The following is a 461373-nucleotide window of genomic DNA, read 5'->3' on the forward strand; positions in this document are numbered from 1 at the left end:
GAGGAAGCCAGGCCCGACCCCATCGCCACGTCACTGGTGATCGACATCGCGCCGCCCGGCACCGGGTGGCCAGCCTGGCGCAGCGCCCACATCACCCCGGCCACGTAGCCGGCCCAGCCGGTCACGTCGCCGGGAGCCGTGTGCAGCGGAATGCGCACCGAGCCGTCCGCGCGGTCGCTGCCCACGGTGATCGCGTCGCCGTCGTCGGGGGTGAACGCCACCACGGTGCGCTGCGGTAGCGCGATCGGCAGCGTGAACCCCAGGTTGTAGTCGGTGTGCTCGCCGATCAGGTTGATCCGCCCGGGGGCCGCATAGCGGATCGTCATCCCAGATCCCTGAGCCGCCGGGCCACGCTCTCGGGTGTGACGTCGCTGATGAACGCGTCCATCGCCGACTCGGAGGCCGCCAGGTACTTGAGCTTGGTGGCGCTGCGCCGGATCGACATCAACTCGACGTGGAAGTAGCCATCGGCCTGCGTCTCGGTGGCAGCGAACTGGTGCAGCGCCGAAATGTACGGCAACGGAGCCGAATACATGCGATCGAACCGGCCCAGCACGTCGAGGTACACCCGCGCGAACCCGTCGAGCTCGTCCTCGTCGAGCTCAAGGAGGTTGTGCACGAACCTGTTTGGGTAGATGTGCACCTCGACCGGCCAGCGCGCCGCGAACGGCACGAACGCCGTGAACAGCTCGGTGCGCGCGACGACGCGACCGCCGTCGGCGACCTCGCACGCCAACAAGTCGGCAAAGAGGTTGCGGCCATACAGCATTCGATGTTCGCGCGCCCGCCCCAGCATGGCCGCGGTTCGCGGCGTCAGATAGGGGTAGCCGTAGATCTGACCGTGCGGGTGGGTCAGCGTGACCCCGATTTCCTCGCCACGGTTTTCGAAACAGAACACCTGCTCGATGCCCGGTGTGGCCATCAGGTCGGCGGTGCGGTGCCGCCACGCCTCGACGACCAGCCGGGCGTGCGTGGGTTCCAGGTCCGCGAACGACCCGGTGTGGTCGCTGGAAAAACAGATCACCTCGCTGCGGCCATACCCAGGAGCGGACACAAAGCCGTCATCCGCGGACGTCAGCACACCGGCGCCGGCCAGACTCGGGAACCGGTTCTCGAAGACGACGACGTCGTAGTCGGGGGCGGGCACCTCGCTGGTCAGCCCGGTTGGGCCCGGACACAGCGGGCACTGCTCGGCGGGCGGCTTGTAGGTGCGGTCCTGGCGCAGCGCCGCGATGATCACCCACTGCCCCGTCGACCGGTCGAACCGCAACTGCGACTGGCCGGGTTCTCGCTCCGGCAGCGGCCTGCGATCGGCGACCGGCGCCGGACGGTGGCCGGGCAGCGCGAAGAACAGCAGGTCACGGCCGTCGGCCAGCTTCGCCCGCGTCGGCGCTGTCACGATGTCGAAGACTAGCTTGGAGATGTGCTGTCCGCCCGCGAGGAGACACAGAATCGCACGCGCGGTGGCCGGACAGTGCGACTCTGCGACTGCTCGCGGATAGGAGAGGGGTCACCCGATAACCGTTTTCTATGAACGAGCCCGCAACTGGTGGATCGGCTCGGATCCCGGATGGCTGCGGCTGCGGATAGCGACCCGGACGACGGCCGCGCTCGGCTGTTCCCTGCTGATCCTCGATGTCCTGACCAGGGCCACGGGACGGCCCTTGGGCGTCACTTTCCTCGGGGTCGTCATCTCGATGATCGCGGCACGATCCGTCCGCGAGCCGGACCCACATCAGCAGCGGATCACGATGGCGTTGCTGCCGCTGCCGGCTGCGCTTGCCATCGCCGCCGCCGCACTGCTCGCCCCACACAAGGTGCCCGCCGACGTCGTCTTCGTCATGATCGTGTTCGCCGCGGTCTATATCCGCCGCTTCGGGGCGCGCGGACAGGCGCTGGGGATGGTCGCGTTCATGGCCTACTTCTTCACGCTGTATCTCCAGGCCCGCGTTTCGGAGTTGCCCTGGCTGATCGGGTCCGTCGTGGTGGGAACGGCGTGCACGTTTGTGGTAACCACCTACGTTCTTCCCGATCGGCCAGAACGCGTGCTGCGCGCCACCATTCGTTCGCTGCGAGCGCGGATGGCCATCGTGGTCGACACCACCGCCGACGCACTGCGCACCGGCCGCCTCGACGACCGGCGGCGTCGCCGCATGCGTACACGGGTCGCCCGACTCAACGAAACCGCGTTGATGATGCAGAGCCAAATCGAAGACCAAGCCAACCCGGCCACTCCCTGGCCCGGGATCAGTGCCGAACAACTGGCGCCGTGGTTGTTCGACGCGGAACTGGCCGTCGAATGGGTCGCGATCGCCGGTCAACGCGCCGCCGCCGTCGAACCGGCGATACCCGCACCCACCCGAGCCGAACTGGCCGCGGCGCTGACCGAGCTCGCATGGGCCATCCGGACCCCGGAACCCGACGGGCTGCGCAGGGCCGCGGACCGCGCCCAACAGGTTCTCGACAAGCAGCCAAGCCCCACCGCAACCGACAACCCCGCCCAGGCCGCGGCGCGCCGTGCTGCCCTGGCGATTATCGCCGCGGCGGAAGCGACCACCGAAATCCGAGCGCTCGTGGAGCGCGCGGCCGCCACGCACGAAGGCACGGGCGCACCACCGCGCGCATCCGACGACAGCGGCCCGGACGCCGACGCCGCTCGCGGGCAACCGCGCGATGGTCTGCTGCCGACGACGCGGCAAGCCATCCAGGTTTCCGTCGCCGCGTCGCTGGCCATCGTCACCGGCGAGGTCGTGTCGCAGTCTCACTGGTACTGGGCGTTGATCGCGGCGTTTGTGATCTTCGCCGGCACCAACTCGTGGGGCGAAACCCTGACCAAGGGCTGGCAGCGGCTGGCCGGCACCATCCTCGGCGTCCCCTGCGGCGTGCTGGTTGCCACGCTGCTTTCCGGGCATACCGTCGCGTCGCTGGTGACGATCTTCGCGTGCCTGTTCTGCGCCTTCTATTTCATGCAGGTGACCTACAGCCTGATGGCCTTCTGGATCACCACGATGCTGGCGCTAATGTACGGGCTGCTGGGCGAATTCACTTTCGACGTCCTGCTCCTGCGCATCGAAGAGACCGCGATCGGCGCCGTCATCGGTGTCACCGTCGCGATGCTGGTGCTGCCCACCAACATCAGACCGACAATCGTCAGCGATGCCCGCGCCTTTTTGGCGACGCTGTCTGCCCTGGTCGAGACGTCCGTGGCCACCATGTTCGATGGCGACGACACCGCCAGCCCGATCGAGCGGGCGCGTCAACTCGACCGGGACCTGCAGCAGTTCCGTGTCACCGCCAAGCCGCTGTTGGCGGGGGTCGCCGGGCTCGCCAACCGGCGAAGCATTCAACTTGGCCTGCAGCTGTTCATCGCCTGCGACCACTACGCGCGAAACCTGGCTCTCAGCGCCGAGCGGTACCAGGATCCCGCCGGCACGCGAGAACTCGCCGACGCGTTTATGTCGGCGGCGGCACAGACCCGACGCAACATCGACGCGCTGGCCGCCGCTCTCGACGGCGAGCACGAGCCGACCATCGGCTCCGTGACCGACGACCTCGATACCGCCGAGGCCCTGGCCCGGGAGCAGGACGACGAACCGCGGCCCGGCACGCGGCGATTCCTCACCGCGGTGCACGCGCTTCGCCAGATCGACCGGGCGGTCGTGACCGCGGCGACCGACCTTGACCTTGGTGCGCGAGCCGGCCCGAAGGCGCTCAGCGTGAGCCCGACCGTGAAACCTTCGCAGGCCGACGCCTGACGGATCCGCCGGCGTGCCGGGGGCGACTGGCCCCGAGGCAGAATTGCCGTATGCGGGTTGCGATCAGCGGTGCAGGCGTGGCGGGCGCGGCGCTGGCCCACTGGTTGCATCGGACCGGCCACGTCCCGACGCTGATCGAGCAGGCGCCGAAATTCCGCACCGGCGGCTACATGATCGACTTCTGGGGCGTCGGTTACCAAGTGGCCAAACGCATGGGCATCGAAGACCCGATCCGCGCCGCGGGATACCGGATCGAATGGCTCCGCTCCGTCGGCTCCGGCGGCAAGGTGAAAGCGGACGTGGACGTCGACGTCTTTCGTCGCATGATCGGTGACGACTTCACCAGCCTGCCCCGCGGCGACCTGGCCGCCGCGATCTACGCCACGATCGACGACAAGGTCGAGGCGATCTTCGGCGACAGCATCGCCACCGTCGACGAGCACGATGACGGTGTTCGGCTCACCTTCGACCGGGGCGCGCCGCGCGATTTCGACTTGGTCATCGGCGCCGACGGATTGCACTCCAACGTGCGCCGTCTCGTCTTCGGACCCGACGAGGATTTCGAGCACTACTTGGGCTGCAAGGTCGCGGCATGCGTGGTCGACGGCTACCGGCCCCGCGACGAGCTGGTCTACGTCACCTACGGCGCTCCCGGCCGGCAGCTGGCGCGTTTCGCGCTGCGCGGCGATGCCACCATGTTCTTATTCATCTTTCGCGCCCACCGCGACAGCACCGGACTGGCGCCAAAAGACCAGTTGCGCAATCAGTTTGGCGACGTCGGCTGGGAATGCCGGGATATGCTGGCGGCGCTCGACGACGGCCCGTCCGGTGTCGAAGACCTGTACTTCGACGTCGTCAGCCAGGTCCGGATGGACCGCTGGTCGCGCGGCCGGGTGCTGTTGATCGGCGATGCGGCGGGGTGCATTTCGCTGCTGGGCGGCGAGGGCACCGGCCTGGCGATGACCGAGGCGTACGTGCTGGCCGGCGAGCTGGCGCGGGCCGGCGGCGACCACCGCCCCGCTTTCGCTGCCTACGAGGCGCGCCTGCGTCCCTTCATCAAGAGCAAGCAAGCCGGTGCGGCAAGTTACATCGGCTTCTTCGCGACGCGGACCCGACTCGGACTGTGGTTGCGCAACGTGGCGATGCGCGCGGCGAACTTCGCGCCGCTGGCAACGCTTTTCACGGGCAGCATGCGCGACGACTTCGAGCTGCCGGACTACGGCATATAGCCCTGCCCTGCCAGTGCCGGCGCTGGGACCTCCCTGATCGCGTTGACGCGGATCCGCGCGCCGTGGTGCGGCGCCAGGATGACGTGCTTGAGCCTCTGGCGTTCGCCGGCCGCCGTGCTGGCGCTCAACTCGACCCGGCGCAGAATCTCGCGCAACACCACACGCATCTCGACCATGGCCAAGCCGGCGCCGAGGCAGCGACGGTTGCCGCCGCCGAACGGGAACCACGTCGTCGGGCTCAGGGTGGCACCCAGCATCCGATCGGGGTCGAATCGGTCCGGATCCGGATACACCGCGGCGCTCGCGTGCACCAGCCCCATCCCGGGGGCCACCAAGACCCCGGCCGGCAGTCGATAGCCGGCCAGCTCGACCGGCTCGGTGAGCACCCGGCCCACGTCGAACACGGGCGGACGGACCCGCAGCGTCTCCTTCGCCACCGCGTCGAGATACTCGTCGCCGGCCGCGTCGCCCGCCGCACCGGTTTGGGCCGCCCGCGTCGCCCTGGCCAACACGGCCGGATGGCGGGTCAGGCGTTCCAGCGCCCAGGCCAGCCCCGTCGCGGTGGTGTCGTGCCCGGCCACCAGCAGCGTCATGAGCTGGTCTCGCAGCTCGCGGTCGGTCATGGTGCGTCCGTCTTCGCCGGCGCGCACGAGCATGGAAAGCACGTCAGCCCGCGCGGCCAGGTAGGGGTCGGCACGGCGGTCGGCGATCTCCGCGTAGAGCAGGCCGTCCGCCGCCGCGATTCGACGGCGCAGCCCTCGCCACGGGCGGCGGTCCAGCAGCTTCGGGTTGACCAGCGCCAGCGTCGCCCACGGGCCCACGTTGAGCAGCCGCGGCATGATTTTGCGCAGCGCGACGAGCCGGGCCGGATCGGTGGCGCCGATGACCGTCTGCAGGATCACCTCGAGCGTGATTTCCGACATCTTCGGCGCCGCTGGGAAGCCTTTGCCCACCGGCCACCCGGCGATGTTCGCCGCGGCGATCTCGGCCATCAGGCCGGCCTGGCGCGCGACGGCGTCGCGGTGGAATGGCGCCAGCATCAGACGACGCCGCTCCCGATGCGCGTCTTCGTCGATCACCAAAATCGAGCTGTCCCCGAGCAATCCGCCCAATATCGAATTCGCCTCGCCGGCATGGAAGACGCGCGGGTCGCCGGCAAACACCGCCTTGATGTCGGCGGGATCGGCCAGATACACCAGCGTGCCGACCGACGCGATCCGCAGCGTGAAAACGCTGCCATACCGTCGCGCGCAGGCGGCGACGAAGCGGGGTCCGTGACGCACCGACAACACCGCCTGGACCGACCGGGGAAGCCGGGGTCCGGGCGGCAGCGCGGCACGCGTGGCTATGGCGTTCCAATGTTTAATGTCACAAGTCTACGACCGACATCGCAAATTCGTCGTCGCGAAGCTCGGCGTTCAACGCCGCCGCTGGCCGAGTCCCGTTCGGGCCTAGCCGATTTGGTCGTATGCGTATTCCCGCCATCGCGGCGACGGTCACCGGCTCACCGATGCCCACGAGCGATCCGAGCGTCCCCCTGGTGGCTATACACTTTTGACTTTATGTATGGCGATTGAGAACCCGCCGTTGCACCTGGACGATCGCGCACCCATCCCGGAAAGCACCAGGCGGCGGCGCTCAACCGGGTAACCCGAATGTTCGCGTCGAGCAATAGAAATCGTTGACAGCCACCTACCCTGGCCATACATTGTGTGAAAGTCGTCGCGAGCTAAAACGTTCGCGCAACGTACCGCATCAGGCGGGCAGGTGAGGAAATTGGGTCTGAACCCGGCGAGCGGATTCATGACCGTCGGTGCCGTTCCGGCAAGCGTTTTCGACGCCGACCTACCGACGCTCGCGTACGGCCTCGAGGAAACTCCGGCCGAGGTCTATCCCCGCCTCCAGGCGGCGCAACGGCAGGCCCCGGTCGCGCTGGGGCCGCACGGGCCCGAGGTGCTCTCCTACCACCTGGTCCGTTCCGTTCTCCGGGATCCCCGATTCCAGATCCCGCCCGGCCTGAATCTGCTCGTCCAGGGCATCACGTCGGGTCCGTTGTGGGACAAGGTGGTCAACAGCCTGCTGTGCCTGGAAGGCGAGGCACACCATCGGCTGCGCAGCCTGACGTCCAAGGCATTCACGCCCCGAGCGATCCTGCGCCTGCACGACGCCATGGTCGACGTGATGAACGAGATCGTCGATCGGGTCGCCGCCGCGGGCCGCTGCGACGTCGTCACCGACATCGCGCGTCCCTACCCCGTTCCGATCATCTGCGCGTTGCTCGGCGCGCCCCGCGAGGATTGGCAACGGTTTTCGTTGTGGGCGGACGACGTCTTCAAAGCCTTCAGCTTCACCGTCGACCTCCGCGAGGTCGAGCCCGTCGTCATGCGCGCGTGGGGGCAGCTCGACGACTATGTCGACGACATGGTCGCCCGGCGCCGGCACAGCCTGACCGACGACCTGCTGTCCGATCTGATTCGCGCCGAGGACGACGGCGATCGGCTCAACACGGCCGAGCTGCGCATGCTCGCGGGCGGCCTCCTGCTGGCGGGCACGGACACCACCCGCAACCAGGTGGCCGCCTCGGTGCACGTCCTGTGCGAACACCCGGAGCAATGGGAGCTGCTCAAGGAGCATCCCGAACTGGCGATGCGCGCGGTCGAGGAGACCATGCGCCACTCCCCGATCGCGTGCGGAACGCTTCGCCTGGTGGTCGAGGACGCCGAGCTCGGCGGTTACCTGTTCCCCGCCGGCACGATGGTCCTGGTGAATACCGCTGCGGCCAACCGTGATCCGGCCGTTTACCACGATCCGGACCGTGTCGACATCACCCGCGAGGGGGCGCCGCCCATACTCACCTTCGGCGGCGGCGTCCACTATTGCCTGGGAGCCAACCTGGCCAGGCGCGAGATCGCCGAGGCGCTCAACGTCCTCGCCCAACGGTTGCCGAACCCGCGCACCGCCGGACGGGTGCCGTGGAAGCCGATGGTGAGCCTGAGCGGGCCCATGAGTCTGCCCATCGAGTTCGACCGATAGGCTCCCACGCTTGCGGGTTTCCCGGACTCAACCCGTTCTGGTTAAGGGCTTGACGACGGAACTCGTGGATATTCCGAACGTGCAGGTCACATCGCCGATGAATGCATGGCGAACGTCGGGCCACGGTGCACGGGTCGCGGTGGTGCCCGGCCGGCTTTACGCTCGTTGGTTGCACGAACTTAACGGGGGTTTTGTTGATGAATGGGGTTAAGGGGCGGACTGTGCCCAAACACAGGCTTGCCCCGGTCGCGTTTTCCGTCTCCCTCGTCCTCGCGTCCTGTTCGGAAACCGCTTCCCCACCCGCGGCCACACCCACCACCTCGACTTCCACTTCGGCAACCACTACCGGCACGGCTCCCGCGCCGCCTTCGGTAACCGGTCCTTTGGAGAAAGACTGGAAGAGCTACGGCGGAACGGCCTATTTCGGATGTCCCGACAAATTCTCCCTCAGCAAATCAGCGCTCGAGGACATCCGCCCCAAGGTATTCGACACCAAGACGGGGCAATACGTCGCGCCGGCCATTCCCACGGTTCCAGCCGGAGAAAACCTGACCGGTGGCATGTGCGCGCTGACCGGCACGACCGACGACATGAAGGCGGTCTACGTGGTGACGACCCTCAAGCCGGCGCAAACGTCGGAACCCGAAGCCACCAAGGCGACCGCATACGCGTTCGACCTCAAGACGAGCCAGCCACTGGTAACGAAAGAACTGCAGCCCCCGACCCCCGATCTGAAACTGACCGCCGCGAACGGATGGGGGCTCGCCGCAACCGCGTCCGGCGTGGCGTGGGAAAACGCCTTCACCGACGGGCATAGCGCCGCGTCGCCGCCTCGAACGGTAATCCTTTCCGGTACCGACCTGTCGACGGTGTGGAGCGACCCGCAACCGGGCCGCGCGTGGCAGGACGTTCTGTCATTTCAACGAAACACCGACGTTGGCAAGACGTCGGGCGCGGAGCTGCGCCGGCCGAACGGGGAAGCGATTTACCAGGACAACGATATCTGGACCGTCGATGCCGAATTATCCGACGGCCCGGACAAATTGGTGAAAATCACGCGCCGGGATTCCTACAACCCTCCGGTCGTGTCGACCATGTTTTATGACCTGAACGCAAAGGCCGTCATCAAGGTCGGCGATTCGGACCGGATTTCCGGCGGCGGATTGACCGCGACGTTGTCGGACGGCAAATTATTCGTCGACGGTCGCGATTCGGATAGTTCACAGTTCGGCTTCGGGGTGTGGAACCTGCGAGCCCAACAATGGGCCTTGCTGAAGAATCGAGACGACGCCAAGAAGCTGTCGATTTCCAAATTGGCGTTCTTCGAAGACCACCTCTACGTCACGAACGCCGACAGCACGTTCTCGGTAATCGCCTTGCCCGCAACCGATCCGGTCGCGTCAAACTGGTCGGTCCGGCCTTTTAAGCGGATATCCGGCTGGACGCTGGTATGCCGCGGTGAAACGGCTCCGGTCTCGAACGGGGAGTGCAGGGAAATCGTCATGGTACAAGACCAGGACGGCCACTACCCCGGTCCGTGGTTCTGAAGGCTGTCTTTCACCGAGCCAGCGGCTTGTAGAAGACCAGGCCGTTGCCTTTGTTGTCGTAGACCACGGCCCGGCGTTCGTGCGCGTCGTCGTACGGGCCTTTCACGATGCCGCCGCCGCTGGCCTCGACAGCCTTGGCCGCGGCATCGACATCGGCGGTCTTGATACCGACGACAACCTGCCCGGGTATGGGATGGTCCACCGCGGTCGCCAGCGCCAGGGTGACCGGCCCACCATCAAGGGCGGCGAAGTGCGCCCCGTCGCGGAACTTCAGCGGCATCCCCAGGGTCTCGCTGTAAAACCGGATCGATTCGTCCAGATCGTCGGTCGACAAGACGATCATCTTCACTTCTTGCTCGCTCAACTGATTCCTCCTGTGGCTAAATCGCTTCCAGACTAGGCCGAGACTGCACTCGCAAAGTGTTGCCCTTAACACACCAAACCTCAACGGCAAGGGCGCGCCACGATCGGCACGGCCGCGGTCTATATCCGAAAGGGCCTGGGAATCGGCTTCCTGAGCTGGTCCATCTTTGACGACATCGACGATTCGGGCCTGGCGACGGTCCGCATCGCCGACCACGACCTCCAACGGCGGTGGTACGTCGCGACCTGTGCGACCCGCCCGCCCAGCGCCCTGCTTTCGCTGATCGAGGAAGTCATCTCACGCCGGTGAGTGACCCCGCCACAGGGCGGGTCTGAACGCCGAGCCTGTAAATCTGCAGGCACCCACTCGCACTTTGTCTGCAGATTTACAGGCTCGCGAGACCCGGCGACGATGCAGACAGCGGGACGTGGCCGGGTGAATCGGCACCGGCATCGTCCTCAAGTTGCTGCTGAACCTGTTCCACGTGATCAGGGAGCTGGGGCAGCTTCCGCGCGGCATCAAGGCGGTGTATCTGCACCTACGCTCGCGGGTGCCGCTCGTCGACCACACGACAGGCGAGGTCCCCAGTCATTTCCTGGAGGAGTTCAGCGACCAAGACCAGAGTCCGAAGCTGGTGATCGAGGGATGGACCACATGCGGCCCCCGTCCAAGCACGAGACAAGGGGCGCTCAACCAACGGATTGATGGCCGCCCTCACGGGTCGCTTTGCCTTAGGACGTCGCGTTTGACGCCAAGCCGCCGCCCACCACATCGGCCTTGAGCTTGGCAACGTCGTTCTGCAGCGTGATCACGGCGGATTCCAGCGCCGCGATGGCGTCAACGATGGCGGAAACATCGGTCGGTGTCGGCGTGGGTCCGAACCACTCGATCGCCGTGCGGGAACTGTTCCACGTCGAGCACAGCTCCTGCGTGATCGGCGGCAAGCTGCCCCCGGCCAGGTAGAGACTGAAAGCGCTACTCATCATTCGGCCGCCTCCCGTTCTTTGATGGTGATGTTCGGCGCGATCCGAGGGCGGTAGTCGGCGCGCGGATACGGCAGATGGCCGCGACGGGCCTCAGTGAGGATCGGCGAGTAATGGGGATGCCCGACACCATGCGGTAATACCCGGCCGCGGCAGGTCAACGACGCCAGGAAACTCCCCGCCCGACCGCTTGGGCCAACGCATGAGTCCACCCTTTTTCAATGTTCTCATGGTTTTCGTACAACAACACCTAGCATCGCCGCATGGTGCACCCCTGATCTAGGGCCACAAGTCCCTAGACGGGCGGATCCTGGGCTTGCCCTTGGTCCCAGGCCGCGTTGACGTCAACTCGCCGGCGTTTCTGCCGAAGAAGCCGGCTGCCGGTGCCGGCCAAATGCCAACGGATGCACATCAACCCGAGTCAAACGCGCTGACATCCCCGGTCGGGTTACGCTCGACACACATGCGGCACCTCACACACCTTGAGCGCGTGCCGACGTCGCGGGAGGGGGTTGGCCCAAAACCCCCGAGAAGTGGTGGCAGGTACAGGATTCGAACCTGTGTAGGCGTAAGCCGACGGATTTACAGTCCGCTCCCATTGGCCGCTCGGGCAACCTGCCGCATAGCAGGGTACAACGAGCGGGTAGACAAGGCACAAACGGCTACCACCGGATGAAGGGACGGATCGAATGGCTGACTCATCGTTCGACATCGTCAGCAAGGTCGACCGGCAGGAGGTCGACAACGCGCTCAACCAGGCCGCCAAGGAGCTGGCCACCCGCTTCGACTTCCGCGGCACCGACACCAAGATCGCCTGGAAGGGCGATGAGGCCGTCGAGCTGACGTCGTCCACCGAGGAGCGCGTGAAGGCCGCCGTCGACGTCTTCAAGGAAAAGCTGATCCGCCGCGACATCTCGATGAAGGCCTTCGACGCCGGCGAGCCGCAAGCCTCGGGCAAAACCTACAAGGTCACCGGCACCATCAAGCAGGGCATCAGCAGCGAGAACGCCAAGAAGATCACCAAGCTCATCCGCGACGAGGGGCCCAAGAACGTCAAGACCCAGATCCAGGGCGACGAGGTCCGTGTGAGCAGCAAGAAGCGCGACGACCTGCAGGCCGTCCAAGCGCTGCTGAGGAACGCCGACTTGGACGTCGCGCTGCAGTTCGTCAACTACCGGTAGCCAGCGCGCGATCCGGATGCGCGCCGAGCGTAACGCCACTGCGAAAACGCGGCCGGCATTTCGCAGTGGCGTTACGGTCGGCGACCGCTCGACATCCCCACGCGCATCTTCGCCAGCCCGAGTCGCATGACGGACCCCTGGCCCGACCAACCGGTGGGTGCCTAATGTGGTGACCGTGACCCCCTCCGAAGCCGACTGCGTCGACGTCGTCATCGTCGGCGCCGGTATCTCCGGCATTGACGCGGCCTACCGGATCAGCGAGCGCAACCCGGACCTGACCTACACCATCCTGGAGCGGCGCGCGCGGATCGGCGGCACGTGGGATTTGTTCCGCTACCCGGGCGTGCGCTCCGACAGCAGCATCTTCACGCTGTCCTTTCCCTTCGAGCCGTGGACCCGGAGAGAAGGAGTCGCCGACGGCGTCCACATCCGCGAGTACCTGAGTGCCACCGCGCACAAGTACGGCATCGACCGTCACATCCGGTTCAACAGCCATGTCCGCTCGGCGGATTGGGATTCGTCCACCGACACCTGGACGCTCACCCTGGAAGACGGGGCACAAGGCGGCGCCCGAAAGCAGATCCGCGGCCGGTTCGTGTTCTTCGCCACCGGCTACTACAACTACGACGAGGGCTACACCCCCGACTTCCCCGGGATCGAAAAGTTCGGCGGCACCGTCGTGCATCCCCAGCACTGGCCGGAAGGCCTGGACTACACCGGCAAGAGGGTCGTGGTGATCGGCAGCGGGGCGACCGCGGTCACGCTGATCCCGTCGCTGGCGCGCCGCGCCGCAAAAGTGACCATGCTGCAGCGCTCGCCGACCTATCTCGTCTCGGCGTCCAAATACGGCACGTTCGCCGCCGTCGTCCGTAAGGTGTTGCCGCGCAGGGCTTCCCACGTGGTCGTCCGAATGTACTGCGCATTGACCGAGGCGATCTTCTGGTTCTTGTCCCGCAAGCTGCCGGGGCTCGTGAAGTGGCTGCTACGGCGCAAGGCGATCAACAGCCTGCCCGACGGCTATGACGTCGACACCCATTTCAATCCGCGGTACAACCCGTGGGACCAGCGGATGTGCCTGATCCCCGACGCCGACCTGTACAACGCCGTCAGCGACGGCCGCGCCGAGGTGGTCACCGACCACATCGACCATTTCGACGCCACCGGCATCGCGCTCGCATCCGGCGGGCACCTCGACGCCGACATCGTCGTCACCGCCACCGGCCTGCAGCTGCAGGCGCTGGGCGGGGCGGCGATCGGCATGGACGGCGTCGGGATCGACCCCCGTGACCGCTTCGTCTACAAGGCGCACATGCTCGAAGACGTGCCCAACCTGTTCTGGTGTGTGGGCTACACGAACGCGTCCTGGACGTTGCGCGCCGACATCACGGCCCGGGCGACGGCAAAGCTGCTGGCGCACATGGCCTCTCACGGTTACACCCACGCGTACCCGCACCGCGGCAACGAGCCGATGCCCGAAAAGCCGTCCTGGGACATTCAGGCCGGCTACGTGCTGCGGTCGCTGCATGCGCTGCCCAAATCCGGCACCAAGCGACCGTGGAACGTGCGGCAGAACTATCTCGCCGACGCCATCGACTACCGCTTCGACCGCATCGGGGAGGCGATGGTCTTCGGCCGGGTCGCCGACCGGGCGCCGGTGGCGGGGTGAAGCCTCAACGAATTCGATCGGCTTCCCACGCCGATTCCCCAACGGGGACTTGCTTCCCGCAATTCGGGCAGAACTTTTCGGCGGGATGGTGTTGCGCCCCGCAGCTCGAACAGAAGTGGGGTTCGGTGGCCGTCGGCCGTTGCGTGGCGCCCGTGTCTGCCGACGGACCGGCCGCTTCGGTGGTGGCCGCCGGCCGGCGCGGAAACGGTTGGAAACGAGAAACTTCGGCCGGGGACAGCAGCGGCCAGCGGCTCCTCACCACCATGAAGGTCAGAGCCGCGCCGGCGGCAAGCACCAGCACGACACCGCCCACGGTGTACCACACCAGGTTTGCGCCACTGAACACCGAGACGTCACCGTATTGCTGCCGCAGGTTGACCGCGTTGGTTCTGAGGTCCACCAGCCCGGGATAGTCGGGCGACATCAACAAGGTCTGGTCGAAATCATCGATCGCTTCGGTGTAGTGGCCGGAGTAGTAATGGTCGAGCCCCTTGCGGTAGGAGACGTCGGCGGGTCCGAGCCTCGCCTTGACGCCCTTGCTCGCCAATATCGCGGCCAGGCCGTCGGCGGGTGAAATGAAGTTGAACGGCTGCGGTTCGCCGAGGGGCGACGAGCTGTTCACGCCGATCACCTTGCCGTTGAGTTCGATGGTCGGACCGCCGCTCATGCCTTCCGAGATCGCGGCATCGATTTCGTATTCCGGAACGCCGCCCATGGTCGACTTTTTGCTGACCGTGCCGCCCTTGTTCGTCGGATCCAACGACGGATCGGTGACTCGTCCGGTGCTCTGCGAGAAACCTACCGCGAGAACCGGTGTGCCGATGTTGACTTCGGCGTCGGTGGCCAGCTCGGACGACGGCAGGTTGCGCTTGTCCACCTTGAGCAGAGCGACGTCGCCCTTGCCGAGAGGCCGGAAATCCACGACATTGGCGGGCATCTTGCCGGCGACCTTTGTCCCGGCGCCGTACAACACCGTGAGGCTGGTCTCGGGACCGCGGTCGGCGGTGTCGCCTTCCACTCTCGCGTTCTTGCGAAGCCACTCCAATGTCGTGGCCGGATCCCGCGCTTCGGGCGCACCCGGGAATTGATTGACGTATTCGTTGGCGGCCCGCTTGAGTATCAGGTCCTTGGCGCTCTGCGGATCGACGCAGTGACCCGCGGTCCCCACCCAGCCGTCGGGATTGACGACGAAACCGGTGCAGCTCCAGGTCGCGATGAAGGGCATGTTCGAACCCGCGCCGAATTGAGACAGGATCTGGCCGTCGGGCAGCCGGACCTGGCCGTAGCTTTGGGCGGCGAGGTATACCACCGCCGGCCGTATCATGGCCGCCGCCCTTTCCTCCGGATTTGCCTGCGGATGACCGTCATCGGCGGCCGCGATGCCGGGTGAGCCAACCAACACCGCGAGCGCAGCCGCCGACAGCAGCGCGGTCGCCCGGCGACGCGCGGCGCCGCCCCCCGGCCGGCCCGCGCGTCTGGGCATGCTTCCTCCTTGTATCAAACCTGGCTTCGACGATCCGCCAGCGCGCGTGATGAGGGTAGGGACCGAAGTCCCATGCCCAGGGGGTCATTGGTTTCGATTTCGCCGGCCGCGCGGTTGGTGAACCGCTTCTAAATCCCGGGTGTCGGCAATACGCTGGTCGCCATGGCAGCCCAGATGCGCGAACCCAACGTCGTTGTGCTCGGTGGCGGTTCCTGGGGAACCACCGTGGCGTCGATCGGGGCGCGCCGCGGGCCGACGCTGCAGTGGGTGCGCTCCGAGGCGACGGCTAAAGACATCAACGAAAACCACCGCAATTCCCGGTACCTGGGCCCGGATGTCGTGCTCAGCGACACGCTGCGCGCCACCACCGACTTCGCCGAGGCCGCCAACTGCGCCGACATCGTCGTCATGGCCGTTCCCTCGCATGGCTTCCGGGGTGTGCTCACCGAGCTGGCCAAGGAACTGCGGCCGTGGGTGCCGGTGGTGTCGCTGGTCAAGGGGCTCGAGCAGGGCACCAACGCGCGGATGTCGCAGATCGTGGAGGAGGTGCTGCCCGGTCATCCGGCGGGCATCCTGGCCGGCCCGAACATCGCGCGCGAGGTGGGCGAGGGATACGCCGCCGCGGCGGTGCTGGCCATGCCCGACCAGCACCTGGCGACCCGGCTGTCGGCATTGTTCCGCACCCGGCGCTTCCGGGTGTACACCACCGACGACGTCGTCGGTGTCGAGATGGCCGGGGCGCTGAAGAACGTCTATGCCATCGCGGTCGGGATGGGCTATTCGCTGGGCATTGGCGAGAACACCCGTGCGCTGGTGATCGCCCGCGCGCTGCGCGAGATGACCAAGCTCGGCGTGGCCTTGGGCGGGAATCCGGAAACGTTTCCCGGGCTGGCCGGCCTGGGCGATCTGATCGTGACCTGTACCAGCCAGCGCAGCCGCAACCGTCACGTGGGCGAACAACTCGGCGCGGGCAAGCCGATCGACGAGATCATCGCGTCGATGAACCAGGTCGCCGAGGGCGTCAAGGCCGCCAGCGTGATCATGGAGTTCGCCAGCGAGTTCGGGCTGAACATGCCGATCGCCCGCGAGGTCGACGGGGTGATCAACCACGGCTCGACGGTCGAGCAAGCCTATCGCGGCCTGATCGCCGAGGTGCCGGGACACGAGGTCCACGGCTCCGGGTTCTGACTTGGCCGGTTGGCCCGGCGGCGACGAAAAGATTTGCATTCGATATGCGCCCGGCCCGTCAGCTTGACCCGCGCCTGACCGGCAAAATACCGTCGAACGAGGCGGCCAGGCTTTGACCCGCGCGCTGGGCGCAGCTGTAATCGTCTGTGCACCAAGGTGTTACGCAGGCGTAACCAGGTGCGATACGGGGCGGATATCGCGACATCCCCCGCTAGGACCTAACGAGGGAAGCGACGGATGCACAACATCGACCAGCTCAGCGAGCACGGTCTTGACCAGGGCCGCACGGGATCACGAGGCGGCCGGATGCGCTCGGTCATCCGGCACGACTTACCTTCGTCGCTCGTGGTTTTCCTGGTCGCGCTCCCGTTGTCGCTCGGGATCGCGATCGCTTCGAACGCCCCGGTGCTCGCCGGCCTGATCGCCGCGATCGTCGGCGGAATCATCGCCGGGGCCATCGGCGGATCGCCGCTGCAGGTCAGCGGTCCCGCGGCCGGCCTGACCGTCATCGTTGCCGATCTCATCTCCGACTTCGGTTGGGGCGTCACGTGTTTGATCACCGTCGCCGCGGGCGTGCTCCAGGTCCTGATGGGGCTCAGCCGCGTTGCGCGGGCCGCGCTGGCGATATCACCCGTCGTGGTGCACGCCATGCTGGCCGGCATCGGAATCACCATCGCGTTGCAACAAGCGCACGTGCTGCTGGGCGGAAAGTCCAAAAGCACGGCCTGGCACAACCTGATTGACCTGCCGGGTCAAATCGTCGGCGCGCATCGGCCCGGGGTCATCCTGGGGACACTCGTGATCGTCATCCTGGTCGCGTGGCGCTGGGTCCCGGCCCGACTGCGCCGCATTCCGGGCCCGCTGGTCGCCATCGTGGCGGTGACGGTGATCTCGGTGGTCTTCCCGTTCCACGTGCGGCGGATCGACCTCGACGGGTCGCCGCTGGATGCGCTGCGGCTGCCGGACATTCCGGACGGTAACTGGGGCGCGATCGCCGTCGGCGTGATCACGGTCGCGCTCATCGCCAGCGTCGAGAGCCTGCTGTCCGCGGTTTCGGCAGACAGGATGCACACCGGCCCACGCACCGACTTCAACCGCGAGTTGATCGGGCAGGGCGCCGCAAACATCGTTTCGGGGACCGTCGGCGGGCTGCCGGTCACCGGGGTCATCGTGCGCAGCTCAACCAATATCAACGCCGGCGCGAGATCCCGCGCCTCGGCGATACTGCACGGCGTCTGGATCCTGCTCTTCACGGTTCCGTTCGCGGAGTTGGTCGAAGAGATCCCGACCGCCGCGCTCGCGGGCCTGCTCATCGTCGTCGGGGTTCAGCTGCTCAAGCCGGCGCACATCGAAACCGCAATGAAGCACGGGGATCTCGCGGTCTATGTGGTAACGGCGGTCAGCGTCGTCTTCCTCAACCTGCTGCACGGCGTGATGATCGGGCTCGCGCTGGCCATCGCGTTGACCGGATGGCGGGTGATCCGGCCCCGGGTCGACGCCCAGCCCGCCGGCGAGGAATGGCGCGTGGCCGTCGAGGGGGCCGCGTGCACCTTTCTCGCCCTGCCCCGGCTGACGCGCGTGCTGGCGTCCGTCCCGGCCGGAAGGGTTGCTACGGTGGACGTTTCGGTCAACTACCTCGATCACGCCGCGCACCAGGCGATCACCGACTGGCGGCGCCAATATGAGGCCACGGGTGGCACGGTCCGGATCCTTGGGACGGTCGAGACGGGCCACCTCGCACGAGCCGCCTAATCGAACCCGGAAAAGCTATCAATTTCGTGAGTCGCTCGTCCCCAAGGAGAGCCCGGCTTTCCAGGGCATGCGGCTTACACCGGATTTGATAGCGCATGCGCTATCAAGAGGCTGCGCAGGGCCCGTTAACCCCGCGCCATCTGCTCCAGCCGGCGGATGCGGTCCTCGATCGGCGGGTGCGTCGAGAACAGCGACCCAATGCGCTCACCCGCGCGGAACGGGTTGGCGATCATCAGGTGCGCCTGGCTGGCCAGCTGCGGCTCCGGCGGCAGCGGGGCCGCCTGCACACCTCCGGAGATCTTGCGCAGGGCCGACGCCAAGGCCAGCGGGTCACCGGTCAGCACGGCACCCGACTCGTCCGCCTGGTACTCGCGCGACCGCGACACCGCCAGCCGCACCACCGTCGCGGCGACCGGCCCCAGCAACGAAACCAGCAGCAGCGCAAAAGGATTCTCGCCATCTCGGTTGCCGCCGAACATGCCGGCAAACATGGCCATGTTGGCCAGCGCGGTGATCACCGATGCCAAAGCCCCGGCGATACAGGAGATCAGGATGTCGCGGTTGTAGACATGCGACAGCTCGTGCCCCAACACGGCGCGCAGCTCACGCTCGCTGAGGATGTCCAGGATGCCGGTGGTGCAGCACACGGCGGCGTTGCGCGGGTTGCGGCCGGTGGCGAACGCGTTGGGCGCGTTGGTGTCGCTGATGTAGAGCCTCGGCATCGGCTGGTGCGCCGCGGTGGCCAGCTCGCGCACGATCCGATACATCGCCGGCGCCTGCACCTCGGAAACCGGCTGGGCGTGCATCGCCCGCAGCGCCAACTTGTCGCTGTTGAAGTAGACGTAGACATTCATGCCGACGGCGAACAGCATCGCGAAGATCAGCGCCGTCCTGCCGAACAGCGAGCCCACAAAAACGATCAACGCGGACATACCGACCAACAGGGCGAAGGTCTTCAGCCTGTTGGCATGCGGATGCCAGGTCATCAGTGTCCTCCTTGGAACACTCGTGTGTTGCTGACTACAGCTCATTGAACGCCCGGGATGGCCTTCTGGGTTCCGCGGGGTTCTTGAGGCTGGCTAGCCGTGCCGGCTGACGGTGTAGTCGACCAGCGCCTGCAGCGCGTACCGGCCCGGGACGTCGGGCAAAACGGCCAGCTCCTGGCGTGCCTGGGCCGCATATTGGCCCAGGAACTCCTTGGCCTTGGCCATGCCGGGCGACGCCCGCAACAGCGTCAGGGCCTCGGCCACCGCCTCGTCGTCGTCGACGGGACCGGACAGCAGCTCGCGCAGCCGCGCCGCCTCGGGCCCGGGTTCTCGTAGCGCGTAGACCATCGGCAGGGTGTGCACCCCCTCGCGCACATCGGTACCGGGCAGCTTGCCGGACTCCTGCGAGTCGCTGTCGATGTCGATGATGTCGTCGGAGATCTGAAAGGCGGTGCCCACAATGCCGCCGAGGCGGCTCAGCCGCTCGACCTGTTCGCCGTCGGCCCCCGAAAACATTCCGCCGAATCGGCCCGCCGCGGAGATCAGGCACGCGGTCTTCTCGTACACCACCTTCAGGTAGTGCTCGACCGGATCCGCCCCGTCGGTGACACCGCGGGTCTCGCGCATCTGCCCGGTCACCAGCTGGGCGAACGTCTCGGCGATGAGCCGCACCGCCTCCGGCCCCAGCCGCGACACCAGCCGCGACGCCGTCGCGAACAGGTAGTCGCCGGCCAGGATCGCGACGTTGTTGCCCCAGCGCACATTGGCGGTGGGCGTGCCGCGGCGGACCTCCGCCTCGTCCATCACGTCGTCGTGGTAGAGCGTGGCCAGATGCACCAGCTCGATGACCGCGCCGGCGATCGTCACCTCCCCGGCGTCCGGGTTCGGTCCGATCTGCGCGGACAACACGGTGAACAGCGGCCGGAACCGCTTGCCGCCGGCCTTGAACAGGTGCGTCAGCGAGTCGGTCATCACCTGGTCGGCGCTGCGCAGCTCGGTGTCCATGAGCTGCTCGATCCGCCCGACACCGTCGCGCACGGATGCGGCGAACGCGGGGTCACCGAAATCGAAGCCCGCCACCACCGTCGCCGGAGTCCTCACCCGACCAAACATACTGGTGTACATGGAGACGAGAGCGACCAGAGCCGACCTGGTGGTCGTGGGCGCCGGACCCGCCGGTTCGGCGGCGGCCGCCTGGGCCGCCCGCGCGGGCCACGACGTCCTCGTCGTCGACTCCGCCAGTTTCCCCCGCGACAAGCCCTGCGGCGACGGGCTGACCCCCCGCGCGGTCGCCGAGCTGGAACGGCTCGGGCTGGGCGACTGGCTCGACACCCGCATCCGGCACCGGGGCTTAAGGATGAGCGGGTTCGGCGGCGAGGTGGAAGTCGACTGGCCCGGCCCGTCGTTCCCGTCGACCGGCAGCGCGGTGGCCCGCCTCGAGTTGGACGACCGGATCCGCAAATGCGCCGAGAATTCCGGGGCGCGGATGCTGCTTGGTGTCAAAGCCGTTGCGGTGCACCATGACTCGGCGAGACGGGTGGTGTCGCTGACGCTCGCCGACGGCACCGAGGTGGGCTGTCGCCGGTTGATCGTGGCCGACGGGGCGCGGTCCTCGCTGGGCCGCAAGCTGGGCCGGCGCTGGCACCAGGAGACCGTGTACGGCGTCGCCGCCCGCGGCTATCTGGCCACCGAGCGCAGCGACGACCCCTGGCTGACGTCACACCTGGAACTGCGCTCCCCCGACGGCGCCGTGCTGCCCGGCTACGGCTGGATCTTCCCGCTCGGCAACGGCGAGGTGAACATCGGCGTCGGGGCGTTGTCGACGTCGAGGCGGCCAGCGGACCTGGCGCTGCGCCCGCTGATGTCCTACTACGCCGACCTGCGCCGCGACGAGTGGGGGTTTACCGGCCAGCCGCGTGCGGTGTCGTCGGCGCTGCTTCCCATGGGCGGCGCGGTGTCCGGGGTGGCCGGGCCGAACTGGATGCTGATCGGCGACGCCGCGGCGTGCGTCAACCCGCTCAACGGGGAGGGCATCGACTATGGCCTGGAGACGGGGCGGCTGGCCGCCGAACTGCTGGACTCACGCGACCTGTCGCGGGTGTGGCCGTCGGTGCTGCAGCATCACTACGCCCGCGGATTTTCGGTCGCGCGCCGGCTGGCGCTGTTGCTGACGTTCCAGCGGTTCCTGCCCACGACCGGGCCGATCGCGATGCGCTCGACGGGGCTGATGACGATCGCCGTGCGGGTGATGGCCAACCTGGTCACCGACGACGATGTCGACTGGGTGGCGCGTGCGTGGCGCGGCGGCGGCCGATTGTCGCGGCTGCTCGATCGCCGACCGCCGTTCGGCTGAACCGGTTTTCATATCAACACCCTTGGCATATATCAATATGGTTGATATATGCTTGAGGGCATGACTCAACCAACGGATTTCGCGTTCGAATCGGCCTACCGCGGGCGATCCACGCAATTCGGCGACGGCGTGCGGCCGCCCTGGAGCATCGGCGCCCCGCAACCCGAGCTGGCGGCCCTGATCGAGCGGGGCAAGTTCCACGGCGACGTCCTCGACGTGGGCTGTGGCGAGGCGGCGATCTCGCTGGCGCTGGCCGGGCGCGGCTACACCGTCGTCGGACTGGACCTCTCACCCACCGCCATCGACCTGGCCCGCCGCGAGGCCGGGAAACGGGGCCTGACCAACGTCACGTTCGAGGTGGCCGACATCACCGATTTCAGCGGCTACCCGCCGGGATCGGCCGGCCGGTTCGGCACGATCGTCGACAGCACCTTGTTCCACTCCATCCCGGCGGAGGCGCGCGAGGGCTACCAGCGGTCGATCAGGCGGGCCGCCGCGCCCGGCGCGTCCTACTTCGCCCTGGTTTTCGACAAGGCCGCGGTGCCCGAGGGCCCGATCAACGCGGTCACCGACGACGAGCTGCGCGACGCGGTGTCCAAGTATTGGGTCGTCGACGAGATCAGGCCGGCCCGCCTCCACGCCAACCTGCCCGAGGGTTCTTTCGAACTGCCGTTCCTCGACGTCCGCGACGAGCCCAACGGCCTCAAGTCGGTCGGCGGGTGGCTGCTGTCGGCGCACCTGGGGTCCTGACCGAACGGGTGTATAGTCTGGCTAATGAAGCGCACGAAGCTGGCTACTAGCGTCGCGGTGGCGGCGGCAGCAATCGCGCTGGCGGCGCCGGCGCAGGCCGATGACTACGACTACCCGTTCAAACAGACCGTCAACGGCTTCGGCGTTTACGGTCCGCAGGACCAGCTCGCGTGGCTGGGCAAGATCAGCTGTGAACGGATCGGCCGGGGCGTGGACGGCGACGCGTACAAGTCGGCCAATTTCGTCCAGCGCAACCTGCCCTTGGGCACCACCCAGGGCCAGGCGTTCCAGTTCCTGGGCGCCGCGATCGATCACTACTGCCCCGACCACGTCGGCTTCCTGCAACAGGCCGGCCGCTAGATCTACTTGTGGCCCGCGTGCAGGGCCACAATGCCGCCGGTCAGGTTGCGCCAGCGCACCGCCGACCACCCGGCCGCCGAAATCCGCTGCGCCAGCGTGGCCTGGTCGGGCCAGGCCCTGATCGACTCGGCGAGATACACGTAGGCCTCGGGGTTGCTGGACACCGCGCGTGCCACCCGCGGCAGCGCCCGCATCAGGTACTCCTTGTAGACGGTGGCGAACAGCGCGTTGGTGGGCGTGGAGAATTCGCACACCACCAGCCGGCCGCCGGGCCGGGTGACGCGGAACATCTCACGCAGCGCCGCCCGCTGGTCGGCCACGTTGCGCAGCCCGAAGCTGATGGTGACCGCGTCGAACACGTCGTCGCCGAACGGCAGCCGGGTGGCGTCGCCGGCGACCTTCGGCACCCTGCGCCCGGCGCCCGCCGCCAGCATCCCGACCGAAAAATCGGCCGCCACACACCATGCCCCGGATTTTTGCAGCTCCACGGTGGATATTGCGGTGCCCGCGGCCAGGTCGAGCACCTTCTGGCCCGGCCCGATCCCCAGCGCCGACCGGGTGGCCCGCCGCCAGAGCCGGTCCCGGCCCAGCGACAGCACGGTGTTGGTCACGTCGTACCGGCGGGCGACGCCGTCGAACATCGACGCGACGTCCCGAGGGTCCTTGTCCAAGGCCGCGCGGCTCACGACGTCGACGCTACTGCAGCCGGCCCGGGAATTAGGCGACGAGTTCGGCGTTGTAGGGCTGCGTGACTGAAAAAGTTTGGTTTATCACCGGTACATCGCGAGGCTTCGGACGAGCGTGGGCGACCGCCGCGCTGGAGCGGGGCGACAAGGTGGCCGCCACGGCCCGCAACACCGCATCACTGGACGATCTGGTCGAGAAATACGGCGACGCGCTGCTGCCGATCCGGCTGGACGTCACCGATCGCGAGCAGGACTTCGCCGCGGTCAGGCGGGCGCACGACCATTTCGGGCGCCTCGATATCGTGGTGAACAACGCCGGCTACGGACAGTTCGGGTTCGTCGAGGAACTCTCCGAGCGAGAGGCGCGCGATCAAATCGAGACCAATGTGTTTGGCGCGCTGTGGATCACCCAGGCCGCATTGCCGTACCTGCGCGAGCAGCGCGGCGGTCACATCATCCAGGTGTCCTCGATCGGCGGCATCACGGCGTTTCCCAACGTCGGCATCTACCACGCCTCGAAGTGGGCGCTGGAGGGCTTCTCCCAGTCGCTGGCCCAGGAGGTCGCCCCGTTCGGTGTGCACGTGACGTTGATCGAACCCGGCGGCTTCGACACCGACTGGGCCGGCTCGTCGGCAAAACACGCCACACGCCTGCCCGACTATGACGAGGTGCATGCCGCGACCGACGCGGAGCGCAGCCGGCGGTGGGCCAGCCCGGGTGATCCGTCGGCGTCGGCGGCCGCGCTGCTGAAGGTGGTCGACGCCCAGGAGCCGCCGCTGCGGGTGTTCTTCGGCGCTTCCCCGCTACAGACGGCCAAGGCCGACTACGAAAGCCGGTTACGCACCTGGGAGCAGTGGCAGCCGGTCTCGGAGCTGGCCCAGGGGTAACCGCGCGCCGTCACTCCCCCTGCGCGTAGCGCCGCAGCGACATGCGCGCTGCGGTTCTCGCGTAGGGGGATTGCACGGCGAGATAGTGGCCGAGCAGCTCGTCACAGATGACCGGCCAGCTGCGGCCGAGGACGCTGCGCCGGGCGGCCGGCGCGTAGCGAGGCCGTTCCTGGATCAGGTGCGCAACGGCGGCGGGCAGCCGCGCCTGGAACTCCTTGACGGGCAACAGGAGTCCGGTGCGGCACGGCGCGACCAGGTCACGTGGGCCGCCGGCGTCGGGGGCGATCACCGGCAGCCCCGACGCCAGCGCTTCCTGCACGACTTGGCAGAACGTCTCGTGCTCGCCGGGATGCACGAAGACGTCCATGCTGGCGTACGCCGCGGCGAGCTCGTCGCCGTACAGCGCGCCGGTGAAAACCGCTGTGGGCATTGATGATCGAAGCTTGTTTCGGTCGACACCGTCGCCGACGATGACGAGCTGCACGGAGTCGTCGGAGGCCAGCGTGGTCAGCCGCTCGACGTGTTTTTCCGGCGCCAGCCGGCCCACGAATCCGACGATCGGCTTGCCGTCCGGTGACCACCGCCGCCTGAGGGCTTCGTCGCGCAACGACGGCGCGAACCGCAGCACGTCGACCCCCCGTGCCCACCGGTGCACCCGCGGAAATCCATGGGCGACAAGCGACTCCATCGTCACACTGGACGGGGCCAGGGTGCGGTCGGCCAGGCTGTGCAGGTGGCGGAACCACGCCCACGCCGCCCGTGACGTCATCGGGATGCCGTAGCTCGCCGCAAATCCGGGAACGTCGGTCTGATACACCGCGACCGTCGGCGCCCCCAGCCAGCGAGCCGCTTTGAGCCCGCCGTAGCCGAGCAGCGCCGGCGACGCCAGATGCACAACGTGCGGATCGAATCCGCGCAGCACGCTTACCATTCGGGGCATGGGCAAGCCGAGCGGCAGCGTGGTCACCTTCGGGAACATCCGCGACGGCACCCGATGCACCCGGATGCCGTCGTGGATGCGATCCGCGCGGGGTTCGCCCGGCGGGTTGTCGGGGGCGATGACGAGGGCTTCGTGACCGGTTCGGCGCAGGTGCTCGAGGACCCGCAGCACCGAGTTGCTGACACCGTTGACATTGGGGAGGAAAGACTCGGCGACGATCGCAACGCGCACGCCTCCACCATGTCAGCGCCGGCTGTCGATAAGGTTGCCTACGGGCATACGTCGTGCGAAATCTGCTGGTCGGCGCGGCGGCCCAGCCACTTGTCCAGCAGCGCCAGACCGATCAGGGCGGCCGCCGCAATCAGCCAGCCCATCACCGCGATGGACCCCGCCGGGATGATCGCCAGCGCGGCGTTGCGGTGCTGCACCCGAACCAGGTTGGGATCGTTTTTGTTGTATTCGACGTATATCCGCATGCCCGTCGACAATTGGGACGGATACAGCACGCCGAGCTCGGGGCGGTAGGTGACGCGCTCGGGTGTGACGAATTCGATGGTCGAGCGCCGCGGCCCGGCGCTGAGCACCTCCGCCTGCGCCACCCCCATATGGTGTTGAATCGCAAGGTCGTCGCGCCAGGCGCCGGCCACCAGCAGCACCGACTGCAGTGTGACCAAACCGGTGACGATCAACACCGCGATCCGGGCCCACCGCAACACAATCCCGGTCCGGGTCTTCGACGGTTGATCACTGTGGCCATGAATCAGGATGTGCAGCAACGCCTTTGGTGATATCACAGCGCTGCCTTGATGGCGGCGTGCAGCTGACGCAGCGAGGACCGGTCCGCCTTGACCTCCAGCACCCGCATGCCCGGTCCCGGTTCGTCGAGCGCCGCGTCCAGCTCGTCGACCTCGATCTGCCGGCTCTCGACGTGGTAGGCGCGGCACAGCGCGCCTACGTCGACGTCGTGCGGGGTCCCGAAGATCCTCGACGACACGTCGGAGAATCGCGGGTCGCCCTGCTCGAGCAGTTCGAAGATGCCGCCGCCGTTGTCGTTGGACACCACGATGGTCAGCCGGCGCGGTGTGGGTTCGGTGGGGCCGATCAGCATCCCGGAGCTGTCGTGGACGAACGTCAGGTCGCCGATCAGCGCGACGGTTCGGGCGGGACTGTCGGGGCTGCCGGTGCGTTCGTGGGCCCCCTCATATGCCAAAGCGGCGCCGATCGCGGTGGACACGGTGCCGTCGATGCCGGCGACGCCGCGATTGGACCGGACCTTGATGCTCTCGGTCTTCAGTCCGACCAGCGCCGCGTCGCGGACCGGGTTGGACGCCCCGAGCACCAGCTGGTCTCCCGGCCGCAGCGCGTCGGCCACTGCCGCGGCGACGTGCAGACCCGTGGTGAGCGGGTGCGCCTTCAGTTGACCGCGCACCGCCTCGTCGGCGTGCCGGTTCATCTCCGCGCAGCGTCGCAGCCACGCCGGGTGCGGCGCCCCGGTGGTGACCGCGCGGGTGCCGGTGGCCTGTGAGTTGCCCGAGACGTCGGGCCAGCGCGGCCCGGTGGTCAGCGCGTACACCGGCACCTGCGGGTCGGCCAGCAACGCCGACACCGGCCGGTGCAGGGTCGGGCGGCCGAGCATGATCACCTGTTTCGGGCGCAGCAGCAGCAGCGCCAGCGGGTGCAGCGGGTTGGCCGCCGGGGGCGCGGTGGGCTCGGCGACGGTGGGCACGTGCGCCAGGTTGGGGTGCACACCCGCGCCGTGCCCGGCGATGACGACCGTGTCGGGCGACAGGTCGATGTCCAGCGGTTGGTCGAAGGTGACCGGCGGCGTGTAGGTCCACGGCCTTCCGTCGGGCCGGCCCGGCGGGATCACGGCACCGTGGGGTTCGGGATCGGGCACCAGGGGTTCGCGCAGCGGGATGTCGAAGTGCACAGGGCCAGCGTTGGCGGTGCGAGATCCCGTGGCGGCCACCAAGACCCGGCAGGTGGCCGATCGCCAGGTGGCGTTGAGCGAATCCAGCCGCTCGGGCGCGTCCTCGGCCAGGCCCAGGCTGATGGTGGCGCGGACCTGGGTGCCGAAGTAGCCCAGCTGCTCCATGGTCTGGTTGGCGCCGGTGCCCAGCAGTTCGTAGGGCCGGTTGGCCGACAGCACGATCAGCGGCACCCGCGCGTAGTTGGCCTCCACCACCGCCGGGCCGAGGTTGGCCACGGCGGTGCCGGACGTCATCGCGACACACACCGGCGCGCCGGCGGCGATCGCCAACCCGATGGCCAGGTAGCCGGCGGTGCGCTCGTCGATGCGGACGTGCAACCGGATCCGGCCGGACCGGTCGGCGTTTTGCAGGGCGAACGCCAGCGGGGCGTTCCGCGACCCGGGGCACAGCACCACGTCGCGGACGCCGCCGCGGATCAGCTCGTCAACGACGACGCGGGCCTGTGTCGTCGAGGGATTCACTCCTACAGGGTGTCATAACCGGAGATCGCGGCCGGGCGGTCAGGCCCGAACGCCGGCGAAGAACTGCAGCGCCGCGGCGTTGACGGCCTGCGGGCGCTCGAAGAACCCGAGATGACCGGCATCGGGTATCTGCAGGTAACGGCCGTTGGGCAGGGCGTCGGCGACCTCCCGCCCCAGGTGGGGCGGCGTGACGATGTCGTCGCCGAAACCGATCACCAGCACCGGCGCGGCGATGCTGCGGTAGGCCGGTAACCGGTTGGTCTGCGGCGACACATCCAGTTGGCAGCGCAGCCCCGGGGTCTGCTTGATCGGCCAGGTGGAAAACATCGCGATCCAGTCGCCGACGGCCGCGTCATCGTTGATGGTTTTTCGCGAAAAGCTTTCCAGCAAGCGAGATCTCGCGTCGTAGGAGGGAGGCAGCCGGACCCCGGAGTCGTAGAGCTCGGCCTCGGCATCGTGAAAGAACTGGCGGGCGCGGTCCAGGCGGCCGCGGGTGGCCATCAGCACCGCCGCGGTGACCAGCTCCGGGCGCGACACCATGAGTTCCTGCGCGATGAACGAGCCCATGGATACCCCGACGATCCGCGCGGGGGCGGCGCCCAGCGACTCGATCAGCGCGGCGGTGTCGGCGACCATGGTTTGCGTCGTGAACCCTTCGGCGTTTTCGGTCGCGGCGATGCCGCGGTTGTCGAAGGTGATGACCCGATATCCGGCCGCCAGGAACGCCGGAACCTGGTGCGGATGCCAGGTGCGGCCCGCGCCGCCGCGGCCGGCGATGAAAACGACGGGCTCGCCGGACCCGCGATCGTCGTAAGCCAGGTTGATCACCCGGACGACGGTACAAGCAGCGGATGGCAGGCCTTGACCCGGTCGATCCACCACTGCCGCCGCTCCGGGGGCGCGGCCAGCGCCTGCAGCCGCTCCGGGTCGGGCGTCACCGGCCCGACCGCCAGGCTGCCGTCGACGGGCGCGGCAACGTCGGCGACGTCCTCTAGGAACAGCCCGCCGGTGCCCAGCCCGCAGGCGTGACGAAGCTGCGGCAGGGCCGCGGCGGCGGTCAGCCCGGCGGCGATCCCCACGGCCGAGTCGAGGGCGCTGGAGACGACTATCGGGATGTCGATTTGGGCGGCGATGTCGAGCAGGGCCGAAATACCGCCCAGCGGAGCCACTTTCAGCACCGCGATGTCCGCGGCGTGGGCGCGGACCACGGCGAGCGGGTCGTCGGCCTTGCGGATGCTTTCGTCGGCCGCGATGGGCACGTCGACCCGGCGGCGCAGCTCGGCGAGTTCGGCTATGGCCGCGCAGGGTTGTTCGAGGTATTCCAGCGGGCCGTCGGCGGTCAACGCGGCCGCGGCCCGCGCCGCCTCCTCGACGCTCCAGCCGCCGTTGGCGTCCACCCGCACGGTCGGGACGAGTTCGCGCACGGCGTTGACCCGATCCACGTCGTCGGCCAGCGTCTGCCCGGGTTCGGCGACCTTCACCTTGGCCGTGCGGGCCCCGGGGAACCGGGCCAAAATTTCGGGGACCCGGGCGGCCGGTGTGGCGGGCACGGTGGCGTTGATCGGGACGCGGTCGCGCAGCGTCGGCGGCGGCTCGCGGTAGGCGGACTCGATGCCCGAGGCGAGCCAGTGCGCGGCCTCCCGCGGGCCGTATTCGACGAACGCCCCGAACTCGCCCCAGCCCACGGGGCCCTCGATGAGCGCGACCTCGCGGGTGGTGATGCCGCGGAACCGCACCCGCATCGGCAGGGCCACCACATGCAGGCGGTCGAGCAGGTCCTCGAGCGTCGGGGTCACGCGCGGTAGACCTGGCGGCCCGCCAGATACGTCGCGCGCACCTCGAGGTCGGCGATTTGCTCCGGCGGCACCGTGCGGGGATCGGCCGACAGCACCACCAGGTCGGCGTACTTGCCGACCTCCAGCGACCCGATCACGTCGTCGGCGAACAGCTGCCAGGCGGCGTCGATGGTCTGCGCGCGGATCGCCTGTTCGACCGTCAACCGCTCCTCGGGCGCCAGCACCCGCCCGCTGGGCGCGGTGCGGGTCGCGGCCACGCTGATGTTGCGCAGCGGCTCCTCGGGCGTGACGGGCGGATCGTTGTGCAGCGAGATCCGCATTCCGGTGGCCACCGCGGAACCCGCTGGCATCCAACGGGATCCGCGCTCCGGGCCGAACAGGCCGTCGACGAGGACATCGCCCCAGTAGTGGATCTGGTCGACGAAGATGCTGCACGTGACGCCGAGGTCGGCGGCCCGTTGGAGTTGGTCGGGGCGGATGGCGCCGACGTGTTCGAGCCGCAGCCGATGGTCGTCGCGCGGATTGCGTTGCAGCGCTTGTTCGTAGACGTCAAGGATGGTGTCGACGCCGGCGTCGCCGTGCACGTGGCAAGCCATCGGCCAGCCCAGCGGAAAGTAGGCGCCGACGATTTCGCTCAGCTGCTCGCGGGTGTAGTTGGCGTGCCCGCAGGAACCGGGCGGCACCCCGATGGTGCGGGTGGCGGCGGTGTCCAGGTACGGGAAGGACAGGTCGATGTTGCCCACCCAGGGTGAGCCGTCCACCCAGATCTTGATGCCGACCTGGCGCAGCATGTCGTCGCCCTCGCCGGGGGTGGCGTCGGTGTGCATCCGCGGGTTGGAGATCTCGTAGGTGCGCAGCCGGACCGTCAGCTCGCCCCGCAGCCGCTCGACCAAAGGCCGAAACCCGGGGTCGAAGGCCATCTCCGAGCAGGTGGTCAGGCCCGCACGGTTGAGCCGGGCGCACTCGGCGCGCAGCATCGCCGGGTAATCTCCGGGTGCGATGGCGCCGCCCAGCAGCGGGAAGACCGCGCCGGTTTCCACGGCGGTGCCGTCGAGTTCGCCGTGTGCGTCGCGGCCGTACTTGGCGCCCTTGGGATCTGGAGTGTCGCGGGTCAGGCCATTGAACCGGGCGGCGTGGGAGTTGAAGTAGGCCTTGTGCCCGGAGTTGTGGATGATCACCAGCGGCCCGTCGGGCGCGATCTCGTCGAGCCAGGCCAGCGTCGGTTCCGGAAGCCCGTTCTGCAGCAACGGATCCCAGCCGTTCAGGTAGGCCCCGGCGGCTCCCCGGGTTTTGGCCTCGCGGGCGACGGCCTCGACCACGCGATCCGCGTCGCTTATGGTCACCGGCCGGATGTCGACGATCCGGTCCGACAGCGCGATGGCCTCCATCAACGGATGCCCATGCGCCTCAACGAAACCCGGCATGACGCAGCCGTCGGCGACGTCGATGGTCTCGGTGTTCGGGCCGATGTGGCCGGCGACGTCCGAACGGGCGCCGACGGCGACGATCCGGCCGTCGGCCACGGCGAGCGCCTCGGCCGTGGGTCGCGCGTCGTCGACGGTCAGGATGGTTCCGGTGATGACGGCATCTGCCTGCGCCATGGGTAGGGATCCTAGTGACCCGGCAAGCTCGCGGGTGGGTTTGGCGTCCCGGGTTCGCGACGTGACGGGATTCTCCGGCCAACGCGGGGGGCCGCCGAATTCGGTGGATCATAAGTGGCCGAGGTTGCGAGCGGTCTGGTCGGTACGTTCGTCGGGGGGTTGTGACCAGACGCCGCTGGCGCCGAGCCTGCGCTGGTGGCATCGAGTCTGCGTCCACGGCTGGCTTTTCGCCTCGGGCGCCGCAACCACCGCAGTCTCGGCGCCCCAGCGAACAGCGCTCCCGCACTCCGAACCCCTAGAAACGAGACTTGGGGGTTTGGGCCAGAGCAAAATATGGTCCCGGCGATCTGGGGGTGGCCGAGGGCGCGGCCGACGTGAATTGCAACACGTTCTAGTCTTGGCGTCATGAGTGACGAGCTGCTGCGCAACCCGACCCATAACGGCCACATGTTGGTGGGCGCGCTCAAACGCCACAAGAACAAGCCGGTGCTCTTCCTCGGCGACACCACCCTGACCGGCGGCCAGATGGCCGACCGGATCAGCCAGTACATTCAGGCGTTCGAGGCGCTGGGTGCGGGCACCGGGGCCGCGGTCGGCCTGCTGTCGCTGAACCGTCCCGAGGTGCTGATGATCATCGGCGCCGGCCAGACCCAGGGCTATCGGCGCACCGCTTTGCACCCGCTCGGTTCGCTGGACGATCACGCCTACGTGCTCAACGACGCCGGCATCAGCTCGCTGATCATCGACCCCAATCCGATGTTCGTCGAGCGTGCGCTGGGCCTGCTGGAAAAGGTGCCGTCGCTCAAGCAGATCCTGACCATCGGTCCGGTGCCCCAGGCGCTCAACGGTGTTGCCGTCGACCTGTCGGCCGAGGCCGACAACTACGAGCCGCGGCCGCTAGCGGCTGCCGACCTGCCGCCGGACCAGGTCATCGGGTTGACCTACACCGGCGGCACCACCGGCAAGCCCAAGGGCGTGATGGGAACCGCGCAGTCGATCTCCACCATGACGATGATCCAACTCGCGGAATGGGAATGGCCCGACGAACCGCGGTTCTTGATGATCACGCCGCTGTCCCATGCCGGGGCCGCCTATTTCCTGCCGACGTTGGTCAAGGGCGGCGAAATGTATGTGCTGCCCAAGTTCGACCCCGCCGAAGTCCTGAAAACCATTGAAGAGAAACGGATTACGGCCACGTTCGTGGTGCCGTCGATGCTGTACGCGCTGCTGGACCACCCGGATTCGCACACCCGCGACCTGTCGTCGCTAGAGACGGTCTATTACGGCGCCTCGGCGATCAACCCGGTGCGGCTGGCCGAGGCGATCCGCCGGTTCGGCAAGATCTTCGCCCAGAACTACGGTCAGTCCGAGGCCCCGATGGCCATCACCTACCTGGCCAAGGGCGACCACGACGACACGCGGCTCACGTCGTGCGGGCGCCCGACGCTGTTCGCGCGGGTGGCGCTGCTCGGCGAGGACGGCAAGCCGGTGCCGCAGGGCGAGCCGGGCGAAATCTGCGTCAGCGGGCCGCTGTTGGCCGGCGGCTATTGGAACCTGCCGGAGGAGACCGCCAAGACCTTTAAAGACGGCTGGCTGCACACCGGCGACATGGCCCGCGAGGACTCCGACGGCTTCTACTACATCGTCGACCGGGTCAAGGACATGATCGTCACCGGCGGCTTCAACGTGTTCCCGCGGGAGGTCGAGGACGTGGTCGCCGAGCACGCGGCCGTCGCGCAGGTGTGCGTGGTGGGGGCGCCGGACGAGAAGTGGGGCGAGGCCGTCACCGCGGTGGTCGTGCTGCGCGCCGACGCGGCCAGCGACGACTCCGCGATCGAGGCCATGACCGCCGAGATCCAGGCCGCGGTCAAGGAACGCAAGGGCTCGGTGCAGTCGCCCAAGCGGGTGGTGGTCGTCGACTCGCTGCCGTTGACCGGGCTGGGCAAGCCCGACAAGAAGGCCGTGCGGGCGCGGTTCTGGGAGGGCGCCGGCCGCGCGGTCGGCTAGGTCCGGCCGCCGAACGTCACGCTGGCGTGGCGCCCGACGCTCACGGTCACTCTGGCGTGACGCTCGGCAGGGGCGACAAGTTTAGCGAGCCACGCCGGCCACCAGCAGGTCGAGCATGCGACCCGTCTGCTCCGGCGAACCGCTGGCCAAAAAGATGCCGATCAGGCTGGACACCACGTCGTCGGCTTGCACGTCGGGGCGCAGGCCGCCGTCGTCGGCGCCGGCCCGCAACAGCATGTCAACGGCACCGACGATGCTGTCGCGGGTCTGGCTGGGCTCCATGGCGCCGGAGTCGAAGATCGCGTGCAACGACTCGGCCATCCCGCGCTTGGCGGCCACGAAGCTGGCGTAGCGGTCCATCCAGCGTCGCAGCGCCGCTTTGGGCGGGTGCCGCTTGAGCAGCTGTTCGGCCGCCGCGGCCACCTCGGCGAGCTCGGCCCGGTAGATCGCCTCGACGAGGGCCTCCCGGCTCGGGAAGTGGCGGTAGAGCGTGCCGATCCCGACGCCGGCGTCGCGCGCGATCGACTCCAGCGACACCGGCCGCCCCTCGGCGGTGGCGAACGCCGCGGTTGCCACCTGAAGTAGCTTGTCGCGGTTCCGGCGCGCGTCGGACCGGATTGGCTCGGCCAAAGCGGAGGATCCTCCGTTTCTGCTAGGGTGGACCAAGCGGAGGATCCTCCGCATTTCTCTAGTGTGTCACGAGTCCTACCGAGGGAGCACCATGACGGACCAACCACAGCCCGGCGGCGTCGGCGGCATCGGCACTACGAGGGTTGCCCGCGTCGGCTACGGCGCGATGCAACTGTTCGAGGCGATATCACCCGAGGACGCCGTCGCACTGCTGCGTCGCGCGGTCGAACTCGGCGTCAACCACATCGACACCGCGTCGTTTTACGGCCCCGGCGAGGTGAATCGCCGGATCCGCGAGGCGCTGGCCCCCCACGGCTCGCCCTACCCTGAAGACCTCGTCATCGTCAGCAAGGTCGGTGCGCGATACACCGGCGAACAACCGATACCCCTGGCCGCGGCGCAAAGGCCCGCCGAGCTGCGCGGCGCCGTCGAAGACGACCTGCGCCAGCTCGGCCTCGACTGCGTTCCGGTGGTCAATTTGCGGCGCCTCGACCTCGGGCCCGGATTGCAAGCCGAGGGCGACCAGATCGTGGACCTTGACGACCAGCTGGCCGAGATGATCGCCCTGCGCGACGAGGGCAAGATCGGCGCCATCGGCATCAGCAGTGTGCCGCTCGACGTGCTGCGGCGGGCGCTGTCCGCGGGAATCGTCTGCGTGCAGAACGCCTACAGCCTGCTCGACCGCTCGCAGGAAGAGATGCTCGACGTTTGCACCAACGAGGGCATCGCCTGGGTACCGTTCTTCCCGCTGGGATCGTCGTTCCCCGGTTTCCCCAAGGTCGCCGACAACGCGGTGGTGGCCCAGATCGCCGGGGAGCTGGGCGTGACGGGCGCCCAAGTCGGCTTGGCGTGGCTGTTGGCCCATGCGCCCAACATGTTGCTGATTCCGGGCACGCGGTCGATCGACCACCTCGAGGAGAACGTCGGCGCGGCGAACCTTTCGTTGGATGCCGACGCGCTCGCGCGGCTGGACGCCGTCACCGCGCCGGGGGGCGGCCCACAGCTCCATGGCACCGAACCCTTTCTGGAGGCGCCGACCGCCTGACTACTGTGGCAGGCATGGCAAACGCTGACGGTCTCAAGCCGCCCTGGTGGCTGAAACCGGCGAACAAGCTCTTCATCCAGCTGTCCCGGCTCGGCCTGAGCTTCGGCGGCGAAAGCCCGGTGGTGTTGACCGTGGCGGGCCGCAAGTCCGGGACTCCCCGGTCGACGCCGGTGACCCCGATGACGGTCGACGGCAAACGGTACGTCGTCGGCGGTTTCCCGGGGGCGGATTGGATCCGAAACGTCCGCGCCGCAGGCGAAGTCACGCTCAGGCGCGGCCGCACACAAGAGCGGGTGCGCATGGTGGAGTTGTCCGCCGACGACGCGCGGCCGTTCCTGCGGGCCTTCCCGACCGAGGTACCCACCGGCGTCGGTTTCATGAAGCGGTCCGGGTTGGTCGAGGAGGGACGCCCCGACGAATTCGAGGCGTTGGCCGGCGTCTGCCCGGTCTTCCGCGTGGATCCGCTGTGAGCGACAACCCCTTTGATGCGCGGGCCTGGCGGCCCGTCGACGGGTTCGGCGACCTGACCGACATCACCTACCACCGCCACGTCGACGACGCCACGGTGCGGGTGGCGTTCGACCGGCCCGAGGTGCGCAACGCGTTCCGTCCGCACACCGTCGACGAGCTGTACCGCGCTTTGGACCACGCCCGGATGTCCCCCGACGTGGGCGTGGTGCTGCTGACCGGCAACGGCCCGTCGCCGAAGGACGGCGGCTGGGCGTTCTGCTCGGGCGGCGACCAACGCATTCGCGGCCGGTCCGGCTATCAGTACGCGAGCGGGGACACCGCGGACACCGTTGACGCGGCCCGCGCCGGCCGGCTGCACATCCTCGAGGTGCAGCGGCTGATCCGGTTCATGCCCAAGGTGGTCATCTGCCTGGTCAACGGGTGGGCCGCCGGCGGCGGGCACAGCCTGCACGTGGTCTGCGACCTCACCCTGGCCAGCCGCGAGCACGCCCGCTTCAAGCAGACCGACGCCGACGTCGGCAGCTTCGACGGCGGCTACGGCAGCGCCTATCTGGCCCGCCAGGTGGGCCAGAAGTTCGCCCGCGAGGTCTTCTTCCTGGGCCGCCCGTATACCGCCGAGCAGATGCACCACATGGGCGCGGTCAACGAGGTCGTCGAGCACGCCGAGCTGGAAAGGGTTGGCATCGAGTGGGCGGCGGCGATCAACGCCAAATCGCCTCAGGCGCAACGGATGCTGAAGTACGCGTTCAACCTGCTCGACGACGGGCTGGTGGGCCAGCAGCTGTTCGCCGGCGAGGCCACCCGGCTGGCGTACATGACCGACGAGGCCGTCGAGGGCCGCGACGCCTTCCTGGAGAAGCGGGCCCCGGACTGGAGCCGTTTCCCCCGGTATTTCTGAGGTCGACTCGCCGAGCGTCACGCTGGCGTGGCTCCCGCGCGCGAGAGCCACGCTGGCGTGACGCTCGGGGCCGGCGGTGGCGGGCGCCGCCTACACTCGCCACCTGTGAGCAAAAGCCCGCTTCGCCGGTTGACCGACCAGATCGTGCTGGCCACCATGCGGCCGCCCATTTCGCCGCAAGTGCTGGTCAACCGGCCCGCGATCAAACCCGTCGACCTCGACGGCAAGCGGATTCTGCTCACCGGCGCGTCGTCGGGCATCGGCGAGGCCGCGGCCGAGCAGCTGGCCCGCCGCGGCGCCACGGTGGTCGTCGTCGCCCGCCGCGGCGACCTGCTCGACGCCCTGGCGGACCGGATCACCAAGGCGGGCGGCACCGCGATAGCGATTCCCTGCGACGTCTCGGACATGGACGCCGTCGACGGGCTGGTCGCCGACGTCGAGAAGCGCATCGGCGGCGTCGACATCCTGATCAACAACGCCGGCCGGTCCATCCGCCGGCCGCTGGCCGAGTCGCTGGAACGCTGGCACGACGTCGAGCGGACCATGGTGCTCAACTACTACGCGCCGCTGCGGCTGATCCGCGGGTTCGCGCCCGCGATGCTCGAGCGCGGCGACGGTCACATCATCAACGTCTCGACGTGGGGCGTGCTGTCGGAGGCATCGCCGCTGTTCGCGGTGTACAACGCGTCGAAGGCGGCGCTGTCGACGGTGAGCCGGGTCGTCGAAACCGAGTGGGGCCGAAAGGGTGTGCATTCGACGACGCTGTACTACCCGCTGGTGGCCACGCCGATGATCGCACCGACCAAGGCCTACGAGGGCATGCCCGCGCTGACGTCGGAAGAGGCCGCCGAGTGGATGGTGACCGCGGCGCGCACCCGGCCGGTGCGGATCGCACCTCGGATGGCGATCGCGGCCAAGGCGCTGGACACCTTCGGGCCCCGCTGGGTCAACGCGCTCATGCAGCGGCAGAACCTCCAGCCCAACCGCGAGGCGGGGTAGCCGCAACCCGGCGCCAACGCTCCGCGGCGGATGCGCGGCGACGCGCCGGGGACGTGATAGACACGACGCTATGGAGATCCTGGCCAGCCGGATGCTTCTCCGGCCGGCTGACTATCAGCGGTCGTTGGGCTTCTACCGCGACCAGCTCGGCATGGCGATAGCCCGCGAATATGGCGCGGGCACAGTATTTTTCGCGGGCCAGTCTTTGCTGGAGTTAGCCGGTTACGGCTCACCGGACCATACCCGTGGACCCTTTCCCGGTGCGCTGTGGCTCCAAGTCCGTGACATCGCGGCCACCCAGGCCGAGCTGGAAGGCCGGGGGGTGCCGATCGCCCGCGAGGCGCGTCGCGAACCATGGGGCCTGCGCGAGATGCACGTGACCGACCCCGATGGAATCACGTTGATTTTCGTCGAGGTGCCGGGGGATCACCCGTTGCGCCGCGACACCCGGGGTGAACGGGGAGGAACGTCCGGTTAACTGAGAGGTAACATCTGGCGACGAGTCAAGGTACACCCGCGTTTCGGCGATGTCTGCGTTCGACAATTTAATCCCACTACCACCAGAATCAGGCGCTGTGAACATCGATTTGTTCCTCTTGATCATTGTCGTAATCACGGCACTCGCTTTCGATTTCACCAATGGCTTCCACGACACGGGGAATGCCATGGCGACCTCGATCGCCAGCGGCGCGCTCAAGCCGAGGACAGCGGTCATCCTGTCGGCGGTGCTGAACCTCGTGGGTGCCTTCCTGTCCACCGCCGTCGCGGCCACCATCGCCAGGGGCCTGATCGACTCGAACCTGGTGACGCTGGAGCTGGTCTTTGCCGGGTTGGTCGGCGGCATCGTGTGGAACCTGATGACCTGGCTCCTCGGCATCCCCTCGAGTTCCTCGCACGCCCTGATCGGGGGCATCGTCGGGGCCACGATCGCTGCGGTCGGCGGGCACGGGGTGATCTGGAAGGGCGTGGTGTCCAAGGTGATCATCCCGGCCATCGTGGCCGCGTTGCTGGCCATCGTCGTCGGCGCGGTGGCCACCTGGCTGGTCTACCGGATCACCCGCGGCGTCCCGGAGAAGCGCACCGAAGGCGGCTTCCGGCGCGGCCAGATCGGCTCGGCGTCGCTGGTCTCGCTGGCGCACGGCACCAACGACGCGCAGAAGACGATGGGCGTGATCTTCCTGGCACTGATGTCCTACGGGTCGGTCAGCAAGACGGCCGCCCTGCCGCCACTATGGGTGATCATGAGTTGCGCGTTGGCGATGGCGTTGGGTACCTACCTCGGCGGTTGGCGAGTCATCCGGACCCTGGGCAAGGGCCTGGTGGAGATCAAGTCGCCGCAAGGCATGGCGGCCGAAACGTCGTCGGCTGCCGTCATCTTGTTGTCCGCCCACTTCGGGTACGCGTTGTCCACGACACAGGTCGCGACCGGGTCTGTGCTGGGCAGCGGCGTGGGTAAGCCCGGGGCCGAGGTGCGCTGGGGCGTGGCGGGCCGGATGGCGACCGCATGGCTGGTCACCCTTCCATTGGCCGGGCTCGTCGGGGCGATCACCTACTGGATCGTTCACCTGATCGGCGGGTACCCCGGTGCGATCGTCGGCTTCTCGCTGTTGGTCGCGGTCTCCGCCGTCATCTACATGCGGTCACGCCGGGCGCCCATCGACCACACCAACGTCAACGCGGAATGGGAAGGCAGCCTGACGGCCGGGCTCGAGGCTTCGGGAGACCATAAAAAGCCACCCTCCGATACCGGCCCTGAGATGGCCACCGCTGCCCCATCGGACCTCGGTGGTTCCGACGACGACACCGTCAGCGCGCGGAACGCCTCATGAACGCCTGGTTCAACTACGAGGCCAGCCTGAAGATCCTGGTCTTCAGCCTGTTGGCAGGGGCGGCGCTCCCGGCTCTGTTCGCACTCGGGGTTCGCCTGCAGGCGGCCGGCGCCGGAGACATCAGCACCGACCACGCCGCACCACATCGCAACCCGGTGCTGCTGGCGATCGCCTGGGCGATCTACGCGCTGGTTCTGGCGGTAGTCATCGTCGGGGTGCTGTATATCGCCCGGGACTTCATCGCACATCACACGGGGTATCCGTTCATGGGCGCTAAACCCAAGTAGCATCGAATCGTCGTCCACCCATGCCGAGCCCCCGCACGGGAGTGATAGCAAGTGAACCGATTCCTGAGTTCGGTCGTCTCGTGGTTGCGCGCGGGGTATCCGGAAGGCGTTCCGCCGACCGACACCTTCGCGGTGCTCGCTCTGCTGACCCGCCGATTGACCAATGACGAAATCAAAGCCGTGGCCAACGAACTGATGCAGCGCGGCGAATTCGACAACATCGACATCGGGGTGGCGATCACCCAGATCACCGACGAGTTGCCGTCACAGGAGGACGTCGAGCGGGTGCGGGCGCGATTGGCCGCCAAGGGCTGGCCGTTCGACGAGCCCCGCGACGCCGAGGATCACGCATAGCCGTCCTGCGCGCGCTCGGCGTCGTATCGGGCTCCGCCGTCCCGTGGCTGATGCCCGCGCTGGAACGGGTGCTGGAGGGCCGTGATCCCGCGCTGGTCGCGGTGCCGGCCGGCGACGACCGCGTGCTGGGCGCGTTGCGCGTGGGTTCCGAAATCGACGACGACGTGGCCCTGGTGGCCGTAACGTCGGGAACCACCGCTGCGCCCAAGGGTGCCCTGCTGACCGCCGCCGCCCTGACCGCCAGCGCGTCGGCCACCCACGACCGTCTCGGCGGGCCGGGCAGCTGGCTGCTGGCCCTGCCGCCGTATCACATCGCCGGCCTGCAGGTGCTGGTCCGCAGCGTGCTCGCCGGCTCGGCGCCCGTCGAGCTGGACGTCAGTGCGGGCTTCGACGTCGCCGAATTGCCCGGCGCGGTACGGCGATTGGGCTCGGGTCGGCGATACACGTCGCTGGTCGCCGCCCAGCTGGCCAAGGCGCTCGCCGACCCGGCGGCCGCGGGCGCGCTCGCCGAACTGGACGCGGTGCTCCTCGGCGGGGGACCGGCTCCGCGGCCCGTCGTCGACGCCGCCGCGGCGGCGGGCATCGCGGTGGTCCGCACCTACGGGATGAGCGAGACCGCCGGGGGCTGCGTTTACGACGGCCTCCCGCTGGACGGGGTGCGACTGCGGGTGTCCGACGACGGGCGCGTCGTCATCGGCGGCGCGACGCTGGCCAAGGGCTACCGCAACCCGGTCGATCCCGACCCGTTCGCCGAACCGGGGTGGTTTCGCACCGACGACCTGGGCGCCCTCGACGCCGCGGGGGTGCTGAGGGTACTGGGCCGCGCCGACGACGCGATCAGCACCGGCGGGTTGACGGTGCTGCCGCAGCCGGTCGAGGCCGCGCTGCGCGGCCACCCCGCCGTCGCCGACTGTGCGGTTTTCGGTGTTGTCGACGACCGGCTGGGGCAGCGGGTGGTCGCGGCGGTCGTGGTGGCCGACGGTTGGCGGGCGCCGACGCTGGAGGCGCTGCGGGCCCACGTCGCGCGCACCTTGGACGCCACCGACGCGCCGCGCGAGCTGCACGTCGTCGACGAGCTGCCGCGCCGCGGCATCGGCAAGGTCGACCGGAGGGCGTTGGTGCGCCAGTTCGGCGGCGGTCAATAGGCTGACCGACCGTGAGGATTGCGCGACGGGAGGCGCTGGCCGTCGCCGGCGCCGTTGCCCTGGTGGCAGCGGCGTTCGTGCTGCCGCGGTTGCACTGGGGCGTCCGGCCGCGGCTCGACGTCGGCCCGGAGCGGTTCGCCACGCACGCCGGGGCCGCACCGATCTTCGGTGTGTGGGAGATTCACGCCGGCTGGGGAACCGGGCCGGCGATTCTCGTCGCCGTGGCCGCTGTGGTGTGGGGACCGGCCGTCGCACAACGTCTTTCGTGGCGGGCGCTGACGCTGGGCACCTGGGCCACCGCCTGTGGTTGGGCGTTTGCGCTGGCGATGATCGACGGCTGGCAGCGTGGCTTCGCCGGACGATTGACCACCAGGGACGAGTATTTGTCGCAGGTGCCGACCATCACCGACATTCCGGCCGCGGTGCGGACGTTCTCCAGCCGGATTGTCGACTACCAGCCGAACTCCTGGGTCACCCACGTCTCCGGGCACCCGCCGGGTGCGCTGCTGACGTTCGTCTGGCTGGACCGGGTCGGCCTGCACGGCGGCGCCTGGGCCGGGCTGCTGTGCCTGCTGGCCGGTTCCAGCGCGGCGGCGGCCGCGGTGATCGCCGTGCGTGCGCTGGCCGACGAGCGGACCGCGCGCCGGGCCGCGCCGTTCGTCGCCGTAGCGCCGACGGCGATCTGGGTCGCCGTTTCGGCCGACGGGTACTTCGCCGGGGTGGCGGCGTGGGGCCTCGCGCTGTTGGCCGTGGCGGTGCGCCGCGGCGTTCGGTTCCCGGCCCTGGTGGCGGCCGGCGCCGGCCTGCTGCTGGGCTGGAGCGTCTTTCTCAACTACGGCCTGATCCTGCTCGGGTTGCCGGCATTGGCGGTGCTGGTGTCCGCCTCCGATTGGCGAGCGGTGCTGCGGGCACTCGGCCCGGCGGCGCTGGCCGCGGTGGCGGTGGCGGTAACCTTCGCCGTCGCGGGGTTTTACTGGTTCGACGGCTATACCCTTGTGCAGCAACGCTATTGGCAGGGGATCGCCAAGGACCGGCCATTTGCGTATTGGGGCTGGGCCAACCTGGCGTGCGTGGTGTGCGCGATCGGATTGGGCAGCGTGGCCGGAATCGGCCGGGTTTTCGGGCTGGCCGCGATCCGTCGCCGCTCCGGCTTCCACCTGCTGCTGTTGGCGATGCTGGCGGCCATCGCCTGCGCGGACTTGAGCATGCTGAGCAAGGCCGAGGTGGAGCGGATCTGGCTGCCGTTCACCGTCTGGCTTACCGCGGCGCCGGCGCTGTTGCCGGCGCGCTCACACCGCGTGTGGTTGGCGCTCAACGCCGCCGGGGCGCTGCTGGTGAACAGCGTCATCGTCACGAACTGGTGAGCGAGCCTGCGCGCTCGTCTCGTCTCGTCGAGACTGTAATTCTGCAGGCCCGCACTCGCACTTTGTCTGCTGATTTACAGGCTCGGCGATGACTCAGAGCCCGGCCGCGCGCGTGACCCGCGCGAAGCGGCTGGCGGGCCGGCACGCGTCGCGCACCGTCGCGACGTCGTCGACGACGTCGACGTCGGCCAGCCGTTGCACCGATCTCACGCCAATACCATTGCCGCGCAAGGCCTTCAACGTGAGTTCCCCGGTATCGGGTTGGGACATCGGAATGGCGCGCAGGCATTCGGCCATCGTCGGCGTCTCCACCCCCAGCGCCCACCAACCGCCGTCGTAGGCCAGGCCGAGCACGGCCGGCGCGTCGAGCAGCTGGCGCGCGCAATCCGTCAGCAGTTCGGCGGTTACCTGCGGGGTGTCCATCCCGATTTGCAGCACCGGATACGTGTCGGCCGAGTCGGCGTGGGCGTTGGCGAGCCGGTCGGCGAGGCCGTCACCGCGCTGCGGAATCACGGTGAAGGACTCCAGCCGGTGCCGGATCTCGGCGGCACCCGCGGCCGCGTCCAGATCGCCGGCGAGGGCCACCATCCGCGCCGCCACCGGCGCGGCGGCGACCGCGTCCAGCGTGTCCAGCAGCGCCGCGGCGGCGATGTCGGCGGCGACCCGGTCACCGACCGTCACCGCCAGCCGCGTCTTGGCCCGGCCCGGTTCCGGCGCCTTGGCGACGACCAGCAGGGTCACCGGCAGGACGCTCACGACATCGCCTTCCAGAAGTCGACGATCGCGGTGATGCTGCCGCGCAGCGAACCGCTGACCTTCGATTTGCCGCCCGTGCGCGGACCGTAGCTGACGTCGAGCTCGACTACGCGCCAGCCCGCGGCCGCGGCCCGGACAAGCAGTTCCAGCGGGTAGCCCGACCGTCGGTCGACGATGCCCAGGTTCAGCAGCGCCTCCCGCCGGGCAACGCGCATCGGGGCGATGTCGTGCACCGGCAGGCCGTGCCGGGTGCGCAGCCGCCGGCTCATCGCCACGGTGCCGAGCCGGGCGACCCAGGGCCAATGCAGCCCGGGCACCGGCCGGCGCCGCCCGATCACGAGGTCGGCGCCCCGGTTGAGCGCGGCGACCAGCCGGGGCAAGTCACCGGGGTCCAGCGAGCCGTCGGCGTCGATGACCGCCACGATCGGGGTGGTCGCGGCGACCACGCCCGTGTGCACCGCCGATCCGTACCCAGGCCGCGGTTCGGCGACCACCCGGGCGCCGTGACGGGATGCGACGCCCGCGGTGTCGTCGGTGCTGTTGTTGTCGACCACCAGCGCCCGGTAGCCGGCGGGGACGGCCGCAAGCACCGCCGGCAGCGCCTCCTCCTCGTTGAGGCAGGGCAGTATCACCGTGACCGGGACGTTGCGCTCAGAACCCGTGATGACCCCCGCCACCGTGTGGTTGCTGCGGGATCATCGGCTGCTCTGAATGCGTCGGGGGCGCGGTCTGCTGAGTTTGTGTGTGCGTCGGTGGCGCCTGGGTCGTGGGAGGCGCGTATGTCGTCGTCGGAGGCACATATGTCGTGGTGGGCGGCGCATGCGTGGTCGTGGGAGGCGAGTAGGTGGTCGTCGGGGGCGAATACGTGGTGGTCGGAGGCGAATACGTCGTCGTCGGGGGCGAATACGTCGTGGTCGGAGGCGAATACGTCGTCGTCGGGGGCGAATACGTCGTGGTGGGAGGCGTGTACGGGGTCGTCGGCGCCGTCGGGGGTGGGTACGGGTTTGGGTAGGGGTTGGGATACGGGTTGGGCGGGTGCCAGCCGGGGAACGGAACGATGATCGGAACCGGGATGGGCACATTCGGGTTCGGGTTGGGCACGAAACCGGGTGTGCCCGGCGTTTCCGGCCCGACCGGGGCCGGCGGCGTCCCACCCACGGCGGGCGGCGGTGCCTGTTGCGGGACCGAGCCCCCGCTCGCTGGAGCCGGAACGGTGCCGCCCTGGAATCCGGCATTGGGCGCATCGGGCGGGGGCGGGGGCACCGGTGCCTGCTGCTGCGTCGGCAACAGCGGCATGAACTTGCCCGGGGCGGCGTTCTGGTGTCCCACCACCGGCTGTTGACTCGTGGTCGGCCGGATGGCGATGGCCACCGCGGCGGCCAGCGACGCAAAGCCGATGACCGCGAACGCGATAACGGCATTGCCCAGCACCAATGACCGTCTGCTGAGCGGCACTCGGCTTGTCGCGGCCTCGTCGTACCCATCGGATTCGGGGCCGAACTCGTCCGCCCCGAGCGGCTCGCCCTCGCCGGCCATCGAGTAGGCCAGCTGCGGTTCCTCGGCGGCCGGCTCGGCCGCCGGCGCGAACGCGGTCTCGTCCCCGGTGGGCCCAGCCGCCGGCGCCATCGCCGTCGCATCGCCGGCCGCGGACGCCGCCAGCGGCGCGGCCGCCATCGCGGCGCCGCGGGCCAGCGCAAAGGTGGGGTCATCGGCAATCTGCACCCGCATGGTGGACGCGTCGCGAAGCTGGTCGGCGACCCCGGTGAGGTCCGAAGACGCGCCCACCAGGTAGACATCCGTCGGGGCGCCGGGCTGTTCACCGAGCCTAGCCAGCATCGTGTCCAACGCGGCGGTGGCGTCGGCGCCCGAGCCGCCCACGAGGGACCCCCTGGCCAGCATGGTCGGCGCCGCGTCCGGGTCCCCGGCCGAACCCACCACCGACAGGGTCGCCGTCTCGTCGTCAACCACCAGCACGCCGCCGACCCGCCCCGCCGCACGCATCAGCGCCGTCACCGCCTGCGACTCCGACAGCACCGCGACGTCGCGGACGCCGGAATCCTCCAGCGCCCGGCGGAGCTGATCGGCCTTCGGATGGTCGGACCAGCACAGCCGGGTGGCGACCAGCTGGTGGTTCTCGCCGGCCAAGAGCCGACTCGTCCCGGCCACGGTCTCGGTCAGTTTGTCGATCGGGTCGTCAGCGACGTCGACGACGGATTGGTCGATCACGTCGGCACCCCGTGCGCCCGGCCCGACGAGCGCCAAGCGGGCGACGGGCCCCGTGACCGCAACCCCCAAAACGACGTCCATCCCGGCTCTCCTTCGGCTGGCTACCCCACGACCAGCATGTCCCGGCATCATTACACTGCGACACCGTCACTCGTTCGGGCGTTCCCCGGCCACTGCCGCGCCGCCCGAACGGAGATTATGTTTCCAAGTAAGCACAGCGGTCGGCCCGGCAGGGGGTTGCCCCGGCCCGGAACCGGCGCTGCGCCACCAATGACCGTCCTCGATACCTGGGGGGAACCGTGAGCCAGAGCAGCGACGACGCGCCCACCGGCCCCATCCGCGGGCACACGCGGCAGGCGCCCCCCGGCCCACGGACCGCGGCCCGGGTGCCCACGCGGCGGTGGAACATCGCCGGCGACCTGATCGCGGCGGCCCTGCTCGTCATCGCGCTGGCGTTGCCCTGGAACCTGTATTTCGGTGTCGGAATCCCGGGCAGCGACGAGACCCTGTGGGCGGTGCTGTTCGCGGTGACACTGCTGTCGCTCGTTTCGATCGCTGTGGCCGGCTCGTGGAGGTCGTCGAGCGCGCGGTTCAACCCCAGGCTGGCCGGCCTGCTTCGGCTGGGACTCAACGTCCCCTATGTGCTGCTGGTGCTCGCCTTCGTGGGGTTCGACGCGGTCGAAACGGTCCGATTCGGCGGCACCGTGAACGTGCCGGGTGGTGTCGGGCCGGGGGCCTGGCTGGGGATCGCCGGCTGCCTATTGGGCGCGCAGGCGCCGATCACCGGTCCGGCGGCAGCGGACGACACGCGCGGGTCCGCCCGGGTCATCGGCTACGCCTCGATGTTGGGTGCCGCGCTGAGCTTCGGTTTCAACCTGTACTGGCGGGTGAGGTACGCGCTGCACGGCGCCGGCGGTTCGGCCGACTTCGGCAAGCAGAACGTCGCGGTCATCGCGACCGCGGTGGTGTACGGCGTGGTGGCGCTGGTCACCGTTTTCGTTGGGTCGAGGTGGCTCCTGCGCGGCGCCAGGGCGACGCGGCTGGCGACCGTGGCGCTCGGCGCGTCGACGCTGGTCGCCGGGATCCTCGTGTGGAGCCTTCCCGTCGGCCGTGACATCGACGCATTCCACGGCATCGCGCAGAACACGTCGACGGCCGGGATCGGGTTCGAGGGTTACCTGGCGTGGGCTGCGGCCGCGGCGGTGTTCGCGCCACGAACCCTGTGGGCCCGGCGGGACCCGTCGGCCACCGAGAAGAACGCGTGGCGCGCGGCGGCCCGAAATGGCTTGCTGCTCATCATCGTATGGTGCCTGGGGTCGGCGATCATGCGGATCACCGACTTGGCCGTCGCCGTCAGCCTGGACTACCCGTTCTCGCGATACGACAGCCTGGTGCTGGCGGCGTTCGATCTGGCCACCGCGGTCCTTGCGATCTGGCTGCGCATCAACCTGGGCGACGACTCGGTCTCCGCGAGGCTGATCTCGTCGCTGTGCGGACTGGTTGCCACGCTGAGCATCTCGCGCGTCGTGGTGGGCGTCGCGCTGGCGCCGCGGTTCGCGGAATCGCCGAATTCCCCGGCGCAGAACCCGGTCTACGGAAACGACCTCGCCCAGCAGATCACCAGCACCTTCGACGTCGCGCTGTGCGGGCTGGCGCTGTGCATTCTCGCGGCGGCGGTCGTCACCGGTCACCTCAGCGGTCGGCGCCCGCAAAAGCGCCGTGCCGTTCCGGCGACCGCCCGCCCGCGCCCCGCCGCGCCGAAGACCCGTGTCCGGGTGGGTGGCACTGCCCCGCCGTCGGCGGCGGCGACGACGCGCATCCCGACCGGCGAGCCACCCACCGGCGTGCTGCCCCGGCCGGCCGGTTCGCCGCGGATCTTCCGCGGCCCGGAAGATGGGGACTCCGCCACGCGGCGGATCCCGGTCCACAAGCCCAGGATCTTCCGCCCCCCGCACGACCCGGCGTAGAACGAGTTAACGCAAAGGGGAGAAAGCGAATTCGCGCAAGCCCTCGCGCGGGTCGACGGCCGCGCGGAAGCCCAACGCCTCGGCGGCCCGGGTGGGATCGGCGACGATATGGCGCACGTCACCGCCGCGGTACTGGCCGGTGATCACCGGGGCGGCCGAACCGTCACGCGCGTCGCACAGCGCGGTGGCCACCTCCAGGATCGAGATGGGCCGCCCGGAACAGACATTGAACGCCGAGAAGCCCACACGCTCGGCCGCTGACGAGACAGCCGACACGGCGGCGAGGTTGGCCGCGGCCACGTCGTCGACGTGGACGAAGTCACGCATCTGACCACCGTCCTCGAAAACCCTTGGCGGCTCGCCCTTTTCCAGTGCCGAGCGGAAGATCGCCGCCACCCCGGAGTACGGGGTGTCGCGCGGCATCCCGGGACCGTAGACGTTGTGGTAGCGCAGCGCCACCACCGAGCCGCCGGTCGCCTCCGACCACGCCAGCGCGTAATGCTCCTGCGCGGTCTTGCTGGCGGCATACAGGCTGCGCGGCCGCAGGGCGGCGTCTTCGCCGACCGGCAGCCACGTCACGTCGAGCCCGCAGAAGGGGCAGCGGTGCTCGAAGGCACCGGCGTCCAGGTCGGCGCGCCGCCGCGGCCTCGGGTCGACCGGCCCGTGGTCGGGGCAGGCGTAGCGGCCCTGCCCGTACACCACCATCGACGACGCCAGCACCAACCGGCGCACCCCGGCGGCGAACATCCGGGCCAGCAACACCGCGGTGCCGAAATCGTTGTGGCCGCCGTAGGCCGGCGCGTCGGCGGCGTCCACGCCGGCACCCACCATCGCCGCCTGGTGACACACCACGTCCACACCGTCCAACAGCGGGTCCAGCGCGTCGCCGTCGCGGACGTCGACCTTCCGGCATCCCTTGGGTAACAACGGGTTTGGGCCGTGCGCGGCGGGCAGCAAGGCGTCGACGGCGACCACGTCGTGACCGCCCGCCCGCAGCGCCGCGTGCACCCGCGACCCGATGAAGCCGGCCGCGCCCGTCAACAACACCCTCATGGCAGCTCCACCGGCAACGTGACACCGGTGTGCGGCTGGCAGTGTGTGCAGGCGCGCTCGACGGCGACCCGGCCGATCGCCGCGCGCACCAGCCTTTTGAACGGCTCGATGTTCTTCTCGAATTGGGCGAACACCTCGGCGGCCTTCACCCCCTCGCCGGCCCCGACACCGGCGTCCAGATCGGTCACCAAAGCGATTGCCGCATAGCATATTTCGAGTTCCCGAGCCAGCACCGCCTCGGGATAGCCGGTCATGTTGACCAGGCCGAACCCGGCGGAGGCGAACCAGCGGCTTTCGGCCCGGGTGGAAAAGCGCGGCCCCTGGATCACCACCATGGTGCCGCCGTCGACCACGTCGGGCAGACCGGTGACGGCGGCCCGCAAGGTCGGGCAGTACGGGTCGGCGAAGTCGACGTGGATGGCGCCGGAGTCAAAGTAGGTGTCGGGACGGCCGTTGGTGCGGTCGACCAGCTGGTCGGGCACGACGACGGCGCCCGGACCGTTGTCCGGGTTCAGGCTGCCGACGGCGCACGGGCCGAAAACCCGCCGGACGCCGAGCTTGCGCAATGCCCACATGTTGGCCCGATAGGGCACGGTGTGCGCCGAGAATTCGTGCCTGGCGCCGTGACGGGGCAGGAACGCCACTTCGTGCTGGCCGACGGTGCCCACCGTGACCGCGGCGCTGGGCCGGCCGTACGGGGTGTCCACGTCGACGTCGCGGGCTTTGCTTCCAAAAGGCGGCTCGAAGAACGTGTAGAAGCCGCTGCCGCCGATGACTCCGAGCATCCGCCCATTGTTGTGCATAGCTTTCGGGTGATCGGTTGGGTGGGCCTTGGCTGCGTCCTGGCAGGATGCATGCGTGGCCAGTTTTGCGCAGTGGGTCTCGGGTGCGCGGCCGCGGACGCTGCCCAACGCGGTGGCGCCGGTCGTCGCAGGCACCGGCGCCGCGGCGTGGCTGCACTCCGCGGTGTGGTGGAAGGCGCTGCTGGCGCTGGCCGTGGCGGTCGCGCTGATCATCGGCGTCAACTACGCCAACGACTACTCCGACGGCATCCGCGGCACCGACGACGACCGGGCCGGCCCGGTGCGGCTGGTGGGCTCGCGGCTGGCGACCCCGCGCTCGGTGCTGACGGCGGCGGTGACCAGCCTGTCGGTCGGCGCGGCGGCCGGGCTGGCGCTGGCGCTGCTTAGCGCGCCGTGGCTGATCGCGGTCGGCGCCGCCTGCATCGCCGGGGCCTGGCTGTACACCGGCGGGTCAAAGCCCTACGGCTACGCGGGTTTTGGCGAGGTCGCGGTGTTCGTGTTCTTCGGCCTGGTCGCCGTGCTCGGCACCGAGTACACCCAGGCGCTGCGGGTGGACTGGGTGGGGCTGGCGCTGGCGGTGTCGGTCGGGGCGCTCTCGTCGTCGGTGCTGGTGGCCAACAACCTGCGGGACATCCCGACCGACGCGCGGTCGCGCAAGATCACGCTGGCGGTGCGGCTGGGTGACGCCCGCACCCGGACCCTGTACCAGGCGCTGCTGGCGACCGCCGGAGTCCTGACCCTGGTGCTCATGGCGGCGACGCCGTGGTGCGCCGCGGGGTTGGTGGCCACCCCGCTGGCCCTGCGCGCCGCGGGTCCGGTGCGATCCGGCCGCGGCGGGCCCGAGCTGATCCCGGTGCTGCGCGACACCGGGCTAGCGATGGCGGTGTGGGCGACCGCGGTGGCGGCCGCGTTGGCGCTGGCCCGCTGACCGCGCGCCTCAGGCGGCCCTGTCCAGCAGCGCGAGGATCGCGGGCCGCAACTGCGCGGTGTCGACGTGTTCGGCGATCAGGTCGTTGGCCTCCTTGTCGCCGCCGCGCATAATGCCCAGCATCAGGTGCTCGCAGCCGATCTCGTTGTCCTTGTGGGCCAACGCTTCTCGCACCGCCAGCTCGAGGGACTTCTTCGCGGCACGGGTGAAGGGGACATGCCCGCGCCTGCGGCGACGGCGGCCGGACCGAGGTAATGCGTTGTCGAACACGTCGGCGCCGAAGGTGCGTGCCACGCTGTCGCGGACCGCCCGCAGGTCGATGCCGATGGCCCGCAGCGCCTCGGCGTCCTCGTCGAACGACTCGTCGGGCGCCTGAGAAGCGGCCCCGGCGGCCTCGATCAGGCGGGCCCGCACCGCGTCGGCGGTCAGCCCGTAGCCACCCAGCGCGGCGGACAAGTCGTTTCCGGCCGCCTGCAGAACCCCGAGCAGCATGTGCTGCGCACCGATTTCGCGGGTCCCCAGCTCGCGCGCCTCCTCCTGGGCAAGCACGATGGCCACTCGGGCGTGACGGGTGAAACGCTCGAACATGCGTCATCTCCTCCGGTTGTACTTCTGGTGCACGGCCTGCCGGCTCACCCCAAGCGCTTCGGCGATGGCCTGCCAACTCCAGCCCTGCTCGCGGGCGTTGGCGACGTGGACGGCCTCCAAACGCTCCTGCAATCGCTGCAGCGCACGCACCGCGCGCAACCCAACCGCCGGGTCGGCGTTGGCCGCCGCGTGCGCGGCCGATACCCCCGACAGGTCGGTCAGCTCATCCATGAGTGTCAACATAGCTTGACACCCGGGCGCGCGTCAAGAAACGTTGACACACATTCTGTGCGCTCGCGAGCGTGACGTGGCTGCGAAAAATCGCGCCGGATTTCGCAGTGGCGTCACGCTCGCGGCGCGGGGCGAGCTCAGTCCCGGTCCTCGCCGCGCAGCCGGGCTTGCAGCGCTTCGCGTTCCCGGCGCCGACGCGCGCCGGCCATCGCAAGCGAGGCGGTCGCGCGCCGGCGCAGCGGGCCGAACAGCCAGATGCCCAAAGGCATCGCGATGATCAGAGCGAACAACACGGCCACCACGATGGGGAACTGGGCGACCCCCAGCAATCGCGCGATCCCGTAGATCACGCCGCTGAGCACCACCGCCAGCAGCAGCCGGGCCGCCGCGTAAAGCAAAACGTCGACGGCTGCGTGATTTCCCGCGCGCTCCCCGGTGCTGTTGTCGCTAGGTCCTTCTGACACAGCTCGAGCCTACGGCGCGGGTATATTCGCCCAAAGGAGGTGTTGAGTGCTCTACCTGCTGATCGTCCTGATCCTGGGGACGCTGATCTACGTCGGCTGGCGTGCGGCACGGTCGCAGACCAACCGGCCGAAGACGCGCGTTATCGGACCCGACGACGATCCAGAGTTCCTGCGGCGGTTAGGCCACGACGACAACAACCCTCGCTGAACTCAGACCAGGCCCGGGTTGCGCTGATCTCCGGGGAACCCGTCGGCGACAACGGCCGCCAGCTCGACGAGCGCTTCGCGGGTGGGCCGCTTCAACCGGTCAAGATCGATTTCGGCGCCCTCCTCGAGATGAGGATCGAACGGCACCAGCCGCACCGCCCGGCAACGGCGCGAGAAGTGGTCGATCACCTTGTTCATGTCGACCTTGCCGGTCCGTGACCGCACCGCGTTGATGACGGCGACCGAATTGCGGACCTTCTCTTCGTGGCCGTGCGCGTCCAGCCAGTCCAGCGTCGCCGAGGCGCTGCGGGCTCCGTCGATGGAGGCCGAGCTGACCACGACCAGGACATCGGCCCTGTCCAGCACCGACGACATCACCGAATGCAACAGCCCGGGACCGCAGTCGCTGAGCACCAGCCCGTAGAACCGCTCCAGGATTTCCAGCGTGCGGGCGTAGTCGTCGGCGCTGAACGCGTCCGAGACGGCCGGATCGCTTTCCGACGCCAGCACTTCCAGCCCGCTCGGGCCCTTCGAGGTGTACCGGCGGACGTCGCTGTAGCGCTCGACGGCTCCGGCGTCATGCAGCAGCTGACGCACCGTCGCCGCCGTCTCCAGCGGGATCTTTTGGCTCAGGGTGCCGCGGTCGGGGTTGGCGTCGACGGCCACCACGCGATCGCCGCGGATGGCGGCGAAGGTGGACCCCAGCGTCGCGGCGATCGTGGTTTTGCCGACACCACCCTTCAACGACAGCAACGCGATCCGATAGGAACCCCGCAGGGGCCGGTTGACCTGAGCCACCAGGTTGTTGTGGCGGGCGGCCCGGGGGCTTTCGCCCAAGTTGATCAGGTGACCGGACAGCTCGTAGAGCAACCGGCGCCAGCCCTCCGACGGCGGCGGTTTGACCGGTCGCAACAGCATGCCGGTGGACAGCTCCGGATAGGGCGTGTGCGGCAGGGGCTCGGGGCGGTACGGGGCTGCCGGTGCCCCAGTGGGGGGCGCGTCGGCCGGGCCGCTGTAGTAGGCGCCGAATGCGGTCGGGTCGACGCGCGGGATGCCCGTGACCGGTGTCGAATCCCAGGGCGGCATCCCGCCGGGCGCGGTGGGCGGTGCCGTCTGCCGCCGCTCGGGCCCGGGGACCCGCCGCTCGGTGCGGAATCCCGCGAAGGCGCGGGTCGGCGCTTCGCCCCCCGATTCGGCGGGGTGCTGTTGAGGCGGCGCCTGGATGGTCTGCGGATCGGGCGCCCCCACGCCCGTCGTCGGATGGTCGGACACGTGCACTCCCCCTTGTTGCGTTACTTCGGTTGCTGGCTGTCAGCCCACGCCCGCATAGGAATGCAGGCCCACGGTGACCAGGTTAACGAAGAACAGGTTGAAGACCATGGCCACGAATCCCGCGACGTTGATCCACGCCGCCTTCCTGTCCCGCCATCCCGCGGTCGACCTGGCATGCAGGTAGGCGGCATAGATCACCCACGCGACGAAGGACACCGTCTCCTTGGGGTCCCAGCCCCAATACCTGCCCCAGGCTTCCTCGGCCCAGATGGCGCCGAAGATCACCCCGAAGCCGAATACCGGGAACGCGAAGATGGTGGTGCGGTAGGCGATGCGGTCCAGGGTCTGCGCGTCGGGCAACCGCTGCACCACGCGGGCCAGCGCTCCGCGGGCGTCGGGGTCGCCGAGCCGCGACGTGCGCGCCAGGAACAGGATGCTGGCAATGCCGGCCACCAGAAACACCCCCGAGCCCAGGCTGACCACCGACACGTGAATCGGCAGCCAGTAGGACTGCAGCGCGGGCATCACCGGCGCGGCGTTGGCGTAGAGCCAGCGTCCGGACACCGTGAGCAGGATCAGCACCGGCACCAGCAGGAATACCCACAGCGGACGGTATTGCGGGCGGCGCAACACGATCGCGCCGGCGAGCAGCCCGCACAGGCAGGTCAGGTTGATGAACTCGTACATGTTGCCCCACGGCACCCGCAGGGTGGCCAGCCCGCGCAGCACGATGCTCGTCAGCAGCAGCCCGATGCCCAGGTAGGCCACGGCGAGCCCGCCCCGCCCGACGCGTTCGTCGAAGGGCCGTCCGGCAGCGTCCTCCACGACGCCGGGGGTGGTGCTGTCGGCGGCGACCGAACCGGCCAACACCCGCTCGCGCCGGTCGGCGCGGCGGCCGCCCACGTAGGCCAGCTCGAAGGCCAGCAGCAGCAGGGCTACCACGAGGACCACCACGGCCGAGGTGAACGCCCAGTCGGAATAGCGCGCCAGGCCGAGGTTGACGTGCAGGGTGTTCATGTGACGTCCACCTGAGAACTCCTTCTGGACGCTGGGGGCGTTTGCGCGAGGTCCGCGGTGCCGAGCCCGGCCAGCAGCCGCTCCGTCAACCGCCCGAACTCGTCACCCCAACCGGCGTTGTCGGTGCGCGCCAGGCCGCCCAATTCGACGTTCACCGTACCGGCCGCCTTGCCACTAGCCGGGGTGAGCCTTACCCACACCCGGCGGCGGCGCACCAGCAGCGACACCAGCAGCCCGGCCATCATCGTGATGGCGAAGACCAGCACCCAGGTCTGGCCCGGGTCATGGGAGACCTGCAGGTTGACGAACGGCACGGCCCCGTCGAAGCGGATAGCGGTGCCGTCCCCGGCTAGCCGCACCTGTTGGCCGGCGCGCAGGTTGACCCGCTTCTCCTTGGTCAGCCGGCCCTGTTCGATCAGCCGGGGATCCAGCGTGAACAACGACTGCGGCCGGCCGGTGTCCAGGCCGGTGTCGCCGCGGTAGACGTCGATGGCCACCGCGGGGGCGTTCAGCGCCGGAAAGCGCGACGACAACAGGGTGCCGTCGAGCTGCTCGGTCGGAGCCAGCAGGCCCTGGATCGCGATCTCGTGGTTGCGGCGCTCGGCGGGGCTGGGATAGCTGCCGGCGGGCGGGTCGATGCGCACCACGCCCGACGAGAGCAGGGTCTGCGGGTTGTCGGGTCGCCACTGCACGGTCGACGTGCGGGTCTGCCCGTCCGGGAACGTCACTGTGAAAGTGGGGGCGTAGCCGTGGCCCTGCAGGTACACCCGGTCGCCGCCGACCCGCAGCGGGTGGTTGACCTCCAGCAGGTAGTGCCGCCAGGTGTTGGCGCTCAGGTCGCGGCCGGCTTGATAGTCGATGTCCGCGGCGAACGAGGTGGCCTGGCCCGACGGCAGGTAGTGCGCCTGAAAGTCGTTGACCCGGACGCAGATTGGGTGCAGCGAGGTGCCGTCGACGGTGTTGCCGGCGCGGAACGAGTCGAACGCGGCCGGCGATGCCGAGCAGAAGCCGGGGCTGCCGTCGGCGATGACGATGACGTTGCCCTCGTAGCCGAACAGCTTGCCGACGGCCACCGCGACCAGCAGGCCCAGCAGCGAGAAGTGGAAGACGATGTTGCCGAATTCGCGCAGGTAGCCCTTCTCGGCGGACACCTCGACCGTTTCGCCGTTGCGGCGAATGGCCGTGCGCCAGCCACGCAGCCTTCCGACGATGGTCGTGGCCAGGGTTTCGGGGTCGCCGGCGTGTTCGGCGGTGGCGTGCTTGGGCAGCCGGGCCAGGTTTCGCGGGGCGGCCACCGGGGCGGCGCGCAGGCTGCGGGCGTGCTCGATCATCCGCGGGGTCAGGCAGCCGACCAGGGACACGAACAGCAGCACGTAGATGGCGGTGAACCAGAAGCTGGAGAACACGTCGAAGGCCTGCAGCCGATTCAGCCAGGGCCCGATCACGGGGTGGGCCTTCAGGTAGTCGTCGACCTTGCCGGCGTTGAGGCTGCGCTGCGGCAGCAGCGCGCCGGGGATCGCGCCCAGCGCGAGCAAGAACAGCAGCACCAGCGCGGTGCCCATGGAGGTCAGCGCGCGCCAGGTGTTGCGCGCCCGGCCGCCAAGCGCCGCGAGCAGACGCAGAATCGCACCAAAACGCGCCGTTTTGTGCGATTCTGCGTCTGCTCGCGCGCTCAAATCGGCAACCTCACGTCGGACACGAACGCGTCGCGCAGCCAGGAGACGAAGTCGTTCCACACCCCGGTGACCAGCAGGGCACCGACCGCGATCAGCAGCGCGCCGCCGAAAATTTGGATGGCCCTGGTGTGCCGGCGCAGCCATCCCAGGCCCGCCACCGCCCCCGCCGAGCCGAACGCCAGCAGGACGAACGGGATCCCCAGCCCCAGGCAGTAGGCGATCACCAGCACGACCCCGCGCGCGACGTTGGCGCCGTCGGTGGCCGAGGCGACGGCGATCACCCCGGTCAGCGTCGGCCCCAGGCACGGCGTCCATCCGAGCGCGAACACAGCGCCGAGCAGCGGGGCCCCCGCGACCGTCGTCAACTGCCGCGGACCGAAACGGGCCTCGCGCTGCAGCGCCGGGATCAGGCCCACGAACACCAGCCCCATCACGACGGTCAGCACGCCCCCGATCCGCTGCAGCGCCAGCTGGTTGGTGATCAGCGTGGTGGTCATGCCGAGGACGGCGACGGTGCCGAAGACAAACACCGCGGTAAACCCCGCGACGAACAACGCCGCGGATCCCGCGACCCGCCACCGGGCGGCCGGCGGGGCTTTGAGCGCGCCGGGCTCGGGCCGCTCGTCGACACCCACGACCGCGGCCAGGTACGACAGATAGCCAGGCACCAGCGGCACCACGCATGGTGAGGCGAACGACACCAGCCCGGCCAGCAGGCACACGCCCAGCGCCACCAGCAGCGGTCCGGCGGCGGCGATCTCGGTGAAGCCGCTCACTGAAGTTCGGCCCGTCCGGGCGCGGCCTGACCCGCAGGGGATTCCCGAGCCACCCGCTGCACCACCGGCTGCAGGTCCCCGGCCAGCAACTCGCGCAGAAACACCGCCGCGACCCGGTGCTGGCGGTCCAGCACCAGGGTGGACGGGATAACGGTGGTCGGGTACTTGCCGCCGAACGCGATCAGGGTGCGCATCGCCGGATCGTAAATGGAGGGGTAGCTCACGTGGCGGTCGTCGACGAAGTCCAGGGCGGCCTGGCGGTTGTTGTCGCGGACGTCGATGCCTAGAAAAGACACCGAGGACACCTCCCGGGTGGCCTCATACACCCGCTGCAGTTGGCTGATCTCGGCCCGGCACGGCCCGCACCACTGCCCCCACACGTTGACGACGACGACCTGGCCAGCGAAATCGTCCAGCGAGCGCGTGCGCGCCGGGTCCGCCAAGTCGGGCCCCGACAGCGGGCCCGGGCGGCTACGACTCGCGGGCGGGTCGTAGTAGATGTCGGTTTTGCCGCCGGGCGAGACGAATTCGAAGGTGCCGCCCTGGGCGACGGCATCGCGACCCGAGCAGCCGGCGAGCAGGGTCGCCAGCACCGCCCCGGCCATCGCCAGCCGCCAGATGGTCACGGCGCCGCTTCTCCGCATCGCTTCACTTTGCATCGTCGTCGGCGCGGTCAGGCGCCCGCCGGTTGGCAATACTCGACGTCGACCAGGCGGTCGCCGTCGTAGACCAGGGTGGTGACCGAGCACAGCCCGCATTCGCGTCGCCGCGGGTCGTGCCAGAGCCGCTTGCCGGTCAGGTGCAGCCGCAGCGTCCAGACCGGGAGTTGGTGGCTGACGCAGACCACCTCGTGGCCGGTGCCGCGGGCGCGCGCCTTGTCCACCGCGGTCGCCATCCGGGCGGCGATCTCGGTGTAGGGCTCGCCCCACGACGGGGTGAACGGGTTGCGCAGCTGCCACCAGAACCGCGGGTCTCGCCACGCGCCGTCGCCGGGGCCGACGCGGCGGCCCTCGAAGAAGTTGGCCGACTCGATCAGGTCGGGGTCGGTGTCGACGGGCAGGTCGTGCTTTGCGGCGATGGGCCCGGCGGTCTCCTGCGCCCGCTGCAGCGGGGAGGCGATCACCGCGACGACGTCACGGTGAGCCAGCGCGTCGGCGACCGCATCCGCCTGCGCCCTGCCCTTGTCGGAGAGGTGGAATCCGGGCAGCCGCCCGTAGAGGACCCCGCTGGGGTTGTGCACCTCGCCGTGGCGCACCACGTGGACGCGGGTTTGCTCGGCCATCAGGATCCCCCCTGCCGGGCGGCCTCGGCGGCCCGACGGGCCGCAAGGGGTAACGCCTCGGCGATCCGGTCGAACGCGGTGTCGTCCAGGGCCGTCGAGACGAACCACGCCTCGAAGGCGCTGCACGGCGGGTAGACGCCGGCGTCCAGCAGAGCATGGAAGAACGGCGGATAGCGCCACGTCTGGCTCGCCCGCGCGGCGGCGAAGTCGGTGACCGGCGTGTCGGAGAAGAACACGCCGAGCATGTTGCCGGCCCGCGGAACCTGGTGCGGCACACCGGCTTTCGTCAGCGCCTCGGAGAGCAGCGTGGCCAGGCGGTCGGCGTTGGCGTTCAGTGTGGCGTAGACCGCGTCGTCGGCGGCGCGCAGCGTGGCCAGCCCGGCGGCCACGGCCACCGGATTGCCCGACAAGGTGCCGGCCTGGTACACCGGCCCCAGCGGCGCCAGCCGCTCCATCACCTCGGCCCGCCCGCCGAACGCGGCGGCCGGCAGCCCGCCGCTCATCACCTTGCCGAAGGTGAACAGGTCGGCGTCGACGGGATCGATTCCGTACCAACCACTCCGGCTGACCCGAAAACCCGTCATCACCTCGTCGACGATCAGCAGCCCGCCGTGCCCGGCGGTGATCGCGCGCAGCGCCGCGTTGTATCCGGGCCCGGGCGGGACGACGCCCATGTTGCCGGGACTGGCTTCGGTGATCACCGCGGCGATCTGGTCGCCGAACCGGGCGAACGCCTGCTCCACCGCGTCGATGTCGTTGTAGGGCAACACGATTGTGTCGGCCGCGGCCGCGCCGGTCACCCCGGGCGAGGACGGCAGGCCCCGTGACGATCGCAAGCGCGGCGAAGCCGGGCGCGGCGGGTCGTCACATAAGCCCTGTGACGATCGCGAGCGCGGCGAAGCCGGGCGCGGCGGGTCGTCACATAGGCCCAGCGTCGCCACCCCGGAACCCGCGTCGGCGAGCAACGCGTCCACGTGGCCGTGGTAGCAGCCGGAGAACTTGACGATCTTGGCCCGGCCGGTAAAGCCGCGGGCCAGCCGGACCGCGCTCATGGTCGCCTCGGTGCCGGAGTTGACCAGCCGGATCCGCTCGACCGGCGCCACCCGCCCGATGATCTCGGCGGCCAGCTGGCTCTCGGTGGGCGTCGGCGCCCCGAACGACAGGCCGGAGGCGGCGGCCCTGGTCACGGCGTCGACGACGGCCGGGTGCGCGTGGCCCAGGATCATCGGACCCCACGAGCACACCAGGTCGACGTAGCGGTTGCCGTCGGCGTCGGTGAGCCAGCAGCCGCGGGCCTCGGTGATGAAGCGCGGGGTGCCGCCCACCGCCGTGAAGGCGCGTACCGGGGAGTTCACGCCGCCGGGGATGACCGCGCAGGCGTCCTCGAACAGCCGGGCCGAGGCGCGCACGGCCGTGCCGATCTGGTCGGTGCTACCCATGACGACCAGTGTCCCAGCCTCCGCGGCGCGTTCAACTACAGGGTGTAAGAGTTGGTACGTCTTGAAGTGCGCCGGGGCCGACGAGTTGGATGGCGGTATGCAACTTCCCCAAGGACTCGCCCGGTTCAACCGGCACGTCACCAACCCGATTCAGCGCCTGTGGGCCGGTTGGGCCCCGTCGTTTGCCATCATCGAGCACGTCGGACGGCGCTCGGGAAAGCCCTACCGCACACCGGTGAATGCGTTCAGCGCCACCGTCGACGGCAAGCCCGGCGTCGCGGTCCTGCTGAGCTACGGCCCGGACCGCGACTGGCTGAAGAACCTCACCGTGGCCGGAGGCGGGCGGATGCGCCGCAACGGCAAGACGTTCGGCATCGCCGACCCGCAGGTCGTCAGCAAGGCCGAGGCGGCGTCGCATGTCGTCCGCGGCCGGCGGGTCTTCGCACGTCTGCCGTTCGAACAGGCGGTGCTGTTCACCAAGACGGGGTGATGCGGCGGAGTCGTCCGCGCCGCCTCCTGGCGACGACGTACAGCCCAACCACCGCGGCCCAGGACAGCAGGCTCAGCCAGAGCTGACTGCGCGCCGACCGGTCGAAGGCCATCTGCACCAGCACGGCGGTGATTCCGGCGAGGGTGAAAATCGACAGCACTGGAAAGAACCACATCTTGACCCGCAGCTTCTCTGGAGGCGTCCGGCGGCGCAGGATGATCTGCGAGAGCGCGATCAGCCAATAGACGAACAAGATGACGGCGCCCGACGAGTTGAGCAGGAAGAGAAACACCGTGCCGGGCGCGACCCACGCCATGACGACGCAGCCGAAGCCGATCGCCGACGAGCACACGATGGCGACATACGGGACGCCACGCGGACTGAGCTTGATCAGCTGAACCGGCGCCGCGCGCCGGTCGGCGAGCACGAACAGCATGCGCGACGCCGTGTACAGGCCCGAGTTCAGGCAGGACAGCACCGCGGTGAGCACCACCGCGTTCATCACCTGGTCCGCGCCGGGTAGACCCATGTGCTTGAGCGCGGCGACGTACGGCGAGGCGCCCAGCTCCACCGAGTTCCACGGCAGGATCACGACGAGCAGGAAGACCGATCCGACGAAGAAGATTCCGATCCGCGCGACCACCGACCTCGTCGCTTTTTGGACCGCCAGCTGCGGGTTGCGACTTTCCGCGGCGGCGACGGTGACGATTTCGGCGCCCACCATGGAGAAGATCACCACCACGATGGCGGCGAAGACCGCGCCGACGCCTTTGGGGAAGAACCCGCCGTGGGACGTGAGGTTGGAAAAATCCGTGTCACGGCCCGGAAAGAACCCGAGGACGAAAGCCGCGCCGACGACGAGAAAGACCACGATCGTCGCGACTTTGATTCCGGCGAACCAGAATTCGAATTCGCCGAAGGATCTCACCGAGAACAGGTTCGTCGCGGTCATCAGCACCATCAGGCACAGCGAGAGCAGCCACAGCGGCGCGTGAAACCAGTAGTCGAGGACCTTCCCGCCGGCGACCGCCTCGAACCCGACCACGATCACCCAGAAGTACCAGTACAGCCAGGCAACCGAAAACCCCGCCCAGTCACCCAGCGCGTTGGCCGCGTACTCGGCGAACGACCCGGTCGACGGGTTGGCGGCCGCCATCTCGCCCAGCATCCGCATCACCAGGACGATGAGCAGCCCGCAGAGTGCGTAGGTCAGGAACGCGGCGGGCCCGGTGTCTTTGATCACCACACCAGACCCGATGAACAGGCCGGCGCCGATCACGCCGCCGAGGGCGATCATGCTGAGCTGCCGCTGCGAAAGCCCTTGGCGCAGATGCGAAGTGGTGTTCGTTACGGGTTCCGCCGGCGCACTGTGGCCATCCGCCTCGGGCCGGGAATTCACCCGGCGTTGCGTGCGCCGCATGAGCGGACGCTAGCAGCCGGGTCGCCCCCTCGCCCGGGTCAGTCGCCCAGTCCTGGTGGCGGCTAGTGCGCCGAGGCGACGGCGAACGGCGTCGCCGGTGCCGGGTGCGACCGACGGTTGGGATGTCTCCACAACCCCATCCGCTCCAGCAGCGGCAGGACGCCCTCGCCGAACCAGTAGGCCTCTTCCAGGTGCGGATATCCCGACAGGATGAAGTGGGTGATGCCCAGTTGGGCGTACTCGGCCAGCCGTTCGGCGACCTCGGCGTGCGACCCCACCAGGGCGGTGCCCGCTCCCCCACGGACCAGGCCGACCCCGGCCCACAGGTTAGGCGCGACGAGCAGCCGGCCGCTACTGCCACCATGCAGCTCCAGCATGCGGCGCTGGCCGTCGGATTCGCTGCGTGCGAGGCTGGCCTGCACCCGCTCGATATCCGCCGGGTCGACGGCCGCGAGCAGCCGGTCGGCCTCGGCCCATGCCTCGGCGGCGGTGTCGCGGCTGATCACGTGAATCCGCAAGCCGTATTGCAGAATTCGGCCGGCATCGGTGGCCAGCCCGCGGATCCAGTCCAGCTTCTGCCCGACCGCCTTCAGGGGCTCACCCCAGGTGAGGTAGACGTCGGAGTGCCTGGCCGCGACCGGGCCCGCGGATGCCGACGATCCGCCGAAGAACACCGCGGGTATCGGCTCCGGCGGATTGTTCAGCTGGGCGTCGTCGACGCGAATGTGGTCCCCGGCGAAGGTGACCGGCTCCCGCGAGGTCCACAGCTGCCGCACCACATGCAGAAACTCGGCGGTGCGGGCGTACCGCGACTCCTTGTCCAGGAAATCCCCGTAGGCCCGCTGCTCATGCGGTTCACCGCCGGTGACGACGTTGAGCAGCAGCCGTCCACCCGAGTGCCGCTGGAAGGTCCCGGCCATCTGCGCGGCCAGGGTCGGGCTGAGCAGACCGGGCCGGAACGCGACCAGGAATTTCAGTGTCTCGGTGCCCTCGATCAGCATCGCCGTCGTCAACCAGGCGTCCTCACACCACAATCCGGTCGGCGTGAGCACCGCCTCGAAGCCGTTGTCTTCGGCCGCCGCGCAAATCTGGTGCAGATACCGCAGAGTCGCGGGCCGGTCGCCGTGCATCGCCGTGCCGTGCCCACCCGAGATCAGGTTTCGCGAATCCCCATAGGTCGGCAAAAACCAATGAAACGCCAGGCTCATCCACGCTCCCTTTCGAGTCTCCTTGCATCGTGCAGCAGATCGGCCCGGCGTGCGAGGGTTGAAACCTCCGAGATCGGATCGGGCGCCTTGAGGGCTGGCGCGGGCCGCGTCGAGTTTGAACCCGCGTTATCGGGGCCTGAGCGTGAGCCTGGGAACGGTTGGCTCCCGGCATGAATTCGGTTGCCACTCCGCGGGTTTGGCGTGCTCGACGAACCGGTTCATCGCGGCGCGGTCGAAGGACGGGTGTTCGGCGTCCCGCGGGCCGAATGTCAACTCTTCGTCAACGCTAAATCACAATGCTTGCGATACGGCGTGGCTGGGCCGATAAAAGCCGGCCGGCGCGGCATTATGTCGCTCGTGCCTGACCTGAACCGTCGTGCGGTACTGCGTATGGGCGCCGGTGCCAGCGCTGCAGCCGCTGGCGTGTGGGCGCTGAGCGCGCTACTGGATCCGCTGGAGCCGTGGGCGGCGCCGCCGCAAGCTCCCGCGCCGTTCGAGCCGAAGGCGGGCAGCAGCCTGCCGACCAAGCTCACCGGCTCGTTCGTGTCCGCGGCCCGCGGTGGCGTCAAGACCAATTGGGTGATCGCGCTGCCGCCGGGATACACCCCCGAGAGCGGGCTGCTGCGCCCGGTGATCGCGCTGCACGGCAAGGACGGCAACGCGAACATGATGCTCGACTGCGGTGTCGAGGACGGGCTCGCCCGGCTGGTCAAAGAGGGCAAGCCGCCGTTCGCGGTGGTGGGCGTCGACGGCGGCAACACCTCCTACTGGCACCGGCGGGCGTCCGGCGCGGACTCCGGCGCGATGGTGCTCGAAGAGCTGCTGCCTATGCTGTCGTCAATGGGTATGGACACCTCGCGGGTGGGCCTTATGGGGTGGTCGATGGGCGGCTACGGGGCACTGCATTTGGGTGCCAAGCTGGGCCCGTCACGCACCGCGGGGATCTGCGCGATCAGCCCGGCGCTGTTCACCTCGTTCACCGGCAGCGCCCCCGGCGCGTTCGACAGCTATGACGACTGGGTGCAAAACAGCGTGCTGGGCGTCCCCGCGCTGTCACAGATTCCGTTGCGGGTGGACTGCGGCACCGGCGACCGCTTCTATTTCGCCACACGTCAATTCGTCAACCAGCTGAAAAAGCCACCGGCGGGCAGCTTCTCCGCGGGCGGGCACGACATGGACTATTGGCGGGCGCAGCTGCCCGGCGAGCTCGCCTGGATGGCGTCCTAGCCGGGGCAGATGAAGGTCCGGCGGCCCGACAACGACAGCCTCCCCCGCAAGCGGGTGGTGCCCCCGCCGCGACAAGCGGGTTTTCGCCCGGACATCGAGGGCTTGCGCGCCGTCGCCGTGATCGCCGTCGTGCTCTACCACGCGCGCATACCGGGCGTCACCGGCGGCTACATCGGCGTCGACGTCTTCTTCGTCATCTCCGGCTTCCTCATCACCGGGCTGCTCTGGCGCGAGGTCACGACGACCGATGCCGTTCGGCTCGGCCGCTTCTACGGCGCCCGCGCCCGCCGCCTGCTGCCGGCCGCGGCCGCCGTCGGCGTCGCCACCGCGATCGGGGCGGCCGTGGTGCTGCCGCCGTTGCAGGCGCGAAGCGTCTTCACGGACGGCATCGCCAGTGCGGCGTATGTCGGCAACTACCGGTTCGCCATGCAGGGCACCGACTACCTGGCCTCCGACCTCCCGCCGTCGCCGTTCGAGCACTACTGGTCGCTGGGTGTCGAGGAGCAGTTCTATCTGATGTGGCCGGCGCTGATCATCGGTACCGCGTGGTTGGCGCGCCGCGTGCGCGGCGGCACCGCATCGCGGGCGACGCCGTATGCCGTCGTCCTCGGGTGCGTGGCGGCGGCGTCGCTGGCGGCGGCCGTGGTGTGGACCCGCACGTCGCCGCCCTGGGCGTTCTTCTCGCTGCCCACCCGCGCCTGGGAGCTGGCCGCGGGCGGTCTGGTGGCCCTGTCGATTCGCCAATGGCGCAGGCTGCCCCTGCTAGCCGCGGCGATCGCCGGATGGGGTGGTCTGGGCCTGATCGTGCTGACCTGCACCCAGCTGGGACCCGGCACCCCGTACCCCGGCACGGCGGCCCTGCTGCCCGTGCTGGGCACCGCCCTGATCATCGGCGCCGGGCGCGTCACCGGCGGCCTGGGGGCCGGTCGCGTGCTGTGCCGGCCCGCGGTGCGGGCGATCGGCCGGGTGTCGTACTCGTGGTACCTGTGGCACTGGCCGGTGCTGCTGCTGATGCCACCGCTGCTGGGCCTGCCCGCGGGCCTGCCGGGCCGGCTCGCCGCGGTCGTCGTCTCGGCCGGACTCGCGGTGCTCACGCTGCATCTGGTCGAAAATCCCGGCCGATTCGCGGCCGCCCTGCGCCGGTCGGCGAAGGCCAGCCTGGCCGTGGCCGGGGCCGCCAGCGCGGCCACCGCGTGCGCGTGCGTGCTGCTGCTGAACGTGGTACCGGCGCCGGCGGGGCACGGAACGGCCGCGCCCAAGGCCAACATCGTCGCGCTGCCCCCGGCGAACGCCCCCGCCGTCGGCCCGCAAGACGCGACGGTCCAGCAGGCGCGCGACGCGGTCGCGGGGTCCGCGGGCCTGCGTGCCGTGCCGTCCAACCTGGACCCGCCGCTTGCCGCGGCGCCCGCCGACAAGGCGGCGGTCTTCGTCAACGGCTGCGTGCGGTCGTGGCGCGATGTCGGCCAACCCGAGTGCGCGACGGGCGACACCGCCTCGCCGACGACGGTGGCCCTGGTCGGCGACTCGCACGCCGCGATGTGGCAGCCCGCGTTCCAGCAGCTCGCCGAGCAGCGGCATTGGCGGCTGGAGACGCTGGCCAAGGTGACCTGCCCGCTGCAGGAGCTGCGCATCACCAGCCCGTACCTGGGCCGGGAATACACCGAGTGCGAACAGTGGCGCGGCCAGATCATGGCCCGGTTGACGGCCGAACACCCGCGGCTGGTCGTGCTGGACATGAGCCGGCGCTACGGCGGGGATTTCGGCTTTGTGTCCTACGACCCGGCGTGGATCGGCACCCTGGCCGACACCGTGAAACGGTTGCGCGGCAACGGCGCGACCGTTCTGGTCCTCGGGCCGGCCCCGGATCCACACGGCTCCGTGCCCGCGTGCCTGTCGGCACACCTGGACGACGCCACCGCCTGCGCGCCTGCGCGCCCGGTCGCGGTCGACGACGGCGGCGTCGTCGCCGAGCGGGCGGCGACCACCGGCGGCGGCGGGCACTACGCCGACCTGACGGAGCTGTTCTGCACCCCGGACCGCTGCCCGGTGATCGTCGGCAACACCCTGGTGTTCCGCGACGACAACCACGTGACGACCGAATACGCGCGACTGCTGGCACCCGTGATCGGCGCGCTGGCGGACCGCGCCGTCGCGGGCGGGTGAAACCGTAATGAACTTCTGGTCGCGGACGATCGTCCTATCAGGGAAAGGTTTTTGGAGGTTGTGAGATGACTTCGCTGCTGCTGGTCTGCATCGCGGCGGCCGCGCCACTCGTCGGCGTCGGCCTGATGCACTTGCAAGCGCGCCTGGAGCGATGGGACTACGAGCGGCACGCGGAAGACTGAAGCGTCTGGCTCGAAAAACGTTCTGCGACTGAAACTTTGGCCTACTGGTGGTCTGCCTGACAGCTGGATGAGCGGCACACTCTCGCCCACCAAAGATCGCCGCACCGAAGGGTAAACACGATACGGGTCGGATCGTGGTGCGCCACGGCTGCGAGAACGTCGATCCGGCTCGGATTCCGCAACGCCAAACATCTTGTGCCGCAGAACCGGATATGAGCTATCGACGGCGGTTCGACCGCATGCTATCTTTGGCATTAGGCGATGAAGCACCGCCTTGAAAGGCCATCCCGGCTAATGGCTTCTACTCATACGCAGTAGAAAGTGGGTGGATGGTGATGCTCAGCATTGTGCTCTTGCTTCTCTTTTCCCGGTTTTATGCATGCTGGCCGCATTCGGGATGCCGTCGACGTCAGGTTGCTTGACCATGGCGATGACTCGCTCCAGCAATCGGGCTGACGATCAGATCGTAGATAATCCGCCCGCGCCCGGGAATCGCCGAAAATAACCGTCGCGATAGCCGATAGCCCAGCGCGCGGGTATCAGGCCACGCATTATCTCACGGGCCAATCACGGTCTTTATCGAAAGTGCTTACGCGACAGTACCTTTGACGAACTTCGATTTGGTAAAGGTGTCCGACCGAAATTCGGGTCGTTTGGCCAGCGTCAGCCACAGTTTTCGATCTGCCTTAAAGCGAAAGGGGAGGATCCATGTCTTTTGTGACCGCACAACCGGAAATGTTGTCAGCGGCGGCGTTCGACTTGCAGGCGATTGGGTCTGCGATGGCTGCTCAGAATGCGGCGATTGCGGCCCCGACCACGGGCGTGGTGCCCGCTGCCGCCGACGAGGTTTCAGCGCTTACCGCGCTGCAATTTGCCACTCACGGCGCGATGTATCAGGCGGTCGCTGCCGAGGCGGCGGTGCTGCACCAACTGTTGGTCACCACCTTGGCTACCAGTGCTGGATCGTATGCGGCCACCGAGGCCGCCAATGCCGTCACATTGAACTGACGTCCTCGGAGGGGATAGCGAGATGGACTTCGCGGTGTTACCGCCGGAAATCAATTCCGGCAGGATGTATGCAGGGCCCGGTTCGGGCCCGATGCTGGCCGCCGCGGCGGCTTGGGACGAGTTGGCCGCCGACTTGTATTCCAAGGCGGCATCTTGCGGATCGGTGATCTCGGGGCTGACCGGTGGGCCGTGGCTGGGGCCGGCGTCGGTGTCGATGACGGCGGCCGTTGGGCCTTATCTGGCGTGGATGATCACGGCGGCCGCGCAGGCCGAGCAGGCCGCCACCCAGGCCAAGACGGCGGCGGTGGCTTACGAGACCGCCTTCGCTGTGACGGTGCCTGTGCCGCTGATCGCGGCCAACCGCAGCCTGTTGATGGCGCTGGTTGCGACCAATTTCTTGGGGCAAAACATCCCGGCGATCATGGCGACCGAGGCGCACTACATGGAGATGTGGGCTCAAGACGTCGCCGCGATGATCGGTTATGCCGCCCACTCGGCGACCGCCGCGGCCTTGACGCCGTTTTCGGCGCCGACGTCAACGACCAATCCGGCGGGGTTGGCCGGTCAGGCGGCCGCGGTGGCCCACGCCGCCGCAGCCGGGGCGGGATCGGGCGTATCCCACGTCATGTCGGTGGGCCCACACCTGATGTCCGCGGTGCCACAAGCGCTGCAGGGTCTTGCCTCGTCGACGTCGTCGGCGTCGCCCTTGTCGGGGCTGTTGGGCCTGGCGAGTGGATCGGGCTCCTCGGCGTCGTCGTTGCCCTCGCTGACCTCGATTCCGTCGTACTTTGGCCCGCTCGCCTCGTTGGGGGGTATGAGCACGTCGACAACGAGCGCGACGATGTCGGCGAACTCGGTCAGCACCAACCTGAGGAACGCGGCAGCCAACCAGGAACGGCTCGTGCGTGAGGAGGCCCAGGGACTCATCCGCGGGGGCGCACCCGGAGATCTTGGCGGACTGCGCTCCGTGGGCCTCGGCGGTGCGATCGCCAATGCAAGCCTGGGCCAGTCGTCGTCGATTGGGGCGCTGTCGGTGCCCCAGCGCTGGGCCGCCGTCGCTCCAACGGCGATCCGCCCGCTCGCCGCGGCATTGCCGATAAGCAGTGTTAGCGCCGCCCCGCAGGCGTTGACGGGGTCCGCCGGTAACACGTTCAGCGACATGGCCCTTGCCGGCATGGCCGGCCGCGCCCTCGGCGGCGCGGCCGGTCTGGGCCACCGTGAAGGCGTCGGGGCCAGCACAGGCAAACCGCTCGAACCAGCGCAGACCTCACCGGGGGGCGCCGGAACGGGAATCGCCGCCGAGCTGCGCGAGCTCGCCGAACTCCGCGACCGGGGAATCCTGACCGACGAAGAGTTCGTCGAGCAAAAACAACGCGTCCTGGGTCGCTAATCACCGCTTCACACCATCAGGAGTGCCACAAGATGGCCATCAACTACCCGTTCGCCGACGGTGACGCCCACGGCGCCACCATCCGCGCAAGCCATAACCCACCGTCGCGAGGGGTGGGAATGTTGAGAACGCTAACGCTCGCCACGGCGCTCGCCGCAGCCGTTGCCCTGGCCGCACCCGCCCGCGCCGACGACCCTGAATTCCTGACGCGTCTGGAAAGAAGCCACGTCAGCTACGTCTCGCCATCCGACGCGCTCGCGTGGGGACGCTCCGTATGCGACCAATTACGCGACGGCCAACCACTTCCATCGGTGTTCTCCGCGCTTCAAAACGGTGGTGGCTTCACCAACCGCGATGCCGGGGCGATCATCGGGGCCGCGACCAGCGAGCTGTGCACCGACCAATATCAGACGGCGATGGATTGGGCCCGCGGCCAGCTGGGCTGAGCATGCGCGGCAAATGTCTTATCCGTGAAGGATTCTCGGGAGTTTACAGATAATCCACCGCTGCTGGCGTGCCTCGCAGTGGCCGCGTCAGTCGCTGGAGTTGGTTTGCCGAACCCGCGAGAGATCTGGAGCGATGGGATCATGAACGGAATGCAGACGACTGAAACGTCAGCACAGCCGGCCGCCCTACTCACCTAGACAACTGCGCGCGGATGAGCGGCGCGATCCGGTCCGCCAGATACTCGTGGCCCGCGTCGGTCGGGTGCACGCCATCCACCCCGATCAGGTCGGGCCTGCCGACGAACCATCCTTCGGCGATCGGGTCGACGAACGCCGCTCCCGCACCCCCGGCCGCGGCGTGCAGCACGTCGCGAATCTGCAGCATCGACTCGGGAACGGCGGCGGTTGGCCACGGCGGCCCGATCACCAAGAATTTCGCCGCCGGCGCCAGGCGGCGCGCCAAATCGAAGGCGCCGCGGGCCCTTTCGGCCACCAGCTCGGGATCGACGCCGTCGTCGTTGCGGGAGCCGAAGAACACCACCAGTGCGTCGTCGCGCTTGGCCGCCCTGGCGGTCAGATCCTCGAACACGCTGCCGTGGTCACCGCGCACGAAATAACCGGCCCTGCCCTCGGCCGCCACGTCGGCGGCGATCCGCACGCCTCGCGCGGCGAGGCTGTGCCAGGCAAGCGCGGTCCATGCCCTGGGGCCCAGGCCGCCCTCATCGGTGCCGGTGGTATAGGAGTCGCCGATCACCGCGACGTGGTTCAGCCGGGAATCCAGGGTCAGTGTGTCATAGGCCCGCACCCGGGCCGGGCATGGCGAATATTCACAGACGACGCCGGCCAGAAAAGTCAGGCTGATGACTAACGTGGCCAGCCGACTCACCGCTACCTCCCCTGGGAACCGCCGCATCCGAATCAACGGAATCGTACGGGGAAACGACGGGAACCGGCTGGCAACCCGCTGAATCGGCGCTGGGCACAAAACGATTCGCGTACCCACGCGGGTGTCAGACCGCGCGGGCCGAAACCGCTTCCAGCCCACCGTCGATCGGATGCAGCTTGGTGCTTGCCGGTTCGCCGTGCTCGGTTCTCGCGTCCGCGGCCCGGACGTCGACCATCCTGCGCATCCACCGGCGGGCAGGCTCTTCGACGAAGTGGTACAGCAGGATTGAACCCCCCACGGCGATCGCGAGCAGGCCGACGACGTTCCATTTCCACGGATTGTCCTGCGGCGTCAACTCGAATTGCTCGACGGCCCATCCCCAGGCGGTATGCACCAGCTCGTGCACCATGTACAGGCAAAACGAGATCTGCCCGCCGTAAACCATGAGCCGCGTCGACAGCAGCCTCGGCAGGCCGCCCGCGCCGACCGCCAGCGTGATCACCAGCGGAACGAACAGCACGTCGACCACGCCGCCGCTGTCGTTCTCCACGACGCCGGTTATCGGGTGCGCGTCAAACCAGTAGAGAACGGCCCCCATGGCCACCAGGAGAAGCAGGGCGACGTACCCCGCGACGAGGCGGGAGCGATCGGTCGGCCGCAACCTGCGCACGGCGGCGCAGGCCAGGGCGCCGGCGGTGAACTGCGTCACGATCCGCGGCAGCCAGCTCCACGGGGTGTAAAAGTGGCCGCTGGCCAGCAACATCACCACCGGCGGCAACGACGCCGCGAAGGCCAGCAACATCAGGCTTCGCGCCCTCGTGGCCTGCTTCATCCGCAAGATCACCAGAACGAGCAGGCCGAAGAGCAGGTAGGCCAGCCATTCCGCGCTGATCGACCAGGCCGGCCCGTCCCAACTGGAGTCATCGAAGAACGGCTGGAACCACAGCTGCACCAGTAGGACCTGGCGTACGTAGCTGACCGCGGTGAGCTGGCCCGCGTCGGGCGACGGCACGTGGCCGACGTGCAGGGTGAAGATCACCCACAGGACTGCCAGGTGCAACGTGACCAGGTACACCGGCCACACCCTGGCCAGCCGCAGCCACAGGAAGTGCAGGGTGGCGCGCGTCGACCATGCCCGGCCCATGCGGTCGAGGTAGTTCCACGTCAGCACGAACCCGCTGAGGATGAAGAAGAGGTCGACGCCCTGCGCGCCGCAGTTGAGTACCGGCGCCAGCGCGTCGCGGAAATCGGGCGACGCATCGCCCAACATCGGCCGGAAGTGAAACAGCACCACCCACAGCGCGGCGACGATGCGGAGTCCCGTCAGGGCCTTGATCTCTCCCCTGGTCTCTGCGCCGCGCACGATGCTCTTTCCGTCCGGAACCCTGCCGTTTCGTTCGCATGCAGTCCGGCTGACCGGGCGGCTGATCCATGCCACAGGCCATTTCACCAGCCCCCGACTGCGCAACCGGCAGCTTTCGCAGCCTAACAGCGTGACTGCCGCGATGGCGTGACGGGCCCTGGTGTGGCTTGGTGTGGCACCCGAAACATCGTCGATGTCGCTTGGAGTCGCCGAAAACGTTCCGAAAGTCGCTTCTTAGCAAAGAGTTAGAGCCGGCTGGAAGTCTCCTTACTTTTAACGGGCACCGTTAAAGACATTGGTCCGCGCCGAGTCGGTCCTACACGGCCACAACGAACGCCACGGGGAATGGGGCTGCTCATGACTATCGCAATCGCTACGTCGGTGTCGAAGCCGGGCCCGAACGCCCGGCGGGGGAACGGCACCCTTGAGTGCGGTGGCGCTCAGATTCGGGCGCACTGCCGTCACCTGGCGACGGTGGTGACCGTCCGGGGCGAGATCGACGGCGTCAACGCCGGCCGGGTCGGCGAGTACATCCGGCGTTTCGTCCTCGGGACCGAGCCGGTGGTGCTCGACCTGAGTGACGTGAGTCTGTTTGCGGCGGCCGGTATCTCGCTTCTGTACGAGTTCGATGAGGAGTGCCAGGCCGCCGGCGCGGAGTGGACATTGGTCGCGAGCCCGGCGGTGATCGAGCTGTTGAACGACGCCGGCGACGGGGCCATGTTTCCGATGGCGCGCTCGGTGCAGGAGGCGCTTCGCAACCTGGCCGAAGCCATCGTGCGCCGCCGCCAGTTCGTGCTGCCGCTCATCAAGAAGACGGCCTAAGCCCTAGAGCGCCGGAGCCTGGCGATCCCCGCCACCAGCAGCAGCCCGGCGGTCGTCACCAGCACCAGGGTCAGCAACAGCAGCTGCGGGTCATACACCAACGACGTGGTGGTCGGCTGCCCGTCCGCGATGGGTGCGACACCGACGATGTGGCGGGCGTGCGTCCAGCTGACGCCCGCGCCCACCAGCGCGGCACAGGCCAGGCCGAGTTCGACCAGGGCCCGGTATCGGGCGATCACCGCACCGACCCGTCGTCGTCGGTGACATCGGATCCGGCGGGCTCGACCCGCTCCTGGACCAGCGGGGTCAGCGCCGCGCGAAGGTGACGATGCCGACGCGCCCAGGCCTGGGCGGTGCGCCCCTCGGTGAGCCTGAGGCCGATGCCTATCCGGCCGCGGGGCACGCCGACCAATTCGCCAAGCGCCCGCGCCGACTGCCACCTCGCCAGCTCCTTCCCGGAAGCCTCGTGATTCTCGGCTTCCGGATACACCTTGACGATTTCGCGCACCAGGATGGTTTCGGTGCCCTCGCGCAGGGCGTCCTCGGTGAGCTCGACCGAGACGTGGATCCGCGCCGCCTTCACTTGCAACGCCACGAACGCCGACACCAGGACCAAAAAGACGAGCGGGACCAAGAGTGACACCGGGGCGCCGCTCCAGATTTCGATCAGGATCATGGCCGCCGCCGACGCCGGGCCCAGCAGCACCCACCACCAGCTGGCGCCGGGCTCGTAGAACAACGGCTTCACCCTGGTGTCCCTCGCTGTAGTCATGGAAGCCTCACCTCACGCAAGCCAACCCGCCGCCTCGGCGGCCCAGTAGCTGAGCACGATATCGGCTCCGGCGCGCCGGATGCTGGTCAACGATTCCAGCGCGGCGGCGCGGCCGTCGATCCAATCGTTCGCCGCCGCAGCGCAAATCATCGCGTACTCCCCCGACACCTGATAGGCGGCCACCGGCACCGGCGAAATCGAGGCCGCAGCCGCGACCACGTCAAGATAACCCATCGCGGGCTTGACCATCACGATGTCCGCGCCCTCGTCGAGATCGAGTCGGATCTCGCGCAGCGCCTCCCGGAAGTTGCCCGGCTCCTGCTGGTAGGTGCGCCGGTCTCCGGACAGGCTCGAGCTCACCGCTTCGCGGAAGGGGCCGTAGAACGCCGAGGCGAACTTCGCGGCGTAGGCCAGGATCACCACGTCGGTGTGGCCCGCGGCGTCCAGGCCGTCGCGGATCGCGGCCACCTGACCGTCCATCATCCCGCTCGGCCCCACCACGTGGGCGCCCGATTCCGCTTGCGCCACAGCGAGTTCCACGTAACGGGCCACGGTGGCGTCGTTATCGACGCGTCGCCGGTCGTCGAGAACCCCGCAGTGCCCGTGATCGGTGAACTCGTCCAGGCAGGTGTCGGCCATCAACACCGTGGCGTCACCGAGATCCTTGGCCAGGTCGCGCAGCGCGGCGTTGAGGATGCCGTCGGGGTCGGTGCCGGCCGAGCCGGTCGAATCCTTGTCCTCATCGCGGGGCACGCCGAACAGCATCAGCCCGCCCACCCCGGCGGCGACGGCGGCGGCGGCGGCGGCGCGCAGCGAGTCCCGGGTGTGCTGAACCACGTTCGGCATGGACGGAATCGGCCGCGGTTCGTCGATGCCGTCGGCGACGAACATCGGCAACACCAAATGCCGTGGTTCCAAGGACGTTTGCGCCACCAAGCGACGCAGAGCGGGGGTTGAGCGGAGCCGGCGCGGGCGCTGCCGGGGATAGCCCATGCTCATCGGCCGCGAGCGTGCGCAGAATGCCAGCCCCGGCGGCGTGTCGCTGTGCAGACACGCACGCTCGCCTGTCCGGCCGCCACTAGCGCCTGCGGCTCTTCTTGCGCGGCGGCGGCAGCGCGCCCTCGGCGCGCAGCCGCGCGGCGTGTTCGGCCAGGGCGTCGACCAGCGGGCCGACGGCGGCGGTGTCGGGCTGCACGTCCACCCGCAGGCCGAACTCGGCGGCGGTCTCGGCGGTCTTGGGGCCGATGCAGGCGATGATCGTCCGCGCGTGCGGCTTGCCCGCGATGCCGACCAGGTTGCGCACGGTGGAGCTGGAGGTGAAGCACACCGCGTCGAAGCCGCCCGTCTTGATCATCTCGCGGGTGGCCGCCGGCGGGGGCGCGGCGCGCACGGTCCGGTAGGCGGTGACGTCCTCGATCTCCCAGCCACGCTCGCGCAACCCCTCGGCCAGCGTCTCGGTGGCGATGTCGGCGCGCGGCAGCAGGACCCGGTTCACCGGGTCGAAAACGCTGTCGTAGGGCGGGAAGTCGTCCAGCAGGCCCAGCGAGGACTGCTCACCGGCCGGCACCAGCTCGGGGCTGATCCCGAACGCGCGGACCCGGTCGGCCGTCGACTCGCCGACGCAGGCGATCTTCACCCCGGAGAACGCGCGGGCGTCCAGGCCGAACTCGCCGAACTTCTCCCAGACCGCGCGCACCGCGTTGGTGGAGGTGAACACCACCCACTGGAAGCGGCCGTCGACCAGGCCCTTGACGGCCCGCTCCATCTGGGCGGGGCTGCGCGGCGGCTCGACGGCGATGGTCGGCACCTCGATCGGCAGCGCGCCGTAGGAGGTCAGCCGCTCGCTCATCTCGCCGGCCTGGTCCTTGGTGCGGGGCACCAACACGGTCCAGCCGTAGAGCGCGCGGCTTTCCCACCAGTTCAGCTTCGCCCGGCTGGCCACCGTCTTGCCGATGGTCACCACCAGCGGCGCCATCCGGCCGTTTGCCGGGGGCGGACCCGCGGGGTCGGTGCCGTTCAGCACGGCCGGGTCGGTCAGTCCCGCCAGCGTGGTTTCGACCGAACGCTGCTGACAGGTGGTGCCCTGTGCGGTCACCACGCACGGGGTGGCCTCGGCCAGCTCGTGGTCGATCAGGGCGCGGGCCGCATCGGCGAGATGCGACCCGGTGGCCTGCAGGATCAGCGGACCAGGAGCCGCGGCCAGCGCCTCCCAGTCGATGTCGTCGGGGTCGGCGCGGACGTCGGCGACGGTGTGCGACGAGCCCAGCGGCAGCCCCGCATAAGTGGGGACGGCGCTGGTGGTGGCCAGGCCGGGGATGATCTCGATGGGCAGGTGGCTCCGCGCGACGGCGTTCGCCTCGGCGATCACCGCGTCGAGCGTCAGCGGGTCACCGGCCACCAGCCGCACCACGTCGGCGCCGGACCGGGCCTCGGTGGTGAGCGTCTTGGCGACTTCGGCGGGCTCGCCCAGCGCCGGGCGGATGTCGGGGCCGCCCGGTAGCGCCGGGGGCTGATCTCCGTCGCCGCCGGCCGCGTCGCCCTTGCGGGCAGCGGGACCGGCCGGCGCCGGGCCGGAGATCGGCGGCAGGTCCCTGCCGATCAGCGCCAGCACGGGCTCGGGCACGTCGGGGTCGGTGAACACCAGGGCGGCGTTGGCCAGCACCGTGGCCGCCCGTGCGGTCAACAATCCCGGGTCGCCCGGGCCAGAGCCCACGAAAGTGATGCGGCCCGGTCTCGGCTTACGCCCTCGTGTCATTGTCGCTCCCACGTCTCTCGCTCAACTCCCTCGCGCGGACCCTGCCGCGCCGCCGACATCAGCTCCCGCGCGCCCAGTTCGAACAGCTCGGCGGCGACCGAGAGCCCCAGCTCCCGTGCCCGACCGGGACTGCCGATGCCGGACGCGCGGATCACGTCGGACCCGTCCAGCGCCGCCACGCAGCCACGCAGCGACAGCTCTTCGAAGACGCGGCCTTCCTCATCGATGGACTCGACCACCTCGGCGATCGCGCCCACCGGTGCGGAACAACCGGCCTCCAGTTCGGCCAGCAGGGCTCGCTCCGCGGTGACCGCCACGCGCGTGTCGGCGTCGTCCAACTCCGCCAGCACCGCCGCCAACCGGCTGTCACCGGCGCGGCATTCGACGGCCAGCGCGCCCTGAGCCGGTGCTGGCAACATCTGCACCGGCTCTAGCGTCTCGGTGACATCGCCGAGGCGGCCCAGCCGGGCCAGGCCGGCCCGGGCAACCACGATCGCGTCAAGATCACCACTGCTTACCCTGTTCAACCTGGTATCTAGGTTGCCTCGTAGGGGGCGGATTTCCAAACCGAGACCCAATGCTCTAAGCTGTGCGGCCCGCCGCGGAGACGACGTGCCCACCAGCGAACCGGCTGGCAACTCCGCGAGCACCAGCCCATCGCGGGCCACCACCGCGTCGCGGGGGTCATTCCGTGGCGGTATCGCCGCGATCGTGAACCTCGGGTCATCGGCGGTTGGCAAATCCTTGTGCGAGTGCACCGCGGCATCGACGCGGCCGTCCTGGATCGCCTCGCGCAGCGCCGTGGTGAAGACGCCCACGCCCAGGCTTTCGATGGGCGCCGATGATCGGTCGCCCGCGGTGGCAATGGTCACCAATTCCGCGGGATGGCCGTTGGCGATCAGGGCGTCCCTGACGACGCCGGCCTGGGTGGTGGCCAACAGACTGCCCCGGGTGCCTATGCGGATCACGGGCGCCAATCAGCTACTCACCGGGCTGGTTTGGGCTACCCGCACCGTGCGCGCGGGGGCCAGGGTCGAATCCGCTTGGCACCACTGGCAATTCGCCCGCGACGACGGCGGCTACGGAGTCTATGGCGGTCTGGTCCAATTCGAACAGTTCGCGCAGCGCCTCGGCGTAGCTGTCACCCCCTGGGGCACTGGCGAGCTGTTTGATCCGTACGGTGGGCGCGTGCAGCAGCTTGTCCACCACCCGCCGCACGGTGCGGGCCACCTCCTCGCGCTCGGCGCTGGCGAGCCCGGGTAGCCGGTTGTCCAGGCGCAGCAGCTCCGCCTCGACTACATCGGCGGCGCGCTGGCGCAAGGCGGTCACCGTGGGGGTGACCTCGGCCATCCGCTGTCCCGCGAGATAGCTGGCAACTTCGGCCGCCACGATGTGGCGCGCGGCCTCGACATCGGCGGCCGCGGCATGGGCCGACGGTTCGTGTTGCACACGCTCCACGTCGACGACCCAGACGCCGGGCAGCCCGGCCACCGCCGGGTCGACGTCGCGCGGCATGCCCAGGTCGCAGATCACCAAGGGATGGGTGGTCTCATCAACACTCGAGCGGCGGGCGGCGGCCAGCGCGTGGTGCACGTCGGCCAGCGAAACCACGGGGCTGACCGCCCCCGTGCAGCTGACCACGGCGTCGGCATCCGCCAGCGCGTCGGCCAGCCGGTCGAGGGTCAGCGCCTCGGCCCGCACGCCCGACTCCCGGATCCGGCGGGCCAGGCGCTGGGCCCGCGACGCCGACCGGTTGACCACGCGGATGCGCTCGATGCCGGCCCGGGTCAGGTGCGCCGACGACAGCGCGCCCATCGCCCCTGCGCCGACGACCACGGCGGTCTTGCCCGCCAGCCCGCCCAGCCGGCGTTCGGCCATGCCCAGGGCGACCGACACCACCGAGGCGCCGGCGGCGTCGATAGCGGTTTCGGAATGCACCCGCTTGCCCACCGACAGCGCCCGCTGCGCCAGCTCGTGCAGCACCCGGCCGACGGTGCGGTTGGCCTCGGCCGCGGCGTATGCGCGGCGCACCTGACCGAGCACCTGCTGCTCGCCGATCACCGCCGAATCCAGGCCGCTGGCGACCGCGAATAGGTGTTCGACGGCGGCCTCGCTGTAGCGGACGTAGGCGTATTGGGTCAGGTCGGCCATCGACATTCCGGAGTGTTCCGACAGCACCTGCCCGACCACCGCCAACCCGCCGTGGAACGCGTCGACGACGGCGTAGACCTCGACCCGGTTGCAAGTCGACAGCACCATCGCCTCGGTCACCAGCGGTGACTGCAACACCCGATCGACGATCTTGACCTGATCGGACTCGTCGGTGCTGAGCTGTTCCAGCACGGAGACCGGCGCACTGCGGTGCGAAACCCCGAAGAGCAGGATGCTCACGGCAGCATCACCTGGCCAGCTCCCTTGCTTCCTCCAGTAACTGAACTGGTGTCCACGGTAAACGTTTATCAGGTGGGCTACCAAATATCGGTGCGGGCCAGATCGGCGCGCAGCCGAGCCTCATCGATCTCCCAGTAACTGTGCTCGCGACCGTCCAGCAAAATCACCGGCAGCCGATCACCGAACTCGGCCCGCAATCGCGGGTTGCCCGTCGACGCGGCGGCGTCGACATCGGTCGTGGACAGCTCGAAGCCCAGCTCGGCGGCCAGTTCGGCCAGCCGCGCGTGTACCCGCGCGCAGACGGTGCAGCCGTCGCGGGTCAGCAGCTCCACCCGTGCCCGGCTCGTGGGTTGAGGCATGGCCCCAGTGTGGCATTTGCCCCAGACCGCCGGGCCTTTCGGCGGCGTCTGGGGTGAATTGTGGGGCCGGGCGGTGACGGTTAGGTTGCCGCTGTGGCCGCTGACGACACGTTGCGCGTCGACCCGCCCGCGATGCGGGGGTTCGCCGACACATTGTGCGGTGCCGCCGAGGATCTGCGGCACCGGCTGGCCGCCCTCGACGGCCAGGTCGGCGGGATGCTGGGCGGCTGGCGCGGCGCATCCGGGAGCGCCTACGCCTCCGCGTGGGAGCTGTGGCATCGCGGCGCCGGCGAGGTGGAGGTGGGCTTGTCGATGCTGGCGCGGTTGGTGGCCCAGGCCGGTGGGATGTATCAGGCGAACGAGGCGGTATCCGCGCGGGCGCTGGGCGGGGTGGACCGTGGCTGAGGCGTTTCGGGTCGATCCGCAAGCGCTGGCCGACGCGGCGCAACGAATGACGGAGTTTCAGCGCTACGCCGACAACACGCTCACCGAAATCGATTCTCTCGTAAGCAATCTGCACGCGACGTGGACGGGGCGAGGCGCGGCGGCCCACGCCGAGGCGCACCGGCACTGGGCTCGCGGCGAGGCGATGATGCGCGAGGCATTGGCTCAACTGCGGACCGCGGGCGAGACCGCCCACCGCAACTACACCGGCGCAATGTCGGCGAATCTGGCCATGTGGTCCTGAACCCGATGACGCCGCCCGCCGAAGGGCCGGCATCGCGAAACCCGCTCTAGACGTCCGCCGGATAGGGTTGATACCGGCCACCCGCTGGTTACCGGGCGGCACGGCGATCTAGGAGATGCGGCGATGACTTCCTCTGAGTCGGGCGGCGCCGGTCGCATTGACTTGGAGTCGTTGGCCGACAACGCAAGCGCCAAACGCGCGCTGGAAGACCTGCAGGCCGAGGGCGCCCCCGAGGAGGGTCGCCCGCAGCCACCGATCGACCTGACCGCGGCCGCATTCTTCGACGTGGACAACACCCTGGTGCAGGGTTCCTCGGCGGTGCATTTTGGCCGCGGGCTGGCGGCCCGCAACTACTTCACCTATCGCGATGTGCTCGGATTCGTCTACGCCCAGGCCAAGTTCCAGTTGCTCGGCAAGGAGAACAGCGACGACGTCGCCGCCGGCCGGCGCAAGGCGCTCGCCTTCATCGAGGGCCGCTCCGTCGAGCAGCTGGTCGCTCTGGGCGAGGAGGTCTACGACGAGATCATCGCCGACAAGATCTGGCCCGGCACCCGCGAGCTCACCCAGATGCACCTCGACGCCGGCCAGCAGGTGTGGCTGATCACCGCCACCCCATACGAACTCGCGGCGACCATCGCGCGCCGGCTCGGCCTGACGGGCGCGCTGGGGACCGTCGCCGAGTCGGTCGACGGAATCTTCACCGGCAGGCTGGTCGGCGAAATCCTGCACGGCACCGGGAAGGCTCACGCGGTGCGCTCGCTGGCGATCCGCGAGGGCCTCAACCTCAAACGCTGCACCGCCTATTCGGACAGCTACAACGACGTGCCGATGCTGTCGCTGGTGGGCACGGCGGTCGCCATCAATCCCGACGCCCGCCTGCGGGCCCTGGCCCGCGAACGCGGGTGGGAGATCCGCGACTTCCGGACCGCGCGCAAGGCCGCGCGGATCGGGGTGCCCTCGGCGCTGGCCCTGGGCGCGGCGGGCGGTGCGCTGGCAGCATTGGCATCGCGGCGCCAATCGCGCTGATAGGCTGCGCCGCTGACACGTATTCGAGCGGAGAGCAAAGCGGCATGACAGTCCCAATAGAGACCGAAGGAATCCTCGGCAGCCATTACCGGGCACCGGACTATTTCGAGGTCGGACGCGAGAAGATCCGGGAATTCGCGACCGCGGTGAAGGACGACCATCCGACGCACTTCAGCGAGAATGATGCCGCCGCCGCTGGGTATCCCACAGTGGTGGCTCCCCTAACGTTCCTCGCGGTTGCCGGCCGTCGCGTGCAGCTGGAGATCTTCACCAAATTCAAGATCCCCATCAACATCGCCCGGGTCTTCCACCGTGACCAGAAGTTCCGGTTCCACCGGCCAATCCTGGCCCACGACAAGCTGTATTTCGACACGTACCTAGACTCGGTGCTCGAGTCCCACGGCACCGTGATCGCCGAAATCCGCAGCGAAGTCACGGATGCCGAAGGGAAACCGGTGGTCACCAGCACCGTCACGATGCTGGGGGAAGCCGCACATCAAGATGCCGGCGCTGAAGAAACCATCGCCGCAATTGCGTCCATATCAGCCGGAAAGTAGGGTCAAGCCATATGACGTCCCAGGGTGACACCGGTGGCACGCAGCTAAAGCCGCCAGTCGACGCAGTCCGATCCCATTACGACCGATCCAACGAGTTCTTCAAGCTGTGGCTCGACCCGTCGATGACCTACAGCTGCGCCTACTTTGAAGAGCGTCCGAACATGACGCTGGAAGAAGCGCAGTACGCCAAACGCAAACTCGCGCTGGACAAGCTGCACCTCGAGCCCGGCATGACACTGCTCGACATCGGCTGCGGCTGGGGCTCGACCATGCGGCACGCCGTGGCGGAGTACGACGTCAACGTGATCGGCCTGACGCTGAGCGAGAATCAGTACGCCCACGACAAGGCCAAGTTCGACGAGATGGATAGCCCCCGCCACAAAGAGGTGCGGATCCAAGGCTGGGAGGAATTCGACGAGCCGATCGACCGCATCGTGTCACTCGGCGCGTTCGAGCACTTCGCCGACGGCGCCGGGGACGCCGGGTTCGAGCGTTACGACACCTTCTTCAAGAAGTTTTACAGCCTGATGCCCGACGACGGCAGGATGCTGCTGCACACGATCATCATCCCCGACAAAGAGGAGGCCGAAGAGCTCGGCTTGACGTCGCCGATGAGCCTGCTGCGCTTCATCAAGTTCATCTTGACCGAGATCTTCCCCGGCGGCCGCCTGCCCCGGATTTCGCAGATCGACCACTATTCGTCCAACGCCGGCTTCAAGGTCGAGCGCTATCACCGGATCGGGTCGAACTACGTGCCCACGCTGAACTCCTGGGCCGACGCGTTGGAAGCCAACAAGGAGAAGGCCATCGAGTTGCAGGGCGAAAAGGTCTACGACACCTACATGCATTACCTGAGGGGCTGCTCGGACCTGTTCCGCGACCACTACACGGACGTCTGCCAGTTCACCCTGGTCAAGTAGTCCCGGGCCGGCGTACGGCCGAACTCAGCCGAAGAAGATGTTGCGGCGCCCGGCCAGCAGCCGGTACAGCGTCTGCTGAATCGTCTCCCGCACCTGGTCGGTCAACTCGAAGGTGACCATCGGGTCCTCGGCGTCGGAAGCCGCGTAGTCGGTGGTGTAGATCGGCTCACCGAACGCGATGCGCCATTTCGACGGCAGCGGCACCAGGCCCGCGGGCCCGGCCAGCGGGAACAGCGGGGTGATCGGGAAGTAGGGCAGCCCGAACAGCCGCGCGAGCAGCTTGACGTCGGTGAGCATCGGGTAGATCTCTTCGGAACCGATGATCGAGCAGGGAACGATCGGCGCCTTGGTGCGCAGCGCGGCCGTCACGAAGCCGCCGCGCCCGAATCTCTGCAACCGATAGCGGTCCTCGAAGCGCTTGCCCAGCCCCTTGTAGCCCTCCGGGAACACGGCGGTGAGCTCGCCCGCGGCGAGCAGCCGGTGCGCGTCCGCCGTGCAGGCCATCGTGTGGCCCGCCTTGCGGGCGGCTTCGCCGATCATGGGCAGGTCGAACACCATGTCGGCGGCCAGTAGCCGCAGGTCCCGCTGCGCCGGGTGCTCGTCGTGAACCGCCACCGACAGCATCAGCCCGTCGAACGGCAACACCCCGGCGTGATTGGCCACCACCAACGCGGCGCCGTCGCTCGGCAGGTTCTCGATACCGCTGACCTCGACCCGGAACCACGACCTGAAGAAGAACCGCAGCAAAGGCCGAACGATCGCGTTGTTGAAGTGCGGATCGAACCCGAACTCGTCGACGGTGTAGTCGCCCGTGATCCGCTGCCGAAGGAAGCCGGCGACCGCGGCGACGCGCTGGGCGAGATCGTTGAGCGGCGCCTCGGCGGTCCCCGACATGCCAGCCGCACCCGCGGCGCGGCGGTGCTCGTCGATTTCGCGGACGACGGCGGCGATCTGTTCCGCCGACGCCCGGCCGCGCGGATCAGAAAGCAGCGAAGGATGTTGACGAGACGACTCCGCCCGTTGGTCGGCTCTCCGACGCGCAGCTACCCGACCCCGATTGGCGTGCAGTGGAATGACATTCGCTCTGGTTTCACCCGCCGCCACGATATCTACCTGACCCCACCCCATGGATTTGGATTTCGGCTACCCCAGCGCTGCGCTACCGCTATGGCGCGACCCTCCAAGGAGCGTACCCGATGCGGGTCGATTATGGGAGTCAAGCCGCGGCCGCGCACGTAGTCGTCGAACGCTTCGGCCGTCGTCCATTTGGGCTGATGGCCGAGTTCGGTTTTCATTCTCGTGGTGTCCATGACACGGCCGTAACTCAAATAATCAAACTGATCGCGGGTTATCTCCGTATAGCGATTAGCCCGTCTCAGCGAATCCAGCGCCCAGACGCCAAAGCCGGGTACTGGCAACGGGATACGGCCCGCCCGCCGGATCGCCTGGGACAGCATGATGATGCCGTCGGCGCCGATGTTGAACGTGCCCGCCTTGCCGGCCATCGCCGCGCGCTCGAGCGCCCCCAGCGCATCCTGCTCGTGCAGCAACTGCAGGCGCGCATCCCGGCCGAACATCGTCGGGACCAACGGCCCGGCCAGGTATCGCGACAGCGTGGTGTCCATCGCCGGGCCGATCATGTTGGCCAGCCGCAGAATCGTCACCGCGATGTCGGGCCGGCGCCGGCCCAATCCGCGCGCGTAACCCTCGATGTCGAGGCTGTCCTTGGCGAAACCGTCGCGGAACGGCCGGCGGCCGCTGCTGTCCTCGGTGAACATGACGGGATCGCGCGGACTCGACCCGTACACCTCAGAGGTGGACTTGAGCACGACGCGGCGCACCGAGGGCGCCTTCTGACAGGCCGCGAAGAGTTGCATCGCGCCCATCACGTTGAGTTCCTTGAGCGCCGCGCTGCCGCCGGATCGCGGCGCGTACGACGCCGCCGCGGCGTGCACCACCGTGTCGACGTCGCCGTTACGAATCACCTTAGCAATGAACGGATTTCGAATGTCGGCGCGGACAAACTCGGCGCGGCCCATGCGGCGCAGCATGTCCTTGCTGGGGGCGATCGCGTCCACCGCGATGACGGAGTTGATCAACGGGTTCTGCGCGAGCCGCGCGGTCAGGTAACCGCCCAGGAAACGGCAGGCGCCGGTGACCAGCACAACCTTCGGGTAGTGCACGGTGTCACCGGCGGCGCCGCCCGTTCCGGCACCATTTCCGCTGGACTGATCCACTCGAACAGCCTAACGGCCCGGCGAGGCAGCGGCGTTACGGTCGACTGGGCTTACTTGGGCTTACTTGCCAAGTTTTCTGCGCTGCACCCGTGTGCGACGCAGCAGCTTGCGGTGCTTCTTCTTCGACATGCGCTTGCGCCGCTTCTTGATTACTGAACCCATGAACTCCGCTATCTGACCGGTGATCGCTGCTAAAAACCTCGAGCCACCTTACCCGGCGAGCGGCACGCAACACCAAACGGGCACCGACTGTGAATTCCACGACGCGACACTCCGATCGCCGTCGCGAGCTTCACAGTCGGGCCAGGAGCTTGGCTAGCCCGCGTCGAAGTACGAAGTCTCCAGCATGTCGTGGACGGCCTTGGCGTGTACCCGGAAGGACCGCCCCACCCGGACCGCGGGCAGCTCGCCGTTGTGCACCAGCCGATACACCGTCATCTTGGAGACGCGCATCAGCGCCGCCACCTCGGCGACGGTGAGAAATTGCGTCCTGGCCTGCTGGCCCTCGAGTGAACCGGTGTCCCGCTTGCCAGCTGAATCTCGCGCCGATGGCCCGTTCGTAGACGTCATCGCAACCCAATCGTGTCAGGCCCACGCAATGCCAGCGGCTTCCCCTCCGCTGGCACCCACACGGGCATACAAGAGGAGAATAGCGGGACTAATGGGGTTACTGGTACTGGTGGGGGATAATCAGTTCGAAACTTTTAAATTATTCCGATGTAATTCTTAGCTGCTCAGAGCGCCTTTTGGCGGCCTGAACCGCCGCATCCACGGCCACCCGCAACCCGCCCCGTTCGAGTTCGCGCAGCGCAGCGGCGGTCGTCCCGCCGGGCGACGTGACCGTCGCGCGCAGCTGCGCCGCCGTGGTGTCCGCCCGCATGCCCGGCGCCTCGCCCTCGACCGCGCGCCCGTCGGAATCCATCCGCTCCAGCAGCATCGCCGCCGATCCGGCCATCGTCTGCGCGGTCAGGTCGGTGGCGACCTGGCGGCTCAGACCCGCCGCGACACCGGCGTCGACCAGGGCCTCGACCATCAAGAAGAAATACGCCGGACCCGAACCCGACAGCGCGGTCACGGCGTCCATTTGGGATTCGGGAACGCTCAGCACGCCGCCGACCGAGTCGAACAGGGCGGAGACCCCCTCGAGCTGCGGCGGAGTAACGAAACGGCCCTTGGCCAGCGCGGTCACCCCCGCACCCACCAACGCCGCCGCGTTCGGCATCGCCCGGACCACCGGCGTCCCGGCCGGCAGCTTGGATTCGAAGTAGGTGATCGTGATCCCCGCCGCGACCGTGACGAACACCTGCTCGGCGCTGTCGCCCTCGGCCGCGGCGGCCGCGCGGGCCACCTCCGCCATCACCGGCTCGACGTCGGCCGGCTTCACGGCGACGACGACGAACGTCGCGTTCTCCACCGCATCGCTCACCGAGGTCACCAACACCGAATAGGTGTCCGCCAGGTACTTGGCGCGCTCGGGCATCCGCTCGGCCACCACCAGGTCTTTGACCTGCCGGCCCGCGCGCAGCAGACCCGACAGCAATGCCTCGCCGATGCTGCCGCCGCCGATGATCGCGATTCTTGCCATGCCGGACAGCATCGCAGACACCGGCTACTCCCGAGCGGCAGGGACCAACGCCAGCTGGCGGGCTTGCACCACGAGGCGGCCCAGGCTGTCGACGACGATGTGGTCCTCGTCGAACCAGTCGTGGCCGATCTCCATGCACGTCGCGATGATTCGCAGCCAGCCGTCGGCGGGCAGGCCCCGAAGGAAGGCGGTGAGCTGGATGGTGGGGGCCCAGCCGGTGCGGTCCACGGCGAAGGTCACCGGCGCCGACAGGTCGCCGCACATGAGCGCGAACAGCGCGTCCGGGGCCACGCCGCGGGGCCGGGCCCACATCTGGATCACCGGCGGTCGCCCGTTCGCGCTGAGCCCCATCGTCGACAGCACCGGCCGCACGTCGCAACCCTCACCCAGATGCACCAGGCCGGCCAGCGGGTGCCCGGGCCCGATCGGCGCGACGTCGTCGGGCGGTTCCGGCGCCATCAGGTCCAGGACGGGGTTCGCCGACAGCAGCGGCGCCGCCCGACCGCCCGGTGGGAAATGTTCCGGCTCGCCGAGGTTGACGACGGCGTGCACGGCGGTGCGGTCGCCCTGGGTGAGCTCGACGTCCACGACGCTGATCCGACGCCCGCGCTTGCGGATCGACGTCACCAGGCGCACCGCCCCCGGATCGGGCGCCCACAGGAAGCTTGCCGACACGGCCACCGGCTGCAGGGCCGGTTGCAGTCCTTGCCCGCCGTGCGCGGTGCGGGCGGCGTTGGCGCACAGCGCCAGCATCGCGCCCCCGTGCACCTTGGGTCCGATGGTCCAGTGCTTGTCGAGCTCGCCCTCATACACGCCGGGGCCGGCCTCCCGCAGCGTCATCGCGGTGGTGAACAGCGCGCTCATGGTCTCCTGGTGGTTGTCAGCGCAGCAGATGCGTGCGGGCGAACTGCAACGATTCGGCGAGCATGCTTTCGCGCTCGGTGGCCGAGCGCGCGCCCGACGTGGACACTTCCAAAATGACGTGCCCGGCGAAATAGCCGCCGGCCAGCATCTGGCATACCTCGGCGGTGGGCTGCGTGCCGCGCCCCGGCACCAAGTGCTCGTCGGCGGGCAGCCCGCTGCCGTCGCACAGATGCAGATGAACCAGGCCCGAACCCATCCGCCGGGCCATGTCCAGCGAGTCCGTTCCCGCCGTCGCGGTGTGGGACAGGTCCAGCGTGTAGTGCGCATGGTTGCCGTCCAGCGGGTCGTAGGACGGCGCGAACGCCGAAATCGCCGGGCCCGGGCCGCCGCCGCGCCTGCGCATCCGTTCCCGTGACTGGCCGGTGCCGAAAAACCGGTCCGCCCGGAACGGGAACATGTTCTCCACGGCGACCATCACGTCGCTGGAGGCTTCGAGGGCGGACACCTGGTCGCTGAACCCCTCGGCATAGCGCCGTTGCCAACGAAACGGCGGATGCACGACGACGGTCTGTGCGCCCAGGCGTTCGGCGGCCCGCACGCTGCGTTCCAGCTTGGGAATCGGGTTTGCTCCCCACACCCGCTGCGAGATCAGCAGGCAGGGGGCGTGCACCGACAACACCGGCACGCGATAGCGCCGAGACAGCTTTTTGACGGCATCGACGTCTTGGCTGACCGACTCGCTCCACACCATCAGCTCGATCCCGTCGTAACCGAGCCTGGCCGCATACTCGAACGCGGCCTCGGCCCGCAACGGGTACACCGAGGCCGTCGAGAGGCCGACTTTGATTGCTGGGCGCAACGGTCTGTGGTTCTGAGTACGTCTACCTAGCCCGACTGCAGCGAAAGCGCCAAGGGCCCCAACGTGATCAGCGCACCCACCGCGACCGCGATCAACGTGCTGGCGATGTCCTCGGTTTTGCGCACCACCCGGACCCCCACCACCAGGCCCAGGATCACCAGCACGGAGAGCACCAGCGCGACGATGCTGTTCCAACGCCACAGCTGGTCGAACGCGACGAAGAGCCCGGCCCCGAACACGACGGCCAAGATCGATTGCAGCACGGTCACACTGCCGCGCCAGAGCGCCTCAAACCTGCCCGGCGCCCCCTCGACCTCCTCGGCTTCCCCGGCCTGGCCGGCACGGTCGGCCTCGATGTCGGGGTGGTGGTCGAGCTCTTCGTCGCCTGCCAGTCCGGCCGTCAGCGAGCCCGCGTCCGCCGCGGCTTGCTCCCCGCCGCGTCGCCGAGCGATTTCATCGGCAAGGGTCTGCCCGCCGAACAGCGTGGAATCCGAGTGCAGGAAGGAGCGCACGTACGCTGAATCCTCGGTCGCGGGTTCGGCTTCGCGCACCTCGGAGTCCATCACGTCCACCGGGATGTCGGCGTAATTGTCCACCGGGTCCGGACTCATCCCCTCCGCACCGGACCGCTGACCCGGCTCGGCCGGGTGCCGGGCGTCCGGCAGGGGCCGCGGGTAGGCGCTGCGCTCGGGCCCCGACAAGCGTTGGGGCTGCGGCGGCGACTTGGGCCAGCGCGGCGCGGGTTCCGACCAGTACGCCTTTTGGGCCGGTTCTTCGCTGAGAAGTTCGGAAACGGGTTCGGGGCCCGGCTGAGGCGCCGGTTCGGCGACCTGGACCGCTCCTTCGGGCCCCTGTTCGCTCTCGTGGTGGTCGTCGTCACGGATGACCGGGATCTCGCCGGTCAGCTCGGCGACCGTGACCGCGTCGCTATCGCCGCGCCGACGGCGCCGCCGCCGAGTGACCGCCGGGGCGCCAATGGTTCCGTTCCTGGCCAGCAATTCGGCCACCGAGATCGGCCGAGTGCTAGGGCTCTCGGTCTCGGAGTGTGGTCCGGTCATGGTTTGTTGCCTCTCGATCGGTTCGCGTTCCGATCAACTATCTGGCCTCTAGCATTGCGCACCGAGCTCTCGACGAGTGCGGTTCCGTCGGCTTCGCTGTCGAGTTTGCGCAAGATGAGACCTTCCCGTAACGCCCACGGGCAGATATCCACCTCTTCGATCGACAGCGCTCGCATGCTTGCCTCCGCCACCAGGGCGCCCGCCACGATCTGCGGTGCCCGCTCGGTGCTCACTCCTTCCAGCTCGGCCCGGTCAGCGGTCGTCATCCTAGAGATGAAAGCTATGAGTTGTCTGAGGCCGTTTGCTGTGAGTATCCGCTTGACCCGCGGTCCGGCCGCCGACGGGGCCGCGCCGGTGAGCCGCGCCAACGAACGAAACGTCTTCGAGGTCGCGACGGCCAGATCGGGCGGACCGGCTTCCAGCACCGCCACGCTGGCGTCTGCCAGCTCGGCGTCCAGCCAATCCCGCAGCATCGCCACCCGGCGCCGGCCGGGCGGATCGTCGGGCAGCCATTCGCGGGTCAATCGCCCGGCGCCCAACGGCAACGACAGCGCGACGTCGGGCTCCTCGTCGACGCCACTGGACAATTCCAGCGAGCCGCCGCCGATGTCCAGGTTGATGATTCGCCCGGCGCTCCAGCCGTACCACCGGCGCACCGCCAGGAACGTCAGCCGCGACTCGTCGACGCCGCCCAGCACCTCCAACTCGACACCGGTCTCTTTACGCACGCGGGACAGCACGTCGTCGGAATTCTCGGCGTCGCGGACCGCGGACGTCGCGAAGGCCATCAGCTCGGCGCAGCCGGAGCTGTCCGCGATCTTGGCGAGCTCGCCGATCGTGGAAACCAACTTGTCGGCGCCGCGCTTGGTGATCTTGCCCGAGCCGTCGATGGACTCGGAGAGCCGCAGCGTGGCCTTCGTCGAACTCATAGGTGTCGGATGCCCACCGCGGTGGGCATCGACCACCAGCAGATGGACCGTGTTGCTACCCACGTCAAGCACGCCCAATCGCACAGGGAACAAACTAGCCGGGCGACGAGGCCGCGCACGTTCCGCCCTGTCGCGCGGCCCGCAATCCCCGGTCATGCGGGGCCCGAGTGTCGACGGGTCGGGCGGCCGGGATCGTGGTCTAACGTTGAAAACGTGGCGAATTCGCACCCAGAACCGGGGCAAGAGGTCGAATTGGATTTCGCCCGCGAGTGGGTGGAGTTCTACGACCCGGATGACCCCGAGCACCTGATCGCGGCCGACCTCACCTGGTTGCTATCACGCTGGACGTGTGTATTCGGCACACCGGCCTGCCGCGGCACGGTGGCGGGCCGCCCGCATGACGGGTGTTGCTCGCACGGCGCGTTCCTGTCCGACGACGACGACCGCGCCCGGTTGGACGACGCGGTGAAAAAGCTGACCGACGACGATTGGCAATTCCGCGAAAAGGGATTGGGCCGCAAGGGCTACCTGGAACTTGACGAACACGATGGCCAACCCCAATACCGCACCCGCAAACACAAGGACGCGTGCATCTTCTTGAACCGGCCCGGCTTTGCCGCCGGCGCCGGATGCGCACTGCACACCAAGGCCGTCGAGCTGGGCGTGCCGCCGCTGACCATGAAACCCGATGTCTGCTGGCAATTGCCGATCCGGCGCAGCCAGGAATGGGTGACCCGGCCCGACGGCACCGAAATCCTCAAGACCACCGTCACCGAATACGACCGCCGCGGCTGGGGCTCCGGTGGTGCGGACCTGCACTGGTATTGCACCGGCGATCCGGCGGCCCATGTCGGCGCCAAGCAGGTGTGGGAAAGCCTGGCCGACGAGCTCACCGAGCTGCTCGGCACCAAGGCCTACGCCGAACTGGCGGCAATGTGCAAGCGCCGCAGCAAGTTAGGGCTCATCGCGGTGCACCCGGCGACCCGAATCGCCGAGTAGCCGCGCGTTCAGGCCCCGCCGTCCGAGCCGTTGGCTAACCCTCGAGCTTGTACCCCAGCCCCCGCACCGTGACCAAATGCACCGGGTTGGCCGGGTCGGCTTCGATCTTGGACCGTAGGCGCTTGACGTGGACGTCAAGCGTCTTGGTATCGCCGACGTAGTCGGCGCCCCACACCCGATCGATCAACTGCCCGCGGGTCAGCACCCGACCGCTGTTGCGCATCAGGTACTCCAGCAAGTCAAACTCCTTGAGCGGCAACGTAATCGTGTCACCGTTGACCGAAACGACGTGCCGTTCGACATCCATCCGCACCGGCCCGGACTCCAGCACACCGTCGCTGATTTCGGAGTCGTCGTCACCGCCACGGCGCAGCACCGCTCGAATCCGCGCGATCAACTCGCGCGCCGAATACGGCTTGGTCACATAGTCATCGGCGCCCAGCTCGAGGCCGACCACCTTGTCGATCTCGCTGTCGCGGGCGGTCACCATGATCACCGGCACGCCGGACCGGGCACGCAGCTGCTTGCACACGTCGGTCCCCGACATACCCGGCAGCATCAGATCAAGCAGCACAATGTCGGCGCCGCCGCGGTCGAACTCGGCGAGTGCCGCCGGGCCGTCGGTCACCACCGTGGCCTCAAAGCCCTCCTTGCGCAACAGGAATGCTAGCGGATCGGCCAGCGACTCCTCGTCCTCCACGATCAGGACACTGGTCATGAGCGCCACTCCTCCACATCGTCGCCGGCGGGTGTCATCGACTTAGCTCTTCCTCTCGTTGTGACTTGTTGGGCCGCACCTCGCGACCCTGCGGTTGCTCGGGTTGTTCGTCGTTGTCCTTGAAAGCCGGAATGGAAAGGGTGAACGTCGATCCGGTTCCCGGCTTGCTCCACACACCGATGCTGCCATTGTGGTTGGCCGCAACGTGTTTGACGATGGCAAGTCCTAAGCCGCTGCCACCGGTGGCACGCGAGCGCGCCTTGTCGCCGCGGAAGAACCGCTCGAAGACCCGCTCCTGGTCTTCCAGTGCGATCCCGATGCCGCGGTCGGTGACGGCGATCTCGATGTTGTCGCCGCGGCAGCGCCGGCTGATGGACACCGGCGAACCGGGAGGCGAATAGGCGATCGCGTTGGAGACCAGGTTGGCCAGGGCGGTCACCAGCAGCGTTTCGTCGCCCAGCACCCGCAGGCCGCTGGGCGCATCGGTGCGAATCTGGATGTCAGCGTTGTCGGCGGCCACCTTGTGGCGTGAAATAGCTTCGGACACAACAATATCCACGTCGACATCGGTGACGTTGGGCAACCGCTCGGCGCCCTGCAGCCGGGACAGTTCGATCAGCTCGGCGACCATGTCACCCAGTCGGTTGGCCTCGACGAGCACCTTCTCGGCGAACCGGCGGACGGTTTCGGAGTCATCCGCCGAAGCCAGCAGGGCCTCGGCGAGCAGGGCCATGGCGCCAACCGGGGTCTTGAGCTCGTGGCTGACGTTGGCGACGAAATCGCGCCTGGTCGCCTCCATGCGGGCGTAGTCGGACTGGTCGTGGACAAAGACCACGGCGAACCGGCGGTCTTCTTCGCTCAGCAGACGCGCTTGCCCGTGCACCGACAGCCCCGACCGACCCGCCGCGCGTTTGCCCGGCTGCAGGTCGAATTCGACGTCGACGCCGGTGAGCGCCTGCTGCGCGGCCTGCCAGGCCTGGTTGTCCAGCTGCCGATCGCGCACCAGGCCCAATTCCTTGGCCCGTTCGTTCAGATAAACGACATCGCGATGGGAATCCACCACCGCGACGCCCAGCGGCATCAGCGCCACGATGCGTTGCAGCATCTGCGCGACGGTGATTCCGGTCCATTCGGTGGACCCCTGGTGGCGGCGTTGGACCGCGCGCGGTGCCAGCCTGATCCCGGCCGCAACACCTACGGCCAACGCCAGCACGGACAAGACCCCGGCCAGCAACAGCGCCGAGAACACGGTCACATAGAAAATCCTACAAATCTTCCTGAACGCTGCCCTAGCGGAGCGAGGCCAAAATCAGACAAGTCACATCTTGCGCCACAGGTGTTCCGCTTCCGTTCACGCGATGTTTGGCAAATAGGCCTTTGAAGCGGCCTGTCGGCCCGCGATCAAACTCAGGCCCGCCCTTGGCTGGCAACCGCCGCGGCACCGGCGGCGGCCGCCTCCGGGTCGAGATAGGTGCCGCCCGGGACCACCGGACGCAGATCGGCGTCCAGGTCGTAGCGCAGCGGAATGCCGGTCGGGATGTTCAGCCCGACGATTTCTTCGTCGGACATCTGGTCCAGGTACTTGACCAGGGCGCGCAGCGAGTTGCCGTGCGCGACGATCAGCACGGTCTTGCCGCTCCGCAGATCGGGGACGATGACGTCGGTGAAATACGGCAGGAAACGGACCACCACGTCGGCCAGGCATTCGGTCAGCGGGCCGCCGCCGATGTTGGCGTAACGGGGGTCGGTGTCCTGGCTGTACTTGCTGCCTTTCTCGATCAGCGGCGGGGGTGTGTCGTAGCTGCGCCGCCAGGCCATGAACTGCTCCTCGCCGTAGCGGTTCTTGATTTCGGCCTTGTCCAGGCCCTGCAGCGCGCCGTAGTGGCGTTCGTTGAGCCGCCAGCTGCGCCGCACCGGAATCCACAGCCGGTCGGCGGTGTCCAGCGCCAGGTCCGCGGTGGTGATCGCGCGTCGCAGCAGCGAGGTGTACAGCACGTCGGGCACTAGGCCGTGCTCGACCAGCAGCTCGCCGCCGCGCACCGCTTCGGCCCGGCCCTTTTCGGTCAGCCCGACGTCCACCCAGCCGGTGAACTGGTTGCTTGCGTTCCATTCGCTCTCGCCGTGGCGGAGCAGCACCAAGGTGGCAGTGTCTCGGGGTTGCATCGGCTTAGCATTTCACGGACGCGCGCGGTCATCATCAGGGTCGTCTTCTTCGTCGACTTGATTGATCAGGTGAGCGAACGCCTCCAGGTTCTTCAGCGACTCGCCCCGCGACACCCGCCACTCCCATTCTTTCTGGATCGACGAGCGAAAACCCAACTCCAGCAACGTATTAAAGTCCGAATCCACCGCTTCGAGCACCTGGCCGAGCACCCGGTCGATCTCGTCGGCGTCGACCGACGCCAGCGACATGCGGCCCACCAGGTAGATGTCGCCGACGTTGTCCAGCGTGTAAGCGACCCCGTACAGTCGGCGATTGCGCTTGAGCAGGAAACGGTAAACACCCTCGTGGTTCTCGTCGGGCTTGCGGCACACGAACGCCTCGACGCGCACCGAATGCTCGCCGACGATCAAGATGGTGTTGGTCTTGAGCTTGCGCTCGCCCGGCAATTCCACCACCAGCCCCGGCGATCCGCCATGCGCGCCAGGGAATTCCGAGTAGGCCAGCCCGCTGGCCTGCAGCGCGTGCTCGACCACCGAATACACGGCCTGCGTGGACGTCACGCGCCCACTCCGCGTCGCGTCGCCCAGTGGCGGGGCTTGCGCATCGATGCCCGGTCACGGAACTGGCGCTGACGCTCGGCGGTGAAGTCGCCGATCGCCCGCCGATAGCTGGCCAGCAGCGCGTCGGTGGTGTTTTCCCAGGAGAAGCCGGCCGCGTGCGCGGCGGCCGCGCGGCTCATCGCCTCCGCCCGCGCGGCGTCGAGCCGCAGCAGCCGATCGAGGGCATCCGCCCAGTCACCTACGTCATGCCCGGACACCAGGGTGCCGGAGATCCCGTCGCGCACCGCCACCGGCAGGCCGCCGACCGCGGCCGCCGCCACCGGCGTGCCGCACGCCTGTGCCTCGAGCGCGACGAGACCGAACGACTCCGAATAACTAGGCACCGCAACAAGATTGGCGGCCCGGAACAAGGTGGCCAGGTCCGCGCGGGACTGCGGTGGCAGGAAGGTCACCCGGTCGGTGATGCCGAGTTCGCCGGCCAGCCGAACCAACCCGTCCGGCCCACCAGCCCGAGACGTCAGACCGCTGCCCGACGGGCCGCCGGCCACCACGATGCGCAGCCCGGACAGTTTCGCCGCGGCGCGCAACACGATATCGGGCGCCTTCAGCGGCTGGATCCGTCCGACGAACGCCACCACGTCTTCGTCGAGCGGGAGCCCCAGCGCGGCCCGGGCGGCCCGGCGGTCGCCCGGGCGGAACACGTCCAAATCGACGCCGGGATGGACCACGTCGATGCGCGCCGGATCGGCGTGATGGATCGAAATCAGTTGCTTGGCCTCATCATCGGTGTTAACGATCAGCCGGTCGGCCTCGTCGACCACCTGCTGCTCCCCCACCGTGCGCAGCGGCGGCTCGGGCGGATCCCCGTCGGCCAGCGCCGCGTTCTTGACGGCGGCGAGCGTGTGCGCCGTGTGCACCAGCGGCACCGCCCAGCGGTCGCGGGCCAGCCAGCCGACCTGTCCGGACAGCCAGTAGTGCGAGTGCACGATGTCGTAGTGGCCCGGCTCGTGCGACGCCTCGGCGCGCAGCACCCCGGCCGCGAACGCACACAGCTGGGTGGGCAGATCGTATTTGTCCAGGCCCTCGAACGGCCCGGCCACCACGTTGCGCACCAGCACGCCGGGCGCCACCCGCTCGACCGGCGGATCGGCGGACGCGGTGGCCCGGGTGAAGATCTCCACCTCGATGCCCCGCCGCGCCAGGTGCAGCGCGGTTTGCAGCACATAGACGTTCATGCCGCCCGCGTCGCCGGTTCCCGGCTGGGCCAGCGGCGAGGTGTGCACCGCCAACACCGCGACCCGGCGAGGGGCATTCAGCCGGAAGACGTCCCGGACAAGCTCGTCGTGCCGCACACTCTCATCTTTACAGGACGGGCCGCCACCAGGCCCAAGCGCGCTGGACGCGGGGCGCGTTAAGCCGACGACTCGTCGCCAGCAGCGACATCCGGCAGCTGCGGGTCCAGCGCCCCGGCTCGCCGCATCGCGCCCAGGGGATCGGCGTACAGCCCGCCCAGGGACACCGTCCCCGCCCCGGCCTCCTGCACCCGGTTGCCGAAGGCGGTGACGCGGATATCGCGCGGCGGCAGCACCGAGCGCGCGGCGAACGCCGCCTCCACTTGCTCCATCGCCTCCGGGTATTCGGTGAAGGCCTGGCCGCCGACCACCAGCTCGTCGGGGTTGAGCATGTCGCGCAGCAAGGCGACCGCCTCACCGAGAACCCGGGCCCGCTCCGCCAGCAGGTCCTTGGCCTGCTGGTTGCCGGCCCGAGCCACCCGAACCAGGTCGGTGATGGCGGTGGTGGAGCCGTTGCTGCGGGTCGCGGGGGCTGCGGCGAGGATGCCGGGAATGATTTTCAGCCGGCGCGCGGCGGCCAGCACCGCCTCGTCGCTGACGGTGGACTCCAGCTGCCCGGTGCCGCCGAGCAGCTCGGAGTACGCGGGCAGGGCCGCGATGGTGCCGGGACCGCTGGCCGGGCAGTGCACCCGTCCGCCGATCACCAGCGCGTAGCCCACGGTCTCGCGGGCGTAGACGTACAGGCTGGTCGGCGAACTCGGCGCGAACCGGCGCATGCCGAGCAGCAGCTCGGCTCCGGCCATCGCGTCGACGTGCGAGGCCACCGATACCGGCAGGCCCAACGCGTCGGCCAATACCGGCCCGACCGGCGCCTGCCGCCAGCCCAACCGCGGGTGGTCGACGTGACCGGTGGTGCCGTCCACGGTGCCACCGATCGCCACCCCCACCCAGAGCGGGCGGCGCCGATGCCAGCGCCTCAGGTACCGGCTGGCGCTCTCGGCCAGCGACGCGAGCGCGGGTCCGGCGGGACTGAGCGGTGTCGGGGTCTCGACCGTGTCCAGCGTGCGGCCGAACAGGTCGGTGGCCACGATGCTGGTGGTTCGCGCGCCGACGTGGATGCCCAGCGTCACGAACGGTTCATGGTTGACCTCCACCGGCACGCGTGGGCGGCCGATGGCCCCGGAGACGGCCAGGTCGGCCCGCTCCCGCAGGAGGCCGGCCTCGAGCAGCGAGATGACCTGGCGGTTGACGGTCGCGATACTCAGCGATGTGACGCCAGCGATGACGTCACGGCCGACCGGGCCGCGCAACCGGACGGCCCGGAAGACCGACGCCGCCGCCGAGTCGGAGATGTGCAACGCCGGCGGCAGGATCTGGCGGTGCAACCGGAGGTGGCCTTTGCGGCCGGGTGAACGATGGCTGTGGGTGAGAGTAGTGGTGCGCACGAGCGTCCTTTGTCCGAGTTTCGATGGCCGGTCTTTGGCCACGCCTGCAAGTCAGGAGCGGCAAAGTGCGCGGCAACAACACGCACATGCCGCGCAAAGACACGCGGCCGTCGTGTTGAACAGGAAGCTGTGGTGCACCCCGAAAATTTAGCACGGTTATTAGAGTTATTCCGATGAATGCAGCTGGCGGGCGCCAACGGGTCGCGGTGGTCACCGGCGCCAGTTCCGGTATCGGCGAAGCAACCGCCAAAACCCTTGCGGCCCTTGGGTTTCATGTGGTGGCCGTGGCGCGTCGCGCGGACCGGATCAACGCGATCGCCGACGAGATCGGCGGAAGCGCGATTGTGGCCGATGTCACAGACGCCGCCGCGGTCGACGCGCTGAGCGACCAATTGGGCCGGGTTGATGTGCTGGTCAACAACGCCGGTGGCGCCCTGGGGCTGGAATCCGTCGCCGACGCCGACGTGAACCATTGGCGGTGGATGTGGGAGACCAACGTGATGGGCACCCTGCGGGTTACCCGCGCGCTGCTGCCCAAGCTGATCGACTCCGGCGACGGCCTGATCGTCACCGTCACCTCGATTGCGGCGCTCGAGGTCTACGACGGTGGCGCCGGCTACACGGCGGCCAAGCACGCCCAGGGGGCGCTGCACCGCACGCTGCGCGGCGAGCTACTGGGAAAGCCGGTGCGGCTCACCGAGATTGCCCCGGGCGCGGTCGAAACCGAGTTCTCGCTCGTTCGTTTCGGCGGCGACCGGCAGCGCGCGGACGCCGTCTACGCCGGCATCACGCCGCTGGTGGCGGCCGACGTCGCCGAGGTGATCGGGTTCGTGGCCTCGCGACCGTCGCACGTCGACTTGGACCTGATCGTCATCAAGCCGCGCGACCAAGCCAGCGCCACGCGATTTAGCCGCCGGCGCTAGACGGCGCCGGACTGGCGGGGGTGGTGGTCGTCGGGGTGCCCGACAGGGTGGGGGCGTTGGACGGGGTCACCGGAGCGGTGACCGGAATCTGAGTGCCCGGCGGGCGAGCGGTCGTCGGCGGCAGCGCCGACATCGCCACCCAGGTGTCCCAGTCCACGGCCCAGTCCCAGATGTCGCCGTCGGAATAGGACAGCTGGATCGAGCTGCCGGTCACCTCGACGGGGTCACCGTAGATCGCGGAGTGGTAGTACTCCTCGGCGTCACCCGTCGACAGGTTGACGCAGCCGTTGGTGACGTTGGTGTTGCCCTGTGCACCCGAACTGGCGGGGTTGGCGTGGATGAACTCGCCGTTGTTGGAGATCCGCACCGCCCAGCGCTCGTGGATGTTGTTGTAGCCGGCGGCCGGGTTGGACATGTAGAAGTCGGAGTACTTCTCGGTGACCACGTGGATGCCGTTGCGGGTGACGTTGCGCGCCTTGTCGGCCTCGCCGTAGCTGCACGGGAAGTCCATGATGACGCCGGCGTCGGTGACCACCTGGATGCGGTGCGAGGAGACCTCGGCCTTGACCACCTGCCGACGGCCGATCTGGATCTTCAAGGAGATGTCCTCGGCACCATACGCGCCGTCGCCGAACGGCCGACCGTAGAGCTTGGCGTCGACGTTGACGGTGGTGCCCGCCGGGTAGTACTCGCGGGTCCGGTAGTGGACGCGTGCGCCCTGCGCCTCGTCGGGCAGCCACGCCCAGCTGCCCTCGACGGGCGGATTGGTGGTGACCGTGAGCGCCTTCTCGACGGCCGCCTTGTCGCTGATCGGCGCGTCGAACTGGATGATGATCGGCGCGGCGACCCCGACGGTCTGGCCGTCGGCCAACTGGAAGCTCCCGCCGATCTTCTTGGTCGGCGACACGGTGGTGAACTTGCCGGTCACCGGCGTCGCCTTGCCGTCATGGCCGACGGCCGAACCGCTCCAGGTATAGGTCGAGTCGTAGCCCAGCGGCTCGGTCGTGGTGTAGACGGTGCGATCGGAGTTGAACGCCCCGGCAACCACCTTGCCCGACGAATTCGTCAACGCCACCTTCTGGAACCAGCCGTCACTCACCTGGACGCTGATCGGCGCGATCGGAACCACGTCGCTGGCGGTATCGGCCGGCTGGAACTTCAGGCGCGGCGCCGGCGGTTCCTTCTTCTCGGCTTGCTTGGTCACGGTGCCCGCGCAAGCCGCCAACACGTTGGGGGCGAACACGCCGAGCCCGAGGGCCGCCAGGGCCAAGCGCCGGTTGATCGGCGGCGGGGGACAGGACGCGCTCACGATAAATAAAATACCGTGCTGAAAGACCGCTAACCCGCCACGACAATTCGGGGTCGCGCGAGAATACCCGCTACAGGCTGCATCCGACCAGGACGGGTTCGGGTTCCAACGTGATGCCAAACACATCACGGACCCCGTCGCGGACGGTTCGGGCCAGCGCTATCACGTCCTCGGCGGTGGCGCCGCCGCGGTTGGTCAGTGCGAGCGCGTGTTTGGTGGACAGCCGACACGGCGCTTGGCGGCCGCTCGCATCCGGATCGGGATAGCCCTTGGAAAAGCCCGCCCGCTCCACGAGCCAGCCGGCGGCCAGCTTGACGCCGTCCTGCGCCGGGTAATGCGGAACCGGCCCCTCAACATCTCTGACATCAGCGGCCAACCGCTCGTAGACCTCCGGTGCGACCACCGGGTTGGTGAAGAACGAACCCACGCTCCAGGTGTCGTGATCCGCCGCGTCGAGCACCATGCCCTTGCGCGCACGCAGCGCGAGCACCGCCTCGCGGACGGCCCGCGGGTCCGCGCGCTCGCCGCCGGTCGCGTTCAGCGCGGCCGTCAGTTCGCCGTAGCGCAACGGCGCGCTGCGGCCCGACGCGTCCAGCGCGAACTCCACTTCCAGCACCACGGAAGGGATCTCGACACCGCCGGCGCGCTTGAACACGCTGGTGCGGTAACCGAAGCCCAGCTCGGCGCCCGGCACCCAGCGCACCTCGCCGCTGCCGCGGTCCAGCACCCGGACCCGCGTGATGGCGTCGGACACTTCGGCCCCGTAGGCCCCGACGTTCTGCACCGGGGTGGCCCCGGCCGACCCGGGAATACCGGACAGGCATTCCAGCCCACCCAGGCCGTGCTCGATGGCCGCGACCACCACGTCGTCCCACACCGCGCCCGCCTCCACGCGCACCAGGTTGCCGTCGACGGTGATGCCGTCGTTGGCCAACCGCACCGCGGTCAGGTCGGTCAGGGTGTCGGCGATCACCAGGTTGGAGCCGCCGGCAAACACCAGCACCGGCCCGCCGGCTGCTTGGGCTTCCGAGTCCAGCTGCCGCAAAACGGCAACCACCTGCTCGACGGTGGTGCACGTGATCAGGCGTCGCGCGACCGGTCCGACCCGCAACGTGGTCAACGGCGCCAGCGACACCGCCTCGGCGACATGGGCGCCGGCGAGGGACGAACCGGCACCGCTCCGCTTCATGGCCCGTAACGGTAGCCTGACCTGCTATGCCCCGTTCATTCGACTTGTCGGCCGACTATGACGGCAGCGTCGAAGAGGTTCATCGGGTCTTCCGCGAGGAGGACTACTGGCGGGCCAGGCTGGCCGACATTCCCGTCGACGAGGCGAGGCTGGAGTCGCTTCGGGTGGGCGGCGAGTCCGGAGACGACGACACCATCGAGGTGGTCACGCTGCAAGTGGTGCGCAGTCACAACCTGCCGGCTCTGGTCACGCAGTTGCACCGAGGCGATCTCGCCATCAGGCGCGCGGAGACGTGGGGCCCGGTCGCCGACGGCGCAGCGACGGCGTCCATCGCGGGATCGATCGTGGATGCCCCGGTGAACGTGTGGGGCACCGCCGAGCTGTCGCCCATCGCAGACTCGGGCCGCGCCCGGCTGACGTTTCGGATCAGCATCCAGGTGCGTGCCCCCATCATCGGCGGCAAGGTGGAGAACATCATCGGCACCCGACTCGCCGAACTGGTGGCCGCCGAACAGCGCTTCACCACGGCCTGGATCGCCGACAACGCCTAACCCGCGCCCTAACCTGCGATCGGCTCCTAAGCTGGCGCCCATGCGAATCGCGTTGGCGCAGATCCTCAGCGGCAGTGATCCGGCCGCGAACCTAGAGCTGGTGCGCGAGTACACCGGCCGGGCCGCCGACGCGGGCGCGACGCTCGTGGTGTTCCCGGAGGCGACGATGTGCCGGTTCGGCGTGCCGCTGGCACCGATCGCCGAGCCGGTCGACGGCCCCTGGGCGGATGGCGTGCGACGGGTCGCGACGGACTCGGGCATCACCGTGATTGCCGGCATGTTCACCCCCGCCGGCGCCGGGCGGGTGACGAACACGCTGATCGCGGCCGGCCCGGGCACTCCCAACGAACCGAACGCCCACTACGACAAGATCCACCTCTACGACGCGTTCGGCTTTACCGAGTCGCACACCGTCGCACCCGGGCACGAGCCGGTGGTGATCACGGTCGACGGCGTTCGGGTGGGGCTGAGCATTTGCTACGACATTCGCTTTCCGGCGCTCTACACCGAGCTGGCCCGGCGCGGCGCCCAGCTGATCGTCGTCTGCGCGTCCTGGGGTGCCGGGCCCGGCAAACTCGAGCAGTGGACGCTGCTGGCGCGGGCACGGGCGTTGGATTCGATGAGCTACGTCGCCGCCGCGGGTCAGGCCGACCCCGGCGACGCCCTGGCCGGGTCGGGCGCGCCGACCGGGGTGGGCGGCAGCCTGGTGGCCTCGCCGCTGGGCGAGGTGGTGGCGTCGGCCGGTGACCACCCGCAATTGGTGGTCGCCGACATCGATCTCGACAGGGTGGCCGAGGCTCGCGACAAGATCGCGGTGCTGCGTAACCGCTCCAGCTTCGCTCAGATGGATAGGGCACAATCGGTTTGGTGACGAACCCGCAAGGACCACCGAACGAGGGCCCGTCGACGTGGGCCCGTCCCGGCAACCAGGGTCCCTTCGGCCAACCCCCCACTGAGCGGCCTACCGAGCGGCTGCCCGCCGGCGATCCAGGGCCGCCGCCCACGCCGACTAGTCAACCGCTGGGCGCGCCCCAGGCGGGCATGCAGCGGCCCAGCTACCCACCCCCGCCGATCCCGCCCGCGGGCCCCACGGAACGGCTGGCCGCCCCGAACGAAGAACCGGCACCGGTGAAAAGAAAACGACGTTTCCTACGCGACCCGCTGTCCGTCCTTCTGGTCTGCGTCATCGTGTTCTCGCTCGTCATTGCGGGGCTCATCGGCGCCGAGCTGTACGCCCGTCACGTCGCCAACAACAAGGTCGCCCAGGCGGTGGCGTGCGAGGTCAAGGACCAGGCCACCGCGTCGTTCGGCGTGACGCCGCTGCTGCTGTGGCAGCTCGCCACGAAGCACTACACCAACATCTCGGTGCAGACGGCCGGAAACCAGATCCGCGATGCCAAGGGCATGAAGATCGCCATCAATATCAGGGACGTCCAGCTCAAGTCGACACCCACCTCCAAGGGCACCATCGGCTCGCTGGATGCCACCATCACCTGGACCACCGACGGCATCAAGCAGTCGGTGCAGAACGCGATACCGGTCCTGGGTCCCTTCGTGACCAACAGCGTGACCACCCACCCCAGCGACGGCACCGTCGAAATGAAGGGGATGCTGGACAACATCACGGCCAAGCCGGTGGTGTCCGGCAACGGGCTGGAGCTGCAGATCGTCAGCTTCAACGCGCTCGGCTTCATCATGCCGAAAGAGACCGTGCAGTCGACGCTGGACGACTTCACCTCAAACCTGACCAAGAACTACCCCTTGGGGATTCACGCGGACAGCGTGCAGGTCACCGATACCGGTGTGGTGAGCCACTTTTCGACGCAGAACGCCAGCATCCCCACCGACAACGACAACGACCCCTGTTTCGCCAATATCTGACGCGTTAGCCGAGCCCGTCGAGCACCGCGCGGGTGCCTGACAGGCCCAGCCTGCTGGCGCCGGCATCCAGCATTGCGACCGCGTCGTCGGCGGTGCGGATACCGCCGCTGGCCTTGACCCCCAGCCGCCCTCCGACGGCCTCGGCCATCAACGCGACCGCACGCACCGACGCCCCGCCCGCGGGGTGAAACCCGGTCGAGGTCTTGACGGAGTCGGCGCCGGCGTCCTCGGCGGCGCGGCACGCCGCCGCCAGCGTGCCCTCGTCGGCCAGGCTCAACAACGCCGCCGACTCCACGATCACCTTGAGCACGACTCGGGGTACGGCGGCTCGCACCGCCTCGATGTCGAAGCGCACCGCGGCGACATCCCCGGCCAGCGCGGCGCCGACGTCGATGACCATGTCGATCTCGCTGGCGCCGGACGCCACGGCCCGCGCGGCCTCGTGCGCCTTGACCGCCGAGACATGCTTGCCCGACGGGAAACCCGTCACCGCCGCCACCCGCACCCCGCCGGCGTTCACCGCGACCGGCACCATCGACGGCGAAACGCATACCGCATACACGCCCAGTTCGGCCGCCTCGGCGACCAGGGCGGCCACGTCGGCATGGGTGGCCTCGGGTTTGAGCAGGGTGTGGTCGACCAGCGCCGCCAACTGCGCGCGGGTAGGTCGGTTGGCCATTAGAACGCTTCTTCCGGGCCGCCCGGATCGCGGCCGGACGCGCCCGGGGCGGCCAGCGGGGCCTTCATCCCGCTAGACACTTGCCCTGAATTTGGTCAGGGCGCTGTTCGCTGGGCGTCGAGACTGCGGTGGTAGCGGCGCCCGAGGCGAAAAGCCAGCCGTGAACGCAGGCTCGATGCCACCAGCGCAGATTCGGCGCCAGCGGCGTCTGGTCACAACCCCCGACGAACGGACGGGCCAGACCACTAACGCGACTTGCCCTGAATCTCGAGGAGTTTGGGCCGCACATCGACCAGATAGACACCCGCGGCGCAGGCGGCGATCGCCATGCCCAGCACCCCGAAAACGAAACTCAGGATGGATGTCAGCGCGACGGCCAGGCCGAGAATCACCAGCCAGACGGGCTTGGTCAGCTTGTCGGCGGCGGTATAGGCGTCGGGTCGCTGCAGCGCCGCGTGCACGAACGCGTACACCGCCGTCACCAGGACGGCGACCTGCAAGACCAACATGACGGTACCCACGAGGTGGCTCACGCCTTAAGGGTATGCGGGCACCGTCCAAAACGTCGACTCCGAGTTGCCCCCACGCGGCAACTCGGAGTCGAGTCCCCTGTTTCCCCGAGTTGCCCCCACGCGGCAACTCGGAGACTGGACTACTTCTGGGTGACCTTCTTGGCTGGAGCCTTCTTGGCCGGAGCCTTCTTGGCCGGGGCCTTCTTCGCGGGCGCCTTCTTGGCCGGGGCCTTTTTGGCCGCCTCGGCCTTCTTGGGCAGCTCGATGCCGACCAGCTTGGCCGCGCGCTCACCGACCGCGCGGGTCTGCGACGCGACGGTGCCGAGCGCCTCCTGAGTCAGCTCGACGGCCTGGTCCACGTAGCCTTCGGCGCGGGCCGACGCGTCCTCGAAGGGCCGCTGGCTGCGCAGCCGATCCAAGGCGGCCTCGCCCCGCTCGACCAGCTCGTTGTACCGGTTGGTCGCCGCATCCAGGTAGCCCTCGGCGGCCTTGCGCAGCTCCTCGGTGGTGAACCTTTCGCGCAGCTCGGTGAGCTGCTCGGGCAGGTCCTCCTGAAGCTTGGACAGGCGAGCGCGGCTCTCCTCGACACGGCTGCGGGTGTCGGAGCGGGTCTCTCCGGCACGCTCACGCAGGTTGGCGATCAAGTCGTTGACCGTGGCCAGCGCCAAGTCGGCCGCGCCCAGCGCCGCCAGCAACGGGGCCCGCAAGTCTTCGATGTTTGAGTTTTCGGCCATGGTGCTTCCTTTCATGGTTCGTGGTTTGTTTTCGTTATCGGTATTACTTTTCGTTGTCGGTGTTACTTAGGTGTGCTCAGGTCAGGCCCCTCCCTTATGGGTAACCAAGCGGCCGCTGGCTTATGCGTCAGCCAGTCGTCGGCGCGATGCGAAAGCCCGGTGCCGGCGGTTAGCCCAGCCGACCGCATGACAGTGTCAGCCCGAAGGGGCCGATCACGCGTCGCTTTCGTGTGTCGGACACTCCTCATTGGTGGATTCGTTTTGCTGGGTAAATGAGGTGTAGATATCGAGCAGGACCTGCTTCTGACGCTCGGTGATCGCCGTGTCGGTGATGATGGCGTCGCGGACCTGACTCTTATCGCTGGGCTCGAGGATCCCGGCCCGCACATAGAGCACCTCGGCGGAAACCCGCAACGCCTTCGCGATTTGGTTCAGGACGTCGGCGGACGGTTTGCGCAAACCGCGCTCCACCTGGCTCAGGTAGGGGTTGCTGACACCGGACCGCTCGGCGAGTTGTCGCACCGAAACCTGTGCGTTCTCGCGCTGGGTCCTGATGAAGCTGCCGATGTCGGAGGCCGCGCTGGAGACCTTCTCGGAGAGCTTCTCCTCGGGTGCCATTGCGTACTCCTGGTTCGGGCGGCCGGTATCAACGAGCACCAGACTACGGACAAGTGCTTGCTTTTGCAAGCGCTTGTTAGCACCGCTAGAAAAGCAGCTGCGCGACGGCGTAGATCGCCAGGCCCGCCAGCGCACCCACGACGGTGCCGTTGATCCGAATAAACTGCAGGTCACGCCCCACGTGGAGTTCGATCCGCCGGCTGGCTTCCTCGGCGTCCCAGCGCTCGATCGTCTCGGTGATGATCGCGGTGATCTCCACCCCATACTGCGAGACCAGGTGCTCGGCCGCCCGCACTATCCAGTTGTCGACCTTGTCGCGCAGGTCGGCGTCGTCCCGCAATGACTCCCCGATGCGAACGACGGTGTCCGCGATGCGAGTGCGCAACGCGCTGGATGGATCGGCCACTCCCTCCGGCCCCTCGAGCACCAGCCTCTTCAGCGTCGCCCACGCCGTCGCGGCGACGTTGGCGATCTCGTCGCGCGCCATCAGCTGCTCCTTGACCGCGTCGGCGCGCGCGATGGTGTCCGGGTCGTGCTGCAAATCGTCGGCGAACTCGAACAGGAAGCGGGTCGCCGACCGGCGCAATTCGTGGTCGGGGTTGCGGCGCACCTTGTCGGTGAAGTCCATCAACTCGCGGTGAATGCGGTCGCCGACGAGATGGTCGATGAACCGAGGCGACCAGCTCGGTGAGTCGCGCTCGACCACCCGCTGGATGACCTCCCCCGCGTTCAGCGACCACTGGAATGCCCGGTCGGCCAGCAACTGGATCAGGGCCTCCTGCCGGTTCTCGGCGAGCAGGGTCCCCAGCACCCGGCCCACCGGCGGACCCCACTGCGGTTCGGCGATGCGGCGCACGATCATCCGGTCGATCACCTGCTGGACATCGTCGTCACGCAGGAGCTCCACCAGCACCCGCAGCACCGTTGCCGTCTCGCTGGCCACCCGCTCGGCGTGTGCGGCCTCCGACAGCCACTTACCGAGCCGGCCGGGCACCTGGGCGTCGCGCAGCTTGGTCTCCACGACCGGCGGGGACAGGAAGTTCTCGCGCACGAAGGTGCCCAGGCCCTCGCCGAGCTGGTCCTTCTTGCGCTTGATGATCGCGGTGTGCGGGATGGGTATGCCCAGCGGATGCTTGAACAGCGCGGTCACGGCGAACCAGTCCGCCAGGGCACCCACCATGCCGGCCTCGGCGGCCGCACCCACGTAGCCGACCCAGGCGCCCGTGCCGGCGTGGGCCTGCGCCCACCGGCAGGCGAGGAACAGGCCGGTGGCGCCGATCAGGAAGCTCAGCGCCACCATCTTCATCCGGCGCAGCGCCACCCGCCGCTGCGCGTCGGCCTCCGGATCGGCCCCGGCGAAGGATTCCGCGAGGGACGGGTGAGCCCGCCGGGCACCGGTCGACGGCCGGATCAAGTCTGGCCCCGCCGCCGGTGAGCCCGACGAATCGGCTCTGTGTGTCACCACACCATCATCTATCGCCGCGGCCGGTTAGTGTGACGGCCCTGGCTGCGGCGCCGCCGCGCATCCGCGCCCATGCGCCAAAAGCGCACCCCGAAGCCGTAGTATCGAGGCGTTCTAGTGAATGGAATCGGCGACAGTGGCAGAGCGGACCCGGCTGTGACCGTCAAGACGGATGGTCGCAAGCGGCGCTGGCATCAACATAAGGTGGAGCGCCGCAATGAGCTGGTTGACGGCACGATCGATGCGATTCGCCGCCAGGGCCGCTTTTTGAGCATGGACGAAATCGCGGCGGAGATCGGCGTCTCCAAGACCGTGCTCTACCGCTACTTCGTCGACAAGAACGACCTGACGACCGCGGTGATGATGCGCTTCACTCAGACCACGCTGATTCCCAACATGGCCGGCGCGCTGACGTCCAACCTGGACGGCTTCGATTTGACCCGCGAGGTCATCCGGGTCTACGTCGAGACCGTGGCGAACGAACCCGAGCCGTATCGGTTCGTCATGGCCAACAGCTCGGCCAGCAAGAGCAAGGTGATCGCCGACTCCGAGCGGATCATCGCCCGCATGATCGCGGTGATGATGCGCCGCCGCATGCAGCAGGTCGGCATGGACACCGGCGGGGTGGAGCCGTGGTCCTACCTGATCGTCGGCGGCGTGCAACTGGCGACCCACTCCTGGATGTCGGACCCACGGATGAGCCGCGACGAGCTGATCGACTACCTGACCATGCTGAGTTGGAGCTCGATCTGCGGGATCGTCGAGGCGGGCGGGTCGCTGGAGAAGTTTCGGGAGCAACCGCATCCGTCGCCGATCGTGCCGCCGTGAGAGCATTGAGCCCGGGTTTACGCTTCAGGAATGCCTGAGCTGAGCGTGGGCTCGCGGCTGAGGTCGTGGGCGTACGCGCTGCGCACCACCAATCCGCCACCGGATGGGCCGATCGACACCGTCACGCGGTGGCTCGTGGTCACCCGCGCGGCGGTGCTGTCCATGACGCTGTTCGCCGGCCTAATCGCGGCGCTGTTGGCGGTCGGCAAGCCCGGGCTGGATTGGCGCTGGCTGGTCCTGGCGGTGCTGGGAATCACGCTGGCGCATACCGCCAACAACCTCATGAACGACCTCTACGACACCCAGGTCGGCACCGACAGCGCCACCTACCCGCGCGCGCTCTACGCCCCGCATCCGGTGCTGTCGGGCCTGATCAGCGGCCGCACGCTGGGGCTGGCGATTCTCGCGGTGAACGTCGCCGACCTGGCGATCCTGGTCGTGCTGGTGTGGGCGCGCGGCTGGCCCGTGGTGGCGTTTGCGCTCGGCGGATTCGCCCTGAGCGTCGCCTACACGGCGCCGCCGCTGCGGCTGAAGAAACGCGGCCTTGGCGAGCCCGACGTTTTCGTCGTGTGGGGTCCGCTGATGATCTGCGGCACGTACTACTCGGCGGTCGGCGCGGTCGGTTGGGACGTCGCGCTGGCGTCGCTGCCCTACGGCCTGCTGTGCACGACGGTGCTGATGGGCAAGCACATCGACAAGATCCCGTACGACGAGCCGCTCGGCATCCGGACGCTGCCCGTCCTTCTCGGCGAGGCGCGCGCCCGGGCGGTGACGCTGGCCATGATGGTCGGCTTCTATGTGCTGGTGGTCGTTGCCGTCGCGGCGGGCGCGATGCCCTGGCCGGCGTTGCTTGTCGTCGTTGCGCTGCCCCGGCTGGCCAGGGTGTGGCCGTATTTCCGGCGCCCGCGGCCCGACGAGCCGCCACCGAAGTTTCCGGTGTGGCCGCTGTGGTATGCGGCGCTGGCCTGGGTGCACGTGCGCCAGGCGGGCGCGCTGCTGGTCGTGGGCCTTGCCGCCGGCGCCGTATTGCGTGTCTTGTGACGCGTGTGAGGCAAAGCGGGGGCAGGAAAGCGACTTGAACCGCCTTAGCGGCTAGCATTCAGGGGATGCATCGGGGGCCGACCGGCTGCTTGGGTTGCCAGGACGTCCGGGACCCCGAGATAAAGAAAGGCTCTATTCCTTATGTCTGTGCAGCTCACGCCGGATTTCGGGAACGTGCAAGCGCACTACGATCTCTCCGACGACTTCTTCCGGTTGTTCCTCGACCCCACGCAGACCTACAGCTGCGCCTACTTCGACCGCGACGACATGACGCTCGAGGAGGCCCAGACCGCCAAAATCGACCTCTCGCTGTCCAAATTGGGCCTGGAGCCGGGGATGACGCTGCTGGACATCGGCTGCGGCTGGGGTGCCACCATGAAACGCGCCATCGAGAAGTACAACGTCAACGTCGTGGGATTGACGCTGTCGGAGAACCAGGCCGAGCATGTGCAGAAGATGTTCGACCAGATGGACACCACCCGCACTCGGCGGGTGCTGCTGGAGGGCTGGGAGAAGTTTGACGAGCCCGTCGACCGCATCGTCTCGATCGGCGCTTTCGAGCACTTCGGCCGGCAACGCTATGGCCGCTTCTTCAAGATGGCCCACGAGGTGCTGCCGTCCGACGGCGTCATGCTGCTGCACACCATCTCGCGTCCCACCTTCAAAGACGCCAGGGCGCGGGGCAGGCCGCTGACCCACGAAATTGTGCACTTCACCCAATTCATCCTGGCCGAGATCTTCCCCGGCGGCTGGCTGCCGACGATCCCGTCGGTCGAAGAGCACGCTGTGGCGGCCGGTTTCAAAATCACTCGGATTCAGTCGTTACAGCTGCACTACGCGAGGACGCTCGAGACTTGGGCTGGCGCGCTCGAGGCCAACAAGGAAACGGCCGTCGCGATCCAGTCCGAAGAGGTCTACAAGCGGTACATGAAGTACCTCACCGGCTGCGCCAAGCTGTTTCGCCAGGGATACACCGACGTCAATCAGTTCACCTTGGAAAAGTAAGGCTGCGGCTGTTACTTCGTCAGCGTGAACTGCCCGACGTCCGTGATCCCTTTGCGGAAGAAGTTCTCGCACCCGGTCAGATAGTGCATGTAGCGGTCGTAGACCTCTTCGGACTGGATCGCGATGGCCTTTTCTCTATTGGCCTCTAAATTGGCCGCCCACATGTGCAGCGTCCGCTCGTAATGCTCGCGCAGCAATTGCACTCTTTCGACCGAGAACCCGGCCGGCTGCGCGAACTTGACGATGTCCTCCTGCGCCGGCAACTGCCCGCCCGGGAAAATTACCGTGCCGATGAACTTCGCAAATCGCACATCGCTCATCGTCAGCGTGACGCCGCGCGCGGGCAGCTCTTGCCATTGATACGTCAAAATCGTGTGCAACAACATCCGGCCGTCGTCGGGAAGGATGTCATGGGCGCGTTGGAAGAACGCGGGCCAACGTTCCGCCTTGAACGCTTCGAAGGCGCCGATCGAGACGATGCGGTCCACCTTGTCGTCGAACTCTTCCCAGCCCTGCAACCGGATCTCGATGTTGCGCTGGGTCGGCATCCCGGCCAGTTTGGCCTTGCTGTACTCGAACTGATTGCGGCTGAGCGTAATTCCGATGACATTGACGTCGAACTTCTCGACCGCTCGTTGCAGCGCTCCACCCCAGCCGCAACCGATGTCGAGCAGCGTCATCCCGGGCTCGAGGTTCAGCTTTCCCAGCGCCAGGTCGAACTTGGCGTTTTGCGCTTCCTCGAGGGTCATGTCGTCGCGCTCGAAGTAAGCGCAGGTATAGCCCATCGTCGGGTCTAGGAACAACGCGAAAAACTCATCTGAAACATCGTAGATCGATTGCGACTCTTCGTAATACGGCCTCAATTGAGTCATGCGCTGCGGACACCTCTCGTTAATAGGTCGCGAGCATGATATCCGATTCACTCAAGCAGCTGCTACACGACTCCCCATCGACCGGCTCGGGCCGTCGCCGCGCGATAGCCGGCCGGTCGGATTTCAGTGCGCTTCAGTACTCGTAGAAACCCTGACCCGATTTTTTGCCCAGCCGGCCCGCCTCCACCATGCGCAACAACAACGGCGGCGGACCGTAATGGGGCTCCTTGAATTCCTCGAACATCTTGTCCGCGATCAGTTTGAGGGTGTCCAGGCCAACAAGATCGGACAGCCGCAGCGGGCCCATGGGGTGCGACAGCCCGGCAACGACGGCCTTGTCGACGTCTTCGACCGTAGCGAACCCGGCCTCGACCATCCGGATCGCCGACAGCAGATAGGGCACCAACAGCGCATTCACCACGAAGCCCGACCGGTCCGAGCAGCGCACCACCTGTTTACCCAGGACCGCGCCGGCGAACTCCTCGGTGCGAGCGGCGGCGGCCTCGTCGGTGACCAGCGTGCTGACCAACTCGACCAGCGGCAACACCGGGACCGGGTTGAAGAAGTGCAGACCCAATACCCGTTGGGGGTTCTTGGTAGCGGCGGCGAGCTTCATGATCGGGATGCTGGAGGTGTTGGACGCCAGCACCGCGTCGGGATCGGTGACGACGCTGTCGAGTCTCGCGAAAACCCCGGCCTTGATCGCCTCGTCCTCGACGATGGCCTCGATCACCAGTTGCCGGTCGGCGAGGTCGTTCAGGTCCGTGGTGAAGGTGAGCTTGCTCAGCGCGCGGTCGCGCTCCCGCTCGGTCACCTTGCCCGCACTGACACCGCGCTCCAGCGACTTCACGATGCGGTTGCGTCCCGCCGTGATCAGCGCCTCGGTGGTCTCGAACACCGTCACGCCCACACCGGCGCGGACGGCGACCTCGGCAATGCCGGATCCCATCTGACCGGCCCCGACAACCCCTACCCGCTCGATCGCTGCGTCGCTCACTTGTCGTTGTCTCCAGTCGCATTGTCATGCACCGCAATAGGCCCCGCCCAGGTTGGCCGGGCGGGGCCTATGCTGTCAACTTCCGCCGCGAGCAGACGCAGACTCGCATAAATCCGGCCGCCGGAATGCGATTCTGCGTCTGCTCGCGAGGCCGGGCGGGCTCTCAGCTCAGTGGAACTGGCCCTCCTCGGTGGAACCGGTCAGCGCGGTGGTCGACGAGTTCGGGTCGACCGTGGTGGCGATGCGGTCGAAGTAACCGGCGCCGACCTCGCGCTGGTGCTTGGTCGCGGTGTAGCCACGCTCCTCGGCGGCGAACTCGCGCTCCTGCAAGTCGACGTAGGCGCTCATCTGGTTGCGGGCATAGCCGTAGGCCAGGTCGAACATCGAGTAGTTCAGCGCGTGGAAGCCGGCCAGCGTGATGAACTGGAACTTGAATCCCATTGCGGCAAGCTCCTTTTGGAACTTCGCGATGGTGCCGTCGTCGAGGTGCTTGCGCCAGTTGAACGACGGCGAGCAGTTGTACGCCAGCATCTGGTCGGGGTAGGCGCCCTTGACCGCCTCGGAGAACTTCCGCGCGACCTCGAGGTCGGGGGTGCCGGTTTCCATCCAGATCAGGTCGGCGTACGGGGCGTAGGCCTTGGCCCGCGCGATGCAGGGCTCGATGCCGTTGCGGGTCCGGTAGAAACCCTCCCGGGTGCGCTCGCCGGTGATGAACGGCTGGTCGCGCTCGTCGACGTCGGACGTGATCAGCGTGGCCGCCTCAGCGTCCGTGCGGGCGATCACCACGGTCGGCACGCCACAGACGTCGGCGGCCAGCCGGGCCGACGTCAGCGTGCGGATGTGCTGCTGGGTCGGGATCAGCACCTTGCCGCCCAGGTGGCCGCACTTCTTCTCCGACGCCAGCTGGTCCTCCCAGTGCGAACCCGCGACACCGGCGGCGATCAGCGCCTTCTGCAGCTCGAAGACGTTGAGCGCGCCCCCGAAGCCGGCCTCGCCGTCGGCGACGATCGGCGCCAGCCAGTTCTCCACCGACTTGTCGCCCTCGACCTTGGCGATCTGGTCGGCGCGCTGCAGCGCGTTGTTGATCCGGCGGACCACCTGCGGCACCGAGTTGGCCGGGTACAGGCTCTGGTCTGGGTAGGTCTGGCCCGACAGGTTGGCGTCACCGGCGACCTGCCAGCCCGACAGGTAGATGGCCTTCAGGCCCGCGCGCACCTGCTGGACGGCCTGGTTGCCGGTCAGCGCGCCGAGCGCGTTGACCCACTCCAGGTCGTGCAGCTCCTCCCACAACACCTCCGCGCCACGGCGGGCCAAGGTGTGCTCCTCGACCACGGTGCCCTGCAGCGCGACAACGTCCTCGGCGGTGTAGGTACGGGCGACGTCCTTCCAGCGCGGGTTCGTGTCCCAGTCGTGCTGGATCTGCTCGGCGCTCTTCGGGGTGCCAACGACAGACATTGGGCTTACTCCTTAAACGGTCTTGTGGCTGAACTTTGCTGAACTTCTGACGCTACCGCCGGCCGGCGGTAGCTAGCGGCTCAGCTTCACTGGCGTGCTAACTCGACCATGGCACAGCCGATCGGCCCTGGCCACCCATTTCAATTGCCAATTTCCGCAACGACTCCGTGCGAATTTGCAAAGTTTGCGAAGACTGCGATTAACTTAACCGTTTCAGAAGCTACCCGTCAGTAACCACATTTTTGCAGGTCAGGCTGGAAATTGGCGGGACCGGCGGTTCGGCTAGAGAGCGAAGATCGCGGCGACGGCTTTCGCCTCGTCGCCGACGGTGTATGTGAGCGTGGTAACAGGCCGGTCCGCCAGCTCGGGACCGAATTGATCCGTCGAACCGGCGGCGTGGACGTGCGAGACGACCTCCAGCTTGTCGCCCAGCGCCACCGGTGCCTCGTGTTCGATGGTCACCCGCAGCGGTCCCGCCAACAGTTCGGGGTGGGAAGCCAGGTAGTCCTCGATCACGCTCCAGTACACCGAGTTGTTCATGTGGTCGAACAGGTCGATGTCGGTGACCCGGACCGGGAACTCGTGGATCTCGACCGCTCCAGAAGCAAGGTCGCGGCTGCCCGGCTTCAAATAACCCTTCCACCTCAGTCGATCGACGGAGGTGGTCTTGCGCAGGCCCTCCAAGAAGTCGTCGGCAATGCGCGCCGGCATCTGGGTTTCCCGATTGATGTTGATCCAGAACGCCTCGGATTCGATCAGGCCGCCCTTGCGCCCGTCTATGCGGACCCGCATCTCACACCACCGGTTCGAGGTGCCCGAACACCATCTCCGCAGACGCAGCATGTCACCGAACTCGATCGGGCGGATCAGGTCCACCATGGTGCGCCGGACGATCCACAGCGGATGGGTCTCTTCGAAGCCCATCTCGCGCAACTGGTCCTGGCCGATGTCCTGGATGTGCCGGGCGGCGGCGTCCAGCCGCAGCCTGCCATCGCGGTCGATGTCGCCGACGCGCAGCGGCCATTCGCGGCCGAATACGTCGGGGTGGCCGTCGGGCACCGGCATCATCGTTTTGTCCAGGCTCACGGCGTCGCTCCCCGTTTTACTTCTCGTCGGTACCCGAGTTTTTACCCCCGAGTTCCTGACGCGAATCATGCCAATCGCGTCCGTCAAACACCAATCGTGAGCGATCATCCCGGCATGCCAACTCTGCGAACCCCGTCTTCACAACGGCGGGTACGCTGCGTTAGGTGTCCAAGACCTTCGTCGGGTCGCGCGTTCGCCAGCTGCGCAACGAACGCGGCTTTTCTCAGGCTGCGCTGGCTCAGATGTTGGAGATCTCGCCGAGCTACCTCAACCAGATCGAGCACGACGTTCGCCCGCTGACGGTGGCCGTGTTGCTCCGGATCACCGAGGTGTTCGGTGTGGACGCGACCTTCTTCGCCTCCCAGGACGACACCCGGCTGGTCGCCGAGCTGCGTGAGGTGACGATGGATCGCGACCTGAACGTCGCCGTCGACCCGACCGAAGTGGCCGAGATGGTCGGCGCCCATCCCGCCCTGGCCCGCGCGGTGGTCAACCTGCACCGGCGCTACCGGATCACCACCGCGCAGTTGGCCGCCGCCACCGAGGAGCGCTACTCCGACGGCAGCGGCAGCGGGTCGATCACCATGCCCCACGAAGAAGTGCGCGACTACTTCTACCAACACCAGAACTATCTGCACGAGCTGGACACCGCCGCCGAAGACCTCACCATCCAGATGCGGTTGCACCACGGCGACCTGGCCCGCGAGTTGACCCGCCGGCTCACCGAGGTGCACGGGGTGCACATCACCAGGCGGATCGACCTTGGGGACACCGTGCTGCACCGCTATGACCCCAAGGCCAAGACGCTGGAAATCAGCAACCACCTTTCCCCGGGTCAGCAGGTGTTCAAGATGGCCGCCGAGTTGGCGTACCTGGAGTTCGGCGACCTGATCGACAGCATGGTCGAAGAGGGCAAGTTCACCAGCGAGGAGTCGCACACGCTGGCCCGGCTGGGGCTGGCCAATTACTTCGCCGCCGCCGCGGTGCTGCCCTACCGCCAATTCCACGACGTCACCGAGAATTTCCGCTATGACGTCGAGCGGCTCTCGGCGTTCTACTCGGTGAGCTACGAAACCATCGCCCACCGGCTCTCGACGTTGCAACGGCCGTCGATGCGGGGCGTGCCGTTTTCCTTCGTCCGGGTTGACCGGGCCGGCAACATGTCAAAACGGCAGTCCGCCACCGGCTTTCACTTCTCCTCCAGTGGCGGCACCTGTCCGTTGTGGAACGTCTACGAAACGTTCGCCAACCCCGGCAAGATCCTCGTGCAGATCGCCCAGATGCCCGACGGCCGCAACTACATGTGGGTGGCCCGCACCGTGGAGCGCCGCGCCGCGCGGTATGGTCAGCCCGGTAAAACCTTCGCGATCGGCCTGGGCTGCGAGCTTCGCCACGCCCACCGGCTCGTCTACTCGGAAGGACTCGACTTGTCCGGCGACCCAGGGAGCTTGGGAAACATAGCCACGCCGATCGGCGCGGGTTGCCGTGTCTGCGAACGCGACAACTGCCCGCAGCGGGCGTTCCCGGCGCTGGGACGCGCGCTCGATCTCGACGAGCACCGCAGCACCGTGTCCCCATACCTGGTGAAGCAAGCGTGAGCCCCCCTCAAACTGGCCCGGCCGGCCGCATCCCGTCGGGACGGTTCCGCGAGCTCGGACTGATCAATTGGGTGGTGGCGAAGTTGGCCGCCCGCAGCATGGGCGTGCCGGAGATGCACCTGTTCACCGCGCTGGGTCGACGCCGGTTGCTGTTTTGGACCTGGCTGTTCTACGGTGGCCGACTGCTGCACGGGCGACTACCGGCCGCCGACACCGAGTTGGTGATCCTGCGGGTCGCACACCTGCGGGCCTGCGAATACGAGCTGCAGCACCATCGCCGGCTAGCGCGCAAGCGTGGCCTAGACGAGAACGTCCAGGCCACGATTTTTGCGTGGCCCGACGTCCCGGAAGACGCCGCCAACCAACTCAGCGCCCGGCAACGGGCGCTGCTGGTGGCCACGGACGAGTTCGTCAAAGAGCGCACCGTCACCGGCGCCACCTGGCACCAGCTGGCTACCCACCTGGATCAGCGCCGATTGATCGAATTCTGCTTGCTGGCAAGCCAATACGACGGGCTGGCGGCGACTATGTCCGCGCTCGACATCCCGCTTGACCACCCGGGCTAGAGGTAAACATCGGCCAGCACGGCCAATGTCAGCACCACGGGAAGCACCGGCAGGCCGAAGCCAAACCCCGACCACAGATACTTTCCGCGCCGGCGCGCCACCGAGCCGCACAGCCCGGCGCAAATTGCCAGCCCGACCGACAGGATCAACACCGTCGGGGCCCATCGGCCCACCGCCGCGTTGTCGTCGGCGATCGAAAAGGCCACCAGCCACAGCACATAGCCGGTGGCGGCCCCACCGATGGCACCCACGATGGTGCCAGCGGTGCCACCGGTCCGGCTGATCTTCATCGGCGGGCTCAGAAGTTGATCATGTGGCCGGTCAAGCCGTGGAAGCACTCTTGCAGCGCTTCTGACATGGTCGGATGGGTGTGCACGTTGCGGGCCAGCTCGCCCGCGGTCAGATCCCACTTCTGCGCCAACGTCAGTTCGGGCAGCAGCTCGGACACGTCGTGGCCGATCAGGTGCCCGCCCAGCAGCTCGCCGTACTTGGCGTCGGCCACCAGCTTGACGAAACCGCTCGGGTCGCCGAGGCCGTGCGCCTTGCCGTTGGCGGTGAACGGGAACTTGGCCACCTTGACGTCGTAGCCTTCGTCGCGGGCCTGCTGTTCGGTCAGCCCGAAGCTGGCGACCTGCGGTTGGCAGAACGTCGCACGCGGCAGCATCCGATAGTCGCCGAGGGCCAAAGTCTCTGCGCCGGCGATGGTTTCGGCCGCGACGACGCCCTGCGCCTCGGCGACGTGCGCCAGCTGCAGCTTGCCGGTGACGTCGCCGATGGCGTAGATGTGCGGGACGCTGGTCTGCATGTAGTCGCTGATGCCAATGGCCTTGTGGTCGGTCAGCGCGACCCCGGCCCGGTCCAGCCCGTAGCCCTCGACGTTGGGCGCAAACCCGATGGCCTGCAACACCTTTTCGGCCTTGAGCTCCTCCGACCTGCCGTCCTTGCTGACGGTCACCGTCACCACGGAACCGTTGTCGGAGATGGACTCCACCTTGGTTCCGGTGAGGATCTGGACGCCCAGCTTCTTGAACTGCTTCTCGATCTCCTTGGACACCTCGGCGTCCTCGTTGGGCAGCGCGCGCGGCAGGAACTCGACGATGGTGACGTCGACGCCGTAGTTCTTCAGCACGTAGCCGAATTCCATGCCGATGGCCCCGGCCCCGGCGATGATGATCGACTCCGGCAGCTCGCGGGACAGGATCTGTTCCTCGTAGGTGACCACGTTGGCCGACAGCGACGTTCCCGGAACCAGCCGGGTGCTGCTGCCGGTGGCGATGATGGCGTTGTCGAACGTGACCGATTCGGTACCGCCGTCGTTGAGATCGACCGACAGCGTGTGGGGATCGGTGAATCGGCCGTACCCGTGGATCTCGGTGATCTTGTTCTTCTTCATCAGGAAGTGCACGCCGGCGACGCGGCCCTCGGCCACCTTGCGGCTGCGGTCGAAGGCGATCCCGTAGTCGAAGGTCGCCTCGCCGCTGATGCCAAAGGTCTTGGCGTCCTTGGTGAAGATGTGGGCGAGTTCGGCGTTGCGCAGCAGCGCCTTGGACGGGATGCAGCCGACGTTGAGGCAGACCCCACCCCAGTATTTCGGTTCGACGATTGCGGTGTTCAGGCCGAGCTGCGCGGCGCGGATGGCCGCGACATAGCCGCCGGGACCGGCTCCGAGGACGACGACGTCATAGTGAGTCACGAGCCCCACCCTAGTGGCCGGCGACCGTCAGTACGGAATGACACCGACCAGACAGTGACCCACCCGCTCGCAGTAGTAATAGCCATAGAGCGGCGCCGCCGCGGCGACGGAGGCGAACGGTCCGGACATCACCGCGATCGACAGCGCCGAGATCACCGGCCTGCCCTGCACCATCGCCAGCATCACGCCACCCACGGCGCAGGCCACGACATAGACCAAGACCATGAACACCACCGGCGTCTTGTCGATCGTGTGGTACCACCAAGAGAACAGCCCCAGCCCGACCTCGGCCTCCGCGATCCACACACCGAGCAGCACCAGAACCAACTTCCACCACTTCAGGTAGAGGTAGCGGCCGGGAACGGTGACCGATTGCACCGGCACGCCGGCCGATTCGGTCCCCAAATCCCGCTCCGACACTGCGGGCGTCTCGGGCGTCTCGGGCGCGGGCTGCGGCCCGGTGTCCTCGGCATCGCTGGCATCGCTGGAATCGCTGGCGTCGCTGAAATCCGGGACCCATGACTGGGTGCCGGTGTCCTCGGAATCCGAGAAATCCGGCTTGAACGGCTCGGTGCCCGGACTCGACGCGTGATCGTCGTCAGCCACCGGAGACCGCCTGCAACGCGACGAGGACGCCGAACCAACCGGGCGCGATCGACAGGATGAACGCGCCCACCACGGTGACCCATCGACGCCCGGAAAACAGGATCGTCAGCAGCCCGGTCACGCTTGGAATCCCGACCACCAGCGCGATGGCGATGTCCGGGCGCATCCCCGCATGGACCACCACGGCGAACGCGACGCCCGCCAACAACCCGACCGCACAGCCGATCAGCATGGCGCTGGCCAGCAGCCCGGGACGCGGAAGCGGGATCACGGTGACGACCTTACTGCGGTTATCGAGTGCGAGGATTGCACGTTCCCGGCGCGGTCGCTTCGTCGGGAGTCACCACCCGACCGCGCGCCGAGGGGCGTTCGCCGCGGTCGTAGGCGGCCCCGGTGATGACCGGCGTGGCCCGAATCAGCGCCTGCTCTTCGTCGGTGAAGACGCGGCCGCGGCTGAGAAACCGCACGCCTTCCGGCGCCTCCAGGCTGAACCCGCCGCCGCGGCCCGGCACCACGTCGATGACCAGCTGGGTGTGCTTCCAGGCCGCGTACTGCGGACCCGAAATCCACACCGGCACCCCGTCGCCCACGTCGAGCACACCGAGCAGGACGTCGCGGTCGCCGACGAGGAAGTCGCCGCGCGGGTAGCACATCGGCGACGACCCGTCGCAGCAACCACCGGACTGGTGAAACATCACCGGGCCATGCCGCTCCTGCAGTGAAGCCAGCAGTTCGGCGGCGGCCGCGGTGATGAGCACCCCCGCAGGCGCGTCCATCAGTAGAAACCGAGCGCCTTGTCGGAGTAGGACACCAGCATGTTCTTGGTCTGCTGGTAGTGGTCGAGCATCATCTTGTGGTTCTCCCGGCCGATGCCGGACTGCTTGTAACCGCCGAACGCCGCGTGCGCGGGATAGACGTGGTAGCAGTTGACCCACACCCGGCCGGCCTGGATGTCGCGGCCGGCCCGGTAGGCGGTGTTGCCGTCGCGGCTCCACACGCCGGCGCCCAAACCGTAGAGGGTGTCATTGGCGATCGAGATGGCGTCGTCGTAATCGGAGAACGACGTCACCGCCACCACCGGCCCGAAGATCTCCTCCTGGAAGATCCGCATCTCGTTGTTGCCGGAGAAGATCGTCGGCTGCATGTAGTAGCCGCCGGACAGGTCGCCACCGAGCTCGGCGCGCTCTCCGCCGGTGACGACCTTGGCGCCCTCGCTCTTGCCAATCTCGATGTAGGACAACACCTTTTCCAGTTGGTCGTTGGAGGCCTGCGAGCCCAGCATCGTCTCGGTGTTCAGCGGGTCGCCCTGCCGGACGGCCTTGGTGCGTATCGCGGCTAACTCCAGGAACTCGTCGTAGATGTCGGCCTGGATCAGGCTGCGCGACGGGCAGGTGCACACCTCGCCCTGGTTGAGGGCGAACATGGTGAAGCCCTCCAGCGCCTTGTCCTGGAAGTCGTCTTGGAACTCACCGCTGCCGGCCATCACGTCGGAGAAGAAGATGTTGGGGCTCTTGCCGCCGAGTTCCAGGGTGACCGGGATCAGGTTCTGGGAGGCGTATTGCATGATCAGCCGCCCGGTGGTGGTTTCCCCGGTGAACGCGATCTTGGCGATCCGGTTGCTCGACGCCAGCGGCTTGCCGGCCTCGGCGCCAAATCCGTTGACCACGTTGACCACTCCCGCCGGCAACAGGTCGCCGATCAGCGACATCAGGTACAGCACCGACGCCGGGGTCTGCTCGGCGGGCTTGAGCACCACCGCGTTGCCGGCCGCCAGCGCAGGCGCCAATTTCCAGGCGGCCATCAGGATCGGGAAGTTCCACGGGATGATCTGCCCCACCACCCCGAGCGGCTCCTGGAAGTGGTAGGCGACGGTGTTCTCGTCGATCTGCGACAGCGACCCCTCCTGCGCGCGGATCGCCCCGGCGAAGTACCGGAAATGATCGGCCGCCAGCGGGATGTCGGCGGCCAGCGCCTCGCGGATCGGTTTGCCGTTGTCCCAGACCTCGGCCACCGCCAGCGCGGTCTTGTTCTCCTCGATCCGGTCGGCGATCTTGTTCAGGACCGCGGCCCGCTCGGCGGGCGCGGCCTTGCCCCAGGCCGGCGCCGCCGCGTGCGCGGCGTCGAGCGCCTTCTCGACGTCGGCCTCGTCGGAACGCGGTATTTCGCAGAACGTCTGGCCGGTCACCGGAGTCGGGTTCTCGAAGTAGCGGCCGCCCGCCGGCGCGACCCACTGTCCCCCGATGAAGTTCTGGTACCGGGATTCATAGGACATCAGCGCCCCGGCGGCACCCGGACGTGCGAAAACGGTCATCTGCTCGGCTCCTCGTTTCACCGCATGTAATACACCTCACACTACCGCCGGGGGCCACAATGGCTGCCATGACATCTGAGGCCGCCGCCGCGCAGGACGACCCGTATCTATGGCTCGAGGAAATCACCGGCGAGGAGGCGCTGGAGTGGGTGCGGGCGCGCAACGAACCGACACTGGCCGAATTCCGCGATGCGCGGTTTGAGCGCATGCGCGCCGAGGCGCTCGAGGTGCTCGACACCGACGCCCGAATCCCCTACGTCGTGCGCCGCGGCGAGTACCTCTATAACTTCTGGCGCGACGCCGCCAACCCGCGCGGGCTGTGGCGGCGCACCACGCTGGGCAGCTACCGCACCGACTCCCCCGAATGGGACGTGCTGATCGATATCGATGAACTGGGGCGAATTGACGATCAAAAATGGGTGTGGGCGGGTGCCGGCGTCATCGAACCCGAGCACATGCGCGCCCTGATCGGGCTGTCCCGGGGCGGCTCGGACGCCTCCATCGTGCGCGAATTCGACATGGCGACACGCGAATTCGTCGTCGACGGATTCGAGCTGCCGGAGGCCAAGTCACAGACCGCCTGGGCCGACCCGGATACCCTGCTGGTGGGCACCGACTTCGGCGCCGGTTCGCTCACCGAGTCCGGCTACCCGCGCGTCATCAAGCGATGGCGCCGCGGCACGCCGCTCGCCGACGCCGAGACCGTCTTCGAGGGCACTCGCGCCGACGTCAGCGTCTCCGCGTCCGTGGACCGGACACCCGGCTTCGAGCGCACCCTCTTACTGCGAGCCCTCGACTTCTGGAACGACGAGGTCTACGAGCTGCGGGGCTCGGAGCTGATTCGCATCGACGCGCCCACCGACGCCGGCGTGTCGATACACCGCGAATGGCTGTTGATCGAACTGCGCACCGACTGGTTCCGCGGCACCACGACATATGCCGCGGGCTCGCTGCTGGCGGCCGACTACGACGAGTTCCTCGCCGGCACAGCGCAATTGCGGGTGGTGTTCGAGCCCGACGAGCACACAGCCCTGAATCACTACGCGTGGACGAGAGACCGCCTTCTGATCGTCACGCTGGCCGACGTGGCCAGCCGCGTGGAGATCGCCACACCGCCTTCGCGTGACGACCCGCTGCGCCCGGCTCCGCCGCGCTTGCGATCGTCACGGGGCGCGTGGCGGCGCGAACCCCAGCCGGGCATCCCGGCCGCCACCAACACCGTCGTCGTCACCGCCGACGACACCGGTGACGAGTTCTTCCTTGATTCCAGTGGATTCATCACACCCTCAAAGCTGTTGCGCGGCACCGGCGGCGGGCAACTCGACGAGATCAAGGCGGCGCCGACGTTCTTCGACGCCGAAAACATCTCCGTGGCACAGCATTTCGTGGCGTCGAAGGATGGCACGCCGATCCCCTACTTCGTCGTACGGCCCAACGACGCGGACGGTCCCGGGCCTACCCTGCTGAGCGGATACGGCGGATTCGAGGCGTCGCGAACACCTGGGTACGACGGCGTGCTGGGCCGGCTGTGGCTGGCGCGCGGGGGCACCTACGCGGTGGCCAACATCCGCGGCGGCGGCGAGTACGGGCCCGGCTGGCACACCCAGGCGATGCGCGCGGGCCGGCACAAGGTCGCCGAGGACTTCGCCGCGGTGGCAACCGATTTGGTGGACCGCGGAATTACGACGGTCGAGCAGCTCGGCGCGCGGGGCGGCAGCAACGGTGGGCTGCTGATGGGCATCATGCTCACTCAATATCCCGAGAAGTTCGGCGCGCTGGTCTGTGACGTGCCGCTGCTGGACATGAAGCGTTACCACCTGCTGCTCGCCGGGGCCTCGTGGGTGGCCGAGTACGGCGACCCGGACGACCCGAATGATTGGGTATTCATCTCTAAATACTCCCCGTACCAAAACATTTCGGCGACGCGGCACTACCCGCCGGTGCTGTTCACCACGTCCACCCGCGACGACCGGGTGCACCCGGGCCATGCCCGCAAGATGACGGCGGCGTTAGAGGCCGCGGGCCACAAGGTCTGGTACTACGAAAACATCGAGGGCGGCCACGCCGGCGCCGCCGACAACGAGCAGATCGCGTTCAAGTCGGCGCTGAGTTATTCGTTCCTATGGCGGACGCTGGGCACTTGAGGGCCGTCCAGTCGCGGTGTTAAGAACACCGTTCCCCATCGAGGAGCGAACGCGACTTCGCCGCTAGTCCAAAGTTACGGCCTTCTGGGTTGCCGATCTTGGCTTTGACGTGGTGACGTCTGCGGCGCGGGCGCCGACTCCGCGGATCAGGTCGCCGATCTGGTCTCTCAACTCCTGCAGGTGCCTGTCTCCCGTCTCACGGACAGCCGACCGTATCTGAAAGTTGACGACGCCACCCAGGTCACCATGTACCCCGACAGCGACGATCCCGATCGATGGATCGCCGAGGTTTACCGCGCCGGTGCAGACGGCGACCAATCACTATTGGCTCGACGGATCTACGATTACCTGGTCGAGCACACGAATTGGGACCTAGTGCTCGACTCCGACAACGCCGACGACATCCTGGCGTCACGGACAAAGAGCCGTACCCGCTAATCAGACTACTGACGCGGTACGCCTGATCGAGCCCGCTTGACACCCGCAGCCCAGGCGGCTTGCCTGCTGTCATGCCGACATCGCACTTCGAAACGCTGCTGTACACGACGGCCGGCCCGGTCGCCACCATCACGTTGAACCGACCCGAGCAGCTCAACACCATCGTCCCGCCCATGCCCGACGAGATCGAGGCGGCCGTCGGGCTGGCCGAGCGCGACCACGACATCAAGGTCATCGTGCTGCGCGGCGCCGGCCGGGCCTTCTCCGGCGGCTACGACTTCGGCGGCGGTTTCCGGCACTGGGGCGAGGCCATGATGACGGACGAAAAATGGGACCCCGGCAAGGATTTCGCGATGGTCACCGCGCGCGAGACGGGCCCGACCCAGAAGTTCATGGCGATCTGGCGGGCATCCAAACCGGTGATCGCCCAGGTGCACGGGTGGTGCGTCGGCGGGGCCAGCGACTACGCGCTGTGCGCCGACATCATCATCGCCAGCAACGACGCCGTGATCGGCACCCCGTACAGCCGGATGTGGGGGGCCTACCTGACCGGCATGTGGCTCTATCGGCTGAGCCTGGCCAAGGTCAAGTGGCACTCGTTGACGGGCCGGCCGCTGACCGGCGTGCAGGCCGCCGAGGTCGAGCTGATCAACGAGGCGGTGCCGTTCGAGCGCCTCGAGGCCCGGGTCGCCGAGATCGCCGCCGAGCTGGCACAAATCCCGTTGTCACAATTGCGGGCGCAGAAGCTGATCGTCAACCAGGCCTACGAGAACATGGGCCTGGCATCCACCCAGATTCTGGGCGGCATCCTCGACGGCCTGATGCGCAACACCCCCGACGCACTCGACTTCATCAAAACCGCCGAGACCCACGGCGTGCGCGCGGCCGTCCAACGCCGCGACGGCCCATTCGGCGACTACAGCCAGGCCCCGCCGGAGCAGCGACCCGATCCCGCGCACATCATCGTGCCTGATCGTGATGGATAGTGAGATGGGCTACGAATGTGGCCCCGACGGCACGCCGAGGCCGGAAAAGTGTTACGGTGACAACTATGTCTCGGCTGAGTTCTGGCCTGCGTGCAGGCGCCGTTTTCCTCGCTCTGGGCATCGCCGCGGTGAGTTTCCCCAAGACCGCAGCGGCCGATTCCACGGAGGACTTTCCGATCCCTCGCCGCATGATCGCCACGACGTGCGACGCCGAACAGATACTGGCGGCCACCAGGGACACCAGCCCGGTGTACTACCAGCGCTACATGATCGACTTCAACAACCACCCGAACGTCCAGCAGGCGACCATCGACAAGATCCACTGGTTCTACTCACTGTCGCCCGAGGGTCGCCGCGATTACTCCGAGCACTTCTACGACGGCGGCGTCGATCCGCTGTGGCTGGCCTGGCCCAACCACTTCAAGATCTTCTTCAACAACAAGGGCGTCGTCGCCAAGTCCACCGATGTGTGCAACCAATACCCGCCAGGGGATATGTCGGTGTGGAACTGGTCATAGACCATCCGCACCACCCGGCGCTTCCAGCGCCGGTAAATCGACCCTGGTTTTGACTCGCGGGCGAGTTTAAGATCGGCGATTGGCGGGTACGTGTTCGATCCGCTGATTCGGGGACAAATCAATATTGGTTGACTGGCTGTGTGGTCGATAGTCCCCGACGAGCCGTCACGAAATATTGCCGGCAACTCCGAATCGTCCGCTCTAGCACCAGGACCCACATCATGCACATCACAGCCTTTGGTACTGGGAAGACCGGCTCACGCCGGGATGCTGCGCGGTGAGGACGCGATGAGCCCCGCGGACCCGTCAGCCAGTGGAGTCTCGGACGCGCTGGCCGCGCTCGACTGGCAAGAAATCACCTGCCAGTCCGAGGCCGGCTGCACCAACCGGGCCACGCATGTCGTGCACCGGCACGCGGTGGACAGATGCAACCAGCCAAACCTCGGCCCGTCCGGAAACGTCGTCGACATCCTGTGCGTCGGCTGCATGCGCACGGTCAAGGCCCAGGTCCTGCAGCAGCTGGACCGGATTGCCCGCGGCCCGGGCGCCTACTGCCTGACGTGCGGGGCGCCGGTGCAAAAGCTGAGCGACATCATGCGCAAAACGGTGCAACTGCGCAGCTATGCCTGACGACGGGCCCCGAGGCCCGGGCTCCCCGCCTCGCGATCAGTAGTGCGGCGCGGCCGCCGGGAAGCGGTCGGTGTTCGCCGATTCACCGTTGCTGCCGGGATCATCCCTGGGCAGCAGCAGGGCACGTACCAGCGGACGCGGCCCGAACGGCCGAAGCAGCTGGCTGGCGGGACGGGTGCGAACCTGTTGCGGCCACCAGAACCAGCGCCCCAGCAGCGCGGCGATCGACGGCATCATGAACGAGCGCACGATCAAGGTGTCGAACAACAGACCCAGACCGATGGTGGTGCCGACCTGCCCGACGACCTTGAGATCGCTGAAGATGAACGACGCCATGGTGGCGGCGAACACCAGGCCCGCGGAAGTCACCACCGCTCCGGTGCCGGCCATCGAGCGGATGATCCCGGTTTTCAGTCCGGCGTGGATCTCCTCTTTGAAACGCGACACCAGCAGCAGGTTGTAGTCGGACCCCACGGCCAACATCAAGATGATGGACATCGCCAGCACCATCCAGTGCAGTTTGAAGCCGATGATGTCCTGCCAGACCAACACGGACAGCCCGAAAGAGGCACCCAACGAAATCAGCACCGTGCCCACGATGGTGATCGCGGCGACCAGGCTTCGGGTAATGACCAGCATGATGATCAAAATCAGGCTGGCAGCGGCTATTCCGGCGATCATGAGGTCGTACTTGGACCCGTCGCGCATGTCCTTGTAGACGGCGGCGGTGCCGGCGAGGTAGATCTTGGCGCCCTCCAACGGCGTTCCTTTGATCGCCTCTTTCGCCGCGTTCTTTATCGGGTCGACGTGCGAGATGCCTTCGGGCGAGGCCGGGTCTCCGTCATGGGAGATGATGAACCGGGCCGCGTGACCGTCGGACGACAAGAACATCTTCAGGCCCCGCTTGAAGTCCGGGTTGTCGAAGACCTCCGGCGGTATGTAGAACGAGTCGTCGTTCTTGGCCGCATCGAAAGCCTGACCCATGGCGGTGGAGTTCTGGCTCATCACGTCCATCTGGTCATACAGCGACGACATGGAGCTGTGCATGGTCAGCATCATCTCCTTCATGGTCGTCATGGTCGCGATCATCGGCGGCATTTGGGCCAGCATCTGCGGCATCAACCTGTCCAGCTGGTCGATGTCGCCCGTGAGCGCCACGAACTTCTCGGTGATCTGATCCAAACCGTCGAGCGCGTCGAAGATCGACCGCAAAGACCAGCAGATCGGGATGTCGAAGCAGTGCTTCTCCCAGTAGAAGTAGCTGCGAATCGGGCGCCAGAAATCATCGAAATCGGCGATGTGGTCACGCAATTCGCTCGTCACGTCCACCATCTCATGCGTCAGGCCAGCCATGTGGTGCGTGGTGGCGGCGATCTGCGACGTGATGTTGTACATGCGCTGCATCGTGTCGATGGATTCCTGCATCGCGTCGGCCTGCTTGAGCATGTCCTTCATGCGCTGCTTCATGTACTCCTGGTTTTCGACCTGCGTCGTGTTCTGCATGCTGATCTGGAACGGGATCGACGTGTGCTCGATGGGCGCTCCCAACGGCCGGGTTATCGCCTGGACGCGCGCGATTCCCGGAATGTGGAAGACGCCCCGCGCGATCCGGTCCAACACCAACATGCCCGCCGGATTCCGCATGTCGTGATCGGTCTCGACCATCAGCAATTCCGGATTCATCCGGGACGCGGGAAAATGCCGTTCGGCGGCCGCGTATCCGATGTTCGCGGGAGTGCTCGGGGGCAGATAAAGCCGGTTGTCGTAATTGGTTTGATAGCCGGGCAGGGCGAGCAGACCGATGAGGGCGATCCCAACGGACACCGCGAGAATCGGTCCGGGCCAGCGGACAATGGCGGTGCCCACCCGCCGCCATCCCCGGGTCCTCATCTTTCGCTTGGGATCGAACAGGCCGAAGCGGCTGCCCACCGTCAACACGGCCGGGCCGAGGGTGAGCGCGGCGAAGACGGCGACGAGCATTCCCACCGCGCACGGCACACCGAGCGTCTGGAAATACGGAAGCCGAGTAAAGCTCAGGCAATACATCGCGCCGGCGATGGTCAGGCCGGAGCCCAAAACCACGTGCGCGGTCCCGTGGAACATGGTGTAGAAGGCCTGGTCCCGATCCTCACCAAGCGACCGCGCCTCTTGATATCGGCCGAGGACGAAGATCGCATAGTCCGTCCCGGCGGCGATGGCCAGCAGCACCAGCATGTTCACCGCGAAGGTCGACAGCCCAATGATGTTGTTATACGCGAGAAAAGCCACCACCTGCCGGGCCGCGAACAGCTCGATCAACACCATCAACAGGGTGATAAACACGGTGACAATCGAGCGGTAGACGAAGAGCAGCATCACGATGATCACCACGAAGGTGATCGCCGTGACCCTTTGGACGCTCTTGTCTCCGGCCGACGTTTGATCGGCGGTCAACGCCGCCGCGCCCGTCACGTACGCCTTGACCCCCGGCGGCGGAGGCACGCTGTCCACGATCTTGCGGGCCGCCGCGACGGACTCACTGGCCAAGCTCTCGCCCTGGTTACCGGCGAGATACACCTGGACATAGGCGGCCTTGCCGTCGGTGCTCTGGGAACCGGCGGCCGTCAGCGGATCCCCCCAGAAATCCTGGACGTGCTGCACGTGCTTGGTGTCGGCCTCGAGCTTGTGCACGATCTGGTCGTAGTAATGGTGGGCGTCGTCGCCGAGCGGTTTGTCACCCTCCAGCACGATCATCACCGCGCTGTCGCTGTTGAATTCGTTGAACACCTTGCCGACGCGCTTCATCGCCTGCATCGACGGCGCGTCGTTGGGGCTCATGGACACCTGGTGTTGCTTGGCCACCTTGTCCAGTGACGGGACCAGGACGCTGAGGACGACGACGAGCCCTATCCAGAACAGGACGACCGGCAGCGCGAGCTTGTGGATGGTGCGCGCGAAAATCGGCATGTGCGGCAGCCCTACGGCCTGGTTGTCGGTCATGCGGACTTCACTATGCAGAAGGTTTGAGCGTTCATTCCGCTGGTGGACCTTTCGTCCTTGACGACGTCGTTGACGATGATGCGGCAGCCGATCTGGTCGGTGTTGCCCTGCGCCACGACGTTGACGCTCACCGAGGGAAGCGTCGTAATGACCGAGAGCGTCCAGGGCAGCGGCACGTTATCCACTCGCCGGGGCTGGGCGTTGATGTCCAGGTAGTTGATGTTGGCGACGGTCCCGGCGGGGCCATAGACCTCGTACACCACGTGCTTGGGATTGAACGGCTTGATGTCGTCGGCGATGCCGCTGGTGAGCGGGCGGTTGTCGTGCACGCCGAAGATGCTGCGCAGCCGAACGACGCAGAAACTCGCTACCGCGACCACTACGACGATGACGAGCGCGACCCACACCCGTTTCACCGCATTGGCGACAGGAGCCTTTGCCACTCAACTACCTTCCGCTCACCGAGCGCCCAGCCGCCCGTCCGATTACCTCAGCCATTGCCCGACCGTCGCGCGCGAAAACCCCGTCCGCCGTGGCCCGTCCAGCGGATGCTTTGGTGCGCTAAGTACCCTAGCCGCTTGGGCGTGGCGGCGCGCATCACGGTCCAGTCCGCGTTTCGCATCGAGCCGATCGTCCCCACTTCGCACACACCAATCCCTTTCGGCTCACCGGGACTCGGGGACGAGGCCGATGCACGTTGCGGTGAGCACCCGGGTGAGCGCGGACGCAAAATCGATGTTCCACTCGGGCGGAAGGGCGTCCGGCTCCTCCGCATAGACGTCGGTGAGCCGCTCCGGGGGGTTGGCGATGTGCCAGAACGCGGCGGCCAACGAGTAGGCGGCGATCAGGATGTCGAAGGAGCCGGACCGGCCGAGGGCGGGCAACGCCCGCTCGATCGCGTCGGCCAGCGCGATGGCGGCGGCGGCGATGGTCCGCCTGATCTCGACCACCCGGTCGATGTCCACCTCGTGCTCGAGGTGCAGGTGCAGGTTGGCGAGCAGGTCACAAAACAGCGGGTCGGCCGCCAGCCCGTTGGCCAAGGTCTCGGCCACCCGCGCCGGCGACATCGGGCCCGGCTCGACCAGCTCGTCGCACACCGTGCCCGACCAGCGCACCCACCCTTCGGCGGCGAGGTGCAGCAGGACCTCCTTGTGGGAGGTGAAGTAGCGGCGCACCGCCGAGTAGTGAATTCCGGCGCGGCTGGCGACGGCGGTCAACGTGACCGACGCGACGCCCGCCTCGACCGCCAGCGAACGCGCGGCCTCGACCAGGGCCGCCGCACGTTGACGCTTGTTTTCTTCCGTGCGGGCGCGCTGGAAGGTTAGTTGCGCCACCGGCCGAGGATAACGCACACCGTGTGATTTGTATAACGCACGGCGCGTGATTTGCGGAGGGTCAATCGGGGCGGTAGTTTTCGCGTTACGCACGTGATATGCGTTACACTCCATGCGCGAGGGGAAGGAGTCGACGATCCCGACCTAGGTGAATACCCAGCCGTGATTTACTTAGGCAAGGCTTGGCTGCGCTCTCGCGGGTGTGCTGGCGGATGAGCTCAGTGCGGCGATCCGTAGTTGACATGTTCGGGCGGCATCCGCGATTCAGCGGACCGTCGAACCGCAGAAGTGCCGACCGGTAGAGGGGATTCCAGATTTTCAAGGTGCTGTCGCGGACTTGGATTCCACTGGTCATCTTGGCGGTGGTGATAGTCGGTGGATTCATCGTGTACCGGGTCCATGGCTACTTCGGCTCGGAAAAGCGCGAATCGTATGCCGACAGCAACCTGCAAAACCCGAAGCCGTTCAACCCGAAACGAATTGTCTACGAGGTCTTCGGACCGCCCGGAACGGTCGCGGACATCAGCTATTTCGACGTCAACGCCGACCCCAAACGGGTCGACGGGGCACGGTTGCCATGGTCGCTACGCATCACCACCGACAAGGCGGCCGTGATGGGAAACCTTACGGCACGGGGCGATAGCGATAGCATCGGCTGCCGCATCACGGTGGACGACGTGGTCAAGGCCGAGAGAATTTCCAACGAGGTCCACGCCTACACCTTCTGCCTGGTGAAGTCCGCGTGACTATGCAATTCGCCAAGCAATTCGCCAACACCCACGCTGAACGGCCGTTCATCGCAAGAATGCTCCACACCTTTGCGGTGCCGATCATCCTGTTCTGGGTGGGGATCGCCATCGCCCTCAGCGTGTTCGTCCCGTCGCTGGAAGTGGTCGGGCAAGAGCGGTCGGTGTCGCTGAGCCCCAAGGATGCGCCGTCGTTCGTGGCGATGAAAAAGATCGGCCGCGCGTTCAACGAGGGTGCGACCGACAGCTCGGCGGTGATCGTGCTGGAGAGCAACCACACCCTCGGCGACGACGCCCACAGGTACTACGACGTGATGATTCGTAAGTTGCGCGAAGACAAGGCGCACGTGCTGAGCGTCCAGGACTTTTGGGGTGATCCCCTCACGGCCGCGGGCGCGCAGAGCAACGACGGCAAAGCCGTGACCGTCCAGGTGAATCTCGCCGGTAACCAGGGCGAGCTGCTGGCCAACGAATCCGTCGAAGCCGTCCGCAAGATCGTCAACAGCGTGCCTCCGCCGCCCGGGGTCAAGGCCTACGTCACCGGGGTGTCGGCGCTCGCCGCGGATCTGCACCACAGCGGCGACAAATCGATGCTGCGGATCACGGCGACGACGATCGCGGTGATCCTGATCATGTTGCTATTCGTCTACCGTTCGATCATCACCGTGATTCTCCTGCTGATCACGGTCGGTTTCGAGTTGACCGCGGCGCGCGGGGCCGTCGCGCTGCTGGGGCAAACCGGGCTCATCGGGCTTTCCACCTTCGCGGTGTCCCTGCTGACCTCGTTGGCGATCGCGGCCGGGACGGACTACGGGATCTTCATCATCGGGCGCTACCAGGAGGCCCGCCAGGCCGGCGAAGACAGGGAAGCGGCCTTCTACACGATGTACCGCGGCACGGCCCACGTCATCCTGGGTTCCGGTCTGACGATCGCCGGGGCCACGTTCTGCCTCAGCTTCGCGCGGATGCCGTATTTCCAGACCCTGGGTATTCCGTGCGCGGTGGGGATGCTCGTCGCGGTGGCCGTCGCGCTGACGCTGGGACCCGCCGTGTTGACCGTGGGCAGCCGGTTCGGACTGTTCGACCCCAAGCGGGTGCTCAAGGTTCGGGGCTGGCGACGGGTCGGTACCGCGGTGGTTCGCTGGCCGCTGCCGATCCTGGCCGTCACCTGCGCCGTCGCCCTCGTCGGCCTGCTCACCCTGCCCGGGTACAAGGCCAACTACAACGACCGGGAGTACCTGCCCAGTTTCATCCCCGCCAATGCGGGCTTGATGGCCGCGGATCGCCACTTCTCCCAGGCCCGGATGAAGCCGGAGATCTTGATGATCGAGTCCGACCACGACATGCGCAATCCGGCCGACTTCCTCGTTTTGGACAGGCTGGCCAAAGGCATCTTCCGCGTCCCGGGCATTTCCCGCGTCCAGGCGATCACCAGGCCCGACGGAACGACGATGGACCACACGTCCATTCCATTCCAGATCAGCATGCAAAACGCCGGTCAGTTGCAGACCATGAAGTACCAGCGTGACCAGATGGACAACATGCTCAAGCAGGCCGACGAGATGACCAAGACGATCGCCACCATGCAGCGGATGTACGAATTGATGAGGCAGCTCGCCGCCACCACACACCGCATGGTCGGCGACACCGAGCAAATGCAGCAAATCACCAACGAGTTACGCGACCACATCGCGGATTTCGATGATTTCTGGCGTCCGATCCGCAGCTACTTCTACTGGGAGAAGCACTGTTTCGACATTCCGATCTGCTGGTCGATTCGATCGATATTCGACGCGCTCGACGGCCTGGACCAAATCGACGAGAAACTGAACGCGCTGGTCGGTGACATCAAAGAGATGGACCGGCTCATGCCGCAGATGATCGCGCAGTTCCCGCCGATGATCGAAACCATGGCCAGCATGCGGACCATGATGCTGGACATGCACAGCACCATGTCCGGGATCTTCGATCAGATGGACGAGATGAGCGACAACGCGACGGCGATGGGCCACGCTTTCGACGCGTCCAAGAACGACGACTCGTTCTACCTTCCGCCCGAGGTCTTCAAAAATAAAGACTTCAAGCGCGCGATGAATAACTTCCTGTCACCGGACGGACATTCGGCTCGCTTCATCATTTTGCATCGGGGAGATCCCGCCTCGGCCGAGGGAATCGCGAGCATCGACAAGATACGCACCGCGGCCGAGGAATCGCTCAAGGGAACTCCCTTGGAGGACGCAAAGATCTACCTGGCCGGAACGGGGGCCGTCTTCAAGGACATCTCCGACGGCGCCAAATGGGATCTGGTGATCGCCGGAATTTCCTCGCTCTGCCTCATTTTCATCATCATGCTGATTCTCACCCGGGCCCTGGTCGCGGCCGCGGTCATCGTGGGGACGGTGGCGCTTTCGCTGGGCGCTTCCTTCGGGCTATCGGTGCTGGTCTGGCAGCACATTCTCGGTATCCAATTGCACTGGCTGGTGCTTGCGATGTCCGTCATCGTGCTGTTGGCCGTGGGATCCGACTACAACCTGTTGTTGGTCTCCCGGTTCAAGCAGGAAATTCATGCCGGCCTGAAGACGGGCATCATCCGTTCCATGGGCGGCACCGGCAAGGTGGTGACCAACGCGGGTCTGGTGTTCGCGTTCACGATGGCGTCCATGATCGTCAGCGACGTGCGGATCATCGGGCAGGTGGGCACCACCATCGGCCTGGGCCTGCTGTTCGACACGCTGATCGTGCGGGCGTTCATGACGCCGTCCATCGCCGCGCTGCTGGGGCGCTGGTTCTGGTGGCCGATGCGGGTGCGCTCCCGGCCCGCCAGGGTGCCCGCCCAGCCGGTCGAGCCCCATCGTTCCTTTGCCTACAGCGATTAGCCGGTCGGCTGGCTCCGGTCATGGGAACAGTCGCGCTGATCGGGTTTCTCGGCGGCCTGATCACCGGCATCTCGCCGTGCATCCTGCCGGTGCTTCCGGTGGTGTTGTTTTCCGGCCTGGACGGTGGCCGCGCGACGCGGCCGTATCTGGTGATCGCGGGTCTGGTCTGCAGCTTCGGCGTGGTCACGCTGGCCGGTTCGGCCCTGTTGTCGGCGCTGCACCTGCCGCAGGACGCGATCCGGTGGGCCGCCCTTGTGGTGTTGACCCTCATCGGCCTCGGGCTGATCTTCCCGCCGCTGCAACACCTGATCGAGCGGCCGTTTGCCCGGATCCCACAGCGTGAAATCGGCTTAAAAAGCTTGAGCCATGGCGGTTTCGGCCTGGGCCTGACGTTGGGCGCGCTGTATGTGCCGTGCGCGGGGCCGGTGCTGGCCGCCATCGTGGTGGCGGGCGGCACCGCGTCCATCGGTCTGGCGACGCTGGTGTTGACCGCGACGTTCGCGGTCGGGACCGCGTTGCCGTTGCTGGTTTTCGCGCTGGCCGGGCGGCACGTCGCCGAACGCGTCGCGGCATTCCGGCGTCGGCAGCGGGCAATTCAGGTCGCCGGCGGGATCACGATGATCGTGCTGGCCGCGGCGCTGGTCTTCAACCTGCCCGCGACGCTGCAGCGCGCCGTCCCCGACTACACGGCGGCGATGCAGAAAGGCATAGGCGCCAACGACATTCGGCGAAAGCTGAACCCGCGCGGCACGGTCAACGGTCGATTGGCCGACTGCACCGACGGCGTCGACCGACTACAGCAGTGCGGGCCGGCGCCCGCTTTAACGGGGATCACCGGGTGGCTCAACACCCCGGGCGGCGCGGCGGTCGACCTCGCGTCGTTGCGCGGCAAGGTGGTCTTGATCGACTTCTGGGCGTACTCGTGCATCAACTGCCAGCGCGCCATCCCGCACGTGGTCGATTGGTACAACCGGTATCGGGGCGACGGTTTCGTCGTCATCGGGGTGCACACTCCCGAGTACGCGTTCGAACACGTCGCCGCCAATGTCGCCAGCGGCGCCGCCGCGTTGCACATCACCTATCCCATCGCGCTGGACAACGACTACGCGACGTGGAACAACTACCAGAACCTGTACTGGCCGGCCGAGTATCTGATCGACGCGGACGGAAACGTGCGGCACACCAAGTTCGGCGAAGGCGACTACGACGGCACCGAGGGGCTGATCCGCCAGTTGCTTGTCGACGCCAATCCGGACGTGCGGCTGCCGGGGCCGACGCGCGCGGTCGACGCCACGCCGCACACCAGGCTCACCCCCGAAACGTACCTGGGTGTCGGCAGGGCCGAAAACTACGGCGGCGACGGCGAATACAAGGCCGGCACCGCCACGTTCGGCTACCCGGCGGCGTTGGGTGGCGACAGGTTCGCGTTGCGCGGGCGCTGGACTCTGGACGACCAGGGCGCCACCGCCAACAGCGACGATGCCGCCATCCGGCTGAACTACACCGCGAAAGATGTCTACGTCGTCGTCGGCGGCACCGGCACCCTCGCCGTCACCCGGGACCAGAAGACGACCACGACGCCGATCGGCGGGCCGCCCACCCTGCATCAGATCGTCGGCAACGACCCCGGGGACACCGCGCACCCCGATCAGCTCGACATGCGGGTGAGCCAAGGCCTGCAAGTGTTTTCGTTCACATTCGGCTAAGTGCGCGTCCGCCGAGTTGGCGACTCCGAATAACCTGACGTGACTCACGATTCACGCCGTCGCTTCCGTCTTCGACTTCAACTCCTCAGCCACCACCGTTTGCGCCACCGTGGGTGTGCTCAACATTCTGGTCCCGCCACCATGCGGCTTGGGTATCTGCACCGCACGCACCGGAGGCGGAAAGTAGCTTCCCGACGACATCCGATTCCACACCCGGCGCGCCCTTGTTCGCCTTGACCCCCTCCCATGCCTCCTGGACCGCCCACTTCGAAATCCCGAACGGAAAGTATCGGAACCGGCCTTCTCCCGTTCCATACAAAAGCCGCAGACCGGGCTCGCGTCGCCTCCATGCCGGACACCACCTGACCATCAGCGGGCACCCGCCAGGCTCATCCCGGGATAATGAGGACACCCCGGTTTTGATGTCGTCTAGTCCTTTCGACACGTCCGCAGCGATTCGTTCGGGACACATCCTTCGAGCGACAAAAGCGGTTGGCTGTCGCCTATTGCCAGCCAGCGAGTTACCAATGCGACAAACGGGATTAACGCGCGGTCTTTGCCTCATCGCACCGGCTGGGGCGACACGACCCGCAGCGTGGTGAAGCCACCTGGTGAACCCCACCCGTGTGGCTCCGCCGAAAAGAGCGGGCCTCCTTCGCAACTACTCGCGTCCGATGCGAGTAACTCGGCCGAAGGAGGCCCGCTTACTCAGGAGGTGACCGGTCAGCCCCAGCTCAGTGGTAGCGACTTGAGCGCAAACGTTTTCGACGGGTATTTGATGTCGGGGGTGTAGCCCGGTGGTAGTTCGAAGTCGGGGATCTGCTTGAGCCATTCGTCAACAATGATGGTCAGTTCTATCCGCGCCAGGTGGGAACCCAAGCAGCGGTGTGGCCCACCACCAAATCCCCAATGTCGGTGCACCTTTCCGTCCATGACCAGCTCATCGGTGGAGATCTCGTCGCTGCCGTCGCGGTTGATCGCGGCCGTACATAACCGCACCGGTGTGCCTGGGGGAAGCGTCATGCCGCCCACGTTGACGAAATCGGTGGTAACCCGGGCCGCCAATGGCGCCGACGGCTCAAGTCGGACGATCTCTTCGATGAAGACCTTGACCTGCTCTGGTTTATCGCGAAGCTCTTGGCGCAGTTGCGGTTTGCGCGCCAATTCGAAGAGCGAGAAACCGATCGCCGCGGCCACCGTGTCCAGACCAGACAGAATCAGCAGGTGACTCATGCCGAGTAGCTCGAGGTCAGTGAGATCGCCCGGACCGGTCATCACTTGCGACAACAGGTCAGTGCCCGGGCTCCGTCGGCGGTGTTGGATGGCGTCGTTGAAATATGTCAACAGCTCGTACCCTTCGGGCTGGCCGGCCACCGCGGCGTCCTTCCAGCCGATCACACGATCTCGGTCCTCCAGCGGCAGCCCGTAGAGGTCCATGAACACCCCGAACGGGTAGAGGCGCGCGAAATCCGCCATCGCCTCGCACTCGCCCCGGCCGGCGAGGGCAGCGATCATTTCGGTGGCATGGCGCTGCATCACGGGCCGCGACTTACTCAAGGCGTGCGGGCTGAAGTACGGTTGCAGGATTTTTCGGTAGCGCGTGTGCTCGGGAGGGTCGAACGCCGAAGGCAACACCGGCACCGGGCTGCCGGGGGGTTGAAGCGCCAAATGTGCCGAGAAGAGGTTGGCGTTGCATAGCGCTGACAGCACGTCCTCGCGGCGGGTCAGGTAGTAGGCGCCGTTCATGAACACGACCGGCCCGGCGTCCCGCAACGCCTTCCAGCCGACACCTCGATCGGCGGCCATCGGTAACGTGGAATGCTCCAGCCGCGGCAGGTGGAACGTCCCCGACTGGCTTTCACCGAGAGCGCGACCTGAGTAGGTTTTATTCGAATTGACTTCTGGTGCACTAAAATTCATTGTCAACTCACCCGCAGTGCGACAGGTCGGGTGAGGTGAGCTGCGCATGCAGCCATGACTCGTCCTCCAAGACATCGATGTTGGGAAATAGACCGACGCCGTGGGTGTCGTGCATGTCTGGTCAGACGGCTTGGCCCGCTACGGCCGCGGGCGATTCAGCACGATCAGGCAGGATCCGGTGATCGCCTTCGCGCATCGACGCCGCAGCGTCAAGGCAAAGCTGGTGTGTGTGTTGGCCTTACAGGGCCGAGCCAGACGGCGCGACAGCCCGGCACTGGCCTATCAGCAGCGAACGACGCAGAACTGGGTCAACGTGTCTCGGTTGTCAAGAGCGGCCACGGATACAGCCCAGAGGGTGCCGCTCGGCTGAAACTCTGGGGCGGCAAACGACGCCGGCAACGCCACCCAGTCCGATTGAGGCGACAAGTAGATCCAACTGGTCGGCCGGTCACGCGTCATCCACATGTTGCGGAACGGCTTCTTATTCGTCGGTGTAGAGCCCGACGAAACGCCATGTTCCAGACGGCTGATGGATTGGGCGGCAGCGTGACGCTGCACCGGGCCGGCATGCGCTTGGACACCTTGGGCCGCATGAGTCCACGCCGCCGGCTCCGGCAATGTCGCCGCGGAGAACTGTGGACGCAATGAGGAACCTGCGATCACGGCAACGAACAGGCTCAGCACGGCGACGATTGCGATGGTCAACTGCCATCGTCGAGTCGTACCAGCGCTCCGAAGATCCACGGTGGCACGACTGTACAAACACAAGGCCTGAGCAGCAACCCGAGCGAGCTGTGAAAGCGATCAAAGTCCGGTGTCGTCTCATGAAGTGACGATCGATTAGCGGCTAGCCTTCGGACCATCCGCGGGACCGGCGCCTGTGACAGCGTTTCGACTATGTCACTGGTTGACGCTGCGAGAGACCGGCGCCGCGGATTGGCCCCCTTCTCGCGAAGGGGGCCAATCGCCGTGGGCGGTCACCGGCTCGCATCGGCGACCACTATCGGACTCACAGCAACTTGAGGAGCGCGGCGACCAGCGACCCAATATTGCTTGCCAACGCTCCGCCGAAGTTGGCCAACATTGATGGGAGGTTCGACAGGACCGAGGGGATGCTTTGCAGCAGCGCAGTCAATTGACCGCCGATGCCGTTAATGACGGGAGTCAGGTTTGGCCAGCCATTGATCAGCTGGTTCGCGAAGTCCTGGATTGCCACCCCGAGGCCGCCGCCGTTCGCGACGTTTTGCGCATTGGGCGCGACTATTTCTTTCGCTAGACCCGGAAGGATGGTGGTCAACCATTGCTGGACGAAGCCATTGCCGGCGCCCAGCCTCGCCACAAACGCTCCACTGCTGAACACGCCGCCGGACGGTGGCGAAAGTTTACTTGCCGAAGTCCCATTGAGGAAAGCGTTCAGCATTGCGCCGGGCGTATTGATCAGGTTGGTCACTGCCCCCACCGTGTCGCCTGCCTCCCATGCGTTGTACGCATTTTGCAGGCTTGTACCAAGTCCAAAGACAAACGGTTGCTCCCATATCGAGTTAGCCCAGTTCCCACCAACGGCTGTGAGCATTGTGGTCGCAGCGTAGTTGTACCCGTTGGTGAGATTTTGTAACGCGTACCCGGGGATCTGCGGAATAGCTTCAAGCGGTAACAAAATATGTGCTTCGGCCGAAGTCAGGGTGTCGGACCAAAGGCTTAGGAATCCAGGCTGGATTTTGCCAGACATTATCTCGTTCACTGCCGACTCAATGGCCGGAACGCCGTTCCAAACATCGATAACGCCTCGCGCCGCAGATTGGTAATCGCCGACATAATCGCTCGCATACTGCACAAAGTTCGCGGCGACCTGCTGCGCGACCGGAAATGGAACCTTGCTCCATCCGTTGAGAATGTATCGCAGATTGGTTCCCAGGTTTTGAAATGTGGTTACATACGTCTGGACGATTAGGTTCTGAGCGATCGGACTGAAGACATCGCTCAGGGTGCCTGCGGGCACTGCGGCCGCGCTTGCTCCGCTTGCGAGTGAGGCGAGTTCGCTTTCCACGCCGGAGAACAGGTCAACCATGCCGCTGGCGGCATCGGTGAGTCGGATATTGGACAAGCTGACTTGCCAGAGCTGCTGGGCCAACTGACGGTCGGGCAGGTGCTGGGTCACCGGCGCGACGGTGATGATGCCGGCGGCGAGGGCCACTCCAGCGGTGATGCGGGGGCGGGCTGCGAGGTCCACGACCATCTCCTTTGATCGAAGGGTCAAAATTCGGATGGCCAGAACGTAGCTGAGAACGACCTAAGTTTCGGGAGAGTTTGGGTGATATTGACCAGGTTCGTCCTGCAAACATCGCGTGTCGCAAACTATGTGAGGCAATGAAATCAATGTTCGTAGATATTTTGAAAAGCCTATAGTTACCCCCCCCCCGGAATTTTAGTTCAGAGCGTAACTATCCGAGGGCGATCCCCGGCGTATGTTTGCCATACCTTCGCGGCACAACCAGCAAACCGACCCGCCGAGCCGCACCTCAAAGACATCCGGCGGTGATCGATCCCACCCCGCGCTAGACGTCATCACTATGACCCGTGACGACATTGGTCCTGCGACGTCGCCGACACGCACAAAGTCGTGAACCGCGACACGGGTCGACCCGTCGCGGAGGGCGGTACCAACTCCCAACCCGCCGGTTACCCCTCGCGTTTCTTGGACCGAATCGCCTTGCCCGCCACGGTCCCGCCGTCGACCGGCAGCACCGTCCCCGTGACATAGCGTGACCGGTCGCTGGCGAAATACAGTGCCGCCTCGGCGATGTCCTCGGGTGTGCCCTCGCGCTTCAGCGGACGGTCGGCCCGCATCGTCTCGCGGATCGCCGCCTCATACCGCTGGACCTGCTCCTGATCCATTTTCGCCGCCGACGTCGCCAACAGCGGCGTGGGGATATTGCCCGGCGCGATCGCGTTGACCCGAATCTCGTAGTACGCCAACTCAATCGCCGAGGACTTGGTGAACTGGATGACCGCCGCTTTCGACGCCCGGTAAGTCATCACGCCGCCGCCGGCCTGGATCCCGCCGATCGAGGTCAGGTTGATGATCGATCCGCCGCCGTGGGCGGCCATGTGCCGAGCCGCGTCGCGGGTACCCGCCATCACGCCCAGCACGTTGACCGCCATGATGCGGTGGAAATCGGCGAGATCGTCGTCGAGGAATCGCCGATGCATCGTGCCCGAGACTCCGGCGTTGTTCACCATCACGTGCAGGCCGCCAAATTTCTCGACGGCCGCGGCCACCAGCGTCCCGACCTGCTCGGGATCGGAGACGTCCGTCCGCCAAAACAGAGCGTCCGGACCCAGCTCCGCGGCCAGCACCTCACCTTTATCGGTTTCGACGTCGGCTATGACGACCCGCGCGCCCTCGGCCACAAACTTCTCCACCGTGCCGCGACCGATCCCGGAGGCCCCGCCGGTGACGATGGCTACTTTGCCGGACAGTTCGTTGACCACACGACGAGTTAATCGGCGTCAACGGTGTTAAGTCAAGCAGTTGATTTAAGCACGCGGCGAACGGCTCGGTCGCGGCCTTACCTCCAGAGTTTGGTATGACTACGACCCCCACGGGTTCGCTCGGCGGGCGCGCGGGCGATGCTGAAGGCGCAGGGTCATCGCACAATCGTCGAAAGGCGTGAACATGAAGGTCTTGGTTGTCGGCGGCAGCGGACTCATCGGATCGCAGGTTGTGGCCATGCTCACCGAGCTGGGACACGAGGCCGTCCCGGCCTCGCCGAGCTCGGGTGTCAACACCATCACCGGCGAAGGTCTCGCCGCAGCCGCCGCCGGCGCGCACACCGTGGTGGACGTGTCGAACTCGCCGTCCTTCGCCGACGACGACGTGCTGCGCTTCTTCACCACCTCCACCGGCAACCTCCTCGATGCGGAGCGGGCCGCCGACGTGCCGCACCACGTCGCGCTTTCGATCGTGGGCACCGACCGCGTCCCGGAAAGTGGCTACCTGCGGGCCAAAACCGCCCAGGAGAAGCTGATCGAGGAGTCGGGAACCCCGTATTCAATCGTGCGGGCGACGCAGTTCTTCGAATTCGTCACCGCCATCGCGGATTCGGCAACTGACGGGGATACGGTTCGCCTGCCGCACGCGGCGATCCAGCCCATCGCGGCCGAGGACGTCGCCACCGCCGTCACCCGCGCAACGGTCGGGCCGCCGGTCAACGGGATCGTCAACGTCGCCGGCCCGGAAAAGTTCGGTATGGACGACTTCATCCGGACCGGCCTTGCCGCCTACGGCGATCAACGCCAGGTGGTGACCGACGCTACGGCCCGCTACTTCGGTGCGGTGCTCGACGACCACAGCATCGTTCCCTTCGATGACGAAGAGGCAATCATCTACCCGACCCGCTTCAGCGATTGGCTGGCCTCTCGCGCGTCCAGCGGTAGACGGTAAGTGAGCGGACCCAACACCTGTCAGCAGTTGCGCTGCGGCTAACACCCGAGCACGGTATAAGGCGCCGGGGGACGAGTCGACCGACGACGAGGAGCAATCAATGCCGGTGCTACCCCCAAGCGGGGTTCCCTTCGACGGGACGCGGCTCACCAGGCGCGGCTTCATCGCCGCCGGCATCGCCGGTGGATTGGCACTGACGGCGTGCGGCGAATCCAAACCTCAGGCCGCGGGCAGTGCCGCCCAAATGGCGGCCGCCATCGCCGCCGCCGAGGCGGCACGGCCACACAGTGGGCGCACCGTGACGGCCAGCCTGGCGCCCCAGCAGACTCAGATCGACCTGGGTGGACCGATCGTCCGTACGTTGGCCTTCGGCAACACCATCCCAGGACCGTTGATCCGGGCCAAGATTGGCGACGAGCTTGTCGTTACGGTTTCAAATCGACTCGACCATCCGACATCGGTGCATTGGCACGGCATAACACTGCGCAACGATATGGACGGCGCCGAGCCCGCCACCCCGAACATCCCGGCCGGCCAGGACTTCACTTACCGGTTCTCTGTCCCGGATTCGGGCACCTACTGGGGCCATCCGCACACCGGCCTGGACGAGGACACGGGTCTTTATCTACCCGTCATCGTCGATGATCCTACCGAGGGCAACTACGACGCCGATTGGATTGTCGTTCTTGATGATTGGACCGAAGGGGTCGGAAAAACCCCTCAGCAGCTCTACGCCGAACTGACGAGCCCGAACAAACCGAGCATGCCGACAACCTCGACAACTACTACCGTCCCCACGCCCTCGACAAGCCCGACAACGTCGACGACCCGAACGTCGGGGGGCAACGTCGCCCGAAGCGACCTGCTTGGCGGCGACGCCGGAGAAATCTCCTACCCATACTATCTGATCAACGGCCGAATCCCGGCCGCCCCCACCACCTTCAACGCGAAACCGGGCCAGCGAATTAGGATCCGCTTCATAAATGCCGGCTCCGACACCGCATTTCGGGTCGCCCTGGCGGGCCATTCGATGACGGTCACGCACACCGACGGCTACCCCGTGGCGCCGACCCAGGTCGACGCCCTGCTCATCGGCATGGCCGAGCGCTACGACGTAGTAGTGACCGCGGCCGACGGCGTCTTTCCGCTGGTTGCTCTGGCGGAAGGAAAAGGCGCGCTGGCACGTGCACTGCTGACTACGGGGGCCGGCAGCCCACCCGACCCACAATTTCAACCAGCCGAACTCGGCAAGCGGGTGGGAACCGTCGAGATGTTCACCGCCACAACGCCGGTCAACTTGGGTCGGCCCGAGCCGGGCCTCAACCTCCCGGTCGTCTTGGGCGGCAACATGATGCAGTACAACTGGATGATCAACGGCGAGCCCTACAGCAAGACCGACCCGTTGCACGTACGGCAGGGCCAACGACCCACCCTCACGTTCGACAACACCACGACGATGTATCACCCAATTCACCTGCACGGTCACACTTTCCAGTTGCTTAAGGCCGACGGCAGTCCCGGCGCGCGCAAGGACACCGTGATCGTGCTGCCCAGGCAGAAGATCGTCGCCGTGCTGGTCGCCGACAATCCCGGTACGTGGGTGATGCACTGCCACAATACCTATCACCAGTTCGCCGGCATGCAGACGCGGCTAGACTACGTCTTCTGACTTCAGACCGTTGCGAAAAAGTCCAGCAGCAACTCGTTGACCGCTGCCGACTGCTCGATCTGCGGGCAGTGACCTGCCTCGCCGACCACCGCCGAGCGGGCGCCGTCGATCTGCTTGGCGATCTGCGCGGCCCAGCCGGACGGGAGAAGCTTGTCGTTTCCGCCCTCGACGACGAGCGTCGGGACGTCGATGCGCTCGTATGCCCGCGCGCTTGACGGAGTCGAGGACGGCGCGGTGCCGGGACGGCGAAATCGGGCCGCTGCCACGGCTTCCCAGGCGCCGGGTGCGATGCTCGACTCATAGCGGCGCCGCACGTAGTCCTCGTCTGCAGGGTAGCCGGGGTGATAGAACAGCGCCTCGACGATGCGCCGCATCGCCGGCAGGGTGGCGTCGTACTGTTGGAGCGCCTCGAAATGCCGGTTCTGCTGGATCTCCCCTCCCCCGCAGATGATTACCAGGCTACGCACCGGCAGCAGTGGTGTCTCCGACGTAGCGTCGGTGAGCAGGTTGATGGCACCCATCGAGTTGCCGACGAAGTGCGCCGAGTCGATGCCCAGGACCTCACAGAGGCGCGCCACATGCCGAATCCGCATGCCGCGGCCGTCGACGAAGTCGATGACCTTCGCCGACCGCCCGAACCCCAGCTGGTCGGGCGCCAGCACTCGGTACCGCTTAGCGAGGCCGGCGATGTTGCGTTCCCAGCCAAGCTCGGCGCTGCCGCCGAACTCGCCGCCGTGCAGCAGCACCACCGGGTCGCCGTCGCCCGCTTCCAGATAGCTGGTGACCAGGCCGTCGACCGATTGGGTCTTGCGATGAATCCCCATTACTTGATCGCGATCGGGTTCACCGGGGAACCCACGGCGCCAACAAATCTCAAAGGCGGCGCAACGAGCTGGAACTCGTAAACACCATCGGCGGCGCAGTCGGCTGCCAGCGCGGCGAGGTCCCAATACTCGCCGAGCATCAGCCCCATGTCGCGCAGACAGAGCAGATGGAAGGGCAAAAACACGCCCTGGACACCCGATACCGGGTCTTCGACCTGGAGGTTGTCGGAGGCGACGGCCGCGATCTCATGGTCGTGCAGCCACGAGGCGCATCGCCAGTCCAGCCCGGAGTAGGGTTCGGTCTTGTTGCCGATCATGAGAAACCTTGTCCACCAACCGGTCCGGATCAGCACGATGTCGCCGCGCCCGACCGTCACACCCTGCGCGCGGATGACATCATCCAATTCCTCGGGGGTGATGGGATTTCCGTGCTCGAGGAAGACCTCCGCGCCGCGATGGCGCACCAAGTCCAGCAGCACGCCGCGCGAGGTGATGCCCTTGACGTCAACCTTCTCGATGCCGCAGTGGTAGGCCCCCATGCTGGTGACCGAACCCGCCGGGAAGCCGTTGTAGAGCTGATCGTCATAGTAGACGTGAGACAGCGCATCCCATTGGGTGGCCGCCTGCAACGGCATGATGATCATGTCGTCGTTGAACCGGAACAGATTGTCGATGAGGTAGCCGCCCATCTGCTGCGCCCCCGGGTTCCGCGCCCAGCTGGGCCCGTACTGCGCCAGCGTGTTCACGTCGCCGCCGTCCACCGTCATGATATGCACCGGATTGTGCCGAAAGTCGAAGGCGCCCTGCGGCCCCGACGAGCCGAAGTCGACACCGAGCGGGAACACCTTCCCATGCCGGACCAGGCTGGCGGCTTGCGCGACCTTATCCGCCGTGATGAAGTTCAGCGTGCCGAGCTCGTCGTCGGCTCCCCACCGGCCCCAGTTGGAGACGTCGCGAGCGACCCGCCGAAAGTCCGTCACGCTGGCCATGAGGCTCCTTCCTCGAGCTCACGGGCGATCGCGGCGCCCACGTTTCCGCCGTCCACCCACAACACCTGGCCCGAAATATAGCTGGCCGCATGGCTATTCAGGAAGAGCAGAACCGAGGCCTGCTCGGCGGGCCCGGCGACGCGTCCCAACGGCTTGGGTACGGCGTCGAGGAAGCCCTGCCCGTAGGCCGTCCGCAGCTGATCGAGGATCGGGGTTTCGGTGACCCCCGGGCCGGTACAGTTGATCCGGATGCCTCGGGCGCCCAACGGGGCGGCGTTTCGCATGGTGTAGAGGATGACCGCTTCCTTGGACAATTGATAACCGCCGCCGGCCAGTGCATCGGGATGAGCATGGCACCAATCGATACCCTGTTGCATCGTCGCGGTATTCAACAGCGGCGCCACCGCCCGCAGGTGCTCGCGGTATGCCGCCGCCGCGAGCGACGACACGCTGACAATCGCCGACCCCGCGCCCATTTTCGGGATCAGCGCCTCGGTGACGTGCCGCAGGCCCAGGAAGTTGATGGTGACGACGAGCGTCGGGTTGCCGATGCCGGAAGAGACACCGGCGACGTTGAAAAGCGCGTCGACCGGTCCGCCGATCGATGCTACCGCGCGAGCGATCGACGCCGGGTCGGCTAGGTCGACCTCGTGAAACTCGTTGAGTTCGAGGGCCGGCCGGCGTTTGTCCAGTCCGATGACGTCGGCACCGAGTTCGGTGAGCTGGCGCACCACGTGTTCGCCGATGCCCGATGCGCACCCGGTCACCACCGCACGGCGCCCGTCGTAGCGCCACAGCTCGTCGATGTGCCCCAAGGCGTTTCCCGAATTCAGGGGTGTTCCGGTATCACTTGGGCCGCTCCTGCTCTTTTGCGCGCTGCGCCGCCTGGACGCGACCCTCGTTGATCTCCGCCATGGCTTCGGGGATCTCGCTGGCGGTGAACTTACCGCCACGGCCGGTGGGCAGGCCGCCGAAGGAGTAGTTTTCGTCGAATACCGGTGCGGTCGACTCGGGCCGCCGGGCCTCGACCTTCTCGATGACGGGCGCCAGCCGCGCGGCCTTGTCGGCCACCGCCTTCTCGTCGCGCTCGATGAACTCGGGCAGCACCTCTTTGCCCATCAGCTCGATGGATTCCATGGTGCCCTCGTGGCTGCGCGGGTTGAGCAGCAGGATGATCTCGTCGACGCCGCTGTCCTCGTAGCCGCGCAGGAATTCGCGTACGGTGGCCGGCGATCCGATCGCCCCGCGCCCCGGACCGTACGCCAGCGTCGGGTCCTTTTCGACCTCTTCGAGATACCGCGTCCATACCCCCGTCCGCCCGGGGGTGTGCACACCCGTCATGTAGTAGTGCATGATGCCGAACGAGAAGAATCCGCCGCCCCGACCGAGGCGTTGCAGCGCCTGCTCGTCGGTCTTGGCGACCATCATCGACAGGTCACCGCCGATGGCCAGGATGTTCGGGTTGATCTTCGGCGTGACCGGGATGCCGCTCTCCTCGAATTCCTTGTAGTAGCCGTTGACCCGCTCGGTGAGCGGTCCGGGACCGGTGTAGGCGAAACTCAGTGCGCCGATGCACTTTTGGGCGGCCATTTGCACGCTGGACGGACGCGTGCAGGCGACCCAGACCGGTGGGTGCGGCTTTTGCATGGGCTTGGGAATGACGTTGCGGGCCGGCATTTGGATGTGTTCGCCTTTGAAGCCGGCGAACGGCTCCTCGATCATGCAGCGGATCGCGACCTCGAGGGCCTCCTCCCACTGCGCGCGCTTGTCGGCGGGATCGATGTTGAAGCCCCCGAGTTCGCCGACGGAGGAGGATTCGCCGGTGCCGAACTCGACGCGTCCGTTGGAGATCAGGTCGAGGGTGGCGATGCGCTCGGCCACCCGGGCGGGGTGATTGACCGCTGGCGGGAGGTGCATGATGCCGAACCCCAGCCGGATGTTCCTGGTCCGCTGGCTGGCCCCGGCCAGGAATATCTCCGGAGCCGTGGAATGACAGTATTCCTCGAGGAAGTGATGCTCGGTGAGCCAGACGGTGGAGAATCCGGCCCTGTCCGCGGCCTCGACCTCGTCGAGGCAGTCCTGCAGCAAGACCCGTTCATCATCCGGTGCCCACGGACGCGGCAGGGCGAACTCGTAGAACAGTGAGATTTTCATAGGCTACCTCCTAGGAGAATTAAGCGCTTGCTTAACAAGGTGTTTCGCCGCGATATAGCCGAAGGTCATGGCCGGTCCTATGGTCGCCCCGGCCCCGGCATAGCTACGGCCCATCACCGGCGCGGCGGTATTGCCCACCGCGTACAGTCCCCGCACGACGGTGTCGTCTTCCCGCAGGACCCGCGCGTATTCGTCGGTGCGCAGGCCACCCGACGTCCCGAGATCGCCAAGAACGATGCGAAACGCGTAGTAGGGCGGATCGCCCAGCGGATACAGGTTGGGGTTGGACAGGGTCGGATCGCCGTAGTAGTTGTCGTACACGCTGTCGCCGCGGTTGAAGTCGTCGTCGTGACCCTTGCGCGCGAGTTCGTTGAAACGGCGCGCGGTTTCGGAAAGTTGACGCGCCGGCACGCCGATCTTGGCCGCCATGTCGTCCCAGCTCGTCGCGGCCTTGACCACGCCCGATTCCAGCCACGCCGGCGGGACCTTACGCCCGGTGGGCACCGGCGCCCCGGGGATTTTCGGGATCGGCAGGTGGCCGGCGATGACGTAGCGGTTCCAAGACCTGTGATCGGTAATGAGCCAGCACGGGATGTGAGTGACTCCGGATTTTTGGCCGTCGATCATGGCATGGCCGAAGTCCATGTACGGCGCCGCCTCGTTGATGAAGCGCTTCCCTTCGCCGTTGACGACGAACTGGGCCGGCATCATCCGTTCGTTGAGCATGAATTGCATGCGACCATCGGGCCATTGGATCGCCGGAAACCACCAGGCCTCGTCGAGCAGCTCCGTTGCGGCGCCGATCTTTTGGCCCGCGCGGATGCCGTCGCCCATCGCGGCGGGATTGCCGAAGCTCCAGTCCTGGTCCAAGACCGATAAAAGCTCCTTGCGCCAGGCAAGGTCGTGGTCGAAGCCCCCGGACGCGAAGATGACCCCGAGCCGCGCACCGATGCGCTGCTTCGCACCGTCTTTCTCCACCACGGCTCCGGTCACCGATCCGTCGGCGTCGGTGAGCAACTCGACCATCGGCGAGTCCAGCCACAGCGGGACACCGCATTCCCTCATCGCGAGTCTCAGCCGAGCCGTCAGCGACTGCCCGATCGCCGCGATCCGCTCGCCGAATATTCTCGCCCTGACCATTCGCGCGATCAGCTTGAGCAGGACGGCTTTACCGGCCCACGACTGCCTGATCTGGTAGAACGATCGAAGCTCCTTGGGACCCAACCAGATTCCTTTGGGAGCGAGCGCCAACGGCTGGAGTAGCCTCTGCTCGTCGGCGCCCAACTTTCGCAGGTCGATGGGCGGGACGTTGATGGTGCTGCCGAGTTCCGAACCGCCGGGCAGCTCCGGGTAGTAGTCGGCATAGCCGGGCTTCCAGACGAACTCACACCATCCCGAGAGGCCTTCGAGAAACTCGAGCATTTGCGGCGCGGACTCGACGTACTGCCGTATCCGGGCCTCGCCGACCAGGCCGTCGGTGATCTTCTGCAGATACTCGACGACACCTTCGGGTGAGGGGGCGTAGCCCTCCCTGCGCTGCGCGGGTGCCCCCGGCACCCAGATGCCACCACCCGAAAGGGCCGTCGAGCCACCGAAATACGACGACTTTTCCACCACCAACGCGTCCAGCCCGGAAACGTGAGCGGTCAGGGCGGCGGTCATGCCGCCACCGCCGGACCCGACGATGAGCGCGTCGACAACGTGATCAAAGCCGTCGGCGGTCACTTCGGCACCGCCGTTCTGATGGCGAAGCCGGCGATCAGTTCGGCGGCCGGCTTGTAATAGCGCATGAGCGTCTGATACGGCCCCACCTTTTCCAGCGCCGCGAAAGCGGCCACCCACGTTCTGATTTCGTGTGCGGAGCTACCGCCCTCGTGAACCACGAACGAGTTCGACCACCGATCGAGATCGGCGAGGCGTCCGTCGTCGATGATCTCGAGGAATCGGTGGTCCCACACGGGGTTGAGTGGTTGCAGTTCGCTCTGGCCACCCGCGAAGCTTTTGGCCGCTTCCATCACCGCCGCCTGCCGGGCTTGCCGCTGCTCCGACGTCATCGGCCGGCCATCCACGATCCGTTCCAGCACCGCCGGAGACGCTGTCGCCAGCGTCGGCACCGGCGGACTGTGCGAAAGCCCACCGGATCCCACCACCAGGACCCGCTTGTCCAGCGTCGCCAGGTAAGCGCCCACGGCGGAGCCCAGTTCGCGGCAGCGATGCAACGGCCCCAGGGGCACGGCGATTGCGTTAACGAAGATCGGTATCACCGGGCGCGCGGTGGCGTCCCCGAACAGCTTTTCCAGCGGCTGGACGGTGCCGTGGTCGACGTCCATGCCGGCCGACACCGCGACGTCGACGCCCGCGCCGAGGACGGCGTTCGCGCACTCGGCCGCCAGGTCCTCGGGCACGTCGAGCGGGCCGGCATGGGTGCCGTAGTCGCCAACCCCAGTGGCGTTCATGCCGATACAGAAGGGCGGCATGACCTTGTAGAAGAACCCGTTGTAGTGATCCGGTGAGAAGGTGACGACGAGTTCGGGGTCGTAGTCGCGTGCGAATTCGCGTGCCTGCGCGATTGCGCCTTCGATGTCGTCAAGCAGGTCCCGCGACGGCCCCGGAAGATTCAGCAGCGGGCTGTGCGACATACAGCACAGAGCCAGTGGCATTGTGGAGATCACCTCCTCCCGGCGTGAGCGCGAGGGCGTCCAACAGTGAGGCGCTCAGCTCGGGGGCGAGCTGAGCGATACAGGCACCGGCGATGCACCGATCGGGACGCAGGAACAGCACCGATTCGGAGTGGGTGTCGAACCAGGATTTGAGGGCACCGCCGCGATCGCCCACGACCACGACATCGGGGTCGTCGTGGCCGGTCCAGTGCAGCTGCGTCGACGGCCGCAGCGCAACGAAGCGCGCGCCCAAGGCTTTCCAGCTCGTGAACGCCTCGTCGCCGAGAATGTTGCGCGGGTTGTTGTTCCAGCACAGCACGGCGAACCAATCGCCCAGCACGTCGTCCAACAGCACGTCGCGCTGGGTGCGCGTGTCGACCCGGGGCTGGATGAACAGGGTGCCGACCGGCGAGTCGGCGCGACCGGGCGTCTTGGGGATCACCGTGTGCACGACGGCGCCCTGCTCGTAGCGCGGCATCGGCTTGAACCGCATCTCCAGCACATACCGCTTGAGCGACGGCACAATTGACGCCGACCGCACGAGGAGGTCCCGCGCGGTCGCGATCCTGCGGTCGGTCGGTGAGATCACCCGGCCCACCATGGTGGAAAGGTCGATCATCGCTCGGGCATGCTTGCGCCGCTCGATGTCATAGGTGTCCAGCAACTTATCGTCGGCCCGCCCGGTCACCACCGCCGTAAGCTTCCACCCCAGGTTGGCCGCGTCCCGGATTCCGCTGTTGTAGCCCTGCCCCTGCCATACCGGCATCAGGTGCGCCGCGTCTCCGGCCAGCAGCAGCCGGCCGCTGCGGAACGCACCGGCGATGCGCGAGTGATGGGTGTACACGCGGCGCCGGATCACGTCGACCCGGTCGGGGTGCGGCACCATCCGCGCCAGCATCCGCGTCAGGAAGGCCGGATCCTCCGCCTGCTCGTCGGACTCGTCGGCGTGAATCATGAACTCGAAGCGGCGAATTCCGTGCGCGATCGAGATCGACGCGTATGGGCGTTCCGGGTCGGCACCGACCTCGCTGTTCGGGTGGCCGAGCGGATCGTTCGCGATGTCGACGACCAGCCACCGCGTCGACGACGTCGTCCCGTCGAAGGACACCCCCATCATGCGGCGGGTCATGCTGCGCCCGCCGTCGCAGCCGACGACATAACGCGCCCGCACGGCCTTCGGGGAGTCGCCGCCGAGCTCGACCGCAACCGCATCGGCGGCCTGCACGCACGAGGTCATGGGGCGGTTCCACCACACCTCGACATGTCCGAATCTGTCTAGACCGCACAGTAATTCGGCGTCGACGAGCGGCTGCACGAAGCCGCTGCGCTTCGGCCAGCCGAAACGCGCGTCGGGCGGGGCCATTTCGGCGAGCACCCGGCGCTTGGCGTCGACGAAACGCAGGACCTGGTTGGGCACGGTGTGCGGCAGGATGCGGTCGACCAACCCGATCGACTGGAAGGTGCGCAGCGCCTCGTCGTCCAATCCGACACCGCGCGGATAGTCGATGAGGGTGTCCCGTTCCTCGACCACCAGCGTGCGGACGCCTTGCAGGCCAAGGATATTGGACAACGTCAATCCGACCGGCCCCGCGCCGACGACCACAACGTCGACATCCACGTCCCGCCCGGCGCTTCCCATCACCGCCCCAGCAGGAAATCGAGATGCAGGCGATTGAACGTCTTGGCATCCTCGTACTGCGGCCAATGACCGCAGCCCGGCATCAGTTCGAAGCGCGCATTGGGGATCATCGACGCGATGCGACGGCCCTCGGTCACGTCGGCGGTCGGGTCGTCGCTGGTCCACAGCACCAGCGTCGGCGCGGTGATCGCGCCATATTCGGCCGGTCCCAGAATATTGCGCGCCCGAATCTCGGGATCCTGCAACGCCATGATGTCACGCATGGCGGCGACGAATCCCGGTTGGCGGTATATCCGTTGGCGGCTGGCGACCAGGTCGTCGTAATCCCTGGACTTGTCGGCCATCAGCCATTTGATCCGCGCCTGAACCGTTTCCCACGTCGGGTTCTCGGCGGCGGCCATGGACAGCGTGATGATCCGCCGCATCACCACCGGGTCGGCCTGGGAACCGCCGGCGGTATTGAGGACCAGCCGGTCGACCACGTCCGGATGGTCGACGGCGGCGCGCGCGGCCACCCAGCCGCCGAGCGATTCGCCGCTGAGGCAGGCGCGATCGGCGCCGATGGCGCGCAGCACGGCCATCAGGTGCTCGACATAGTGGCCGACCTCCAGCGGGTGGCCCGGCTTGTCGGTATAGCCGTGGCCCAGCATGTCGATCGACCAGGTCCAGAAATGCTCCGCGTGCGCCGCGAGATTACGGACGTAGGCCTCGGCGTGGCCACCGGATCCATGCAAAAAGATCAGCACCGGTTTGCCCGGCTCGCCGGCACGCAGATAGCGGGTTCGCGCTCCGCCCGCCTCGAGATAGCCCTGCTCGAACGCGACGCCCTGGAGATCGCTCCATACGCTCTCGAACTCCGCCACGGTTCCCCTCTGGCTAGGTTGGGAAATCTTGTTCTCGTTTTTGGCTTACGCAGTGTGCTAATATCGCACATTGATGTGCGTTATATACAGAGCTTCGCTCTCGCGTGAGGGTCTGTCAAGGCCGTGACGGGTTCGCAGACGCTGGCCAGGGGGCTGACTGCGCTGCAGATGGTGGCGGAGTCCCCGGGCGGGCTCACCGTGCAACAGCTCGCCGACCAAGTCGGCGTGCATCGCACCATCGCCTATCGATTGCTTACGACGCTGGCCGAGTTCCGGTTGGTGGCCAAAGGGGAGGACGGGCGCTACCGACCCGCGGCCGGCCTCGCCGTGCTCGGTGCGTCGTTCGACCGCAACGTCCGCCAACTCAGCCTGCCGACGCTGCGCGCGCTGGCCGACGAGCTCGGCACCACCGTGTCGTTGCTCGTCGCCGAGGGCGACCAGCAGGTGGCGGTCGCGGTGATCGTGCCGAGCCATGTCGCCTACCAGCTCGCGTTTCACGAAGGAAGTCGATACCCGCTCAACCGCGGCGCGGCCGGGATCGCCTTGCTCGCGAGCATGCCTCCGCGCCCGGGAGAACGCGATTTGGTCGTCCGCGCGCGCAAGCGCGGCTGGGTGACGACGTACGGGGAGATCGAACCGAATACCTACGGGCTGGCCGTGCCGGTCGAACGTCAAGCGCCATCCCCGCCAACGTGCATCAACCTCATCTCCCACCGTGAAGACGTCGTGCTGCGCGGCAAGGATGCGGTCGTCAAGGCCGCGAAGCAGTTGTCCGGGCTCCTGAGCTGAAGGGATGGCAGTCCATGTCTTGGGACCATGAAGTCGACGTCGTCGTGCTCGGCAGCGGCGGCGCCGGGCTCACCGCCGCGCTGACCGCGGCGGTCGCCGGCGCCTCGGTGGAGGTCTTCGAGAAGGCCCCGACCGTCGGCGGGACCACCGCGGTGTCGGGTGGCATCGCGTGGATCCCCGCCCACAACCGTTGCCCTGACGGGGAATTGACGGTGGCGGACGCCTTGCGATACCTGCGCGCGCAGTCCCTGGGCTCGATGGACGATGCCCTGGTCGAAACGTTCGTGCGCACCGGCCCCGCGATGCTCGACTTCGTCGAGGCCCACAGCGGTTTGCGCTTTGAGATCGCGACCGGCTTCCCCGATTACCGGCCGGAGTTGCCGGGCGGACGGCCGACCGGGGGCCGATCGCTCAGCGCGGCGCCCTTCGATCTGACCGAGTTGGGCGAGTGGGCTACGCGCATCACGTCGTTTCCCGCCGATTGGTCCAACGTCGGTTTCGACGCCGAGACCAGGGCCCGCCTGCACGCGGCGGTGGATGAAGGCGATCTCTGCGTCGCCGGCACCGCCCTGATCGCGGGGCTGCTCAAGGGTTTGCTCGACGCCGGGGTGAGGCCACGGGTGAACGCGCGGGCCGACCAACTCGTTGCCGAGGCCGGCGAAATCACCGGGGTGCGAGTGGTTTTGGCGGATCGGAGCGTGAGCGTGCGCGCTCGCCGCGGAGTCATCCTGGGCACCGGCGGCTTCGAATGGGATCCCGTTCTGGTGCAAGCCTTTCTGCGCGGCCCGATGCACGGCGCTGTCTCGCCGCCGAATAACACGGGCGACGGGCTGCGCATGGCGATGGCACACGGCGCCGACCTGGCCAACATGGGCGAAGCCTGGTGGGTGCCGATCGTACGGATCCCCGGCGACACGATCGACGGCAAGCAGCGCAGCCGTAGCGTCCGTCTGGAACGAACCCGGCCGAGGAGCATCATCGTCAACTCGGCCGGGCGGCGATTCGTCAACGAGGCATGCGATTACAACTCGATGGCCGGCGCTTTCCATTACCTTGACCCGCGCGGCGGGTATGTCAACGATCGCGGGTGGATGGTCTTCGATTCAGTTCACTTGCAGCGCTATGGATTTCTGGGTATCGAACCCGGGCAACCCGTCCCGGACTGGTTCTGCGAGTCGGCGGACCTTACCGAGTTGGCCGCCAAGACCGGCATCGACACCGGCGGCCTCACCCGCACCATCCGGGACTGGAACCGTCACGTGGCCGCCGGCGCCGACCCTGAGTTCGGCCGCGGTTCCAGCGCATACGACGGGTATTGGGGCGACGACAGCGCCATCACCCTCGCCGGGAAGACGCTTGGCCCGATCGACGCCGCTCCCTATTACGCGGTGCCAGTGTGCATCGGCGCGATGGGCACCAAGGGCGGACCACGCACCGACCATGACGGCCGCGTCCTCCACGTCGGCGGTGAGCCGATACCGGGCCTCTTCGCCGCCGGCAACGCCATGGCCGGTGTGACCGGACGGGCCTACGGCGGTGCCGGCGGAACAATCGGTCCGGCAATGGTTTTCGGCTACCGCGCTGGTCATGCTGCGGCGACGGGGAAGTCGGTTGACTTGAAGTAGGGAGTCGCGGCCGGACAGCGAGCTCCGCACAGACGTGGGCGCCGACGAGAGGGTGGAAAGACGAACGCTCCGTCGTCTACGTCCGCGCTAACGCGGTTGAGCGCCACTGGTACGCGTCGGCAGCCGAGTTTGCCGGTCTGGTGGTGCACCATGGGTGTATGGCGTTCCTCCTGTGGGACCAGCACACCTGTCTGCCATTACAGACGGACGCCGACGTCGACCCATTGGCGCGCTACCGGCGTCGCGCCGGCGCATTTGTGTCGATCAACGCGGGGTATTCGCCCCAGAGCTTCGATGACGCGGTAGCGCTGCTGCAGCATTACCGGGCCGGGGTGGATGCCCACCCAGACATGGACTTGGCGGACGACCTCGACGATGTCGATGCGATTACGCGGGCGGGCCGCATTGCGGTGGCGTTCGACCTAGAAGATTCCGGTCCCCTCGACGATGATCTCGATAATCTGGCCACCTTCGCGGGCCTCGGCGTGCGGACGCTGCTGCCGACGTATAACCATGCCAACCGCGCCGGCAGCGGCTGTCTGGACGCTGTCGATGGCGGCCTCACGGACTGGGGCCGCGAAATCGTTGCCGAGATGAACCACCTGGGTATCGTTCCCGACGGATCCCACTGCAGTGCCCGCACCGGGCTCGACATGTGTGAGGTCTCCAGCGGCCCAGTCATTTACAGCCACTCCTGCATGCGTGCGGTATGGGATCACCCGCGTAACATCACCGACGACCAGGCCCGGGCCTGCGCCGCTACCGGCGGCGTTATCGGGATCACCGGCGTCGGCATCTTCCTGGGACCCAACACCCCCACGCTGGACGCGATGCAACGGCATTTGGAATACGCCGTCGAACTCCTCGGCATCGACCATGTCGGTGTCAGCACGGATTTCTCATTCGACTTTGCTGATTTCAACGATGAACTCGCGTGCAACCCTCACCTGTTCGACGACAGCTACACCCGCTGGGGACCGATCCAGTGGATGACGCCCGAAACCTTCCTGGGGCTCGGCGACTACCTCCGCCGGCGCGGCTGGTGCATTCCCGACGTCCAAGCCGTCCTCGGCGGGAACTTCTATCGAGTCGCCCAACAGGCGTGGCGCGCCTAGGACTCGGATGGCTGGCTGAACGCGCCGGTGATGGCTGCCATATCGAAGTAGTCGCGCCACGCGACGATCCGGTCGTCCTGCACCTCGAAGACGCCCATCACCGGCAAAGGGATCGTCCCGCCGCCCTTGCGGCGCATCACGTCGGTGCGTTCGTTCATCACCAATGTGCCGTCGCTGACCTGCCGGTGCACATTGAAGTCGATCCCGTCGAATGCGGCGACGAATCCCGAGATGAATTCTCTTATCGCTTCACGGCCTTGTACCGGCGCCATCGGGATGTTGTGGTAGACGGCGTCTTCGGTGAAATAACTCGCTATCTCGTCCGGATTGGGGGATGCCCACCTCTTGCAGAATTCGGTTACCAGCTCATCGGCAGAACGTGTCATGTCTTCATGCAACACACTGATAACGAGCAAATCAAGAGGCGTGGAGCCCGACCGTTTCCTACTCAGACGTAGGAGACAGCAGCTTTTCGGCCGCCGTATAGGGATCGTCGCGGCCGTCGACCACCGCCTCGGCGAGCTTGTCGAGATCCGGCCGGGTCCGTAGCCGGGTTTGCGCCAACGACAGGATCTGCGCCCGGGCCCGCGCTAGCCGGCGAGCGCGGCTGTCGGTGCGGTGGTGATCGTCGATGGCGGCCACCAGATCGGCGACGCCCTCGCCCCGGGCGGCGACGAGACTGATGATCGGGGCGTTGGTTTCGGCGCGCAGATCCCGCACGGTCTGTTCGGCACCGTCGCGGTCGGCCTTGTTGACCGCCACGATGTCGGCGACTTCCAGCACACCGGCTTTGGCGGCCTGCACCGCGTCGCCCGCCCCCGGATTGAGGATCACGATGGTCGGGTCGGCGACCGCGGCGATCTCGATCTCGGACTGCCCCACCCCCACCGTCTCCAGCAGGACCACGTCGTAACCGATCGCGCCCAGCAGTCGGATGGCGGCCGGAACCGCGGCGGACAGGCCCCCGAGATGGCCGCGCGTTGCCACCGAACGGATCAGGACATCAGAGTCGTTGATATGCGCGGTCATTCGAATTCGATCGCCCAACAGCGCGCCGCCACTGAACGGCGACGACGGATCCACGGCCAGCACCGCCACCCGGCACCCACGCCCCCGGTAGGCGCCGACCAGGGCGGCGACCGTCGTCGACTTACCCGCTCCCGGTGGCCCGGTAACACCGATGACACTTACCTTGAGCGCTGTTGCCGGCGCGATACTCGCCAGCACCTCGTCACGCCGCTCCCCCTCCACCAGACTGAGCAGCCGACCCGCCGCGCGCTGAGATCCGTTGCGCGCGCCCGCAATCAGGTCGGCGATACTCATTTAGGACGCCGGTACCTCGATGACCGTCGCTGAGCCCATTCCGCCGCCCGCGCACATGGCCGCGACCCCGATTCCGCCGCCACGTCGGCGCAATTCGTGCACCAAGGTGACCAGCATCCTGGCTCCGGTTGCCGCCACCGGATGCCCCAGGGAACAGCCGCTGCCGCTGACGTTGACCGTGTCGGGATCCAGGTCGAGCAGCTTGATGGTGGCCACACACATCGCCGCGAACGCCTCGTTGATTTCGAATAGGTCCACATCGTCGATCGAAAGCCCAGCGCGCACAAGGGCTTTGGGGATAGCTTCCAACGGCGCCAGGCCGGTGATCGCCGGGTCGACACCGACGGACGCCCACGACCGTACGGTGGCCAGCGCGGGCAGGCCCAGCGTGTCGCTCGCGATGGTCAGCACGGCCGCACCGTCGTTGGCGCCGCAGGCGTTGCCGGCGGTAATGGAGAAGCCCTCGATTTCCGGATGCAGCGGCTTGAGTGCGGCCAACTTCTCCATGCTGGTGTCACGGCGCGGGTGCTCGTCGACCGAGAACAGCCCATGCGGCGTCTCGATGGGAACGATCTCGTCTTTGAAGCGGCCTTCGTCGATCGCGGCGATCGCGTTGCGGTGGGAGCGCAGCGCCCACGCGTCCATCTCCTCGCGACTCACGCCCGCTTTGACCGCGGCGTTCCAGCCCACGGTGATCGACATGTCGAGGTTCGGTGCGTCGGGCCGGTCCGGGTGGGTCGGCGGGAACCAGTCGACCCACTCGCCGTCCACTTGCATCCGTGATCGCGGCGACGTGGACGCGGAGTTGGCACCGCCGGCGATGACGAGCCGATCCATTCCCGCGCGCACGCTTGCCGCAGCGCTCTGCACCGCCGCCTGCCCCGCCGCGCAGTGCCGGTTGTTGGCGAGCCCCGGCACGTGGGGCAGACCCGCCGTGATGGCCGCATGGCGGGCGATCACGCCGCCGCCATACAGACCCTCGCCCAGGATCACGTCGTCGACCTGTGCCGGGTCCAGCTCCTTGGCCGCCTCGGCGACTACGTGGTGCGCAAGGTCGAACGCACTGGTGTCGCGCAGCGTTCCCTTCCGGGCGGTGCCGATAGGGGTGCGCAGGGCGGACACGATAACGGCTTCGGGCACAGGTTTTCTCCAGTTCGGCGAGCATATCGGCGAGAACACCATTCTCGCATTCCGAGAGTAGGAGTTGCAAGGAGGGCCGCCGATGGCTCGCGAGCAGACGCAGAATCGCATGATTTGCGCGCAAATCATGCGATTCTGCGTCTGCTCGCCAACGTGGTTGGCTGGTGGCATGACTCAGCCGGAGGGAATGATCGCGGTCCCGGGCGGACGTGTCTGGTTTAAGCGGGTTGGTGGGGGGCCTGGCCTCCCGCTGCTGGTGGTGCATGGCGGGCCGGGATTACCGCACAACTACCTGCGCTCGCTGGAGCGATTGGCCGACGAGCGCGGGGTCATTTTCTGGGATCAGCTGGGCTGCGGGAATTCCGAACGCCCCTCAAACACCGAACTTTGGACGATGCAACGCTCGGTGGCCGAAATGGAGACCGTGATAAAGACGTTGGGCCTGAACCGGTTTCACATATTCGGCAACTCGTGGGGCGGGATGCTGGCACAGCAGTACGTGCTTGACGTGACATCCGGAACCGCCAGCCTGACCATCTCGAACAGCATCGCGTCCATACCGCAATTCTCGGACATGGTGGTCCGCTTGAAATCCGACCTCGACCCGGCGACACAATCCGCCATCGACCGTCATGAAGCGGCCGGCACGACCCGCTCGCCCGAATACCAGGCCGCCATCCGCACCTGGAACGAAACCTACCTTTGCCGCGTTCGTCCTTGGCCCGCAGAGCTTTTGGATGCCTTCAGAAATTCGGGCAGCGAGATCTTCGAGACGATGTTCGGCCCCAGCGACTTTCACATCGTCGGGACCATCCGGCACTGGGACGTGTTCGACCGGCTAACCGAGATCGCGCTGCCGACGCTGGTGCTGGCGGGCAGGTTCGACGAATGCGTGCCGGAACACGCGTGGGAAATCCACCGGCGCGTACCGGGCTCGCGGTTCGAGTTGTTCGAGTCGAGCGCTCACATGCCTTTCATCGAGGAGCCCGCGCGTTTCGACCAGGTGATGCGTGAGTTCCTGAGGCTCCACGACCGATCGGGAGATCTACACGTCAGTTCTTGCCCGCCGCCAGCTTGGTGATGATCGACCGGAAGTCGTCGGTGGTAAACGACTGGTGCTCGGCCGAAAGCGCGTAGTCCAGGCTGGCGAGGACCGCGCGCTCCAGATGGATGTTGAGCACGCGCTTGGTGCTCTCGACGGCCTGCTGGGGCAGCTCCATGATCCGCTTAGCGCAGGCGATCGCCTCGGCGAGGGGGTCGGCGACCATGTGGTTGGCCAAGCCGAGTTCGACGGCCCGCTCGGCGCGAATTCGCGTGCCGGTCAGCGCATACTCCTTGGCCAGCAGCAGGCTGATGTGCAGCGGCCAGGTCAGCGGTCCGCCGTCGGCGGCGACCAGCCCCACCTGCACATGCGGGTCGGCGAGATAGGCGTCTTCGGCGATGTAGACGATGTCGCTCAGCGCGACCAGGCTGCAGCCCAGCCCGACGGCCGGGCCATTGACCGCCGCCACCACGGGAATTCGACACCGCGCCATGCCCAGCACGATCTCGCGGCCGTCTCGAATGGTCTTGGCGCGCAGGTCGGCATCGGCCGCCAATTGGGCGAGATACGTGAAATCGCCGCCCGCCGAAAATGCCCGGCCGGCCCCGGTGAGCACCGCGGCACGGGCCACGGGGTCGTCGCTGAGTCGTTGCCACAGCCGCGCGAGTCCGACGTGCAGGTTGTCGTTGACCGAGTTGAGCGAGTCGGGCCGGTTCAGGGTGATGATCCGCAGGGCCCCGTCGGCACGGACGTCAATTTCAACAGGCATGTCGTACACGTCAGGCTCCCAATCCCAAGATGCGCGAAGCGATGATGTTCTTCTGAATCTGTGATGTGCCGCCCATCACGCTCTGCGCGCGGCTGTACAGGTAGGCGCTGAGCAGGTCCGGATCGCGGGTCCCTCCGATCGCGAGTGCGGCGTGCCCGACGGATTGCTCGACCCAGGTCATCAGCAGCTTGTCGAGCGACCCTTCGGGCCCGTGCGACACCCCGTCCAGCTGCTCGGAGAGCCGCCGCCGGACGTGATGCGTCAGCATTTCCGACTGAACCGCAGCCCAGGCGAGCTCTTCGGTGACCGGAGGGTCGGTGCGCGCGAACAGGCTTCGGACGAGCTTGCCGTATCGGGCCGCATAGCCGAGCGTGGAGGGTTCGCGCTCGTGTCCGACGACGGTCATGGCCACGGCCCAGCCTTCACCGGGAGCACCGACCATCCGGTCCGCCGGAACCTTGGCGCCGTCGAAAAACACCTGCCCGAATTCGTTGGTGACCCCGTTCATCATGCGCAGCGGGCGCTGTTGCACACCAGGCTGTTTCATTTCGAGCACGAACGCCGACAGGCCACGGTGACGCTTGGCGTCGGGGTCGGTGCGGGCCAGCAGTAGACACCAGTCGGCGACATCGGAGTAGCTCGTCCAGATCTTGTGTCCGTGCACCACATAGGTGTCGCCCTCACGGGTGGCGGTGGTGGTCAGCGACGCCAGATCCGAACCGGCGCCGGGCTCACTGAAGCCCTGGCACCACCGCTCGGTGCCGTTGATGATGCCGGGCAGGAACCGTTTCCGCAGTTGGTCGTTGGCGTGCCTGCCGATCCCATAGACCAGGTAGCCCACGCTGGGGCGCGGTGGAGCGCCGGCACGTGCCAGCTCTTCGTCCACGATGACGTCATACACCGGCGGCAACTCCTGGCCGCCATAATCGCGGGGCCACGACAGCCCGAAGAAGCCCCCCTCGTAGAGGGCCCGATGCCACTGGGCCTGGCGGGCCCAGTATTCGTCACCGGAGCTGGGAAAGTCCTTGGCGTGCAATGCGAGCCAGCTTCGCAGGCGCTCCCGAAAGGCGGCCTCGTCGGGTGAGTCACGAAAGTCCAAAGTCGATCTCCTTCAGCGTTACGGGCCACAGTTCGGTCGATGTCAGCGCGCGGCGCAAATAGACGTGAACCACGCAGTCCCAGGTGTTGCCGATGCCGCCGTGCACCTGCACGGCCGTCTCGCAGACGGTGCGGGTGGCGCGGGCGCAGTAAACCTTCGCGATTTGGGCGGCCCGAATGGCTTCGGGCGGCGCCAGTTCGTCGACCGCCCAGGCGGCATGGCGCAGCACGCTCACCGAACCTTCGATCAGCGCAAGGCTTTCGGCCAACAGGTGCGCGACGGCTTGATAGGATCCTATCGATTTGCCGTACTGCTCACGGATTTTCGCGTAGTCGCAGGCGACGGCGTGCGCTCCCCGGGCGATGCCGACCAGGTCCGCCGCCGTGGCGACCAGCGCGAGTGCGCGCCACCGCGCGGCCACGTCGGAGGACACCTCGCCCAGAGTCACCGGCGATCCCGCCATGCCCGCCTCGACCCGGGTCAAGTCGGCGCCGGTGCGGCCGGCGCCCACGTCCGTCGCCAGGATCGCGCCGCCGGAGAGCAGCAGGGCGCGCTGGGCGCCCCGAGCGTCGATCACCCGGTCGTCGACGGCCACCGTCCATCGCCGCGCATCGGCATCGATGTGGCGGGCCAGATCGTCGGCGAGCACCGGCCCGAGAAACGGTGCGTCGACAAGCCGGCGCCCGAATTCCTCGGCGACAATGGCGACTTCGACGCCGGAGGCCCCGTCGGAACGCAGCGAGCGCCAACCCGTCGTCTCAATCTGCTTGTCCAGACGCGCGATTCGACTCCGGTCATCGAGATCCTGAACCGCTCCCGGCCCAAGATCGTCGGCCAGCTTGCCGGCGGCGTCACGCAATAGCCGCTGTTCAGCCGTCAGGCGTACATCCATAGCGCTCCTTCAGTACTCGGCGCAGCACCTTGCCCGAGGGCAGGCGCGGAATATCGTCCACGAACACGACGCGGGTCAGGTGTTTATAGGACGCTAGCCTCTGGTCCACCCGGACGGTGAGATCGGCGGCGTCGACCGGACCGCGCGTCGCGACGGCGGCGACGATCGCTTCGCCGTTGATGCCATCGGGAACGCCGAACACCGCGCAGTCCTTGACGGCCGGGTGCCCGTGCAGCACGGTCTCGATTTCGGCTGGCGCAACTTGGAAACCGCGCACTTTGATCATCTCTTTGAGGCGGTCGGTGATCTGCAGCCAACCGTCGGCATCGAGCCAACCGACATCCCCGGTCCGGTACCAGCCGTCGCAGACCGCCTCGGCGGTCGCCGCGGCCGGCACGTAGCCGGCCATCAGCGACATGGACCGGGCCTGGACCTCGCCGACCTCGCCCGGACGGACCGGCTCGCCGGTCTCCGGCGAGACCACCCGTAGGTCCACACCGGGCACCGGACGTCCGACGGAGTCGAGCCGGGCACCCTTAAGCGGATTACAGGTGATGACGGGCAGTTCCGTGGTGCCGTAGGCGGGGACCCAGCCCACGCCGGCGCGCCGGGTCACGGTCTCGGCGACGCCGGGGTTGACCGGAGTCGCCCCCCACATGATGAAGCGCAGCGACGACAGATCGTACGACTCGAGCGCGGGGTGCGAGGCGATGGCCAGCGCGATGGGCGCGACCGCCATTTCGACTGTGACACGGTCGTTTTCGATGTGATACAGCATACGGTCGATGTCGAATCGCGGGTGCAGCCGCATCCAGGCGCCGGTCCGTAGCGCCGTGAGGACGTTGAGCAGGCCGAGGATGTGTGACGGCGGCGTGGCGACTTGTATCCGGTCCCGGCGCGTCAGCCCCAGCGCGTTGCGCCAGTGCCCCACGGCTTCATCCAGCGACGCGTGGGTGTGCCGGACGGCCTTCGGCAGACCGGTGGTGCCGGAACTGAACACCAGCGCCGCGTCGGCCCGCGGGGCCGGCGCGCAAAAGATTGGTTCCCCGGGAGTGATCGGTTCGTCCAGGTGCAGCATCGGCATCAGCCCGGCCAGCACCGGGTGGTCCCCGACGGCGTGCGACGGGCCGGTCAGCGCAAGCGCGTGGTCGACCTCGTCGCGCTTCCACGCGGGACTGATGAGCACCGCCGCGGCACCCAGCCGCCAGATCCCCAGCAAGGCGACCACGAATTCCGGCCGGGTGGATGCCATGACCGCCACCCGCTGACCCGCGGTGACACCGTTCTTGATCAGGGTCGCGGCCAGCCCGTCGGCCAACGCGTCGAGCTGAGGCAGGCTGAATCGCCGTTCCTCGAACACGAGCGCGGCCGGCTCGGTCACGTCCCGTTCCTTCCCGGCGTTCAATCCGCGCAGCCTTGAGAAGACCCTATCGTTCTGTGAGAATAGTATTCTCTATACTGAAGAATACAAGTACGGGAGGGGCGGCCATGGCGGCGGTCACCGCGATCATCGAGGAGACTCCACGGGTGACAGATCCCGCACCAAATGGTGGCACGGTGACGATCTACCTGGACCGCAAGAGAGCGTCGGTGCCATTGGTTGCGGGCGAGACCCTGTTGGAGAGCGCACGGCGGGCCGGCCTGGATCCGCCGTTCAACTGCGAGGCCGGCAATTGCGGCACCTGCATGGCCAGGCTCGTCGAGGGCCACGCGACCATGCGGGTCAACGACGCTCTCGACGACGACGAAGTGGCCGACGGCTACATTCTGACGTGCCAGGGCGTACCCGACACCGCTTCGGTCACGGTGCGCTACGAGTAATCACGCGAGAGGCGGCTTAAGGTATCCAAGATGGCCAAGGGCATCATCCTCGTGGAGAGTCGACCCAGTTCGCCGGATCGCGACGAGGAGTACAACACCTGGTACGACGAAGTCCACTTGGGTGAGCTCGTGACTCTCGACGGGTTCGTCTCGGCGCGCCGGCTGCGCCCGGTTGACGGTGATGGCCCGTATGTCGCCCTCTACGAGGTCGAGGGCGACGATCTTCAGGCCATCCTGGACAACATGCTCGCCAACGCCGGTCAACTACACATGTCCGACGCCCTGCAGCTGGATCCGCCGCCGATCATGCGTCTCCTCGAAGTGACAACCGAGTACGGCGGGTAGCCGCCTGGCGTCCTGGGCCGCGGCTACCACACCAGCCACATGCATCCCCGCATCGGTCAGGGCGCGTCGACTCGTATGCCTTATGTGAACCGGCTGCCCGTACGCCTTGGCGGCGATGCCCAGGGGATTGCCTTGGGCGACAACCACATTCACTGACCCACCGGACCCTCCCTCACTCGCCGAAGTAATGGCCTTCGTCGAGATCCTCGATCAGCCCGGTCCGTTCGGGATGCCAGTCAAGCACCTTCTGGGTCAGCGCATTCGACGTCGGGTTGTCCAAAGACGCGAACAACGACAGAAAGCCGAAGTGGCCGGCTTCTTCGCCGGGAATGCCGACCACCGGCACATCCAAATGGCGGCCGATGACACCGGCGATGTCACGGAACGGCACGCCCTCGTCGGCAACCCCGTGCAATCGCGTTCCCGCGGGGGCGTTTTCGAGAGCCAACCGGTACAGGTGGGCGGCGTCGAGCGTGTGGATGGCGGGCCAGCGGTTGGCGCCGTCGCCAATGTAGGCGGACACGCCCGTGGCGCGGGCGGTGTTGATCAGGTGGTGAGCGAAGCCGTGGTGGTCGAGGTTGCTGTGCACCAACGGCGCAAGCCGGATGACCGACGACCGAACGCCGCGCTCGGCCAGCGCGATCGCCGCGTTCTCCGAGTCGATCCGCGGTCCGCCGGGCAATGTGTCGTGTTCGGTCCCGATGCCGCCCTGCCCGACAAGTGCGAGGAGGAGTGTTCCCGAGGTGATGACGAAGGGCCGGCCGGAACCGACGAGCGCCTCCCCCATGGTCTCGACGGCGCGCAGGTCCGTCTCGGCGGCGCCCGCGTAGTCGTTGAAGTCGTGCTTGAAGGCGAGGTGGATGACGCCGTCGGACGCCGCGGCGGCGTCCCGCAGGCCGTCGAGGTCGTCGAGGTCGCCCCGGTGCGGCGTGGCGCCGGCGGCCGTCAGGGCGGCCGCGCCCTCGTCCGACCGAGCCAGGCCGGTGACGTGGTGCCCGGCTTCGAGGAGTTCGGTGACGACGGCGGAACCGATGTGCCCGGTCGCGCCAGTAACAAAGACGTGCATGGAAAGTCCTTCTTGGTCTTATTAGGCGGGTATGCCATCAAGTCAATGACGGCACCGGGAACGTGTCCAAGTCCTATTCCATATGACGCGATGCAATTCGGGTATCACAGCAGATAAACGGCCGGCATGGGCGCCTAGGCACCGGTTGCTGCAGCTACAGTTGGCGCATGACGGCGGTGGACCTCGATCTGCGGCTGGTGGGCTACTTCGTCGTGGTGGCCGAGCACCGGCACTTCGGCCGGGCAGCCGCCGCTCTGCGGGTCGCGCAGCCGTCCTTGAGCCGCCAGATCCGCCGGCTGGAGCAGCAGCTGGGCGTCCGCCTATTGGACCGCACGTCGCAGGGCACCCGGCTGACCGAGGCCGGCGAGGTGTTCCTGCCCCGGGCCAAGGCGCTGCTGCGCTCGGCCACCCAAGCTGCGGCGCAGGCCCGGGCCGCCGCCCAGCCGAGCCGCATCGTCATCGGCTACACGACGGGCCTGATCGTCACCCCGGCGGTGCGCGAGTTACGCCGCGAACACCCGGACGCCGACGTGCAAGCGTTGCACCTGGATTGGGACCAACCGCGTAATGCGCTGCTCGACCATCGGGTAGACGCGGTGGTCACCCGGCTGCCGTTTCCGACCGACCAGCTGCACGTGACGATCCTCTACGACGAGCCGCGGGTGCTGGTGGTGCCCGTCGACCATCGCCTGGCGGGCAGGGAATCGGTCACCCTCGACGACATCGCCGACGAACCGATGCCGCGGGTGCGTCATTCCGATCCGGCCTGGAGCGCCTTCTGGCGGATCGATCCCCGGCCCGACGGGCGCCGCGCGCCCGACGGCCCTTTCATCGACGCGCTCGAGGACAAGTTCGAACTCATCGCCGCCGGGCAGGCGGTGGCCATCACGGCCGGCTTTCGCGGCAACAGCCCGCGACCCGATATCACCGCGGTCCCTTTGGCAGGCGTCGAGCCGAGCCACGTCGTATTGGCGACTCGCGCCGGGGATCGCGGCCGCCTGGTGGCGGCGTTCCGCAAGCTCGCCGAAGCCCACCTCACCGGTCCCAGCTCCTGACGACGAACGTCGAGTTGTTGGTGGGATGGCGGTTTCTTACACCACCCGGAGGCGACTACTTTCGGGACGGAACGGATTCTCACCAGGATCGACGTAGCCAGCAATCCTGGCAGCCTGCTCATCGGAAAATCCTCGCGTTCGCAGCGCCTTGCCAATGTGGACTGGCAGGGCAGGCTTCTCGACCGGGATGAACTCGACGTCGGGCTCGTTGGTCTTCCACCCGCGTGCGTTCATCATCTTGTAGAACTTGGTGCGAGCGTCAGGGGTAACCAGGCCCATGCGGTAGGCCCGCTCCAACAACGCCTGCATTGACACGCCCCACTCACGCTTGAGGTCCCGCAATTTGCCGAGGTCAAGTCGACGTAGTTCGTGGCGGATCTCATCGGCGGGCATGAGGAATTCGGCGGCGAAGCGGTTGGCCTCATCTTCCATGCCCTCGGTTGGCACGTTGGAGTGTAGGACCAGGTGGCCAAGCTCGTGGGCCTTGGTCAACCGTCTCCGGTCAGGTGCGGAGTTGGCGTTGATCAGGATGACTGGGTGATCGTCGACCCATTGCGATAGGCCGTCGATGCGCTGGGTACCGAAGTCCTCCTCGAACACCAGGCAGCCCGCCGCCTCCATCCACCTTGTCAGGTTCACCACGGGCCCCATCGGCATACGCCATTGGGCACGCACCATCTTGGCGGCGTCCTCGGGGGTGGTGAACTCAGGGTCGAAGGCGGGGACGTGCTGTTCGCTAGCGATCGACACCTCCTCGAAGAGGAACGATGCATGGACCCGCAACAGGTTCAGGCGGGCCTCCATCTGGCGCCAAGCCGACGCTTTGGTGGTCGTTTGGCGCCGCATGTGCGCATCGACTGCGAGGGCACCCCGGAATCGGTTGCCATGCGTGAGCAACTCCTCGGTCACGCCGAGGACAGCGGCCAACTTGGTCAGCGTGTTCTTGTCCGGGTCACGGTCTCCTGATTCGTACCTGTTGATCGCCGGTTGCGTTACTCCGACCATTTCGGCCAGCTCAATCTGGGTGATTCCCCGCGCTTTTCGGGCGATCGTGAGCACATCTCCCAGTCCGGTCATTGGTCCTCTGATGCTTCTGACTCGGTCTCGTCGCCCAACTCACCTAAGTCGATAGAAGGCAGCGTCGGTTCGATTGGGGTCCAGGTCACGTTCACACCTTCGGCCGGCTCATCCAGCTCGACAGCCCAGATTACGTTATCCTTCCCGTCGCGCAGTGATAGGAGCGGAGCCTCAATTTCACGGGCCTCGGGATCCCACCGATAGCCGACCGCAATGCGGACTTCCTCCAGCCCTGGTAACGCGTATTGGCTGTCCTGCTACCAAAATTCGATGGCGGCTCGGTGGGATAGGTGCTGATCTTGTCTCCGGTGAGATGACGTTTGATGCGCAGTCGGCGATGGAGTCCGACCGCGATCTCGCGGGTGGGCCCCTTCTCAATGATCTTCGTTGCCGGGTCGCTCTCAATGGCGGCGACAAGACGCGCCCAGATCCTGTCGTGGATCACGTTGGACAGACAGCGACTATGCATGGTCGGAAACCAATCGGGCCGCCACTCACGCATGTCGCGTATGTCGCCGCGCGTACCCCTGACAGAGCTCACCAGAGCGGTAAGAAACTTGTCACCGCGCTCCGCCATAACCTCGTCATCGGTCGGATAAGGCTCTGAAAACAGACCGGAAAACATACCATCGGTGCCCGACAAGAGTGTGTTTTCGCAGCAAGATGCGCCGGGACGCATGCTCTGTGGTCCCGGCATCCCCACCACACCCGAGCCAGTAGTCGCCGGTGGTCTCGATATCGCGCATGCCGGAGACTGGGCCCCGTACCTCACAGACGACACTCCTTAATCCTCATCCAACTCCGGCGGCGGCCGGTAGTCGGGCTCATAGCCGGAAACGTGGATCGGGCTCGCCACAAGGCGGAAATCGCCCGCCCTCACAACGACTTCCGGGTTTGCGTCGAGTGCCTCGGGCAGCGTTCGAACGGCCGCCGCCGGCACTCCGAGTGGACGCAGCCGCCGTTCCCAGCCGGCCGCGGTGTCCGTCGACAGCGCCGCTGTGACGACGGCGAGGACTTCGTCGCGGCGGGCCACCCGCTCGGCCATCGTGTCGAAACCGTCGATGTTCGCCTCGGCCGCAAAGGATTTCCAGAATCCGTCGTGGGTGACGAACAGCGCCAGATACCCGTCTGCGGTCGGAAAGAGCTGTGCTGGAACGTAATACGAGTGCGCCCCGTTTGGTCGTCGCTGCGGCTCGATGCCGTCGTTGAGGTAGGCGGAGGCGTGATAGTTGAGCTGCGAGAGCATGACGTCGCGCAGCGACACATCCACTTGCCCTCCGGTACCGGAGACGATCTTGGCCAGCAGGCCCAGCGCCGCGCACATTCCGGTGGAGTTGTCGGCCGACGAATAACCCGGCAGCGTCGGCGGGCCATCCGGGTCGCCCGTCATCGCGGCGATACCGGTCGCCGCCTGTATCACGTAATCGAAGGCCGGATCGTCGCCGCCGTGCAGCCCGAAGCCGGTGATCGCCACGCAGACGATCCGCTCGTTGTATCGCCGCAGCGCCTCGTAGGTGAGACCCAGCCGGCGGATGGCCGACGGTTTGAGGTTCACCAGCAGCGCGTGGGAATCCGCTGCCAACTCTCCCAGGTGCCGTTGTCCCGCATCGGAATTCAGGTCCAGGCAGACGCTGGACTTGTTGCGGTTGAGGCTTGCGAAGTAGCTCGGCCCGACCCCGCGGGAGATCTCGCCGCCGTAAGGCTCGATCTTGGTGACCTCGGCGCCGAGATCGGCGAGCAGCATGGTGGCGTAGGGACCGGCCAGCATGGTGCCGACCTCGAGGAGGCGAACCCCCGCCAGCGGCCCCGTGGAGCGGCCCCCCGTCACCGCAACTCCGTTGCCAGCGCGGCGATCACCTCACGGGTCCGGCGTTTGGAGGCGACGAGCTCGTCGCGGTTGTCGCCGATCGGCAGCAGCCGCACCGACAGATCGGTGACCCCGGCGTCGGCGAATCGGCGCAGCCGAGCCAGGATTGCGTCCTCGTCGCCGGCCGCGCAGATGTCGCCGACGTCCCTGGCGTCGCCGTAGCCGAGCAGTCGCTGATAGTTGGGCGAAACCTCGGCCTCGCCCAGGATCCGGTTGGCGCGCTCGCGCGCGGCATCGACTTCGCCTGCGCCGCAAAGGCAGACGGGAATGCCGGCGACGACGCGTGGGGCCGGGCGGCCGGCGTTGTCGGCGGCCTTGGTGATCCGCGGCACCACGTGCTCGGCCACGGCGCGTTCGTCGGCCATCCACAGCACGGTGCCGTCGGCCCGCTCGCCGGCGATGGTCAGCATCACCGGCCCGAGGGCGGCGACCAGCACCGGCAGCGGCGCCACCGGACCCAGGTCGAGCGGGTTGTGCACCCGGAACGTGTCGTTCTCCACATCGACGGGGCCGGGGTTGGTGAAGGCAGCGTGCAGCACGTCGAGGTAGTCCCGGGTGTAGGCGGCGGGCCGCTCGTAGGGGATCCCGAGCATGTCGTCGACGATCCAGTGATGGGACGGGCCGACGCCCAGCACCAACCGGCCGCCGGTGGCCGCGTGCACCGATAAGGCCTGGCGGGCCAGCGCGATTGGGTGCTGGGTCTGCAGCGGAACGACGGCGGTGCCCAACTCGATGCGGCTGGTGCGCGTCCCCAGCAGGGTGACCGCCACCAGCGCGTCGAAGTCGTTGGGAATCTGCGGGATCCAGGCGGTATCCAAGCCGGCGGTTTCCGCCCAGTCGATGTCGGCCAGCATCCGGGTGACCTTGCGCGCGGAATCCCCGCGCTCGGGTCCGACCATCACTCCGAGGCGCACGATTCCTCTGTTTCTTTCAGGGCAGGTTGGGGATTGTCGGTCAGCGCGCGGATCTCGCACACGAGCACCTCGAGCGGTGTCCCAGTGGGAAACACCGCGGCGGCGCCGGCCTCTAACAGCTTGGGGACGTCGGCGTGCGGGATCGTCCCGCCGACGACGACAGCGATGTCGGCGGCGTCGGCGGCGCGCAGCGCGTCGATGGTCCGCGCGGTCAGGGTCAGGTGGGCACCGGACAGGATGCTCAGGCCGACGACGGCCACGTCTTCCTGGACGGCGATCGAGGCGATGTCTTCGATGCGCTGCCGGATGCCGGTGTAGATCACCTCGAATCCGGCGTCGCGCAGGGTGCGCGCGACGATCTTGGCACCGCGGTCATGCCCGTCGAGACCGGGCTTGGCGACCAAGACACGAACGGCCATTTAGAACACCACCGGTTGCTGGAATTCGCCCCACACCGCCTTGAGCGCGGAGACCATCTCCCCGATCGTGCAGTAGGCGTTGGCGCAGTCGATCAGCTTGTGCATCAGGTTGTCGGTTCCCTCGGCGGCCCGCGACAGGGCCGCAAGCGTGGATTGCACCGCGCCGCTGTCTCTTTCGGCCTTCACCGCCGAGAGCCGCTTGAGCTGCAGGTCGCGGCCCTCCGCGTCGAGCTCATAGGTCACGACATCCGGCTCGGGCTCATCAGTCACGAATCGGTTGACCCCGACGACGGGACGGGTGCCGGCTTCGATGTCCTGATGCATCCGGAAGGCTTCGTCGGCGATCAGCCCCTGCAGATAGCCGTCCTCGATCGCGCTGACCATGCCGCCGTGCCGATCGAGGTCGTCCATGATCTCGACGATGCGGGCCTCGGTGGCGTCCGTGAGCGCCTCGACAAAATAGGAGCCGCCCAGCGGGTCGGCGACGCTGGCCACACCGGTTTCGTAGGCCAGGATCTGCTGGGTGCGCAGCGCCAGCGTGGTGGACTCCTCGGTGGGCAGCGCGAACGGCTCGTCCCAGGCCGCGGTGAACATCGACTGGACGCCCCCCAACACCGCCGCCATCGCCTCGTAGGCGACCCGCACCACGTTGTTATGTGCTTGCGGCGCATACAAAGACGCACCGCCGCACACGCAGCCGAAGCGGAACATCGACGCCTTGTCCGTCACCGACTTATCCGGGGCCCCGTAGCGGTCCCGCACGATCGTCGCCCAACGTCGCCGTCCCGCACGGTATTTGGCGATCTCTTCGAAGAAGTCCCCGTGCGTGTAGAAAAAGAACGAGATCTGCGGCGCGAACTGGTCGATCGTCATCCGGCCCCGTTCCACCACGGTGTCGCAATAGGCGACACCGTCGGCCAGGGTGAACGCCATTTCTTGCACCGCGGTGGCTCCCGCGTCCCGAAAGTGCGCCCCGGCCACCGAGATAGCGTTAAATCTCGGAACCTCGGCCGCGCAGAACTCGATAGTGTCGGCGATCAGCCGCAGCGACGGCTCCGGCGGCCAGATCCACGTCCCGCGCGAAGCGTACTCCTTGAGGATGTCGTTCTGAATGGTCCCGGTGAGCTTCGCGCGCGGAATGCCCTTTTTCTCGGCGGCCGCAACGTAAAACGCCAGCAGGATCGCCGCCGTGCCGTTGATCGTCATGCTCGTGCTGATCTTGTCCAGCGGGATGCCGTCGAACAGGATTTCGGCGTCCGCCAGGGTGTCCATCGCGACGCCGACCCGGCCGACCTCCTCACCGAACTCGGGGTCGTCGGAGTCGTATCCGCACTGGGTGGGCAGGTCGAGCGCCACCGACAGGCCCGTCCCACCCTGACCCAGCAGATAGCGGTAACGACGGTTGGATTCCTCGGCCGTACCGAAGCCGGAGTACTGCCGAAATGTCCACAACTTGCCCCGGTAGCCCGACGCGAAGTTGCCGCGCGTGAAGGGAAATTCCCCGGGAGGCGGCGGTTCGGCGGCGACGTCCGCCGGCCCGTAGACGGGCCGCAGCGGGATCCCGGACGGCGTCTGAGCAGCGTTATCCATCGATGAATAACGTACTTGCAAAAAAAGAGAATGCCAATACCATAGCGCTGACCTGCCGGAATAGCGCGTTGCGCCGCCGAGCCTAGGCGCGGCAGAGGATCTCGCCGTGGGGTATCGACAACCATCCGTCGGGAGCCGCGGCCCAGGCGCGCCATGCCGCGGCGATCTCCTCGAGCTGCGCGGGAGTGGCCAGGCCCAACGCCAGCAGCTCACGCGCCACGCCAGAGTGCAGGATGCGGTCGGCCCACATTCCGCCCCACCATTCGCGGGTCGCCGGCGTCGCGTAGCACCAGAGGCTGCCCGTCGGGGTGACGTCGTCGAAGCCGGCCTCCAGGGCCCACGACAGTAGCCGCCGGCCGGCATCCGGTTCGCCGCGGTTGGCGCGCGCCGCCTTGTCATAGAGGTCACGCCACAAGTCCAACGCGGGCAGCCGCGGATACCAGATGAAGCCCGCGTAGTCGGCGTCTCGGGCCGCGACGACGCCGCCCGGCCGACACACCCTCCTCATCTCCCGTAGCGCCCGCACCGGATCGGCGACGTGTTGCAACACCTGGTGGGCGTGGACGACATCGAATGCGTCGTCGGGGAAGTCGAACTTGTGCACGTCGGCGGTCGCGAACGAAACGTTAGGCAGGCCGCGCCGCTGGACCTCGGCGCGGGCCACGTCGAGGACATCGGCGAACAGATCGACGGCCATCACCGTCCCGGGCGCGACGCGGGCGGCCAGGTCGGCGGTGATCGTCCCTGGACCGCATCCGATGTCCAGCACCGATAGTCCCGGCTTCAGGTGGGGCAGCAGGTAGGCCGCGGAATCCTCGGCGGTGCGTCGCTGGTGGCCGCGGAGCACCGACTCGTGATGCCCGTGCGTGTACTTGGCCGGACGTTCGTCGTTCACGGTGCGAAGCTTACCGGGTGGCTCAGAATATGAAATATTTGTCCCAAAATACGAGACAGCTAGTCCACCGGGACGTTGAGGATCGGTCGGTCGACGGCGGCACCGGGACCGTCGAAATGCCACCACTCTCCGGAGTAGGGGGTCAACCCGCCGTACTTCATGGCGTCCCGCAGCCGGGCCCGGTTCGCCTGGGCATCGGTGCTGACGCCCTGGGTCGCGAAAGCCGTTGCCCGCGAAGAGAAGTCGTCGAAGTCGGTGCCCATGTCGGCCAGGCACAACCCATCCACCTGCCGCTCGCGCGGGCACTGCCCTTGCACGCCGGTGAATGTCACGTCAACCGAACGCCCGGACTCGTGGCTGTGCGCATAGGGGCCCGGGCGGGCCACCCAGGCCGGGTTGGGGACCGCGTTGAACAACTTGACCTGAACGTCGTGCGGCCGGTAGCAGTCCCAGAACACCAGCACGTGACCCTGCGGCCGCAGCGCCGTCGCGGCCGCCGCCAGCCCCGGCGCCATGGATTGATGGACCAGGCATCGGGCGTCCGAGGGATACAACTGTGTGCCGGTGAAATTGTTGGTCGTCGCGTAGCGCAGGTCGATGATGGCGTCGGGGACCACGCTGCGAACGTCGACGAATCCCGCCGCGTGCGCCGCGTCGCTGACGGGCGGCACGTCGGGGCTGGCTTGCGCGGCCGCGCCACCGCACACCGCTGCCAGGCCGACGGCGATCACGACGACCCACAAACGACGCATCTGGCCATTGTCCCGGTTCCGCCTCGATCGACGGGCTAGGAGATGTCGCCGTCGACGTAGCGCTGCAGGTTGGGTGCCAACGCCGCCACCACCTCGTCGTCGGGCATCGACGCGATCGGCTCGATCTTCCAGACATAGCGCAACAGCGCAAAGCCGATCAGCTGGCTGGCGACCAGGCCGCTGCGGCGCAGCCGTTCATCCTCGTCGTCGCCAAGGGTGGACCCGCCGATCAGGCCGCGTTCCACGATCAGCCTTAGCTTTTCCCGGGTTTTGGCTTCGTGGGCGGCGGTCAGCACCACCGCCCGCAGCGCGGGACCAACGTCCTCGTCACCCCAGGCGTCCAGCACGTTGCGGATCAGTTGCCTACCCAGATCGGCCCTCGGCGTGGCCCACGTCTTGGCGACGGAGTCGAGCCACTTCTGCGGTGGGGCGGTGGCGGCATCGAGCAGGCCCTCCTTGGAGCCGAAGTAGTGGTAGATCAGCGCCGGGTCGACGTCCGCGGCGCGGGCGACGGCCCGGATCGGCGTGCCGGCCCAGCCGTGTTCGGCGAATTCGCCGCGAGCCGCGGCCAGGATGCGCGCCGCCAGCACGCCACGCTCATCGCGCGGGCCCGGCGGGATCGATCGCTTCGCCACGGCCTCACCATACCGCGGAATTTCATCTTGCGTTGAGACTAGTGTCAACGTAGCGTGAGACTATGACGAAGAGGCTCAACGGCCCGCAGACCACCGGACGCCAATACCGGAACCTCAGCGAGCCGCGGTACGCACAGCGCAGCGACATCAACACCGCGATCGAGATGCGTGACGGCACAAGGCTTTTGGCCGATATCCACCGGCCCGTTTCCGAAGAGCGTTTCCCGGCGCTGCTCGCCGCCTCGCCGTACCCGCGGCAGATGCAGGACCTCGGCGCCCCGGCCGGATTCATCGAGGCCGGCGTGACGGACTTCTGGGTGCCGCGCGGCTATGTGCACGCCATCGCCAACCTGCGCGGCACCTGCGGCTCCGACGGCACGTTCAACTTCTTCGACGCTCAGGAACGCCAGGACGTGTACGACCTCGTCGAATGGGTCGCGGCTCAACCCTGGTGCGACGGCAACGTCGGCATGATCGGCATCAGCTACTTCGCGATGACCCAACTCGAGGCCGCCGTCGAGCGGCCGCCGCACCTCAAGGCGATCTTCCCGCTGGCCGTGACGGCGGATTTGTACGAAGGCGCCAACCACCACGGCCTGTTGAGTTCGTCGTTCCTCACGCCGTTCCTCGCGATGATGGGCCTGACCTCCGACCGCAGCGACAAGCTGTGGCGCAGCAAGCCCGTCGGTGTGGCCCGCCGCGTGCTGAACACCCCACGCGTGCATAAGAAATTCGAGACCGCCAACGGCGAGGCGGCGGTGACCATGCTGCGGCAACTTCTCCGGCTGCCGCACAACCCCCACCCATGGGACGAGCTGTGGCTACAGGCCGCGGTCAAACACCCCACCCGTGACGAGTGGTGGGAGGAGCGAAACCTGTTGCCGCTGCTGAAGGAAATCGACATCCCGGTCTACCTCGGCTGCGACTGGGAAAACGTGCCGCTGCACCTGCCGTCGACGTTCGCCTCGTGGAAAGCGCTGTCGGACAACGGATCTGTGCGGATGGGCATGCTCGGCAAGTTCGGGCTGACGTGGCCGTGGGAGAGCATGCACACCGAGGCGCTGGCCTGGTACGACCACTGGCTGAAGGGCCACGACACCGGGATCACCGACGGACCACCCATCCGGTACTTCCTGCCGGGCGCCGACGAGTGGCGCACCGCGGACTCGTGGCCGCCGTCGCAAGCCCCGCATCGGGAACTCGCCCTGCGCGCCGACGGCACGTTGAGCGACGACGAGGGCGAGCCGGGCGGCCGCGAATTCATGGTGCTGGGTGCGGGTTTGGGCCGCGCCAAGCCCAGTCCGATCGATCCGCCCTCGACGCTGACCTGGACCGGTGAACCGCTGGGTGAGGACCTGGACGTGGTGGGCGACGTCGAGCTGCGACTGGTCGCCTCGGCGACGGCGATCGACACCGCCTGGATGGCGATGCTGCAGGACGTGGCTCCCGGCGGCGAAGCCACCGATGTGACCGCGGGCTGGCTGCGGGCCAGCCTTCGCGAGGTCGACGAGGCGGCCAGCCGTCCCGGGGCGCCGGCGTTGCCGTGCCGCAATGCCCGGGCGATACCGCTGGGCGAGGACGTCGTGTACCGAATCCCGTTGGTGCCCAACGCTCGACGGTTCAAGTCCGGCCACCGCGTTCGGCTGGTGCTCACCGGCGACGACCAGGACCCATCGGCGCCGGCGATCATGAACTTCCGGCATGCCAGCGTCGGTACTTCCAGCCTGAACACCGTTCGCTCGTCGTCACGGCTGCTGATCCCGGTGCTCGCGTAGCCTTACTCATGCCGCGCGCGAATAAGGTCGACTGGCGAGTGGTAACCGCACGGCGTTTCGTCGCGGCCGTCGTCGTCGCGGTGTCGGCCGCGGGCTGTGGATCGGCGCGGGCGGCCGGCCCGCACACCATCACGCTGACGCTGGTGCGGCATGCCCAATCGGCGGGCAACGCCTCGGGCGTGGTCGACACCTCGACCCCCGGCCCGGAGCTCACCCCCAGAGGGTGGTGTCAGGCGACGCTCGCGGCCGGGCAGCTGAGCGCCAACCACTACGACGGCGTCTACGCCTCCACCATGATCCGCACCCAGGAAACGGCCACGCCGACGGCGCAAGCGCTGGGAGAACCCGTCAACGTGCTGCCCGGGTTGCGGGAGATCGAGGCCGGCCAGTACGAAGGCACACCCGAATCCAACGTCCCGCAGACCTACTTTGCCGCGCCGCAGCGGTGGTTGCACGGTGACCGCAGCGCGCGGATCCCGGGCTCGGTGGACGGCAACGAATTCGAAGCGCGGTTCGACGATGCCGTCCGACACATTTACGACAGCGGCGAACAGAACCCGGTCGCGTTCTCGCATAGCGCGGCGATCATGCTGTGGGTGCAGATGACCGTGCATAATCCCGACCGGTCGTTGCTGGCCAGCAAGCCGCTGCCGAACCTGGGCCGCGTGGTGGTGACCGGAAGTCCCTCCGACGACTGGACGCTGACCGAATGGGACGCCGATCCTCCGCCGTGCTGACCGTAGCCGAATGGCCTGTCGAGCGGAGCGGCGAACTCAGCCGCCCAAGCGTTGCGACAGCGACTTTGGCCGGTCGGTGATCTTCACGTCTTGGCCCGCGCCGGCCGCCATGGTGGCGGCCTCACCGCGAGCCAGGCCCACCGTCGCGACGATCACCAGCACCGCCGCCACCGCCAGCACAAACCACTCCCCGCCGCCGGCCTCCAGCGTCTCGCCGAGCACAACGATCCCAAGCGCCCCGCCCACCACCGGCTTGGCGACGATGATCGTCGGCAGGGAGGCGGTCAGTGCGCCGGCACGGTAAGCCGATTGGTGATAGATCATTCCGGCCACCCCGCAGAACACCCAGCCGTACAGCTCGGGTGTGTGCCACAGCTGGCCGGCGCCGTGTTCGACGATGTCGACAATGCCCTTCATCAGCACCGAGAACACCGCCAGTAGCGAACCGGCCACCGCCGCCAGCAGCACCGCCGCTGCCGGTCGCTTAGACCAGATGCGGGCGCCCAGCAAACACAATCCCAACGCCGGACCCAGCACGACGGCCACGACGATCCACGTTTGCAGGGGTGCCCGCTGCTGGCCGCCCGTCGGATCCCCGACCGCGATGACCACCGCCAACGCCACGGCCAGCACGACCGCCCACGTCCACTCCCGGCGGGTCACCGGATGACGGGTCACCCGCGCATAAATGGGCAGGGCGAACAGGAGCGCCGTCACCTGCAGCGACATGACCAACAACACCGAGCCCTTGTCGAGGGCCGCGGCAAGTAACACGTAACTGGCGATGTCTCCGAGGCCGCCGAGCCACCAGCGGGTGTCGCGCAACAACATGCCGAACAGCGTCAGGTGGCCGACGGGTTTGTCGGTGACCTCCTGCGCGGACCGCTGACGGATCACATTGCCGATCGCGGATGCCAGCGCGGCGCACAAGGCGAGAAGCGCAGCCATATCCGTACGCGACATGGGTGACCTCCTCACCGACCCCACTAATCTAGCCGCGATCCGCCGGACGGCCGCCGGGTCGCAGCGCCCCGACGTTTCAGAACGGAAATTTGGTGCCGGTGAGCTGTTCGGACAGTTCCCAGAGTGCGGCGGCGGAGGTCGCGCGCTTGGCCGGCCAATTGCGCCAGGTCGGCTGGGTACGGCCATACAGGCCAAATCGCGGACCGGCGAACGTGTTGCCGGGCAGATCCTGCGACACCGCGTATAGCGTTTGCCGGGCGCCGAAGTCGGCATCGGTGGACACGACATGGGTGAGGGCCCGGATCAGCGCGTCGCCCAACTTGCGGCCGGAGTGGCCTTGCAGGTTGGTGTGCGAGTAGCCGGGGTGGGCGGCCAGCGCCCGCAGTGGCGAGCCGACGCTGTCCAGGCGCCGCTGCAGCTCGCTGGTGAACAGCAGGTTGGCGAGTTTCGACTGGCCGTAGGCCAGCCACGCCGAATACGGCCGGGACTGCCAGTTCAGGTCTTTGAGGCTGAGGTAGCCGATGTTGTGCAGCAGCGAAGACACCGTCACCACGCGGTCGGTGAGCTTGGGCAGCAGCAGGTTGGTCAACGCGAAATGACCGAGATGATTGGTGCCGATCTGGCCTTCGAAGCCGTCGGCGGTCAGCGCGTAGTTGGTGGCCATGATGCCGGCGTTGTTGACCAGGACGTCGACCTTGTCGATGCCGGCGGCGAAGCGCCGCACCGAGGACAGGTCCTGTAGGTCGAGTTGGCGCACCTCGAGGTCGCCCGTCGTGCGCTCGGCGGCGGCGTCGCCCTTTTCGGTGTTGCGCACGGCCAGGATGACGTGGGCGCCCACCCGGGCCAGCTCGCGCGCGGTCACCTCGCCCAGGCCACCGTTGGCGCCGGTGACGATGGCGGTGCGTCCGGCAAACGACGGCAGGTCCGCTGCGGTCCAACCAGGCATGGCAAACACACTAACTTCGAAATCGCGGCGGCTTCCGACGGGCCGCGACGGCGGCTCCGGACGTGTGGGCAGTCCACGAGGGCGGCAACGGTATCGTGCTCGGATGGCGCGCGGAATCCGACCAGGGCACACCAGCCTCTCGCCGGGGAGCATCCGATTGGGACGCGATGTGCCCGCCTCGCTGGCCCTTCACTTCAGGCGTGCGTCGGGGATCGCTGGATGTATTTAGGCGTCATTGTCAACCCGGAGGCACGCAAAAATCGTGCGGCGCCGGGTGTTCGCACCGCCAACCTGCGTCGCATTGTCGGTCCATGGGGCGAGGTGCACGAAACCGCCTCCCTCGAGGATCTCCGCGAGACCGTGGAGCAGATCTATCCGCGGGTCACCCACCTCGTGGGCGACGGCGGCGACGGGGCGCTGCACTGGTTGATCAACGAAATCCAGCACTGCGAAGCCGATCCGGAACGGTGGCCGACGTTCGTGCCCACCAACGGCGGCAGTGTCAACGCCGTGGCGCGCAAGGCGGGGGTGCGCGGGCGGCCCGACGCGATTGTTCGCGCGCTGACGGCGGCCGCCGAGTCGGATCGGCCTCCGCCCGAAGTGCGCCTCGACACCCTGGAACTCGACGGTGAAACCGCCGACGGCGCAACGTTTCATCGCCTTTGCTTCGGGCTGGCGGCCGGAGGCGTGGGTAACCGGTTCTACGACAAGTACTACGCCAACCCCGACCATAACCGGACGGCCGTCGCGCGAGTGATCGGTCGCACGTTCGGCGACTACATCGCCTCTAAAGTGGTCCCCGGCCGTTCGAAGAGGCCCAGCTACGCGTCGCACCTGTTCACCCCGACGCACGCTCGCGTCGTCATCGACGGCGAGGAGGTCCCGACGCGGACGCACAGGCTGCTGCACGCCGGCGCGATCGACCTCCGCATCGGCGGTCCGCTCCGGCTCTTCCCCAAGGCTTCCGCACCCGGTGCCCTGCATTTCCAGGCCGGGGAGTTAAGGCCGTCAAGGATCGTCGTGCAGCTTCCCGCGGCGCTCACCAACGGTACGATCCGCGGCGATCGGGTGCGCGACGTCAACGGCCGAGAGATGATCATCGAGGCCGACGACGAGCCGCTGTCGCCGATCATCGACGGCGAGCGTTTCGGTGGCATCGTCAAGCTCGTGGCCCGCGCTGGGCCGCGCATCCGCGTCGCGCAGGTAGGGTCGTCAACCGCCGCGCCGGCGTGACCACCCGCGCTGGCCGGACGTCAGTAAGTCAGTAGATCAGTCTCGGTCCTCCGTAGTTCAGGAGTTCCGCAAAGACACTCACCGGATGTAATGGTTGGCGGCGCAATGGTGGCCTTTGAATATTTACTGAATATTTGCACTATAAGTTTGCGTATTCGTCTTTTATCCGGCGGAAACAAAAGCGGATTTGTCGCCTTAAGCCAAGGCTCGCCCGAAGCGTCATTGGATACGTGAATACGTAGATCCGTAAGTCAGTATTTACAGACACAGGCACGAAGAATACCTGGTAATAAGCTACTGAGTTACTGATATCCGTATCGGCGGAGACTCGTCGCGGGCGCCGATATATGCAATCTCCCTTGCTGGTTAAGCCTAGCCTGTGAGATTAATGTGCAGAGCCCATAAATGTCTTCTGACGCTTTGCTTAGCATCCGTCGACGGCGCTACATTGGCTTTAACAATTATTGAAGTGAAGTTGTTTTCTGTTAATGACTTGGAAGGGGACTCCTACGATGGAGACGCTTATTGATTATCTGCAGATGTGGGAAACGCGGAGGCCGGACCAGACCCTCTTCCGGTTCGTCGATGCCGAGGGCCGGGAGCTCGAGCACTACACCTACCGGGGCTTCGCCGACCGGACGCGTGAGCTGGCCGCCTATTTGTCTGCAGAGGCCGGCCTCAGGCCGGGAGAGCGGGCGCTGCTGGTCTACCCGCCGGGTCTGGAGATGGTGGCGGCGTTTTTCGCCTGCGCGCGCCTCGGCGTGATCGCCGTCCCGGTCAGCCCCCCATTGCCCATGGCGTTCGAGGCGGGACTGGCCAAACTCGGCTTCATCGCCCGGGACTGCCAGGCCCGGGCGGTGCTGTCGACCAAGCAGTTCGAGTACGACTACCGGCTGCTGCTGGGCGTCAAAGAGAGTGCGCAAGGCGGGCTGCCCTGGCCAGAGGCCGCGCGGCCGCCGGAGCTGCCCTGGTTCGCGACGGATGGCACGCAGGAGTTTGGCGGCGCCCCCGTGGCGGATACGCCCGGTCCGGTGCTTTTCCTGCAGTACACGTCCGGCTCCACCAGCGATCCCAAGGGCGTGATCGTCAGCCACGCCAACGTCATCGCCAACGGCTCGGCCTTCACGGGCGACGAGGTGTGCGTCAGCTGGCTTCCGCAGCACCACGACATGGGCTTGATCTCCGCGTACTTGTTCGTCTTGCTGACGGGCGGGACCACGCACGCGATGTCACCGGTCGACTTCCTTCAGCGGCCGTCGTCCTGGCTCCGGCTCATCGGCCAGGTGCGCGCCACCCACTCGCCGGCGCCGAACTTCGCCCTCGAGTACTGCCTGCGCGAGGACAAGCTCCCCGCGTCCGAGCTGGCCGGGATCGACCTGAGCAGCCTGGACAGCCTGGCCATCGGGGCGGAGCCGCTGCGTGCCAAGACCTTCACGCGCTTTAGGCAGCGCTTCGCTCCCTACGGTCTGCGGCCCGACGCGCTGACCGGCGCCTACGGCATGGCCGAATCCACCCTGATCGTGTCGCTGCGCGGGCGCCAGATCGTCACCCTGAACAAGCGCGCCCTGGAGAACAACCTCGCGCGGGTCGAAAAGGCCGTGCCGGAGAACGGCAACCAGGCGCCCGTCGTGAGCTGCGGCAAGCCCATTGACAGCAGCGAGGTCCGCATCGTCGACCCCCAATCGAGGCGGGCCCTGGGCGAGGGCCGGGTCGGCGAGATCTGGCTGGACGGACCGTCCAAGGGCGGCGGCTATTGGCGCCGCCCCGAGCTCACCGCGGAGACCTTCGGAGCCCGCATCGTGGGCGATGACAACCACACCTACCTGCGGACCGGCGATCTCGGCTTCCTGTACGAGGGCGAGCTGTTCGTCTGCGGCCGGAGCAAGGACCTGATCATCGTCCGCGGCGTCAACTGCTACCCCTCCGACGTCGAGGCTGTCGTGGAGCGGTCGGCCGCGCAAGTCCGCGACGGCTGCGTCGCCGCCTTCTCGGTGGAGCGCGAGGACTCCGAAGCGCTGGTCGTGGTCGCCGAGGTGCGCGACGAGGGCGCGCGCCCGAACGTTCTCCCAGACGCCAAGGCGCTGGCGCGAGCCATTCGCAGGCATTGCCACGTCGATCCGCACACCATCGTGTTCGTGCCGCCGCGCAGCATTCCCAAGACGACGTCGGGGAAGATTAGGCGCGCGCATACCCGCCAGCTGTGGCTGGACGCCAAGCTGCCGGTGCTGGCGAGCTGGGTCAATCGGGCCCACCAGGGGCCGGACGCCGGTGCGGGTCCGCTCGAGCGCTTCCGCCATCTGATCGAGAGCTACGACCTCACCGGGCAGGAGGACTGCTCCTTCGCCGATCTCGGCATCGACTCGCTGGCCCTGGCCGAACTCCGGGCGGACCTGCAGGCGCTGCTGGAGGAGCATGGCGCGGGGAAGCTGGCCGAGGACGTCAACACGCGCCTGCTCCAGCGGCTGACGGTCGCCGAGTTCTTCGGGCTGATGCGGCAGTTCGGCGAGGGGTCCGGGCAGCCGCTCGACGCGCTGCGCCGGGCGCTGGACGAGATCTCCGCCGAGTACGAGGCGTACGAGGCCGCGCAGATGCGTGCCGACACGCGGCTGCCGCTGCCGGAGCTTCCGCCGGCGCGTGCGGGCGCGCCGAGCGACATCCTGCTGACCGGCGCGACCGGGTTCCTGGGACCGTTCCTGGTGAGCAGCCTGCTCGGGCGGACGTCCCACACCGTCCACGCGCTGGTCCGCGCGACGGATGCCGAACACGGACTGGACCGGATCGTCGCGTCGCTGCGCCGGGCACAGCTGTGGTCGCCGGCTTTGGAGGCCGAGGTCCGGGCGCGGGTGCGCGTGGTCTGCGGGGACCTCGCCGAGCCTCACCTGGGGATCGGTGAGGCGGGGTTCCGGTGGCTGGCCGAGAGCGTCGACGCCGTCGTCCACAACGGCGCCCTGGTCAACTACGTGCGGACCTACGACGCCCTGCGGCCTGCCAACGTGGTTGGTACGCACGAGCTTTTGCGCCTGGCCATGACCGCGCACCGGAAGACCTTCCATCTGGTTTCGAGCACCTTTATCTACGGGTGGAGCGTCAAGCCGGTCGTTGGGGAGTCCGACGCGAACGCGGAGATGAACGCGCTGGACTTCGGCTACTCGCAGACCAAGTGGGTTGGCGAGCAGCTGGCGCTGGCCGCGCGGCGGCAGGGACTCGACGTGCGCATCTACCGGCCCTCGTTGATCTCTCCCACCAGTGCGGGTTTTGGGAGTCAGGACGACATCTTGGTGCGCACCATGGCGTTCATGATCGAGCACGGCATCGCCGCCAACGCGCTCAACCAGCTCAGCCTGCTGCCGGCGGACCTGATCGCGGATCACATCGTCGCGCTGATGGATCTGCCGACGGATAAGACGGGCGGCGGGATCATCTACAACATGACCGCGGATGATTACTACAACCTCATGGACATCACCCGCGTTTTGTCCGAGCGCTACGGCTATCGCTTTGCCTACCACGACATTCCGTCCTTCGCCGAGCAGATGAACCGCCGGTGCACGCCGCGGGATCCGATTTATCCGCTGGTCGATTTCCTGACGCGCTCGGCGGACAAGATCGCGGCGATGCGGGACAAGCGGTATGGCAACAGCCGGTACCGGCAGGCTCGCGCGCTGGCCAAGGTCCGCCTGCGTGAGCCGGCCCTGGCCGAGACGGTCGACAATCTCGTCCGGTTCCTACACAGCGAGGGTCTGATCACCGAGACGCAGGCCGAAAAGCGTTGTATTGCTGAATGATTCAAGGGGTTTCACGATGTTCACTATCGACGACCAGGCAACGGGTCCGCATGACGCCTCGACCGATCACGAGCGGATCGTCCTGCAGGCGCGCGACGTCGAGTTCGACTGGGCGAAGCTGCCGTTCTACTACGTGCCCAACGAGCCCTTCACCACGCACTTCTGCAATGTGCTGCACCTGCTGCTGCCGGCGGGCGAGGAGTTCATCGTCGAGGCATTCAAGAGGGCGTTGCCGCTGATCAAGGATGACCAGCTGCGGCGCGACGTGCAGGGGTTCATCAGCCAGGAGGCCATGCATTCCCAAGCGCACTCCGGTGTGCTCGGGCACTTCGCGGCCAAGGGGATAGACGTGACGCCGTTTACCGACCAGATGGCGTGGCTGTTCGGCAAGCTCATCGGCGACCGACCCTTGTGGAGCCGGCGACGACGGCAGAGCTGGTTGCTCGAGCGGGTGTCGATGGTGGCGGCCCTCGAGCACTACACCGCCATCCTTGGCGAGTGGATTCTCGACACCCCGCAACACGATGCCCTCGGCACCGATCCGGTGATGCTGGACCTGCTGCGCTGGCACGGCGCGGAGGAAGTCGAGCACAAGGCGGTCGCGTTCGACACCATGAAGCATCTGCGGGCCGGGTATTGGCGGCAGGTGCGCACCCAGCTGTTGGTGACGCCGGCGTTGCTGTGGTTGTTCGTGCGCGGTGTGCGGTTCATGTACTCGGTCGACCCGTATTTGCCGCCGGGGACCAAGCCGCGCTGGCGCGACTACTTCGGGGCGGCGCGGCGGGGTTTGGTGCCAGGGCCATTCGAGTTCCTCGGGGTCATCGGCGCCTACTGCAAGCCGAGTTTCCATCCGTCCCAGCTGGGTGGGGTTGGGCGCGCGGTCGACTACTTGGCCAGGTCGCCCGCCGCCCGCGCCTCGCACTAGAGCTTTCCGGGAGGACTCATGGCCCGCAGCACCGTGATCGCCTCGGACGGCGTGCCTTTGGCGGTCCACGCCCACACCGAGATCGATGGGCGGCGCCCGACCGTCCTGGCCATCCACGGCTACCCGGATAACCACGACGTGTGGGACGGGGTGGCTGGGTATCTTGGTGATCGGTACAACTTTGTGGCCTATGACGTGCGCGGGGCCGGCGAATCGGGGTGCCCGGCCAACCGGTCGGGATATATTCTCCCCCAGCTGGTTTCGGATATCGGCGCGGTGATCGACAGCCTGGGGGTCGACGAGGTCCACGTGGTGGGTCACGACTGGGGCTCGATTCAGGGCTGGGCGGCGGTCACCGACGACGCGGTGACGGGCAGGATCGCGTCGTTCACGTCGATCTCCGGGCCGCACCTGAACTACGCGGGCCGGTTTCTGCGGTCACCGCGTACACCCCGAGCCGTGGCCGATGTCGTCAGGCAGGTTTTGGCCTCCTCCTATATCTGGTTCTTCCTGTGCCCGGGTGCGCCGGAGGTGGCGTTCCGGTCGCGGGCGGCCGTAAAAGCCTTTGAGGCGGTTGAACTTATCGGCCGATCGGGTGCCCGCGGCCGGCGTGCGGCGACTCTGCGGTCGATCGATGACTACCTCAACGGGCTCAACCTGTACCGCGCCAACATGCCGGGGCCGATTCTGGCGCCGCCGGCGCGGCTGCCGCAAACGAAGGTGCCGGTGCAGGTGCTGGTAGCACGCCAGGACTATTTCGTCACACCCGCGCTCCAGCGGTTCACCGGCTCGATACCGGCCGACGGCAGGGTCGTCCCGATCGAGGGCGGGCACTGGGCGGTGGCCTCGCATCCCGACGTCGTCGCCCGGCTCACCGGCGAGTGGATCGATCTGATCACCGGCATTCGACAGAGATAGCGAGAGGAACTGTGTCGCATACTATTTGGAACACCAGGCCCGCCGACCTGTACAGTCGCCGCCGACGCGACCGTGCTTACACCGTGTTGTGGGGCGTGGGCATTGTCTTCGGTGGCTTCGCGTCGGCGTCACGGTGGAACCCGTCGCGGATAGCGCCGGTGCGGCGGACCAACACCGCGGTCGTCACCAAACGCGAACTCCTCGCGCCCGACGCGGTCGCCTTGACGCTGGCCGACCCGGACGGCGGCTTGCTGCCGTCCTGGACGCCCGGCGCGCACATCGACGTTCAACTGCCCTCCGGGCGCCGACGGCAATACTCGCTGTGCGGCCCGCCCGGGCGGCGCACCGACTACCGGATCGCCGTGCGCCGCATCGCCGACGGCGGCGGTGGCTCGATCGAGATGCATGAGACCTTCGACGTGGGCGACAGGCTGGAGTTCGAGGGTCCCCGCAACGCGTTCTATCTCGTCACGGACGAGCGGGACGTGCTGTTCGTGATCGGCGGCATCGGGGTGACGCCGATGCTGCCGATGATTCGGGCGGCGCAGCGGCACGGAATCGACTGGCGTGCCGTCTACGCCGGGCGCAGCCGGGATTACATGCCGCTGCTGGACGAGGTGGTGGCGGTGGCGCCGGACCGGGTCACCGTGTGGGCCGACGACGAACGCGGCCGAATCCCGACCGCGGATGACCTACTTGCCGGGGCCGGGCCGACGACGGCGGTGTACGTGTGCGGCCCGACCGCCATGCTGGAGTCGGTGCGCACAGCGCGCGACCAATACGCCCGCGCACCACTGCATTACGAACGGTTTTCTCCGCCGCCCGTCGTCGACGGCGTGCCCTTCGAGCTGGAACTCGCGCGATCGCGGCGGGTGCTCAGCGTGCCGGCGAACCGATCGGCGCTGGACGTCATGCTCGACCGCGATCCGACGACCGCATATTCCTGCCGGCAGGGGTTCTGCGGGACCTGCAAGGTCAGGGTGCTGGCCGGGGAGGTCGATCGCCGGGGGCGCGCCGCGGAGGGCGATGGCGACATGCTGGTCTGTGTCTCGCGGGCGAAAGGCGGTCGCGTGGTGGTCGACGCCTGATCGACGGCCAGCGTGGCCAGGGGCGGATCGAGGAGTCTGGTGAAGGCTTCGCCCGCCTATTGAGCACAGCACCTATCGCGATATCCTTAGGCCCTCTGCGGCAAGACACACCGGATGTGGCTGGGCCCCGTTAGGCGCCGCATCGCCAAGCCAAGTCCGCCCTCCTCGAGCGCGCGTCGTTTGGCTCTGACTCGCCCTCATACCGTTTGACATGCTCCGCTGACTCAATGCGATACGCCGCCCGTGAGCGTCCAGGCCAACGGGCGTCGACTCAAGCACCAGCTACACAAAGGAGTTCGCCATGACTGCCGCACTCGGCCCGGGTCGTCCGTTCACAGGCAGCGAACGAGAGCTGCTGGAGAACACCCTCGAACTGAACCGGGCGGAGCTTGTGCGAGCCGTCGAACAGCTCTCCGATACCCAAGCGCGCGAGAAACTGGTCCGCTCGCTGACCACGCCCATCTCACTGATCAAGCACTGCGCTGCGGCCGAACGCATCTGGTTCCAACGAACACTGGCGGGCATGAGTGTCGACGCATGCGACGGGCACGCCACAGGCGGCGACGGCAGCTTCCACGTCGCCGACGACGAAACCCTCGCCGACGTAATCACCGAATACGTTGCGGCATGCAAACGGTCCAACGAACTAGCCGCGCAGCACAACCTGGACGACACTGTCGAACACCACCTTGTCGGTGCCGTGAGCCTGCGATTCATCTATCTGGGCATGATCGGCGAAGTCGCCCGGCATGCCGGTCACGCCGACATCCTCGCCGAGCAGATTCAGGCGGCCACGAAATCATCGGCTGACGCCTCCGAGCAAAGGCTGCAAGAACCGCGGCAATGACCTCTGCCCCTGCGCGGTGGTGGTGATAGTTGAACTCGTCATCGGCGTGGGGCGGCTTAGCGAGGGGCCCATGGGCGCCTGCGGCTAGGGAACAATTGCATTCGCCGCTCGCAGTGATACCGGTAGATGTATGAGTCCGTGCAGCCCGATGCTGTCGTTGAAGGTCGGTTCACCGGCCAGGGTTAGCTGGGGGAAGCGCTCGAACAACGACTGCAGGCCGATATGTAGCTCCATGCGAGCCAGCGCCGCGCCGAGGCAGGCGTGCACACCGGTACCGAAGCTGATGTGCTCGCGGGCGTTGGTGCGGGTTATGTCGAAGATATCGGGGTGTTCGAAGATCGCCGGGTCGCGGTTGGCCCCGCCCAGCAGAAGAAATACCGTTTCGCCCGCCCGTATCGAGTATCCGTGGATGTCAACGTCTTCGGTGGCGACCCGCCCCGCCAATTGACCGGTGGTGTCATAGCGCAGGATCTCCTCGATCGCGTTGGGCCATCCCTCGGGGTTCGCGCGCAGCGCGGCCAGTTGGTCGGGGTGACCGACGAGCGCCACGACGGCCTTACCCAAAACATGAGTCGTGGTGACGAACCCCGCGCCCAGGAGCAGCCCCGCCAGCATCCTGATCTCGATTTCGGTGAGATCGCCGTTGTGGACAACGTCGGACAGGATGCTGTTGTTGGCGTCGTCGTGACGTAGCCGCTCGATATGCTCGGCGAGGTACCGATCGAACTCGCGCAGAGCTTTCGTCGCCGCCCGAAAGTCGCGCCAGGACACGACCGTGGTGCCAATCAATCTCGTTGTCGACTCGCCGATTTCAAGAAGACGGCGTGTCTCATCGCGTGGGATTGCCAGCATTTCAGCGATGACCGCGATGGGGACCCGGGAGGCGTACTCGGTGATCAAATCGCACTCGGCCCTGCCCTCCAGACCGCGAAGCAACCCGTCGGCGATTTCATGAATGCGGGCGCGAAGTCCATCGAGCGCCCGTGGCGTGAACGCCCGCGAAACCAGGCGACGTAACCGCGTGTGCTCAGGCGGATCGGTGACCACCATGGAGGGCGGTTCGAGGGGATTCGGCACATCGGGGGCGGTTTTGGCCAGGATCCACTGGACGATGCGAAAAGGTGACCGTTCCCGTTGTTTGATGGTCCGGAACCGGCCGTCGCGCAGCACCCCACGGACAATTTGCGCGTCAGCGCTGACCCAGCCGACCTTTTCTACCGGGGACATGCGTCCGCGCCCGCGGACTTGCTCGACCAGCGGATAAATGTTATTGGCCCGGTTGTTGTCGATCGTCAGGAGCTGGGCCAGCGGATCACCGCGCCGTGCTAGTAGTTTCAGCGTCGTGCCTGGAAGGCCATACCCCGCCGCCCAATGCGTCCACTCCCGAACAGACACGTCCATGAGCTCACACTCCCTGGCAATTGGCTGCACACGAGCCTACTGGCACCGCTCACCTACGCCTACAAACGCGGTGCGAGCAAGCTACGTTTCGATCATTCGATGAGGTCATCGGTTGGCGGTCGTATCCCGTCGTTACTGAAGGCGGGCAGCAGGTGCGTGAAGGCGGGCAGTAGGTTTGTCGGGTCTCCATGCCAGGGCAGCGCCAACAGCTGCCGGATACTGCGTCGTCCGCCGAAGGTGCGTAGTGCCTCGAAATCCGAGATGTTAAGGGCGAGTTGATCTCGCGTGGTGTGCGGATCGCCGAGCTGTACGGATCCGATTGTGGGGGTGATTAACCGCAGCGCCGGCAGCCCCGCTTGTCGGATCAATTGATCGCCCATCGTTGTCAAGAACCCCAGGGCGACCTCGAACGTGAGATCGCCTGCGCGGGAGTCCGGTTCACCCAGTGCACCGCGAATGTCGTGCTCATGGGTGAGGGCATCGAAGACAAGCTGACATGCGGATCGTTGGGGGGCCAGAGCGAGCCTGGCTGTCACCGGGTCGATCATCTGCCCCCATAGGTCGAGTAACTCGTCGACGCTGTGCCCGCCGAGGCGATCGACCTGCATTTCGGTCCAGGAGTCGGCGCCCTTTCCCTCCATGTTGAGTGAAATGATGTCCTGTGCGACCCCGGCCAGGTGAGCAACCGTCTGGCGGATGGTCCAGGCGGGACAGGCCGGCACTGCCAGTTCGGCGACTTCGGCGCGGCCGCGGATCAGCGCGTCGACACGTCCGTAGACGAGGCGGTAGGCCGCCGCGGCGTCCGGGATCGGCAACAGTCGGGGCGGTCGGCTTGTGCGGGAGCGAGATGGTCCCTCGTGGAATTCAGTGTTGGGCATCGCGTTGACCTCTCGTTGGGGAAATGTCGACGTTTCAGGTGTTGGCGGGTGTGGTGGTGCCTGCGCCGCGGTGGCGGGTGATGACGAGGTCGCGGTGGTGCGCGGCCTGGGTCGGCTGGTCGAAGCCTTCGATCACGAAGCCGGCGTCGGCGATCATCGCCCGATCGGCGTGGCCGGGCTGGCCTTGGCTGGTGAGGTAGTCGCCAAGGAACATCGAATTCGCCAGGTGCAGGGCGAGCGGTTGCAGGCTACGCAAGTGTATTTCGCGTCCCCCGGCGACCCGGACCTCCACGTCGGGAAAGGCGAACCGAAACATCGCCAGGATGCGCAGGCAACGCTGGGGCGTTAGGTCCCAATGCCCGCCCAGCGGCGTGCCTTGAAATGGGATCAGGAAGTTCACCGGCACCGAGTCCGGTTGGAGTTCACGCAAAGCCAACGCGACATCGACGATGTCCTCATCGGATTCGCCCATTCCGACGATGACACCCGAACACGGCGACAGCCCAGCGGTTTTGGCGGCGGCCACCGTGGCGGTTCGGTCGTCGAAGGTGTGGGTCGAGCAGATCCGGGCGTAGTTCTCGGCGCTGGTGTTGAGGTTGTGGTTGTAGGCGTCGGCGCCGGCCCGCCGCAGCCGATCGGCTTGCCCGTGTTTGAGCAGCCCCAGGCAGACACACACCTCCACCATTGGGGCGGAATCCTTGATAGCGGCGACCGTCTCGGCGACCCGCTCGATATCACGGTCGCCCGGCCCGCGGCCAGCGGCGACCAGGCAGACGCGTTTGGCGCCGGCATCGATCGCGCATTGGGCGTGGCGGGCGGCTTCATCGGCATCGACCCAGGAGTATTTCAGGATCTCAGCGGTCGACCCGCGCCGCTGCGAACAATAACCGCAATCCTCTGGACACATACCAGATTTCATGTTCACCAGGTAGTTGAGCTTGACCCGCCGACCGAAAAACCTGCGACGCACCCGCCCGGCCGCGGCGATCACGTCGAGCAGGTCATCGTCACTACTGGCCAACACGGCCAACAAGTCATCGCGATCGACATGCCGTCGCCGCAACGCTGCGGCGGTGATCGCCGACAATCGCCGCTCAAACTCCGTATTCGTCACGGCCGCTGGGTCATGCATGGGCTTCTCCTTTTCGGTTGTCGATCAACGCGGCGGCCCGCCCATCGAAATCGGCCGACGCCCTGGCAAGCCGGTTTCGGGTCCGCATCAACAGATGCCGAAGGTTGGCGGCGACGATGTGGGGCAGCAGTGCGGGGTCGTTCAGTCGGGTGGGCGGATCGATGAGGTGAGCGACCCGCAGCAGGCGTTCGGTCACGGTGATGTCGTAGGCGGCGGCGATCAACGTGGCCTTGACTACCTGACTGAGCACCTTGTGGCGCATCGATCGCTTGCGCACAGGCAACGGGACCCGGTCGTTAGCTTGGTTGCGAGCCCACGTCGGGCCGATATCTTCCGCGGTGGCGCGAAAGAAGCGCTGGGCCAAGTCGCGATCGCCGCCACGCAGGCAGTCGCGTAGCGCGAGAGCTTGCAGCGCCGCCATCGTCATGCCTTGCCCGTAGACGGGGTTCAGGCTGCACAGCCCATCGCCAACCATCAACAAGCCACGCGGGAATTTCGGCATCCGGTCATAGCGTCGCCACACCGCGGCCGGGTTACGGAACATCGCGATCTCCCCAACGGGTTCGGCGCGGCGCAACCCGTCCGCGATGGACCGGGGTAGAGCTTCGGCGGCCACGGCGAGCATCGTCGCGAAATCGGCCGGCGCACCGCCGTCGTCGGTGGACCGGCCGACGGCCAGCATCCAGGTGTCGTGCTCGCATGCCATCAGCAAAGCCCCAGGCCGGCCGAGCCCCTGATTGACCGCGACCAGCTGCTCGTTAATGCAACTTGTGGGGATACGGAGCCGTTGACTGGAATAGCCCAGCGCGGTGGTGGACCGTTTCTCGGCCGGCCGCCCATAGCCCAGGCCTTCCAGAAACGTTGGAGTACGCGCGGCACGACCCATTGCATCGATCACCAGGTCGGCATCCAGCGCTGTTACTATCCCGTTGCCGCGGTTGATGATTCGCACCCCGGTGACGGCATCGCCGACAGCAACCGGTTCGATGACGTCGTGGCCGTCGACCACCGTCACGTTGGGCAGGGCCATGACGCGCCGGCGCACGTGGAACTCGACAAATGGCCGGCTGGCCAGACACAGCGTCAACGCCGACGGATCGGCCAACCTGCCCGAGCGTTTCAACTCGCAGCGGCCCATGCGCGCATAGATCCGCGACAAGTCTCCATCGTTGACGACGACCGCTCCGGCTTCGGCCAGCTCGTCAAGCAGTCCGGGAAAGAATTCCGCCAATACCTGCGTGCCGCGGCCTAGAAAGTTATGGAGATGTCGGTCCTGCGGCACACCCTTACGCTCGCTTGGATGATCAGCCAACCTGTCGCGCTCCACCACGGTCACCGAGTCGTAGAACTCTGAAAGAGCCTGCGCAGCAAGCAAACCCGCCATACCCGCACCCAACACAACAGCGTGCCCACCGATCTCGCCCACACACGACCCCTTCCATTACTGGTGCTCACTGACGGGCACCAGTGCGGCATGGCGACCACACAACGAGCCGGGTGATCACTGCCACGCAAGGCTTCGTCAAGCCCATGACGAGCGACCGTACACCAAAAATAAGAAAAGTAAGAGTACCGTAAGGTAACATTAAGACGTGTCGATCGGTCCGCGGGTGAGACACACTGGGCTGCGACCCTTACGGGTCTCAACACGGAAACGAGCTATCGGATGACAGATCGGCTGAACGTTGCGGTCATCGGCGACTTCGATGCCTCATACGCGCCGCACGTCGCCACCAACGCAGCGATAGGCCATTCAGCGAGGGCGCTGGGGTTGGAAGCATCGGTGGCTTGGCTGGCTACCGAACCATTGGAGGCCGACCTCGGCCCGGTCACGACAGCAGACGTGTTGTGGTGCGCGCCTGGCAGCCCATATCGCAGCTTGGCCGGAGCGCTTGCCGCTTTGCGCTTCGGCCGCGAAAATGCCGTGCCGACACTGGGAACGTGCGGTGGATGTCAGCACATCATTCTCGAATACGCCCGCAACGTCCTTGGCTTCCAAGACGCGCAACACGCCGAGTACGACCCGTACGGCTCTTTGCTATTCATCTCGTCGCTGACGTGCTCGTTGGCCGGGCGAGCCATGCCGGTCAACCTCCAACCGGGATCTCTGGTCGCGCAGTGCTATGGAACAGACCGGGTCACCGAGCAGTACTACTGCAACTTCGGACTGAACCCGATCTACCGGCAGACGCTTGAAGAAGGCAGTCTACACGTCAGCGGGATCGACGACGATGACGAACCCCGTGTCTTCGAGCTCCCGGGGCATCCGTTCTACATCGCCACATTGTTTGTGCCACAAAGTCGTTCGACTATCGAGGAACCCCATCCGCTCGTGACGCGACTGTTGTCCGAGGCAACCAACCGCGGGCTCGTCGAACACGGCGATGAATCAGATTAACGAGGTTCAACCAGGGCCGTGACCATCGAAAAAGGCGCCCCCGAGGCGCCATTCACGCCGGTATCTCCGAACTGATCGAACGCAACTGCGCCCAAGCCCGACGCATGGCCGAGCGGTTGGTGTCCATTCCCGGTACCGAGGTCCTCAATGACGTCGTGCTCAACCAAGTGCTCGTGCGCCTTGCGGGTGGAGATGACGCCAACCGGGCTACTTTCCGGTGAAGCGGGGATCGCGTTTGGCGGCAAACGCGGCTAAACCCTCTTTCGCATCCTGCGAAGTCATCACTTCGATGACGAAGCGTTGTTCGACCTTTCGAGCGTCGGAGTCGTCAAGCCAGCCGCTGGCCAGAATCGAAGCCTTCGCGTTTCGGACCGCTAATGGGCCATTAGCCGCTACCCGGGCAGCGATTTCATGGGCCTTGGCCAACGAATGCCCTTTTGGCACTACGTGTCCGACCAGCCCGAAGTGATATGCCTCGGTCGCCGTCAACGGCTCGCCGGTCAAGATCATCTCCATGGCCTTCGTGTAGGGGATCTGGCGCTTGAGCCGTACCGTGGAGCCGGCGCCGGCGATCAGGCCGAACTTGGCCTCGGGCAATCCGAAGACCGCGTGCTCTTCTGCGATGCGAATATCTGTCTGCTGCAACATTTCACACCCACCGCCCAGACATGGGCCGTTGACGGCGGCAATGAGCGGCTTGGTCAGGCTGCGACTTAAGAGCAGGCCGTCGGTGATGATCGATCCGCGTGACTTCAGCGGCGGCGTCTGCTGCGCGGTCCCATCCGAATCCGATGAGGAGCGATTGCCCTTGACGCCCTTCACCATCCACCCGTCGGCAAGATCGCCGCCCACACAGTAGGAATCACCGTGGCCGGTGAGAATGGCAACACGGATGCCGTCGTCGGAATCGATTTCGTCCCACGCCTGCGCCATGAGAGTGATCATTTCGGGGGTCAGAGCATTCTTGCGGCGCGGATTGTTCATGGTCAGGATGACGATCTTGTCGTCACGTTCGAAGGTGAGATGTTGATCGCTCATTGGCCACTCCTGTGACTTTCTGGTGCATCGTCGAGATTTGATGACTCACCACTGGCAAGTGACTCAAGCATGATCTGTTTAGCCAGCGGATAATTCGCCTTCCCGGTGACGTGGCGCGGAATCTCGTCGACCAGCGCGATGGACCGCGGGACCTTGAAACCGGCGAGATGCTTGCGGACATGTTCTTGGATCGATGCGACCGTCGGGCGGGTATCGGGACGCGGTTGGATCACCGCGCTCACGCGATTGCCCCACCGTTCATCGGGGACGCCCACTACCAGCGCGTCGTAAACATCTGGATGTGCCTTGAGCGTCATCTCGACCTGCTCGGGAAATACTTTCTCGCCACCAGTGTTGATGCAGCCCGAACCACGGCCGAGGAGGGTCAACCGACGGCCCTCTTCTAGACGCGCGTAGTCCCCCGTGATCGCATAGCGCACCCCATCGGCTTCGAAGAACGTCGCCTTCGACTTCTCCTGATCGCCGTAGTAACCAAGTGGCACATGGCCGGCACGACCCGTACGCACAATTCGCCCGACATGTGCATCGGGGTCGATGATGTTGTTGTCGTCGTCGACCACGATGGTGCCGGGTGCCAGTGCGACCACCGGGCCCTCGGCGTTGATGGATTCTTCGGTTAACAGCCCGACGCCCGACGAACCGACCTCCGTCGCACCCACCGAGTCCGTAAACATCACGTTCGGAAAAGTCGTCATCCATTTGCGTTTAATCGTCTCGCTGAACACAGCAGCACTGCTCGCCACTGCCACCAACGACGATCCGTCAAAACCGCCGGCTTCGTAGGCCTCAATGAGGGGACGCCCCATCGCATCTCCTGTCATGAACACGATCTGTACCTTGTAACGGTCGATCGTGCTCCAGGCGGCAATGGGGTCAAACTTGTTCAGCAGGATCGTGGTATGACCGGCGAACAGATGCATCAAGGTCGCCCAGACCGCCGCCCCGTGACTGAGCGGGCTCAACGGTAGTGTCATCATCGGCGGCCCGACTCGCGCACGTTCGGCCTGGTCGAACTCGCCGAGTCGCTCACCCGATATGAAGTCAATACCGCCGCCTAGGACGCGCCAGATGTCCTCATGACGCCACATGACCCCTTTGGGATAACCGGTTGTCCCACCGGTGAATAGGATGTAGAGGTCGTCTGCCGAACGCTGCCCGAAGTCTCGGTGCGGAGAACCCGCCGCCAACGCCTGGGTGTACTCCGTGGCTTCGAGTTGTCCCGACGCTGGGGTGCCATCCTCAGCGACTAAGAAGTGCCGCACCCGCGGAATATCTGAGGTCGCGGTCGCGACCGTAGCCTCGAAACCACGTTCAAAGAATATTGCGTCGAGATCGCCACTTGCCGCTACGTAGGCGAGTTCGGCTGCCGTGTAGCGATAGTTCAAATTTATTGGCGTCGCACGAATCTTCAAGGCAGCCAACATGACAACAACATGTTCGATCGTGTTTCTCGAAAATAGGCCTACGTGCGCTCCATGCCTGATCTCTTTGCTGCTAAAAAAGTGAGCGATACGATTAGCGGCTTCGTCGAGCTCCCGGTAGGTAAGCGACTGCTCGTTCACGATCAGCGCCGTGTTATCCGGTACAACGTCAACAGCGTGTTCGACTAGATCAGCGATGTGCAATGTCACTCACGAAACCTACCGATCGTTTATATCGAATCATAGGTCGCCAAGTCCGGCGGCGCTATGAACTCAGAGGGTCCTATCGCCGAAACCGGCACGCCGACATAGGGAGTCGCGCCGCAGGCGTGACCGAGTTTCACCTGGTCCGAGGAAGCGGTCAGCGGCTGATTGTGGTTGTCCATTAGCGGTGTGCGGTGATCTCGGCGTACAGTACCGGCGCCACCCACCTGCGCAGGTAGTCGCGCAGCACCGCGCCCCTGCGGGCCGGCCGGCCGGGGTCGATCATGAAGGACTGCAGGATGCGCAGCATGTACTCGACTAGATCGTCGAGCTCGGCATGCCCGAGTCCCAGATCTGTCCAGTCGACGTCTAGACCCGCCAGGATTGCGTGGCCGAACCGCACACAGGCATCGGAGGTGATGCCAATGGAGGCTTTGGTGAAGTCGTGGGCGAGCATCACCTGGATCGCGCGATCCCCGGGTAGCCATTCCAGGGTGTAGGCGAGGCTTTCCACCAGGGCCTCGATGGGGTCGGTGATGCCGGCTAGATGGTCGGCCAAGGGTTCGAGGAACCGGAGGCCCGAACGGGTGGCCGCCGCTTCGAGCAACGCACCTGAACCCGGGAAGTAGGTATAGACGGTTTGGCGCGACACCCCCAACGCCCGTGCGACGTCGGCGATGCGCATATCGGCCCCGCGGGCCTCGATGGCGTCGTCGGCGGCATCGAGGATCCGGTCGATGGCTTCTTGGTCGCTGGCCGGCGTTGCGCCGCCCCACCCGTGCGTCCGCACCGCGCGGTCCTACCGCAGACCTATCACCGTCAGCACCGCTGACCGGCGGGTCCGCGCGGGTGATTGCGCATTCATTGGCTGATTTTGTCGGGGCTCGGTTCGTGGTGTCAAACCTGACTTACGGGATGAGCAGCGCTTTGGTGCACTCGGGGCCGCGCGCGGCCACCAGCTCGTAGGCCTGGGATGCCTCCTCGAGGGGATACCGGTGGGTGACGATGCCCGAGGCGTCCAATCGTCCGGCGACGATCAACGGCAGCAATTCGCGCCATGCGCTTTGCACCGCGGCCATCGACATCCGCAAGGTGATCGACTTGTACACCGCCTGCAGGATCGGCAACGGGTAGGGCGCCACGCCGTGAATGCCAACCACCGAGATGGTGCCGCCGGCCCGCACCGCACTCACAGCGCAGTCCAGGGATGCGTCGGTGGCCACCGCGTCGATCACCACATCGACACCGCGGCCGCGGGTGGCCTGCGACACCTCGGCGGCAACCTCGGGCCCGCTGATCGCCGTCGCCCCGCACGCCTGCGCCCGCGCTCGTCTGCCCGCGACCGGGTCGTAGGCGAAGACCGTGGCCGCACCCAGCTGTAACGCGCACCGCACGGCGCATTGGCCGACTGCACCCAAACCCAGTACCAACACTGACATTCCGGCGTTGACTTCGCCGCGTCGCGCCGCTGTCCACGCGGTGGCCAGGTTGTCGGCCAACAACACCGCCTGCTCGTCATCGACCTTTTCGGGGATGGGGAGCAACGTGGCGTCGGCCACCGGTACGGCAAGGAGCTCAGCCTGCGCACCGGCCAGCTCGCCGCCGAACCCGAACAGCGACGCACCCTTGTCGCAGATCGCGGGATCCCCGAGAGCACACCCGTGGCAGTACCCGCAGCCGGTGATGCAAGAGACCACCACCCGATCGCCTACGGCGATGCGATTGACCGCGCCACCGACCTCGACGACGACGCCGACGGCTTCGTGCCCGATACTCAACCCGTCGATCGACGGCAGATCGCCGTCGTAAAAGTGCAGATCCGATCCGCAGATCCCGGTAGCCTCCACGGCGACGATGGCCCCTTGCGGCCCAGGCAATGTCGGGTTGGGCCGGTTCGCGATGTGCACCGAGCCCTTGCTGTCCATGATCACCGCACGCACACAAAGCTCCTTCTCGTCCACACTCTCAACCAGCGATTGGACAAAAGTAGCAAAACGTCCAGTCGCATGCACTGACCACGGGCGAGCTTCCGACTCCGAGTGACTGGACAGTATTGACTATATGTCCAGTCGATCGTTAGGCTGGCCATCCAGGCGAAAAGTTGGAGGTCCGCTGTTGATGCTTGCCCATGCGATGCGCCGCTGATCCGCTGCGCAAGCACGTCACATATTCGGCTGCTGGAGGAGGTGCGAGATGACCTCACTGGAACTTCGCAGGGTGCGCTTCGATCTCGACGGCGACATCCCCTTCATCTGGAATCCACAAAATCCCACGTTCTCGGTGCTCACCAACGCGGTCTCGATCATCGCGATCGCGTTCGAGAAACTCATCGTGGCAGCGACTTGGGAAGCCATTCCTCTCATCACCGATACCGAGGCGAAATCAGAGGCGGAGGCCTTCTTGCGCCAAGAAGCCCAGCACGCCAACGCGCACCGACAGCACATCCGCGCACTGGCCCGACGCTATCCGGGACTTGAGCAGACACTGGCCGACGCGGTGCGGTGCTTCGACCGACTCACCGACACCGCGCCGCTGGACTTCCGACTCGCCTACGCGGCCAATCTGGAAGCGACGTTCACGCCGTATTTCAAACTCCTGCTGGACAACGAAGCCACCCTGTTCGCACCGGGCGACGAGCGCGTGGCCTCGCTGTTCCTGTGGCACTTCGTCGAAGAAGTCGAGCATCGCAGCTCCGCGCTCATCGTGTACGACGCACTCATCCACAATCGAGTACATCGGGTTCGGGCCTTGCCGGCAATCCTCAAGCACATGAACCAGGCCTTGGTGATCGTCGTTGACGGCTTCAACAAACATGTGCCCGAAGCCGATCGCATCATCGACGCTCACCGGGCCCTCCCCGCCCTAACACCGAGTGCGCTGCGCCGACCACGCCCAGCGCCGCCAGCACTCGCCCACCTGTCCAATCGGCAAAAGAGCGTTGCCATGCTGCGCATCCTCGAATCGCAAACACCGTGGCACAACCCCACCGACCAACCGCTTCCACGGTTCGCCGACCGATGGTTCCGCCGATACAACGACGGCGCCGACATCGCACATTGGTACAGCGCTGCGGCCGCGTCGCGCTGACCGTCCATCGCAACCCGCTTCAGCACACACGTAGGGGCTTATCACTTTGTCCAACATATGTATTCCCGATGTTGCTCGGCTCGCCGATGAACTCGGCTTCTCCTGTGCCCACGCGCCAGCGCTAATCCATCTACGGAACCCAATGGAGCTGGCCAACTGGACGTTGCCGCTATTGGAGTTCGCGGTCGTCGCAGGCGCGGTCGCCTCGTTGGCCATCGCCATCAAACAAGAACGCGCACTGGGCGATCCGACCCGGCTGGTGCTGTGGTTCAGCGGTATCGTCTACCTTCTGGTGATCGAACCGCCGATCTACTTTCCGCGGGTGTTCGGTGTGGAGCATCAACTGGGAATCGTGTTCGTGCACAACGTGTTCACCGTGGACTTCATGTTCGACCGGCTGCCGCTCTACATCGTCGCCATCTATCCGGCCTTGCTTACCTTGGCCTACGACATCGTGCGCGCCTTGGGCATCTTTGCCCGCTATGGCGCACTGATCGGCGCGGTGTGCGTCGGCTTTGTGCACAGCTGCTTCTACGAGGTGTTCGACCATATCGGGCCGCAACTGAAGTGGTGGGTGTGGAACACCCAAAACCGATCTACCACACCGGCGTTGGGTGCGGTACCGCTGACCAGCATCGCCTTGTTCTCGGCCTTGGCCCCGATCGTGGTGGCCTTCCTGATACACCGGTGGGTGGCCGAGCCGGTGGCCGATGGAAAACACCTCGGTCTCGGCGCCCTGGCGGCCCGCGCCATCTTGGTCGGTGTGCTGGCGACCGTATCGCTCGGTGCACTCGGTGTGCCCGCCTGGCTGCTGCGGGGTAGCCCGTTGGCCGAAGCGGTGATGTACTGGCTGGCCATCTCGGCGGTGATGATCATCGGCGCGCTCACGGTTCTACGAGCGTGGCCACCGGTCCGGCGCGAGGGGACGGCCTACGACACCACCTACGCCAAGGTGTTCGGCGCGGCGTTTCTGGCAGCCATGGCGATCAGCTGGGGCGGCGGTCTGCCTGACTACTTTGCCGCGGTCAACGGCGTCACGGCATCGGGCACCGCTACCGGCATATTACCCTATGCCGCAGCATGTTTCGTCATTGCCACGCTGTTGGTAATCGCCATGTTCCGGCTGACACCGAGGCACACCCACCCTGTGGATCGTCGCGACGGGGCACTCGGCGTGAGGACAGTGTGATGAGTGAGTCTTCGCATTTCGAGGTCGCGATCATCGGTGCGGGCCCCGGCGGTATCGCGGCGGCCCACCTGCTACTCAAACGCGGTATCACCGACCTGGTGATCCTCGAGCGCGGGGACGATTTCGGCGGTACCTGGCGCGACAACCACTACCCCGGCCTGGCCGTCGACATTCCGATCTTTTGGTATGAGTTGTCCTTTGCGCGTAATCGTCGCTGGAGTCGCCTGTTCGCGCCGGGGCCTGAGATTTACCGGTATCTGACCGACACCGCCCGCCAGTGTGGCCTTTACCCGTTTCTTAGGCCCGGCAGCGACGTCATCCGGCAGGTGTGGGACGGCGACGCCGGGCGGTGGCGGCTGTCGATCCGCGACGGCGGCGAGATCACGGCGCGGTTCGTCATCAGTTCGATCGGTGGCTATGTGAACGCCAAGTCCACCACCGACATCGACGGCATCGCCGAGTTCGGTGGGACCATCCTGCGGCCCAACGCGTGGGATGACGAGTACGACACCGCGAACAAGAAGGTCGCGGTGATCGGTACCGGATCCAGTGGCGCCCAGATCGTCTCGGCGCTCTCAGGCAAGGTCGCCCGACTCGATGTCTATCAGCGCACCCCGAACTGGATCCTGCCCAAACCCGACGTCGAGATCACGCCGCGCCTGCGGGCGGTGCTGGGATTGCCCGGCGTCATGGCCGCGATCCATCATGGCGGGCGACTGGCGTTCGACCTGTTCATGCTCGTCCCGGTGGTGCACGTGATGCCGCACATGCCCGACCGCGTCCTGGTCGGGCTGATGCGCGCCTACGACGCGTTCTCGCGGCTGTGGTTCCGCGCCCTGCTGCGCGCGGTGGTCGACGACGCGTCCACACGGCGCAAACTGCTTCCGCGCCATGGTATTTTGGGTAAGCGACCGATCATCTCCAGCAGCTACCTGCCAGCGTTCAACGAGCCGACAACCAACCTGATCACCACCCCGATCGAACGGATCACGCGCAACGGGGTACGCACCGTCGACGGTGTCGAGCATGGCGCCGATCTGATCGTGACCGCCACCGGATACGAGCTGTGGACCGATCCCGAAACCTACCGGCCGAACACCATTCTCGGAGCCGACGGGTTCGACCTGGCCGAGGACTACCGCGTGCACGGGCTGCGCAGTTATGCCGGCACCGCGCACCCCCGACTACCCAACCGCTGGGAGATCGTCGGGCCGCTGGGGTTCGTCGGTGTCGGCTGGACCGACTTCGTCGAGATGATGGCCGACCACGCGGTGCGCGTCATCGACGAAACCCGCTGCGCGGGCACCGACGTCGCGGTCGCCGTGACGCCGGAGGCGTTTGAGGCCTACCACGCGCGGATGCAAAGCGCCGGAAAGACCGCGCATCTTTACTACACCCGCTGCAACGAGGGCATCAACACCTACTTCGTCAACTCCCAGGGCGATACGGTCTATCACCGGCCCCAGACCGTCATCGGCGCCCGACGGCAGGCACGCCGATCCCCGACGGTCGACTACCGCTTCTCTCGCCGCCCCGCCGGGAATCAGCGTGAGGTCGTGACGGTGCGGGCGCAGTCCTCATGAACTCGGTGCGCGCTGTGGCGGGCGCGGTGCGTGATTCGGGGTCGATGATCGGCCGCGGTGTCCTGCAAGACCTGCGCCGCGCCAAGGTACGCCACGCCGGCCCGCGGGTTGCGCGGACCACCTTCGATCCCACCCGACCCGATGCCATCGCCAACCCGTTCCCGCAACTGGCGCAGCTGCGTGCGCAGCGGGTGGCGGTCAACGAGCGGTTGAACGTGTGGATGCTGTCGCGCTATGACGACATCGTCGCCGCGGCGCGCGCCCACGACACGTTGTCGTCGGCCTCGGGCATCCTGTTGCGGTCCATGCCCATGCCCGGTGTGGTGAGCACCGACGAGCCCGACCACAGCCGGTTGCGGCGTATCACCGCGGCATCGTTCACCCCGGGTGCGGTGCGCCGACTCGAAGATACGCTGGGCGAGCTCGCCAAGCCCGGAGTCGAGGCGCTGCTGGGCGGCCAGACAGTCGACGTTGTTTCGTCTCTGACGGTGCCGCTGCCGGTAGCCGCGATCGCGCTGATCTTGGGTGTCGACGAAGCCCGACGCGCTGAATTCCAGAGGTATTCCGAGGATTTCCGATCCGTGTTCGCGGTGAGCTCACTGGCCGAGGTGACCAGTTCCACCCGACGGGCGCTGCCGGGGATGCTGGCGATGCGCAGCCTGATCCTCGACGAACTCGACCGACGAACTTCCGCGCCCACCGATGATGTGCTGGGCCGAGTGCGTCAAGCCCTCGACGAGGGCGACATGTCGATGCTGGAGGCACTGACCGCCGCGCTGATCCTGTTGGTCGCCGGCAGCGAGACCACCACCAACCTGCTCGGGATCCTGCTGATGCAACTGGCCCGCGACCCGCGCCTCTACGACCGGTTGCGGGAGAACCGGGGCCTGATTCCCGCCGCGACCGAGGAAGCGCTGCGGTGGGGCTGCCCGGTGCAGTGGGTTGGGCGCACAACGCTGGCGCCGTACACGATCGGTGACATCACCATTCCTCCACGCTCGCGGGTAGTGCTGTTCTACGCCGGCGCCAACCACGACCCCGATCGTTTCGACCGGCCCGAGGACTTCGACATCGATCGCGGCGGCGCCGGCCACGTCGCTTTCGGCCACGGCGCGCACTTCTGCATGGGCGCGCACCTGACGCGCCTGGAAGTGCGTGTCGCGCTGAATCAAATCCTCGACGCCGCCGAGCGGATCGAACTGGCCGGCCCCGTCACATGGACCACCACCCCATCGCTGTCCGGGCCCACATCGGTGCCGATACGGGTCGTGAGATGAGGTGTATATCATTGGTACACAATAGGATCGCAGTGCCGCAGACCACGTCAGCGACCGGCTCCATGGCGTGTTATCGGCTCGGGCACCGGGTTAAGCCGTCACGACATCGACACCGCCGAATACCCGATGGCCACCTCCGCCGACCTGGAAGAGACCAAGGATCTCGTCGAAAAGTCCGGCCGCCGGGCCCGCTGACGTCGACGACCCGGCGCCCGGCGATGTGGTGTTTGAATGTGCGTGCGGCCTCTTGTTCGATTTGGGTCCAGGCGGTTTCGGTGATCGGAGCCAGGTCGCGGTACAGGTTGTTCATTGCGGGGTTCTTTTCAGGCTGCCGATCGACAGGGAGCCCGGGGTTGCGCCGGCTGCGGGCGTTGTGGTTGGCGGTCCGGGCAAGGGCGGTGGGTCGTCGAGGAAGTCGACAGTGGGGCAGAAGAACATGCCTCCGGTGACCGCGGTGGAGAAGTCCAGGATACGGTCGGTGTTGCCCGGCGGATCGCCGAGGAACATGTTGCGCAGCATCCGCTCGGTGACAGAGGGAGAGCGGGCATAGCCGATGAAGTAGGTGCCGTATTCGCCCCTGCCGAGTTCGCCGAAGGGCATGTTGTGCCGCACGATCTTGAGCTCGTTGCCGTCGTCGTCGGTGATCACGTTCAACGCGATGTGGGCGTTGGGCGGCTTGACGTCGTCGTCCATCTCGATGTTGTCTAGTTTGCTGCGCCCGATCACCTGTTCTTGTTCGGTGACCGACAGCGAATTCCAGGAACCCATGTCGTGAACGTATTTTTGGACGTGGACGTAGCAGGAGCCCACGAAGTCGGGATCCTCCTCGCCAATCGCGGTGGCACTCAGCGCGATTGGTCCATTCGGGTTTTCGGTACCGTCGACAAATCCGATCAGATCTCGATTGTCGAAGAAACGGAATCCGTGCACCTCGTCAGCGACGGTGACGGCATCGGCCATCGTTTTGAGGATGCGGTCCGCCAGTTCGAAACATACGTCCAGCGACTCGCCACGAATGTGGAACATCAAGTCCCCAGGCGTGGCCGGTGCGGTGTGCCGCGGTCCGGCCAGCGCGATGAACGGGTGCAGCTCAGCGGGACGCGGGCCGGAGAACAACCGGCCCCAGGCATCCGAACCAATCGAGATGACCACTGACAGATGTTTGGTTGGGTCGCGAAAGCCGATGGCGCGCACCAGACCCGACACATTTGGAAGCGCGTCATGCACCGTGGATTCGCCGCCGTCGTCGATGGTGGCTACCAGGAATATCGCAGCGGGCGTCAACGGGGCGAGAATGGATTGTGGCTGAGCCGCAGGCATGTGCCGACCCTATCGTGAATTACTTTGCATTGGAACGCGGTCGAGCGTGGCTGCACGCACGCGCAATGTGGTTTTGATCCGCCATGAACCAAAGACCTCCTTTGGATCGAACATTCGTCCGTGAATGACGGAACCCACTGTGTCACAACATATCCAAGAGCCGGGCCAAGAGACCACCTTGGTGCGGTGGCATCGATTGGCCCGGCTCCGGATTACTGCAAGCAACCTAGGCCGAGACGGGTACGAGCATTACTTGTACAGATCCTTGTGGTCAGCCTTGATCAGGTCCGCGCCCTTCTCGCCGACCATGTAGACGGTGTTTTGGATGCGGCAGTCCGGGATGATCGGGAAGACGGACGCATCGACGACGCGCAGTTTGTTGACGCCGTGGACCTTGAGCTTGGGGTCGACCACGCCCTGGTCGATGTTCTTGGACAGCCGGTTGGTGCCGCACGGGTGGTATGACGTCTGGACGCGGTCTTGAATAGACGTCCTCATCAGCTCGTCGGAGTGCAGAGGCATATCCCACGGGTACTGGCCGATGACGATGTCCTTGAAGCCATCACCCTTGGTGAGGATGTCGTAGGCGAACCTGACGCCCTCGCGCAAGCCGATGATGTCAAGCTCACTGGAGAGGTAGTTCAGCTTGATGTCGGGCTGCTCATGCGGGTCATCGCTATTGAGCGTCACCTCCCCGCCGTCGTAGGTCGGGCGGACAATGTCAACCATCACCGTGATGTGGTCGCCTTCGGGTGGAGTTGGGTACTGCCACTGGAACGCACTGCCGAACGCCGGGACGAAATCGAGTTCGAAGTGCGGCTGCCCCTCCGGCGAGAACGGGTCGAGCCCGTCGTTGGCGGCCTTGGCTTCACGGTAGACAGGGTCTTTCTCCAGATACGAGTCGATGCGGGGGAAGCCGATCATCTCCAGGAAACCCGAACCCAGCGGCCCGGAGTGGTCCTTCTGGTAGGCGGCAATGGCCGCCTCCTTCTTGGGTCCATCGCGCAGCAGAATGCTGTCCAGCGCATAGCCCTCCTTGATGCGCAGCACGAACGGGACGCCGGGGTGGTCGAGCAGGTGCTGCCCGACGTGGCGAGAGTCGACAAGCACGTCGATCCCGTGCTTGTGCAACTCGCGGCCGGGACCGATACCGCTGAGCATCAGCAGCTTTGGGCTTTCAAAGACCCCCTGGGAGAGGATGACCTCCCGGTTGGCGTAGAAGCTGCGCTCATTGCCGAGGCCGTCGATGATCGTCACGCCCTTGGCCGTCCGATCGGCGTAATCAATGATCAGGCGCTTGGAGCGAACCTCCGACAGAATCGTGATGTTGGGCTTGTCTTTAACGAACAGATAGCTGCCGGAGCGCACGCCTTTATAGATGCTGTTGACCGCGTGGGTGAGGCCGTTCATCTCGCCGTCGAAGTAGTTCTCGATGAGAGGCAGGCCCCGCGATGTCCAGGCCTGCGTGACGACGTCGCGGAAGGCCTGCAACTCGGGGATCAGGTTGTGCGAAATGGGTAGCGGACCACCGCCGCCGATCTTGTGCAGGTCGGGCGAGAACGTCCCGGAGTCATCGTGGTAGGTCGCGCTCTTACGAAGGTAGGGAACAAGCGGCTCCCAGGCCCATTCCTGGCCACCGTACTCCGCCCAACGGTCGTAGGTCGGCTTGCAGCCGGGGACCCAGCTGAAGTAGTTACCGGCCGAGCTGCCGCCGAGGGCCCTGCCGCGAGTGCAGTTTTTGTCGGTGCGCCGCCAGACGCCGCGGTCGACGAACGTGGCCATGTAGTCCCAGTCCGACTCGGTGTGCCGGATGTCCATGGCCAGCCCAGGAGTGCTCACCATCTCCACGTCCCAAGGGTTACCGACACCGGCCTCGACGATCAAGATTCTGACATTGGGGTTTTCGGCGAGACGGCCGGCGACGACGTTACCCGCGGTCCCGCCGCCAACGACAATAAAGTCAAAACGAGCTCCATCGTGCACCATGAGTTCCTCCTCCAAACGGTTGCCTCTGCAGCAGGGCCGGGCCATTCAACACACCACTGGCCTGCGCACAAACGCGGCATCCGGTCCTGCACATCAGTTTTGTCCCAAGGAATTTGGATGTCTATGGAGCCGCCTCCGAGATACCCGAACCCGTCTTTGGGGTCCGGTACAAGGCACCCGCCGGACGATGTTTGTCCGCTCCGGGTTCAAGAGAAGCCAAACGCTGGACGGCTTGAGAAACCAACTCCATGCTGTTGGTACGCCGCATCTTTCATCGCTCCAATCACAGACGATCACCGCTTCGATATCACCGACGAGACGGTCGGTCAATCCACAGTCTCTGCGCGCCAACACTTCCGACACGATCGATGTGGTCGTGGGGAGGCGGGCACCGCCTGGCATTAAAACGTCTGATCGTATCGGCTGTCGATTTCTCAACGAGACTTCGAGAGTGGAATGCTCTCACTGGTCGCGAATTCCGCGTCACCGATGGACGAGAGCCCGAGTGACACCAGGGTCCGCGGGAACGCCGAACCCACGCCAAAGGCAAAAGCCGCTTGCAGCCGGTTGACGTTTCCGGGTATGGAGCTCAGGCCACCCCCAGGTTGCGGTGCTTGTAGTCCCTCTTCGTGCCAAAACTGAGACTGGCCAACACGTTATCGGCCAATACTTTGGCCTGATGCGCCCCGTTCCGGGCGGTCGGTGGAGCGATATCGCCGGGCCTGGTCAGGTCCGAAACCGCGGCGGCATCGCTTTTTCCTGCTCGGCGAGCTCGCTTATCCGTTCAGGACGGCGCGGACTCCCTGTTCGATTCTCTTGCCGATGTCGGGGTCGATGTTGTGCCAGTACTCGAACACCCGCGAAAGTACCGGCTCTTTCACACCGTCGGACACATGCAAAACGACGTTGTGCACCAGGCGTTCCCGCTGCGCTTCGTCCATCACCTCCCGGATCAAGCTGCGGGCCTGGCTCCAGTCGTCGTCATCGGGACGCAGCGTCTGAGCGGCGCGCACCATCTGCCCGTCGGCGGCCCAGCGCACCTCGGCCGCCCGAGCGGGATCGGCGTGTGGCCCACCCGCAGAATTGGGGACATACACCGGATCGGCGCGGTTGTAGAAGCGCATCGCCCCGTCCTTGGCGTAACTGCGCACCTCGACCTTGGGGGCGTTGACCGGGAGTTGATTGTGGTTGACCCCAACGCGGTGCCGGTGCGCATCGGCGTAGGCGAAGCTTCGCCCGAGCAACAGCCGATCCGGGCTCAACCCGATTCCCGGCACCAGGCTGGCAGGCGTAAAGGTCGCCTGCTCCACCTCGGTGTGATGATCGGTGATGTTGCGGTCCAACGTCAACGTGCCCACGTCGATCAACGGATAATCAGCGTGCGGCCACACCTTGGTCACATCAAAGGGATTGAGCCGGTAGGTCTTTGCCTCCTCGAACGGCATGATCTGCACCTTCAGCGACCAACTCGGGCACTCGCCGCGCTCGATCGCGTCGTGCAGATCGCGCACATTGCAATCCGGGTCAGTGCCGGCGAGGCGGTCAGCTTCCTCCTGGGTCAAACACTCCACCCCTTGATCGCTCTTGAAATGATACTTGACCCAAAAGATCTCCCCAGCAGCGTTGATCCAACTAAACGCATGCAGGCCATAGCCGTTCATGTGCCGAAACGACTTCGGGATGCCCCGATCCCCCATCACCAGGGTCACCAGATGCGCCGACTCGGGGGACAGCGTCCAAAAATCCCACACCATGTTGTGGTCGTGGCAATCGGTATCGGCGCGGCGCTTGGACGCGCGGATCAAGTTGGGAAACTTGATCGCATCCCGAATGAAAAACATCGGCACGTTATTGCCGACGATGTCGTAATTGCCCTCGGAGGTGTAAAACTTCACCGAAAACCCCCGGGTGTCGCGCAGCGTGTCGGCGCTGCCGCGCTCACTGGCGTTGCCTGCCAGGCGGACAAACGCCTCAGTGGTAGCGCCCGGCTGAAACATCGCCGCACGGGTATAGGCGCTGACATCGTTGGTCACTTCGAAGCGGCCGAACGCGCCGGTGCCCTTGGCGTGGGGCTGACGTTCCGGGACCCGCTCCCGGTTGAAATCGGCTAGCGCCTCAATCAGATAGAAATCCTGCATCAACACCGGGCCGTCGGGCCCGAGCGTCAACGACAGCTCATCACTGGGAATTGGCCGGCCCGCACCTGTCGTGGTGAACTTCTCGGTCATCTCGCTATCCCCTCATCTTTGAATATTCTGGAATATACGATAATTGGCGCAAAGTGCGCCGATGGTCGGTGTTGGAAATCGGCGGAGCGGCTTGGGAGGGTCGCCGCCCCGCCGACGATACGACCTGCGCACTCATTGCTCGTAGGACACGGCGCCGGTGCCGACGAACTTTCCCCCCTCCACGATCAGGTACTCCGAGCGGATGGATTTGCCGGTAAACCAGTCTTCGAGGATTTCTCGAGTGCCCGCCGCATAACGCGCCTGGGCCGACAAGGAGGTTCCCGAAACATGCGGGGTCATCGCGTTATTGGGCATCATCCGCCATGGGTGATCCGGTGGCGGCGGCTGCGGGTACCACACGTCACCGGCGTAGCCGGCGAGCTGGCCGCTCTCTAGCGCCGCCGCAATTGCCCTCTGGTCGGTTTCCTCCGCGCGGGCGGTGTTGACGATGTAGGAGCCGCGTCGCATCAACTTCAGCAGCTTCTCGTTGAACATGTGATGGGTCTGCGCGATCAGCGGCGAGTGGATCGACACCACGTCCACCGAGGCTGCCAGCGACTCCACATCGGGGTGATAGGTCACATTGAGGTCGTTTTCCACCTCCGCCGGCAAACGGTGAACATCGAAGTAATGCAGGCGAACCCCGAACGGCTTCATCCGTTGCAGTACCGCACGCCCGATTCGCCCGGCGGCGATCACCCCGACATCCATGCCCTCGATGTCGTAAGCGCGCGCAACACAGTCGGCGATGTTCCACCCGCCGGTGGCGGCCCACCGGTGCGATGGGACAAAGTTTCGCACCAACGCCAAGATTTGCATCACCGCGTGCTCGGCGACACTGATGCTGTTGCTGTAAGTTTCCTCGGCGACCGTGACCCCCCGGGCCCGAGCCTCGTCGAGATCCACATGATCCGAGCCGATCCCGGCAGTCAACGCCAGCTTGAGCTTGGGTGCCTTGGCGAAACGCTCCTTGGTGATGTACGCGGGCCAAAACGGCTGGGAGATCACGATGTCGGCGTCGGGTAGGTGGTGCTCGAACTCTGAGCGCGGGCCGTCCTTATCTGACGTCACCACCAACTCATGGCCGCCGTCTTCGAAGAATTTCCGAAGGCCCAAAGCCCCGGAGACGCAGCCGAGCAGCTCACCCGGTGTGAAGTCGATCTTCGACGGGGTCGGCAGCGAGCTGCCATCGGGATAGCTCTTGATCACCGGAATGCTGTCGCGGGCGTACTTCGGCGGATACCCATCGAGTGGGTCCGGATACAGCACCATCACACACTTGGCCATAGGGGTTTCCTCTAATGTCCGCTATGAGTAGGGCCGGCCCGCTTAACGCGACTGGCGTGCACGCAGGTGCGCGGTCTGGACCCTCAATTAAGTTTCTGTGCAGTGGGTTTCGATGTCTATGGAGACAATTCCCAGATTTCCTCGGTAGCGTTTGGTGCCCGGTCCAACGACGCTGGGGCGCATCACTCGATTCGCCGGTACGAGTCGATGTCTTTTCGCTCCAGCGAGCGTGCGAGTTGCTCACCATCGTCCGTGAGCTCCAGAAAGGCCGAGTACATCCATTTCTCAGGATCGTCGTAGTGCTTGGCATAGACGTCAGAGATCTTGCGCAGCAAACGGTCCAGCGGTTGGTCCCAGGCAACGAAACGTTCACCTTCAGTGGCCACTCCTCCGAGATGTTCACCCAGAACGACCTCGCCGCCAAGCCTGAAAAGCCCGTCACTCACCAAAGAGCGAATGACCTCGAGGGTTTCGCTCTGCACTTCCGATGGCTTCGCCGACGGATTTTGCCGTTTGACGTGCCAATCAACGGCATTGAGATCCAACGGATCACCCAACGCATCAAGGAGTAACCCATGACACACCGCCTCACGTGCGTTGGTCATAACTCGTCTCCTTCCATTGCCGTGATTCGATCTGTACGGAGCTGTGTCCAAGATTGCTCGGATCCGCTTTGGTGGCCGCTACAAATGCATCGCCGAAAGCTCAAGGGCCCACCACACTTCGAGAAGAACTTCGGTGTCACCCAGACTTGTCCCGGTCAGTTCTTCGAACCGAGCGATCCGATAGCGCACCGTGTTCTGATGCACGAACAGCCTTGTCGCCGTCCGTTCCACATGCATCCCACAAGCTAGGTAGGCCCGAAGCGTCGCAATGAGTTCGCCTACAGAGCTGGCCGCACCGAGTGGGTCCAGATAACGCCGTCGAAGTAACTCGCCCACCTCGACATCCAACGCGACGGCCGGACGCAGGCCTAGTGACGCGATGTCATGGGCGCCCTGAAGTCCACAGGCCTCCGCGGTCACCAAAGCGCGTGCGGCCGAGCGGTACGACTCGGCAAGATGGTCCAGCGGCCTCGGCGGGCCAAATCCAACGACACCGTCGACATCCTTTGGTGGTGCCTGACTCGAGAAGCCAGCGGCGTCGCCATTAACCAGTGCGCACAGACCACACCGGCCGTGTGCCGGGTCATGCAGACCCAGTGTCCGCTCCAACTTGCGCTGAGCAAGGTTTTCGCCGAGGCGGGCCCGCACCGCAACATACTCAGCAGCCGGATCAAGCCCGTAGATCTCAGCCTGAACCCGCAGTTCAGCGCGAGAAATCGTGCCCAACAACGCGCCTCGAACAAAGTTTGCGCGGCATTCGTCTGATCCCCGAGCCGCAGCACGTTCCGCCCGCCGATGGGCGCGCGTGGTTGCGATTATGGCCAGGTCAGACCACGCCAAAACTGACTGGACGAACTCCAGCACCCGCGCCTCAGCGATGCCTCGACGTTGTCCTACCTCACGCGCGTACCCAACCACGGTTTCAATGCCGATTCGCCACGCGCGAAGCACATCGTCGATGGGTACTCCCTGACGCGCTTGCTGTTCACCCAAGGCGTCAAGCTTTATGCGTTCTCGATCAGTTAAGGCTCGCTTGCTGCAGCCAGATCGCAACAGCGGCCGGAGTTCACGGCCCACCTCGATGTCGAGGGCCTCTCCCGCCATCGAACGATATACCGGAATCTCAAGCTGTATTGCCTCGCGGACACGTCGAGCAAGTTCTGTTTGCTCGCCGAGCAAGGCGGCCACAAACACGTCGCCATCCACGCCGTCGCTTGACGCCGGTGCGCCCTCATCCCCGGATGCCGGACGAGGCTTTTCCAAGGTCTGGTTACCGCCATACCCGCTATCAGTCCCCATGCCTTGCAGCCCCCGGATAGGTCATTTGACTTGCTTGGCGAAATAGTCGCGCGGCTCAGCGCTTCCCACCTGGGAGAATTGGCTTTCAACGGCGTCGGAGGACATCGAGACCATCTGACTGTCGTCGTAACGCACCGAACGGGGCCTGCCCCTCCCTGCGCCTACCGATTTTCTCTCGAAGGTTCCTTCCAGTCGGAAGAATCGGCGGCCACCCAGCGCCACTGGTTCACCGGCTCTTGTCATCCGTCGCCATGCCGGCGATTTCAGCGGGCGAGCCTCACCAGATCCGTTGGCAACCACACCCTCTTGGTACACGACTTCTCGATCAAGTGCCCATTCGAGGACAACACAATTCGTATTTTCAATCGAAACGATTGAATCGAACTATGAATGGGTCGCATTACTGTGTTGAGCGCAATGTTCTGTGCGATAGTCCCTCCTGCATGCAATTTTGGTGATCGAGTGACGCCATCCCAAGAAACCTCACGGGAATGTCGCTGTACCGATGAACGTGCAAGACTTATCCACTATCTCGGCCTGGTTGCGTAGCAGCAGGCGGGTGGGGGCCACGATGCGCAAGGAGGGGCCAGTGCTGTTCCGGCAGCTGGAATACTTCATCGCAGTCGCCCAGGAACGGCACTTCGGCCGCGCGGCACAGAAGTGCCACGTTTCGCAACCCACACTTTCCGCCGCGATCGCCAAACTCGAACGCGAGCTCGACGTCAAGCTGATCGAGCGCGGACATAGCTTTGTTGGCCTCACTCCCGAAGGGGAGCGGCTGCTCACGTGGGCTAAGCGGATACTTCGCGAACATGCCACCTTCAAAGCCGAGCTCGACGCCATGCGATCCGGTATAGCCGGGACACTGCGCCTGGGCACCATACCAACCGCTTCGACCACCTCGTCTCTGGTCCTGTCCGCGTTCTGTTCACAACACCCGATGGCCAAAGTTAGAGTCCTGTCTCAACTGGCAACGTCCGAGTTGTACCGGCGCCTAAATGATTTCGAACTCGACGCCGCGATCGTGCCCGTGATGCAGGAGAACGCACAAGGGTTGGACTTTGCCCCGCTATACGAGGAGAGCTACGCCGTAATCGCTCCGGTCGGCATGCTGCCCACAACCACCTCGACTGCCTCCACGGTGCGGTGGTCTGACGCTGCCCGGCTACCCCTAGCGCTGCTCACACCCGACATGCGCGTCCGCCAGATCATCGATGCCGCGTTTGCCGGCGTCGGAATCACGGCCAGTCCCCAGGTCGAGACCGACTCTGTCAGCACGTTGCTGGCACAGGCCGCCAACGGTGACAGAGCCTGCATCGTGCCACACACCTGGTTGTGGACGACACTGATAAACGCCGAACTTCGCGCCTTCGAACTGGTCGATCCCGTCGTGAAAACACCGATTGCGGTCGCGATTAACTCCACCGGACACGCGCCAGCAATCGCACGCGCGTTCGTGGACAGCGCAAAGCACCTTGCGCTCGACGAGTTCTTCACCAAACGGCTTGGAAACATCTTTCACCACTGACGGCGACAATTTGCTTCTGCCACTAATCGACGGCTGACATACACCACTAATCGCTTTCGTACATCTTTTCAAGCTGGCGCATTTTACTTCGAGGCGAAGGCGCGGAGGAATTTTCGTGTCATTTTTTCGGGAGCCATTCACGCCCGGGGCCACGATGGCGAAAGCCCTTGTGCTCGCCGTCCACCCAGGGTGACGCTCAACGGTCGTTGTGGGCTGAATTGGGCGGCTGCCGTGTAGCCCGCGGCATGGCAACTCTCGGTATCAACACACCGCTACCGTGATAGCGACCTTTCCAGAGCTTCTGACAGCGGAGCGGTTGGCCGAGCTGCTTGGTGTCCACCGAGAGCGCGAGCCGATGAGGTGCCTTACGCGAACACGGCGAAGACGTGGGACCGCACTGCTACACGCTATCTGATCGCGTAAGACGCTGGGGCGCAGCAGAAGTCCGCGCCCGGCTCCGACAGGTGAATCGTTAAGTGGCTGGATCGGTACCGCGCGGCATCCGAAAGCGAATTAACTCAGCCGGCCGGGTGCGTTATCAAGTGCGTTACCTGATGCGTGGCAACTGGCGCCCTTGACGATTCACGACCTACGCACACATACGCCAGCCTGGCCCGGGCTTCCGGCGCTGACCTTCGCTACGTGCGGAACGATGGGCACTCCACACCAACTGCCACCGCATCCGCGCAGCTCAAGACTGGTGGCCAGGGGCGGGATCGAACCGCCGACCTTCCGCTTTTCAGGTGGGCAGAATGGCTGCTGACCTGCGGTTTAACGCTGTCCATGCGTTAAATACGGCGCGCTGAGCACGCCTGACGCAGAGCGCCTGTCCGACGATCGGACACAAACCGGACACGCTGGCAGCACTCCCGACAGGGAACCCTTGATCGCCCATCACTTGATGATGCGCGCTCAGGGCTCCCGGGGAGCAGGCACCCGATGCCCAACGTCTCTGGGTCGACCGCGCGCTCGACAGCCGTAACTGCGGAGCGACCGACTCCTTGGCTCGACACAACCCGAACGGCCAGCCGGAACACGGTTGGAGCCGCGGACGCCGGTAGACCGCGAGCGCCCGAGGCCGCCAAGGCCGCAGGGCGCGAGAGCGGCAGCGGTCGGTCGGACGGCGGGTGCGGCGGAGGCCGTGTTCCGGCTGGGATCGACGGGCTTGTTATATGTGCCAAAAATGTCCGCGCCGCCGCAGCGGGCGGCGTCGACGCGGAGCTGTCAGCCGCAGACGCCCTGGGGCTGCGGTTCCCGAGCCCCGATTTGGTGGCTTCGGCAGCGGCGCTGTTTGATCGGGCGCAGCCGTGGGCTTGTGGTCGGGACCGGTTGGGTGTGGAACCTGAGTCCGGCCGGTTTCGAATCACGGTTGGTCCTGGCGTGGTCCGCCTCGGCTGGACCAGGCCTGTTGGCGCTGAAAAGGCATCTGAGCGTGCCGTCAAGCATCATCGGGTCGACGTAGCGGCCGAGGAGTACTGCATTAAGACCGGCCGCGACACGTCTGATCCGCCTGGGCGTGCGATCACCGAGTGGTCCCGCAAGTCACGTGCTGCGATGTGCCGCACCTTCGCCGAACTCGACTACACGCCCCTGGTGGAGTCCGGGCGGGTGCCAGCGATGGTGACCCTGACCTATCCTGGTGATTGGGAAACTGTCGCCCCTGACGGGGCCAGCGTCAAGCGGCATATGGTGCTGTGGCGCAAACGATTTCAGCGTGAATGGGGCGAACCAGCCCGCTACATCTGGAAGCTGGAATTTCAACGTCGCGGAGCCCCACATATCCACCTCTGGCTGGCTCCCCCACATGCCGTCGGCCGGTCAGGGCGCAAATTCCGCGACTGGCTCTCACAGGAATGGGCGGACATCGTCGCCCATCCCGACCCAGAGCAACGCGCACGACATCTGCTAGCTGGTACGGCCATCGACATTCTGAACGGGTTGCGCGCCTGCGATCCCAAGCGGTTAGCGATCTACTTCACGAAACACTCATCACCAAATCAACTGGGCGACAAGGAATATCAGCATATCGTTCCAGAGGCCTGGAGGCGGCCGGGCCACGGGCCGGGTCGCTTTTGGGGGGTTCATGGGCTGCAACGGGCAACCGTGGCCGTGGAGGTCGCCCAGGACGCATATCTGACGGCTCGAAGGATCGTGCGGCGGTGGTCGCGGTCCCGGGCCGTCTATGGCGATCGCACGCACCGCTTTCCTACCGCAGTCATCCCGCGAATGGCGCGCGTAGCTGTTCGACGTGCAGCGAGTAAGAGCTGCAAAGTGCACCATCGCAGGGTGCTCCGCCGACGATCGCTGTGCAGCCAAGGCGGACTTGCCGGCGGATATGTGCTTGTGAATGACGGACCAGGGTTCGCATCTCAGCTCGCCGCAGCTTTGTCGGCAGACAGTACCTGACAGCAGCCGTATCGGAGGCGGTGCCGAGACGGACCGACCGTCCCCCGCCTCGCGATACTGTCTGAATTTCCGTGACACACTGACGTGACGGCCAGGTGCCTCTGAAGAAGGACGTCGCGTGGTCTTAGATCTAAAATCCGAACAGGTCAGGCGGACATGTACAACGATTTGGTCCCGGTATCGAAACATATGAGTTCTGCTCGGTAGCGCGATCTGAGCGAATCCTGGAAGGGAATGAATTGTGCCGGTCTATAGCACCGATCAACTTGAGCGCTTCGCGGAGGCGATCCAGTCTCTGAAGCTGTACCGGCGCGCGGAACTCGAAAGCGTGCAAGGCGAGGACTTGATTGAGACGCTTTACGTCGATCCACTACCGCATGATCACGTCCACAAAGTCCTCCGGCAGCCAAACACAACATTTTTGATTGGAAGGAAAGGAACCGGAAAATCTACGGTCTTTCTCCGCGCACAAAAGAGTCTGCTATCCGAAAAGAACGTACTCTCTACATATGTCGACATAAAGACGGTATTCGAGTCTTCGCAGGTGGATTCGGACCTTGCGAACAAAGTCGCGAAATCCGAGGAATCGCTGCCCGCAAGCTCGCTAGCACAGCTAGCGCTCATGACGGTATTCATTCGTGCGGTCGTCGAGGGTATTCGAGATGACCTGAAAAAGCAACTAAAAGCATCCTGGAAACTTCGGCTAAAGCAGGCGTTCACAGGTGCCCACGACGACTTATTTCATAATTTGGACGCGTTTGTGCAGAATGTTAGCAGGCCGCAATTTATAGATGTCCAAGGTATGCGCAACACAGCACGCAAGAAACGCAATCTTGACGCATCGTCAAACCACATAAGCGCAGATTTAAAGGCGGGCTACATTAGGCCACCCGAGGCCGGCGTAAGTAGCTCAGCCTCCGCAAAATCCGAATCTGAATCTGAAGTGGAATATTCAGAAATACTTCTTCGGTTAATCGATGTCCGTTCCTTGATTAACAGCCTAAGTGAACTTCTCGAGATTGTCGGCGTCCGTCATCTGTTTATCTTCTTAGACGACTTTTCGGAACTACCGCTCGAAGCAATGGAGACGGTGGTGGATACGCTGATCGCGCCGCTGAATAACTGGTCAGAAGAACTCATAAAATTCAAGATTGCAGCGTATCCAGGGCGCGTCTACTACGGCAGTCTAGATAAGTCCAAAATCGATGAAGTAAGTCTTGACTTGTATAACCTATATGGTCAACACTCTGTTAGTGAGATGGAAACTAAAGGTGTCGATTTCACTAAACGCCTTGTTGAAAAGAGGTTGAGCCATTTTGGGCTTGATCCAAGCGACTACATCGATTCGAGAAGTCCCGATGCTGTCTGGACGGCTCTTTTCTATGCATCCCTTGGTAACCCACGCACTCTCGGCTATCTGCTGTATTTTGCACACGAAAATAATCTTCTGTATGGAAACAAGATAACAATCACGAGTGTAAAAGACGCCGCAAAACGATACTATGAAGAAAAGGTCGAGCCGTACTTCGGAATGGGCGCATTCCTTCATGAATCTTTTGATGAGAAATCAACGATCTTCAGCCTAAAGGAACTCCTCGAGACAATTGTCAGCAGGGCAAGGCAGCTGCGGTCGAAAGAGGCCGCGAACATCTTCCTGAAAATACAAGGACAACACCCAACCAGTCACTTTAACGTTAGCCACGTTTTTGATTCGATATTGTCTACTCTGGAACTGAACTTTTTCTTGACAAAATACTATGTCATGAGCAATCGCGATGGCCACCGGGTGTCGGTGTACGCGCTTAACTATGGACTTTGCGAGAAATACTCGATCACTTTTGGTCGTCCAGTTGGGGCCAGGGAGAACAGGCTCTACTTTGTCGAACGTGTATTTGATTTCAATTCGATACTTCAAGATTATATTGCAAGCAATCAGGAAATCCGGTGTGAGAATTGTTCTCATCTATTTGACCCTGCCGAATTGGACGCGCTCGAACGCTTCAATATGCTTTGTCCTGAATGCACCGCAGGCAAGTGTAAGGTTACTAATATTTCTAAAAAGTACGAGAACGTTATTCGAGAAGTCAGGTCAGAACAGCTTCTTCCAGCCACCGAATTAGGAATTCTACAGACTCTCAGCGTCGAGTCGCAACCGCTGCTCGCCGGCGAAATTGCAGGCGAGCTTGACGTTTCATACCAGTTAGTCGGCAAACGGGCTAAGCGTCTCAGCGAGCAAAATTTGGTGGATCGGAAACTGGTTGGTCAACGTCGGCAATTCAGCTTGAGCGAGTCAGCTAAGCGGATTTACTTCGATCCCGACCGTAATAAGGATCTACAGCTACCCGACGACTGAGATATGGATACCTCGTTCCTTCGCGTTCCTCCGACCTGACATATACGGCCCTCGGGTTCATCCCTTTGATTGCGCTCGCGGTTAACTGCCGCCCCACGAGGGCATGAAATCTGGACGCCGCCGGCGAAGCCGGCGCCTGCCCTGGCTCAGGCCTTTAGGTACGAGGAACCTTGCACGAGTTGAATAAAGGTCTTTCCACTCTTGCTTGTCATCCCACTTCTTCGGCCGACACCAACGGTTGGCTCTGCATTCGTAGGCTAGGAGCCAATCGTTCGATGAAAGTGCGCCCTCGGCTTCTGCGCGCTTTAGCGGCTTTGAAATATCAGCATAAACTTGTCCTCGCTGGACAAGATCGATTAACAATAGTAGAGAGCAATTATCGTCCATCTCGGCTACGGCTTCAACGGATTTATTATCCAACGGTATGTCAAGGTCCCTGGCCATAGTCAAGATCCATGCGACCTCGAATCCATGGTTTAGCCGAGAATGGTCGGCACACATCTGATTTATAACTTGTTCCAATCGATCATCTCGTATCGGCAGGCTATGGTCCCGCGCAAAGGTCAAGATTTGATACACGTGCCGCACGGCGGTCGGCTCTTGAACCATCGCAGCAAGCACGAACTCCCGATAGAGGTGCCAGGCGTCTTGCGCGGGAAAGGGATCGCAACGCTTCATAGCGTAGCTTAGGACACCGTCAGAAGGATTCTCTCTGGCGAGCTCAAATGCGGTCGCAAATAGATCAACGATATCCTGAGATAAATGTCGTGGCGTGTCTGAACGGTAGCGGAACTGTCTCAGGGTCGTCACCCATGGTCTATCTGGATGCTCCAAGCCATCGATTAAGGCTACCTTAGATGGGTTCAGTGATAGCTCATACTTGGCGAGATATTCTGCGTACTTTGCAAGAACTGTTTCCGCGTGTGCACGTGAGCGCGCATACAAAGTCATATCATCGCCAAATCGAAATGCGTGGTCGGCGATCCAGGAATCTTCCTTACATAGTTCCGCATCGACCCGCCCAAGCACCATCTCAGCAACAAGCCAGGATGTATCAGGACCTATTGATAAGCCAACAGTCTGACCGCCCCGCGAAAAGCGCAATACCTTGTCAAGTTGTGCTCCCAGCGATCCGTCCGTTCGACGCCTCTTGGCGATCGCTTTACCCCGTACCGCCCAGTCGACCGCATGTGTATAAATCGATGGATAAAACTGGCTGATATCGGTCTTCAGCGTAACGACGCCGCCCGGCATTCGATGAGCTATATCGACTGGTCGGATGGATCGATCGCCGACGGAAGTAAGCCAGCGTAGATTTGATCGCTTTACAGGCCTGCTGAGCGAGATTGGACTTTGTGCCGTAATGCGCTGCAGCGTTCTCCAGTGGCGGGAACATAACCGCGTAATAGCCTCTTGCGAGAACGGATTTGGGATTTCAGCCATGCGGCGAACGCCACCGATACGAGCAATGCTAAATCTGACTGGGTAAGTTTCAGTTACCTGCGCCGGTACCGAAACAGCAGCTAGCTTCTGTGCAAAATCTTCCGTGGAGAAGGATGGCGGAGCTTCACGGGGTAGATACCCTCGTCTTAGGGCTAGTTCGGCCGACACCCTAGCCAGAATAATCGGCTATGCCCGGTCACTACGCACAATCGGCGAAATTCCAACTCGATGACTGCTACGCCAGACTATGCCGCCCCTCAGTATTCATGGTCGCTCAGGAATCTTTCCGGCTAGCGTGCGCCGCGTAATCATCATCATCCGCGGAAATCGCGGTCGTGCACGCAGGCCGAGTGCGTACTTAATGTAATTGATTAGGCGGCTGAAGACGCGATTCTCGGATTATTCGACTTGGCCTCTACAATTCTATCCTTCTACCGTTCCACCTTTCCAGGCTCGAATCTCATGACGACTGTTCGGGAACTTCGCACCGAGAGCCACCACGGACCAACCGGCGAACCAATCACCTGATCCTCGATCGCGTCCCAACGCTTGGCGAGACGAACCAGCTGTTGCCATGCCGTGGCGTGTCCGGCACTGCCCTCCAAATGAACGACCTTCAGATTGTGGTCGATCGCCATCTGCGCCTCGACGGGGCGAGTCCGGATGCGCTTGTCGTTCGTGATCACTACCCAACCACGGTCCCCGACAATGGGGATCCAGTCGGGATCATCGATACCCTCGGGAAGCAGTGCGTCTAAAGGTTCCTCGCGCCATAGAGCGGTATCGCGGCGGACCGCCACCATGCCCTTGCCCATCCGAAGCAGGTTTTCGTCCACGACATAAACGATGTCCTCAAGAGCAACCATTCCACCGCTCGCGCCCGATCAGGCAGCGTGACCGTGTTTCGCGACGTAATCAACGGCTGCGCGAACCTGCGCGATGCTCAGCCCATAGTCGGCTGCGAGGTCTTCTTCCCGCTCGCCGGCGTTGACCATCCCAGCAATCGTTTCGACTGCGACGCGGCGGCCGGCGAATGTCGGCTGCCCGCTATAACGCCGGGGGTTGACCACGATGCCGGGAAATTCGTCATCGGCGTCCAGTTCGGCCACGTACTTCTCGCCCCGCTCGTCCGTGCCCAGCTGTGCACGCTGAACCACCGGCCAGCCCTCGCTGATCAGCAGCTGACCGGTACGCACGATCATCTGCGCCTCTTCAAGACCTACCTCGGCACCGCCGATTGTCAGCTCACGATTCTCCGCTGACAGGTAGGGACGAAGGTGCGCCAGGGGGTAGTCAACCTGATAGGTCGTCCGAAGCGCTTCGACCGCGGCACGAAGGCGGCGTGTTGGGACTTCTTCCCGAAATTCAGCCAGCACACGAGCCTCGACGAACTCACCCCACGTCACCCATTCTGTAGCGCGAGGAGCCGCCCGAAGGATTGGGGCGTACTGCTTGCCGCCGCGTTCATACCCGTTTATCCAGCGCCGCGCAGTCCCGCCACGCAGCCCAACAAGCCGGTCCACCTCAGCGTAGAGGTAGACGTCGCGGTCGAGCATCGACAGAACTGACATGTCAGCAAGCATGACATATGGATATCTGTCCGCACCGACATTATGTGCTCACGGCCATTTGCACACGAAGACCAATCATGGCGATTGCACCCGCCGGTTCCCCACCGCGGTCGAAATTCGACAACTCGTCTAAGTCGCCGCTTGGTTGTCCCGTGCTGCCCGGATCGCCGACAGAAGCAGCAGCGAGGCGTTGCGAGCTTGGTCGAAGTCGAGGGTCCCACCCAGCCAGTTAAACGAGTTGTCGCCGAACCCCATCTGAGAGTGGAGAAGCCTTCGCCCTATCCGCCGACCGGTGCGGGGACTGAGATGGCGCCGGCCGTCACCGTCTTGCCCATACTCGTCGATGTGCTGCATGACGTCGCGCATCAGCTTCAGGTGAGGAATGGCGGCATCGAACTCGCCTAACGCGGTCCACGACCGCCCCATCGCGGACTGGGCCAGCTTGCCGGCAAGCCGCATCTTCCACAACGAGGAGATCAGGAACTCAATGTCAATCAACGCGGTCGAAATCAACGAAATCACGTCAGGATCGCGGCTGTGGAACTCGTCGTGAATTCGTTCGATTTGAATGTCGATCGCCACCGCCGCGTCGTTGGCTAATCGCGCAGATCGTGCCAAAAGGGCAGACGCGCTGGGCTTTACGTGGTTCCAGTAATTTTCCCAATCGCGAATGAAGTCGCGAATGTCGAGGTAATCCGCGCGATCGGGCGCTGACTTCATCGCGTCATCCACGTCCACAAGGATGGACCGCCTATCCTTGGAAAGCGAACACCCCAGAACCGTCCCAGTAGTCCTCTCAGAGGGCCGATCAAACGGCTGGGGCCTTTGTTTTGGCTCACGGCGTCAAAGTATCGCGATGACGCGATCGGCAAGTTCGCTTGCGTCCACCGGAGGAGCTGCTGCCGTCAGCGGCATCCTCATAGCCTGCGCTCAGTGTCTGCCAGGCGAAATAGGTTGAGCCGGTAGGTGCGTTGGTCTCGAATCATTTTGGCCAGCAGCGGTATTCCGCATCGGTAGTGCAGGGGCCACGTCTTGGCGGCCTCGGGCAGGGGGCTAGCCCACGTGTGGCTGTCGACCAGGTGAAGTCCCCAGTCCGCTAGTCTGCGGGGGTCATCACAGGCCCATTGCATCCGGGCGTTGACCGCCTTTAACGCCTTCCGTTGCATGTTACCGATGATCTTGGCGCCATAAGTGTCGAACGCGATCAGCGAGCCGGGGAACCGCTCGGCCAGGTTAGTGATAACGCCGTGGACCTGCGTTTCGGTGAAGTAGGCGAACACGCCCTCGGCGACAAACAGATGCGGGCCAGGTCCAGCGTTGACGGTGTCAAACCAGTCGGTCTCGAGCACCGATCCGGCGATCATGGTTTGCCGGTCGGTCCGGGTGAAGAATCGCTGCCGCAACTCGATGGTGTCGGGCAGATCGAGGTCGAACCAGCGGACCTGGCCATTGTCGGTTCGCTCGAAGCGGGTGTTGAGACCGGTGCCGATCTCGACGACGGTACCGGTGGGGTATCTGCCGATGAATCCGCGTACCCAAGCGTCAAATACCGAGGTACGCAGCACCGTTGTGAGCAACAACCCCCTGTTGAAGCGGGCGAAGTCGTAGTCGATGCCATTCACCAGTTCGCGGGCGCGCACATCGTTGAGAATTGACCGACGGGCTGTGGCATCACGGGCACGCCCGTAAAGCGGGACAAGCAGCGTTTCTTGCACCTCACCGAGGTCAGGTCTCGCCTTACCCACCGGATGGCCACCTCCACGCCTACGTGCCGGCATCAAACTACCAAAGCGAGACGGTGCAGCCGGTTCTGGCTGTCGCTAGCCGACTACCGGCGGGACCGTCTCTGCCCGTCCGCAGGGGATGCTGACAGCGCTAAATCACGCATCGCGGTCCGCTGCACGATCGCCGGAAGGAGCAGCGCCGACAAACACCTGATTGATCGGCGCGTCCAACGAGTTCCATCAGGCATCCGGCCAAACAGGACCGAGGTTCGCGCCTGGGCGGCGTCATCGCACGGCGTTTGCCTTCAGTGGTTCAACGTTTTCAAGGCTGCGTTCGGACGACGGGTTCTTGAAAAAGGGTTGACCGACCGCGTAGAACGTGCTGATGAGCGAAAGCTGCGTCCTTTGCAGGACCCGGGATGGTGGCGTCCCCCTCCCTAAGGTCTACAAAGACGATCTCGTGTTCGCGATCGACGTGCCGCCGGACATGCCGTTCTACCTCGGCCCTGTGCACTTCCTGGTCATCCCGAACAAACACGTTCCAAGCGCCTTGTATCTCACAGATGATGACGCCGCCCTAGCTGGCCGACTATTCGCCGTCGCGGCTAAACTCGCGCGCGAGAAGGGGATCGCCAACACCGGTTTTCGCCTGGTCACCAACGCGGGACCAGATGCGAATCAAACGGTTTTCCACTTCCATTTGCACTGCATCGGCGGACGCAAATTGCGGGATGAATGCTAACGCGTAGCTACTGCGGCGCCCAGCCGACCGACAGCGCATCCTGCGCGACCGGAATCTCACCGTTGACCAGCCGCGTGTAGACGTCGATGCCGACCGCGCGCACCAATGTGGCAGCCGAGATCGGTGTCGGTGAACAGGTGCTGAGTCGCTGGGTGAGCCTGGCGAAAACCGGCCGGGGCCGATGATACTGGCGCGGTGCTGGACACCGGAGGGCGCAGATCCACTCTGACCTCCAATAGGCTCAATTATTGACGGACGGGTACTCATGACGAACCAACGCGTGCTGATCTCCGGTGCTGGGGTTGCGGGGCTAACCAGCGCGTACTGGTTGCATCGCTCTGGGTTTGAAGTCACCGTCATTGAGCGCGCACCCGCGTTGCGCATCGGTGGTCAAGGCATCGATATCCGCGGGGTCGCGGTGCCGGTGGCCAAGCGGATGGGTATCTACGAGGCAATCCAGGCCGGGCGCACCACAGTGCGCGGCATGAGCTTCGTGAACCGAGCTGGGCAGTCACAGGTCGACATCTACACCACCATCAGCGAGATCGCTCAGGGCGATGTGGAGATCCCGCGCGGCGACCTGCTGCGGCTTCTACACGGCGCCGCAGACGGCGCACGCTACCTTTTCGGAGACGAGATCATCGACCTGCAGCAGAACGATGCCTCGGTCAGCGTCACTTTCGACAAAGCCCGACCCGAGGATTTCGACTTCGTGATCGGCGCCGACGGTTTGCATTCGAAGGTTCGCCAGCTGGTCTTCGGTGACGAATCGCAGTATCTGCATTACCGCGGCGCGTACCTCTCCATCTTCACGGTCCCCAATTATCTCGGCCTGCTCGACTGGGGACTGCTTTTGCGGGATCGGGGCAGGGTGGCCGCGATCGTCACCGCTCCGGGAAACCAAACGGCCGTGGCCGCCTTCATCGTGGGTACTCCACCGGTGCAATTCGATTACCGCGACCAGAATCAGCAGCGGCGTATCTTAGCCGAGGGTCTCGCCGATATCGGCTGGGAAGTGCCGCGGTTGATGCAGGAGGCGCAGCAGGCCACGGATTTCTACTTTGACACTAATTCCCAAGTCCGACTTGAGCATTGGTCGCACGGTCGGGTGGTGCTGGCTGGGGATGCCGCCCACTGCGCGAGCCCCAACTCCGGTCAGGGCACCAGTTTGGCTCTAGTCGGCGGCTACGTGCTCGCCGGGGAATTATCTACGGCCGCCGGTGATTACGCGCGTGCCTTCGCCCGCTATCAGGACCTACTGCGTGATTTCGTGTCCCGCAATCATGCGCTCGCTCCCACCCTGATTAAACAGTTTGTCTCGCCTGGACCCCTGATGGCCCGCGCTCAGCTTGCAGCTATGCAGATGCTGCGTAATCGCCGCCTGCGCGCACTAGCGTTTTCGCTTGCCGCCCGACCCGTCACCAAAGCTTCGAATGCGCTCGCCCTGCCGGAGTATCCGGGATAGGAACCATCGGCCGAAAGGTGGGCTCGCCCTAGCCACTGGATCGACGTGTTTACAGCCGCCGCCGCTCGGCCCCCAGTATGGCCAGCTAGGTTGAATGCGAAAAGAGATTCCTTCGGACGGCACAAGTCACTTCACACTGTTTCTACGAAACAGGGTCAAGCCCAGTTACGCAGTGGCGCTGACAATTTCAGGGCTGTGTGTGGCGGGCGCGGCGGGGGTGTTCGTCGCAGTCTTCGGGACGGGTGCATGATGGTCCCACCGGAGGCGGCCCAAATTGAGCAGTCATAGTCCCACATTCAGCTGATGAACGCGCGAAAGACCAACTCGACAACATGCTTAATCCTCGGAGGCGCGGTTTCCTCGGCGATTAGTTGGCCGGGTTGGTCATTGCGGTGGAGTCGGTCAGTCCGAAGCAGCCGAGAACACCGCCGTTGGCTAGCGGTTCGACGCTAGGGTATGGGTGTTTGTTCGCCATCCTGTCGTGATCAGCTCTCCCAATGCTTGCGCATAGCGTCGACGAGTTCGTCGGCTCGTTCATCGACGAAGTACAGCCGACCGTGATCGATTTCAACAATTTTGGATACACCAGGTATCAAATCTCGGAGCCATCGGGACCAACGCGGCGAGAACAGTAGATCGCCCGTCCCCCATACGATGAGGGTCGGAACATGGCAGGCGGCTAACTGGTCGTGAATGTCAGCGAGAACATCGTCGGAACAACTGGTGAGGAAACGTTCCATTGCCGCAGTTGCGGCCGGCGAACCGAAGACAGGATTGAAGTAATCGGCGACCACATCGTCAGGTACGGCAGAGGCGTTCTCATAGCCTGCGCTCAGTATCCATCTGCGGACCAGCGTTCGTTGCAGCAGCGGTCGTGCTAGTCGGAACAGGTGCAGTCGACTGGCGGGTACGGCGGGCTTGAATCGGGGCGGCGGATAGTTGCCCTCGGTGTCGCAATTGGTGAGCACGCACGATGCGATCCGGTTCGTGTGTTGCGCCATGACCACCTGCACGACGGCGCCGCCGGTGTTGTTACCTACGAGGTGGACTTGATCGAGGCCCAATTCATCTATCAGCTCGGTGACCGCGTCGGCCCACGTCCATACGGTGGGGTGGTCAATGATCGGGGGCGTGTGTCCCTGTCCGGGAAGATCCACCGCTATGCACCGCCGTTGATCGGCAAGTAGTCGAAAACAGTTGCGCCACAACCGACCATTGGTGAGCAGGCCGTGGACAAAGAGCGTGGGTGGGCCGGTTCCTACATCGACATAGCTGATTCCGGAAGCAGTCTCACGGCGGTGGTTCGCGTAATCGTCGCTCATACGTCGACTATCGACCACGTCAGAGCTCAGCGCTTTCACAAACGTTCGGTGATCGGCGTGACGGTTGCCAGGCGAGCATGCCGACACCTTCAGGCTGCGAACTGGAGGTCCAGTTCCATGCGCATCATTTGCGAGAGCGTGACCCCGCACATGGCGGCGCCGCAACGACTCAGGTGTGACGACGATGCGAATCCGGCATCGGCCGCACATCGAGTCAGGTCGTGACCGTGTGCCCCACCGGCGGCGACCCGCCGGATACGGACCCACTGACGATATCTACGGAAACTGGTCTGGCTGTGCTTGGCGAAGAGAGTGAGAAAATGGGCTCGGGACAGTTTGAGCCGCCGTGCGAGCTGCTCTGCACTAACGTCAGGATCGGCGTGCATCGCGTTAAATGCCTGCTGGATTCGTTGGTCCGTAACGAATTGACCAACAGGACACATGGCGCCGACGACCTTTTCCCAATCAACGGCGGTCGCCGACGCGAGGTCAATGATCGCGTCCTGTGACAGGTGGTATGCACCAATTCCGCCGCTCCATGCGGGGAACATGGCCTGCGTCACGATCGGCGAAGCAATAAGCGGATCGATGAATAGACAGAGCATCCGACCCGCTGTCTCGTCGCATTGGTGCAGGACACGAGCCGGACATAGCACAGTGCGGGCAGACACGCTGTGGGTAGACGTTGAGATCGTCAACGGCCCGTCAAGACCGACCGCCAGACACGCGACCGGCGTCGTATGCGGACGCATAGGTAGTGATGGTCCGATATAGCCCGCATAACCCGGCCCGATCGCGATGGTAGCCGAACCCGTCATCAGCCAACGGTAGCAACGGTTTACCGGCGATTGACAGCTGCCGATCTTCCTATGAATCGGTACAGGTTGGAACCGATCGTGCCCCAATCACGGCTGGAGGCTGACTGCGTATGTTTCCTGCGGTGCCAGCCGCCGAACCGCCCCGCAAATCGCCCTTGCCATCAAGGGAATGGTCGATGAGGCACAGTGCCTCGTGCTGATTGACGTGGTTAGACTTAAAGCATGATTAAAGCGGTTGTGTTCGATGTTGGCGAGACGCTTGTCGATGAAACACGGGAGTATGGCACTTGGGCCGATTGGCTTGGAGTTCCGCGCCACACATTTGCTTCAGTATTTGGTTCCGTCATTGAGTCGGGCAAGGATTATCGTGAAACCTTTCAAGTGTTTAGACCCGGCTTCGACCTGACCATAGAGCGGGAGGCCAGGGCCGCGGCAGGGCAGCCGGAATGGTTTGGCGAAGATGATCTTTATCCAGACGTGCGCTCGACGTTGTCGGCTCTTCGGGCGGCTGGCGTGTGGGTTGGCATTGCTGGTAACCAGACAATCCGCGCCGGCGGTCTCCTTCGTGCTCTCGACCTGCCGACGGATCTTGTTGCAACTTCCGATGATTGGGGTGTAGAGAAGCCAGACCCTCTGTTTTTCGAGAAAGTTGTCGAGGTGTCGACGACAGACGAACCCTCAGAGGTTGTCTATGTGGGCGATCGTATTGATAACGACCTCAGACCCGCCAAAGAAGTGGGATTGAAGACAATCTTCGTTCAGCGTGGTCCATGGGGTTGGATATCTCGCAATTCTCCCGAACTGAACCAGGTAGCCGATTGGCAGGTGAAGAGTTTGCGCGAGATTCTTGACCTACTCCCTGTTAGCTAAATGAATTTACCGCAGTGTGCCAATCGTATAGCTTCGCGTCCAGATTACGCACCGCTGGAAGTGACTCATATTCGCGCAGGCTTTCTCTGACGGTTTTTATTTGATCCATTGCGGTCGCATACCATTGCCGACTGACGCCTTCAATTGCGTCGGTCAGGAGTTCGCTCGCTCGGTCGGGGTCCTTGTCGGCGACGGCTGCCGCGGCGAGATCAGCGAGGGTGATGGATCGTTGCTTCGCGGCGTTGTCGGGCAGATCGGCGAGAACTTGGGTGAGGACGGTCTGAGCCTGATGCGGGCGACCGGCTGCGATGAGGGTGTTGCCCTTAAATCCCTGGAGCCGCGTCAGCGAGAACCAATCAAACCATGCTGGTAGCTCTGAATCCTCGGGTTGGTTCGCTAGCAGGGCCTCAGCTTCGTCGATGAGCCTCAGTGCATCGCGGGTGTTGTCGAACCGGGTTTCGACCTCTGCCTCAACGGCATTGAGCCAGGCAACGATTGCTTCCGGTGCGTGACCGCGATGAGCGAACGCGCGCGCCGCGCGAATACGGTCCCGAGCTTCTTGGGCCCTGGTTCGGTCGCCGGAAAACGCTGGCGCGAAAGCCATATGCGCCAATACCGCCGCCCCTAACTGATAGTCGTCGGCTTGATAGGCGGCTTCTAACGCCAAGACGAAATGGGGCTGGGCGACTTCGGGTTGTTGTTGGTCGAAGAAGGCTAGTCGGCCAGCAAGCAGGCTGGCCTCAGATAGCGCTGTTGCCAGACCTTTTCGGGCCGAATCGTCAATGGTGGACAAGAGCGATGCACCGAGGCCGGCGTGGCCGGCAACGAGCGGCAGAAGATCAGCCGCGGGGATCGTCCAGTACAGATGGCGGTAAGCGACGGAGATTGCTGCGAAATCGGCGGCGACGGCGACCGGTAGGGTCGGGCCGATTCTGCGGAGAGGGTGGCTTCCGCGTTGCTGAGTTTTGTTCGCTCGCAGCGTTTTTGAGTCATTCGGATCGTCATCCTGCCACGGAGCGACAAAGCCTAGATCGGTGACCGGGCGGTGAAAGAGCGCTTCCAACGCCGCCGCGTGCTCGGGATGGGGCCAGGGCGGATCTGCGGACTCCCATCGGCGGACTGTCCGGGAAGTCACTGAGATCCGCAGGCCAATTGAGCGCGCGGTTTTGGCGACCGCTTCGGCCAACGCAGCCTGCGATCGTAAGCCCAGTGCCTGTCGTGCCGCGCGTAGTCGCGCATTGCCTGTTGCGGGTGTCATGCGGCCACAGTAGGCCACTTTTCGGCCTTGATCCAGTCAGATTTCCGCTCGAACGTCCTATTTATGTCCGCTTTTATGTCCTCTCTAAGGACGTTCCGGTACCCGATCATGGTCCTGGCACGCCACTGTGCGCAAGGCCAACAAGGCACACATCAGGAGGCATAGGACAGATGGATGCGAAGCTCGTGGGCGAGGTTTACGTATGGGTCATGAAGGAGGCTCGGGAACGCTCGTCGTATACCGGCCGCGGTGAGAGCCGCGTCGCGACCGGACGCGAATGCGACGCCACCGGAGCATCGGTCTCCGGTGTCGAGTCGGTGATCGTCAGCGATCTGCTGGGAGTCACACCCGGCGCGACCGTCGTGATGCCGGATGCATTGGCCGCCGACGTGCCCGTCGGGACCGTGATCGGTGTGACCGGCAACAATGGGCTTACCGCACGGATCGTCGGCGGGGACTACGGAAGTACGCGTGTTTCTGTTTTCGGCGTTACCGAACTCCGCGTCATCGCTGACGGCGCGAAACTCATCCGGGATGCAGCCACCAAGCAGGCATCAGCTTCCCGGGGCGGATCGGCGGTCCAGTCGTGAACCCCTACGACCCATATTCGCCCGACCCCGGCTTCTCCGACCCGTACGCTGGATTTAGTCTTGAGCACCTTGAGCACCTCCTGATCGTCGGTGCGGCATGGCTGCTCGTCCTGGTCAGCGTTGTGGTTGTCTCGCTGGTGTTTTGGCGGCATCAAAACCCCGCGAGCTATCAGCGGTATTTCGCGGCACCAGTCCGACGCGTGCGCTGGCTGCTGTGGGCATACAGCTCTTGGTCCCGGCTGGCCAAAAGGTGCGGACTGTCGTTCTCCGAGCAGGTCCACCGCAAAGACAAGGACGGCAAGCAAACTACGACCACGGTGTGGTCTCACCCGAAGTTGTTGCGGGTCAAAATGTCTGACCACAGCCTGAACTTGACGGTACGTACCCGCACGGGCCAGACCGTCGATGATCTGGAAGCAGCAGTCCCCAAGATCCGCGATGCCGCCGGCGCTCATTCGGCGCGCGTTGTGGTAATTGCTCCGGGAACAGTTCGCATGGAGTTCGTCATGCGCGAGCACCTCGCCGGCGTCCATCACGCTACGACACTTACCCAAGTGGCGACGACCCATGTGCGATTGGGGCGCTGCGAGAATGGCCGGCCCTGGATTCTTCGTATCGCCGGCCTGCACACCCTCACGGTGGGGTGCTCCGGGGCCGGTAAGGGGTCGGTGTTTTGGGGAATCGCGGCTGGCTTCGGTCCCGCCGTCAAAGCCGGACTCGTGCGCCTGGTCGGGATCGACCTCAAGTATGGAATCGAGGTCTCTGTCGGAGCCCAACTCTTCACGAAAGTCGCTACCACCGAAAGCGACGCGGTGAAAACCCTTGCAGGGCTGGAACAACTGATGGACGCCCGAGGCGCCAGAATGGCCGGCGCCAAGCGCGACCACACCGCCAGCGCCGCTGAACCGTTGGTGGTGCTGCTCATCGACGAATTGGCCGGCGTCACCGCGTATATGAGTGATCCCGCGCTACGGAAACAAGCCGCGGCCTCCCTGTCGCGGATCTTGACCAAGGGCCGCGGCCTCGGTGTCGTCGTTGCGGCATTTCTGCAAGACCCGCGTAAAGAAGTTCTACCGATGAGGGGTTTGTTCACCCAGACCATCGCGCTACGGCTGCGTTCACGCGATGAAGTCGCCATGGTCCTCGGCGAGGGCCTGGCCGATGCCGCGCCAGCGCACCGGATCAGCCCCGATACTCCCGGCGTCGGCTACGTGATAGCTGCGGACGGGGCGGTGATGCGGGTTCGGGCCGACTACTGGACCGACGATCAAATCCGCGCGACCGCAACTCGATACCAGCCACAGGCGCGTCGAGCATCGTGAATCGCTCCTCTCGGAACGAAACATCCAGACGTGGAGAGGATTTGAGGACCAATGACAGCCAACGAATCATCGCGGGCTGACGCGCGGCTGGTCCGCCGTAAAGAGGATTTGCTGCGGCGTGCTGCGCTGGTCACCGTCGTCGGCTGGGATCAGGTCCACTATCAGCGGTCTACCGGCGAGGTCTTGGGCACCGCCCTGGTACTGCAAGACGCTGATGAAATCTTGCGCTGGGGCGAAACCGTGGCCTCGGCACTGTCCCGCTGGGCGTTTGATCTCTGGGGAATCGACGGCGGGCAAACAGATCTGGACGCCGGATGTCCCACGACGTTGGCATGGTTCGACTCGATCCGCAGCGAGCTGACCGGCACACGGTCCACAACCGTAACAACCGAGAAGGGGTGACGTCGATGGCGGTTCGTGTCGCTCGGGAAACGCTGGTGGCATCTGGCGAGTTTCCGGATTTATTGACGGCCGAACAGGTTTCGGCGCTGTTGGGCGTGTCAGCGGCGACGTTGAACCGCTGGGCAGCGATCCGCGAACAAACCGGACAACAAATCGGGCCGCCCTGCTACTCGTTGTCCGACCGTGTGCGCCGCTGGGATACGGCCGAGGTTCGCAAATGGCTTAACCAGGTCAAGCGCTGATGGCCGGTAACACGCCGCGCGGAATCCGTAAGCGGCTCAACGCCGCTGGAGCGACCCGGTACCAAGTCCGTTACCAGGTCCGTGACCCCGCCTCAGCATCCGGGTGGGTCGAGACCTCCGCCACCTTCGCGACCCTGCGAGAAGCCAAGGCATTCAAAGCTGAACGCGACAACGAAGCCGCACTCGGTGCCCGTCGGTTCGACCCACGGCTCGGCCGCGTGCCTCTCGTCAGGATTTGGGAACAATACAGCGCCTCAAAAAAGCCGGCAGTATCCCCGAAAACATGGAGCGGCTACAGCCAGCATTGGCAACTGCGGATCGCACCGAAGTTCAGACACATTCCCGTGGATGAGATCAGCCGGGCCGACGTGCAACAGTTCGTCGACGGCCTCACCGTGGGTCCGTGGGCGAAAGTGTCGACGCTGCGGCTGCTGCGCTCGATCCTCGAAGTCGCGCGCAATGACGGCCGCATCCACTGCAACCCCGCTGACGGTGTCTCAGCTGGCCGCATCCCCGAACGCGAACGCCACCGCTACCTGACCGCCCCCGAAGTTGCCGCGCTGGCCGCAGCGTGCAAAGACCAGGGTGATGTCGTCACCATCCTGGCCTACACCGGCCTGCGCTGGTCCGAACTCGTCGGCCTTTGCGTCGGCGATATCGACCTACCCGCCCGCCGCCTTCACGTGCGCCGGGCCGCGCCGGAAGTCGAAGGCCGCATCATCATCGGCCCGCCCAAAACGCGCGCCGCCAAACGCACCGTGCCTCTTCCGAAGGTCGTGATCGACGCGCTCACACCACGTCTGGCAGGGCGCAAACCGAGTGAGCCGGCCGTCACGTCCCCCAACGGGGCGATGCTCAGATCCAATAACTGGCGCCGACATGCCCACTGGTCACAAGCTTTGCGTACGACGAACCTCGCGCCCCTGACGATCCACGACCTGCGACACACCTATGCCAGCCTGGCCCGCAAATCCGGCGCAGATCTGCGCTACGTCCAGAAAACTATGGGCCACTCCACGCCGACCGTCACCGCCAACATCTACAGCGACCTCTACGCCGACGAACTCGACCATGTAGCCACGAACCTCGACCGCCTCAATGATTCCGTCGCGAACCAGGCGAACGGACAGGAACCGGACAAGACCAACAATCCATAGAGTGCTGTCACCGCGTCCGTGCAGCTCAACGATGGTGGCCAGGGGCGGGATCGAACCGCCGACCTTCCGCTTTTCAGGCGGACGCTCATACCGACTGAGCTACCTGGCCGGAAGGCAGGGAGTGCCTCGCCGTATCGGCGACCCTGACGGGACTCGAACCCGCGACCTCCGCCGTGACAGGGCGGCGCGCTAACCAACTGCGCCACAGGGCCTCGCTGCTGCTCCGCGTGACCGCGTCGCAAGTACCCCCTACGGGATTCGAACCCGCGTTACCGCCTTGAAAGGGCGGCGTCCTAGGCCGTCTAGACGAAGGGGGCCAGAACCGAATCTCTCCGGGGGCACTCGCAACGTAGGTACCGTTGGGAGCCACGCCAGCTTAGGTCACCGCAGGCCGAATCCTCAAACGAGCGTCGTTTCGAACCCAGTATCCTGAGTTCTCACGCCCCTATAGCTCAGTTGGTAGAGCTACGGACTTTTAATCCGCAGGTCCTAGGTTCGAGTCCTAGTGGGGGCACCGAAAGGCACCGAAAGGCCACCGAAAGCTGCTGTTACCTCGGGCGGCGCCCGACAGTGTTTCAGCCCAATCCGTGACACCTAGCCTTGCTGGCGCCCGAGGGGGCGCCGCGTGTCGGCGGGGCGGCACGATCGGCGGCAAGCCGCCCCGACCCGTCCAGGAACCAGCCCGCCTGCGGCATGGCCGTGGTTTAGCCGCCAAACGGCTTGGCTATGCTTCGCAAGATGACTGTCGATGCGGCCTCCCCGAACACCCCCGTAGCCCTGGTAACGATGGAAATCCGTCATCCAGCAACGGATTCCCTCAGCGAATCGTCGAGCGGAGAACTCAAACGCCTGCTCGCCGAACACCTGCCGATCGAACGCCAAGCGCAGGACCTGGCGTGGGCGATGGGCGCCGGCGGAAGTCCAACACCCGCTGCCGAGCGCTTCATCCGTTACGTCAACCGCGATAACACGCTTGCCGCCTCGATGAAGAACCAGGCGGTCGTCATCGAGACCACCTCCTACGCCAACTTCGAGGCGTTGCTCGACATCGTCATGCGGGTCATCGACGCTCGCTCGCAGGTCTCCTCGATCGTCGGAGTGGAACGCCTCGGTCTCCGGTACGTCCTCGAGGTCCGAGTCCCGGTGGGCGTGGATGGCCGTATCGAGTGGAGCAACTGGATCGCCGAGCCGCTGCTCGGGCCGCAGCGCATCGCGCCCGCCGGCCTGACCCTCACCGAGTGGCAGGGTGCCGCGGTCTACCGCGAAGCCCAACCGGGCAAATCGATGATCGTGCGCTACGGCCCGGGCGTGGGTCAGGCGCTCGACGCCAATTACCATTTACGCCGGACATTGCCGGCCCAACAAGGACCGTTCTTCCTTCTGGACATCGACAGCTTCTGGACTCCGACCGGGTCCATCCCCGAATACGACCGGGATGCGGTGCTGACGACTTTCCAGGACCTGTACCAGCCCGCTCGTACCGTGTTCGAGGAGATACTTACCAACCGCCTAAGGGATGACCTGCTCAGCCGGTAAGCGCTGGTAGCCGGGGCACCCGGCTCAGCCCAAATGCCCGGTCTTCAGGCAAGCACCGCGCTGCTGTAGGTCACATCGGCGAAGGCCTCCGCGACATCGTCGTCGGGATAGACGAAGCTGTTGGCCGCATGTAGCTCCGCGACAGTCTGGTACGACGTCTTCCAGCCGCGCCAGGTCAGATAGTCGAGGATGTGGCTGCGCTGGCCGTGATAGACGAGATCGTTGAAGTCGATTTCGAACCCGAGTTCGCTCATCCGGTCGTGATGCGCGCGCCACTGTTCGTCGGCGAAAACGGCCGTGTCCGGTACGAATTCAAAGGCCAGGCGGCTACCACGGGCGCTCAACGCGGTGATGTTGTCGAACAGCGCGTCCTGCGCCGCGTCGGGCAGATACACCAACAAACCTTCGGCACTCCACGCCGCGGGAGCCTGCGGATCGAATCCCGCGGCCTGCAGCGCCGTGGCCCAGTCATCGCGCAGGTCGATGGCCACCGTGCGCCGCTCGGCGGTGGGTTCGGCGCCCAGATCGCTTAGCGTCAGCGTCTTGAACTCGATCACCTCGGGCATGTCGACCTCGTAGACGACGGTGCCGGCCGGCCACGGCAGACGGTACGCGCGCGCGTCAAGTCCCGACGCCAGGATGACCGCCTGGCCAATGCCGCCCCGGGTCGCGTCGAGGAAGAACTGATCGTAAAACCTGGTGCGGCAGGCCATTCCGCGAGCCATTCGCTGTGGATCGAACTCGGACTCCCCGCCTACCGGAATCTGGCCGTTCACCAGCCGGACATAGACGTCAATTCCGACGGCACGCACCAACGGCGCCGCATATGGGTCGTCGATCAACTTCTCGTCGGTGGACAACGCCCGCTGGGCGGCGACCATGGTCGCCGTCGCCCCGACGCTCGTCGCCAAATCCCAACGATCACGATCGGTTCGCGCCATGGTGCTCCTTCTCCCCACCCGAAAAATATAGACGGTCTAGTTACTACCACAGCGCCAATTCCCGACCCTGTAGGACTACCCCTCCGAACTGTACGCAGCGGACGATCGACCTGGCCCGTCAGAACGTCGCGGAGGGCGGTGTCGACGGTCGTCTCCCAGGGCTGAAGCTACCAACCTTGCAGGAGTACCGATCGCTTCGCTACTATCTGCGTATGCATGCAGGTAATAGCGAAGGCCGCTTGCCCGACGACCAGGCCGGTCTGGTGGTCGAGGTCTTCCGGATGCTGGCCGACGCCACCCGCGTGCAGGTGCTCTGGTCGCTGACGCATCGCGAGATGTCGGTCAACGAACTCGCCGAGCACGTGGGCAAGCCCGCCCCCTCGGTTTCCCAGCACCTTGCGAAGCTACGGATGGCGCGCCTGGTGCGCACCCGCCGGGACGGGACCACGATCTTCTACAGCCTGGAGAACGACCACGTCCGCCAGCTCGTCATCGACGCGGTCTGCAACGCCGAACACGCCGGACCCGGGGTGCCCCGTCATCACCGCGGCGACAGCGGGCTGAAGGCAGTCGCCGACTCATCGTCACCGCCCGGCGCCCGAGCACGTCGAGCGCCCGGCTGAATGACTAAGAAAAACAACATATTTCGCACCGGGAGAGGACACCATGACCGAACAACACACCCATGACGCGCCGCACGCGCACGAGCACCACCATGCCGACGTGGCCCACACGCACGCGCACACCACGCACGAGCACGACCATGTCACACACGAGCACTCCCACACCCACGAAGACGGAACCGAGCACACCCATCGGCACGTGCACCAGCCCGGTTTGGAAGGCGTTCACAGCCACGCCCACGCATAACGCGACAGGTTGTCGGCGGCCGGGCCTCAAGTGGGCTAAAAGACCTTTGGACAGTAGTGCTTTGGGTTGTCGCGCTCGTCCACCGGCGGCAGGTTGCGTGCCGGCGTCTGCACCAGCGGCGCGTCGACAGTGATTCGCCCGTTCGCACGATCCCAGCCGGCTCGGGCCCGTGGGTGCTTGCGGTATCGCCTTGGCACGCAGGCGAAGACGACACGGACGAAGTCGCCGAAGCGTCGGTGTAGCCATTCGTCGTGGCGCGACCATCGGTAGCCCATCAGCTCACGCACCGGCGGATCGTAGAGGCCGACGGTGAGCCACACGAAGAACGGGGCCAGTAGTTTGCGCTGCGCGTCCCATAGCCAATCCGGAACTCGTTGCGCGAACGGCGGTTTGGGCAGTTCGGTCAGGTCGAGGACCGCACGCGCGGCCCGGTTGTTCTCTAATACGTTGCGGCACATATGATCCCAGTAGACCTGGAAATCCTCCCAGGACGCCGGCACCGGTCGCATGCTCATGCCGTACATGCGATACCACTCGACGTGCTCGTCGAAGAGCCGGCGCCGCTGCGCTTCGGTCAACCCGCCGCAAAACCGCTCGGCCACATGAATAGTGCCGACAAAGAACGTGGCGTGCGCCCAATAGAAGACGTCGGGGTTCAGCGCGTGGTAGCGGCGGCCCTGTTCGTCAACGCCCTTGATGGCGATGTGGTAGTCGCGCACCTCGGCGCCGGTGATCGGGGCGCGGTCACCGTCGAAAACCACTCCCCCGATGGGGTACAACGAGCGCAGCAGGCGGGGCCAGCGTTCCCGGAAGAACGTCGAGTGGTCGATGACTGCAGCGCCCAGCTGCGGGTGCATGTTCTGCATGGATCCCGCCCACGGACCCTGCAGCATGCCGCGCCAATCCCCGAAGTACCGCCATGTCAAGGACTCCGGGCCGAGCGGGATGGGCGGCGCCTCGTAGCCCAGCGGCGACACCGGACAGCCGCCGGCGACGCTGTTGGAGCCATTCGGGGCCCGGCCAGGAATTGCCTCCCCGCTAGCGGTCGTTGGGCCGCCACCGGCTCGGCCGCTGGTCAGCGGGTGGGCCGCGGACGTATGTTGAGTCACTATTGGATTCCTGTAAGCGTCGGCAATTCTGACTACATGCGTTGTCACTTTCGAGCTTAGGAGTGATGTGCAGACGCGTCAACGACGGGGCCGTTGGACCGGCGTCCCCCTGGAGAGCCGCCTCGCCCTCCGCCGCGACAATCTCGTCACCGCCGGCGTGCAATTGCTCGGCAGCGAAGCCGGACCCGCGCTGACCGTCCGCGCGGTGTGCCGCAAGGCCGCGCTCACGGAACGCTACTTCTACGAAAGCTTTTCCGACCGTGACGAATTCGTGCGGGCCGTCTACGACGACGTCTGCACGCGGGCGATGAACACCCTTACCTCGGCGAAAACCCCGCGCGAGGCCGTCGAACAATTCGTCGAGCTGATGGTCGACGACCCGGTGCGTGGGCGCGTGCTGCTGCTGGCGCCGGCCGTCGAGCCGGTGCTGACCCGGTCGGGCGCCGAGTGGATGCCCACCTTCATCGATCTGCTGCAGCGCAAGCTGTCCCAAATCGGGGATCCAACCCTGCAGAAAATGATCGCCACCAGCCTGGTCGGCGGCCTGTCGAGCCTGTTCACCGCATATCTCAACGGACAGCTCGGGGCCACCCGCAAGCAGTTCATCGACTACTGCGTCAATATGCTGTTCACGACGGCGGCCCCGTATGTACCCCCGCTTGACCAGGCGAAATCCGAGTAGCGGTTTCGTTTTCGCCGCCACCGGCAAGCCCCGGCCGGTGGGCTCATGCACCGAGCGGGCGTCCCCGGCCGGGCGCCCGCAACGATGGACAACCGTGACGTGCCGCGCCACGGCACAAACTTGATGCTACTGAGAGACACAGATATATTGAGTGCTACCCGTCGACACAGATAACTGGAGGGCCCATGTCAGCCCAGCTGACCGACCTACAGCTGTTGCACGAACTTGAACCGGTGGTCGAGAAGTACCTCAACCGCCACCTGAGCATGCACAAGCCCTGGAACCCCCACGACTACATCCCGTGGTCGGACGGCAAGAACTACTACGCCCTCGGCGGGCAGGACTGGGACCCCGAGCAGAGCAAACTTTCCGATGTCGCCCAGGTGGCGATGGTGCAGAACCTGGTCACCGAGGACAACCTGCCGTCGTATCACCGCGAGATCGCGATGAACATGGGCATGGACGGCGCCTGGGGGCAGTGGGTCAACCGCTGGACCGCCGAGGAGAACCGGCACGGCATCGCGCTGCGCGACTACCTGGTCGTCACGCGCGCGGTCGATCCCGTCGAGCTGGAGAAACTTCGCATCGAGGTGGTCAACCGGGGCTTCAGCCCGGGCCAGAACCACCAGGGCGAGTACTTCGCCGAGACCCTCACCCACTCCGTCCTCTACGTCAGTTTCCAGGAACTGGCCACCCGGATTTCGCACCGCAACACCGGCAAGGCCTGCAACGACCCCATCGCCGACCAGCTGATGGCCAAGATCTCGGCCGATGAGAACCTGCACATGATCTTCTACCGCGACGTCAGCGAGGCCGCATTCGACCTCGTCCCCAACCAGGCGATGAAGTCGCTGCACCTGATCCTGCGGCACTTCCAGATGCCCGGCTTCCAGGTACCCGAGTTCCGGCGCAAGGCCGTGATCATCGCCATGGGCGGCGTCTACGACCCGCGCATCCACCTCGACGAGGTCGTCATGCCGGTGCTGAAGAAGTGGCGCATCTTCGAGCGCGAGGACTTCACCGGTGAGGCAGCCGAATTGCGCGACGACCTTGCCCTGCTGATCAAGGAACTCGAGCTGGCCTGCGACAAGTTCGAGGTTTCCAAGCAGCGCCAACTCGAGCGGGAAGAGCGTACCGGCAAGAGGGTCACCGCATACGAGCTGCATAAAACCGCGGGTAAGCTGGCGATGAGCCGCCGTTAGTCCATCGTGTCGACCCGCTGCGCCCCGCTCCGCCGCGCTTGCGATCGCCACAGCCCGGTCTTGGGCATCGGTCCGATCACGCTCGCCAGCCCGGTTGTGCTGGCCCCGATGGCCGGCGTGACCAACGTTGCGTTCCGGACGCTGTGTCGTGAATTGGAGCAGTCCAAGGTCGGCACGGTCAGCGGGCTGTACGTCTGCGAGATGGTGACGGCGCGTGCGCTCGTCGAGCGGCATCCGGTCACCATGCACATGACGTCGTTCGCCCCGGACGAGTCGCCCCGCTCGCTGCAGCTCTACACCGTCGACCCCGCGACCACCTACGCGGCCGCCAGGATGATCGCGGACGAGGGCCTGGCCGACCACATCGACATGAATTTCGGCTGTCCGGTGCCCAAGGTCACCAGGCGTGGTGGTGGGGCGGCGCTGCCGTTCAAGCGGCGGCTGTTCGGGCAGATCGTCGCGGCGGCCGTGCGGGCCACCGAAGGCAGCGACATCCCGGTCACCGTGAAGTTCCGCATCGGCATCGACGACGAGCACCATACCCACCTGGACGCCGGCCGCATCGCCGAAGCCGAGGGCGCCGCCGCGGTCGCTTTGCATGCCCGCACGGCGGCGCAGCGCTATTCCGGCACCGCCAACTGGGAACAGATCGCGCGGCTCAAGCAGCAGGTGCGGACGATTCCGGTGCTCGGCAACGGCGACATCTACGATGCCAGCGACGCCTTGGCGATGATGGCCGCCACCGGCTGCGATGGCGTCGTCATCGGCCGGGGGTGCCTGGGCCGGCCGTGGCTGTTCGCCGAGCTGTCGGCCGCGTTCACCGGCGGCCCGCCCCCGGTCCCGCCCACGCTCGGCGAGGTCGCCGGCATCGTCCGCCGGCACGGCCGGTTGCTGGCCGCGCATTTCGGCGAGGACAAAGGCATGCGCGATATCCGCAAGCACGTCGCCTGGTACCTGCACGGCTTCCCCGCCGGATCCGAGTTACGAAGAGCGCTGGCGATGGTCAAGACGCTGGATGAACTCGATCGTCTGCTCGACCGGTTGGACGGCGCGGTCCCGTTTCCGGAGGCGGCGACCGGCCCCCGCGGCCGACAGGGTTCGCCCGCCCGCGTGGCCCTGCCGGAAGGCTGGCTGACCGACCCGGACGACTGCACGGTGCCGGCCGGAGCCGAGATCATGGGATCGGGCGGCTGAACCGAGGCGGGCTCGAAATCGCATCTGGGGCGATAACTCAGTACGATGTGTGCCTTGCCGCAGTGCGCTTTGGCGGCGGCCGACCTCGTGCCGCTGCAAGAGCGCGACAGCACCGTGCCACCCGCGGGTAGCTCGGGTTGCAGCGCTGATAACGCCAGCGCTGCGCTGACATGTGGGCACGGACATGCCTAACCGTTCGCATCAGAGCTTCGGAGGCCGATAGGACATGGGTGACGGTGGGAATGACGCCACTCTCGACCGTCAGCGCCTGCCGCGCGTGGGCAACGGCCAGCCGATCACCCCGGACCCGCAGCCGACGCTGGCCGCAGCCCCGTGGGAGCGGTTCTCGGAACCGCCGTGCGATGACAGCCTCCACCGCTGGCAGTCCGAGCCGCCCCTCGCCGAACCCGACGAACCCGACGCCGGCGGCGAAGAGAAGGCCGGATGCCACACCGGCGGCGAACTCACCGTCGCTGACCTGATTGCCAAGGTCGGCGCCCCGACCCCGGACCGGCCCAGCCACCATCATGTCGCCCCCGACACCGAACCCGCCGAGGATGCGCCGGACCTGCCCGTCGACCAGCAGGACACGCAAGTCATCGACACCCCGGCCTATTCGCTCGACGTCGTCTCGGAGCTTCCCGACCTCGAGGCCGCCCACCCGGATGGCGACGAGACCGAGGCCGACCGAATCGAGGCATCGACCGGGTCGCACCGGCGGCGACCGGGGCGGATCCACCGAGTACCGGCGTCCCGGGCGCCGAAGGGGGCCACGAAGAACCGCGAGCCGGAAACCAAATCCCGCCGTCGGCCGATACTGCTGGCCGCGCGCTCGCTGGCGGCGTTGTTTGCCGTGCTGGCCCTGGTCCTGACCGGTGGGGCATGGCAATGGAGCACGTCAAAGAACAACCGCCTCAACTTCGTCAGCGCGCTCGATCCGCACTCGGACGACATCCGTGACCCCAACGGTCAGTACGGCGACGAAGACTTCCTGATCGTCGGCATGGACTCCCGTTCTGGGGACAACGCCAACATGGGCGCCGGCGACACCGAGGACGCCGATGGCGCCCGGTCGGACACGGTGATGCTGGTCAACATCCCGGCGAATCGCAAACGCGTGGTGGTGGTGTCGTTCCCCCGCGACCTGGCGATCACCCCGATGCAGTGCGAAGCCTGGAACCCCGACACCGGCAAGTACGGACCCATCTACGACCAGAAGAACGGGACCTTGGGTCCCAGGATCGTCTACACCGAGACCAAACTGAACTCGACCTTCTCCTTCGGCGGACCGAAATGTCTGGTCAAGGAAATCCAGAAGCTGTCCGGGTTGAGCATCAACCGCTTCATCGCCGTCGACTTCGCCGGATTTGCGCGAATGGTCGACACTCTCGGCGGCGTCGAGGTGTGCACCAGCGCCCCGCTGCACGACTACGAACTGGGCACCGTCCTGGAACACGCGGGGCGCCAGGTCGTCGACGGGCCGACCGCGTTGAACTACGTGCGAGCCCGCCAGGTCACCACCGAAACCAACGGTGACTACGGCCGCATCAAACGCCAGCAACTGTTCCTGTCGTCGCTGCTGCGTTCGCTGATCTCCGCGGACACGCTGTTCGACCTCAACAAGCTCAACAACGTCGTCAACATGTTCATCGGCGACGCCTACGTCGACAACGTCAAGACGAAAGACCTGGTCCAACTCGGTCAGTCGCTGCAGGGAATGGCGGCCGGGCACATCACGTTCGTCACCGTCCCGACCGGCGTCACCGACGAGAACGGCGACGAGCCGCCCCGCATGGCCGACATGCGGGCGCTTTTCGATGCCGTCATCAACGACGATCCGCTGCCGCAGGAAAACGACCAGAACGCCAAGCCGTTGGGCGGGACCTCCCCCACCTCGGGGGCGGGCTCGGGCTCAACCAAGGCGCCCACCACCAAGAAGGCGCCGGGCCCCATCGCGACCCCCGAGCCGCTGCGCCAGCAGGTCACGACGACCTCGCCGCAAGATGTCACGGTGCGGGTATCCAACGCGACCACGCAGAGTGGCCTGGCCACGACCGCAACCGGCCAGCTCAAGCGGAACGGCTTCAATGTCATGACGCCGGACGACTATCCGAGTTCGGTGAACAGGACGACGGTGTTGTTCTCGCCGGGCAACGAACAGGCCGCCGCCACGGTGGCGTCGTCGTTCGCCAATGCGAAGGTTCAGCGAATTTCCGGTTACGGGCAAGTCGTTCAGGTGGTGCTCGGCCCGGACTTCAATTCGGTTGGCGCTCCGGCGCCCAGCGGCTCGTCGATCAGCGTGCAGATAGAACGCGGCTCGGGCAGCGCACCGACCAAGCTGCCCGAGGATCTGACGGTGACCAACGCCGCCGACACCACCTGCGAGTAAACAATTTTGGCCGCACTGCGCCGCCCGTTTTCGGCGTCGAGACCGTAGGCTTGGCAGCATGCGAACCGCCTACCATGAGCAGCTCTCGGAGTTGTCCGAAAGGCTCGGCGAGATGTGCGGGCTGGCCGGGATCGCCATGGAGCGGGCAACGCAGGCCCTGCTGCAGGCCGACCTGGTGCTGGCCGAGCAGGTCATCTCCGACCACGAAAAGATCGCGGCGCTGAGCGCCCGCGCCGAGGAGAGCGCCTTCGTGCTCCTGGCGTTACAAGCGCCGGTCGCCGGTGATCTCAGGTCCATCGTGAGCGCCATCCAGATGGTGGCCGACATCGACCGGATGGGGGCGCTGGCCCTGCACGTCGCCAAGATCGCCCGCCGGCGGCATCCCCAGCATGCGTTGCCCGAAGAGGTCAATGGGTATTTCGCCGAAATGGGTAGGGTCGCAGTCGAATTGGGTAATGCCGCACAAGAGGTGGTGTTGTCCCGCGACCCGGAGAAAGCCGCCCGGATCCGCGAAGAAGACGACGCCATGGACGATCTGCACCGACACCTGTTCTCGGTGCTGATGGATCGGGAATGGAAGTACGGCGTGGCGGCGGCCGTCGACGTGACGTTGCTGGGCCGCTTCTACGAGCGCTTCGCCGACCATGCCGTCGAAGTGGCGCGGCGCGTCATCTTCCAGGCGACCGGCGCGCTCCCCGAAGAGGACAAGAGATAGGCCGCGTCAGCCGAACCGCCCGGAAATGTAGTCCTCGGTCGCCTTCTGGGTCGGGTTGGAAAAGATCCTCTCGGTGTCGTCGATCTCGACCAGCCGGCCGGGCCTTCCGACGGCTTCCAGGTTGAAAAACGCCGTCAGATCGCTCACCCGGGCGGCCTGCTGCATGTTGTGGGTCACGATGACGATCGTGTAGTCCTGCTTCAGCTCACTGATCAGTTCCTCGATGGCCATCGTCGAGATCGGGTCCAACGCGGAGCACGGCTCGTCCATCAGCAGCACATCGGGTTGCACGGCGATGGCCCGCGCGATGCACAGCCGCTGCTGCTGGCCCCCGGACAACCCGCCGCCGGGCCTGTCCAGCCGATCCTTGACCTCATCCCACAGGTTCGCGCCGCGCAGCGAGTATTCGGCCGTCTCGTCGAGCAGCTTGCGGTTGCGCACGCCCTGCAGCTTCAAACCGGCGACCACGTTGTCGCGAATCGACATGGCGGGAAACGGATTTGGCCGCTGGAACACCATTCCGATCGCCCGGCGCACACCGACCGGGTCGATGCCGGCGCCATAGATGTCTTGATCGTCGAGCAGCACACTGCCCTCGACCCGGGCGCCGGGAATCACCTCGTGCATCCGGTTCAGCGTGCGCAGCACGGTCGTCTTACCGCACCCCGACGGACCGATGAACGCTGTCACGCTGCGGGGCAGAACCGACAGCGTCACATCCGCGACGGCGTGAAACGGCCCGTAGTAGATGTTCACGGCTTTGAGGTCCAACCGCTTGGCCACTAGTGCTCCTGCCTACGACTTCTTGGGGGCATAGATTTTCGCGATCACCCTGGCCCCGATGTTGATGACGGCGATCACCAGAATGAGGGTTAATGCCGCGCCCCACAACCGATCCGTGGGAACGGGGTTGACGCCCGCCCCGGCCGACGTCTGGTCGTACATCATGCCGGGCAGCGACCCCATGAAACCGCTGAAGACGTTGTAGTTGATCGACTGGGAGTAACCGACGAGGATCAGCAGCGGAGCCGTCTCACCCATCACTCGGGCCACTGCCAGCATGATCCCGGTGATGATGCCGGACAGCCCGGCGGGAATGACGATCCTGGCGATGGTCTTCCACTTCGGGATCCCCAACGCGTAACTGGCCTCACGGAGGTCTGCCGGAACGATCCGCAGCATCTCCTCGGTGGCCCGCACGATCACCGGGAGCATCAACAGGACCAGGGCCAGCGACACCGCGAACTGGGAACGGGGTAGTCCCAACGTCGCCACACACAGCGCGTAGATGAACAACGCCGCCACGAGCGACGGCACACCGGACACGATGTCGACCATGAATGTGGCCAGCCTGCCCAGCCGGGTGCCGCCGCCGTATTCGACCAGGTAGATCGCCACCATGATGCCGATCGGGATCGAGACTATGGCGCACACCAGTCCCTGTAGCAAGGTGCCGACGATCGCGTGGTAGGCGCCGCCGCCGGCCACGAACGCCGTCATGCCCGCCTGCGAATGCGTCCACCACACCGTGGACGTAATCGCCGTGAAGCCCTTGGCGATTACCGAACACACCACCAACAACAGCGGCGTCACGGCGACCACCATCGACAGCGTCACCAGCACGGTCGCGACGGTGTTGGCGACCCGCCGGCGCCGGCCGGGCTCCGAAAATGCCCGCGCCTTGAGCGGGCGGTCCAACATCGACGTCATCGGCCGCCCCTGGTGCTCCCGGTTCCGGCGGCCGCGCCGCGCGCCAGGGCGTCGACCAGGAAGGTAAGCACGAAAAGGACCAGCCCGGCGGCGATATAGGCGCCCGCCTTGTACCGGTCGTCGAATTCCGACGCGGTGGCCGCGATCTTGGTGGCGAAGGTGGAGCCGCCGTCGAACAACGACCAGCCGAACGCCGCTTGGGTGCCCCGCAAGATGACCAGCAGCGCGACCGTCTCACCCAGGGCGCGGCCCAGACCCAGCATCGCGCCGCTGATGTAGCCGGATCGCCCGAACGGCAGCACGGTCGTCTTGACCACTTCCCAACGCGTGGCGCCGAGCGCCAGTGCGGCCTCGATCTGGTCCCGCGGTGTCTGGACGAACACTTCGCGGGTGACCGCGGTGATGATCGGCAGGACCATCACCGCCAGAACGATCCCACCGGTGAAGATGGTGCCGCCCCCGGCCATCGACGCGTTGCCGCTGGCGAACAGGAAGCACCAGCCCATGGCGCGGTTCAGCCAGGTCGCGACGGGGCGCAGCTGCGGCGCCAGCACGTACAGGCCCCACGCGCCGTAAACGATCGAGGGCACCGCGGCCAGCAGATCGACCGCGTAGGCCAGCGGTCCGGCAACCCGCCGAGGCGCGTACTGCGTGATGAAGATGGCGACGCCCAGCGCGACCGGCATGGCCAGGATCAACGCGAACAGCGACACGAACACGGTCACCTGCGCCAGCTCGAAGATCCCGAAGTGCATCGCCGAGGTGTCGGTGGTGACCCAGTTGCCGCCGTAGCTGAAGAAGTTCTCTCGATTGCGCTTCAAGGCCGGTATCGCGCGCAACAACAAGAATCCGCCGATCGCGGCGATCAGGACAACGATCAGGACACCCGATCCCTGTGCCAGCCAGCGAAATAACCTGTCCCCCACGCGTGGCTGGGCACGCCCCCACGGGCTGATCGGCACCACCGGCGACTCGGGAAAGGGCGCGGCAACGACCGCACCCGAACCCGCGGCGGAGGGATTTGGCGTTGTCACTGTGATCCCGTCGCAGTCCTGCTGTCGCTCCTGGAAAACCACTGGCTACTGCATGGCATTGATCGCGGTAACCAATCGCCCCTTGACTTTATCCGGCAGGGGAATGTACCCGGCGGACATCAGGCCACTCTGCCCGTCGGTGGCGGCCACCGTGAGAAACGACTTGATCGCGGCGGAGGTATCCGCGTCGTAGCCCTTGGAGCACACGATCTCGTAGGTGGCGAGCACCAACGGGTAGGTACCCGGCCGCTGGGTGGTGAACATCGAGTTCAGGTCCAGCACCAGGTCGTTGCCGTCGGCGACGAAGCCGGCCGCTTGGATGGCGTTGCTGGCCGTGTCGTTGGTGAGCGGCACCACGCCATCGCCGGTGTCGATCTGGGCGTACGGCACACCGGCCTGATCGGCGAAGCCCTTCTCGACGTATCCGATGCCGCCCAGTGTGGCCCGAACGGCCTGGATCACACCGGCCGACTTGGTGGCCCCTTCGCCGACGCCGCCCTGAAACTCGGTGCCAACCCCTCTGGTCCAGCTCTGCGGCGCGGCGGCCGTCAAGTACTTCTGCACGTTGTCGGTGGTTCCCGACGAGTCCGCCCGGTAGATCGGCACCACCTTGGTGTCGGGCAGCGCGACACCGGGGTTGAGCGCCGCCAGAATCGGGTCATTCCAGACCGTGATCCTGCCGCTGAAGACCTTGGCCAGCGCGTCACCGCTGACGATCAACCTCGGCACGCCCGGCAGGTTGTACACCAATGCGATCGGCCCGAACACCAGCGGCAGGTCCCACGCCGGGTTTCCGCCGCAGCGTTTGGCGGCCGGGCCGATCTGATCCGCCACCAAGGGCGAGTCCGCTCCCGCGAAGTCGACATGGCCGGCGATGAACTGCTCACGCCCGGCGCCCGACCCGGTCGGGTTGTACGACACGGCCTTGCCCGGGCAGTCCTGGCCCCACACGTGGTTGAACAGGGCGATCGCATTCTGTTGAGCGGTCGAGCCTTCCGCCGTCAGACCGTTTTTGCCGCCGCATCCCGCGGTACCGGCGGCCCCCGAGGACGCTTTCGCCGCGGCGCCGCGGCGGTTGTCGTCGCTGCCGCAGGCGGGCAAGGTCGCAACACAGATCACCAACGCCACGACCGCCAGCGCCATGCCCTTTCCGTCGAGCCTCACCGATCTCGCTTTCTGACGCACTCCGAACGCATGCGGGCGCCGCTGGCCGTCTACCAATGGGAGGTTGCCAAGTCAGCGCGAAAGTATGCGCCCGTGCCGCCCACAGAAATGTCTAAATATGAATGCAGAGTGAACAATCGGGGTCCACAAGGCTTCAATCAGCTGACCGTGGGCGCCGTCGCGTAGGCGGTGTCGACGCTGTGGATGGTGAAACCCAAACGCCGGTAGGTGCGCACCGCCGCGACGTTGTCCGATTCCACGTAGAGCATCACGGTGGGTTCGGCCGACCCGGCCAGCCGGCGTGCCAGCGACTCGATACCGATGGCCGTCAACATTCGCCCCAGGCCGCGGTGCTGCGCCGACGGGTCGACGCCCACGACGTAGACCTCGCCCAAGCCCGGTTGATCGAGATGCACTTTGGTCCAGTGGAAGCCCAGCAGCCTGGCCGCCTGATCGCTGTCGGGGGCGCCGAACGCCAGGAACAAACCGGCCGGGTCGAACCACGGTTCGCCGCGTCGCTCCGCCAGCTCGAGTTCGGTCCACCCGCCTTGTTCGGGGTGTTGGGCGAACGCGGCGTTGTTGACCCGCAGGAGCTCGGCGTCGTCGGCCGCGCCCCGGTAGGTGCGGATCTGTACCCCGGGCATCGGATCCACCGGGCCGGGGGCGTCACGCAGCGATCGTCGCATCTGGACCAGTTCACGCACCGGGACCAGGCCGAGCGCGGCGGCGGTCGCCCGGGCCGGCTCCAGCGTGCCATGCGCCCAAAATTGGTTGCGCCCACCGGTTTTAGCCATCGCCGCGCGCCCCATCGCCGCGCCGATACCGCGCCTGCGGGCCCGCGGGTGCACCACCAGTTCGGCCATCCCCGAACCTCCGTCGCCTGGCGGGCTGAGGTTGAGGTAGCCGGTGACCGGGTTGGCGGTGTCCCTTGCGGCGCCCGGTGGGGAACCGGTGACCAGCAGGTGCTCGGTGCGGTCGTGCCCGAGTTCGCGCAGCACCTGTTCGCCGACGGGCGCTACCCCGTCGAATTCGGTTGCCGCCGCGACGAGTTCGCGCACTTCCCGCTGCTCTTCGGCGGTCAGTGCAAAGCGCCAGACGGGTGAGGTCACTGACTGCGTAACGGGTCGACCAGCGGGTCGCGCACATCCTCCGAGTCGGACTCGGCGCTCTCGGCGTCGTCGGCTTCAGCGGGCTCCGCAACCGGTGGTCGGCCGCGCGCGGGCCGGACGGCCTTGTAACCCACGTTGCGTACCGTGCCGATCAACGCCTCGTACTCGGGGCCGAGCTTGGCCCGCAGGCGACGCACGTGGACGTCGACGGTGCGGGTGCCGCCGAAGAAGTCGTATCCCCATACCTCGTGCAGCAGCTGCGCCCGGGTGAATACCCGGCCGGCGTGTTGGGCCAGGTATTTCAGCAGCTCGAACTCTTTGTACGTGAGGTCAAGCGGGCGGCCCCGCAGCCTTGCCGTGTAGGTGCCTTCGTCGATCACCAGCTCGCCGAGGCTTACCTTGCCCGCGCTTTCCTGGTCGGCCAGCCCGCCGCGGCGGCCGACCACCAGCCGCAGCCTGGCGTCGACTTCGGCGGGCCCGGTGCTGGGCAGCAGGATCTCGTCAAGACCCCAGTCGGCGCTGACCGCCACCAGGCCGCCTTCGCTCACCACGGCCAAGACGGGAACCGATCGGCCCGCCGTGCTCAGCAGGCGGCAAAGACCCCGCGCGGACGACAGGTCGGTGCGCGCGTCGACGATCACGGCGTCCGCGGTCCCGGCCTCGAGCAGCGAGGATGGCTCTGGCGGCGCCGTCCGGACGGTGTGGGGAAGCAGCGACAACGACGGCAGGACCGGGTCGGGAAGCAGCTCCGACGTCAGCAGTAGTAGCTCCAACAAGCCCCTCCAGCTCGTGGGAAAGGCATCTCCCAAGTTCGTCACGCCACCAGGCGTTAGTTGCCAGGTCATCTAACGATAACGTGCCACCTGGGCTTTGGCCCGGTGTAGAGGCGGTGTGAACCCCGCCACCGGGCGGTCCGGGGCGGCGCGACCGTCGCGGGCTGCGCCACAATATGCGGATGCGCAGGATGCTGATAGGTGCGACCGCAGTGGCGGCCGCCATGGCCGCGATCGCCATCGGCGCCGTCGGCGTCGATTACGGAACAAGCATCTACGCCGAATACCGCCTGTCGTCGAGCGTGCGCAAAGCGGCGAATCTGGGGTCCGACCCCTTCGTCGCCATCCTGGCCTTCCCCTTCCTCCCGCAGGCCATGCGCGGCCACTACAACGAGCTGGAGATCAAGGCCAACGCCGTCGACCACGCAGTGGTCGGCAAGGCCACCCTCGAGGCCACGATGCACTCGATCGACCTGACCTACGCGTCCTGGCTGATCGGGCCCGACGCGAAGCTGCCGGTGGGTGAGCTGGAGAGCCGCATCATCATCGACTCGATGCACCTGGGCCGGTACATGGGCATCACCGACCTGATGGTTGAGGCACCGCCCCAGGAAACCAACGACGCCACCGGCGGCACCACCGAATCCGGAATCTCCGGCAGCCACGGGCTGGTATTCAGCGGCACACCGAAGTCGGCCGACTTCGACCGCCGGGTCAGCGTCTCGGTGGATCTGTCCATCGCCCCCGACGACCCGGCGACACTGGTGTTCACCCCCACCGGCATCGTCACTGGACCCGACACCGCCAACCAGACCGTTCCGGATGACAAGCGCGACGCGGTGCTCCGTTCCTTCGGCGCCAGGCTGCCCGATCAGAGGCTTCCGTTCGGGGTGGCGCCGCAAACCGTGGGCGCGCGGGGCTCGGACGTCATCATCGAAGGCATCACCTATGGAGTAACCGTCACCCTCGAAGGGTTTAAACAGTCATGATGCGCGTTGGCGACGATGCAGTGGGGGCACCACCCGCTTGCGGGGGAGAGCGGCGCTCATGATGACCGTCATTGTCGCGACCGTAGCGGCGGTCGTGGTGGCAACCCTTGCGGGATGGCTGTTGACCCGCCGCTCAGGAAATATCCGGGAGATTCACGGCGCCGACGCCGAGACGGCGGACCTGGGCCTGTCCCGCACCGGGCCGACCGTCGTGCATTTCAGCGCCCCATGGTGCGGGCCGTGCGATCGCGTTCGTCGAGTCGTCGGCCAGGTCTGCGAGGATCTCGGTGACGTGGCCCACGTCGAGCTCGACCTGGACGCCAATCCGGCGGCCGCCCGGCGGTTTTCGGTGCTGTCGCTGCCCACCACGTTGATCTTCGACGTCGACGGACGACAGCGATACCGGGCTTCCGGGGTACCCAAGGCCGCCGACCTGCGGTCCGCGCTCGAACCGCTGTTGGCTTGAGCGCCGTGTCATTGGGTAAGCTTGCCGACGTGTCAACCCGCCTCGAGCCCATGCTCACCAAGCGTCGCGCAGTCGATCTGTGCCGCATCGCGGGTTGTTGTTGTTGCTGTAGCTGCTGAGTAGCGGCGCCCTTGCGCGCGTTCGGAGCAGCTTCGGATTCCTACCGCGGCGTGCCTCCACCCCTTTTCTGCGCAACAAGACTTTCTAGGAGTAGCACCGTGCCGAGCAGCAACACCACCGTGGAGCCCGACCGCGTCGACGTCCGCGGGCCCAGGTTCGCCGCCTGGGTCACGACCGTGGTCCTGGTCCTCACGCTTGTCGTTTCAGCCGCCAGTCCGTCGGCGGCCGCGGTCGTTCTCGGTGTGCAGGCCGTGATCTTTGCCGTCGGCGCGATCGCAGGACCGCGCCGGCACCCCTATGGGCGCGTGTTCGCCGGCGTCGTGGCGCCCCGGCTGGGGCCCGTCAAGGAGCGCGAACCGGTCGCGCCGCTGAAGTTCGCCCAACTCGTCGGTCTGATCTTCGCGCTCGTCGGCGTTGCCGGATTCGCGTCCGGCGCTTTCCTGGTGGGCGTCATCGCCACCGCATTCGCGCTGGTGGCCGCATTCCTGAATGCGGCCTTCGGCATCTGCCTGGGCTGCCAGCTCTACCCGCTGGTCGCGCGTCTTCGACCCACTCCCGGACCCGCTTAGCCCCTATTCGATCGAAAGGATTCCAACTATGGCACGCTCCGACGTCCTAGTCTCCGCGGACTGGGCCGAGAGCAATCTCAGCAATCCCGGAGCCGCGAATGTCGTCTTCGTCGAGGTCGACGAGGACACCAGCGCCTACGACACCGGCCACATCGCCGGCGCGATCAAGCTGGACTGGCGCGCGGATCTGCAGGACCCGGTCAAGCGCGACTTCGTCGACGCTCAGCAGTTCTCCAAGCTGCTGTCCGACCGCGGCATCTCCAACGACGACACCGTCATCCTCTACGGCGGCAACAACAACTGGTTCGCGGCCTACGCCTACTGGTATTTCAAGTTGTACGGGCACGACAAGGTCAAGCTGCTCGACGGCGGCCGCAAGAAGTGGGAGCTCGACGGGCGCCCGCTGTCCACCGATACCGTCAACAGGCCGGCCACCTCCTACACCGCGGCCCCGCCGGACAACAGCATCCGAGCCTTTCGCGACGAGGTCATCGCGGCCATCAACGTCAAGAACCTGGTCGACGTGCGGTCCCCCGACGAATTCTCCGGCAAGATCCTGGCGCCGGCGCACCTGCCGCAGGAGCAGAGCCAGCGACCCGGGCACATCCCCGGCGCCATCAACGTCCCGTGGAGCAAGGCCGCCAACGAGGACGGCACCTTCAAGTCCGACGAGGAGTTGGCCAAGCTGTACGCCGACGCCGGTCTGGACGGAACCAAGGAAACCATTGCGTACTGCCGAATCGGGGAACGTTCGTCGCACACCTGGTTCGTTTTGCAGGAATTACTCGGGCATAAGAACGTCAAGAACTACGACGGCAGTTGGACGGAATACGGCTCCCTGGTGGGCGCCCCGATCGAGTTGGGAAGCTGATATGTGCTCTGGACCGAAGCAAGGACTGACGTTGCCCGCCAGCGTCGATCTGGAGAAGGAAACGGTGATCACCGGCCGCGTCGTGGACCGTGACGGCCAGGCGGTGGGTGGCGCGTTCGTCCGCTTGCTGGACTCCTCGGACGAGTTCACGGCCGAGGTGGTCGCGTCGGCCACCGGCGACTTCCGGTTCTTCGCCGCGCCGGGATCCTGGACGGTGCGCGCGCTGTCGGCGGCCGGCAACGGCGACGCCGTGGTGACGCCGTCCGGCGCGGGCATCCACGAGGTGGACGTCAAGGTCGCCTGAGCGACCCTTTCGCCGAACGTCGACGTGTTCGGCGATATTGCGAGGGTCAGCCCGACAAGTCGACGCTCGGCACCCGCGAATAGACTCATCCTCGTGGTGCTCTTCTTCGAGATCCTGCTGGTCGTGGCGGTCGTGCTGATCTCATGGTTCGCGCTGTACACGCTCTACCGGCTCATCACCGACGAGTCGTGACCCCCGACGAGGACCCTGACGGACCGGTGGGTTCTGCGGCCTCCGGCGACCGTGCGGTGGCCGGGATGTTTCAAGCCGCCGAACGCGCCAAGGTGACCGCCTCCCGCAACATCCCCGCCTTCGACGATCTGCCGGTTCCCGCCGACACCGCGAACCTGCGCGAGGGCGCCAACCTCAACGACGCGCTGCTGGCGTTGCTGCCCCTCGTCGGCGTGTGGCGCGGCGAGGGTGAGGGCCGCGGGCACGACGGCGACTACCGGTTCGGCCAACAGATCGTGGTCTCGCACGACGGCGGCGACTATCTGAACTGGGAAGCCCGGTCCTGGCGGCTCGACGACAGGGGCGATTACCAGGAACCCGGCCTACGCGAGGCCGGCTTCTGGCGTTTTGTCCGCGATCCCGACGATCCGACCGAGTCACAGGCCATCGAGTTGCTGTTGGCCCATTCGGCCGGCTATATCGAGTTGTTCTACGGGCGGCCACGCACCCAGTCGTCGTGGGAGTTGGTGACCGACGCGCTGGCCCGCAGCCGCTCGGGCCTGCTGGTCGGCGGCGCCAAGCGGCTCTACGGCATCGTCGAAGGCGGCGACCTGGCCTACGTCGAGGAACGGGTGGACGCCGACGGCGGCCTGGTTCCGCACCTGTCGGCGCGGTTGTCGCGCTTCGCCGGATAGCGGCCGGCGGGAGGTCGGCCGATGCGTGGCCAGCGGACACCCTCGCCCATATTGCGATGGGCCGTGTCGGCGGCCGTACTGCTGCTGATCGGTTACCTGGCCGTCTTGGCGCTACAGCCCTCCCTCATCGACGCGCTGCCGCCCTGGCTCGGGTGGTTCGGCCGGCCCGGGTCCATGTCGACGCTTGCCATCGTGGTGGCCGCGCTGATCGCGGCGTGTGTGCTGACCTTCCGATCCAACGCCAGTCACCGGCTGGTGGGCGTCTCGTTCACCGTCATCGCCGTCCTCATCACCATGAGCGCGGTGCTGGGCCTCAGCTCGTACTGGGGATGCCACGACGCGAACCATCCGGCGTTCTTCACCCCGCTGATGGCGACGGCTCAGTTGGTCAAAGGCAGCACCAGCGACTTTTCCGTGGGCGGGCGCACCTGCCCGAATCCGACCCCGGTCGGGCTGGAACTGGCGAGGATAGTGGCGCTGGCGGCGATCTTCACCGGCCTGGGCGGTGTCGTGGTCGGGGTCTTCCGCTCCCAGGTGGATCGGCTGCGGGCCAACCTCGCCGATCACGTCACCGCCATCGTGGGCATCGACGACGACAGCCAATCGATGATCAGCGCGGTCGCGCGGACGCTGGACCGGCGCAGCACGTTGGTCGTCATTACCGGTGCCGGCGACGACCGCGTCCAGCGGGCCCGCAGGCAGGGTGCCCGGGTGGTGCTGGTGGACTTCAATACCCCGTCCACCCTGGTGTCGCTGCGGCTGTGGCGCCATCTCGGCCGGCTCTATCTGATGGCGCGCGACCCGGCGATCAACCTGTTGTGGCTGGACCTCATCGGTCGTCGACTCTCCGAATTGGACCACAGGCAGCGACTGCCCCTCATCGTGCGGATCGACGACCCCTGGCTGGCCGAAGCGTGGCGCGCTCAGCAGTTCGGCGGGTCCGACACCCGCTGGGCGGCCGACGTCGTCGGCAAGTACGAGGTGACCGCCGGCAGGCTACTCGACGGCATCATCGCGGCCGGGCGAACAAAGCGTGTATTCGTCTGCGGCACTTCGCAATTGACCCTGGCCCTCTGCGCGGACCTGACCCGACGCACCCTGGAACGCGACTTCTACACCCCGCCCGATGCGGTCCCGTTACCCGCGCTCACGCTGGTCGCGGGGGACGCCGAGGAGCACTTGCGGGATCACGAGTTTCACCGTCAGCAAGCCGGCTTCCTGTCGGAGGGACCGAAGATCGATGCCGTGCCGGAGGCGCCGACGGTACCCACCATCCTGCGGTTGATCGGCGATGCTGACCCCGCAACCACCGCGGTGATCTTGGTGGACACCGTTGCCGCGACGACCGGCACCAGGCTGGCCGCCCGCTTCCCCGACCTGCCGGTCTACGCCTCGGACCTCAACACCAACATCGCCGACGACGCGATCCGGGTCGTCGGCCTGATGCAGTCCTATTCCCTGGTGCTGGACACCCGCGAGGGCCAGGTTCAGGATGCCTGGGAACGAGCGGCGAGGCTGATCCACGAGCGTTACGTCGCCACGCTCGACCCCCAAGCGCCGCGCTCCCCCGCCGCGATGCCGTGGGCCGAGCTCAGCGAGTTCTACCGCGGTTCGAACCGACGTCAGGTCCGCAACGCGCTGTGGATGGTTGAGCAGATCGCGGGGCATACCTGGAACACCTGGGGCAGCCCGCCGGCACAGCTGTCCGGGCGCGACATGGCCGATTCGCCGCCACTGAAACAACTCGCCCTGATGGGCTTCGACCACCATTCGGCGATGAGCATGGCGCGGGCGGAACACGAGGACTGGTGCCACTACTACCGCCGCAACGGCTGGAAGCACGGTCCGACCCGCGACGACTCGCGCAAGATCCACGACAAGCTGGTCGACTGGTCCGTGGTCGAGAGCAATCCGGATTTACTCAACGCGGCGGTGCGCAGTTTGGCGGCCACTTTGTGGAGCCTGCGGCAGCTCGGCTACCGTTCGCGTCCGCTGTGGCAAACCTTCACCCGAGTCGGGACGGTCGCCGCGGAGCAACGACACGCGCCGTGGACCTGGAAGTCGGATTCGGGACACACCATGCGCGCCGACGCCGGTGATTGGGCGGTGCGAGAGGACGGGAAGGTGTGGTCGGTGCGCGACGGCATCTTCCGGGAGACATACGAGCCGGCCTCCGACGGGCGGTGGCGCAGAAAGGGACTGGTCCAGGCGCGCCCGGCGCGCCCGGGTGAGGCCGTCAACACGTTGGAGGGCGCCGCGACCGCGGCGGACGGCGACTGGGTGGTGCGGGGATCCAACGGCGAGCAATGGCCGGTCCCCGGCGACGAGTTCGCGCGCCGCTATGCCGAATTTCGTCCACCCGACGAAGCCCACGCCAGCGACTCAAACGACGTGGTGAATGCCCATCCCGACAGGGGCGAACACTGATACGGTATCGGCGCACAGTCCGGCATCGGGGTATGCCTGGTGTTCGCTCCGCCCTCACTTCTAGGAGACCGCGATGGCGCTGTTCATCAGCTACTCAAGCCAGGACAGGTCGACAGTCGACGCTTTGACGGCCGCCCTGCGGCGCGGCCAACAACAGGTCTGGTTCGACCAAGAACTGGGCGGCGGCGACGCGTGGTGGAACAAGATCCTCGAGCAGATCCGCTCGTGCGACGTGTTCATCGTGGCGCTGTCGAATAACTGGCTGCAGTCCAAGCCCAGTCAGTCCGAGCTGCGCTACGCGCAGGCTCTGAACCGGCCGATCCTTCCGGTTCGGATCGGCGACATCGACAGCATGCGCGTGAATCCCCTTGCCGCGTTGCAGATAATCGACTACCAGAACCCGACCGTCGACGCCGGCATCCAGCTGGTCACCGCCGTGCACTCGCTGCAGGCCAAACCCCAGCCGGTGCCATTCGGCTACATAACGCGGTTGGGCAACACCCTCGCCGAAAAGGAACTCAGCCCGCAGCAGCAGACGCAATTGTTGATCGAGCTCAGACAGGGGCTCGACGAGGACGGCGAAGACCCCAGCGCCCGAAGCGATATCGCCCAGCTGCTGCGCATGCTGCGCCTTCGACACGATGTCACCTACCGCACCCGAACCGAGATCGACAACGTGCTGGCGTCGATCGAGGCGACCGAAGCGGGATCGTCGGCAGGTGCATCGGCAGCGCCCGAAGCCCAGGCACAGACGCCGACGGGCCCGACGCAAGCGGGTGCCCAAACCGTCAGCCAGCGGCCGGCCCGGCCGTCGTCAACCGCCGCGGCTGGCGCCGGCGCAGCCAAGGACGGCGGAATCAACAAGCGGTTGATCATCATCGGCGGGGCCGCGCTGGCGGTCATCGCCGTAATCGCCATCGTCGCGGTGCTAGCTACTCAGGGCGGCAAGTCCAAACCGGCTCCGACGGCGGCCGCCCCGAACACCAACCCAAACGCCGTCAACCTGGGCTCGTACCTGCTCGGTCCCACGGATATCGGCACGGTCGTCGCCGACCCCAATATGGTGGTCTCCGATAAGACGAGCGGGATGCGCAACCCCCGGTGGACGTTGTCCAACCCGGACTGCATGGGCGCCTACGAGCCCATCGCGGATGCCGCGTACAAGGCGAGCGGCTACAGCGCGGTCGCAGGCCAGGCCGTGCATACGGCCGGAGAAGACCCAACCCACCGGGTCTTCGAATCCGTCGTAGCCTTTCCGTCGGCCGACAAAGCCGGCGCATTCGTCCAGACATCCGCGGACAAGTGGAAAGCCTGCGCGGGACAACCGGTCACGCTGACCGTCAACGGCAAGAGCACCGGATGGACGTTCGGCGACGTCACGGGAACCGTGCCGAGGATTGCGCAACGGCGAACACAGACGGAAGGCACCCGGATCTGCCACCATGTGTTGCGCGCGGCGTCCGATGTGGTCATCGACGTGCTGGTGTGCGGACCGGATGTCGAGACGGGTCAAGCGGGCCGGATCGCCGAGCAGATCTCCGCCAAGGTGGGGCAATAGCACCGCCTGACATGGAGCGGCCCCCGAGCGAAACTCCGGTTGGACAGACCGGAAGCTCGGGGGCCGGGTGGCTACGGGGAATTCGCCAGCGTCGCTGGCTCTTCCGAGCCAATGCAGCTAGCGCGTAGCCACCTCACATGTCCATGAAGCTATCAATTTCGCGGACCACCTCCTTCCTTGTGTACGGCCGACCGTACCCGCCGCCTTGCGAGCCCACAACAGAATTCAGCGCTTAGCGATCGCTGACGATGGCTGCGTCGACCAGTTCGGCGAATTCTGCGGCCATCGGGGATGGCGGCAGTGGCCGGCCGTCGAGCGTGTGCACGCGGGCCGCCAGGGTCATGCTCGATATCAGCCAGATCCCTTGGGCCGCAAGCAGATCCGGGACACGCAGTGCGCGATAGTCGCAGTCGTAGCCCTTGGCCCGGGCCACCTCGAAGAGGGCCTGCTGCGTGGTGCCGCGCAGGATCGGATACCACGGCGGCGGCGTCAGCAGGCAGGGATTCCCCCCTGCGCCGGTTGCGGATTCGGCGACGATCACCACCGTCGAACGCGGGCCTTCCAGGATGTAGCCGTCGGAGCTGACGAAGATGACGTCGCCGGCGCCCTGCCGGGCTGCATGGCGCAGGACGGCCATGTTGACCGCATAGGACAGCGTTTTCGCGCCGGCCAACAGCCACGGCATCGCGTCGACACCGGCGGCGGGCAATCCGCGGTTCAGCGTGACCGCCGCGACCCCGTCGCGGCGAACCGCGGTCACCCTTTCGGGCACCGCGCTGACCATCACGTAGGCCGTCGGTGGTGAGCCGCTCTCGCGGCCGCGGCTGTAGATCAAGCGCATCGCGCCCTCGTCGCCGGTGCCCGCGGTCCACTGCCGCGTGGCCGCGTCGATCGCGCGCCGCCAGCTCGGGAGGTCCGGCTCGGGCATGTCCATCGATTTGGCCGACTGAATCAGCCGCTGCAGATGCGACTCGACCAGACACGCCCCGCCGTCGCGAACCAGCAGCGTCTCGAAGATGCCGTCGCCGCGAACCGCGGCCAGGTCGTCGGCGTGCAGCAGCGGCGTGTCCGGCGGATGTATCCCGCCGTCCAGCGTGACGATCACGCCCGTCTGGCCTGCCATGGAAAGGGAGCCTAGCCGCCGGCTGCAGGCTCGTCGGCGCGGGCGACGCACGCCGACCGTAAAGTTGAGGTGTGAACGCAGTTCCCGCACCCGATCCCGGACCCGACGCGGGCGCGGTCTGGCATTACGGCGACCCGCTGGGCGAGCAGCGCGCGGCCCAAACCGATGCGGTGTTGATCGACCGCTCGCACCGCCGCGTGCTCACCCTGACCGGCAAAGACCGGCAGACCTGGCTGCACAGCATCTCCACCCAACACGTCAGCGAACTCCCCGAGGGCGCCAGCACGCAAAACCTCAGCCTCGACGGCCAGGGCCGGGTCGAGGACCACTGGATCCAGACCGAGCTGGGCGGCACCACCTACCTCGACACCGAACCGTGGCGGGGGGAGCCGCTGCTGGAGTACCTGCGCAAGATGGTGTTCTGGTCCGAGGTCACCCCGAGCGGCGCGGACATGGCGGTGCTGTCACTGCTGGGTCCACGGCTGGCCGACGGGGCGGTGCTCAACGCGCTCGGCCTGGACGCTTTGCCCGCCGAACCGATCGCGGTTCCCCTTGCAAGCGGTGGCTTTGCCCGACGGATGCCGAGCGCCGTTGCCGGGCAGATCGAACTGGACCTGATGGTGCCGCGCGGCGAGTCGGCCGGCTGGCAGGACCGCCTGGCGCGGGCGGGCGTGCGGCCGGCGGGGGTGTGGGCGTTTGAAGCCCACCGAGTAGCGGCGCTGCGCCCGCGGCTCGGCGTCGACACCGACGAGCGCACGATCCCACACGAGGTGGGTTGGATAGGCGGTCCCGGCGCGGGGGCCGTGCATCTGGACAAAGGTTGCTACCGCGGGCAGGAGACCGTCGCGCGGGTGCACAATCTGGGTCGACCGCCCCGGACGCTGGCGTTGTTACACCTCGATGGCTCGGTGGAGCGGCCCTCGACGGGTGATGCGGTGCTCGCCGGCGGCCGTGCCGTCGGACGCCTCGGCACCGTGGTCGAGCACGTGGACCTTGGGCCGGTGGCGCTGGCGTTGCTGAAGCGCGGGTTGCCCGCCGACACCGAATTGGCGACCGGCCCGCAGGCCGCGGTCGCCGCGGCGATCGACGCCGATTCCCTGCCTTCCACCGAACGGATCGGCGCGGGACGGTTGGCCATTGAACGGTTGCGGGGCGGTGCGAGATAATCGGCGATGACGTCCGCCACAGCGGGCAGGGGGCGCCAACGCCCGACCATGAGGCACGGTAAACTGTCGGCAGGATAATAACGACACCAAGAGATCGGAGCCGCCTACTCGTTAGGCCGCTCCGTTATTGCGCGAGGGGGTTCCCCCATGGGCCGCGGCCGGGCTAAGGCAAAGCAGACCAAGGTTGCTCGAGAACTCAAATACAGTTCCCCGCAGACCGACTTCCAGCGGCTTCAGCGCGAGCTGTCAGGAACGGCCGACGAAGCCGACGAATTGGACGACGACGGCGCCGGCGAGTCATGGGACGTCGAGGGCGACTGGCGCCGCTAGAACTTCCGGAACTTCCGGCCCCTGCCGACGCAAGCCTCAGCACGGTATTAATCCCGGTTTTTAAAATCTTGGGTGCTGCCCGACCAGCTTTGCCCGCGGGCCTTCCTTTCCGCCTTTGCAGACGGCGCCCAACACCCAGCAGTCCAGGTGCCGCGCGGTCAATATGGCCAAGGCGCGATCGGTGTCCTCGGGAGCGACGACGGCGACCATGCCGACGCCCATGTTGAACGTCTTTTCCATCTCCTCGCGCGTCACCCGGCCGCGCTGGGCGATCATGGCGAACACCGGCGCGGGTGTCCACGTGCCGCGGTCGATCTCGGCGACCAGCCCGTGCGGGATGACGCGTTGCAGGTTGCCGGCCAGCCCGCCGCCGGTGACGTGGCAGAACGTGCGGACGTGGGTTTCGGCGGCCAGGGCCAGGCAGTCCTTGGCGTAGATCCGGGTGGGTTCGAGCAATTCTTCGCCCAGGGTGCGGCCGAACTCCTCGACGTAACCGGCCAGGTTCATCCGGTCGATCTCGAGCAGGACCGTGCGGGCCAGCGAGTAGCCGTTGGAATGCAGGCCCGAAGAGCCCAGCGCGATGATGGTGTCACCGGGTTTGACGCGGTCGGGCCCCAGCACGTCGTCGGCCTCGACGACTCCGATGCCGGTGGCCGAGATGTCGTAGTGGTCCGGCTCCATCAGCCCGGGGTGTTCGGCGGTTTCGCCGCCAAGCAGCGCGCAGCCCGCGCGCACACATCCCTCGGCGATACCGCTGACGATCGCGCTCAGGCGTTCCGGCACCGTCCGGCCGACCGCGATGTAGTCCTGCAGGAACAGAGGCTCGGCGCCGCACACCACGAGGTCGTCGACCACCATCGCGACCAGGTCGAGGCCGACGGTGTCGTGCTTGTCCATCGCCTGGGCGACCGCCAGCTTGGTGCCGACACCGTCGGTCGAGGCGGCCAGCACCGGTTCGCGGTAGTCGCCGCGCAGGGCGAACAATCCGGCGAATCCGCCCAGCCCGCCACGCACCTCGGGTCTGGTGGCCTTGGTTGCCAGCGGCTTGAACAACTCGACGGCGCGGTCACCGGCTTCAATGTCCACCCCGGCCGACGCGTAGGTGATGCCCTGGCTGCCCGGGTTGCGTCCGGGGCTTTTTCCGGGATCCGTCATCGCGATAAAGGCTACCGGGCGGCGCTGACCGCCGGTGCCAAACGTCTTTGAAGGAAGTACGAAGGGCGCCGTCAGCGCGCGACCGGCACTTCGTCGGGTACCAGCTCGTCGAGCTCGGCCCCGCGTGCGGCGCTGGCAAGCATGTGCTCGATGACGTTCTTGCCCAGCGCGCTCTCGCCGGGCAGTTCGATCGGGTACCTGCCGTCGAAGCAGGCGGTGCACAGCCGTGACGCGGGCTGCTCGGAGGCCGCGATCAGCCCCCGCAGCGAGATGTAGCCCAGCGTGTCGGCCCCGATGGCGTGCCGCACCGCCTCGAGCATCTCCTCTTTGTCCTCGACGGCATTGGCGATCAGCTCGGCCGGCGACGGGAAGTCGATGCCATAGAAACAGGGCCATTTCACCGGCGGTGAGGCGATGCGCACGTGCACCTCGACGGCGCCGGCCTCGCGCAGCATTCGCAACAGTGCGCGCTGGGTGTTGCCCCGCACGATCGAGTCGTCGACGACGATGAGCCGCTTGCCGCGGATCACCTCTTTGAGCGGGTTGAGCTTCAGCCGGATGCCGAGCTGGCGGATGGTTTGCGACGGCTGAATGAATGTGCGCCCGACATAAGCGTTTTTCATCAGGCCCTGCCCGTACGGGATGCCGGACTCCTGCGCGTATCCGACGGCGGCGGGCGTGCCCGATTCCGGGACGCCGATCACCAGGTCGGCGTCGACGGGACGTTCACGGGCCAGCCGACGGCCGATCTCCACCCGGGTGGCGTGCACGGACCGGCCGGCGATCGTGCTGTCCGGGCGCGCCAGGTAGACGTACTCGAAGACGCAGCCCTTGGGTGTCGGGTTGGCAAAACGCGTGGACCGGACCCCGTCGGCGTCGATCGCCAGCAGTTCGCCCGGCTCGATGTCGCGGACGAACGACGCGCCGACGATGTCGAGGGCGGCGGTTTCGGAGGCCACCACCCAGCCGCGGTCGAGCCGCCCGAGCGAAAGCGGCCGCACCCCATGCGGGTCGCGGCACGCGTACAGCGTGTTTTCGTCCATGAACGTCAGGCAGAACGCCCCGCGCACGGTCGGCAGCAGTTCCAGCGCGGCCTGTTCCAGGGTGGAGTCGGCCGCGCCGTGGGCCAGCAGCGCGCCCAGGATGTCGGAGTCCGTCGTCGCCGGGGCCGGGCATCGGGTGCCGATCAACCCCGCGTCGCGGGCACGCGCGGCAAGCTCGGCGGTGTTGACGAGATTCCCGTTGTGCCCCAACGCAACCCCGGTGCCGGCCGCGGTGTTGCGGAACACCGGCTGGGCGTTTTCCCACGTCGTGTCGCCCGTGGTGGAGTAGCGGCAGTGCCCGATGGCGACGTGGCCGTGCATTGCCGCCAGCGTCTGCTCGTCGAACACCTGGCTGACCAGGCCAAGGTCCTTGAAGACCAGCACCTGGGATCCGTCGGCGACGGCGATGCCCGCGGCTTCCTGCCCGCGATGCTGCAGCGCGTAGAGGCCGTAGTAGGTGAGTTTGGCGACTTCCTCGCCGGGGGCCCAGACCCCGAACACACCACACTCTTCACGGGGCGAGCTCAGGTCCTGCTCGGGTGCTTCTGGTCCAGCGACGGTCACGGTTCGGCGGCTCCCTGGCGAACGATTGGTGACGTAACGGAGTCTACGGGCACGACGGTCCCAGCGCCCAATCCATCGGGCGTGTTGGGCGCCGGAAAAGCCCGCCCGGCGACCCTAAACCTGCAGTTCAGAGTTATATTCAGCTCATAGCTATAAGGGGCAGCCACCGGTCGATTTCGCCGGCCCTAGAGCCCGACAGCGTCAGCGCGCCCGAGGCCTTCGCTTCGGCCACCGGCAGCAGCCCGGTGGCCAGTAGCAGCCATGTCCGCGGATCGGTCTCCACGACGTTGGGTGGTGTGCCGCGGCTGTGCCGGGGCCCGGACACGCACTGCACCGCGGCAAACGGCGGAATCCGGACCTCGACGCTGGCGCCGGGCGCGGCCGCGGCCAGCGTGCGCGCGGTGAGCCGTACCGCCGTCGCCAGAGCGTCCCTGTCCGGCATTGGGCGGGTCTCGTCACGCAACCAGTCCGCGATGACCGACACGGCCTGCCGGGTCTTCGCCGGATCGGCTTCCTGACGCGCAGCCATGCCTTTAGGGTGTCAGGAATCATGGAGCCTCGTCGCTTGGGGGCGCGGCCACCGTACAAGGCCGTCGGCCTCGTGACGATCGTGGTCATGGGGCTCGTCGGGGTGGTCCTGTACCTGCAATTCCGGGGCGATCTCACGCCGAAAACGAAGTTGACGATGGTGGCTCCGCGGGCGGGCTTGGTGATGGACCCCGGTTCCAAGGTCACCTACAACGGGGTCCAAATCGGGCGGGTATCCAGCATTTCCGAGATCACCCGTGACGGCGAGCCGGCCGCCAGGCTGGTACTGGATGTCGTTCCGAAGTACGTCAAGCGGATTCCGGCCAACGTGGCCGCCGCCGTCAAGGCGACCACGGTGTTCGGCAACAAGTACGTCGCGTTGACCTCGCCGAAAAACCCGACGACGGAATCGATCACGCCGTCCACCGTCATCGACGCGACATCGGTGACGACCGAATTCAACACCCTGTTCGAGACGCTGACCTCGATCGCCGAGAAGGTCGATCCGGTCAAGGTGAACCTGACGCTCAGCGCGGCCGCACAGGCGCTGACCGGGTTGGGCGATAAGTTCGGCGCCGCGCTGGTCGACGGCAACGCCATCCTCGACGACCTGAACCCGCGGATGCCGACCGTCCGCACCGACATTCGACGGCTGGGCTCCCTGGGTGACACCTACGCCGACGCCGCACCGGACCTGTGGGACGCGCTCGACCACGCGGTGACCACAGCGCGCACACTCAACCGGCAGCAAGGCGACCTGGATGCGGCGTTGCTGGCGGCGGCCGGACTGGGCGGCACCGGCGCGGACGTCTTTGGCCGGGGCGGGCCATACCTGGCGCGCGGGGCCGCCGATCTGGTCACCTCCAGCCAGCTGCTCGACGAGTACAGCCCCGAAATCTTTTGCACCATCCGCAACTACCACGACGTCGCGCCCAAGATCTACGCCGACCTCAGCAACAACGGCTACTCGCTGGGGGCGCATTCGGGCGGCGCCATCGCCGGCGCGCCCAACCCGTACATCTATCCGGAGAACCTGCCGCGGACCAATGCCAGGGGTGGACCGGGTGGGCGGCCGGGCTGTTGGCGGACGATCACCCGACAACTGTGGCCGGCGCCGCTTCTGGTGATGGACGTCGGCGCGAGCCTGGCTCCGTACAACCACTTCGAAGTCGGTTCACCGCTCGTCGTCGACTACGTGTGGGGCCGCCAAATCGGTGACAACACCATCAACCCCTAATTCTCCATGTCAACCAGCCAAGAGTTTCGGACCTAATGAACGGCAAACTCCACGCTGAGACCCCGGGACCACCGGCCGACACCCCACGCGCGTCACGCCTTCACCGAGCGCAACGCCGCCGGCCGGCAGACCGGGGTACACTAGGACCAGCTTCGCAACTGAACGCAGTGTGACACCAACGCAACCACGAGGTTGCCGTCATATTTCCAAAGAATCGCTAAATCGGCTGCGTTGCAAGCGGTGTCGCTTTGCCGGCACCATAGAAACCATAGACATATAAATCCGTGTCGGCCGGGGTCACTCCTGCGTCGATGATCAATGTGCGAGATAATCTCGGCTCCGTAGTGACTGCGTAAGGCGGTGTTTCCGATGGCCGAAAACGTGTCGCGCGCCGGCGGTCGGCCCGTGCGTCGCTCGCTCGACCCCATCATCGTGACCCGGCGAGGAAAGATTGCCCGCCTGGAATCCCGTTTGACTCCCCACGAAGCACAGATCGAGGATCTGGTCTTCATACGAAAGGCGTTGACCCGGGCCAATATTTCATACTTGCTGATCCGCAACCCGAAAAACCGGCCCATTCTGGCGATCGATATCGAACTGCGGCCGGCGGTCCAGGGTGCGCTCGTGGCCGCGTGCGCTACCGAACCCATGTACGCCAAAACTCTTGATGAGAAAGGGGTTTCGCCCGTCCTCATCGCCAAGGGCCGGGTATCGGCGCTGGCCGATCCACGTATCTTGCGGCTGTATCGGCGGCGGATTGCGCCGGGAGGCCTGCGATACGGGCCGGCGTTCGGGGTGGAGCTCCAATTCTGGGTGTTCGAGGAGGCCCTGATCCGGTGCCCGGTGGAAAACTCGCTCACCCGAAAGGTGCTGCCGCGCAGTGAACTAAAGCCGGCGACGGTCAAACTCTACGGATACAAATGGCCGACCATCGCGGGAATGTTCACCCCGCATGCCAGCGACGTGACGTTTGACATCGACATGGTGTTCTCCTGGGTCGAGGGCAGTGATCCGGAGTTTCGGACGCGACGAGCGGCGCAAATGTCGCAGTATGCGGTGGGTGAAGGCGACGAGGCCGAGGCGCGCATCCGGCAGATCGACGAGCTGAGGTACGCCCTGCGGTCGGTGAACATGTTCGCGCCGTGGGTGCGCCGGATCTTCATTGCGACCGATTCGCGCCCGCCCGCCTGGCTGGCCGAGCATCCGAAGATCACCATCGTCCGTGCGGAAGAGCACTTCTCGGACGCAAACGCGCTCCCCACCTACAGCTCGCACGCGGTGGAAAGCCAGCTGCACAACATCCCGGAGCTGAGCGAGCATTTCCTGTACTCCAATGACGACATGTTTTTCGGTCGACCGCTCAAAGCCACCATGTTCTTCTCCCCCGGCGGAATCACGAGGTTCATCGAGGCGAAGACCCGCATCGGGCTGGGCGCAAACAACCCCACGCGCAGCGGCTTTGAGAACGCGGCCCGGGTAAACCGGCGGCTGATTTTCGAGCGGTTCGGGCAGGTCATCACACGCCATCTCGAGCACACCGCGGTTCCGTTGCGCAAAAGCGTGCTGGCCGAGATGGAGCGCGAATTCCCGGACGACTTCGCCCGCACCCAGGCGAGTCAGTTCCGCTCCAGCACCGATATTTCGGTGACCAACTCCTTCTACCACTACTACGCGTTGATGACCGGGCGCGCCGTCCAACAGGAAAAGGCCAAGGTGCTGTACGTAAACACCACCGCCCGCGAAGGCCTCGACCTTCTTCCGGTGCTGCGCAAGAAACGCGGTTACGACTTCTTCTGCCTCAACGACAGCAGCTTCCCCGAGGTCTCCGCTGACGAGCGCACCGAACGCGTCACCGGTTTCCTGGAGCGCTACTTTCCCATACCCGCACCCTGGGAGAAGGTGACGGCGGACGTCAATCGGCCGGGATTTGCGGAGCCGCTGGTGTCAACACCATCGGAGGGTGCCGGAACAGCGAATCCCGGTGAGACGGTTCGATAAACATACCGCTTTCGCTGATTTTGCGTCGCGCCTGTGCGGGAGAGACGAAGGCGCCCACGGTCTTTCCAGTGCCGAGCGGGATCACGGAGTGCACGACGGTGTCTTGGTAGACGTGCACCAGGTTGCAGGCCTGGGCGCCGTCTCGGCCGCGTGTTCCCCCGGCGGCCACCGTCAGGTCCTGCGTGTAGCAGGTGGCCGACGCCACCGACACCGGGATTCCGGCGAAGGTCGCAGTCGTCGAGTAGTGCAGGTGCCCGGCCAAAATCGCACGAACATCGCTGCCCTGGAGCACCCGCCCGAGGGCGGCCTGGTCGCGCAGTTCCACCGTGACGGCCAGATCCAAGACACTGGGAATCGGCGGATGGTGCAGAGCCAGAATGGTGCCGTGCGGCGCCGACATCCGCAATTGCGTGGCGAGCCAATCCAATTGGGGCTTGGTGATTTCGCCGTGGTGATGGCCCGGCACCGAGGTGTCCAGCGTGATGATGCGCAGGCCGTCGATCGTGCGCACGCGGTCGAGCGGCGCCATCGTGGGCGCTTCGTCCAGCAGCCAGCTGCGCAATGCGGCCCGGTTGTCGTGGTTGCCCATCACCCAGACGAGTTCGGCGCCCAGCTCGGCGGCAAAGGGCTCAACGGCGGCGCGAAGCTTGCGGTAGGCCCCGGGCTCACCGGCGTCGGCCAGATCGCCGGTGAAGACGATCGCGTCGGGACGCACCCCGGAATCTTTCAGCTGCCCGAGCAGCTCGCCCAGCCGGCCGTCGGCGTCGACCGCGCCGTAGAGAGACCCGCCCGAGATGAGATGCGTATCGCTGATGTGTAAGAGAACGTAATCCGGCCGCGGATGCTCCGCGGCCCTCAGTCTGTGCACCCGAGGTGCCAACCTCTCGTCGATCGGTTTGCGAACTCCGGCAATTGTAGCCGGACCGCCGAGTGTTACCGGCGGTCTTGATCGCGGCGCCTGACCGTCAGCGCCGCGATCGCGCCGGCCTCGTTGACGGCCAGGTGCGCCAGCATCGGCGCGGCGAGGCTGCCGGAATGGCCGGCCAGCCAACCGAACAGCCAGCCACCGATGCCGGTGACCAGCACGGTGGCCACCACCGGCTCATCCGTCGCGCGCGCATCCGCGATGTGGGAGAGCCCAAAGGCGGCGGCCTGCAGCAACCTTCCGCCGGCTTTGCCGAAGGCACCCGAAGCGGCGGTGCCCAGCGCCGCGCGGAAGGCCGCCTCCTCGGCCCAGACGGTGCCGATGGGTATCCGCAACAGCAGCCAGCCCGGCACGGACGCCGGCGGGTCGCGCACGACCATCGACGACCGCACGGGCGGCGCTTGGGTGGCCGCGGCGATCGCGCTCGCCGCGGCCAGCCCCGCCGCCGAGCCCAGCCGTATCCCCGCCCACAGCCGGGGCGGGCGCAGGCCCAGCGGCGCGCCGGCCACCGGCACCAGCAGCGCGCCCGCCGCGGCCTGCACCGTTACCCGCCACGCATTCGGCAGCCGCGGACCGACGAAGCTCCACCCCACCAGGACGGCGGCCAACGACAGGGCCCGCACGCGACGAAAACGGCCTTTACCCACCAGGATTCGCCATCACGGTCATCCGAAGAATCGCGGCAGCACCGCCTCGGACGTCTCGCGCAGTTCCGCCAGGGACACCGTGAACAGGCCCTGGAACTCCACCGCGTCCGAGGCCCGGTCGACGACGCCAATGCGGACCGCGGGCAGCCCCCGCGCCTCGCACATCGAACGGAACCGGCTTTCCTCGGTGCGTGGCACCGCGACCAGCACCCGGGCCGCCGACTCGGAAAACAGCATCACGAATGGGTCCGCGCCCTCGGGAAGCACGATGCGGCAACCGGTTTCGCCCGCCAGCGCCGACTCCACGACGGCCTGCGCCAGGCCGCCCTCGGACAGGTCGTGCGCGGCGGACACCAGCCCGTCGCGCGACGCCGAGCTCAGCACCTCGGCCAGCAGCTTCTCGCGCGCCAGGTCGACCGTCGGCGGGAGCCCACCCAGATGGTCGGCGGTCACCTGGGCCCAGACGGAACCGTCGAACTCGTCGCGGGTATCGCCCAGCAGGATCAGCGTCTCCCCGGGTTCGGTACCGAAGGACGTGCGGAGACATCGGCTCACGTCCTCCATGACGCCGAGCACGCCGACCACCGGCGTGGGCAGGATCGCCGCGGATCCGGTTTGGTTGTAGAAGCTCACGTTGCCGCCGGTCACCGGAATGCCAAGGGCCGCACAGCCATCGGCCAGGCCCCGCACCGCCTGCGAGAACTGCCACATCACCCCGGGGTCCTCGGGCGAGCCGAAGTTGAGGCAGTTGGTCACCGCGACCGGGGTCGCGCCGGTGACGGCGACGTTGCGGTACGCCTCGGCCAGCGCGAGCTGGGCGCCGGCGTAGGGATCGAGCAGCGTGTAGCGCCCCGACGCGTCGGTCGACACGGCGATGCCGCGGCCGGTGGACTCGTCGACGCGCAGCACGCCGCCGTCGGCGTGTTCGGCCAGCACGGTGTTGCCGCGCACATAGCGGTCGTACTGCTCGGTGATGAACGCTCGGCTGCACAGGTGCGGACTGCCCAGCAGCGCAAGCAAAGTCGCCCGCAGCTCGTCCCCGGTGACCGGCCGCGGCAGGCTCGTCGACCGGTCCGCGTTCAGGGCGTCCTGGGATTCCGGGCGCGCGACCGGCCGCTGATACACCGGTCCCTCGTGGGCCACGGTGCGCGGCGGCACGTCGACGACGGTCTCGCCGCGCCAGGTGATCCGCAACCGGTCGCCGTCGGTGACCTCGCCGATCACGGTGGCCAGCACCTCCCATTTGCGGCACACCGCCATGAAGGCGTCCACGTTTTCCGGCGCGACCACCGCGCACATGCGCTCCTGCGACTCGCTGCAGAGCACCTCCGCCGGCGTCATCTCGGTGGTGCGCAGCGGGACGGTGTCGAGTTGGATCGCCATCCCGCCGTCCCCAGCCGACGCCAATTCCGAGGTGGCACAGGATAATCCGGCTCCCCCCAGGTCCTGGATGCCGATCACCAGCCCGCCCGCGTACAGCTCGAGGCAGCACTCGATGAGCACCTTCTCCATGAAGGGGTCGCCCACTTGAACCGAGGGCAGCTTCTTGCGGGAGTTTTCGGCATCGAACGTGTCCGACGCCAGCACCGACACGCCGCCGATGCCGTCCAACCCCGTCCGCGCGCCGAACAGGATGATCTTGTTGCCCACCCCCGAGGCGAACGCCAAATGCAGGTCCTCCTGGCGCAATACGCCGACGCACATCGCGTTGACCAACGGATTGCCGGCGTAGCAGGCGTCGAAGACGGTCTCGCCGCCGATGTTGGGCAGGCCCAGCGAGTTGCCGTAGCCGCCGATGCCGCGGACGACGCCGTCGACCACGCGGCGGGTGTCCGGCGCGTCGGCGGCGCCGAACCGGAGCTGGTCCATCACGGCGACCGGCCTGGCACCCATGGCCATGATGTCGCGGACGATCCCGCCGACGCCGGTGGCCGCACCCTGGTAGGGCTCGACGTAGGACGGGTGGTTGTGCGACTCCACCTTGAAGGTGACGGCCCAACCGTCGCCGATGTCGACGACGCCGGCGTTTTCGCCGATGCCGGCGAGCATGCCGGCGCGCATCTCGTCGGTCGTCGTCTCGCCGAAGTAGCGCAGGTGGACCTTCGAGGACTTGTAGGAACAGTGCTCACTCCACATGACCGAGTACATCGCCAGCTCGGTGTCGGTGGGTCTGCGGCCCAGAATCTCGCGAATCCGCTGGTATTCGTCGTCTTTGAGGCCCAGCTCGTGAAAGGGTTGCGGGTGGTCGGGGGTGGTGGCGGCATGCTCGACGGTGTCAGTCGCGTGGGTGCGCACGCTCGTCCCGGAGACAGTCACCCCGACAGTCTAAGGACTCCTCGCCGGCTGCGAACCTCACGACGCGACACGCCGCCAGATTCACACTCGGCGCGCGAGAGGCTCGGGCGACAGAAACGCTTGCAACGCGGCCGAATAGGCGGCCACGTCGTGTGCGCCCATCAACTCGCGCGCGGAGTGCATCGCGAGCTGCGCGGCCCCGACATCGACCGTCGGGATACCCGTGCGAGCCGAGGCCAGCGGCCCGATCGTCGAACCGCACGGCAGGTCGGCGCGGTGCTCGTAACGCTGCAATCCGACCCCCGCCTGCCGGCAGGCCAGCTCGAATGCCGCCGCGGTGCGTCCGTCGGTGGCGTACCGCAGATTCGGATTCACCTTGAGCACCGGCCCGGCGTTGACCGCGATCGGGTGACCGGGCTCGTGCCGGTCCGGGTAGTTGGGATGGGTGGCGTGTGCCATGTCCGCCGAGGCCAGCAGCGACGCCGGCAGCCGGCGCAGGAAGTCTTCCCGGCTGCCACCGGCCGCGAGCACGATCCGTTCCAGCACGGTGCTCAGCAGGTTGGACTGCGCGCCGTGGTCCGAGGACGAACCGACCTCCTCGTGATCAAAGAGCACCAACACGGGCAAGAAGCCCCGGGGCTGGCTGGCTAACAACGCCTCCATCCCCGCGTAGCAACTGGCCTGGTTATCCAGCCGGGGAGCGCTCAGCAGGCTGGTGTCGGCGCCGATGACCGTCGACGGGGTCAGGTCGTGGGTCATCAGGTCGGCGGCCAGCACGTCGGCCGCCGCCACGCCGGCATGGCCCGCGACGTAGTCGAGAAACGAGCCCGCTTGGTCGCCGACGCCCCAGACCGCGTTGACGTGTCGTTGCGGGTCCAGCGTCAGCGACTTGCGATCCTCGGCCAGATGGATGGCCAGCTGAGGCACCCGCAGGATCGGGTCGTCGATCCGGACGAGCCGCTGGGTGATTCCGGCGGCTTGATCGGCCGAGCGCACCGACAGCCGCCCACTGATACCCAGATCCCGGTCCAGCCAGGAGTTCAGCCATGCGCCCCCGTACGGCTCCAGCGCCAGCACCCGCCAACCGGCGACCAACCGGTCCGGGCGCTGCTTGACCCGCAGGTTGGGGCTGTCCGTGTGTGCGCCGACGATCCGGAAGGGGCCGTCGGGCCCGTCGGAATTCCAGGCGACCAGAGAGCCGGCCCGCACGATGAAGTAGCGGCCCGGTCCGTCCGGCCAGCGGTCGGTTTCCCTGAGTTCGGCGTACCCGGCCTCTGCCAGCCGACCGGCCACCGTGGCGCAGACATGAAACGGCGACGGAGAGGCGTCGATGAATTCGCAGAGGCCTGCGGCGCTGGCCGACATAGTTCAACATCATGGCTGTCCGCGACCACGCAGTTCGCGCTGGGCCCGGTTGCGCGGCTCCTTGCTCGCGCCGGTTCCGGCGCTCGCGTTGCCACGCTAGGGTCAGCAGAGTGCCCCCGGTTCAGCCCCAACCCGTTCTCGCGCCGTTGACGCCTGCCGCGATATTCCTCGTGGTCACCATCGACGACGGCGGCGAAGCGACCGTGCACGACGCGCTGCCGGACCTGTCCGGGCTGGTGCGCGCGATCGGTTTCCGCGACCCGACCAAACGTTTGTCAATGGTCGCCTCGATCGGTTCCGACGCCTGGGACCGGTTGTTCGGCGGGCCGCGGCCCGCCGAACTGCATCCGTTCGTCGCGCTGAGCGGACCGCGGCACACCGCGCCGGCCACGCCCGGCGACCTGTTGTTCCACATCCGGGCCGAGACCATGGACGTCTGTTTCGAATTGGCCGGCCGCGTCCTCAAGTCGATGGCCGGCGCGGTCACCGTCGTCGACGAGGTACACGGGTTTCGCTATTTCGACAACCGCGACCTGCTGGGCTTCGTCGATGGCACCGAAAACCCCGACGGCCCAATCGCAATCAGCGCCACCGCCATCGGCGACGAGGACCCCGAGTTCACGGGCTCATGCTATGTCCATGTGCAGAAATACGTGCACGACATGGCGTCGTGGGATTCGCTGTCGGTCGCCGAGCAGGAACGGGTGATCGGCCGTTCGAAGCTGGAAGACATCGAGATGGACGACGACGTGAAGCCGTCCAACTCACACATTGCGCTCAACGTCATCGAGGACGACGACGGCAACGAGCTCAAGATCGTGCGGGCCAACATGCCTTTCGGCGAACTCGGCGCGAGCGAGTTCGGCACGTACTACATCGGCTATTCGCGGACGCCGCAAGTCACCGAACGAATGCTGCGCAACATGTTCCTCGGCGACCCGCCGGGCAACACCGACCGCATTCTGGACTTCTCCACCGCGGTCACCGGCGGGCTGTTCTTTTCGCCCACCGTCGACTTCCTGGACGATCCGCCGCCCCTGCCCGCACCCCTGGCGACCTCGCGGCCAGCCACATCCGCCTCTGACCCCGCCTCTTTTGAAGGCTCACTTTCGATCGGCAGCCTGAAAGGAACCTTGTGATGAACAACCTTTACCGTGATCTGGCACCGGTCACCGAAGTCGCTTGGGCCGAAATCGAATTGGAGGCGACGCGGACGTTCAAGCGCCATATCGCCGGGCGCAGAGTGGTCGACGTCAGCGAGCCCGGCGGGCCGATCACCGCGGCGGTCGGCACCGGCCGGTTGGTCGACGTTGCGGCACCCACCGACGGTGTGGTGGCCCACCTGCGGGCAAGCAAACCCCTTGTCCGGCTGCGGGTTCCGTTTACGCTGTCGCGCTCCGAAATCGACGACGTCGAACGTGGCTCGCAGGACTCCGACTGGGACCCGGTCAAAGCCGCCGCCAAGAAGCTGGCGTTCGTCGAGGACCGCACCATCTTCGAGGGCTACCCCGCCGCGTCGATCGAGGGCATCCGCAGCGCCAGCTCGAACAAGCCGCTCACGTTGCCCGAGGATCCCCGCGACATGCCCGATGCCATCTCGCAGGCGTTGACCGAATTGCGGCTGGCCGGTGTCGACGGCCCGTACTCGGTGCTGCTGTCCGCCGGCGTCTACACCAAAGTCAGCGAGACCACCGAACACGGATATCCGATCCGCGAGCACCTGAACCGATTGGTCGACGGCGACATCATCTGGGCGCCGGCCATCGACGGCGCCTTCGTGCTGACCACCCGCGGCGGCGACTTCGATCTGCAGCTGGGCACCGACGTGGCGATCGGGTACCTCAACCATGACGCCGACACCGTGCAGCTTTACCTGCAGGAGACGCTGACGTTCCTGTGCTACACCGCCGAGGCGTCGGTCGCGCTCAGCCCGTAGGACCAACGCGCCCGGCACGCGATTGCCGTGTAGCACAGCGTCTTTCGCGCCACTAAAGGTCTAGCACGAGGTCGCTTTTTGGCGCCGCCGAGCAGATCAGCACCGCCCCCTGCGCGGGCGGCTCCAGCGGCGGCTGGACATACGTTATCGCCCCGGCGACCACCCCGGTCTCACACAGGTGGCAAACGCCGCTTCGGCACGAAAAACGGGTCGGCACGTCGCAGGCCTCGGCCAGGTCCAAGATATTGCCGTAATCGGTGGACCACTCAACGGTGAGTCCACTGCGGGCGAAGGTGATTGACGGTCCTGTCCCCGGTGGTCCCCCGGGCGGGTGTGGCGGCTTGCGCGGGGCCGCGTCCACGATGCCGGGATTGATTGGCGGTAGGGCACCGAACAATTCGCTGTGGATACGGCCGCCGTCGAGTCCCGCCGCGGTGAGGGCATCGCGCATGTCGGCCATGAATTGGGTTGGACCGCAGAGATATGCCGCGGCATCGGTGGGCAGGCCCAGCGCCGCGATCGCCGGCCGATCCAAATGTCCCTGAATCTGCGTGTAGAACACCAGCTGTCGAGCATGCGGCAACGACTCGATCAGAGTCGTGACTTCAGCTGCAAAAGCCTGGGTTTCGCGATTGCGGGTCGTGTGCAGCCACCAGATCTCGCGCAGACTATGGGTCGCCGCCAGCGTATGCAACATCGCCAATACCGGCGTGACGCCGATTCCCGCCGAGAGCAGGACCACTGGATCGCTGCCCTCAGTCAGATAGAAGTCGCCGCGCGGAGCGGCGGCCTCGATGACCGACCCCGGCTCGATGTGAGCGTGCAGCCAACGGCTCACCAATCCGTGATCTTCGCGCTTGACGCTGATGCGGTAGTCCCCCGCGGCGGGGTCGCCCGAGAGGGAGTAGCTACGCATCGGCGTGGGCTCGGCGGCGCCCGAAATTCGCACCGTCAGGTACTGGCCGGGAAGCGGCGGCGGCAGCGGGCTATGGTCGTCGGCCTGTAGACGGATCGACAGCACCTGCGGGCTCTCGCGGTGTATTGCGCTGACGCGCAACGGGCGGAATCCGTTCCACGCCGGTTCGACTCCAACGGGCGGTGCCGTCTCGGCCGCGGAGCTGTCGTGCGCCTTCAGCATGTCCTGGAACGATTGCATCCAGCCCGGACTGAGCGCCGAAACGTCGACCACCTTGCGGAGTTGCTCGACGTCGCGGTTCGGCAGGTACAGCAGCGCGTCCACATCGGCGACGCTGAGCTCGTGACGGCCACGTCGGGTGCGCACGATGTCGTCACCGGCACGGACCTTGCCCTCGGTGATGACCCGGAAGTAGAAGCCCGGACGATGCTGGGCGACAAGCAGACTGGGCATTTCCGGTTCGTTCAGTCGCATGCCAATCCGAAAGCAGGTGACGCGCGGCTGAGTAACCTCGAATTCGGCGCCGCCGATGCGGTAGCGGTCACCGATATATACGTCGCCATCGGCTAGCCCGGTGACGGTAAAGTTTTCGCCGAAGTGACCGGGTTCCAGGTCGTCACGACCCAGGTAGGTCTTCCAGAAGTCATACGACTCGGCCTGATACACCATGACTGCGCGTTGTTCACCACCGTGGCCGGCGAGGTCGCCCTGGCCGTCACCGTCGAGGTTGAGGCGGCGTGCCATGACCGGTCCGTCGAGCGGGGTCTTCCATATCCCGGTGTAAACGGTTTTGTCGCGCCATCGAACGTTCTTGGGCATGCCCACATTCACCGAAACAAGCCTGCCCACCATGCCTCCTCCTGATTAACGCCACCGAAGCTAGGTCTACAGGTCGGCAAGTTTTCCGCGAGCGCATCCGACCACCACGACGGTCTTGTCCCGCAACGTATTAGCCACTCGCACCCGTCCCCTTGCTCCGCCTGTCCACGGGCGGAGCGCCCCAGACTGGGATAACTGACCCAGAATATTCCCGGTCGGCTTTACGGTCAACTCCTGCGCGGGCTATTGCGGGTCGCGGGTTTTGGTGCATACTGGGATGTATATCCCAAAAATGTGGCGGCGCGGGTCGCCGGGCACCGCCTTACCCAACGTCCGCCACGCCCCGGAGCCACATGGTGCAGGAGGAATCTCATGCCGGCCGTTCATCATCGATACGTCACCGTCAATGGCCATCGGCTGTTCTTCCGTGAAGCCGGCGGCCCCGATGCGCCCGCGGTGGTCCTCCTGCACGGATTTCCGACCAGCTCCTACATGTTCCGGAACCTGATTCCGGCGCTCGCCGATCGCTACCACGTGATCGCACCCGACCATTTGGGCTTTGGGCTCTCAGACGCGCCTCCGGCGGAGGAGTTCGATTACACCTTCGATGCGCTCACCGACCTGACCGCGGGCTTGCTGCGCAGCCTCGGTGTCGATCGGTATGCGATGTACGTGCAGGACTACGGCGCCCCGATCGGCTGGCGGCTGGCGCTTCGCGACCCGTCCGCAATTACGGCGATCATCAGCCAAAGCGGCAACGGCTACGACGCCGGCTTCGTCGAGAGCTTCTGGAAGGTCGTGCAGGCCTACCAAAATGAACAGACGGGCGACACCGAGGCCGCCGTTCGGCAGTTCCTCACGTTGGACGCCACCCGGTGGCAGTACCTCACCGGCGTAGCCGACGAGACGCTGGTCGACCCGGAGTCCTGGCATCACGACTACGCGCTGATATCGCGGCCCGGCAATGACCTGGTGCAGCTAAAACTATTGCGGGACTATGCCACCAACGCGCCGCTGTACCCCCGCGTCCACGAATACTTCCGCGCCACCCGCGTGCCACTGCTGGCAGTGTGGGGCCGCGGCGACGAAATCTTCGGCCCGGCCGGCGCTGAGGCATTCGCCGGCGACCTGCCCGATGCCGAGATTCGTCTGCTCGACGGCGGGCATTTCCTGCTCGAGTCCGCGCTGGACGAAGTCACCGAGCTGATCCGAAACTTCCTCGCCAAGGTGCGCGTGCCCACCTGACGGGGCCCGCGGGCGGCACATCCCGGCCCGACATTCAACCCGACATTCAATGGGCTAGATATCCCATAATCGGAGGCGCTTGCAGGTTAGCCTGACGCGATGGCCCATCCCGATGTTCAAGACGAACAACGGTTGACCGCCAAGGGGCGTGCCACCCGCGACAGGATCGTGCAGGCCGCCGCCGAGCTGATCGTCACCCAGGGACTGTCGGCCTCGAACACGGAGAACGTGCGCAAAGCTGCGTCGGTCAGCGGCTCTCAGCTCGCCCACTATTTCGCCGACAAAAGTACGCTGATTCGCGCGGTCATCAGGCGCCAAATCGGCGTGGTTCTCGACTTTCACCGCCAACCCAAGCTTCGAGACCTGGACTCGTTCGACGACTTCGAGCGGTGGATTGATCTCAACATGCGTTACCTACGACGCATCGGAACCTCCGGTGGAACACCCACTTACCATGCCCTGGCCGCACAGCTGGCAAAGTCCGACGACGAAACGCGTGCCACATTGGCGGCCGGCTACTGGCAGTGGGTCGAGTTGCTCGAAGCGGCGATCCGGCGAATGAAAAACCACGGTGTTCTCGACGCGAACGCCGACCCGCGAAAACTGGCGTTGACCATCGTCAGCGCTCACCAAGGCGGCGCCACACTGGCGTTTACCTATCGGGCGGAATGGCCGCACGCTGACGCCACGCGGTTCGCCGTCAACTATCTGCGGATGTTCGCCACCGACCCCGCTGAGCGGGTTCCGCGTCCTGCGCGACGTCCCCGCCGTCGGCGCCACACCACATAAGCCCACCGACCGATGCCAAGGCGGAACGTGAACGAAGACGGCACATCGCGATTCACCCGAAAGGGACTGGCGACTCGGGCACGTATCGTCGGCGTCGCCGCCCGACTCATGTTCGAACGCGGCGTCGCCAACACCAGCATCGACGAGGTGCGTAACATCGCCGGGGTCAGCGGATCGCAGATCTCGCACTATTTCCGTGGCAAACGCGATCTGACCCGCCAGGTCATCGCTTCGCGACGCGACGATGTCATGGCGTTTCATACGCAACCGCAGCTCGGCGCGCTCGACAGTTTCGAGGCCCTGCAAGCATGGGCCGACGCCTGCGTAGCCGACATCGACACCGTCTACCGGCTGGGCGGATGCGTCTACGGCTCGCTGGCCGGGGAGCTGATCGACGCCGACGACCAAATTCGCGATGATCTCGCCGACGGGTATGACCAGTGGCTTGAGCTATTCCAGACCGGGCTTGCGGCGATGCGACGCCGTGGCGACCTGCGATCTGACGCCGACCCGCGACACCTGGCTGTCTCACTGGTCATCGCACACCAGGGTGGCGCCATGCTCACGCATGCCACCGCTGACCCGGAGCCGCTGCGGGTCGCCGTCAATGCCGCCGTCGACTACGTGCGCTCCTTCGCGGCTGATCCCGGGCACCGTAAAGGCCGGTCCACCTCACCGCGACGCAGATCCAAATCCTGACCTGAACCGGACGCGCCTTGATCGCCCGCCAATGTCCGTCCGGCGGCCTGAGCTCGAAGACAAAATAACCGCGCTGGACAAATTTGGGTGGAACCACCCATAATATTGGGCTATACGACCCATTAAGTTCCTGACGACGGTGGTAACCTAACCGCCACAGTGCGGCTCTCGCGAAGCAATATCCGAAGGCCGACTAACGATTTGGAAAGAGACAGGTGATGGCCACCATGGAAAACCCTCTTCCGAACGGCGCCGCGACGACGTCGCAAGGTTCGCCAGCCGCACCGTCCACGGCGCCCGCGGTAGTGCGCGAGCAACCGAGCGGCGAAACCATGCGCGCGATCATCTTGAAAGGGTTCGGCGGGCTCGACAGCCTGGTCTACACAAACATCCCCAAGCCGCTGCCCAAGGACGGCGAGGTCGTCATCGAGGTGAAAGGGTTCGGTATCAACCACGCCGAGATGCACATGCGGCGGGGCGAATGGGCAGAAGCGGCGGAAGTCAGCGGCATCGAATGCGTCGGCATCGTCGACTCGTGCCCGGGAGGGGAATTTCCGGTCGGCGCCAAGGTGGCGGCGCTGATGGGCGGCCTCGGGCGAACCATCAACGGCAGCTATGCCGAATACACGCGCGTGCGCGCCGCCAATGTCGCCCCCGTTGAGTCCGAGCTACCTTGGTCAGATTTGGCGGCATTGCCCGAAACCTATGCGACCGCCTGGACATGTCTGTTCCGCAACCTCAACCTGGAAGCCGGGCAGTCACTCGTGTTACGCGGTGCGACGTCATCGTTCGGCCAGGCGGCACTCAAGATGGCGGCCGCCGCCGGCGCGCGGGTCATCGCCACCGCGCGCAGCCCCAAGCGTTTTTCCCTGCTCGAGAACTTGGGCGCTTCGCGCGTCGAGTTGGAGCGGCGCGACCTGGCGGCCCACATCGCCGAATCCAAGCAGATTGATGCCGTCCTCGACCTCGTGGGCAACAGCACCATCCTCGACTCGCTGGACATGCTGCGCCGCGGCGGCACCGCCTGCCTGGCGGGATGGCTGGGTGGACTTGATCCCATCGGGGATTTCAACCCGTTGCTGCGCATGGCCAGCGGGGTGAACCTGAACTTCTTCGGCAGCTTCGTGTTTGGGACTCCCGGCTTCCCGCTTTCCGACGTGCCGCTGCAAGATATCGCACGGCAGGTGGCTGACGGCAAGCTCGACGCAAAGCCGTCGCACGTCTTCTCGTTCGATCAAATTCACGAAGCGCACCGGGTGATGGAGGCCGGGGAAGCCGGCGGAAAGATGGTCGTTGTCGTGGACTGATGCAAGGTTACAAATACTGGCTCTGGGAACCGATTTCGCTGCAGGAAGGACACGACGATGGGTTTGGCATGGCAGCAAGGTCCACTGGCGACCGGCTCGATCGGACACTTCCTCACCGAGCAGCCACTGCCGCCGCGTCTGCTGTACGCGGAGCCGTCGCGCCGTCGCATGCGAGTGCGCTTCGCCGACAAGTGGATCGCCGACAGCGAGAACGTCATTTTGCTACACGAGCCGGGCCGTTACCCGGTGGCCTATTTCCCGCGCGGCGATATCGAACCCGGCATCGTGATCGCCGAGGACCGGGTCACCCAACACCGCGACCTCGGCGACACGCAGTGGTTCACCGTCAAGGTTGCGGAGCGGGAGGCGAACCACAGCGCCTGGCAACACACAGATCTACCGCAACATGCGACCGTTCTGGACGGGCGGCTGGCATTCGCCTGGCGCGCCATGGACGCCTTCTACGAAGAAAACGAACGCATCGTCGGGCATGCCGCCGACGCCTATCACCGCATCGACATCCGCTCTACGTCACGGCATCTCGTCGTCCAGGATGGCGAGCGGGTGATCGCCGACACGAAGCACCCGTTGGCGCTATACGAATCAGGTTTTGCACCCCGCTGGTACGTACCACGCGAGGATATCGACGGGGCTGATCTTAAACTCGTTGATATACAAACCTTTTGCCCCTACAAAGGGATATGCTCCTATTACGACATCGGCAGCCACCAGCGCGCCGCGTGGTCCTACATCAACGCCTGGCCCGAAGTGGGGCGGGTAACGAACCTGGTGTCCTTCGAGCCCGACAAGATCGACGTCTATCTCGACGGCCAACAATTACGGCTCGAGCCTGGCCAAACCGTCATTCCCCATGGTGTTGACCGAGGACTCGATACCGACGAGGTGCTCGGGAAGACGCCCACGGGGATCATGAGATGAAGGCGCTGTTCGGTGTCGGCCTGACCGACGCACCCCCAGGTTTGGCGCAAAGCCTCCGTCTAGCGGTTTCCGACATTCGGGGCTACCGCTCGGAACTGGCGGGTCGCGGGGTGGCCGTCAGCGCGATCCGCCACGCCTGGGTATCGCAAGAACGCAACCACCGGCCGACATGAACTCAGGGGACCGGCCGACCGCGCCATCCGTGCTCGTTTTCGACGTGAACGAGACGCTGATCGATATCGAGTCCATCGCACCGCTTTTCGAGGAGCTGTTCGGCGACGGACGGGTGCTCCGTGAATGGTTCGGCCAGCTCGTCATGTACTCGATGACCGCTACCTTGGCGGAATACTACGTCGACTTCTTCACGCTCGGCCAAGGCGTCTTACACATGCTGGCCGATATCCACGGGGTGGACATTACCGACGATGACGCACATCGCCTGCGGGCGCGGATGCGCACGATGCCCGCGCACCCCGACGTCATGGAAGGGCTCACCACACTGCGCGACAACGGCTTTCGTCTGGTCACGCTGACCAATTCACCGCACCGGCCCGGCGTCCGGACACCGCTGGAGAACGCCGGGCTCGCGGACTTTTTCGAGCAGCAGTTGAGCGTCGAATCCTGCCGCGCGTTCAAGCCGGCTCCGGCCGTCTACCGACACGTGTGCCAGACGCTCGACGTAGCCCCCGCCGATTGCATGATGGTGGCCGCACACGTATGGGATACCCTCGGCGCGCAAAACGTCGGGTTCAGCGCTGCTCTCGTCACGCGGCCGGGTAACCCACCGCTACCCGTTGACGGCCTGCCGCAACCAGACCTTGTGGTGAGTGACCTGCGCGAGTTGGCCGGGCGCCTCATCGAGGGGCGGCGCTGAACGTTTACCGACACACCGATGCAGATCACCGGGAGGATCGTCGACCATGGCAGCGGACGTTGAACAAGACTACGACGTCGTGGTCCTCGGCGCCGGACCGGTTGGCCAGAACGCCGTGGAGCGCGCCCGGGCGGCGGGCCTCAGCGTGGCGCTGGTCGAGCGCGAACTCGTCGGGGGCGAATGCTCCTATTGGGCCTGCGTGCCCAGTAAAGCGTTGCTGCGGCCGGTGATTGCCGTATCCGACGTACGCCGGATCGACGGCGCACGCGAGGCGGTCAGCGGTTCCATCAGAGCCGCGGGCGTGTTCGGCCGCCGCAACCGCTACGTCAACGACTGGGACGACAGCGGCCAGGCCGACTGGGCGGCCGAAATCGGCGCCACCCTGGTGCGCGGCCAGGGGCGGTTGGACGGTCCGCGACGAGTCGCCGTCGCCACGCCCGGCGGCGGGCGGACGGCGCTGATCGCACGGCACGCGATCGTCGTCTGCACGGGAAGCCGGCCGGCCCTGCCCGCCCTGCCCGGCATCGACGAAGCCAGGCCGTGGACCAACCGCCAAGCGACCGACAGCAGCTATGTCCCGGAGCGGCTCGCCATTGTCGGTGGTGGCGGCGTGGCCGTCGAAATGGCAACCGCCTGGCAAGGATTGGGCTCCAAGGTGGTTCTGCTGGCCCGGCGATCCGGCCTGTTGCCGCGGATGGAGCCCTTCGTGGGCGAACTCGTCGGCCGCGGACTCGCCGACGCGGGCGTGGACGTGCGCGTGGGGGTGTCGGTCCGCGCGCTGCGCCGGCCCGACGGCGGCCAGGTGATCCTCGACCTGGACGACGGATCCGAATTGGAAGTCAGCGAAGTGCTTTTCGCCACGGGCCGGGCACCGCTCACCGACGACATCGGCCTGGAGACGGTGGGACTGACGCCGGGCGGCTGGCTCGACGTCGACGACACGTGCCGAGTGCGGGCGATCGAGGACGGTTGGCTCTATGCGGCGGGCGACGTCAATCACCGGGCCCTGCTGACCCATCAAGGCAAGTACCAGGGACGCATCGCCGGCGCGGCCATCGGGGCCCGCGCGGCGGGAACCCCGTTGGACACCAGGCCGTGGGGCGCGCATGCCACGACCGCCGACCATTACGCCGTGCCGCAGGCCTTCTTCACCGATCCCGAAGCCGCCGCGGTCGGGCTGACGGCTCGGCAGGCGGAAAATGCCGGACACCGGGTGCGCACGGCCGACATCGACATCGGCGATGTCGTGATGGGTGCCAAGCTCTACGCGGACGGGTACGCCGGCCGGGCCCGGATGGTGGTCGACGCGGATGGCGGCCGCCTGCTCGGTGTCACGCTGGTCGGTCCCGGTGTGACCGAGATGCTGCACTCGGCCACCATCGCCGTCGCCGGCCAGGTGCGAATCGATCGGTTGTGGCACGCCGTTCCGTGCTTCCCGACGATCAGCGAACTGTGGCTGAGGCTTCTCGAGGCCTACCGGGATTCATCCGCGGACGACAATTGACGATCCGACAGCGGAAGTCACCGTCGCGGGCAGCACCCCAGAGGCCAGCTCCCGGCTGTATCCGGGTTAAGGCGCTCAGTAGACCGCGATTTCGACGAGATTCCCATCGATGTCACGACAGTAGTGCGAGGTCATCGGTCCCAACGCGCCGATCCTGGTTACCGGTCCCGAGATGATTTTCACCCCGCATTCGGCGAGATGGGCGCGAATGTCGTCGGGGGTGCGGTGCGTGACGAAGCACAAGTCTTCGGAACCGGCCGCCTCGACGGACCCGGTGACCCAGTCGGGGTCGTCGGCCAGCGCGCCGACCGGTCGCAGGTTGATCTTCTGATTTCCGAAGCAAAGGGCGGTTCTGTTCGACGGTCCGAACGTCTCGCGCCGCATGCCGAGGACCCGCTCATACCACGAGGCGGTGGCCTCGACGTCGTTGCAATTCAAGACGATATGGTCGAACCTTTCCACCGCGAATCCCACTGTCAATCCTCCTAATTCGTGTGCAGCTGCGTCGCAAGCGCTCTGGCCAACCCGTCGGCGGCCCGTTCGTCGAGTGGCTCGTGCGCGAAAATCATTCGATACCACAGCAATCCGAGCGCCTGGTCGACGACGGTCTCGGTCGGTTCGAGCGCGGGGATCTGTCCGCGGGCCCGTGCACGCTGCAGGATTTGCGCCAGCTCCTCGCGCCGCGCCGCCGTAAACGCCGCCAGCCGATCCATGGTGGCGTTGTCGCCCAACGCCTCCCGCAGCGCGCCCAGGAGCAGGCTGCGGTTGTCGGGCGCCGCGGCGAACGTCGCCCGCAGGAACAGGCGCAGGTCGGTGTGCAGGTCACCGCTATCGGGCGCCGGCGCGACTTGCCGCGCCCGGTGAATCATTGCGTCGAGCAGCACCGCACTCTTGGATGGCCACCACCGGTAGATCGTTTGCTTGCCGACCCCCGCCCGCTCCGCGATCGCGGCCACGGTGATCAGCGCACCGTCGCCGGTGGCGAGCAGCTCGGCGGCCGCGCGCAGGATGGCCCGCTCGGCCGCGTCGTTGCGGCGGCTGCCGGTATGGGGCCGTCGGTGGGTCGACGTCACAGCCTGCAGGTTAGCGCGCCCATTGACGAGACCAATAGTCTCGACAATGCTTATGGACATGACCGCCCACGCCTCCGCCGCCGAACCAGCTTCTTCCACCGGCACATCGCCAACCCCGTCACCCGGCGGCTGCCCACCCAGGTGCTGCTGGAGACCACCGGCCGCATCAGCGGGCGGCCGCGGCGCACACCGATAGGCGGGCGGCTCGACGGCGCCGCCTTCTGGCTCGTGTCCGACCACGGCGAAGCGTCGGACTACATTCGAAACATCAAGGTGGACAACAGGGTTCGAGTCCGAATTCGAGGCCGTTGGCGCGCGGGAACCGCGGTCCTGTTGCCGGGTGATGACCCGAACGCCCGGCTGGCGACGCTGCCGCGCCTCAACAGCTCGATGGTGCGCGCGCTGGGCACCGACTTGCTGACCGTACGCATCGACCTGTAATCGTTGCCCGCACCTTTACCTGGCGGCCATAAGACGTTTTAATACGTCTTATGGCCGCCAGGTCGCTGGACCTCGACGCCGCCGATCTGCGGATAAGGCGCGGCAGCGTACCCGCGAGCACCCAGCTCGCCGAAGCGCTCAAGGCCGCGATCGTCGAACAACGTCTGCCCCGCGGCGGACGTCTGCCCAGCGAGCGGGAACTGATCGATCGCTCGGGCTTGAGCCGGGTGACCGTGCGCGCGGCAACGGGACACCTCGAGCGTCAGGGGTGGCTGGTTCGCCGCCAAGGTCTCGGCACGTTCGTCGCCAACCCGGTGAACCAGGAACTGGGCTTCGGTGTGCGCACGATTACCGAGGTGTTGGCGAGCTCCGGTATCACCCCGCAGGTGGACGTGCTGTCCCATCGCGTGGAAGCGGCGCCGCAACGGATAGCCGAAACACTCGGCCTGTCCAAAGTTTTGCGCATCAGCCGACGTTTTCGGGACGGGGACCTGCCCCTGGCCCTGCTCACGGCCTACTTTCCGCCCTACTTGGGCAAGGCCGTCGAGCCGCTGACGTCGAAAGCGCCGGGCGCGGAAACCAGGTACGCCATGGAAAGCACGTACAAGATGTGGGAGCAGCGACTCGGGGTTCGGATCGCCCGGGCCAGGCACGAGATTCACGCGGCCGGCGCATCCCTTGAGGTGGCCGGCGCATTGAACCTGCCGTTGGGCTCACCCGTGTTGGTACTCGAACGCACCAGCTACACCGATGACGACAAACCGCTTGAGGTCGTGGAGTTCCACTATCCCCCAGAGCGATACACGTTTTCGGTCACCTTGCCAAGAAAAATGCCCGAACCCGGCGCCGGAATTGTGGAGCGGCGCGACCCGGCCTGAACACCGATCAAATCCGCTGCGGCGCAACCGGCCCATTGGTCGCACGACCTTGACCGCGGGCGCTGCCCTGACGACGGCCCGCTCGCTCAGCGAATTCTCAACGATTTCTTCGGACCCGGCTGGCTCGGCTCCAAGGATCCGCCAAGCCGTCGGGCGCAGCATCGATCTCATGACGAATGAGCCGCGCTGCGCAAACCTGATCGAACGCTACCTCTGCACGCGCGGGCGGCGGTTCTTCCGCGGCCGACACGATGGCGAATACTTCTTCGTCGCCAACGTCCTCCCCCGGCGGCTGCACGTCCACCTGGAGATCTTCCCCGCGCACGGCGACGTGTTGATGATCCGGGTCGCTCCCGCGTGCTTTTTTCCCGCGACCGACCGCCCCTGGCTGACGCACTTCGCCGACACGTGGAACCAGCAGAACCGCGAGGTCACCGCGATCGTGCACGGCTCGTCCGATCCGCAGCGCATCGGTGTGGTGGCGCGCAGGTCACAGTGGATCCGGGATGACGTCACGCTCGACGACTTTGCTCGCTTCGTCGACGGCACGATCGCCGACGCGATCGACCTCTTCGGTGCGTTGACCCCGATTGTCGACTTACCGTCGACGGCACAGCCGTTGCTGCGCGACGCCGGTTGAATCCCGCCGGCCGTGGGCGGCGGATCGGCATAGCTTCCAGGCGAATTCCGATCAGCGCCACGGTGTTTGAGAAGCAACACAAATAGCGCAGTCGTTTACGCTCAGGCGGCCAGCACTGCGTCCAGCGCCGAGTAGAACAGGCCCAGCCCGTCGTCGGAGGGACCCGTCAGCGCTTCGATGGCATGCTCGGGATGCGGCATCAGCCCGACCACGCGCCCGTTGACGGAGCTGATGCCGGCGATGTCGTGCAGCGAGCCGTTGGGGTTGTCGTGGTAGCGGAAGACCACCCGGCCCTCGCCCTCCAGTTCGTCGAGCACTTTCGCGGGCGCCACGTAGCGGCCTTCCCCGGACTTCAGCGGCACCAACAGGTCCGCGTCGGGCTCGAAACGCGACGTCCACGCCGTCGAGGTCGACGCCACCCGCAGCCACACGTCTCGGCAGATGAAGTGCAAACCCGCGTTGCGGGTCAGGACCCCGGGCAGCAGCCCGGCCTCGCAGAGCACCTGAAAACCGTTGCAAATTCCCAATACCGGCATGCCGCGCCCGGCGGCGTCGACCACCTCGGCCATCACCGGGGCGAACCTGGCGATCGCACCGGCCCGCAGGTAGTCGCCGTAGGAGAAGCCGCCGGGCACCACCACGGCGTCGACCCCCTTGAGGTCGGCGTCGGCATGCCACAGACCGACCGCCTCGGCGCCTACGCGCCGGGCCGCGCGGGCGGCGTCCACATCGTCGAGCGTCCCGGGGAAGGTGATGACGCCGATCCGTGCCGTCACTGCGCCTCCCGGCTTATTGTCCAGTCCTCGATCACGGTGTTCGCCAACAGCGATTCCGCTATCTCGGCGAGCTCGGAGTCACCAACCGCGTCATCAACCTCCAGCTCAAATCTCTTGCCCTGCCGGACATCTGAGATTCCGTGATGACCCAGCCGGCCCAGCGCGCCGACGATCGCCTGACCCTGCGGGTCAAGAATTTCCGCTTTGGGCATCACGTTTACGACCACCCGGGCCACCGGCGCTCCTCCTCAGATCGATCTCGGCGCCAACTCTACCGGCGTGCACGGGAATCACGGGCAGGAGGCGATGTAGGCGTCGCACAGTGGCGCGGTCATGGCGTTCAGCACCGGATCGTCGGGCATCGCCGGCCACGGCACCTGTGGGGGTCCCGACGCCCAAAGGGTGAGCTCGCTGATCGTGCCGCTCGCCACGTGGGCCACCAGATAGGTGTGCATGATGACCGGACCGCTGATCACGGCGGCCATCCGGTTCGGTTCGTCGCTGGTGATCGATGGCGACTGCGCCGGTGCCCGCTGCTGGCAGTTGCGCAGCGCGGCGACGGCGTTGCTGAACACCGAAGCGGCGGTGGGGCCGGCACGGGCCGTGTCGCCGCGCCAGTGCAGGATCTGAGCCTGCAACTGCCACTGACCGTCCGGGTGGGTCACCGTCACGCGGGCCGCGACCGCCGAGCCGCGGGCATCCTGCGGTGCCGCCGGTGTGGCACACAGATCCTCGAACCGGAACCTGGCCGTCCCGGCACCCGTCAGGGGCACCGCCAGACCGGCCAGCGCGGGCCAGTTGTATACCGAGTTCAGCGGCACGGCTTGCCGCGGGATCCACGCGGTGTTGGGGATCTGGTCGCACACGGACGGGCACGTTTCCGGCTCCGCATGGGCGGGTGCCACGACGATCAGAGCCACCGCGAAGCCACCGACAACCAGCATCGTCGCCAGGATCACCCGCATCGGCATCACCCCCGTCAGGGCACAATCGTAGACATGCAACTGACGCATTTCGGCCATTCCTGCCTACTCGCCGAATTCGACCACACCAGCGTGCTTTTTGATCCCGGTAGCTTCGCGCACGGTTTCGAGGGGATCACCGGCCTTTCCGCGATCCTGATTACCCACCAGCACCCGGACCACGTCGACATCGGCCGACTGCCGTCGCTGCTCGAGGGCAACCCGGATGCCGCGCTGTATGCCGATCCGCAAACCACCGCCCAGCTCGGGGAGCCGTGCCGGGCGGTGCACGTCGGCGACGAACTGCAGATCGGGGAGCTGACGGTTCGGGCCGTCGGCGGCCGGCACGCCGTGATCCACCCGGAAATCCCTGTGATAGAAAACATTTCGTATCTGGTGGGCGACGGACACCATGCGGCAAGGTTGATGCATCCCGGCGACGCGCTGTTCGTGCCCGAGGAGCCGGTGGACGTCTTGGCCGCGCCGGCGGCGGCCCCGTGGATGAAGATCGCCGAGGCCGTCGATTACCTGCGTGCGGTGGCGCCGGCCCGCGCGGTACCGATCCACCAGGGGATCATCGCACCGGACGCGCGGGGCATCTACTACGGCCGGCTCACCGAGATGACCGACACCGACTTCCAGGTATTGCCCGCAGAAAACGCGATCGCCTTTTAGCGCTTCGATCGAGCGTCACGCCAGCGTGGCTCTCGGCTTCCGGCGCCACGCTGGCGTGACGCTCGGCGGTGTGTGGCAGGGGCTCGGCGGTGTGTGGCAGGGGCTTGGCGGTGTGTGGCAGGGGCTTGGCAGGGGCTAAGTGATGTCGTCGGCGGCGCCGCGGCCGGCGGCCCGGCCGGAGAAGATGCAGCCGCCCAGGAACGTGCCTTCGAGGGCGCGGTAGCCGTGCACGCCTCCGCCGCCGAACCCGGCCACCTCGCCGGCCGCGTACAGCCCGGTCAGCGGCGTGCCGTCGGCCTTGAGTACCCGCGCCTGTAGGTCGGTCTCGATGCCGCCCAACGTCTTTCGGGTCAGGATGTGCAGCTTGACCGCGATCATCGGCCCGGCCTTCGGGTCGGTCAGCCGGTGCGGCGCCACCACCCGGCCCAGCCGGTCGCCCAGGTAGCCGCGGGCGGCACGGATCGCGGTGATCTGACCGTCCTTGCTGAACCTGTTGGCCACCTCGCGGTCGCGGGCGGTGACCTCGGCCTCGACCGTGGCGTAGTCCAGGGGCTGGACATCGGGCAGCTTGTTCATCGCGGTCACCAGTTCGCGCAGCGAGTCCGCGCTGACGAAGTCCACGCCTCGGTCGACGAAGGCCTGCACCGGTCCCGGCGGCCCGGAACTGGCCCGGTTGCGCAGCAGCTCGCGCACGCTTTGCCCCGTCAGATCGGGGTTCTGCTCCTGACCGGACAGCGCGAATTCCTTCTCAATGATCCTGTTGTTCAACACAAACCAGGTGTAGTCGTACCCGGACTTGGTGATGTACTCCAAGGTGCCGAGGGTGTCGAACCCGGGATACAGCGGAACCGGCAACCGCTTGCCGGAGGCATCCAGCCACAGCGACGACGGGCCCGGGATGATCCGGATGCCGTGCAGCGGCCAGATCGGGTCGTAGTTGGTGATGCCTTCGGTGTAGTGCCACATCCGGTCGGGGTTGATCACCCGCGCACCGGCCTTTTGGGAAATGCCGATCATCCTGCCGTCGACGTGCGCGGGCACCCCACTGAGCAGTTGCTCGGGGACGCGGCCCATCCGCTTCGGCCAGTTCTTTCGCACCAGATCGTGATTGCCGCCGATGCCGCCGCTGGTCACGATCACCGCCGAAGCACGGAATTCGAATTGCCCCAAAGCTTTTCGCGACGATGCCACACCGCGTGCCGCGGTCGAGGGCTCCAGCACGGTGCCCCGGACGCCGGTCACCGCGCCATCCTCTAGGACCAGCTCGTCGACCTGATGGCGGTGCGCGAAGCGCACCGTGGAGCGGTCACGCAGCTGACGCGCGAAGATCTCGACCAACGCGGGCCCGGTACCCCACGTGATGTGGAAACGGGGCACCGAGTTGCCATGCCCCAGCGCGTCGTAGCCGCCGCGCTCGGCCCAACCCACCAACGGGAAAATCTTGAGGCCCCGGGCGCGCAGCCAACTGCGTTTCTCCCCGGCCGCGAAATCGACGTAGGCGTGCGCCCATTGGCGTGGCCAGTAGTCCTCGGGCCGGTCGAAGGCCGCCGTCCCGAGCCAGTCCTGCAGGGCGAGTTCGTGGCTGTCGCGAATGCCCAGGCGGCGCTGCTCGGGGCTGTCGACGAAGAACAGGCCGCCGAACGACCAGAACGCCTGCCCGCCCAGATTGGCGCTGTTCTCCTGGTCCAGGATCAGCACCCGCAAGCCGCGTTCCACCAATTCGCAGGCGGCCACCAGGCCCGACAGCCCCGCACCGACAATGATCGCGTCGGCGGCGAAGCCTGCGGCTGAAGAATTGCTCATGCCGCACCAGGGTAATGCCCCGGCCAGCAGGCTGATCAGACGGCTTGACGTCAGGCGGCGTCGAGGATCGCCCTGTCGGGCCGCCACCGGTACACCGTCGGTGTGCAGCCGTGCATGGAAGCCAGGTCGACGGCGTCCAGCATCGCCTGCAGCGGGCCGGGCTTGCGCAATTGACGGGCGGCCACGGCGACCCGCACGATGCCGCCGCGGCGGGCGATCCGCTCGGCGGACAGCACAACCATGCGGCACCACCACGGCTCGGTCAGGAAGCCTTCCCCGATGCCCAGCACTCGGGTGCGGACGGTGGTGTGCCGGACCAGGTCGGTGATCCCGTGCAGGTCGGCGAGCAACCGAAAGCCGTTGGCCGGCAACGCCTTGACGACGCCCGGTGACACCACCCAGCCCGGTGCTGCGAATAGCCGGGTGCGCAGCCCGAGGTGCTCGAGGACGCGGTCGGCGGCCATCAGCCGCAGGTTGGCTTCGTGTGCGCGCAAGATCGCGAACTCGCCGCGCCGCTTCTTGGTGGCCGGATCGTCGTAGCCGTGCAGCACGATGGCGTCGCCGCCGGCCCGGCGGGCCGTCAGCCACTCGACGGTGTGTGGGTCGCGGTCGAGCCGGTAGTCACCGGACAGCCGGGGAGCGACCAGCAACGACACCGGCACCTTGCGCGCGTCCATCTGCGCGCAGAACTCCTCGACGTCGGCCAGGGTACGTTCGCCTATCCCCGACACCGAGACGATCAATTTTCCAGACACGCCACAAGTTTGCCGATCCCAAGTGTCGGGATGGTGAAGGACACGCAGACGGCAGGCGTATAACGGGCCGGCGGACAGATCCCGCGACCGGTCAGCAAACGCCTACCGGCGTCGGCCCCGGTGATCGGTTCGATATGCTAACCAACGCCATGGAAAAGGCCCGTCCGACAGCCGCCGATACCGCGCCGCCCACCGCCCCCGCACAGCAGCCGGGCGTGCAGGTCTATCCGGACAGGCTGGACGCCGCACTCTTGCGGATCTCCGGCGTGTGCATCCTGGCCACGGTGATGGCGATCCTGGATGTCACCGTCGTCAGCGTCGCGCAACGCACCTTCATCGCGCAGTTCGGGTCCACCCAGGCCGTCGTCGCATGGACGATGACCGGCTACACGCTCGCGTTGGCGACCGTGATCCCGATAACGGGCTGGGCGGCCGACCGGTTCGGCACCAAACGGCTCTTCATGGGCTCCGTGCTCGCCTTCACGCTCGGATCGTTACTGTGCGTGGTGGCGTCAAATATTCTGCAGCTCATCGTATTTCGGGTAGTGCAGGGCATCGGCGGCGGCATGCTGTTGCCGCTGGGATTCATGATCTTGACCCGCGAAGCGGGACCCCGGCGGCTCGGGCGGCTGATGTCGATCCTGAGCATCCCCATGCTGCTCGCCCCGATCGGTGGGCCCATTCTGGGCGGCTGGCTCATCGACACCTCCAGCTGGAGGTGGATCTTCTTGATCAACCTGCCGATCGGTCTCGTCACGGTCGTCCTCGCGGCGATCGTGTTCCCGAGAGATCACCCGGCACGGTCGGAAACCTTCGACGTCGTCGGCGTGCTGCTGCTCTCGCCCGGCCTGGCGGCGTTCCTGTTCGCGGTGTCGTCTGTCCCGCGCTGCGGGACGGTTTTCGATCGTCGCGTGTTGGTACCGGCGGCCATCGGCCTGGCGTTGATCGCCGCGTTCGCGGTGCATGCGAAGCGCCGCGCGGATCACCCGCTCATCGATCTGCGGCTGTTCCAGAACAAGGTGGTCACCCACGCCAACGTGACGATGCTGCTGTTCGCCACGGCCTTTTTCGGCGCGGGCCTGCTGCTCCCCAGCTACTTTCAGCAGGTGCAGCACCAGACGCCGATGCAAGCCGGCGTGTACATGATCCCGCAGGGACTCGGCGCCATGCTGACCATGCGGCTGACCGGACCGCTGGTGGACCGACAGGGACCGGGCAAGATCGTGTTGGTCGGCATCGCGCTGATCACGGCCGGCCTGGGCGCCTTCGCGTTCGGTGTGGCCAGGCAGGCGGGGTACCTGCCGACGCTGTTGGTGGGGCTGGCGGTCATGGGCCTGGGCATGGGCTGCACCATGATGCCGCTCTCCGTCGCGTCGGTGCAGGCGTTGGCCGCGCATCAGATCGCCCGCGGCACAACGCTGATGAGCGTCAGCCATCAGGTCGGCGGTTCGATGGGAACGGCGCTGATGTCGATGATCCTGACCAACCAGTTCAACCGTAGCGAGAACATTTCCGCGGCAAATAAACTCGCGTCGCTACAACAAAAGGCCGCCAGCAGCGGGGTGCCGGTCGACCAGTCCGCAATACCCCGGCAGTCACTTGCGCCCAGCTTCTGGGCGGATGTGCTGCACGACCTGTCGCACGCCTATACGGCGGTATTCGCGATCGCGGTCGTGTTGGTGGTGTTGACCGTCATCCCGGCGTCGTTTCTGCCGAAGAAACCGGCGAGCCAAACGGCCACCGAATAGCCACCGCGATTACCCGTCGAACAGCATTGTCGCGATCCGCATCACGGTATCCATCGGATCGTCCTGTCTGACTTGGGGATTGACCGCATCGTTAAGCCACAGCATCGAAAACCCGTGCACCAGTGACCATGCCGCCAGCCGCGCGCCCGCGGGGTCGGCCCGCGCGTTGGGATCGCGCAGGGTCGCGACCCCGCGAGAAAGTTCGGCCCCGGCCGCGGCCTCGGCGGCTGCCAGTTCGCCGTCCGCCGCGTCAAGCAGCGACTTGTTGAACATCACCTGGTAATGACCGGGGTGATCGATGGCGAACCGCACGTAGGCCAGGGCCGCCTCGGCGAAGTTGCCCCGGGCTTTGGCCAGCGCCTCGGCCAGCAGCTCGAACCCCTCGGTGGCCAGCGCGGTGAACAATCCGCGCCGATCGGTGAAATGGTGCGCCGGCGCGGCGTGCGACACTCCGGCGCTACGGGCCAACTCCCGCAACGAGACTCCGTCCGCGCCACGCTCGGCCACCAGACGCGCGGCCTCGGCGAGGATCACCGCGCGCAGGTCGCCGTGGTGGTAGCTCGGACGGTTCACAGAGCCAGCATACCGGCCAAACTTGACAGTGACTAGATAACGGCCTATCTTGGCGCCTTAGGAACTTGTCAGTGCCTAGATTGAGGGAGGGTCGAGATGGCTCCGTTGATTACCCTGCTGGTCGGCACCATCGCCGCTCGGTGCATCGGCTGGCTCGGCGTGGGTTATGTCAACAGCTGGCCCGCGGCGCTCGCCGTCGGGTTGGCGGCGATGTTCGTGCTGACCGGCTTCGCCCACTTCGCCCTGCCGCTGCGCCGCGACCTCATCGCGATCGTGCCGCCCCGATTGCCCGCCCCCGGCCTGCTGGTCACCCTCACCGGCCTCCTCGAACTCCTGGGCGCCGTGGGCTTGTTGGTTCCCGCAACCCGGGTGGCGGCGGCCATCTGCCTCCTGCTGATGATGCTGGCCATGTTCCCGGCCAACGTCTACGCCTCCCGGATGCCCAACCCGCCCAAGTCGATGACGACGCGGCTACCCCTGCGGACGGCGATCGAGGTCGTCTTCCTGGCCGCCGCCATAGCGGTCGCGGTCGGCAGCGGCTAGCAGCCACGCGTACTGGAATGCGGTTTCCTTCCAAGCCTCGTAGCGACCGCTGACGCCGCCGTGCCCCGCGTTCATCTGGGTCTTCAACAGAATCGGGTTCCCGTCGGTGTTGACGTGCCGCAGCGCCGCAACCCATTTGGCCGGCTCGACGTAGTAGACCCTGGTGTCGTTCAGGGACGTCATCGCCAGGATGGCCGGGTAACGTTTGGCCTCGACATTCTCATAGGGCGAATACGACTTCATATAGAAGTAAACGTCACCGTCGCTCAACGGGTTTCCCCATTCGTCCCATTCGGTGACTGTCAGCGGCAAGGAGGGATCCAGGATGGTGGTCAGTGGGTCGACGAACGGGACTTGTGCGAGAATCCCGACAAACAGATCCGGCGCCAAGTTGGCTACCGCGCCCATCAGCAGGCCGCCCGCGCTGCCTCCCAACGCCACCAGGTTCTGCGGCCGGGTCAGGCCCGAATCGACCAGATGCCTTGCCACCGCAACAAAGTCGGTGAAGGTGTTCTTTTTCTCCAACAGTTTGCCGTGCTCGTACCACGGCCGGCCCATCTCTCCGCCGCCGCGGACGTGGGCGACGGCGAACACCATGCCGCGGTCCAGCAGCGACAACCGTGCGATGGAAAAGCTTGGATCGGTGCAAATCTCGTAGGCGCCGTAGCCGTATAGCAGCGCTGGCGCTGGAAACTCGATGCCGGCGCGGTACACGATCGACACCGGGATCCGGGTGCCATCGTCTGCCGGCGCCCAATCGCGCCGTTCAACATAGTCGGCGGGCCGATAGCCGCCGAGCACGGGTTGCTCGCGCAGCAGGGTGCGCTCACCGGTGGCAAAGTCGACATCGTAGATTTGCGTCGGCGTCACCAATGATCCCGCCCTGATCCGCAGCTTGGGCGACTCCCAGTTGGGATTGCCACCCAGGCCGGCCGACATCAGCTCGGAATCGAACGAGATCTCCTCGGGCTCACCGTAGCCGCCGTCAGGGTCGATGGGCCACAGCTGGATCCGGGGCAACGCCGCACGACGGTAGCTGACCACCAGATGGCCGGCGAAGGCATCCACACCGTCGAGCCGGACGTCGTCGCGGTGGCCGATCAGGGTGCGTTGCCGCGCCGGATCGCTGACCGGGGCCTCGGTGAGCGTGAAGTTCACCGCGCCGTCGTTGTGCAGGATCAAGAATCGGTCCTGCCCGCCGACCACCGCGTGCTCCACCGAATACTCGATGCCTTCGCGTCGCGGCAGCACGACGGTGAATTCCGCGTCGGGGTCGGCGGAGTCGGCGTAACGGAACTCGGAGGTGACGGACGAGCCCGAGGCAATGATCACGTACTTCTCGCTTCGGGTGAGCCCCGCTCCCAGCCAGAAGCGTTCGTCGGCTTCGTGATACACCAGCTCCGATGGTTCGCCGGAGCCGAGCCGATACCGCCACACCTTGTCGGGACGGTGGGCGGCGTCCAGGGTCACGTAGTACACGGTGCGGTTGTCGGCGGCCCAGGTCACTCCGGCCCCGATATCGGGAATTTCGTCAGGGTAGTTCTCGCCGGTGCGTAAGTCCCTGAACCGCAGGGCATATCGCTCGTCGCCGACGGTATCGACGGAGTACGCCAGCAGGTTGGCATCCAGGCTCACCAGCGCGGCGCCCAGCGCGAAGAAGTCGTGCCCCTGCGCCTCGGCGTTCGAGTCGAGCAAGATCTGTTCACCGGGTATTTCGGTGTTCTCGTCCAGGGCCGGAGGATTCCAGTCGTCGGGATCGGTTATCGGACAACGGCACTGGACGCGGTACTGCTTTCCCTCGAAGGTACGGGCGTAGTACCACCAGTTGCCCTGCCGAGTGGGCACCGACAGGTCGGTTTCCTTGGTGCGCGCCTTGATCTCGTCGAATATCTGCTGCCGCAACGGTTCAAGGTGGGCCGTCGTCCGATCGGTATAGTCGTTTTCGGCCTCGAGGTAGGCGATCACTTCGGGGTCTGCCTTGTCGCGTAGCCATTCGTACGGGTCGACGAAGACGTCACCGTGATGCTCGCGCCGGGTCTCCACCCGTTTGGCGACGGGCGGTCGGGGTGCATCGGTCATGCGCCAGGGCCGATCCAGTCGTCGAACCTCAGGCCCGAAATCCGTTCGTAAGCCTCGATATAACGGGCGCGGGTGGCGTCGATGATGTCCTCCGGGAGCGGTGGCGGGGGTTGCGAGCCGTGACGGTCCCAGCCGGACTCGGGGCTGGTGAGCCAGTTGCGGACGAATTGCTTGTCGAAACTCGTCTGGATCACACCGGACCGGTACCCCTCGGCCGGCCAGTATCGCGAGGAATCCGGGGTGAAGATTTCGTCGGCCAGCAGCAGGTTGCCGTCGCGGTCGGCGCCGAATTCGAACTTGGTGTCGGCGATGATGATCCCCTTCGTCAGGGCGTGATCGGCGGCCTGAACATAGATCTCCAACGTGCGGTCGCGTAACTGGTTGGCGCGCACCGCTCCTACCATCTCGATCACCCGGGCGAACGAAATGTTCTCATCGTGGTCCCCCAGCGCGGCTTTCGTCGCCGGGGTGAACAGCGGCGTCGCGAACTTGCTGGCCTCGACCAGACCCGGCGGCAGCGCGATGCCACAGACCTTTCCGGTCGCCTGGTAGTCCAGCAGTCCGGAGCCGGTCAGATAACCGCGAGCCACGCATTCCACCGGAAGCATCTCCAGCCGGCGCACCACCAACGCGCGGCCGAGCGCCTCGTCGGGAATCCGCGGGTCGTCCGGCGGCCCGGCCAGGTGGTTGGGGGCGTCAACGAGGCCGAAGAAGAACACGCTCATCGCGGTCAGGATGCGGCCCTTGTCCGGGATGGTGCTGTCGAGGACGTAGTCGTAGGCCGAGATCCGGTCGGTCGCGACCAGCAGCAGGTGCTCGTCGTCGACGCGATAGATCTCGCGGACCTTGCCGCTGGCCAGATGCCGGTAGTCGGACAGTGCGGGGCGCATCGGGCCAGCCTATCCGGCACCGCGGGGGCGGTCCTGTGCTGGGATCGGCGCTATGAGATCTCGGTTTCTGCCCTACTCGACCACGCCCGTTCGACTGCTGGCCCAGCTGTTCAGCGATATCGCCGTCACTTTGTGGACGACGGTATGGGTGTTCGTCGGCCTGGCCGTGCATAGCGCCATCGCGACGATCGGCGAGGCCGGCCGACAAATCGAGAGCGGCTCACGGGGAATCGCCGACAACCTGGCGTCGGCGGGCCACGGCGCGCAGCGCATCCCGGTGGTCGGCGACGCGGTCAGCAAGCCGATCTCCGCGGCCGCCGACGCCGCCCTCGACATCGCCGGCGCGGGCCACAGCCTGGACACCACGGCGGGCTGGCTTGCCGTGCTGCTTGCGCTGGCGGTCGTCGCGCCGCCGATCCTGATCGCGGCCATGCCGTGGCTTTTCCTGCGGCTCCGGTTCTTTCGGCGCAAATGGGTTGTGACGGCGCTGGCCGCGACGCCGGCCGGGGAACAGCTGCTGGCGCTGCGGGCGCTGACGAACCGGCCGCCGGCCAAGCTCGCCAAGGTCAGCGCGGATCCGGTCGGCGCATGGCGGCGCGAGGATCCCGTGGCCATGCGCGCTCTGGCCGCACTGGAACTGCGGTCGGCCGGGATCGCGATCCGCCCGCGCCTATGACGCCCTGATCGCCGCCACCGAGATTCGGCTGATGGTTGAGATCCCGGCGAGATGCCAATGCCATGATGGCATCATGTCGCAGCACGCGGTCACTCGCTCGCCGCTTTGCCGGTGCGTCGCCGGCGGCTCATGATGCAGGCGGCGGACGGTGAACACCACACGCCGGAGGCACACCCGATCGGGGAGCGCCGGCGGATAGGTTCGGGGTCACCATTTGAGGCGACGATCGGGTTCAGTCGCGCGATCCGGTGCGGCACCCGTGTGCTGGTCTCCGGCACCGGCCCGGTCTGGCCTGATGGAACATGCCCTGACGACGCCGGCCTCCAGGCGCGCCGATGCTTCGAGATCATCGAACGGTCACTCGCGGCGGCCGGCGCGCGTCTAGACGATGTCGTCCGCACCCGCATGTTCGTCACCGACCCGGCCGCCGCCGAACCGGTCAGCGCAGTCCATGGCGAACTGTTCGGTGCCATCCGGCCGGCGGCGACCATGGTCATCGTCGCCGGTCTGCTGGATGACAGGTGGAAGGTCGAAATCGAAGCCGAAGCAGAGCTGCCCGCATAGGCCCTGCCGGGCACATACCTTTGGTGGTGTTCGCTGGAGGGTGATGAGTATGTCGGTGACGCGGGACGCGTGCGGCAACGCGTCGGCCGTGCGGGCGTCGTCCACGATATTCGCATTGCTGCTGTTGGCGATTGGTGGTGTCGCGGGCACAGCTCGGGCCGAGCCGGCCATCACGGCACTCGGCGAAAGGGTGGTGGGCTGGGACACCTACCGTCGATTGGACCGGTTGCCGTATCTGAGCGCCGACACCCAGACCGTGCAGGTGTCGAGCTTCGATCGCAGCGGCGGCGATTTCGACATCTCGACCGGCAACCAGAACGGCAGCGGCGGATGTCTGGCGTTCGGTGCTGCCGGCTGCGTCATCGCCGAGGATCGCGGTGCCGGCGAGGTTGATTCGATCTGGTTCACCCGCGACGGCGGCAATGTGACCCGGATGGGAGCGATCCGCATCGACCTGGACGGCCGGACGGTGATCGACGCGCCACTGCAGTCGCTGGTCAACGGTGAGCTGGGCGCGCCGTTCGTGTGGCCACTTGTCGCCAACGCCGCGCAGTCGCCGGCGGGCGTTTACATCAAAGTGCCGATGCCGTACCGGCATTCGATGCGGATCAGTGTCGCATCGCACCTGCAGTACTACCACGTCGACTATCGCCGGTTTTCCACTGCCGACGGCGTGACCACCTTCTCCCCCTCCGATCCGGCGCTCGACGTGATCGCGGCCCTGCGCGCCGCGGGCACGATGGATCCCAAGCCGGCGGCACCTACGGCGACGCACGACATTCGGGCCGTCGAGCTTGCGGCCGGCACCGGGCTGACGATCGCGGAACCGACGGGGCCGGGCAGCATCTCGGCGCTGCGCCTGCGGCTACCCGGACCGGCGGATCGACTCCTGAACGGATTGCGGCTGCTGATCGAGTTCGACGACCGAACCACCGTCGACTCACCGCTCGGGGAATTCTTCGGCGCCGGACTGGGCACCAACGACGTGCGATCGCTGATGTTCGCGACGAGCCCACAGCCCGGCGGCTCGGTGGAGTTGTCGGCCTGGTGGCCAATGCCTTTCGCCCGCACCGCCCGCGTCACGCTCGTCAACACGACCGGCCATCCGGTGTCCGGGATCGACACCGACGTCGTGACCACACCCGATCCCCAGTGGGCGCCCGCGCTGGCCAGCGGCCGCGCCGGCTACTTCACGGCACACTCGGCCGGCGGACCGACGTCGCTGGGTCAGGACTGGTTGTTCGCCGACGAGCGTGGCCACGGCAAGTTCGTCGGCGTCAGCCATACCATCAGGGGCTCCCGGATCAAAACGTCGTTCAGCGATGACGCCCCGTACTTTCTCGAAGGGGCCGAACGCGTGTACACCGACGGTTCCGCGTCGCCCCAGTGGTACGGGACAGGCACCGAGGACTTCTACGAGGGCGGTTGGTATTTCAACAACGGCACCCACTTCTCCGACCCGCTCACCGGCCAACCCGATCAACGCACGGCGGCCGGCGGATGTGCGGACTACTGCGTCGCCGTCTATCGGCTCATGCTCGCCGACGCCATCGGCTATCACTCCGCGATCCGCTTCGGCATCGAGCACGGCAAACGCAACATGGTCCAACCCGACTACAGCTCAACGGCATTCCTCTACACACAACCGGACGAGACCGTTACCCCCGGCGACGACGTCTACCCCGCCGATCCGGTGAGCCGACTCCTGCACGGCTATACCGACGCTGATGCCGCGGATCAATTGCTGATCGGCACGTACGAGGGGAACGACGACGCACGTCCCATCGCCGGGTTGGTCCGGGCCACCCAGGCGGCGATCACGTTCCACGTCCAGATCCCCCCGGACAACCACGGCGTCCTGCTGCGCCGCACGTCGGACCAGGCAAACGGGTATCAATCGGCCGACGTGGCCATCGACGGCGTGCCCGTCGGGCACTGGATACAGCCGCGCAGCAACACCTTTCACCGTTGGCTTGACGACACCTACCTCGTGCCCGAGTCCTTCACCGCCGGCAAAGACGGCATGACGGTCACGCTCACACCCATTCCCAGCGCCCCACCCTGGACCGCGAGCCGCTACCGCGTCGACTCGCTGACGGGTCCGTAGGCGCTGTCGGCACCAGATACGTTGAAACAACATGTGTAGTCTCGACAACCCGGTTACTTTCGCCTACAGCGGATGCCCATCAGGCGCTGCCCACAGGCTGCGAGCAGCGCTGTCAGTTTGCAACTATAGTGCTAGCATTGTGCCATGAAGACCTTGTACCTGCGCAACGTTCCCGACGACGTCGTGGAACGACTGGAACGCCTCGCCAAACGTGACAAGACCTCGGTATCAGCGGTGGCAGTGCGTGAGCTCGCCGAGGCTTCTCGCCGTGCCGATAACCCTGCGCTTCTCGGGGAGCTGCCTGACCTCAACGTCAGCGTTGCCGAGCTGGTCGACGACATCGACGCCGAGCGCGCCGGTCGATGATCGTGGTTGACGCGTCAGCCGCACTGGCCGCGCTGCTCAACGATGGTCGAGCGCGCCACTTGATAGGCACCGAACACCTACATGCTCCGCATCTCATCGATTCGGAAATCGCAAGCGGGCTGCGCCGACAAGTCCGGAGAGACCAGCTGAACGCCGCCGACGGATGGAACGCCCTACGAACGTGGCGCCGCCTGGCCGTCACTCGCTATCCCATACATGGCCTCTTCGAGCGCATTTGGGAAATCCGGGAGAACTTTTCGGCATACGACGCCACCTACGTCGCCCTGGCGGAAGCCCTCGACTGCGCGCTAGTCACAGCGGACACACGGCTAAGCCAAGCCAGCCAAGCTCAGTGCACGATCACCGTCGTTCCTAGATAGACCCGCCTGACCAGGCTCAGGATAGGGGCCTGACCGTCAGCGCAGTTCAACGACCAGGTGCCGGATGCCGGTATGCCGGTTGCTGCGGGTCCATTCGACGGGCCGCACAACACGGACCGCGCCGAAGCGCGACAGCAATTCCTCGAACAGCACGCGCAATTCCAGCCGGGCCAGGTTGGCACCCAGGCAGTAATGCACGCCCTGGCCAAATCCCAAGTGCGGATTGGGTTTACGGGTGATGTCGAACTCGTCGGCGCGGTCGAACACACTGGCATCGCGGTTGGCCGAGCCCTCCCAGATCTGTACCTTCTGCCCCGCCTCGATCGACCGTCCGCCGAGCGCGACGTCGCGAGTAGCGGTGCGTCGCTTCGACGGTGACGGCGACGTCCACCGCACCATCTCCTCGACCGCCGTCGGCAGCGCGCCGAAATCGTCACGCAGCGCATGCAATTGCTCGGGATGGTCGGCCAGCGCCAGCAGCCCGCCGGCGACCGCGTTGCGCGTCGTCTCGGCGCCGGCGCTGAACAGCAGACTGAAGAACAGATACAGCTCGAGATCCGACAGGGCCGGCGCGTCGGCGTCATCGAGCGTCGCATTGGTAACTACGGACAACATGTCGTCGGTCGGCTCGGCGCGCTTGGACGCGATCAACTGCTGGCCATAGGCGTACATCCGCGACCCGGCCTCCTCTAGCGACAGCTGCGACAATTTAGCCTTGCGCGAGCCGCCGAAGTCGAACTGCGGCTCGATGGCCTCGAATAGCCAATGTCGTTCGGATTCCGGCACTCCCAGCAGGATGCAGATCATCTGCATCGGCAGCTCGGCGGCCACGTCAACGAGGAAGTCGAACGGTTCGCCCGGCACCACCGCGTCCAGCAGCCGACGCGCCCGGGTCCGCAGATCGTCCTCGACCAGGCGGATCATCCGCGGTGTCAGCCCGGAGCTGACGAGTCGCCGAATCTGCGCATGCCGCGGGTCGTCCATCATGTTGAGCACCTGACCCGCGATGGTCAGGTCCTGCAACAGCGTGCCACCGAAAGGTCGCCCACCTCCGGACACCGACGAGTACGTCACCGGATCCCTTAGCACCGCAAGCGTTTCCGCGTACGTGGCGACCGACCAGAAGCCCTCGCCGTCGGGGGTGTTGGCGGTCGGCTCGTGCCAGTACACCGGCGCCTCTCGCCGGTGGACGGCGAACAAGTCGTGCGGAAATCCGTTGGCGAAATTGTCCAGATCGGTGAAGTCGATCCCCGAGAGCGCGCCGGCGAGAGTCACAGGATCGCACCCGGGGTGTATTTGGCGGCTTCAGGGTAGGTGCCCACCAGCTTGTCTACCATCGCAACGACCTCGTCGATCTGATTACCGGCGGCACCGGTGAACGCTTCCTTGTCGGCCAGTGCAGCGTCTAGCGCCGCGCGGTCCAACGGCAGCCGCCCGTCGGCGGCCAGCCGGTCCAGCAGGTCGGGCGCGGCACCTTCCCGCATGGCCAGCGCCGTCGCGATCGCGTGCTCGGAGATCACGTGGTGCGCGGCCTCGCGTCCTATGCCGGCGCGCACCGCGGCGATCAGCACCTTGGTCGTGGCCAGGAACGGCAGGTAGCGATCCAGCTCGCGGCCGATCACCGCCGGATAGGCGCCGAACTCGTCGAGCACCGTCAGGAACGTCTCGATCTGTCCGTCGATGGCAAAGAAGCCGTCCGGCAACGCGACCCGGCGCACCACCGAGCAGAACACGTCGCCCTCGTTCCACTGCGCGCCCGCCAGCTCGGCGGCCATCGAGGCGTAGCCGCGCAGCACCACCTGCAGCCCGTTCACCCGTTCACAGCTGCGGGTGTTCATCTTGTGCGGCATCGCCGACGAGCCGACCTGGCCTTCAGCGAAACCCTCGGTGACCAGTTCGTGCCCGGCCATCAGCCGGATGGTGTGGGCCATCGACGACGGTCCGGCGCCGAGCTGCACCAGCGCAGAGAGCACATCGTGGTCCAGCGAACGCGGATACACCTGCCCGACACTGGTCAAAACGGTTGTGAAGCCCAGGAATTCAGCCACAAGTCTCTCGAGTTCGGCCAGCTTGGCGGCGTCCCCGCCCAGCAGGTCGAGCATGTCCTGCGCGGTGCCCATCGGGCCCTTGATGCCGCGCAGCGGGTAGCGGTCGATCAGCTCGCGCAGCCTGGTCAACCCGATCAGCGTTTCTTGCGCCGCGGAAGCGAACCGCTTGCCCAGCGTGGTGGCCTGCGCGGCGACGTTGTGGCTGCGCCCGGCCATCACCAGATCGCGATAGGCCACCGCCCGCTCGGCAAGCCGCGCCACCACCGCCACCCCGTGGGAGAAAACCAACTCCAGCGAGCGCCGGATCTGCAGCTGCTCGACGTTCTCGGTGAGGTCGCGGCTGGTCATCCCCTTGTGCACGTGCTCGTGACCGGCCAGCGCGTTGAATTCCTCGATGCGGGCCTTGACGTCGTGGCGCAACACCCGTTCGCGGGCCGCGATCGAGGCCAGATCCACGTCGTCGAGCACCCGCTCGTAGTCGGCAATCGCTTCCGGCGGGACGTCTACTCCGAGCTCCGCCTGCGCCCGCAGCACTGCCAGCCACAGCCGCCGTTCCGCGACGACCTTGGCCTCCGGCGACCAGATCGCGACCATCTCGGCGCTGGCGTACCGGGTAGCCAGCACATTCGGAATGCTCACAAACACACAGCTTACGGTTCGGGCGCCTCGATGACCGGGCTTCCCCTATGGGTGGCCGGCGAACGCACCGCTAGCCAATGGCGTCACATCCGCCACATTGGCCTCCGCGGGAGCGCGCCAAGAGTCAGATCCGCACCGGTCGCGTGTCGATGGGTGCCAGCACGTCGACGAGATCGACCACCGTCGCCAGCGCGGCCGCACGGGGGTCCCGACCCTCGACCAGGGCGGAAACCACCGAACCATCGACCGCGCAGGTCAGCGTGCGGACCAGCTCGATATGCACGGATCGGCCCGATCGTTCGAGGGCCTCGGCCACGGCCTCGGCGCGCTGCCGCAGGTTGCGCCGCATGGTCTCGCGCAACGTGGGCAGACGGGTACTGGCGATATGTCGCTCGTACCGCGATATCAGCTGCTCCGCGAGCCCCGGACCGGACACGTCGCCCACAAGCAGGTCGACCAACACCTCGGCGGTGGTCTCCGGTCCGCGGCGCCGCCTGGACAACGCGGCGACCCGCGACCGCAGCTGCGCCACCTCGATCATCCCGACGTGTTCGACGGCGCGGGCGATCAGGTCGTCGAGAGACGAGAAATAGTAGGTGGTGGACGCCAACGGCAGGCCCGCCCGCCGAGCGACCGCCCGGTGTCGCACCGCCTCGAACCCGCCCTCGGCAAGCAGCTCGGCGGCGGCGCTCACGAGCGCGTACCGTCGACGTTCTCCTTTTGGAGTAACTGCTGCAGTCACGAGTAGCCATCGTGCCAGTCAAAGTGGTACTGCATTGCCATTTCGGCCAAACGGCCATGGCATGATGGCCCGCATGCCCGACTTGAGCCGCCGCGCCGTGCTCGGTCTCGGCGCCAGCGCGGCCGTCGGAGCCGTCGGCGCGTATGCGCTCGACATCCTGTTCCAGCCCCGAACATCTCGCGCCATCCCGGTGGCCACTTCCATTTCCGAGGCCAGCACCCAGGTGCCGTTGGCGCCGACGCCGAGCCCGCCCGTCGAGCCGGCGCCCTCGGCTCAGCCAGCGCCCACGATGGTGACGGGCTCGTTCGTGTCGGCGGCGCGTGGTGGGATACCGACCAACTGGGCGATCGCGCGTCCGCCGGGCCAGACCAAGGCGCTGCGACCGGTGATCGCGCTGCACGGTAAGGGCAGCGACGCGTCCACCGTCATGGCCGGCGGCGTCGAGCAGGGTCTGGCGCAGGCCGTCAACGCCGGGCTGCCTCCGTTCGCGGTGGTCGCCGTCGACGGCGGCGGCAGCTATTGGCACAAAAGGGCTTCCGGTGATGACAGCGGGGCCATGGTGCTCGACGAGCTCATCCCGATGCTGGGCGGTCAGGGTCTGGACACCTCGCGGGTGGCGTTCTTGGGCTGGTCGATGGGCGGCTACGGCGCTTTGCTGCTCGGTGGCCGGCTGGGGCCCGCGCGGACCGCGGCGATCTGCGCGGTGAGCCCGGCGCTATGGCTGTCTTCCGGGGCGGCGGCGCCGGGCGCGTTCGACGGGCCCGACGACTTCGCGGCGAACTCGGTGTTCGGAATGCCCGCGCTGGCGTCGATCCCGATTCGGGTGGATTGCGGCGACAGCGATCCGTTCTACGCCGCGACGAAGCAGTTCATCGCCCAACTGCCCAACCCGCCCGCCGGCGGTTTCTCGCCCGGCGGGCACAACCCGGAGTTCTGGAGCTCGCAGCTGCCGGCCGAGCTGACGTGGATGGCGCCGCTGCTGACGGCCTAGGAGTGGCCTAGGAGGCCCGTCGAGCGTCACGCCAGAGTGGCGTTGCTCGCCGAACGTCACGCCAGCGCGGCACTGGGCACCGAACGTCACGCCAGCGTTACGCTCGCCGACTGTGACCACACCGTTCGGCTGGAGCTTCCCGTATGCCTGGCCGCGAAAGCCCGTCCTGGCGGAAAACGTTGTGTGCACCTCGCAACCGCTGGCCGCCCAAGCGGGCCTGCGGATGCTTGCCGACGGCGGAAACGCGGTCGACGCGGCCATCGCCACCGCCATCACGCTCACCATCGTGGAGCCGGTGTCCAACGGCATCGGGTCCGACGCCTTCGCCATCGTCTGGGACGGCAAGCAACTGCACGGACTGAACGCATCGGGCCGCTCGCCCGCGGCCTGGACGCCGGAGTACTTCGGCGGCAACGCTATTCCGGTGGTCGGCTGGAATTCGGTGACCGTGCCGGGGGCGGTGTCGGCATGGGCCGAACTGCACGCCAAGTTTGGCAAGCTTGCATTCGAGAGGCTCTTCGAGCCCGCGATCTCCTACGGCCGCAACGGCTTTCTGGTTTCGCCGACGGTGGCCGAACAATGGGCGGCGCAGGTCCCGCTGTTCGCCGACCAGCCTGGGTTCGCCGAGGCGTTCCTGCCCGACGGGCGTGCGCCGAAACCCGGTGAGCGGTTTAGGTTTCCTGACCACGCGGCGACATTGGAGCGCATCGCCGCAACCAACGGCGAGGCGTTCTACCGAGGGGAGCTGGCCACCAAACTCGAGGCGCACGCGTTGGCTAATGACGGCGTGATGCGGGCCAGCGACCTCGCCGCTCATCGGGCCGACTGGGTGGGCACGATCGATGCCAGCTACCGCGGGTACACGGTGCACGAGATACCGCCCAACGGCCAGGGGATCGTGGCTTTGATCGCCTTGGGAATCCTGGAGCAGTTCGACATGCCTTCGCTGCCAGCCGATTCCGCCGACAGCGTGCACCTGCAGATCGAAGCGGTAAAGCTGGCATTTGCCGACGCGCAGGCCCATGTCGCCGACATCGACCACATGGCACTGGCTTCGGAAGGCTTGTTGGACAAGGGGTACCTGCAGCAGCGCGCGGCGCTGATCGATCGCAAGCGGGCGAAGCCGGCATCCGCCGGCACCCCGCGCGGGGGAACCGTGTATCTGACCGCCGCCGACGCCGCGGGGATGATGGTGTCGATGATCCAGTCGAACTACATGGGGTTCGGATCCGGTGTGGTGGTGCCGGGCACGGGAATTTCTCTGCAAAACCGTGGTGCGAATTTCGCTGCGGCCCAGGGGCATCCGAACCGCGTCGGTCCCAACAAGCGCCCCTATCACACCATCATTCCGGGCTTTGTCACCAAAGACGGCGCACCGGTGATGAGCTTCGGGGTGATGGGCGGAACGATGCAGCCCCAGGGTCACGTGCAGGTGCTGGTGCGCATCGCCGACCACGGGCAGAATCCGCAGGCGGCCTGCGACGGCCCCCGGTTCCGGTGGGTGCACGGCACGCAGGTCAGCTGCGAAAAAGGTTTTCCGCAGTCGACGCTCGACGAGCTCCGGAACCGAGGGCATGACCTGATTACCGTGGACGACTACAACCAATTCGGTAGTTGCCAGGCGATTTGGCGCCTCGACGGCGGGTATTTTGGGGCCAGCGATCCGCGCCGAGACGGCCAGGCTGCGGGTTTTTAAGCGTGCGGGTAAAACTGGGCCAATAGCCGGTTGAGAACCCGTGATCCGTCGAGCGTGTACTCAGCGCGAGATTTTCGGCGGCCAAAATTCGCAGTGAGTGCACGCTCGACGTTAATCAGCGCGGATATTCCGGCACGAGTCGGGCAGTTCCGGCGGAGAGGCGGTCGTTCGTCGGGAACCGACAATGACAAACGCCTCGATACATGACCCGGGCCTAAATCCGCGAATGTCAGTACACCGAATTTAGGGTGTCACAGCTGGGCGCGCTGCGGCGATCGCACGTCCCATGTCCGCGGCGCTGACGTGGAGGATGCAGGGGTCGGTGCGTACGAGTTGCTCGAGATCGCGGGGGCTGGGCGCTAGCCTGCGCAACCGGCGGGTCCGCGCACGCTGGCACACGGCGATCACGTCACCGACGTAACGGGCGTTGCCGGCAACATCCAGCAGCGTCCCAGGGCCATGCGGGATCGACCGCAGCCGGATTGCTTCGGCACCCAACAGTTCCCACGCACTGTCCTCGACAACCAGATGCTCCTTGCCAGCCAAGCGGCACCCAAGGGCGACGATCTCCTCGGGGGTGTAGCTGGCGAAAGTCACGGTGACGGGAAATCGAGCGGCCAACCCAGCATGAGCTGTCAAGAAGTCCTGCATCGGGCCGGGATAGCCGGCCAGGATGACCACAAGCCCGTTACGGTATGCCGCCATGCACGCTTGCAGTGTGTTGATCACCTCCACACCCCAAGCGCGACCGTCGATTTCCGAGTCCAGCCGATAAGCCTCGTCGATCAACAACACCCCACCGCGCGCATCCTCGCACACATCCCTCATCCTGGCCGCGCCGCGCCAAAGGTCACCCCCGACGATGTCGTGGGCGCTGACCACGGTGACCTGCGGGCGCGTGAGCGTGCCCACCCCGAACAACACTTCACCGATGACCCGGGCGAACGTCGTTTTCGCCGTGCCCGGGGCGCCCAAAAACACCATATGGTTTCCCGCGCACGACCTCACCAGACCATGCTCGACACGACACTGGTCAAGCTGAAATGCGGTGCACCACACCGCGAACCGTTCTTTCGCCTCGGCCAAACCGACCAATTCATCGACACGCGCCCGCGCCCACTCCAGCACCTCCCGACACTCACCGGCCAGCACGACACCCCCGCCCGCCTCCCCCATACCGGTACCAGAAGCGACCGTGCCAGCGCCGGCGGTGAGGATCCGGCAACCAACCCGCCCAGCGCTCGCGTGGGTCTCCCCTACGCTGGGCAGGTTCACGCCGCAGTAGGAACTCAGAACAGCGACGTCAGGACGTTGGCCGCTAGCGTCCCGAACTCGACCGGCAGCCGGCTGGCAAGATCCGCCACGACCGACGGGCCAATGCTGGACAGATCGGCCGCGATCGATGGCGCTATGCCGGGCAGGCCCGCCGGTAGCGCGGCGGCCGACGCCGCAGTGGCGAAGTCGGTCACGCTAGCAACGCTGGCCGCAGCCTCGCCGGCACCCGTCAGGGACGGCCAACCATGAAGCAGCACGTGCAGGAACCCATCGAGTGCGGCCCGGAGACTCCCACCCGCCACGATATTCTGAGCATTGGGAGCAACAATCGCGTTGGCGAGACCCGGGAAGAGAATGTTCACGAACTCGCCAATCAGGCTACTCTGTGGATAGCTGAGTAAGCCCTGGTACAGACCCTCAATGCCGGGAGATTGAATACCGTTAACGACGGCATTCGTCATTGCGCCGGGGATATTGAGCAAGTTGGTCAACACACCCAACGGATCCCCCGCCGTCCACGAATCGTAAACACCTTGAAGACCGTCACCGAGCGCTGTCCATGCGTCCTGGGGCAACGAGAGGGGACCGGCGAGGAAAATGTCTGTCACACCGGGGTTCACCAGATAATCGGTCGCGGCACTGAGGTTGGCCATCATATATGTGGGAATGTGCAGAATCCCAAACAACGGGAGCCCCATCTCGTAAAGTGGCCCGTAATACAGGGCCGAATACAAGTCGGCGAATGCGCCAGTGATGTTGCCGGACGCGAAGTCAGCGGACGCCCCTTGGAGTAACTCGGGAAAACTGTATGCTGCTCCACCAGTCCCGGTGAAGAAGGCAACACCATTCGCCGCGGCCCCCTGGAAGGACTCGACATACTCGGTCGCGTACTGCAGCCCGTTGGCCGCAAGCTGCTGGGCGACCGGAAACGGGGTCTCAGTCCACGTGTACGGGATAGGGACCATGACCCCCTTTCCGAAAATCCCAAGCAGTTGAGTGAGTGCCGTGGGGAGGATGTCGATCCACGTCCGTAGGGGGTTGACGACGTCGTCGGCTAGCGTGACCGCGCGGTGCTGGATAGTGACCGTGCTGCGCTGAAGATCAGATGCCACATTGTTGGAGACTGCCGGTGTCAGGGCGATCAGGCTGGCACCTACTGCCGCGGCACCCGCGGTGACCAGTGGCCGAAAAGCTGCGAGCTGTTGCATATCCATCGTTCCTTTGCTCATGTCTGATAGTCGGGGAGAACCGTTAAACGGTGTGTGTGGCCGAGGCGCTGGAATCGCGCGACGGTGATCTAACCGGGGCAGTGCAAAGGGCCATTGCGCCGACTGGGGTATCAGCCGGTCGGTGTGCTGCCGGCTGCACCGATTTGGCCGAGGAGCCCGGCTAGGCCGCCGGCCCCGCCGGCCCCGGCGCCGCGACCGTAGTAGTAGCCGATGCCGCCGTTACCGCCGTTGCCGCCGTTACCGGCCAGCAGCCCGCTCACACCGCCAGCACCACCCCTACCGCCGTCACCGCCGTAACCGCCGACACCGATGCCGCCATTGCCGGCCTGACCGCCCACACCACCATCACCGACCAGCAAGCCACCATTACCGCCGACACCACCCCCACCGCCTTTGCCGCCACCGGACGCCCCGCCGACACCGCCAAAGCCGCCGCTGCCGCCGTTGCCGAACAGCAAGCCACCATTACCGCCGACACCACCGGCGCCCCCGAAGCTGCCGCCGGACGCCGCGGCGGTACCGCCAAGGCCACCGCCGCCCCCATTGCCCATCAGCCAGCCACCCGCTCCACCAGCACCGCCAGCACCACCCTCCCCGGCGACACCGGCACCGCTCGTGGGGCTGAAACCGAGACCGCCCACACCGCCGTTGCCGATCAATCCGGCGGAGCCACCGGCAAAACCGGCGGTGTGAGCGGCGGTACCGGCCGCACCGGTGCCGCCATCGCCGAACAAGAACCCGCCATCACCGAGATTGCCAAACCACCCGGTCTGACCAATCAATGAGGTGTTGGTGCCGGTGAAACCGTTGACGCCATTGCCGATCACATCGCGCCCGAACAGGGCGACGAACGGCGCATTGACCGGCCCGTCCACGGCCTGACCGATCGGGCTGGCAATCCACGACTCACCTGCCGCATGAATACCGTTGTAGAAACCGTCGAATGCCCCGTAAATGAGTTGATTCAGCGCCGTCGTAGGGTCCGTACCAGAAGCAGCAGCACTCACGCCGCCGAGATCTGCAGCCGCGGTACTCAAATTGATGCCGCTCGTGATGCTTTCAAGCGCAGCCGAATGAAACCCATCGAAAACAGCCGCACCCGCACCAACACCCTCCAACGCAACCGCGCCCGCATTAATACCCTCGAGGGCAGCCGTACTGGCAGCCCCAATCACCGGCTGAATGATGGGATCGATGATCATGTCCAGCACACCCGCGCGAGCCGGAGGCGCGGCAACAACCGGGCTCATTGCGGCAGTCAGAAAAGCGCCGGCAGCCGCACCCAACCCGACCACACGGCCCCGGTGACGCGCCTGCGCTTTCAACGACCGGCGATGACGCCTCATACTGTGCTGTTTGCGTTTCATCTGCGAGCCTTCCTGTCATGACAACTACGACGACGAATCAGAACCTGCCTGAAAAGGATCTCTAGACCGGTTGTCGAATGCGGATGGCCAGAACGTAGCTGAGAAGAACCTGAGTTGCGGACCAAATGGGATCCGGTTGATCAAGTTGGTCCAGCAAGTAGCGTGTATCGCAAACTATGTGAGATAAAGTAACCGCTGTTAAAAAATATTTTTAAAAGCCTGGAGTTACCCCCCCCCCCGAATTTTAGTTCAGAGCGCAACTACCCGACGGCGACGCCTAACGTATGTTTGCCGTATCCATGCAGTAAAACCAGCAAACCCTCCCCCGAAACAGGGCTGCCAGGCCGCTCACCTCCCGAACCACCCACATCGACACCGTCAACAGTGACCGCCATGCCCGGCAACCGACACCACTACCACCATGGTGTGCACGACGATGGCCACCAGCGTCAGCATTGGCGGCACCGCGGCAACGCCGTGGCGCGGAATTTTCGGCTGCCCTCTTGACCTCACGCGGGCAGCGAGTCAGACTCGGATAAATAAACCAACCGTCGGTCTAATAATGAGGTTTGAGTGGCGAGGACAGTCAACGTTGCAGAGCACACGGCACGGCGTGATGAAATCCTCGATGCCGCACAGCGTTTGATCCTGTCGGCCGGCTATGAGCGCCTGACGGTTCAAGACATTCTCAACGACCTGCAAATCTCCAAAGGAGCCTTCTACCACTACTTCGACTCCAAGCCGACGGTGATCGAAGCCCTCACCACACGACTGGTCGGCGACTCCGAACGGGCCCTCGCGCCGATCGTCGAGAACCCCGGGATGGGGGCTCTAGACAAGTTGCAGGCCTTCTTCGGTGAGATCATCCGCTGGAAATCGGAGCGGCAGAACCTCTTCGTGACGATGCTGCCGGTATGGTATGCGCCCGATAACCTCACCTTCCGGCTGCTGGTGGATCGCGAGAGCGCAAAACGATTGGCGCCGCTGCTGAGCGCGATCATCCGTCAGGGTGTCGACGAGGGTCGGTTCGCGACCGCCTATCCGGATCACGCCGGGGCGATCATCTTCGCCATCATCCAGGCGCTCCAAGACGAGATGGCCCACCGGTTGCTTGCCGCACCGCACCAATCGATCCAGGCACCGAACGTCAGGGAAATGGTGAAAACCCATGGGGCGCACATGGAAGCGATCGAGCGGTACCTGGGCGTGCCGGCCGGCACGCTCAATCGTGTTGATGCGCGCACAGTGAAGAGCTGGATCGCGGCGTTACACCACGCCAACGCCCCAGCAGACGAGAAAGCGTAGGCCATGAAGGTTTGGCAGACCACGTGCCTGGTAGTCGGTGGCGGCCCGGCCGGCATGATGCTCGCCTACCTGCTCGCACGGTCGGGCGTGCAGACGACTCTGGTGGAAAAGCACGGCGACTTCCTCCGCGACTTCCGTGGCGATACGGTCCACCCGTCGACCACCGAGATCATGCATGAGCTCGGACTTCTCGAGGAGTTTTTGCGCGAGGTCCCGCACCAAACCATGGAACAGCTGGGCATCGGATTCCAAGGCCGGACATTCGATCTCATCGATTTCCGCCACCTGCCAACCGCCTGCAAGTACGTCGTCTTCATGCCGCAGTGGGACTTCCTGAACTTCCTGGCGGACAAGGCCAAACGGTACCCGAGCTTTCGGCTCGAGATGAACACCGAGGCAACCGGCCTGCTGCGGGAGGGCGATCGGATCACCGGCATCACCGCCCAATCCCCGGGTGGTCCGGTCGAGATCCGCGCCGACCTGACGGTCGCCTGCGACGGTCGGTGGTCGGTCATCCGGGAACGGTCGGGGCTGCCGGTCAGGGAGTTTCCGATGCCCATCGACGTCCTGTGGTTCCGGCTTCCGCGCACCGACCTTGCCCCGGAAACCCTCGGGTACCTCGGCGAAGGTCAGATCGTCATCGCGATCAACCGTGGCGAGTACTGGCAGTGCGGCACGATCATCGACAAGGGCGGCTTCGAAAGAGTGCGGGCCGAAGGGCTTCCGGCATTCCGGTCCAAAGTTGCCGCGGCCGCACCGTTCCTGACCACCAGCCTCAACTCGCTCACAAACTGGGACCAGGTCAAGCTACTGTCGGTGCGCGCCAACAGGTTGCGGCAATGGTGGCTACCGGGCCTGCTGTGCATCGGGGACGCCGCGCACGCGATGTCACCGGTCGGCGGGATCGGCGTCAACTACGCCATCGCCGACGCGGTCGCCGCCGCCAACTTTCTCGCCGAACCACTACGCAAAGGCCGGGTTTCCGACGACGACCTGCGTGCGGTGCAGAAGCGCCGGCAGACCCCGACACGGATCGCGCAGCGGCTGCAGGCCGCACAAACGGTGAATCTGGCCCGAATGAGCAGGACGGCCCCGCCGCTGTGGACGTTGCGGCTCGTGAGCCACTCCGCGCCCGTCAAGCGGCTGCTCGGCCGGATCGTGGGGCTGGGTTTCCGCCGCGAACACGTCCGCACCGTCGAACGCGTCTAGACGCGGACCTTACCTTCGGCCGCCCGTAGACCGATATCCTTCCGGAAGTGACTGCCCGGCAACCTAATTGAGCCGAGAATCTCGTATGCTTGTGTGCGCGCGGCGGATAGGTCGGCGCCGATTCCCACCACCGACAGCACCCGACCGCCCGACGAGACGATCGCGCCGTCGTCGCGCCGCGCGGTGCCCGCGTGCAGCACCCCCTCGGCTTCGGAGCCGACGACGACGTCTCCGACCCGGGGACGTCCGGGATAATTCTCGGCCGCCAGCACCACCGTCACGGCCGCGCCGTCACGCCAGCGCAGCTCGCCGAAGTCGGCCAGCGCGCCGGTGCCCGCGGCATACAGCAGCTGTCCGAGCGGCGATTCCAGCAGCGCCAGCACCGCCTGGGTTTCCGGATCGCCGAAGCGGCAATTGAATTCGACGACGGCCGGCCCCTTCGCGGTGATCGCGAGACCGACGTACAGCAGTCCGCGAAACGGACTGCCGCGCTGAACCAGCTCGGCCGCAACGGGTTCGACGATCTGGGTGACGATTTCCCGGTATACGTCGTCGGGCAGCCACGGCAGCGGCGCATAGGCGCCCATGCCGCCGGTGTTGGGTCCGGTGTCGCCGTCGCCGACCCGCTTGAAATCCTGCGCCGGCAACAGCGGCACCACGGTACGGCCGTCGACGACGCAGAACAGCGACACCTCGGGGCCGTCGAGAAAGGACTCCAGCAGCACCGGGTGGCCGGCCTCGAGCAGCCCGGCGGCGTGGGCGCGCGCGACGTCGCGGTCCGGCGTCACCACCACGCCCTTGCCGGCCGCCAGAGCGTCGTCTTTCACCACCCAGGCCGGATCGCCCGCTGGCGGCCCGAACCTATCCAGGGCGGCGTCCAAAAGTGCTGGGCTGTCGATGATTTCGCTGATAGCGGTACGCACCCCGGCCGCGGCCATGACCTCCTTGGCGAACGCCTTGGAGCCCTCGATGCGGGCGGCGTCCTTGCTCGGCCCGAAGCACACGATGCCGGCGGCGCGCACGGCGTCGGCCACCCCCAGCACCAGCGGCACCTCGGGACCGATGACCACCATGTCGGCGCGCACCTCGCGCGCCAGGGCGACGACGTCCTCGCCGGAGGTGATGTCAATGTCGTGTTGCTCGGCCAGCCGGGCGGTGCCGGCGTTGCCCGGAGCGATGGCTAGTCCCGTGACCTGCGGGTCTTTGCGGAGCGCCAGCAGCAGCGCATGTTCACGGGCACCGGAACCGATCACCAGGACGCGCACGACACGTCACTTTAGCGGTCTCGTCGGGCAGGCAGCGGGCGGTATCAGTCGACGGTGTTGCCGGTGTGCATCTTCAACGCGGCGTCCACGTTGGCCTTCTTGTCCTCGCCGGCGCCCTTGGCCGCGGCCCTCTTGCGCTTTGCCACGACGGTGTCGACCGCGCCGTTGAGCGCCGAACCCAGCGGGAAGCCGAGATAGTGGGTGAGGAAGACGGCCATCTCCTTCAGTTCGGTCTCGGTGAGTTCGCCGTTGAGCAGGGCGGCGTTGATCTGGATTTCGGCCAGGTCGCGATTGCCTACCGCGGTCACCGCCGTCAGCGTCATGATGCGCTTGTCGCGCATCGACAACCCCGGTCGGGTCCAAATACTGCCGAACAGGTGATCGACGGTCAGGTCGAAGTACGCGTCGCCCTCGATGTTGGGCATCTCCCAGCCGTAGACCTCGTTCATCTTCTCGAGGCCCTTGCGGCGCAGTTCGTCCATTTACGTCTCTTTCTCTGTGTGCGGCACCCCGAGACCGGCCGCCAGCCGCTGATACGCCACCTCGGCGAGCGGGAGGTCAACCGACACCACCTCACCCAAGGCCAGCGCCAGGCTCAGATCCTTCTCCCCCAAGCCGCGGGTATGCAGGAAAGGCTGGTACAGGAAGTGGTCCGGCTCAAGGTCTTTCATGTCGTCGCGGACCATGATCGCCCCGGGCCCGCCGGTGAGCGCATCGGTGTGACGCACCACCCGGCCCAGCGCCTGCAGATCCAGCCCGGCCGCCTCGGCCAGCTTCATGGCCTCGCACGCCGCGGCGTAGGAGGTGAACGTCAACATGTTGCGGGCCAGCTTCATTCGTGTCCCCGCACCCGGCTCACCGGCGTGGATGACCAACGACGCCCACTGCTTGAATGCCGGCTTGATCCGCTCGTACACCTCGCGCTCGGCGCCCACCATGGTGGCGAGTTCGCCCTTCTCGGCGGCGCCGGCGCCGCCGCTAACCGGCGCGTCGGCGACGTGAATGCCCTGCAGTTTCAGTTCGCCGGCCAGCTCGACGGCGGTGGTATCGCTGATCGTCGAGTGGATCGCGATCACGGTGCCGGGCTTCGCGTTGGCCGCCAGTTCGGCGACGACCTCACGCACCTGCGCATCGTCGAGGACGGTGACGCTGATGATGTCGGCGGCGACTGCAATGTCGGCCACGCCGTCGGCCAGTGTCGCGCCGGCCTCGGCCAGCGGTGTCATGGCCTCGGCCCGGACGTCGTAAACGATTACCCCGCCCGGCCAGTCGACCAGTCGTTTGGCCATCGGCGCGCCCATATTGCCCAGCCCGATGTAGCCGAGCTTCACCTCGTCTGTCATGACCTAATTATCTGCCCACCGTCGACGTTGAAGATCTGCCCGGTGATCCACGCCGCCTCGTCGGAGAGCAGAAACAGGCACATCCCGACGAGATCCTCGGGAGTTCCCATGCGCGACAACGGAAGTCCCTTGACGATGTCGTCGACGATCTCCTTGGGCGTGGTGGTTCGGTTGGCCTCGGTGTCGATGGGTCCGGGCGCGATCGCGTTGATCCGGATCTTCTGGCCACCCAGTTCGCGCGAGAGCTGTTGGGTCAGGCCGTTGATGCCGACCTTGGCCAGGCCGTAGAAGTTCGCGTACAGCCACGCGGCGGTGGACGATTGGTTGACGATCGCCCCGCCGCCGCGCTTGGCCATCTTCTTGTACACCGCGCGGGTGCACCACAGCGCGCCGTCGAGGTTCACGCTCATGAACTTCTTGTAGTACTCGGGGTCGACGGTGAGCAAGAAGTCCAGCTTCATGCCGCCGAAGATGGCGGCGTTGTTCACCAGATAGTCGATGCCGCCGAACTCGGCCAGGGTGCGGTCGGCCATGGCCTTCGCCGAGGCCGGGTCGGAAACGTCGACCGGGACGGCCAGCGCCGTGCCGCCGTCGGCGACGATCTGCTTGGCCACCCCCTCGGCTGCCTCGGCCTTGATGTCGGCCACGACGACGGCCGCGCCCTCGCGGGCCAGTGCCTCGGCGTACGCCTGGCCGATGCCGCCACCGGATCCGGTGACGATGGCGACTTTGTTCTCAAACCGCATTCTTTTCCCTTCCGCTGAATGTGTAGTTATGGCACGTTTTTCGCGCCGTCACGTGTCATAAGTCCACACTCGACCGCTAGATCGCCTCGGCGATGAGCTTGGCTTCCAGGTACTCCTCGAAGCCGAGAAGCCCCATTTCCCGGCCGTTGCCGGACTGCTTGTAACCGCCGAAAGGCGCGTCGGCGGAGTACCAGACGCCGCCGTTGACGTTGACGGTTCCCACCCGCAGCCGCGCGGCGACCTTCGCGGCACGCTGCGGGTCGGCGCTAAACACGGTGCCCGACAAGCCATATGGAGAATCGTTGGCGATGCGTACCGCGTCGTCGTCGCCGTCGTGGGCGATCACGGTGAGCACCGGCCCGAAGATCTCCTCCCGGGCCGGGCGGGCGTCGTTGGTCAGGCCCGCGATCACGGTGGGTTCGATGAAGAAGCCGGCATCCCGATCGGCCGGCCGGCCACCGCCGCAGGCGAACGTCCCGCCTTCGGCGACCGCCAGATCGAGGTAGCCCTGCACCCGGTCCCGCTGCCGCGCCGAGATCAGCGGCCCGCACACGGTGCCGGGTTCGGTGGGGTCGCCGGGCTTGATCGACCCCATCGTGCCGGCCGCGATGGCGACGGCCTCGTCATAGCGGGCGCGCGGCACCACGAGCCGGGTCGTGATCGCGCAGCCCTGCCCGGCGTGCATGGACGCGGTGAACGCCGACATCGAGCACGCCCCGGACAGGTCCGCGTCGTCGAGCACGACGAACGCCGATTTGCCGCCCAGTTCCAGGAACACCTTCTTGATTGTCGCGGCGGCGTCGCCCATCACGGCGCGGCCGGTGGCCGTGGAGCCGGTGAACGAAATCATGTCCACCCGAGGGTCTTTGGCCAACAGCGCGCCGAGGCCGTGGTCGCTGGAGGTGACGATGTTGACCACGCCGGGTGGAAAGTCGGTGTGCTCGGCGATGATCTCGCCGAGCACCGCCGCGCACCATGACGTGTCCGGTGCGGGCTTCAACACGACGGTGTTGCCCGCGGCCAGCGCGGGACCCAGCTTGGCCAGGTTGATCTGGTGTGGGAAATTCCACGGGGTGATCGCGCCGACGACGCCGACGGCCTCACGCGCGAGGGTGCGCCGGGTGGGAATTCCCATCGGCGAGGCCTCACCGAAATCCTGGTTCCACGCGTAGGACTCGGCGGTGTCGGCCGCGAAGCTCAGGTCGCCGACCGGACCCTCCAATTGCGCACCGGCGGTAAGCATCCGGGGTGCGCCGACCTCCGAAATGGTCAGTTTCCGCAATTCTTCGACGTGTTCGCGCATCGCGTCGCGCAGCTGGCGCACGCACCGCACCCGCAGCTCGGTGTTGCGGGACCAGTCGGTGTCGTCGAAGGCGCGCCGCGCGGCGTCGATGGCGCGGCCCATGTCGTCGGCGTTCGCGTCGGCGGCGACTCCCAGCACCTCCTCGGTCGCCGGGTTGATCGTCGGGAAGGTGCCCGCGCTGCCCTCCGAGAACTTGCCGTCGATGAACAGTGCGCTAGCGCCGTCGGCCAACAGGGCCATCTCCCGCTCCCGTCTACGCGTGAACCAATTCAAAATCCACCGAGCCAAACCGAATGGACACTTGTCCGATATTATCCCATCGAACCATAGCCTCCAGCTCGCCAGCGGTGCAAGGGCCGATCCCACAAAGGACCCAAAGTGCCGCCAAGTATCTAATTGAACAGTATGTTTACCCCGCACTCTTGCTTCCTATCGTAGACATCCGATAGCCTGGACAAGTGTCCAGCGATGCACTGGTGACGATCACATCCCGCGCCGGGCGCCAGACCGGAGAAACTCCGCGCAACCGCCGCCAGGAGGAGACCTTCCGCAAGGTGCTCGCCGCCGGCATCGAAATGCTGCGCGAGAGGTCCTACGCCGACCTGACGGTGCGCGCGGTGGCGGCGCGCGCCAAGGTGGCCCCGGCGACCGCGTACACCTACTTCTCGTCGAAGAACCACCTGATCGCCGAGGTCTACCTCGACCTGGTGCGGCAGGTCCCCTACTTCACCGACGTCAACGATCCCATGCCCGTGCGGGTGGACCGGACCTTGCGCCAGTTGGCCTTGGTGGTCGCCGACGAACCCGAGGTCAGCGCGGCGTGCACGACGGCGTTGCTCGGGAGCGGTGCCGATCCTGCCGTGCGCTCGGCGCGCGACCGGATTGGCGCGGAGATCCACCGGCGCATCGCATCGGCCATCGGGCCCGGCGCCAATCCCGCCACCGTGTCCGCCCTCGAGATGGCCTTCTTCGGCGCGCTGGTGCAGGCCGGCAGCGGCGAATTCACCTACCGCGGAATCACCGACCGGCTGGCCTACGTGGTGAGCCTTATCCTCACCGGCGCCGGCGAGACAAGCGAACAACCAAGCGGGGACGAACGATGACCGTGCACGTCGGCGACCACGAGTTGGTCCTGGATCCTTACGACTACGACTTCCACGAAGATCCGTATCCCTACTACAAGCGGCTGCGCGACGAGGCCCCGCTGTACCGCAACGACGACCTGAAGTTCTGGGCGTTGTCGCGGCATCAGGACGTGCTGCACGGCTTCCGCAACAGCACAACGCTGTCCAACCGCGACGGCGTGTCGCTGGACCCGGTGTCGCGCGGACCGCACGCCTCGAAGACGATGTCGTTCTTGGCGATGGACGATCCCGCCCACCTGCGTCTGCGCACGCTGGTGTCGAAAGGCTTTACCCCGCGCCGGATTCGGGAACTCGAGCCGCGGGTCACAGAGATCGCGACGCAACACCTCGACACCATGTTGGAGAAGGCAAGCTCACACCCTTCCGGCACCGTCGACTACGTCGACGAGTTCGCCGGGAAGCTGCCCATGGATGTCATCTCCGAACTGATGGGGGTTCCCGAGCCGGACCGAGTCCAGGTGCGCGCCTGGGCCGATGGCGTGATGCACCGCGAGGACGGCGTCAACGACGTGCCGGCTTCGGCGATCGAGGCGTCGATCAACCTCATCGTCTTCTACCAGGAGATGATCGCCGAGCGCCGAGCGAAGCCGGCCGAGGATCTGACGTCGGCGCTGCTGGCGGCCGAGATCGACGGCGACCGGCTGACCGACGAGGAAGTCCTCGGGTTCATGTTCCTGATGGTGATCGCCGGCAACGAGACCACCACCAAACTGCTTGCCAATGCGGCTTTTTGGGGTCACAAGAATCCCGACCAGCTGGCCCCGGTCTACACCGACCTGTCCCGGGTGCCGCTGTGGGTCGAGGAGACGCTGCGCTACGACACGTCCAGCCAGATTCTGGCCCGCACCGTGTCCGGAGAGCTCACCCTTTACGACACGACGATCCCCGAGGGTGACGTGCTGCTGCTGCTGCCCGGTTCGGCCCATCGCGACGAGCGGGTGTTCGACAATCCCGACGACTACCTGGTCGGACGCGAAATCGGGCCCAGGCTCTTGAGTTTCGGCAGCGGCGCCCACTTCTGCCTGGGCGCGCACCTGGCCCGGATGGAGGCGCGGGTCGCGCTCACCGAACTGTTCAAGCGAATCCGCGGCTACCAGGTCGACGAGGCCAGCGCCGTCCGCGTCCACTCCAGTAACGTCCGCGGGTTCGCCCACCTACCCATGAGCATCGAGGTCTCCTAATGCCCCGCTTTGAACCACATCCGGCGCGCAGGCCCGCGATCGTCGCCGGCGCATCGTCGGGCATCGGCGCGGCCACCGCCGTCGAGCTTGCCGCCCACGGCTTTCCGGTGGCGCTGGGCGCACGGCGCGTCGAAAAGTGCCAGGAGATCGTCGAGAAGATTCGCGCCGACGGCGGCGAAGCGGTCGCGCTGCCGCTCGACGTCACCGACGCCGACTCGGTGAAGGGATTCGTGCACCAGGCCACCGAGCAGCTCGGCGACATCGAGGTCCTGGTCACCGGCGCCGGCGACACCCACTTCGGGCGACTGCACGAAATCGACACCGAGACTTTCGAATCGCAGATCCAGATCCATCTGATCGGGGCCAACCGGTTAGCCACCGCGGTACTGCCGGGCATGATCGAGCGTCAGCGCGGCGACCTCATCTTCGTGGGTTCCGACGTCGCGCTGCGCCAGCGCCCGCACATGGGCGCCTACGGCGCCGCGAAGGCGGGGCTGGTCGCGATGGTCACCAACTTGCAGATGGAGCTCGAGGGCACCGGCGTGCGGGCGTCGATCGTGCATCCCGGCCCCACCAAGACCGCGATGGGCTGGAGCCTGCCGGCCGAGGCGATCGGTCCGGCGCTGGAGGACTGGGCCAAGTGGGGCCAGGCACGCCACGACTATTTTTTGCGGGCGTCCGATCTGGCCCGCGCGATCACCTTCGTCGCCGAGACGCCCAGGGGCGGCTTCGTGGTCAACCTGGAACTGCAGCCCGAAGCACCCCTGACCACGACGAAAGAACGCCAACAACTCAAACTGGATGAGAAGGCACTGGATTCATGACCACCCCCATTGTGCCGCGGGTTTCCGGCGGCGAAGAAGAGCACGGTCATCTCGAGGAGTTCCGCACCGACCCGATCGGCCTGATGCGGCGTGTTCGCGACGAGTGCGGGGACGTGGGTTGGTTCCAATTGGCGGACAAGCACGTGATCCTGTTGTCCGGCGCCAAGGCCAACGAGTTCTTTTTCCGTTCGTCCGACGAAGATCTCGACCAGGCCGAGGCGTATCCGTTCATGACGCCGATCTTCGGCAAGGGCGTCGTGTTCGACGCCAGCCCCGAGCGGCGCAAGGAGATGCTGCACAACTCGGCGCTGCGTGGCGAGCACATGAAGGGCCACGCCACCACCATCGAGCGCGAAGTGCATCGGATGATCGAAAACTGGGGCGACGAAGGCGAAATCGACCTGCTGGACTTTTTCGCCGAGTTGACGATCTACACCTCGACGGCGTGTTTGATCGGCATCAAATTCCGCAACGAACTCGACTCGCGATTCGCGAATTATTACCACCTACTCGAGCGGGGCACCGACCCGCTGTGCTACGTCGACCCGTATCTGCCGATCGAAAGCTTCCGCATACGCGACGAGGCCCGTCAAGGGTTGGTGGCGCTGGTACAAGATGTCATGAACGGACGGATCGCCAATCCTCCGGCCAACAAGAGCGACCGCGACATGCTCGACGTGCTGGTGTCGATCAAGGACGAGGAGGGCAACGCGCGGTTTTCGGCCGACGAGGTCACCGGCATGTTCATCTCGTTGATGTTCGCCGGACACCACACCAGTTCGGGCACCTCGGCGTGGACGCTGATCGAGCTGCTGCGCCACCCGAAAGCCTACGCCGAGGTGATCAAGGAGCTCGACGAGCTCTACGCGGACGGGCAGCCGGTGAATTTCCATGCGCTGCGCCAGATTCCGCATCTGGAAAACGTGCTGAAGGAGACGCTGCGGCTACACCCACCGCTCATCATCCTGATGCGGGTGGCCCAGGGCGAGTTCGAGGTCGAGGGGTATCCCATCCACAAAGGCGACTACGTCGCGGCCTCCCCGGCGATCTCCAACCGCATTCCCGAGGACTTCCCCGATCCGGATAATTTCGTGCCGGAACGCTACCAGGAGCCGCGTCAAGAAGACCTGATCAACCGTTGGACGTGGATTCCGTTCGGCGCCGGCCGGCACCGTTGCGTGGGTGCGGCGTTCGCGACCATGCAGATCAAGGCGATCTTCTCGGTGTTGTTGCGCCAGTACGAGTTTGAGATGGCTCAGCCGCCGGAAAGCTACCGTAACGACCATTCGAAGATGGTGGTGCAGTTGGCCCGGCCGGCCAGGGTGCGCTACCGCCGCCGCAAATAGGGGGCGATGATGGGTTATCGCGTGGAAGCCGACCTGGATCTGTGCCAGGGACATGCCATGTGCGAGCTTGAGGCGCCCGACTATTTCCGGGTTCCCAAGCGCGGCAAGGTCGAAATCCTCGATGCCGAGCCGCCCGAGGAGGCGCGCAAGGAAATCGAGCAGGCCGTGTGGGCGTGTCCCACCCAGGCACTGTCCATCAAAGAGAAAGAAGACTGACAATGGCGTCGTTCCAACGCTCAGAGCTCGAGGAGTGGGTGCAGGCCTGGCTCAAGGCCAACAAGGACTGCGAGAGGGCGGGCGATTGGAAGCCGCTGGCGGACTTCTACGCCCCCGACGCCACCTATGGCTGGAACATCGGGCCCAAGGAAGACGTGATGTGCGTCGGGATCGACGAGATCCGCGACATCGCGCTCGGCTTGGAAATGGAGGGCCTAGAAAACTGGCAGTACCCGTATCAGAAGGTCATCATCGACGACCGGCAGGGCGAGATCGTCGGTTTCTGGAAGCAGGTCGTCGTCGACGGGGACGGCGGCCGGCAGGAGATCTACGGCGTCGGCGGCAGCTGGTTCCGGCTCAACGCCGACAAGCTCATCGAGTGGCAACGGGACTTCTTCGACTTCGGCCACGTTCAGGCGCTCTATCTGGATTTAATGAAGGCCGGCAAGCTGTCCAAGGGAATGCAGAAACGGATCGAGCGCAGCCTCGCCGGCGAAAAGCTCCCCGGCTACTACCCGCTGGGAAAGGCGCCCGTTCCGATCTGGTGAGCCGCTCGGACGAAGCCAACCAAGCATTTGATTTGTCGTGCGCGCTATGCTGACGCGACGGGAGTGCCCTGTGGCACTCGTCACCACCGCTGCCCGGCAGGATGGGCCAGGTAGTTCTGATCAATTCAAAGGCGAAATGGGGTCAGGTCCAACGTGAAGACAAAAGGCGCACTGATCTGGGAATTCAACCAGCCGTGGTCCATCGAGGAAATCGAGATCGGCGACCCGCAAGCCCACGAGGTCAAGATCCAGATGGAAGCGGCGGGCATGTGCCACTCCGACCACCACCTGGTCACCGGCGGCATCCCGATGGCCGGCTTCCCCGTGCTCGGCGGGCACGAGGGTGCGGGCATCGTCACCGACGTCGGGCCCGGCGTCGAGGACATCGCCCCGGGCGACCACGTCGTGCTGTCGTTCATCCCTTCGTGCGGGACGTGTCCGACATGTCAGGCGGGCCTGCGCAACCTGTGTGACTTGGGCGCCGGCCTGCTGGGCGGCGTGGCGGTGTCCGACGGCACGTTCCGCATCCAGGCCCGCGGCCAAAACGTCTACCCCATGACGCTGCTGGGAACGTTCTCGCCGTACATGGTGGTGCACCGCAGCTCGGTGGTGAAGATCGACCCATCGGTGCCGTTCGAGGTGGCCGCGCTGGTGGGCTGCGGCGTGACCACCGGCTACGGTTCGGCGGTCCGCACCGCCGACATCCGGCCGGGTAACGACGTGGCCATCGTCGGTGTCGGCGGTGTCGGGATGGCGGCGCTGCAGGGTGCCGTCAACGCGGGCGCCCGCTACGTCTTCGCGATCGACCCGGTGGAATGGAAGCGCGACCAAGCCCTGAAATTCGGCGCCACCCACGTCTACCCGGACATCAACGCCGCGCTGGCGGGCATCGCCGAGGTCACCTACGGCCTGATGGCCCACAAGGTGGTGGTCACCGTCGGCGAGCTGCAGGGCGCCGACGTCGACAGCTACCTCAACATCACCCAGAAGGGCGGCACCTGCGTGCTGACCGCCATCGGCAGCCTGCTGGACACCAATGTCACCCTCAACCTGGCCATGCTGACCCTGATGCAGAAGAACCTGCAGGGCACCATCTTCGGCGGCGGCAACCCGCAGTACGACATCCCGCAGCTGCTGTCGATGTACAAGGCCGGCAAGCTCAACCTGGACGACATGATCACCCGCCAGTACCGCCTCGAGCAGATCAACGACGGCTATCAGGACATGCTGGAAGGCAAGAACATTCGCGGCGTCATCCGCTACACGGACGCCGATCGGTAGACACCCGTCGCAGCGCGCCCGCGAACGAAGGAGAAACCATGACCCAAACCACAGAGTCTCAGGCATCTCAGGCCTCCCCGGCGCTGACCGCGTCGCAATCGTCATGGCGGTGCGTGCAAGCCCACGACCGGGCGGGCTGGCTGGCGCTGATGGCCGACGACGTCGTCATCGAGGACCCGATCGGCAAGTCCGTGACGAATCCGGATGGCACCGGCGTGCGCGGCAAGGAGGCCGTCGGCAACTTCTTCGACACCAACATCGCGGCCAATCAGTTGACCATCACCTGCGAGGAGACGTTCCCGTCGAGCTCGCCCGACGAGATCGCTCATATCCTGGTGCTGCACAGCAAGTTTGAGGGCGGCTTCACCAGCACGGTGCGCGGGGTGTTCACCTACAAGGTCAACGACGCGGGCCTGATCACCAGCATGCGCGGGTACTGGAACCTCGACGTCATGAAATTCGGCAAGGAGGACTGAGGCGGGGTCGTCGGATCGCCGAACATATGCTGGGACCATGGCGTCGATCTTCACCAAGATCATCAACCGTGAACTGCCCGGCCGCTTCGTTTACGAGGACGACGACATCGTCGCGTTCCTGACGATTGAGCCCATGACGCAGGGCCACACGCTGGTGGTGCCGCGCGCCGAGATCGACCAGTGGCAGGACGTCGACGGTGCGGTGTTCGCCCGTGTCATGGCGGTGGGCCAGCTGATCGGCAGGGCCGTGTGCAAGGCGTTCAAAACCGAGCGTGCGGGGATGATCATCGCCGGGCTGGAAGTGCCGCATCTGCATGTGCACGTGTTCCCCTCCCGCAGCCTGAGCGACTTTGGCTTCGCCAACGTCGACCGCAACCCGTCGTCGGAATCCCTCGACGAGGCGCAAGCCAAGATCAAGGCCGCCCTGGCGCAACTGGCATAAGTGGCTCCACAAACGCCGGCACGTCGCTGACGCGCGGCAGGGTGACCCGGAAGCAGCAGCCCTCACCGGGCGCGGTCGTCACGCTGACGGTGCCGCCGTGCGCGCCCACCAACGAGTCGACGATGGACAGCCCCAGTCCGGTACCGCCGCTGGCCCGTGCGCGTGACGAGTCGGTGCGGTAAAACCGCTCGAACACCCGCGACGCATCGTGCTGACTCATGCCGGGCCCCTTGTCGGCCACTTCAAGCACCGCATCGTCGCCTTCGGTGCCGACCCGAACGGTGACGTCGGCGCTTGCCGGGGTGTGCTGTAAGGCGTTGGCGACGAGGTTGCTCAGCACTTGCCGAATCCGCGGTTCATCGCCGAGCACCTCCGGGGTGCCGGGACCGTCGAAGACTTGCATGGTGATGGTGCGGGTGCGGTCGATCGCCTGCGCGTCGTGCACGGCATCGCTGGCCAGCGCCAGCAAGTCCACCCGATGGTGTTCCAGCGGTCGTTGCACGTCCAACCGGGCCAGCAGCAGCAAATCGTCCACCAGCAAGCCCATCCGGCTGGCCTCGTTTTCGATCCGGGACAACAGCATGGACACGTCACGGGCGGCGCCCTGGCGGTACAGTTCCGCGAAGCCGCGGATGGTCGTCAGCGGCGTACGCAGTTCGTGGCTGGCGTCGGTGATGAACCGCCGCATCCGTTCCTCCGAACCGCGGGCCTTCTCGGCCGAAGACTCCGAGGAAGCCAGCGCCTGCTGTATTTGGGCGAGCATTCCGTTGAGCGCCAACGAAAGTCGGCCCACCTCGGTTCGGGGATCACGTTCCGGAACGCGGCGATCCAGCTGGCCCGCGGCGATCGCCGCGGCGGTGTGCTCCACTTCGGTCAGCGGCCGCAGGCTGCGGTGCACCACCGCGAAGCCGGCGATCCCGACGACGATCAGCACCGCCACCCCGATACCGATCTGCAACCAGACCAGGGAGCTGACGGTGTGCTGGACGTCGGAGAGATCGACCGCGACGGTGGTCAGGCCATGGGGGCCGCGCACCGACACCGCTCGCCATTGAATATCAGAGCCATTGACCGAGGGCAGGGTCGTCGGATTGGGGCCCACGTCGTTGTTAGGCGGTAGCGCCGGCTCGGCGTTGCGGTCGTTGATCGCGGTAAACGGGGTGCCGTCGGTGCCGACGCCCCGCACGTAGAACTTCGACGGCGGCCGACCGGGGTCGGGGCCTTCGTAGGGGGGCGGTGACTGCCGTCGCGGGGCCTGTGCCCAGCCGTGGGAGGCATCGAGCAGCGTCTGGTCGATGCGGCTGATCAGGCTGTGCCGCAGCATCGAGGTCACGGCGACGCCGGAGACCGCCAGACCGCACGCCACCAGCGCCAGGGTGGCGGCGACTAAGCCCACCCGTAGCGGCATTCCGCGTCGAACCTGTTGGGTCATTCCTGTCTCTTCTTACTACTTCGCCGAGTGGCCGAGCGTGTGCTCAGCGCGGCTCCCGCAGCACATAGCCCACCCCCCGCAGGGTGTGCAGCAGCCGCTTCTCCCCGGTGTCGATCTTGCGGCGCAGATACGACACGTAGGACTCGACGACATTCACGTCACCCCCAAAGTCGTAGCGCCACACATGGTCGAGGATCTTCGGCTTGCTCAGCACCGTGCCCGCGTTGATCACAAAGTAGCGCAGCAACGTGAATTCGGTCGGCGACAGCGACACCGGCTGGCCGGCCTTCCACACTTCGTGGGTCTCTTCGTCGAGCTCGATATCCGCGAACGTCAGGCGGGCATTGCGGGGCTCCGCGCCCCCTTTGCCGGCGCGCCGAAGTATGACCCGCAGGCGGGCGACGACCTCCTCCAGGCTGAACGGCTTTGTCACGTAGTCGTCCCCGCCCAGGGTCAGGCCCGCGATCTTGTCCTGCAGGGAGTCGCGGGCCGTCAGGAACAAGGCCGGGGCATCGATGCCGTCGGCTCGCAGCCGCCGCAGCACCCCGAAGCCGTCCATCCCGGGCATCATCACGTCGAGGATCACCGCGTCGGGGCGGGCGTCGCGCGCGCGATCCAGGGCCTGGGCCCCGTTGGTCGCGGTGTAGACCTCAAACCCTTGAAACTTGAGGCTCACCGAGAGGAGTTCGACGATGTTGGCCTCGTCGTCGACCACGAGGACGCGCGCCTCCGGTTTGGTTTCGCCTGGGGTAGCCGCTGTCATGAAGTCACTTCTGTCCTTTGCTTTGCCTTCCCAATCATTGTGCGATTGCTGAAAGCTCAATGCCAATAGTCTGCTAACAGTCTGCCAGGAATCATCGCATCTGCTTGGAACGATACGGGTTTACCGGGGCGCGTCGCGAATAGACTCGGGTCATGAACCTCGCCAAAGGCATCGTGTCCCTTGCGACCGCTCCCGCGCGGGCCGGGCTTGCCGCTGCCGACGCGAGCCTGAACGTCGCTTCGGCGGCGGTGAGTGTGGCGAAGCGGGCCCTGGGTGAGGGCGGCGGCGACGGCGGGACGAACGCGGTGGCTTCCATGCTGGGGATCGACGATGCGATCGTTCGCGCCAACCGGTTGGCCCGGCTGCTGGACGACGACGCGCCGCTCGGACGGGCCGTGGCGCCCGACGGGCCGATAGACCGATTGCTGCGCCCGGGCGGGGTGGTTGACCTGCTCACCTCGGAGGGCGGCCTGCTCGATCGGCTGACGGCCGAGGGTGGCGGGCTGCAGCGCGCGCTGCGGCCCGGTGGACTGGCCGATCAGCTGCTCGCCGAAGACGGGTTGATCGAACGGGTGCTCTCCGAGGACGGGCTGGCCGACCGGCTGCTCTCCGAAGGCGGGCTGATCGACAAGCTCACCGCCAAGCACGGCCCGCTGGATCAGCTTGCCGACGTCGCCGACACCCTGGCGCGGCTGACGCCCGGGATGGAGGCGTTGGAGCCCGCCATCGCCACCCTGCAAGACGCCGTCATCTCGCTCACCATGGTGGTCAACCCGCTGAGCAACATCGCCGACCGCATCCCATTCCCGGGCCGCCGCCCCGGCCGCCGCTCCCCCTCGCGGCCGGTGCGCTCAACACGCATCATCGAAAGCGGCGAAGACCGATAGGCTTGCACCCGATTTACCCGGCCTCCTTAGCTCAGTGGTAGAGCACTCGCCTTGTAAGCGAGCGGTCGTCAGTTCAATCCTGACAGGGGGCTCTGCGCCGGGCCACGGTTTTTCGTGCTGGGCGGCGTCGATAAGGTTCGCCGACTGCCAATTTGGCCGCGCGAACTCCGCTTGTCTGAGCGATCTCCTGCCGAGTACACGGCTAAAATAACTTAGCCTGGTCGACAGGTGCGCCAGCCTCCACAGAGAAAGGATCGGTTTCGTCGCGCGGAACACGCCTACCGATTATCGAGTTTCTGATGGAGCTAATCTCGTCGCCGGCTGTGTAATACCGGCCTCTTCTTTCGCCATGAGCAATCAAAAGCCCAAGATTCGCGAGGGCCTGTAGGTCGCGGGTAGCCGTTTGATCACTCACAGGTTCACCACTTTGATTCTTGAGTATTGCTTTGTAGACGGACCTACGAACGCGCATGCGCATCGCCGCGTCAAATAACGCGTCAATTGTTCGATCGGGCAGTTTGTATCGGTTTATCAACCGATCCAGTTCAGTGTAGAGAGTCTCGATCTCGTTAGTACGCCGCAGCATCGTCTGGGCACTACGCAGGTGAGCCGTCAGGACGAATCGGATCCACGGCCGCGTATCGTTTCCCGGCCGCCACGAGCCTTGGCCGACCTTCGCGAGAACGTCGTAGTAAGCGCGAGTGTTGCGCCCGAGATACTCCTCGATGCTAGAGAAAACCGGAGACAGTATGCCTTCTCGCGCGAGCACTAGCGTTTGAAGACATCGCGCCATTCTTCCGTTCCCATCGCGAAATGGGTGAATTAGGACAAGATTGAGATGCGCCATAGCGGCCCTGATGACGATTGGTAGACTTTCTTCGCATTCCAGATGCTCTACCAGCTCATGCATTAACGGATTGATTTGCTCTACATCCACACCCTCGTAAACGATTTCGCCTGTTTCTTCCTTTTGTACAAATATCGGACCACTTCGCCAGCGCCCCGGCCGATTCTTCAAGTCGTATTGCGTCATCATGAAGTGGAGGCTCTTTATCAGCTGCTCCCCGAAATGAAAGTTCGGCTCTTCCGCTAGTTGTAAGACGTACGTGATCGCGTCTCGATAGCCACGGATCGCCAGACTCGTCTCAACACTCGCGTCTAGGGCCGGCTCCCCAAGCTCGATAGCCATGGCGTCATCAAGTTTGGCCTCGTACCCTTCGATGCTGTTCGAGCCTTGTACTGCGCGCGCGAACTGAACGCGGCGTAGCGAGCCCGTCCACCGCCTCGGCTCGTGGAGTCGATGACGCAAGCTCTGCCGCAGGCGATCAATCTCTGTGATCACCTCACGCTCTCGCGCATCCAGCTCAGGCGCCTCGAACAACATGATGTTTATCCCCTTACAAACGCTCATTATGATAGATAATAACCATCACCATGAGCGTTCGACAATGTCATATGCTCAGGGTTGGAGGCCCGCACCGCCCGGAGAGGCCGACGATCTCGACGTGATCCGCGGAAACGCGTTCGGGATTCGACCACGTGGGCCGGGGACCAGTTGCAGTGTGCGGCTCTTCGGATCTGCTCGGTCAGAGCGGACATGGCCATACGTTGCGTGCAGATTGCAACCCATCCGTCGGGCTACGGCTAGCTGGCTCTGAACTGCGGGGATATTGCGATCTTGTCAATACGTTTGTCAGGGCTGTTGCGTGCATACTGCACGAACACGTACACACACCCGGGCCACCGCGGGTTACGGTCGCCGAGTTTGGTTAGGAAAGGGAACGATGTCGCTGCTTGCAGTCGACATCGGCAGCGTCGAAGCAGCGGAGGGAACGCGGGTCACACGCAAGCTATCCAACCGTCAGTTCCTGCGCGGCGTGCTGCCATGGTTGAAACCCATGTGCTGTCTCAAGGGGTAGAAGCGTTCGACAAGCCCAATCAATTAAACGATCGGCCCCCTTCTAAAGAAAAGGGGGCCGATCGCCGTTAGCGGGTCACCGGCTCGCAGCATCGGTGACCGCCGCCGGACTTAGAGCAGTGAGGCTCAGAAATGCAAAATGCTCAGGATCATTCCCGGCAGCACTGACGCAAGATCAGCACCCAAGTGACCCGCAATATTGCCGACATCAGCCGACAGGCCGGGCAGCTCGGCCGCCAGACTGGCCATAGCGCTGCCGCCATTGAGGACGTCGGCCGGATTGAAGGCACCCACGATGCTGCCAGCTGCCGGCGAGGTGGCCGCAGCCGCCGCAGCACTGGGGAGACCTGCATACGTTTGGAGGAGGTTAAGCAGGTTATCGAAGATCGTCTGCACTGAGGGCCAACCATTGATCAGTTGGCTTATGAAGTCCTGAGTTGTGGTGGCGAGGCTGCCACCTTCAGCGACGTTCGGCGCGTTGGGAGCGACGATCTCCTTCGAGAGATCCGGGATGATGGTATTCACCAGCTGGGAAAGCAGTCCCCAACCATTCGTCGTAGAAAGATACCCGTATTCGCCACTAACTCCGTTTAGGACGCCACCTGTTACGGCTCCTGGGGTATTGACCAGATTAATCACTGCTCCCAACGGATCCCCGGCCTTCCAGGAATCAGAAACAGCCTGCAGACTGGACCCAAGCGCCTTAAAGAACTCAGCACCTGGGTTGACGAGCACATACTCTCCAAGAGTTACCACAGCGTCATTACCCAGAAAGGTAAGGGCGTTCGCGAAATTTGTTGCGGCTTGTCCAGGAAGCTCCAGGATTGATTCGAGGTCCGCTAAGACACCAATCGACGGGAAGAATAGCAGGGCATCCCAAAGGGTAGGGGAGAATGCCGTCGCAATGTTACCTGCTGCAATATCGCTGAACGCCTTATCGATAAGGGGAACAAAGTCGCCAGCACCATAACCGAGGAAGTAGCTCACTGCGTCGTTCGCGGCAGCTTGATACGCGCCAACATACTCGCTCGTGTACGTCACCCAGTTCGCGGCGACTTGCTGCAGGAGCATGAAAGGAATTTTGCTCCACTCGTCGTAAATCGTTTGCAGATTGACACCTGCCGTCGTGAAGGTATTAATCCAGGTTTGGATGGGGTTGGTGACGGCGTCGGTCAGCTCTATCGCGTGCTGTTGGATCGTGGCCGTGCTGTGCTGGGTTTTGGCTGCGAGATTGTTGGAGATCGTTGGTGTTAGGGCGATCAGGCTGGCGCCTAGTGCCGCGGCGCCCGCGGTGACGAGGGGCCGAAGTGCTGCTAGCTGTTGCATGCTCGTGATTCCTTTGCTGTCTTTGTCTGGGCGCGGTAACGCTGGCGTTGCGTGTCGTTGTTTACGTCTGGTTGGTTGAGGTAATCGGTTCAGGCGCGTCGCGTGAGCCTCGGTCAGACACGGGTCGTGACCTCGTCGTATTAACCGGTGTAGGCGCCGGCCACGCCTGCTTGGCCGAGGAGCCCCGCGAGCCCGCCGGCGCCGTTGTAACTTGCGCTGTAGGCAGCGAAGCCGCCATTGCCGCCGTTGCCCGCGAGCATCCCGCCTAAACCACCGTTACCGCCGCCATAGTCGGAGAAGCTGATACCGCCGTTGCCGCCGTTACCAACTAGCCAGGCGCCGTTACCGCCGTTACCGCCGTACCCGCCGGACCCGCTTTGAAGGGCGGCGCCGCCAGCGCCGCCGTTACCGAAGATGAAGCCCGCAGAGCCGCCGGCACCCCCGTTGTAGCCAGCACCACCGACGCCACCAGCTCCGCCGTTACCCATCAAGGTGCCCCCAGCACCACCGATACCACCGTTGGCGCCGCTGGCGCCCGCGCCACCAACGCCGCCGTTGCCGATCAGCCCGGCGGCTCCGCCGGTGAATCCGGTGGGATGAGCGGCGGTACCGGCCGCACCGGCCCCACCATTGCCGAACAGGAACCCGCCGTCACTGAGGTTGCCGGCCAGATTGGTGCTGCCGATCAACGAGGTGTTGGGACCCTCGAAACCGTTGACGCCGTTGCCGATCAGATCACGCCCGAACAAGTAAACAAAAGGCGCATTAAGCGGACCATCCACGGCCTCGCCGAGCGGACTGTTAATCCAGCCCTGGCCAGCGGTGTACACCGTGGTGTAGAAGCTGTCGAACGCGTTGTAAACGAGGTTGTTCAGCGTGACGTTGCCAGCAGGGGTAGCAGCGCTGAGCCCGCCGACGTTGAAGGCAGCGGCCGCGCTGGCGTGCATGCCCTCGAGGGTGGCGTTCAGTCCGCCGACGTTGAGGGCAGCGGCAACGCTGGCGTTAAGGCTGCTGGTGATGCCGTCAAGGGCACCAGCTTGAAGGCCGGCGAGTGCGTCCGCGCTCAGGCCATCGAGGGCGGCCGTGCCGGCGTTGATGCCCTGTTGGGCGGCTGTGCTGGCGGCGGTGATCACCGGCTGGAGGAGGGGGTCGATGATCATGTCGAGCACGCCGGCACGGGCCACAGGTGCAGGGGCGAGGGGGGTTATTGCGGCGGTCAAAAACGCGCTAGCGGTCGTGCCCACGCCGATGACGCGGCGGCGGTAGCGGGTCTGGGCGTGGTGGGAGCGGCGGTTTCGCCTCATGCGGTGTTGTGTGCGTTTCATTTGCGAGCCTTCCTGGACCGACAACGGTGACGATGGATCAAAAACATAGCTGAGAATTACGTTGACAAAATCGCGGCAACACAATAAGAAATGAACGCTCACGAGAGGTGTTGACAGCAAAACCCGGCCATAGTGAGAGCGAAATTATGACCGGACGCTGACCCCGTTACGGGAATTACCCGACCCGTATCCCGGCCAGATCCCCCAGATTCATAATCAAGTCCCGACTTCAGACTTTTTTAGGGCATATGCTGGCAATGGAAATGTTTGGTTCACGCAGCGCCGTGTCAGCGGTGTCTACTGGCTCACCGATTCGCCCCTACGCCTGGGTAGAGGCGTGCCGACAAGCCCACCCATAAACGATCGGCCCCCTTCTCGGGAAAGGGGCCGATCGCCGTTAGCAGGTCACCGGCTCGCAGCATCGGCGACCGCCGCCGGACTCAAAGCAGTGAGACTCAGAAATGCAAAACGCTCAAGATCATCCCCGGCAGCACCGACGCAAGATCAACACCCAGATGACCCGCAATGTTGGCGACATCGCCCGGCAGGCTAGCGGCGACATCGACCGGGATGTGGGCGGCCAGTTCGGCCGGCCCTGTCGCCAGGCCAGCTAGAACACTGCTGCTGTTGACGGCTTCGGCCGTAGCGGCACCGCCGCCGAAGAGCCCCTCGATGGTATTGATCAGCTGGTTGATGGCATTCTGCACAGAGGGCCAACCATTGAGGAACTGGTTGACGAGTTGGTCCACTCCGGCTGCGAGACTGCCGCCTCCCACGATATTTTGCGCATTCGGTGTGACAATGGCCTGCGCGAGATCCTTTGCCAGATCGGTATAGGTCAACTGAAATAGGCTTTCGTAGGGCGGCGGGTTAATGAGGCCGTAGTCCGGGTGTACCTGACCTGTCCCAATTCCGTTGATGAATCCATTCAGCGTTTCGGCAGGGACGCTCAGCAGGTTCGTGGCCGCTCCCAGCAGATTTCCGCTATTAGCTGCGTCGACAGACGCCTGCAGGCTGTTACCAAACGCTGTTGTGACTGCGCTTGGTCCACCAAGCGCATAGATGCCGATATTTACCACACCGCCTTCCAGCAGGGAGTTAACCGCATTTGCGAAATTCGTCGAGATCTGTTCCGGAATTTGCAAAGCGGCTTCCATGGGGTAACCAATCAGAAATATTGGGTTTTCGTAGAAAGCATTTAGCAGAAGAGACAAATAACCCGCAACATTGCCTGAACTAAGGTCCTGGAATGCTAGGGAAAGGGTGGGGAAGAAGCCGTTGGAAATTCCGCTTCCGGTGAAGTAGTCGAAAGCGGCTTTCAAACCGATTTGATCTGTCGCAATGTCGAGATACGCGTACTGGGCCCAGTTCGCGGCGAATTGCTGCAGGACCGGGAAGGGAAGCGCAAGCCACTCCTGGGTGACGGTCTGTAGGTTGGTCGCCGTCGTTTGGAACAGGTCGGTCCAGGCTTGGATGGGATTGACGATGTCATCGGCCATCAACTGCACGGCGCGGTGCTGGATGCTGGCGGCGCTGCGCTGCAGGTCGGAGGCGACATCGGAGGAGACCACCGGCGTTAGGGCGATCATGCTGGCACCTATTGCTGCAGCGCCCGCGGTGACAAGGGGTCGAAGGACTGCTGACTGTCGCATGGGTTGTGTTCCTTTGCTGTCTAGGGTCGGGATGTAGGTTCGATATGGCTTCGGCATGAGGCAATCCGTGCCTCTACTGGGTGTGTTGGGGTGTTAGCCAGCCCCGTATATGCCGGGGGCGCCGTTTCGGCCGAGGAGCCCCGCTAGCCCGCCGCCCCCGCCGTAGCCGGTGGTCAGGCCGCCGTTGCCGCCGTTGCCGCCATTGCCCGCGAGTATGCCGCCGAGGCCTCCACCACCGCCGGAGCCGGCGTAGCTAGCGCTGCCCGACGGGGCGCCGACACCGCCGGCACCCCCGTTGCCGGCCAGGAATCCGCCAGCACCACCACCGCCGCCGTAACCAGCAGAGGTGTATCCGGCAGCCCCGGCACCCCCGGCACCGCCCTGACCCCCGTTACCGAACAGGAAGCCGCCAGGACCACCGGCCCCACCAGTGGGGCCGGTGGTGCCGCCGTTGCCGACGAGCGCACCGCCGGCACCGCCGGTACCGCCGTTGCCCATCAGGATGCCGCCGGCACCGCCGACGCCCCCGCCGCCGCCTGTGGCGCCGGCTCCGCCGGTGCCGCCGTTGCCGATCAACCCCGCGGCACCGCCGACAAAACCGTTGGGATGAGCGGCGGTGCCGGCCGCACCGGCCCCGCCATCCCCGAACAAGAACCCACCGTTTTGGAGGTTGCCGGTGAGCCCGGTGCTACCGATTAGCGAGGTGTTGGGGCCGGTGAACCCGTTGACGCCGTTGCCGATCAAGTCGCGCCCGAATAAGTCGACGAACGGCGCATTGATCACCCCGTCCACGGATTGGCCGGTTGGGCTGGCTATCCAGTCCTGGCCGCCTGTGTAAATCGCGGTATAGAAATTGTCGAACGCTCCATACACGAGGCTATTCAGCGCAGCTCGAGGAGACTCCGCGGCAGAAACAGCGGCACTAAGCCCGCCGACATTGAGGGCGGCAGCAGCGCTGGCATGGACACCCTCGAAGGCACTGTTTAGTGCGCCGGCGTTGAAGGCGGCGACGCTGGCATTAATGCTGTTGGTGATGCCCTCGAGGGCGGCGGTATGAATGCCGTCGAACGCCGCCGCACTCGCCCCCGCGCTCAGGCCATCCACAGCGGCCGTGGTGCCCGCAGTAACACTCTCCAGAGCCGCGGTGCCCGCATTAATGCCTTCAAGGGCGGCCTGGCTGGCAGCGGAGATTACCGGCTGGAGGAGGGGGTCGATGATCATGTCGAGCACGCCGGCACGGGCCGGGGGTGCGGCGGCGAGGGGAGCGAGGGGGGTGATTGCGGCGGTCAAAAAGGCGCCGGTAGCGGTGCCCATGCCGATCACACGACCGTGACGGCGTGCCTTGGCGGTGCGGTGGTTTCGCCGCATGCGGTGTTGTGTGCGTTTCAATTTGCGAGCCTTCCTGGACCGACAACGGTGACGATGGATCAAAAACATAGCTGAGAATTACATTGACAAAATCGCGGCAACACACTAGGAAATAAACCCTCACGAGAGGTATTGGCAGCAAAACCCGGCCACAGTAAGAGCGAAATTATGACGCGGCACTAACCCTATAAATTCCAGCCCAAATTAGGCTCTGGTAATCACCGGTGGTTTATGCATGGGTGAATACAAATGACGGCACCACCGAATTGATGTGAGCTAGCCGGGTACGGGTCGGATAATTCTCGCAAAGGGTGCGACGTCGAACGCCGTGACCGCCGCCAGCGGCCCAGCTCGAAACCCGGGTACCGCGTGAGCGCACAGCTCGGTTGAACCGGTGATCGTCGCAAAGAAGACCCGACTACCGATAAGTTTGACGCCTTCACGGGATGGCGTCATGTACCCCACCTTTATGCAGCGTGCTGGTGTCCGCGAGGTGATAAAGAAGCGGTCACACCAGAAGGACCCGGCGCGTATCACGGGCGACATGGCAGCGCGGCGGCGTGAGCATCTGTGCGAGGTGAGTCATCTGACTCACCTCGCACTACTGCGGGGGTTCTAGACCCCTAGCCGCGTATAAGTCACGCTCAAGCTCGGAGACAGGCATCTCCCAACCACCACGCGACGCATAGTGGCGGAGCTGAGTCGCCTCTTCAGCGGTGATGACTACGCGCTGCAGCGCCAGGTTGTCGCTGGTGAGTGGGCTTATCGCCGTCCTCATGCCAGGCCTCCTTCGGGTAGCACGTCGCCGTAGAGGCGCCATCGCCGCGTACGAGCATTCCAGCGCGATTCTACGATGAAAAGCCGGCGAGCGTCGATTACGAGGAGCTCGCGTTCAAGGGGAAATTCCGACAGACTGCCTACGGCAAGGGCGGGGGTTCCAGCTGGGAGACGAAGGTCCAGCTCAAGGGGGTCGATATGCGTAGTCGACCTCGGAGGGTCCTCGTTCATGCTGGTAGAGATAAACCCCGCCTCGTAGAAGGGCTGTCCAACTGCTGTTGGAGCGTCAGCCGCACGTGCGAGACCGATGTCGGCGGCCCCTATCTCGCGTGTGACGCGCGCATCGGTTTCCAACGGGAACCGGTGAAGAGCTGCGCGAATGGTTTCGATGCGTTGCAGCAGCTGAGCCGTCATGTGAACATCCCCCCGAAGTGCAGCGTTAATGCGCTGGAATCCGCCTACTGCGTAAGCCTCGATCTCTAAGCGTTCCTCATCGCTCAACTGACTTATCGGATGCCAAATGTATCTATAGGCGAGGCCACCGAATGGATCTTCGTCTTCGCCCATTGCCACAGTTGAAAATACTAAGAGTTTCTTCCCACGGATTGCGCGCGCATGCCTACAGGCGCGCCTGGCTGTTGGATCGACATGGCGGTGATCCTGAACCGGTCAGGAACGGGTCCAACCGTCGTCAGCATCGGCGCTGAGCCGGGTCCATCAGCGCGCCTACCCGTCGCACGCGGCGAACGACCACGTCAACCTGCCGACCAACAACCAATCCCGACTCGCCATTCTCGACGCCATCATCGTCATCGAAAGTGGCGCGCAACAGAGGCGCCTGGACAAGCCAAGCAATTAAACGATCGGCCCCCTTCTTGTGAAAAGGGGGCCGATCGCCGTTAGCAGGTCACCGGCTCGCAGCATCGGTGACCGCCGCCGGACTCAGAAGCAAGACTCAGAAATGCAAAACGCTCAAGATCATCCCCGGCAGCACCGACGCAAGATCAGCACCCAGATGACCCGCAATATTGCCGACATCGGCAGACAGGCCGGGCAGGTCGGCCACCAGGCTGGCCATAGCGCTGCCGCCGTTGAGGATGTCGGCCGGATTGAAGGTACTCACGATGCTGTCGGCTGCCGGTGAGGTGGCCGCGGCCGCGCTGCTAAAGCCGCCCAGTAAATAGGTTTGAACCCAGTTGACCAGGTTGTCGAAGACGGTCTGCGGTGTCGGGAAGCCGGTGGTCACCAAATTCGCCAAGTACCCCAACGCATACGAGAGGCTGCCGCCGGTCATGATGTTCTGGGCGCCGGGAGCGACGATTTTTTCAGTAAGCCCTTGGGGGAGCACTATCCCAAGGGTCCTGAGGAGACCACTTCCGTCACTGAAAATACCGCCGCTGTAGAGCCCGGTTCTTGCGTTCAGGGTGCCATTGAGGAGCGCGTTTGCCACGGCGCCGGGGGTATTAATCGCATTGAGCACAGCCCCGACCGGATCCCCGGCGGTCCATGAATCGTAAACATACTGAGCGCTATTGCCGAGTGCTGACGTGAGTTGACCGGGGAGGCTAATGACAAAATTGGCGCCGAGATCCGTGATGCCGGTGGTTGTCAGGAAGTCCGTCGTGTTTGCGAGGTTCTGCGTGATCGGGTTAAGGATTTGCGGAATCGTTTCGAGTGGCTCCCCGATCTCTACGGCCGGGTAATAAAACAGGCCATTCTCCAGGAGGCTGGCCGCGCCGGTATTAGGCATATTAAAATTTCCTGCCAATGCCGCAGCGAATGCTTGCTGCATAAGCCCTACGAAATCATTGGGGTTAGTTCCGAGGTAGAAATTGACAGCACTGGTTGCGGCTTGTGTATATGGCTGCACATATTCGTACGCATACTGCATAAAGTTAGCGGCTAACTGTTGCGGCACTATCAACGGATGGTTTTGATATTGCGCAGCAAGCGACTGGAGGTTGATGCCCGCCGTCTCGAACGTGTCGATCCAGGTTTGGATGGGGTTGGCGACGTAATCGGTCAGCTCGACCGCGCGCTGCTGGAGAGCGGCAGCGCTGTGCTGCAGGTCGGATGCGAGATCGTTGGAGATCGCCGGTGTCAGGGCGATCACGCTGGCACCTACCGCCGCGGCGCCCGCGGTGACTAAGGGCCGAAGGGCTGCTAGCTGTTGCATGCTCGGAGTTCCTTTACTGGTCTACTGATCTGTGATCCGGATGTCTGTAAACGAGATCTGCGGAATTAGCCGGTCGGCGTGATACCCGCCGCACCCTTCGCGCCGAGGATCCCCGTGAGCCCCCCGGCACCGCCGGCGCCGCTATATGTTCCGGGGACACCGCCGTAATTGCCGAGACCGCCGTTGCCTCCGATACCGCCGTTGCCGGCCAGCATCCCGCCGAAACCGCCAGCACCGCCGTAGCCCCCAAAAGGCGCGGCGCTGCCGGCACCACCAGCACCACCGTTACCGACCAGCCAGGCACTGTTACCGCCGGCGCCCCCGGTGCCAGCGCTGGCATAGGATCCGGCTCCAGCACCTACACTGCCGCCGGCACCACCATCACCCCCGTTACCGAACAGCAAACCGCCGGAACCACCAACACCACCAAAGCCAGCGGTCGAATTACCCGCGGTGAGAGCACCACCGACACCACCAGCGCCGCCGTTGCCCATCAGCAAGCCACCGGCACCACCGGCGCCGCCTACACCAATCGTCTGGTAGGTGACGCCGTTGAGACCGGCACCTCCGGCGCCGCCGTTGCCGATCAGCCCAGCGGCGCCGCCGACAAAACCGTTGGGATGAGCGGCGGTACCGGCGGCACCGGCCCCGCCATCCCCGAACAAGAACCCGCCGCTTTGCAGGTTGCCGAAGAGCCCGGTTTGACCTAACAACGAGGTGTTGGGGCCGTTGAACCCGTTGACGCCGTTGCCGATCAAGTCACGCCCGAACACGTCGACGAACGGCGCATTGATCACCCCATCCACCTGCTCACCCGTCGGGCTGGCAATCCAGTCCTGGCCGGCGGTGTAAATCGTGTTGTAGAACGTGTCGAACGCTCCATACACGAGCTGGTTCAGCTCAGCTCGAGGAGACTCCGCCGCGGCCGAGACCGCAGCACCGGGACCCCCGACGTTGAGGGCGGCAGCAGCGCTGGCATGCACACCCTCGAAGACACTGTTTAGTGCGCCGGCATTAAAAGCGGCGACGCTGGCATTAATGCTGTTGGTGATGCCCTCGAGCGCGGCGGTATGAATGCCGTCGAAAGCAGCCGCACTCGCACCCGCGCTAAGTCCATCCACAGCGGCCGTGGTGCCTGCAGTAATACCTTCAAGAGCCGCGGTGCCCGCATTAATGCCGTCAAGGGCGGCTTGGCTGGCAGCTCCGATCACCGGCTGGATGATGGGGTCGATGATCATGTCGAGCACGCCGGCACGGGCCGGGGGTGCGGGGGTGAGGGGGGTTATTGCGGCGGTCAGGAATGCGCCGGCGGTCGTGCTCACGCCGATGACGCGGCGGCGGTGGCGGGTCTGGGCGTGGTGTGAGCGGCGGTTTCGCCTCATGCGGTGTTGTGTGCGTTTCAATTTGCGAGCCTTCCTTGACCGACAACGGTGACGATGGATCAAAAACATAGCTGAGAATTACATTGACAAAATCACGGCAACACAATAAGAAATAAGCCCCAACGAGAGGTATTGACAGCAAAACCCGGCGATAGTGAGAGCGAAATTATGGCCCGGCGCTAACCCTATAAAGCCCGGCCAGTTAGGCTCCGATAATCACGGGTAGTCATTGCCGCGCGAATACGATGACGGCACCACCGAATTGATATAGGCAAGCCGGACGGGACCTTCTTTACGAGGATCACCAGCTCAAACGAGCTCTACACTCACGGCACCCAGATTCCCATCGGGCCGCTCACCATGATCACGGTTCTCGACATCGAACCGTTGCGGGAATTACCCGACCCGTACCCGACAAGATCCCCAGATTCATAACCGCAACAATGGGCCATCTCGATCTGCAGCCAGCTCTTCAGCACCGCCTTGGTCAATTCGTTGGGCAAACCATCCCGACGGTGTCTTCACCGCTAAAGACAACCAACCCGTCCCGCGTAGACAGCTAAAAGGCCCCTCCGCGGAAACGGACCACCAGGCTTGATGCCACGACCGAACAACGATGACGGCCGCACCGAGAAACGGCGCCTAAAAACCGCCAAGATCGTCCGCGGAATTGGTTCCCACACGCGATGCAGGTGCTGCAACTGACCCAACCATCACCAGCCGCACGACGGAGGGTGTCGCACCGAAACCGTCTACACCTTCACCTCGCCGGCAATGCTCCACGCGACTGCAAGCCAGGTCGCGGACGGGCTGCGCGAGCACTGGACCTTTGAAGGCCGACCGCACTGGATGGCACACCATGATGCGCGCAATCTTCGCGTCAGATCACACGCATTTGCCGCAAAACCTGGCCTAAGTGCGCGGTAGATTATTATCATTCTGAAATGATTGCCGCCGCTGCCAACCCCAATGACCTGGTGACACTTCTGCCCAGTTGGCAGCTGGCCATGCAAGCCGACCGCAAAGCGACCTACACCATCGACTCCTATGTCAGGGGTGCGCGGTACTACCTCACATGGTGCGCGGCTGAACTAAATGAACACCCCTTCACCAGGCCCGCGCTGCAGCGCTGGACCACACATATCCTTAGCTCCGGTGCCGAACCGACCACCGCGCGCATCCGCCAGCAGGCCGTCTGCCGCTTCGCCGCGTGGCTAGTCGACGAGGGAGAAATCGACCAGAACCCATTCCTCGGTGTCAAACCACCCAAACTCGACACCAAGGTTGTGGAGCGTCTGACCGACGACGAGCTGCGGTTGATGCTCAAGGCGTGCGCCGGCAAGGAGTTCCGCAATCGCCGCGACGAGGCGTGCCTTCGGCTACTAGTGGAGACCGGGATGCGCGCAGGGGAACTACTGGCGCTTTCCGTACACGACGTCGACTTCGTCAGAGGCTTGGTCACCATCCGTAAGGGCAAGGGTGGTGTAGGTCGTCACGTCCCGTTCGAAGCGCAGACCGGCGCGGCCATCGACCGTTATCTCCGCGCGCGTAAACAGCACCGGCTCAGTGAGACGTCAGCATTGTGGCTGTCAGAAACCGGCCGCCAGGCGCGGCTGGGATACCACGGCCTGCGGATCGCGCTGCTGGCACGCGCCGCAGCTGCCGGCGTCGAGGGCTTTCATATACACAAGCTCAGGCACACTTTCGCGAGCCGGTTTTTATCCCTTGGTGGCACCGAGGGCTCCCTGATGCAGCTCGCCGGCTGGCGTACCCGGGAGATGGTGGACCGCTACAGCAGGGACACCGCCGCCGAGCGGGCGATCAACGAGGCGCGGCGCTTGGGATTGGGGGACTTGTAAAACGACATCGCCGTTAACGCCGCCGTGTAATTGGGTAGAAATCAGTGTGGTTCCTGGGCCAGTTCGGCTCCTGCCTGAACGATTGCAAAAGGTCCGATGAGCAGCCAAAGCCGACGACCAGTCGGCATGGTTGATTTTTGAGTCGCTGGGTGGTCGCAGCGCCCGACCGACGCACACCACGACGCCGCGGCCGCGCTGTGCAGACCGCATCTGTCGGGAGGAATTCGCCCGGGCTCTTCTGGCGCCTCTGTCACGCCACGAGGTGACCCCGGGTCGCCCGCCGACAAGCGACACAAACGGGCGCTTTTTCGCATTTCGACGGCCGGAGCGGCCGATACTCGCCCCACCAACGGCCGTTTGGCCGTGGCCGCTCCAGCGACGACGCGCTCACCCCTCCAGCGGGGAATGACGTGAACGCGACCCTGGGGAATTACATGAGGCGACATCCCCGCTCAACCCGAGGAATTCCGTGAACGCCGGGCAATTACTACCGCGACTTATCGGTTATGTACTTTTACAACGCGAGCGATCTCGGCAAAAAGCAAAGTGTATCTCAGCAAAAACAAAGGGTGTTCTCTATGCCCTGGCGAACGATCCTCGTGTTACGGCGGCAGTTATGTTGAGTGAGGGGGGTGGATGCGGGTCTGTCCTACCGACAGGTACTTTCAAGTTAAACTATTTCAGCGGTGGATAGAGTTTGCTATGATACCTATCCAGAGCCTGGCTACCAGGAGTTTCTCGGCTCCATGAGGATTGCCAAGCCGCACGTTCCTGAAGCGACTCCCCCAAGGCTGATCGAAGGCCTGCGAACCTAAGTAATTCTCAGGTATGTCCAGCTCGGGCGCGCCTCAAAATCGAACAAACGAGCGAGCAACCGCCAGGGTCGCGTTAGTCAGCGCCGGCGTCATCGCCGCAGGGCCGACGACCCAGCACCCGCCCGATCTTCACGTGGCCAACACTTGGGCACCGACCCCCAGGCCTCGCGCTCCACGGCGGCGAGCTGGTCGACCGTTCACGACCGCGGCTACCTCTTGTCTTTCCCGCGTGAGAGGAACGCCCGCATGTGCTGTTGCGGCTCTCCGGTCAGGAACGCCAGCCCGAACTGCTCGATGCTGTCTTCGATCGCCCCGTGAACCGTCATGTCGAACCACTTGTTGAGGAGGCGCTTTTGCTGCCGGACGGCATGCGGGCCGAATCCGCCGAGTTTCGCGGCGAGCTCGCCGATGCGGATGTCGAGCGCGTCGGCGGCGACGACCTCGTGCACGAGGCCCCAGGTGGCGGCCGTGTTGGCATCGATCGTTTCGCCCGTCAGCAAGAGCCAGGCCGCATGCGAAGCCCCGATCAACGCCGGCATCAACGCCGAATGGATCACCGAGGGGATTCCGACCGCCACTTCCGGCATTCCGAATTTGGCGCCTGACTCGGCGATGCGCAGATCGCACGACATCGCGGCCTCCAGGCCGCCGCCGAGGCACCAGCCCGCGAGTCGGGCGATGACGGGGACGGGGCATTCGCGAATCGCCTCACACAGGCCCGCGAGTCGACGGATGAACGCCTCGCCGCTGGCCCGGTCGAGACCGACCATCTCGTTGATGTCCGCTCCGCCGATGAACGCCTTCTCACCCGCTCCGCGCAACACGACGACCCGCACGTCGTCGTCTTGGCTGACGCTGCGAAACGCCGTCGTCAGTTCCTCGATGGCGCCGGCGCCGAGAATATTCAGCGGTTTGGAGTTGACCAACTCGATAGTCACCACGCCGCCATCGCGACCGAGCCTGACGAACCGTGATTCCATCAGTGCGCCTCCTGACCCCGGTTCGGATACGAGCTCACCCGAGCATCGGGAGCGGGCCCCGGGTCGTGTGCCCGAAAACGCTTCCGCGGCTGAGCGATTCGGAGGAAAATCAGCACACCCTGCGCGGGGCCGTAAGGTGCGCCGCGGCCGTCAGTAGAGCGGGACCCAGACTCCGAAGAACCAGTAACCCCAGCCTCCGAATTGCCAGTTGAAGACGGGGATGACGGTAAAGGTGTCGTAGTTGAAGGGTCCGAAATCGGCGCGGGCGACGGCCACATCGCGCGGCGGCCCGGACCACGGGCGGTTCCAGCCGCCGGGAGGCGGCGGGCCGTTCCATCCACCCTGAGGCGGGGGACCTTCCCAGTGGGGTGGCGGGTGGCCAGGAGCCGGGCCGTCGTTCCAGCCGAACCCGCGAGGCGGCGGCGGAGGTGGCGCGCCGTGGCCCACAATGCTGAAACCGGTGGACGCGTCCACGGGGCCGCCCACTTGCGCGTTACCGCTTAGGTACGTTCCGCGTGGGACGTAGGGCGGGTGAGGAGGCTGCGTGCTCGGCGGATTAAGGACCGGGCGCGCCCCTGGGTTGGACGGCGGGGTTTGTCCGTGAGCCGGCGCGGTGGTTTGTGCGCTCGGCGGCGTGGTTTGTGCGCCCGGTTGCGTGGTTTCTGTCCTCGGCGGCTCGCTGCCCCGCGTCCACGACGGCTGGGTGCTTTGGGTACCCGGCGGCTCGGTGCTTTGGGTGCCCGACGGCGCGGTGCTATGCGTCGCCGGCGGCTGACTGCTTTGGGTGGCTGGCGGTTGGGTGCTTTGGGTACCCGGCGGCTCGCTGCTATGCGTGGCCGGCGGTTGGGTGCTTTGGGTGCTCGGCGGCTCATGGGTCTGCGGAGGGTTCTGTGGATTCTGCGACCCACCGCCCGCCGCGCCACCGGGGCCGCCGCCACTCGGGCCGCCAGGATTGCCCCCGCCACCGCCATGGCAGTTCGGACACGGCGGCGGAGGGTCCAGCGGGGCCGAGTTGGCGAACCCCGGGTTCAGCGTCACTGCGGAAATGCCGAGGCCCGCCGCGACCGCCGCCGCGCTGACGACACGTTTCATAGACATAGCTACATTTCCTCTCGGGCCCTCTCGGGTATCGGTCGTCCGCGCTACGGGCAAGTCACGTCCATCTCGAATGACTTGGTCACCTGCTGCGGCTGCTGCGGGTTACTCATATCGATACCCGACGCGGTGCCCTTGATCGCGTAAGACTTGCCGCTTACCGCGGCTCCGGCGTTGCCGCCTTGATTCGGAGCGGCGTCGGAGAAACCGAGTGTCACGCCGTTGACGGCGCCCAGTCCGACCGAGTGGACGATGGGCGGATTGTCATTGCTGACCACCGCGCCGATTCCGGCTGTCGCGTCACCGATGCCGATGTTGGTGTTGCCGTTGGCCGAGGTGCAGGTGACCTGGCCGGTGATGTTCTGCTTCTGGCCATCGACGATGACCTGCGGGCCGGCCGCCGACGGCGCCGAGCTCGACGATGCTCCCGTGTTGGACTTGTTGCTCGAACAGCCGCCACAGACCGCGACCACCACGGCCGCACCCGCTACGCCGACCACGATCCCAAGCTTCACTACCGCTCTCCTTCATGTCGCCGGTGTCGCTGCCATTTCATCTTGGTTCATCGTGACCTCGTCACCGCGGGCGGGCCCGACCGGCCGAACGACCAGATGCCGCCCCGCGCGGATACCACCGTACGACGGTTTGTAAACGGCTGTGCTGAGCGCCGACGAGCGATCAGCACGCCTCAAGGGAGAATGCGTATCCCCCACTTGCCGAGCAGTGGCTGCACGAGCGTGAAGTACGTCGTGTTGTCGTCACCGTCCGGTGAAGACATCAAGATGCCGACGGCGCTCGCCGTGCCGTCGGCGTTCCTCACGAAACCAGGGCTGCCGCTGTCGCCGTTCAGGCTGAACACGCTGGCTTCGATCACGTCGCCGTCAACGTTTGTGATGGCGCCACAGGTCTCACCGGTGACCGCACCGACCTTGCAAAACGGCATGCCCACCTTAATCTGCGAGCGGCTCAACACATCCCGGACCGGCCTGCCACCGACATCACCTATCGGCGCACCGACGCTGGGGTCCAGGCGGATGATCGCGGCGTCCTTCGCGTCGCCTTCTTTCTCGCTGACGGTGATCGGGCCGAGCGGGACGTCCTGCCCGTAGGTCCACACCGAACCGTCGTGCGCGTCGCAGTGCCCGCTGGTCAGCAGGTAGTAGTTGCCGTCGTCGCCTTGGGCCGCGAAACCCGCTGTGCACCTGCCGCTTTCGTCATCGACCTGGATGCCCGGCGTCGGGGGCGCGGAGTCTCGGCCCGCGTGCGCCGTGCCCGCCAATGTCGTCGCGGTCATCACCGTGGCACCGACTAGCCCCAACCCTCGCAACCACCGTATGGTCACGCCACCCTCCTCCGCTCGTGTCGGGCAGCATAGTAACAGCGAGCGCATTCGGGGTCCGCCGCAACAGGCTGGCGAGCTGATGGCGCCGCGCAATCGTGGCGTGCCCACGGACGCCGAGTGTGAATCCCGCAAGCGAAAAACCGGGAACTACGATGCGAGACAAGCGATTCCGTCATCTAGCGTCGACATGCCGGGCCAGGAAATCCAGGACGGCCTCGGCGAAAATGTCGTTGCGGTCGCCGGCGACCATGTGTCCCGCCCCGCGCACATCGGTGAACTCGACCCGCGGGAAGCGCGCAAGAAATTCGTCGGCGCGCTCTTGGCTGACGAGGTCACTCATTTGGCCCCGAACGAGCAACATGGGCACGCCGCTGTGCAGGATGGCGTCGACGGCGGCGTGCATGCGGTCGGCGTCGGTGACCTCGAGTGGGGGGAATGGCGCTGTGCCACTGATAAATTGCGGATCCCAATGCCAGTACCAACGCTCGCCGCGGCGGCGCAGGTTGGTGGTCAGGCCGTCCAAGTCGGTTGGTCGGGGCCGGTGCGGGTTGTACTCGGCGATCGCGTCGGCGACCTCTTCGAGTGAGCCGAACCCCGATTCCACCCGGTCGGCCATGAAGGCGTGTATCCGATTCGCCCCGGATTGCTCCATGTTCGGCACGATGTCGACCAACACGACCGCGCTGGCGATGCCCGGCGAAAGCTCTCCCGCGAGCAGCATCGAGGTGAACCCGCCCAGCGAGGCGCCCACCAGCACCGGCCGCGGAGGCAGGCCGCGCAACACTTCCTGGACGTCGGCGGCGAAGCTGACGACGCGATAGTCGCCTTCGCTCGACCAGTCCGATTCTCCGTGGCCGCGCAAGTCGATCGTGACGGCCTGCCACCCGCGCCCCGCGACGGCGGCGGCGGCCTTGGCCCACGAGCGGCGGGTCTGCCCGCCACCGTGCAAGAACACCACCGCACGCGCTCGAGGATCCCCGACGCGGTCAGCGACGATGCGAACGCCGCCCGGCCCCTGGGCCGAGAACGTTTCAGGTGCCATAAACATTTGGGGTCACCAGGAGATCGTAAGACGACCCCGACCCACCCACGTCTGTTGTGCCTGCGCCGAACGCCGCGGCCGCGGTGCTGCCCACCCACGGGACCCGGGGTATCAAACCGATGATTCCGGTCCCGTTGCCCCGGAAGTTAGGGCGGGTGACACACGCGGCGGGGTCTCCGATGCTCGCGCGGCCGCCCCGATGTGGTTGATCAACCAGACGGCCGACCAGATAGCGCCGGCGATGGTGACGATCGGGAAACTCGGCGGCAGGTTGAACATGGCCGATGCGCCCAGACCCAGCCACACCGCGCTCAGGCCGATCGCGGTCGACGCGAGCATGGCCACGACCGGGCGGGGCGTCAACATGATCGCGGTGGCCGCCGGGGTGACCACGAGGGCAAACAGCAGCAAGGTACCGACGGCCTGGACGGCCATGGTTACGGCGAGCCCGAGCAGCGTCATGAACATCATCGACAGCGCACGCACGGGCACGCCTTTGGCCTCGGCGACCAGAGCGTCAACTGATGTGAACAGCAAGGGCCGATAGATGACGCCGACGCTCAGCGCCAGCACCACCAGCAAAATCGCGAAGCCGACGAGTTGATTGCGGGAGATGGCCAGCAGGTTGCCGAACAACACGTTGGTGATCGTGCTCGAGCTCTTGGTGGCCAGCGAGTTGAAGAACAGGCCCAAACCGCTCGCCACGGCCAGGACCGTCCCGGTGACCACTTCACGCTCGGCGGCCCGCTTGCCCAGCACGCCAATCACCAGCGCCCCGCCGACACAGAACACGCCCAGTCCGACGGCGACGGGCACGCCCACCAGGACCGCGCCGGTCGCACCGGGAAACCCGATGTGCGCCAAGGCATGGGCGGCGAAGGCGGTTTGTCGCACCACGACGAAGTAGCCGATCAACCCGGCGGCCAGCGCGACGATAGTCCCGCCGATCAGGGCGTTGCTCATGAACGCCGATGTCAAGATGGGCCACCAATTGGGTTGATAGGACACGGCCACAAAACGATCGGTCACAACGTGCTCCTCATGTACAGGTCCCCGTGCGGGGTGTGTGCGACTTGGATCGGGGTGCCGTAGAGGTGGGTCAGCAGCGCTTCGTCCACCACCTCGTGGATCGGTGCGTAGTGCGGGTGCCCGTCCAGCAGGTAGATCGCGCTGTCGAGGATGGGCAGCAATGGGTTGAGGTCGTGGGTGACCACCAGGATGGTGACGGCCAGCTCGGCGTGCAGCCGGGCCAGCAGCGCGACGATGTCACGCTGGCTATGAAGGTCCAGCGACGCCAGCGGTTCGTCGAGGATCAGCAACTGCGGTTGGGCCACCAGGGCCGCGGCGAGCGCGATGCGTTGCCGTTGCCCGCCGGAAAGCGTCGACAGCCGCCGGCCGGCGATCTCGCTGGCCTCGACGGCGGCCAATGCCTGGGCCACTTGCCCGTGTTGGGCCGCGGTGGTGCGCGCGAACGCCCACCGGCGCCCGGTGAGCCCGAGCAGCACCACGTCGGCGGCGCGAATGGCGTCACCCGAGGTCTCGGCATAGCGTTGCGGCACGTAGCCGATGCGGTCGTTGGCCTGGCCGGGCTGGCGGCCGAACACCTCGAGGTGGCCACTGGCGGGCGGGACCAGACCAAGGACCATGTGCAGCAGGGTGGTTTTGCCCGAGCCGTTTGGTCCGATGACGGCGACGATGCCGCCGGCGGGCACGGTGAAGGTGGCCTGCGACCAGATCAGCCGGCCGCCACGCACGGCGCTGACGTCGGTGAACGCCAGCGCGGGGGGTGTGGCGGCAGGCTCAGACGGCGACACCGAGCGCCTTGCCCAACGCGACGAGCTGGGCGTATTGCCAGCCTTCAAACGAGGTTTGCCCCGGCGGCACTGTCTCGGTCATGTCGACGACGGGCACCCCCGCCCGTTCGGCGGCCGACCGGATCTGCTCGGGGATCGAACCCTGGGTCTGGGGGTTGTAGACCAGGACGTCGATGTGCCGGCCGGCCAGCGCGGCACAGAATGCATCGATGTCGCCGGGCGACGGGTCTGACTCGTTGGCCGAGGCACGCTGATAGCCCGCCGGGGTCCTGTTGACCAGGCCCAGCACCTGCGCCTGATAGTCAAAGACCGTTTCGGTGGCCGCGTAGGACTTCCCCGCCGCGCCGGCCCTGATCTTGCCGATCAGGCCGGTGTAGGGGGCTATCGCGGCGGTGAACTGGGATCGGCGCTGGCTGAAGTAGTCACTGGCCTGCGGGTCGAGCTTGCCGAACTCGGCGGTCACCGCGTCGGCGACCGCGGTCACGGCCGACGGCAGGTACCACAGGTGCGGGTTGGCGCCGTCGGGTGTGTTCGTGACCGCGGCGGCGCTCACCACGTGGGCGTGGGCGGCGGAAGTGGCGGCCAGCTTGGATGCCCACGAGTCGTAACCCGCGCCGTTGACCACGACAAGTTTGGCGCCCGTGAAGCAGGCGGCGTCGGCCGGTGATGGCTCGTACTCGTGCGGGTCCAGGGACGAGCTGGCCAGCACGGTTTTGACGGTGGCGCAAGCGCCGCCAAGTTCGGCGACGATATCGCCCCACTGATCGACGCTGACCACGACGGCAACCGGGGCGGTCGGGCAGGGCGCCGCGGCGGCGCTGCCGGTGGCTCCCGGCGTGGCGGCGCCAGAATTCGCCGGGGTGCGCGTCTGGCCCGTCGAGCAGCCCGTTACGGCGAGCGTCAGTGCGACGGCGGCAGCGATGTATGCGCGGCGAAAGCGGGAGGAGCGCAAGACCCTCACGCGCAGAACGATAACGGTTCTCATCACGGCCGGGCGAGACCTCGGCAACAAGCACGCCATACGAGCCGGGCGGACTGCGCGGGGACGGGCAATCCCCGCTTACCGAGGCGCGTCTGCCCCGCGTTTACGGTCCCCGTAGCGGCGATGGAATTTCTCCACTTGTCCGGCGCTGTCGACGATGCGGCGCCCACCGGTCCAAAACGGGTGCGAATCGCGGGTCACGTCGACGACGACCAGTGGATAGGTACACACCCCCTGCGGCGTCTGCCATTCGATGGTGCGCGAGCTCGTGATCGTCGATCGGGTCAAGAACGTCGCGCCGGTGGCGGCGTCTTGGAAGACGACCGGGTGGTAATCGGGGTGGATGCCGGGCTTCATCGGCGGTCTCCGTCCTGTGTGCGGGAAGGTGCGTCGTCGGCCTCTGCCAGGGCGGCACAGGGGTCTTCGTGCCAGTCGCCGAACGGATCGTCGTAATGGATCCAGTCCTCGGGCCGCCGAAGTTCGTCGTCGGTGAGCAGCGCGCCATAGAGGCAGTCGCGGATTTCTTTGACATCCGCGCCGCACACCAGGATGGTCATCGCCGTGTGCCGGTCCCCGTGCCGTTCGTCCCATCCCAGCTCGGCGAACGCGCGTCGTTCGGTATCGATTCCGGCCAACTCGGAGTCGGAGAGTGCGGCCAGCCATTTGCCGGCCGAACTGACCCGCAGCCCACAGCCGGCCGATTCCAACCACATCGCATGCTCGGGTTGGTTGGCCAGCCACAGCCGGCCCCGGGTGCGGATCACACCCTCCAGGAGCAGATCCAAGCCAGCGTGCAGACGCTGCGGATGGAAAGGGCATCGGGCGTTGAACTCGACCAGCTTGATCGGGCCACGGGAATCCAAAGGCGGCTCCCCGGCCAGCAGCGGGCCATGCGGATCGTCGCTGCGGCCCTGCCGGGCGTTGGGATCCAGATTCTTTAGGGCCTCCTCGACGCCGTCGGCGCCGACCCGGACGCGCGCACGCGGTGACAGACGGCGCAGCACGGCGGCGACGAACGGCTCCGCGCGGTTGAGCACCACCACGTCGGCGAATTCGGCTTGGCCCACGACCACCTGGGCCTGCGTGCGCCCGTCGGCGAGTTCGGCGTCGCCGAGCGCTTGGCTCAGCCACACCGACGAATCGACGCAGGTCACCACCGCGGCGATGGACACATCGAGGGCCGCGGGTCCGTCGATGTACCCCGGCGCCACCCGCACCCGGACATTGTCGATGGCCAGGCAAATCGGCTCGGGTTCCAGCCAGGGCGCCAGGTGCACCACGATCCGGTCAACGTCGTCGCGGCGATGCAGCTGACGCAGCAACACCAGCAGGTCATTGCGAATGGTGCACGACACGCACCCGTGCGCCAGTTCGAGCCCGACCTCCGTGGTTGTCAACACACCCTGTTGCAGGGTCACCGTCGTTCGGCGCACCACGTGACCGTCGAACCGGTGCTCGACGACCAGGGTCCCGGGTGTGCGCAGCAGCGCCCCCACGACGGGATCGGTGTGCTGCTGGCCGGCGACCAGGATGACGGGCGTCCGCATCACCCTCCTTATTGGTAACCATTTTCATTAGAGCTGCTTGTACGGTACCGTCTCTGGCGAGGCTTGTCGAAAATCATTTTCAATAAGGGACTCTGGTCGAGGAGGATGCACAGTGTCCGCACATTGCCAAGTGACCGGCCGGGCACCGGGTTTCGGTAATACCGTGTCGCACTCGCATCGCCGAACTCGTCGCCGCTGGTCGCCCAATATCCAGCTCAAGACGTACTACCTGCCCTCAGAGGGCCGCCGCATACGGCTGAGGGTCAGCGCCAAGGGCGTCAAAGTCATCGACCGTGACGGCATCGAAGCCGTCGTGGCGCGCTTGCGCCGCGAAGGGCAGCGGATCTGATGGCGCGCAACGAAATCCGCCCCATCATCAAACTGCGCTCCACGGCGGGGACCGGCTACACGTATGTGACCCGCAAGAACCGGCGCAACGACCCCGACCGGCTGGTGCTGCGCAAGTACGACCCGGTGATCCGGCGCCACGTCGACTTCCGAGAGGAGCGCTGAGCATGGCCAAGAAGTCCGCGATCGTCAAGAACGAGCGCCGTCGCGCGATTGTGGCGCGCTACGCCGAACGCCGCGCCGAGCTCAAAGAGATCATCCGCTCACCGTCGAGCACGGACGAGCGACGGGCGGCGGCGCAACGCGAGTTGGCGCGCCAGCCCCGTGACGCCAGCGCCGTGCGGTTGCGCAACCGCGACTCCGTCGATGGGCGTCCGCGCGGGCACCTGCGCAAGTTCGGGGTGTCGCGGGTGCGGGTCCGTCAATTGGCCCACGCCGGGCAGCTACCCGGTGTGCGGAAGGCGAGCTGGTGATGGCCAAGAAACCTCCGCGGACTCGTCGTAGCGCGCAGCCGGGCGTCAGGTCCGCCAAGAAGAACCTTCTCGCCAGCATCGGCCTCAGCGCGGTCGACTACAAGGACACCGCCACGCTGCGCGTCTTTATCTCCGAGCGCGGCAAAATCCGCTCCCGCCATGTCACCGGCCTGACCGTCCAACAACAACGGCAGGTCGCCACCGCGATCAAGAATGCGCGCGAGATGGCGCTACTGCCCTACCCAGGGCAAAGCATCGGTCCCTGAAACAGGTTGTGCCTCAAGGTATCCGGAAGGAGGGATTGACGCCGATGAGATCACGTGTCTCCGATCTCGGCGAGACCGCCCGGAGCACGGCACGTTGACTTCCCCGGGCCGCGGCACCGACCGCCCGTTCACGGTCATCGTCTGCGCCGCCTGTGCGGTCGACGACCAGCTCTCGGTGATCGACGAACTGCGTCCCACCATCCGGCGCTGTCCGCACGCCATGCTCGTCTCCGCCGCGTGCATGCTCGGACCACTCACCTGCGCGTCGCGCCCGACGGGATGCGGCGTCATGGCCGTGGTCCAGCCCTGTACGAACGACCGAATAGCCTGCGGACCGCCCCACTGGATCGGACCCATCACCGACAACTGTGAGGCAGCGGCCCTGCGCGATTGGCTGGAGCTCGGCCAATGGGAAAAGACGCCGGTGCCAAGGCAGCTCAGTAGGCACCTATGGGCTCGCAGCGCGAGTCGAAACAACTGAAGTCCGTCAGTGGGGGTAGGCGTAGGGGTTGGCCGGGGCGTCGATCCGAGTGACGGTGGCGGCCTGCAGCGTCGGAATCGTGACTGAATTCGGTTGCGCGGGTGTAACTTTGCCCTCAACCCGAAGCCACGTGTTGTCCGGCAATCCGGCGGCGTGAGCGGCGGCCGGGCCACCCAGATGGATGCGGGCCAGCTGGGCGTCGGCCGCGCAACAGATGATGACGATGCGGCCAAGGTCCACGCCCTGCGCCTCGTTGAGCACAAAGCCGGTCACGGTGATCGGCCGATTCGTCAGCGAGCCGGTGGTGTCATGGGCCTCGCGCATCAACACATCCGGCAGCGACACTTCGGGAGCCGCCCCCGGCGGCAACGGCGGAAATGCCCGATTCAGAACATCATTGGATACCGGCGTCACGGAGGGGGCGGCGGCCGAGGGCCGCAGCGCCGGTGGCGTCACGAAAATCAGGACCACGATGGGAATTACGAGCAGCCACACCGTGCCGGTCCTATGGGAGTGCGGCTGGGTCCGATCACCGCTCCGCCGTCCGCCGCGGCGGACGTCAGTGACGATCGCCGCCAGCGCCAGCGTGATGAGCAACGCCGCCGACGCGCCCAGCCAGGGCAGCAGCCCGGGCTTGACGTAACGAGTGAACGTGCCCGACACCGCGATCATGGCGACGCTGATGCCCACCAGCAGCAATACGGTGTTTTCGGTCTCGCGGCTCACTTGCCACCGCCGAGGACGAGCAGCCCAATCACGCAGGCGCTCACCGTCGCAACCAGCAGCGTGCAGGGGGCAAAGCGCGTCGCGAAAGCCCGGCCGAACATGCCCGCCTGCATCGCAAACAGTTTCACATCGACGGCCGGGCCCACGACCAGAAAGACAAGCCGGGGCAGCAGCGGCACCATCGTCATGCTGGCTGCCACGAACGCGTCGGCCTCCGAACACAACGCCAGGACCACCGCCAGGGCGGCCATCACCGCCACACCGAGGATCAGGTCCGCCGCCAGATGCGCGAACACCCACGACGGCACCACCACATGAAGAATCGCCGCCGCGGCGGCACCCAACACCAAATAGGATGCGGCTTGGAGGAAGTCGTGGCGGGCCGCCTCGGCGAATACCGACCAACGCGATTCGGCCCGAGCGGCCGAAGCGGGCAGCCGGCGGGTGACCCACTCCGGGCGGCCCCAACGTGACCAGGCCCAGCCCATGATCACCGCGGTCAGCAGCGACGCCCCCATCCGGGCGAGAACCATTCCGGGCGCACCGGGAAACGCCACCGCGGTGGCCACCAGCACCACCGGGTTAATCGCCGGCGCGGCCAGCATGAACGTCAAAGCCGCGGCGCCCGTGGCTCCTCCGTCGCCGAACAATCGCCGCGCCACCGGCACGGAGCCGCACTCGCAGCCGGGCAGCGCCGCCCCGCCCACACCGGCCGCCAACACCGCCACGGCCGGGCGCCGCGGCAGCCAGCGCGCCAACCGTTCCGGCGACACGAACACGGCGATCAACCCGCTGACGATCACCCCAAGCGCAAGGAAGGGAAGGGCCTGCACGAACACTCCACAGAACACGGTGCCCGCCGTCGACAACGCCGCACTACCGAAGACCGCGCTCCGCAGCCGCGTCGCCAAGAAGGCACAGGCCAGCAGGATGCCGACCAACACCTCCATCGACCCGACGCGCAGCCTGGGCCTAGTCCTCAGCGTGGCCACCGTCCCAGTATGTCAGGGCGCCGGCGCCGCACCGGAATCCCGCGCGCGACACGGGTTCGATGTTTGGGTACGACCGTGCCGTCTACGTCCGAATCGTCAACAGGGACAACGACACCGGGCGGTTAAATTGCGTGGCGGTCAGTGCTCGTCGTAGTGCTCGCCGTGAGCCGCATGCCGGCATCCGTCGTGCACATAGTCGACGTGATCCCCATGCGGAACGGCAACATGGCCGCATCCTTCGCCGTGCACATGGTCATGTTGCTCGTGCACCGTGTGGCCGGATGGCTCGCATTCGTCGTAGTGATCCTCGTGCCTTCGATGGAGGTGGCCGTCGTGCACATAGTCGACGTGATCTCCGTGCGGGATGGCAACATGGCCGCATCCTTCGCCGTGCGCATGATCATGGTCGACGTGCTTGTTGTGGGTTGCGCTGGTCATTGCTTCTCACCGCCGTACCGGATTTTTGACTCACAAGATGCTGGCGCACCGCAATTTTAGTGACCGTCGTTGGAGTCCACCAGGTTCAAAATGTCAACGTCTCCCCGTCCCGGAAATTTACAGCGCCCAGAAAGCCCGGTGCGGCGCTTACACTCCTGTGATGCATCCTGCGCGGGCCAGGTACGCATCGAACAACGTCCCGGTGGTGGCCGGGCTTGTCGTCATGCTGATGCTCGCGGTCCTCGCGATGCCGATCAAGCAAAGATGCGGTGCGCCGGGTTACTCGTGCGCCACGGCGGTGGATACGCAGGGCAATGTCCACTATTACTACGAGGTCGAACCGCTTGCCGTATACGTCGCCGAAATCGCCACGGGCTCGAACATTCGCTTCTACTACACCTCGGGCGAGGACCTCGTCAAAATCCGATAGCTGCCCGGTGTCCTAATCGAAAGTCGTTGCAACGGCGCGGCCTACGGCGCCGCCGACCAAGGGTTTCCGGCGACCGGTCGAGCCAATAGTCTGCGCCCGGTAACGAGTTGCGCTCGATCTCGTCGGCCACGTAGTTTCCCGGGACGCTTCCCCGGCCAAAGCTTGGTGCGGTCTGGTCAAACACGCTGGTCGAGGCGGCGCGGGTCGCCTGGCGGGCCGAGTGAGCCTGCCCACAGCTGCACGCTGGATTGGAGGCTTCACAGCAAGCTACCGCATACTTGACGGCATGCTGCAGGCGACATCACCGCAAACCACTGTTGCGGTACTGGGTGGTGCGCTGGTAACAGGACGAGGTTTTTGATGCCACGCTCTGGTGGTGCACATCATCGCCATCGCGCCGTTCATCAACCGTCGGCTCTTCGCAAGGGGCTGACGCGCGGCTTCATGACGCTGGTCTCGTTGGCGGCGGTGCTGCTGACCGGCGGGGGCTATTACGTGGCCCACGGCGCGCTGGGCGGCATCACCGTTTCGCAGGCGCTGTCGCCGGAGGATCCGCGATCCAGCGGCGACAACATGAACATCTTGCTCATCGGGCTGGACTCGCGCAAAGACCAGGACGGCAACGACCTGCCCTGGTCGATCTTGAAGCATTTGCACGCCGGCGATTCCGACGACGGCGGTTACAACACCAACACGTTGATACTCGTGCACGTCGGGGCCGACGAGAAGGTCGTCGCCTTTTCGATTCCCCGCGACGACTGGGTGCCCTTCACCGGCGTTCCCGGATACAACCACATCAAGATCAAAGAGGCCTACGGGCTGACCAAGCAATACGTCGCGCAGAAGCTCGCCAACCAGGGCGTCAGCAGCCAAAAAGAACTCGAGACGAAGGGCCGTGAAGCGGGCCGGGCGGCGACCCTGCGCGCGGTGCGGAGCCTGACCGGTGTTCCGATCGACTACTTCGCCGAGATCAACTTGGCCGGTTTCTACGACCTGGCCCAAACCCTGGGCGGCGTGGAGGTATGCCTGAACCACCCCGTCTACGACTCGTACTCCGGCGCCGACTTCCCGGCCGGGCGGCAGAGGCTCGACGCCTCCCAGGCGCTGGCGTTTGTCCGGCAGCGCCACGGCCTGGAGAACGGGGATCTAGACCGCACCCACCGCCAGCAGGCGTTCATTTCGTCGGTCATGCAGGAACTGCAGGAGTCGGGCACCTTCACCAACCTGGACAAGCTCAAAAGCCTGATGGCGGTGGCGCGCAAGGATGTGGTGCTCTCGTCCGGCTGGAACGAGGACATGATCCAACGATTAGGTGCGCTCGCCGGAGGTGACGTCGAATTCCGGACGCTGCCCGTGGTGCGCTACGACAACATCGACGGCCTGGACGTCAACATCATCGACCCGGCGGCGATCAAGGCCGAGGTGGCCGCGGCGATCGGCACCCCCACACCGACGACTGCGCCCGCCACCACCGCCGCCAAACCCAGTCCGTCCACCGTCGTCGACGTGATCAACTCCGGCAGCATGAGCGGACTCGCCGGCGAGGTGTCCCGCGCGCTGAAAATGCGCGGCTACACCGCGGGTCAGGTGCGTGACCGCAAGTCGGGCGAGCCGACCGCCAGCACGATCACGTACGGCGCCGGCGCGGAAACGGACGCACATAACGTGGCCAATCTGCTCGGCCTCGACACCCCGAACCAGCCCGACCCCAACGTCCAGGCCGGACACATCCGGGTGACCGTGGACACCAACTTCTCGATGCCGGCGCCCGACGAGACCACGACGGACGAAACGACGACCACCACCACAACGACGACCACCAAGTCCAGTCCGTATGGGTACGGCGCCACCACCACCTATCCGTCGCCCGATCAAGGGAAACCGATCGACGGCGGCGGCGTGCCGTGCGTTAACTAGGCGCCTAAGCGGATAGTGCGCCAGTTTGAAAGACATTGCCGTGACATGAAGCCCAGAGTGAGGTTGTTGCCGTCGGACTACGGCAATATGCCCTCCTCCCAAGCCCAAGCGAAGAAGGAATCGCCATCTTGGAAGGGGAGGTACATGCCTGTCTCTAGCAGCGCGTCGACAAGCGCCACAGTCTGAGTCCGGTCCCGCTTGAACAGTGACTTGTAGGCCTCTGCCACGATCCACATCGTGTCGATGGACGTGACTTTCAGCCGATCTGCCTGGGCGACAGCCGCGCGATCGTCCAGGACGGCAATCAGATTGCGGTGGTGGGCGCACGCGATAACCGCTGACTCACCTAAGTGTTGGAACCGTCCACCACCCAGGGCAGCCTTGACCCGCATCGCGGTCGATTCCTCTTCGTCGGTCATAAGGGTGTGTGCCGCCCAGTTGACCATGGAAATGCCCGGAATGCCCGGGTGCCTTTCTCTGCCCTTTTCGATTTCGGTATTTACCTCTGCGGGAATGAGAACCACTCCATGGGGAGCGAGGTCCTGAATTATGGATGCGTGCCCGGCACGACACATGTGGGTATACGTGCTGGTGTCCATCACCCACCGAGCCGCCTCAGTCACCGTGGCCCGCGAATGACCTTCGCAAATCGTCCAACGTTTTGGGTGGTCGCTCTGGGAGGTCATCCCGCGTCATCGTGCCGCGCAGCAGTTCAACGGTCCGGGCCGCCGTTAGTCGACCCGAGGTATAGCCCTCGATGCATGCCGCAGCGAAGCTGGGGGAAAGGTAGGGGCTCTCGGGTTCTCTTGCCCAAGTTAGCTTGAGGTGAACATAGTCGCCTGTTCGCGGCTCTTGATGGAGTAGCTTCTCGGCATCTCTCCAGTCGATCAAGCCAAGATTACGCAGTTGGTTCACCGCCGCTGACCAGCTCAGGTGGTACGTCGCGGCCACCGCAAGCGCTCGGTCACGGTTATTCCAATCGCGGTGGTTGTGCCACACGCTCGTCACGCCGGAGCGCGGGGCGAGGAAGTGAATGGCGAACGAGAAAAGCATCTTCTCGCACTCCACCCCGGCCATCGCGTCGTAGGCGTCACCACAAAGCCAGTGGCCCAATTCGTGAGCAAGCGTCATTCGACGGCGACCTGATTCCATGTCGCCGTTGATCACGGCAACAGCGATGCTTTCCACGTCACTAGTGACCTCGACGCATCCACCGTCTGGGCCATTGACTCCTAAGGGGGCGGCGTAGGTATACAGCCCGAGCTGCTCGCAAGCCTCCCCAAGATCGAGTATTGGCTCGTCCGCTGAACCTAGACGGCGACGGGCTGCGGCAGCCAAATGTTCGGCCTCGTCGTGGTTTTGCGGTGTCCTAGCGTCCTGGTCGCGTTTCACCGGTGCGAGGAGATCCATCTCTAAAAGCATGAGGGCATCGGATGCGAACAACTCGATTTCGGCATCAAGCGCCTGGGTCGTATCGTGACGTGCATCGTCGGGTGCGTTAACGAGGTCCCTTCTTCGATTGACGACGGCTGGAAGCGGATCGTTGACGAAGAATCCAAGTGGACGCTCCAAGGCTTCGGCAATCGCGACCATCTCGGTCATGGTGAGCTTGCGGTCACCGCTTTCGGCACGATTGATGGCCGTGCGGTCGAGGCCCACGAGTTCCCCCAACTTTCCTTGAGAGATGCCCGCTTCCTCACGCGCCTGGGCAACCCGACGTCCAAGCGTTGCGTGGTCCATGTGTGTGATTTTCGCACAGGCGCGATGAAGGTGTCGAGGTACATGCTCCCTGAACTGGCTTTTATCCACTCGACAGAGAGTGTGACGACCAGGCAATGAGCACGAAGCGATCCTTTTGAATGTGAATGATGGGCCCCAAGGCTCACGCCCGAGCGGCCCTTGGAGATCGCCATCGCCGCTCAAATTGATTGATTCAAACCGGACCCATTACCCGTAAGCACACCGAGTCGACTCAGGCGTGGGTGCCGCCGTCGATGCGGATTTCGGTGCCGGTGATCCAGGCGCCGTCCTCGGACACCAGCATGGCGATGACACCGGCGATCGCGCTGGGTTCGGCCATCCCGGCTCCGCTGGATTCGACGGTCGTGGGCAGGATCGGCATGAGCCTGGGGAACAACGACCAGTCGGCGTCTTTCGGGATGTATCCGCCTGTGGCATCGGTGATTCCGGACTTGATGCTGCCGGGTGCCACGCACGCCGCGCGCAGGCCCTGGCGCGCATATTCGAGGGCCAGAGAATGGGTGAAGGCCTGGATTCCGCCCTTGCTCGCCGCGTAGGCCGCCATATAGGGATGGGCGAAGGAGGCCGACGTGGAGCTGAAGTTGACGATCGCGCTGCGCGAATTGGCCAGTAGCGCCGGAAGCGCCTCCCGAACCACCAGAAAGGTTCCGGTCAGGTTGACGCCGACGATCTGGTTCCACAGTTCGAGGCTGGTCTCGTGCGTGTGCGAGGCGCGCAAGATGCCGGCGGCGTTGACCAGCGAATCCAGTCCGCCGAGTGTTTCGGCGGCCCGACGCACGCCGTCGATCACCGAATCCTCGTCACCGACGTCCATCGACATGGTGGTGAGGCGGTCGGCGGTTGCCGCCCGGTCCGCCCGGGCTGCCGTGACGGCCAGGCCATCGGCCGCGACGTCGGAGGCCACCACGGTGGCACCCTCGTCCAGCAACCGCAGCGCGGTGGCCTGGCCGATCCCCGACGCGGCGCCCGTCACCAGGATCCGCTTGCCCTCGAGTCGCGTCATCTGCCGCTCCTGGTCTCTTAGACCACTCCGCGTAGCCCGTCGGCTCCGAACGCGGGCTCGAGCATCGCGGAGAAGTCGGGGCCGCGCCGCAATAGGTGGCCGCCGTCGACGTTGATGCACTGTCCGGTGATCCAGCTGGCCGCATCGCTGAGCAAAAACATGGCCAGGTTGGCGACGTCCTCCACCTCACCCGGCCGCGGCAGCGGCGTGCAATGGCGGTAGTCCGCGCTCAGCTCCGGCGATTCCATAATGGGCGCAACCAGATCCGTGCGGATCAGGCCCGGGCGGATGCTATTGACCCGCACCCACGATGGGCCGAGCTCGTCGGCGGCCAGCATCATCAAGTGGTCGACGGCCGACTTGGTGACCCCGTAAGCGCCGAACCAGCGGTGGGTGTTGCTGGCCGCGATCGACGAGATTCCGACGAACGAGCCACCGCCGCCGCGCACCAATTCGCGTGCGGCGTGCTTGAGCACGTACATGGTGCCGTTGACGTTGAGGTCGACCGTGCGGCGCCAGGCCTCCGAGTCGATCTGGGTGATCGGACCGATCGTCTGCGACCCGCCCGCGCAGTGCACCACGCCGTAAAGCCGGCCGTGCCACGCCGTCGCGGCGTCCACCGCACGGGCGGCCTCCTCCTCGTTGGTGATGTCGGCGGGCTCGTACACAATCGAGCCGTCGTCGTCGAGCACTTCGATGTCTTTGACAGCGGCCGCCAGCCGGTCGGCATTGCGGCCGACGATCATGACGCAGGCGCCGGCCGCGACCAGCCCGGCGGCCACCCCCTTGCCGATTCCGCTGCCGCCACCGGTGACCAGGTACGTCCGGTTTTCGAAAGAAAGCTGCACCCCGAGCCCCTCACGCCGAAACTGAAACGGGTTCTAGCATAGGCCAGCCGTCACATCCTGCGGGGACGGCAGCACAGCAGATATTAGGGCGTATCGCGGCGAGCCAGCTTCGTCGGCTTGGCGTTGCGCCAGTCCTCGACGTCGGGCGGCAGGCCGATCGGATATCTGTTCTCGTTGTGGGCCGCCCAGTGTGCATGCCCCAGCTCGTGAATGTGGAAGGCATGCCGCAGTGCCTCGGTGAATCCCATTGCGTCGGAGGCGGCATTGACCGAGTCCTTGATCAACAGGGCCGCCATCGTGGGCCGCTCGGCGATGCGCCTCGCGAATTCCAGCGTCTTGTCGGCCAGCTCGTCGACCGGAAAAACCTTGGACACCATGCCAAGCCGATAGGCCTCCTCGGCGTCCAGCGCATCACCGGTCAACAGCAGCTCTTTGGCCTTACGCGGACCGAATTCCCAAGGGTGGGCATAGTATTCGACGCCCGGCATTCCCATGCGCACACCGACCACGTCGCTGAACTTGGCATTGTCGGCGGCGACGATCAGGTCGCACGCCCAGATCAGCATCAGGCCCGCCGAGATTGCGTTGCCCTGCACCTGGGCGATGGTAATTTTGCGCAAATCGCGCCAGCGGCAGGTGTTTTGGAAGAAGTAATGCCACTCCTGCAGGTAGGTCTTCTCCGCAATCGGATCGCGGGTGGCGCCGTTTGCACGAAAACTCGGATGCTGCTGCGGTCCGGGCTGGCGTTCCAGCAACGCCAATTCGGAGCCCAAGTCGTGACCGGCGGAGAAATTCTTGCCGCGTGCCGCCAGGATGACCACGCGAACGGTGTCGTCGGCCTCGGCGCGCAGGAACGCCTCGTCGAGCTGCACCAGCAGGCCGCGGTTTTGCGCGTTGTGGGCGCCGGGCCGGTTGAGCCAGATCCTGGCGATGCGGCCGTCGTCGAGAGTTTCATAGGTCACCAGCTCATCGGCGCCGACATTGGCCGCCTCGAAACCGGCTTGGGTGCCAGCCTGGTCGGAGAGTGTCATTCCGCCCACCTCGTTCGTCGTCAGATCCGCGCTGTTTACACATTACGGCCAGTGTGTAACCGGGTTCCCGGTGGGTAGCGCGCGGCGATCGTCGACCAGTATTTGCCAGCCCGGTCGGAGACGGCTGCGGGCGAACGGAGGCGTCGCCTACAGTTGTGTCATGGCTACAAAATCTGATCCTGGCGAAATCGGCGATGTGGAGCCGCTGGCCGACAGCACCGCAAGCCAGGCCAGGCGGGTCGTCGCCGCGTACGCGAACGACGCCGACGAGTGCCGCATCTTCTTATCCATGCTCGGCATTGGACCGGCAAAACTCGACACCTAAATGGCTCCCAGGGGAGGCCAGTCTTCGACGAAGACGTCAAAGTCTGAGGGCTTCGGGAACTCCGACTTCGTGGTGGTCGCCAACCGGCTGCCGGTCGACTTGGAGCGGCTTCCGGACGGCACCACGGCCTGGAAACGCAGCCCCGGAGGGTTGGTCACGGCCTTGGAGCCGTTGTTGCGCCGCCGGCGCGGGGCATGGGTCGGCTGGCCGGGCCTTATCGACGACGAGGCCGGCGACGACGGGGTGGAGCTGGATTACGAGCCCATCCTCCAGGATGACCTGCAGCTTCATCCGGTACGGCTGAGTGCCGACGACGTCGCCCAGTACTACGAGGGGTTCTCCAACGCCACGCTGTGGCCGCTGTACCACGACGTCATCGTCAAACCGATCTACCACCGTGAATGGTGGGAACGTTACGTCGACGTCAACCGCCGCTTCGCCGAGGCCACCTCGAGTGCGGCCGCCCGGGACGCGACGGTATGGGTGCAGGACTACCAGCTGCAGCTGGTGCCGAAGATGCTGCGCACGCTGAGGCCTGACCTGACCATCGGTTTTTTCCTGCATATCCCGTTCCCGCCGGTGGAGCTGTTCATGCAGCTGCCGTGGCGCACCGAGATCATCGAGGGGTTGCTCGGCGCCGATCTGGTGGGTTTCCACCTGGTCGGCGGCGCGCAGAACTTCCTGTTCCTGTCTCGGCAGCTCCTCGGCGTCAACACGTCCCGGGGAGCGGTCGGGGTGCGCTCGCGGTTCGGTGAGGTCGAGCTCGAGTCCCGCAACGTGCGGGTGGGCGCCTTTCCCATCTCCATCGACTCCAGCGCGCTCGACCACGCGGCCCGCCACCGCGACGTCCGCCGCCGCGCCCGGGAGATCCGGGCCGAGCTGGGCAACCCCCGCAAGATCCTGCTCGGCGTCGACCGGCTCGACTACACCAAGGGCATCGACGTTCGGCTGAAGGCCTTCTCCGAGCTGCTGGCCGAGGGTCGCGCGAAACGCGACGACACCGTGCTGGTCCAGCTGGCGACACCGAGCCGCGAACGCGTAGAGAGCTATCAGATCCTGCGCAACGACATCGAGCGGCAGGTCGGCCACATCAACGGCGAATACGCCGAGGTCGGTCACCCGGTGGTGCACTACTTGCACCGTCCGGTTCCCCGCGACGAACTCATCGCGTTCTTCGTGGCCAGTGACGTCATGCTGGTCACCCCGCTGCGCGACGGGATGAACCTGGTGGCCAAGGAGTACGTCGCCTGCCGCAGCGATCTCGGCGGTGCGCTCGTCCTGTCCGAATTCACCGGCGCCGCCGCCGAACTCCGGCAGGCCTATCTGGTCAACCCGCACGACCTCGAAGGGGTCAAGGACGCGATCGAAGCGGCGCTCAACCAGACGGTCGAGGAGGGACGGCGGCGGATGCGGTCGCTGCGCCGCCAGGTGCTCGCGCACGACGTGGACCGCTGGGCACGGTCGTTCCTCGACGCCCTCGCCGAGTCGCATCCGCACAGTACCGCTTAGGGCCAGTTAAGCGTCATTTAGCAGCGGCAAACCCATGGTGCTGGCACCGAAACACTGTGATACTCAATGCAGCGTGAAGGGAGAAACAAACGTGAATCTTCGTCGCGGGTTGGCCGCCGGCGCCGGCATCTTCTCGGCCGTCGCAGCGGGCCTGGCGCTGGAGTCCGGCAGCCCGGCGAGTGCGGTCGCACCGCCGGCGGACGGCACCTATACCTTCAACCAGGCGGGCGTGTCCGGGGTGACGTGGACGATCGCGGTGCTGTGCGATCAAGTAAACGGAAGCCGTTACTACAAGGACTATTCCAACCCGACCATCATGGCGGACTTCTGTTCTTTGAACGTGGTGAGCGCGACGTCCGAGCGGATCAGCCGCGAAGACAAGCTGCAGAACTACAACGGCAACGCCCGGCTCGTGAGCGGCCTGTGGACCTTCAAGGTGAATGTGGCCGACGGTGTTTCGTGCCCGGGCGGTGGCACCGCCGAATCCACCGAGACCTACGCGTTCGACAACGAGACGCTCAACGGCACACATACCACTCTGCACGGCGCCGTCTGCGGCCTGCAACCGTCGATGAGCAAGCAACCGTTCTCGCTGGCGCTCGTTGGGCCCCCGCCCAGCCCGGTCCAGCGTTATCCGATGCAATGCAACGACATTGCGATTTGCTACTAAGGGGCCTAGATCGGCGTGATGTAGGCGATCAGCCACTTGTGGCCGATCTTCTTGAAGTCCACCCGCAACCGGCTGCCATCGTAGAGCGGCTGCCGTGACTTGTCGGTCACGGTGCGGTTCATGTAAACCATCACCGACGCCGAATCCCGCTTGGCGGTCATGACCCCGGCGCCGACGACGTTTGCCTGCACGACCACCTCGCGCTTCTTGGCCTCCGGGATGATCTGTGCGTTGGCGCTCTTCTGGAACTCCTGGCGATAATCCGGCGTCAGCAACGGATATGCCTCGGCGAGGCTACGTTCGACGGTCTGGTAGTCGTAGGCGAAGACCGCGGGTATCTCCTTGGTGGCCAGTTGCGGTAGCACGGCCCGCGCCGACTGCTCGGCACGGCTCTGCACGCGGTCCCAATAGAACCAGCCGGCGGCCGCGGACAACCCGATGATGCCCGCCGCCAACAGACAGCCCGCGACGGCGATCAGCCACCGCCACCACCGCATCAATTACCCCCGTCCGGATATTTCAGGTCGTAACCGGTCATGTGCCCGGCTTCGTCCTCGTGCACGATGACCCGCAGCCTATACGGCATGGACGGCTTGTTGACGCCGTCGATGTCGGCCACCGTGACCCGCACCGACACCAGCACCGAGGCGTTGTCGGTGACCGAATCGAAGCCCTCGAAGGCGGCGCCGTTGACAACGGCTTCCGACGTCGCGTTGGTGGAGCGGAACAGCGCCTTGAGATTCTCGACGTTGTTGTTGGCGCCGAGCATTCCGCGCAGCGGGCCGCTGGTCGCGTTGTAGAACCGGTTGACGCTGTCGTCGATGTTGTCCTGCTTGTAGCTGAACATGTTGACCACCACCTGCGTGGCGGTGTCGACGAAGCGCTGGTCGCGCACCCGCTGCGCGTCGGCGTACCGCTGCTGGGTGAGCAGAACGTACAGGCAGCCGGCCAGCGCGCCAATCGCCAACAGCGCGGCGGCAATTGAGATCCACCCGACCAGGGCCCGGTGGGCGGGCCGCCGCGGCGGCGGCTTGACGGCCTTGAAGGACTGGCCGGTTTTCGCCGGCGGCGTCGGCTCGCCCGAAACGTCGACCCGAACCGTGGCGGCCTGTTCCAACTCACTTTTCGCCGGACCCGCCGCGCGCGACGCCCGCCGGCGAACACGTCGTGTCGTGGTTTGCTCCCCGGTGACTTCAGGTACCACTACATCGGCCTCGGATCACGCATCAGGTCCACCCAATTCTCGGCACTGGACGCACCGCTGGCGCCGGGCGCGAAAACACCGGTGCCACCCGCCGGATCCGCAAACGCCCCGGTTTTTTGGTCGTAGACAGTGTAGGCCGGTCCGCTGGCCTGCGGTTGCGGACCAGGCGGCGGTCCCCACGACTTCTCCGGTCCCGGGCCCGACGGCGGAGGATTGACCCCCACCGGCGGCGGTGGTGGCGGCAGCCACTTCGGATACGGCAGCTGGGGCGGAGCCGGCGGGACCCCCGGCGGATTCCACGACGGGTTGCCCGGCGGCGGCCCGCTGTCGTTGGGCGGCGGCGGATCGTACGCCGGCTGATTCGGTGCAGGTCCGGGCCCCGGCACCACACCGGGCGGGGGCGGCCCGACGATGGGCGTGCCCGGGTCGGGGTCGGTGCCCGGTGGAATGTACGGGAACTTGTTGGGCGGCAAGATGTTCAGCCCGTTCGTTACCGGCGTGTCGTACGGGACCGGCGGCCCGCGCCAAGGGTTGCGGCCAACGGGCACATAGCCCTTCGGGTCACGACACAGCTGAACCGTCGGCGCCCGTTTGCCGGGGAACTCCTGGCACGGATAGTTGCGGGCGCCGCGAACGGTGGATGGATCGTTCTGCGCGGTCTTGCAGTACATGTCCTTCGGGAGCTCGCGCAGCGTCTCGTCGGCGGGGGTGCGCATCAACGGCGGCGGCAGGAAACCCACGGCGCACGGCGGCGGGTCGTTCAGGTCGATCTTGAAGTCCAGCTTGGCGCCCTCATCTGCCGGCACGCCGCCGGCGGCAGTGACGATCGCGGCGAACAAGGCCGGCAAGACCACCAGCAGCTGCTCGATCGACTTGTGGTAGATGACGCCCACCCGGCCCAGGTTCGCCAGGCTGGCCGCCAACGCCGGGAACGAGGGGCGGATGCCGGAAAACGCGGTGCTGGCCTCGTCGGCCGCGTCCGGGGCGTTGGCCAATGTCGACCGAAGCTGCGGGTCGGACCGATGGACCTCGGAGGTGAAACGCGCCAGCCCGTCAGACAGCGACTTGATGTCGGCGCCGGCGCGAATCTGGGCCTGCAGGAACGGACCCGCCTGATCGATCAACTGCGAAACTTGCGGATAGTTGGCGTTGGCCTCGTCCACCAGCAGCCGGGCGGATTCGATCATGCGGGCCAGCTCGGGACCCGAGCCGTTGGCCGCGATGAACGTCTCGTGCAGCAGCTCGCGCAACCGGGTGTCGCCGAGGCTGTTGACCAGCGTCTCCGCCTGCTTCAACAGGTTGGCAACGTCCTGGCCGATCCGGGTGTTCTGCCGGTCGATCCGAAATCCGTTGCGCAACTTGGTCGTTGCCGGCTGGGCCGGTGGCACCAGGTCGACGTATTGCTCACCGACGGCCGACACGCTCTTCACGGTGGCGGTGACGTTCGACGGAATGGGAGTGCCGCTGTTAAGCCGCATTTCGGCGGTGACGCCATTGGGGTTCAGCCCCACCGACTCCACCCGGCCGACCGCGACACCCCGGTAGGTGACGTTCGCGTTCTTGTACAGGCCGCCGCCCGCAACGAAGTCGGCGCTCACGCCGTAGGTACCGATGCCGAACGTTGCGGGCAGGCGGAGGTAGAAGATCGCCATCACCACAAGAGTGATGACCGTGATCACTCCGAAGATGCCGAGCTGAAGCTTGGTCAGTCTGTCTAGCATGTCCGCCCCTACTCTCCCGATGCCGTGCCGGGCGGAATCTTGAACGGGTCGGCGGCCTGGCCGGACAGGTTGGCCAGTTCGCCGGTCAAGAAATCGGGCGGGTTGAGGATCTCATCCATGTGCATCATGTTCGGGTCGAGCGCATACGACGTAGTGAAGAACGTCTCACCCAACCTGCGCAAGGTGAGGTCGAACGTGGTGAACACGTTGAGGTAGTCGCCACGCACGGCTTGTTTGATGCCGAAGTTGGGGAACGGGAACGTCAGCAATATCTGCAGCGAGGTGACGAAGTTCTTCCGGTTGTCGTTGAGGGACTTCGCCACCGAATACAGGCCTTTGAGGTCTTCGCCAAAGTCCACCTTGGTTTTCGAGAGCACGTGCGACGTCACTGTGGCCAGCTTCTTCAGCGAAGCGAACGCGACGACAATGTGCTCCCGGTTCTTGTTGAGTACGCGAATCGCCTCAGGCAGGGTGTCCAGCGCCCGGCCCAGGTTGTCCTTGTCGTGAGCCAGGTTCGCGGAGAATCGGTTCAATCCGTCGACGGCATCGATGATGTCGTTGACCTGCCGGTTGAGTCCCGCCGTCAACTCCGCGAGCCGGGGAATCAAGTCGACAAACTGGCTCTGCCGGCCCGCCATGGCCTGGTAGGTCTCGTTTGTGATGTCTTCCAGCGCACCGAGATTGCCCTTGTTGACCACCACGCCGAGGGCCGAGAGCACCTCTTCGGTGGTGGGATAGCGGCCGGTGCTGGACTCCGCGATTTTCGCGCCGTTGGTCAGCCTGCCGGTCGCCGGCTTGCCCTTCGGCGCGGCCAGGTCGACGTGCAGCGAACCCAGCAGCGAGGTCTGGGCAACCGTTGCCGTCGCGTTGGCCGGCAGCACCACGTTCTTGTCCAGCGCCAACTTCACTGCGGCATAAAAGGATCCGTCGGGGCGCTGCTCGGCTTGAATGCCGGAGACACTGCCGACGGTGACGTCGTCGACCATGACCGGCGAGTTCTGCGGCAGCGTCGCCACGTCGGGCATTTCGACGGTGACCGTGTAGGCGCCGCTGCCGTGACCGGCGGTGCCGGGCATCGCCAGGGAGTTCAACCCGCCGAATTGACAACCGGCCAACAGCGCGCTGCCCGCCGCTAACACGCCACCGCGCAACCAGATTCGGTTCATCCGCCAGCCCCCTGTTCGGCCGGCAACTGAGCGGCCGGCGGTGGGCCCGGCAATGGCCCATACCCGGGGGGACCGGCCGCCGCCGGAGCCGGCACGGCGGGCGCCGGGCCTGGAGCGGGGCCGTTCTGCGGGGCGGTCGGTACAAGCAGGGCCTGCAGGTCGGTCGGGTTCTCGTCGGCGGGCGGCGTGACACCTTTGGCCGGTATCCAGGTCAGCTCCGGAACCGGTGTCCGCGCCTTGGCCTGGGTGGCCGGGGTGTCATAGATGATCTGGCCCTTGTATGCGGTGATCGTGTTGAGCGGGTGGAACATGATTGGCGGGTAGTTCACCGTGAGCCGGCGCAGCACCGGGCCCAGCCGTTCGCGGCACAGCTCGGCGCGCTTGTAGTAGTCGGGGGCTTTTGGTCCGGCGGTGGCGTCGAAGGAGCCACCGCAGATGAATTGCACGGGGTTGGCGAAGTTGGGTATGGACAACAACCCATTCAGGGTGCCCTGCGCGGGGTCGTAGATGTTGTAGAAGTTGGCGATACCGGGGCCGGCCACGTGCAGCACCTGCTCGATGTTCTCGCTCTGGTCGCTCAACGTCTGGGCTAAGTCGTTGAGCTTGTTGACGGTACCGACCAGCGTCGAGTTGTTCTCGTGCAGGAATCCGCGGATATCCGAGAGCGCCTTGTTGAGCGTGCCCAGGGTGGTGTCCAGGTGGCGCGAGCTGTCGGCGAGCACCTGCGACACCGACGCGACATTCCCGGCGAACTGCACGATCTGTTCGTTACTCGCCGACAGCGCGTTGACCAGCACCTGCAGGTTCTTGACTGTGCCGAAGATGTCGCCGCGTGAATCTCCCAGCCGCCCAGCAACTTGCGAAAGTTCACGCAGCGCGTGGTGGAAGGACTCGCCCTTGCCGTCGAGCGTTTCCGCGGCCTGGTTGATCGCCGCGCCCAACGGACCCTGCATTTGCCCCGCCGCCGGGCTCAGCTGGACGGCCAGCTGGGTCAGCGCCTCCTTCACCTCGTCCCATTCCACCGGGACCGCGGTGCGGGCCAGGTCGATGCTGGCGCCCTCGGGCAGCACCGCCCCGCCGGTGTATGCCGGGGTGAGCTGAACGAACCGAGCCGACACCAGGTTCGGCGACATGATGACGGCCTTGGCGTCCTTGGGGATCTTCACGTCCCTCGACACGGACATGGTGATCTTGACGTCGGACGGCCGCGGTTCGATCGCGTCGATCCTGCCGACGGGCACACCGAGAATGCGGACCTGATCTCCGGGATAGAGGCCGACCGCGGACGTGAAATAGCCGACGACGGTTCGGTTGCTCGCCTGCGACGAGAGCACATACACTCCCCCCACCAGCAGCGCGACCAGCGCGATGACGGTGGCGTAACGCAGCCCTCGGCTGCCGGTAATTCGCTTCATCATGGTGACTTCGGCCTGATGACCCAGCGTTCCTGAATTAACCCGCGCAGGTAGTCGGCGAGGCTGGCCGGCAGCTTACCGGGCTGGTAGAAGAAGTCGAACACCATCGCGATCATCGGCGCCGGCAGCACGCTGTAGACATTGACGTTGAATCCCGGTCCGGAGCCCACCACCTCACCGAGCGTGGTCGCGTATGGGGGCAGCCGCTTGAGTGCCTCGGTGATGTAGTCGCGACGCTCGTTGAGGTTGTCCAACACCAGGTTCAGCTTGCTCAACGCCGGGCCGAACTCCTTGCGGTTGTCGGCGACGAACCCGGAAATCTGCGCCGAGACACCGTTAATCCCCGAGATGAGCTGGCCCAGCGCGGCACGCCGCTCGTCGAGCGCGGCGAACAACTGGTTACCGTCGTCGACCAGCTTGTTGACCTGGTCGGCGCGCTGCGACAGCACCGCCGTCACCGACTTCGCGTGCGCCAGCAGGCCTTGCAGCGCCTCGTCACGGCGGTTCAGCGTGCGCGACAGCGATGTCACCCCGTCCAGCGCGCCGCGGAGCTCCGGGTTGGCGTCGCGCAGCGTGTCGCTGAGAACGTTCAAGGCCTGCTCGAACTGCGGCTTGTTGAGGTTGTTCGCGTTTTGACCCAGGTCCTCGAGCGCGCCCGCGAGCGTGTACGGCGTGGTCGTCCGGCTGAGCGGAATGACGGTCGCCTTACCGCCGCCCGCCGGGCTCACCGAAATGGAGCGCTCGCCGAGGATGGTGTCGGTGCGGATCGCGGCCAGTGACTGGTCACCGACGGCGACGTGCCGATCCACGGTGAAGGTCACCTTGGCGCTGTCCCCGGCCAGACCGACCGACTGCACCTTGCCGACCTTGAATCCCGACACGTAAACCGGGTTGCCGGGCGTGATGCCGCCGGCGTCGGCGAAGTACGCGTCGTACGTTTTCCCCTGCGGCCAGAACGGCAACCCGGCGTAGCCGAACGCAAGCAACACGACGCAGACCACCAACACCAGGCCGAAGATGCCGGTGCGGAGCGGGTCGCGTTCACGCCTCGCATTACTTGGCAAAAGCGCACCTCCCCTGGCTGGGATCCAACTGGCCACCCATCGGTATCAGAATGTCACCGCCGACCGGTCCGTTGATCTTGATCGTTACCGAGCAGAAATAGATGTTGAAGAACGACCCGTAGGCGCCGAGCGCGGCCAGGCGCAGGTAGTCCTCGCCCAGTTGCTCGACGTCGTTGTTGATCTCGGCCTTGCGGGTGTCCATCTCGGTGGCCAACGGCCGGGTGTTCTCCAAAATGCCCTGCAGCGGCCGCCGCGAATTCTTCAGCAGCTCCGTCAAATCGGTCGTCGTCGACGCCAACGGGGGTATGGCGCCCGCGATCGCGTCCTTGTTCTTGGCCAGCCCGGTGATCAATTGCTGCAGCTGGTCAACGCTGGTCGAGAATTGCGCGCTCCGTTGGTCGATGGTTCCCAGCACCGTATTGAGGTTGGTGATCGCGTCACCGATGAGCTGGTCGCGTTGACCCAGCGCCGACGAGAACGCGCTGGTGTCGGCCAGCACGTTCGACAACGCCCCACCCTGGCCCTGCAACAACTGGATGACGGCGCTGCTGATCGTGTTGACCTTGTCGGCGTCCAGGCCCTTGACCACCGGCCGTAGTCCGCCCAGCAGGGCATCGAGATCCAGCGCGGGCTGGGTGTGTTGGGAGTTGATTGTCCCGCCCGACGGCAGCTTCCGCAGCTCGCCCGGACCCGACGTGATCTCCAGATACCGGTCGCCGACCAGGTTTTCGTACCGGATCACCGCGCGGGTGGACGTGTACAGCGTGTAGCGGCGGTCGACTCCGAACTTCACGTCAACGGTGTTGTCCGGGTTGAGCTGCACGCCCGACACCGAACCCACCGGTACCCCCGCGATGCGGACCTTCTGGCCGGCCTTCAACCGTGACGCGTCGATAAATGTTGCGTGGTAAGTGCTTTCGGGACCGAACCGGAAGTCGCCGAAGACCACCACCAGCCCCGCGGCCACGATCAGCATGGCCACCGCGAAGGCGCTGACCTTGATCACCATCGACCGGTGCGAAGGGATGCCCGAAGCCGCCATCAGAAGTCGTCCCGTTCCGCGAACGCGCCGTGGAACAAGAACTGCAGCGTCGAGGGTGCGTCAAACTGCACTTCGGTGAACGGCTCGTAGGGGATGTTGGCGTTATCGGTGACGAGGAACGGCGCCCGGTACCAGGAGCCGCCGTGCTGCTTGGCCGGCATGTCGGGCAATCCCCGGCAGTTCGGGCCGCCCGAGGCGTTGACGATCGGCAGGCTTTCCGGATACGTATACGACGGAGAACCCAAGATGAAGCTCGACGACGTGAACAGGCCCGCCTTGCGGACACCGAGCAACGGGGCGAACTCCTTGATGCCTCGATCGATGCCCGCGAACAGGCAGCCGAATTCCGGCGAGTAGTCCGCGGCCACCTTGACCGGGGCCCGCATCCTGTTGATGGCGTCGATGAAGTCCTGTGCGCCCGGCTCCACCGCCTCATAGGCGTTGTTGGACAGGCCGATCGTGGCCAGCAGCGTGTCGTTGAGGTTGTTCTGTTGGTCTACCACCGTCTTGTTGATCGTCGGCAGGTTGTCGAACACGGTGTTCAGATCGGGGGCGGCGGCGGCGTACACGTCGGTGACCGCCGCGGTCTTACGGAAGTCCTCCTGGAGGGCGGGCAGCTTCGGGTTCGCTTGCCGCGTCAGGGTATTCAGTCCCGACAGCAGCGAACCGAAGTCGTCGCCGTGACCACGCAGGCCTTCGGCCAGCGCGCTCAGGGTCCCATTCAATTCGACCGGGTCGATCTTGTGCAGCAGGTTGATGAGCGACTGGAACAAGGTGTTGACTTCCAGCTGCACCGCCGACGCCTGCACGTGCGCGTCCGGACGCAGCGACGTCGGCGAAGGTGCCTTGGGCGGAAGGAATTCCACCGACTTGGCGCCGAAGATGGTGTTACCCCCGATGCGGACCGTCGCGTTGGACGGGACGAAGTGCATCTGGTCGCTGTTGATGGCCAGCGTCAGCCGCGCCTGGTCACCGGCATAGGCGATGTCGGTGACCTTGCCGATCTGGATGCCGCGGTATTTGACCTTGGCGTCCTTTTCCATTACCAGGCCGGCCCGCGGCGCGGACACGGTGACGGTGTCGATCGAGGCGAAAGCCGCTGTGTAGGAAAGGTATGTGAGGACGACGAAAGCCACCAACAAACCGGCCAGCAGCGCCGCCGCCAGCCGGACAGTTGATCGTTGCGATACGCCCTCTGCCATGTTTGTTGAAGGTCCCCTTAGCCAGAAAGATTGAAGTTACCGGACGCGCCGTACACGGCCAGCGAGATGAACAGGGTAATGACAACCACCACGACCAGCGAGGTCCGCACGGCCTGGCCGACCGCGATGCCGACGCCGACCGGGCCGCCGGATGCGTTGTAGCCGTAATAGGTATGGACGAGCATCACCGCGATCGACATCACGATGGCCTGTAGGAACGACCACAACAGGTCGGTCGGGATGAGGAAGGTGTTGAAGTAGTGGTCGTACAGGCCCGCCGATTGCCCGTTGATGAATACGGTCGTGAACCGCGCGGCGAAGAATGCGGCGAGCACCGACAGCGAGTACAGCGGAATGATCGCGATGAGGCCGGCAATCAACCTGGTTGACACCAGGTAGGACACGGAGTGCACCGCCATGGATTCGACGGCGTCGATCTCCTCCGCCACCCGCATGGCGCCGAGTTGAGCGGTGGCGCCGGCGCCGATGGTGGCCGCCAACGCGATGCCCGCGATTACCGGCGCGACAATGCGGACGTTCAGGAACGCCGACAGGAAGCCGGTCAGCGCCTCGATGCCGATGTTGCCCAGCGACGAGTAGCCCTGCACGGCGATGACCCCACCGGAGGCCAGCGTCAGGAAAGCCGCGACGCCGACCGTGCCGCCGATCATGATGAGCGCCCCTGCGCCCAGCGTCATTTCGGCAATGAGCCGGATGGTTTCCTTCCGGTAGCGGGTGAGCGCGCTGGGGACGTAACGCACGGTTTGGCCGTAGAACAAGGCCTGCTCGCCGAAGTCGTCGATAGGCCCCTGCAGCCGCGACATGACGCGGCGGAACCGGAGAGTCGCGTCGTAGCTCATCGCGTACTCACCCGCCCCATCACTTGGCCGAGATCCGCACGCCGATGGCGGTCATCACCACGTTGATCACGAAAAGGCAAATGAACGCGTAGACCACGGTCTCGTTGACCGCGTTACCCACGCCCTTGGGCCCGCCCTTGACGGTCAGGCCGCGGTAGCACCCGACCAGCCCGGCCATGACGCCGAACAGCAGCGCCTTGACTTCCGCGAGCACCAACTCGCGCAGCCCGGTGAGCACGGTCAACCCGTTGATGAACGCACCCGGGTTGACGCCCTGGAGGAAGACGGAGAACACGTAGCCGCCGGACAAACCGATGGCGCACACCAAGCCATTGAGCAGCAGCGCGACCACCGTGGAGGCCAAAACCCTAGGCACGACGAGCCGGTGGATCGGGTCGATGCCGAGTACCCGCATCGCGTCGATCTCTTCCCGGATGGTGCGGGCACCCAAATCGGCGCAGATCGCGGTGGCGCCGGCGCCCGCCACGACGAGCACGGTCACCACGGGTCCGAGCTGGGTGATCGTGCCGAATGCCGTTCCGGCGCCGGACAAGTCGGCGGCGCCGATCTCGCGGAGCAGGATGTTGAGGGTGAACGCCACCAGGACCGTGAACGGGATGGACACCAGCAGCGTCGGGATCAGCGACACCCGAGCGATCATCCAGGTCTGATCCAGGAACTCGCGGAATTGAAACGGCCGCCGGAAAACCGCCCGGCCCGTGTCGATCATCATCTCGAAGAACCCGCCGACACCACGAGCGGGAACCGCAAGTTGTTCGATCAACTCGGTAGCCCCCTTCGCTGCTCGCGGCGAATCCTGTGCGTCGCCTTTGCGCGGTCTTCGGTCACAAGCGGCTCGGTGTGAGCCGGACCATATTAACCCAGATGAAGTTCACCGTGTCAATGAACAGCATTTCTTTATCAAAAGCGTTAATTAGTCCAGTTCGCCGACATTGTGTTGCTTCAAACTGACACAAGTTCTAGTCGGCGAATCCCAGCCGTCAAGTGGCTTTATATCGTTATTGTTCCATCAGGCCGACCGCGGAAAAGTTCCGCTCCGGATCACGTCCAGCAAAGTATTCCTGCAACGTCTTGCCGAGTTGCGCGGGCTCCCACACCGGCCCGTCGGCGCTGAATTTGTGCTCCGCGGTGGGCGCGGCGACCAGGGTCACCTGAGGGCCGTAAACGATGAACACCTGACCGTTGACCTCTGCCGCCGCGGGCGAAGACAAGAACTTGACCAGGCTCACCACGTGCTCGGGCGAAAGCGGGTCGATGCCGCCTTCCCCTATATCCGAGATGTCCGGTGCCGCACCGAACACGTCGGCCGTCATCGCGGTGCGGGCCCGGGGACAGATCGCGTTGGCGCGCACCCCGTACTGGCCCAGCGCCCGCGCGGCCGACAGGGTCAGGGCGATGATGCCGGCTTTGGCCGCGCCGTAGTTGGCCTGCCCCACCGGGCCTACCAGTCCCGCCTCCGACGCGGTGTTGACGATCCGGCCAAAGACCGATCCGCCGGCCTCTTTGGCTTTAGCGCGCCAGTACGTGGCCGCGTTGCGCGTCAGCAGGAAATGGCCGCGCAGGTGCACGGCAATGACCAGGTCCCATTCCTCGTCGGACATGTTGAACAGCATCCGGTCGCGGGTGATCCCGGCGTTGTTCACGACGATGTCCAGGCCGCCCAGCCCGTCGGCGCACGCGACCAGTTCGTCGGCGGTCGCGCGTTGGCTGATGTCGCCGGCCACCGCGACGGCTTTGGAGCCGGCGTCCGAACAAACCGAGTTGATCTCGTCGATGACGTCGGAGGCATCCAGTGCGTCGGCGATGTCGTTGACCACGACGGTGGCGCCCAGCCGCGCCAAGCCGAGCGCTTCGGCACGTCCGAGTCCCGCGGCCGCGCCGGTTACCACCGCAACCTTTCCGGATAGATCGGTCGCGTTTGTGCTGCTAGTCAATTTATGAATACCTCTAGTTTCGTCTCAAGCGCTTCTAATCTTCACGCAGCAGGGCCGCGCGGGGGCATTCGGCGATTGCCTGCTCGGCGAGATGCTCCTGATCCGGGGGAATCGGATCAAGCTTCACGACGGCGTAATCCTCGTCGTCCAGGTCGAAGATATCCGGCGCGATTCCCAAGCACACCGCGTTACCTTCACACCGGTCACGATCCACGATCACCCGCACGGCACCCTCCTTGAACCTGGCCTTCAATCTGAGCACTCACCCATCGGTATGTAGCTCCACCATAGGGCCCCGGTGCGTCAGGGGAAACGGTCGCTGGATTCCCAGACTAGAACGTGTTACAACCGGGAAGGCGAACGGGTAGCCGTTGGTCGGGCTATGGCATAGAACGTGGCTTTTCATAAGACAGACGTTTAACGACAAGGACGGCTTGGAATGCGCATCAGTTACACCCCAGAACAGGAGGAGCTGCGTCGCGAGCTGCGGTCGTACTTCACCACGCTTATGACCCCGGAACGGCGCGAGGCGCTGAGCTCGGTCCAGGGCGAATACGGCGTCGGCAACGTGTACCGGGAGACGGTCGCGCAGATGGGCAAGGACGGGTGGCTGACGCTGAACTGGCCCAAAGAATACGGCGGCCAGGACCGCTCCCCGATGGACTCGCTGATCTTCACCGACGAAGCGGCCATCGCCGGTGCGCCGGTGCCATTCCTGACGATCAACAGCGTGGCGCCGACGATCATGGCCTACGGCACCGACGAGCAAAAGAGGTTCTTCCTGCCGAAGATCGCCGCCGGAGACCTGCACTTCTCGATCGGCTACTCCGAGCCGGGCGCCGGCACGGACCTGGCGAACCTGCGCACCACGGCGGTCCGCGACGGCGACGACTACGTGGTCAACGGCCAGAAGATGTGGACCAGCCTGATCCAGTACGCCGACTACGTGTGGCTTGCGGTGCGCACCAATCCCGAGGCCAAGAAGCACCGCGGCATTTCGATGCTGGTCGTCCCGACGACGGCGGAGGGCTTCTCCTGGACGCCGGTGCACACCATGGCCGGCCCCGACACCAGCGCCACCTACTACACCGACGTGCGCGTGCCGGTGAGCAACCGCGTCGGCGAGGAGAACGGCGGCTGGAAGCTGGTGACCAACCAGCTCAACCACGAGCGGGTGGCCCTGGTGTCGCCGGCGCCCATCTTCATGTGCCTGCGCGAGGTTCGGGAATGGGCGCAGAACACCAAGGACGCCGGCGGGGCCCGGCTCATCGATTCGGAGTGGGTGCAGCTCAACCTGGCCCGGGTGCACGCCAAGGCCGAGGTTCTCAAGCTGATCAACTGGGAGCTGGCTTCGTCGGAGGGTGATTCCTTGGGGCCGGCCGACGCGTCGGCGGCGAAGGTATTCGGCACCGAGTTGGCCACCGAGGCCTACCGCCTCTTGATGGAGGTGCTGGGCACCGCGGCGACGGTGCGCCAGGACTCGCCGGGCGCGTTGCTGCGCGGCCGGGTCGAGCGGATGCACCGGGCCTGCCTGATCCTGACCTTCGGCGGCGGAACCAACGAGGTGCAGCGCGACATCATCGGGATGGTCGCGCTGGGACTGCCCCGGGCAAACCGCTGAACTTCCCCTTTATAGCTTCACTCTTAAGGACGAGAATTCATGGATTTCACGACAACCGAAGCCGCGCACGACCTCGGTAATTTGGTCGACACGATCGTGGACGCGGTGTGCACACCGGAACACCAACGTGCGCTGGACGGCCTCGATCAACGGTTCGATCGCGAGCTGTGGCGCAAGCTCGTCGACGCCGACATCTTGACCAGCGCCGCGCCGGCATCGCTGGGCGGCGAGGGCTTCGGCGTCCTCGAGCAGGTGGCCGTGCTGGTCGCGCTGGGCCACCAGCTGGCGGCGGTGCCGTATCTGGAATCGGTGGTCCTGGCCGCGGGGGCGCTGGCCCGGTTCGGCTCCGAGGAACTGCAGCAGGGCTGGGGCGCGCCGGCGGTGCGCGGCGAAAAGATCCTGGCCGTCGCGCTCGACGGCGACATGGGCGAGGGGCCGGTGCAGGCCATCCGGGCCGGTGAAGGCTACCGCCTGACCGGGACGCGCACCCAGGTCGGCTACGGCCCGGTGGCCGACGCCTTCCTGGTGCCGGCCGAAACCGATTCCGGCACAGCCGTTTTCCTGGTCGCCGCGGACCAGCCCGGCGTGGCCGTGGCGGCGATGGAGACCACCGGCTTGGGCAGCGTTGGGCACCTGACGCTGGACGGGGTCGAGGTCGACGGCGGACGACGGGTCGGAGACGGGGTCGTCGTAACCTGGCTCGACACGCTGGCCACCCTGGGCCGCAGCGCGTTTCAGCTCGGGGTGCTCGAGCGGGGACTGCAGCTGACCGCCGAATATGCGCGCACCCGTGAGCAGTTCGACCGCCCGATCGGCAGCTTCCAGGCGGTGGCGCAGCGGCTGGCCGACGGCTACATCGACGTCAAAGGGTTGCGGTTGACGCTCACCCAGGCGGCCTGGCGCGTCTCGGAGGATCTGCCCGCCGACATCGACGTGGCCAGCGCGGCGTTCTGGGCCGCGGACGCCGGGCACCGGGTGGCGCACACCGTCGTCCACGTGCACGGCGGTGTCGGCGTCGACACCGATCACCCGGTGCACCGTTACTTCCTGGCCGCCAAGGAGATCGAGTTCGCGCTGCGCGGAGCCACCGGGCAGCTGCGCCGGATCGGCCGTGAACTGGCGGAAACGCCTGCCTGAGGTCGCTGCCCGGCCGCCGAGCTGGGGGTACTCCCCCGCGAGCGGGAGGTGCCCCCACCCGCTTGCGAGCGTCACGCCAGCGTGGCGCTCACACGTGAGCGTCACGCTGGCGTGACGCTCGGCGCAGGTAAAGGGGACCACACGTTGACGAGCAACCCCACCGTCACCGAATTGCTGGTGCCGCTGGCCGGGATCGACGACCGGGGCGTCTACTTCGAAGACTCGTTCACCAGCTGGCGTGATCACGTCCGGCACGGTGCCGCGATCGCGGCGACGCTGCGGGAGCGCCTCGACCCGGCCAGGCCGCCGCACGTCGGCGTGCTGCTGGAGAACACCCCGTTCTTTTCGGCGATGCTGGCAGCGGCCGGGATGTCGGGAATCGTGCCGGTGGGGCTCAACTCGGTGCGCCGCGGCGAAGCGCTGGCCCGCGACATCGCCCACGCCGACTGCCAGCTGGTGCTGGCCGACTCGAATTCGTCCGCGTCGCTGGGCGATATCGGTCACGTGAACGTCGACTCCACCGAGTGGGCCGACGAGGTGGCCGCGCATGGGGACGCCGAGCCGCGGTTCCAGCGCGCCTCACCCGAGGACCTGTTCATGCTGATCTTCACGTCGGGCACCAGCGGTGAGCCGAAGGCGGTGAAGTGCAGCCACGGCAAGGTCGCGATCGCCGGCGTGACGATGACGCAGCGGTTCGACCTCGGCCGCGACGACGTCTGCTACGTGTCGATGCCGTTGTTTCATTCCAACGCGGTGCTGGTCGGCTGGGCGGTGGCCGTGGCGTGCCGGGGCTCGATGGCGTTGCGGCGCAAGTTCTCCGCGTCGAACTTCTTGGTCGATGTCCGCCGCTACGGCGCGACCTACGCCAACTACGTGGGCAAGCCGTTGTCGTACGTGCTCGCCACGCCCGAGCGGCCCGACGACGCGGACAACCCGCTGCGGGCGGTGTACGGCAACGAGGGTGTGCCCGCCGACATCGAGCGCTTCGCGCGCAGGTTCGGCTGCGTCGTGCAGGACGGATTCGGTTCGACGGAAGGCGGAGTGGCGATCGCGCGGACCCCCGATACCCCGCCGGGTTCGTTGGGGCCGCTGCCCGAGGGGATCGCGATCGTCGACACCGACACCGGCGAGACCTGCCCGGCTGGGGTGGTCGGTGAGCTGGTGAATACCGCCGGGCCGGGCCGTTTCGAGGGCTACTACAACGATCCCGACGCCGAGGCCCAGCGCATGGCCGGCGGCGTCTACCACAGCGGTGACCTGGCCTATCGCGATGCGGACGGCTATGCGTATTTTGCCGGGCGGCTTGGGGATTGGATGCGGGTCGACGGTGAGAACCTCGGCGCGGCCCCGATCGAGCGGGTGCTGCTGCGCTACCCCGACGCGACCGAGGTGGCGGTGTACCCGGTGCCCGATCCCGTCGTCGGCGATCAGGTGATGGCCGCGTTGGTGCTGGTGCCGGGCGCCGAGTTCGATCCCGAAAAGTTCCGGGCCTTCCTGGCCGAGCAGCCCGACCTGGGGCCCAAGCAGTGGCCGTCGTACGTGCGGGTCAGCGCGGAGCTGCCGCGGACGGTGACGTTCAAGGTGCTCAAGCGGCAGTTGTCGGCCCAGGGTGTCGACTGCGATGATCCGGTGTGGCCAATTCGCCGATAGACGCATGAGTTCGCGACCCCTTGAGCTTGCACTTGAGGCGAGCTTCGAACGGCTTTCCGCTACGGTGCCGGCAAACATCGGTTTCGCGATCGCCCGTCCGGACCGGACGTATTCACTGGGCGGGTGGTCGTCCGGCGTCGCCTGGTCGACGATCAAGGTGCCCCTGGCGATAGCGGCCTTGCGTCACGATCGGCGACGCGCCCAGGACTTGGTCGTCAAGGCCATCACCGAATCCGACAACGGCGCGTCCGAGCGGCTGTGGTCGCAGCTGGGCGAGCCGGCAGACGCGGCCCGGCGGGTACAGGGGATCATCTCCGAGGGCGGTGACAGCGCAACGGTGGTCGAATCGCGTCGACTTCGGCGCGGCTTCACCGCGTTTGGCCAAACGCGGTGGACCTTGCAACGGCAAGCGGAATTTGCAGCGCGGCTACCTCACGTCGGTGACGCGGCGGACGTCATCGGCCTGATGCGCCACCTCACGCCCGGCCAGCGATGGGGACTGGCCGCCAATGGTTTTGCCGCAAAAGGCGGTTGGGGACCGGGGGTAGATGGTGAGTACCTGGTCCGGCAATTCGGGATCCTGCCCACACCGTCGGGGCAGTGGGGCGTGGCACTGGCGGCCGAAGCCCACGATGGCGTGTTCGAAACGGGAATCGCGGCCGTCAACGCGCTGACGGACTGGCTCGTCAGCCGGCTTCCCGGGCTAGCCCGTTATTGACGGCACGACGGCATCGATCAGGTGCGGTCCGGGTTCGGCGAAGGCCGCGCGCAACGCGTCGGCGAGCTCCTCGGCGGTGGTCGTGCGGCGGGCCGAAACCCCCATGCCCTCGGCGATCTTGACGAAATCCATTGTAGGACGCGATAAGTCGAGCAGGTCGAGCGCCTTGGGCCCGGGACTGGACCCAGCGCCGACGCGCGCCAGCTCGACCCGCAAAATGTCGTAGGCGCCGTTGTCGTAGAGCACGGTCGTCACGTTGAGGTTCTCGCGCGCCTGGGTCCACAAACCCGAAATCGTGTACATCGCCGACCCGTCGGATTCCAGGCACAGCACCGGACGGTCGGGGGCGGCGACCGCGGCGCCCACCGCGGCCGGAATGCCGTAGCCGATCGCGCCGCCGGTCAGCGTCAGCCAATCGTGGGCGGGCGCGCCGGCGGTGGCCTGCGCGAGCAACAGGCCGGACGTGTTCGACTCGTCGACGACGATCGCCCGTTCCGGCATCAGCGCCCCGATCACGTCCGCCGCCGACGCGGACGTCAGGGCGCCCGTCGGCAGCCGCGGGCGGGACGTGGCCGCCACCGGTGCGACCGTCCCGGGCGCCACCTCGTCGGCCAGCGCGGCGAGCGCCGCCGCCGCGCCGCTGTGCTCGGCGAGCGGGTGCACCTCGCAGCCGGCCGGCACCAGGTCGCTGGGCATGCCCGGGTAGGCGAAGAACGACACCGGCGACTTGGCGCCGGCCAGCACCAGGTGCTTGGCGCCGTTGAGCTGGGCCGCGACGCCCTCCGCGAAGTAGGCGAGCCGTTCGATCGCGGGGACGCCCGCGCCGCGCTCCAGCCGCGTCGGGAACGTCTCGCACAGCAACCGGGCCCCCGTCGCCTGGGCGATCCGCGCGGCCGCGGCCAGGCCCGGCGCGCGGGTGGCGTCCCCGCCCACCAGGATCACCGTGGGTTCCCCCGAGCGCAGCACCTCGAGCACCTCCGGCGCCAGCAGCGGGTCGGCGCCCACCGGATGCGCGGGCGGCGTGGCGGCGGGTTGCGCCCCGTCGGACCAGGACACGTCGGCGGGCAGGATCAGGGTCGCGATCTGCGAGCCGGTCCGGCTGGCGACGATCGCCTCGGCGGCGTCGGACGCGACGTCGGCGCTCCGTTGGCTGCGGCGCAGCCATCCCGAGACGGTTCCGGCCAGCGCGTCGATGTCGGATTCCAGTGGGGCGTCGTACTTTTTGTGATAGGTGGCGTGGTCGCCGACGATGACGACCACCGGGACCCGGGCGCGCCGCGCATTGTGCAGGTTGGCCAGGCCGTTCCCCAATCCCGGGCCCAGGTGCAGCAGCGCCGCGGCCGGCCGGTCGGCGATGCGCGCGTACCCGTCGGCCGCGCCGGTGGCCACACCCTCGAAAAGGGCCAGCACGCCCCGCATTTGGGGGACGATGTCCAGTGCGGACACGAAGTGCATCTCCGACGTGCCGGGGTTGGCGAAGCACACGTCGACGCCACCGTCGACCAGGGTGTTGATCAGGGCCTGGGCGCCGTTCACGTAGTTGCCTCCAGTCGGAAAACACGCTCGGCGTTGCCGCGCAGGAAGTCTCGGCGGGCCTCGTCGCTGAGGCCGAGTTCGCCCAGTCCCGCCAGGGCGTGCGTGTGGGTCATCATCGGGTAGTTGGTGCCGAACAGGACTTTGCGTTGTCCGGTACCGGTTTTCATGAACCGGACGAGCTCGTCCGGCAGCCGCCTGATGGCGTAGGCGGAGGTATCGATGTAGACGTTTTCATGTTTGCGCGCCACCGCGACCATCTCCTCGGTCCAGGGGTAGCCGACGTGGCCGCAGACGACGACGAGCTCGGGAAAGTCGAGGGCCACCTGGTCGACGTAGGGGATCGGGCGTCCGGTCTCCGAGGGCCGCAGCGGTCCGGTGTGGCCGACCTGGGTGCAGAACGGCACCCCGGATTCCACGCATTCGGCGAACAGCGGATAGTAACGGCGGTCGGTGGGCGGCGCGCCCCACAGCCACGGCACCACCCGCAGACCCACGAACCCCTCACTGACCCGGCGCCGCAGCTCGCGGACCGCCGCCATCGGCCGGTCCAGGTCGACCGCGGCCAGGCCGGCAAACCTGTTCGGGTGCAACCGAACCCATTCGGCGACCTCGTCGTTGGACACCAGATCCTGGCCGCCAGGACCGCGCCAGGCGCTGAGCAGGCCGACGTCGACGTCGGCGGCGTCCATCGACGCGACGGTCGCCTCGATCGGGATGTCGGTGTCGGGGATCGAATCCCCGGTCCAGCGCCGCAGGGACGCCAACATGTCGCTGCGCAGGAACCGCAGGGTCGGGTGCTGCATCCACACGTCGATCGTCATAGAGCTTCGACTGTAGACGCCACCGGTTAGGCGGATAGCGCGGCGCGGGCGGCGGCGCGCGTGCGCGCCGCGTGTCCGCCGCCGAACAGCACGACATGCGCCAGCAGCGGGTACAGCTGACGCAGCCCGATGCGGTTACGCCAGCCGGGTTTCAAAGGTCGCACCCGCTGGTAGCCGGCGAGGATGGCCTCGAAATGTGGGCAGCCGAACAATGCGAGCATCGCCAGGTCGGTCTCGCGGTGCCCGGCGTGCGCGGCCGGGTCGATCAGCACCACCCCGTCGGGCGTCCACATCACGTTGCCGCCCCACAGATCGCCGTGCAGCCGGGCGGGCAAGTCAGCGTCGTCATCAGAGTCGTAGTCGCCGGCGCGGCAGCGTGCCGCGACTGCGTCGATCGTGGCACGGGTCGACGCGTCGAGCCGCGCGGCCGCAAGCTCGGCCATCGGCGCCAGCCGCTCGTCGGCGTAGAACTCGCCCCAGCGTTCGTGCTGCCGCAGCGACATCGGCAGTGGCTGCGAGAGCGGACCGAAAAACCCTGGCCCGTCCCATCCGTCGGGCCCCGCGCCGAAGGCCGGGGCACCCGCGTCGTGCGTGACGGCCAATCGGCCGCCGAACTCCCCGGCGGCCTCGGGGCTCGGGGGCACCGACTCGAGCCGCCGCAGGGTCAGGCTCGTCGTGTCAACCGACACGACCGGCGCGCAGGGCACACCGCCGTCGGCACTGGAGAGCCATCGCAATCCGGCGGCCTCCCAGGCGAAGTAGCCGGCGGGCGCGCCCGGGTGGCTCTTGACGAAGTCGGTCACGCCGCCGCTAGGCGCGGATCATGCAGTCACGTGAGCGGCGTGCACGTCGTCGGCCGGGCGCGCCTCGGTCTGCTCCTTGGCCCAGCGGTAGTCGGGTTTGCCTGCGGGTGAACGCTTTACCTCGTCGACAAGCCAAAGGCTGCGCGGCACTTTGTATCCCGCGATCTCGGAGCGCACGAAGCTGTCCAGCTCCGCCAGCGATGGCCGGGTCCCCGGTCGGGGCTGCACGACGGCGGCCACGTGCTGGCCGTAACGGGGATCGGGCACACCGACCACCAGGGCGTCGAAGACGTCGGGATGGCCCTTCAGAGCGGCCTCGACCTCCTCGGGGTAGATCTTTTCGCCGCCGCTGTTGATCGACACCGAACCGCGGCCCAGCATGGTGACCGTGCCGTCCTCCTCGACCTGGGCGTAATCCCCGGGGATGGCGTACCGCACGCCGTTGATGGTGCGGAACGTTTCGGCGGTCTTCTTCTCGTCCTTGTAGTAGCCGACGGGAATGTTGCCCTTCTTGGCGATGAAGCCGCGCACGCCGGACCCGGGCTTGACCTCGTTGCCCTCCTCGTCGAGCACGACGGTGCGGTGGTCGATGCTCACCCGGGGGCCACCGCTGTGCGGCGCGTCTTTGGCGACGATGCTGGTGCCGCCAAACCCGGTCTCCGAGGACCCGATCGAGTCGGTGATGACCCGGTTGGGCAGCAGCTCGAGCAGCCGCTCCTTGATGCTCGGCGAGAACAGCGCCGCGGTGCTGGCAAGCAAGAACAGCGACGACAGGTCGTAGTCGTTGTCCTTCTGCAGCGCGTCGAGCAGTGGTCGCGCCATGGCGTCACCGGTGAAGAACAGCAGGTTCACCTTGTGCTCGTGAATCGTGCGCCACACCTCGTCGGCGTTGAATTCCGGTGCCAGCACGGTGGTTTGACCCGAGAAGATCGACATCCAGGTGGCCGACTGCGTGGCGCCGTGGATCATCGGCGGTATCGGGTAGCGGATCATCGGCGGGTTGGCGGCGGCGGCCTTGGCGAGGTCGTGCTCGTCCTTGACGAATTCGCCTGTGGCAAAGTCGGTTCCACCGAAGAGCACCCGGTAGATGTCCTCGTGGCGCCACATCACGCCCTTCGGGAAGCCGGTGGTACCGCCGGTGTACAAGATATAAATGTCGTCGGCACTGCGCTCACCTAGAAGCCCGGCGAAGTCGCGCTCGGGCGAGCCCTGGTCGATCGCCGAGTAGAACTCGACACCGCCGTAACGCTGATAATCGTTGTCGCTCCCGTCCTCGATGACGAGGACGGTCTTGACGTTGGGGGTGTCCGGCAGCACGTTGGCGACCCGGTCGGAGTACTGGCGCTCGTGGACCAGCGCAACCATGTCGGAGTTGTCGAACAGGTAGCGAAGCTCGCCCTCGACGTAGCGGTAGTTGACGTTCACCAGGATGGCGCCGGCCTTGACGATGCCGAGCATCGCGATGACGATCTCGATGCGGTTGCGGCAGTACAGTCCGACCTTGTCGTCCTTTTTCACCCCCCGATCGATCAGGTAGTGCGCCAGGCGGTTGGCCTTCTCCTCCAGTTCGGCGTAGGTCAGCTTCTCGTCGCCGCAGATCAGGGCGACACGGTCGGGCACAGCATCAATGGCGTGCTCAGCAAGGTCAGCGATATTCAGAGCCACGGCCACCAAACTAGAACGTGTTACATTTCTTGACAAGCTGATGCCCTATGTCGACCGAAAGGCGGTAGCCGTGGCCGAGACTGCAGCAAATGAGCAGACGGGACCCTCCGAACCGGATGCGCTCGTCGAACAGCGCGGCCACACCCTGATCGTCACGCTGAACCGGCCGCACGCCCGCAACGCGTTGAGCACCGAAATGATGCAGATCATGGTGCAGGCGTGGGACCGCGTCGACAACGATCCCGACATCCGGTGCTGCATCCTCACCGGCGCCGGTGGCTACTTCTGCGCCGGCATGGACCTCAAGGCGGCGACCAAGAAGCCGCCCGGTGAGTCGTTCAAGGACGGTAGCTACGACCCGTCGCGAATCGACGCCTTGCTGAAGGGTCGCCGGCTGACCAAACCGCTGATCGCGGCGGTCGAGGGGCCCGCGATCGCCGGCGGCACCGAGATCCTGCAGGGCACCGACATCCGGGTCGCCGGTGAGAGCGCCAAGTTCGGCATCTCGGAAGCCAAGTGGAGCCTGTACCCGATGGGCGGTTCGGCCGTGCGGCTGGTGCGGCAGATCCCCTACACGGTCGCGTGCGACCTGCTGCTGACCGGCCGGCACATCACCGCCGCCGAGGCCAAGGAGATCGGCCTGATCGGCTATCTGGTGCCCGACGGCCAGGCGCTGACCAAGGCGCTCGAGATCGCGGAGATCATCGAGAACAACGGGCCTTTGGCCGTGCAGGCCATCCTGCGGGCGATCCGCGAAACCGAGGGCCTGCACGAGAACGAGGCCTTCAAGATCGACACCCAGATCGGCATCAAGGTGTTCCTCTCCGACGACGCCAAGGAAGGCCCGCGCGCGTTCGCCGAGAAACGCAAGCCGCAGTTCCAGAACCGCTAACCCCGTTTCGCCGAACGTGTTCTCAGGGCGGTATTTTCGCCGAATTTGCGCCCTGACGTCACGCTCGGCATGGCTGTCAGTGGCCCGAGGCACACTGCCCGTGTGGAAGAGGCGTTTATCGGAAGCGAAGCCATCAAATCGGGTGCCCTGACGCGACACCAGTTGCGCAGCCGGTATGTCGCGCTCCATCCCGACGTCTACGTCCCTCCCGAGACAAACCTCACCGCGGCGACGCGCGCCCGCGCCGCCTGGCTGTGGTCGCGGCGGCGCGGGGTCGTCGCGGGGCACTCCGCGTCGGCGCTGCACGGCGCCAAATGGGTCGACGATCGGGCGCCGGCGCAGTTGCTGTACGAACACCGTCGTCCCCCGGCCGGCATCCACACCTGGTCGGACACCATCGCGGACGACGAGACCCAACTGATCGGCGAGGTGCCCGCAACGACCCCGGCCCGTACCGCGTTCGACCTCGCCTGTCGCAATCCCGTGGGCAAAGCCGTCGCCGCCATCGATGCCCTGGCTCGAGCAACCAGACTGAAGGTCGCCGATGCCGAACTGATCGTCGAACGCTACAAAGGCCACCGAAACATCAGACGGGCGAGACGCGCGTTGACGCTCGTTGATGCCGGCGCGGAGTCACCCCGCGAGACCTGGCTGCGCCTGCTGGTCATCGAGGCCGGCTACCCGCCGCCGCAGACCCAGATACCGGTCTATGGGGAATACGGAGAGCTCGTCGCCGTGGTCGATATGGGTTGGGAGGAAAAGAAAATCGCGCTCGAGTACGAGGGTGCCCATCACTGGATCGATCCCGAGCAATTTCGCAAGGATGTCGAGCGCTTCGAAGCGCTACCCGAACTTGGTTGGATCACCATCCGGGTCACGGCCGGAAACACGCGGGGTGGCATCCTGACACGGCTGGCGGCGGCGTGGACCCGCCGAACGTGAAGTCACGGTGCGATTTTCGGCGATTTCTCTCCCTGAGAACACGCTCGGCGCGGAAGCCACGAAAGTGGCGCGCTCTGCGCGGAAGCTACGAAAGCGGCGGGCTCGGCGTGAACGCCACCGGCATTTTCTCCAGACCCGACACGAAGTTGGCCGGCCGCAGCGGCAGCGTGGCATCCGACGCCAGCCGCATATCGGGAAGGCGTTGCAGCAGGCGCGTCTGCATGATGGACAGCTCCAAGCGGGCGAGCTGGTTGCCGAGGCAGAAGTGCGTCCCGAAGCCGAACGCGAGGTGGTTGTTCGGGTAGCGCTCGATGTCGAAGCTCTCCGGATCCTCGAAGACCTTCTCATCGAAGTTCGCCGACTCGAACAGCAGGATGATCTTTTCGCCCTGGCGCAGCGGGGTGCCGTGGAACTCGGTGTCGGCGGTGACGGTGCGGGCCATGTTTTTCACCGGCGCGGTCCAGCGCAGCATCTCTTCGATCGCGTTGGGCAGCAACGCCAGCTCGCCCGCCAGCCGCCGATGCTGGTCGGGGTGCAGCAGCAGCTGCCTCGTTCCGCCGGACAGGGTGTGCCGCGTGGTCTCGTCGCCGCCGATCAGCAGCAGCAGGACCTCGGTGACGATCTGGTGGTCCTCCAGGCGCGATCCTTCGACCTCCGCGTGCACCAGGATGCTGACCAGGTCGTCCGTCGGCTCGGATTTGCGGGCCGTGATCATGCCCATCATGTATTCGCTGTAGGCGGCGAAGGCATCCATGGTGATCTGGAAGTTCTCTTGCGACGCAGTGCTGCTCAAGAAGCTGACCAGATCGTCGGACCACTTGAGGAACATCTTGCGTTCCTCCGGACGCACACCGAGCATGTCGCCGATGACCGCCATCGGCAGCGGCGCGGCCAGGTCCCAGACGAAGTCGCACTCGCCCCGTTCGCATACGGCGTCGATCAGCGTGTCACACAGCGAAACGATCTTGGACTCGAGGTCTTTCACGCGCTTGCGGGTGAAGCCGGAGTTGACGAGCTTGCGACGCAACAGGTGCTGCGGGTCGTCCATCTCGATCATCATCTCGACGCCGTCTTGGTCGGGTCGGATCCCGCCGGCATTCGAGAACAACTCGGGGTTGCGCTCGGCCTCGATCACGGCCTGATACGTCGACGCCGCGGCCAACCCGTTGCGGTCCCGGAAGACCGGCTCGTTGTCCCGCATCCAGCGGTAGACGGACCGCGAATCACCCGCGTAAAAGGCGCCGTCGGTCAGATCGACGTCCGGTCTGGTCGCTAGCTTGGTCGAGGTCACGGGATCTCCTGGGCGTCACCGAAAGTCATTTGTACGTTGTCGCAAGAGCTTGACACTATCGCGCGCTTCGGAAGGCCAAGCGACGCCAGCTCTTTCGCGTAGGGGTGTTCGCCGAGCCGGATGCGCACTCCACCGAATCGGGTGCGCACGCCGTCAAGCGTGTGCTCGAAGCCCGTCTCGCGGGTGACGCCGTCGCGGTGCGAGTAGCTGCGCTGCGCCTGTGTGCGCGGGGTCAACCGAAATGGCAGGCCGCGGCGAAAGTCCATCCCGATCACCAGTTGCCCGTCGACGCTGCAGTCGAAGCCGAACTGCCGTCCCTCCCGAACGGTGAAGTCCGCCATCACTTTCGGGTAGCCCCAGATCTTGGTGCCGGCTTCCAGCGTGAACGCCTGGTCGACGGGAAGGTGGTGAATGAAGGCGCCGGCCGACTGCAGGGCCCGTGGCCCGGTTGCCGTCGAGCCGGGTGGGTTGACCATCACGCTGGTGCCGAATTCGTAGTACTGGCCCAGGTCGCCGTCGAGGTAGTGCATCAACATCAGGACCACGATCGCGCGCCCGGGCAAATAACGGCAGACCTGCAAGCCGCTGTAGTCGATCAGCCGCTGCGCGGCGCCGGCGTCGACCGAAAACATCGCCATGTGCTGGTTTGCCTTGCGGATCTTCACCGGCATCGTCAGTACCGTGCCGGCGATGGTGTGCTGCGAGGCTGTCATCGGGCCAATCTAGGACGCGTTCTATTCGTTCGGCAATATCCGGCTAGACCAGTGTCGCGAGCTCGCGGATCTGCTCGGCATTGCGGCCGTTCACGACCATCATCGTGACGCCCGCGGCCTCCCAGACCTTGACTTGCTTACGCACGTAGTCGACGTCGCCGACGATCGCGGCGTCGTCGACGAGCTCGTCGGGGATGACCTCGGCGGCCTTGTCTTTTTGGTTGCTGCGGAACAGCTTGGTGACATCATCGACCACGTCGGCATATCCCATTCGGCGGTACACGTCCGCGTGGAAGTTGGTGTCCTCGGCGCCCATGCCGCCCATGTAGAGCGCCAGATAGGGCTTCATGGCCGCGAAGGCGGCGGCGCGGTCGTCGGTGATGACGATGGTGGCCGTCGCGCAGATCTCGAAGTCCTCGCGGCCGCGGCGCGCCCCGGGGCGGGCGAACCCTTCGTCGAGCCATTCGTTGTACATGTCGGCCAGCCGCGGGGTGTAGAAGATGGGCAGCCAGCCGTCGCAGATCTCGGCGGCCAGCGCGACGTTCTTCGGCCCCTCGGCGCCCAGCATGACCGGGATGTCGGCGCGCAGCGGATGGGTGATCGGTTTGAGCGCCTTGCCCAGGCCGGTCACCGGGCGCCCGACCCCCTCCCGCCCCTCTTTTAATGGCAGCGGGTAGTGGGGGCCGTCGCTGGTCACCGGCTTTTCCCGGGCCCACACCTGCCGGAGGATGTCGATGTATTCGCGGGTGCGGGCCAGCGGCTTGGGGAATGGCTGGCCGTACCAGCCCTCGACGACCTGCGGGCCGGATACGCCCAGACCGAGGATGTGCCGGCCGCCGGACAGGTGGTCCAGCGTCAGCGCGGCCATCGCGCACGCCGTCGGCGTGCGCGCGGACAGCTGGACCACCGACGTGCCCAGCCGCACCCGGTGCGTCGACGATCCCCACCAGGCCAGCGGCGTGTAGGCGTCGGATCCCCACGCCTCGGCGGTGAAGACGGCGTCGAATCCGGCGTCCTCGGCCGCGGCCACGAGCTCCCCGGCGTTCTCCGGCGGTTGTGCGCCCCAATAGCCCAGCTGCAGCCCCAGCTTCATAGTCTCCGCCTTTCGGACACCCGATGTTGAATCCATTCTTAGAACCTGTTCTACTCGAAGGCGTGACAGCCAGTTCGAGCAGCCCGACCCTGATCGATCACCCTGAGCCACCACTTTCCGCGCCACTGACGTTGTCCTTCGACTACACCCGTTCGGTGGGCCCCACGCTGAGCAAGTTCTTCACCGCGCTGCGTGAGCGCCGCATCCTGGGGGTGCGCGGATCGGATGGCCGGGTGCACGTGCCGCCCGCGGAATATGACCCGGTTACCTATGAGCCGCTGGGCGAGATGGTACCGGTGTCGGAGGTCGGTACCGTCGCGTCCTGGACGTGGCAGCCCGAGCCGCTGGAAGGGCAGCCGCTGGACCGGCCGTTCGCCTGGGCGCTGATCAAGCTGGACGGCGCCGACACGCTGCTGCTGCACGCCGTCGACGTGGGCGAGCCCGAGGCCATCCGGACCGGGGCTCGGGTGCACGTGCACTGGGCCGACGAGACGGTGGGCGCCATCACCGACATCGCCTATTTCGCGCTGGGCGGGGAGGCCGAGCCGGTGCCCGAACGGGCGGGGGGCGAACAAGACCCGGTCACCATGATCGTCACGCCGATCTCGCTGACGATTCAGCACACCGCCTCGCACGAGGAGAGCGCCTACCTGCGGGCCATCGCCGAGGGCAAACTGCTCGGTGCGCGCACCAGGAGCGCCGACGGCGCGGAAGGAAAAGTGTATTTCCCGCCGCACGGCGCCGATCCCGCCACCGGCCTGCCGACCACCGAGTTCGTCGAGCTGCCCGACAAGGGCACGGTGACGACGTTCGCGATCATCAACATCCCGTTCCAGGGCCAGCGCATCAAGCCGCCCTACGTGGCGGCCTATGTGCTGCTCGACGGCGCCGACATTCCGTTCCTGCACCTGGTCGCCGACATCGACGCGCACGACGTGCGGATGGGCATGCGTGTCGAGGCGGTGTGGAAGCCCCGCGAGGAGTGGGGATTTGGCATCGACAACATCGAATACTTCCGGCCCACCGGGGAACCCGACGCCGACTACGACACCTACAAACACCACCTGTAAAGGGCTTATCTGCACATGAGCGAACGCAGCGTCGCGGTTGTCGGCTTTGCCCACGCACCGCATGTCCGCCGCACCGACGGCACCACCAACGGCGTCGAAATGTTGATGCCGTGCTTCGCCCAGCTCTACGGCGAGCTGGGCATCACCCAGGCCGACATCGGCTTCTGGTGTTCGGGTTCGTCGGATTACCTTGCTGGACGGGCGTTTTCGTTCATCTCGGCGATCGACTCGATCGGCGCCGTTCCGCCGATCAATGAATCGCACGTCGAGATGGACGGGGCATGGGCACTCTACGAGGCCTACATCAAAATCCTGGCCGGCGAGGTCGACACCGCGCTGGTCTACGGCTTCGGCAAGTCCTCGGCCGGAAACCTGCGTCGCATCCTGTCGCGGCAGACCGATCCCTACACGGTTGCGCCGCTGTGGCCGGACTCGGTGTCGATGGCCGGACTGCAGGCCCGCATCGGGCTCGACAACGGCAAGTGGAACGAATCGCAAATGGCGCGTGTTGCGCTCGACTCCTTCTCGCACGCCAAGCGGGTGGACTCCGAGCAGCCCGCGATCAGCATCGATGAACTGCTCGAGCGGCCGTTCTTCGCCGACCCGCTGCGCCGCCACGACATCGCGCCGATCACCGATGGCGCCGCCGCGGTCGTGCTCGCGGCCGGTGACCGCGCCCGCGAGCTGCGGGAAAACCCGGCCTGGATCACCGGAATCGAGCACCGCATCGAGTCTCCGGCCCTGGGCCTGCGTGACCTCACCGAATCGCCGTCGACCAAAGCGGCGGCCCGGGCGGCCACCGGCGGAAACACCCGCAACCTGGATGTCGCCGAGATTCATGCGCCCTTCACCCACCAGCACCTGATCCTCGCCGAGGCGATAAACATCCCGGGGAAGACAAAAGTCAATCCCTCCGGCGGCGCGCTGGCGGCCAACCCCATGTTCGTCGCCGGCCTCGAGCGCATTGGCTTTGCGGCACAACACATCTGGAATGGCTCGGCCGGGCGGGTGCTGGCGCACGCCACCAGCGGGCCGGCCCTGCAACAGAACCTGGTCGCGGTCATGGAAGGAAAGAACTGATGGCCGGTGCAGGGGCGCACCTCGCCGCGGTGCTCGGTACCGGGCAGACCAAGTACGTCGCCAAGCGCCACGACGTTTCGATGAACGGCCTGGTGCGCGAGGCCATCGACCGGGCGCTGGCCGACTCGGGCTCCACCTTCGACGACATCGACGCCATCGTGGTCGGCAAGGCGCCCGACTTCTTCGAGGGCGTCATGATGCCGGAGCTGTTCATGGCCGACGCCATGGGGGCCACCGGCAAGCCGCTGATCCGGGTGCATACCGCGGGTTCGGTCGGCGGGTCCACCGCGGTGGTGGCCGCCAGCCTGGTGCAGTCCGGAAAGTACCACCGCGTGCTGGCGATGGCCTGGGAAAAGCAGTCGGAATCGAATGCCATGTGGGCGTTGTCGATTCCCATCCCGTTCATCAAGCCGGTGGGTGCCGGCGCCGGCGGTTATTTCGCTCCGCACGTGCGGGCCTACATCCGCCGCTCGGGCGCGCCGATGAACATCGGCGCCATGGTCGCGGTCAAGGACCGGCTCAACGGCAGCCGCAACCCGCTGGCGCACCTGCACCAGCCCGACATCACCCTGGAGAAGGTGATGGCCTCGCCCATGCTGTGGGATCCGATCCGCTACGACGAGACCTGCCCGTCGTCGGACGGCGCCTGCGCGGTGGTGATCGGCGACGAGGAGGTCGCCGAAGCCCGGCTGGCGCAAGGACATCCGGTGGCGTGGATCCATGCCACCGCGTTGCGCACCGAGCCGCTGGCCTTCGCCGGACGCGACCAGGTCAATCCGCAGGCCGGTCGCGACGCGGCCGCCGCGCTGTGGAAGGCGGCCGGCATCACCAGTCCGATCGACGAGATCGACGCCGCCGAAATCTACGTGCCGTTCTCCTGGTTCGAACCGATGTGGTTGGAAAACCTCGGTTTTGCCCCCGAGGGTGAGGGCTGGAAGCTCACCGAGGCCGGCGAGACCAAGATCGGTGGACGGCTGCCGGTAAACGCCTCCGGCGGCGTGCTGTCGTCGAACCCGATCGGCGCCTCGGGCCTGATTCGCTTCGCCGAGGCCGCGATCCAGGTGATGGGCAAGGCCGGCGATCACCAGGTTCCGGGTGCGCGAAAGGCCTTGGGGCACGCCTACGGCGGTGGCTCGCAGTACTACTCGATGTGGGTGGTCGGGGCCGACAAGCCCGACGCGAAGGCCAACGCATGACCGGCACGCACCCCGCGCACGAGGCCGGCCGCCGCTCCCGCGAGGCGGTCCAGGCCAGGGACAAGGACGCGTGGCTGGCGGTCTTCGCCGACGACGCCATCGTCGAAGACCCCATCGGGCCATCGGCTTTCGATCCCGAAGGCAAGGGCCACCGGGGCCGTGACGCGATCTCGGCCTTCTGGGACAAGGCGATCGCCCCCACCACCAGGATCGAGTTCTTCTTCCGCGACACCTACCAGTGCGGCAACGAGGAGGCCAATGTCGGGCACATCCTCATCACGACGGGCGATTACCAGATCACCGCGGAAGGCGTGTTCACCTACAAGGCCAACGACGAGGGCAAGCTCGTCGCCCTGCGCGCGTACTGGGAGATGGACCGCGCGGCCGCGAGCGCCCGAAAGGTCTGAATCGCTTCGCCGACTGTGAATCTGACGACGCGACACGCCGATCCAGCGCCGGTCCAGCGTCGTGGAATTCACACTCGGGGATGGCCGGTCGGCGCCCGCCCGATCGGCCGCCCTCGTCAGCTCACACGGTGAAGACCTTTATTACTTCGTCGCCGTAGTCGTTGATGACTTTGACGGCGACCCTGCCGGTCTCCGGCGGGTCGAACGGAATCGAAACGGTGCGGTAGAGAGCCGACCACGCGTCCGGTCGTATGTCGGCCCGCAGCGCCGTCTTCAGCCTCTTGTACGGGTCGTCACCGCCGGTGAAGTAGCAATGCCTTACGACGAATGACGTCCCGTCGTAATTGGTGTCGATCATCCACAGCGCGATCTGCCCGGTGTCGTTGCGGCGGACCGTCCCGGCGGTGGGATCGTAGACGTCGACGCCTTGGAGGTCGATGACGAGGCTGCCGTCGTCGGTCTCGCGTGCGTCGAAATCGGGCTCGCCGAAGACGGTGAACAGGTTCGCCGAACCGGTCTTCTTGAGGTCTTCGCCCATCAGCAGGTCGGCGTTCATTCGAACCATCAGCACCGCGAATCCCTCGCGGGGGGCATCGACGGTGGCGCCGGTGGCCTGCGGGTCGAAGGCGAACGCGAGGACGCACAGCAGGTCGATGTCGCCGGCCTTGACCGCCTCGCGCGTCGCTTCCTCGATGAATCCTGCGCTCACGGTGCCGTACCGCGGGCCAATCGCCAACCCGATGCGCGTGCCGCCACCACACTCCCCGACCGCCCGCATGTAGCTGCCCGCGTAGGCGTCGACCGAGGCGAACTCGATGCGCTCCTGCCGCCGGCCGTTCTGGATGCCGGCTTTGGCGACGTTGTCGAGGATGGACCGCTCGAAGGTAAGCGAATCCGCGGCCGGCTCGCTGATCGTCGCTCCGGGGAACGCCGAAGATCGGTGCGGCGAAAGGCTTTCAACCGTGAAGCGGCCGGAGACGCGGACCCTGCCCTTGTCCTCGTAGGGTTTGTCGTACAAATACTCGTAGCCGGCATGGCGCTTGATCGCGTCGTCGATCTCCTCGCGCGTCATCCCCTCCTTGATGTCGGGATTGTTGGCGATCGACTTCAACGTGATGTGCCGGACGCGCTCGTACACGAACCCGTGGCGAATGTCGTCGGTGACGGGTTCCCGTGAAGCCGGCTTCCCGGTCAGTTCCGCTTCTTTCCGACGCCCTTCCTTGGAGTCGGACAGCAGGTAGTATGGGAACCTCGCGCCCATCAGTCGCTGCCGGGCCAGTGCGAGGGCGACCCGCGAGGTGTCGATGGTGATCCAACGGCGGCCCCACTGCTCTGCGACGAAAGCCGTTGTCCCACTGCCACAAGTCGGGTCGAGGACCAAGTCGCCGGGGTCGGTGGTCATGAGCACGCAGCGTTCGACGACGGTGCGCGACGTCTGCACCACGTAGACCTTGCCGGCCTCGCCGCGGGTCGCCAACCATTGGTTCGTGAGGACCACATACGGAAAGTCGTCGAAGAAGCGCTTGAAAATGCGGAATCGGCCGGTCGGCATCAATCGGCCGGCCCACTCAAGCCGGTTCATCCCCTCAGGGGTCGTTTTCCAGTGCACGCCGCTCTTTCCCGCGAGCTTGCGCCCGCTCGGAAGAACCAGGTCGGCCGCCGCGCCCCCGGCGGACGTGACGTCCCCGGTCGTCAATGGGCGGAGGTCTCGGGAAACCGGTTCGTTGCCTGCCAGTTGTTCCTTGGTTAGGGCCACAATCCGGCCGTCCGCCGACTCCGCCCTCGTGTATTCGATTGCACCGGGACCCCCGAGGGTCGCGGCGACGAACATCGGGCGATATTTTGTCGCCGGCTTGAATCGTCCGTACCAGAGAAGGTGGTCGGCGACGTTCGGGATCAGGTCGGTGGCGAAACCGGTGGTTTTCGCAAACGAAATCTGGCTGACAAAGTTCTCGCCGCCGAACACTTCGTCCATCAGGCAACGCACCAGATGGACGTTCTCATCACCGATCTGGACAAAACACGACCCGGACTCGGTTAGCAGATCGCGTGCCACGACCAACCGGTCCCGCAGGTGCGCAAGGTAAGAGTGAATGCCAAGCTCCCAGGTGTCGCGGAATGCCTTGACCCGCTCGGCTTCTCGCGCGACGCCTGCCGCCCTGGCGTCCCCGACGTCTCGCTTGCGCGCGGACACCTGCCAACTGGGGCCGAACCTGATCCCGTACGGCGGGTCGACGTATATCATCTGCACCTTGCCCCGCAACGATTCTCGTTCGGCAAGGGACGCCATGGCGTTCAGCGAGTCGCCAAGAATCATCCGGTTGGCCCAATTCGGCGGGTGTCGATAGGACTCGATCCGTGACAACCCATCGGGCCCACCTTCGGGCCGCCCGGCGGCCCGGAGGAGATTTCCAATCAGCAAGAGAGGTTCGATCTTCTCCTGAATGTAGATCGGCGGCGCGTCCGCGATGAGATTCGATGAGTCCCGCCCGTCCTTGCCGCGCCACATCAGTTGTGGGTCGAGGCTCGGATCACGTTCGTAGCGAACCCGTTTGGGTACGCCGGATGCCGGATCGACGAAATCCTCGCCGTCATCAGTCGGAATATCGGTGCGGGCTCCGGCGGGCGTGAGCCCCACCGCTTTCTTACGCGCCACGGCGGGTCCTGAAGTCGAGCGCGTCCGCGTCCCCGATGATCGCGTGGTGCAGATCGCGCACCGCATCCGACCCCGTGACCTCGACGCACCCGCATCGTCCGAACCGCGGGAACCCATTTCTCCCTTGCTGTGCGTGGGAGTCGAGGATCGGGTTCGCGGCCGGCGCAGCCAATCCGCACTCCCCTCATCCGCGGTCCCGTCCGCCAGCTATACATGGCGGACCCGACAGGATGCATCCTAAAACCATCTATAAATGGTCGACCCCGCCTTTCGACGTCGGCATTTTGCGGAAGTGCCGGAGTCTGCGATCGAGCGAGAGCTGGCGTTGGCACTCGGCCGAAAGTTGGCCGAACTGCGCCAGCAGCGCGGGCTGACACAGGAGTTCGTGGCTCAATCCGCGGGCATCAGCCGCAACCACTACCAGCTGCTGGAGTATGGGCTCGGCCAACGCAGCAATCGCAGGCCGGCGAATCCGCGGCTGTCCACGCTGGTGGCGCTCAGCGAGGTTCTCGGCACGACGGTGCCCGAGCTAATCGGCGCGATGTTCCCGCCCGGGCGATCGACGGAAGAAAACCGCTAAATCGGCTCCAGCCCGGCCATGTGCCGCTGCGCCAGGTCGCGATACGCCTGCGGATTGAGGTTGACCCACATTTCCGCGCCCGTGCCGGCGATCGGGCCCTTCACCTGCGCCGGCACGCCGACCGCCAATACCCCGGCCGGAATGTGCGTGCCGGCCAGCACCAGCGAATGGGCCGCGATCAAGCTGCGCGCGCCGATCACCGCACCGTCGAGAACGATGGCGTGGTTGGCGATCAGCGCCTCCGATCCGACGTGAACCCCGTGGATGACGCACATATGGGCCACCGTCGCTCCCGGGCCGATGTCGACCGGAATGCCCGGCGGCGCGTGCAGCACCGATCCGTCCTGCACGTTGGCGCCTTCCCGCACCACGATCGGCCCGTAGTCGCCGCGCAGCACGGCGTTGAACCACACCGACGCCCCAGCCTCGACCGTGACGTCCCCGATCAGGGTGGCCGTCGGGGCCACGAACGCCCCGGGATCCACCCGCGGCGATCGACCCTCGAAAGAAAACAGTGGCATCGTCTAGATATATACCGCGGCGTGCATATCCCGTGGCCAGACCCGCCGTCGTTGCGCATGCCAGCCCCAAAACTGTAACGTGTTCTAGTTAGAGGCCATTGAGTTGGAGGTGACAGGTGACTACCGACACTGATGCGGTCGGCATCCGGGAAATCGATTCCGGCACCTTGCCGACCAGGTACGCCCGGGGCTGGCACTGCCTTGGCGTCGCGAAGGACTACCTGGACGGCAAGCCGCACGCCGTCCAGGCGTTCGGCACCAAGCTGGTGGTGTTCGCCGACTCGCACGGGGACCTGAAGGTGCTCGACGGCTACTGCCGCCACATGGGTGGCGACCTGTCCATGGGCACCATCAAGGGCGACGAGGTCGCCTGCCCGTTCCACGACTGGCGCTGGGGTGGCGACGGCCGCTGCAAGCTGGTGCCGTACGCCAAGCGCACACCCAGGCTGGCGCGCACCCGGTCGTGGACGACCGACGTGCGCAGCGGCCTGCTGTTCGTCTGGCACGACCACGAAGGAAATCCACCGGATCCCGCGGTCAGGATCCCCGAGATTCCCGAAGCCTCGAGCGACGAGTGGACCGACTGGCGGTGGAACAGCATCCTCATCGAGGGGTCCAACTGCCGCGACATCATCGACAACGTCACCGACATGGCGCATTTCTTCTACATCCATTTCGGGCTGCCGACGTACTTCAAGAACGTCTTCGAGGGTCACATCGCCTCGCAGTACCTGCACAACGTGGGGCGTCCCGACGTGAACGATCTCGGGACGGCCTACGGCGAATCGCACCTGGATTCCGAGGCGTCCTACTTCGGGCCGTCGTTCATGATCAACTGGCTGCACAACAGTTACGGCGACTACAAGGCCGAGTCGATCCTGATCAACTGCCACTACCCGGTCACCCAGAACTCGTTCGTGTTGCAGTGGGGCGTCGTCGTCGAAAAGCCCAAGGGCATGGACGACAAGATGACCGACAAGCTGTCACGGGTCTTCACCGAAGGCGTCAGCAAGGGCTTCCTGCAGGATGTCGAGATCTGGAAGCACAAGACCAGGATTGAGAACCCGCTGCTGGTCGAGGAGGACGGCGCCGTCTACCAGATGCGTCGCTGGTATGAGCAGTTTTACGTCGACGTCGCCGACATCACACCGGAAATGGTCGAGCGCTTCGAGATCGAGGTGGACACCTCCCGCGCCAACGAGTACTGGAATGCCCAGGTCGAGGAGAACCTGAAGGCCAAGGAGGTCGAATCCGCTGCGGCCGAACCGGTTTCCGACGAAGTGCCGGCCGAGCAACACTGATCGACATGCCTGACGATCAGTCGGCGGTCCCCGACGTCGATCGGCTCGCCCGATCGATGCTGCTGCTGCACGGCGACCACCACGATCACCAGCCGCCCGCCGATCCAAACGGTGCCCCGGCGCCCAAATTCTGGTCGAAGTCAAGGGATTTCGCCAATGACCCGCAACGCGCCGCCGCGGTCGCCGAGGCCACCCGCGCCGACCGCGAGCACTACCTGAGGTCGGGGCTGCTGCCGGTCGATTGCCGGTTCTGCCACGTCACGGTCGCCGTCAGGAGGCTGGGGCCTGGTCACACCGCGGTGCAGTGGAACACCGAAGCCGCGCAGCGTTGTGCGTACTTCACCGAGGTCCGCGAGTCGGGCGGGGATACCGCCCGCACGCGAGCGTGCCCGAAACTGGGCGACAGCATCGAGCACGCCGTGGCAGAAGGCTACCTGGACGCGGTACCCGACGACTACTGAGCTACGGCCCGCCGGCTCAGAGCCCGGCGAACCGCTCCTTGACCGTTTCGACGGTGAGCCCGTAGTCGGCAAGCGAATACGTGTGTTTGGGCGCCCGCTCGCCGGCTTGGCTTTCGGCGTGGCTCTTTTCCATGGCTACCCGCGCCTCGTCGGTCAACGTCAGACCGAAGTGCCGGTAGATGTCGGCCACGGTGCCCAGCGGGTCGGCGATCAGGCCGCGGTAGTCGACGTCGTAGAACTGGGCCGGATCGTATTTGGCGCGTGCGGTGTTGAACCGCTCGAGCCCGCGTGACCAGGTTTCCATTGCGTCAGCACCGATTTGGGCGCCGACGAACGTCGTCGACCAGCCCTCGGCGGTGTGCTGGGCCAGCGAGCACATCGAGGCCATGATCGTCTCGACGGGCCGGTGGGTCTGGATCACCAGCGCGTCGGGGTAGGTCGCCATCAAGGCGTCCAGCGCGAAGAGGTGGCTGGGGTTCTTCAGCACCCACCGCTTGTCGGCGTCGTTGAGGCCGATCAGCTGAAGGTTTTTGCGGTGCCGCCGATACGACGGCGTCCAGTCCTGCCGCGAGAGCCACTCCGCGTAACTGGGGATGTGCGCGAGGGTTTCGTAGGACACCGAATGCAGCGACTGCCGCAGCAGCTGCCAGCATTCCTCCAGCTCGTAGGCGGCCATGAAATGCAGGCCGGTGTAGCCGGGGTTTTCGGCGTGGTGCTGGTTGAACTGCGCATCCAGCTGGCGGTACAACGGGTTTGACTCCCAGGTTTCGCGCGGCGGTCGCGGCTGCGGGAACTCGGCCAACCACATGTGCAGGCCCTGGTGAGCCGGGTCGGCGCCGAGCAGCCGGTGCAGCGCCGTGGTGCCGGTGCGCACCAGCCCGGTGACGAAGATCGGCCGTTCGACCGCGACGTCGGCGTGCTGCGGGTATTGCTTCCACGCGGATTCGGACAGCAGCCTGGCCACCAGCGCGCCGCGCAGGAAAAACCGATTCATCTTGCTGCCCAACACCGTTAGGCCTGCTTCCCGTCGGTAGGAGTCCAGCAGCACCCCCAGCGCCTCAAGGTAGTTGTCGTCGTCGATGCCGAAGTCGTCGAGCCCGGTCAGCTTGGTGGCCGATGCGTGCAGTTCGTCGACGGTGGCCACATCTTTCCGGTCGGCCATCAGGTGTGATACTCCCCGCAGTTGACGTCCAACGTCTGACCGGTGATGCCGCTGGACAGGTCACTGGCCAGGAAAAGAATCGCCGAGGCCACCTCGTCCTCGGTGGGCAGCCGCTTGAGGTCGGAGTTCGCCGCGGTGGCCTGGTAGATCTGGTCCACCGTGGTCCCGTACTTGCCGGCCTGATGCTCGAAGTAGCCTTGCAGTGTGTCGCCCCAGATATAGCCGGGCGCAACGGAATTGACGCGGATGCCCTGCTCGCCGAGTTCGGTGGCCAGCGACTGCGACATGGCCAGCAGCGCGGACTTGGCCATCTTGTAGGCACCGTATTTGGCCTGCGAGTGCCGCAGCACCATGGAGTTGATGTTGACGATCGATCCGTGCGACGCCTCGAGCGCGGGCGTGAAAGCCTGGATGAGCCGCAGCGCCCCGAGCGCGCTGAGCTCGATCGCGTCCCGGATGTGCTGAAAGCTGGTGCCTGCCAACGGTTTCATCGACGGAACCCGAAACGCGTTGTTAATCAGCACGTCGACCTTGCCGTAGGTTGCCATGGTGATCTCGACGAGGTAGCCCACCTCCTCGTCGTCGGTGATGTCGGTGCGCACCGCCAGGGCCTTGTGCCCGGCGTCGTTGATCTGTTTGGCGACGGCGTCCAGCCGTTCGGTGGTACGCGCCGCCAGCACCAGGTCGGCGCCGTCGCGGGCGCACCGGTGCGCCAGCGTGGTGCCGAGTCCCGGCCCGACGCCACTGATGACGACCACCTTTTGATCGAGTATTCCTGTCATCGTCACCCCAGCATCCTCGCCGCAATTTGCTGTTGCCGCAACGCTATTCGCGCGCGCCACTGTTCATCGGAGATCTTGTTGTGCTCGAAGTATGGCAGCGCGGCCGGTATCGCGTCGAAGTCGACCAGCTCGACGGTGGGCCCGTCGGCCTCGGTGAGCTCCCGGGACACCCGCTGCCAGCGGAACTGCAAAAAGCCACGCCGATGCCCGAGCGTCTCGACCCAGTTAGTCACTCCGGGATTGCGGTCGGCGACGACGATGCGGACCTTGCCGTCCGGATCCGCCTGAGCCTGAGTGTTGTTCAGCGAGGTCTGGTGGTTGATGTAGTCCAGCGAGATGTACCACAAGCTACCCAGCTGGAAGCCGAGGTAGGGGGCATCGGAGACCGGCACGGTGATCACCAGCGCTTGATCTGGCCGCAGCTCGAAGTGCCCGACCGACGAGTACTGGGTGGCCAGGCCCCCGGGCGTCAGCCGGGGCGCGACCATGGTGTTGACCGGAATGTCGAGATAGAACCACTGCGGGAACTGCAGCCACGTCTTCACCCGGTTGACGAGTTGCTTACCCGCTGTGGCATAACGCTTTTCGATGGTCTCGCGGTTCAGCGGAGGCGGCGCGGTGCCCGCGGTGTCCAGCCTGGAGATCGTCAGCGTGCCGCGCCGCGCCGACCAGTCGCCGTACACCTCGCGGATCACCAGTTGCCCGGGGCTCGTCGGCCGCACCCGCCACTCGAAGCTACCGTCCGCGGCGATCTCGAGTTCGCGATCGTCGAACGCGGCCTGGCTGGCCGGGACGTTGTCGTCGGTGTACTCGCCGCCGAGCAGCTGGAAACTCAGGTCGGTGGTGGTGCCACGCGTGCCGGTGACCACGTAGTCGCGGTCGGCGTGCACCCGGGTGCCGAAGTAGAGGGTGTCGGGGTTGTCCAGGCCCATCTTGGTGAACGGCCCGGTGCCCGACTGCAGGAACGGGTGGTCGCGCTCGTAGTCGAAGGCCAGGTGCATGCAGCCCGCGATGCAGCCGGCCAAATACTGCAGCCCTTCGAGCAGGTCGGCTTCGGTCTCGATGTGCGGTGCGGCCGCCACCAATGTCTCGGCCTCGGCGATCGCGTTGATGAGGGGTCCAGAAACGGGATGAGAGGGCACGACCTCGACGCTAGAACGTGTTCCTATTTTGCGTCAATGGCGAACATCTCCGCGTGTCGTTTGGCGCGTCCAACGACGAGGCCCGATCACTACGACGTGCACTTGTTGGCGAGGTCGATCAGATGCTGCCGCACGTCGGGATGCCGGTTGAGGTAGGCCAGCACGTCGTTGGAGCCGCCCTCCGCTTGCGACTTGGCGGCCAGCTCCTGCCTGACGTCGGGATGCTTGTCCAAGTACGCCTGAACGGTTTGGGACGCCGATTGCCCCACGGTGGTATTGCACTGTTGCTGGGGATCGGCGCTGGCCACCGGCAACGCGATCACCATCGATGCGATGGCGCTCAGCAGACCACCGGCAAGCACGCCGGACAGTCCGCGCCGAAGACGGACGCCAGACTTGGAAGTCACGGTCATTGGATTGCTCCTTCACACAGACGTCGCAATCAACACTACCGACGGCCGGGGTGCCGGAACGACCGTCGAAGCCCGGCACCTGGGGCTAAGCCGGCCCGGTCCCGGTATACGGCGTTACTTGGCCCGGGTTTCCGATTTCGACGTCTCCGGAGCTGCCGAAGGTTCTGTGGCCGGTGTTGCCAACGCCAGCCGCTCCCCCGGACCCCGAGTTTCGGCCGCCGAGGCTTCCGTTGCCGAAATCGCCGCCGCCGGCACCGCCGAAGCCGGCGTGGTGACAAGGGGTGTCGCCGCCGTCGGAGTCGTGGTTTCTTCGGCTTCCGGGGCTTCCGGGGCCTCCGGTGCCACCGTTTCGGCCGCGTCCGGGGAAGGCGTGGTTTCCGGTGCCGCGGGCGGAGTCGTCCGGGGGCCCGCCCGAGAAGTCGTTGTCGCCGACGTTCCCGTCGCCGCGGCCATCGTCATCGCGGCCATACCGCCCGCCCCCACGAAGCCTGGGTTTACGCCGCCGACATTTCCACCGCTTAGGTTGTTGCTGCCGGCAATGCCGGCGTTGCCGCCGACGACGTTGGTGGTGTCCACGTTTTCGCCGGCGGCGGTTGCAGTAGCCCCAGTGGTGCCAGTGGCTCCGCTCCCCACGTTGCCGCCGCCGTAGGCGCTGCCCACGTTGGCGCTGCCCACGTTGGCGCTGCCCTGATTACCGCCACCGGCGCTGCCGCTGCCGGCGCTCCCACTACCGGCGCTCCCACTACCGGCGCTCGCGCTCCCACTACCGTTGTTACCGCCGATGCCCCCGAGGCCGGGCAGGCTCGGCACGGCCGGCAAACCGGCCTGCCCCGACGTCAATTGCACGGCCGCCGCCGACGCCCCACCGTGATAGCCCACCATCGCGGCCACATCCTGCGCCCACATTTGCTCGTAGTAGGCCTCCGTGGCCGCAATCGCCGGCCAGTTTTGCCCAAACAGGTTCGACATGACCAACTGCACCAAGTCGTTGCGATTGGCCTCCACCGCCAACGGATGCACCGTCGCGGCCAGCGCGCTCTCAAACGCGCTGGCCACCGCCTGAGCTTGGGTGGCGGCCTCCTGAGCCTGAGATGCCGCCGCACTCAACCAGCCGGCATACGGAGCGGCCGCCGCCGCCATCGCCGCCGCCGCCGCACCCTGCCACGCCTGAGACGCCAACGTCGAGGTCACCGAGGCAAACGACTCTGCGGCAGACGACAGCTCCGAGGCGAGCCCATTCCACGCCACCGAAGCTTCCAGCATCGGGCCCGAGCCTGCGCCAGAAAACAACAGCTGAGAAATGATCTCGGGTGGCAACGTCAGGAAACTCATCGGATCAGGCCCCCACCCTCAAAGACGATTCAAGGCGAAAACACTTAGGTTAATACCTAAGCCGGCGACCGTTGTCGCCTTGGGGGCCAGTTTCGGGCTAGCGGGCGGTCCCGACCGACGGGAAGCCGAACGGCGTTGTCAGTGCGTGACCGCGACGCCGCTGTCTTGCTCGCGTTTGATTTCCAGGGCGATGTCGATGAGTTGGTCTTCCTGGCCGCCGATGAGCTTGCGCTGACCGGCGCGGTACAGCAACGCCGACGCCGGCACGTCGTAGCGTTCGGCCTGCCGGACGGCGTGCTTGAGGAAGCTCGAGTAGACGCCGGAGTACCCCATGATCAGCGCGTTGCGGTCAAGCACGCATTCGGCCGGCATGGCCGGGCGCACGACATCCTCGGCGGCGTCGGCGATGTCGAAGAAGTCGATACCGGTCTTGACGCCGATCTTGTCGAACACCCCGATGAGGGCCTCGACCGGCGCGTTGCCCGCGCCGGCCCCGAACCGGCGGCAGGAGCCGTCGATCTGCTTGGCGCCGGCGCGCACGGCCTCGACGGAGTTCGCCACCCCCAGGCCAAGGTTTTCGTGGCCGTGAAAACCCACCTGGGCGTCGTCGCCGAGTTCGGCCACCAGCGCCGCCACCCGGTCGCGCACCCCTTCGAGGACCAGCGCCCCGGCCGAGTCGACCACGTAGACGCACTGGCAACCGGCGTCGGCCATGATGCGCGCCTGCGCGGCCAGCTTCTCCGGCGGAATCGTGTGCGCCATCATCAAAAACCCGACGGTTTCCAGGCCCAGCTCGCGGGCCAGCCCGAAGTGCTGGATCGACACGTCGGCTTCCGTGCAGTGGGTGGCGATCCGGCAGATCGACCCGCCGTTGTCCTGCGCCTCCTTGATGTCGTCTTTGGTGCCCACCCCGGGCAGCATCAGGAACGCGATCTTGGCCTCGTTGGCCGTCTCGGCGGCGAGCTTGATCAGTTCCTGCTCGGGCGTCTTGGAGAACCCGTAGTTGAAGCTCGACCCGCCCAGCCCGTCGCCGTGGGTTACCTCGATGACCGGGACACCCGCGGCGTCCAGCGCCGCGACGATGGCGCCGACCTCGTCCTTGGTGAACTGGTGACGCTTGTGGTGCGACCCGTCCCGCAGGGACGTGTCGGTCATGCGGACGTCCCAGATGGGGTTGAAGAAGATATCGGTGCTCATCGCGTACCTCCTGCGACCAGCGTCGCATCCCTTTTACGGGCGATCTCCTCGCCGACCTTGGTGGCCGCCGCGGTCATGATGTCGAGGTTGCCCGCGTACGGCGGCAGGTAATCCCCGGCGCCCTCGACCTCGACGAACGTGGTGACCAGGGCTTGGCCGCCGGAGTTGATGGACGGCTCGTCGAACTGCGGCTCGTTGAGCAGCCGGTATCCGGGCACATAGGTCTGCACCTCGGCCACCACGTCGTGGATGGATTTGGCGATCGCCTCGCGGTCGGCGTCCTCGGGGATGGCGCAGAAAATGGTGTCGCGCATGATCATCGGCGGATCGGCCGGGTTCAAGATGATGATCGCCTTGCCGCGTTTTGCACCGCCGATGGTTTCGACGCCCTTGCTGGTGGTCTTGGTGAATTCGTCGATATTGGCCCTGGTGCCCGGGCCGGCCGAGACTGACGCGACCGAGGCGACAATTTCGGCGTAGGGCACTTCCACTACCCGCGAAACCGCATACACGATCGGAATGGTCGCCTGGCCCCCGCAGGTGATCATGTTGACGTTCGGCGCGTCCAGGTGCTCGCGCAGGTTCGCCGGCGGGATCACCGCGGGGCCGACGGCGGCCGGCGTCAGGTCGATGGCCCGGATCCCCGCGGCCGCGTACTTGGGTGCCGCGTCCCGGTGCACGTAGGCGCTGGTCGCCTCGAACACCAGGTCGGGTTTCTCGGGCTGCGCCAGCAGCCAGTCGACCCCTTCGTGGGTGGTCTCCAGGCCCAGCCTGCGGGCCCGCGCCAGGCCCTCGCTTTGCGGGTCGATCCCCACCATCCAGCGAGGTTCCAGCCAGTCCGATCGCAGCAGTTTGTAGAGCAGGTCGGTGCTGATGTTTCCCGACCCGACAATGGCCACTTTCAAGGCCACACTCGCCTTAGACGGCATGATGCTCCTTTTTCGAAGCGCCTGGAATTTGGACCAATTCCAAAACTAATCCGACACTATTCAAACGACAACCGAACGGAACCCAGCCCCGTGAAGTCGGCGACGAACTGGTCACCGGCGTGGGCGTCGATCGCCCGCGTGCACGATCCGGGTAGCACGACGTCACCCTTGCGGAGCCGCACCCCGAAGCTTTCCACCTTGCGGGCCAGCCAGGCCACCGCGGTGACCGGATTGCCCAGCACCGCATCGCTGCGGCCCTCGGCGACCACCTCGCCGTTGCGGGTCAGCACCGCGTCGATCGCCTTCACGTCGATGTCGGCGGGCGACACCCGGGCCTCACCCAGCACGAAGCCCGCCGAAGAGGCGTTGTCGGCGATGGTGTCGCACAGCGCGATCTTCCAGTCGGTGATCCTGGTGTCGATCAGCTCGATCGCGGGGACCAGGGCCTCCGTGGCCGCCAGCACGTCGTCCTCGGTGCAGCCGGCCCCCGGCAGGTCCGCGGCCAGGATGAAACCCACCTCGACCTCGACCCGCGGATACAGGTAGCGGCTCGCCTTGACCGGGGTGTCTTCGAACACCTGCATCTCGTCGAGCAGATGCCCGTAGTCCGGCTCGTCGACCCCCATCATCTGCTGCATCGCCAGCGACGACAGCCCCACCTTGTGCCCCAGCACGCGGGCTCCTTCGGCGACCCGCTGGCGGATGTTGATCAGCTGGATCTCGTAGGCGTCGACCACGTCGATCTCGGGGTGGGCGGCGGTCAGCGGAGAGATCGGCTCGCGGCTGCGCTCGGCCTGCGCCAGGTCGGCCGCCAGCTCGTCGCGGATCGCAACACTGAGCATTTCCCGGAAGTCCCCTCGTCCTGAAGTTATCGGTTTGACCGGGCCGGTAGCGCCCAACCCGGGCAATTCTATAACGTGTTCTACATGACAGCGCAGGAGTACGACGTCGTCGTGGTCGGCAGCGGCGGGGCCGGCATGGTGGCCGCCTTGGCCGCCGCACACCGGGGTCTATCGACAGTAGTCATCGAGAAGGCTCCGCATTACGGCGGCTCCACCGCACGGTCAGGCGGCGGCGTCTGGATTCCCAACAACGAGGTGCTCAAGCGCGACGGCGTGCGAGACACCCCCGAGGCGGCCCGCACCTATCTGCACGACATCATCGGCGGCTTTTCGGTCAGCAAGGTCGAGCCGGAGCGCATCGACGCCTACCTCGAGCGCGGAACGGAGATGCTGTCGTTCGTGCTCAAGCACACGCCGTTGAAGATGTGCTGGGTGCCGGGCTACTCCGACTACTATCCGGAGGCCCCGGGCGGCCGCGCGGGTGGCCGGTCGATCGAGCCCAGGCCGTTCAACGCCCACAAGCTCGGCGCCGATGAGGCCGGGCTGGAACCGGCATACGGCAAGGTGCCGCTCAATGTGGTGGTGATGCAACAGGATTACGTGCGGCTCAACCAGCTGAAGCGGCACCCGCGGGGTGTGCTGCGCAGCCTGAAGGTGGGCGCGCGCACGATGTGGGCCAAAGCGACCGGAAAGAATCTGGTCGGCATGGGCCGCGCTTTGATCGGGCCGCTGCGGATCGGGCTGCAGCGGGCCGGCGTTCCGGTGGTACTCAACACCGCGCTCACCGACCTGTACGTCGAGGACGGCGCGGTGCGCGGGGTTTACGTCCGCGACGCCACTGAGTCGGAATCGGCGGAGCCGCAACTGATCCGGGCCCGACGCGGCGTCATCCTGGCCAGCGGTGGTTTCGAGCACAACGAACAGATGCGGGTCAAGTACCAGCGGGCGCCGATCACCACCGAGTGGACCGTCGGCGCCAAGGCCAACACGGGCGACGGCATCGTCGCCGGCGAAAAGCTCGGCGCCGCACTGGATCTAATGGAGGACGCCTGGTGGGGCCCGACGGTGCCGTTGGTGGGTGCGCCGTGGTTCGCGTTGTCGGAGCGCAACTCGCCGGGGTCGATCATCGTCAACATGTCGGGCAAGCGGTTCATGAACGAATCGATGCCCTACGTCGAAGCGTGTCACCACATGTACGGCGGCGAATACGGCCAGGGGCCAGGGCCGGGCGAGAACATTCCCGCGTGGCTGGTGTTCGACCAGCGGTACCGCGACCGCTACATCTTCGCGGGATTAAACCCCGGACAACGCATTCCGCGTAAGTGGCTGGATTCCGGCGTGATCATCCAGGCCGGCACGCTTGAGGAGCTGGCCGACAAGGCCGACCTGCCGGTGGCCGAGTTCACCGCGACCGTTAAGCGTTTCAACGGGTTTGCGCGGTCGGGCGTCGACGAGGACTACCACCGCGGGGAAAGCGCCTACGACCGCTACTACGGCGACCCGACCAACAAGCCGAACCCGAACCTCGGCGAGATCAGCCACCCGCCCTATTACGCCGCCAAGATGGTGCCGGGGGATCTGGGTACCAAGGGCGGCATCCGCACCGATGTCCACGGCCGTGCGCTGCGCGACGACGGCACGATCATCGAAGGCCTTTACGCGGCGGGCAATGTCAGCGCCCCGGTGATGGGGCACACCTATCCCGGCCCCGGCGGCACGATCGGGCCGGCGATGACGTTCGGCTACCTCGCCGCCCTGCACATCGCGGGAGAACGCTAACCATGCCGATCGACGTAGAAGTCGCGCTGGCCGCCGAGCTGGATCCGATCGAATTCTCTTGGACCAGCAGCGATGTGCAGCTTTATCACCTGGGGCTTGGCGCCGGCGCGGATCCGATGGATCCGCGCGAGCTGCGCTACCTGGTCGACGACACGCCCCAGGTGCTTCCGACGTTCGGCAACGTCGCCGCCACCTTCCACATGACCAAACCGCCGGCGGTGCAATTTCCCGGCATCGACATCGAGCTGAGCAAGGTGCTGCACGCCAGCGAGCGGGTCGAGGTGCCCGGGCCGCTGCCGCCGTCGGGCTCCGCCCGGGCTGTCACCCGGTTCACCGACATCTGGGACAAGGGCAAGGCCGCCGTCATCTGGAGCGAGACGACGGTGACCACGCCCGACGGCACCCCGCTGTGGACGCAGAAGCGGTCGATCTTCGCCCGCGGCGAAGGCGGTTTCGGCGGGTCCCGCGGGCCGTCCACGTCGGACACTGCGCCGGACCGGGCGCCCGATTTGGAAGTCGAAGTGCCGATACTGCCGCAGCAGGCGCTGCTCTACCGGCTCTGCGGTGACCGTAACCCGCTGCATTCCGATCCCGAATTCGCCGCCGCCGCAGGCTTTCCCAAGCCCATCCTGCATGGCCTGTGCACCTACGGCATGACCTGTAAGGCGATCACCGACGCGCTGCTGGACGGCGACGCCGGGGCGGTCGCCGCCTACGGCGCACGCTTCGCCGGCGTGGCCTTTCCCGGCGAAACGCTCAAGGTCGGCATCTGGAAGGACTCGACGTCTTCCCAAGGCCGGTTCTTGGCCAGCGTTGTCGCGCCTTCGCGCGACAACGCTGTGGTGCTCGGCGGCGTCGAGCTCGTCCCGGCCTAGGGGGTCTCGCCTCTTTGCGCCGAGCGTCACGCTAGCGTGACGCTGGCTCGCGGGCGCCACGCTAGCGTGACGCTCGGCGAGCCCATGCGGCGCGAACGCGGCTAACGATCTCGGCGGGCCGATCCCCCGCGACCACCCGGATCACGATCCAGCCGAGCCGGTCGAGCTTTTCTCGTCGCCGAATATCCCACCTGTATTGCCATCCATCGGTTCGGTGCTGCTCGCCGTCGTACTCGGCCGAGACTTTCAGTTCTTCCCAACCCATGTCGAGATACGCGAAGGCCTCGCCAAACTCGTCATAGACGCGAATCTGTGTCTGCGGCCGCGGAAAGCCCGCGTCAATCAGCAACAATCGAAGCCACGTCTCCTTTGGCGACTGCGATCCGCCGTCCGCCAACACGACCGCCTTGCGCGCGCCACGAATTCCACGCCGCCCGGGATACCGCTCAAAGAGGAGCTCGACCTCCGCTATCTTCACGTCCGCGGCCGCCAGTAGAGCATCGATAGCCGCCACCGCTTCGTCCCTGGGATACCAGCACGCCAAATCGAGCGCCGTCCGCGCCGGGGTCGTCACCGGTATACCTTCAATCAACACGACCTCATCATCGTCAATGCTGTTCCCGCGAACTCGTATGCCCGGCAGCGGGTTTCGATTTGTGTGCAGGATCTCGAGCGGAGCGGAAGGGTCGATCCACTTGGAGCCATACAACGCTGAGGCCGAGAGTCCCGCGACAATGCCTCGCCGTCGCGACCAGAGCCATCCCGCCCTCGCCCGCACGAGCGGACTTCTCTCGAGTCCGGGGATGACGTACACGTCCCGGAACAACTTGGTATAGCGAGTCCGCAGCGCGCTCTTGACAACGTCTCCGCTCGCGACGGCCTCACTACCGATGAATGGCTCCGCCATGCCGGCAGCGTTCCACGAGTCGCGCCAAGCGTCACGTCAGCGTGCGGCATCTATTCACAGCGTCACCCCAGCGTGACGCTCGACGCCGACGGCCACGCTGGCGTGACGCTCGGCGCCGCGGGTCGGCGCGGGCCGGCGCGGGTCGCCGCGGGCCGGCGCGGGTCAGCCGAGGATCAGGCCGGAGGTCGGCACGCCGGTGCCCGCGGTGACGAGCACATGCTCCACGTTCGGCACCGGGTTCACCGAGGTGCCGCGCAGTTGCCGAACCCCCTCGGCGATGCCGTTCATGCCGTGGATGTAGGCCTCGCCGAGTTGACCCCCGTGCGTGTTGATGGGAAGCCGCCCGCCCACCTCGATGGCGCCGTCGGCGATGAAGTCCTTGGCCTCGCCCTTGCCGCAGAAGCCCAACTCCTCCAACTGAATCAGGGTGAACGGCGTGAAGTGGTCGTACAAGACCGCGGTTTGGATGTCGGCCGGCGACAGCCCGGACTGCGCCCAGAGCTGCCGACCCACCAGGCCCATCTCGGGCAGGCCGAGTTCGGGCCGGTAGTAGCTGACCATCGTGTACTGGTCGGGGCTGGAACCCTGCGACGCCGCCTCGATGACCGCCGGCCGATGCTTGAGGTCCCGCGCGCGCTCCGCCGATGTCACCACGATTGCGACCGCGCCGTCGGTTTCCTGGCAGCAGTCCAGCAGCCGCAGCGGCTCGGCGATCCACCGCGAATTCTGGTGATCCTCAATGGTTATCGGCTTCTCGTAGAAGTACGCCTTGGGGTTCTTGGCGGCGTGCTTGCGGTCGGCCACCGAGATCGCACCGAAGTCACGGCTGGTCGCGCCGGACAGGTGCATGTAGCGCCGGGCGATCATGGCGACCTGCGCCGCCGGCGTGGAAAGGCCGTGCGGATACGAGAAGGAGTTGTCCGCGGCCGTCGAATCGGCCTGGGCGCCAGCGTCTCCCACCAACCGCGCCTGAACCTGGCCGAACCGCATCCCCGAGCGCTCGTTGAACGCCCGGTATGCCACCACGACGTCGGCCACTCCCGTCGCGACGGCCACCGCCGCCTGCTGGACGGTCGCGCACGCGGCGCCACCGCCATAGTGGATCTTGGAGAAGAACTTCAGCTCGCCGATGCCCACCGCGCGCGCGACCGCGATTTCGGTGTTGGTGTCCATCGTGAAGGTGGTCAGCCCGTCGACGTCGGCCGGACTCAGGCCGGCGTCGTCCAGGGCGTCCAGCACCGCCTCGGCCGCCAACCGGAGTTCGCTGCGGCCGGAGTCCTTCGAGAAATCGGTGGCACCGATGCCGACGATCGCAGCCTTACCCGACAACATCAGGCATCCCCCATCGTCAGCGTCACGGTGGCGATGACGTGATCACCAAGGCTGTTGCGGCCCACCACCTTTACGGTGATCAGTCCGTCGCCCACGGCGGTTACCTCGCCGGAGAACGTCACCGTGTCGTAGGCGTACCACGGCACCCCGAGCCGAAGGCCGATGGATTTGATGAGCGCCGACGGTCCGGCCCAGTCGGTGACGTAGCGCTGCACCAGACCAGTGTCGGTGAGGATGTTGACGAAGATGTCCTTCGACCCCTTGGCCTGCGCCAAATCGCGGTCGTGGTGGACGTCCTGAAAGTCCCTGGTGGCCAGGGCCGTCGAGATGATGAACGTGGGATCTCCATACAGCTTCAGCTCGGGCAGCACCGTGCCCACGTCCACAACGGGCGCGCTCATGTGTCGGGCTCCCATGCGTAGAGGGTCCACTCCGGGCCGGCATCGCCGGCCGGGAAGTCGATATAGGTTGCGCGCACGGGCATTCCGATCTTCACCTCGGCCGGGTCCGCCCCGCGCAGCTCGCCCAGCATCCGCACACCCTCCTCCAGCTCGACCAAAGCGATGACGAAGGGCAGCGTGCGGCCGGGCACCTTCGGCGCGTGGTGCACCACGAAGCTGAACACCGTGCCCTTGCCTGCGGCCACCACATAGTCGATCGGCTCGGTTTTGTCCTGCCACACCGCCGGCACCGGCGGGTGCTGCAGGCTGCCGTCGGGGCGGCGCTGAATCCGCAGTTCGTGCGCCTTGACGCCGTCCCAGAAGAACGCGGTGTCCCGCGACGACGACGGGCGCATCATGGCGTCGGGGTCCAGGTCGGCGGGCACGGCCGGGCCAGAAGACTCGCGCGGCTTGAATTTGAGGATGCGCCAGTTCATCTCGGCGACATCCTCGTCACCGACCCGCCAGACGATGTGCTGGTTGACGAAGAAGCCTTCCCCGAGCGCGGTCTGCTTGGGCCCGACGATGTCGCCCATCTCGGAGGTGATGCTGACCTGCTCGCCGGGCCGCAGGTAACGGTGGTACGTCTGCTCGCAGTTGGTGGCGACGACGCCGACATAGCCGGCGTCGTCGAACAGCTGCATGATGGGCCCCATCGGATCGTCCTTGGGGCGCTCCCCGCCCAGGCCGAACATCGTCCACACCTGAATCATCGCCGGCGGGGCGACGATTCCCGGATGTCCGGCGGCGCGGGCCGCGGCCTCGTCCACGTAGATGGGGTTGCGATCGCCGATCGCCTCCACCCAGTTGTTGATCGTCGGCCGGTTCACCGGGTCACGGCCGGCGCGCGGCTTGGGTCCACCGGCCGCCTTGATCTCGGCGAGGGCTTCCTGGATGTCGGTCATCGAGGAACCCGCGGCACCTTGAGGCCTGAGGCCGCGATCATTTCGCGCATGACTTCGTTCACGCCCCCACCGAAGGTGATCACCAGGTTGCGCTTGGTCTGGGAGTCCAGCCAGTTGAGCAGCTCGGCGGTGTCCGGCTCGGCGGGGTTACCGTACCTGCCGACGACTTCCTCGGCGAGCCGGCCGACGTACTGCACACGCTCGGTGCCAAAGACTTTCGTCGACGCGGCGTCGGCCACGTTGATGTCCTCACCCGCCGCGGCCACCTGCCAGTTGAGCAACTCGTTGATCCGCCACATCGCATGGATCTCGCCGAGCGCGCGCTTGACGTCGTCGTGGTCGATCGGGGTGACGCCATCGCCGCCCGGCTTGGACGCCCAGGCGTGCACCCGGTCGTAGATGGCGGCGAACCGACCCGCCGGACCGAGCATCACCCGCTCGTTGTTGAGCTGGGTGGTGATCAGCCGCCATCCGCCGTTCTCCTCGCCGACCAGCATGTCGGCCGGCACCCGCACGTCGTTGTAGTAGGTGGCGTTGGTGTGGTGGGCGCCGTCGGACAGGATGATCGGCGTCCAGGAGTAGCCGGGGTCCTTCGTGTCGACGATCAGGATCGAAATGCCTTTGTGCTTCACGGCTTCCGGGTCGGTGCGGCAGGCCAGCCAGATGTAGTCGGCGTCGTGGGCGCCGGTGGTGAAGATCTTCTGCCCGTTGACGATGTACTCGTCGCCCTGACGCACGGCGGTGGTGCGCAACGACGCCAGGTCGGTGCCGGCCTCCGGCTCGGTGTAGCCGATCGCGAAGTGCAACTCGCCGGCCAGGATCGCCGGCAGGAACTTCTTCTTCTGCAGCTCGCTGCCGTAGACCTGCAGCGTGGGCCCCACCGTCTGCAGGGTCACGGCCGGCAACGGCACGTCGGCCCGGTGGGCCTCGTTGACGAAGATCTGCTGCTCGATCGGACCGAAACCGAGGCCGCCGAACTCCTTTGGCCACCCGACACCGAGCTTGCCGTCCCGGCCCATCCGCCGGATCACGGCGCGGTACGCCTCGTTGTGGCGGTCCTCCTCCATCGCCTTCATCTCGTCGGACGAGATCAGATTCGAAAAGTATTGCCGTAACTCGGCTTGCAGCTGGCGCTGCTCCGGGGTCAGGTCGATGAACATTGCGCTCCCACCAGGTCGAGTCGCAGCGACGGGCCGCCCAGCAGCCGGGTCAGGTCCTTGATCGTGGAGTAGTACCGGTGCATGGGATACGTGATGTCCATCCCCATGCCGCCGTGCAGATGATGGCAGGTCTGCATCACCGGCGGCGCCTGCGACGCCACCCAGTACCCGAGGACGTCCAGGTCGTCATCGGCGTCCCGCCCTTCTGACAGCCGCCACACCACCGACTTCGCCGCCAAATCGATGGTGCGCGAGGCGATGTAGACCTCGGAGAGCTGCGCGGCCACGGTCTGGAAGGTGGACAACGGCTTGCCGAATTGCTTGCGGTTGGCCACATAGTCGGCGGTCAGCCGCAGCGCCCCGGCCACCAACCCGTCGGCGTAGGCACCCATCGCCGCCAGCGCGAGCTGGTTGACCCGGTGTGCAGTGGCACCGGCCAGCACGTCGGCGACGGCAACATCGGCGAACGTGACCGTGTACTCGTCGGAACCGTTCGACGTCGGCGTGGGGACCAGCTGCACACCGTCGGCCTTGGGCGATACCACCACGACGGCACTGTCGGCGGTGACGACCATCCAATCCGCTTGTCCCGCATAGGCGACACCGATTTTGGTGCCCGACAACCGCCCGTCGGTGAAGGTGGTGGCGGGCCGGTCGGGCAGCGCCGCGCCGGGTTCGTTGAGCGCCGCGGTCAACACCCCGCCCTCGGAGACCCCGCCCAGGAAACGGTCCTGTTGTTCATCGGAGGCCAGGTCGAGCAGCGGCACCACGCCAAGGCCCAGTGTGGCCAGTGCGGGCGTGATGGCGCCGTGGCGACCCACTTCGGTCAGCACCGTCGCGACCTCGGGCAGGCCCACGCCGTCGCCGCCGAGGCGTTCGGGCACCGGCAGCGCCGTCACACCGCCGTCGACCAAAGCCGTCCACGAGGTATCCCGGTCCAGCACGGACGTGACCACGTCGGCGACGGCCTGTTGTGTCGCGGTGAGATTGAAATCCATCGTCGCTGTTGAATCCATCAATGCGCCACTGGGCACTGGCCGGTGTAGTCGACCTGCCAGTGCTTGATGCCGTTGAGCCAGCCCGACCGCAGCCGCTCGGGCTTCGAGATCGGCGTGAGGTCCGGCATGTGATCGGCCACGGCGTTGAAGATCAGGTTGATCGTCATGCGGGCCAGGTTGGCGCCGATGCAGTAATGCGCACCGGTGCCGCCGAAACCGACGTGCGGGTTGGGATCCCGCAAGATGTTAAAGGTGTAGGGATCCTCGAAGATCTCTTCGTCGAAGTTGGCCGACCGGTAGAACATGATCACCCGCTGGCCCTTCTTGATCTGCACACCGGACAACTCGTAGTCCTCCAGCGCGGTGCGCTGGAAACAGGTGACCGGGGTGGCCCAGCGGACGATCTCGTCGGCAGCGGTCCCTGGGCGCTCCTTCTTGTAGAGCTCCCACTGGTCGGGGAAGTCGGCAAACGCCATCATTCCCTGCGTGATGGAGTTCCGGGTGGTCTCGTTGCCGGCGACCGCGAGCATCACCACGAAGAAGCCAAACTCGTCATCGGAGAGCTTTTCACCGTCGATGTCGGCCTGGATCAGCTGGGTCACGATGTCATCGCCCGGATTCTTGCCCCGCTCTTCGGCCATCTTCATCGCGTACATGATCAGTTCCGCGGACGTGGCCTTGGGATCGGTGTCGGCGTACTCGGGGTCGTCATTGCCGGTCATCTCGTTCGACCAGCGGAACAGCTTGTCGCGGTCCTCCTGCGGCACGCCGAGCAAACCGGCGATCGCCTGCAGCGGCAGCTCGCAGGACACCTGCTCGACGAAGTCACCGGAACCGGCGGTCGCGGCCGTCTTGGCGATGTTCTGCGCGCGCTGCCGCAGTTCGTCCTCCAGGCGGCCGACGGCCCGCGGTGTGAAACCGCGGGAGATGATCTTGCGCAGCCGAGTGTGGTGCGGCGCGTCCATGTTGAGCATGACGAAGCGCTGAACCTCGATGTCCTCGCGCGCGATGTCGTTCTTGAAGCGGGGGATCACGCCGTTCTCGTAACTGGAGAAGACGTCGCTGCGCCGCGATATCTCCTTGACGTCGTTGAGTTTGGTGATCGCCCAGAAGCCGCCGTCGTTGAAACCGCCGCCTTCGCCTGGAGCCTGTTCGTTCCACCAGATCGGCACGGTCGCTCGCACCTCGGCAAATTCTTCGATCGGCAACCGCTCAACGTAGATGTCGGGGTCGGTGAAATCGAACCCGGGCGGAAGATTGGGGCTGGGCACGGTTACTTCTCCTTACAGTCCTCGATGACCTGCGATCCCAGGACACTAGCTGTCCTAGTGATGCTCTGGTGCCAGTAAAACATGCCTCCACCGCAGACAAAAGGCGCTCAGGCATCCTCGCTTGTCATAGTAATGAAACGTGTTCTAGCCTGGCCACATGGGTAACCCGGTAATCGTCGAAGCCACCCGCAGCCCGATTGGCAAACGCAACGGATGGCTGTCAGGACTGCACGCCACCGAGCTGCTGGGCGCGGTGCAGAAGGCACTGGTGGAGAAGGCCGGCCTGGATAGCGGCTTTGTCGCCGGCGACGTCGAGCAGGTCATCGGTGGCTGCGTGACGCAGTACGGCGAGCAGTCCAACAACATCAGCCGCGTCGCGTGGCTGACCGCGGGCCTGCCCGACCACGTCGGCGCCACGACGGTGGACTGTCAGTGCGGCAGCGGGCAGCAGGCCAACCACCTGATCGCCGGGTTGATCGCCATCGGCGCCATCGACATCGGCATCGCCTGCGGCATCGAGGCGATGAGCCGGGTCGGCCTGGGCGCCAACGCCGGTCCGGACCGCGCGGCCATCCGCGCCGAGTCGTGGGACATCGATTTGCCCGACCAGTTCACCGCCGCCGAGCGGATCGCCAAGCGTCGCGGCATCACCCGCGAGGACATCGACGCCTTTGGGCTGGAGTCGCAGCTGCGCGCCAAGCGGGCGTGGGACGAGGGTCGCTTCGATCGCGAGATCTCCCCGATCGTGGCGCCGGTGCTCGACGAGAACAAGCGACCGACCTCCGAGCGGGCGCCCGTGACCCGCGATCAGGGCCTGCGGGACACCACGCTGGAGGGGTTGAGCCAGCTCAAGCCGGTCATCGAGGGCGGGATCCACACGGCGGGCACGTCGTCGCAGATCTCCGACGGTGCGGCCGCGGTGCTGTGGATGGACGAGGACAAGGCCAGGGCGCTGGGCTTAAGGCCGCGCGCGCGGATCGTCAGCCAGGCCAACGTCGGCGCGGAGCCCTACTACCACCTGGACGGTCCGGTGCAGTCGACGGCGAAGGTGCTGGAGAAGGCCGGGATGAAGATCGGCGACATCGACCTCACCGAGATCAACGAGGCGTTCGCATCCGTGGTGCTGTCGTGGGCGCGGGTGCACGAGCCCGACATGGCCAGGGTGAACGTCAACGGCGGCGCGATCGCGCTGGGCCACCCGGTGGGCTGCACCGGCAGCCGGCTGATTACCACCGCTTTGCACGAGCTGGAGCGAACCGACCAGAGCACCGCGCTGATCACCATGTGCGCGGGCGGCGCCCTGTCCACCGGGACCATCATCGAGCGGATTTAGTCCCTCGGTGGTCGTCTCCGAAGAGAGCCGCATCGCCGCGGCGCAGGCCTACATTGACGCGCTCGTCAGCCATGACGGCGATGCCGTTCCGTTTGCGGCCCGGTGCACCCGCATCGAGCAGGGGGTCAAGAACGGGTTTTCCGGAAATCACCTGCGGCGCAGCCTCAATCGCGGGCCCCAGTACCGGATCATCGGCGACACCACGCCGCCGGACTATCGCATCGTCGGCGACGAGGTGCGCGCGGTGTACGACGTGCTGACCAAGGCGGCGTTCGGCGGCCGGCGGCTGGCCGCGCGGGTCGACGAGACCTTCGTGATTCCCGCCGAAAGCCCAAGCGGGAAGGCCGAAATCCACCACATCACGGTTCGCTTCCACCCCTTCATTCAGCGCTAAGGCCGAGACACAATGGAAAAACCACGCACATTGAATGCGCCCTGGGTTGGCTTCTTCATCAAGTGGATGTCCCGGGCCAATACTTGGCTCTACCGGCGCAGCAACGGAAAGCTCGGCGGTACTTTCCAGAAGCGTCCGGTCGCGCTCCTAACTACAACCGGCCGCAAGACCGGTGAACCGCGGCTGAGCCCGCTGCTTTACCTGCGCGAGGGCGACCGGGTGATTCTGGTCGCATCCCAGGGCGGCCGCGAGAAGAACCCGTTGTGGTATCTCAACCTCAAGGCAGACCCGAAAGTGTCTGTGCAGATCAAAGGCGAGGTGCTGCAGTTGCGGGCGCGTGACGCCACCGCCGAAGAGCGTGCTAAGTACTGGCCGAAGTTGGTGGCCATGTATCCCTCATTCGAGGACTACCAGTCGTGGACCGATCGGGTGATCCCGATCGTGATCTGCGAGCCCTGAGCTACGCCGACGGAGGGCCTTGTCGTTCAGGGTGTTTCACGTGTCTTTCATGACGGCACAACCTGGCCGACTGCGCGACCCGGACGAACGGTGAAGTCCCGCAACGTGTTTGCCAAAAGGCAGCGAACATAGACGATTTCACCCCAACTTCGGTGTGGGTGAAACGATGGCCCCCTCCTTGCAGAGGGGGCCATCGTTGTTGGTGGTCACCGGCTCGCATCGGCGACCTCCACCGGACTCAGAGCAACCGGAGGAGGTTGATGAGCAGCGTCCCCAAGCTGCTGATAAAGCCTCCGGCCTGGTTCACTAGCGAGGGGATGCCCTGCAGGAGTGCGGGCAGGGTGTGCGTGAATCCATTGCTGATGGCGGTAGTGATGCTGTTCAGCGATGGCCAGCCATTCATCAGCTGATTTGCGAAGTTCTGGAACGCAACTGCCAGGCTGCCGCCGCCCAGGATGTTCTGCGCCTTGGGAGTGACGATGTCTTGCGCCAGGGTCGGCAAGATCTTGTTCAGCAGTGAGTAGCCGATACCGTTGCCATTGGTAATGGCGGGGCTGCTCAGTATTCCGCCACTAATGGTTTTGCCCTGCAACGCGCCGTTGAGCATCCCGTTGAGCACCTCACCGGGCACATCGGCCACGTTGGTCAGCACTCCTAGCGGGTCCCCGGCGACCCACGCATTGTAAATAGCCTGGCCACTGGCGCCCAACGTTATCTGGACTGCATTAGGCACCCCGAGGAAGCCCTCGAGGCCGAAGAGGGTAAGCGCGCCGCCAGTCGTGTAGGTGAGGCCACTCTGCAAATTCGTCGCCATTTGCGGCAGGATCTTCAGAATGCCTTCCAGCGGTTCACCGACTAGTACGAACGGGTCCTCCCAAACTACGTTATACAACTGACCCACCGCTTGTGAAACTTGACCATTCAAAAGCAACGACCACGCCGTCTGAAGTTGTGGCCCCCAGCTGCTTCTAGTTCCGAAGATCATATTCACCGCGGCATTTGCGGCTTTTTGGTATGCCGAAACGTATTCGGTGCCGTAGTACGACCCGTTCGCGAGAACCTGCTGCGCGACCGGGAACGGCGTCTGCATGAACAGATTGCCAAGGTACTGCGCATTCGTCGAAGCGTTTTGGAAGAGGTTAACCCACGTCTGGATCGGGTTGACCGCCAGCGGATCATTAAACGCCGCGGCAGGGTTGAGGACCCCGCCGACGAGACTGGCCGGCACACTGCTCGCGGCCGCTCCGCTTGCAAGTGATGCGAGTTCATTCTCTACACCGGCGAACAGGTCGATCATGCTGCTGGCGGTGTCGGCGAGATTGATGCCTGACACGCTCACCCGGGATAGCTGTTGGGGCAGGTGAAGGTCGGGTAGGTGCTGGACCATCGAGCCTGTGGTAATGACGGCCGCGCTGGCCAGGGCGATGCCGGCGGTGATGTGGGGGCGGGCTGCGAGGTCCACGACCATCTCCTTTGAACGGTGAGTCAAAATTCGGATGGTCAGAAAGTAGCTGAGAACAAGCTGAGTTTCGGGCGAGTTCGGGCGAAGTTGGTTAATTTCGTCTCGTTAGCATCGAGCCGCGCAAACTCTACTTGATAAAGTAATGGGTGTTCGCTGATATTTTTTATAGCCTGGAGTTACCCCCCCCCCCGAATTTTAGTTCAGACCGCAACTATCACCGGGCGATACTCGACACAGGTTTGCCAAATCCATGCGGTGCCCCCAGCAAACCCCCACCACAGGGGCCCTACCAGACCCCTCGCCAGGCTCATGTAGGTCGCGAAAGAAAACTCCGCGTCAAACGCCCGTCACCGACGTCACTCCCAGCCACACCCGATCAACGCATGGCGACCAAAGCGTGCGCCGCCACGCGGGGTCATTCGCGATGTGCGTCGTCGGCGTTGACTCTGCGCCCACCAGGCATAAGTGCGAGTAGACGGCCTGGTCAGCGCAGAGTCATCCCTGAAGGGGTGGGGTTGTGTCAAGTGTGTCGTGCTGCTGTTTTGTCCGTTTTCGGGGTCTGTGCGGGCAGCGCTGAATAAGGGGCGCGGTCAAGACGGAGCGCCCGCAGCGTAGCGAGGACGAACGGTCTTGACCGCGACGCGCTTCAGCGCAGACTTGGCCCAGAAACCGAAACGGCGGGTCCCTATGGTGTTGTGGGGTGAAGCGTCCCGTCTCCAGTGCGATGCGAATCGCGGGCGGCAGGGCCGAATTTTTCCCCGGCTGCCGGTCATCCCTTCGCCAGTGGCATGGAGCGGTGCGGCTCGCGGTATGCGGGGTCAATCAACGTGACGGCCACGCCCCGAGGGGAGGCCAGACTCTGCGGCGACCACGCGTATACCGTGTCCAGGGCTCACGCTGCGTCCTTGGCCAGTGCACGGATACGTTCGTCACGCAGGCCGTAATAGACCAGGGTGAGCAGCTTGCGAGCCGCGGCGATCTTGGCGATGTTTTTTCCGCGCCGGGCCGCGATCCGGTCTTTGTCGGCGGTGATCTTCGCCGTGGTCTTGCGTTGAATCGCCTCGACGGCCGCCCAACGCACCAGCTTGGATCCCTGTTTGGTGATATGCCCGCGATGGACCACGGTGTCAGACTCGTAGTGACGTGGTGTCAGCCCCGCCCAGCAACATAGTCGATCAGGATCGGGGAATCGGTGCACGTCGCCGATCTCGGCGACAAAGATGGCCGCCAAGACCGGCCCGACACCGGGCAACGCTTGGATCGCATGGTAACCGTCGTGGCGACGCAATTCGGTGGCGATGCGGGCTGCCAGGGCTTGCTCCTCGGCATCGAACATGTCGATCAGGTGCAGCAGCGAGGCCACCTTCTGGGCGTACACACCGGACAATGGTGTGCGTTCTAGGTGCTTGCGGGCAGTCATGCCGAACAGGTCCGAGGCCACGATCAACACCCCGGCCTTAGCGAGCACGGCGTGCACCTGGGCTTTCAAACCCGACCGCAGCGCCACCAGCTTGGCGCGGTAACGGACCAGCTCACGCAGCTCCCGCGTCGCCGGCGGCGCGATCCATGCCTCCGGTAACCGGTTCATCCGCAGCAGATCCGCCAGATCATTAGCATCGCGCACGTCGTTTTTTACTCGGCGATAACGGAATCCCTTGACACCCAATGGATGTGCTAAATGCACGCTCGCGCCGGCCGCCTGAAGGACATCGACTGCCCAATACCAACCGTAGGTCGCTTCGAGCACCACCTCCGGGCTCGATCCGGCCCGCTCGATCTCTAGCCCCAACACCACGGGATCGTTGACGATCCGAACCACCGAGAGCTGCTCGCCAGTATCGGTTTGGCGGACAATCACCGAACGTTGACGATGCAGATCAATCCCGACGAACTGTTTTCCGTCATACTCACTCATTAGGGGCCTCCCTTACTTCGTGGAAAGTGAGCACCCCCAGCATCCGCCGGGAACGTCACGGGGAGCGGAGGCCCCGCCCCTTCATCGCATCAACGCCGACGACAAGCAACGCCTCCCAGGCTATTGGATCGGCATATCGCGGTGCGCCAGCTCGCACAGTCCATGGCTGGGCCCACGTGCCTGCTCGTCTCTCCGGGCATACTGGCGGGCATTCTTCCCGATCCAAGCCTGCGCTGCGGTTCAGACTGTAAGTCCTGCCGCGTACGACGTGTCGACCAAGATGCTCGGTCGGCGGCCAGCCGCGCGGATCGACGAGACCTTCGTGATCCCCGCCGAAAGCCCAAGCGGGAAAGCCGAAATCCAGCACGTTAGGGTTTGCGTCCATCCCTTCATTCAGCGCTGAGCTGGCTTTAGGATGTCGTCATGCCGAAATCACCGCCGCGGTTTCTGAACGCGCCGTACACCGACTTCCTGCTCAAGTGGATGTCGCGCATCAACACGTTCATGTACCGGCGTAACGGCGGAGAGGGCCTGGGTGGCACCTTCCAGAAGATTCCCGTGGCCCTGCTGATCACCACCGGCCGCAAGTCCGGCGAGCCCCGAGTGAGCCCGCTGTATTTTCTGCGCGACGGTGATCGGGTGATCGTCGCGGCATCGAAGGGTGGTGCGGCGAAGAACCCGCAATGGTACCTCAACCTCAAGGCCAATCCCAAGGTGCAGGTGCAGATCAAGAAAGAAGTGCTCGACCTGACCGCGCGGGACGCCACCGACGACGAGCGCGCTAAGTACTGGCCGCGGTTGGTGGACATGTACCCCTCCTACGAGGACTACCAGTCCTGGACCGACCGGACGATTCCGATCGTCATCTGCGAACCATAAGTCGACCTACCCGGGCGCCATGCGGCGGTGGCCTTGCCGTTCAAGGTGTTTCACACGTCCCGCATGACGGCACGACATCCAGCGCGGCTGAGCCGGCTACGTAATCCGCACGAATGCTAAAAGTCCCGCAATGGGATCACTAAAAGCCAACGGAGAAAGCCGGTTTCGCCTCAACACCGGTGTCATGGTGAAACGATAGCCCCCTCCTTGCAGAGGGGGCCATCACCGTTGGTGGTCACCGGCTCGCATCGGCGACCTCCGCCGGACTCACAGCAGCTTGAGCAGGTTGATGAGCAACGTCCCGATCTGGCCCGCAAAGCTGCCCAACATCGATGGGAGATTCGACAGGAAGGACGGAACATTTTGCAGGATTGCTGTCAGTTGACCGCCAAGGTTGCTAACGAGCCCGCTGACATTACTCAGGGACGGCCACCCCGTGACCAATTGGTTCACGAAGGTCTGGAATGCGGTCGCGAGACTACCGCCATTGGCGATAGGTTGTGCGCCGGGACTAGCGATTGCGTTCGCGAGATTAGGCCCAAGATAGTTCAACACCACGTCGAGCACGCCAGTGTGCTCCGGTGGAAAAAATTTCGACAGAGTATAGGCGGGGCTGAGCAAGCCGTACTGACCGTTCACCCCGTTGAGAGCCGCATTCGTCAATGCGCCAGGGGCATTGGCCAGACTGGTCAGCAGTCCCACGGGGTCCCCGGCGGTCCATGAGTTGTACACGGCTTGAAGACTGCTACCGAGCGCCTGCTCCATTTGGCCAGGTATGCCCAGAACGCCATAATTAATGACCTGCGTAACACCGGTTACATTCAAATATTTAGTTGCGTTCGCGAGATTCTGCGTGATGTCGACGGGGATCGTCTTCAGAATCGCTTGAAGCGGCGTTCCAAGATCGAGCGCTGGAGTTTGAAACAGGGTGTTGTACAGCACGCCAAACCCGGTGGTGATTTTCCCGGTCTGGAAGTCGGTGGCAGCCCTTTGAAGAGATGTCCAAAATGTGCCACCCGCCCCGAAGTATTTGACAGCGGCGTTCGCGAAGTTTTGGAACGACCCAACGTAGGTGTCTGCGTAGTACAACCAGTTGGCGGCAACCTGCTGGGCGACCGGGAAGGGAAGCTTGCTCCAGGTATTAAGAATTGTCTGCAGGTTGGTGCCCGCCGACGCGAAAGTATTAACCCAAGTCTGGATGGGGAGAGGCAGTCCGGTCGGGGGAGCGGGCAGAGAGGCTGCGGCTGCTCCGCTCGCGAGGGAGGCGAGCTCGTTTTCCACGCCAGCGAACAGGTCCAGCGCGCTGCTGGCATCGGTGAGGTTGATGCCTGACACGCTCACCCGGGATAGCTGTTGGGCCAGGTGAAGGTCGGGTAGGTGCTGGGCCGTCGGGCCTGCGGTAATGGCGACGGCGCTGGCCAGGGCGATGCCAGCGGTGATGTGGGGGCGGGCTGCGAGATCCACGACCATCTCCTTAAAATCGGTTGTCGAATTCGGATGGTCAGAAGGTAGCTGAGAACAACCTGAGTTTCGGGTGAGTTCGGGCGAGATTGGCCAAGTTCGCCCCGCAAACATCGGCCTGCGCAAACTATACTCGATAAAGTAATGAGTGCTTGCGAACATTTTTGATAGCCTGGAGTTACCCCCCCCCCGAATTTTAGTTCAGACCGCAACTACCACCGGACAATACTCGACACAGATTTGCCATACCCATACGGTGCCCCCAGCAAACCCCCACCACAGGGGCCTACACGTCACGAACAAAGAGCGCCACGCCATCATCGACGTCACTCCCGGCCATCCGACCATGCATGGCGACAAAAGTGTGGCGGCGGCCAGGGCATGGCGCCTAGTTGGCGCGGCCCGGCCAGCGGCTAAGTTAACGTTGATGACTCTGCGCCCACCAGACAAAAGTGCGAGTAGAGAGCCTGGTCAGCGCAGAGTCATCCCTGAAGGGGTGGGGTTGTGTCAAGTGTGTCGTGCTGCTGTTTTGTCCGTTTTCGGGGTCTGTGCGGGCAGCGCTGAATAAGGGGCGCGGTCAAGACGGAGCGCCCGCAGCGTAGCGAGGACGAACGGTCTTGACCGCGACGCGCTTCAGCGCAGACTTGGCCCAGAAACCGAAACGGCGGGTCCCTATGGTGTTGTGGGGTGAAGCGTCCCGTCTCCAGTGCGATGCGAATCGCGGGCGGCAGGGCCGAATTTTTCCCCGGCTGCCGGTCATCCCTTCGCCAGTGGCATGGAGCGGTGCGGCTCGCGGTATGCGGGGTCAATCAACGTGACGGCCACGCCCCGAGGGGAGGCCAGACTGCGGCGACCACGCGTATACCGTGTCCAGGGCTCACGCTGCGTCCTTGGCCAGTGCACGGATACGTTCGTCACGCAGGCCGTAATAGACCAGGGTGAGCAGCTTGCGAGCCGCGGCGATCTTGGCGATGTTTTTTCCGCGCCGGGCCGCGATCCGGTCTTTGTCGGCGGTGATCTTCGCCGTGGTCTTGCGTTGAATCGCCTCGACGGCCGCCCAACGCACCAGCTTGGATCCCTGTTTGGTGATATGCCCGCGATGGACCACGGTGTCAGACTCGTAGTGACGTGGTGTCAGCCCCGCCCAGCAACATAGTCGATCAGGATCGGGGAATCGGTGCACGTCGCCGATCTCGGCGACAAAGATGGCCGCCAAGACCGGCCCGACACCGGGCAACGCTTGGATCGCATGGTAACCGTCGTGGCGACGCAATTCGGTGGCGATGCGGGCTGCCAGGGCTTGCTCCTCGGCATCGAACATGTCGATCAGGTGCAGCAGCGAGGCCACCTTCTGGGCGTACACACCGGACAATGGTGTGCGTTCTAGGTGCTTGCGGGCAGTCATGCCGAACAGGTCCGAGGCCACGATCAACACCCCGGCCTTAGCGAGCACGGCGTGCACCTGGGCTTTCAAACCCGACCGCAGCGCCACCAGCTTGGCGCGGTAACGGACCAGCTCACGCAGCTCCCGCGTCGCCGGCGGCGCGATCCATGCCTCCGGTAACCGGTTCATCCGCAGCAGATCCGCCAGATCATTAGCATCGCGCACGTCGTTTTTTACTCGGCGATAACGGAATCCCTTGACACCCAATGGATGTGCTAAATGCACGCTCGCGCCGGCCGCCTGAAGGACATCGACTGCCCAATACCAACCGTAGGTCGCTTCGAGCACCACCTCCGGGCTCGATCCGGCCCGCTCGATCTCTAGCCCCAACACCACGGGATCGTTGACGATCCGAACCACCGAGAGCTGCTCGCCAGTATCGGTTTGGCGGACAATCACCGAACGTTGACGATGCAGATCAATCCCGACGAACTGTTTTCCGTCATACTCACTCATTAGGGGCCTCCCTTACTTCGTGGAAAGTGAGCACCCCCAGCATCCGCCGGGAACGTCACGGGGAGCGGAGGCCCCGCCCCTTCATCGCATCAACGCCGAGGTGGACCAGCGCTAAGCCCCGTAAACCGGAACCGCAGGCCGCGCCTTGGCCAGCAGATCGGCGACGACGGGTCCCAGCTCAGCCGGATCCCACCTCGCGCCCTTGTCGACCTGCGGGCCGTGCGCCCAGCCCTCGGCGACCCGGATGATGCCGCCCTCGACCTCGAACACCTTCCCGGTGACATCTCGGGATTCGGAACTGCCCAGCCAAACCACCAGCGGCGAGATGTTTTCCGGCGCCATGGCGTCGAAATCCTGGTCCTGCGTCGCCATCATCTCGGCGAAGACGGTCTCGGTCATGCGGGTACGGGCCGACGGCGCGATGGCGTTGACGGTCACGCCGTATCGACCCAGCTCGGCGGCCCCGACCAGCGTCAGCGCCGCGATGCCCGCCTTGGCGGCGCTGTAGTTCCCCTGACCCACACTGCCCTGCAGGCCCGCGCCGGAGCTGGTGTTAATGATCCGTGCGTCAATGTCTTTCGGGGCTTTTCCCTCTTTGGACAGCCCACGCCAATACGACGCGGCGTGCCGCATGGTGGCGAAATGGCCCTTGAGGTGCACCGCGATGACGGCGTCGAATTCCTCTTCGCTGGTGTTGGCGATCATCCTGTCGCGCACGATGCCGGCATTGTTCACCAAAACGTCCAGGCCACCGAAGGTTTCGATGGCGGTCTGGATCAGGCCGGCCGCTTGGTCCCAGTCGGCGATGTTGGATCCATTGGCGACGGCTTCCCCCCCGGCGGCGGTAATCTCGTCGACCACTCCCTGCGCGGCGCTACCGCCGCTTGCCGGTGAACCGTCCAGTCCCACCCCGATGTCGTTGACCACCACCCGCGCGCCCTCGGCCGCGAAGGCCAAAGCATGCGCACGACCGATGCCGCCGCCCGCTCCGGTGACGATGACGACACGGCCGTCAACCACTCCCATAATCCTTTGTCTCCTCTACTTGATCGCGCTCGTGGTGGCGAGATAGTGCGGTGGCTCGCCGCCCCCATGCACCTCCAACGTGGCACCGCTGATGTAGGACGCCGCATCCGAGGCCAAAAATGCTGCGGCCCAACCGACATCCTCGGGTTTGGCCAGCCGGCGCAGCGGCACGTTCTGCGAAATCGCGGCAATAGACTCGGCATCACCGTAGAACAGTTCCGATTGTTCGGTCTCCACCATGCCGACCACGCACGCATTCACCCGGACCTTCGGTCCCCACTCCACAGCCAGTGTCTCGGTGAGGTTTTCCAAGCCCGCCTTGGCCGCTCCATACGCCGCGGTGCCCGGTGTCGGACGTCGGCCGCTGACGCTGCAGATGTTGACGATTGATCCGCCGCGCTGTTGGCCTTGCATCTTGTCGTTGGCGTGCTGCGAAACCGACAGGGCGCCAATCAGGTTGAGCTCGATGATCTTGCGGTTGAACTTCGCGCTGGAATCCGCGGTCAGCACGTACGGCGAACCGCCGGCGTTGTTTACAACGACGTCGAGCACACCGTGCCGGTCGCAGATCCCCTGGATTAATGCCCGGACGGCGTCATCGTCGCGGACGTCGCAGGAGTGAAACTCGTAGGGCGATCCCTCGACGGCTCGTCGTGCGCAGGTGATGACGGTGGCGCCCTGCGCGGCGAAAACCGAGCTGATACCGGCACCTACCCCTCGAACGCCGCCGGTGACCAGGACCACCCGCCCGGCCAAGCCCAACTTGATGGCTTCTCTAGTTAGGGGGCCTGATTCGGCGCGGGTCACTGTGCTAGCGTACCAAGCAAGTGCTTGCTTAGGTAGCCGCCCCGTCAGGAAGTGCAATGACTATCACATCCACCACCATCGAACCGGGCATCGTCGCGGTCACCGTCGACTACCCGCCCGTCAATGCGATCCCGTCGCGCGGCTGGTTCGAACTGGCCGAGGCGATTACCGCCGCGGGCCAGAATCCCGAAACCCACGCGGTGATCCTGCGGGCGGAGGGCCGCGGGTTCAACGCCGGGGTGGACATCAAGGAGATGCAGCGCACCGAGGGATTCGCCGCCCTCATCGACGCCAACCGTGGCTGCTTCGCGGCGTTCCGCGCGGTCTACGAGTGCGCGGTGCCGGTGATCGCGGCGGTGAACGGATTCTGCGTCGGTGGCGGCATCGGACTGGTCGGCAACTCCGACGTGATCGTGGCCTCCGACGACGCCACCTTCGGGCTGCCGGAGGTGGAACGCGGCGCGCTGGGCGCTGCCACCCACCTCTCGCGGCTGGTGCCGCAGCACATGATGCGCCGGCTGTTCTTCACCGCGGCCACCGTGGACGCCGCCACCTTGCATCACTTCGGTTCGGTGCACGAGGTGGTGCCCCGCGACCAACTCGATGAGGCCGCTTTAAAGGTGGCCCGCGACATCGCCGCCAAGGACACCCGGGTCATCCGCGCCGCCAAGGAGGCGCTCAACTTGATCGACGTGCAACGGGTCAACTCGAGTTACCGTATGGAGCAAGGCTTTACGTTCGAGCTCAACCTCGCCGGGGTGTCCGACGAGCACCGCGACGCGTTTGCCGGCACCGCGAAGGGCAAGAAGGAATGACCGACAAGCGAACCAGCCTCGACGAGGCCGTCGCGCAGTTGCGCAGCGGTATGACCATCGGCATCGGTGGCTGGGGGTCGCGGCGCAAGCCGATGGCATTCGTGCGGGCCATGCTGCGCACCGACGTCAAAGACCTGACCGTCGTGACCTACGGCGGACCGGACCTGGGGCTGCTGTGCTCGGCCGGCAAGGTCAAGCGCGTCTACTACGGGTTCGTCTCGCTGGATTCGCCGCCCTTCTACGACCCGTGGTTCGCCAAGGCCCGCACCGGCGGGGCCATCGAAGCCCGCGAGATGGACGAGGGCATGCTGCGCTGCGGGCTGCAGGCGGCGGCACAGCGGCTGCCGTTCCTGCCGATCCGCGCCGGGCTGGGCAGCTCGGTCCCCGACTTCTGGGAGGGCGAATTGCAAACCGTCACTTCGCCGTACCCAACGGATGACGGGCATGAGACGCTGATCGCCATGCCCGCGTTGCGCCTGGACGCCGCCTTTGTGCACCTCAATCTCGGTGACAGCCAAGGCAATGCCGCCTACACCGGCATCGACCCCTACTTCGACGATCTCTTCCTGATGGCCGCCGAGAAACGCTACCTGTCGGTGGAGCGCGTCGTGCCCACCCAGGAGCTGGTCAAGGCGGTGCCGCCGCAGGCGCTGCTGGTGAACCGAATGATGGTCGACGCGGTCGTGGAAGCGCCCGGTGGTGCCCACTTCACCACCGCCGCACCGGATTACGGCCGCGACGAGAAGTTCCAGCGGCACTACGCCGAGGCGGCCTCGACGGAGGAGGGTTGGCAGAAGTTCGTGCAGACCTATCTGTCGGGCGGCGAAGCCGACTACCAGGCGGCCGTGCGCGCATTCGGGAAGGAGGCCTCGAAATGAGCACCCGAGCCGACGTGTGCGCCGTCGCCTGCGCCGAATTGTTCCGCGACGCGGGCGAAATCATGGTCAGCCCCATGGCGAACATGGCATCGGTCGGCGCACGGCTGGCCCGGCTGACCTTCTCCCCCGACATCGTGCTGACCGACGGCGAGGCCCAGCTGCTGGCCGACACCCCGGCGCTGGGCGCTCCCGGAGCCGTCGAGGGTTGGATGCCGTTCGGCCGGGTGTTCGAGACGCTGGCCTGGGGGCGCCGCCATGTGGTGATGGGCGCCAATCAGGTTGACCGCTTTGGCAATCAGAATCTTTCGGCGTTCGGCCCGCTGCAGCGCCCGACCCGGCAGATGTTCGGGGTTCGGGGCGCGCCGGGCAACGCGATCAACCACGCCACCAGCTACTGGGTCGGCAACCATTCCAAGCGGGTGTTCACCGAAGCCGTCGACGTCGTTTGCGGCATCGGCTGGGACAAGATCGACCCGGACAATCCGGCGTTCCGGTTCATGGGCGTCTACCGGGTGGTGTCCAACCTCGGGGTGTTCGACTTCGGCGGCCCCGATCGAACCATGCGGGCGGTGTCCCTGCATCCCGGTGTGTCACCCGGCGACGTCCGCGAAAACACTTCGTTCGAGGTGCACGGCGTTGACGAGGCCGAGGAGACCAGGCTGCCGACCGAGGACGAGCTGCGCCTGATCCGCGAGGTCATCGACCCGAAGGGGCTGCGCGACAGGGAGATACGTTCGTGAAATTGCGCACGCCGCTGACCGAGCTGGTCGGCGTCGAGCACCCGGTGGTGCAGACCGGGATGGGCTGGGTGGCCGGGGCCCGGCTGGTGTCGGCCACGGCCAACGCGGGCGGGCTCGGCATCCTGGCGTCGGCCACCATGACGCTGGATGAGCTGGCGACGGCCATCGGCAAGGTCAAGGCGACGACCAACAAGCCGTTCGGTGTCAACATCCGCGCCGACGCCGCCGACGCCGGCGACCGCGTCGAGTTGATGATCCGCGAGGGCGTGAAGGTGGCGTCGTTCGCCTTGGCGCCCAAACAGGAGCTGATCGCCCGGCTCAAAGATGCTGGGGCGGTGGTTATCCCGTCGATCGGCGCGGCCAAGCACGCGCGCAAGGTCGCGGCCTGGGGTGCCGACGCGATGATCGTGCAGGGCGGCGAGGGCGGCGGGCACACCGGACCCGTCGCGACGACGCTGCTGCTGCCGTCGGTGCTGGATGCCGTGCAGGGCACCGGCATTCCGGTGATCGCGGCGGGTGGATTCTTCGACGGGCGGGGGCTGGCGGCGGCGCTGTCCTACGGCGCCGCCGGCGTGGCGATGGGCACGCGGTTTTTGCTCACCTCGGATTCCACCGTGCCCGACGCGGTCAAGCGGCGCTACCTCGAGGCGGCACTGGACGGCACCGTGGTCACCACGCGCGTCGACGGCATGCCGCACCGGGTGTTGCGCACCGGCCTGGTCGAGAAGCTGGAAAGCGGCTCGCCGGCAAGGGGTTTCGCTGCCGCGGTGCGCAACGCCGCGAAGTTCAAGAAGATGTCGCGGATGACCTGGCGGTCGATGATCCGCGACGGCCTGGCGATGCGCCACGGCAAGGAGCTGACCTGGTCGCAGGTGGTGATGGCGGCCAACACCCCGATGCTGCTCAAAGCCGGTCTGGTCGAGGGCAATACCCAGGCCGGAGTCCTGGCCTCCGGCCAGGTGGCCGGCATCCTCGACGACCTGCCCTCGTGTGCGGAGCTGATCGAGTCGATCGTTCACGACGCGATCGAGCATCTGCGGGCGGCGGCCGCGCTGGTGGAAGACTAAGGCGCGCCGCGATTCCGGTCGCGTCCGCGCCGCGTGGGTCGCAACCGACGTTTTATTGCCGGGTCAGACCGTTGACGGTTGGAAGCGATTCTGCCGATGCCCGTGCTCTCGGCACTGGCGAGAAGGTCGGCCAGCAGCGCTGCCGTCCGGCCGCTAGGCATGACGTCGCGCGTGCCGCGAGATCCGGCGGATTACGTCGTCCCATGCGACATTGCGTTTCGCTGGGGGCACCCGGACTGTGCCGGTCAAGGCGAGTAAGTCGGGTGTCCGGGAAACGACAGCGCGATCGCCTTCGACGCCGAAGATAACCTGGTCTCCCTCCCGGATGCCGAGCGCATCCCGTGTCATCTTGGGGATAGTCACCTGCCTTTTTGGCGTCACGGTGGCGGTTATATCCGTAGCGCTCAGGGGGAGCAGTCCGACCGGGCTGGGTTCTGGCGCGGCAGCCTTATCGGCCCATTTGTGAAGCTAATAGGTAAACCATGGCTAGATGAAGCTTTATCCTTCACAACGGGCGCCGCTCATCGGCGACGTCGTCGGTTCGCGGCTGGCGCCGTACCGCTCCGAGCTGCATCGAGTCGTCACGAACGCCCTGCGCGGCGTCGCCGCCAGCGCGATTGACCCGCCGGCGTTCACCGTCGGCGACGAGTTTCAGGGCAGCTATCCGACCGTGGATGCCGCGATCGATGCCGCACTGTCGCTGCGGCTAACCGTCGGTCCCGAAATCGATATTCGGTTTGGGATCGGCTGGGGCACAATCACCATCCTGGACGCCGACGCCGGAATCCAGGACGGGCCGGGCTGGTGGGCCGCGCGAGACGCCATCCGGCAGACCGCGGAGGCTCAGCGGCGGCCCGGCTTCACGCTGGTTCGAACGACGTTCCGGGCAGGCGACGACACCCGCACCGACGTCGCTGCGATAAACGCGGCCCTGCTGTGTCGGGACCATCTGCTTGGATCGCTTGATGAAAGATCGTTGCGGATTGCGAAGGGCTTGATGAGCAACAAGACCAAAAAGCAGCTTACCGCTGAGGAGGGCATCAGCCCATCGGCGGTGTCACAGCGAACGGGCCGCGACGGCCTGGATCTGATCGTGCTTGCCAGCCAACATCTTCGGAGAGTGCCGTGAGCGCCGTCGCGGTCCTACTCATAGCCCTCGGGGTCGCCGACCTGTGCCAGCGTGCGGTCCGCGCGAGATGGCTGCCGCTGGTGTTGGCCGTGCGCTAACCGCCTGTCCGAGTGTGAATTTCACGACGCGACACGCCCCCGTTGAGGGGTCGGGGATTTCACACTCGGCGCGGAGAGGGAGCCGGCCTTCGGCCGCAACCGCTCGATAAAAGGGCCGCCACGCACGCGGCCCGCACCAGACTGATCCGGTGCGGGCCCGTGGCTATCGGTACACCCTCCGACATTAGTACGGTAACCCGTACTAATTTATTTGGCAATACGAAACTACGAGGTATCGTCGAATGCCAGCCCAGAATTGAGGATTGAGAGGAAGGACCGATGCCGGCCTATCACCTGCCCGACCTGACCTACGACTACGGCGCGCTCGAACCCGCTATCAGCGGCGAGATCATGCAACTTCACCACAGCGCGCACCACGCCGCATACGTCAAGGGCGCCAACTCCACCGTCGAACAACTTGCCGACGCCCGCGCCGAGGGCACTCTCGGCCAACTGCCCGGCCTGGAGCGGGCCCTTGCATTCAACCTCGCCGGTCACGCGCTGCACTCGATCTTCTGGACCAACCTGGCACCGGACGGCGGCGACCGCCCCGAAGGCGAACTGGCCGCCGCCATCGACGAGTTCTTCGGCGGATTCGACGCGTTTCGCGCCGAGCTGACCGGGGCCACCGCCACGGTGCAGGGTTCCGGGTGGGGCGCGCTGGCGTGGGACCCGATCGGCCGCCGGCTTGTCGTGCATCAAATTCACGACCACCACATCAGCGTCGCGATCACCAGCACGCCGCTGCTCGTGTTCGATGCCTGGGAGCACGCCTTCTACCTGCAGTACCGCAACGTCAAAGCCGACTATGTCGACCAGCTGTGGTCGCTGGTGAACTGGGCCGACGTCTCGGCCCGATTCGATGCGGCCCGCACCGGCCGGCTTGTCGGGCTGCGCGGCACTGACGAAATCGGTGACGAGCGATGACAAGCCGACTGGTCGACCGAGTTCATGCGATCAACTGGAACCGCCTGCTCGACCCCAAGGACGCGCAGGTTTGGGACCGGTTGACCGGTAACTTCTGGTTGCCGGAGAAGGTGCCGCTGTCCAACGACCTGCAGTCGTGGCGGACGCTCAGCGCGCAGGAGCAGCAGACGACGATACGGGTGTTCACGGGCCTGACCCTGCTCGACACCGCGCAGGCCACCGTCGGCGCGGTGTCGATGATCGCCGACGCGATCACACCGCACGAAGAAGCGGTGCTGACCAACATCGCGTTCATGGAGTCGGTGCATGCCAAGAGCTACAGCTCGATCTTCACCACGCTGTGCTCGACCCGGCAGATCGACGACGCGTTCGACTGGTCGGAGCAGAACCCACACCTACAGCGCAAGGCGCAGATCATCGTCGATTACTACTGTGGCGACGACGCCCTCAAACGCAAAGCGGCGTCGGTCATGCTGGAATCTTTCCTGTTCTACTCCGGCTTCTATCTGCCGATGTACTGGTCCTCACGCGGAAAGCTCACCAACACCGCCGATCTCATTCGGCTGATCATCCGCGACGAAGCCGTGCACGGGTATTACATCGGCTACAAGTGTCAGCGTGGACTGGCCGGGCTCACCGACCCCGAGCGCGCCGATCACCGCGAATATACCTATGACCTACTGCACGCCTTGTACGCCAACGAGATCGACTACGCCCGTGACCTCTACGACGGGTTGGGCTGGACGGACGATGTCTTGCCCTACATGCGGTACAACGCGAACAAGGCGCTCGCCAACCTTGGGTACGAGCCGGCCTTCGGCCGCGACGAATGCCAGGTGAACCCGGCGGTGCTGTCCGCGCTCGATCCCGGTGCCGGTGAGAACCACGACTTTTTCTCCGGCTCGGGCAGCTCCTATGTCATTGGGGCCCAGCAAGCCACCGAGGACGCCGACTGGGACTTCTAATCGCGGGCCGTCATAACCGCTCGACGATCGTCACGTTCGCCGTGCCGCCGCCCTCACACATCGTCTGCAACCCGTAGCGGCCACCGACGCGTTCGAGCTCGTTGAGCATGGTGGTGAAAAGCTTTGCCCCAGTAGCGCCCAGCGGATGACCGAGGGCGATCGCACCGCCGTTGGGATTCACCTTCTCCGGATCGGCCTTGATCTCCTTGAGCCAGGCCATAACTACCGGCGCGAACGCCTCGTTGATCTCGACGGTGTCGATGTCGTCGATGGACAGCCCGGCCTTGTCCAGCGCGTAACGGGTGGCGGGGATGGGCCCGGTGAGCATGAACACCGGGTCGGCGCCGCGGGCGCTGATGTGGTGGATGCGGGCCCGCGGAGTCAGCTTGTGGTCTTTGACGGCCCGCTCGGAAGCCAGCAGCACCGCGCTGGCACCGTCGGAAATCTGGCTGGCCATCGCCGCCGTCAGCCGGCCCCCCTCGACGAGCGGCTTGAGGCCGGCCATCTTCTCCAGCGACGTCTCGCGTGGGCCCTCGTCGACCCGGAACGGCCCGGATTCGGTTTCCACGGTGACGATTTCGTTGTCGAAGTGTCCGGCACGGATCGCCGCGAACGCGCGCTCGTGGCTGGTCAACGCGTACTGCTCCATCTCTTCGCGCGACAGGTTCCACTTCTCGGCGATCAGCTCCGAGCCGCGGAACTGTGAAATCTCCTGGTCGCCGTACCGGTGCAGCCACTGCTTGGACTCGTTGGTCGGCGAGGTGAAACCGAACTGCTCACCGACCGTCATGGCCGACGAGATCGGGATCCAACTCATGTTCTGCATACCGCCGGCCACGATCAGGTCGGCCGTACCGGCCATAATCGCCTGCGCGCCAAAGGAAATCGCCTGTTGGCTGGAACCGCATTGCCGGTCCACGGTGACCCCGGGGACCTCCTCGGGATAGCCGGCGGCCAGCCACGAGAGCCGGGCGATGTTGCCCGCCTGCCCGCCGATGGCGTCGACGCAACCGGCGATCACGTCGTCGACGGCGGCGGGATCGACATCGGCCCGGTCGAACAGCCCGCGCCACGCCACGGCACCCAGATCGAGGGGATGTATCCCGGCAAGCGATCCATTGCGCTTGCCGACCGCGGTACGTACAGCGTCGATAACGTACGCCTCGGGCATCTCAGACTCCTTCTTCAATCTTTTGAAAATTCCGCCGTAATGCCGCCGAGCACGATGGCGAGATATTGCTGACCCACCTGCTCCGCGGTGAGCGGCCCGCCGGGTTGATACCAGCGCACCGACACCCAAGTGGTGTCCCGGATGAAACGGTAGACGAGGTCGACGTCGAGGTCGGGCCGGAAGTAACCTTCGTCGATGCCCTGATGGAGCACCTCGACCCACATCTTGCGTTGCTGGCGATTCATGTCCTCGATGTAGGCGAACCTGGGTTGCGACAACAGCCGTTTCGCCTCGTCCTGGTAGATGACGACCTGCGCGTGGCGCTCCCTTATTGCCTCGAACGACGCCATGAACAGCCCCTTGAGCCGCTCCAGCGGGTTGGCCTCGGTGTCCATGATCTCGCGGTAGCGGGTGAACAACCAGTCGAGGAAACCGCGCAGCAGCTCGTCAACCATCTCCTCTTTGGAGGAGAAGTGGTGATACAGACTGCCGGACAGAATGCCGGCGCCATCGGCGATGTCACGCACGGTGGTGGCGCGCAATCCGCGCTCGGCGAACATCGCCGCGGCGAGCTCTAGCAACTCGTCTCGGCGGCTGTTTGGCTGACCGGTCACTCGGTCCACCCGGTCAGCATATCAACCAAGCGCTTGCTTGGCGACCTGGACTCACGGATGCTGGCTCGACACCGAGATGACCTCGCCGGTGAGGTAGCTGGAGTAGTCGCTGGCCAGAAAGGCGATGGTGGCCGCGATTTCCCAGGGCTCGGCGGCGCGGCCGAACGCCTCGCCGGCGGACAGCCGGTCGAGCAGCTCGGCCGAGGTCGTCTTGTCCAGAAACTTGTGCCGGGCGATGCTGGGTGACACCGCGTTGATGCGGACCCCGTACTCGACGGCTTCTATTGCGCTGCAACGTGTTAACGCCATCACCCCTGCCTTGGCCGCGGCGTAGTGCGATTGCGAGTGCTGGGCCCGCCAGCCCAGCACGCTCGCGTTGTTGACGATGACGCCGCCGTGCTTGGCCTCACGGAAGTACCGCAGGACCGCCCGGGTGGCCCGGAACACCGACGTCAGCGTCACGTCCAGGACGCGGTCCCATTCGTCGTCGGTCATGTCGACCACCGGCGTCTGTCCGCCCAGCCCGGCGTTGTTGACCAGCACGTCGATGCGGCCCATGCGCGCGGTGGTCGAGTCGATTAGGGCGTCGACCTGGGCGGTGGACGTCACGTCGCACACCACCTTCTCGACCCGGCCCAGTCCCAGCGCGGACAGTTCGTCGGCGGTCTCGGTCAGCCGTCGCTCGTGGTGGTCGGACACCACCACGTCGGCACCCTCGGCCAGGGCGCGGCGGGCCGTCGCCGAGCCGATGCCGGTGCCCGCGGCGGCGGTGACGATGACCACCTTGCCGTCCAGAAGCCCGTGTCCGGCAACCTCTTTCGGCGCTTCGGAAAGCGTCAACCTTTTACCTCCCTGGGCAGGCCGAGCACCCGCTCGGCGATGATGTTGCGCTGGATCTCGTTGGATCCGCCGTAGATGGTGTCGGCGCGGGTGAACAGGAACAGGCGCTGCCATTCGTCGAATTCGCCGTCGGTCAGCGCGAGCCCGGGCTTGCCGATCACGTCCATGGCCAGCTCGCCGAGATCGCGATGCCAGTTGGCCCACAACAACTTCGACACGTTGTCCTGGCCGGGCTGCTCGACATCCATGGTGGCCAAGGCATAGCTGCGCATGGCCCGCAGCCCGGTCCACGCCCGGGTCAGCCGCTCGCGGATGAACGGGTCGTCGACGGCGCCGTTGCGGCCCGCGAGTTCGGCCAGGTTGGAAAGCTCACGCGCATAACGGATTTGCTGCCCGAGTGTCGAGACGCCGCGCTCGAAGGTCAGCGTCCCCATCGCGACGCGCCAGCCGTCGCCCGGCTCGCCGACCACCAACGAGGCGTCGGTGCGGGCGTCGTCGAAGAACACCTCATTGAACTCCGCGGTGCCGGTGATCTGGACGATCGGCCGGATCTGCACACCGGGCTGATCCAGCGGCACCAGCAGATACGACAGGCCGGCGTGCCGCTTGGAGCCCTTCTCGGTGCGGGCCACCACAAAGCACCACTGCGACAGGTGCGCCAGCGACGTCCACACCTTCTGGCCATTGATGTGCCACTGCTCACCCTCGCCGTCGAGCTCGGCGGTGGTGGACACGTTGGCCAGGTCGCTGCCGGCGCCGGGCTCCGAATATCCCTGGCACCACAGCTCGGTGACGTCGAGGATGCGCGGCAGGAAGCGCTGCTGCTGCTCGGGTGTCCCGAACGCGATCAGGGTCGGCCCGAGCAGCTCCTCGCCGAAGTGGTTGACCTTGTCCGGGGCGTCGGCGCGGGCGTATTCCTCATAGAACGCCACCCGGTGCGCGGTGGAAAGCCCACGGCCGCCGTGCTCGACCGGCCATCCCAGGCACGTCAGCCCGGCCTTGGCGAGATGCTGGTTCCAGGCCCTGCGCTCTTCGAAGGCCTCGTGCTCGCGCCCGGGTCCGCCAAGCCCCTTGAGCGCTGCGAATTCGCCGACGAGATTGTCGGCGAGCCACTGGCGGACCTCGGCCCGGAACTCCTCGACGTCCTGCATGCCCTGTAGGCTAACCTACCAAGCACTTGCTTTGTTAGCCTGGCGGCGAAGCCGCGTGAGGAGGAGCCGGGCCATCACCGACGAGCGTGCGCAGAATGCCAGCAACCACGGCGTGTCGCTGTACAAACACGCACGCTCGCGAACGGGCGGTGCCCCCAGCTCGCGAACGGTGCCGGCGGCGCTGGATCGTTTCGCGGGCCAGCTGCCCGACCACGACGCGCTGATCACCGACGACCGCTCCTTCACCGCCGCCGCGCTGCGGGACGAGGTGCACCGGGCCGCGGCCGCGCTGATCGCGCTCGGCGTCGAACGCGGAGACCGGGTGGCCATTTGGTCGCCGAACACCTGGCACTGGGTGGTCGCCTGCCTGGCGATCCATCACGCCGGCGCCGCCATGGTGCCGCTGAACACCCGCTACACCGCCGAGGAGGCCGGCGACATCCTGGCCCGCACCGGTGCGCCGGTGTTGTTCGCGATGGGTCAGTTCCTCGGCCACGACCGCGTTGCCGAACTGGATCGCGGCGCGCTGCCGGCGCTGCGGCACGTCGTGCGGATACCGATCGAGGCGCACGACGGGACGTGGGACGAGTTCATCGCGCGCGGTTCAGAATCCGGGGCCGCCGACGCGGCGGCCTCCCGCGCCGCCGCCGTCACGCCCGACGACGTCAGCGACATCCTGTTCACCTCCGGCACCACCGGCCGCAGCAAAGGCGTGCTGTGCGCGCACCGGCAATCGCTATCGGCGTCGGCGTCGTGGGCCGCCAACGGCAAGATCACCAGCGCCGACCGCTACCTGTGCATCAACCCGTTCTTCCACAACTTCGGCTACAAGGCCGGCATCCTGGCCTGCCTGCAGACCGGCGCGACGCTGATCCCGCACCTGACGTTCGACCCGCTGCGCGCGCTGCAGGCCATCGAGCAGCACCGGATCACCGTGCTGCCCGGGCCCCCAACGATTTATCAGATGCTGCTGGACCATCCGGCGCGCCGCGACTACGACCTGAGCTCGCTGCGGTTCGCGGTGACCGGGGCGGCCACCGTGCCGGTCGTGCTGGTCGAGCGCATGCAGTCCGAGCTCGACATCGACATCGTGCTGACGGCCTACGGCCTGACCGAGGCCAACGGCATGGGCACCATGTGCCGCGCCGACGACGACGCGGTGACCGTGGCCACCACCTGCGGGCGCCCGTTCGCCGGCTTCGAGTTGCGCATCGACGGGGCGGCTCCCGGCGAATCCGGCGAAGTCCTGCTGCGCGGGCCGAACGTGATGCTGGGCTACCTCGACGACCCGGAGGCGACCGCGGCCGCCATCGACGCCGACGGCTGGCTGCACACCGGGGACATCGGCGCCGTCGACGAGGCCGGCAACCTGCGCATCACCGACCGGCTCAAGGACATGTACATCTGCGGCGGATTCAACGTCTACCCCGCCGAGGTCGAGCAGGTGTTGGCCCGGATGGAGGGGGTGGCCGACGCCGCGGTGATCGGGGTTCCCGACGAGCGGCTGGGCGAGGTGGGCCGGGCGTTCGTGGTCACCCGACCTGGCGCCCAACTCGACGAGAAATCGGTGATCGCTTACACCCGTGAGTATTTGGCGAATTTCAAGGCACCGCGGTCGGTGCGGTTCGTCGACGCGTTGCCGCGCAATGCGGGCGGCAAGGTGGTCAAAGCACAACTGCGAGAGTTGGCGTGAATTGGATCTGAAACTAGACGAAGAGACGCTGGCCTTCCAAGCCGAGGTGCGGGACTTCCTCTCGGCCAATGCGGAGTCGATCCCGACGAAGTCCTACGATAACGCGGAAGGCTTTGTGCAGCACCGGCATTGGGACAAGGTGCTGTTCGATGCCGGACTGTCGGTGATCACCTGGCCCAAGAAGTACGGGGGTCGCGACGCGCCGCTGCTGCACTGGGTGGTGTTCGAGGAGGAGTACTTTCACGCCGGGGCGCCGGGCCGGGCCAGCGCCAACGGCACCTCGATGCTGGCCCCGACGCTGTTCGCGCACGGCACCGAGGAGCAGCGGGACCGGATCCTGCCCAAAATGGCTAGCGGCGAACAGATCTGGGCGCAGGCCTGGTCGGAGCCCGAATCCGGCAGCGACCTGGCGTCGCTGCGGTCCACCGCCACCAAGACCGACGGCGGCTGGCTGCTCAACGGGCAGAAGATCTGGAGCTCACGGGCGCCGTTCGCCGAGAGGGGATTCGGGCTGTTCCGGTCCGACCCCGCGGCCGAACGGCACAACGGCCTGACCTATCTCATGTTCGACCTGAAGGCCAAGGGCGTCACCGTGCGGCCCATCGTCCAGCTGGGCGGCGACACCGGCTTCGGTGAAATCTTCCTCGACGACGCCTTCGTGCCCGACGAGGACGTGATCGGCACCCCCAACGATGGCTGGCGGGCGGCCATGAGCACGTCGAGCAACGAGCGTGGCATGTCGCTGCGCAGCCCGGCCCGCTTCCTGGCGGCCGCCGAGCGACTGGTGCGGTTGTGGAAAGACCACGGATCGCCGGAGGGATTCGCCGATCGGGTTGCCGACGCATGGATCAAGGCGCAGGCCTACCGCCTGCAGACCTTCGGCACGGTGACCAGGCTGGCCGCCGGCGGCGAACTCGGCGCCGAATCGTCGGTGACCAAGGTGTTTTGGTCCGACCTCGACGTGGCCATACATCAGACGGCGCTCGACATCCTCGGCGCCGACGGGGAGGTCGCCGGACCGTGGAACGATGGCCTGCTGTTCGCGCTGGGCGGCCCAATTTATGCCGGTACCAACGAGATCCAGCGCAACATCATCTCCGAACGCCTGCTGGGCCTGCCGCGAGAGAAGAAGTGACCGTGGAATTTGAACTGGACGAACAGCAGCGCGACTTCGCGGCCAGCATCGACGCGGCGCTCGCTGCCGCGGATCTGCCCGGGGCCGTCCGCGCCTGGTCGGCGGGCGACCTCGCACCGGGCCGAAAGGTGTGGGAACAGCTGGCCAACCTCGGCGTCACCGCGCTGGCCGTGCCGGAGAAGTTCGACGGCATCGACGCCCATCCCGTCGACCTGGTGGTGGCGCTCGAACGCCTGGGGCGCTGGTGTGTGCCCGGACCGGTGGCCGAATCCATTGCCGTGGCACCGGTTTTGCTTTCCACCGACGATCAGGCCGAGCGGTGCGCGGGCCTGGCTTCCGGTGAGCTGATCGCCACCGTGGCGCTGCCCCCGCAGGTGCCGCGCGCGGTTGACGCCGCCGCGGCCGGGCTGGTGCTGCTCGTGGGTGATGACGGAGTCACCGAGGGTATCGCCGGTGAGTGCCACGAGTCGGTCGACCCCAGCCGCCGCCTGTACGACGTGACCGCGACCGGCGAGACCTGGCGAGCGGATGTCAAGCGCGCCTTCGACTTCGGCGCGCTGGCCACCGCGGCGCAGCTGGTCGGCGCGTCCGAGGCGCTGCTGGCCGGCACCGTCGACTACGCGAAGCAGCGGAGCCAGTTCGGCCGGGTGATCGGCTCGTATCAGGCGATCAAACACAAGCTCGCCGACGTGCACATCGCGATCGAGCTGACCCGCCCGCTGGTCTACGGTGCGGCCTTGTCGTTGGAGTCCCGCGACGTCAGCGCGGCGAAAGCGGCGGCGTCCGAGGCGGCCCTGCTGGCGGCGCGGGCGGCGCTGCAGACCCACGGCGCGATCGGGTTCACCCAGGAACACGACCTGTCCCTGTGGCTGCTGCGGGTGCAGGCATTACGCTCGGCCTGGGGTGATCCCGAGGCACATCGGCGGCGGGTGCTGGAGGCGCTGTGACCCAAGAGTGGGAGACGCTATGACCGAAGAGCGAGAGCTGCTGCGGGAAACCGTCGCCGCCCTGGTGGCCAAGCACGCGGACCCTGCAGCGGTGCGTGCGGCGATGGAATCCGAGCGTGGCTATGACGAGTCGCTGTGGCAGCTGCTGTGCGAACAGGTCGGTGCCGCCGCGCTGGTGATACCCGAGGAGCTCGGCGGCGCGGGCGGCGAATTAGCCGACGCCGCAGCCGTTTTGCAGGAGCTGGGCCGCAACCTGGTGCCCTCCCCGCTGCTGGGCAGCACGCTGGCGGAGCTGGCGCTGCTGTCCGCTCTCAAGCCGGACGCCGAGACACTGCAAGGGCTGGCCGAGGGCACCTCGATCGGGGCGCTGGTGCTCGATGCCGACTACGTGGTCAACGGCGACACCGCCGACGTCGTGGTCGCAGTCGAGGACGGACAGCTGGTCCGGTGGACTCGATTCGCCGCGGAGCCCGTCACCACCATGGACCCCACCCGCCGACTGGGCCGGGTGCGGCCCGAACAGACCGAAGCGATCGGCACCGACCCGGGCCTCGCCGATCAAGCGGCCATCCTGCTGGCCGCCGAACAGATCGGCGCCGCCGAACGCTGTCTGGAACTGACCGTCGAATACACCAAGAGCCGCGTGCAATTCGGCCGTCCGATCGGCAGCTTCCAGGCGCTCAAGCACCGGATGGCCGACCTGTACGTCGCGATCTCCGCGGCCAAAGCCGTCGTCAACGACGCGTGCAATGACCCCACCCCCACCAACGCCGCCACCGCGCGTTCGGCGGCCAGCGAGGCGCTGTGCGCCGTGGCCGCCGAAGGCATCCAGCTACACGGCGGCATCGCCATCACCTGGGAACACGACATGCATTTGTATTTCAAACGCGCGCACGGCAGCGCGCATCTGCTCGGCTCGCCGCGGGAACTGCTGCGCCAACTGGAATCTGAGGTGCTCGAAACACCGTGAACGACCGTGTCGCCCTGCGCGCCGGCATCCCGCCGTTCTATGTGATGGATGTCTGGCTGGCGGCCGCGGAGCGGCAGCGCAGCCACGGCGACCTGGTGAACCTGTCGGCGGGCCAGCCCAGCGTGGGCGCGCCCGAGCCGGTGCGCGCGGCCGCGGCCGCCGCCCTGCATCTCAACCTGCTGGGTTACACCGTGGCACTGGGAATTCCGGAGCTGCGGGCGGCGATCGCGGCGGATTACCGGCGCACGCACGGCATCGACGTCGAACCCGACGCGGTCGTTGTCACGACGGGTTCGTCGGGCGGTTTTCTGCTGACGTTTCTGGCGTGCTTCGACGTGGGCGATCGGGTGGCGCTGGCCAGTCCCGGCTACCCCTGCTATCGGAACATCCTGTCGGCGCTGGGCTGCGAGGTGGTGGACATCGCGTGCGGGCCGGAAACCCGATTCCAGCCCACCGCCCAGCTGCTCGCCGAGCTCGACCCGCCGGTGCGGGGCGTGATCGTCGCCAGCCCGGCCAATCCCACCGGGACGGTCATACCGCCGGCCGAGCTGGCCGCGATCGCGTCCTGGTGTGACGCCTCCGGGGTGCGGCTGATCAGCGACGAGGTTTACCACGGCCTGGTCTACGAGGGGGCGCCGCAGACCAGCTGCGCCTGGCGGACTTCGCGAAATGCGGTGGTGGTCAACAGCTTTTCCAAGTACTACGCGATGACGGGCTGGCGGCTGGGCTGGCTGCTGGTGCCTTCGGAACTGCGCCGCGCCGTCGACTGCCTGACCGGCAACTTCACCATTTGCCCGCCGGTGCTGTCGCAGATTGCCGCGGTGGCGGCGTTCACCCCGGAGGCGACGGCCGAAGCCGACGGCAACCTGCGGCACTACACGATCAACCGCTCGCTGCTGCTCGACGGGCTGCGCCGCGTCGGCATCGACCGGCTGGCGCCTACCGACGGCGCGTTTTATGTGTACGCCGACGTCTCGGACTTCACCAGCGATTCGCTCGGGTTTTGCTCAAAGTTGTTGGCCGACACCGGCGTTGCCATCGCGCCGGGCATCGACTTCGACACGAGGCGGGGCAACGAGTTTGTCCGGCTGTCGTTCGCCGGGCCGACTGGCGACATCGAGGAGGGCCTGCGCCGAATCGGACCCTGGCTGTCGGGTCAGTAGGCGCCGGTCAGCGGTTGAACCGGCCCGCGATGTATTCGGCCCGGCAGGCACTGCGGGCGAGTTTGCCGCTCGTCGTGCGGGGAATGGCGCCGGCGGCCACCAGCCGCAGGTCGGCGATCCGGATGTGGTGCCGGCGCGAGACCGCTGCCCGCACGGTCTCGGCGATCGACCCCGGCTCGGCACGGCCCGCGCCCGCGGCGCGCTCGGCGACGACGACCACTTGCTCGCCAGGGCCCGGTGAGTCGAGCACACCGGCGGGAACGGAAAATGCTGCGACGTAACCGGTGCGGATGGCGGTCGAAGCGTCGCTGACCGTGGTTTCGATGTCGTGCGGATAGTGGTTGCGACCATCGATGATGATGAGGTCTTTGATCCGCCCCGTCAGGTACAGCTCGCCGCCGACGTAGACGCCGAGATCACCGGTAGCCAGCCAGCAGCCGTTGTCCGGTGCGCCCTCGGCGTGGCTGTCAGGGTCAAGCCGAGATTGCAGCTTGTTGTTGAACACCCGTCGTGTCTCGTCCTCGCGGCCAAAATATCCGCGGCCAATGTTGTTGCCGTGCAACCAGATTTCCCCCACGGTACCGTCAGGCACCTCGGCGCCGCCGGGGTCGACGATCACCGCCCACTGATCGGGGATCGGCTGGCCGCACGATACATGGGCGACCGCGCCCGGTGCGGTGGGCGCGACGGTCACCGCGCGGCCGGCGCCGAGCTCCTCCCGGTCGAGGAAGATGGCGCTGGCCGCCGCGTCCTGGGCGATGCTGGCGACCGACAACGTCGCTTCCGCCAGTCCGTAGGACGGCTTGACGGCCGTCGCGGGCAGACCATACGGAGCGAACGCGGCCGTGAACTTCTCGATGGCCGACATCGTCACGGGCTCCGACCCGTTGAGCAGGCAGACCACGTTGCTCAGGTCGAGGCGCTCGTCCTTCGGAGGCAGCCCCCGCTCGGCCGTCAATTCAAAGGCAAAGTTCGGCGCCGCCGCCATTGTCCGGCCGCTCGTCGCCGCGAGGCCTAACTGCTTGATCCACCGGTAGGGCCGACGCAGGAACGCCATGGGGTCCATCAGCGTGATGTGTGCCCCGGTCAGCGCCGGGAACATGATCATCATCAATCCCATGTCGTGATATAGCGGCAGCCAGCTCACACAGCGGACTCCCGTGTCCAGCCCGCCGTGCAGGATCATCTGCATCGCGTTGGTATAAACAGCGCGGTGGGTGATCTCCACCCCGGATGGCGTGCGCGTCGAGCCCGAGGTGTACTGCAGGTAGGCGACATCGTCGGTGCCGCGGGCCGCGTCCGTAAACGTCGAGCCGAGCGTCGTGGGTATCGCGTCGACTGCGATCATTCGTGGCCGCTCGTTCGGCGCCAAAGTCCGGATAAACGCCCGAACCGACTCGGCCGTCGCGGTCGTGGTCAGTACCACCGCGGGCCGCGCGTCGGCCAGCACCGCCGCCAACCGCTCGGCATGCCCCGACAGAGTCGGCGCAAAGAGTGGGATCGCGACATTGCCCGCGTGGACGGCGGCGAAGAAACCCGCCACATAGTCGTGACCCTGCGGCGCCAGGATCGCTACCCGATCCCCGGGCATGGTGACCTGCTGCAGGCGGGCGCCGATCGCGCACACGCGCGACAACATCTCGTTCCAAGTGAGCTCGACGACCCGCCCATCGTGATCCTGCGAGTAGTCGACGAAGCGGTACGACGGGTGGTCACCGAGCTCGGCGCGGTTCCGATCGAAGTACGACGTCAGCGTCACGCCCTCGGGAACCACGATCGTTCCGCCGCCGAAGTCGTAGGCGTCCATATCGCCAGATGCGGGCGCAGCAGTGCTCAACAGGTGATCCCGACTCACGATAGGACAGGCTAATGGCCGCATGTATAATTGCTCAAATCCTTATGGCGGTCGTCACTATCAGGCCCGACATCGGGCCATTTGGCGTCAATCGTGCAGCTAATTGCCGACGTCTCGGACCTCACCACCGGCTCGGTGGCGTTCCGCTCAAAGCCGCTGGCCGGCAAGGGCATTGCGGTTACGCCGGGGAACGGCTTCGGCACCGCGCGACGATGCAGATTCTCGTCAACCACCGGCGAACGTCTCCTCCGTTGTCGCGAATCACGTTGTGCTGGAACAGTTTCAGAATGTTTAAGAACCAGTGGGTGTACCCCTATCCGGGGGTCTAGGCGTCGAGAAATCTGTCGATGCGGGCTTCGAGCGCACCGCGGTCTCCGACGTCGGCCATATTGATGCCAAACCGTTCGCTTAACGTATCCAAGACCGCGGCCGCGTCGTTGAGGCGAATCTTCTCGGTCCCGTCGGCACGGTGGATCGCGAGGTCGCGGCCCGCCAAGTTCAATCGGGCGTCGGCGGTGACCCGCGCGGCCATCAGGCTCGTCACAAAGGGCGACGAGGGGTGGGTTGAGACGAACCAACTACCCACCGTCAGGTCGATCGCCGGCTGGGTCCGGGTGGTGAATTCGTAGAGCGACTCCCACTCGCCGCGAATCTGGGCCTGCAGGACCAGCCCGTCGCCTCGGTCCTCCAAGCGGTACGGCTCATGCGTCGTCTGCTGGGCGGTGCCGGTTTCGAGGCGGATGGGGGAGGTCAGGGTCTGGCCGCCGAAGCCGACGTCGACGAGATACGGCCCCGGAGAACCGGGGAACGTTACCGCCAACACCGTGTGCGTCCGTGCCGGTAGCGGCGCGTCGGGCGGGCGCATCCAGGTCACCCGCCCGGCTAATCTTCGCACCCGAAAGCCGATTTCGGCCAGCACATAGCCCATCAGGCCGTTGTGCTCGTAGCAGTAACCGCCCCGGCGGCGGTGAACCAGCTTGTCGCTGAGGGCTTCTGGACTCAGATCATCGACCGGCACTCCCATCACCGGATCGAGGTTCTCGAACGGAATGGTTCGAGTGTGAGCCGTCACCAGATCCTGGAGTACAACGAGGTTCGGCTCGCCAGCGCCGCGATAGTCGATGCGGTTGAAGTATCCGTTCAGATCTAGCGCCATAAAGCCATTCTGGCCCAGCGTCCGACCTCGCTATCAAGACGGGCCTTCGGAAAAGATCCTCGCCGAATCGTGTCCCTGGGAGTTCACGAGCGCTACCCTTGACCTCGCGAATTCATTTACCCGGGAGTTGAGCGCCAAAAAATGGCTGAAGGACCCACCGCCGACGGTCCGGTACCGGCACCGACCGGGATCGCCGCAGAATTGGCCTCCGCCGGATTTGAGGAAGCGGGAGATTCCTCTCCTCCGACAAGAACTCCGCGGCGTTTGAACGCTTCGACCCGGGGTCGAGGACATGGACCGGGCTGGTGGGCATGCCAACCCCGCGCGGAAGCTACGGCGCGAGCCACATCGACGGCCGGATCGTGGCGGTCGGCGGCGAAGGGCTTCAGGTGACATGACCGACTTCTCGGAGCTGCCGGCGGCGGATCAGGAAGCGATCGGCAAGACGCTGCTGACCTTGTTGAAGTCGTTCGATGAGCGTGACGCCGGGCCCCTGCAGGCCGTGTACTCCGACGATGCCGACTGGGTCAACGCCTTCGGCACGGTCAAGCGCGGACGCGACGACATCGTCGACTACCTCACCGGTCTGTTCCAAGACGACAACTTCAATCGCGGCGAGCTCGCCGGTCCGCCGGAGACGAGCTTCCGGGTGCTCACCCCCGGCGTGGTGCTGGTTTCGGCGCATCTGAAAGTGAAGGGCCAGGGGCTGGTCGGCGGCGGAACCCTTGACCGGGACAACTTCTCGCTGCGCGCCCTGCAGCGTCAGGACGACGGATCCTGGCTGATCGTCTCGGAGATGTTCGCCGACGCCAACACCGAGACCACTTATCAGCCGTAGGGCCGCTGCGGCTTCGCCAGCGTAACGCCACTGCGAAATACCAAGCGTGATATCGCAGTAGCGTTACGCTCGGCGGGCGGGTGGTGCCCCCGGCTCACCGGCAAACGTTAGAGCCAGGTGTCCTGGGTGGTGGTCGTGAGGAACGCTTCCAGGTCGTCGCGCCACTGGGCCGGCGTGGTCTTATCCGGTTCGATGCCGGTGTAGTCGCCGCGATAGAACAGCAGCGGCCGTGGCTTGATCTTGGGGGCCTCCGAGAGCGATTGGACCGCACCGAACACCACGAAGTGATCGCCGCCGTCGTGCACGGACGCCACCGTGCAGTCGATGTGGGCCAGCGAGCCGTCGATGATCGGCGAACCCAGACCCGAAGGGTGCCAGTCGATTCCGGCGAACTTGTCCGGTTCCTTGGAGCCGAATCGGGCCGAGACGTGCTTCTGCTTTTCGGTCAGCACGTTGACGCAGAACCGGCCGCTGGCCTCGATGGCCTTCCACGACCGCGACACCTTGGTCGGGCAGAACAGCACCAGCGGCGGCTCCAGCGACAGCGCCGCAAAAGACTGGCAGGCGAAGCCGATCGGGACGTCGTCGTGCACCGTGGTGATGATGGTGATCCCGGTGCAGAACTGGCCCAGCACCTGCCGGAAGGTCCGCGGGTCGATCGGCGCCGACATCATTAGCTCCGAGCTAGCCGCGGGCGCCGACCGTGAAGTCGTGCCCCCATAGGCTGACGGCGGTGCTTTCCCGGGCGATCCAGTCTCCATCGTCGACTTTTCTTCCCTCGCAACCGAATTCGACGTCGAACCCGCTGGGCGTCTTCATGTAGAACGACAGCATCAGGTCGTTGACATGGCGGCCCAGCGTGGCCGACATGGGCACCTTGCGGCGCAACGCCCGGTCCAGGCACAGGCCCACGTCGTCGGCGTTTTCGACCTCGACCATCAGGTGCACGATGCCGCTGGGCGTGGGCAGCGGCAGGAAGGCCAGGCTGTGGTGGCGCGGGTTGCAGCCGAAGAAGCGCAGCCAGGCCGGCGCCCCGTCGGCGGGCCGCCCGACCACCTGCGGCGGCATCCGCATCGAGTCGCGCAACGTGAAGCCGAGCACGTCCCGGTAGAAGTGCAGCGCCTCGGCGTCGTCGCGGGTGGTCAGCACCACGTGACCCAGGCCCTGCTCGCCGGTGACGAACCTGTGCCCGTACGGGCTGACCACCCGGCGGTGTTCCAGGGCGGCGCCGTGGAAGACCGCCAGGGGGTTGCCCGACGGGTCGGAGAACTGGATCATCTCGTCCACCCGGCGATCCGCCAGGTCGGCGGCGGTGGCCTCCTTGTACGGCGTGCCCTCCACCTCGAGCCGGTTCCGGATCTCTTGCAGGCCTTCGGCGTTCGCGCACTCCCACCCGGCCTCGGCGAGCCGGTCCCGGTCGCCGGGCACGATCACCAGCCGGGCCGGGAAATCGTCCATCCGCAGATAGAGTGCGCCCTCGATGCTGCCCTTGCCCTCGACCATGCCGAGGACTTTGAGGCCGTACTCGCGCCAGGCCGCCACGTCGGTGGCCTCGATGCGCAGATAGCCCAGCGACCGGATGCTCATCACGCACCTCCCAGGAAATCAATGGTGAGCTTGTTGAACTCGTCGAACTTCTCCACCTGCGCCCAGTGCCCACACTGCCCGAAAACGTGCAGCTGCGCACGCGGAATGGTCTTCAGCGCGACCAGCGCGCCGTCCAGCGGGTTGACCCGGTCCTCGCGCCCCCAGATCAGCAACACCGGCTGGCGCAGCTTGTACACCTCGCGCCACATCATGCCGAGCTCGAAATCGGCGCCGGCGAACGACATTCCCATCGCCCGGGTGGCGGTCAGCGATTCGGGCGTGCTGGCCAGCGCGAAACGCTGGTCCACCAGCTCGGGGGTGATGAGGTTCTTGTCGTAGACCATCACCCGCAGGAAGGCTTCGAGGTTCTCCCGGGTGGGATCCATCGAGAAGGCACCCAGCCGTTTGACGCCCTCGGTGGGGTCGGGCGCGAACAGGTTGACGCTCAGCCCGCCGGGACCCATCAGCACCAGGCGCCCGGCCCGGTCGGGGTAGTCGAGGGCGAACCGGACCGCGGTGCCGCCGCCCAGCGAATTGCCCACCAGCGGAACGCGTCCCAGGCCAAGCTGGTCGAAGAGGCCCTTGAGCGCCCGCGCCGCGTAGCGGTTGAACTGCCCGTGTTCCGCGCGTTTGTCGGAGTGGCCGTAGCCGGGTTGATCGACGGCCAGCACGTGGAAGCGCTGCGCCAGCACCGGGATGTTGCGCGCGAAGTTCGTCCAGCTCGCCGCCCCGGGACCGCCGCCGTGCAGCAGCACCACCGTCCGGTCGCTGCCTGCAAAGGACAAGCCCGCCTCGTGATAGTGCAGCCTCAGCGGTCCGTCGACGTCCACGTCGACGAAGCGCGAGGTGGACTCGAACGTCAACTCCTCGGTCTTGGGCTGGGTAACCGGCATCAGACCATGGTGTCGCCGGGCGGCAACCCGAACTCGTGGTTCCCGAAGATCACGTAGGCGCGCTCGGGGTCGTTGGCGGCGTGCACCCGGCCGGCGTGCGCGTCACGCCAGAACCGTTGAATGGGAGCGTCGTTGGACAGCGCGGTGGCGCCGGACGCCTCGAACAACCGGTCGATCGAGGCGATCGAGCGCCCGGTGGCGCGCACCTGGTCACGACGCGCGCGGGCACGCAGGTCGAAGGGGATCTCCTTGCCCGCGGCCAACAATGCGTATTCGTCGCCGACGTTGCCGATCAGCTGGCGCCACGCCGCGTCGATGTCGCTGGCGGCCTCGGCGATGCGGACCTTGGCGAACGGGTCGTCCTTGGCCTTTTCCCCGGCGAACGCCGCGCGCACCCGCTTGCCCTGATGCTCCACGTGCGCGGCATACGCGCCGTAGGCCATGCCGACGATCGGAGCCGAGATGGTGGTGGGATGCATTGTGCCCCAAGGCATTTTGTACACCGGGGCGGTGTTGTTCTGCAGGCCGGCCGCGGTGTGGTCGTTCATCTCCTTGTAGGACAGAAACCGGTGCCGCGGCACAAAGACGTCCTTGACGACGACGGTGTTGCTGCCGGTGCCGCGCAGGCCGACGACGTGCCACACGTCGTCGATGCGGTACTCGGTGCGCGGGATCAGGAAGCTGCCGAAGTCGACCGGCCGACCGTCCTTGATGACCGGGCCGCCGAGGAAGGCCCAGCTCGCGTGGTCGCAGCCCGACGACCAGTTCCACGCGCCGTTGACCAGGTAGCCGCCGTCGGTCACCACGCCCGCGCCCATCGGGGCGTACGACGACGAGATCCGCGTCTTGGGGTCGTCACCCCAGACCTCGTCCTGGGCCTTTTGGTCGAACTGGGCCAGGTGCCAGTTGTGCACGCCGAGGATCGAGCTCACCCAGCCCGTGGAACCGCACGCGCTCGCCAGCCGCCGCGTCGCCTCGTAGAACAGCGCGGGATCGCATTGCAGTCCGCCCCACTGCTCGGGCTGCAAAAGGGTGAAGAAGCCGACGTCCTGGAGGTCCTGAACGGTCTCGTCGGGCAACCGGCGCAGGTCTTCCGTCGCCTGAGCGCGCTCCCGAATCCGCGGAAGCAGATCATCGATGCCAGCCAAAACTGACTGCGCATCACGCTGTTGAATGGACGTCACTTAAGTTTGCCTCCTGGGCCAGGCTTACACAGCGGACTTACACCAGAGACTAGAACACGTTCCGATTCGTGTCGAGCAGGGTATTCCTGCGGCTGGTAGCGGTACGAATCCGGTTTTCTGTAACATGTTCTAGTTGTGATGAAAGGGAGGATCGGTCTTGACCGAGGCAAGTTCCGACGAGCCGCTCGGCGACCACGTCCTTGAATTGCAGATCGCCGAGGTCGTCGCCGAAACCGACGACGCGCGGTCGCTCGTCTTCACGGTGCCCAACGATCAGGGGGACCCCGACATCCCGGCGGGGCGGTTGAGCTACGCGCCCGGCCAGTTCCTGACGCTGCGCATCCCCAGCGAGCGCACCGGCTCGGTGGCCCGCTGCTACTCGCTGTGCAGCTCGCCGTTCACCGACGACGCGCTGGCCGTCACGGTCAAGCGGACCGCGGACGGATACGCGTCCAACTGGCTGTGCGACCACGCCCGCCCCGGCATGCGGATCCACGTGCTGGCCCCGTCGGGCAACTTCGTGCCCAAGACGCTCGACGACGACTTCCTGTTGCTGGCCGCCGGCAGCGGGATCACCCCGATCATGTCGATCTGTAAGTCGGCGCTGGCCGAAGGCGGCGGGCAGGTGACGCTGCTCTATGCCAACCGCGACGACCGCTCGGTGATCTTCTCCGACGCGCTGCGCGGCCTGTCGGCCAAATACCCCGACCGGTTCACGGTGGTGCACTGGCTGGAATCGCTGCAGGGGCTGCCGAGCGCCACCGCGCTGGCGAAGCTGGCGGCCCCCTACACCGACCGGCCCGCGTACATCTGTGGGCCCGGCCCCTTCATGGACGCGGCCCGCCAAGCACTGGAAGCGCTGAAAGTGCCTGCGCCGCAAATACATATCGAGGTGTTCAAGTCGCTGGAGTCGGATCCGTTCGCGGCGGTGAAGCTCGAGGACGCCGCCGAAGGGGACGAGCCGCCGGCCACCGCGGTGGTGCAGCTGGACGGCGAAACCCACACCGTGTCGTGGCCGCGCAACGCCAAGCTGCTCGACGTGCTGCTCGCCAAGGGACTCGACGCGCCCTTCTCCTGCCGGGAAGGACACTGTGGTGCCTGCGCCTGCACGCTGCGCAGCGGCAAGGTGACCATGGAGGTCAACGACGTGCTGGAGCAACAGGATCTCGACGACGGTCTGATTTTGGCCTGTCAATCTCACCCGGAATCTGATTCGGTAGAAGTCACCTACGACGAGTAGTCGCGGGATTAGAGTTCACCCTCGGAGTCTTCTCGACGGGTAGGCCCGGGAAGGGGAGCAGGATGAAGCGGCTGATAGCGGGGTTTGCCGTCGTCGGAGGCATGGCGATGTTCCTGCCCGGTCCGATCGCCGGAACTTCCTGGGCGGCGAGCAACACCGCCACCACCCTGTTCCCGCTGGACGGACCCAACCAGCTGGAGACGCACATCTTCCTCAATTGTTTCAAGGCCGACGGGCACTGCGACTTCACCGCCGGCGCCGACATGCTCACACCCGACGGGGTGACCGGCTTCCCGCCCGGCCTCTGGGCGCGCCAGACCACGGAGGTTCGGTCCCCGAACCGGCTGGCCTACCTGGACGCGCACGCCACAGGCCAGTTCGAGCGGGTCAACAAGTCGATGGGTACCGACGAGATCACCACCGTTTACTTCGGTGAAGGGCCGCCGGACAAGTACCAGACGACCGGGCGCATCGACTCGACGGATTGGTCGACGGGCCAGCCCAAGACCGACGTCAGCGTGATCGTCTGCACCCACATCCAGGTGGTCTACACCGGGGTCAACATCACCTCGCCGAGCACCTGCGCGCAGACGACGTTTTCCTGAGACCGCCCGAGAAGGCTTAGCGGGGCAGGCCTAGTAGCCGCTCGGCTGCCACGGTGAGCAGGATCTGCTCGGTGCCGCCGGCGATCGTGAGGCAGCGCGTGTTGAGGAAGTCGAAGACCGCGTGATTGGCGACGAGGCCGCCGCCCTCGGACACGTCCATCATGTATTCGGCCAGCGCCTGCCGATAGCGCACGCCGATGAGCTTGCGCACGCTGGACTGCGCCCCGGGGTCCTGGCCGCCCACGGCCAACTGGGCGATGCGCTGGTCGAGCAGCGCGCCGGTCTGGGCGAGGACGATCAGCCGACCCAGCCGGTCCTGCTGGGCAACGTCGAGGTCGATCTCGGCCAGCGTCCTGAGCAGCTCCTCCATCGGGTTGCCCAGCGCGGTGCCGGTGGCCATCGCCACGCGCTCGTTGGCCAGCGTGGTCCGGGCCAGCCGCCAGCCGTCGTTCACCGTGCCGACCACCATCTCGTCGGGCACGAACACGTTGTCCAGGAACACCTCGTTGAACAGCGAGTCGCCGGTGATCTCCCGCAGCGGACGGATGTCGATGCCGGGCGAGGTCATGTCGACCAGGAAGTAGGTGATGCCCTTGTGTTTCGGGGCGTCCGGGTCGGTGCGCGCCAGGCACACGCCCCACCGCGCCTTGTGCGCCGCGGACGTCCACACCTTCTGCCCGGTGAGCAGCCAGCCGCCTTTTGAACCCGGCGCCCGTACCGCCTTGGTGCGCAGCGATGCCAGGTCGGAACCGGCTCCCGGCTCGGAAAACAGCTGGCACCATAGGAATTCGCCGCGCAGGGTGGCGGGCACGAAGCGCCCGATTTGTTCGGGTGTGCCGTGTTCGAGGATGGTCGGCGCCGCCCACCAGCCGATCACCAGGTCCGGACGCACCACACCGGCCGCCGACATCTCCCGATCGATCAGCAGCTGCTCGGCCGGTGACGCGGCGCGCCCGTGCGGCGGCGGCCAGTGCGGCGCCAGCAGCCCCGCCTCGGCCAGGGCCACCTGCCGCTTTTCCTCGGGCAGCGCGGCGACCCCGGCGACGGCCGCGGCGATCTCCGGTCGCAGGCCCTCAACCTCGGTGAGGTCGATGCCCAGCCGGCGCCGGACGCCGTCCTGGGTCAGCGCCGTGATGCGGCGCAGCCAGCGCTCGGCACCCCCGAGGAACCGGCCGATGCCGTGCGCCCGCCGCAGGTACAGGTGCGCGTCGTGCTCCCACGTGCAGCCGATGCCGCCGAGCACCTGGATGCAGTCCTTGACGTTGGCCTTCGCGGCGGCGATACCGACGCTGGCGGCCAGGGCCGCCGCGATGGCGAACTGGTCCTGATCCGATTCCGCCGCGGCGCGCGCGGCGTCGGCGGCGGCCACCTCGGCCTGCTCGGCGCGGCACAGCATCTCCGCGCACAGGTGCTTGATGGCCTGGAAGCTGCCGATCGGCTTACCGAACTGCTCACGCACCTTGGCGTAGGCGACCGCGGTGTCCAGCGACCATCGGGTCACGCCGGCCGCCTCGGCCGCCAGCACGGTCGCCGCCAGATCCTCGACGCGCTGCTGTGGGACCGCGAGCACGGTTGCCGGCGCCGACGTCAGCACCACCCGCGCCAACGGCCGGGAAAAGTCGGTGGCCCGCAACGGCTCGACCCGCACGCCGTCGCCGGCGGTGTCGACCAGCAGCCACTTCCCCTCGGCCGGCAGGATCAGGACGCCGCCGCGCACCGTGTTCGAGGCGCCCAGCACCCACGGCAGGGTGCCCGACGCCCGGGAAGCCGCGCCGTCGAACCGCACCGAGCCTTCAGGGCCTTCAGGGCCTTCAGGGCCCTCGAGCGCCACCCCCGCGAAACGCTCCCCGGAGGCCAGCGCGGCCAGCAATCCGGGATCGTCGACGCCCTCGGAGATGACCACGGTGGCCAGCGCGGTGGTCGCCACCGGCCCGGCTACCAGGGCCTTGGCCGCTTCCTCGACCATCGCGCACAGATCCTCGATGCTGCAGCCCGCCCCGCCGTGGTCCTCCGGGATGGCGACGCCGAATATCCCAAGGCCGGCCAGGCCGGCGAACACCGGCCGCCACGCGTCGGCGTCACCCTGTTCGACGGCGCGAATCGCCGCGGTCCCGCCCGCCCCCGACGTCGGGTTGCGGGCCCAGTCGCGCACCAGCGCGCGCGCGGCGAATTGTTCGTTGGTGACGGTCGCTACCACCCTGAGGTCCTCCGTGACATGGGGCGCGCCCCTAGGTCTTAATTGTCCGACTCCCGCAAGCGCGGGGTATGCGAACGCCGCGCTATGCAACCCGCATCGCCACCGGACGGTGCCCGATTGTCCGGTTCCTCCTCACGTTGCCACGCAACCCGCATCGTCACCGGACTAGAACGTGTTCTAATAGTGCCAGTGGTCGACCGTCAAGTCGAACGCCATTACGGCAGCACATGTGGTTCTCCCGGCGGTACGGAGGTAGGAAATTCACGCTCAGCATGCGTATCGTTTGCAGACGAGCCGCCCGGAACAGGAGCAACTCGTCACATGTCGCAAGCCAACACGAACTCGAGCCGCGCTTCGGACTCGCAACCGCGCGAGGTCATGAACGTGGCGGTACTGGCTGAGTCGGAACTCGGGTCGGAGGCGCAGCGGGAACGCCGCAAGCGCATCCTGGACGCCACCATGGCCATCGCGTCCAAAGGTGGTTACGAGGCGGTTCAGATGCGTGCCGTGGCGGACCGGGCCGACGTGGCGGTGGGCACGCTGTACCGGTATTTCCCGTCGAAGGTGCATCTGCTGGTGTCGGCGCTGGGCCGCGAGTTCAGCCGCATCGACGCCAAAACCGACCGCTCCACCGTCGTCGGCGGCACCCCGTTCCAGCGGCTGAACTTCATGATCGGCAGGCTCAACCGCGCGATGCAGCGCAACCCGCTGCTGACCGAGGCAATGGCGCGGGCCTACGTTTTCGCCGACGCCTCGGCGGCCAGCGAGGTCGACCAGGTCGAGAAGCTCATCGATTCCATGTTCGCGCGCGCGATGGCCGACGGCGAAGCGAGCGAGGACCAGTACCACATCGCCCGGGTGATCTCCGACGTGTGGCTGTCGAACCTGCTCGCCTGGCTCACCCGGCGGGCCTCGGCGACCGACGTCAGCAAGCGGCTGGACCTGGCCGTGCGATTGTTGATCGGCGATCAGGAGCCCAGCGAAGCCTAGGCCGGGGGCCCGGTGGTGCGGCCCCGAATCAGCTCGGTGTCCAGCAGTTCGACGACCGGCAGGCCCGGCGTGCCTGTCCGTGGCGGCTTCAGCAACAGTTCACCCGCCCGGTGACCCTTCTGCAGGCTCGGCTGTGCCACGGTCGTCAAGCCGCGGCCGATCGCCTCGGGCACGCCGTCAAACCCGGTGACGCTCATCTGCCCCGGCACGTAAATGCCATGTGCCCTAAGGTAATCCATGGCCGACAGGGCCAAAATGTCGGCCGTACACAGCAGCGCGGTGATCCGCGGATTGGCCTCCAGCGCCGCCTTGGCGGCGGCGCCACCGGACGTCGGCAGGTGCTCGTAGCTTTCCACCACGGTCAGCGAATCCGGGTCGACGCCGGCGGCCGTCATCGCCTCCCACACGCCGATGATGCGCTCCCGTTGCACGTCGAACGCCGGCGACTGCAGCCGGTCGGCGTCCACCAGGCCCTGTCGGCGATCGCGGCCCAGCCGCATGGTCAGCAACCCGACCTCCCGATGCCCCAGTCCCAGCACGTACTCGGCGAGCTCGCGCATCGCCGCACGGTCGTCGATGCCCACCCGCGACACCCCGGAGAGGCCCTTGGGCTGGTCGACCACCACCACGGGCAACCGCCGCTGCAGCACCACCTGGAGGTAGGGATCGTCGTCGCACACCGAATACACCACGAAACCGTCCACGCCGGCGCCGAGCACGGCGGCCGTTCCGTCCTCGATGCTCCGGCTGGATCCGACGGCCACCAACAGCAGTCCCTGCCCGAGCTCTTCGCACGACTGCGCCACTCCCGCAACGAAATCCCGCGCCGCCGGGTCGCTGAAGAAGTAGGTCAGCGGTTCGGCCATTACCAAACCGACGGCACCGGCTTTGCGGGTCCGCAACGATCGCGCGACCGGGTCGGGGCCCGGGTAACCCAGCCGCTTCGCCGTCGCCAGCACGCGCTCACGCAGGTCGGCGGAGAGCTGATCCGGCCGGTTGAAGGCATTCGAGATCGTGGTGCGCGAAACCCTCAACTCGTCCGCCAACGACGCCAGAGTCGCACGCCGGCGCGGTGTGGGACTCACGTTCGGTGAGGCTACAGCGGATCTTTATTCACGCCTACGCGCCTTTGATCCACCGCTTCCTAATGGAAACGATTTTCATTAGTATTGTGGGTCGTTCGGCGGGCCGGCGAGAGGAAATTGGGACGTGCGCTTGGCGCTGACGGGACACAAATGGCAGTAGCCGCGGTAGTTAATGGCGGGCGTTGGCTATCGGCCACCCTGGTTGCCCTGGCCGGCCTGCCGGCGCTGACGGGCTGCGACGGTTCAGCGCATCCGCGCGCGGCCGCCGTGGTGGCGTCCACCGACGTGTGGGGCAGCGTGGCCGGCGCCGTCATCGGCCGCCATGTCGCCGTCAAATCCATCCTGAGTGGCGCCGACATCGATCCGCACACGTATGCGGCCAGTCCCTCGGATGCCGCCTCGATCATCGATGCCGCGTTGGTCGTCTACAACGGCGGCGGTTACGACCCTTGGGTGGACCAGGTGCTGGCCAGGCATCCGGCCGTCCAATCCGTCGATGCCTACTCGTTCGTCGCCAAAGCCGCACCGGGCGGGCAGCCCCCCAACGAGCACGTCTTCTACGACCTGGGCGTCGCCAAGTCGGTCGCGTCCTCGATCGCCGACCGGATGGCGACCATCGACCCGGCCAACGCCGCCGACTACCGGGCCAACGCCGCCGAGTTCTGCCGCAGCGCCGACGCGATCGCCATCTCCGAACACGCCATCGCCAGCGCATACCCCGATGCCGGAGTCATCGCGACCGAGTCCGACGCGTACTACCTGCTGGCGGCGTCGGGCCTGGTGAATCGCACCCCGGCCGCGTTTACCGCGGCCAACGAGAACGAAACCGATCCCTCGCCGGCCGACATGGCATCCGTGCTCGACTTGATCGACCACCGTCAAGTCTCGGCGCTGGTGGTCAACCCGCAGACGTCCACCGCCGCGATAGCCGGCCTCGAGGATGCCGCGCGGCGGGCGGGCGTGCCGGTCACCGAAGTGACCGAGACCTTGCCCGCGGGCGTCGACTACCTGACCTGGCAGCGCGACACGGTCAACCAGCTGCTCGCCGCCCTGCGGTCGAGCCGGTAAGCACGGCCGTGAGTCTCGAAGCGGTCCAGGCGGTCGACCGTCACGCGGATGCGGTTTCGCTGCGCGGCGCCCGGCTGGCGTTCGGCGACCGGGTGCTGTGGGACCACCTGGACCTGTCGGTGTCGCCCGGCGAATTCATCGCGGTGCTCGGGCCCAACGGCAGCGGCAAGACGTCCTTGCTCAAGGTGTTGCTCGGGCAGCGGCCGCTGAGCGCCGGTGCCGCGCGGGTGGACGGAAAGCCGATCACCTCGGGAAGCGGACGCATCGGCTACGTGCCGCAACACCGGCCCATCGACCGGGACGTGATGCTGCGTGGGCGCGACCTGGTTCGGCTGGGCATCGACGGGCGACGCTGGGGCGCCGCCCCGCTGCGATCCGCCGAGCGGGCCCGCCGGCGCGCGGCCGTGTGCGAAGCTCTGCGCCAGGTCAACGGCGAACACCTGGCCGATGTCCGGGTCGGGCTGATGTCGGGCGGCGAGCTGCAGCGGATGCGCATCGCTCAGGCGCTGGTCAGCGACCCGATGCTGCTGCTCTGCGACGAACCGCTGCTGACCCTGGACCCGGCCAACGCGAGGCTGGTGTCCGCGCTGATCGACCGGCGCCGCCGGGATGCCGCAACCACCGTCATCGTCGTCACCCACGAGATCAACGCGATCCTGCCGTACGTGGACCGGGTGCTGTATCTGGTCGACGGCCGGTTCAAGGTCGGCACCGTCGGGCAGGTGATGACCAGCCAGACGCTGTCGGCGCTGTACCGGGCCGACATCCAGGTGGTGAAGGTCAAGGACCGCTACGTCGTGGTGGGCGATCCGGTGCCCGGTGACGGGCCCGACCGATGAACCACCGGCTGGCCGACATGCTGGACCACCTGTTCGCCTTCGACGTCACCTCCCGCCTCCTGGGCCATGACTTCGTCCAGCAGGCGCTGGTGGCGGCCGCGCTGCTGGGACTGGTGGCCGGGCTGATCGGGCCCTTCATCGTGATGCGCCAGATGTCGTTCGCCGTGCACGGATCCAGCGAACTGTCGCTGACCGGGGCCGCGTTCGCCCTGCTGGTCGGGTTCGAGGTGGGCGCGGGCGCGTTGATCGGCAGCGCCCTGGCGGCGGCGCTGTTCGGCGTTCTCGGCCGGCGTGACCGGGAACGCGATTCGGTGATCGGCGTGGTGCTGGCGTTCGGGTTGGGTCTGGCGGTGCTGTTCATCCACCTCTATCCGGGACGAACCGGGACCAGCTTCGCTTTGCTGACCGGCCAGATCGTCGGCGTCGGCTACACCGGCCTGACCATGCTGGCGCTCGTTTGCC

General features: G+C 66.2%; 441 protein-coding genes, 7 tRNA genes, 8 pseudogenes and 1 riboswitch (2 of these 457 only partly in view). Of the genes and pseudogenes, 198 read left to right on the plus strand and 258 right to left on the minus strand.

The window, feature by feature from the left end:
- Positions 1-326 carry the 5' portion of a galactokinase gene (locus K3U93_RS20480; protein WP_083011932.1) on the minus strand. It extends 766 nt beyond the left edge of the window, so the window shows 326 of its 1092 coding nt (coding positions 1-326); it begins with the start codon at positions 324-326; the stop codon falls past the left edge of the window.
- Positions 323-1399, minus strand: a complete 1077-nt coding sequence (galT, locus tag K3U93_RS20485; RefSeq protein WP_176220051.1) for a galactose-1-phosphate uridylyltransferase — start codon at positions 1397-1399, stop codon at positions 323-325. The genes K3U93_RS20480 and galT overlap by 4 nt, the downstream gene beginning before the upstream one ends.
- A 265-nt stretch (positions 1400-1664) precedes the next feature.
- On the opposite strand from galT, the gene K3U93_RS20490 reads away from it, so the two are divergent.
- A complete protein-coding gene (locus tag K3U93_RS20490) occupies positions 1665-3755 on the plus strand; it encodes an FUSC family protein (RefSeq protein ID WP_230981503.1) in 2091 nt (696 codons plus the stop codon).
- Between the two features lie 50 nt (positions 3756-3805).
- Positions 3806-4984, plus strand: a complete 1179-nt coding sequence (locus tag K3U93_RS20495) for an FAD-binding domain (protein ID WP_071512134.1) — start codon at positions 3806-3808, stop codon at positions 4982-4984.
- On the opposite strand, the gene K3U93_RS20500 is transcribed toward K3U93_RS20495, so the two are convergent.
- The gene (locus K3U93_RS20500; protein ID WP_083011926.1) at positions 4972-6333 is read right to left on the minus strand and encodes a cytochrome P450; all 1362 of its coding nucleotides are present in this window, start codon (positions 6331-6333) and stop codon (positions 4972-4974) included. The genes K3U93_RS20495 and K3U93_RS20500 overlap by 13 nt on opposite strands.
- A gap of 454 nt (positions 6334-6787) precedes the next feature.
- Here K3U93_RS20500 and K3U93_RS20505 point away from each other — a divergent pair, with 454 nt between their 5' ends.
- Positions 6788-8017 (plus strand): cytochrome P450, encoded by a 1230-nt coding sequence (locus K3U93_RS20505; protein WP_083011924.1) that lies wholly within the window; start codon positions 6788-6790, stop codon positions 8015-8017.
- Between the two features lie 197 nt (positions 8018-8214).
- The gene (locus tag K3U93_RS20510; RefSeq protein ID WP_083011921.1) at positions 8215-9564 is read left to right on the plus strand and encodes a hypothetical protein; all 1350 of its coding nucleotides are present in this window, start codon (positions 8215-8217) and stop codon (positions 9562-9564) included.
- 10 nt (positions 9565-9574) lie between these two features.
- Here the strand turns inward: K3U93_RS20510 and K3U93_RS20515 are convergent, their stop codons facing one another.
- Positions 9575-9928, minus strand: a complete 354-nt coding sequence (locus K3U93_RS20515) for a VOC family protein (RefSeq protein WP_071512130.1) — start codon at positions 9926-9928, stop codon at positions 9575-9577.
- A gap of 102 nt (positions 9929-10030) precedes the next feature.
- Here K3U93_RS20515 and K3U93_RS20520 point away from each other — a divergent pair, with 102 nt between their 5' ends.
- Complete coding sequence (locus K3U93_RS20520) at positions 10031-10237, plus strand: LysR substrate-binding domain-containing protein (RefSeq protein ID WP_083012001.1); 207 nt, start codon at positions 10031-10033, stop codon at positions 10235-10237.
- A gap of 422 nt (positions 10238-10659) precedes the next feature.
- On the opposite strand, the gene K3U93_RS20525 is transcribed toward K3U93_RS20520, so the two are convergent.
- Positions 10660-10914 (minus strand): hypothetical protein, encoded by a 255-nt coding sequence (locus K3U93_RS20525; protein ID WP_083011919.1) that lies wholly within the window; start codon positions 10912-10914, stop codon positions 10660-10662.
- A gap of 531 nt (positions 10915-11445) precedes the next feature.
- Positions 11446-11531 (minus strand) — tRNA-Tyr (locus K3U93_RS20530).
- Positions 11532-11600: 69 nt separating this feature from the next.
- Between K3U93_RS20530 and K3U93_RS20535 the strand changes: the two genes are divergently transcribed.
- Complete coding sequence (locus tag K3U93_RS20535; RefSeq protein WP_071512126.1) at positions 11601-12092, plus strand: YajQ family cyclic di-GMP-binding protein; 492 nt, start codon at positions 11601-11603, stop codon at positions 12090-12092.
- Positions 12093-12261: 169 nt separating this feature from the next.
- Positions 12262-13758 carry a flavin-containing monooxygenase gene (locus K3U93_RS20540; RefSeq protein WP_083011999.1) on the plus strand — a complete coding sequence of 499 codons (1497 nt, stop codon included), beginning with the start codon at positions 12262-12264 and terminating at the stop codon, positions 13756-13758.
- Between the two features lie 4 nt (positions 13759-13762).
- On the opposite strand, the gene K3U93_RS20545 is transcribed toward K3U93_RS20540, so the two are convergent.
- The gene (locus K3U93_RS20545; protein WP_083011917.1) at positions 13763-15241 is read right to left on the minus strand and encodes a trypsin-like peptidase domain-containing protein; all 1479 of its coding nucleotides are present in this window, start codon (positions 15239-15241) and stop codon (positions 13763-13765) included.
- Between the two features lie 162 nt (positions 15242-15403).
- On the opposite strand from K3U93_RS20545, the gene K3U93_RS20550 reads away from it, so the two are divergent.
- Together K3U93_RS20550 and K3U93_RS20555 are read left to right on the plus strand one after the other, a co-directional pair.
- Positions 15404-16429, plus strand: coding sequence for an NAD(P)H-dependent glycerol-3-phosphate dehydrogenase (locus K3U93_RS20550; protein ID WP_071512124.1), 1026 nt, complete (start codon positions 15404-15406; stop codon positions 16427-16429).
- 237 nt (positions 16430-16666) lie between these two features.
- The gene (locus K3U93_RS20555; protein ID WP_083011914.1) at positions 16667-18181 is read left to right on the plus strand and encodes a SulP family inorganic anion transporter; all 1515 of its coding nucleotides are present in this window, start codon (positions 16667-16669) and stop codon (positions 18179-18181) included.
- Positions 18182-18306: 125 nt separating this feature from the next.
- Here K3U93_RS20555 and htpX read toward each other — a convergent pair whose 3' ends face one another.
- Together htpX and grcC1 are read right to left on the minus strand one after the other, a co-directional pair.
- The gene (htpX, locus tag K3U93_RS20560) at positions 18307-19167 is read right to left on the minus strand and encodes a zinc metalloprotease HtpX (protein WP_071512122.1); all 861 of its coding nucleotides are present in this window, start codon (positions 19165-19167) and stop codon (positions 18307-18309) included.
- A gap of 93 nt (positions 19168-19260) precedes the next feature.
- Positions 19261-20268, minus strand: a complete 1008-nt coding sequence (gene grcC1, locus K3U93_RS20565; RefSeq protein WP_083011997.1) for a nonaprenyl/(2E,6E)-farnesyl/geranylgeranyl diphosphat synthase — start codon at positions 20266-20268, stop codon at positions 19261-19263.
- A 22-nt stretch (positions 20269-20290) separates the two neighbouring features.
- Here grcC1 and menJ point away from each other — a divergent pair, with 22 nt between their 5' ends.
- Genes menJ through K3U93_RS20580 form a run of 3 tightly spaced genes read left to right on the plus strand, consistent with a single transcriptional unit; the run spans position 20291 to position 22630 of the window.
- A complete protein-coding gene (gene menJ, locus K3U93_RS20570; protein ID WP_083011912.1) occupies positions 20291-21520 on the plus strand; it encodes a menaquinone reductase MenJ in 1230 nt (409 codons plus the stop codon).
- Positions 21521-21580: 60 nt separating this feature from the next.
- The gene (locus K3U93_RS20575) at positions 21581-22270 is read left to right on the plus strand and encodes a class I SAM-dependent methyltransferase (protein WP_083011995.1); all 690 of its coding nucleotides are present in this window, start codon (positions 21581-21583) and stop codon (positions 22268-22270) included.
- 24 nt (positions 22271-22294) lie between these two features.
- Complete coding sequence (locus tag K3U93_RS20580) at positions 22295-22630, plus strand: DUF732 domain-containing protein (RefSeq protein WP_083011910.1); 336 nt, start codon at positions 22295-22297, stop codon at positions 22628-22630.
- Positions 22631-22632: 2 nt separating this feature from the next.
- On the opposite strand, the gene K3U93_RS20585 is transcribed toward K3U93_RS20580, so the two are convergent.
- A complete protein-coding gene (locus K3U93_RS20585) occupies positions 22633-23316 on the minus strand; it encodes a demethylmenaquinone methyltransferase (RefSeq protein ID WP_083011908.1) in 684 nt (227 codons plus the stop codon).
- Positions 23317-23378: 62 nt separating this feature from the next.
- On the opposite strand from K3U93_RS20585, the gene K3U93_RS20590 reads away from it, so the two are divergent.
- A complete protein-coding gene (locus tag K3U93_RS20590; protein WP_083011905.1) occupies positions 23379-24203 on the plus strand; it encodes an SDR family oxidoreductase in 825 nt (274 codons plus the stop codon).
- A 10-nt stretch (positions 24204-24213) separates the two neighbouring features.
- Here the strand turns inward: K3U93_RS20590 and K3U93_RS20595 are convergent, their stop codons facing one another.
- From K3U93_RS20595 to K3U93_RS20620, 6 genes are read right to left on the minus strand one after another with little or no spacing between them, the layout of a single operon-like run.
- On the minus strand, positions 24214-25374 hold the full coding sequence (locus K3U93_RS20595) for a glycosyltransferase family 4 protein (RefSeq protein ID WP_083011902.1): 1161 nt from the start codon (positions 25372-25374) through the stop codon (positions 24214-24216).
- Positions 25375-25412: 38 nt separating this feature from the next.
- Positions 25413-25937, minus strand: a complete 525-nt coding sequence (locus K3U93_RS20600) for a DUF3592 domain-containing protein (RefSeq protein WP_083011900.1) — start codon at positions 25935-25937, stop codon at positions 25413-25415.
- Positions 25934-27595 (minus strand): 2-succinyl-5-enolpyruvyl-6-hydroxy-3-cyclohexene-1-carboxylic-acid synthase, encoded by a 1662-nt coding sequence (menD, locus tag K3U93_RS20605; RefSeq protein WP_083011898.1) that lies wholly within the window; start codon positions 27593-27595, stop codon positions 25934-25936. Before menD ends, K3U93_RS20600 begins: the two co-directional genes overlap by 4 nt.
- A gap of 39 nt (positions 27596-27634) precedes the next feature.
- Positions 27635-28423: an alpha/beta fold hydrolase gene (locus tag K3U93_RS20610; RefSeq protein WP_071512114.1), complete on the minus strand. Its 789-nt coding sequence runs from the start codon at positions 28421-28423 to the stop codon at positions 27635-27637.
- Entirely contained in the window at positions 28420-29337 is a 918-nt protein-coding gene (locus K3U93_RS20615) for an o-succinylbenzoate synthase (RefSeq protein WP_230981704.1), read from the minus strand. The genes K3U93_RS20610 and K3U93_RS20615 overlap by 4 nt, the downstream gene beginning before the upstream one ends.
- Before the next feature lie 50 nt (positions 29338-29387).
- Positions 29388-30992: an amidohydrolase gene (locus tag K3U93_RS20620; RefSeq protein WP_083011895.1), complete on the minus strand. Its 1605-nt coding sequence runs from the start codon at positions 30990-30992 to the stop codon at positions 29388-29390.
- A 405-nt stretch (positions 30993-31397) separates the two neighbouring features.
- Between K3U93_RS20620 and fadD8 the strand changes: the two genes are divergently transcribed.
- Complete coding sequence (gene fadD8 / locus K3U93_RS20625) at positions 31398-32999, plus strand: fatty-acid--CoA ligase FadD8 (protein ID WP_071512111.1); 1602 nt, start codon at positions 31398-31400, stop codon at positions 32997-32999.
- 81 nt (positions 33000-33080) lie between these two features.
- Here fadD8 and K3U93_RS20630 read toward each other — a convergent pair whose 3' ends face one another.
- Entirely contained in the window at positions 33081-33629 is a 549-nt protein-coding gene (locus tag K3U93_RS20630) for a TetR/AcrR family transcriptional regulator (RefSeq protein ID WP_071512110.1), read from the minus strand.
- Positions 33630-33720: 91 nt separating this feature from the next.
- Here K3U93_RS20630 and K3U93_RS20635 point away from each other — a divergent pair, with 91 nt between their 5' ends.
- The 10 genes and pseudogenes from K3U93_RS20635 to K3U93_RS20680 all read left to right on the plus strand — a co-directional run bounded on the left by K3U93_RS20635 (position 33721) and on the right by K3U93_RS20680 (position 42021).
- Entirely contained in the window at positions 33721-34674 is a 954-nt protein-coding gene (locus tag K3U93_RS20635; RefSeq protein ID WP_083011891.1) for an aldo/keto reductase, read from the plus strand.
- Positions 34675-34688: 14 nt separating this feature from the next.
- On the plus strand, positions 34689-35144 hold the full coding sequence (locus tag K3U93_RS20640; protein WP_071512108.1) for a nitroreductase family deazaflavin-dependent oxidoreductase: 456 nt from the start codon (positions 34689-34691) through the stop codon (positions 35142-35144).
- Positions 35141-36043 carry a 1,4-dihydroxy-2-naphthoyl-CoA synthase gene (locus K3U93_RS20645; RefSeq protein WP_083011888.1) on the plus strand — a complete coding sequence of 301 codons (903 nt, stop codon included), beginning with the start codon at positions 35141-35143 and terminating at the stop codon, positions 36041-36043. The genes K3U93_RS20640 and K3U93_RS20645 overlap by 4 nt, the downstream gene beginning before the upstream one ends.
- 105 nt (positions 36044-36148) lie before the next feature.
- On the plus strand, positions 36149-37042 hold the full coding sequence (locus K3U93_RS20650) for an SDR family oxidoreductase (RefSeq protein ID WP_083011885.1): 894 nt from the start codon (positions 36149-36151) through the stop codon (positions 37040-37042).
- Positions 37043-37112: 70 nt separating this feature from the next.
- Entirely contained in the window at positions 37113-37520 is a 408-nt protein-coding gene (locus tag K3U93_RS20655; protein ID WP_071512105.1) for a VOC family protein, read from the plus strand.
- A gap of 97 nt (positions 37521-37617) precedes the next feature.
- A pseudogene (locus K3U93_RS20660) lies at positions 37618-38854 on the plus strand (inorganic phosphate transporter); the annotation flags it as partial.
- Between the two features lie 13 nt (positions 38855-38867).
- Positions 38868-39158 (plus strand): hypothetical protein, encoded by a 291-nt coding sequence (locus tag K3U93_RS20665; RefSeq protein WP_071512103.1) that lies wholly within the window; start codon positions 38868-38870, stop codon positions 39156-39158.
- A gap of 51 nt (positions 39159-39209) precedes the next feature.
- Positions 39210-39512, plus strand: a complete 303-nt coding sequence (locus tag K3U93_RS20670; RefSeq protein WP_071512102.1) for a DUF3349 domain-containing protein — start codon at positions 39210-39212, stop codon at positions 39510-39512.
- A gap of 68 nt (positions 39513-39580) precedes the next feature.
- Positions 39581-40657: an o-succinylbenzoate--CoA ligase gene (gene menE, locus K3U93_RS20675; protein ID WP_230981705.1), complete on the plus strand. Its 1077-nt coding sequence runs from the start codon at positions 39581-39583 to the stop codon at positions 40655-40657.
- 11 nt (positions 40658-40668) lie between these two features.
- The gene (locus K3U93_RS20680; protein WP_071512100.1) at positions 40669-42021 is read left to right on the plus strand and encodes a hypothetical protein; all 1353 of its coding nucleotides are present in this window, start codon (positions 40669-40671) and stop codon (positions 42019-42021) included.
- Between the two features lie 93 nt (positions 42022-42114).
- On the opposite strand, the gene K3U93_RS20685 is transcribed toward K3U93_RS20680, so the two are convergent.
- From K3U93_RS20685 to K3U93_RS20695, 3 genes are read right to left on the minus strand one after another with little or no spacing between them, the layout of a single operon-like run.
- Positions 42115-42777, minus strand: coding sequence for a TIGR04282 family arsenosugar biosynthesis glycosyltransferase (locus K3U93_RS20685; protein WP_083011880.1), 663 nt, complete (start codon positions 42775-42777; stop codon positions 42115-42117).
- Positions 42774-43454 (minus strand): glycosyltransferase family 2 protein, encoded by a 681-nt coding sequence (locus K3U93_RS20690; RefSeq protein WP_230981505.1) that lies wholly within the window; start codon positions 43452-43454, stop codon positions 42774-42776. Before K3U93_RS20690 ends, K3U93_RS20685 begins: the two co-directional genes overlap by 4 nt.
- A complete protein-coding gene (locus tag K3U93_RS20695) occupies positions 43429-45084 on the minus strand; it encodes a DUF7159 family protein (RefSeq protein WP_220688559.1) in 1656 nt (551 codons plus the stop codon). Before K3U93_RS20695 ends, K3U93_RS20690 begins: the two co-directional genes overlap by 26 nt.
- A 254-nt stretch (positions 45085-45338) precedes the next feature.
- On the opposite strand from K3U93_RS20695, the gene K3U93_RS20700 reads away from it, so the two are divergent.
- Positions 45339-46970, plus strand: a complete 1632-nt coding sequence (locus K3U93_RS20700) for a DUF7937 domain-containing protein (RefSeq protein ID WP_230981706.1) — start codon at positions 45339-45341, stop codon at positions 46968-46970.
- A 6-nt stretch (positions 46971-46976) separates the two neighbouring features.
- Here K3U93_RS20700 and K3U93_RS20705 read toward each other — a convergent pair whose 3' ends face one another.
- Both K3U93_RS20705 and K3U93_RS20710 read right to left on the minus strand, forming a co-directional pair.
- Positions 46977-48023 carry an NAD-dependent epimerase/dehydratase family protein gene (locus tag K3U93_RS20705; RefSeq protein WP_071511222.1) on the minus strand — a complete coding sequence of 349 codons (1047 nt, stop codon included), beginning with the start codon at positions 48021-48023 and terminating at the stop codon, positions 46977-46979.
- Entirely contained in the window at positions 48020-48808 is a 789-nt protein-coding gene (locus K3U93_RS20710) for an S-methyl-5'-thioadenosine phosphorylase (protein WP_230981512.1), read from the minus strand. The genes K3U93_RS20705 and K3U93_RS20710 overlap by 4 nt, the downstream gene beginning before the upstream one ends.
- Positions 48809-48881: 73 nt before the next feature.
- Between K3U93_RS20710 and K3U93_RS20715 the strand changes: the two genes are divergently transcribed.
- Positions 48882-49754, plus strand: a complete 873-nt coding sequence (locus tag K3U93_RS20715; RefSeq protein ID WP_071511220.1) for a 1,4-dihydroxy-2-naphthoate polyprenyltransferase — start codon at positions 48882-48884, stop codon at positions 49752-49754.
- Positions 49755-49763: 9 nt separating this feature from the next.
- Here K3U93_RS20715 and K3U93_RS20720 read toward each other — a convergent pair whose 3' ends face one another.
- From K3U93_RS20720 to K3U93_RS20730, 3 genes are all read right to left on the minus strand, one after another.
- A complete protein-coding gene (locus tag K3U93_RS20720) occupies positions 49764-50342 on the minus strand; it encodes a Clp protease N-terminal domain-containing protein (RefSeq protein WP_071511219.1) in 579 nt (192 codons plus the stop codon).
- Positions 50343-50345: 3 nt separating this feature from the next.
- Entirely contained in the window at positions 50346-50573 is a 228-nt protein-coding gene (locus K3U93_RS20725) for a helix-turn-helix domain-containing protein (protein WP_071511254.1), read from the minus strand.
- Between the two features lie 137 nt (positions 50574-50710).
- Positions 50711-51037 (minus strand): DUF4229 domain-containing protein, encoded by a 327-nt coding sequence (locus tag K3U93_RS20730; RefSeq protein ID WP_071511218.1) that lies wholly within the window; start codon positions 51035-51037, stop codon positions 50711-50713.
- Between the two features lie 46 nt (positions 51038-51083).
- On the opposite strand from K3U93_RS20730, the gene K3U93_RS20735 reads away from it, so the two are divergent.
- The gene (locus tag K3U93_RS20735; RefSeq protein ID WP_139796803.1) at positions 51084-51245 is read left to right on the plus strand and encodes a hypothetical protein; all 162 of its coding nucleotides are present in this window, start codon (positions 51084-51086) and stop codon (positions 51243-51245) included.
- A gap of 2 nt (positions 51246-51247) precedes the next feature.
- On the opposite strand, the gene K3U93_RS20740 is transcribed toward K3U93_RS20735, so the two are convergent.
- From K3U93_RS20740 to hemL, 7 genes are all read right to left on the minus strand, one after another.
- A complete protein-coding gene (locus K3U93_RS20740; protein WP_176219900.1) occupies positions 51248-52522 on the minus strand; it encodes a MinD/ParA family ATP-binding protein in 1275 nt (424 codons plus the stop codon).
- Between the two features lie 33 nt (positions 52523-52555).
- Entirely contained in the window at positions 52556-53533 is a 978-nt protein-coding gene (ccsB, locus tag K3U93_RS20745; protein ID WP_071511217.1) for a c-type cytochrome biogenesis protein CcsB, read from the minus strand.
- Positions 53530-55095, minus strand: a complete 1566-nt coding sequence (locus K3U93_RS20750; RefSeq protein WP_083009934.1) for a cytochrome c biogenesis protein ResB — start codon at positions 55093-55095, stop codon at positions 53530-53532. The genes ccsB and K3U93_RS20750 overlap by 4 nt, the downstream gene beginning before the upstream one ends.
- A gap of 110 nt (positions 55096-55205) precedes the next feature.
- Entirely contained in the window at positions 55206-55985 is a 780-nt protein-coding gene (locus K3U93_RS20755; protein ID WP_083009830.1) for a cytochrome c biogenesis CcdA family protein, read from the minus strand.
- The gene (locus K3U93_RS20760; RefSeq protein WP_420915359.1) at positions 55982-56629 is read right to left on the minus strand and encodes a TlpA disulfide reductase family protein; all 648 of its coding nucleotides are present in this window, start codon (positions 56627-56629) and stop codon (positions 55982-55984) included. Before K3U93_RS20760 ends, K3U93_RS20755 begins: the two co-directional genes overlap by 4 nt.
- Before the next feature lie 29 nt (positions 56630-56658).
- Positions 56659-57267 (minus strand): histidine phosphatase family protein, encoded by a 609-nt coding sequence (locus K3U93_RS20765; protein WP_071511215.1) that lies wholly within the window; start codon positions 57265-57267, stop codon positions 56659-56661.
- Complete coding sequence (gene hemL, locus K3U93_RS20770; RefSeq protein ID WP_083009831.1) at positions 57267-58706, minus strand: glutamate-1-semialdehyde 2,1-aminomutase; 1440 nt, start codon at positions 58704-58706, stop codon at positions 57267-57269. The genes K3U93_RS20765 and hemL overlap by 1 nt, the downstream gene beginning before the upstream one ends.
- Positions 58707-58803: 97 nt before the next feature.
- Between hemL and K3U93_RS20775 the strand changes: the two genes are divergently transcribed.
- Positions 58804-59196, plus strand: coding sequence for a nitroreductase family deazaflavin-dependent oxidoreductase (locus K3U93_RS20775; protein WP_083009832.1), 393 nt, complete (start codon positions 58804-58806; stop codon positions 59194-59196).
- Here the strand turns inward: K3U93_RS20775 and K3U93_RS20780 are convergent.
- Together K3U93_RS20780 and K3U93_RS20785 are read right to left on the minus strand one after the other, a co-directional pair.
- The gene (locus tag K3U93_RS20780) at positions 59180-60493 is read right to left on the minus strand and encodes an amino acid permease (protein ID WP_230981707.1); all 1314 of its coding nucleotides are present in this window, start codon (positions 60491-60493) and stop codon (positions 59180-59182) included. The genes K3U93_RS20775 and K3U93_RS20780 overlap by 17 nt on opposite strands.
- 185 nt (positions 60494-60678) lie before the next feature.
- Positions 60679-61824, minus strand: a complete 1146-nt coding sequence (locus tag K3U93_RS20785; RefSeq protein WP_083009834.1) for an LLM class flavin-dependent oxidoreductase — start codon at positions 61822-61824, stop codon at positions 60679-60681.
- Between the two features lie 348 nt (positions 61825-62172).
- On the opposite strand from K3U93_RS20785, the gene K3U93_RS20790 reads away from it, so the two are divergent.
- The 5 genes from K3U93_RS20790 to K3U93_RS20810 all read left to right on the plus strand — a co-directional run bounded on the left by K3U93_RS20790 (position 62173) and on the right by K3U93_RS20810 (position 68240).
- Entirely contained in the window at positions 62173-63051 is an 879-nt protein-coding gene (locus tag K3U93_RS20790) for an alpha/beta hydrolase (RefSeq protein ID WP_071511248.1), read from the plus strand.
- A gap of 9 nt (positions 63052-63060) precedes the next feature.
- A complete protein-coding gene (locus K3U93_RS20795; protein ID WP_071511212.1) occupies positions 63061-65214 on the plus strand; it encodes an acyltransferase family protein in 2154 nt (717 codons plus the stop codon).
- A gap of 430 nt (positions 65215-65644) precedes the next feature.
- Positions 65645-65707: riboswitch (Fluoride riboswitch) on the plus strand.
- 397 nt (positions 65708-66104) lie between these two features.
- Positions 66105-66404, plus strand: a complete 300-nt coding sequence (locus K3U93_RS20800; protein WP_071511211.1) for a PE family protein — start codon at positions 66105-66107, stop codon at positions 66402-66404.
- A 22-nt stretch (positions 66405-66426) separates the two neighbouring features.
- On the plus strand, positions 66427-67794 hold the full coding sequence (locus K3U93_RS20805; protein ID WP_071511210.1) for a PPE family protein, SVP subgroup: 1368 nt from the start codon (positions 66427-66429) through the stop codon (positions 67792-67794).
- 32 nt (positions 67795-67826) lie between these two features.
- Entirely contained in the window at positions 67827-68240 is a 414-nt protein-coding gene (locus K3U93_RS20810; RefSeq protein ID WP_071511209.1) for a DUF732 domain-containing protein, read from the plus strand.
- A gap of 190 nt (positions 68241-68430) precedes the next feature.
- Here the strand turns inward: K3U93_RS20810 and K3U93_RS20815 are convergent, their stop codons facing one another.
- Positions 68431-69126, minus strand: a complete 696-nt coding sequence (locus K3U93_RS20815) for an Rv0518 family GDSL lipase (protein ID WP_176219901.1) — start codon at positions 69124-69126, stop codon at positions 68431-68433.
- 124 nt (positions 69127-69250) lie between these two features.
- Entirely contained in the window at positions 69251-70489 is a 1239-nt protein-coding gene (locus K3U93_RS20820; protein WP_071511207.1) for an acyltransferase family protein, read from the minus strand.
- A gap of 357 nt (positions 70490-70846) precedes the next feature.
- Between K3U93_RS20820 and K3U93_RS20825 the strand changes: the two genes are divergently transcribed.
- A complete protein-coding gene (locus K3U93_RS20825; RefSeq protein ID WP_071511246.1) occupies positions 70847-71311 on the plus strand; it encodes an STAS domain-containing protein in 465 nt (154 codons plus the stop codon).
- On the opposite strand, the gene K3U93_RS20830 is transcribed toward K3U93_RS20825, so the two are convergent.
- The 7 genes and pseudogenes from K3U93_RS20830 to K3U93_RS20860 form a co-directional block, all read right to left on the minus strand.
- Entirely contained in the window at positions 71308-71550 is a 243-nt protein-coding gene (locus tag K3U93_RS20830; protein WP_071511206.1) for a hypothetical protein, read from the minus strand. The two genes, K3U93_RS20825 and K3U93_RS20830, sit on opposite strands and share 4 nt — an antisense overlap.
- Positions 71547-72083: a transport-regulating membrane protein Mce1N gene (mce1N, locus tag K3U93_RS20835; RefSeq protein WP_176219902.1), complete on the minus strand. Its 537-nt coding sequence runs from the start codon at positions 72081-72083 to the stop codon at positions 71547-71549. Before mce1N ends, K3U93_RS20830 begins: the two co-directional genes overlap by 4 nt.
- 12 nt (positions 72084-72095) lie before the next feature.
- Positions 72096-73082 (minus strand): porphobilinogen synthase, encoded by a 987-nt coding sequence (gene hemB, locus K3U93_RS20840; RefSeq protein ID WP_139796804.1) that lies wholly within the window; start codon positions 73080-73082, stop codon positions 72096-72098.
- Between the two features lie 79 nt (positions 73083-73161).
- The gene (locus tag K3U93_RS20845) at positions 73162-74838 is read right to left on the minus strand and encodes a bifunctional uroporphyrinogen-III C-methyltransferase/uroporphyrinogen-III synthase (protein ID WP_071511205.1); all 1677 of its coding nucleotides are present in this window, start codon (positions 74836-74838) and stop codon (positions 73162-73164) included.
- Positions 74835-75806, minus strand: coding sequence for a hydroxymethylbilane synthase (gene hemC / locus K3U93_RS20850; protein WP_071511204.1), 972 nt, complete (start codon positions 75804-75806; stop codon positions 74835-74837). Before hemC ends, K3U93_RS20845 begins: the two co-directional genes overlap by 4 nt.
- Positions 75807-75819: 13 nt before the next feature.
- Complete coding sequence (locus tag K3U93_RS20855; RefSeq protein ID WP_071511203.1) at positions 75820-77229, minus strand: glutamyl-tRNA reductase; 1410 nt, start codon at positions 77227-77229, stop codon at positions 75820-75822.
- A 7-nt stretch (positions 77230-77236) separates the two neighbouring features.
- Positions 77237-77588, minus strand: a pseudogene (locus K3U93_RS20860) (glutaredoxin family protein).
- Positions 77589-77681: 93 nt separating this feature from the next.
- On the opposite strand from K3U93_RS20860, the gene K3U93_RS20865 reads away from it, so the two are divergent.
- From K3U93_RS20865 to cmaA2, 5 genes are all read left to right on the plus strand, one after another.
- Positions 77682-77993, plus strand: coding sequence for a WXG100 family type VII secretion target (locus K3U93_RS20865; protein WP_071511201.1), 312 nt, complete (start codon positions 77682-77684; stop codon positions 77991-77993).
- Positions 77986-78276, plus strand: coding sequence for a WXG100 family type VII secretion target (locus K3U93_RS20870; RefSeq protein WP_071511200.1), 291 nt, complete (start codon positions 77986-77988; stop codon positions 78274-78276). Before K3U93_RS20865 ends, K3U93_RS20870 begins: the two co-directional genes overlap by 8 nt.
- A gap of 123 nt (positions 78277-78399) precedes the next feature.
- Positions 78400-79302, plus strand: a complete 903-nt coding sequence (locus K3U93_RS20875; protein WP_071511199.1) for an HAD family hydrolase — start codon at positions 78400-78402, stop codon at positions 79300-79302.
- A gap of 44 nt (positions 79303-79346) precedes the next feature.
- Entirely contained in the window at positions 79347-79859 is a 513-nt protein-coding gene (locus K3U93_RS20880) for an FAS1-like dehydratase domain-containing protein (RefSeq protein ID WP_071511198.1), read from the plus strand.
- An 11-nt stretch (positions 79860-79870) separates the two neighbouring features.
- On the plus strand, positions 79871-80779 hold the full coding sequence (cmaA2, locus tag K3U93_RS20885; RefSeq protein WP_071511197.1) for a cyclopropane mycolic acid synthase CmaA2: 909 nt from the start codon (positions 79871-79873) through the stop codon (positions 80777-80779).
- A 24-nt stretch (positions 80780-80803) separates the two neighbouring features.
- Here the strand turns inward: cmaA2 and K3U93_RS20890 are convergent, their stop codons facing one another.
- From K3U93_RS20890 to K3U93_RS20930, 9 genes are all read right to left on the minus strand, one after another.
- The gene (locus K3U93_RS20890; protein WP_071511196.1) at positions 80804-81907 is read right to left on the minus strand and encodes a lysophospholipid acyltransferase family protein; all 1104 of its coding nucleotides are present in this window, start codon (positions 81905-81907) and stop codon (positions 80804-80806) included.
- Positions 81889-83016 carry an SDR family oxidoreductase gene (locus K3U93_RS20895; RefSeq protein WP_071511195.1) on the minus strand — a complete coding sequence of 376 codons (1128 nt, stop codon included), beginning with the start codon at positions 83014-83016 and terminating at the stop codon, positions 81889-81891. The genes K3U93_RS20890 and K3U93_RS20895 overlap by 19 nt, the downstream gene beginning before the upstream one ends.
- A 60-nt stretch (positions 83017-83076) precedes the next feature.
- Entirely contained in the window at positions 83077-83178 is a 102-nt protein-coding gene (locus K3U93_RS20900; protein WP_003402602.1) for a 30S ribosomal protein bS22, read from the minus strand.
- A gap of 153 nt (positions 83179-83331) precedes the next feature.
- Complete coding sequence (locus tag K3U93_RS20905) at positions 83332-83586, minus strand: cell division/environmental response transcriptional regulator (RefSeq protein ID WP_071511194.1); 255 nt, start codon at positions 83584-83586, stop codon at positions 83332-83334.
- Positions 83587-83725: 139 nt separating this feature from the next.
- A complete protein-coding gene (gene proC, locus K3U93_RS20910; RefSeq protein WP_176219903.1) occupies positions 83726-84601 on the minus strand; it encodes a pyrroline-5-carboxylate reductase in 876 nt (291 codons plus the stop codon).
- A gap of 24 nt (positions 84602-84625) precedes the next feature.
- Complete coding sequence (locus tag K3U93_RS20915) at positions 84626-85465, minus strand: thioesterase family protein (RefSeq protein ID WP_071511192.1); 840 nt, start codon at positions 85463-85465, stop codon at positions 84626-84628.
- A 16-nt stretch (positions 85466-85481) separates the two neighbouring features.
- Positions 85482-86324 carry a sugar phosphate isomerase/epimerase family protein gene (locus K3U93_RS20920; protein WP_071511191.1) on the minus strand — a complete coding sequence of 281 codons (843 nt, stop codon included), beginning with the start codon at positions 86322-86324 and terminating at the stop codon, positions 85482-85484.
- Positions 86325-86350: 26 nt separating this feature from the next.
- Complete coding sequence (locus K3U93_RS20925) at positions 86351-87382, minus strand: Rv0497 family membrane protein (RefSeq protein ID WP_071511190.1); 1032 nt, start codon at positions 87380-87382, stop codon at positions 86351-86353.
- Positions 87379-88395: a Ppx/GppA family phosphatase gene (locus K3U93_RS20930; protein ID WP_071511189.1), complete on the minus strand. Its 1017-nt coding sequence runs from the start codon at positions 88393-88395 to the stop codon at positions 87379-87381. Before K3U93_RS20930 ends, K3U93_RS20925 begins: the two co-directional genes overlap by 4 nt.
- Positions 88396-88524: 129 nt before the next feature.
- Between K3U93_RS20930 and K3U93_RS20935 the strand changes: the two genes are divergently transcribed.
- Positions 88525-89310: a DUF3109 family protein gene (locus K3U93_RS20935; protein WP_071511188.1), complete on the plus strand. Its 786-nt coding sequence runs from the start codon at positions 88525-88527 to the stop codon at positions 89308-89310.
- Positions 89311-89344: 34 nt separating this feature from the next.
- Here the strand turns inward: K3U93_RS20935 and regX are convergent, their stop codons facing one another.
- The 6 genes from regX to K3U93_RS20965 all read right to left on the minus strand — a co-directional run bounded on the left by regX (position 89345) and on the right by K3U93_RS20965 (position 95489).
- Positions 89345-90028: a two-component sensory transduction protein RegX gene (regX, locus tag K3U93_RS20940; protein WP_071511243.1), complete on the minus strand. Its 684-nt coding sequence runs from the start codon at positions 90026-90028 to the stop codon at positions 89345-89347.
- Between the two features lie 34 nt (positions 90029-90062).
- Positions 90063-91283 (minus strand): sensor histidine kinase, encoded by a 1221-nt coding sequence (locus K3U93_RS20945; RefSeq protein ID WP_139796805.1) that lies wholly within the window; start codon positions 91281-91283, stop codon positions 90063-90065.
- A gap of 152 nt (positions 91284-91435) precedes the next feature.
- Entirely contained in the window at positions 91436-92191 is a 756-nt protein-coding gene (locus tag K3U93_RS20950) for a phosphoglyceromutase (protein ID WP_083009836.1), read from the minus strand.
- A 12-nt stretch (positions 92192-92203) separates the two neighbouring features.
- Complete coding sequence (locus K3U93_RS20955) at positions 92204-92752, minus strand: type III secretion system chaperone family protein (RefSeq protein WP_176219904.1); 549 nt, start codon at positions 92750-92752, stop codon at positions 92204-92206.
- A complete protein-coding gene (mshA, locus tag K3U93_RS20960) occupies positions 92749-94104 on the minus strand; it encodes a D-inositol-3-phosphate glycosyltransferase (protein ID WP_071511186.1) in 1356 nt (451 codons plus the stop codon). Before mshA ends, K3U93_RS20955 begins: the two co-directional genes overlap by 4 nt.
- A gap of 59 nt (positions 94105-94163) precedes the next feature.
- Positions 94164-95489 (minus strand): ROK family protein, encoded by a 1326-nt coding sequence (locus tag K3U93_RS20965; RefSeq protein WP_083009837.1) that lies wholly within the window; start codon positions 95487-95489, stop codon positions 94164-94166.
- 173 nt (positions 95490-95662) lie between these two features.
- Between K3U93_RS20965 and K3U93_RS20970 the strand changes: the two genes are divergently transcribed.
- Complete coding sequence (locus K3U93_RS20970) at positions 95663-96412, plus strand: SDR family NAD(P)-dependent oxidoreductase (protein ID WP_071511184.1); 750 nt, start codon at positions 95663-95665, stop codon at positions 96410-96412.
- Here K3U93_RS20970 and K3U93_RS20975 read toward each other — a convergent pair.
- Both K3U93_RS20975 and K3U93_RS20980 read right to left on the minus strand, forming a co-directional pair.
- Positions 96396-97721 (minus strand): L,D-transpeptidase, encoded by a 1326-nt coding sequence (locus K3U93_RS20975; protein WP_420915360.1) that lies wholly within the window; start codon positions 97719-97721, stop codon positions 96396-96398. The two genes, K3U93_RS20970 and K3U93_RS20975, sit on opposite strands and share 17 nt — an antisense overlap.
- Positions 97722-97791: 70 nt before the next feature.
- Positions 97792-98910, minus strand: a complete 1119-nt coding sequence (locus K3U93_RS20980) for a UDP-N-acetylmuramate dehydrogenase (protein ID WP_083009840.1) — start codon at positions 98908-98910, stop codon at positions 97792-97794.
- A 26-nt stretch (positions 98911-98936) separates the two neighbouring features.
- Between K3U93_RS20980 and K3U93_RS20985 the strand changes: the two genes are divergently transcribed.
- The 3 genes from K3U93_RS20985 to K3U93_RS20995 are packed head-to-tail and all read left to right on the plus strand — an operon-like array spanning position 98937 to position 101342.
- Entirely contained in the window at positions 98937-99461 is a 525-nt protein-coding gene (locus K3U93_RS20985; protein ID WP_071511181.1) for a DUF2505 domain-containing protein, read from the plus strand.
- A gap of 40 nt (positions 99462-99501) precedes the next feature.
- Entirely contained in the window at positions 99502-100332 is an 831-nt protein-coding gene (locus K3U93_RS20990) for a carbon-nitrogen hydrolase family protein (protein WP_083009841.1), read from the plus strand.
- Positions 100329-101342, plus strand: a complete 1014-nt coding sequence (locus K3U93_RS20995) for an LmeA family phospholipid-binding protein (RefSeq protein WP_071511179.1) — start codon at positions 100329-100331, stop codon at positions 101340-101342. Before K3U93_RS20990 ends, K3U93_RS20995 begins: the two co-directional genes overlap by 4 nt.
- Before the next feature lie 4 nt (positions 101343-101346).
- Here the strand turns inward: K3U93_RS20995 and deoC are convergent, their stop codons facing one another.
- The 5 genes from deoC to K3U93_RS21020 all read right to left on the minus strand — a co-directional run bounded on the left by deoC (position 101347) and on the right by K3U93_RS21020 (position 105350).
- The gene (deoC, locus tag K3U93_RS21000; RefSeq protein ID WP_083009843.1) at positions 101347-102021 is read right to left on the minus strand and encodes a deoxyribose-phosphate aldolase; all 675 of its coding nucleotides are present in this window, start codon (positions 102019-102021) and stop codon (positions 101347-101349) included.
- A 245-nt stretch (positions 102022-102266) separates the two neighbouring features.
- The gene (locus tag K3U93_RS21005) at positions 102267-102554 is read right to left on the minus strand and encodes a DUF2516 family protein (RefSeq protein WP_083009844.1); all 288 of its coding nucleotides are present in this window, start codon (positions 102552-102554) and stop codon (positions 102267-102269) included.
- A gap of 119 nt (positions 102555-102673) precedes the next feature.
- Positions 102674-103267 (minus strand): heparin-binding hemagglutinin HbhA, encoded by a 594-nt coding sequence (gene hbhA, locus K3U93_RS21010; protein WP_071511240.1) that lies wholly within the window; start codon positions 103265-103267, stop codon positions 102674-102676.
- 213 nt (positions 103268-103480) lie between these two features.
- On the minus strand, positions 103481-103885 hold the full coding sequence (locus K3U93_RS21015; protein ID WP_071511177.1) for a helix-turn-helix domain-containing protein: 405 nt from the start codon (positions 103883-103885) through the stop codon (positions 103481-103483).
- Between the two features lie 85 nt (positions 103886-103970).
- Positions 103971-105350, minus strand: coding sequence for a DUF445 domain-containing protein (locus K3U93_RS21020; RefSeq protein ID WP_139796806.1), 1380 nt, complete (start codon positions 105348-105350; stop codon positions 103971-103973).
- A 123-nt stretch (positions 105351-105473) separates the two neighbouring features.
- Here K3U93_RS21020 and K3U93_RS21025 point away from each other — a divergent pair, with 123 nt between their 5' ends.
- The 3 genes from K3U93_RS21025 to pcaA all read left to right on the plus strand — a co-directional run bounded on the left by K3U93_RS21025 (position 105474) and on the right by pcaA (position 108221).
- Complete coding sequence (locus tag K3U93_RS21025) at positions 105474-106175, plus strand: TetR/AcrR family transcriptional regulator (protein WP_139796819.1); 702 nt, start codon at positions 105474-105476, stop codon at positions 106173-106175.
- Positions 106176-106205: 30 nt separating this feature from the next.
- Positions 106206-107216 (plus strand): prenyltransferase, encoded by a 1011-nt coding sequence (locus tag K3U93_RS21030; RefSeq protein ID WP_083009845.1) that lies wholly within the window; start codon positions 106206-106208, stop codon positions 107214-107216.
- A 141-nt stretch (positions 107217-107357) separates the two neighbouring features.
- Positions 107358-108221, plus strand: a complete 864-nt coding sequence (pcaA, locus tag K3U93_RS21035; protein WP_083009846.1) for a cyclopropane mycolic acid synthase PcaA — start codon at positions 107358-107360, stop codon at positions 108219-108221.
- An 11-nt stretch (positions 108222-108232) separates the two neighbouring features.
- Here pcaA and K3U93_RS21040 read toward each other — a convergent pair whose 3' ends face one another.
- The 4 genes from K3U93_RS21040 to K3U93_RS21055 form a co-directional block, all read right to left on the minus strand.
- Entirely contained in the window at positions 108233-109093 is an 861-nt protein-coding gene (locus K3U93_RS21040; RefSeq protein ID WP_083009847.1) for a cyclopropane mycolic acid synthase family methyltransferase, read from the minus strand.
- 133 nt (positions 109094-109226) lie between these two features.
- Complete coding sequence (locus tag K3U93_RS21045; RefSeq protein ID WP_071511172.1) at positions 109227-110090, minus strand: 3-hydroxybutyryl-CoA dehydrogenase; 864 nt, start codon at positions 110088-110090, stop codon at positions 109227-109229.
- A gap of 168 nt (positions 110091-110258) precedes the next feature.
- A complete protein-coding gene (gene aceA / locus K3U93_RS21050; protein WP_071511171.1) occupies positions 110259-111545 on the minus strand; it encodes an isocitrate lyase in 1287 nt (428 codons plus the stop codon).
- 282 nt (positions 111546-111827) lie between these two features.
- Positions 111828-112631 carry an acyl-[acyl-carrier-protein] thioesterase gene (locus K3U93_RS21055; protein WP_071511170.1) on the minus strand — a complete coding sequence of 268 codons (804 nt, stop codon included), beginning with the start codon at positions 112629-112631 and terminating at the stop codon, positions 111828-111830.
- Between the two features lie 164 nt (positions 112632-112795).
- Here K3U93_RS21055 and ramB point away from each other — a divergent pair, with 164 nt between their 5' ends.
- Positions 112796-114229: an acetate metabolism transcriptional regulator RamB gene (ramB, locus tag K3U93_RS21060; protein WP_071511169.1), complete on the plus strand. Its 1434-nt coding sequence runs from the start codon at positions 112796-112798 to the stop codon at positions 114227-114229.
- On the plus strand, positions 114226-114795 hold the full coding sequence (locus K3U93_RS21065) for a carboxymuconolactone decarboxylase family protein (protein ID WP_071511168.1): 570 nt from the start codon (positions 114226-114228) through the stop codon (positions 114793-114795). Before ramB ends, K3U93_RS21065 begins: the two co-directional genes overlap by 4 nt.
- On the opposite strand, the gene K3U93_RS21070 is transcribed toward K3U93_RS21065, so the two are convergent.
- Genes K3U93_RS21070 through exaC form a run of 6 tightly spaced genes read right to left on the minus strand, consistent with a single transcriptional unit; the run spans position 114792 to position 119405 of the window.
- A complete protein-coding gene (locus tag K3U93_RS21070) occupies positions 114792-115085 on the minus strand; it encodes a hypothetical protein (RefSeq protein WP_083009848.1) in 294 nt (97 codons plus the stop codon). The genes K3U93_RS21065 and K3U93_RS21070 overlap by 4 nt on opposite strands.
- Before the next feature lie 8 nt (positions 115086-115093).
- Complete coding sequence (lpdA, locus tag K3U93_RS21075) at positions 115094-116488, minus strand: dihydrolipoyl dehydrogenase (RefSeq protein ID WP_083009940.1); 1395 nt, start codon at positions 116486-116488, stop codon at positions 115094-115096.
- Positions 116489-116515: 27 nt separating this feature from the next.
- Complete coding sequence (locus K3U93_RS21080) at positions 116516-117094, minus strand: hypothetical protein (protein WP_083009849.1); 579 nt, start codon at positions 117092-117094, stop codon at positions 116516-116518.
- On the minus strand, positions 117087-117365 hold the full coding sequence (locus tag K3U93_RS21085) for a putative holin (protein ID WP_071511164.1): 279 nt from the start codon (positions 117363-117365) through the stop codon (positions 117087-117089). The genes K3U93_RS21080 and K3U93_RS21085 overlap by 8 nt, the downstream gene beginning before the upstream one ends.
- Positions 117366-117384: 19 nt before the next feature.
- Positions 117385-117870 (minus strand): DUF779 domain-containing protein, encoded by a 486-nt coding sequence (locus tag K3U93_RS21090; RefSeq protein WP_083009850.1) that lies wholly within the window; start codon positions 117868-117870, stop codon positions 117385-117387.
- Positions 117870-119405, minus strand: coding sequence for an acetaldehyde dehydrogenase ExaC (gene exaC, locus K3U93_RS21095; RefSeq protein ID WP_083009851.1), 1536 nt, complete (start codon positions 119403-119405; stop codon positions 117870-117872). Before exaC ends, K3U93_RS21090 begins: the two co-directional genes overlap by 1 nt.
- A 68-nt stretch (positions 119406-119473) precedes the next feature.
- Between exaC and K3U93_RS21100 the strand changes: the two genes are divergently transcribed.
- The 5 genes from K3U93_RS21100 (at position 119474) to K3U93_RS21120 (ending at position 124121) form a co-directional block, all read left to right on the plus strand.
- Complete coding sequence (locus tag K3U93_RS21100) at positions 119474-121549, plus strand: prolyl oligopeptidase family serine peptidase (RefSeq protein WP_083009852.1); 2076 nt, start codon at positions 119474-119476, stop codon at positions 121547-121549.
- A 180-nt stretch (positions 121550-121729) separates the two neighbouring features.
- Positions 121730-121987 (plus strand): hypothetical protein, encoded by a 258-nt coding sequence (locus tag K3U93_RS21105; RefSeq protein WP_139796808.1) that lies wholly within the window; start codon positions 121730-121732, stop codon positions 121985-121987.
- A gap of 71 nt (positions 121988-122058) precedes the next feature.
- The gene (locus K3U93_RS21110) at positions 122059-122973 is read left to right on the plus strand and encodes a crotonase/enoyl-CoA hydratase family protein (protein WP_071511159.1); all 915 of its coding nucleotides are present in this window, start codon (positions 122059-122061) and stop codon (positions 122971-122973) included.
- 65 nt (positions 122974-123038) lie between these two features.
- Positions 123039-123491: a DUF5078 domain-containing protein gene (locus K3U93_RS21115; protein WP_071511158.1), complete on the plus strand. Its 453-nt coding sequence runs from the start codon at positions 123039-123041 to the stop codon at positions 123489-123491.
- Positions 123492-123779: 288 nt separating this feature from the next.
- Positions 123780-124121: a hypothetical protein gene (locus K3U93_RS21120; RefSeq protein WP_071511238.1), complete on the plus strand. Its 342-nt coding sequence runs from the start codon at positions 123780-123782 to the stop codon at positions 124119-124121.
- Between the two features lie 36 nt (positions 124122-124157).
- Here the strand turns inward: K3U93_RS21120 and K3U93_RS21125 are convergent, their stop codons facing one another.
- The 3 genes from K3U93_RS21125 to K3U93_RS21135 form a co-directional block, all read right to left on the minus strand.
- A complete protein-coding gene (locus K3U93_RS21125) occupies positions 124158-127100 on the minus strand; it encodes an MMPL/RND family transporter (protein ID WP_071511157.1) in 2943 nt (980 codons plus the stop codon).
- Entirely contained in the window at positions 127097-127543 is a 447-nt protein-coding gene (locus K3U93_RS21130) for an MmpS family transport accessory protein (RefSeq protein ID WP_420915361.1), read from the minus strand. The genes K3U93_RS21125 and K3U93_RS21130 overlap by 4 nt, the downstream gene beginning before the upstream one ends.
- A 222-nt stretch (positions 127544-127765) precedes the next feature.
- Positions 127766-128452, minus strand: a complete 687-nt coding sequence (locus K3U93_RS21135; RefSeq protein WP_083009855.1) for a TetR/AcrR family transcriptional regulator — start codon at positions 128450-128452, stop codon at positions 127766-127768.
- Between the two features lie 305 nt (positions 128453-128757).
- On the opposite strand from K3U93_RS21135, the gene K3U93_RS21140 reads away from it, so the two are divergent.
- From K3U93_RS21140 to K3U93_RS21150, 3 genes are read left to right on the plus strand one after another with little or no spacing between them, the layout of a single operon-like run.
- The gene (locus K3U93_RS21140; protein ID WP_071511154.1) at positions 128758-129180 is read left to right on the plus strand and encodes an MmpS family transport accessory protein; all 423 of its coding nucleotides are present in this window, start codon (positions 128758-128760) and stop codon (positions 129178-129180) included.
- 2 nt (positions 129181-129182) lie between these two features.
- On the plus strand, positions 129183-132056 hold the full coding sequence (locus K3U93_RS21145) for an MMPL/RND family transporter (RefSeq protein WP_434084839.1): 2874 nt from the start codon (positions 129183-129185) through the stop codon (positions 132054-132056).
- A gap of 20 nt (positions 132057-132076) precedes the next feature.
- A complete protein-coding gene (locus tag K3U93_RS21150) occupies positions 132077-133762 on the plus strand; it encodes a cytochrome c biogenesis protein CcdA (protein ID WP_083009857.1) in 1686 nt (561 codons plus the stop codon).
- A gap of 723 nt (positions 133763-134485) precedes the next feature.
- On the opposite strand, the gene K3U93_RS21155 is transcribed toward K3U93_RS21150, so the two are convergent.
- The 4 genes from K3U93_RS21155 to K3U93_RS21170 all read right to left on the minus strand — a co-directional run bounded on the left by K3U93_RS21155 (position 134486) and on the right by K3U93_RS21170 (position 139174).
- Entirely contained in the window at positions 134486-135568 is a 1083-nt protein-coding gene (locus K3U93_RS21155; protein WP_230981523.1) for a cytochrome P450, read from the minus strand.
- Positions 135569-135964: 396 nt separating this feature from the next.
- Positions 135965-136387, minus strand: a complete 423-nt coding sequence (locus K3U93_RS21160; protein WP_176219905.1) for a hypothetical protein — start codon at positions 136385-136387, stop codon at positions 135965-135967.
- A 304-nt stretch (positions 136388-136691) separates the two neighbouring features.
- Positions 136692-137918 carry a hypothetical protein gene (locus K3U93_RS21165; protein WP_083009859.1) on the minus strand — a complete coding sequence of 409 codons (1227 nt, stop codon included), beginning with the start codon at positions 137916-137918 and terminating at the stop codon, positions 136692-136694.
- A gap of 443 nt (positions 137919-138361) precedes the next feature.
- The gene (locus K3U93_RS21170) at positions 138362-139174 is read right to left on the minus strand and encodes an SDR family NAD(P)-dependent oxidoreductase (protein ID WP_071511148.1); all 813 of its coding nucleotides are present in this window, start codon (positions 139172-139174) and stop codon (positions 138362-138364) included.
- Between the two features lie 184 nt (positions 139175-139358).
- On the opposite strand from K3U93_RS21170, the gene K3U93_RS21175 reads away from it, so the two are divergent.
- Positions 139359-140126, plus strand: coding sequence for an SDR family oxidoreductase (locus K3U93_RS21175; RefSeq protein ID WP_083009941.1), 768 nt, complete (start codon positions 139359-139361; stop codon positions 140124-140126).
- Between the two features lie 100 nt (positions 140127-140226).
- Complete coding sequence (locus K3U93_RS21180; protein ID WP_071511146.1) at positions 140227-141795, plus strand: multicopper oxidase family protein; 1569 nt, start codon at positions 140227-140229, stop codon at positions 141793-141795.
- Positions 141796-141797: 2 nt separating this feature from the next.
- On the opposite strand, the gene K3U93_RS21185 is transcribed toward K3U93_RS21180, so the two are convergent.
- From K3U93_RS21185 to K3U93_RS21220, 8 genes are read right to left on the minus strand one after another with little or no spacing between them, the layout of a single operon-like run.
- Entirely contained in the window at positions 141798-142619 is an 822-nt protein-coding gene (locus K3U93_RS21185; RefSeq protein WP_083009860.1) for an alpha/beta fold hydrolase, read from the minus strand.
- On the minus strand, positions 142619-143608 hold the full coding sequence (locus K3U93_RS21190; protein ID WP_083009861.1) for a cyclase family protein: 990 nt from the start codon (positions 143606-143608) through the stop codon (positions 142619-142621). The genes K3U93_RS21185 and K3U93_RS21190 overlap by 1 nt, the downstream gene beginning before the upstream one ends.
- Entirely contained in the window at positions 143596-144423 is an 828-nt protein-coding gene (locus tag K3U93_RS21195; protein ID WP_083009862.1) for a coniferyl-alcohol dehydrogenase, read from the minus strand. The genes K3U93_RS21190 and K3U93_RS21195 overlap by 13 nt, the downstream gene beginning before the upstream one ends.
- A 31-nt stretch (positions 144424-144454) precedes the next feature.
- Positions 144455-145762, minus strand: coding sequence for an LLM class flavin-dependent oxidoreductase (locus tag K3U93_RS21200; RefSeq protein ID WP_083009863.1), 1308 nt, complete (start codon positions 145760-145762; stop codon positions 144455-144457).
- A gap of 3 nt (positions 145763-145765) precedes the next feature.
- Positions 145766-147487: an FAD-binding protein gene (locus K3U93_RS21205; RefSeq protein ID WP_083009864.1), complete on the minus strand. Its 1722-nt coding sequence runs from the start codon at positions 147485-147487 to the stop codon at positions 145766-145768.
- Positions 147484-148422, minus strand: coding sequence for a 3-carboxyethylcatechol 2,3-dioxygenase (locus K3U93_RS21210; protein ID WP_083009865.1), 939 nt, complete (start codon positions 148420-148422; stop codon positions 147484-147486). Before K3U93_RS21210 ends, K3U93_RS21205 begins: the two co-directional genes overlap by 4 nt.
- On the minus strand, positions 148349-150061 hold the full coding sequence (locus K3U93_RS21215; protein WP_083009866.1) for a bifunctional 3-(3-hydroxy-phenyl)propionate/3-hydroxycinnamic acid hydroxylase: 1713 nt from the start codon (positions 150059-150061) through the stop codon (positions 148349-148351). The genes K3U93_RS21210 and K3U93_RS21215 overlap by 74 nt, the downstream gene beginning before the upstream one ends.
- Positions 150061-150924: an alpha/beta fold hydrolase gene (locus K3U93_RS21220; protein ID WP_083009867.1), complete on the minus strand. Its 864-nt coding sequence runs from the start codon at positions 150922-150924 to the stop codon at positions 150061-150063. Before K3U93_RS21220 ends, K3U93_RS21215 begins: the two co-directional genes overlap by 1 nt.
- Before the next feature lie 123 nt (positions 150925-151047).
- Between K3U93_RS21220 and K3U93_RS21225 the strand changes: the two genes are divergently transcribed.
- The 3 genes from K3U93_RS21225 to K3U93_RS21235 all read left to right on the plus strand — a co-directional run bounded on the left by K3U93_RS21225 (position 151048) and on the right by K3U93_RS21235 (position 154453).
- Entirely contained in the window at positions 151048-151713 is a 666-nt protein-coding gene (locus K3U93_RS21225; RefSeq protein WP_083009868.1) for an IclR family transcriptional regulator, read from the plus strand.
- A 14-nt stretch (positions 151714-151727) separates the two neighbouring features.
- Positions 151728-153338, plus strand: a complete 1611-nt coding sequence (locus tag K3U93_RS21230) for an FAD-dependent oxidoreductase (RefSeq protein WP_083009869.1) — start codon at positions 151728-151730, stop codon at positions 153336-153338.
- A gap of 158 nt (positions 153339-153496) precedes the next feature.
- The gene (locus tag K3U93_RS21235; protein ID WP_071511137.1) at positions 153497-154453 is read left to right on the plus strand and encodes a dipeptidase; all 957 of its coding nucleotides are present in this window, start codon (positions 153497-153499) and stop codon (positions 154451-154453) included.
- On the opposite strand, the gene K3U93_RS21240 is transcribed toward K3U93_RS21235, so the two are convergent.
- From K3U93_RS21240 to K3U93_RS21250, 3 genes are read right to left on the minus strand one after another with little or no spacing between them, the layout of a single operon-like run.
- Positions 154450-154839: a nuclear transport factor 2 family protein gene (locus tag K3U93_RS21240; protein WP_071511136.1), complete on the minus strand. Its 390-nt coding sequence runs from the start codon at positions 154837-154839 to the stop codon at positions 154450-154452. The two genes, K3U93_RS21235 and K3U93_RS21240, sit on opposite strands and share 4 nt — an antisense overlap.
- Before the next feature lie 58 nt (positions 154840-154897).
- A complete protein-coding gene (meaB, locus tag K3U93_RS21245; protein ID WP_083009870.1) occupies positions 154898-155776 on the minus strand; it encodes a methylmalonyl Co-A mutase-associated GTPase MeaB in 879 nt (292 codons plus the stop codon).
- Positions 155777-156916 (minus strand): thiolase family protein, encoded by a 1140-nt coding sequence (locus K3U93_RS21250; RefSeq protein ID WP_083009871.1) that lies wholly within the window; start codon positions 156914-156916, stop codon positions 155777-155779.
- 169 nt (positions 156917-157085) lie between these two features.
- Here K3U93_RS21250 and K3U93_RS21255 point away from each other — a divergent pair, with 169 nt between their 5' ends.
- The gene (locus K3U93_RS21255; protein ID WP_230981713.1) at positions 157086-157997 is read left to right on the plus strand and encodes a proline iminopeptidase-family hydrolase; all 912 of its coding nucleotides are present in this window, start codon (positions 157086-157088) and stop codon (positions 157995-157997) included.
- Here the strand turns inward: K3U93_RS21255 and K3U93_RS21260 are convergent.
- From K3U93_RS21260 to K3U93_RS21275, 4 genes are read right to left on the minus strand one after another with little or no spacing between them, the layout of a single operon-like run.
- Positions 157969-158736, minus strand: a complete 768-nt coding sequence (locus K3U93_RS21260; RefSeq protein ID WP_083009873.1) for an enoyl-CoA hydratase/isomerase family protein — start codon at positions 158734-158736, stop codon at positions 157969-157971. The two genes, K3U93_RS21255 and K3U93_RS21260, sit on opposite strands and share 29 nt — an antisense overlap.
- Position 158737: 1 nt before the next feature.
- Entirely contained in the window at positions 158738-159826 is a 1089-nt protein-coding gene (locus K3U93_RS21265; protein ID WP_071511131.1) for an acyl-CoA dehydrogenase family protein, read from the minus strand.
- Positions 159813-160718, minus strand: coding sequence for an acyl-CoA dehydrogenase family protein (locus K3U93_RS21270; protein ID WP_083009874.1), 906 nt, complete (start codon positions 160716-160718; stop codon positions 159813-159815). The genes K3U93_RS21265 and K3U93_RS21270 overlap by 14 nt, the downstream gene beginning before the upstream one ends.
- On the minus strand, positions 160696-162099 hold the full coding sequence (locus K3U93_RS21275) for a class I adenylate-forming enzyme family protein (protein ID WP_083009942.1): 1404 nt from the start codon (positions 162097-162099) through the stop codon (positions 160696-160698). Before K3U93_RS21275 ends, K3U93_RS21270 begins: the two co-directional genes overlap by 23 nt.
- A gap of 107 nt (positions 162100-162206) precedes the next feature.
- On the opposite strand from K3U93_RS21275, the gene K3U93_RS21280 reads away from it, so the two are divergent.
- Positions 162207-162539: a 2Fe-2S iron-sulfur cluster-binding protein gene (locus K3U93_RS21280; protein WP_083009875.1), complete on the plus strand. Its 333-nt coding sequence runs from the start codon at positions 162207-162209 to the stop codon at positions 162537-162539.
- 30 nt (positions 162540-162569) lie between these two features.
- The gene (locus tag K3U93_RS21285) at positions 162570-162884 is read left to right on the plus strand and encodes a DUF4286 family protein (RefSeq protein WP_071511128.1); all 315 of its coding nucleotides are present in this window, start codon (positions 162570-162572) and stop codon (positions 162882-162884) included.
- A gap of 172 nt (positions 162885-163056) precedes the next feature.
- Here the strand turns inward: K3U93_RS21285 and K3U93_RS21290 are convergent, their stop codons facing one another.
- Positions 163057-163950: an SDR family oxidoreductase gene (locus tag K3U93_RS21290; RefSeq protein WP_083009876.1), complete on the minus strand. Its 894-nt coding sequence runs from the start codon at positions 163948-163950 to the stop codon at positions 163057-163059.
- 167 nt (positions 163951-164117) lie between these two features.
- Here K3U93_RS21290 and K3U93_RS21295 point away from each other — a divergent pair, with 167 nt between their 5' ends.
- Positions 164118-165005, plus strand: coding sequence for a LysR family transcriptional regulator (locus K3U93_RS21295; RefSeq protein WP_083009877.1), 888 nt, complete (start codon positions 164118-164120; stop codon positions 165003-165005).
- 36 nt (positions 165006-165041) lie between these two features.
- Here the strand turns inward: K3U93_RS21295 and K3U93_RS21300 are convergent, their stop codons facing one another.
- The 9 genes and pseudogenes from K3U93_RS21300 to K3U93_RS21340 all read right to left on the minus strand — a co-directional run bounded on the left by K3U93_RS21300 (position 165042) and on the right by K3U93_RS21340 (position 173154).
- Complete coding sequence (locus tag K3U93_RS21300; protein WP_071511125.1) at positions 165042-166082, minus strand: helix-turn-helix domain-containing protein; 1041 nt, start codon at positions 166080-166082, stop codon at positions 165042-165044.
- Positions 166079-166659, minus strand: a pseudogene (locus K3U93_RS21305) (hypothetical protein). Before K3U93_RS21305 ends, K3U93_RS21300 begins: the two are co-directional and overlap by 4 nt.
- Before the next feature lie 207 nt (positions 166660-166866).
- Entirely contained in the window at positions 166867-167910 is a 1044-nt protein-coding gene (locus K3U93_RS21310) for a CaiB/BaiF CoA transferase family protein (RefSeq protein ID WP_254893595.1), read from the minus strand.
- Positions 167907-168863: an LLM class F420-dependent oxidoreductase gene (locus tag K3U93_RS21315; RefSeq protein ID WP_083009878.1), complete on the minus strand. Its 957-nt coding sequence runs from the start codon at positions 168861-168863 to the stop codon at positions 167907-167909. The genes K3U93_RS21310 and K3U93_RS21315 overlap by 4 nt, the downstream gene beginning before the upstream one ends.
- Positions 168848-169282, minus strand: a complete 435-nt coding sequence (locus tag K3U93_RS21320; RefSeq protein ID WP_071511123.1) for a cobalamin-dependent protein — start codon at positions 169280-169282, stop codon at positions 168848-168850. The genes K3U93_RS21315 and K3U93_RS21320 overlap by 16 nt, the downstream gene beginning before the upstream one ends.
- Entirely contained in the window at positions 169283-170872 is a 1590-nt protein-coding gene (locus tag K3U93_RS21325) for a methylmalonyl-CoA mutase family protein (protein ID WP_071511122.1), read from the minus strand.
- Positions 170873-170954: 82 nt separating this feature from the next.
- Positions 170955-171767, minus strand: coding sequence for a methyltransferase domain-containing protein (locus tag K3U93_RS21330; protein WP_071511121.1), 813 nt, complete (start codon positions 171765-171767; stop codon positions 170955-170957).
- Positions 171768-171826: 59 nt separating this feature from the next.
- Positions 171827-172519, minus strand: coding sequence for a M15 family metallopeptidase (locus K3U93_RS21335; protein ID WP_071511120.1), 693 nt, complete (start codon positions 172517-172519; stop codon positions 171827-171829).
- A 35-nt stretch (positions 172520-172554) separates the two neighbouring features.
- Positions 172555-173154, minus strand: a complete 600-nt coding sequence (locus K3U93_RS21340) for a TetR/AcrR family transcriptional regulator (protein WP_071511119.1) — start codon at positions 173152-173154, stop codon at positions 172555-172557.
- 62 nt (positions 173155-173216) lie between these two features.
- Here K3U93_RS21340 and K3U93_RS21345 point away from each other — a divergent pair, with 62 nt between their 5' ends.
- Together K3U93_RS21345 and K3U93_RS21350 are read left to right on the plus strand one after the other, a co-directional pair.
- Complete coding sequence (locus tag K3U93_RS21345) at positions 173217-174929, plus strand: CocE/NonD family hydrolase (protein ID WP_071511118.1); 1713 nt, start codon at positions 173217-173219, stop codon at positions 174927-174929.
- Between the two features lie 8 nt (positions 174930-174937).
- The gene (locus K3U93_RS21350; protein WP_071511117.1) at positions 174938-175666 is read left to right on the plus strand and encodes a histidine phosphatase family protein; all 729 of its coding nucleotides are present in this window, start codon (positions 174938-174940) and stop codon (positions 175664-175666) included.
- Between the two features lie 36 nt (positions 175667-175702).
- Here the strand turns inward: K3U93_RS21350 and K3U93_RS21355 are convergent, their stop codons facing one another.
- Positions 175703-176629 (minus strand): DMT family transporter, encoded by a 927-nt coding sequence (locus tag K3U93_RS21355; RefSeq protein WP_071511116.1) that lies wholly within the window; start codon positions 176627-176629, stop codon positions 175703-175705.
- Positions 176630-176705: 76 nt separating this feature from the next.
- Positions 176706-177575 carry an oxidoreductase gene (locus tag K3U93_RS21360; RefSeq protein ID WP_071511115.1) on the minus strand — a complete coding sequence of 290 codons (870 nt, stop codon included), beginning with the start codon at positions 177573-177575 and terminating at the stop codon, positions 176706-176708.
- 219 nt (positions 177576-177794) lie between these two features.
- On the opposite strand from K3U93_RS21360, the gene K3U93_RS21365 reads away from it, so the two are divergent.
- The 6 genes from K3U93_RS21365 (at position 177795) to K3U93_RS21390 (ending at position 186371) form a co-directional block, all read left to right on the plus strand.
- Entirely contained in the window at positions 177795-178808 is a 1014-nt protein-coding gene (locus K3U93_RS21365) for a diacylglycerol/lipid kinase family protein (protein ID WP_071511114.1), read from the plus strand.
- A 512-nt stretch (positions 178809-179320) separates the two neighbouring features.
- A complete protein-coding gene (locus K3U93_RS21370; protein WP_083009879.1) occupies positions 179321-182593 on the plus strand; it encodes a thioester reductase domain-containing protein in 3273 nt (1090 codons plus the stop codon).
- 16 nt (positions 182594-182609) lie between these two features.
- On the plus strand, positions 182610-183518 hold the full coding sequence (locus tag K3U93_RS21375; protein WP_083009880.1) for a metal-dependent hydrolase: 909 nt from the start codon (positions 182610-182612) through the stop codon (positions 183516-183518).
- 18 nt (positions 183519-183536) lie between these two features.
- The gene (locus K3U93_RS21380; protein WP_083009881.1) at positions 183537-184436 is read left to right on the plus strand and encodes an alpha/beta fold hydrolase; all 900 of its coding nucleotides are present in this window, start codon (positions 183537-183539) and stop codon (positions 184434-184436) included.
- Positions 184433-185524, plus strand: a complete 1092-nt coding sequence (locus K3U93_RS21385) for a PDR/VanB family oxidoreductase (protein WP_083009944.1) — start codon at positions 184433-184435, stop codon at positions 185522-185524. Before K3U93_RS21380 ends, K3U93_RS21385 begins: the two co-directional genes overlap by 4 nt.
- Before the next feature lie 301 nt (positions 185525-185825).
- Positions 185826-186371 carry a DinB family protein gene (locus K3U93_RS21390; RefSeq protein ID WP_083009882.1) on the plus strand — a complete coding sequence of 182 codons (546 nt, stop codon included), beginning with the start codon at positions 185826-185828 and terminating at the stop codon, positions 186369-186371.
- An 84-nt stretch (positions 186372-186455) separates the two neighbouring features.
- Here K3U93_RS21390 and K3U93_RS21395 read toward each other — a convergent pair whose 3' ends face one another.
- The 4 genes from K3U93_RS21395 to K3U93_RS21410 all read right to left on the minus strand — a co-directional run bounded on the left by K3U93_RS21395 (position 186456) and on the right by K3U93_RS21410 (position 191064).
- Entirely contained in the window at positions 186456-187772 is a 1317-nt protein-coding gene (locus K3U93_RS21395; protein WP_083009883.1) for a cytochrome P450, read from the minus strand.
- A 92-nt stretch (positions 187773-187864) separates the two neighbouring features.
- Positions 187865-188650 (minus strand): maleylpyruvate isomerase N-terminal domain-containing protein, encoded by a 786-nt coding sequence (locus tag K3U93_RS21400; RefSeq protein ID WP_083009884.1) that lies wholly within the window; start codon positions 188648-188650, stop codon positions 187865-187867.
- 34 nt (positions 188651-188684) lie between these two features.
- A complete protein-coding gene (gene bioB / locus K3U93_RS21405) occupies positions 188685-189782 on the minus strand; it encodes a biotin synthase BioB (protein ID WP_083009885.1) in 1098 nt (365 codons plus the stop codon).
- Entirely contained in the window at positions 189775-191064 is a 1290-nt protein-coding gene (locus tag K3U93_RS21410; RefSeq protein WP_230981525.1) for an FAD-dependent oxidoreductase, read from the minus strand. Before K3U93_RS21410 ends, bioB begins: the two co-directional genes overlap by 8 nt.
- A 384-nt stretch (positions 191065-191448) precedes the next feature.
- Here K3U93_RS21410 and K3U93_RS21415 point away from each other — a divergent pair, with 384 nt between their 5' ends.
- On the plus strand, positions 191449-192180 hold the full coding sequence (locus K3U93_RS21415; RefSeq protein ID WP_071511106.1) for a CTP synthase C-terminal region-related (seleno)protein: 732 nt from the start codon (positions 191449-191451) through the stop codon (positions 192178-192180).
- Between the two features lie 56 nt (positions 192181-192236).
- Positions 192237-192389 (plus strand): annotated as a pseudogene (locus K3U93_RS25070) (aspartate aminotransferase family protein); the annotation flags it as partial.
- Here K3U93_RS25070 and K3U93_RS21420 read toward each other — a convergent pair.
- The 4 genes from K3U93_RS21420 to K3U93_RS21435 all read right to left on the minus strand — a co-directional run bounded on the left by K3U93_RS21420 (position 192388) and on the right by K3U93_RS21435 (position 196804).
- Positions 192388-193218: an enoyl-CoA hydratase-related protein gene (locus K3U93_RS21420; protein ID WP_071511105.1), complete on the minus strand. Its 831-nt coding sequence runs from the start codon at positions 193216-193218 to the stop codon at positions 192388-192390. The pseudogene K3U93_RS25070 and the gene K3U93_RS21420 overlap by 2 nt on opposite strands.
- Positions 193215-194870 (minus strand): acyl-CoA synthetase, encoded by a 1656-nt coding sequence (locus tag K3U93_RS21425; protein WP_083009886.1) that lies wholly within the window; start codon positions 194868-194870, stop codon positions 193215-193217. Before K3U93_RS21425 ends, K3U93_RS21420 begins: the two co-directional genes overlap by 4 nt.
- 175 nt (positions 194871-195045) lie before the next feature.
- Positions 195046-195654: a TetR/AcrR family transcriptional regulator gene (locus K3U93_RS21430; RefSeq protein WP_083009887.1), complete on the minus strand. Its 609-nt coding sequence runs from the start codon at positions 195652-195654 to the stop codon at positions 195046-195048.
- A 118-nt stretch (positions 195655-195772) separates the two neighbouring features.
- Positions 195773-196804, minus strand: a complete 1032-nt coding sequence (locus K3U93_RS21435) for an alcohol dehydrogenase catalytic domain-containing protein (protein ID WP_083009945.1) — start codon at positions 196802-196804, stop codon at positions 195773-195775.
- Between the two features lie 253 nt (positions 196805-197057).
- Between K3U93_RS21435 and K3U93_RS21440 the strand changes: the two genes are divergently transcribed.
- The 4 genes from K3U93_RS21440 to K3U93_RS21455 all read left to right on the plus strand — a co-directional run bounded on the left by K3U93_RS21440 (position 197058) and on the right by K3U93_RS21455 (position 202000).
- Positions 197058-197951 (plus strand): metal-dependent hydrolase, encoded by an 894-nt coding sequence (locus K3U93_RS21440; RefSeq protein ID WP_083009888.1) that lies wholly within the window; start codon positions 197058-197060, stop codon positions 197949-197951.
- Positions 197952-198093: 142 nt separating this feature from the next.
- A complete protein-coding gene (locus K3U93_RS21445; protein WP_083009889.1) occupies positions 198094-199140 on the plus strand; it encodes a hypothetical protein in 1047 nt (348 codons plus the stop codon).
- Positions 199140-200723: a flavin-containing monooxygenase gene (locus tag K3U93_RS21450; RefSeq protein ID WP_083009890.1), complete on the plus strand. Its 1584-nt coding sequence runs from the start codon at positions 199140-199142 to the stop codon at positions 200721-200723. Before K3U93_RS21445 ends, K3U93_RS21450 begins: the two co-directional genes overlap by 1 nt.
- Positions 200720-202000: a cytochrome P450 gene (locus K3U93_RS21455; RefSeq protein ID WP_083009891.1), complete on the plus strand. Its 1281-nt coding sequence runs from the start codon at positions 200720-200722 to the stop codon at positions 201998-202000. The genes K3U93_RS21450 and K3U93_RS21455 overlap by 4 nt, the downstream gene beginning before the upstream one ends.
- Before the next feature lie 178 nt (positions 202001-202178).
- On the opposite strand, the pseudogene K3U93_RS21460 reads toward K3U93_RS21455, so the two are convergent.
- From K3U93_RS21460 to K3U93_RS25315, 7 genes and pseudogenes are all read right to left on the minus strand, one after another.
- Positions 202179-202310: pseudogene (locus K3U93_RS21460) on the minus strand (encapsulin); the annotation flags it as partial.
- Positions 202307-203320, minus strand: coding sequence for a Dyp-type peroxidase (locus tag K3U93_RS21465; RefSeq protein WP_083009892.1), 1014 nt, complete (start codon positions 203318-203320; stop codon positions 202307-202309). The gene K3U93_RS21465 and the pseudogene K3U93_RS21460, both read right to left, overlap by 4 nt.
- Positions 203321-203569: 249 nt before the next feature.
- Positions 203570-205306: a GMC family oxidoreductase gene (locus tag K3U93_RS21470; RefSeq protein WP_083009893.1), complete on the minus strand. Its 1737-nt coding sequence runs from the start codon at positions 205304-205306 to the stop codon at positions 203570-203572.
- Between the two features lie 776 nt (positions 205307-206082).
- Positions 206083-207534 carry a catalase gene (locus K3U93_RS21475; protein WP_071511096.1) on the minus strand — a complete coding sequence of 484 codons (1452 nt, stop codon included), beginning with the start codon at positions 207532-207534 and terminating at the stop codon, positions 206083-206085.
- Positions 207535-207666: 132 nt separating this feature from the next.
- Positions 207667-208821, minus strand: coding sequence for an NAD-dependent formate dehydrogenase (locus K3U93_RS21480; protein WP_083009894.1), 1155 nt, complete (start codon positions 208819-208821; stop codon positions 207667-207669).
- A gap of 182 nt (positions 208822-209003) precedes the next feature.
- Positions 209004-209426, minus strand: coding sequence for a hypothetical protein (locus K3U93_RS21485; protein ID WP_230981526.1), 423 nt, complete (start codon positions 209424-209426; stop codon positions 209004-209006).
- 78 nt (positions 209427-209504) lie between these two features.
- Positions 209505-210725, minus strand: coding sequence for a PucR family transcriptional regulator (locus tag K3U93_RS25315; protein WP_083009895.1), 1221 nt, complete (start codon positions 210723-210725; stop codon positions 209505-209507).
- Between the two features lie 589 nt (positions 210726-211314).
- Here K3U93_RS25315 and K3U93_RS21495 point away from each other — a divergent pair.
- Positions 211315-212253 carry a LysR family transcriptional regulator gene (locus K3U93_RS21495; RefSeq protein ID WP_083009946.1) on the plus strand — a complete coding sequence of 313 codons (939 nt, stop codon included), beginning with the start codon at positions 211315-211317 and terminating at the stop codon, positions 212251-212253.
- Positions 212254-212818: 565 nt separating this feature from the next.
- A pseudogene (locus K3U93_RS25545) lies at positions 212819-212937 on the plus strand (site-specific integrase); the annotation flags it as partial.
- Positions 212938-212951: 14 nt separating this feature from the next.
- Here the strand turns inward: K3U93_RS25545 and K3U93_RS21500 are convergent.
- Positions 212952-213019 (minus strand) — tRNA-Phe (locus tag K3U93_RS21500).
- Between the two features lie 173 nt (positions 213020-213192).
- Between K3U93_RS21500 and K3U93_RS21505 the strand changes: the two genes are divergently transcribed.
- Together K3U93_RS21505 and K3U93_RS21510 are read left to right on the plus strand one after the other, a co-directional pair.
- On the plus strand, positions 213193-214659 hold the full coding sequence (locus K3U93_RS21505) for a rolling circle replication-associated protein (protein ID WP_071512376.1): 1467 nt from the start codon (positions 213193-213195) through the stop codon (positions 214657-214659).
- 241 nt (positions 214660-214900) lie between these two features.
- A complete protein-coding gene (locus K3U93_RS21510) occupies positions 214901-217012 on the plus strand; it encodes a helix-turn-helix domain-containing protein (protein ID WP_139796811.1) in 2112 nt (703 codons plus the stop codon).
- A gap of 81 nt (positions 217013-217093) precedes the next feature.
- On the opposite strand, the gene K3U93_RS21515 is transcribed toward K3U93_RS21510, so the two are convergent.
- From K3U93_RS21515 to K3U93_RS21535, 5 genes are all read right to left on the minus strand, one after another.
- Entirely contained in the window at positions 217094-218455 is a 1362-nt protein-coding gene (locus K3U93_RS21515; RefSeq protein WP_338156893.1) for an RNA-directed DNA polymerase, read from the minus strand.
- 431 nt (positions 218456-218886) lie between these two features.
- A complete protein-coding gene (locus K3U93_RS21520) occupies positions 218887-219291 on the minus strand; it encodes a PIN-like domain-containing protein (protein ID WP_230981528.1) in 405 nt (134 codons plus the stop codon).
- 48 nt (positions 219292-219339) lie between these two features.
- The gene (locus K3U93_RS21525) at positions 219340-220038 is read right to left on the minus strand and encodes a DUF433 domain-containing protein (protein WP_071512374.1); all 699 of its coding nucleotides are present in this window, start codon (positions 220036-220038) and stop codon (positions 219340-219342) included.
- Between the two features lie 117 nt (positions 220039-220155).
- Positions 220156-220758 (minus strand): hypothetical protein, encoded by a 603-nt coding sequence (locus K3U93_RS21530; protein ID WP_139796813.1) that lies wholly within the window; start codon positions 220756-220758, stop codon positions 220156-220158.
- Positions 220759-220943: 185 nt separating this feature from the next.
- Positions 220944-221666 carry a class I SAM-dependent methyltransferase gene (locus tag K3U93_RS21535; RefSeq protein WP_230981529.1) on the minus strand — a complete coding sequence of 241 codons (723 nt, stop codon included), beginning with the start codon at positions 221664-221666 and terminating at the stop codon, positions 220944-220946.
- Positions 221667-222135: 469 nt separating this feature from the next.
- Here K3U93_RS21535 and K3U93_RS21540 point away from each other — a divergent pair, with 469 nt between their 5' ends.
- Complete coding sequence (locus K3U93_RS21540) at positions 222136-222492, plus strand: HIT domain-containing protein (protein ID WP_071512378.1); 357 nt, start codon at positions 222136-222138, stop codon at positions 222490-222492.
- A gap of 265 nt (positions 222493-222757) precedes the next feature.
- Positions 222758-223957 carry an FAD-dependent monooxygenase gene (locus K3U93_RS21545; RefSeq protein ID WP_071512371.1) on the plus strand — a complete coding sequence of 400 codons (1200 nt, stop codon included), beginning with the start codon at positions 222758-222760 and terminating at the stop codon, positions 223955-223957.
- 485 nt (positions 223958-224442) lie between these two features.
- Here K3U93_RS21545 and K3U93_RS21550 read toward each other — a convergent pair whose 3' ends face one another.
- Both K3U93_RS21550 and K3U93_RS21555 read right to left on the minus strand, forming a co-directional pair.
- On the minus strand, positions 224443-225279 hold the full coding sequence (locus K3U93_RS21550) for an alpha/beta fold hydrolase (RefSeq protein ID WP_176219906.1): 837 nt from the start codon (positions 225277-225279) through the stop codon (positions 224443-224445).
- Positions 225280-225368: 89 nt separating this feature from the next.
- Positions 225369-226097 carry a helix-turn-helix domain-containing protein gene (locus tag K3U93_RS21555; RefSeq protein ID WP_083009898.1) on the minus strand — a complete coding sequence of 243 codons (729 nt, stop codon included), beginning with the start codon at positions 226095-226097 and terminating at the stop codon, positions 225369-225371.
- Positions 226098-226319: 222 nt separating this feature from the next.
- Between K3U93_RS21555 and K3U93_RS21560 the strand changes: the two genes are divergently transcribed.
- Entirely contained in the window at positions 226320-226967 is a 648-nt protein-coding gene (locus tag K3U93_RS21560) for an HAD family hydrolase (RefSeq protein ID WP_083009899.1), read from the plus strand.
- Here K3U93_RS21560 and K3U93_RS21565 read toward each other — a convergent pair.
- Positions 226960-228225, minus strand: a complete 1266-nt coding sequence (locus K3U93_RS21565; protein WP_071512368.1) for a helix-turn-helix domain-containing protein — start codon at positions 228223-228225, stop codon at positions 226960-226962. The two genes, K3U93_RS21560 and K3U93_RS21565, sit on opposite strands and share 8 nt — an antisense overlap.
- 170 nt (positions 228226-228395) lie before the next feature.
- On the opposite strand from K3U93_RS21565, the gene K3U93_RS21570 reads away from it, so the two are divergent.
- From K3U93_RS21570 to K3U93_RS21590, 5 genes are read left to right on the plus strand one after another with little or no spacing between them, the layout of a single operon-like run.
- A complete protein-coding gene (locus K3U93_RS21570; RefSeq protein WP_071512367.1) occupies positions 228396-228815 on the plus strand; it encodes a hypothetical protein in 420 nt (139 codons plus the stop codon).
- Complete coding sequence (locus K3U93_RS21575) at positions 228812-230137, plus strand: FtsK/SpoIIIE domain-containing protein (protein WP_071512366.1); 1326 nt, start codon at positions 228812-228814, stop codon at positions 230135-230137. The genes K3U93_RS21570 and K3U93_RS21575 overlap by 4 nt, the downstream gene beginning before the upstream one ends.
- Positions 230138-230188: 51 nt before the next feature.
- Positions 230189-230539 carry a hypothetical protein gene (locus tag K3U93_RS21580; protein ID WP_071512365.1) on the plus strand — a complete coding sequence of 117 codons (351 nt, stop codon included), beginning with the start codon at positions 230189-230191 and terminating at the stop codon, positions 230537-230539.
- Between the two features lie 5 nt (positions 230540-230544).
- Complete coding sequence (locus K3U93_RS21585) at positions 230545-230781, plus strand: helix-turn-helix transcriptional regulator (protein WP_071512377.1); 237 nt, start codon at positions 230545-230547, stop codon at positions 230779-230781.
- The gene (locus K3U93_RS21590) at positions 230781-231938 is read left to right on the plus strand and encodes a site-specific integrase (RefSeq protein ID WP_071512364.1); all 1158 of its coding nucleotides are present in this window, start codon (positions 230781-230783) and stop codon (positions 231936-231938) included. The genes K3U93_RS21585 and K3U93_RS21590 overlap by 1 nt, the downstream gene beginning before the upstream one ends.
- A 32-nt stretch (positions 231939-231970) precedes the next feature.
- On the opposite strand, the gene K3U93_RS21595 is transcribed toward K3U93_RS21590, so the two are convergent.
- The 3 genes from K3U93_RS21595 to K3U93_RS21605 all read right to left on the minus strand — a co-directional run bounded on the left by K3U93_RS21595 (position 231971) and on the right by K3U93_RS21605 (position 232255).
- Positions 231971-232047, minus strand: a tRNA-Phe gene (locus K3U93_RS21595).
- A 29-nt stretch (positions 232048-232076) separates the two neighbouring features.
- Positions 232077-232150, minus strand: a tRNA-Asp gene (locus tag K3U93_RS21600).
- A 31-nt stretch (positions 232151-232181) separates the two neighbouring features.
- A tRNA-Glu gene (locus K3U93_RS21605) sits at positions 232182-232255 on the minus strand.
- A 124-nt stretch (positions 232256-232379) separates the two neighbouring features.
- On the opposite strand from K3U93_RS21605, the gene K3U93_RS21610 reads away from it, so the two are divergent.
- Positions 232380-232452: transfer RNA gene (locus K3U93_RS21610), tRNA-Lys, on the plus strand.
- A gap of 212 nt (positions 232453-232664) precedes the next feature.
- A complete protein-coding gene (locus K3U93_RS21615; protein ID WP_071510649.1) occupies positions 232665-233474 on the plus strand; it encodes a TIGR04255 family protein in 810 nt (269 codons plus the stop codon).
- A gap of 44 nt (positions 233475-233518) precedes the next feature.
- On the opposite strand, the gene K3U93_RS21620 is transcribed toward K3U93_RS21615, so the two are convergent.
- Positions 233519-234415, minus strand: coding sequence for an SAM-dependent methyltransferase (locus K3U93_RS21620; RefSeq protein WP_083009901.1), 897 nt, complete (start codon positions 234413-234415; stop codon positions 233519-233521).
- Positions 234416-234627: 212 nt separating this feature from the next.
- Between K3U93_RS21620 and K3U93_RS21625 the strand changes: the two genes are divergently transcribed.
- Both K3U93_RS21625 and K3U93_RS21630 read left to right on the plus strand, forming a co-directional pair.
- On the plus strand, positions 234628-235038 hold the full coding sequence (locus K3U93_RS21625) for an ArsR/SmtB family transcription factor (protein WP_083009902.1): 411 nt from the start codon (positions 234628-234630) through the stop codon (positions 235036-235038).
- Positions 235039-235081: 43 nt separating this feature from the next.
- Positions 235082-235285 carry a zinc transporter Slc39a7 gene (locus K3U93_RS21630; RefSeq protein ID WP_071510646.1) on the plus strand — a complete coding sequence of 68 codons (204 nt, stop codon included), beginning with the start codon at positions 235082-235084 and terminating at the stop codon, positions 235283-235285.
- A gap of 35 nt (positions 235286-235320) precedes the next feature.
- Here the strand turns inward: K3U93_RS21630 and K3U93_RS21635 are convergent, their stop codons facing one another.
- Complete coding sequence (locus tag K3U93_RS21635) at positions 235321-236313, minus strand: oxygenase MpaB family protein (RefSeq protein WP_230981714.1); 993 nt, start codon at positions 236311-236313, stop codon at positions 235321-235323.
- Between the two features lie 148 nt (positions 236314-236461).
- Between K3U93_RS21635 and K3U93_RS21640 the strand changes: the two genes are divergently transcribed.
- From K3U93_RS21640 to phoU, 5 genes are all read left to right on the plus strand, one after another.
- Positions 236462-237076, plus strand: a complete 615-nt coding sequence (locus K3U93_RS21640) for a TetR/AcrR family transcriptional regulator (protein WP_139796814.1) — start codon at positions 236462-236464, stop codon at positions 237074-237076.
- A gap of 185 nt (positions 237077-237261) precedes the next feature.
- Complete coding sequence (locus K3U93_RS21645; RefSeq protein WP_071510644.1) at positions 237262-238278, plus strand: acyl-ACP desaturase; 1017 nt, start codon at positions 237262-237264, stop codon at positions 238276-238278.
- A 60-nt stretch (positions 238279-238338) separates the two neighbouring features.
- Positions 238339-239472 (plus strand): tRNA dihydrouridine synthase DusB, encoded by a 1134-nt coding sequence (gene dusB, locus K3U93_RS21650; RefSeq protein WP_083009904.1) that lies wholly within the window; start codon positions 238339-238341, stop codon positions 239470-239472.
- Between the two features lie 319 nt (positions 239473-239791).
- Positions 239792-241861: an LCP family protein gene (locus tag K3U93_RS21655; protein WP_420915429.1), complete on the plus strand. Its 2070-nt coding sequence runs from the start codon at positions 239792-239794 to the stop codon at positions 241859-241861.
- Between the two features lie 58 nt (positions 241862-241919).
- Complete coding sequence (gene phoU / locus K3U93_RS21660) at positions 241920-242576, plus strand: phosphate signaling complex protein PhoU (RefSeq protein ID WP_071510641.1); 657 nt, start codon at positions 241920-241922, stop codon at positions 242574-242576.
- A gap of 6 nt (positions 242577-242582) precedes the next feature.
- Here phoU and pstB read toward each other — a convergent pair whose 3' ends face one another.
- The 6 genes from pstB to K3U93_RS21685 all read right to left on the minus strand — a co-directional run bounded on the left by pstB (position 242583) and on the right by K3U93_RS21685 (position 248369).
- Positions 242583-243359 (minus strand): phosphate ABC transporter ATP-binding protein PstB, encoded by a 777-nt coding sequence (gene pstB, locus K3U93_RS25090; protein WP_071510640.1) that lies wholly within the window; start codon positions 243357-243359, stop codon positions 242583-242585.
- 12 nt (positions 243360-243371) lie between these two features.
- On the minus strand, positions 243372-244286 hold the full coding sequence (pstA, locus tag K3U93_RS25095; RefSeq protein WP_071510639.1) for a phosphate ABC transporter permease PstA: 915 nt from the start codon (positions 244284-244286) through the stop codon (positions 243372-243374).
- Positions 244283-245320: a phosphate ABC transporter permease subunit PstC gene (gene pstC / locus K3U93_RS21670; protein ID WP_420915363.1), complete on the minus strand. Its 1038-nt coding sequence runs from the start codon at positions 245318-245320 to the stop codon at positions 244283-244285. The genes pstA and pstC overlap by 4 nt, the downstream gene beginning before the upstream one ends.
- A gap of 45 nt (positions 245321-245365) precedes the next feature.
- Positions 245366-246484: a phosphate ABC transporter substrate-binding protein PstS gene (pstS, locus tag K3U93_RS21675; RefSeq protein WP_083009906.1), complete on the minus strand. Its 1119-nt coding sequence runs from the start codon at positions 246482-246484 to the stop codon at positions 245366-245368.
- 158 nt (positions 246485-246642) lie between these two features.
- Entirely contained in the window at positions 246643-247593 is a 951-nt protein-coding gene (gene mshD, locus K3U93_RS21680; RefSeq protein ID WP_071510637.1) for a mycothiol synthase, read from the minus strand.
- Positions 247590-248369, minus strand: coding sequence for a winged helix-turn-helix transcriptional regulator (locus K3U93_RS21685; RefSeq protein WP_139796815.1), 780 nt, complete (start codon positions 248367-248369; stop codon positions 247590-247592). Before K3U93_RS21685 ends, mshD begins: the two co-directional genes overlap by 4 nt.
- A gap of 173 nt (positions 248370-248542) precedes the next feature.
- Between K3U93_RS21685 and lmeA the strand changes: the two genes are divergently transcribed.
- The 9 genes from lmeA to K3U93_RS21725 all read left to right on the plus strand — a co-directional run bounded on the left by lmeA (position 248543) and on the right by K3U93_RS21725 (position 256536).
- Complete coding sequence (gene lmeA, locus K3U93_RS21690) at positions 248543-249355, plus strand: mannan chain length control protein LmeA (protein ID WP_071510636.1); 813 nt, start codon at positions 248543-248545, stop codon at positions 249353-249355.
- 58 nt (positions 249356-249413) lie between these two features.
- The gene (locus K3U93_RS21695) at positions 249414-249821 is read left to right on the plus strand and encodes a thioredoxin family protein (protein WP_071510635.1); all 408 of its coding nucleotides are present in this window, start codon (positions 249414-249416) and stop codon (positions 249819-249821) included.
- A 29-nt stretch (positions 249822-249850) separates the two neighbouring features.
- Positions 249851-249940, plus strand: coding sequence for an Ms5788A family Cys-rich leader peptide (locus K3U93_RS25550; protein WP_350355542.1), 90 nt, complete (start codon positions 249851-249853; stop codon positions 249938-249940).
- A 99-nt stretch (positions 249941-250039) separates the two neighbouring features.
- Entirely contained in the window at positions 250040-250510 is a 471-nt protein-coding gene (locus K3U93_RS21700; protein WP_071510634.1) for a DUF4395 domain-containing protein, read from the plus strand.
- A gap of 28 nt (positions 250511-250538) precedes the next feature.
- The gene (locus K3U93_RS21705; protein ID WP_071510633.1) at positions 250539-251381 is read left to right on the plus strand and encodes a sulfurtransferase; all 843 of its coding nucleotides are present in this window, start codon (positions 250539-250541) and stop codon (positions 251379-251381) included.
- A 1-nt stretch (position 251382) separates the two neighbouring features.
- Positions 251383-251685, plus strand: a complete 303-nt coding sequence (locus K3U93_RS21710; protein WP_071510632.1) for a DUF1416 domain-containing protein — start codon at positions 251383-251385, stop codon at positions 251683-251685.
- A 257-nt stretch (positions 251686-251942) separates the two neighbouring features.
- Positions 251943-252551: a nitrobindin family protein gene (locus K3U93_RS21715; RefSeq protein ID WP_230981716.1), complete on the plus strand. Its 609-nt coding sequence runs from the start codon at positions 251943-251945 to the stop codon at positions 252549-252551.
- Positions 252552-252614: 63 nt separating this feature from the next.
- A complete protein-coding gene (locus tag K3U93_RS21720; RefSeq protein WP_230981530.1) occupies positions 252615-254978 on the plus strand; it encodes a hypothetical protein in 2364 nt (787 codons plus the stop codon).
- A 73-nt stretch (positions 254979-255051) separates the two neighbouring features.
- Positions 255052-256536, plus strand: coding sequence for a sensor domain-containing protein (locus tag K3U93_RS21725; RefSeq protein ID WP_071510629.1), 1485 nt, complete (start codon positions 255052-255054; stop codon positions 256534-256536).
- Between the two features lie 232 nt (positions 256537-256768).
- Here the strand turns inward: K3U93_RS21725 and K3U93_RS21730 are convergent, their stop codons facing one another.
- Positions 256769-257641 (minus strand): aminodeoxychorismate lyase, encoded by an 873-nt coding sequence (locus tag K3U93_RS21730; protein ID WP_139796823.1) that lies wholly within the window; start codon positions 257639-257641, stop codon positions 256769-256771.
- A gap of 89 nt (positions 257642-257730) precedes the next feature.
- Here K3U93_RS21730 and ygfZ point away from each other — a divergent pair, with 89 nt between their 5' ends.
- On the plus strand, positions 257731-258825 hold the full coding sequence (ygfZ, locus tag K3U93_RS21735) for a CAF17-like 4Fe-4S cluster assembly/insertion protein YgfZ (RefSeq protein ID WP_083009907.1): 1095 nt from the start codon (positions 257731-257733) through the stop codon (positions 258823-258825).
- A gap of 147 nt (positions 258826-258972) precedes the next feature.
- The gene (locus K3U93_RS21740) at positions 258973-259155 is read left to right on the plus strand and encodes a DUF3073 domain-containing protein (RefSeq protein ID WP_071510626.1); all 183 of its coding nucleotides are present in this window, start codon (positions 258973-258975) and stop codon (positions 259153-259155) included.
- Positions 259156-259215: 60 nt separating this feature from the next.
- Here K3U93_RS21740 and purM read toward each other — a convergent pair whose 3' ends face one another.
- The 3 genes from purM to K3U93_RS21755 form a co-directional block, all read right to left on the minus strand.
- Positions 259216-260310 carry a phosphoribosylformylglycinamidine cyclo-ligase gene (gene purM, locus K3U93_RS21745; RefSeq protein ID WP_083009908.1) on the minus strand — a complete coding sequence of 365 codons (1095 nt, stop codon included), beginning with the start codon at positions 260308-260310 and terminating at the stop codon, positions 259216-259218.
- A 71-nt stretch (positions 260311-260381) separates the two neighbouring features.
- Positions 260382-261917, minus strand: coding sequence for an amidophosphoribosyltransferase (gene purF, locus K3U93_RS21750; RefSeq protein WP_083009909.1), 1536 nt, complete (start codon positions 261915-261917; stop codon positions 260382-260384).
- A gap of 139 nt (positions 261918-262056) precedes the next feature.
- Positions 262057-262446 carry a sterol carrier family protein gene (locus tag K3U93_RS21755; RefSeq protein ID WP_071510623.1) on the minus strand — a complete coding sequence of 130 codons (390 nt, stop codon included), beginning with the start codon at positions 262444-262446 and terminating at the stop codon, positions 262057-262059.
- A 21-nt stretch (positions 262447-262467) separates the two neighbouring features.
- On the opposite strand from K3U93_RS21755, the gene K3U93_RS21760 reads away from it, so the two are divergent.
- Both K3U93_RS21760 and K3U93_RS21765 read left to right on the plus strand, forming a co-directional pair.
- Positions 262468-263682, plus strand: coding sequence for an MCE family protein (locus K3U93_RS21760; protein ID WP_083009910.1), 1215 nt, complete (start codon positions 262468-262470; stop codon positions 263680-263682).
- A gap of 369 nt (positions 263683-264051) precedes the next feature.
- Positions 264052-265680, plus strand: coding sequence for a stealth family protein (locus K3U93_RS21765; protein WP_083009949.1), 1629 nt, complete (start codon positions 264052-264054; stop codon positions 265678-265680).
- Here K3U93_RS21765 and cpdA read toward each other — a convergent pair.
- The 4 genes from cpdA to K3U93_RS21785 form a co-directional block, all read right to left on the minus strand.
- Complete coding sequence (gene cpdA, locus K3U93_RS21770) at positions 265595-266548, minus strand: 3',5'-cyclic adenosine monophosphate phosphodiesterase CpdA (RefSeq protein ID WP_083009911.1); 954 nt, start codon at positions 266546-266548, stop codon at positions 265595-265597. The two genes, K3U93_RS21765 and cpdA, sit on opposite strands and share 86 nt — an antisense overlap.
- A 65-nt stretch (positions 266549-266613) precedes the next feature.
- Positions 266614-267252, minus strand: a complete 639-nt coding sequence (locus tag K3U93_RS21775) for an Rv0804 family intramembrane glutamic endopeptidase (RefSeq protein WP_217808412.1) — start codon at positions 267250-267252, stop codon at positions 266614-266616.
- A gap of 18 nt (positions 267253-267270) precedes the next feature.
- The gene (purL, locus tag K3U93_RS21780) at positions 267271-269568 is read right to left on the minus strand and encodes a phosphoribosylformylglycinamidine synthase subunit PurL (RefSeq protein ID WP_083009912.1); all 2298 of its coding nucleotides are present in this window, start codon (positions 269566-269568) and stop codon (positions 267271-267273) included.
- Between the two features lie 60 nt (positions 269569-269628).
- Positions 269629-270912, minus strand: a complete 1284-nt coding sequence (locus tag K3U93_RS21785; RefSeq protein WP_083009913.1) for a M18 family aminopeptidase — start codon at positions 270910-270912, stop codon at positions 269629-269631.
- A gap of 110 nt (positions 270913-271022) precedes the next feature.
- Between K3U93_RS21785 and K3U93_RS21790 the strand changes: the two genes are divergently transcribed.
- Both K3U93_RS21790 and K3U93_RS21795 read left to right on the plus strand, forming a co-directional pair.
- Positions 271023-272051 carry a Dyp-type peroxidase gene (locus K3U93_RS21790; RefSeq protein WP_083009914.1) on the plus strand — a complete coding sequence of 343 codons (1029 nt, stop codon included), beginning with the start codon at positions 271023-271025 and terminating at the stop codon, positions 272049-272051.
- The gene (locus tag K3U93_RS21795; RefSeq protein ID WP_071510617.1) at positions 272051-272848 is read left to right on the plus strand and encodes a family 1 encapsulin nanocompartment shell protein; all 798 of its coding nucleotides are present in this window, start codon (positions 272051-272053) and stop codon (positions 272846-272848) included. The genes K3U93_RS21790 and K3U93_RS21795 overlap by 1 nt, the downstream gene beginning before the upstream one ends.
- Before the next feature lie 52 nt (positions 272849-272900).
- Here the strand turns inward: K3U93_RS21795 and K3U93_RS21800 are convergent, their stop codons facing one another.
- Positions 272901-274613: an MOSC and FAD-binding oxidoreductase domain-containing protein gene (locus tag K3U93_RS21800; RefSeq protein WP_083009951.1), complete on the minus strand. Its 1713-nt coding sequence runs from the start codon at positions 274611-274613 to the stop codon at positions 272901-272903.
- A 342-nt stretch (positions 274614-274955) separates the two neighbouring features.
- Between K3U93_RS21800 and K3U93_RS21805 the strand changes: the two genes are divergently transcribed.
- The 8 genes from K3U93_RS21805 (at position 274956) to K3U93_RS21840 (ending at position 281940) form a co-directional block, all read left to right on the plus strand.
- Complete coding sequence (locus tag K3U93_RS21805) at positions 274956-275828, plus strand: alpha/beta fold hydrolase (RefSeq protein WP_083009915.1); 873 nt, start codon at positions 274956-274958, stop codon at positions 275826-275828.
- Positions 275829-275927: 99 nt separating this feature from the next.
- On the plus strand, positions 275928-276617 hold the full coding sequence (locus K3U93_RS21810; protein WP_083009916.1) for a TetR/AcrR family transcriptional regulator: 690 nt from the start codon (positions 275928-275930) through the stop codon (positions 276615-276617).
- Positions 276618-276644: 27 nt separating this feature from the next.
- A complete protein-coding gene (locus K3U93_RS21815; RefSeq protein WP_230981531.1) occupies positions 276645-277316 on the plus strand; it encodes a TetR/AcrR family transcriptional regulator in 672 nt (223 codons plus the stop codon).
- Positions 277317-277648: 332 nt separating this feature from the next.
- The gene (locus K3U93_RS21820; protein ID WP_083009952.1) at positions 277649-278623 is read left to right on the plus strand and encodes a zinc-binding dehydrogenase; all 975 of its coding nucleotides are present in this window, start codon (positions 277649-277651) and stop codon (positions 278621-278623) included.
- A 57-nt stretch (positions 278624-278680) separates the two neighbouring features.
- On the plus strand, positions 278681-279562 hold the full coding sequence (locus K3U93_RS21825; RefSeq protein ID WP_071510613.1) for a DUF427 domain-containing protein: 882 nt from the start codon (positions 278681-278683) through the stop codon (positions 279560-279562).
- The gene (locus K3U93_RS21830; protein WP_176219908.1) at positions 279559-279735 is read left to right on the plus strand and encodes a hypothetical protein; all 177 of its coding nucleotides are present in this window, start codon (positions 279559-279561) and stop codon (positions 279733-279735) included. The genes K3U93_RS21825 and K3U93_RS21830 overlap by 4 nt, the downstream gene beginning before the upstream one ends.
- A complete protein-coding gene (locus K3U93_RS21835; RefSeq protein ID WP_071510612.1) occupies positions 279732-280436 on the plus strand; it encodes a haloacid dehalogenase type II in 705 nt (234 codons plus the stop codon). Before K3U93_RS21830 ends, K3U93_RS21835 begins: the two co-directional genes overlap by 4 nt.
- Before the next feature lie 46 nt (positions 280437-280482).
- Positions 280483-281940 (plus strand): dihydrolipoyl dehydrogenase family protein, encoded by a 1458-nt coding sequence (locus K3U93_RS21840; protein WP_083009918.1) that lies wholly within the window; start codon positions 280483-280485, stop codon positions 281938-281940.
- A 75-nt stretch (positions 281941-282015) separates the two neighbouring features.
- On the opposite strand, the gene K3U93_RS21845 is transcribed toward K3U93_RS21840, so the two are convergent.
- Positions 282016-282414, minus strand: a complete 399-nt coding sequence (locus K3U93_RS21845; protein ID WP_083009919.1) for a VOC family protein — start codon at positions 282412-282414, stop codon at positions 282016-282018.
- An 11-nt stretch (positions 282415-282425) separates the two neighbouring features.
- On the minus strand, positions 282426-283013 hold the full coding sequence (locus K3U93_RS21850) for a TetR/AcrR family transcriptional regulator (protein WP_071510609.1): 588 nt from the start codon (positions 283011-283013) through the stop codon (positions 282426-282428).
- Positions 283014-283034: 21 nt separating this feature from the next.
- Here K3U93_RS21850 and K3U93_RS21855 point away from each other — a divergent pair, with 21 nt between their 5' ends.
- The 3 genes from K3U93_RS21855 (at position 283035) to K3U93_RS21865 (ending at position 284972) form a co-directional block, all read left to right on the plus strand.
- Positions 283035-283454 (plus strand): nitroreductase/quinone reductase family protein, encoded by a 420-nt coding sequence (locus K3U93_RS21855; RefSeq protein ID WP_254893596.1) that lies wholly within the window; start codon positions 283035-283037, stop codon positions 283452-283454.
- Positions 283455-283504: 50 nt separating this feature from the next.
- On the plus strand, positions 283505-284332 hold the full coding sequence (locus tag K3U93_RS21860; RefSeq protein ID WP_071510607.1) for an Rv0792c family HTH-type transcriptional regulator: 828 nt from the start codon (positions 283505-283507) through the stop codon (positions 284330-284332).
- Between the two features lie 169 nt (positions 284333-284501).
- A complete protein-coding gene (locus K3U93_RS21865) occupies positions 284502-284972 on the plus strand; it encodes a hypothetical protein (RefSeq protein WP_083009922.1) in 471 nt (156 codons plus the stop codon).
- A gap of 101 nt (positions 284973-285073) precedes the next feature.
- On the opposite strand, the gene purQ is transcribed toward K3U93_RS21865, so the two are convergent.
- The 3 genes from purQ to K3U93_RS21880 are packed head-to-tail and all read right to left on the minus strand — an operon-like array spanning position 285074 to position 286770.
- A complete protein-coding gene (purQ, locus tag K3U93_RS21870; protein WP_071510605.1) occupies positions 285074-285748 on the minus strand; it encodes a phosphoribosylformylglycinamidine synthase subunit PurQ in 675 nt (224 codons plus the stop codon).
- Positions 285745-285984 (minus strand): phosphoribosylformylglycinamidine synthase subunit PurS, encoded by a 240-nt coding sequence (gene purS / locus K3U93_RS21875; protein ID WP_071510604.1) that lies wholly within the window; start codon positions 285982-285984, stop codon positions 285745-285747. The genes purQ and purS overlap by 4 nt, the downstream gene beginning before the upstream one ends.
- A gap of 54 nt (positions 285985-286038) precedes the next feature.
- Positions 286039-286770 carry an ATPase gene (locus tag K3U93_RS21880; protein ID WP_083009923.1) on the minus strand — a complete coding sequence of 244 codons (732 nt, stop codon included), beginning with the start codon at positions 286768-286770 and terminating at the stop codon, positions 286039-286041.
- Here K3U93_RS21880 and K3U93_RS21885 point away from each other — a divergent pair.
- A complete protein-coding gene (locus K3U93_RS21885) occupies positions 286747-287385 on the plus strand; it encodes an MBL fold metallo-hydrolase (RefSeq protein ID WP_083009953.1) in 639 nt (212 codons plus the stop codon). The two genes, K3U93_RS21880 and K3U93_RS21885, sit on opposite strands and share 24 nt — an antisense overlap.
- A 135-nt stretch (positions 287386-287520) precedes the next feature.
- Here K3U93_RS21885 and K3U93_RS21890 read toward each other — a convergent pair whose 3' ends face one another.
- Both K3U93_RS21890 and K3U93_RS21895 read right to left on the minus strand, forming a co-directional pair.
- Positions 287521-289188, minus strand: coding sequence for an FAD-binding dehydrogenase (locus K3U93_RS21890; RefSeq protein WP_071510602.1), 1668 nt, complete (start codon positions 289186-289188; stop codon positions 287521-287523).
- A gap of 50 nt (positions 289189-289238) precedes the next feature.
- Positions 289239-289943 (minus strand): DUF2334 domain-containing protein, encoded by a 705-nt coding sequence (locus K3U93_RS21895; protein WP_071510601.1) that lies wholly within the window; start codon positions 289941-289943, stop codon positions 289239-289241.
- A 134-nt stretch (positions 289944-290077) separates the two neighbouring features.
- Between K3U93_RS21895 and K3U93_RS21900 the strand changes: the two genes are divergently transcribed.
- Positions 290078-291691, plus strand: coding sequence for a DHA2 family efflux MFS transporter permease subunit (locus K3U93_RS21900; protein ID WP_176219909.1), 1614 nt, complete (start codon positions 290078-290080; stop codon positions 291689-291691).
- A gap of 9 nt (positions 291692-291700) precedes the next feature.
- Here the strand turns inward: K3U93_RS21900 and K3U93_RS21905 are convergent, their stop codons facing one another.
- Positions 291701-292264: a TetR/AcrR family transcriptional regulator gene (locus K3U93_RS21905; protein ID WP_071510599.1), complete on the minus strand. Its 564-nt coding sequence runs from the start codon at positions 292262-292264 to the stop codon at positions 291701-291703.
- Between the two features lie 96 nt (positions 292265-292360).
- On the opposite strand from K3U93_RS21905, the gene K3U93_RS21910 reads away from it, so the two are divergent.
- Positions 292361-292807: a DoxX family protein gene (locus K3U93_RS21910; RefSeq protein WP_071510598.1), complete on the plus strand. Its 447-nt coding sequence runs from the start codon at positions 292361-292363 to the stop codon at positions 292805-292807.
- Here the strand turns inward: K3U93_RS21910 and K3U93_RS21915 are convergent.
- Both K3U93_RS21915 and K3U93_RS21920 read right to left on the minus strand, forming a co-directional pair.
- A complete protein-coding gene (locus tag K3U93_RS21915; RefSeq protein ID WP_083009924.1) occupies positions 292736-294886 on the minus strand; it encodes a S9 family peptidase in 2151 nt (716 codons plus the stop codon). The two genes, K3U93_RS21910 and K3U93_RS21915, sit on opposite strands and share 72 nt — an antisense overlap.
- Entirely contained in the window at positions 294883-295776 is an 894-nt protein-coding gene (locus K3U93_RS21920; protein ID WP_083009925.1) for a phosphoribosylaminoimidazolesuccinocarboxamide synthase, read from the minus strand. The genes K3U93_RS21915 and K3U93_RS21920 overlap by 4 nt, the downstream gene beginning before the upstream one ends.
- Before the next feature lie 52 nt (positions 295777-295828).
- Between K3U93_RS21920 and K3U93_RS21925 the strand changes: the two genes are divergently transcribed.
- The 5 genes from K3U93_RS21925 to K3U93_RS21945 all read left to right on the plus strand — a co-directional run bounded on the left by K3U93_RS21925 (position 295829) and on the right by K3U93_RS21945 (position 299869).
- A complete protein-coding gene (locus tag K3U93_RS21925) occupies positions 295829-296452 on the plus strand; it encodes a hypothetical protein (RefSeq protein WP_083009926.1) in 624 nt (207 codons plus the stop codon).
- 132 nt (positions 296453-296584) lie between these two features.
- The gene (locus tag K3U93_RS21930) at positions 296585-297016 is read left to right on the plus strand and encodes a RidA family protein (RefSeq protein WP_139796816.1); all 432 of its coding nucleotides are present in this window, start codon (positions 296585-296587) and stop codon (positions 297014-297016) included.
- Positions 297017-297122: 106 nt separating this feature from the next.
- Positions 297123-299123: a glycoside hydrolase family 172 protein gene (locus K3U93_RS21935; RefSeq protein WP_230981718.1), complete on the plus strand. Its 2001-nt coding sequence runs from the start codon at positions 297123-297125 to the stop codon at positions 299121-299123.
- Positions 299124-299267: 144 nt separating this feature from the next.
- Positions 299268-299489, plus strand: coding sequence for an antitoxin (locus tag K3U93_RS21940; protein WP_071510593.1), 222 nt, complete (start codon positions 299268-299270; stop codon positions 299487-299489).
- Positions 299486-299869 (plus strand): type II toxin-antitoxin system VapC family toxin, encoded by a 384-nt coding sequence (locus K3U93_RS21945; protein ID WP_071510592.1) that lies wholly within the window; start codon positions 299486-299488, stop codon positions 299867-299869. The genes K3U93_RS21940 and K3U93_RS21945 overlap by 4 nt, the downstream gene beginning before the upstream one ends.
- A 36-nt stretch (positions 299870-299905) precedes the next feature.
- On the opposite strand, the gene K3U93_RS21950 is transcribed toward K3U93_RS21945, so the two are convergent.
- The 3 genes from K3U93_RS21950 to K3U93_RS21960 all read right to left on the minus strand — a co-directional run bounded on the left by K3U93_RS21950 (position 299906) and on the right by K3U93_RS21960 (position 303298).
- Entirely contained in the window at positions 299906-301144 is a 1239-nt protein-coding gene (locus tag K3U93_RS21950) for a cytochrome P450 (RefSeq protein ID WP_083009929.1), read from the minus strand.
- Complete coding sequence (purB, locus tag K3U93_RS21955; RefSeq protein WP_083009955.1) at positions 301141-302556, minus strand: adenylosuccinate lyase; 1416 nt, start codon at positions 302554-302556, stop codon at positions 301141-301143. The genes K3U93_RS21950 and purB overlap by 4 nt, the downstream gene beginning before the upstream one ends.
- Positions 302557-302680: 124 nt before the next feature.
- Positions 302681-303298 (minus strand): TetR/AcrR family transcriptional regulator, encoded by a 618-nt coding sequence (locus K3U93_RS21960; protein WP_071510589.1) that lies wholly within the window; start codon positions 303296-303298, stop codon positions 302681-302683.
- Between the two features lie 61 nt (positions 303299-303359).
- On the opposite strand from K3U93_RS21960, the gene K3U93_RS21965 reads away from it, so the two are divergent.
- Entirely contained in the window at positions 303360-304289 is a 930-nt protein-coding gene (locus K3U93_RS21965; RefSeq protein WP_083009930.1) for an alpha/beta hydrolase, read from the plus strand.
- 112 nt (positions 304290-304401) lie between these two features.
- Positions 304402-305985, plus strand: coding sequence for a gamma-glutamyltransferase family protein (locus K3U93_RS21970; protein ID WP_083009931.1), 1584 nt, complete (start codon positions 304402-304404; stop codon positions 305983-305985).
- Positions 305986-306228: 243 nt separating this feature from the next.
- On the opposite strand, the gene K3U93_RS21975 is transcribed toward K3U93_RS21970, so the two are convergent.
- The 3 genes from K3U93_RS21975 to K3U93_RS25765 all read right to left on the minus strand — a co-directional run bounded on the left by K3U93_RS21975 (position 306229) and on the right by K3U93_RS25765 (position 309739).
- Positions 306229-307161 carry an AAA family ATPase gene (locus K3U93_RS21975; protein ID WP_083009932.1) on the minus strand — a complete coding sequence of 311 codons (933 nt, stop codon included), beginning with the start codon at positions 307159-307161 and terminating at the stop codon, positions 306229-306231.
- Between the two features lie 113 nt (positions 307162-307274).
- Positions 307275-308489: a hypothetical protein gene (locus K3U93_RS21980; protein WP_141772920.1), complete on the minus strand. Its 1215-nt coding sequence runs from the start codon at positions 308487-308489 to the stop codon at positions 307275-307277.
- Between the two features lie 110 nt (positions 308490-308599).
- Positions 308600-309739 carry a PE family protein gene (locus tag K3U93_RS25765; protein ID WP_220688560.1) on the minus strand — a complete coding sequence of 380 codons (1140 nt, stop codon included), beginning with the start codon at positions 309737-309739 and terminating at the stop codon, positions 308600-308602.
- 690 nt (positions 309740-310429) lie between these two features.
- Here K3U93_RS25765 and K3U93_RS21990 point away from each other — a divergent pair.
- Positions 310430-311161 (plus strand): TetR/AcrR family transcriptional regulator, encoded by a 732-nt coding sequence (locus tag K3U93_RS21990; RefSeq protein ID WP_083012728.1) that lies wholly within the window; start codon positions 310430-310432, stop codon positions 311159-311161.
- Between the two features lie 3 nt (positions 311162-311164).
- Complete coding sequence (locus tag K3U93_RS21995) at positions 311165-312370, plus strand: FAD-dependent oxidoreductase (protein ID WP_083012731.1); 1206 nt, start codon at positions 311165-311167, stop codon at positions 312368-312370.
- Here K3U93_RS21995 and purD read toward each other — a convergent pair.
- The 5 genes from purD to K3U93_RS22020 form a co-directional block, all read right to left on the minus strand.
- Positions 312367-313635 (minus strand): phosphoribosylamine--glycine ligase, encoded by a 1269-nt coding sequence (gene purD, locus K3U93_RS22000; RefSeq protein ID WP_083012733.1) that lies wholly within the window; start codon positions 313633-313635, stop codon positions 312367-312369. The two genes, K3U93_RS21995 and purD, sit on opposite strands and share 4 nt — an antisense overlap.
- A gap of 44 nt (positions 313636-313679) precedes the next feature.
- Positions 313680-314117 carry a carboxymuconolactone decarboxylase family protein gene (locus K3U93_RS22005; protein ID WP_071510581.1) on the minus strand — a complete coding sequence of 146 codons (438 nt, stop codon included), beginning with the start codon at positions 314115-314117 and terminating at the stop codon, positions 313680-313682.
- Positions 314118-314978 carry an NAD(P)-dependent oxidoreductase gene (locus tag K3U93_RS22010; RefSeq protein WP_071510580.1) on the minus strand — a complete coding sequence of 287 codons (861 nt, stop codon included), beginning with the start codon at positions 314976-314978 and terminating at the stop codon, positions 314118-314120.
- A complete protein-coding gene (locus tag K3U93_RS22015) occupies positions 314975-315724 on the minus strand; it encodes an SDR family oxidoreductase (protein WP_071510579.1) in 750 nt (249 codons plus the stop codon). Before K3U93_RS22015 ends, K3U93_RS22010 begins: the two co-directional genes overlap by 4 nt.
- Before the next feature lie 76 nt (positions 315725-315800).
- Positions 315801-317267 (minus strand): aldehyde dehydrogenase, encoded by a 1467-nt coding sequence (locus K3U93_RS22020; protein WP_083012735.1) that lies wholly within the window; start codon positions 317265-317267, stop codon positions 315801-315803.
- A gap of 218 nt (positions 317268-317485) precedes the next feature.
- On the opposite strand from K3U93_RS22020, the gene K3U93_RS22025 reads away from it, so the two are divergent.
- From K3U93_RS22025 to K3U93_RS22065, 9 genes are all read left to right on the plus strand, one after another.
- Positions 317486-318130: a TetR/AcrR family transcriptional regulator gene (locus tag K3U93_RS22025; RefSeq protein ID WP_083012737.1), complete on the plus strand. Its 645-nt coding sequence runs from the start codon at positions 317486-317488 to the stop codon at positions 318128-318130.
- The gene (locus K3U93_RS22030) at positions 318127-319353 is read left to right on the plus strand and encodes a cytochrome P450 (RefSeq protein ID WP_083012739.1); all 1227 of its coding nucleotides are present in this window, start codon (positions 318127-318129) and stop codon (positions 319351-319353) included. Before K3U93_RS22025 ends, K3U93_RS22030 begins: the two co-directional genes overlap by 4 nt.
- Complete coding sequence (locus tag K3U93_RS22035) at positions 319353-320177, plus strand: SDR family oxidoreductase (protein WP_083012741.1); 825 nt, start codon at positions 319353-319355, stop codon at positions 320175-320177. The genes K3U93_RS22030 and K3U93_RS22035 overlap by 1 nt, the downstream gene beginning before the upstream one ends.
- Entirely contained in the window at positions 320174-321523 is a 1350-nt protein-coding gene (locus tag K3U93_RS22040; RefSeq protein WP_083012743.1) for a cytochrome P450, read from the plus strand. The genes K3U93_RS22035 and K3U93_RS22040 overlap by 4 nt, the downstream gene beginning before the upstream one ends.
- A 9-nt stretch (positions 321524-321532) precedes the next feature.
- A complete protein-coding gene (locus K3U93_RS22045; RefSeq protein ID WP_139797223.1) occupies positions 321533-321739 on the plus strand; it encodes a ferredoxin in 207 nt (68 codons plus the stop codon).
- 2 nt (positions 321740-321741) lie between these two features.
- Positions 321742-322287: a nuclear transport factor 2-like protein gene (locus K3U93_RS22050; RefSeq protein WP_083012748.1), complete on the plus strand. Its 546-nt coding sequence runs from the start codon at positions 321742-321744 to the stop codon at positions 322285-322287.
- 153 nt (positions 322288-322440) lie between these two features.
- Entirely contained in the window at positions 322441-323568 is a 1128-nt protein-coding gene (locus tag K3U93_RS22055; protein ID WP_071510571.1) for an NDMA-dependent alcohol dehydrogenase, read from the plus strand.
- Between the two features lie 38 nt (positions 323569-323606).
- Positions 323607-324044 (plus strand): ketosteroid isomerase family protein, encoded by a 438-nt coding sequence (locus tag K3U93_RS22060; protein ID WP_083012750.1) that lies wholly within the window; start codon positions 323607-323609, stop codon positions 324042-324044.
- 37 nt (positions 324045-324081) lie between these two features.
- Positions 324082-324486, plus strand: a complete 405-nt coding sequence (locus K3U93_RS22065; protein ID WP_071510569.1) for an HIT family protein — start codon at positions 324082-324084, stop codon at positions 324484-324486.
- On the opposite strand, the gene K3U93_RS22070 is transcribed toward K3U93_RS22065, so the two are convergent.
- On the minus strand, positions 324458-325918 hold the full coding sequence (locus K3U93_RS22070; protein WP_071510568.1) for a sensor histidine kinase: 1461 nt from the start codon (positions 325916-325918) through the stop codon (positions 324458-324460). The genes K3U93_RS22065 and K3U93_RS22070 overlap by 29 nt on opposite strands.
- Before the next feature lie 43 nt (positions 325919-325961).
- On the minus strand, positions 325962-326681 hold the full coding sequence (gene phoP, locus K3U93_RS22075) for a two-component system response regulator PhoP (RefSeq protein ID WP_071510567.1): 720 nt from the start codon (positions 326679-326681) through the stop codon (positions 325962-325964).
- A gap of 152 nt (positions 326682-326833) precedes the next feature.
- On the opposite strand from phoP, the gene K3U93_RS22080 reads away from it, so the two are divergent.
- Positions 326834-327568 (plus strand): hypothetical protein, encoded by a 735-nt coding sequence (locus tag K3U93_RS22080; RefSeq protein ID WP_071510566.1) that lies wholly within the window; start codon positions 326834-326836, stop codon positions 327566-327568.
- A 20-nt stretch (positions 327569-327588) separates the two neighbouring features.
- Positions 327589-327660, plus strand: a tRNA-Thr gene (locus K3U93_RS22085).
- Positions 327661-327770: 110 nt separating this feature from the next.
- Here the strand turns inward: K3U93_RS22085 and K3U93_RS22090 are convergent.
- The 9 genes and pseudogenes from K3U93_RS22090 to K3U93_RS25320 form a co-directional block, all read right to left on the minus strand.
- Positions 327771-328952 (minus strand): Fic family protein, encoded by a 1182-nt coding sequence (locus tag K3U93_RS22090; protein WP_176220086.1) that lies wholly within the window; start codon positions 328950-328952, stop codon positions 327771-327773.
- Positions 328953-329612: 660 nt separating this feature from the next.
- The gene (locus K3U93_RS22095) at positions 329613-330812 is read right to left on the minus strand and encodes a hypothetical protein (protein ID WP_220688561.1); all 1200 of its coding nucleotides are present in this window, start codon (positions 330810-330812) and stop codon (positions 329613-329615) included.
- A gap of 272 nt (positions 330813-331084) precedes the next feature.
- A pseudogene (locus tag K3U93_RS25770) lies at positions 331085-331582 on the minus strand (PGRS repeat-containing protein); the annotation flags it as partial.
- Positions 331583-332592: 1010 nt separating this feature from the next.
- A complete protein-coding gene (locus K3U93_RS22105; RefSeq protein WP_071509559.1) occupies positions 332593-333726 on the minus strand; it encodes a hypothetical protein in 1134 nt (377 codons plus the stop codon).
- 156 nt (positions 333727-333882) lie between these two features.
- Positions 333883-334539 (minus strand): annotated as a pseudogene (locus tag K3U93_RS25775) (PGRS repeat-containing protein); the annotation flags it as partial.
- A gap of 1392 nt (positions 334540-335931) precedes the next feature.
- A complete protein-coding gene (locus tag K3U93_RS25555) occupies positions 335932-336501 on the minus strand; it encodes an ADP-ribosyltransferase (protein ID WP_083013043.1) in 570 nt (189 codons plus the stop codon).
- Between the two features lie 388 nt (positions 336502-336889).
- Entirely contained in the window at positions 336890-338110 is a 1221-nt protein-coding gene (locus tag K3U93_RS22120) for a hypothetical protein (protein WP_083013042.1), read from the minus strand.
- A gap of 65 nt (positions 338111-338175) precedes the next feature.
- Positions 338176-339492, minus strand: a complete 1317-nt coding sequence (locus K3U93_RS22125; RefSeq protein ID WP_176220104.1) for a hypothetical protein — start codon at positions 339490-339492, stop codon at positions 338176-338178.
- A 326-nt stretch (positions 339493-339818) separates the two neighbouring features.
- Entirely contained in the window at positions 339819-339995 is a 177-nt protein-coding gene (locus K3U93_RS25320; protein ID WP_139797155.1) for a transposase, read from the minus strand.
- Positions 339996-340436: 441 nt separating this feature from the next.
- On the opposite strand from K3U93_RS25320, the gene K3U93_RS22135 reads away from it, so the two are divergent.
- Positions 340437-341351, plus strand: coding sequence for a tyrosine-type recombinase/integrase (locus K3U93_RS22135; RefSeq protein WP_230981533.1), 915 nt, complete (start codon positions 340437-340439; stop codon positions 341349-341351).
- 1024 nt (positions 341352-342375) lie between these two features.
- Here K3U93_RS22135 and K3U93_RS22140 read toward each other — a convergent pair.
- The 10 genes from K3U93_RS22140 to mrf form a co-directional block, all read right to left on the minus strand.
- Positions 342376-343146, minus strand: a complete 771-nt coding sequence (locus K3U93_RS22140; protein WP_083011872.1) for an enoyl-CoA hydratase — start codon at positions 343144-343146, stop codon at positions 342376-342378.
- A gap of 150 nt (positions 343147-343296) precedes the next feature.
- On the minus strand, positions 343297-344238 hold the full coding sequence (locus K3U93_RS22145; RefSeq protein WP_176220050.1) for an MAP_0585 family protein: 942 nt from the start codon (positions 344236-344238) through the stop codon (positions 343297-343299).
- Positions 344239-344288: 50 nt separating this feature from the next.
- Positions 344289-344756, minus strand: a complete 468-nt coding sequence (locus K3U93_RS22150) for a lipoprotein LpqH (protein ID WP_071513196.1) — start codon at positions 344754-344756, stop codon at positions 344289-344291.
- Positions 344757-344929: 173 nt separating this feature from the next.
- Positions 344930-345583: a S1 family peptidase gene (locus K3U93_RS22155; protein WP_071513195.1), complete on the minus strand. Its 654-nt coding sequence runs from the start codon at positions 345581-345583 to the stop codon at positions 344930-344932.
- 172 nt (positions 345584-345755) lie between these two features.
- Positions 345756-346631, minus strand: coding sequence for an alpha/beta fold hydrolase (locus K3U93_RS22160; protein WP_420915364.1), 876 nt, complete (start codon positions 346629-346631; stop codon positions 345756-345758).
- Between the two features lie 105 nt (positions 346632-346736).
- A complete protein-coding gene (locus K3U93_RS22165) occupies positions 346737-347588 on the minus strand; it encodes a metal ABC transporter permease (protein ID WP_176220049.1) in 852 nt (283 codons plus the stop codon).
- Between the two features lie 62 nt (positions 347589-347650).
- Positions 347651-348439 (minus strand): metal ABC transporter ATP-binding protein, encoded by a 789-nt coding sequence (locus tag K3U93_RS22170; RefSeq protein ID WP_071513193.1) that lies wholly within the window; start codon positions 348437-348439, stop codon positions 347651-347653.
- Positions 348426-349217, minus strand: coding sequence for a metal ABC transporter solute-binding protein, Zn/Mn family (locus tag K3U93_RS22175; protein ID WP_139797157.1), 792 nt, complete (start codon positions 349215-349217; stop codon positions 348426-348428). Before K3U93_RS22175 ends, K3U93_RS22170 begins: the two co-directional genes overlap by 14 nt.
- 282 nt (positions 349218-349499) lie before the next feature.
- Positions 349500-349778, minus strand: coding sequence for a type B 50S ribosomal protein L31 (locus K3U93_RS22180; protein WP_071513191.1), 279 nt, complete (start codon positions 349776-349778; stop codon positions 349500-349502).
- A complete protein-coding gene (mrf, locus tag K3U93_RS22185) occupies positions 349775-350968 on the minus strand; it encodes a ribosome hibernation factor-recruiting GTPase MRF (protein ID WP_071513190.1) in 1194 nt (397 codons plus the stop codon). The genes K3U93_RS22180 and mrf overlap by 4 nt, the downstream gene beginning before the upstream one ends.
- A gap of 112 nt (positions 350969-351080) precedes the next feature.
- Between mrf and rpmB the strand changes: the two genes are divergently transcribed.
- Genes rpmB through rpsR form a run of 4 tightly spaced genes read left to right on the plus strand, consistent with a single transcriptional unit; the run spans position 351081 to position 352055 of the window.
- A complete protein-coding gene (gene rpmB, locus K3U93_RS22190) occupies positions 351081-351317 on the plus strand; it encodes a 50S ribosomal protein L28 (RefSeq protein WP_071513189.1) in 237 nt (78 codons plus the stop codon).
- Positions 351317-351481, plus strand: a complete 165-nt coding sequence (rpmG, locus tag K3U93_RS22195) for a 50S ribosomal protein L33 (RefSeq protein WP_071513188.1) — start codon at positions 351317-351319, stop codon at positions 351479-351481. Before rpmB ends, rpmG begins: the two co-directional genes overlap by 1 nt.
- A 2-nt stretch (positions 351482-351483) precedes the next feature.
- Entirely contained in the window at positions 351484-351789 is a 306-nt protein-coding gene (rpsN, locus tag K3U93_RS22200) for a 30S ribosomal protein S14 (protein ID WP_071513187.1), read from the plus strand.
- On the plus strand, positions 351789-352055 hold the full coding sequence (gene rpsR / locus K3U93_RS22205) for a 30S ribosomal protein S18 (RefSeq protein ID WP_083011859.1): 267 nt from the start codon (positions 351789-351791) through the stop codon (positions 352053-352055). The genes rpsN and rpsR overlap by 1 nt, the downstream gene beginning before the upstream one ends.
- 487 nt (positions 352056-352542) lie before the next feature.
- On the opposite strand, the gene K3U93_RS22210 is transcribed toward rpsR, so the two are convergent.
- From K3U93_RS22210 to K3U93_RS25115, 3 genes are all read right to left on the minus strand, one after another.
- Positions 352543-353262, minus strand: coding sequence for a TIGR03943 family putative permease subunit (locus tag K3U93_RS22210; protein WP_083011854.1), 720 nt, complete (start codon positions 353260-353262; stop codon positions 352543-352545).
- Positions 353259-354212 (minus strand): permease, encoded by a 954-nt coding sequence (locus K3U93_RS22215; protein WP_176220048.1) that lies wholly within the window; start codon positions 354210-354212, stop codon positions 353259-353261. Before K3U93_RS22215 ends, K3U93_RS22210 begins: the two co-directional genes overlap by 4 nt.
- A 180-nt stretch (positions 354213-354392) precedes the next feature.
- Positions 354393-354692, minus strand: coding sequence for a hypothetical protein (locus K3U93_RS25115; protein ID WP_083011850.1), 300 nt, complete (start codon positions 354690-354692; stop codon positions 354393-354395).
- 223 nt (positions 354693-354915) lie between these two features.
- Here K3U93_RS25115 and K3U93_RS22225 point away from each other — a divergent pair, with 223 nt between their 5' ends.
- Together K3U93_RS22225 and K3U93_RS22230 are read left to right on the plus strand one after the other, a co-directional pair.
- Positions 354916-355122, plus strand: coding sequence for a hypothetical protein (locus K3U93_RS22225; RefSeq protein WP_420915430.1), 207 nt, complete (start codon positions 354916-354918; stop codon positions 355120-355122).
- Positions 355123-355482: 360 nt separating this feature from the next.
- On the plus strand, positions 355483-357039 hold the full coding sequence (locus tag K3U93_RS22230; RefSeq protein WP_083011845.1) for an LCP family protein: 1557 nt from the start codon (positions 355483-355485) through the stop codon (positions 357037-357039).
- A 77-nt stretch (positions 357040-357116) separates the two neighbouring features.
- Here K3U93_RS22230 and K3U93_RS22235 read toward each other — a convergent pair whose 3' ends face one another.
- The 5 genes from K3U93_RS22235 to K3U93_RS22255 form a co-directional block, all read right to left on the minus strand.
- Positions 357117-357638: a PIN domain-containing protein gene (locus K3U93_RS22235; RefSeq protein WP_139797153.1), complete on the minus strand. Its 522-nt coding sequence runs from the start codon at positions 357636-357638 to the stop codon at positions 357117-357119.
- Between the two features lie 16 nt (positions 357639-357654).
- Positions 357655-358779, minus strand: coding sequence for a helix-turn-helix domain-containing protein (locus K3U93_RS22240; protein ID WP_083011840.1), 1125 nt, complete (start codon positions 358777-358779; stop codon positions 357655-357657).
- Between the two features lie 232 nt (positions 358780-359011).
- Positions 359012-359803, minus strand: coding sequence for an SDR family NAD(P)-dependent oxidoreductase (locus tag K3U93_RS22245; protein WP_083011837.1), 792 nt, complete (start codon positions 359801-359803; stop codon positions 359012-359014).
- Positions 359804-359820: 17 nt separating this feature from the next.
- A complete protein-coding gene (locus K3U93_RS22250) occupies positions 359821-360651 on the minus strand; it encodes an SDR family oxidoreductase (RefSeq protein WP_083011834.1) in 831 nt (276 codons plus the stop codon).
- An 83-nt stretch (positions 360652-360734) separates the two neighbouring features.
- On the minus strand, positions 360735-361682 hold the full coding sequence (locus K3U93_RS22255; RefSeq protein WP_071513175.1) for an enoyl-CoA hydratase: 948 nt from the start codon (positions 361680-361682) through the stop codon (positions 360735-360737).
- A 160-nt stretch (positions 361683-361842) separates the two neighbouring features.
- Here K3U93_RS22255 and K3U93_RS22260 point away from each other — a divergent pair, with 160 nt between their 5' ends.
- The 3 genes from K3U93_RS22260 (at position 361843) to K3U93_RS22270 (ending at position 364186) form a co-directional block, all read left to right on the plus strand.
- On the plus strand, positions 361843-362007 hold the full coding sequence (locus tag K3U93_RS22260; RefSeq protein WP_139797152.1) for a hypothetical protein: 165 nt from the start codon (positions 361843-361845) through the stop codon (positions 362005-362007).
- Positions 362008-363516 (plus strand): alpha,alpha-trehalose-phosphate synthase (UDP-forming), encoded by a 1509-nt coding sequence (locus K3U93_RS22265; RefSeq protein ID WP_083011832.1) that lies wholly within the window; start codon positions 362008-362010, stop codon positions 363514-363516.
- A gap of 91 nt (positions 363517-363607) precedes the next feature.
- On the plus strand, positions 363608-364186 hold the full coding sequence (locus tag K3U93_RS22270) for a hypothetical protein (RefSeq protein ID WP_071513173.1): 579 nt from the start codon (positions 363608-363610) through the stop codon (positions 364184-364186).
- A 5-nt stretch (positions 364187-364191) separates the two neighbouring features.
- Here K3U93_RS22270 and K3U93_RS22275 read toward each other — a convergent pair whose 3' ends face one another.
- From K3U93_RS22275 to K3U93_RS22330, 12 genes are all read right to left on the minus strand, one after another.
- Complete coding sequence (locus K3U93_RS22275; protein WP_071513172.1) at positions 364192-364683, minus strand: mammalian cell entry protein; 492 nt, start codon at positions 364681-364683, stop codon at positions 364192-364194.
- Positions 364683-365390 carry an Rv1363c family protein gene (locus K3U93_RS22280; RefSeq protein WP_083011830.1) on the minus strand — a complete coding sequence of 236 codons (708 nt, stop codon included), beginning with the start codon at positions 365388-365390 and terminating at the stop codon, positions 364683-364685. Before K3U93_RS22280 ends, K3U93_RS22275 begins: the two co-directional genes overlap by 1 nt.
- Entirely contained in the window at positions 365390-367111 is a 1722-nt protein-coding gene (locus K3U93_RS22285; protein ID WP_083011828.1) for a virulence factor Mce family protein, read from the minus strand. The genes K3U93_RS22280 and K3U93_RS22285 overlap by 1 nt, the downstream gene beginning before the upstream one ends.
- Positions 367112-367119: 8 nt before the next feature.
- Positions 367120-368277: a virulence factor Mce family protein gene (locus tag K3U93_RS22290; RefSeq protein ID WP_083011826.1), complete on the minus strand. Its 1158-nt coding sequence runs from the start codon at positions 368275-368277 to the stop codon at positions 367120-367122.
- Positions 368274-369695, minus strand: a complete 1422-nt coding sequence (locus tag K3U93_RS22295; protein ID WP_083011823.1) for a virulence factor Mce family protein — start codon at positions 369693-369695, stop codon at positions 368274-368276. The genes K3U93_RS22290 and K3U93_RS22295 overlap by 4 nt, the downstream gene beginning before the upstream one ends.
- On the minus strand, positions 369692-370756 hold the full coding sequence (locus K3U93_RS22300; RefSeq protein ID WP_071513167.1) for a virulence factor Mce family protein: 1065 nt from the start codon (positions 370754-370756) through the stop codon (positions 369692-369694). Before K3U93_RS22300 ends, K3U93_RS22295 begins: the two co-directional genes overlap by 4 nt.
- Positions 370746-371798, minus strand: a complete 1053-nt coding sequence (locus K3U93_RS22305; RefSeq protein WP_071513166.1) for an MCE family protein — start codon at positions 371796-371798, stop codon at positions 370746-370748. Before K3U93_RS22305 ends, K3U93_RS22300 begins: the two co-directional genes overlap by 11 nt.
- Positions 371798-373000, minus strand: a complete 1203-nt coding sequence (locus tag K3U93_RS22310) for an MCE family protein (protein ID WP_071513165.1) — start codon at positions 372998-373000, stop codon at positions 371798-371800. The genes K3U93_RS22305 and K3U93_RS22310 overlap by 1 nt, the downstream gene beginning before the upstream one ends.
- A gap of 17 nt (positions 373001-373017) precedes the next feature.
- The gene (locus K3U93_RS22315; protein WP_071513164.1) at positions 373018-373860 is read right to left on the minus strand and encodes an MlaE family ABC transporter permease; all 843 of its coding nucleotides are present in this window, start codon (positions 373858-373860) and stop codon (positions 373018-373020) included.
- Between the two features lie 19 nt (positions 373861-373879).
- Positions 373880-374644, minus strand: a complete 765-nt coding sequence (locus tag K3U93_RS22320) for an MlaE family ABC transporter permease (protein WP_071513163.1) — start codon at positions 374642-374644, stop codon at positions 373880-373882.
- 235 nt (positions 374645-374879) lie between these two features.
- Positions 374880-375815 (minus strand): 3-oxoacyl-ACP reductase, encoded by a 936-nt coding sequence (locus K3U93_RS22325; protein ID WP_083011821.1) that lies wholly within the window; start codon positions 375813-375815, stop codon positions 374880-374882.
- A gap of 34 nt (positions 375816-375849) precedes the next feature.
- Positions 375850-376041 (minus strand): ferredoxin, encoded by a 192-nt coding sequence (locus tag K3U93_RS22330; protein ID WP_071513229.1) that lies wholly within the window; start codon positions 376039-376041, stop codon positions 375850-375852.
- A 213-nt stretch (positions 376042-376254) separates the two neighbouring features.
- Between K3U93_RS22330 and K3U93_RS22335 the strand changes: the two genes are divergently transcribed.
- The 4 genes from K3U93_RS22335 to K3U93_RS22350 all read left to right on the plus strand — a co-directional run bounded on the left by K3U93_RS22335 (position 376255) and on the right by K3U93_RS22350 (position 380941).
- Positions 376255-377436, plus strand: a complete 1182-nt coding sequence (locus K3U93_RS22335) for an acyl-CoA dehydrogenase (RefSeq protein ID WP_071513161.1) — start codon at positions 376255-376257, stop codon at positions 377434-377436.
- 39 nt (positions 377437-377475) lie between these two features.
- Positions 377476-378573, plus strand: a complete 1098-nt coding sequence (locus K3U93_RS22340; RefSeq protein WP_083011819.1) for an acyl-CoA dehydrogenase family protein — start codon at positions 377476-377478, stop codon at positions 378571-378573.
- Between the two features lie 144 nt (positions 378574-378717).
- Entirely contained in the window at positions 378718-380223 is a 1506-nt protein-coding gene (fadD17, locus tag K3U93_RS22345) for a long-chain-fatty-acid--CoA ligase FadD17 (protein WP_083011817.1), read from the plus strand.
- A gap of 4 nt (positions 380224-380227) precedes the next feature.
- Positions 380228-380941, plus strand: coding sequence for a serine hydrolase (locus K3U93_RS22350; RefSeq protein ID WP_071513158.1), 714 nt, complete (start codon positions 380228-380230; stop codon positions 380939-380941).
- Here K3U93_RS22350 and K3U93_RS22355 read toward each other — a convergent pair.
- Genes K3U93_RS22355 through K3U93_RS22370 form a run of 4 tightly spaced genes read right to left on the minus strand, consistent with a single transcriptional unit; the run spans position 380927 to position 385772 of the window.
- Positions 380927-382477 carry an acetolactate synthase large subunit gene (locus K3U93_RS22355; protein ID WP_083011815.1) on the minus strand — a complete coding sequence of 517 codons (1551 nt, stop codon included), beginning with the start codon at positions 382475-382477 and terminating at the stop codon, positions 380927-380929. The two genes, K3U93_RS22350 and K3U93_RS22355, sit on opposite strands and share 15 nt — an antisense overlap.
- Positions 382474-383298, minus strand: a complete 825-nt coding sequence (locus K3U93_RS22360) for an amidohydrolase family protein (protein ID WP_083011813.1) — start codon at positions 383296-383298, stop codon at positions 382474-382476. Before K3U93_RS22360 ends, K3U93_RS22355 begins: the two co-directional genes overlap by 4 nt.
- Before the next feature lie 26 nt (positions 383299-383324).
- Positions 383325-384101 (minus strand): fructosamine kinase family protein, encoded by a 777-nt coding sequence (locus K3U93_RS22365; protein ID WP_083011811.1) that lies wholly within the window; start codon positions 384099-384101, stop codon positions 383325-383327.
- A gap of 18 nt (positions 384102-384119) precedes the next feature.
- On the minus strand, positions 384120-385772 hold the full coding sequence (locus tag K3U93_RS22370; RefSeq protein WP_071513154.1) for an acyl-CoA synthetase: 1653 nt from the start codon (positions 385770-385772) through the stop codon (positions 384120-384122).
- A gap of 64 nt (positions 385773-385836) precedes the next feature.
- Here K3U93_RS22370 and K3U93_RS22375 point away from each other — a divergent pair, with 64 nt between their 5' ends.
- Together K3U93_RS22375 and K3U93_RS22380 are read left to right on the plus strand one after the other, a co-directional pair.
- The gene (locus K3U93_RS22375) at positions 385837-386658 is read left to right on the plus strand and encodes a crotonase/enoyl-CoA hydratase family protein (protein ID WP_071513228.1); all 822 of its coding nucleotides are present in this window, start codon (positions 385837-385839) and stop codon (positions 386656-386658) included.
- Positions 386659-386760: 102 nt separating this feature from the next.
- A complete protein-coding gene (locus tag K3U93_RS22380) occupies positions 386761-387600 on the plus strand; it encodes a type IV toxin-antitoxin system AbiEi family antitoxin (protein WP_083011807.1) in 840 nt (279 codons plus the stop codon).
- Between the two features lie 85 nt (positions 387601-387685).
- Here K3U93_RS22380 and K3U93_RS22385 read toward each other — a convergent pair whose 3' ends face one another.
- Genes K3U93_RS22385 through K3U93_RS22395 form a run of 3 tightly spaced genes read right to left on the minus strand, consistent with a single transcriptional unit; the run spans position 387686 to position 390697 of the window.
- A complete protein-coding gene (locus K3U93_RS22385; protein ID WP_083011805.1) occupies positions 387686-388891 on the minus strand; it encodes a cytochrome P450 in 1206 nt (401 codons plus the stop codon).
- Entirely contained in the window at positions 388888-389604 is a 717-nt protein-coding gene (locus K3U93_RS22390; protein ID WP_083011802.1) for an acetoacetate decarboxylase family protein, read from the minus strand. The genes K3U93_RS22385 and K3U93_RS22390 overlap by 4 nt, the downstream gene beginning before the upstream one ends.
- A gap of 43 nt (positions 389605-389647) precedes the next feature.
- Positions 389648-390697, minus strand: a complete 1050-nt coding sequence (locus K3U93_RS22395; protein WP_071513150.1) for an LLM class F420-dependent oxidoreductase — start codon at positions 390695-390697, stop codon at positions 389648-389650.
- A gap of 62 nt (positions 390698-390759) precedes the next feature.
- Between K3U93_RS22395 and K3U93_RS22400 the strand changes: the two genes are divergently transcribed.
- The 4 genes from K3U93_RS22400 to K3U93_RS22415 are packed head-to-tail and all read left to right on the plus strand — an operon-like array spanning position 390760 to position 394450.
- Entirely contained in the window at positions 390760-391767 is a 1008-nt protein-coding gene (locus K3U93_RS22400; RefSeq protein ID WP_083011799.1) for a Zn-ribbon domain-containing OB-fold protein, read from the plus strand.
- Between the two features lie 15 nt (positions 391768-391782).
- Positions 391783-392847 carry a thiolase family protein gene (locus K3U93_RS22405; RefSeq protein ID WP_083011797.1) on the plus strand — a complete coding sequence of 355 codons (1065 nt, stop codon included), beginning with the start codon at positions 391783-391785 and terminating at the stop codon, positions 392845-392847.
- Positions 392847-394043, plus strand: coding sequence for a thiolase family protein (locus K3U93_RS22410; RefSeq protein WP_071513147.1), 1197 nt, complete (start codon positions 392847-392849; stop codon positions 394041-394043). Before K3U93_RS22405 ends, K3U93_RS22410 begins: the two co-directional genes overlap by 1 nt.
- Positions 394040-394450: a nuclear transport factor 2 family protein gene (locus K3U93_RS22415; RefSeq protein ID WP_071513146.1), complete on the plus strand. Its 411-nt coding sequence runs from the start codon at positions 394040-394042 to the stop codon at positions 394448-394450. The genes K3U93_RS22410 and K3U93_RS22415 overlap by 4 nt, the downstream gene beginning before the upstream one ends.
- Before the next feature lie 121 nt (positions 394451-394571).
- Here the strand turns inward: K3U93_RS22415 and K3U93_RS22420 are convergent, their stop codons facing one another.
- Positions 394572-397106 (minus strand): site-specific DNA-methyltransferase, encoded by a 2535-nt coding sequence (locus K3U93_RS22420; protein WP_083011795.1) that lies wholly within the window; start codon positions 397104-397106, stop codon positions 394572-394574.
- 292 nt (positions 397107-397398) lie between these two features.
- Between K3U93_RS22420 and K3U93_RS22425 the strand changes: the two genes are divergently transcribed.
- Positions 397399-397686 carry a helix-turn-helix domain-containing protein gene (locus K3U93_RS22425; protein WP_071513143.1) on the plus strand — a complete coding sequence of 96 codons (288 nt, stop codon included), beginning with the start codon at positions 397399-397401 and terminating at the stop codon, positions 397684-397686.
- On the opposite strand, the gene K3U93_RS22430 is transcribed toward K3U93_RS22425, so the two are convergent.
- Positions 397683-398207, minus strand: coding sequence for a gamma carbonic anhydrase family protein (locus tag K3U93_RS22430; RefSeq protein ID WP_083011790.1), 525 nt, complete (start codon positions 398205-398207; stop codon positions 397683-397685). The two genes, K3U93_RS22425 and K3U93_RS22430, sit on opposite strands and share 4 nt — an antisense overlap.
- Before the next feature lie 116 nt (positions 398208-398323).
- Between K3U93_RS22430 and K3U93_RS22435 the strand changes: the two genes are divergently transcribed.
- Together K3U93_RS22435 and K3U93_RS22440 are read left to right on the plus strand one after the other, a co-directional pair.
- Entirely contained in the window at positions 398324-399508 is a 1185-nt protein-coding gene (locus K3U93_RS22435) for a 3-ketosteroid-9-alpha-monooxygenase, oxygenase component (RefSeq protein WP_083011788.1), read from the plus strand.
- Between the two features lie 5 nt (positions 399509-399513).
- Complete coding sequence (locus tag K3U93_RS22440; RefSeq protein WP_083011785.1) at positions 399514-399969, plus strand: hypothetical protein; 456 nt, start codon at positions 399514-399516, stop codon at positions 399967-399969.
- Positions 399970-399985: 16 nt separating this feature from the next.
- Here the strand turns inward: K3U93_RS22440 and K3U93_RS22445 are convergent, their stop codons facing one another.
- From K3U93_RS22445 to K3U93_RS22480, 8 genes are all read right to left on the minus strand, one after another.
- Positions 399986-401131, minus strand: coding sequence for a sulfotransferase family protein (locus K3U93_RS22445; RefSeq protein WP_083011783.1), 1146 nt, complete (start codon positions 401129-401131; stop codon positions 399986-399988).
- Complete coding sequence (locus tag K3U93_RS22450) at positions 401131-401913, minus strand: SDR family oxidoreductase (RefSeq protein ID WP_083011780.1); 783 nt, start codon at positions 401911-401913, stop codon at positions 401131-401133. Before K3U93_RS22450 ends, K3U93_RS22445 begins: the two co-directional genes overlap by 1 nt.
- 2 nt (positions 401914-401915) lie before the next feature.
- Complete coding sequence (locus K3U93_RS22455) at positions 401916-403055, minus strand: hypothetical protein (RefSeq protein WP_083011777.1); 1140 nt, start codon at positions 403053-403055, stop codon at positions 401916-401918.
- Between the two features lie 89 nt (positions 403056-403144).
- Positions 403145-403468 (minus strand): heme-binding protein, encoded by a 324-nt coding sequence (locus tag K3U93_RS22460; protein ID WP_083011775.1) that lies wholly within the window; start codon positions 403466-403468, stop codon positions 403145-403147.
- A gap of 114 nt (positions 403469-403582) precedes the next feature.
- Entirely contained in the window at positions 403583-404800 is a 1218-nt protein-coding gene (locus tag K3U93_RS22465; RefSeq protein ID WP_083011772.1) for a PPE family protein, read from the minus strand.
- Between the two features lie 138 nt (positions 404801-404938).
- The gene (gene dmpG / locus K3U93_RS22470; protein ID WP_083011770.1) at positions 404939-405997 is read right to left on the minus strand and encodes a 4-hydroxy-2-oxovalerate aldolase; all 1059 of its coding nucleotides are present in this window, start codon (positions 405995-405997) and stop codon (positions 404939-404941) included.
- The gene (locus K3U93_RS22475; RefSeq protein WP_071513133.1) at positions 405994-406926 is read right to left on the minus strand and encodes an acetaldehyde dehydrogenase (acetylating); all 933 of its coding nucleotides are present in this window, start codon (positions 406924-406926) and stop codon (positions 405994-405996) included. Before K3U93_RS22475 ends, dmpG begins: the two co-directional genes overlap by 4 nt.
- Positions 406927-406982: 56 nt before the next feature.
- Complete coding sequence (locus tag K3U93_RS22480) at positions 406983-407768, minus strand: 2-keto-4-pentenoate hydratase (RefSeq protein ID WP_083011767.1); 786 nt, start codon at positions 407766-407768, stop codon at positions 406983-406985.
- Positions 407769-407852: 84 nt separating this feature from the next.
- On the opposite strand from K3U93_RS22480, the gene kstD reads away from it, so the two are divergent.
- Positions 407853-409547 carry a 3-oxosteroid 1-dehydrogenase gene (gene kstD / locus K3U93_RS22485; protein ID WP_083011874.1) on the plus strand — a complete coding sequence of 565 codons (1695 nt, stop codon included), beginning with the start codon at positions 407853-407855 and terminating at the stop codon, positions 409545-409547.
- Positions 409548-409549: 2 nt separating this feature from the next.
- Positions 409550-410422, plus strand: coding sequence for a MaoC family dehydratase (locus K3U93_RS22490; RefSeq protein ID WP_083011765.1), 873 nt, complete (start codon positions 409550-409552; stop codon positions 410420-410422).
- Positions 410423-410483: 61 nt separating this feature from the next.
- On the opposite strand, the gene K3U93_RS22495 is transcribed toward K3U93_RS22490, so the two are convergent.
- From K3U93_RS22495 to K3U93_RS22525, 7 genes are all read right to left on the minus strand, one after another.
- Positions 410484-411329, minus strand: a complete 846-nt coding sequence (locus K3U93_RS22495; RefSeq protein WP_071513130.1) for a type IV toxin-antitoxin system AbiEi family antitoxin — start codon at positions 411327-411329, stop codon at positions 410484-410486.
- A gap of 162 nt (positions 411330-411491) precedes the next feature.
- Positions 411492-412661 carry a 17-hydroxy-3-oxo-4-pregnene-20-carboxyl-CoA lyase gene (ltp2, locus tag K3U93_RS22500; RefSeq protein WP_083011762.1) on the minus strand — a complete coding sequence of 390 codons (1170 nt, stop codon included), beginning with the start codon at positions 412659-412661 and terminating at the stop codon, positions 411492-411494.
- Complete coding sequence (locus K3U93_RS22505; protein ID WP_083011760.1) at positions 412661-413062, minus strand: MaoC family dehydratase; 402 nt, start codon at positions 413060-413062, stop codon at positions 412661-412663. Before K3U93_RS22505 ends, ltp2 begins: the two co-directional genes overlap by 1 nt.
- Positions 413059-414006, minus strand: a complete 948-nt coding sequence (locus K3U93_RS22510) for a bifunctional MaoC family dehydratase N-terminal/OB-fold nucleic acid binding domain-containing protein (RefSeq protein WP_083011758.1) — start codon at positions 414004-414006, stop codon at positions 413059-413061. The genes K3U93_RS22505 and K3U93_RS22510 overlap by 4 nt, the downstream gene beginning before the upstream one ends.
- The gene (fadE29, locus tag K3U93_RS22515) at positions 414003-415166 is read right to left on the minus strand and encodes an acyl-CoA dehydrogenase FadE29 (RefSeq protein ID WP_083011756.1); all 1164 of its coding nucleotides are present in this window, start codon (positions 415164-415166) and stop codon (positions 414003-414005) included. Before fadE29 ends, K3U93_RS22510 begins: the two co-directional genes overlap by 4 nt.
- On the minus strand, positions 415151-416164 hold the full coding sequence (locus K3U93_RS22520) for an acyl-CoA dehydrogenase family protein (RefSeq protein ID WP_083011753.1): 1014 nt from the start codon (positions 416162-416164) through the stop codon (positions 415151-415153). Before K3U93_RS22520 ends, fadE29 begins: the two co-directional genes overlap by 16 nt.
- 17 nt (positions 416165-416181) lie before the next feature.
- Positions 416182-417435, minus strand: a complete 1254-nt coding sequence (locus tag K3U93_RS22525) for a cytochrome P450 (RefSeq protein WP_083011751.1) — start codon at positions 417433-417435, stop codon at positions 416182-416184.
- 157 nt (positions 417436-417592) lie between these two features.
- Here K3U93_RS22525 and K3U93_RS22530 point away from each other — a divergent pair, with 157 nt between their 5' ends.
- From K3U93_RS22530 to K3U93_RS22540, 3 genes are read left to right on the plus strand one after another with little or no spacing between them, the layout of a single operon-like run.
- A complete protein-coding gene (locus K3U93_RS22530; protein WP_083011748.1) occupies positions 417593-418768 on the plus strand; it encodes a steroid 3-ketoacyl-CoA thiolase in 1176 nt (391 codons plus the stop codon).
- 7 nt (positions 418769-418775) lie between these two features.
- Positions 418776-419162: a DUF8021 domain-containing protein gene (locus tag K3U93_RS22535; protein WP_071513122.1), complete on the plus strand. Its 387-nt coding sequence runs from the start codon at positions 418776-418778 to the stop codon at positions 419160-419162.
- A gap of 12 nt (positions 419163-419174) precedes the next feature.
- Positions 419175-419621, plus strand: coding sequence for a nitroreductase family deazaflavin-dependent oxidoreductase (locus K3U93_RS22540; RefSeq protein WP_083011746.1), 447 nt, complete (start codon positions 419175-419177; stop codon positions 419619-419621).
- Between the two features lie 238 nt (positions 419622-419859).
- Here K3U93_RS22540 and K3U93_RS22545 read toward each other — a convergent pair whose 3' ends face one another.
- Positions 419860-421089 carry a hypothetical protein gene (locus K3U93_RS22545; protein ID WP_083011744.1) on the minus strand — a complete coding sequence of 410 codons (1230 nt, stop codon included), beginning with the start codon at positions 421087-421089 and terminating at the stop codon, positions 419860-419862.
- Positions 421090-421975: 886 nt separating this feature from the next.
- Entirely contained in the window at positions 421976-422998 is a 1023-nt protein-coding gene (locus tag K3U93_RS22550; protein ID WP_083013059.1) for an IS110 family RNA-guided transposase, read from the minus strand.
- A 423-nt stretch (positions 422999-423421) separates the two neighbouring features.
- On the opposite strand from K3U93_RS22550, the gene K3U93_RS22555 reads away from it, so the two are divergent.
- Entirely contained in the window at positions 423422-423877 is a 456-nt protein-coding gene (locus tag K3U93_RS22555) for a nitroreductase family deazaflavin-dependent oxidoreductase (protein ID WP_071513120.1), read from the plus strand.
- 267 nt (positions 423878-424144) lie between these two features.
- On the opposite strand, the gene K3U93_RS22560 is transcribed toward K3U93_RS22555, so the two are convergent.
- The 4 genes from K3U93_RS22560 to K3U93_RS22575 form a co-directional block, all read right to left on the minus strand.
- Positions 424145-425347 (minus strand): hypothetical protein, encoded by a 1203-nt coding sequence (locus K3U93_RS22560; protein ID WP_083013049.1) that lies wholly within the window; start codon positions 425345-425347, stop codon positions 424145-424147.
- Positions 425348-426215: 868 nt separating this feature from the next.
- The gene (locus K3U93_RS22565) at positions 426216-427238 is read right to left on the minus strand and encodes an IS110 family RNA-guided transposase (protein WP_083013059.1); all 1023 of its coding nucleotides are present in this window, start codon (positions 427236-427238) and stop codon (positions 426216-426218) included.
- Between the two features lie 111 nt (positions 427239-427349).
- A complete protein-coding gene (locus K3U93_RS22570) occupies positions 427350-428264 on the minus strand; it encodes an SDR family oxidoreductase (RefSeq protein WP_083010220.1) in 915 nt (304 codons plus the stop codon).
- A gap of 15 nt (positions 428265-428279) precedes the next feature.
- Positions 428280-429071 carry an SDR family oxidoreductase gene (locus K3U93_RS22575; RefSeq protein WP_176219927.1) on the minus strand — a complete coding sequence of 264 codons (792 nt, stop codon included), beginning with the start codon at positions 429069-429071 and terminating at the stop codon, positions 428280-428282.
- Positions 429072-429127: 56 nt separating this feature from the next.
- On the opposite strand from K3U93_RS22575, the gene echA20 reads away from it, so the two are divergent.
- From echA20 to ipdC, 4 genes are read left to right on the plus strand one after another with little or no spacing between them, the layout of a single operon-like run.
- Positions 429128-429886, plus strand: coding sequence for a (7aS)-7a-methyl-1,5-dioxo-2,3,5,6,7,7a-hexahydro-1H-indene-carboxyl-CoA hydrolase (echA20, locus tag K3U93_RS22580; RefSeq protein ID WP_083010219.1), 759 nt, complete (start codon positions 429128-429130; stop codon positions 429884-429886).
- On the plus strand, positions 429883-430764 hold the full coding sequence (ipdA, locus tag K3U93_RS22585) for a cholesterol ring-cleaving hydrolase subunit IpdA (RefSeq protein WP_083010218.1): 882 nt from the start codon (positions 429883-429885) through the stop codon (positions 430762-430764). Before echA20 ends, ipdA begins: the two co-directional genes overlap by 4 nt.
- On the plus strand, positions 430761-431504 hold the full coding sequence (gene ipdB / locus K3U93_RS22590; RefSeq protein ID WP_083010217.1) for a cholesterol ring-cleaving hydrolase subunit IpdB: 744 nt from the start codon (positions 430761-430763) through the stop codon (positions 431502-431504). Before ipdA ends, ipdB begins: the two co-directional genes overlap by 4 nt.
- Positions 431501-432571 (plus strand): (3aS,4S,5R,7aS)-5-hydroxy-7a-methyl-1-oxo-octahydro-1H-indene-4-carboxyl-CoA dehydrogenase, encoded by a 1071-nt coding sequence (gene ipdC, locus K3U93_RS22595; protein ID WP_083010216.1) that lies wholly within the window; start codon positions 431501-431503, stop codon positions 432569-432571. Before ipdB ends, ipdC begins: the two co-directional genes overlap by 4 nt.
- 153 nt (positions 432572-432724) lie before the next feature.
- Here the strand turns inward: ipdC and K3U93_RS25560 are convergent, their stop codons facing one another.
- Complete coding sequence (locus K3U93_RS25560) at positions 432725-432952, minus strand: AbrB/MazE/SpoVT family DNA-binding domain-containing protein (RefSeq protein ID WP_350355543.1); 228 nt, start codon at positions 432950-432952, stop codon at positions 432725-432727.
- A gap of 109 nt (positions 432953-433061) precedes the next feature.
- On the opposite strand from K3U93_RS25560, the gene K3U93_RS22605 reads away from it, so the two are divergent.
- The 3 genes from K3U93_RS22605 to nrdF all read left to right on the plus strand — a co-directional run bounded on the left by K3U93_RS22605 (position 433062) and on the right by nrdF (position 435690).
- Entirely contained in the window at positions 433062-433700 is a 639-nt protein-coding gene (locus K3U93_RS22605; RefSeq protein WP_083010215.1) for a SatD family protein, read from the plus strand.
- 377 nt (positions 433701-434077) lie between these two features.
- The gene (locus K3U93_RS22610; RefSeq protein ID WP_083010214.1) at positions 434078-434725 is read left to right on the plus strand and encodes a superoxide dismutase; all 648 of its coding nucleotides are present in this window, start codon (positions 434078-434080) and stop codon (positions 434723-434725) included.
- On the plus strand, positions 434722-435690 hold the full coding sequence (gene nrdF / locus K3U93_RS22615; RefSeq protein ID WP_083010213.1) for a class 1b ribonucleoside-diphosphate reductase subunit beta: 969 nt from the start codon (positions 434722-434724) through the stop codon (positions 435688-435690). Before K3U93_RS22610 ends, nrdF begins: the two co-directional genes overlap by 4 nt.
- A 10-nt stretch (positions 435691-435700) precedes the next feature.
- Here nrdF and fadA6 read toward each other — a convergent pair whose 3' ends face one another.
- The 4 genes from fadA6 to ipdE1 are packed head-to-tail and all read right to left on the minus strand — an operon-like array spanning position 435701 to position 439466.
- Positions 435701-436861, minus strand: a complete 1161-nt coding sequence (gene fadA6, locus K3U93_RS22620) for a steroid 3-ketoacyl-CoA thiolase FadA6 (protein WP_071513111.1) — start codon at positions 436859-436861, stop codon at positions 435701-435703.
- A gap of 14 nt (positions 436862-436875) precedes the next feature.
- Complete coding sequence (gene kstR2, locus K3U93_RS22625; RefSeq protein ID WP_139796870.1) at positions 436876-437484, minus strand: TetR family transcriptional regulator KstR2; 609 nt, start codon at positions 437482-437484, stop codon at positions 436876-436878.
- Between the two features lie 42 nt (positions 437485-437526).
- Positions 437527-438315 carry a (5R,7aS)-5-hydroxy-7a-methyl-1-oxo-2,3,5,6,7,7a-hexahydro-1H-indene-carboxyl-CoA reductase gene (gene ipdF / locus K3U93_RS22630; RefSeq protein ID WP_083010211.1) on the minus strand — a complete coding sequence of 263 codons (789 nt, stop codon included), beginning with the start codon at positions 438313-438315 and terminating at the stop codon, positions 437527-437529.
- Positions 438312-439466: an acyl-CoA dehydrogenase IpdE1 gene (ipdE1, locus tag K3U93_RS22635; RefSeq protein ID WP_083010210.1), complete on the minus strand. Its 1155-nt coding sequence runs from the start codon at positions 439464-439466 to the stop codon at positions 438312-438314. The genes ipdF and ipdE1 overlap by 4 nt, the downstream gene beginning before the upstream one ends.
- A gap of 118 nt (positions 439467-439584) precedes the next feature.
- On the opposite strand from ipdE1, the gene fadD3 reads away from it, so the two are divergent.
- From fadD3 to K3U93_RS22660, 5 genes are read left to right on the plus strand one after another with little or no spacing between them, the layout of a single operon-like run.
- Complete coding sequence (fadD3, locus tag K3U93_RS22640) at positions 439585-441159, plus strand: 3-((3aS,4S,7aS)-7a-methyl-1,5-dioxo-octahydro-1H-inden-4-yl)propanoate--CoA ligase FadD3 (RefSeq protein ID WP_083010242.1); 1575 nt, start codon at positions 439585-439587, stop codon at positions 441157-441159.
- 1 nt (position 441160) lies between these two features.
- Positions 441161-442294, plus strand: a complete 1134-nt coding sequence (locus K3U93_RS22645) for an acyl-CoA dehydrogenase family protein (protein WP_083010209.1) — start codon at positions 441161-441163, stop codon at positions 442292-442294.
- Positions 442291-443241, plus strand: a complete 951-nt coding sequence (locus K3U93_RS22650) for an acyl-CoA dehydrogenase family protein (RefSeq protein WP_139796869.1) — start codon at positions 442291-442293, stop codon at positions 443239-443241. Before K3U93_RS22645 ends, K3U93_RS22650 begins: the two co-directional genes overlap by 4 nt.
- A gap of 19 nt (positions 443242-443260) precedes the next feature.
- Complete coding sequence (ipdE2, locus tag K3U93_RS22655) at positions 443261-444211, plus strand: acyl-CoA dehydrogenase IpdE2 (RefSeq protein WP_083010208.1); 951 nt, start codon at positions 443261-443263, stop codon at positions 444209-444211.
- A complete protein-coding gene (locus tag K3U93_RS22660; protein ID WP_083010207.1) occupies positions 444208-445374 on the plus strand; it encodes a pyridoxal phosphate-dependent aminotransferase in 1167 nt (388 codons plus the stop codon). The genes ipdE2 and K3U93_RS22660 overlap by 4 nt, the downstream gene beginning before the upstream one ends.
- A 7-nt stretch (positions 445375-445381) precedes the next feature.
- Here K3U93_RS22660 and K3U93_RS22665 read toward each other — a convergent pair whose 3' ends face one another.
- Entirely contained in the window at positions 445382-447181 is a 1800-nt protein-coding gene (locus tag K3U93_RS22665) for a fatty acyl-AMP ligase (protein WP_083010206.1), read from the minus strand.
- Positions 447182-447554: 373 nt separating this feature from the next.
- A complete protein-coding gene (locus tag K3U93_RS22670; protein ID WP_083010205.1) occupies positions 447555-448385 on the minus strand; it encodes an arylamine N-acetyltransferase family protein in 831 nt (276 codons plus the stop codon).
- Positions 448386-448779: 394 nt separating this feature from the next.
- Here K3U93_RS22670 and K3U93_RS22675 point away from each other — a divergent pair, with 394 nt between their 5' ends.
- On the plus strand, positions 448780-449223 hold the full coding sequence (locus K3U93_RS22675; RefSeq protein WP_176219926.1) for a YybH family protein: 444 nt from the start codon (positions 448780-448782) through the stop codon (positions 449221-449223).
- Between the two features lie 107 nt (positions 449224-449330).
- On the opposite strand, the gene hsaB is transcribed toward K3U93_RS22675, so the two are convergent.
- The 4 genes from hsaB to hsaA are packed head-to-tail and all read right to left on the minus strand — an operon-like array spanning position 449331 to position 452887.
- Entirely contained in the window at positions 449331-449894 is a 564-nt protein-coding gene (hsaB, locus tag K3U93_RS22680; RefSeq protein ID WP_139796868.1) for a 3-hydroxy-9,10-secoandrosta-1,3,5(10)-triene-9,17-dione monooxygenase reductase subunit, read from the minus strand.
- 13 nt (positions 449895-449907) lie between these two features.
- On the minus strand, positions 449908-450810 hold the full coding sequence (gene hsaC / locus K3U93_RS22685) for an iron-dependent extradiol dioxygenase HsaC (RefSeq protein ID WP_083010202.1): 903 nt from the start codon (positions 450808-450810) through the stop codon (positions 449908-449910).
- Positions 450810-451703, minus strand: coding sequence for a 4,5:9,10-diseco-3-hydroxy-5,9,17-trioxoandrosta-1(10),2-diene-4-oate hydrolase (gene hsaD / locus K3U93_RS22690; RefSeq protein WP_071513098.1), 894 nt, complete (start codon positions 451701-451703; stop codon positions 450810-450812). The genes hsaC and hsaD overlap by 1 nt, the downstream gene beginning before the upstream one ends.
- Complete coding sequence (gene hsaA, locus K3U93_RS22695) at positions 451703-452887, minus strand: 3-hydroxy-9,10-secoandrosta-1,3,5(10)-triene-9,17-dione monooxygenase oxygenase subunit (protein ID WP_083010201.1); 1185 nt, start codon at positions 452885-452887, stop codon at positions 451703-451705. The genes hsaD and hsaA overlap by 1 nt, the downstream gene beginning before the upstream one ends.
- 157 nt (positions 452888-453044) lie before the next feature.
- Here hsaA and K3U93_RS22700 point away from each other — a divergent pair, with 157 nt between their 5' ends.
- Positions 453045-454127: a ferredoxin--NADP reductase gene (locus K3U93_RS22700; protein ID WP_083010200.1), complete on the plus strand. Its 1083-nt coding sequence runs from the start codon at positions 453045-453047 to the stop codon at positions 454125-454127.
- A 62-nt stretch (positions 454128-454189) separates the two neighbouring features.
- The gene (locus K3U93_RS22705; RefSeq protein ID WP_083010199.1) at positions 454190-454732 is read left to right on the plus strand and encodes a hypothetical protein; all 543 of its coding nucleotides are present in this window, start codon (positions 454190-454192) and stop codon (positions 454730-454732) included.
- A 16-nt stretch (positions 454733-454748) separates the two neighbouring features.
- Here the strand turns inward: K3U93_RS22705 and K3U93_RS22710 are convergent, their stop codons facing one another.
- Entirely contained in the window at positions 454749-456929 is a 2181-nt protein-coding gene (locus tag K3U93_RS22710) for an acyl-CoA dehydrogenase family protein (protein WP_083010198.1), read from the minus strand.
- A 384-nt stretch (positions 456930-457313) separates the two neighbouring features.
- Here K3U93_RS22710 and kstR point away from each other — a divergent pair, with 384 nt between their 5' ends.
- A complete protein-coding gene (gene kstR / locus K3U93_RS22715; protein ID WP_176219925.1) occupies positions 457314-457919 on the plus strand; it encodes a cholesterol catabolism transcriptional regulator KstR in 606 nt (201 codons plus the stop codon).
- Here the strand turns inward: kstR and K3U93_RS22720 are convergent.
- Positions 457916-459004 (minus strand): Rv3575c family transcriptional regulator, encoded by a 1089-nt coding sequence (locus K3U93_RS22720; protein ID WP_083010196.1) that lies wholly within the window; start codon positions 459002-459004, stop codon positions 457916-457918. The two genes, kstR and K3U93_RS22720, sit on opposite strands and share 4 nt — an antisense overlap.
- A gap of 150 nt (positions 459005-459154) precedes the next feature.
- On the opposite strand from K3U93_RS22720, the gene K3U93_RS22725 reads away from it, so the two are divergent.
- The 3 genes in view from K3U93_RS22725 to K3U93_RS22735 are tightly spaced (at most 8 nt apart) and all read left to right on the plus strand, a layout consistent with a single transcriptional unit that may run on beyond the window.
- Complete coding sequence (locus K3U93_RS22725; protein WP_083010195.1) at positions 459155-460072, plus strand: metal ABC transporter solute-binding protein, Zn/Mn family; 918 nt, start codon at positions 459155-459157, stop codon at positions 460070-460072.
- An 8-nt stretch (positions 460073-460080) separates the two neighbouring features.
- Complete coding sequence (locus tag K3U93_RS22730) at positions 460081-460911, plus strand: metal ABC transporter ATP-binding protein (RefSeq protein ID WP_083010194.1); 831 nt, start codon at positions 460081-460083, stop codon at positions 460909-460911.
- Positions 460908-461373, plus strand: partial view of a metal ABC transporter permease gene (locus tag K3U93_RS22735; RefSeq protein WP_083010193.1) — the 5' portion only. 395 nt of this gene lie beyond the right edge of the window; only the first 466 of its 861 coding nucleotides appear in the window; its start codon is at positions 460908-460910; the stop codon falls past the right edge of the window. The genes K3U93_RS22730 and K3U93_RS22735 overlap by 4 nt, the downstream gene beginning before the upstream one ends.

The organism is Mycobacterium malmoense (assembly GCF_019645855.1).
Taxonomy (GTDB): Bacteria; Actinomycetota; Actinomycetes; order Mycobacteriales; family Mycobacteriaceae; genus Mycobacterium; species Mycobacterium malmoense.

What these genes read in the sequence shown, in the direction of transcription:
- K3U93_RS21975 (WP_083009932.1), bottom strand. Translation starts at nt 307,161, where the DNA reads ATGGGGGAGGCGGGCGGGGGTGTCGTGCTGGCCGGTGAGTGTCGGGAG.
- K3U93_RS20785 (WP_083009834.1), bottom strand. Translation starts at nt 61,824, where the DNA reads ATGAGCCTGGCGTTTCATTGGTTTTTGCCGACCTATGGGGATTCGCGA.
- K3U93_RS21370 (WP_083009879.1), top strand. Translation starts at nt 179,321, where the DNA reads ATGGAGACGCTTATTGATTATCTGCAGATGTGGGAAACGCGGAGGCCG.
- K3U93_RS20760 (WP_420915359.1), bottom strand. Translation starts at nt 56,629, where the DNA reads ATGCGGAGAAGCGGCGCCGTGACCATCTGGCGGCTGGCGATGGCCGGG.
- K3U93_RS20880 (WP_071511198.1), top strand. Translation starts at nt 79,347, where the DNA reads ATGACAGTCCCAATAGAGACCGAAGGAATCCTCGGCAGCCATTACCGG.
- purM (WP_083009908.1), bottom strand. Translation starts at nt 260,310, where the DNA reads ATGACGGATCCCGGAAAAAGCCCCGGACGCAACCCGGGCAGCCAGGGC.
- K3U93_RS22405 (WP_083011797.1), top strand. Translation starts at nt 391,783, where the DNA reads ATGAGCGAACGCAGCGTCGCGGTTGTCGGCTTTGCCCACGCACCGCAT.
- K3U93_RS21400 (WP_083009884.1), bottom strand. Translation starts at nt 188,650, where the DNA reads ATGCCCAACACTGAATTCCACGAGGGACCATCTCGCTCCCGCACAAGC.
- bioB (WP_083009885.1), bottom strand. Translation starts at nt 189,782, where the DNA reads ATGCATGACCCAGCGGCCGTGACGAATACGGAGTTTGAGCGGCGATTG.
- menJ (WP_083011912.1), top strand. Translation starts at nt 20,291, where the DNA reads ATGGAGACGAGAGCGACCAGAGCCGACCTGGTGGTCGTGGGCGCCGGA.
- K3U93_RS21110 (WP_071511159.1), top strand. Translation starts at nt 122,059, where the DNA reads ATGCCGACATCGCACTTCGAAACGCTGCTGTACACGACGGCCGGCCCG.
- K3U93_RS22295 (WP_083011823.1), bottom strand. Translation starts at nt 369,695, where the DNA reads ATGATGAAGCGAATTACCGGCAGCCGAGGGCTGCGTTACGCCACCGTC.
- hemB (WP_139796804.1), bottom strand. Translation starts at nt 73,082, where the DNA reads ATGAGCATGGGCTATCCCCGGCAGCGCCCGCGCCGGCTCCGCTCAACC.
- K3U93_RS21395 (WP_083009883.1), bottom strand. Translation starts at nt 187,772, where the DNA reads ATGGACGTGTCTGTTCGGGAGTGGACGCATTGGGCGGCGGGGTATGGC.
- K3U93_RS22705 (WP_083010199.1), top strand. Translation starts at nt 454,190, where the DNA reads ATGAAGCGGCTGATAGCGGGGTTTGCCGTCGTCGGAGGCATGGCGATG.
- K3U93_RS21795 (WP_071510617.1), top strand. Translation starts at nt 272,051, where the DNA reads ATGAACAACCTTTACCGTGATCTGGCACCGGTCACCGAAGTCGCTTGG.
- ccsB (WP_071511217.1), bottom strand. Translation starts at nt 53,533, where the DNA reads ATGAACACCCTGCACGTCAACCTCGGCCTGGCGCGCTATTCCGACTGG.
- K3U93_RS21695 (WP_071510635.1), top strand. Translation starts at nt 249,414, where the DNA reads ATGATGACCGTCATTGTCGCGACCGTAGCGGCGGTCGTGGTGGCAACC.
- K3U93_RS21980 (WP_141772920.1), bottom strand. Translation starts at nt 308,489, where the DNA reads ATGAGCAAAGGAACGATGGATATGCAACAGCTCGCAGCTTTTCGGCCA.
- K3U93_RS21235 (WP_071511137.1), top strand. Translation starts at nt 153,497, where the DNA reads ATGGCGTTCCTCCTGTGGGACCAGCACACCTGTCTGCCATTACAGACG.
- K3U93_RS21355 (WP_071511116.1), bottom strand. Translation starts at nt 176,629, where the DNA reads ATGTCGCGTACGGATATGGCTGCGCTTCTCGCCTTGTGCGCCGCGCTG.
- K3U93_RS20950 (WP_083009836.1), bottom strand. Translation starts at nt 92,191, where the DNA reads ATGCAACCCCGAGACACTGCCACCTTGGTGCTGCTCCGCCACGGCGAG.
- K3U93_RS22350 (WP_071513158.1), top strand. Translation starts at nt 380,228, where the DNA reads ATGAGTTCGCGACCCCTTGAGCTTGCACTTGAGGCGAGCTTCGAACGG.
- K3U93_RS22005 (WP_071510581.1), bottom strand. Translation starts at nt 314,117, where the DNA reads ATGGACGAACTGCGCCGCAAGGGCCTCGAGAAGATGAACGAGGTCTAC.
- K3U93_RS22070 (WP_071510568.1), bottom strand. Translation starts at nt 325,918, where the DNA reads ATGACCCAACAGGTTCGACGCGGAATGCCGCTACGGGTGGGCTTAGTC.
- K3U93_RS21925 (WP_083009926.1), top strand. Translation starts at nt 295,829, where the DNA reads ATGAGATCTCGGTTTCTGCCCTACTCGACCACGCCCGTTCGACTGCTG.
- regX (WP_071511243.1), bottom strand. Translation starts at nt 90,028, where the DNA reads ATGACCAGTGTCCTGATCGTGGAGGACGAGGAGTCGCTGGCCGATCCG.
- K3U93_RS21230 (WP_083009869.1), top strand. Translation starts at nt 151,728, where the DNA reads ATGTCTTGGGACCATGAAGTCGACGTCGTCGTGCTCGGCAGCGGCGGC.
- K3U93_RS22520 (WP_083011753.1), bottom strand. Translation starts at nt 416,164, where the DNA reads ATGGATTTCAATCTCACCGCGACACAACAGGCCGTCGCCGACGTGGTC.
- K3U93_RS22340 (WP_083011819.1), top strand. Translation starts at nt 377,476, where the DNA reads ATGGATTTCACGACAACCGAAGCCGCGCACGACCTCGGTAATTTGGTC.
- K3U93_RS21350 (WP_071511117.1), top strand. Translation starts at nt 174,938, where the DNA reads ATGCCGCGCGCGAATAAGGTCGACTGGCGAGTGGTAACCGCACGGCGT.
- K3U93_RS22125 (WP_176220104.1), bottom strand. Translation starts at nt 339,492, where the DNA reads ATGAGGCGAAACCGCCGCTCACACCACGCCCAGACCCGCCACCGCCGC.
- K3U93_RS21760 (WP_083009910.1), top strand. Translation starts at nt 262,468, where the DNA reads ATGGAGCCTCGTCGCTTGGGGGCGCGGCCACCGTACAAGGCCGTCGGC.
- pcaA (WP_083009846.1), top strand. Translation starts at nt 107,358, where the DNA reads ATGTCTGTGCAGCTCACGCCGGATTTCGGGAACGTGCAAGCGCACTAC.
- phoP (WP_071510567.1), bottom strand. Translation starts at nt 326,681, where the DNA reads ATGACAGCGGCTACCCCAGGCGAAACCAAACCGGAGGCGCGCGTCCTC.
- K3U93_RS21525 (WP_071512374.1), bottom strand. Translation starts at nt 220,038, where the DNA reads ATGCTTGCTGACATGTCAGTTCTGTCGATGCTCGACCGCGACGTCTAC.
- ipdE2 (WP_083010208.1), top strand. Translation starts at nt 443,261, where the DNA reads ATGACCGAAGAGCGAGAGCTGCTGCGGGAAACCGTCGCCGCCCTGGTG.
- hbhA (WP_071511240.1), bottom strand. Translation starts at nt 103,267, where the DNA reads ATGGCCGAAAACTCAAACATCGAAGACTTGCGGGCCCCGTTGCTGGCG.
- K3U93_RS22045 (WP_139797223.1), top strand. Translation starts at nt 321,533, where the DNA reads ATGGGTTATCGCGTGGAAGCCGACCTGGATCTGTGCCAGGGACATGCC.
- K3U93_RS21835 (WP_071510612.1), top strand. Translation starts at nt 279,732, where the DNA reads ATGAACTCAGGGGACCGGCCGACCGCGCCATCCGTGCTCGTTTTCGAC.
- K3U93_RS25765 (WP_220688560.1), bottom strand. Translation starts at nt 309,739, where the DNA reads ATGAGCCCGGTTGTTGCCGCGCCTCCGGCTCGCGCGGGTGTGCTGGAC.
- K3U93_RS22415 (WP_071513146.1), top strand. Translation starts at nt 394,040, where the DNA reads ATGACCGGCACGCACCCCGCGCACGAGGCCGGCCGCCGCTCCCGCGAG.
- K3U93_RS21585 (WP_071512377.1), top strand. Translation starts at nt 230,545, where the DNA reads ATGGCGGTTCGTGTCGCTCGGGAAACGCTGGTGGCATCTGGCGAGTTT.
- K3U93_RS20525 (WP_083011919.1), bottom strand. Translation starts at nt 10,914, where the DNA reads ATGATGAGTAGCGCTTTCAGTCTCTACCTGGCCGGGGGCAGCTTGCCG.
- cmaA2 (WP_071511197.1), top strand. Translation starts at nt 79,871, where the DNA reads ATGACGTCCCAGGGTGACACCGGTGGCACGCAGCTAAAGCCGCCAGTC.
- K3U93_RS20800 (WP_071511211.1), top strand. Translation starts at nt 66,105, where the DNA reads ATGTCTTTTGTGACCGCACAACCGGAAATGTTGTCAGCGGCGGCGTTC.
- K3U93_RS21930 (WP_139796816.1), top strand. Translation starts at nt 296,585, where the DNA reads ATGCAGGCGGCGGACGGTGAACACCACACGCCGGAGGCACACCCGATC.
- K3U93_RS22440 (WP_083011785.1), top strand. Translation starts at nt 399,514, where the DNA reads ATGCCTGACGATCAGTCGGCGGTCCCCGACGTCGATCGGCTCGCCCGA.
- K3U93_RS20805 (WP_071511210.1), top strand. Translation starts at nt 66,427, where the DNA reads ATGGACTTCGCGGTGTTACCGCCGGAAATCAATTCCGGCAGGATGTAT.
- K3U93_RS21040 (WP_083009847.1), bottom strand. Translation starts at nt 109,093, where the DNA reads ATGACTCAATTGAGGCCGTATTACGAAGAGTCGCAATCGATCTACGAT.
- K3U93_RS21280 (WP_083009875.1), top strand. Translation starts at nt 162,207, where the DNA reads ATGGCGGCGGTCACCGCGATCATCGAGGAGACTCCACGGGTGACAGAT.
- K3U93_RS22670 (WP_083010205.1), bottom strand. Translation starts at nt 448,385, where the DNA reads ATGGCGCTAGATCTGAACGGATACTTCAACCGCATCGACTATCGCGGC.
- K3U93_RS21115 (WP_071511158.1), top strand. Translation starts at nt 123,039, where the DNA reads ATGTCTCGGCTGAGTTCTGGCCTGCGTGCAGGCGCCGTTTTCCTCGCT.
- K3U93_RS21865 (WP_083009922.1), top strand. Translation starts at nt 284,502, where the DNA reads ATGACGAATGAGCCGCGCTGCGCAAACCTGATCGAACGCTACCTCTGC.
- K3U93_RS20810 (WP_071511209.1), top strand. Translation starts at nt 67,827, where the DNA reads ATGGCCATCAACTACCCGTTCGCCGACGGTGACGCCCACGGCGCCACC.
- aceA (WP_071511171.1), bottom strand. Translation starts at nt 111,545, where the DNA reads ATGTCTGTCGTTGGCACCCCGAAGAGCGCCGAGCAGATCCAGCACGAC.
- K3U93_RS20635 (WP_083011891.1), top strand. Translation starts at nt 33,721, where the DNA reads ATGACGGACCAACCACAGCCCGGCGGCGTCGGCGGCATCGGCACTACG.
- K3U93_RS21415 (WP_071511106.1), top strand. Translation starts at nt 191,449, where the DNA reads ATGACAGATCGGCTGAACGTTGCGGTCATCGGCGACTTCGATGCCTCA.
- K3U93_RS21900 (WP_176219909.1), top strand. Translation starts at nt 290,078, where the DNA reads ATGCTAACCAACGCCATGGAAAAGGCCCGTCCGACAGCCGCCGATACC.
- K3U93_RS20985 (WP_071511181.1), top strand. Translation starts at nt 98,937, where the DNA reads ATGCCCCGTTCATTCGACTTGTCGGCCGACTATGACGGCAGCGTCGAA.
- K3U93_RS21965 (WP_083009930.1), top strand. Translation starts at nt 303,360, where the DNA reads ATGATGGCCCGCATGCCCGACTTGAGCCGCCGCGCCGTGCTCGGTCTC.
- K3U93_RS22260 (WP_139797152.1), top strand. Translation starts at nt 361,843, where the DNA reads ATGGCTACAAAATCTGATCCTGGCGAAATCGGCGATGTGGAGCCGCTG.
- K3U93_RS21515 (WP_338156893.1), bottom strand. Translation starts at nt 218,455, where the DNA reads ATGGCTGAAATCCCAAATCCGTTCTCGCAAGAGGCTATTACGCGGTTA.
- K3U93_RS21725 (WP_071510629.1), top strand. Translation starts at nt 255,052, where the DNA reads ATGGCGCTGTTCATCAGCTACTCAAGCCAGGACAGGTCGACAGTCGAC.
- K3U93_RS20505 (WP_083011924.1), top strand. Translation starts at nt 6,788, where the DNA reads ATGACCGTCGGTGCCGTTCCGGCAAGCGTTTTCGACGCCGACCTACCG.
- K3U93_RS21480 (WP_083009894.1), bottom strand. Translation starts at nt 208,821, where the DNA reads ATGGCCAAGTGTGTGATGGTGCTGTATCCGGACCCACTCGATGGGTAT.
- K3U93_RS21740 (WP_071510626.1), top strand. Translation starts at nt 258,973, where the DNA reads ATGGGCCGCGGCCGGGCTAAGGCAAAGCAGACCAAGGTTGCTCGAGAA.
- K3U93_RS21190 (WP_083009861.1), bottom strand. Translation starts at nt 143,608, where the DNA reads ATGGCCAGCGTGACGGACTTTCGGCGGGTCGCTCGCGACGTCTCCAAC.
- K3U93_RS21180 (WP_071511146.1), top strand. Translation starts at nt 140,227, where the DNA reads ATGCCGGTGCTACCCCCAAGCGGGGTTCCCTTCGACGGGACGCGGCTC.
- K3U93_RS21545 (WP_071512371.1), top strand. Translation starts at nt 222,758, where the DNA reads ATGACGAACCAACGCGTGCTGATCTCCGGTGCTGGGGTTGCGGGGCTA.
- ltp2 (WP_083011762.1), bottom strand. Translation starts at nt 412,661, where the DNA reads ATGTTGTCGGGTAAGGCTGCGATCGTCGGCATCGGTGCCACCGATTTC.
- K3U93_RS22450 (WP_083011780.1), bottom strand. Translation starts at nt 401,913, where the DNA reads ATGACAGGAATACTCGATCAAAAGGTGGTCGTCATCAGTGGCGTCGGG.
- K3U93_RS21470 (WP_083009893.1), bottom strand. Translation starts at nt 205,306, where the DNA reads ATGGTGCACGATGGAGCTCGTTTTGACTTTATTGTCGTTGGCGGCGGG.
- K3U93_RS22215 (WP_176220048.1), bottom strand. Translation starts at nt 354,212, where the DNA reads ATGGAGGTGTTGGTCGGCATCCTGCTGGCCTGTGCCTTCTTGGCGACG.
- K3U93_RS20555 (WP_083011914.1), top strand. Translation starts at nt 16,667, where the DNA reads ATGCACAACATCGACCAGCTCAGCGAGCACGGTCTTGACCAGGGCCGC.
- K3U93_RS21090 (WP_083009850.1), bottom strand. Translation starts at nt 117,870, where the DNA reads ATGGACGCGCCTGCGGGGGTGCTCATCACCGCGGCCGCCGCCGAACTG.
- K3U93_RS21255 (WP_230981713.1), top strand. Translation starts at nt 157,086, where the DNA reads ATGACTCAGCCGGAGGGAATGATCGCGGTCCCGGGCGGACGTGTCTGG.
- K3U93_RS21360 (WP_071511115.1), bottom strand. Translation starts at nt 177,575, where the DNA reads ATGCCTGGTTGGACCGCAGCGGACCTGCCGTCGTTTGCCGGACGCACC.
- deoC (WP_083009843.1), bottom strand. Translation starts at nt 102,021, where the DNA reads ATGGCCAACCGACCTACCCGCGCGCAGTTGGCGGCGCTGGTCGACCAC.
- K3U93_RS21165 (WP_083009859.1), bottom strand. Translation starts at nt 137,918, where the DNA reads ATGGTCGTGGACCTCGCAGCCCGCCCCCGCATCACCGCTGGAGTGGCC.
- ipdE1 (WP_083010210.1), bottom strand. Translation starts at nt 439,466, where the DNA reads ATGCAGGACGTCGAGGAGTTCCGGGCCGAGGTCCGCCAGTGGCTCGCC.
- K3U93_RS22285 (WP_083011828.1), bottom strand. Translation starts at nt 367,111, where the DNA reads ATGCTAGACAGACTGACCAAGCTTCAGCTCGGCATCTTCGGAGTGATC.
- K3U93_RS22275 (WP_071513172.1), bottom strand. Translation starts at nt 364,683, where the DNA reads ATGCGGTGGTGGCGGTGGCTGATCGCCGTCGCGGGCTGTCTGTTGGCG.
- K3U93_RS22105 (WP_071509559.1), bottom strand. Translation starts at nt 333,726, where the DNA reads ATGATCGCCCTAACGCCGGTGGTCTCCTCCGATGTCGCCTCCGACCTG.
- K3U93_RS22310 (WP_071513165.1), bottom strand. Translation starts at nt 373,000, where the DNA reads ATGGCAGAGGGCGTATCGCAACGATCAACTGTCCGGCTGGCGGCGGCG.
- K3U93_RS20970 (WP_071511184.1), top strand. Translation starts at nt 95,663, where the DNA reads ATGAATGCAGCTGGCGGGCGCCAACGGGTCGCGGTGGTCACCGGCGCC.
- K3U93_RS22060 (WP_083012750.1), top strand. Translation starts at nt 323,607, where the DNA reads ATGACCCAAACCACAGAGTCTCAGGCATCTCAGGCCTCCCCGGCGCTG.
- K3U93_RS20720 (WP_071511219.1), bottom strand. Translation starts at nt 50,342, where the DNA reads ATGTTCGAGCGTTTCACCCGTCACGCCCGAGTGGCCATCGTGCTTGCC.
- K3U93_RS22540 (WP_083011746.1), top strand. Translation starts at nt 419,175, where the DNA reads ATGGAAAAACCACGCACATTGAATGCGCCCTGGGTTGGCTTCTTCATC.
- K3U93_RS22245 (WP_083011837.1), bottom strand. Translation starts at nt 359,803, where the DNA reads ATGACGCGACTCGAGGGCAAGCGGATCCTGGTGACGGGCGCCGCGTCG.
- K3U93_RS21185 (WP_083009860.1), bottom strand. Translation starts at nt 142,619, where the DNA reads ATGGGGATTCATCGCAAGACCCAATCGGTCGACGGCCTGGTCACCAGC.
- K3U93_RS20775 (WP_083009832.1), top strand. Translation starts at nt 58,804, where the DNA reads ATGCAACTTCCCCAAGGACTCGCCCGGTTCAACCGGCACGTCACCAAC.
- K3U93_RS21590 (WP_071512364.1), top strand. Translation starts at nt 230,781, where the DNA reads ATGGCCGGTAACACGCCGCGCGGAATCCGTAAGCGGCTCAACGCCGCT.
- K3U93_RS21440 (WP_083009888.1), top strand. Translation starts at nt 197,058, where the DNA reads ATGACCTCACTGGAACTTCGCAGGGTGCGCTTCGATCTCGACGGCGAC.
- K3U93_RS21380 (WP_083009881.1), top strand. Translation starts at nt 183,537, where the DNA reads ATGGCCCGCAGCACCGTGATCGCCTCGGACGGCGTGCCTTTGGCGGTC.
- dmpG (WP_083011770.1), bottom strand. Translation starts at nt 405,997, where the DNA reads ATGAGCACCGATATCTTCTTCAACCCCATCTGGGACGTCCGCATGACC.
- K3U93_RS22065 (WP_071510569.1), top strand. Translation starts at nt 324,082, where the DNA reads ATGGCGTCGATCTTCACCAAGATCATCAACCGTGAACTGCCCGGCCGC.
- K3U93_RS22445 (WP_083011783.1), bottom strand. Translation starts at nt 401,131, where the DNA reads ATGGCCGACCGGAAAGATGTGGCCACCGTCGACGAACTGCACGCATCG.
- K3U93_RS20890 (WP_071511196.1), bottom strand. Translation starts at nt 81,907, where the DNA reads ATGGGGTGGGGTCAGGTAGATATCGTGGCGGCGGGTGAAACCAGAGCG.
- K3U93_RS20615 (WP_230981704.1), bottom strand. Translation starts at nt 29,337, where the DNA reads ATGCGGGTGCGGTTCCGCGGCATCACCACCCGCGAGGTCGCGCTCATC.
- K3U93_RS21560 (WP_083009899.1), top strand. Translation starts at nt 226,320, where the DNA reads ATGATTAAAGCGGTTGTGTTCGATGTTGGCGAGACGCTTGTCGATGAA.
- K3U93_RS22165 (WP_176220049.1), bottom strand. Translation starts at nt 347,588, where the DNA reads ATGAGCAACGCCCTGATCGGCGGGACTATCGTCGCGCTGGCCGCCGGG.
- K3U93_RS20925 (WP_071511190.1), bottom strand. Translation starts at nt 87,382, where the DNA reads ATGACCGGACCACACTCCGAGACCGAGAGCCCTAGCACTCGGCCGATC.
- K3U93_RS22475 (WP_071513133.1), bottom strand. Translation starts at nt 406,926, where the DNA reads ATGCCGTCTAAGGCGAGTGTGGCCTTGAAAGTGGCCATTGTCGGGTCG.
- K3U93_RS22030 (WP_083012739.1), top strand. Translation starts at nt 318,127, where the DNA reads ATGACCGTGCACGTCGGCGACCACGAGTTGGTCCTGGATCCTTACGAC.
- K3U93_RS22140 (WP_083011872.1), bottom strand. Translation starts at nt 343,146, where the DNA reads ATGGAATCACGGTTCGTCAGGCTCGGTCGCGATGGCGGCGTGGTGACT.
- K3U93_RS20705 (WP_071511222.1), bottom strand. Translation starts at nt 48,023, where the DNA reads ATGAGGGTGTTGTTGACGGGCGCGGCCGGCTTCATCGGGTCGCGGGTG.
- rpmG (WP_071513188.1), top strand. Translation starts at nt 351,317, where the DNA reads ATGGCGCGCAACGAAATCCGCCCCATCATCAAACTGCGCTCCACGGCG.
- K3U93_RS20545 (WP_083011917.1), bottom strand. Translation starts at nt 15,241, where the DNA reads ATGCCCAGACGCGCGGGCCGGCCGGGGGGCGGCGCCGCGCGTCGCCGG.
- rpsR (WP_083011859.1), top strand. Translation starts at nt 351,789, where the DNA reads ATGGCCAAGAAACCTCCGCGGACTCGTCGTAGCGCGCAGCCGGGCGTC.
- hsaB (WP_139796868.1), bottom strand. Translation starts at nt 449,894, where the DNA reads ATGTCGGCGCCGATCGACCCGCGGACCTTCCGGCAGGTGCTGGGCCAG.
- K3U93_RS21785 (WP_083009913.1), bottom strand. Translation starts at nt 270,912, where the DNA reads ATGTCGGCCAGCGCCGCAGGCCTCTGCGAATTCATCGACGCCTCTCCG.
- K3U93_RS21550 (WP_176219906.1), bottom strand. Translation starts at nt 225,279, where the DNA reads ATGAGCGACGATTACGCGAACCACCGCCGTGAGACTGCTTCCGGAATC.
- hsaC (WP_083010202.1), bottom strand. Translation starts at nt 450,810, where the DNA reads ATGAGCATCCGGTCGCTGGGCTATCTGCGCATCGAGGCCACCGACGTG.
- K3U93_RS21540 (WP_071512378.1), top strand. Translation starts at nt 222,136, where the DNA reads ATGAGCGAAAGCTGCGTCCTTTGCAGGACCCGGGATGGTGGCGTCCCC.
- K3U93_RS22145 (WP_176220050.1), bottom strand. Translation starts at nt 344,238, where the DNA reads ATGAAACGTGTCGTCAGCGCGGCGGCGGTCGCGGCGGGCCTCGGCATT.
- K3U93_RS20905 (WP_071511194.1), bottom strand. Translation starts at nt 83,586, where the DNA reads ATGACGTCTACGAACGGGCCATCGGCGCGAGATTCAGCTGGCAAGCGG.
- K3U93_RS22465 (WP_083011772.1), bottom strand. Translation starts at nt 404,800, where the DNA reads ATGAGTTTCCTGACGTTGCCACCCGAGATCATTTCTCAGCTGTTGTTT.
- K3U93_RS21825 (WP_071510613.1), top strand. Translation starts at nt 278,681, where the DNA reads ATGGGTTTGGCATGGCAGCAAGGTCCACTGGCGACCGGCTCGATCGGA.
- K3U93_RS20535 (WP_071512126.1), top strand. Translation starts at nt 11,601, where the DNA reads ATGGCTGACTCATCGTTCGACATCGTCAGCAAGGTCGACCGGCAGGAG.
- K3U93_RS22390 (WP_083011802.1), bottom strand. Translation starts at nt 389,604, where the DNA reads ATGACAGCCTCGCAGCACACCATCGCCGGCACGGTACTGACGATGCCG.
- K3U93_RS20495 (WP_071512134.1), top strand. Translation starts at nt 3,806, where the DNA reads ATGCGGGTTGCGATCAGCGGTGCAGGCGTGGCGGGCGCGGCGCTGGCC.
- K3U93_RS20620 (WP_083011895.1), bottom strand. Translation starts at nt 30,992, where the DNA reads ATGGCGCAGGCAGATGCCGTCATCACCGGAACCATCCTGACCGTCGAC.
- K3U93_RS22725 (WP_083010195.1), top strand. Translation starts at nt 459,155, where the DNA reads ATGGCAGTAGCCGCGGTAGTTAATGGCGGGCGTTGGCTATCGGCCACC.
- K3U93_RS21345 (WP_071511118.1), top strand. Translation starts at nt 173,217, where the DNA reads ATGACGAAGAGGCTCAACGGCCCGCAGACCACCGGACGCCAATACCGG.
- K3U93_RS22015 (WP_071510579.1), bottom strand. Translation starts at nt 315,724, where the DNA reads ATGCGGTTTGAGAACAAAGTCGCCATCGTCACCGGATCCGGTGGCGGC.
- K3U93_RS22460 (WP_083011775.1), bottom strand. Translation starts at nt 403,468, where the DNA reads ATGACCGTGACTTCCAAGTCTGGCGTCCGTCTTCGGCGCGGACTGTCC.
- hsaD (WP_071513098.1), bottom strand. Translation starts at nt 451,703, where the DNA reads ATGCCGGTTACCCAGCCCAAGACCGAGGAGTTGACGTTCGAGTCCACC.
- K3U93_RS21290 (WP_083009876.1), bottom strand. Translation starts at nt 163,950, where the DNA reads ATGCACGTCTTTGTTACTGGCGCGACCGGGCACATCGGTTCCGCCGTC.
- K3U93_RS20550 (WP_071512124.1), top strand. Translation starts at nt 15,404, where the DNA reads ATGGCAGCCCAGATGCGCGAACCCAACGTCGTTGTGCTCGGTGGCGGT.
- K3U93_RS20825 (WP_071511246.1), top strand. Translation starts at nt 70,847, where the DNA reads ATGACTATCGCAATCGCTACGTCGGTGTCGAAGCCGGGCCCGAACGCC.
- pstA (WP_071510639.1), bottom strand. Translation starts at nt 244,286, where the DNA reads ATGACGTCGATGTTGGACCGCCCGCTCAAGGCGCGGGCATTTTCGGAG.
- K3U93_RS21485 (WP_230981526.1), bottom strand. Translation starts at nt 209,426, where the DNA reads ATGACCAACGCACGTGAGGCGGTGTGTCATGGGTTACTCCTTGATGCG.
- K3U93_RS25315 (WP_083009895.1), bottom strand. Translation starts at nt 210,725, where the DNA reads ATGGGGACTGATAGCGGGTATGGCGGTAACCAGACCTTGGAAAAGCCT.
- K3U93_RS21570 (WP_071512367.1), top strand. Translation starts at nt 228,396, where the DNA reads ATGGATGCGAAGCTCGTGGGCGAGGTTTACGTATGGGTCATGAAGGAG.
- htpX (WP_071512122.1), bottom strand. Translation starts at nt 19,167, where the DNA reads ATGACCTGGCATCCGCATGCCAACAGGCTGAAGACCTTCGCCCTGTTG.
- K3U93_RS20580 (WP_083011910.1), top strand. Translation starts at nt 22,295, where the DNA reads ATGAAGCGCACGAAGCTGGCTACTAGCGTCGCGGTGGCGGCGGCAGCA.
- K3U93_RS22050 (WP_083012748.1), top strand. Translation starts at nt 321,742, where the DNA reads ATGGCGTCGTTCCAACGCTCAGAGCTCGAGGAGTGGGTGCAGGCCTGG.
- K3U93_RS22495 (WP_071513130.1), bottom strand. Translation starts at nt 411,329, where the DNA reads ATGGCGGAGCCATTCATCGGTAGTGAGGCCGTCGCGAGCGGAGACGTT.
- K3U93_RS22545 (WP_083011744.1), bottom strand. Translation starts at nt 421,089, where the DNA reads ATGGTCGTGGACCTCGCAGCCCGCCCCCACATCACCGCCGGCATCGCC.
- K3U93_RS22570 (WP_083010220.1), bottom strand. Translation starts at nt 428,264, where the DNA reads ATGGGAGTGGTTGACGGCCGTGTCGTCATCGTCACCGGAGCGGGCGGC.
- K3U93_RS21715 (WP_230981716.1), top strand. Translation starts at nt 251,943, where the DNA reads ATGTTTCAAGCCGCCGAACGCGCCAAGGTGACCGCCTCCCGCAACATC.
- K3U93_RS20980 (WP_083009840.1), bottom strand. Translation starts at nt 98,910, where the DNA reads ATGAAGCGGAGCGGTGCCGGTTCGTCCCTCGCCGGCGCCCATGTCGCC.
- K3U93_RS21320 (WP_071511123.1), bottom strand. Translation starts at nt 169,282, where the DNA reads ATGGCCGTTCGTGTCTTGGTCGCCAAGCCCGGTCTCGACGGGCATGAC.
- K3U93_RS21945 (WP_071510592.1), top strand. Translation starts at nt 299,486, where the DNA reads ATGATCGTGGTTGACGCGTCAGCCGCACTGGCCGCGCTGCTCAACGAT.
- K3U93_RS21810 (WP_083009916.1), top strand. Translation starts at nt 275,928, where the DNA reads ATGGCCCATCCCGATGTTCAAGACGAACAACGGTTGACCGCCAAGGGG.
- K3U93_RS22040 (WP_083012743.1), top strand. Translation starts at nt 320,174, where the DNA reads ATGACCACCCCCATTGTGCCGCGGGTTTCCGGCGGCGAAGAAGAGCAC.
- K3U93_RS21390 (WP_083009882.1), top strand. Translation starts at nt 185,826, where the DNA reads ATGACTGCCGCACTCGGCCCGGGTCGTCCGTTCACAGGCAGCGAACGA.
- K3U93_RS20915 (WP_071511192.1), bottom strand. Translation starts at nt 85,465, where the DNA reads ATGAGCGCGCTGTTCACCACCGCGATGACGCTGCGGGAGGCCGGCCCC.
- K3U93_RS21710 (WP_071510632.1), top strand. Translation starts at nt 251,383, where the DNA reads ATGTGCTCTGGACCGAAGCAAGGACTGACGTTGCCCGCCAGCGTCGAT.
- K3U93_RS22510 (WP_083011758.1), bottom strand. Translation starts at nt 414,006, where the DNA reads ATGACCGACATCCAGGAAGCCCTCGCCGAGATCAAGGCGGCCGGTGGA.
- K3U93_RS22335 (WP_071513161.1), top strand. Translation starts at nt 376,255, where the DNA reads ATGCGCATCAGTTACACCCCAGAACAGGAGGAGCTGCGTCGCGAGCTG.
- K3U93_RS22490 (WP_083011765.1), top strand. Translation starts at nt 409,550, where the DNA reads ATGCCGATCGACGTAGAAGTCGCGCTGGCCGCCGAGCTGGATCCGATC.
- fadD8 (WP_071512111.1), top strand. Translation starts at nt 31,398, where the DNA reads ATGAGTGACGAGCTGCTGCGCAACCCGACCCATAACGGCCACATGTTG.
- K3U93_RS22560 (WP_083013049.1), bottom strand. Translation starts at nt 425,347, where the DNA reads ATGGTCGTGGATCTCGCAGCCCGCCCCCACATCACCGCTGGCATCGCC.
- K3U93_RS22550 (WP_083013059.1), bottom strand. Translation starts at nt 422,998, where the DNA reads ATGAGTGAGTATGACGGAAAACAGTTCGTCGGGATTGATCTGCATCGT.
- kstD (WP_083011874.1), top strand. Translation starts at nt 407,853, where the DNA reads ATGACAGCGCAGGAGTACGACGTCGTCGTGGTCGGCAGCGGCGGGGCC.
- K3U93_RS25115 (WP_083011850.1), bottom strand. Translation starts at nt 354,692, where the DNA reads ATGACCAGCGCAACCCACAACAAGCACGTCGACCATGATCATGCGCAC.
- K3U93_RS21120 (WP_071511238.1), top strand. Translation starts at nt 123,780, where the DNA reads ATGAGCCCCGCGGACCCGTCAGCCAGTGGAGTCTCGGACGCGCTGGCC.
- K3U93_RS20790 (WP_071511248.1), top strand. Translation starts at nt 62,173, where the DNA reads ATGTCGCTCGTGCCTGACCTGAACCGTCGTGCGGTACTGCGTATGGGC.
- K3U93_RS22240 (WP_083011840.1), bottom strand. Translation starts at nt 358,779, where the DNA reads ATGGACCACGCAACGCTTGGACGTCGGGTTGCCCAGGCGCGTGAGGAA.
- K3U93_RS21450 (WP_083009890.1), top strand. Translation starts at nt 199,140, where the DNA reads ATGAGTGAGTCTTCGCATTTCGAGGTCGCGATCATCGGTGCGGGCCCC.
- rpsN (WP_071513187.1), top strand. Translation starts at nt 351,484, where the DNA reads ATGGCCAAGAAGTCCGCGATCGTCAAGAACGAGCGCCGTCGCGCGATT.
- fadE29 (WP_083011756.1), bottom strand. Translation starts at nt 415,166, where the DNA reads ATGTTCATCGACCTGACCCCGGAGCAGCGCCAGCTGCAAGCCGAGTTA.
- K3U93_RS21910 (WP_071510598.1), top strand. Translation starts at nt 292,361, where the DNA reads ATGGCTCCGTTGATTACCCTGCTGGTCGGCACCATCGCCGCTCGGTGC.
- K3U93_RS21820 (WP_083009952.1), top strand. Translation starts at nt 277,649, where the DNA reads ATGCGCGCGATCATCTTGAAAGGGTTCGGCGGGCTCGACAGCCTGGTC.
- K3U93_RS21240 (WP_071511136.1), bottom strand. Translation starts at nt 154,839, where the DNA reads ATGACACGTTCTGCCGATGAGCTGGTAACCGAATTCTGCAAGAGGTGG.
- K3U93_RS21125 (WP_071511157.1), bottom strand. Translation starts at nt 127,100, where the DNA reads ATGACCGACAACCAGGCCGTAGGGCTGCCGCACATGCCGATTTTCGCG.
- K3U93_RS22225 (WP_420915430.1), top strand. Translation starts at nt 354,916, where the DNA reads ATGCTGATGCTCGCGGTCCTCGCGATGCCGATCAAGCAAAGATGCGGT.
- K3U93_RS21465 (WP_083009892.1), bottom strand. Translation starts at nt 203,320, where the DNA reads ATGCCTGCGGCTCAGCCACAATCCATTCTCGCCCCGTTGACGCCCGCT.
- K3U93_RS22555 (WP_071513120.1), top strand. Translation starts at nt 423,422, where the DNA reads ATGCCGAAATCACCGCCGCGGTTTCTGAACGCGCCGTACACCGACTTC.
- K3U93_RS22095 (WP_220688561.1), bottom strand. Translation starts at nt 330,812, where the DNA reads ATGCAACAGCTAGCAGCACTTCGGCCCCTCGTCACCGCGGGCGCCGCG.
- phoU (WP_071510641.1), top strand. Translation starts at nt 241,920, where the DNA reads ATGCGAACCGCCTACCATGAGCAGCTCTCGGAGTTGTCCGAAAGGCTC.
- K3U93_RS21890 (WP_071510602.1), bottom strand. Translation starts at nt 289,188, where the DNA reads ATGAGCAATTCTTCAGCCGCAGGCTTCGCCGCCGACGCGATCATTGTC.
- K3U93_RS20780 (WP_230981707.1), bottom strand. Translation starts at nt 60,493, where the DNA reads ATGATCGCCCTCGGCGGCGTGATCGGCGCCGGCCTGTTCATCGGGTCT.
- K3U93_RS21285 (WP_071511128.1), top strand. Translation starts at nt 162,570, where the DNA reads ATGGCCAAGGGCATCATCCTCGTGGAGAGTCGACCCAGTTCGCCGGAT.
- K3U93_RS21155 (WP_230981523.1), bottom strand. Translation starts at nt 135,568, where the DNA reads ATGGCCGCCGATCGAGGTGTCGGCTGGAAGGCGTTGCGGGACGCCGGG.
- K3U93_RS22315 (WP_071513164.1), bottom strand. Translation starts at nt 373,860, where the DNA reads ATGAGCTACGACGCGACTCTCCGGTTCCGCCGCGTCATGTCGCGGCTG.
- K3U93_RS22505 (WP_083011760.1), bottom strand. Translation starts at nt 413,062, where the DNA reads ATGAGCGCGCCCGTTGTGGACGTGGGCACGGTGCTGCCCGAGCTGAAG.
- proC (WP_176219903.1), bottom strand. Translation starts at nt 84,601, where the DNA reads ATGGCAAGAATCGCGATCATCGGCGGCGGCAGCATCGGCGAGGCATTG.
- K3U93_RS21625 (WP_083009902.1), top strand. Translation starts at nt 234,628, where the DNA reads ATGCATGCAGGTAATAGCGAAGGCCGCTTGCCCGACGACCAGGCCGGT.
- K3U93_RS22605 (WP_083010215.1), top strand. Translation starts at nt 433,062, where the DNA reads ATGAAGCTTTATCCTTCACAACGGGCGCCGCTCATCGGCGACGTCGTC.
- hemL (WP_083009831.1), bottom strand. Translation starts at nt 58,706, where the DNA reads ATGGGTAGCACCGACCAGATCGGCACGGCCGTGCGCGCCTCGGCCCGG.
- K3U93_RS21580 (WP_071512365.1), top strand. Translation starts at nt 230,189, where the DNA reads ATGACAGCCAACGAATCATCGCGGGCTGACGCGCGGCTGGTCCGCCGT.
- fadA6 (WP_071513111.1), bottom strand. Translation starts at nt 436,861, where the DNA reads ATGCCCGAGGCGTACGTTATCGACGCTGTACGTACCGCGGTCGGCAAG.
- K3U93_RS22665 (WP_083010206.1), bottom strand. Translation starts at nt 447,181, where the DNA reads ATGGACGCCTACGACTTCGGCGGCGGAACGATCGTGGTTCCCGAGGGC.
- K3U93_RS21505 (WP_071512376.1), top strand. Translation starts at nt 213,193, where the DNA reads ATGCCCAACGTCTCTGGGTCGACCGCGCGCTCGACAGCCGTAACTGCG.
- K3U93_RS22160 (WP_420915364.1), bottom strand. Translation starts at nt 346,631, where the DNA reads ATGTTTATGGCACCTGAAACGTTCTCGGCCCAGGGGCCGGGCGGCGTT.
- K3U93_RS21615 (WP_071510649.1), top strand. Translation starts at nt 232,665, where the DNA reads ATGCTTCGCAAGATGACTGTCGATGCGGCCTCCCCGAACACCCCCGTA.
- K3U93_RS22290 (WP_083011826.1), bottom strand. Translation starts at nt 368,277, where the DNA reads ATGAACCGAATCTGGTTGCGCGGTGGCGTGTTAGCGGCGGGCAGCGCG.
- K3U93_RS22080 (WP_071510566.1), top strand. Translation starts at nt 326,834, where the DNA reads ATGAACCTCGCCAAAGGCATCGTGTCCCTTGCGACCGCTCCCGCGCGG.
- mce1N (WP_176219902.1), bottom strand. Translation starts at nt 72,083, where the DNA reads ATGACTACAGCGAGGGACACCAGGGTGAAGCCGTTGTTCTACGAGCCC.
- K3U93_RS22010 (WP_071510580.1), bottom strand. Translation starts at nt 314,978, where the DNA reads ATGACAGACGAGGTGAAGCTCGGCTACATCGGGCTGGGCAATATGGGC.
- K3U93_RS21015 (WP_071511177.1), bottom strand. Translation starts at nt 103,885, where the DNA reads ATGGCACCCGAGGAGAAGCTCTCCGAGAAGGTCTCCAGCGCGGCCTCC.
- K3U93_RS21210 (WP_083009865.1), bottom strand. Translation starts at nt 148,422, where the DNA reads ATGCCACTGGCTCTGTGCTGTATGTCGCACAGCCCGCTGCTGAATCTT.
- K3U93_RS21765 (WP_083009949.1), top strand. Translation starts at nt 264,052, where the DNA reads ATGGCCGAAAACGTGTCGCGCGCCGGCGGTCGGCCCGTGCGTCGCTCG.
- K3U93_RS20665 (WP_071512103.1), top strand. Translation starts at nt 38,868, where the DNA reads ATGAACGCCTGGTTCAACTACGAGGCCAGCCTGAAGATCCTGGTCTTC.
- mrf (WP_071513190.1), bottom strand. Translation starts at nt 350,968, where the DNA reads ATGCGGACGCCCGTCATCCTGGTCGCCGGCCAGCAGCACACCGATCCC.
- K3U93_RS21565 (WP_071512368.1), bottom strand. Translation starts at nt 228,225, where the DNA reads ATGACACCCGCAACAGGCAATGCGCGACTACGCGCGGCACGACAGGCA.
- K3U93_RS21175 (WP_083009941.1), top strand. Translation starts at nt 139,359, where the DNA reads ATGAAGGTCTTGGTTGTCGGCGGCAGCGGACTCATCGGATCGCAGGTT.
- K3U93_RS21830 (WP_176219908.1), top strand. Translation starts at nt 279,559, where the DNA reads ATGAAGGCGCTGTTCGGTGTCGGCCTGACCGACGCACCCCCAGGTTTG.
- K3U93_RS21445 (WP_083009889.1), top strand. Translation starts at nt 198,094, where the DNA reads ATGGAGCTGGCCAACTGGACGTTGCCGCTATTGGAGTTCGCGGTCGTC.
- K3U93_RS21145 (WP_434084839.1), top strand. Translation starts at nt 129,183, where the DNA reads ATGCAATTCGCCAAGCAATTCGCCAACACCCACGCTGAACGGCCGTTC.
- K3U93_RS21365 (WP_071511114.1), top strand. Translation starts at nt 177,795, where the DNA reads ATGTATTTAGGCGTCATTGTCAACCCGGAGGCACGCAAAAATCGTGCG.
- K3U93_RS21375 (WP_083009880.1), top strand. Translation starts at nt 182,610, where the DNA reads ATGTTCACTATCGACGACCAGGCAACGGGTCCGCATGACGCCTCGACC.
- K3U93_RS21100 (WP_083009852.1), top strand. Translation starts at nt 119,474, where the DNA reads ATGACATCTGAGGCCGCCGCCGCGCAGGACGACCCGTATCTATGGCTC.
- K3U93_RS21455 (WP_083009891.1), top strand. Translation starts at nt 200,720, where the DNA reads ATGAACTCGGTGCGCGCTGTGGCGGGCGCGGTGCGTGATTCGGGGTCG.
- K3U93_RS21915 (WP_083009924.1), bottom strand. Translation starts at nt 294,886, where the DNA reads ATGACCGATGCACCCCGACCGCCCGTCGCCAAACGGGTGGAGACCCGG.
- K3U93_RS21885 (WP_083009953.1), top strand. Translation starts at nt 286,747, where the DNA reads ATGCAACTGACGCATTTCGGCCATTCCTGCCTACTCGCCGAATTCGAC.
- K3U93_RS20510 (WP_083011921.1), top strand. Translation starts at nt 8,215, where the DNA reads ATGAATGGGGTTAAGGGGCGGACTGTGCCCAAACACAGGCTTGCCCCG.
- K3U93_RS21070 (WP_083009848.1), bottom strand. Translation starts at nt 115,085, where the DNA reads ATGAAGATCAGCCGGACCGGTGGCACCGCTGGCACCATCGTGGGTGCC.
- K3U93_RS22120 (WP_083013042.1), bottom strand. Translation starts at nt 338,110, where the DNA reads ATGCAACAGCTAGCAGCCCTTCGGCCCTTAGTCACCGCGGGCGCCGCG.
- K3U93_RS20640 (WP_071512108.1), top strand. Translation starts at nt 34,689, where the DNA reads ATGGCAAACGCTGACGGTCTCAAGCCGCCCTGGTGGCTGAAACCGGCG.
- K3U93_RS20795 (WP_071511212.1), top strand. Translation starts at nt 63,061, where the DNA reads ATGAAGGTCCGGCGGCCCGACAACGACAGCCTCCCCCGCAAGCGGGTG.
- K3U93_RS20990 (WP_083009841.1), top strand. Translation starts at nt 99,502, where the DNA reads ATGCGAATCGCGTTGGCGCAGATCCTCAGCGGCAGTGATCCGGCCGCG.
- K3U93_RS21270 (WP_083009874.1), bottom strand. Translation starts at nt 160,718, where the DNA reads ATGGATGTACGCCTGACGGCTGAACAGCGGCTATTGCGTGACGCCGCC.
- K3U93_RS21325 (WP_071511122.1), bottom strand. Translation starts at nt 170,872, where the DNA reads ATGGATAACGCTGCTCAGACGCCGTCCGGGATCCCGCTGCGGCCCGTC.
- K3U93_RS22530 (WP_083011748.1), top strand. Translation starts at nt 417,593, where the DNA reads ATGGGTAACCCGGTAATCGTCGAAGCCACCCGCAGCCCGATTGGCAAA.
- K3U93_RS22255 (WP_071513175.1), bottom strand. Translation starts at nt 361,682, where the DNA reads ATGACACTCTCCGACCAGGCTGGCACCCAAGCCGGTTTCGAGGCGGCC.
- K3U93_RS22675 (WP_176219926.1), top strand. Translation starts at nt 448,780, where the DNA reads ATGACCGACTTCTCGGAGCTGCCGGCGGCGGATCAGGAAGCGATCGGC.
- K3U93_RS22360 (WP_083011813.1), bottom strand. Translation starts at nt 383,298, where the DNA reads ATGACGATCGACGTGTGGATGCAGCACCCGACCCTGCGGTTCCTGCGC.
- K3U93_RS21215 (WP_083009866.1), bottom strand. Translation starts at nt 150,061, where the DNA reads ATGGGAAGCGCCGGGCGGGACGTGGATGTCGACGTTGTGGTCGTCGGC.
- K3U93_RS22180 (WP_071513191.1), bottom strand. Translation starts at nt 349,778, where the DNA reads ATGAAGCCCGGCATCCACCCCGATTACCACCCGGTCGTCTTCCAAGAC.
- exaC (WP_083009851.1), bottom strand. Translation starts at nt 119,405, where the DNA reads ATGACCGTTTTCGCACGTCCGGGTGCCGCCGGGGCGCTGATGTCCTAT.
- K3U93_RS21030 (WP_083009845.1), top strand. Translation starts at nt 106,206, where the DNA reads ATGCCTGAGCTGAGCGTGGGCTCGCGGCTGAGGTCGTGGGCGTACGCG.
- K3U93_RS22230 (WP_083011845.1), top strand. Translation starts at nt 355,483, where the DNA reads ATGCCACGCTCTGGTGGTGCACATCATCGCCATCGCGCCGTTCATCAA.
- K3U93_RS21880 (WP_083009923.1), bottom strand. Translation starts at nt 286,770, where the DNA reads ATGGCCGAAATGCGTCAGTTGCATGTCTACGATTGTGCCCTGACGGGG.
- K3U93_RS21150 (WP_083009857.1), top strand. Translation starts at nt 132,077, where the DNA reads ATGGGAACAGTCGCGCTGATCGGGTTTCTCGGCGGCCTGATCACCGGC.
- K3U93_RS20845 (WP_071511205.1), bottom strand. Translation starts at nt 74,838, where the DNA reads ATGACACGAGGGCGTAAGCCGAGACCGGGCCGCATCACTTTCGTGGGC.
- K3U93_RS21295 (WP_083009877.1), top strand. Translation starts at nt 164,118, where the DNA reads ATGACGGCGGTGGACCTCGATCTGCGGCTGGTGGGCTACTTCGTCGTG.
- K3U93_RS22430 (WP_083011790.1), bottom strand. Translation starts at nt 398,207, where the DNA reads ATGCCACTGTTTTCTTTCGAGGGTCGATCGCCGCGGGTGGATCCCGGG.
- K3U93_RS21840 (WP_083009918.1), top strand. Translation starts at nt 280,483, where the DNA reads ATGGCAGCGGACGTTGAACAAGACTACGACGTCGTGGTCCTCGGCGCC.
- K3U93_RS21630 (WP_071510646.1), top strand. Translation starts at nt 235,082, where the DNA reads ATGACCGAACAACACACCCATGACGCGCCGCACGCGCACGAGCACCAC.
- K3U93_RS21555 (WP_083009898.1), bottom strand. Translation starts at nt 226,097, where the DNA reads ATGACGGGTTCGGCTACCATCGCGATCGGGCCGGGTTATGCGGGCTAT.
- K3U93_RS20710 (WP_230981512.1), bottom strand. Translation starts at nt 48,808, where the DNA reads ATGCTCGGAGTCATCGGCGGCAGCGGCTTCTACACGTTCTTCGAGCCG.
- K3U93_RS25555 (WP_083013043.1), bottom strand. Translation starts at nt 336,501, where the DNA reads ATGGGCGAAGACGAAGATCCATTCGGTGGCCTCGCCTATAGATACATT.
- K3U93_RS20655 (WP_071512105.1), top strand. Translation starts at nt 37,113, where the DNA reads ATGGAGATCCTGGCCAGCCGGATGCTTCTCCGGCCGGCTGACTATCAG.
- K3U93_RS20900 (WP_003402602.1), bottom strand. Translation starts at nt 83,178, where the DNA reads ATGGGTTCAGTAATCAAGAAGCGGCGCAAGCGCATGTCGAAGAAGAAG.
- K3U93_RS21300 (WP_071511125.1), bottom strand. Translation starts at nt 166,082, where the DNA reads ATGACCGGACTGGGAGATGTGCTCACGATCGCCCGAAAAGCGCGGGGA.
- K3U93_RS22480 (WP_083011767.1), bottom strand. Translation starts at nt 407,768, where the DNA reads ATGCTCAGTGTTGCGATCCGCGACGAGCTGGCGGCCGACCTGGCGCAG.
- ipdB (WP_083010217.1), top strand. Translation starts at nt 430,761, where the DNA reads ATGAGCACCCGAGCCGACGTGTGCGCCGTCGCCTGCGCCGAATTGTTC.
- K3U93_RS21860 (WP_071510607.1), top strand. Translation starts at nt 283,505, where the DNA reads ATGGCCGCCAGGTCGCTGGACCTCGACGCCGCCGATCTGCGGATAAGG.
- K3U93_RS22035 (WP_083012741.1), top strand. Translation starts at nt 319,353, where the DNA reads ATGCCCCGCTTTGAACCACATCCGGCGCGCAGGCCCGCGATCGTCGCC.
- K3U93_RS20765 (WP_071511215.1), bottom strand. Translation starts at nt 57,267, where the DNA reads ATGGCCGAGCAAACCCGCGTCCACGTGGTGCGCCACGGCGAGGTGCAC.
- K3U93_RS21335 (WP_071511120.1), bottom strand. Translation starts at nt 172,519, where the DNA reads ATGCGTCGTTTGTGGGTCGTCGTGATCGCCGTCGGCCTGGCAGCGGTG.
- K3U93_RS22090 (WP_176220086.1), bottom strand. Translation starts at nt 328,952, where the DNA reads ATGTTGTTCGAGGCGCCTGAGCTGGATGCGCGAGAGCGTGAGGTGATC.
- K3U93_RS21705 (WP_071510633.1), top strand. Translation starts at nt 250,539, where the DNA reads ATGGCACGCTCCGACGTCCTAGTCTCCGCGGACTGGGCCGAGAGCAAT.
- meaB (WP_083009870.1), bottom strand. Translation starts at nt 155,776, where the DNA reads ATGAGTATCGCCGACCTGATTGCGGGCGCGCGCAACGGATCTCAGCGC.
- ipdA (WP_083010218.1), top strand. Translation starts at nt 429,883, where the DNA reads ATGACCGACAAGCGAACCAGCCTCGACGAGGCCGTCGCGCAGTTGCGC.
- K3U93_RS22610 (WP_083010214.1), top strand. Translation starts at nt 434,078, where the DNA reads ATGCCGGCCTATCACCTGCCCGACCTGACCTACGACTACGGCGCGCTC.
- K3U93_RS22265 (WP_083011832.1), top strand. Translation starts at nt 362,008, where the DNA reads ATGGCTCCCAGGGGAGGCCAGTCTTCGACGAAGACGTCAAAGTCTGAG.
- nrdF (WP_083010213.1), top strand. Translation starts at nt 434,722, where the DNA reads ATGACAAGCCGACTGGTCGACCGAGTTCATGCGATCAACTGGAACCGC.
- K3U93_RS21755 (WP_071510623.1), bottom strand. Translation starts at nt 262,446, where the DNA reads ATGGCTGCGCGTCAGGAAGCCGATCCGGCGAAGACCCGGCAGGCCGTG.
- K3U93_RS21620 (WP_083009901.1), bottom strand. Translation starts at nt 234,415, where the DNA reads ATGGCGCGAACCGATCGTGATCGTTGGGATTTGGCGACGAGCGTCGGG.
- K3U93_RS20750 (WP_083009934.1), bottom strand. Translation starts at nt 55,095, where the DNA reads ATGGGCACCGCGCTGGTGCTGCTGTTCTTGCTCGCGCTGGGCGCGATC.
- K3U93_RS22410 (WP_071513147.1), top strand. Translation starts at nt 392,847, where the DNA reads ATGGCCGGTGCAGGGGCGCACCTCGCCGCGGTGCTCGGTACCGGGCAG.
- K3U93_RS22565 (WP_083013059.1), bottom strand. Translation starts at nt 427,238, where the DNA reads ATGAGTGAGTATGACGGAAAACAGTTCGTCGGGATTGATCTGCATCGT.
- K3U93_RS20695 (WP_220688559.1), bottom strand. Translation starts at nt 45,084, where the DNA reads ATGGACGTCGTTTTGGGGGTTGCGGTCACGGGGCCCGTCGCCCGCTTG.
- K3U93_RS20575 (WP_083011995.1), top strand. Translation starts at nt 21,581, where the DNA reads ATGACTCAACCAACGGATTTCGCGTTCGAATCGGCCTACCGCGGGCGA.
- K3U93_RS20875 (WP_071511199.1), top strand. Translation starts at nt 78,400, where the DNA reads ATGACTTCCTCTGAGTCGGGCGGCGCCGGTCGCATTGACTTGGAGTCG.
- K3U93_RS21475 (WP_071511096.1), bottom strand. Translation starts at nt 207,534, where the DNA reads ATGACCGAGAAGTTCACCACGACAGGTGCGGGCCGGCCAATTCCCAGT.
- K3U93_RS21940 (WP_071510593.1), top strand. Translation starts at nt 299,268, where the DNA reads ATGAAGACCTTGTACCTGCGCAACGTTCCCGACGACGTCGTGGAACGA.
- K3U93_RS21920 (WP_083009925.1), bottom strand. Translation starts at nt 295,776, where the DNA reads ATGCGCCCCGCACTGTCCGACTACCGGCATCTGGCCAGCGGCAAGGTC.
- echA20 (WP_083010219.1), top strand. Translation starts at nt 429,128, where the DNA reads ATGACTATCACATCCACCACCATCGAACCGGGCATCGTCGCGGTCACC.
- K3U93_RS20725 (WP_071511254.1), bottom strand. Translation starts at nt 50,573, where the DNA reads ATGGATGAGCTGACCGACCTGTCGGGGGTATCGGCCGCGCACGCGGCG.
- K3U93_RS21420 (WP_071511105.1), bottom strand. Translation starts at nt 193,218, where the DNA reads ATGAGCGATCAACATCTCACCTTCGAACGTGACGACAAGATCGTCATC.
- K3U93_RS21645 (WP_071510644.1), top strand. Translation starts at nt 237,262, where the DNA reads ATGTCAGCCCAGCTGACCGACCTACAGCTGTTGCACGAACTTGAACCG.
- K3U93_RS22135 (WP_230981533.1), top strand. Translation starts at nt 340,437, where the DNA reads ATGATTGCCGCCGCTGCCAACCCCAATGACCTGGTGACACTTCTGCCC.
- K3U93_RS21805 (WP_083009915.1), top strand. Translation starts at nt 274,956, where the DNA reads ATGCCGGCCGTTCATCATCGATACGTCACCGTCAATGGCCATCGGCTG.
- lmeA (WP_071510636.1), top strand. Translation starts at nt 248,543, where the DNA reads ATGCGGATGCGCAGGATGCTGATAGGTGCGACCGCAGTGGCGGCCGCC.
- K3U93_RS21995 (WP_083012731.1), top strand. Translation starts at nt 311,165, where the DNA reads ATGAAGGTTTGGCAGACCACGTGCCTGGTAGTCGGTGGCGGCCCGGCC.
- K3U93_RS22305 (WP_071513166.1), bottom strand. Translation starts at nt 371,798, where the DNA reads ATGGCGGCTTCGGGCATCCCTTCGCACCGGTCGATGGTGATCAAGGTC.
- K3U93_RS22235 (WP_139797153.1), bottom strand. Translation starts at nt 357,638, where the DNA reads ATGGACACCAGCACGTATACCCACATGTGTCGTGCCGGGCACGCATCC.
- K3U93_RS22020 (WP_083012735.1), bottom strand. Translation starts at nt 317,267, where the DNA reads ATGGCCCTGTTGGCCGACGGCGCTAGCGCACTGTTCATCGACGGCAAG.
- K3U93_RS21200 (WP_083009863.1), bottom strand. Translation starts at nt 145,762, where the DNA reads ATGAAAATCTCACTGTTCTACGAGTTCGCCCTGCCGCGTCCGTGGGCA.
- K3U93_RS22395 (WP_071513150.1), bottom strand. Translation starts at nt 390,697, where the DNA reads ATGAAGCTGGGGCTGCAGCTGGGCTATTGGGGCGCACAACCGCCGGAG.